This window comes from Bradyrhizobium sp. STM 3561 (assembly GCF_045571455.1).
Classification (GTDB): Bacteria; Pseudomonadota; Alphaproteobacteria; order Rhizobiales; family Xanthobacteraceae; genus Bradyrhizobium; species Bradyrhizobium vignae.
Window position 1 is genome coordinate 2,446,739 of record NZ_CP120695.1, and the last position, 450,895, is coordinate 2,897,633.

General features: G+C 64.1%; 446 protein-coding genes, 6 tRNA genes and 8 pseudogenes (2 of these 460 cut by a window edge). 242 read left to right on the forward strand and 218 right to left on the reverse strand.

From position 1 onward, the window contains the following. The 7 genes from P6U28_RS11250 to lptF form a co-directional block, all read right to left on the reverse strand. A protein-coding gene (locus P6U28_RS11250; protein WP_407122220.1) for an alcohol dehydrogenase crosses the window boundary here: on the reverse strand, positions 1–444 show its 5' portion. It extends 615 nt beyond the left edge of the window; 444 of the gene's 1,059 nt are visible here — the first part of the coding sequence; its start codon is at positions 442–444; its stop codon lies beyond the left edge, outside the window. 16 nt (positions 445–460) lie between these two features. Beyond that, a complete protein-coding gene (gene rsmA / locus P6U28_RS11255; protein WP_129142934.1) occupies positions 461–1,321 on the reverse strand; it encodes a 16S rRNA (adenine(1518)-N(6)/adenine(1519)-N(6))-dimethyltransferase RsmA in 861 nt (286 codons plus the stop codon). Positions 1,322–1,487: 166 nt separating this feature from the next. Continuing rightward, on the reverse strand, positions 1,488–2,519 hold the full coding sequence (pdxA, locus tag P6U28_RS11260) for a 4-hydroxythreonine-4-phosphate dehydrogenase PdxA (protein ID WP_122403565.1): 1,032 nt from the start codon (positions 2,517–2,519) through the stop codon (positions 1,488–1,490). Further along, complete coding sequence (locus P6U28_RS11265) at positions 2,519–3,454, reverse strand: peptidylprolyl isomerase (protein WP_162500307.1); 936 nt, start codon at positions 3,452–3,454, stop codon at positions 2,519–2,521. Before P6U28_RS11265 ends, pdxA begins: the two co-directional genes overlap by 1 nt. Before the next feature lie 68 nt (positions 3,455–3,522). Next, positions 3,523–6,012 (reverse strand): LPS-assembly protein LptD, encoded by a 2,490-nt coding sequence (locus P6U28_RS11270; RefSeq protein ID WP_407122221.1) that lies wholly within the window; start codon positions 6,010–6,012, stop codon positions 3,523–3,525. Next, positions 6,012–7,109, reverse strand: a complete 1,098-nt coding sequence (gene lptG / locus P6U28_RS11275; RefSeq protein WP_122403563.1) for an LPS export ABC transporter permease LptG — start codon at positions 7,107–7,109, stop codon at positions 6,012–6,014. Before lptG ends, P6U28_RS11270 begins: the two co-directional genes overlap by 1 nt. After that, positions 7,106–8,275 (reverse strand): LPS export ABC transporter permease LptF, encoded by a 1,170-nt coding sequence (lptF, locus tag P6U28_RS11280; protein ID WP_122403562.1) that lies wholly within the window; start codon positions 8,273–8,275, stop codon positions 7,106–7,108. Before lptF ends, lptG begins: the two co-directional genes overlap by 4 nt. A gap of 338 nt (positions 8,276–8,613) precedes the next feature. On the opposite strand from lptF, the gene P6U28_RS11285 reads away from it, so the two are divergent. The 3 genes from P6U28_RS11285 (at position 8,614) to P6U28_RS11295 (ending at position 11,222) form a co-directional block, all read left to right on the forward strand. Continuing rightward, positions 8,614–10,113, forward strand: coding sequence for a leucyl aminopeptidase (locus P6U28_RS11285; protein WP_407122223.1), 1,500 nt, complete (start codon positions 8,614–8,616; stop codon positions 10,111–10,113). Between the two features lie 6 nt (positions 10,114–10,119). Beyond that, entirely contained in the window at positions 10,120–10,572 is a 453-nt protein-coding gene (locus tag P6U28_RS11290) for a DNA polymerase III subunit chi (RefSeq protein ID WP_122403560.1), read from the forward strand. Positions 10,573–10,730: 158 nt separating this feature from the next. Continuing rightward, positions 10,731–11,222 (forward strand): hypothetical protein, encoded by a 492-nt coding sequence (locus P6U28_RS11295; RefSeq protein WP_162500603.1) that lies wholly within the window; start codon positions 10,731–10,733, stop codon positions 11,220–11,222. A 25-nt stretch (positions 11,223–11,247) separates the two neighbouring features. Here P6U28_RS11295 and P6U28_RS11300 read toward each other — a convergent pair whose 3' ends face one another. Further along, positions 11,248–12,168, reverse strand: a complete 921-nt coding sequence (locus tag P6U28_RS11300) for a LysR family transcriptional regulator (protein WP_407122224.1) — start codon at positions 12,166–12,168, stop codon at positions 11,248–11,250. A 127-nt stretch (positions 12,169–12,295) separates the two neighbouring features. Between P6U28_RS11300 and leuC the strand changes: the two genes are divergently transcribed. From leuC to P6U28_RS11320, 4 genes are all read left to right on the forward strand, one after another. After that, entirely contained in the window at positions 12,296–13,720 is a 1,425-nt protein-coding gene (leuC, locus tag P6U28_RS11305) for a 3-isopropylmalate dehydratase large subunit (RefSeq protein WP_407122226.1), read from the forward strand. Then, positions 13,717–14,325, forward strand: a complete 609-nt coding sequence (gene leuD, locus P6U28_RS11310) for a 3-isopropylmalate dehydratase small subunit (protein WP_407122227.1) — start codon at positions 13,717–13,719, stop codon at positions 14,323–14,325. The genes leuC and leuD overlap by 4 nt, the downstream gene beginning before the upstream one ends. Before the next feature lie 68 nt (positions 14,326–14,393). Then, positions 14,394–15,713, forward strand: coding sequence for a 2-hydroxycarboxylate transporter family protein (locus P6U28_RS11315; RefSeq protein ID WP_122406710.1), 1,320 nt, complete (start codon positions 14,394–14,396; stop codon positions 15,711–15,713). A gap of 197 nt (positions 15,714–15,910) precedes the next feature. Further along, positions 15,911–16,801: an alpha/beta fold hydrolase gene (locus tag P6U28_RS11320; RefSeq protein ID WP_407122228.1), complete on the forward strand. Its 891-nt coding sequence runs from the start codon at positions 15,911–15,913 to the stop codon at positions 16,799–16,801. Between the two features lie 26 nt (positions 16,802–16,827). Here P6U28_RS11320 and P6U28_RS11325 read toward each other — a convergent pair whose 3' ends face one another. The 3 genes from P6U28_RS11325 to P6U28_RS11335 all read right to left on the reverse strand — a co-directional run bounded on the left by P6U28_RS11325 (position 16,828) and on the right by P6U28_RS11335 (position 19,378). Beyond that, on the reverse strand, positions 16,828–18,690 hold the full coding sequence (locus P6U28_RS11325; protein ID WP_407122230.1) for an ABC-F family ATP-binding cassette domain-containing protein: 1,863 nt from the start codon (positions 18,688–18,690) through the stop codon (positions 16,828–16,830). 46 nt (positions 18,691–18,736) lie between these two features. Then, entirely contained in the window at positions 18,737–18,997 is a 261-nt protein-coding gene (locus P6U28_RS11330; protein ID WP_129142925.1) for a hypothetical protein, read from the reverse strand. A gap of 126 nt (positions 18,998–19,123) precedes the next feature. After that, positions 19,124–19,378, reverse strand: a complete 255-nt coding sequence (locus P6U28_RS11335; protein WP_122403553.1) for a sulfur globule protein precursor — start codon at positions 19,376–19,378, stop codon at positions 19,124–19,126. A 314-nt stretch (positions 19,379–19,692) separates the two neighbouring features. Here P6U28_RS11335 and ndk point away from each other — a divergent pair, with 314 nt between their 5' ends. Then, complete coding sequence (gene ndk / locus P6U28_RS11340) at positions 19,693–20,115, forward strand: nucleoside-diphosphate kinase (protein WP_035715388.1); 423 nt, start codon at positions 19,693–19,695, stop codon at positions 20,113–20,115. Positions 20,116–20,159: 44 nt separating this feature from the next. After that, on the forward strand, positions 20,160–21,020 hold the full coding sequence (locus P6U28_RS11345) for a TerC family protein (protein WP_122403552.1): 861 nt from the start codon (positions 20,160–20,162) through the stop codon (positions 21,018–21,020). Positions 21,021–21,268: 248 nt separating this feature from the next. Here P6U28_RS11345 and ppx read toward each other — a convergent pair whose 3' ends face one another. The 4 genes from ppx to P6U28_RS11365 form a co-directional block, all read right to left on the reverse strand. Continuing rightward, complete coding sequence (gene ppx, locus P6U28_RS11350; protein WP_122403551.1) at positions 21,269–22,771, reverse strand: exopolyphosphatase; 1,503 nt, start codon at positions 22,769–22,771, stop codon at positions 21,269–21,271. A 15-nt stretch (positions 22,772–22,786) separates the two neighbouring features. Further along, complete coding sequence (locus tag P6U28_RS11355) at positions 22,787–24,979, reverse strand: RNA degradosome polyphosphate kinase (RefSeq protein ID WP_162500305.1); 2,193 nt, start codon at positions 24,977–24,979, stop codon at positions 22,787–22,789. A gap of 154 nt (positions 24,980–25,133) precedes the next feature. After that, on the reverse strand, positions 25,134–25,811 hold the full coding sequence (locus P6U28_RS11360; protein WP_122406708.1) for a DnaA ATPase domain-containing protein: 678 nt from the start codon (positions 25,809–25,811) through the stop codon (positions 25,134–25,136). 108 nt (positions 25,812–25,919) lie between these two features. Further along, positions 25,920–26,462 (reverse strand): CDP-alcohol phosphatidyltransferase family protein, encoded by a 543-nt coding sequence (locus P6U28_RS11365; RefSeq protein ID WP_025035876.1) that lies wholly within the window; start codon positions 26,460–26,462, stop codon positions 25,920–25,922. 157 nt (positions 26,463–26,619) lie between these two features. Here P6U28_RS11365 and purM point away from each other — a divergent pair, with 157 nt between their 5' ends. Further along, a complete protein-coding gene (purM, locus tag P6U28_RS11370) occupies positions 26,620–27,693 on the forward strand; it encodes a phosphoribosylformylglycinamidine cyclo-ligase (RefSeq protein WP_122403550.1) in 1,074 nt (357 codons plus the stop codon). Continuing rightward, positions 27,693–28,346, forward strand: a complete 654-nt coding sequence (purN, locus tag P6U28_RS11375) for a phosphoribosylglycinamide formyltransferase (protein WP_162500304.1) — start codon at positions 27,693–27,695, stop codon at positions 28,344–28,346. The genes purM and purN overlap by 1 nt, the downstream gene beginning before the upstream one ends. A gap of 80 nt (positions 28,347–28,426) precedes the next feature. Here purN and P6U28_RS11380 read toward each other — a convergent pair whose 3' ends face one another. After that, positions 28,427–28,633: a cold-shock protein gene (locus tag P6U28_RS11380; RefSeq protein WP_122403548.1), complete on the reverse strand. Its 207-nt coding sequence runs from the start codon at positions 28,631–28,633 to the stop codon at positions 28,427–28,429. Between the two features lie 378 nt (positions 28,634–29,011). Here P6U28_RS11380 and P6U28_RS11385 point away from each other — a divergent pair, with 378 nt between their 5' ends. Continuing rightward, a complete protein-coding gene (locus tag P6U28_RS11385) occupies positions 29,012–30,175 on the forward strand; it encodes an autotransporter outer membrane beta-barrel domain-containing protein (RefSeq protein ID WP_407122232.1) in 1,164 nt (387 codons plus the stop codon). 18 nt (positions 30,176–30,193) lie between these two features. On the opposite strand, the gene P6U28_RS11390 is transcribed toward P6U28_RS11385, so the two are convergent. Next, complete coding sequence (locus tag P6U28_RS11390; protein ID WP_407122233.1) at positions 30,194–31,234, reverse strand: LysR family transcriptional regulator; 1,041 nt, start codon at positions 31,232–31,234, stop codon at positions 30,194–30,196. Positions 31,235–31,305: 71 nt separating this feature from the next. Between P6U28_RS11390 and P6U28_RS11395 the strand changes: the two genes are divergently transcribed. The 5 genes from P6U28_RS11395 to P6U28_RS11415 all read left to right on the forward strand — a co-directional run bounded on the left by P6U28_RS11395 (position 31,306) and on the right by P6U28_RS11415 (position 34,897). Beyond that, positions 31,306–31,923, forward strand: coding sequence for a hypothetical protein (locus P6U28_RS11395; protein ID WP_407122234.1), 618 nt, complete (start codon positions 31,306–31,308; stop codon positions 31,921–31,923). Beyond that, the gene (locus P6U28_RS11400; protein WP_407122235.1) at positions 31,910–32,530 is read left to right on the forward strand and encodes a GNAT family N-acetyltransferase; all 621 of its coding nucleotides are present in this window, start codon (positions 31,910–31,912) and stop codon (positions 32,528–32,530) included. The genes P6U28_RS11395 and P6U28_RS11400 overlap by 14 nt, the downstream gene beginning before the upstream one ends. A gap of 25 nt (positions 32,531–32,555) precedes the next feature. Further along, complete coding sequence (locus tag P6U28_RS11405) at positions 32,556–33,119, forward strand: isochorismatase family protein (RefSeq protein ID WP_122403544.1); 564 nt, start codon at positions 32,556–32,558, stop codon at positions 33,117–33,119. A 30-nt stretch (positions 33,120–33,149) separates the two neighbouring features. After that, entirely contained in the window at positions 33,150–33,317 is a 168-nt protein-coding gene (locus tag P6U28_RS11410) for a hypothetical protein (RefSeq protein ID WP_407122238.1), read from the forward strand. Between the two features lie 197 nt (positions 33,318–33,514). After that, positions 33,515–34,897 carry an aspartate aminotransferase family protein gene (locus tag P6U28_RS11415; RefSeq protein ID WP_407122239.1) on the forward strand — a complete coding sequence of 461 codons (1,383 nt, stop codon included), beginning with the start codon at positions 33,515–33,517 and terminating at the stop codon, positions 34,895–34,897. A gap of 153 nt (positions 34,898–35,050) precedes the next feature. On the opposite strand, the gene rnd is transcribed toward P6U28_RS11415, so the two are convergent. Together rnd and P6U28_RS11425 are read right to left on the reverse strand one after the other, a co-directional pair. Then, the gene (rnd, locus tag P6U28_RS11420; protein ID WP_122403542.1) at positions 35,051–36,199 is read right to left on the reverse strand and encodes a ribonuclease D; all 1,149 of its coding nucleotides are present in this window, start codon (positions 36,197–36,199) and stop codon (positions 35,051–35,053) included. A 353-nt stretch (positions 36,200–36,552) separates the two neighbouring features. Next, positions 36,553–37,452 (reverse strand): LysR family transcriptional regulator, encoded by a 900-nt coding sequence (locus tag P6U28_RS11425; protein WP_407122241.1) that lies wholly within the window; start codon positions 37,450–37,452, stop codon positions 36,553–36,555. A gap of 103 nt (positions 37,453–37,555) precedes the next feature. On the opposite strand from P6U28_RS11425, the gene P6U28_RS11430 reads away from it, so the two are divergent. Then, the gene (locus P6U28_RS11430; protein WP_407122242.1) at positions 37,556–38,545 is read left to right on the forward strand and encodes a zinc-dependent alcohol dehydrogenase family protein; all 990 of its coding nucleotides are present in this window, start codon (positions 37,556–37,558) and stop codon (positions 38,543–38,545) included. Positions 38,546–38,624: 79 nt separating this feature from the next. Here P6U28_RS11430 and P6U28_RS11435 read toward each other — a convergent pair whose 3' ends face one another. The 5 genes from P6U28_RS11435 to P6U28_RS11455 all read right to left on the reverse strand — a co-directional run bounded on the left by P6U28_RS11435 (position 38,625) and on the right by P6U28_RS11455 (position 44,316). Continuing rightward, on the reverse strand, positions 38,625–39,959 hold the full coding sequence (locus P6U28_RS11435) for an ABC transporter substrate-binding protein (RefSeq protein WP_122403539.1): 1,335 nt from the start codon (positions 39,957–39,959) through the stop codon (positions 38,625–38,627). 11 nt (positions 39,960–39,970) lie between these two features. Then, complete coding sequence (locus P6U28_RS11440; protein WP_129142917.1) at positions 39,971–40,840, reverse strand: carbohydrate ABC transporter permease; 870 nt, start codon at positions 40,838–40,840, stop codon at positions 39,971–39,973. Next, a complete protein-coding gene (locus P6U28_RS11445; RefSeq protein WP_407122243.1) occupies positions 40,837–41,787 on the reverse strand; it encodes a carbohydrate ABC transporter permease in 951 nt (316 codons plus the stop codon). The genes P6U28_RS11440 and P6U28_RS11445 overlap by 4 nt, the downstream gene beginning before the upstream one ends. Position 41,788: 1 nt before the next feature. Then, positions 41,789–42,640: a phosphodiesterase gene (locus P6U28_RS11450; protein WP_407122244.1), complete on the reverse strand. Its 852-nt coding sequence runs from the start codon at positions 42,638–42,640 to the stop codon at positions 41,789–41,791. A gap of 203 nt (positions 42,641–42,843) precedes the next feature. Further along, the gene (locus P6U28_RS11455; RefSeq protein WP_407122245.1) at positions 42,844–44,316 is read right to left on the reverse strand and encodes a protein adenylyltransferase SelO; all 1,473 of its coding nucleotides are present in this window, start codon (positions 44,314–44,316) and stop codon (positions 42,844–42,846) included. A 196-nt stretch (positions 44,317–44,512) separates the two neighbouring features. Between P6U28_RS11455 and aspS the strand changes: the two genes are divergently transcribed. Further along, positions 44,513–46,285, forward strand: a complete 1,773-nt coding sequence (aspS, locus tag P6U28_RS11460) for an aspartate--tRNA ligase (protein WP_129142913.1) — start codon at positions 44,513–44,515, stop codon at positions 46,283–46,285. A 184-nt stretch (positions 46,286–46,469) separates the two neighbouring features. Here aspS and P6U28_RS11465 read toward each other — a convergent pair whose 3' ends face one another. Next, positions 46,470–48,440 (reverse strand): hypothetical protein, encoded by a 1,971-nt coding sequence (locus tag P6U28_RS11465; RefSeq protein WP_407122246.1) that lies wholly within the window; start codon positions 48,438–48,440, stop codon positions 46,470–46,472. A gap of 246 nt (positions 48,441–48,686) precedes the next feature. Here P6U28_RS11465 and P6U28_RS11470 point away from each other — a divergent pair, with 246 nt between their 5' ends. Beyond that, positions 48,687–50,996: an NADP-dependent malic enzyme gene (locus P6U28_RS11470; RefSeq protein ID WP_122403531.1), complete on the forward strand. Its 2,310-nt coding sequence runs from the start codon at positions 48,687–48,689 to the stop codon at positions 50,994–50,996. Positions 50,997–51,311: 315 nt separating this feature from the next. Continuing rightward, entirely contained in the window at positions 51,312–51,764 is a 453-nt protein-coding gene (locus P6U28_RS11475; RefSeq protein ID WP_122403529.1) for a DoxX family membrane protein, read from the forward strand. Here P6U28_RS11475 and P6U28_RS11480 read toward each other — a convergent pair. From P6U28_RS11480 to P6U28_RS11500, 5 genes are all read right to left on the reverse strand, one after another. Continuing rightward, positions 51,761–52,816: an AraC family transcriptional regulator gene (locus P6U28_RS11480; protein WP_407122248.1), complete on the reverse strand. Its 1,056-nt coding sequence runs from the start codon at positions 52,814–52,816 to the stop codon at positions 51,761–51,763. The two genes, P6U28_RS11475 and P6U28_RS11480, sit on opposite strands and share 4 nt — an antisense overlap. 514 nt (positions 52,817–53,330) lie before the next feature. Next, the gene (locus tag P6U28_RS11485; protein ID WP_407122250.1) at positions 53,331–53,882 is read right to left on the reverse strand and encodes a dihydrofolate reductase; all 552 of its coding nucleotides are present in this window, start codon (positions 53,880–53,882) and stop codon (positions 53,331–53,333) included. Positions 53,883–53,889: 7 nt separating this feature from the next. Continuing rightward, positions 53,890–54,900, reverse strand: coding sequence for a polysaccharide deacetylase family protein (locus P6U28_RS11490; protein WP_407122252.1), 1,011 nt, complete (start codon positions 54,898–54,900; stop codon positions 53,890–53,892). A gap of 161 nt (positions 54,901–55,061) precedes the next feature. Further along, positions 55,062–55,631 (reverse strand): glutathione peroxidase, encoded by a 570-nt coding sequence (locus tag P6U28_RS11495; protein WP_407122254.1) that lies wholly within the window; start codon positions 55,629–55,631, stop codon positions 55,062–55,064. Between the two features lie 91 nt (positions 55,632–55,722). Then, positions 55,723–57,321, reverse strand: coding sequence for a L,D-transpeptidase family protein (locus P6U28_RS11500; protein WP_407122256.1), 1,599 nt, complete (start codon positions 57,319–57,321; stop codon positions 55,723–55,725). 209 nt (positions 57,322–57,530) lie between these two features. On the opposite strand from P6U28_RS11500, the gene P6U28_RS11505 reads away from it, so the two are divergent. Continuing rightward, positions 57,531–58,079, forward strand: coding sequence for a CreA family protein (locus P6U28_RS11505; RefSeq protein WP_407122258.1), 549 nt, complete (start codon positions 57,531–57,533; stop codon positions 58,077–58,079). Between the two features lie 15 nt (positions 58,080–58,094). Here the strand turns inward: P6U28_RS11505 and P6U28_RS11510 are convergent, their stop codons facing one another. Further along, on the reverse strand, positions 58,095–58,280 hold the full coding sequence (locus P6U28_RS11510) for a hypothetical protein (protein WP_407123054.1): 186 nt from the start codon (positions 58,278–58,280) through the stop codon (positions 58,095–58,097). Positions 58,281–58,679: 399 nt separating this feature from the next. On the opposite strand from P6U28_RS11510, the gene P6U28_RS11515 reads away from it, so the two are divergent. Together P6U28_RS11515 and P6U28_RS11520 are read left to right on the forward strand one after the other, a co-directional pair. Further along, positions 58,680–58,859 carry a hypothetical protein gene (locus P6U28_RS11515; protein ID WP_407123218.1) on the forward strand — a complete coding sequence of 60 codons (180 nt, stop codon included), beginning with the start codon at positions 58,680–58,682 and terminating at the stop codon, positions 58,857–58,859. A gap of 27 nt (positions 58,860–58,886) precedes the next feature. Further along, complete coding sequence (locus P6U28_RS11520; protein ID WP_122403523.1) at positions 58,887–59,249, forward strand: hypothetical protein; 363 nt, start codon at positions 58,887–58,889, stop codon at positions 59,247–59,249. 12 nt (positions 59,250–59,261) lie between these two features. Here P6U28_RS11520 and P6U28_RS11525 read toward each other — a convergent pair whose 3' ends face one another. Together P6U28_RS11525 and P6U28_RS11530 are read right to left on the reverse strand one after the other, a co-directional pair. After that, positions 59,262–59,507, reverse strand: a complete 246-nt coding sequence (locus tag P6U28_RS11525) for a DUF6719 family protein (protein ID WP_122403522.1) — start codon at positions 59,505–59,507, stop codon at positions 59,262–59,264. A gap of 67 nt (positions 59,508–59,574) precedes the next feature. Further along, on the reverse strand, positions 59,575–61,044 hold the full coding sequence (locus P6U28_RS11530; protein WP_407122260.1) for a PLP-dependent aminotransferase family protein: 1,470 nt from the start codon (positions 61,042–61,044) through the stop codon (positions 59,575–59,577). Between the two features lie 75 nt (positions 61,045–61,119). Between P6U28_RS11530 and P6U28_RS11535 the strand changes: the two genes are divergently transcribed. From P6U28_RS11535 to P6U28_RS11565, 7 genes are all read left to right on the forward strand, one after another. Further along, on the forward strand, positions 61,120–61,845 hold the full coding sequence (locus P6U28_RS11535) for a pyridoxamine 5'-phosphate oxidase family protein (RefSeq protein ID WP_407122262.1): 726 nt from the start codon (positions 61,120–61,122) through the stop codon (positions 61,843–61,845). A 54-nt stretch (positions 61,846–61,899) separates the two neighbouring features. After that, positions 61,900–63,177 carry an ArgE/DapE family deacylase gene (locus P6U28_RS11540; RefSeq protein WP_407122264.1) on the forward strand — a complete coding sequence of 426 codons (1,278 nt, stop codon included), beginning with the start codon at positions 61,900–61,902 and terminating at the stop codon, positions 63,175–63,177. Between the two features lie 280 nt (positions 63,178–63,457). Then, positions 63,458–64,267 (forward strand): alpha/beta hydrolase, encoded by an 810-nt coding sequence (locus P6U28_RS11545; protein WP_129142905.1) that lies wholly within the window; start codon positions 63,458–63,460, stop codon positions 64,265–64,267. 35 nt (positions 64,268–64,302) lie between these two features. Then, the gene (gene kynA / locus P6U28_RS11550; RefSeq protein ID WP_129142904.1) at positions 64,303–65,142 is read left to right on the forward strand and encodes a tryptophan 2,3-dioxygenase; all 840 of its coding nucleotides are present in this window, start codon (positions 64,303–64,305) and stop codon (positions 65,140–65,142) included. Positions 65,143–65,150: 8 nt separating this feature from the next. After that, positions 65,151–66,353: a kynureninase gene (gene kynU, locus P6U28_RS11555; protein WP_407123055.1), complete on the forward strand. Its 1,203-nt coding sequence runs from the start codon at positions 65,151–65,153 to the stop codon at positions 66,351–66,353. Positions 66,354–66,639: 286 nt separating this feature from the next. Next, positions 66,640–67,038: a PaaI family thioesterase gene (locus P6U28_RS11560; protein WP_122403516.1), complete on the forward strand. Its 399-nt coding sequence runs from the start codon at positions 66,640–66,642 to the stop codon at positions 67,036–67,038. A gap of 152 nt (positions 67,039–67,190) precedes the next feature. Beyond that, a complete protein-coding gene (locus P6U28_RS11565) occupies positions 67,191–67,796 on the forward strand; it encodes a GNAT family N-acetyltransferase (RefSeq protein WP_407122266.1) in 606 nt (201 codons plus the stop codon). Positions 67,797–67,874: 78 nt separating this feature from the next. Here the strand turns inward: P6U28_RS11565 and P6U28_RS11570 are convergent, their stop codons facing one another. The 4 genes from P6U28_RS11570 to P6U28_RS11585 all read right to left on the reverse strand — a co-directional run bounded on the left by P6U28_RS11570 (position 67,875) and on the right by P6U28_RS11585 (position 70,503). Further along, positions 67,875–68,180 (reverse strand): hypothetical protein, encoded by a 306-nt coding sequence (locus P6U28_RS11570; RefSeq protein WP_122403514.1) that lies wholly within the window; start codon positions 68,178–68,180, stop codon positions 67,875–67,877. A gap of 95 nt (positions 68,181–68,275) precedes the next feature. Beyond that, positions 68,276–68,962 carry a DUF2161 domain-containing phosphodiesterase gene (locus P6U28_RS11575; RefSeq protein ID WP_407122268.1) on the reverse strand — a complete coding sequence of 229 codons (687 nt, stop codon included), beginning with the start codon at positions 68,960–68,962 and terminating at the stop codon, positions 68,276–68,278. A gap of 93 nt (positions 68,963–69,055) precedes the next feature. Next, positions 69,056–69,736: an SDR family oxidoreductase gene (locus tag P6U28_RS11580; RefSeq protein WP_407122269.1), complete on the reverse strand. Its 681-nt coding sequence runs from the start codon at positions 69,734–69,736 to the stop codon at positions 69,056–69,058. A gap of 23 nt (positions 69,737–69,759) precedes the next feature. After that, positions 69,760–70,503, reverse strand: a complete 744-nt coding sequence (locus P6U28_RS11585) for a tyrosine-protein phosphatase (protein WP_122403512.1) — start codon at positions 70,501–70,503, stop codon at positions 69,760–69,762. 71 nt (positions 70,504–70,574) lie between these two features. On the opposite strand from P6U28_RS11585, the gene P6U28_RS11590 reads away from it, so the two are divergent. Next, on the forward strand, positions 70,575–70,886 hold the full coding sequence (locus tag P6U28_RS11590) for an MliC family protein (RefSeq protein WP_129142945.1): 312 nt from the start codon (positions 70,575–70,577) through the stop codon (positions 70,884–70,886). Positions 70,887–70,999: 113 nt separating this feature from the next. Here the strand turns inward: P6U28_RS11590 and P6U28_RS11595 are convergent, their stop codons facing one another. Further along, on the reverse strand, positions 71,000–71,203 hold the full coding sequence (locus P6U28_RS11595) for a DUF2735 domain-containing protein (RefSeq protein WP_122403510.1): 204 nt from the start codon (positions 71,201–71,203) through the stop codon (positions 71,000–71,002). A gap of 534 nt (positions 71,204–71,737) precedes the next feature. On the opposite strand from P6U28_RS11595, the gene P6U28_RS11600 reads away from it, so the two are divergent. The 8 genes from P6U28_RS11600 to P6U28_RS11635 all read left to right on the forward strand — a co-directional run bounded on the left by P6U28_RS11600 (position 71,738) and on the right by P6U28_RS11635 (position 78,784). Further along, positions 71,738–72,772, forward strand: coding sequence for a glutamine synthetase beta-grasp domain-containing protein (locus P6U28_RS11600; RefSeq protein ID WP_122403509.1), 1,035 nt, complete (start codon positions 71,738–71,740; stop codon positions 72,770–72,772). A gap of 192 nt (positions 72,773–72,964) precedes the next feature. Further along, a complete protein-coding gene (locus P6U28_RS11605) occupies positions 72,965–73,666 on the forward strand; it encodes a GrlR family regulatory protein (RefSeq protein WP_209296594.1) in 702 nt (233 codons plus the stop codon). Positions 73,667–73,684: 18 nt separating this feature from the next. After that, positions 73,685–74,368, forward strand: a complete 684-nt coding sequence (locus P6U28_RS11610) for a substrate-binding domain-containing protein (protein ID WP_407122271.1) — start codon at positions 73,685–73,687, stop codon at positions 74,366–74,368. 32 nt (positions 74,369–74,400) lie between these two features. Next, on the forward strand, positions 74,401–75,222 hold the full coding sequence (locus P6U28_RS11615; RefSeq protein WP_407123056.1) for a tetratricopeptide repeat protein: 822 nt from the start codon (positions 74,401–74,403) through the stop codon (positions 75,220–75,222). Between the two features lie 102 nt (positions 75,223–75,324). Beyond that, the gene (locus tag P6U28_RS11620) at positions 75,325–75,474 is read left to right on the forward strand and encodes a hypothetical protein (protein ID WP_007609497.1); all 150 of its coding nucleotides are present in this window, start codon (positions 75,325–75,327) and stop codon (positions 75,472–75,474) included. A 254-nt stretch (positions 75,475–75,728) separates the two neighbouring features. Then, positions 75,729–76,433, forward strand: coding sequence for a GrlR family regulatory protein (locus P6U28_RS11625; protein ID WP_407122273.1), 705 nt, complete (start codon positions 75,729–75,731; stop codon positions 76,431–76,433). A gap of 20 nt (positions 76,434–76,453) precedes the next feature. After that, entirely contained in the window at positions 76,454–76,996 is a 543-nt protein-coding gene (locus tag P6U28_RS11630; RefSeq protein ID WP_129142898.1) for a 2'-5' RNA ligase family protein, read from the forward strand. A 165-nt stretch (positions 76,997–77,161) separates the two neighbouring features. Further along, positions 77,162–78,784, forward strand: coding sequence for an ABC-F family ATP-binding cassette domain-containing protein (locus tag P6U28_RS11635; RefSeq protein ID WP_129142897.1), 1,623 nt, complete (start codon positions 77,162–77,164; stop codon positions 78,782–78,784). Between the two features lie 258 nt (positions 78,785–79,042). Here P6U28_RS11635 and P6U28_RS11640 read toward each other — a convergent pair whose 3' ends face one another. Next, complete coding sequence (locus tag P6U28_RS11640) at positions 79,043–79,291, reverse strand: hypothetical protein (protein WP_407122275.1); 249 nt, start codon at positions 79,289–79,291, stop codon at positions 79,043–79,045. 200 nt (positions 79,292–79,491) lie between these two features. On the opposite strand from P6U28_RS11640, the gene P6U28_RS11645 reads away from it, so the two are divergent. Next, the gene (locus P6U28_RS11645) at positions 79,492–79,956 is read left to right on the forward strand and encodes a cupin domain-containing protein (RefSeq protein ID WP_122403500.1); all 465 of its coding nucleotides are present in this window, start codon (positions 79,492–79,494) and stop codon (positions 79,954–79,956) included. Positions 79,957–79,961: 5 nt separating this feature from the next. Here the strand turns inward: P6U28_RS11645 and P6U28_RS11650 are convergent, their stop codons facing one another. Continuing rightward, entirely contained in the window at positions 79,962–80,924 is a 963-nt protein-coding gene (locus P6U28_RS11650) for an alpha/beta hydrolase (protein WP_407122277.1), read from the reverse strand. Positions 80,925–81,044: 120 nt separating this feature from the next. Between P6U28_RS11650 and P6U28_RS11655 the strand changes: the two genes are divergently transcribed. After that, the gene (locus tag P6U28_RS11655; protein WP_407123057.1) at positions 81,045–81,473 is read left to right on the forward strand and encodes a nitroreductase; all 429 of its coding nucleotides are present in this window, start codon (positions 81,045–81,047) and stop codon (positions 81,471–81,473) included. 134 nt (positions 81,474–81,607) lie between these two features. Then, a complete protein-coding gene (locus P6U28_RS11660; protein WP_122403498.1) occupies positions 81,608–81,811 on the forward strand; it encodes a hypothetical protein in 204 nt (67 codons plus the stop codon). A gap of 81 nt (positions 81,812–81,892) precedes the next feature. On the opposite strand, the gene P6U28_RS11665 is transcribed toward P6U28_RS11660, so the two are convergent. From P6U28_RS11665 to P6U28_RS11675, 3 genes are read right to left on the reverse strand one after another with little or no spacing between them, the layout of a single operon-like run. After that, positions 81,893–83,014, reverse strand: coding sequence for an HD-GYP domain-containing protein (locus P6U28_RS11665; protein WP_407122279.1), 1,122 nt, complete (start codon positions 83,012–83,014; stop codon positions 81,893–81,895). Positions 83,015–83,049: 35 nt separating this feature from the next. Then, the gene (locus P6U28_RS11670) at positions 83,050–83,373 is read right to left on the reverse strand and encodes a PilZ domain-containing protein (protein ID WP_122403497.1); all 324 of its coding nucleotides are present in this window, start codon (positions 83,371–83,373) and stop codon (positions 83,050–83,052) included. After that, positions 83,370–84,476 (reverse strand): DUF2336 domain-containing protein, encoded by a 1,107-nt coding sequence (locus P6U28_RS11675; protein ID WP_407122281.1) that lies wholly within the window; start codon positions 84,474–84,476, stop codon positions 83,370–83,372. Before P6U28_RS11675 ends, P6U28_RS11670 begins: the two co-directional genes overlap by 4 nt. A 287-nt stretch (positions 84,477–84,763) precedes the next feature. Here P6U28_RS11675 and P6U28_RS11680 point away from each other — a divergent pair, with 287 nt between their 5' ends. Both P6U28_RS11680 and P6U28_RS11685 read left to right on the forward strand, forming a co-directional pair. Further along, on the forward strand, positions 84,764–85,708 hold the full coding sequence (locus P6U28_RS11680; RefSeq protein WP_407122282.1) for a helix-turn-helix domain-containing protein: 945 nt from the start codon (positions 84,764–84,766) through the stop codon (positions 85,706–85,708). A gap of 50 nt (positions 85,709–85,758) precedes the next feature. Next, the gene (locus P6U28_RS11685; protein ID WP_407122284.1) at positions 85,759–86,349 is read left to right on the forward strand and encodes an NADPH-dependent FMN reductase; all 591 of its coding nucleotides are present in this window, start codon (positions 85,759–85,761) and stop codon (positions 86,347–86,349) included. Positions 86,350–86,477: 128 nt separating this feature from the next. On the opposite strand, the gene P6U28_RS11690 is transcribed toward P6U28_RS11685, so the two are convergent. After that, complete coding sequence (locus P6U28_RS11690) at positions 86,478–88,559, reverse strand: methyl-accepting chemotaxis protein (RefSeq protein ID WP_407122286.1); 2,082 nt, start codon at positions 88,557–88,559, stop codon at positions 86,478–86,480. 94 nt (positions 88,560–88,653) lie between these two features. After that, positions 88,654–89,094, reverse strand: a complete 441-nt coding sequence (locus P6U28_RS11695) for a DUF1810 domain-containing protein (RefSeq protein ID WP_407122287.1) — start codon at positions 89,092–89,094, stop codon at positions 88,654–88,656. Positions 89,095–89,284: 190 nt separating this feature from the next. Between P6U28_RS11695 and P6U28_RS11700 the strand changes: the two genes are divergently transcribed. The 3 genes from P6U28_RS11700 to P6U28_RS11710 all read left to right on the forward strand — a co-directional run bounded on the left by P6U28_RS11700 (position 89,285) and on the right by P6U28_RS11710 (position 91,821). Beyond that, the gene (locus tag P6U28_RS11700; protein ID WP_245163359.1) at positions 89,285–90,241 is read left to right on the forward strand and encodes a DUF2778 domain-containing protein; all 957 of its coding nucleotides are present in this window, start codon (positions 89,285–89,287) and stop codon (positions 90,239–90,241) included. A gap of 69 nt (positions 90,242–90,310) precedes the next feature. After that, positions 90,311–90,568, forward strand: a complete 258-nt coding sequence (locus P6U28_RS11705) for a hypothetical protein (RefSeq protein ID WP_027572180.1) — start codon at positions 90,311–90,313, stop codon at positions 90,566–90,568. Between the two features lie 161 nt (positions 90,569–90,729). After that, the gene (locus tag P6U28_RS11710) at positions 90,730–91,821 is read left to right on the forward strand and encodes a TRAP transporter substrate-binding protein (RefSeq protein WP_407122288.1); all 1,092 of its coding nucleotides are present in this window, start codon (positions 90,730–90,732) and stop codon (positions 91,819–91,821) included. 160 nt (positions 91,822–91,981) lie between these two features. Here the strand turns inward: P6U28_RS11710 and P6U28_RS11715 are convergent, their stop codons facing one another. The 6 genes from P6U28_RS11715 to P6U28_RS11740 form a co-directional block, all read right to left on the reverse strand. After that, complete coding sequence (locus tag P6U28_RS11715; protein WP_122403489.1) at positions 91,982–92,764, reverse strand: ABC transporter ATP-binding protein; 783 nt, start codon at positions 92,762–92,764, stop codon at positions 91,982–91,984. Further along, complete coding sequence (locus P6U28_RS11720) at positions 92,752–93,807, reverse strand: dihydrodipicolinate synthase family protein (RefSeq protein ID WP_407122289.1); 1,056 nt, start codon at positions 93,805–93,807, stop codon at positions 92,752–92,754. The genes P6U28_RS11715 and P6U28_RS11720 overlap by 13 nt, the downstream gene beginning before the upstream one ends. A 6-nt stretch (positions 93,808–93,813) precedes the next feature. Next, the gene (locus P6U28_RS11725; protein ID WP_407122290.1) at positions 93,814–94,635 is read right to left on the reverse strand and encodes a GNAT family N-acetyltransferase; all 822 of its coding nucleotides are present in this window, start codon (positions 94,633–94,635) and stop codon (positions 93,814–93,816) included. Then, a complete protein-coding gene (locus tag P6U28_RS11730; RefSeq protein WP_407122291.1) occupies positions 94,622–95,659 on the reverse strand; it encodes an NAD-dependent epimerase/dehydratase family protein in 1,038 nt (345 codons plus the stop codon). The genes P6U28_RS11725 and P6U28_RS11730 overlap by 14 nt, the downstream gene beginning before the upstream one ends. Before the next feature lie 31 nt (positions 95,660–95,690). Next, positions 95,691–96,461: an ABC transporter permease gene (locus tag P6U28_RS11735; RefSeq protein ID WP_407122292.1), complete on the reverse strand. Its 771-nt coding sequence runs from the start codon at positions 96,459–96,461 to the stop codon at positions 95,691–95,693. 84 nt (positions 96,462–96,545) lie between these two features. Further along, on the reverse strand, positions 96,546–97,193 hold the full coding sequence (locus tag P6U28_RS11740; protein WP_122403484.1) for a TetR family transcriptional regulator: 648 nt from the start codon (positions 97,191–97,193) through the stop codon (positions 96,546–96,548). A gap of 100 nt (positions 97,194–97,293) precedes the next feature. Between P6U28_RS11740 and P6U28_RS11745 the strand changes: the two genes are divergently transcribed. The 5 genes from P6U28_RS11745 (at position 97,294) to P6U28_RS11765 (ending at position 100,843) form a co-directional block, all read left to right on the forward strand. After that, the gene (locus tag P6U28_RS11745; RefSeq protein ID WP_407122293.1) at positions 97,294–98,310 is read left to right on the forward strand and encodes an ABC transporter substrate-binding protein; all 1,017 of its coding nucleotides are present in this window, start codon (positions 97,294–97,296) and stop codon (positions 98,308–98,310) included. Between the two features lie 359 nt (positions 98,311–98,669). Next, entirely contained in the window at positions 98,670–99,368 is a 699-nt protein-coding gene (minC, locus tag P6U28_RS11750; protein ID WP_122403482.1) for a septum site-determining protein MinC, read from the forward strand. A 21-nt stretch (positions 99,369–99,389) separates the two neighbouring features. Further along, entirely contained in the window at positions 99,390–100,205 is an 816-nt protein-coding gene (gene minD, locus P6U28_RS11755) for a septum site-determining protein MinD (protein WP_122403481.1), read from the forward strand. After that, entirely contained in the window at positions 100,202–100,483 is a 282-nt protein-coding gene (minE, locus tag P6U28_RS11760; RefSeq protein ID WP_035703963.1) for a cell division topological specificity factor MinE, read from the forward strand. The genes minD and minE overlap by 4 nt, the downstream gene beginning before the upstream one ends. Before the next feature lie 174 nt (positions 100,484–100,657). After that, on the forward strand, positions 100,658–100,843 hold the full coding sequence (locus tag P6U28_RS11765) for a hypothetical protein (RefSeq protein ID WP_027572193.1): 186 nt from the start codon (positions 100,658–100,660) through the stop codon (positions 100,841–100,843). A gap of 21 nt (positions 100,844–100,864) precedes the next feature. Here the strand turns inward: P6U28_RS11765 and P6U28_RS11770 are convergent, their stop codons facing one another. Then, positions 100,865–101,113 (reverse strand): hypothetical protein, encoded by a 249-nt coding sequence (locus P6U28_RS11770; RefSeq protein ID WP_407122294.1) that lies wholly within the window; start codon positions 101,111–101,113, stop codon positions 100,865–100,867. A gap of 107 nt (positions 101,114–101,220) precedes the next feature. Continuing rightward, on the reverse strand, positions 101,221–101,613 hold the full coding sequence (locus P6U28_RS11775; RefSeq protein WP_407122295.1) for a hypothetical protein: 393 nt from the start codon (positions 101,611–101,613) through the stop codon (positions 101,221–101,223). A gap of 127 nt (positions 101,614–101,740) precedes the next feature. On the opposite strand from P6U28_RS11775, the gene P6U28_RS11780 reads away from it, so the two are divergent. Then, positions 101,741–102,523 carry an SDR family NAD(P)-dependent oxidoreductase gene (locus tag P6U28_RS11780; RefSeq protein ID WP_407122296.1) on the forward strand — a complete coding sequence of 261 codons (783 nt, stop codon included), beginning with the start codon at positions 101,741–101,743 and terminating at the stop codon, positions 102,521–102,523. Positions 102,524–102,631: 108 nt separating this feature from the next. Here P6U28_RS11780 and P6U28_RS11785 read toward each other — a convergent pair whose 3' ends face one another. Together P6U28_RS11785 and P6U28_RS11790 are read right to left on the reverse strand one after the other, a co-directional pair. Next, positions 102,632–102,862 carry a DUF6894 family protein gene (locus P6U28_RS11785; protein ID WP_122403477.1) on the reverse strand — a complete coding sequence of 77 codons (231 nt, stop codon included), beginning with the start codon at positions 102,860–102,862 and terminating at the stop codon, positions 102,632–102,634. Between the two features lie 369 nt (positions 102,863–103,231). Further along, positions 103,232–104,347 carry a hypothetical protein gene (locus tag P6U28_RS11790; RefSeq protein ID WP_407122297.1) on the reverse strand — a complete coding sequence of 372 codons (1,116 nt, stop codon included), beginning with the start codon at positions 104,345–104,347 and terminating at the stop codon, positions 103,232–103,234. A gap of 321 nt (positions 104,348–104,668) precedes the next feature. On the opposite strand from P6U28_RS11790, the gene P6U28_RS11795 reads away from it, so the two are divergent. Next, positions 104,669–105,286 carry a L,D-transpeptidase gene (locus tag P6U28_RS11795; protein ID WP_162500602.1) on the forward strand — a complete coding sequence of 206 codons (618 nt, stop codon included), beginning with the start codon at positions 104,669–104,671 and terminating at the stop codon, positions 105,284–105,286. Between the two features lie 42 nt (positions 105,287–105,328). Here P6U28_RS11795 and P6U28_RS11800 read toward each other — a convergent pair whose 3' ends face one another. Then, positions 105,329–105,760, reverse strand: coding sequence for a hypothetical protein (locus P6U28_RS11800; protein ID WP_129142878.1), 432 nt, complete (start codon positions 105,758–105,760; stop codon positions 105,329–105,331). 117 nt (positions 105,761–105,877) lie between these two features. After that, on the reverse strand, positions 105,878–106,342 hold the full coding sequence (locus P6U28_RS11805; protein WP_122403474.1) for a MarR family winged helix-turn-helix transcriptional regulator: 465 nt from the start codon (positions 106,340–106,342) through the stop codon (positions 105,878–105,880). Between the two features lie 94 nt (positions 106,343–106,436). Here P6U28_RS11805 and P6U28_RS11810 point away from each other — a divergent pair, with 94 nt between their 5' ends. Together P6U28_RS11810 and P6U28_RS11815 are read left to right on the forward strand one after the other, a co-directional pair. Further along, a complete protein-coding gene (locus tag P6U28_RS11810; protein WP_407122298.1) occupies positions 106,437–108,359 on the forward strand; it encodes an FAD-binding monooxygenase in 1,923 nt (640 codons plus the stop codon). 152 nt (positions 108,360–108,511) lie between these two features. Next, complete coding sequence (locus P6U28_RS11815) at positions 108,512–109,591, forward strand: SH3 domain-containing protein (protein ID WP_407122299.1); 1,080 nt, start codon at positions 108,512–108,514, stop codon at positions 109,589–109,591. A gap of 97 nt (positions 109,592–109,688) precedes the next feature. Here P6U28_RS11815 and P6U28_RS11820 read toward each other — a convergent pair whose 3' ends face one another. After that, entirely contained in the window at positions 109,689–109,970 is a 282-nt protein-coding gene (locus P6U28_RS11820) for a hypothetical protein (RefSeq protein ID WP_162500296.1), read from the reverse strand. A gap of 406 nt (positions 109,971–110,376) precedes the next feature. On the opposite strand from P6U28_RS11820, the gene P6U28_RS11825 reads away from it, so the two are divergent. After that, positions 110,377–110,583, forward strand: coding sequence for a hypothetical protein (locus tag P6U28_RS11825; protein ID WP_162500295.1), 207 nt, complete (start codon positions 110,377–110,379; stop codon positions 110,581–110,583). A gap of 72 nt (positions 110,584–110,655) precedes the next feature. Beyond that, a complete protein-coding gene (locus tag P6U28_RS11830) occupies positions 110,656–110,973 on the forward strand; it encodes a hypothetical protein (RefSeq protein WP_407123058.1) in 318 nt (105 codons plus the stop codon). 18 nt (positions 110,974–110,991) lie between these two features. On the opposite strand, the gene P6U28_RS11835 is transcribed toward P6U28_RS11830, so the two are convergent. Together P6U28_RS11835 and P6U28_RS11840 are read right to left on the reverse strand one after the other, a co-directional pair. Next, positions 110,992–111,336, reverse strand: a complete 345-nt coding sequence (locus P6U28_RS11835) for a multidrug efflux SMR transporter (RefSeq protein ID WP_122403468.1) — start codon at positions 111,334–111,336, stop codon at positions 110,992–110,994. Positions 111,337–111,357: 21 nt separating this feature from the next. Then, positions 111,358–111,612 (reverse strand): annotated as a pseudogene (locus tag P6U28_RS11840) (O-methyltransferase); the annotation flags it as partial. Between the two features lie 142 nt (positions 111,613–111,754). Between P6U28_RS11840 and pdxY the strand changes: the two are divergent. Beyond that, entirely contained in the window at positions 111,755–112,573 is an 819-nt protein-coding gene (pdxY, locus tag P6U28_RS11845) for a pyridoxal kinase (RefSeq protein ID WP_407122300.1), read from the forward strand. A 4-nt stretch (positions 112,574–112,577) separates the two neighbouring features. Here pdxY and P6U28_RS11850 read toward each other — a convergent pair whose 3' ends face one another. After that, positions 112,578–113,873, reverse strand: a complete 1,296-nt coding sequence (locus P6U28_RS11850; RefSeq protein WP_407122302.1) for a hypothetical protein — start codon at positions 113,871–113,873, stop codon at positions 112,578–112,580. A gap of 551 nt (positions 113,874–114,424) precedes the next feature. Between P6U28_RS11850 and P6U28_RS11855 the strand changes: the two genes are divergently transcribed. Both P6U28_RS11855 and P6U28_RS11860 read left to right on the forward strand, forming a co-directional pair. Continuing rightward, positions 114,425–114,628 carry a hypothetical protein gene (locus P6U28_RS11855; RefSeq protein ID WP_122406697.1) on the forward strand — a complete coding sequence of 68 codons (204 nt, stop codon included), beginning with the start codon at positions 114,425–114,427 and terminating at the stop codon, positions 114,626–114,628. Positions 114,629–114,798: 170 nt separating this feature from the next. After that, positions 114,799–115,053, forward strand: coding sequence for a hypothetical protein (locus P6U28_RS11860; protein ID WP_407122303.1), 255 nt, complete (start codon positions 114,799–114,801; stop codon positions 115,051–115,053). Between the two features lie 195 nt (positions 115,054–115,248). Here the strand turns inward: P6U28_RS11860 and P6U28_RS11865 are convergent, their stop codons facing one another. Continuing rightward, entirely contained in the window at positions 115,249–115,599 is a 351-nt protein-coding gene (locus P6U28_RS11865; protein ID WP_122403464.1) for a zinc ribbon domain-containing protein YjdM, read from the reverse strand. On the opposite strand from P6U28_RS11865, the gene P6U28_RS11870 reads away from it, so the two are divergent. The 7 genes from P6U28_RS11870 to P6U28_RS11900 all read left to right on the forward strand — a co-directional run bounded on the left by P6U28_RS11870 (position 115,598) and on the right by P6U28_RS11900 (position 120,687). Then, a complete protein-coding gene (locus P6U28_RS11870) occupies positions 115,598–115,852 on the forward strand; it encodes a hypothetical protein (protein WP_407122305.1) in 255 nt (84 codons plus the stop codon). The two genes, P6U28_RS11865 and P6U28_RS11870, sit on opposite strands and share 2 nt — an antisense overlap. A gap of 145 nt (positions 115,853–115,997) precedes the next feature. Further along, positions 115,998–116,402, forward strand: coding sequence for a VOC family protein (locus P6U28_RS11875; RefSeq protein WP_407122307.1), 405 nt, complete (start codon positions 115,998–116,000; stop codon positions 116,400–116,402). A gap of 46 nt (positions 116,403–116,448) precedes the next feature. Continuing rightward, complete coding sequence (locus P6U28_RS11880) at positions 116,449–117,063, forward strand: cell envelope biogenesis protein TolA (RefSeq protein ID WP_407122308.1); 615 nt, start codon at positions 116,449–116,451, stop codon at positions 117,061–117,063. Positions 117,064–117,300: 237 nt separating this feature from the next. Beyond that, the gene (locus tag P6U28_RS11885) at positions 117,301–117,837 is read left to right on the forward strand and encodes a helix-turn-helix domain-containing protein (RefSeq protein WP_407122309.1); all 537 of its coding nucleotides are present in this window, start codon (positions 117,301–117,303) and stop codon (positions 117,835–117,837) included. Positions 117,838–118,092: 255 nt separating this feature from the next. Then, complete coding sequence (locus tag P6U28_RS11890) at positions 118,093–118,371, forward strand: hypothetical protein (protein WP_122403461.1); 279 nt, start codon at positions 118,093–118,095, stop codon at positions 118,369–118,371. 383 nt (positions 118,372–118,754) lie between these two features. Then, entirely contained in the window at positions 118,755–119,261 is a 507-nt protein-coding gene (locus P6U28_RS11895) for a hypothetical protein (RefSeq protein ID WP_129142868.1), read from the forward strand. 385 nt (positions 119,262–119,646) lie between these two features. Continuing rightward, the gene (locus tag P6U28_RS11900) at positions 119,647–120,687 is read left to right on the forward strand and encodes an acyl-CoA desaturase (protein ID WP_407122310.1); all 1,041 of its coding nucleotides are present in this window, start codon (positions 119,647–119,649) and stop codon (positions 120,685–120,687) included. 103 nt (positions 120,688–120,790) lie between these two features. Here P6U28_RS11900 and P6U28_RS11905 read toward each other — a convergent pair whose 3' ends face one another. Continuing rightward, entirely contained in the window at positions 120,791–121,849 is a 1,059-nt protein-coding gene (locus P6U28_RS11905) for a hypothetical protein (protein ID WP_407122311.1), read from the reverse strand. A 312-nt stretch (positions 121,850–122,161) separates the two neighbouring features. On the opposite strand from P6U28_RS11905, the gene P6U28_RS11910 reads away from it, so the two are divergent. From P6U28_RS11910 to P6U28_RS11920, 3 genes are read left to right on the forward strand one after another with little or no spacing between them, the layout of a single operon-like run. After that, positions 122,162–122,374, forward strand: a complete 213-nt coding sequence (locus tag P6U28_RS11910) for a hypothetical protein (protein WP_244607659.1) — start codon at positions 122,162–122,164, stop codon at positions 122,372–122,374. Positions 122,375–122,392: 18 nt separating this feature from the next. Then, the gene (locus P6U28_RS11915) at positions 122,393–122,689 is read left to right on the forward strand and encodes a cytosolic protein (protein WP_122403456.1); all 297 of its coding nucleotides are present in this window, start codon (positions 122,393–122,395) and stop codon (positions 122,687–122,689) included. After that, a complete protein-coding gene (locus tag P6U28_RS11920; protein ID WP_407122312.1) occupies positions 122,686–123,144 on the forward strand; it encodes a hypothetical protein in 459 nt (152 codons plus the stop codon). Before P6U28_RS11915 ends, P6U28_RS11920 begins: the two co-directional genes overlap by 4 nt. A 165-nt stretch (positions 123,145–123,309) precedes the next feature. Here P6U28_RS11920 and P6U28_RS11925 read toward each other — a convergent pair whose 3' ends face one another. The 4 genes from P6U28_RS11925 to P6U28_RS11940 form a co-directional block, all read right to left on the reverse strand. Further along, on the reverse strand, positions 123,310–123,954 hold the full coding sequence (locus P6U28_RS11925) for a phasin family protein (RefSeq protein ID WP_407122313.1): 645 nt from the start codon (positions 123,952–123,954) through the stop codon (positions 123,310–123,312). Between the two features lie 109 nt (positions 123,955–124,063). Continuing rightward, positions 124,064–124,579: a ParB N-terminal domain-containing protein gene (locus tag P6U28_RS11930; protein WP_407123059.1), complete on the reverse strand. Its 516-nt coding sequence runs from the start codon at positions 124,577–124,579 to the stop codon at positions 124,064–124,066. A 235-nt stretch (positions 124,580–124,814) separates the two neighbouring features. Then, positions 124,815–125,456 (reverse strand): hypothetical protein, encoded by a 642-nt coding sequence (locus P6U28_RS11935; RefSeq protein ID WP_407122314.1) that lies wholly within the window; start codon positions 125,454–125,456, stop codon positions 124,815–124,817. Between the two features lie 114 nt (positions 125,457–125,570). Next, entirely contained in the window at positions 125,571–129,341 is a 3,771-nt protein-coding gene (locus P6U28_RS11940) for a vitamin B12-dependent ribonucleotide reductase (RefSeq protein WP_407122316.1), read from the reverse strand. A gap of 764 nt (positions 129,342–130,105) precedes the next feature. Here P6U28_RS11940 and P6U28_RS11945 point away from each other — a divergent pair. Then, positions 130,106–131,002 (forward strand): DMT family transporter, encoded by an 897-nt coding sequence (locus P6U28_RS11945; protein WP_122403452.1) that lies wholly within the window; start codon positions 130,106–130,108, stop codon positions 131,000–131,002. Between the two features lie 18 nt (positions 131,003–131,020). On the opposite strand, the gene P6U28_RS11950 is transcribed toward P6U28_RS11945, so the two are convergent. The 5 genes from P6U28_RS11950 to P6U28_RS11970 form a co-directional block, all read right to left on the reverse strand. Continuing rightward, on the reverse strand, positions 131,021–132,820 hold the full coding sequence (locus tag P6U28_RS11950; RefSeq protein WP_407122318.1) for a cache domain-containing protein: 1,800 nt from the start codon (positions 132,818–132,820) through the stop codon (positions 131,021–131,023). 7 nt (positions 132,821–132,827) lie between these two features. Continuing rightward, a complete protein-coding gene (locus P6U28_RS11955) occupies positions 132,828–133,799 on the reverse strand; it encodes an ABC transporter substrate-binding protein (RefSeq protein WP_129142859.1) in 972 nt (323 codons plus the stop codon). 378 nt (positions 133,800–134,177) lie between these two features. Further along, complete coding sequence (locus P6U28_RS11960) at positions 134,178–136,436, reverse strand: CHASE3 domain-containing protein (protein WP_407122319.1); 2,259 nt, start codon at positions 136,434–136,436, stop codon at positions 134,178–134,180. After that, entirely contained in the window at positions 136,433–136,852 is a 420-nt protein-coding gene (locus tag P6U28_RS11965; RefSeq protein ID WP_122403449.1) for a response regulator, read from the reverse strand. The genes P6U28_RS11960 and P6U28_RS11965 overlap by 4 nt, the downstream gene beginning before the upstream one ends. A 257-nt stretch (positions 136,853–137,109) precedes the next feature. Beyond that, positions 137,110–137,823 carry a BA14K family protein gene (locus P6U28_RS11970; protein WP_162500293.1) on the reverse strand — a complete coding sequence of 238 codons (714 nt, stop codon included), beginning with the start codon at positions 137,821–137,823 and terminating at the stop codon, positions 137,110–137,112. 242 nt (positions 137,824–138,065) lie between these two features. Here P6U28_RS11970 and P6U28_RS11975 point away from each other — a divergent pair, with 242 nt between their 5' ends. Next, complete coding sequence (locus tag P6U28_RS11975; RefSeq protein ID WP_122403447.1) at positions 138,066–138,473, forward strand: NADH:ubiquinone oxidoreductase subunit NDUFA12; 408 nt, start codon at positions 138,066–138,068, stop codon at positions 138,471–138,473. Positions 138,474–139,002: 529 nt separating this feature from the next. Here the strand turns inward: P6U28_RS11975 and P6U28_RS11980 are convergent. Then, positions 139,003–139,689: a DJ-1/PfpI family protein gene (locus P6U28_RS11980; RefSeq protein ID WP_407122321.1), complete on the reverse strand. Its 687-nt coding sequence runs from the start codon at positions 139,687–139,689 to the stop codon at positions 139,003–139,005. Positions 139,690–139,797: 108 nt separating this feature from the next. Between P6U28_RS11980 and P6U28_RS11985 the strand changes: the two genes are divergently transcribed. Beyond that, positions 139,798–140,736, forward strand: a complete 939-nt coding sequence (locus P6U28_RS11985; protein WP_407123060.1) for a GlxA family transcriptional regulator — start codon at positions 139,798–139,800, stop codon at positions 140,734–140,736. A 17-nt stretch (positions 140,737–140,753) separates the two neighbouring features. On the opposite strand, the gene bla is transcribed toward P6U28_RS11985, so the two are convergent. Continuing rightward, the gene (gene bla, locus P6U28_RS11990; RefSeq protein ID WP_122403446.1) at positions 140,754–141,638 is read right to left on the reverse strand and encodes a class A beta-lactamase; all 885 of its coding nucleotides are present in this window, start codon (positions 141,636–141,638) and stop codon (positions 140,754–140,756) included. Positions 141,639–141,737: 99 nt separating this feature from the next. Here bla and P6U28_RS11995 point away from each other — a divergent pair, with 99 nt between their 5' ends. After that, entirely contained in the window at positions 141,738–142,640 is a 903-nt protein-coding gene (locus tag P6U28_RS11995) for a LysR substrate-binding domain-containing protein (protein WP_407122323.1), read from the forward strand. 47 nt (positions 142,641–142,687) lie between these two features. On the opposite strand, the gene P6U28_RS12000 is transcribed toward P6U28_RS11995, so the two are convergent. Next, positions 142,688–143,692, reverse strand: coding sequence for a Na+-dependent transporter (locus P6U28_RS12000; RefSeq protein ID WP_407122325.1), 1,005 nt, complete (start codon positions 143,690–143,692; stop codon positions 142,688–142,690). A gap of 216 nt (positions 143,693–143,908) precedes the next feature. On the opposite strand from P6U28_RS12000, the gene P6U28_RS12005 reads away from it, so the two are divergent. Continuing rightward, positions 143,909–144,910 carry a DUF2155 domain-containing protein gene (locus P6U28_RS12005; RefSeq protein ID WP_122406691.1) on the forward strand — a complete coding sequence of 334 codons (1,002 nt, stop codon included), beginning with the start codon at positions 143,909–143,911 and terminating at the stop codon, positions 144,908–144,910. Positions 144,911–144,924: 14 nt separating this feature from the next. Here P6U28_RS12005 and aat read toward each other — a convergent pair whose 3' ends face one another. From aat to P6U28_RS12055, 10 genes are all read right to left on the reverse strand, one after another. Continuing rightward, positions 144,925–145,605 (reverse strand): leucyl/phenylalanyl-tRNA--protein transferase, encoded by a 681-nt coding sequence (gene aat, locus P6U28_RS12010; RefSeq protein ID WP_122403444.1) that lies wholly within the window; start codon positions 145,603–145,605, stop codon positions 144,925–144,927. 59 nt (positions 145,606–145,664) lie between these two features. Beyond that, positions 145,665–146,768, reverse strand: a complete 1,104-nt coding sequence (locus P6U28_RS12015) for a sensor histidine kinase (RefSeq protein WP_122403443.1) — start codon at positions 146,766–146,768, stop codon at positions 145,665–145,667. Next, positions 146,765–147,205 (reverse strand): response regulator, encoded by a 441-nt coding sequence (locus P6U28_RS12020; protein ID WP_122403442.1) that lies wholly within the window; start codon positions 147,203–147,205, stop codon positions 146,765–146,767. The genes P6U28_RS12015 and P6U28_RS12020 overlap by 4 nt, the downstream gene beginning before the upstream one ends. 5 nt (positions 147,206–147,210) lie before the next feature. Beyond that, positions 147,211–148,728 carry a CHASE3 domain-containing protein gene (locus P6U28_RS12025; RefSeq protein WP_122403441.1) on the reverse strand — a complete coding sequence of 506 codons (1,518 nt, stop codon included), beginning with the start codon at positions 148,726–148,728 and terminating at the stop codon, positions 147,211–147,213. A gap of 106 nt (positions 148,729–148,834) precedes the next feature. Next, the gene (accC, locus tag P6U28_RS12030; protein ID WP_122403440.1) at positions 148,835–150,187 is read right to left on the reverse strand and encodes an acetyl-CoA carboxylase biotin carboxylase subunit; all 1,353 of its coding nucleotides are present in this window, start codon (positions 150,185–150,187) and stop codon (positions 148,835–148,837) included. A gap of 81 nt (positions 150,188–150,268) precedes the next feature. Then, complete coding sequence (gene accB / locus P6U28_RS12035) at positions 150,269–150,763, reverse strand: acetyl-CoA carboxylase biotin carboxyl carrier protein (RefSeq protein ID WP_122403439.1); 495 nt, start codon at positions 150,761–150,763, stop codon at positions 150,269–150,271. Positions 150,764–150,798: 35 nt separating this feature from the next. Continuing rightward, on the reverse strand, positions 150,799–151,266 hold the full coding sequence (aroQ, locus tag P6U28_RS12040) for a type II 3-dehydroquinate dehydratase (protein WP_122403438.1): 468 nt from the start codon (positions 151,264–151,266) through the stop codon (positions 150,799–150,801). 224 nt (positions 151,267–151,490) lie between these two features. Further along, on the reverse strand, positions 151,491–152,282 hold the full coding sequence (locus P6U28_RS12045) for a DUF1236 domain-containing protein (protein WP_122403437.1): 792 nt from the start codon (positions 152,280–152,282) through the stop codon (positions 151,491–151,493). 215 nt (positions 152,283–152,497) lie between these two features. Further along, positions 152,498–153,265, reverse strand: coding sequence for a DsbA family protein (locus P6U28_RS12050; protein WP_122403436.1), 768 nt, complete (start codon positions 153,263–153,265; stop codon positions 152,498–152,500). A 97-nt stretch (positions 153,266–153,362) separates the two neighbouring features. Continuing rightward, positions 153,363–154,763 (reverse strand): M48 family metalloprotease, encoded by a 1,401-nt coding sequence (locus tag P6U28_RS12055; RefSeq protein ID WP_122403435.1) that lies wholly within the window; start codon positions 154,761–154,763, stop codon positions 153,363–153,365. Between the two features lie 192 nt (positions 154,764–154,955). On the opposite strand from P6U28_RS12055, the gene P6U28_RS12060 reads away from it, so the two are divergent. From P6U28_RS12060 to P6U28_RS12070, 3 genes are all read left to right on the forward strand, one after another. Continuing rightward, positions 154,956–156,143, forward strand: a complete 1,188-nt coding sequence (locus tag P6U28_RS12060) for a pyridoxal phosphate-dependent aminotransferase (RefSeq protein ID WP_407122327.1) — start codon at positions 154,956–154,958, stop codon at positions 156,141–156,143. An 88-nt stretch (positions 156,144–156,231) separates the two neighbouring features. Continuing rightward, entirely contained in the window at positions 156,232–156,789 is a 558-nt protein-coding gene (locus tag P6U28_RS12065) for a biotin transporter BioY (protein ID WP_122403433.1), read from the forward strand. An 85-nt stretch (positions 156,790–156,874) separates the two neighbouring features. Continuing rightward, entirely contained in the window at positions 156,875–158,209 is a 1,335-nt protein-coding gene (locus P6U28_RS12070; RefSeq protein ID WP_122403432.1) for a dicarboxylate/amino acid:cation symporter, read from the forward strand. A 148-nt stretch (positions 158,210–158,357) separates the two neighbouring features. Here P6U28_RS12070 and P6U28_RS12075 read toward each other — a convergent pair whose 3' ends face one another. The 3 genes from P6U28_RS12075 to P6U28_RS12085 form a co-directional block, all read right to left on the reverse strand. Further along, complete coding sequence (locus P6U28_RS12075; protein WP_122403431.1) at positions 158,358–159,590, reverse strand: FAD-binding oxidoreductase; 1,233 nt, start codon at positions 159,588–159,590, stop codon at positions 158,358–158,360. Positions 159,591–159,618: 28 nt separating this feature from the next. Next, on the reverse strand, positions 159,619–161,115 hold the full coding sequence (locus P6U28_RS12080) for an amidase (protein ID WP_122403430.1): 1,497 nt from the start codon (positions 161,113–161,115) through the stop codon (positions 159,619–159,621). Positions 161,116–161,359: 244 nt separating this feature from the next. After that, positions 161,360–164,467, reverse strand: a complete 3,108-nt coding sequence (locus P6U28_RS12085) for a ribonuclease E/G (RefSeq protein ID WP_122403429.1) — start codon at positions 164,465–164,467, stop codon at positions 161,360–161,362. A gap of 704 nt (positions 164,468–165,171) precedes the next feature. Between P6U28_RS12085 and P6U28_RS12090 the strand changes: the two genes are divergently transcribed. The 6 genes and pseudogenes from P6U28_RS12090 to P6U28_RS12115 all read left to right on the forward strand — a co-directional run bounded on the left by P6U28_RS12090 (position 165,172) and on the right by P6U28_RS12115 (position 173,720). After that, positions 165,172–166,467, forward strand: coding sequence for an N-acetylmuramoyl-L-alanine amidase (locus P6U28_RS12090; RefSeq protein WP_122403428.1), 1,296 nt, complete (start codon positions 165,172–165,174; stop codon positions 166,465–166,467). A 241-nt stretch (positions 166,468–166,708) separates the two neighbouring features. Continuing rightward, positions 166,709–169,213 carry a penicillin-binding protein 1A gene (locus tag P6U28_RS12095; RefSeq protein ID WP_122403427.1) on the forward strand — a complete coding sequence of 835 codons (2,505 nt, stop codon included), beginning with the start codon at positions 166,709–166,711 and terminating at the stop codon, positions 169,211–169,213. Positions 169,214–169,323: 110 nt separating this feature from the next. Then, positions 169,324–170,455 (forward strand): peptide chain release factor 2 gene (gene prfB, locus P6U28_RS12100; RefSeq protein ID WP_122403426.1). Its coding sequence is split into 2 segments (ribosomal slippage): positions 169,324–169,392 and positions 169,394–170,455, totalling 1,131 coding nucleotides; the frame shifts between segments, so codons are not numbered across the junction. Positions 170,456–170,457: 2 nt separating this feature from the next. Next, positions 170,458–171,339, forward strand: coding sequence for an NAD(P)-dependent oxidoreductase (locus P6U28_RS12105; protein ID WP_122403425.1), 882 nt, complete (start codon positions 170,458–170,460; stop codon positions 171,337–171,339). 140 nt (positions 171,340–171,479) lie between these two features. Further along, on the forward strand, positions 171,480–172,391 hold the full coding sequence (locus P6U28_RS12110) for a DMT family transporter (protein ID WP_122406690.1): 912 nt from the start codon (positions 171,480–171,482) through the stop codon (positions 172,389–172,391). Between the two features lie 93 nt (positions 172,392–172,484). Beyond that, positions 172,485–173,720 (forward strand): annotated as a pseudogene (locus P6U28_RS12115) (ABC transporter substrate-binding protein). 18 nt (positions 173,721–173,738) lie between these two features. On the opposite strand, the gene P6U28_RS12120 reads toward P6U28_RS12115, so the two are convergent. Beyond that, a complete protein-coding gene (locus P6U28_RS12120; RefSeq protein WP_174221583.1) occupies positions 173,739–175,094 on the reverse strand; it encodes a M23 family metallopeptidase in 1,356 nt (451 codons plus the stop codon). Between the two features lie 111 nt (positions 175,095–175,205). Next, on the reverse strand, positions 175,206–175,895 hold the full coding sequence (locus P6U28_RS12125; protein ID WP_122403422.1) for a peroxiredoxin: 690 nt from the start codon (positions 175,893–175,895) through the stop codon (positions 175,206–175,208). A 195-nt stretch (positions 175,896–176,090) separates the two neighbouring features. Between P6U28_RS12125 and P6U28_RS12130 the strand changes: the two genes are divergently transcribed. Then, complete coding sequence (locus P6U28_RS12130; protein WP_162500292.1) at positions 176,091–179,900, forward strand: DUF3971 domain-containing protein; 3,810 nt, start codon at positions 176,091–176,093, stop codon at positions 179,898–179,900. 133 nt (positions 179,901–180,033) lie between these two features. Here P6U28_RS12130 and P6U28_RS12135 read toward each other — a convergent pair whose 3' ends face one another. The 5 genes from P6U28_RS12135 to tyrS form a co-directional block, all read right to left on the reverse strand. After that, positions 180,034–180,336: a cache domain-containing protein gene (locus tag P6U28_RS12135; RefSeq protein ID WP_407122328.1), complete on the reverse strand. Its 303-nt coding sequence runs from the start codon at positions 180,334–180,336 to the stop codon at positions 180,034–180,036. Beyond that, entirely contained in the window at positions 180,330–180,515 is a 186-nt protein-coding gene (locus P6U28_RS12140) for a cache domain-containing protein (RefSeq protein WP_347338394.1), read from the reverse strand. The genes P6U28_RS12135 and P6U28_RS12140 overlap by 7 nt, the downstream gene beginning before the upstream one ends. Before the next feature lie 282 nt (positions 180,516–180,797). Next, a complete protein-coding gene (locus P6U28_RS12145; RefSeq protein ID WP_122403420.1) occupies positions 180,798–181,202 on the reverse strand; it encodes a DoxX family protein in 405 nt (134 codons plus the stop codon). A 218-nt stretch (positions 181,203–181,420) separates the two neighbouring features. After that, complete coding sequence (locus tag P6U28_RS12150) at positions 181,421–182,668, reverse strand: MFS transporter (protein WP_122403419.1); 1,248 nt, start codon at positions 182,666–182,668, stop codon at positions 181,421–181,423. A gap of 55 nt (positions 182,669–182,723) precedes the next feature. Further along, positions 182,724–183,977 carry a tyrosine--tRNA ligase gene (gene tyrS, locus P6U28_RS12155; protein ID WP_129142845.1) on the reverse strand — a complete coding sequence of 418 codons (1,254 nt, stop codon included), beginning with the start codon at positions 183,975–183,977 and terminating at the stop codon, positions 182,724–182,726. A gap of 165 nt (positions 183,978–184,142) precedes the next feature. Here tyrS and P6U28_RS12160 point away from each other — a divergent pair, with 165 nt between their 5' ends. The 3 genes from P6U28_RS12160 to P6U28_RS12170 all read left to right on the forward strand — a co-directional run bounded on the left by P6U28_RS12160 (position 184,143) and on the right by P6U28_RS12170 (position 186,369). Next, positions 184,143–185,246, forward strand: coding sequence for an anhydro-N-acetylmuramic acid kinase (locus P6U28_RS12160; protein WP_407122329.1), 1,104 nt, complete (start codon positions 184,143–184,145; stop codon positions 185,244–185,246). 111 nt (positions 185,247–185,357) lie between these two features. Continuing rightward, positions 185,358–186,035 carry a glutathione S-transferase family protein gene (locus P6U28_RS12165; RefSeq protein WP_407122331.1) on the forward strand — a complete coding sequence of 226 codons (678 nt, stop codon included), beginning with the start codon at positions 185,358–185,360 and terminating at the stop codon, positions 186,033–186,035. A 10-nt stretch (positions 186,036–186,045) separates the two neighbouring features. Then, positions 186,046–186,369 carry a multidrug efflux SMR transporter gene (locus P6U28_RS12170; protein WP_122403415.1) on the forward strand — a complete coding sequence of 108 codons (324 nt, stop codon included), beginning with the start codon at positions 186,046–186,048 and terminating at the stop codon, positions 186,367–186,369. 9 nt (positions 186,370–186,378) lie between these two features. On the opposite strand, the gene P6U28_RS12175 is transcribed toward P6U28_RS12170, so the two are convergent. After that, positions 186,379–187,026, reverse strand: coding sequence for an alpha/beta hydrolase (locus tag P6U28_RS12175; RefSeq protein WP_025036034.1), 648 nt, complete (start codon positions 187,024–187,026; stop codon positions 186,379–186,381). A 339-nt stretch (positions 187,027–187,365) separates the two neighbouring features. Here P6U28_RS12175 and P6U28_RS12180 point away from each other — a divergent pair, with 339 nt between their 5' ends. The 8 genes from P6U28_RS12180 (at position 187,366) to P6U28_RS12215 (ending at position 194,976) form a co-directional block, all read left to right on the forward strand. Beyond that, complete coding sequence (locus tag P6U28_RS12180; protein WP_407122332.1) at positions 187,366–188,505, forward strand: cysteine desulfurase family protein; 1,140 nt, start codon at positions 187,366–187,368, stop codon at positions 188,503–188,505. Positions 188,506–188,618: 113 nt separating this feature from the next. Further along, entirely contained in the window at positions 188,619–190,115 is a 1,497-nt protein-coding gene (sufB, locus tag P6U28_RS12185; RefSeq protein ID WP_122403413.1) for a Fe-S cluster assembly protein SufB, read from the forward strand. A 60-nt stretch (positions 190,116–190,175) separates the two neighbouring features. Further along, complete coding sequence (gene sufC, locus P6U28_RS12190) at positions 190,176–190,928, forward strand: Fe-S cluster assembly ATPase SufC (RefSeq protein WP_122403412.1); 753 nt, start codon at positions 190,176–190,178, stop codon at positions 190,926–190,928. 11 nt (positions 190,929–190,939) lie between these two features. After that, positions 190,940–192,244, forward strand: coding sequence for a Fe-S cluster assembly protein SufD (gene sufD / locus P6U28_RS12195; protein WP_122403411.1), 1,305 nt, complete (start codon positions 190,940–190,942; stop codon positions 192,242–192,244). Continuing rightward, positions 192,241–193,488 carry a cysteine desulfurase gene (locus P6U28_RS12200; RefSeq protein WP_122403410.1) on the forward strand — a complete coding sequence of 416 codons (1,248 nt, stop codon included), beginning with the start codon at positions 192,241–192,243 and terminating at the stop codon, positions 193,486–193,488. The genes sufD and P6U28_RS12200 overlap by 4 nt, the downstream gene beginning before the upstream one ends. Beyond that, entirely contained in the window at positions 193,485–193,856 is a 372-nt protein-coding gene (locus P6U28_RS12205; protein ID WP_122403409.1) for an SUF system Fe-S cluster assembly protein, read from the forward strand. The genes P6U28_RS12200 and P6U28_RS12205 overlap by 4 nt, the downstream gene beginning before the upstream one ends. A 49-nt stretch (positions 193,857–193,905) precedes the next feature. Next, complete coding sequence (locus tag P6U28_RS12210) at positions 193,906–194,307, forward strand: iron-sulfur cluster assembly accessory protein (protein WP_122403408.1); 402 nt, start codon at positions 193,906–193,908, stop codon at positions 194,305–194,307. 225 nt (positions 194,308–194,532) lie between these two features. After that, complete coding sequence (locus tag P6U28_RS12215; RefSeq protein WP_122403407.1) at positions 194,533–194,976, forward strand: TfoX/Sxy family protein; 444 nt, start codon at positions 194,533–194,535, stop codon at positions 194,974–194,976. A 3-nt stretch (positions 194,977–194,979) separates the two neighbouring features. Here P6U28_RS12215 and fabA read toward each other — a convergent pair whose 3' ends face one another. The 6 genes and pseudogenes from fabA to P6U28_RS12245 form a co-directional block, all read right to left on the reverse strand. After that, positions 194,980–195,510 carry a bifunctional 3-hydroxydecanoyl-ACP dehydratase/trans-2-decenoyl-ACP isomerase gene (fabA, locus tag P6U28_RS12220; protein WP_122403406.1) on the reverse strand — a complete coding sequence of 177 codons (531 nt, stop codon included), beginning with the start codon at positions 195,508–195,510 and terminating at the stop codon, positions 194,980–194,982. 93 nt (positions 195,511–195,603) lie between these two features. Continuing rightward, positions 195,604–196,669 (reverse strand): annotated as a pseudogene (locus P6U28_RS12225) (GGDEF domain-containing protein). Positions 196,670–196,833: 164 nt separating this feature from the next. Continuing rightward, a complete protein-coding gene (locus tag P6U28_RS12230; RefSeq protein WP_122403404.1) occupies positions 196,834–198,300 on the reverse strand; it encodes a DEAD/DEAH box helicase in 1,467 nt (488 codons plus the stop codon). A 298-nt stretch (positions 198,301–198,598) separates the two neighbouring features. Continuing rightward, positions 198,599–199,573 (reverse strand): helix-turn-helix transcriptional regulator, encoded by a 975-nt coding sequence (locus P6U28_RS12235; protein ID WP_122403403.1) that lies wholly within the window; start codon positions 199,571–199,573, stop codon positions 198,599–198,601. A gap of 128 nt (positions 199,574–199,701) precedes the next feature. Then, complete coding sequence (locus P6U28_RS12240) at positions 199,702–200,403, reverse strand: hypothetical protein (RefSeq protein WP_145987018.1); 702 nt, start codon at positions 200,401–200,403, stop codon at positions 199,702–199,704. A 5-nt stretch (positions 200,404–200,408) separates the two neighbouring features. Next, positions 200,409–201,518 carry a YadA-like family protein gene (locus P6U28_RS12245; protein WP_122403401.1) on the reverse strand — a complete coding sequence of 370 codons (1,110 nt, stop codon included), beginning with the start codon at positions 201,516–201,518 and terminating at the stop codon, positions 200,409–200,411. Positions 201,519–201,826: 308 nt separating this feature from the next. Here P6U28_RS12245 and P6U28_RS12250 point away from each other — a divergent pair, with 308 nt between their 5' ends. From P6U28_RS12250 to P6U28_RS12270, 5 genes are all read left to right on the forward strand, one after another. After that, a complete protein-coding gene (locus P6U28_RS12250; RefSeq protein ID WP_407122335.1) occupies positions 201,827–202,780 on the forward strand; it encodes an AraC family transcriptional regulator in 954 nt (317 codons plus the stop codon). 118 nt (positions 202,781–202,898) lie between these two features. Next, entirely contained in the window at positions 202,899–204,407 is a 1,509-nt protein-coding gene (locus P6U28_RS12255) for a caspase family protein (RefSeq protein WP_122403399.1), read from the forward strand. A gap of 388 nt (positions 204,408–204,795) precedes the next feature. Further along, a complete protein-coding gene (locus P6U28_RS12260) occupies positions 204,796–205,224 on the forward strand; it encodes a hypothetical protein (protein ID WP_160118829.1) in 429 nt (142 codons plus the stop codon). Positions 205,225–205,428: 204 nt separating this feature from the next. Next, the gene (locus P6U28_RS12265; RefSeq protein ID WP_122403397.1) at positions 205,429–206,646 is read left to right on the forward strand and encodes an FAD-dependent oxidoreductase; all 1,218 of its coding nucleotides are present in this window, start codon (positions 205,429–205,431) and stop codon (positions 206,644–206,646) included. 178 nt (positions 206,647–206,824) lie between these two features. Continuing rightward, positions 206,825–207,586: an outer membrane protein gene (locus P6U28_RS12270; RefSeq protein WP_122403396.1), complete on the forward strand. Its 762-nt coding sequence runs from the start codon at positions 206,825–206,827 to the stop codon at positions 207,584–207,586. Between the two features lie 113 nt (positions 207,587–207,699). Here P6U28_RS12270 and P6U28_RS12275 read toward each other — a convergent pair whose 3' ends face one another. The 4 genes from P6U28_RS12275 to parE all read right to left on the reverse strand — a co-directional run bounded on the left by P6U28_RS12275 (position 207,700) and on the right by parE (position 212,143). Next, on the reverse strand, positions 207,700–208,470 hold the full coding sequence (locus P6U28_RS12275) for an SDR family NAD(P)-dependent oxidoreductase (protein ID WP_122403395.1): 771 nt from the start codon (positions 208,468–208,470) through the stop codon (positions 207,700–207,702). A 21-nt stretch (positions 208,471–208,491) separates the two neighbouring features. Next, positions 208,492–208,677, reverse strand: coding sequence for a hypothetical protein (locus P6U28_RS12280; RefSeq protein ID WP_122403394.1), 186 nt, complete (start codon positions 208,675–208,677; stop codon positions 208,492–208,494). Positions 208,678–208,880: 203 nt separating this feature from the next. Beyond that, the gene (locus P6U28_RS12285; protein ID WP_122403393.1) at positions 208,881–209,657 is read right to left on the reverse strand and encodes an outer membrane protein; all 777 of its coding nucleotides are present in this window, start codon (positions 209,655–209,657) and stop codon (positions 208,881–208,883) included. A gap of 443 nt (positions 209,658–210,100) precedes the next feature. Continuing rightward, positions 210,101–212,143: a DNA topoisomerase IV subunit B gene (parE, locus tag P6U28_RS12290; RefSeq protein WP_122403392.1), complete on the reverse strand. Its 2,043-nt coding sequence runs from the start codon at positions 212,141–212,143 to the stop codon at positions 210,101–210,103. 269 nt (positions 212,144–212,412) lie between these two features. Here parE and P6U28_RS12295 point away from each other — a divergent pair, with 269 nt between their 5' ends. From P6U28_RS12295 to argC, 3 genes are all read left to right on the forward strand, one after another. After that, complete coding sequence (locus tag P6U28_RS12295; RefSeq protein WP_122403391.1) at positions 212,413–212,943, forward strand: DedA family protein; 531 nt, start codon at positions 212,413–212,415, stop codon at positions 212,941–212,943. 225 nt (positions 212,944–213,168) lie between these two features. Beyond that, the gene (locus P6U28_RS12300) at positions 213,169–213,849 is read left to right on the forward strand and encodes an FMN-binding negative transcriptional regulator (protein WP_407122337.1); all 681 of its coding nucleotides are present in this window, start codon (positions 213,169–213,171) and stop codon (positions 213,847–213,849) included. Beyond that, on the forward strand, positions 213,846–214,829 hold the full coding sequence (argC, locus tag P6U28_RS12305) for an N-acetyl-gamma-glutamyl-phosphate reductase (RefSeq protein ID WP_122403389.1): 984 nt from the start codon (positions 213,846–213,848) through the stop codon (positions 214,827–214,829). The genes P6U28_RS12300 and argC overlap by 4 nt, the downstream gene beginning before the upstream one ends. Before the next feature lie 88 nt (positions 214,830–214,917). On the opposite strand, the gene P6U28_RS12310 is transcribed toward argC, so the two are convergent. The 3 genes from P6U28_RS12310 to P6U28_RS12320 form a co-directional block, all read right to left on the reverse strand. Continuing rightward, the gene (locus P6U28_RS12310) at positions 214,918–215,268 is read right to left on the reverse strand and encodes a hypothetical protein (RefSeq protein WP_164936800.1); all 351 of its coding nucleotides are present in this window, start codon (positions 215,266–215,268) and stop codon (positions 214,918–214,920) included. A 78-nt stretch (positions 215,269–215,346) separates the two neighbouring features. Next, positions 215,347–215,745: an MAPEG family protein gene (locus P6U28_RS12315; protein WP_122403387.1), complete on the reverse strand. Its 399-nt coding sequence runs from the start codon at positions 215,743–215,745 to the stop codon at positions 215,347–215,349. A gap of 64 nt (positions 215,746–215,809) precedes the next feature. Continuing rightward, entirely contained in the window at positions 215,810–217,618 is a 1,809-nt protein-coding gene (locus P6U28_RS12320) for an alpha/beta hydrolase (protein ID WP_162500291.1), read from the reverse strand. Between the two features lie 254 nt (positions 217,619–217,872). Here P6U28_RS12320 and P6U28_RS12325 point away from each other — a divergent pair, with 254 nt between their 5' ends. From P6U28_RS12325 to P6U28_RS12350, 6 genes are all read left to right on the forward strand, one after another. After that, positions 217,873–218,148, forward strand: a complete 276-nt coding sequence (locus P6U28_RS12325; protein ID WP_122403385.1) for a hypothetical protein — start codon at positions 217,873–217,875, stop codon at positions 218,146–218,148. 227 nt (positions 218,149–218,375) lie between these two features. Further along, positions 218,376–219,596 (forward strand): LL-diaminopimelate aminotransferase, encoded by a 1,221-nt coding sequence (locus tag P6U28_RS12330; protein WP_122403384.1) that lies wholly within the window; start codon positions 218,376–218,378, stop codon positions 219,594–219,596. 29 nt (positions 219,597–219,625) lie between these two features. After that, complete coding sequence (locus P6U28_RS12335) at positions 219,626–220,942, forward strand: homoserine dehydrogenase (RefSeq protein WP_122403383.1); 1,317 nt, start codon at positions 219,626–219,628, stop codon at positions 220,940–220,942. Between the two features lie 161 nt (positions 220,943–221,103). Beyond that, positions 221,104–222,105 carry a class II fructose-bisphosphatase gene (gene glpX, locus P6U28_RS12340; protein ID WP_122403382.1) on the forward strand — a complete coding sequence of 334 codons (1,002 nt, stop codon included), beginning with the start codon at positions 221,104–221,106 and terminating at the stop codon, positions 222,103–222,105. A 143-nt stretch (positions 222,106–222,248) separates the two neighbouring features. Continuing rightward, positions 222,249–222,968 carry a haloacid dehalogenase type II gene (locus P6U28_RS12345; protein WP_122403381.1) on the forward strand — a complete coding sequence of 240 codons (720 nt, stop codon included), beginning with the start codon at positions 222,249–222,251 and terminating at the stop codon, positions 222,966–222,968. A 78-nt stretch (positions 222,969–223,046) separates the two neighbouring features. Continuing rightward, the gene (locus tag P6U28_RS12350) at positions 223,047–223,487 is read left to right on the forward strand and encodes an ASCH domain-containing protein (protein ID WP_122403380.1); all 441 of its coding nucleotides are present in this window, start codon (positions 223,047–223,049) and stop codon (positions 223,485–223,487) included. Between the two features lie 4 nt (positions 223,488–223,491). Here the strand turns inward: P6U28_RS12350 and P6U28_RS12355 are convergent, their stop codons facing one another. Beyond that, entirely contained in the window at positions 223,492–224,157 is a 666-nt protein-coding gene (locus P6U28_RS12355; protein WP_129142837.1) for a GntR family transcriptional regulator, read from the reverse strand. Between the two features lie 116 nt (positions 224,158–224,273). Here P6U28_RS12355 and P6U28_RS12360 point away from each other — a divergent pair, with 116 nt between their 5' ends. From P6U28_RS12360 to P6U28_RS12405, 10 genes are all read left to right on the forward strand, one after another. Continuing rightward, positions 224,274–225,068 carry an enoyl-CoA hydratase/isomerase family protein gene (locus P6U28_RS12360; RefSeq protein ID WP_122403379.1) on the forward strand — a complete coding sequence of 265 codons (795 nt, stop codon included), beginning with the start codon at positions 224,274–224,276 and terminating at the stop codon, positions 225,066–225,068. A gap of 9 nt (positions 225,069–225,077) precedes the next feature. Continuing rightward, positions 225,078–226,337, forward strand: coding sequence for a CaiB/BaiF CoA-transferase family protein (locus P6U28_RS12365; RefSeq protein ID WP_122403378.1), 1,260 nt, complete (start codon positions 225,078–225,080; stop codon positions 226,335–226,337). A gap of 46 nt (positions 226,338–226,383) precedes the next feature. Then, positions 226,384–227,376: a tripartite tricarboxylate transporter substrate binding protein gene (locus P6U28_RS12370; RefSeq protein ID WP_122403377.1), complete on the forward strand. Its 993-nt coding sequence runs from the start codon at positions 226,384–226,386 to the stop codon at positions 227,374–227,376. 11 nt (positions 227,377–227,387) lie between these two features. Then, positions 227,388–227,870, forward strand: coding sequence for a tripartite tricarboxylate transporter TctB family protein (locus P6U28_RS12375; protein WP_122403376.1), 483 nt, complete (start codon positions 227,388–227,390; stop codon positions 227,868–227,870). Positions 227,871–227,882: 12 nt separating this feature from the next. Then, positions 227,883–229,421, forward strand: a complete 1,539-nt coding sequence (locus P6U28_RS12380) for a tripartite tricarboxylate transporter permease (protein ID WP_122403375.1) — start codon at positions 227,883–227,885, stop codon at positions 229,419–229,421. After that, the gene (locus P6U28_RS12385; protein WP_122403374.1) at positions 229,418–230,422 is read left to right on the forward strand and encodes a 4-hydroxythreonine-4-phosphate dehydrogenase PdxA; all 1,005 of its coding nucleotides are present in this window, start codon (positions 229,418–229,420) and stop codon (positions 230,420–230,422) included. Before P6U28_RS12380 ends, P6U28_RS12385 begins: the two co-directional genes overlap by 4 nt. A gap of 140 nt (positions 230,423–230,562) precedes the next feature. Then, entirely contained in the window at positions 230,563–230,778 is a 216-nt protein-coding gene (locus tag P6U28_RS12390) for a hypothetical protein (protein WP_122403373.1), read from the forward strand. Positions 230,779–230,909: 131 nt separating this feature from the next. Next, positions 230,910–231,971, forward strand: a complete 1,062-nt coding sequence (locus P6U28_RS12395; protein WP_122403372.1) for a glycosyltransferase family 4 protein — start codon at positions 230,910–230,912, stop codon at positions 231,969–231,971. A gap of 12 nt (positions 231,972–231,983) precedes the next feature. Continuing rightward, positions 231,984–232,985 (forward strand): L,D-transpeptidase family protein, encoded by a 1,002-nt coding sequence (locus tag P6U28_RS12400; protein WP_122403371.1) that lies wholly within the window; start codon positions 231,984–231,986, stop codon positions 232,983–232,985. A gap of 143 nt (positions 232,986–233,128) precedes the next feature. Further along, positions 233,129–233,602 (forward strand): GNAT family N-acetyltransferase, encoded by a 474-nt coding sequence (locus P6U28_RS12405; RefSeq protein WP_122403370.1) that lies wholly within the window; start codon positions 233,129–233,131, stop codon positions 233,600–233,602. A gap of 296 nt (positions 233,603–233,898) precedes the next feature. Here P6U28_RS12405 and P6U28_RS12410 read toward each other — a convergent pair whose 3' ends face one another. The 3 genes from P6U28_RS12410 to P6U28_RS12420 all read right to left on the reverse strand — a co-directional run bounded on the left by P6U28_RS12410 (position 233,899) and on the right by P6U28_RS12420 (position 236,576). Continuing rightward, positions 233,899–234,315, reverse strand: a complete 417-nt coding sequence (locus tag P6U28_RS12410; RefSeq protein ID WP_122403369.1) for a cupin domain-containing protein — start codon at positions 234,313–234,315, stop codon at positions 233,899–233,901. Positions 234,316–234,363: 48 nt separating this feature from the next. Next, positions 234,364–235,107 carry an SDR family oxidoreductase gene (locus tag P6U28_RS12415; protein ID WP_122403368.1) on the reverse strand — a complete coding sequence of 248 codons (744 nt, stop codon included), beginning with the start codon at positions 235,105–235,107 and terminating at the stop codon, positions 234,364–234,366. A gap of 392 nt (positions 235,108–235,499) precedes the next feature. Then, positions 235,500–236,576, reverse strand: coding sequence for a methyl-accepting chemotaxis protein (locus tag P6U28_RS12420; protein ID WP_122403367.1), 1,077 nt, complete (start codon positions 236,574–236,576; stop codon positions 235,500–235,502). Between the two features lie 287 nt (positions 236,577–236,863). Between P6U28_RS12420 and recJ the strand changes: the two genes are divergently transcribed. From recJ to P6U28_RS12435, 3 genes are all read left to right on the forward strand, one after another. Beyond that, positions 236,864–238,705 (forward strand): single-stranded-DNA-specific exonuclease RecJ, encoded by a 1,842-nt coding sequence (gene recJ, locus P6U28_RS12425; protein WP_122403366.1) that lies wholly within the window; start codon positions 236,864–236,866, stop codon positions 238,703–238,705. A 33-nt stretch (positions 238,706–238,738) separates the two neighbouring features. Continuing rightward, positions 238,739–239,548 carry an SDR family NAD(P)-dependent oxidoreductase gene (locus P6U28_RS12430; RefSeq protein WP_162500290.1) on the forward strand — a complete coding sequence of 270 codons (810 nt, stop codon included), beginning with the start codon at positions 238,739–238,741 and terminating at the stop codon, positions 239,546–239,548. A gap of 97 nt (positions 239,549–239,645) precedes the next feature. Next, entirely contained in the window at positions 239,646–240,443 is a 798-nt protein-coding gene (locus P6U28_RS12435) for an aldolase (protein WP_122403364.1), read from the forward strand. 107 nt (positions 240,444–240,550) lie between these two features. Here P6U28_RS12435 and P6U28_RS12440 read toward each other — a convergent pair whose 3' ends face one another. Beyond that, on the reverse strand, positions 240,551–241,780 hold the full coding sequence (locus P6U28_RS12440; protein WP_122406688.1) for a lytic murein transglycosylase: 1,230 nt from the start codon (positions 241,778–241,780) through the stop codon (positions 240,551–240,553). A gap of 209 nt (positions 241,781–241,989) precedes the next feature. Between P6U28_RS12440 and P6U28_RS12445 the strand changes: the two genes are divergently transcribed. Beyond that, positions 241,990–242,241 (forward strand): hypothetical protein, encoded by a 252-nt coding sequence (locus P6U28_RS12445; protein WP_122403363.1) that lies wholly within the window; start codon positions 241,990–241,992, stop codon positions 242,239–242,241. A 152-nt stretch (positions 242,242–242,393) separates the two neighbouring features. On the opposite strand, the gene P6U28_RS12450 is transcribed toward P6U28_RS12445, so the two are convergent. Then, positions 242,394–242,924, reverse strand: coding sequence for a MarR family winged helix-turn-helix transcriptional regulator (locus P6U28_RS12450; protein ID WP_122403362.1), 531 nt, complete (start codon positions 242,922–242,924; stop codon positions 242,394–242,396). A 54-nt stretch (positions 242,925–242,978) separates the two neighbouring features. On the opposite strand from P6U28_RS12450, the gene P6U28_RS12455 reads away from it, so the two are divergent. After that, positions 242,979–243,458, forward strand: coding sequence for a carboxymuconolactone decarboxylase family protein (locus tag P6U28_RS12455; RefSeq protein WP_129145686.1), 480 nt, complete (start codon positions 242,979–242,981; stop codon positions 243,456–243,458). Between the two features lie 20 nt (positions 243,459–243,478). Continuing rightward, on the forward strand, positions 243,479–243,982 hold the full coding sequence (locus tag P6U28_RS12460) for a cupin domain-containing protein (RefSeq protein WP_122406687.1): 504 nt from the start codon (positions 243,479–243,481) through the stop codon (positions 243,980–243,982). 97 nt (positions 243,983–244,079) lie between these two features. Here P6U28_RS12460 and P6U28_RS12465 read toward each other — a convergent pair whose 3' ends face one another. From P6U28_RS12465 to efp, 3 genes are all read right to left on the reverse strand, one after another. Further along, complete coding sequence (locus P6U28_RS12465) at positions 244,080–244,988, reverse strand: amino acid ABC transporter substrate-binding protein (protein WP_122403360.1); 909 nt, start codon at positions 244,986–244,988, stop codon at positions 244,080–244,082. A gap of 147 nt (positions 244,989–245,135) precedes the next feature. Continuing rightward, entirely contained in the window at positions 245,136–246,737 is a 1,602-nt protein-coding gene (locus tag P6U28_RS12470) for a peptidoglycan DD-metalloendopeptidase family protein (protein WP_129145688.1), read from the reverse strand. A 45-nt stretch (positions 246,738–246,782) separates the two neighbouring features. Next, positions 246,783–247,349: an elongation factor P gene (gene efp, locus P6U28_RS12475; RefSeq protein ID WP_024337831.1), complete on the reverse strand. Its 567-nt coding sequence runs from the start codon at positions 247,347–247,349 to the stop codon at positions 246,783–246,785. A gap of 162 nt (positions 247,350–247,511) precedes the next feature. Here efp and epmA point away from each other — a divergent pair, with 162 nt between their 5' ends. From epmA to P6U28_RS12490, 3 genes are read left to right on the forward strand one after another with little or no spacing between them, the layout of a single operon-like run. Beyond that, positions 247,512–248,564, forward strand: coding sequence for an EF-P lysine aminoacylase EpmA (gene epmA / locus P6U28_RS12480; RefSeq protein ID WP_122403358.1), 1,053 nt, complete (start codon positions 247,512–247,514; stop codon positions 248,562–248,564). Next, positions 248,561–249,655 carry a lysine-2,3-aminomutase-like protein gene (locus P6U28_RS12485; RefSeq protein WP_122403357.1) on the forward strand — a complete coding sequence of 365 codons (1,095 nt, stop codon included), beginning with the start codon at positions 248,561–248,563 and terminating at the stop codon, positions 249,653–249,655. The genes epmA and P6U28_RS12485 overlap by 4 nt, the downstream gene beginning before the upstream one ends. Positions 249,656–249,698: 43 nt before the next feature. Further along, positions 249,699–249,950 (forward strand): hypothetical protein, encoded by a 252-nt coding sequence (locus P6U28_RS12490; protein ID WP_122403356.1) that lies wholly within the window; start codon positions 249,699–249,701, stop codon positions 249,948–249,950. A gap of 58 nt (positions 249,951–250,008) precedes the next feature. On the opposite strand, the gene P6U28_RS12495 is transcribed toward P6U28_RS12490, so the two are convergent. From P6U28_RS12495 to P6U28_RS12520, 6 genes are all read right to left on the reverse strand, one after another. After that, positions 250,009–251,094 (reverse strand): 3-deoxy-7-phosphoheptulonate synthase, encoded by a 1,086-nt coding sequence (locus tag P6U28_RS12495; protein ID WP_122403355.1) that lies wholly within the window; start codon positions 251,092–251,094, stop codon positions 250,009–250,011. Positions 251,095–251,332: 238 nt separating this feature from the next. Further along, positions 251,333–251,911, reverse strand: coding sequence for an HdeD family acid-resistance protein (locus P6U28_RS12500; RefSeq protein WP_122403354.1), 579 nt, complete (start codon positions 251,909–251,911; stop codon positions 251,333–251,335). 74 nt (positions 251,912–251,985) lie between these two features. Next, positions 251,986–253,026 carry a PrsW family glutamic-type intramembrane protease gene (locus tag P6U28_RS12505; protein WP_122403353.1) on the reverse strand — a complete coding sequence of 347 codons (1,041 nt, stop codon included), beginning with the start codon at positions 253,024–253,026 and terminating at the stop codon, positions 251,986–251,988. Positions 253,027–253,353: 327 nt separating this feature from the next. Next, on the reverse strand, positions 253,354–253,623 hold the full coding sequence (locus tag P6U28_RS12510; protein WP_162500289.1) for a hypothetical protein: 270 nt from the start codon (positions 253,621–253,623) through the stop codon (positions 253,354–253,356). A 97-nt stretch (positions 253,624–253,720) separates the two neighbouring features. After that, on the reverse strand, positions 253,721–254,347 hold the full coding sequence (locus P6U28_RS12515) for a PilZ domain-containing protein (RefSeq protein WP_122403352.1): 627 nt from the start codon (positions 254,345–254,347) through the stop codon (positions 253,721–253,723). Positions 254,348–254,572: 225 nt separating this feature from the next. Then, positions 254,573–254,647 (reverse strand) — tRNA-Glu (locus P6U28_RS12520). A 227-nt stretch (positions 254,648–254,874) separates the two neighbouring features. Between P6U28_RS12520 and P6U28_RS12525 the strand changes: the two genes are divergently transcribed. From P6U28_RS12525 to P6U28_RS12535, 3 genes are read left to right on the forward strand one after another with little or no spacing between them, the layout of a single operon-like run. Beyond that, positions 254,875–255,129: a PilZ domain-containing protein gene (locus tag P6U28_RS12525; protein WP_122403351.1), complete on the forward strand. Its 255-nt coding sequence runs from the start codon at positions 254,875–254,877 to the stop codon at positions 255,127–255,129. Positions 255,130–255,183: 54 nt separating this feature from the next. Next, on the forward strand, positions 255,184–255,441 hold the full coding sequence (locus P6U28_RS12530) for a hypothetical protein (protein WP_122406686.1): 258 nt from the start codon (positions 255,184–255,186) through the stop codon (positions 255,439–255,441). 6 nt (positions 255,442–255,447) lie between these two features. After that, positions 255,448–255,615, forward strand: coding sequence for a hypothetical protein (locus P6U28_RS12535; RefSeq protein ID WP_122403350.1), 168 nt, complete (start codon positions 255,448–255,450; stop codon positions 255,613–255,615). Between the two features lie 220 nt (positions 255,616–255,835). On the opposite strand, the gene P6U28_RS12540 is transcribed toward P6U28_RS12535, so the two are convergent. After that, positions 255,836–256,474 carry a glutathione S-transferase family protein gene (locus P6U28_RS12540; protein ID WP_122403349.1) on the reverse strand — a complete coding sequence of 213 codons (639 nt, stop codon included), beginning with the start codon at positions 256,472–256,474 and terminating at the stop codon, positions 255,836–255,838. Between the two features lie 305 nt (positions 256,475–256,779). Next, positions 256,780–257,232, reverse strand: a complete 453-nt coding sequence (locus tag P6U28_RS12545; protein WP_122403348.1) for a VOC family protein — start codon at positions 257,230–257,232, stop codon at positions 256,780–256,782. 470 nt (positions 257,233–257,702) lie between these two features. Here P6U28_RS12545 and P6U28_RS12550 point away from each other — a divergent pair, with 470 nt between their 5' ends. Then, on the forward strand, positions 257,703–258,110 hold the full coding sequence (locus P6U28_RS12550) for a hypothetical protein (RefSeq protein ID WP_122403347.1): 408 nt from the start codon (positions 257,703–257,705) through the stop codon (positions 258,108–258,110). Between the two features lie 66 nt (positions 258,111–258,176). Here the strand turns inward: P6U28_RS12550 and P6U28_RS12555 are convergent, their stop codons facing one another. Continuing rightward, positions 258,177–258,299: a hypothetical protein gene (locus P6U28_RS12555; RefSeq protein WP_283809888.1), complete on the reverse strand. Its 123-nt coding sequence runs from the start codon at positions 258,297–258,299 to the stop codon at positions 258,177–258,179. A 304-nt stretch (positions 258,300–258,603) separates the two neighbouring features. Between P6U28_RS12555 and P6U28_RS12560 the strand changes: the two genes are divergently transcribed. Beyond that, entirely contained in the window at positions 258,604–258,984 is a 381-nt protein-coding gene (locus P6U28_RS12560; protein WP_129145701.1) for a hypothetical protein, read from the forward strand. Between the two features lie 234 nt (positions 258,985–259,218). After that, on the forward strand, positions 259,219–260,565 hold the full coding sequence (locus tag P6U28_RS12565) for an IS5 family transposase (protein ID WP_407122344.1): 1,347 nt from the start codon (positions 259,219–259,221) through the stop codon (positions 260,563–260,565). A 170-nt stretch (positions 260,566–260,735) separates the two neighbouring features. Here the strand turns inward: P6U28_RS12565 and P6U28_RS12570 are convergent, their stop codons facing one another. Then, positions 260,736–260,936, reverse strand: coding sequence for a hypothetical protein (locus tag P6U28_RS12570; protein ID WP_122403345.1), 201 nt, complete (start codon positions 260,934–260,936; stop codon positions 260,736–260,738). A gap of 324 nt (positions 260,937–261,260) precedes the next feature. On the opposite strand from P6U28_RS12570, the gene P6U28_RS12575 reads away from it, so the two are divergent. The 4 genes from P6U28_RS12575 to P6U28_RS12590 all read left to right on the forward strand — a co-directional run bounded on the left by P6U28_RS12575 (position 261,261) and on the right by P6U28_RS12590 (position 262,757). Then, entirely contained in the window at positions 261,261–261,452 is a 192-nt protein-coding gene (locus P6U28_RS12575; protein ID WP_122403344.1) for a CsbD family protein, read from the forward strand. Positions 261,453–261,731: 279 nt separating this feature from the next. Next, the gene (locus P6U28_RS12580) at positions 261,732–261,995 is read left to right on the forward strand and encodes a hypothetical protein (RefSeq protein WP_162500288.1); all 264 of its coding nucleotides are present in this window, start codon (positions 261,732–261,734) and stop codon (positions 261,993–261,995) included. Positions 261,996–262,293: 298 nt separating this feature from the next. Continuing rightward, complete coding sequence (locus P6U28_RS12585) at positions 262,294–262,494, forward strand: hypothetical protein (protein WP_122403343.1); 201 nt, start codon at positions 262,294–262,296, stop codon at positions 262,492–262,494. Then, complete coding sequence (locus P6U28_RS12590) at positions 262,494–262,757, forward strand: hypothetical protein (protein WP_122403342.1); 264 nt, start codon at positions 262,494–262,496, stop codon at positions 262,755–262,757. The genes P6U28_RS12585 and P6U28_RS12590 overlap by 1 nt, the downstream gene beginning before the upstream one ends. Positions 262,758–263,156: 399 nt before the next feature. Here the strand turns inward: P6U28_RS12590 and P6U28_RS12595 are convergent, their stop codons facing one another. Continuing rightward, on the reverse strand, positions 263,157–263,309 hold the full coding sequence (locus tag P6U28_RS12595) for a hypothetical protein (protein ID WP_160118828.1): 153 nt from the start codon (positions 263,307–263,309) through the stop codon (positions 263,157–263,159). 58 nt (positions 263,310–263,367) lie between these two features. After that, the gene (locus P6U28_RS12600; protein WP_122403340.1) at positions 263,368–263,559 is read right to left on the reverse strand and encodes a DUF3072 domain-containing protein; all 192 of its coding nucleotides are present in this window, start codon (positions 263,557–263,559) and stop codon (positions 263,368–263,370) included. Positions 263,560–263,689: 130 nt separating this feature from the next. Here P6U28_RS12600 and P6U28_RS12605 point away from each other — a divergent pair, with 130 nt between their 5' ends. Together P6U28_RS12605 and P6U28_RS12610 are read left to right on the forward strand one after the other, a co-directional pair. Next, complete coding sequence (locus P6U28_RS12605) at positions 263,690–263,884, forward strand: hypothetical protein (protein WP_407122346.1); 195 nt, start codon at positions 263,690–263,692, stop codon at positions 263,882–263,884. Continuing rightward, entirely contained in the window at positions 263,878–264,105 is a 228-nt protein-coding gene (locus P6U28_RS12610; protein ID WP_122403338.1) for a hypothetical protein, read from the forward strand. The genes P6U28_RS12605 and P6U28_RS12610 overlap by 7 nt, the downstream gene beginning before the upstream one ends. 675 nt (positions 264,106–264,780) lie before the next feature. Here P6U28_RS12610 and P6U28_RS12615 read toward each other — a convergent pair. Beyond that, on the reverse strand, positions 264,781–265,083 hold the full coding sequence (locus P6U28_RS12615) for a hypothetical protein (RefSeq protein ID WP_122403337.1): 303 nt from the start codon (positions 265,081–265,083) through the stop codon (positions 264,781–264,783). A gap of 421 nt (positions 265,084–265,504) precedes the next feature. On the opposite strand from P6U28_RS12615, the gene P6U28_RS12620 reads away from it, so the two are divergent. The 4 genes from P6U28_RS12620 to P6U28_RS12635 all read left to right on the forward strand — a co-directional run bounded on the left by P6U28_RS12620 (position 265,505) and on the right by P6U28_RS12635 (position 267,446). Continuing rightward, positions 265,505–265,801, forward strand: coding sequence for an HU family DNA-binding protein (locus tag P6U28_RS12620; protein WP_008558895.1), 297 nt, complete (start codon positions 265,505–265,507; stop codon positions 265,799–265,801). A 65-nt stretch (positions 265,802–265,866) separates the two neighbouring features. Beyond that, on the forward strand, positions 265,867–266,124 hold the full coding sequence (locus P6U28_RS12625) for a hypothetical protein (protein WP_122403336.1): 258 nt from the start codon (positions 265,867–265,869) through the stop codon (positions 266,122–266,124). Positions 266,125–266,492: 368 nt separating this feature from the next. Then, positions 266,493–266,627 (forward strand): hypothetical protein, encoded by a 135-nt coding sequence (locus tag P6U28_RS12630; protein ID WP_283810521.1) that lies wholly within the window; start codon positions 266,493–266,495, stop codon positions 266,625–266,627. 621 nt (positions 266,628–267,248) lie between these two features. Beyond that, entirely contained in the window at positions 267,249–267,446 is a 198-nt protein-coding gene (locus P6U28_RS12635; RefSeq protein WP_122403335.1) for a hypothetical protein, read from the forward strand. Here the strand turns inward: P6U28_RS12635 and P6U28_RS12640 are convergent. Together P6U28_RS12640 and P6U28_RS12645 are read right to left on the reverse strand one after the other, a co-directional pair. Then, positions 267,443–267,568 carry a hypothetical protein gene (locus tag P6U28_RS12640; protein WP_283809886.1) on the reverse strand — a complete coding sequence of 42 codons (126 nt, stop codon included), beginning with the start codon at positions 267,566–267,568 and terminating at the stop codon, positions 267,443–267,445. The two genes, P6U28_RS12635 and P6U28_RS12640, sit on opposite strands and share 4 nt — an antisense overlap. 85 nt (positions 267,569–267,653) lie before the next feature. Next, positions 267,654–267,848: a hypothetical protein gene (locus P6U28_RS12645; protein WP_244607656.1), complete on the reverse strand. Its 195-nt coding sequence runs from the start codon at positions 267,846–267,848 to the stop codon at positions 267,654–267,656. Between the two features lie 312 nt (positions 267,849–268,160). On the opposite strand from P6U28_RS12645, the gene P6U28_RS12650 reads away from it, so the two are divergent. Then, positions 268,161–268,445, forward strand: a complete 285-nt coding sequence (locus P6U28_RS12650) for a hypothetical protein (RefSeq protein ID WP_122406684.1) — start codon at positions 268,161–268,163, stop codon at positions 268,443–268,445. A gap of 79 nt (positions 268,446–268,524) precedes the next feature. Here P6U28_RS12650 and P6U28_RS12655 read toward each other — a convergent pair whose 3' ends face one another. Beyond that, positions 268,525–268,689 carry a hypothetical protein gene (locus tag P6U28_RS12655; RefSeq protein ID WP_164937196.1) on the reverse strand — a complete coding sequence of 55 codons (165 nt, stop codon included), beginning with the start codon at positions 268,687–268,689 and terminating at the stop codon, positions 268,525–268,527. Positions 268,690–268,941: 252 nt separating this feature from the next. On the opposite strand from P6U28_RS12655, the gene P6U28_RS12660 reads away from it, so the two are divergent. Both P6U28_RS12660 and P6U28_RS12665 read left to right on the forward strand, forming a co-directional pair. Further along, positions 268,942–269,703: an NAD-dependent protein deacetylase gene (locus P6U28_RS12660; RefSeq protein WP_164937197.1), complete on the forward strand. Its 762-nt coding sequence runs from the start codon at positions 268,942–268,944 to the stop codon at positions 269,701–269,703. A gap of 266 nt (positions 269,704–269,969) precedes the next feature. Further along, the gene (locus P6U28_RS12665; RefSeq protein WP_376707259.1) at positions 269,970–270,563 is read left to right on the forward strand and encodes a cold-shock protein; all 594 of its coding nucleotides are present in this window, start codon (positions 269,970–269,972) and stop codon (positions 270,561–270,563) included. Positions 270,564–270,572: 9 nt separating this feature from the next. On the opposite strand, the gene P6U28_RS12670 is transcribed toward P6U28_RS12665, so the two are convergent. Continuing rightward, positions 270,573–271,333, reverse strand: a protein-coding gene (locus P6U28_RS12670) for an IS5 family transposase (protein ID WP_407120425.1) whose coding sequence is annotated in 2 segments (ribosomal slippage) — positions 270,573–270,997 and positions 270,997–271,333 — 762 coding nt in all. Because the reading frame shifts where the segments join, the coding sequence is not laid out codon by codon here. A 190-nt stretch (positions 271,334–271,523) separates the two neighbouring features. Here P6U28_RS12670 and P6U28_RS12675 point away from each other — a divergent pair. Beyond that, positions 271,524–272,009 carry a DUF192 domain-containing protein gene (locus P6U28_RS12675; protein ID WP_122403333.1) on the forward strand — a complete coding sequence of 162 codons (486 nt, stop codon included), beginning with the start codon at positions 271,524–271,526 and terminating at the stop codon, positions 272,007–272,009. Positions 272,010–272,125: 116 nt separating this feature from the next. Next, positions 272,126–272,202, forward strand: a tRNA-Pro gene (locus tag P6U28_RS12680). A gap of 143 nt (positions 272,203–272,345) precedes the next feature. Here P6U28_RS12680 and P6U28_RS12685 read toward each other — a convergent pair. The 3 genes from P6U28_RS12685 to P6U28_RS12695 form a co-directional block, all read right to left on the reverse strand. Continuing rightward, entirely contained in the window at positions 272,346–272,636 is a 291-nt protein-coding gene (locus P6U28_RS12685) for a hypothetical protein (protein WP_407122348.1), read from the reverse strand. Between the two features lie 603 nt (positions 272,637–273,239). Beyond that, positions 273,240–274,298, reverse strand: coding sequence for a hypothetical protein (locus tag P6U28_RS12690; RefSeq protein WP_407122349.1), 1,059 nt, complete (start codon positions 274,296–274,298; stop codon positions 273,240–273,242). A gap of 280 nt (positions 274,299–274,578) precedes the next feature. Further along, a complete protein-coding gene (locus P6U28_RS12695) occupies positions 274,579–275,094 on the reverse strand; it encodes a septal ring lytic transglycosylase RlpA family protein (protein WP_407122350.1) in 516 nt (171 codons plus the stop codon). A 330-nt stretch (positions 275,095–275,424) separates the two neighbouring features. On the opposite strand from P6U28_RS12695, the gene P6U28_RS12700 reads away from it, so the two are divergent. From P6U28_RS12700 to P6U28_RS12715, 4 genes are all read left to right on the forward strand, one after another. Next, the gene (locus P6U28_RS12700; protein ID WP_407122351.1) at positions 275,425–276,573 is read left to right on the forward strand and encodes a phage tail protein; all 1,149 of its coding nucleotides are present in this window, start codon (positions 275,425–275,427) and stop codon (positions 276,571–276,573) included. 2 nt (positions 276,574–276,575) lie between these two features. After that, a complete protein-coding gene (locus P6U28_RS12705; RefSeq protein WP_407122352.1) occupies positions 276,576–280,076 on the forward strand; it encodes a hypothetical protein in 3,501 nt (1,166 codons plus the stop codon). A 10-nt stretch (positions 280,077–280,086) separates the two neighbouring features. Beyond that, a complete protein-coding gene (locus P6U28_RS12710; RefSeq protein ID WP_407122353.1) occupies positions 280,087–280,548 on the forward strand; it encodes a DUF1192 family protein in 462 nt (153 codons plus the stop codon). Between the two features lie 70 nt (positions 280,549–280,618). Then, entirely contained in the window at positions 280,619–280,888 is a 270-nt protein-coding gene (locus P6U28_RS12715) for a hypothetical protein (RefSeq protein ID WP_407122354.1), read from the forward strand. A 155-nt stretch (positions 280,889–281,043) separates the two neighbouring features. Here P6U28_RS12715 and P6U28_RS12720 read toward each other — a convergent pair whose 3' ends face one another. The 4 genes from P6U28_RS12720 to P6U28_RS12735 all read right to left on the reverse strand — a co-directional run bounded on the left by P6U28_RS12720 (position 281,044) and on the right by P6U28_RS12735 (position 283,550). Continuing rightward, on the reverse strand, positions 281,044–281,634 hold the full coding sequence (locus P6U28_RS12720; RefSeq protein WP_407122355.1) for an RNA ligase family protein: 591 nt from the start codon (positions 281,632–281,634) through the stop codon (positions 281,044–281,046). 518 nt (positions 281,635–282,152) lie between these two features. Continuing rightward, on the reverse strand, positions 282,153–282,308 hold the full coding sequence (locus P6U28_RS12725) for a hypothetical protein (RefSeq protein ID WP_407122356.1): 156 nt from the start codon (positions 282,306–282,308) through the stop codon (positions 282,153–282,155). 540 nt (positions 282,309–282,848) lie between these two features. After that, positions 282,849–283,106 carry a hypothetical protein gene (locus P6U28_RS12730; protein WP_407122357.1) on the reverse strand — a complete coding sequence of 86 codons (258 nt, stop codon included), beginning with the start codon at positions 283,104–283,106 and terminating at the stop codon, positions 282,849–282,851. Between the two features lie 207 nt (positions 283,107–283,313). After that, the gene (locus P6U28_RS12735) at positions 283,314–283,550 is read right to left on the reverse strand and encodes a hypothetical protein (protein ID WP_407122358.1); all 237 of its coding nucleotides are present in this window, start codon (positions 283,548–283,550) and stop codon (positions 283,314–283,316) included. Positions 283,551–284,072: 522 nt separating this feature from the next. Here P6U28_RS12735 and P6U28_RS12740 point away from each other — a divergent pair. Then, entirely contained in the window at positions 284,073–284,687 is a 615-nt protein-coding gene (locus tag P6U28_RS12740; RefSeq protein ID WP_407122360.1) for a hypothetical protein, read from the forward strand. A gap of 636 nt (positions 284,688–285,323) precedes the next feature. Here the strand turns inward: P6U28_RS12740 and P6U28_RS12745 are convergent. Next, on the reverse strand, positions 285,324–285,620 hold the full coding sequence (locus tag P6U28_RS12745; protein ID WP_407123061.1) for a hypothetical protein: 297 nt from the start codon (positions 285,618–285,620) through the stop codon (positions 285,324–285,326). Positions 285,621–285,836: 216 nt separating this feature from the next. Further along, a complete protein-coding gene (locus tag P6U28_RS12750) occupies positions 285,837–288,116 on the reverse strand; it encodes an AI-2E family transporter (RefSeq protein ID WP_407122362.1) in 2,280 nt (759 codons plus the stop codon). Between the two features lie 323 nt (positions 288,117–288,439). Between P6U28_RS12750 and P6U28_RS12755 the strand changes: the two genes are divergently transcribed. Together P6U28_RS12755 and P6U28_RS12760 are read left to right on the forward strand one after the other, a co-directional pair. Next, the gene (locus tag P6U28_RS12755) at positions 288,440–288,736 is read left to right on the forward strand and encodes a hypothetical protein (protein WP_407122363.1); all 297 of its coding nucleotides are present in this window, start codon (positions 288,440–288,442) and stop codon (positions 288,734–288,736) included. A gap of 74 nt (positions 288,737–288,810) precedes the next feature. Further along, entirely contained in the window at positions 288,811–289,278 is a 468-nt protein-coding gene (locus P6U28_RS12760) for a hypothetical protein (RefSeq protein WP_407122364.1), read from the forward strand. Between the two features lie 241 nt (positions 289,279–289,519). On the opposite strand, the gene P6U28_RS12765 is transcribed toward P6U28_RS12760, so the two are convergent. Next, positions 289,520–289,711 carry a hypothetical protein gene (locus P6U28_RS12765; protein ID WP_407122365.1) on the reverse strand — a complete coding sequence of 64 codons (192 nt, stop codon included), beginning with the start codon at positions 289,709–289,711 and terminating at the stop codon, positions 289,520–289,522. Between the two features lie 158 nt (positions 289,712–289,869). Here P6U28_RS12765 and P6U28_RS12770 point away from each other — a divergent pair, with 158 nt between their 5' ends. Genes P6U28_RS12770 through P6U28_RS12785 form a run of 4 tightly spaced genes read left to right on the forward strand, consistent with a single transcriptional unit; the run spans position 289,870 to position 291,117 of the window. Beyond that, positions 289,870–290,232: a PRC-barrel domain-containing protein gene (locus P6U28_RS12770; RefSeq protein ID WP_407122366.1), complete on the forward strand. Its 363-nt coding sequence runs from the start codon at positions 289,870–289,872 to the stop codon at positions 290,230–290,232. Between the two features lie 9 nt (positions 290,233–290,241). Continuing rightward, the gene (locus P6U28_RS12775; RefSeq protein ID WP_407122367.1) at positions 290,242–290,640 is read left to right on the forward strand and encodes a response regulator; all 399 of its coding nucleotides are present in this window, start codon (positions 290,242–290,244) and stop codon (positions 290,638–290,640) included. An 11-nt stretch (positions 290,641–290,651) separates the two neighbouring features. Then, entirely contained in the window at positions 290,652–290,897 is a 246-nt protein-coding gene (locus P6U28_RS12780; RefSeq protein WP_407122368.1) for a hypothetical protein, read from the forward strand. 58 nt (positions 290,898–290,955) lie between these two features. After that, a complete protein-coding gene (locus P6U28_RS12785; protein ID WP_164937073.1) occupies positions 290,956–291,117 on the forward strand; it encodes a hypothetical protein in 162 nt (53 codons plus the stop codon). Between the two features lies 1 nt (position 291,118). Here the strand turns inward: P6U28_RS12785 and P6U28_RS12790 are convergent, their stop codons facing one another. Then, entirely contained in the window at positions 291,119–291,313 is a 195-nt protein-coding gene (locus tag P6U28_RS12790) for a hypothetical protein (RefSeq protein ID WP_407122370.1), read from the reverse strand. Positions 291,314–291,590: 277 nt separating this feature from the next. Next, positions 291,591–291,755 (reverse strand): hypothetical protein, encoded by a 165-nt coding sequence (locus P6U28_RS12795; protein WP_407122371.1) that lies wholly within the window; start codon positions 291,753–291,755, stop codon positions 291,591–291,593. Between P6U28_RS12795 and P6U28_RS12800 the strand changes: the two genes are divergently transcribed. Both P6U28_RS12800 and P6U28_RS12805 read left to right on the forward strand, forming a co-directional pair. After that, positions 291,754–291,921 (forward strand): hypothetical protein, encoded by a 168-nt coding sequence (locus tag P6U28_RS12800; RefSeq protein WP_164937075.1) that lies wholly within the window; start codon positions 291,754–291,756, stop codon positions 291,919–291,921. The two genes, P6U28_RS12795 and P6U28_RS12800, sit on opposite strands and share 2 nt — an antisense overlap. A 460-nt stretch (positions 291,922–292,381) precedes the next feature. Continuing rightward, complete coding sequence (locus P6U28_RS12805) at positions 292,382–292,549, forward strand: hypothetical protein (RefSeq protein WP_407122372.1); 168 nt, start codon at positions 292,382–292,384, stop codon at positions 292,547–292,549. A gap of 10 nt (positions 292,550–292,559) precedes the next feature. Here the strand turns inward: P6U28_RS12805 and P6U28_RS12810 are convergent, their stop codons facing one another. Next, on the reverse strand, positions 292,560–292,808 hold the full coding sequence (locus P6U28_RS12810) for a hypothetical protein (RefSeq protein WP_407122374.1): 249 nt from the start codon (positions 292,806–292,808) through the stop codon (positions 292,560–292,562). Positions 292,809–293,119: 311 nt separating this feature from the next. On the opposite strand from P6U28_RS12810, the gene P6U28_RS12815 reads away from it, so the two are divergent. The 3 genes from P6U28_RS12815 to P6U28_RS12825 all read left to right on the forward strand — a co-directional run bounded on the left by P6U28_RS12815 (position 293,120) and on the right by P6U28_RS12825 (position 294,704). After that, the gene (locus P6U28_RS12815) at positions 293,120–293,335 is read left to right on the forward strand and encodes a hypothetical protein (RefSeq protein ID WP_407122375.1); all 216 of its coding nucleotides are present in this window, start codon (positions 293,120–293,122) and stop codon (positions 293,333–293,335) included. Between the two features lie 77 nt (positions 293,336–293,412). Beyond that, positions 293,413–294,339 carry a Ku protein gene (locus P6U28_RS12820; RefSeq protein WP_407122376.1) on the forward strand — a complete coding sequence of 309 codons (927 nt, stop codon included), beginning with the start codon at positions 293,413–293,415 and terminating at the stop codon, positions 294,337–294,339. Between the two features lie 167 nt (positions 294,340–294,506). Then, a complete protein-coding gene (locus P6U28_RS12825; protein ID WP_407122377.1) occupies positions 294,507–294,704 on the forward strand; it encodes a hypothetical protein in 198 nt (65 codons plus the stop codon). Positions 294,705–294,724: 20 nt separating this feature from the next. Here the strand turns inward: P6U28_RS12825 and P6U28_RS12830 are convergent, their stop codons facing one another. The 5 genes and pseudogenes from P6U28_RS12830 to P6U28_RS12850 form a co-directional block, all read right to left on the reverse strand. Beyond that, positions 294,725–295,897 (reverse strand): alpha/beta hydrolase family esterase, encoded by a 1,173-nt coding sequence (locus P6U28_RS12830; RefSeq protein ID WP_407122378.1) that lies wholly within the window; start codon positions 295,895–295,897, stop codon positions 294,725–294,727. Positions 295,898–295,901: 4 nt separating this feature from the next. Next, positions 295,902–296,321, reverse strand: a complete 420-nt coding sequence (locus P6U28_RS12835; protein ID WP_407122380.1) for a CopG family transcriptional regulator — start codon at positions 296,319–296,321, stop codon at positions 295,902–295,904. Positions 296,322–296,441: 120 nt separating this feature from the next. Beyond that, positions 296,442–296,694 (reverse strand): annotated as a pseudogene (locus P6U28_RS12840) (hypothetical protein). A gap of 128 nt (positions 296,695–296,822) precedes the next feature. Further along, positions 296,823–297,092: a hypothetical protein gene (locus P6U28_RS12845; RefSeq protein ID WP_407122381.1), complete on the reverse strand. Its 270-nt coding sequence runs from the start codon at positions 297,090–297,092 to the stop codon at positions 296,823–296,825. A 361-nt stretch (positions 297,093–297,453) separates the two neighbouring features. Then, on the reverse strand, positions 297,454–298,191 hold the full coding sequence (locus P6U28_RS12850) for a hypothetical protein (protein ID WP_407122383.1): 738 nt from the start codon (positions 298,189–298,191) through the stop codon (positions 297,454–297,456). A 674-nt stretch (positions 298,192–298,865) separates the two neighbouring features. On the opposite strand from P6U28_RS12850, the gene P6U28_RS12855 reads away from it, so the two are divergent. Beyond that, positions 298,866–300,416 carry an anti-phage dCTP deaminase gene (locus tag P6U28_RS12855; RefSeq protein ID WP_407122384.1) on the forward strand — a complete coding sequence of 517 codons (1,551 nt, stop codon included), beginning with the start codon at positions 298,866–298,868 and terminating at the stop codon, positions 300,414–300,416. A 511-nt stretch (positions 300,417–300,927) separates the two neighbouring features. Here the strand turns inward: P6U28_RS12855 and P6U28_RS12860 are convergent. Beyond that, positions 300,928–301,140: a hypothetical protein gene (locus P6U28_RS12860; protein WP_407122385.1), complete on the reverse strand. Its 213-nt coding sequence runs from the start codon at positions 301,138–301,140 to the stop codon at positions 300,928–300,930. 78 nt (positions 301,141–301,218) lie between these two features. Between P6U28_RS12860 and P6U28_RS12865 the strand changes: the two genes are divergently transcribed. The 4 genes and pseudogenes from P6U28_RS12865 (at position 301,219) to P6U28_RS12880 (ending at position 305,324) form a co-directional block, all read left to right on the forward strand. Next, positions 301,219–302,721 (forward strand): hypothetical protein, encoded by a 1,503-nt coding sequence (locus P6U28_RS12865; protein ID WP_407122387.1) that lies wholly within the window; start codon positions 301,219–301,221, stop codon positions 302,719–302,721. Between the two features lie 16 nt (positions 302,722–302,737). After that, the gene (locus tag P6U28_RS12870; protein WP_407122388.1) at positions 302,738–302,968 is read left to right on the forward strand and encodes a hypothetical protein; all 231 of its coding nucleotides are present in this window, start codon (positions 302,738–302,740) and stop codon (positions 302,966–302,968) included. Positions 302,969–302,991: 23 nt separating this feature from the next. Next, complete coding sequence (locus P6U28_RS12875) at positions 302,992–303,744, forward strand: hypothetical protein (RefSeq protein ID WP_407122389.1); 753 nt, start codon at positions 302,992–302,994, stop codon at positions 303,742–303,744. A gap of 234 nt (positions 303,745–303,978) precedes the next feature. Continuing rightward, a pseudogene (locus P6U28_RS12880) lies at positions 303,979–305,324 on the forward strand (IS5 family transposase). 17 nt (positions 305,325–305,341) lie between these two features. Here P6U28_RS12880 and P6U28_RS12885 read toward each other — a convergent pair. Beyond that, positions 305,342–305,740, reverse strand: coding sequence for a hypothetical protein (locus P6U28_RS12885; protein WP_407122390.1), 399 nt, complete (start codon positions 305,738–305,740; stop codon positions 305,342–305,344). Positions 305,741–306,263: 523 nt separating this feature from the next. Then, positions 306,264–306,491 (reverse strand): hypothetical protein, encoded by a 228-nt coding sequence (locus P6U28_RS12890; protein WP_407123219.1) that lies wholly within the window; start codon positions 306,489–306,491, stop codon positions 306,264–306,266. On the opposite strand from P6U28_RS12890, the gene P6U28_RS12895 reads away from it, so the two are divergent. Continuing rightward, the gene (locus P6U28_RS12895) at positions 306,438–306,683 is read left to right on the forward strand and encodes a DUF2934 domain-containing protein (protein ID WP_407123062.1); all 246 of its coding nucleotides are present in this window, start codon (positions 306,438–306,440) and stop codon (positions 306,681–306,683) included. The two genes, P6U28_RS12890 and P6U28_RS12895, sit on opposite strands and share 54 nt — an antisense overlap. 83 nt (positions 306,684–306,766) lie before the next feature. Here the strand turns inward: P6U28_RS12895 and P6U28_RS12900 are convergent, their stop codons facing one another. The 10 genes from P6U28_RS12900 to P6U28_RS12945 all read right to left on the reverse strand — a co-directional run bounded on the left by P6U28_RS12900 (position 306,767) and on the right by P6U28_RS12945 (position 315,129). After that, positions 306,767–307,474 carry a hypothetical protein gene (locus P6U28_RS12900; RefSeq protein WP_407122392.1) on the reverse strand — a complete coding sequence of 236 codons (708 nt, stop codon included), beginning with the start codon at positions 307,472–307,474 and terminating at the stop codon, positions 306,767–306,769. Then, positions 307,471–307,920: a hypothetical protein gene (locus tag P6U28_RS12905; RefSeq protein WP_407122393.1), complete on the reverse strand. Its 450-nt coding sequence runs from the start codon at positions 307,918–307,920 to the stop codon at positions 307,471–307,473. Before P6U28_RS12905 ends, P6U28_RS12900 begins: the two co-directional genes overlap by 4 nt. 360 nt (positions 307,921–308,280) lie before the next feature. Then, positions 308,281–308,457 carry a hypothetical protein gene (locus P6U28_RS12910; protein WP_407122394.1) on the reverse strand — a complete coding sequence of 59 codons (177 nt, stop codon included), beginning with the start codon at positions 308,455–308,457 and terminating at the stop codon, positions 308,281–308,283. 52 nt (positions 308,458–308,509) lie between these two features. Next, complete coding sequence (locus P6U28_RS12915; protein WP_407122395.1) at positions 308,510–308,974, reverse strand: hypothetical protein; 465 nt, start codon at positions 308,972–308,974, stop codon at positions 308,510–308,512. A 74-nt stretch (positions 308,975–309,048) separates the two neighbouring features. Further along, on the reverse strand, positions 309,049–309,450 hold the full coding sequence (locus P6U28_RS12920) for a hypothetical protein (RefSeq protein WP_407122396.1): 402 nt from the start codon (positions 309,448–309,450) through the stop codon (positions 309,049–309,051). 367 nt (positions 309,451–309,817) lie between these two features. Further along, entirely contained in the window at positions 309,818–312,223 is a 2,406-nt protein-coding gene (locus P6U28_RS12925) for a DUF3987 domain-containing protein (RefSeq protein WP_407122397.1), read from the reverse strand. A gap of 151 nt (positions 312,224–312,374) precedes the next feature. Beyond that, the gene (locus P6U28_RS12930) at positions 312,375–312,575 is read right to left on the reverse strand and encodes an AlpA family transcriptional regulator (RefSeq protein ID WP_126257766.1); all 201 of its coding nucleotides are present in this window, start codon (positions 312,573–312,575) and stop codon (positions 312,375–312,377) included. A gap of 201 nt (positions 312,576–312,776) precedes the next feature. Beyond that, positions 312,777–314,162, reverse strand: a complete 1,386-nt coding sequence (locus P6U28_RS12935) for a tyrosine-type recombinase/integrase (RefSeq protein ID WP_407122399.1) — start codon at positions 314,160–314,162, stop codon at positions 312,777–312,779. Positions 314,163–314,398: 236 nt separating this feature from the next. Continuing rightward, complete coding sequence (locus tag P6U28_RS12940; protein WP_122403332.1) at positions 314,399–314,620, reverse strand: RNA-binding protein; 222 nt, start codon at positions 314,618–314,620, stop codon at positions 314,399–314,401. A gap of 275 nt (positions 314,621–314,895) precedes the next feature. Next, a complete protein-coding gene (locus P6U28_RS12945) occupies positions 314,896–315,129 on the reverse strand; it encodes a hypothetical protein (RefSeq protein ID WP_129144829.1) in 234 nt (77 codons plus the stop codon). A gap of 260 nt (positions 315,130–315,389) precedes the next feature. Here P6U28_RS12945 and P6U28_RS12950 point away from each other — a divergent pair, with 260 nt between their 5' ends. Beyond that, entirely contained in the window at positions 315,390–315,584 is a 195-nt protein-coding gene (locus P6U28_RS12950) for a hypothetical protein (protein WP_122403331.1), read from the forward strand. Between the two features lie 12 nt (positions 315,585–315,596). Here P6U28_RS12950 and P6U28_RS12955 read toward each other — a convergent pair whose 3' ends face one another. Beyond that, positions 315,597–316,769: an OpgC domain-containing protein gene (locus P6U28_RS12955; RefSeq protein ID WP_122403330.1), complete on the reverse strand. Its 1,173-nt coding sequence runs from the start codon at positions 316,767–316,769 to the stop codon at positions 315,597–315,599. Between the two features lie 255 nt (positions 316,770–317,024). Here P6U28_RS12955 and P6U28_RS12960 point away from each other — a divergent pair, with 255 nt between their 5' ends. From P6U28_RS12960 to P6U28_RS12970, 3 genes are all read left to right on the forward strand, one after another. Beyond that, positions 317,025–317,330, forward strand: a complete 306-nt coding sequence (locus P6U28_RS12960) for an ETC complex I subunit (protein ID WP_129144831.1) — start codon at positions 317,025–317,027, stop codon at positions 317,328–317,330. Positions 317,331–317,484: 154 nt separating this feature from the next. Next, on the forward strand, positions 317,485–317,979 hold the full coding sequence (locus tag P6U28_RS12965; RefSeq protein ID WP_122403328.1) for an Lrp/AsnC family transcriptional regulator: 495 nt from the start codon (positions 317,485–317,487) through the stop codon (positions 317,977–317,979). 154 nt (positions 317,980–318,133) lie between these two features. Beyond that, positions 318,134–318,496: a DUF3551 domain-containing protein gene (locus P6U28_RS12970; protein WP_244607655.1), complete on the forward strand. Its 363-nt coding sequence runs from the start codon at positions 318,134–318,136 to the stop codon at positions 318,494–318,496. 88 nt (positions 318,497–318,584) lie between these two features. On the opposite strand, the gene P6U28_RS12975 is transcribed toward P6U28_RS12970, so the two are convergent. Continuing rightward, a complete protein-coding gene (locus P6U28_RS12975; protein ID WP_122403326.1) occupies positions 318,585–319,613 on the reverse strand; it encodes an AraC family transcriptional regulator in 1,029 nt (342 codons plus the stop codon). A gap of 112 nt (positions 319,614–319,725) precedes the next feature. Here P6U28_RS12975 and P6U28_RS12980 point away from each other — a divergent pair, with 112 nt between their 5' ends. The 4 genes from P6U28_RS12980 to P6U28_RS12995 are packed head-to-tail and all read left to right on the forward strand — an operon-like array spanning position 319,726 to position 325,458. Continuing rightward, positions 319,726–320,898 (forward strand): isovaleryl-CoA dehydrogenase, encoded by a 1,173-nt coding sequence (locus P6U28_RS12980; RefSeq protein ID WP_162500286.1) that lies wholly within the window; start codon positions 319,726–319,728, stop codon positions 320,896–320,898. 22 nt (positions 320,899–320,920) lie between these two features. After that, positions 320,921–322,525 (forward strand): carboxyl transferase domain-containing protein, encoded by a 1,605-nt coding sequence (locus P6U28_RS12985; RefSeq protein WP_407122402.1) that lies wholly within the window; start codon positions 320,921–320,923, stop codon positions 322,523–322,525. 4 nt (positions 322,526–322,529) lie between these two features. After that, positions 322,530–324,545 (forward strand): acetyl/propionyl/methylcrotonyl-CoA carboxylase subunit alpha, encoded by a 2,016-nt coding sequence (locus P6U28_RS12990; RefSeq protein ID WP_407122403.1) that lies wholly within the window; start codon positions 322,530–322,532, stop codon positions 324,543–324,545. Between the two features lies 1 nt (position 324,546). Then, positions 324,547–325,458, forward strand: a complete 912-nt coding sequence (locus tag P6U28_RS12995; protein ID WP_122403323.1) for a hydroxymethylglutaryl-CoA lyase — start codon at positions 324,547–324,549, stop codon at positions 325,456–325,458. 143 nt (positions 325,459–325,601) lie between these two features. Here P6U28_RS12995 and P6U28_RS13000 read toward each other — a convergent pair whose 3' ends face one another. From P6U28_RS13000 to P6U28_RS13015, 4 genes are all read right to left on the reverse strand, one after another. Further along, on the reverse strand, positions 325,602–326,528 hold the full coding sequence (locus tag P6U28_RS13000; protein WP_122403322.1) for a dihydrodipicolinate synthase family protein: 927 nt from the start codon (positions 326,526–326,528) through the stop codon (positions 325,602–325,604). A 75-nt stretch (positions 326,529–326,603) separates the two neighbouring features. Beyond that, positions 326,604–327,587 (reverse strand): TRAP transporter substrate-binding protein, encoded by a 984-nt coding sequence (locus tag P6U28_RS13005; protein ID WP_122403321.1) that lies wholly within the window; start codon positions 327,585–327,587, stop codon positions 326,604–326,606. 23 nt (positions 327,588–327,610) lie between these two features. After that, positions 327,611–328,876, reverse strand: a complete 1,266-nt coding sequence (locus P6U28_RS13010; RefSeq protein ID WP_122403320.1) for a TRAP transporter large permease — start codon at positions 328,874–328,876, stop codon at positions 327,611–327,613. Beyond that, the gene (locus P6U28_RS13015; protein WP_122406682.1) at positions 328,876–329,484 is read right to left on the reverse strand and encodes a TRAP transporter small permease; all 609 of its coding nucleotides are present in this window, start codon (positions 329,482–329,484) and stop codon (positions 328,876–328,878) included. Before P6U28_RS13015 ends, P6U28_RS13010 begins: the two co-directional genes overlap by 1 nt. A gap of 233 nt (positions 329,485–329,717) precedes the next feature. On the opposite strand from P6U28_RS13015, the gene P6U28_RS13020 reads away from it, so the two are divergent. Next, a complete protein-coding gene (locus P6U28_RS13020) occupies positions 329,718–330,401 on the forward strand; it encodes a GntR family transcriptional regulator (protein WP_122403319.1) in 684 nt (227 codons plus the stop codon). 146 nt (positions 330,402–330,547) lie between these two features. Here P6U28_RS13020 and P6U28_RS13025 read toward each other — a convergent pair whose 3' ends face one another. Genes P6U28_RS13025 through dctP form a run of 3 tightly spaced genes read right to left on the reverse strand, consistent with a single transcriptional unit; the run spans position 330,548 to position 333,476 of the window. After that, complete coding sequence (locus tag P6U28_RS13025; protein ID WP_407122405.1) at positions 330,548–331,906, reverse strand: TRAP transporter large permease; 1,359 nt, start codon at positions 331,904–331,906, stop codon at positions 330,548–330,550. Next, positions 331,903–332,457: a TRAP transporter small permease gene (locus tag P6U28_RS13030; protein WP_122403317.1), complete on the reverse strand. Its 555-nt coding sequence runs from the start codon at positions 332,455–332,457 to the stop codon at positions 331,903–331,905. Before P6U28_RS13030 ends, P6U28_RS13025 begins: the two co-directional genes overlap by 4 nt. Beyond that, positions 332,454–333,476: a TRAP transporter substrate-binding protein DctP gene (gene dctP / locus P6U28_RS13035; RefSeq protein WP_122403316.1), complete on the reverse strand. Its 1,023-nt coding sequence runs from the start codon at positions 333,474–333,476 to the stop codon at positions 332,454–332,456. The genes P6U28_RS13030 and dctP overlap by 4 nt, the downstream gene beginning before the upstream one ends. Before the next feature lie 309 nt (positions 333,477–333,785). Between dctP and P6U28_RS13040 the strand changes: the two genes are divergently transcribed. Continuing rightward, the gene (locus P6U28_RS13040; RefSeq protein ID WP_036027965.1) at positions 333,786–334,031 is read left to right on the forward strand and encodes a pentapeptide MXKDX repeat protein; all 246 of its coding nucleotides are present in this window, start codon (positions 333,786–333,788) and stop codon (positions 334,029–334,031) included. A 127-nt stretch (positions 334,032–334,158) separates the two neighbouring features. Here the strand turns inward: P6U28_RS13040 and P6U28_RS13045 are convergent, their stop codons facing one another. Beyond that, the gene (locus P6U28_RS13045; protein ID WP_122403315.1) at positions 334,159–334,506 is read right to left on the reverse strand and encodes a DUF6481 family protein; all 348 of its coding nucleotides are present in this window, start codon (positions 334,504–334,506) and stop codon (positions 334,159–334,161) included. 264 nt (positions 334,507–334,770) lie between these two features. Between P6U28_RS13045 and P6U28_RS13050 the strand changes: the two genes are divergently transcribed. The 3 genes from P6U28_RS13050 (at position 334,771) to P6U28_RS13060 (ending at position 336,235) form a co-directional block, all read left to right on the forward strand. Next, entirely contained in the window at positions 334,771–335,007 is a 237-nt protein-coding gene (locus tag P6U28_RS13050; protein ID WP_122403314.1) for a hypothetical protein, read from the forward strand. A 75-nt stretch (positions 335,008–335,082) separates the two neighbouring features. Then, positions 335,083–335,319: a hypothetical protein gene (locus tag P6U28_RS13055; RefSeq protein ID WP_122403313.1), complete on the forward strand. Its 237-nt coding sequence runs from the start codon at positions 335,083–335,085 to the stop codon at positions 335,317–335,319. A 172-nt stretch (positions 335,320–335,491) separates the two neighbouring features. After that, the gene (locus P6U28_RS13060; protein WP_122403312.1) at positions 335,492–336,235 is read left to right on the forward strand and encodes a hypothetical protein; all 744 of its coding nucleotides are present in this window, start codon (positions 335,492–335,494) and stop codon (positions 336,233–336,235) included. A gap of 298 nt (positions 336,236–336,533) precedes the next feature. Here P6U28_RS13060 and P6U28_RS13065 read toward each other — a convergent pair whose 3' ends face one another. Continuing rightward, complete coding sequence (locus tag P6U28_RS13065; RefSeq protein ID WP_164937081.1) at positions 336,534–336,695, reverse strand: hypothetical protein; 162 nt, start codon at positions 336,693–336,695, stop codon at positions 336,534–336,536. Between the two features lie 216 nt (positions 336,696–336,911). Between P6U28_RS13065 and P6U28_RS13070 the strand changes: the two genes are divergently transcribed. Further along, a complete protein-coding gene (locus P6U28_RS13070) occupies positions 336,912–337,055 on the forward strand; it encodes a hypothetical protein (RefSeq protein WP_244607654.1) in 144 nt (47 codons plus the stop codon). 314 nt (positions 337,056–337,369) lie between these two features. On the opposite strand, the gene P6U28_RS13075 is transcribed toward P6U28_RS13070, so the two are convergent. Beyond that, positions 337,370–337,597 carry a DUF2171 domain-containing protein gene (locus tag P6U28_RS13075; protein ID WP_027574503.1) on the reverse strand — a complete coding sequence of 76 codons (228 nt, stop codon included), beginning with the start codon at positions 337,595–337,597 and terminating at the stop codon, positions 337,370–337,372. A gap of 112 nt (positions 337,598–337,709) precedes the next feature. Between P6U28_RS13075 and P6U28_RS13080 the strand changes: the two genes are divergently transcribed. Then, a complete protein-coding gene (locus tag P6U28_RS13080) occupies positions 337,710–338,996 on the forward strand; it encodes a hypothetical protein (RefSeq protein WP_122403310.1) in 1,287 nt (428 codons plus the stop codon). Between the two features lie 33 nt (positions 338,997–339,029). On the opposite strand, the gene P6U28_RS13085 is transcribed toward P6U28_RS13080, so the two are convergent. Then, positions 339,030–339,248 carry a hypothetical protein gene (locus P6U28_RS13085; RefSeq protein ID WP_407122408.1) on the reverse strand — a complete coding sequence of 73 codons (219 nt, stop codon included), beginning with the start codon at positions 339,246–339,248 and terminating at the stop codon, positions 339,030–339,032. A gap of 141 nt (positions 339,249–339,389) precedes the next feature. Continuing rightward, a tRNA-Arg gene (locus tag P6U28_RS13090) sits at positions 339,390–339,466 on the reverse strand. Between the two features lie 404 nt (positions 339,467–339,870). On the opposite strand from P6U28_RS13090, the gene P6U28_RS13095 reads away from it, so the two are divergent. The 6 genes from P6U28_RS13095 to P6U28_RS13120 all read left to right on the forward strand — a co-directional run bounded on the left by P6U28_RS13095 (position 339,871) and on the right by P6U28_RS13120 (position 351,074). Further along, complete coding sequence (locus P6U28_RS13095; RefSeq protein ID WP_407122409.1) at positions 339,871–345,075, forward strand: alpha-2-macroglobulin family protein; 5,205 nt, start codon at positions 339,871–339,873, stop codon at positions 345,073–345,075. Between the two features lie 111 nt (positions 345,076–345,186). Further along, entirely contained in the window at positions 345,187–347,298 is a 2,112-nt protein-coding gene (gene pbpC, locus P6U28_RS13100) for a penicillin-binding protein 1C (RefSeq protein WP_407123063.1), read from the forward strand. A 50-nt stretch (positions 347,299–347,348) separates the two neighbouring features. Beyond that, positions 347,349–349,091, forward strand: a complete 1,743-nt coding sequence (locus tag P6U28_RS13105) for a glycosyltransferase family 39 protein (RefSeq protein ID WP_129144846.1) — start codon at positions 347,349–347,351, stop codon at positions 349,089–349,091. 1 nt (position 349,092) lies between these two features. Further along, entirely contained in the window at positions 349,093–349,938 is an 846-nt protein-coding gene (locus P6U28_RS13110) for a phosphatase PAP2 family protein (RefSeq protein ID WP_407122410.1), read from the forward strand. 63 nt (positions 349,939–350,001) lie between these two features. Continuing rightward, positions 350,002–350,739, forward strand: coding sequence for a glycosyltransferase family 2 protein (locus P6U28_RS13115; protein WP_122403305.1), 738 nt, complete (start codon positions 350,002–350,004; stop codon positions 350,737–350,739). Continuing rightward, positions 350,736–351,074 carry a lipid-A-disaccharide synthase N-terminal domain-containing protein gene (locus P6U28_RS13120; RefSeq protein ID WP_122403304.1) on the forward strand — a complete coding sequence of 113 codons (339 nt, stop codon included), beginning with the start codon at positions 350,736–350,738 and terminating at the stop codon, positions 351,072–351,074. The genes P6U28_RS13115 and P6U28_RS13120 overlap by 4 nt, the downstream gene beginning before the upstream one ends. An 8-nt stretch (positions 351,075–351,082) precedes the next feature. Here P6U28_RS13120 and P6U28_RS13125 read toward each other — a convergent pair whose 3' ends face one another. Both P6U28_RS13125 and metC read right to left on the reverse strand, forming a co-directional pair. Next, positions 351,083–352,774 (reverse strand): Na/Pi cotransporter family protein, encoded by a 1,692-nt coding sequence (locus tag P6U28_RS13125; protein ID WP_122403303.1) that lies wholly within the window; start codon positions 352,772–352,774, stop codon positions 351,083–351,085. A 155-nt stretch (positions 352,775–352,929) separates the two neighbouring features. Beyond that, the gene (gene metC / locus P6U28_RS13130; protein ID WP_122403302.1) at positions 352,930–354,114 is read right to left on the reverse strand and encodes a cystathionine beta-lyase; all 1,185 of its coding nucleotides are present in this window, start codon (positions 354,112–354,114) and stop codon (positions 352,930–352,932) included. A 378-nt stretch (positions 354,115–354,492) separates the two neighbouring features. Here metC and P6U28_RS13135 point away from each other — a divergent pair, with 378 nt between their 5' ends. The 7 genes from P6U28_RS13135 (at position 354,493) to P6U28_RS13165 (ending at position 366,050) form a co-directional block, all read left to right on the forward strand. Further along, positions 354,493–355,509 carry an amino acid ABC transporter substrate-binding protein gene (locus tag P6U28_RS13135; protein ID WP_122406680.1) on the forward strand — a complete coding sequence of 339 codons (1,017 nt, stop codon included), beginning with the start codon at positions 354,493–354,495 and terminating at the stop codon, positions 355,507–355,509. Positions 355,510–355,534: 25 nt separating this feature from the next. Beyond that, positions 355,535–356,740, forward strand: coding sequence for an amino acid ABC transporter permease (locus P6U28_RS13140; protein WP_122403301.1), 1,206 nt, complete (start codon positions 355,535–355,537; stop codon positions 356,738–356,740). Further along, the gene (locus P6U28_RS13145; RefSeq protein WP_122403300.1) at positions 356,737–358,257 is read left to right on the forward strand and encodes an amino acid ABC transporter permease; all 1,521 of its coding nucleotides are present in this window, start codon (positions 356,737–356,739) and stop codon (positions 358,255–358,257) included. Before P6U28_RS13140 ends, P6U28_RS13145 begins: the two co-directional genes overlap by 4 nt. A gap of 11 nt (positions 358,258–358,268) precedes the next feature. Next, positions 358,269–359,006 (forward strand): amino acid ABC transporter ATP-binding protein, encoded by a 738-nt coding sequence (locus tag P6U28_RS13150; RefSeq protein ID WP_027574517.1) that lies wholly within the window; start codon positions 358,269–358,271, stop codon positions 359,004–359,006. 97 nt (positions 359,007–359,103) lie between these two features. After that, positions 359,104–361,335 carry a tetratricopeptide repeat protein gene (locus P6U28_RS13155; RefSeq protein WP_407122412.1) on the forward strand — a complete coding sequence of 744 codons (2,232 nt, stop codon included), beginning with the start codon at positions 359,104–359,106 and terminating at the stop codon, positions 361,333–361,335. A 121-nt stretch (positions 361,336–361,456) separates the two neighbouring features. After that, positions 361,457–363,700 (forward strand): tetratricopeptide repeat protein, encoded by a 2,244-nt coding sequence (locus P6U28_RS13160; protein WP_244607653.1) that lies wholly within the window; start codon positions 361,457–361,459, stop codon positions 363,698–363,700. 106 nt (positions 363,701–363,806) lie between these two features. Then, positions 363,807–366,050 carry a tetratricopeptide repeat protein gene (locus P6U28_RS13165; RefSeq protein WP_162500283.1) on the forward strand — a complete coding sequence of 748 codons (2,244 nt, stop codon included), beginning with the start codon at positions 363,807–363,809 and terminating at the stop codon, positions 366,048–366,050. Positions 366,051–366,111: 61 nt separating this feature from the next. On the opposite strand, the gene P6U28_RS13170 is transcribed toward P6U28_RS13165, so the two are convergent. Next, positions 366,112–367,146 (reverse strand): cysteine synthase A, encoded by a 1,035-nt coding sequence (locus tag P6U28_RS13170; protein WP_122403299.1) that lies wholly within the window; start codon positions 367,144–367,146, stop codon positions 366,112–366,114. A 698-nt stretch (positions 367,147–367,844) separates the two neighbouring features. On the opposite strand from P6U28_RS13170, the gene P6U28_RS13175 reads away from it, so the two are divergent. From P6U28_RS13175 to P6U28_RS13205, 7 genes are all read left to right on the forward strand, one after another. Continuing rightward, entirely contained in the window at positions 367,845–369,329 is a 1,485-nt protein-coding gene (locus P6U28_RS13175) for an efflux transporter outer membrane subunit (protein ID WP_122403298.1), read from the forward strand. Next, positions 369,319–370,710 (forward strand): efflux RND transporter periplasmic adaptor subunit, encoded by a 1,392-nt coding sequence (locus tag P6U28_RS13180; RefSeq protein WP_407122414.1) that lies wholly within the window; start codon positions 369,319–369,321, stop codon positions 370,708–370,710. The genes P6U28_RS13175 and P6U28_RS13180 overlap by 11 nt, the downstream gene beginning before the upstream one ends. A gap of 37 nt (positions 370,711–370,747) precedes the next feature. Next, complete coding sequence (locus tag P6U28_RS13185; RefSeq protein ID WP_122403296.1) at positions 370,748–373,897, forward strand: efflux RND transporter permease subunit; 3,150 nt, start codon at positions 370,748–370,750, stop codon at positions 373,895–373,897. Further along, a complete protein-coding gene (locus P6U28_RS13190; RefSeq protein ID WP_122403295.1) occupies positions 373,897–376,998 on the forward strand; it encodes an efflux RND transporter permease subunit in 3,102 nt (1,033 codons plus the stop codon). Before P6U28_RS13185 ends, P6U28_RS13190 begins: the two co-directional genes overlap by 1 nt. 37 nt (positions 376,999–377,035) lie before the next feature. Then, entirely contained in the window at positions 377,036–377,776 is a 741-nt protein-coding gene (locus P6U28_RS13195) for a tRNA-uridine aminocarboxypropyltransferase (RefSeq protein WP_122403294.1), read from the forward strand. Positions 377,777–377,863: 87 nt separating this feature from the next. Next, positions 377,864–377,937, forward strand: a tRNA-Cys gene (locus P6U28_RS13200). A 179-nt stretch (positions 377,938–378,116) separates the two neighbouring features. Continuing rightward, the gene (locus P6U28_RS13205) at positions 378,117–378,263 is read left to right on the forward strand and encodes a hypothetical protein (RefSeq protein WP_164937083.1); all 147 of its coding nucleotides are present in this window, start codon (positions 378,117–378,119) and stop codon (positions 378,261–378,263) included. Positions 378,264–378,307: 44 nt separating this feature from the next. On the opposite strand, the gene P6U28_RS13210 is transcribed toward P6U28_RS13205, so the two are convergent. After that, on the reverse strand, positions 378,308–378,514 hold the full coding sequence (locus P6U28_RS13210; RefSeq protein ID WP_129144858.1) for a hypothetical protein: 207 nt from the start codon (positions 378,512–378,514) through the stop codon (positions 378,308–378,310). Between the two features lie 259 nt (positions 378,515–378,773). Between P6U28_RS13210 and P6U28_RS13215 the strand changes: the two are divergent. The 9 genes and pseudogenes from P6U28_RS13215 to P6U28_RS13255 all read left to right on the forward strand — a co-directional run bounded on the left by P6U28_RS13215 (position 378,774) and on the right by P6U28_RS13255 (position 386,888). Beyond that, positions 378,774–379,033: pseudogene (locus tag P6U28_RS13215) on the forward strand (hypothetical protein). Positions 379,034–379,297: 264 nt separating this feature from the next. Then, positions 379,298–379,497, forward strand: a pseudogene (locus P6U28_RS13220) (acetamidase); the annotation flags it as partial. 98 nt (positions 379,498–379,595) lie between these two features. Then, the gene (locus P6U28_RS13225; RefSeq protein WP_407122416.1) at positions 379,596–379,784 is read left to right on the forward strand and encodes a hypothetical protein; all 189 of its coding nucleotides are present in this window, start codon (positions 379,596–379,598) and stop codon (positions 379,782–379,784) included. Positions 379,785–379,948: 164 nt separating this feature from the next. Next, positions 379,949–380,023 (forward strand) — tRNA-Asn (locus P6U28_RS13230). Between the two features lie 209 nt (positions 380,024–380,232). After that, positions 380,233–380,412: a hypothetical protein gene (locus P6U28_RS13235; protein ID WP_122406676.1), complete on the forward strand. Its 180-nt coding sequence runs from the start codon at positions 380,233–380,235 to the stop codon at positions 380,410–380,412. Between the two features lie 137 nt (positions 380,413–380,549). Then, positions 380,550–381,212 carry a protein-L-isoaspartate O-methyltransferase gene (locus tag P6U28_RS13240; RefSeq protein ID WP_122403292.1) on the forward strand — a complete coding sequence of 221 codons (663 nt, stop codon included), beginning with the start codon at positions 380,550–380,552 and terminating at the stop codon, positions 381,210–381,212. 204 nt (positions 381,213–381,416) lie between these two features. Further along, complete coding sequence (locus P6U28_RS13245) at positions 381,417–382,802, forward strand: TolC family outer membrane protein (RefSeq protein WP_122403291.1); 1,386 nt, start codon at positions 381,417–381,419, stop codon at positions 382,800–382,802. Positions 382,803–383,106: 304 nt separating this feature from the next. Next, a complete protein-coding gene (locus P6U28_RS13250; protein WP_162500282.1) occupies positions 383,107–383,856 on the forward strand; it encodes a PopZ family protein in 750 nt (249 codons plus the stop codon). 155 nt (positions 383,857–384,011) lie between these two features. After that, positions 384,012–386,888, forward strand: coding sequence for a valine--tRNA ligase (locus P6U28_RS13255; protein WP_122403289.1), 2,877 nt, complete (start codon positions 384,012–384,014; stop codon positions 386,886–386,888). Between the two features lies 1 nt (position 386,889). Here P6U28_RS13255 and P6U28_RS13260 read toward each other — a convergent pair whose 3' ends face one another. Continuing rightward, complete coding sequence (locus P6U28_RS13260; protein ID WP_122403288.1) at positions 386,890–387,492, reverse strand: DNA-3-methyladenine glycosylase; 603 nt, start codon at positions 387,490–387,492, stop codon at positions 386,890–386,892. Between the two features lie 130 nt (positions 387,493–387,622). Here P6U28_RS13260 and lipA point away from each other — a divergent pair, with 130 nt between their 5' ends. Both lipA and P6U28_RS13270 read left to right on the forward strand, forming a co-directional pair. Continuing rightward, complete coding sequence (gene lipA / locus P6U28_RS13265) at positions 387,623–388,579, forward strand: lipoyl synthase (RefSeq protein ID WP_122403287.1); 957 nt, start codon at positions 387,623–387,625, stop codon at positions 388,577–388,579. A 6-nt stretch (positions 388,580–388,585) separates the two neighbouring features. Next, complete coding sequence (locus tag P6U28_RS13270; protein ID WP_129143495.1) at positions 388,586–389,062, forward strand: type II toxin-antitoxin system RatA family toxin; 477 nt, start codon at positions 388,586–388,588, stop codon at positions 389,060–389,062. Positions 389,063–389,115: 53 nt separating this feature from the next. Here the strand turns inward: P6U28_RS13270 and P6U28_RS13275 are convergent, their stop codons facing one another. Then, positions 389,116–389,724 carry a CinA family protein gene (locus tag P6U28_RS13275; protein ID WP_122403285.1) on the reverse strand — a complete coding sequence of 203 codons (609 nt, stop codon included), beginning with the start codon at positions 389,722–389,724 and terminating at the stop codon, positions 389,116–389,118. 4 nt (positions 389,725–389,728) lie between these two features. Beyond that, a complete protein-coding gene (locus tag P6U28_RS13280) occupies positions 389,729–390,925 on the reverse strand; it encodes a bifunctional 2-C-methyl-D-erythritol 4-phosphate cytidylyltransferase/2-C-methyl-D-erythritol 2,4-cyclodiphosphate synthase (RefSeq protein WP_122403284.1) in 1,197 nt (398 codons plus the stop codon). Between the two features lie 325 nt (positions 390,926–391,250). On the opposite strand from P6U28_RS13280, the gene dusB reads away from it, so the two are divergent. From dusB to ntrC, 3 genes are read left to right on the forward strand one after another with little or no spacing between them, the layout of a single operon-like run. After that, a complete protein-coding gene (dusB, locus tag P6U28_RS13285; RefSeq protein ID WP_244608022.1) occupies positions 391,251–392,204 on the forward strand; it encodes a tRNA dihydrouridine synthase DusB in 954 nt (317 codons plus the stop codon). Next, positions 392,201–393,376 carry a nitrogen regulation protein NR(II) gene (locus tag P6U28_RS13290; protein ID WP_027573361.1) on the forward strand — a complete coding sequence of 392 codons (1,176 nt, stop codon included), beginning with the start codon at positions 392,201–392,203 and terminating at the stop codon, positions 393,374–393,376. The genes dusB and P6U28_RS13290 overlap by 4 nt, the downstream gene beginning before the upstream one ends. A 9-nt stretch (positions 393,377–393,385) precedes the next feature. Beyond that, complete coding sequence (gene ntrC, locus P6U28_RS13295; protein WP_122403283.1) at positions 393,386–394,828, forward strand: nitrogen regulation protein NR(I); 1,443 nt, start codon at positions 393,386–393,388, stop codon at positions 394,826–394,828. A 482-nt stretch (positions 394,829–395,310) separates the two neighbouring features. Here the strand turns inward: ntrC and P6U28_RS13300 are convergent, their stop codons facing one another. After that, positions 395,311–395,457: a hypothetical protein gene (locus P6U28_RS13300; protein WP_164936889.1), complete on the reverse strand. Its 147-nt coding sequence runs from the start codon at positions 395,455–395,457 to the stop codon at positions 395,311–395,313. Between the two features lie 177 nt (positions 395,458–395,634). Here P6U28_RS13300 and P6U28_RS13305 point away from each other — a divergent pair, with 177 nt between their 5' ends. From P6U28_RS13305 to P6U28_RS13325, 5 genes and pseudogenes are all read left to right on the forward strand, one after another. Continuing rightward, the gene (locus P6U28_RS13305; protein ID WP_407122417.1) at positions 395,635–397,986 is read left to right on the forward strand and encodes an ATP-binding protein; all 2,352 of its coding nucleotides are present in this window, start codon (positions 395,635–395,637) and stop codon (positions 397,984–397,986) included. Between the two features lie 17 nt (positions 397,987–398,003). Next, positions 398,004–399,374, forward strand: a complete 1,371-nt coding sequence (locus P6U28_RS13310) for a sigma-54 dependent transcriptional regulator (RefSeq protein ID WP_036039494.1) — start codon at positions 398,004–398,006, stop codon at positions 399,372–399,374. A gap of 243 nt (positions 399,375–399,617) precedes the next feature. Beyond that, positions 399,618–399,866 (forward strand): RNA chaperone Hfq, encoded by a 249-nt coding sequence (gene hfq / locus P6U28_RS13315; protein WP_007591126.1) that lies wholly within the window; start codon positions 399,618–399,620, stop codon positions 399,864–399,866. 11 nt (positions 399,867–399,877) lie between these two features. Then, the gene (gene hflX / locus P6U28_RS13320; protein WP_162500281.1) at positions 399,878–401,254 is read left to right on the forward strand and encodes a GTPase HflX; all 1,377 of its coding nucleotides are present in this window, start codon (positions 399,878–399,880) and stop codon (positions 401,252–401,254) included. A gap of 49 nt (positions 401,255–401,303) precedes the next feature. Continuing rightward, positions 401,304–401,449: pseudogene (locus P6U28_RS13325) on the forward strand (GDCCVxC domain-containing (seleno)protein). An 11-nt stretch (positions 401,450–401,460) separates the two neighbouring features. Here P6U28_RS13325 and mazG read toward each other — a convergent pair. Next, on the reverse strand, positions 401,461–402,285 hold the full coding sequence (gene mazG, locus P6U28_RS13330) for a nucleoside triphosphate pyrophosphohydrolase (protein WP_122403280.1): 825 nt from the start codon (positions 402,283–402,285) through the stop codon (positions 401,461–401,463). Positions 402,286–402,412: 127 nt separating this feature from the next. On the opposite strand from mazG, the gene queC reads away from it, so the two are divergent. Next, positions 402,413–403,129 carry a 7-cyano-7-deazaguanine synthase QueC gene (gene queC, locus P6U28_RS13335; protein WP_122403279.1) on the forward strand — a complete coding sequence of 239 codons (717 nt, stop codon included), beginning with the start codon at positions 402,413–402,415 and terminating at the stop codon, positions 403,127–403,129. Between the two features lie 163 nt (positions 403,130–403,292). On the opposite strand, the gene P6U28_RS13340 is transcribed toward queC, so the two are convergent. The 3 genes from P6U28_RS13340 to nthA are packed head-to-tail and all read right to left on the reverse strand — an operon-like array spanning position 403,293 to position 404,955. Continuing rightward, positions 403,293–403,673, reverse strand: coding sequence for a nitrile hydratase accessory protein (locus tag P6U28_RS13340; RefSeq protein ID WP_162500280.1), 381 nt, complete (start codon positions 403,671–403,673; stop codon positions 403,293–403,295). Further along, complete coding sequence (gene nthB, locus P6U28_RS13345; protein WP_122403277.1) at positions 403,673–404,332, reverse strand: nitrile hydratase subunit beta; 660 nt, start codon at positions 404,330–404,332, stop codon at positions 403,673–403,675. Before nthB ends, P6U28_RS13340 begins: the two co-directional genes overlap by 1 nt. Beyond that, the gene (nthA, locus tag P6U28_RS13350; protein ID WP_122403276.1) at positions 404,329–404,955 is read right to left on the reverse strand and encodes a nitrile hydratase subunit alpha; all 627 of its coding nucleotides are present in this window, start codon (positions 404,953–404,955) and stop codon (positions 404,329–404,331) included. The genes nthB and nthA overlap by 4 nt, the downstream gene beginning before the upstream one ends. 62 nt (positions 404,956–405,017) lie before the next feature. Between nthA and P6U28_RS13355 the strand changes: the two genes are divergently transcribed. The 8 genes from P6U28_RS13355 to P6U28_RS13390 all read left to right on the forward strand — a co-directional run bounded on the left by P6U28_RS13355 (position 405,018) and on the right by P6U28_RS13390 (position 415,101). Then, positions 405,018–405,776, forward strand: a complete 759-nt coding sequence (locus P6U28_RS13355) for a hypothetical protein (protein ID WP_122403275.1) — start codon at positions 405,018–405,020, stop codon at positions 405,774–405,776. A 142-nt stretch (positions 405,777–405,918) separates the two neighbouring features. Next, positions 405,919–407,391 carry a DASS family sodium-coupled anion symporter gene (locus tag P6U28_RS13360; protein WP_122406674.1) on the forward strand — a complete coding sequence of 491 codons (1,473 nt, stop codon included), beginning with the start codon at positions 405,919–405,921 and terminating at the stop codon, positions 407,389–407,391. Between the two features lie 249 nt (positions 407,392–407,640). Continuing rightward, complete coding sequence (locus tag P6U28_RS13365) at positions 407,641–408,765, forward strand: methionine ABC transporter ATP-binding protein (RefSeq protein ID WP_407122420.1); 1,125 nt, start codon at positions 407,641–407,643, stop codon at positions 408,763–408,765. Then, positions 408,755–409,420 carry a methionine ABC transporter permease gene (locus P6U28_RS13370; protein WP_122403274.1) on the forward strand — a complete coding sequence of 222 codons (666 nt, stop codon included), beginning with the start codon at positions 408,755–408,757 and terminating at the stop codon, positions 409,418–409,420. The genes P6U28_RS13365 and P6U28_RS13370 overlap by 11 nt, the downstream gene beginning before the upstream one ends. Before the next feature lie 518 nt (positions 409,421–409,938). Then, positions 409,939–411,927, forward strand: a complete 1,989-nt coding sequence (locus P6U28_RS13375) for a TonB-dependent siderophore receptor (protein WP_162500600.1) — start codon at positions 409,939–409,941, stop codon at positions 411,925–411,927. Positions 411,928–411,983: 56 nt separating this feature from the next. Beyond that, positions 411,984–413,276, forward strand: coding sequence for a siderophore utilization protein FsrB (fsrB, locus tag P6U28_RS13380; protein ID WP_122403272.1), 1,293 nt, complete (start codon positions 411,984–411,986; stop codon positions 413,274–413,276). A gap of 86 nt (positions 413,277–413,362) precedes the next feature. After that, the gene (locus tag P6U28_RS13385; RefSeq protein WP_122403271.1) at positions 413,363–414,178 is read left to right on the forward strand and encodes a hypothetical protein; all 816 of its coding nucleotides are present in this window, start codon (positions 413,363–413,365) and stop codon (positions 414,176–414,178) included. Positions 414,179–414,411: 233 nt separating this feature from the next. Further along, positions 414,412–415,101, forward strand: a complete 690-nt coding sequence (locus P6U28_RS13390) for a DUF4956 domain-containing protein (protein WP_122403270.1) — start codon at positions 414,412–414,414, stop codon at positions 415,099–415,101. A gap of 120 nt (positions 415,102–415,221) precedes the next feature. Here the strand turns inward: P6U28_RS13390 and P6U28_RS13395 are convergent, their stop codons facing one another. Further along, a complete protein-coding gene (locus P6U28_RS13395) occupies positions 415,222–416,421 on the reverse strand; it encodes a Xaa-Pro peptidase family protein (RefSeq protein ID WP_122403269.1) in 1,200 nt (399 codons plus the stop codon). Positions 416,422–416,873: 452 nt separating this feature from the next. On the opposite strand from P6U28_RS13395, the gene P6U28_RS13400 reads away from it, so the two are divergent. Genes P6U28_RS13400 through P6U28_RS13410 form a run of 3 tightly spaced genes read left to right on the forward strand, consistent with a single transcriptional unit; the run spans position 416,874 to position 421,482 of the window. After that, a complete protein-coding gene (locus tag P6U28_RS13400; RefSeq protein ID WP_122403268.1) occupies positions 416,874–417,905 on the forward strand; it encodes a TRAP transporter substrate-binding protein in 1,032 nt (343 codons plus the stop codon). A 15-nt stretch (positions 417,906–417,920) separates the two neighbouring features. Next, positions 417,921–419,810 (forward strand): TRAP transporter large permease subunit, encoded by a 1,890-nt coding sequence (locus P6U28_RS13405; RefSeq protein WP_122403267.1) that lies wholly within the window; start codon positions 417,921–417,923, stop codon positions 419,808–419,810. A 22-nt stretch (positions 419,811–419,832) separates the two neighbouring features. Next, positions 419,833–421,482, forward strand: a complete 1,650-nt coding sequence (locus P6U28_RS13410) for an acyl-CoA synthetase (protein ID WP_162500278.1) — start codon at positions 419,833–419,835, stop codon at positions 421,480–421,482. Between the two features lie 338 nt (positions 421,483–421,820). Here P6U28_RS13410 and P6U28_RS13415 read toward each other — a convergent pair whose 3' ends face one another. From P6U28_RS13415 to P6U28_RS13440, 6 genes are all read right to left on the reverse strand, one after another. Next, positions 421,821–422,618, reverse strand: coding sequence for an MBL fold metallo-hydrolase (locus P6U28_RS13415; RefSeq protein WP_122403265.1), 798 nt, complete (start codon positions 422,616–422,618; stop codon positions 421,821–421,823). A 13-nt stretch (positions 422,619–422,631) separates the two neighbouring features. Beyond that, entirely contained in the window at positions 422,632–423,408 is a 777-nt protein-coding gene (locus P6U28_RS13420; protein ID WP_122403264.1) for a TatD family hydrolase, read from the reverse strand. A gap of 13 nt (positions 423,409–423,421) precedes the next feature. Continuing rightward, entirely contained in the window at positions 423,422–425,395 is a 1,974-nt protein-coding gene (gene metG / locus P6U28_RS13425; protein ID WP_407122424.1) for a methionine--tRNA ligase, read from the reverse strand. 110 nt (positions 425,396–425,505) lie between these two features. Then, positions 425,506–426,552: a DNA polymerase III subunit delta' gene (locus P6U28_RS13430; protein ID WP_122403262.1), complete on the reverse strand. Its 1,047-nt coding sequence runs from the start codon at positions 426,550–426,552 to the stop codon at positions 425,506–425,508. Further along, on the reverse strand, positions 426,549–427,235 hold the full coding sequence (tmk, locus tag P6U28_RS13435) for a dTMP kinase (RefSeq protein ID WP_122403261.1): 687 nt from the start codon (positions 427,233–427,235) through the stop codon (positions 426,549–426,551). Before tmk ends, P6U28_RS13430 begins: the two co-directional genes overlap by 4 nt. Positions 427,236–427,237: 2 nt before the next feature. Further along, positions 427,238–428,500 carry a D-alanyl-D-alanine carboxypeptidase family protein gene (locus P6U28_RS13440; protein ID WP_407122425.1) on the reverse strand — a complete coding sequence of 421 codons (1,263 nt, stop codon included), beginning with the start codon at positions 428,498–428,500 and terminating at the stop codon, positions 427,238–427,240. A gap of 153 nt (positions 428,501–428,653) precedes the next feature. Between P6U28_RS13440 and P6U28_RS13445 the strand changes: the two genes are divergently transcribed. Next, on the forward strand, positions 428,654–429,610 hold the full coding sequence (locus P6U28_RS13445) for an alpha/beta fold hydrolase (RefSeq protein ID WP_122403259.1): 957 nt from the start codon (positions 428,654–428,656) through the stop codon (positions 429,608–429,610). Here P6U28_RS13445 and P6U28_RS13450 read toward each other — a convergent pair. The 3 genes from P6U28_RS13450 to P6U28_RS13460 form a co-directional block, all read right to left on the reverse strand. Next, positions 429,604–430,530, reverse strand: coding sequence for a septal ring lytic transglycosylase RlpA family protein (locus P6U28_RS13450; RefSeq protein ID WP_122403258.1), 927 nt, complete (start codon positions 430,528–430,530; stop codon positions 429,604–429,606). The genes P6U28_RS13445 and P6U28_RS13450 overlap by 7 nt on opposite strands. Before the next feature lie 747 nt (positions 430,531–431,277). Next, complete coding sequence (locus P6U28_RS13455) at positions 431,278–431,592, reverse strand: hypothetical protein (RefSeq protein ID WP_376707307.1); 315 nt, start codon at positions 431,590–431,592, stop codon at positions 431,278–431,280. Positions 431,593–431,678: 86 nt separating this feature from the next. Beyond that, complete coding sequence (locus P6U28_RS13460) at positions 431,679–431,999, reverse strand: DUF1476 domain-containing protein (protein ID WP_162500276.1); 321 nt, start codon at positions 431,997–431,999, stop codon at positions 431,679–431,681. Between the two features lie 247 nt (positions 432,000–432,246). Here P6U28_RS13460 and P6U28_RS13465 point away from each other — a divergent pair, with 247 nt between their 5' ends. Next, positions 432,247–432,441: a hypothetical protein gene (locus tag P6U28_RS13465; protein ID WP_122403256.1), complete on the forward strand. Its 195-nt coding sequence runs from the start codon at positions 432,247–432,249 to the stop codon at positions 432,439–432,441. 124 nt (positions 432,442–432,565) lie between these two features. On the opposite strand, the gene P6U28_RS13470 is transcribed toward P6U28_RS13465, so the two are convergent. The 16 genes from P6U28_RS13470 to P6U28_RS13545 form a co-directional block, all read right to left on the reverse strand. Next, positions 432,566–432,757 (reverse strand): hypothetical protein, encoded by a 192-nt coding sequence (locus tag P6U28_RS13470; RefSeq protein ID WP_122403255.1) that lies wholly within the window; start codon positions 432,755–432,757, stop codon positions 432,566–432,568. A gap of 212 nt (positions 432,758–432,969) precedes the next feature. Then, positions 432,970–433,677, reverse strand: coding sequence for an endonuclease/exonuclease/phosphatase family protein (locus P6U28_RS13475; protein WP_122406671.1), 708 nt, complete (start codon positions 433,675–433,677; stop codon positions 432,970–432,972). Next, positions 433,677–435,806 carry a VTT domain-containing protein gene (locus P6U28_RS13480; protein ID WP_244607652.1) on the reverse strand — a complete coding sequence of 710 codons (2,130 nt, stop codon included), beginning with the start codon at positions 435,804–435,806 and terminating at the stop codon, positions 433,677–433,679. Before P6U28_RS13480 ends, P6U28_RS13475 begins: the two co-directional genes overlap by 1 nt. A gap of 50 nt (positions 435,807–435,856) precedes the next feature. Then, entirely contained in the window at positions 435,857–436,153 is a 297-nt protein-coding gene (locus tag P6U28_RS13485) for a hypothetical protein (RefSeq protein WP_129143480.1), read from the reverse strand. 1,358 nt (positions 436,154–437,511) lie between these two features. Next, positions 437,512–437,601: transfer RNA gene (locus tag P6U28_RS13490), tRNA-Ser, on the reverse strand. Between the two features lie 274 nt (positions 437,602–437,875). Continuing rightward, entirely contained in the window at positions 437,876–438,199 is a 324-nt protein-coding gene (locus P6U28_RS13495; protein WP_162500275.1) for a hypothetical protein, read from the reverse strand. A 325-nt stretch (positions 438,200–438,524) separates the two neighbouring features. Beyond that, positions 438,525–438,842, reverse strand: a complete 318-nt coding sequence (locus tag P6U28_RS13500; RefSeq protein ID WP_122403251.1) for a hypothetical protein — start codon at positions 438,840–438,842, stop codon at positions 438,525–438,527. A gap of 399 nt (positions 438,843–439,241) precedes the next feature. Continuing rightward, entirely contained in the window at positions 439,242–441,092 is a 1,851-nt protein-coding gene (gene ilvD / locus P6U28_RS13505; protein ID WP_122403250.1) for a dihydroxy-acid dehydratase, read from the reverse strand. 267 nt (positions 441,093–441,359) lie between these two features. Then, positions 441,360–442,283 carry an ABC transporter permease gene (locus tag P6U28_RS13510; RefSeq protein ID WP_122403249.1) on the reverse strand — a complete coding sequence of 308 codons (924 nt, stop codon included), beginning with the start codon at positions 442,281–442,283 and terminating at the stop codon, positions 441,360–441,362. After that, the gene (locus P6U28_RS13515) at positions 442,280–443,209 is read right to left on the reverse strand and encodes an ABC transporter permease (RefSeq protein ID WP_162500274.1); all 930 of its coding nucleotides are present in this window, start codon (positions 443,207–443,209) and stop codon (positions 442,280–442,282) included. The genes P6U28_RS13510 and P6U28_RS13515 overlap by 4 nt, the downstream gene beginning before the upstream one ends. Further along, entirely contained in the window at positions 443,209–444,189 is a 981-nt protein-coding gene (locus P6U28_RS13520; protein WP_129143478.1) for an ABC transporter ATP-binding protein, read from the reverse strand. Before P6U28_RS13520 ends, P6U28_RS13515 begins: the two co-directional genes overlap by 1 nt. Next, positions 444,186–445,169: an ABC transporter ATP-binding protein gene (locus P6U28_RS13525; protein ID WP_407122428.1), complete on the reverse strand. Its 984-nt coding sequence runs from the start codon at positions 445,167–445,169 to the stop codon at positions 444,186–444,188. The genes P6U28_RS13520 and P6U28_RS13525 overlap by 4 nt, the downstream gene beginning before the upstream one ends. Before the next feature lies 1 nt (position 445,170). Further along, entirely contained in the window at positions 445,171–446,808 is a 1,638-nt protein-coding gene (locus tag P6U28_RS13530; protein ID WP_122403245.1) for an ABC transporter substrate-binding protein, read from the reverse strand. 29 nt (positions 446,809–446,837) lie between these two features. Continuing rightward, the gene (locus P6U28_RS13535; protein ID WP_122403244.1) at positions 446,838–447,653 is read right to left on the reverse strand and encodes a sugar phosphate isomerase/epimerase; all 816 of its coding nucleotides are present in this window, start codon (positions 447,651–447,653) and stop codon (positions 446,838–446,840) included. A 528-nt stretch (positions 447,654–448,181) separates the two neighbouring features. Then, a complete protein-coding gene (locus P6U28_RS13540; RefSeq protein WP_407122429.1) occupies positions 448,182–450,215 on the reverse strand; it encodes an NAD(+) synthase in 2,034 nt (677 codons plus the stop codon). Between the two features lie 140 nt (positions 450,216–450,355). Next, positions 450,356–450,895 carry the final stretch of an alpha/beta fold hydrolase gene (locus tag P6U28_RS13545; RefSeq protein WP_122403242.1) on the reverse strand. 576 nt of this gene lie beyond the right edge of the window, so only the last 540 of its 1,116 coding nucleotides appear in the window; its start codon lies off the right edge, out of view — the gene reads right to left on this strand; the stop codon is at positions 450,356–450,358.

The window sequence follows — 450,895 nt, forward strand, 5'->3', positions numbered from 1 at the left end:
ATCGTAATCGAGCAGATATTTGGCGTCGGGGACCAGCACGTGGCTGGCGAAGCCGCCATCGATGGAGACGCCGAGGAAGCGCTGTTTGACGCAGAGATTCTCGTCGCCATTGGCGCAGTCGCGGCACTGGCCGCAGCCGATCCATGGAAACACGGCCTTCTTGGCGCCGACGAGGCTGGCTGCTACGTCGGGACCGACTTCGTCGACGACGCCCGCGATCTCGTGGCCGAGCGTGAAGGGCAGCGTCATGCCGCGCGTGGTGTCGAGCTTCTTGCCGCCGCCGAGATCGGCGTAGCCGTCCTGGATGTGCAGGTCGGAATGGCAGAGGCCGCAGCGCTCGATGCGCACCAGCACCTCGCGGCCTTGCGGCTTGGGCGTGTCGACGATGGTCTCGCACAGCGGCGCATCGAACTTGACCAGGGACTGCCTGCGCATCAGCGCCATATTCTTTCCTCCGAAATTATCGCTCTGCTTCATTCCGTATATTGGCCAATTCACTGGCCATGGCAACAAAGCCGGAAATCGGGATGGTCTCGGCGCGCCGCGTCGCATCGACGCCGGCGGCGCTCGCGAGCCGCGCGGGATCGACGCCCAGCGACTTCAGGCTTTGCCGCAGCATTTTTCGGCGCTGGCCGAACGCGGCGGCGGCGACCTGCTCGAGCAGCCTGCGATCGCAGGGCAGAGGCTCTGGGCGCGGCACGAGGCGCACGACGGAGGAGGTGACCTTCGGTGGCGGCACGAAGGCCGAGGGCGAGATATCGAACAGGATCTTGGTCTCGCAGCGCCAGTTGGCGAGCACGCCGAGCCGGCCATAGGCCTCTTCGCCCTCGCGCGCGACGATGCGCTCGCCGACCTCGCGCTGGAACATCAAGACCATCATCTCGTACCAGGGCGGCCAGGGCTCGACGGTGAGCCAGTTGATGAGAAGCTGGGTCGCGATGTTGTAGGGCAGGTTGGCGACGATCTTTGCGCGTTCGCCTGAGAGTAGCGGGCGCGGATCGAAGGTCATGGCATCGCCATGCACGATCTCGAGCCGGCCGGGATAGCGCGCCGAAATATCTTGCAGGGCCGGAATTGCGCGCTCGTCATGCTCGATGGCGATGACGCGCCGCGCGCCGAGCGCGAGCAGCGCCCGCGTCAGCCCGCCCGGGCCGGGGCCGATCTCGACGACCGTCGCCTCGTCCAGCGGCGCGGCCGCGCGCGCGATGCGCGCTGTCAGGTTGAGGTCGAGCAAGAAGTTCTGGCCGAGCGATTTCCTGGCCGACAGCGCATGCTGGCGAATGACCTCGCGCAGCGGCGGGAGGTCGTCGATCGCGCTCATCAGCGGGTGCCCTTAGCTTTCCGAAGTTCGTGCCAACCTGCGGCGCCCTTGTACGAACTTCGGAAAGCTGAGGGCACCAAGAAATTATCATTGCAGTGCCACTTGTCGATCTGAAGTTCCTGAACGCGCTCGCGGCGTGCACTGCAGGAACTTCAGATCGGCGGCACTACGAAGCCGCCATGCGGCTGGCAAGCTGAAGCGCCGCGATCAGGCTCGCCGGATTGGCTTTACCCGTGCCGGCGATGTCGAAGGCGGTGCCGTGATCGGGCGAGGTGCGGATGATGGGCAGGCCGAGCGTGACGTTGACGGCGTCATCGAAGGCGACCGTCTTGATCGGGATCAGCGCCTGGTCGTGATACATGCAGACCGCGCAGTCATAGGTCTGTCGTGCGGCCTGGTGGAACATGGTGTCGGCGGGCAGCGGGCCCCTGGCTTCGATACCGCCGTTGCGCAGGACTTTGAGCGCCGGGGCGATGACGGTCTGCTCCTCGTGGCCGAGAGATCCGTCCTCGCCGGCATGCGGATTGAGGCCGGAGATCGCGATGCGCGGCTTTGCGATGCCGAAGCGGGACTTCAGTTCGGTCGCGACGATGCGTACGGTCGAGACGATCAGCTCGCTGGTGAGCTCTCCCAGCGCATCGCGCAGCGGGACGTGGATGGTCACGGGCACCACGGCAAGCTGCGGCGACCACAGCATCATCACCGGCTGCGGCACGCGGCCGTTCTCCGCGGCAAGCTCGGCGAGGAATTCGGTGTGGCCGGGATGGCGGAAGCCGGCGCGGTAGAGCACGCTCTTGGCGATCGGATTGGTGACGACGGCGCCGGCGCGACCTGCGCGCACGTCGATGACCGCCTGACGGATCGAGGCGAGCGCAGCCGGCGCGCTGGATGCGTCGGGCTTGCCGGGTTCGGCGCTCGCGCGCTCGCCGGTCGCGACCACGGGCAGGGCATCAGTGAAGGCGGAAGCGGCCTCACTGGGGCTCACCGCGGCGATCCTGATGTCGACGCCGAGCGCCCGGGCCCGCCGCGCGATCAGCGCGTCGTCCCCGAGCAGATAGAAGGCGGGCAGGTTCAGCTCGCGGCGCCTGAGCCAGGCTGCGATCGTGATGTCGGGGCCGATGCCGGCGGGCTCTCCCAGGGTGAGGGCAAGGGGCTTGGCTGCGGACTTGGTGGAGGGCTCTGAGAGGGGCTTGGCCATCAGCGGTTGCGATATTCGATCATCGCCGCCTTGCGGAGCTCGTCGAGATAGGCCTTCTGGGTCTTCTCGTACTTCTCCTGATACATCTTCTCGCGGACCTCGCGCTTCTTCGGCGTGTCGATCATGGTCGGCTTGCGCGAGCACAGCACCACCATCTCGATGCCCGCCTTGGTCACCTCGGGCGCGGTCAGGTGGCCGATCGGCGTGTCGTCGAGCAACTTGCGCAGCGGGTCGGGCAGCTCTGCGGTGGTCTTGGTGACGGCGTCGCGGATGGTGGCGTTCGGCGTCGAGCGGAACAGCGAGTTGGCTTCCTCGCAGCTCCCAACGCGGGCCCGATAGGTCTCGGCTTCCTTCTTCCGGGTTTCCAGGAACGCCGCGGACGAGCCGCGCGGCACGATCAGCACGATCGGCTGCATCTTGTATTCGGTGCCTTCGATCTGAAGCTTGTCGCCGGTCTGGGCCTGCACGGCCTGCGCGACGTCGCGCTCGCCGACGAGCAGCTTCTCCTTGAATCGGCCGCGCACCAGGCTGGTCCAGACCATCTCGGCCTTCATGCGGCCTTTCAGCGTTTCGGGGCGGACACCCTTGGATTCGAGTGATTTGGTGAGCTGCTCCGGCGTGATGCGCATGCGCTGCGCCATACCCTCGTAGGACTGGTTGACGTCGGAGACGCCGGGATCGACCCCGTACTTCTTGCCTTCCTTGAGCTTCACCTTGTCGTCGATCAGCTCGTTGATGACCTCCTGCCGGCTCGGGGTCTTCTGCGTCGTCAGCTGGTCGAGCCTGGAGCGCTGCTCGATGTCGAAATCGGTGATCGGATCGCCGTTGACCATGACGACGATGTTCTGCGCGCGCGACGGCGAGGGCAGTCCGGTCAGGATCAGCCCGGCACTGATGGCGAGCAGGAGGCGGAAGACGGGCAATGAGGTCGTCATGATTGTCGCTCGCAGGTCAGCCGCGTCGAGCCTGTGATGGGGCAGGCGCGGCTGGCACTTCAAACCGTTCACTGGAGGCCGGCGGAACTGCTGGTCGTCGACGTGGTCGCCAGCGTGCGCAGGCCGATCTGGAACATGAACGCATGGCTCAGCACGGGCGGCGTGGTGCCCGCAGAATAGCTATACGAAGTTACGTAGTTCGCCGCCAGCACGAAGCAATCGTCGACATAGCCGGCACCGAGCACATATTGATTGATCTTGTTGGCCTCGAGGTCCCAGCGCGCCGAGCCCGACACCACCCAGTTGTTCGCGACCTTCAGCGATCCCGAGGTCAGGATGCCCTCGCGGCGGGTCAGATAGCCGAGTTCCGGCTGCGCTGCGTAATTGCCGTACAGCACGCTGACCGACCAGCGATTGAAGTTGGCGCGGCCTTCCGCCTCGAAGCGCTGCACGTTCCAGGTCTGCTCGTCCATGCGGGAACGGACGCTGAACGTGTAGGTGCTGTTGGGCGAGTAGCTGGCGCTCGCCACGTAATCCGAGCGCGGCTTGTCCAGGCCGGAATTGATGCCCGTATTGATGGCGTCCTGAACCGCGAAGGAGTTCAGGCCGAACAGGTGGTAGGACTCGCCGAACAGCACCTTGACCGCGCCGCCCTTGTCGAACTGCGTGGTGGACTGCACGCCGACATTGGCGCGGCCGCCGCCCTCGACCCGGTCGTAGCCGGAGAACTTGTCGACGCTGAACAGGTTCGAGGCGTCGAACACCATGCTCTGGGCGTCCTCGTTCGGCAGCTTGCCGGCATAGGTCTCGTTCGGCCGGATGATGATCTGCGCGATCGGCTCGACGGTGGTCGAGCCCCAGGGCTGGATGTTGATGAAGGGATAGCGGTACTCCAGGCCCACGGTCGGCATCAGGCGGAACGCCTGGGTGTCGCCGATGGGCAGGTAGTTCGACACGCCGGGCTGGTTGGAGACCGACGAGTTGATCGCGTCGGCGCGCAGGCTCGCGAACGGCGTCCAGATCTGGCCGAACGGATCGGTGAAGGATTTGCGCCACTGCGCTTCCGCCGTCAGGCGTGTGTAGGTGCCCGGGAAGCCGCGCAGCAGGCACTGCGAGGGCATACGCGCCAGCGGATCGGCCGACGCCGTGGTGCACAGGCCGTTGGTGTTGGCGACCGTCGTGATCGGATCGAACACCGCATCGTCACGCGACAGGTTCACGAAGTTGGTCTTGTAGCTGAACTCGCCGCCGAACACGGGATAGTTGAGCACGTTCGAATAGTCGATCACCGGATAGACGATCGGCACCTGGCTCTGGTTGCCCGAATAGCTCAGCCAGTACATCGTGCGCGCGTCGAAGAAGCTGCGGTTGCCGACGCCGGTCAGATAGAGCTGCGACAGCGCTTCCGTCGGCAGCAACAGGAACGAGCCGAGCGGATCACGGTACTGATAGAGCCGGTAGTCCGAGAAGAAATAGTAGTCGGACATCAGGACGCCGTCCCAGCCCCAGACCCATTTGTCGTTCAGCGCGAACTGACCCTTGGTGTCGACGGCGCCGCGGAACTGGCGGTCGCCGGGCTGCCCGGCAAAGGCTCCGGGATCGAGCTGGTCGATGCCGTAAGCGCGGATCTGGTAGGCGCCGTCGATCAGGCGCTGGCGGAATTCGCCCTGCAGCATGACGCCTTGCCGTGTCATGAAGCGGGGGGTGATGGTCGCGTCCATGTCGGGCGCGATCGCCCAGTAATAGGGAACCTCGACGCCGAAGCCCGTGTTCGTCGTGCCCGGGAAGTAGCCGGGCATCAGGAAGCCGGACTTGCGCTTCACGGTCGGGTCGGGGGTCGAGAAATAGGGCATGTAGGCGAGCGGCACGCCGAAGAATTCGAGCTGCGCGGTCTCGAAATACAGCATCTTCTCCTGCTGGTCGTGGATGATGCGCGCACCCTTGACCTGCCATAGCGGCGGCTTCTTCGGATCGTCCTTACACGGCGCGCAGGCCGTGTAGACGCCGTTCTCGAACACCGTGTAGTTGCCACTGGAGCGGTCGGCGCGGCTCGCGGCCATGCGGGTCTGGTCGGCTGTGTCCACGCGCAGCGAGTCGACGAAACCGTCGCGGTAATCGTCCGAGAGATCCATGATCTCGGCATAGGTGATCTTGCCGTCGGCATCCGTCATGCGGATGTTGCCTTCGGCATGCAGCCGCTTGGTCTTCTGGTCGTAGATGACCCGGTCGGCCTCGACGCTGGTGCCGTTGTAGAACAGCTGGACGTTACCGACCGCGGAGACGCGCGAATTGTTGTAGTCGTAGTCGACCTCGGTCGCTTGAACCAGCATCTGGTTGTCGTTGGCGGCCTTCGGCGGCTTCGGACGCGGCGGCAGCGGATTGTAGGTGAAGCTCTGGGCCTGGGTCGGCGCCACGACGGCAGCGTCGATCAAGCCGCCGAGCGAGGCAGCGGCGACGACAGCCATCAGGAGCCTGCGGACGGACAAGCCGCACCCGGTCGCGCGCACCAACGTGCGCCGCGTCAAACGAGACACGAGCCCTCGGTGGACGGCAGTCACTATCCGTCCTCCTGATAGAGCAAGGCCAAAAAGCCGGTGAGGCCGCCCACCACAACGGGCAACCACGCCGCAGCGATCGGATGCATCAACTCAGCCTTGCTCAAATCCTCAGTTACTTTCGACAGAACGTAGAGCAGAAAGCCTGCGCCCACGCCACTCAAAACCATCTTCTGCACGCCGCCCATCCGGAAGAAGCGCAACGACACGGAGGCCGCGAGCATCACCATGGCTGCGAGCAAAAACGGCTGTGCCAGAAGCTTCTGATACTGGAGTCGGTATCCGGCTGTCGCGAAGCCCGAGCTTTCCGAGGAGCGGATGTAGCTCGGTAGTTGCCAAAAGGACACAGTCTCGGGGGTGGAAAAGCTGTTGCGGACCTGCGCCTCGGTCAACGTGGTCGGAATCTCCAGGCTGGCCTGGTCGATCGGGGGCGCGTCCAGCGAGAAGCGGCGGACGCCCTTGAACACCCAGCGGCCGGCCTCGAGCGTCGCCTCGCGCGCCTCGACCCGCTCCTTGAAGTGCTGGTCCGAGTCGAACCGGAACAGCGTGAGCCCGGTGAGCCGGATGCCCTGCTGCTCGCTCCGCGCCGCGTTGATGATGGTCTGGCCGTCGTTGGTCACCTGATTGAGCCAGAAGCCGGAGGCGTCCTGAATGCCGCCGCCGGGCGCCGAGCCGAACAGCTCGGCCTCCATGCGCTTGGACAGCTCGCGCAAATTGGCCGACATGGGATTGTAGGCGACGGTGGCGATCACCCCGATCAGCAGCGCGCTGCCGAGCGCCGGCGAGATGAACTGCCAGGCGGAGATTCCGGCAGCGCGCGCCACCACCAGCTCGAGCCGGCGGGAGAGCGCGAGATAGCAGGTCATGGCGCCGATCAGCATGCAGAACGGCGTCAGCTTCTCCAGGAGCTGCGGCACCCGGAACAGCGAGGTCTCGGCCACCATGATCGCGGAGGCGGATGCCAGCCCCGAGGTCTTGCGCACCATCTCGATGTAGTCGACCAGCACCAGCAGCAGGAAAATGCCGCCGAAGACGCCGAGCGCCGCGACCACGAAGCGGCCTGCGAAGTAGCGCCCGAGTGTGTTGGTGAGCATGCTCATGCGGTGGCCGGACGTCCGAACAGCCGCGCGATCCGTGCGTTCGACCTGTTGATGGCCTCCATCAGGCCGGGAGGCGGCTCGACCACGACGCCGCCAATGATCATGGCCAGCCCGACGCCGATCGCGCCGACGACCATCGCATATTGGACCAGCACCGCGCCCGGCGATTTCACCGCCATCACCGAACAGGCGAAGCCGGCCATGCGCAGGCCGAACACCGCCAGGATCGAGGAGGCGATCGAGAAATTCCGGCTCTGGCGCGTGGTGCGAGGCGCCCCAAGGAACGCGAAGGTCAGCACGGCAAAGGCGAACGGATAGATCGGCGCCAGGATGCCGTCGTGCAGGGCCGAGCGGAACTGACCGGGAATCTGCTTGTAGACGGGGTCGTTCTCGGACGGCGAGAACAGCTCCCACAGATAGCGCTCGCGGATGCCGAGGGTGACGTCGCGGCCCTGGTTGGAGAACTTCGACATGTCGAAACCGTAGCGGCCGAACGCCACCAGCGCCGGATCGCGCTTGCCCGCCTCGAAGCGCTGAAGATTGCCGGTCTCCAGCACCAGGAACGAGCCGGTCTCGTTCTTCACGACCTCGCCGTGCTCGGCGACGATCGAGACGCGCTCGTTCGGATCGCGGCGGTCGTCGATGAAGATGCCGGCGAGGATGCCGCCGGGCAGGCGCTCGCGGATCCGGATCGTCAGGTTCCTGTCGAGCTGGGCGAAGCGGCCGGGCTGCAGGATGTTGGTGAGCACGTCGGCCGTGATCTCGGCGTCCCACTGCTTGATCCGCCGCATGCCGTCGGGGGCGAGATAGGCCGCGATGAAGGCGACCAGCAGCGCCACCACGCAGGTGGCGTAGAAGAACGGATAGAACAGCCGGAACGGCGAGAAGCCGGCGGCATTCATCACGATGATCTCGGAATCGGTCGCGAGCTTGTTCAGCGTGTGCGAGATCGCGATCATCAGCGCGATCGGCGAGATGATCAGAACCAGGGCCGGGATCACGAGGCTTGTGATGCCGAGGAAGGTGAGAATGGTCTGACCCTGACTCGTCATCAGGTCGATGCCGCGCAACGCCTGCGTAATCCAGATCACGCCGGTGAGGCTGACCAGGACCAGCGCAAACGACGCCAGCGTCGTACGGAAGATATACCTATCGATCGACCCCATGCGCGACCGCACGAATCCCCATCAAGCCCCAATGTCGACCAGAATTCCGGCGTCCAACCCATCCCCGTCAGGGGATCCCCAAGGTCGGCCAGCAGCTCTTCCGGCGGTTCACTTTCTCACTACCATCCCTTTGATCCGTCAACAAAATGGCTGCCCCGTGGCACCCTCAATATATGGTTAATATTTCGATCGTTGTGGCCTCGCGGCCACGGCGGCGCTTGGCATCGGACGGGCCGCTGGACCATAGTGGGGGAAGCCTCAGTGAATCGCCGTTCAGCTCCGGTTTGTGACTGGAACCCCCGAACGACGAAAAGCCCCATGTTTTGGAGGAGTTATCCATGTCCGATGCCATCAAGGTCGGCTTTGTCCCGTTGTCTGCCGCCCCCCGTGGCATCCTGGTCGTGTTCTGCGATGACGGCCTGAAGCTCGGCCCGGCAACGGGGAAGGCGCTGGGTGGCGCCGTCGACCTCGTGAAGCGCGCGGCGGCTGCTGCGGCCTTCAAGGGTAAAAGCGGGGCCGCGCTGGACATACTGGCGCCCGAGGGCGTGAAGGCGACCCGGCTGATCGTGATCGGCGCCGGCAAGGCGACCGGCCTGAAAGCGAACGATTTCCTCAAATTCGGCGGGGTGGCCGCGAGCAAGCTGCCCGCTGGCACCAGCGCCATGACCATCATCGCGGAGCTGCCCGGTGGCGCCATGACGAGCGAGCAGGCGGTTGCGATCGCCTCGGGCCTTCGCTTACGCACCTACAAGTTCGACCGCTACAAGACCAAGAAGAAGGATGGCGAGGAGGGGGGCTCGCGTGCCGACGTCTCGCTTGCGGTCGGCGATGCCAGTGCTGCGAAGAAGGCGTTTGCCTCGGCCGGCCACGTCGTCGACGGCGTGATCATTGCGCGCGACCTCGTCAACGAGCCGCCGAACGTGCTTTTCCCCGAGGAATTCGCGCGCAGAGCCAGTCAGCTCCGCAAGCTCGGGGTCAAGGTCGAGGTGCTCGACGTCAAGGCGATGCAGAAGCTCGGCATGGGCGCGCTGCTCGGCGTCGGCCAGGGCTCGGCGCGGCCGAGCCGCACCGTGATCATGCGCTGGGACGGAGCCAAGAAGGGCGAGGCACCGGTCGCGTTCGTCGGCAAGGGCGTCTGTTTCGACACCGGCGGCATCTCGATCAAGCCGGCCGGCAGCATGGAGGACATGAAGGGCGACATGGGAGGCGCGGCCTGCGTCGTCGGCCTGATGCATGCGCTCGCTGCGCGCAAGGCGAAGGTCAACGCGGTCGGCGCCATCGGCCTCGTCGAGAACATGCCCGATGGCAACGCGCAGCGGCCGGGCGACATCGTCACCTCGATGTCCGGTCAGACCATCGAGATCATCAATACCGACGCGGAGGGCCGCCTCGTGCTGGCCGACGTGCTCTGGTACGTCGCCAAGAAGGTGAAGCCGAAATTCATGGTGGATCTGGCGACGCTGACCGGCGCGATCATGGTGGCGCTCGGCACCGAGCATGCCGGCATGTTCTCCAACAACGACGAGCTTGCCGACCGGCTGCTCGCGGCCGGCATCGAGAGTGGGGAGAAGGTCTGGCGGATGCCGCTCGGGCCCGAATACGACAAGCTGATCGATTCCCAGTTTGCCGACATGAAGAACACCGGCGGCCGCCATGGCGGCTCGATCACCGCAGCGCAGTTCCTGCAGCGCTTCGTCGACGGTACGCCCTGGGCGCATCTCGACATCGCCGGGACCGCCATGGGCGCGCCGAAGACCGACATCAACCAGAGCTGGGGAAGCGGTTATGGCGTCCGTCTGCTCGACCGGCTGGTCGCCGACCACTACGAGCGCAAATGACCTGAAATGACTGAAGTGCTGTTCTACCATCTGCAAAACATGACGGTGGAGAATGTGTTGCCGCCGCTTCTCGAGAAATCGCTCGAGCGCGGCTGGCGGGTCGTGGTGCAGTCGACCTCGGAGGAGCGCGCCGATGCGCTCGACGCGCATTTGTGGACTTATCGCGACGATTCCTTCCTGCCGCACGCGACATGGCGCGTGAACGATGTCGCCGATCAACCGATCGTGCTGGCGATCGAGGACGGCAATCCAAACGGTGCCAATGTCCGCTTCCTGATCGACAATGCCGCGCTGCCGGAGGACGCACGGGGCTACGAGCGCATGGTGCTGCTGTTCAACGGCGACGATCCGGACGCGCTTGCGCTCGCCCGCACGGCGTGGACGGATTGCAAGGCGCGGGGATTTGATGTCACCTATTGGCAGGCCGACGAGCGCGGCCGGTGGCAGAAGCGGAATTAGCTGCAATTAATGATAATTTGCACTTTTCGGGCGAGGCTGGCTTCGGCCACCTTCGTGCCGCAAAGGGATGTTGGGACAATCGTTTAGGGCTGGTCCTTCACGCGGGGAATTAGTTTATCGTGCGACATCAAAAGCTTCCCGGCTCGGTCATGATTGCATTGGTCGCCGTAGCACCGCTGGTCGCGGGCTGTTCGGGCGGGACCGATCTGTTGTCGAAGGACGCCGAGTGGTTCCAGAGGCCCGGCCGTCTCTTCATCAAAAACATCTCGATCGAATCGCCGCCGCTCACTCCGGATAAGCCCGTGGGACCGGAGGACCTCGTCAGCGCCGACGGCGCCTGTCCCGGCATGGCGCCGGCGCCCGGGCCGGCCGATGCCAATGCCTCGACCACGGCGCCCGCGCCGGTTGGCGGCACGGTTGCGCTCGGCCATACCGAATGCGACGTGGTGCGCGGCATCGGCGCGCCCTCGAGTGTCAACCTCTCCAACGATGCCGCCGGCAGGCGCGTCGCCGTCGTCACGTGGGCCACCGGTCCGCGCGCAGGCATCTACACGTTCACGGCTGGACGTCTGTCCTCAATCGAGGGCAATCCCGAGCCGCAACCGACGCCGAAGGCCGCGAAGCCGAAGCCGAAGAAGAAGCAGGCGTAAGGCGGAGTGCGCGGACGCGGCTCTGTTAGGTCTGACGGCTGCTTTTCGCGATGTGCTGCCAGAACGCCTCTGCGGCCTGCGCCAGGCGAAGCTTCGGCCGGAACACGTGGATCTCGATCGGCACGTGCCATTGGGGCCCGCCTGCGGCAACGATCTCGCCCGAGGCGAGCTGATCGGCGATCAAACTTTCCGGCAGCCATGCCATGCCGCGGCCGGCCTGGACCATCGTCACCAGCAGCTTTGCGAGGTGAGAGGTGAAGGTTGTGCGCAGATGCGCGTCCAGCGGCGACGTCGCGCGCACGGCTTCGAGGATTCGTCCCATGCCCGATTCAGGGCGGAAGCTCAGGAAGGGGACCGGCGCGGCTGCCGTGCCAGGCAGCTTGAAACGCGGCTTGCGGCTTCGACCTGACATCGGCACCGATGCTGGAATGAGCCTGTCGTCGCCGACATGGAGCGAGCGGAAATGCGATGGCGCCAGCGCCGTAGCCGCCGCCGGGTGGTAATGGCAGAGCAGAAAATGTGCATCGCCCGCCAACAATATCCGCTCGCACGCCTCCATGTGATTGGCGACGAGCTGCACGTTCGGCACGAACGACAGCTTGGTCTCGATGCCGCGCAGCCAGTCGGGGAAGAAGGTCAGCGACAGCGCGTTGGTCGAGGCGAATTTCAGCACGTCTGACGCGCCGCGGGCCCGCTCCTGAGCGTCGAGCCGGCCGGCAGAGAGCCGGCGCAGAACGTCCTCGGCAGTCTCGCGAAAGCCTTCGCCGGCCGGTGTGAGATTGACGCTGTGGGTCGTGCGGTCCAGCAGCGGCGCGCCGGTCCAAACCTCGAGCGCCTGGATTCTGCGGCTCAGCGCCGGCTGTGAGCAGTTCCGCTGCTCCGCCGCCCGCGAGAAGCTGCGTGTGGTCGCCACCGCTATGAAATCGTGCAGCCAGTTGATCTCCATTGCACGGCCTCCTGATCCTCCGAACACTGCTTATGCATGATCTGCATAAAGATATCAGAACACGACATTGGATTTCCAGTGTCGCGGGCGGCACGGTGCAGCAAGTCTTCTCTGGGAGGAAAGCGCGATGGCCGGGCGCACGCTGTACGACAAGTTGGTCGACGCCCATCTGGTCCGCAATCTCGACGATAGCGGTCTCGTGTTGCTCTATGTCGACCGTACCGTGCTCAACGAATACACCAGCCCGCAAGCCTTCGCCGGGCTGCGCGCGGCCGGGCGCAAGGTCTGGAATCCGAAGGCCGCGCTGATGGTCGTCGACCACGTCAACCCGACCGCGGCTCAGCGCACCCGCGCGATGCCGGACCGAGGCGCGGCGCGGCAGGTCGACTATTTCGCGGAAAATGCCAGGGATTTCGGCATCGAATATTTCGACATTCTCGATCCGCGGCAGGGCATCGAACATGTCGTCGCTCCCGAGCAGGGGCTCGTCATGCCTGGCATGGTGATCGCCGCCGGCGACAGTCACACCACCGCCTATGGCGCGTTCGGTGCCCTCGGCTACGGCATCGGGACATCCGACATCGAGCATTATCTCGCGACCTCGACGGTGCGCTATCGCCGCCTCAAGACGATGCGCATCCACCTGACCGGGGCGGCGCCGCTCGGCGTCACGTCCAAGGACATCGTGATGGAGGTGATCCGGCGGATCGGCGCCGATGGAGCGACCGGATACGCCGTGGAGTTCAGCGGTCCCGTCGTCTCCAACATGAGCGTCGAGGGCCGGATCGTGATGTCTGTCATGATCGTCGAGGCGGGTGCGCGCGGCGTCGTGATCGCACCTGATCAAAAGGTGCTGGATTATCTGAAGGGACGTCCGCGGTCGCCGAAGGGCGAGATGTGGGAGCGGGCGGCCAGGAGCTGGCTGACCTTGGCTTCGGATTCCGACGCTCGGTTCGATCGCGAGGTCACGCTCGACGTTTCCGAAGTCGCGCCGCTCGTGACCTGGGGCACCAGTCCCGACCAGGCGATCGCCGTCACCGAGATCATTCCAGATCCTGGACAGCAGGCCGCGCCCGAGCGCCAGGCGGCGGCAAGCCGCGCCTTGAACTATATGGGCCTCACGCCCGGATTGCCCATTCAATCGGTGCCGATCGACTTCGCGTTCATCGGATCCTGCACGAATTCGCGCATCGAGGATCTGCGCGATGCGGCCGAGATCTTTCGCGGCCGCCGCGTTGCCGAGGGCGTGCGGGCGATCGTGGTGCCGGGTTCGACCCAGGTCCGGGCGCAGGCCGAGTCGGAAGGTCTCGCCAAGGTCTTTACCGATGCCGGCGTTGAATGGCGGCAGTCCGGCTGCTCGATGTGTCTTGCGATGAATGACGATGTGCTGAAGCCGGGTGAGCGCTGCGCGTCCTCCACGAACCGCAATTTCGAAGGCCGCCAGGGTCCGGGCGCGCGCACGCACCTGATGAGCCCGGCGATGGTGGCCGCGGCAGCCGTCACCGGACGCATCACGGATGTGCGTTCTCTGTTGAGAGGAGCACGCCAATGATTCCGTTTGGACAGGTCACGGGCGTGGCTGCGCCCATGATGGCGCCGAATACCGACACGGACGTCATCATGCCCAAAATGTTCCTCAAGGGCGTGGACCGCAGCGGGCTCGGCGAGGGCGCCTTCAATCTGCTGCGCTTCAGCGGCGGCAAACCCGATCCGGATTTCATCCTGAACCAGGACGGCTATCGCGATTCCTGCTTTCTCGTGGTCGGCCCCAACTTCGGTTGCGGGTCTAGCCGCGAGCACGCGGTCTGGGGGCTTCAGCAGCTCGGCATTCGCGCACTGATCGGCACCAGCTTCGCCGGCATCTTCAACGACAATTGCGCCAACAACGGTCTGTTGACGATCTCGCTCGAGGCCGGCGTGCTGGCGGAGCTCGCTCAGGCCGTCACCGACAGCTCGCGCAATGACGTCACGATCGACCTTGCCGCGCAGACGATCCGCTTCGATTGCGGTCGCCGCTCGATCGGATTCGACATCGAGCCGGACAGGAAAGAAGCCTTTCTGACCGGCCGCGATTTCATCGCCTCCACGCTGGTCTTCGCCGACGACATACGTGCCTTCGAGGCGCGGCATCGGGCGGAGAACCCCTGGATCGTCTGAACTGCACGAACCTGGCGCGGCTCGAATCCGCTCGCCACGAGAAACCATAAACAGCGGAGGGACCCTTGGTGGACACGACATATCGCGCGGCCGAGGCGCCGCAGACCGCAGTTGCGACGAAGCTCGCCCGTCTCAAGATCGGCCCGTTGCCGGTCGGCATCTACGGTGCGGCGGCTCTCGTCTGCGTCACCGCGGTCTATTCCGGCAAGCTGCCGAACGACGTGATCGGTGGCCTTTCGGTCCTGATGCTGCTCGGCTTCCTGCTGGGCAAGCTCGGCCAAACCATTCCGGTGCTGAACCGGATCGGCGGCACGGCGATCCTCTGCCTGTTCGTGCCGTCGGCCCTGGTGAGCTATGGCCTCGTGCCGGATGCGGCCTTGAAGGCGATCACGACCACGTTCCGAACCGCCAACTTCCAGTATTTCTTCATCGCCTGCCTCGTCGCAGGCTCGATCCTCGGCATGCCCTATCGGGTCCTGGTTCAGGGCTTCATTCGCATGTTCGTTCCGCTCCTGGTCGGCACGATCGCGGCCGTCGCCGCGGGCATTGCCGTCGGGCTTCTGTTCGGCCACAGCCCGAAGGAAACGTTCTTCTTTGTCATCATTCCCATCGTCGGCGGCGGTCTTGCAGAAGGTGTCCTGCCGCTGTCCATCGCCTATTCCGAGATGTTGCACCGGTCGCAAGCCGAGCTTGTGGCGCAAATGGTGCCGGCGGCGCTGCTCGGCAACGTCGTCGCGATCGTGAGCGCGGGCCTGCTGGCCCGTCTTGGTGAGATGCGGGCCGACCTCAACGGCAGAGGGATGCTGGTCAAGACCGGAGACGACGACATTCTCGGCGAAGCGCGGCCGGACCGACCGATCGATCTCGGACTGCTCGGTGCCGGCATGGTGCTGTCGTGCGGCTTGTTCGTGCTCGGCATGATCCTGGCGCCGCTCACCGGCATCCCCGGACCGATCATGATGATCATCGCCGCGGTGGCATTGAAGCTGACCAGGTTGCTACCGGCCGAGATGGAGCTCGGCGCCTATCAGATCAACAAGTTCATGTCGACGAACCTTACTTTCGCGATCCTGGTGGCGATGGGGACCCTGCTGGTCTCGTGGCAGCAGCTCGTTGCCTCCTTCAATCCAGGCTACATCATGATCTGCACGACCACGGTGCTGGCGATGATCGTGTCGGGATTTTTCGTCGGCAAGTGGCTGAACATGTATCCGGTCGAGGCGGCGATCGTGACCGCCTGCCACTCGGGCCTCGGCGGCACCGGCGACGTCGCCATTCTCGGCGCCGCGGATCGCATGGGCCTGATGGCGTTCGCCCAGATCGCCACCCGCGTCGGCGGCGCGATCATGATCGTGATCGCGACGCTCTTGATGAAGTCGCTGTCCTGATACGGACCGCCGCCTTTCGCGCAGGACGAATGTTGCAGGGGAGAATTGCAATGCTCGAATTCGAACAGGCTGAATCGTGCTCCGATCGATCGGAGACAGGGTTGACGCGGCGCCATTTGATGTCGATCGCGTTGACAACAGGTGCCCTCGGTTCGGCCATTTTGGCGCCGGACACCTTCGCTCAGGAGAATAATGCCGTGACGACCAACGCGCTGCAAAAGCTGCTGCCAGGGTTTCAACAGAAGCGTCTCAAGACCAGCGGCGCCGAGATCAATGCGCTCGTGAAAGGCGAGGGGCCGCCACTGCTGCTGCTGCACGGGCACCCGCAGACCTTGGCGTGCTGGCACAAGATCGCCCCCAAGCTCGCGGAGCGCTTTACCGTGGTGCTGACGGATCTGCGCGGCTACGGCGACTCGAGCAAGCCCGACGGCGGCACCGACCATATCGCATATTCCAAGCGGGAAATGGCGCGGGATCAGGTCGAAGTGATGCGCGCGCTCGGCTTTGACCGCTTCCAGGCTGTCGGCCATGATCGCGGCGGACGCGTTCTGCATCGTCTGTTGCTTGATCATCCGGACGCCGTCTCCAGGGCGGTCATGCTCGACATCGCGCCGACCGCGACGATGTACGCCAAGGTGAACAAGGAGTTCGCCACGCGCTATATGTGGTGGTTCTTTCTCATTCAGCCGGCGCCGCTTCCGGAAACCTTGATCGGCAACAATCTCGAATTCTATCTTCAGACCCATATCAACAAGCAAAACAAGACGCCGGGCGCCATCGACCCGGTTGCGCTCGAAGAGTACCGTCGGTGCTACACCCGCGAGACGCTGCATGCCGTGTGCGAAGATTATCGCGCCGCTGCCGGGATCGACCTGATCCACGATGAGGCGGATTCCGACAAGAGAATCGGTTGCCCGCTGCTTGTGCTGTGGGGCGCAAAGGGAGTCGTGGGGTCGAGTTACGACGTGCTCGACACATGGCGCGCCAAGGCGAAGGACGTGCGCGGCGGAAGCCTGCCCTGCGGCCATTATCTGCCGGAAGAAGCGCCGGAGCTGCTCCTCGAGCAGCTCAATGGGTTCTTCACCTGATTAGCGGAACACCTACCCCGAACCGGTCAGCCCGCCGCCTCATCGAATTGTGCGCTCGCCTCGAGCCATTGCTCCTCGGCGCGCGCGAGCGCGTCGGCGGCATTGGCGCGGGCCTTCGACAGTTGCGCGGCCTGCTTGGGGTCGCGCGTAAAAATGTCGGGCAGGGCGAGCGCCGTGTCGATCTTGGCGATGATCTCGCTGACGCGGGCGATCTCGGCTTCGGCTTCAGCGATGCGCTTCCTCAGCGAGCCGCGATTGTCCGGCTTCGGGCGCTGCGGCTTCTCGCTCGGCGCACTGCGCTCGCGCGGGGCGGGCTCGGCATTGCGCGCTGACAGAACGAGACGGCGGTACTCGTCGAGATCGCCGTCGTAATTGGTCACGGTGCGATCGGCGACGATCCAGAGCCGCTCGGCGCAGGCCTCGATCAGATAGCGGTCGTGCGAGACCATGATCACCGCGCCGGGAAACTCGTTGATCGCCTCCGCAAGCGCGCCGCGGCTGTCGATGTCGAGATGGTTGGTCGGCTCGTCCAGGATGATCATGTTGGGGCCGAAGAAAGTCGCAAGTCCCAGCAGCAGCCGCGCCTTCTCGCCGCCCGACAATTTGCCGGCCTTGGTATCGGCGGCCTTGCCGGAGAAGCCGATCGCGCCGGCGCGTGCGCGCACTTTCGCTTCGGGCGCATCGCCCATCAGCTTGCGGACGTGGTCGAAGGCAGAGGCGTCCTCGTTGAGCTCGTCGAGCTGGTGCTGCGCGAAATAGGCGATCGACAGCTTGTCCGCGCGGGTCACCTTGCCCGAAAACGGCGCGAGACGTCCCGCGAGCAGTTTGACCAGCGTCGATTTGCCGTTGCCGTTGGCGCCCAGCAACGCGATGCGGTCATCGTCGTCGATGCGCAAGGTGACGCGATTGAGCACGGGGCTGGCCGGATCGTAGCCGACCGACACGTTGTCGGCCGCGATGATCGGCGGCGACAGGATCTTCTCCGGCGCGGGAAAGCTGATCTCGCGCACATCCTCGGTGACCAGCGCCGTGATCGGCTTCAACCGCTCCAGCATCTTCACCCGAGACTGCGCCTGGCGCGCCTTGGAAGCCTTGGCCTTGAAGCGATCGACGAAAGCCTGCAGGCGGGCGCGCTCGGCCTCCTGGCGTTTGACGGCTTTGGCATCGAGCAGCTCGCGCGCGGCGCGCTGCTCCTCGAACGAGGAGTAGGTGCCCTTGTAGAGTGTGAGCTTGCCACGCTCCAGATGCAGGATCTGGTCGACCGAGCTTTCCAGGAGGTCGCGGTCGTGGCTGATCACGATCACGGTGCGCGGATAGTGCGCGAGGTGATCCTCCAGCCACAGCGTGCCTTCGAGGTCGAGATAGTTGGTGGGCTCGTCGAGCAGCAGAAGATCAGGGGCTGCGAACAGCGTCGCAGCGAGCGCGACGCGCATGCGCCAGCCGCCGGAGAACTCGGCGCAGGGACGCAGCTGATCGGCGGCGGAGAAGCCGAGGCCGGAGAGGATCGCGGCGGCACGGCTCGGCGCCGAATGCGCGTCGATGTCGACGAGCCGGGTCTGGATCTCCGCGATCCGGTGCGGATCGGTCGCGTGCTCGGCTTCGGCGAGCAGCGCGTCGCGCTCGAGGTCGGCCTTGAGCACGACGGAGATCAGGCTTTCGGGTCCGTTCGGGGCTTCCTGCGCCAGGCTGCCGATGCGCCAGCGCGGCGGCAGGGTCACCGAGCCGTGCTCGGCCGCGAGCTCGCCGCGGATCACCTTGAACAGCGTCGACTTGCCGGTCCCGTTGCGTCCGACCAGGCCGACGCGTGATCCCGGCGTGATCTGCACGGAACTCTGGTCGATCAAAAGGCGTCCGGCGAGGCGGATGGAGAGGTCGGTGATCGCAAGCATGCGGCCTTGTCACCGCAAGGCGCGTCGAACGCAACCCGCTTTTTCGTCAATGCGGCTCGCGTTCGCGCCGCTGCAGCTCGTTCAGGAGCTGCTCAAGATTTGTCGGGAGACGAGGTTCGGGCCGGAGGCTCTGCTGGAGCCGCTCGCCCACGGCATCGCAGATCGAGCGGCTGGTGCGCCGGTCGATCTGTACGTTGTCATCGGCAGAAGGCCCAGCCATCGCAAGGTTCCGTGCTTTCAAAGGAAGGACACGGTACCAAGTCATTGCCGGCGAAATGGTTTCGCTGACCGCGCGGATATGGTGCATTCTCGTGAAAATTGTGCGAAGGGCGTCTTATCGACTCAAGGCAAAGCCCCGGCGAGGGGAACGCCGGGGCTTCTCTTGGAAGGTACCTGGGGGGCCTTAGGTACCCTCATGAAGGTGCTGACGGGCTCAGTAGCAGCGGTTGATCAGCCGCCAGCGGGGTCCCCAGGGGGTCGGGACCAGCCGGCGCACATAGCAGCCGCCATAACCGTAGGAGACGGGGGCGCCGAGATAGAAACGCGGTCCACCCCAGCCGTAGCCATGGTGCCAGCCGCCGCCATGCCAGCCCCAACCGCCGTGCCAGTGAGCGGATGCAGAGGTTGGCGCCAGCGCGGCACCCAGCGCGACCGCGGCGACCGCGGCAAGCGAAAGTTTCCTCAACATGGTGATCTCCTAGATACTGCCGGCGCGGGGTGATCCGCGTCGATGAGAAGGCCGCCGAAACGGTCCGCCTGATGATCAGGCTTCGGTTTCGATGGGCCTCAACTTACGCCGGCGAAGCTGAACCGAACCCTGACGGCGGTTTCAGATTGGGTTCATCTGGGTGAAATTGTTGTCATCCAAGCTGGAATCGGGGCGCCCATCCCTGCGGCGAAGCGCCTGTGAGGCCGTTTCGCCGGTCGCTTGCCGTCCGGCAAAGGCGCCGATATAAGCCCCGCAACTCGACAACCACCGCTTTCTTCCCGAAGGACAAGATTATGGCCATCGAACGCACTTTCTCGATCATCAAGCCCGACGCGACCGAGCGTAACCTGACCGGTGCGGTCAACGCCGTGATCGAGAAGGCGGGCCTGCGCATCGTCGCGCAGAAGCGCATCCGCATGACCAAGGAGCAGGCCGAGACCTTCTATGCCGTCCACAAGGCGCGCCCGTTCTTCGGCGAGCTCGTGGACTTCATGACCTCCGGTCCGGTCGTGGTCCAGGTGCTGGAAGGCGAGGGCGCGATCGCCAAGTACCGCGAGGTGATGGGTGCGACCGATCCGGCCAAGGCCGCCGAGGGCACCGTGCGCAAGCTCTACGCCAAGTCGATCGGCGAGAATTCGGTGCACGGCTCGGATGCGCCGGAGACCGCCGCGATCGAGATCGCGCAGTTCTTCTCGGGCAACGAGATCGTCGGCTGATCGATCAGCTGACAAGTTAAGGCGACGGAGCGAAAGGACGTATTGTGAGCTGGCTCTGGCAGATCTTCGATCCCGCTACGATCGGGGCATTCTTCACCCAGTTTCGCAACGAGATGGCCGCACCGACCTTCTGGATCGCGGTCGGTAAGATCATCTGGATCAACATCCTGCTCTCCGGCGACAACGCGCTGGTGATCGCGCTCGCCTGCCGCGGCCTCAATCCGCGGCACCGGCTCTGGGGCATGATCTTCGGTGCCGGCGCAGCCGTGATGCTGCGCATCATCTTCACCGGCATCGTCGCGAGCCTGATGGAGCTGCCGTACCTCAAGCTCGTCGGCGGCCTCGCGCTGATCGTGATCGCGGCCAAGCTGCTGGTGCCGGAAAACGAGGAGGGCGACGACGTCGAGTCCGCCTCGCATCTGTGGCAGGCCGTGCAGATCGTCGTGGTCGCCGATATCGTCATGAGTCTCGACAACGTCATCGCGGTCGCCGCTGCGGCCAATGGCAGCGTGCCGCTCTTGATCCTCGGCCTCGCCATCAGCGTGCCGCTAATCGTCGCCGGCGCGGCGCTGATCATGGCGCTGCTCGCAAAGCTGCCGGTGCTGGTCTGGGCCGGCGCGGCGCTGCTCGGCTGGATCGCGGGAGAGGTGATCGCGACCGACCCGGGGGTCGCGCCGAGGCTGCACACGTTGTTCGACGGCCCGCTCGGTGCCTCGCTGGACAGCATGCTCGGCGCGCTGCACATCCCGCCGCAGTTCGGCCATGGCGGCGGAGGCGGCGAATATCTCTGCGCCGCGCTCGGCGTTGTGGTCGTGCTGGTGGCCGGCTCGATCTGGCGCCGGCGCAGCCTGATCCAGGCAGAGCTGGACTCCTCCGAAGGCCACGCCAAGGCCTCGGCGGAGTGATCTCGACGGCAGCCGGTGCCGCACCGGTTGCGAATCTGGGATGCCGCGCGGGGTTAGTCAGGCCGTCGCAGCGCTTCGCGGTCTCCCCAAATTGGATCTTATCTCCTTCTAAACTCCTGAAAATAAAGGCGGTTTCATTGACTCGCTGACTGTTCCCGCGGCACGTCCGCCGCCGAGCGTGGACCATGATTTCGTGATGACGGTGCGAGGCGCCGCCGCCTATCCGCGACGGATTCGCACTTTGGACTTCAGCGCCGCACGATCGAGCCGGCACGGCCAATCAGGCGGGCGAGCTGCTTGAAGCGGCTGCCGACGCGGTCGGCGACGAGGTCGACGAGCCGGTGCTCGAACACCAGCATCAATTTGCGTCCCTGAGTGCGGAAATGCGTGGCGGGGAGGACGCCCGGACGCGCCGCCGAGATCAGATGCGCGACACGGAATGCCGCGCCCAGCAGGCGGGCGCGTTCGAGCTGGGCCGGCGTCAGCAGCTCCTGCATGGTGGCCGGCGGCTGGTTTTCCTCGCTGAGACCCGCATAGCGGTAGAACACGGACAGGCCGACGAAGGCGCGCTCAGTGTGGGTGATCGCACCGAAATTGCCGTTGACGACGAGGCTCAGCGTCTGCTCGCCGCGATGGTCGGGATGCACGCGCCAGCCGATGTCGGAGAGCAGACACGCGGTGTGGCGGAGGCGACGGTCCTCCTCGGTCTCGCGCAACTTCACGACGCGCACCAGGCGGTCGGTCCAGGCGATCAGCTCGCGGGCGTGTTTCGCCGAGCGTGACAGCAACTGGTTCAGCTCCTCGGCCGCGCAGATCAGCCCGTCCTTGTTGCGTTCGGTCTCCGGCAGCTTCTCGTGCAACAGGCCCTCGCGCACGCCGAAGGTGGAGAACACGATCCTGCTGGGTTTGGCGACGCGGATGATGTGCTCGAGCACCAGCGCCGCATAGGTGAGAAGCGGGCGCCGCGCATCGGCGACGATCTCGATGTCGGCAAGCATGTTGGCGGCAGCGAGGCGCCGGAGACGGCGCGAGAAGTCGAGCGCTTCGGCGGCCGAAATCGAGTAGCCGTGCATCACCTGGAGCGGATAGCCGCTCTGGATGATGTGGATGCGCGCGAGCGCGCGCCAAGTGCCGCCGACGGCATAAAAGGTGCGGCCGCGGCCCGCGGTGAGTTGCGGCACCTCGTCGAGCTCCTCGCGCACGATGCGATCGGCGCGCTTGAGCGATTTGTGCGCGAGGTCCTGGAGTGCGAGACCGCCGAGCGGCAGCGTCACACCGCTGCGCACGGCGTTCTTGCGCACGTCGATCAGCTCGAGCGAGCCGCCGCCGAGGTCGCCGACGATGCCGTCGGGAAGGTGAATGCCGGAGATCACGCCGAGCGCCGACAGCCGCGCCTCGCGCGGGCCCGACAGGATCTCGATCTTCACCGCGCAGATGCGCTCGGCCTTGGCGATGAAGTCGGGCCCGTTGGAGGCATCGCGGCAGGCCGCGGTCGCAATCGCGAACACGCGCCCGACCTGCATCACGCGGCACAATGCGCGAAAGCGCTTGAGCGAGGTCAGCGCCTTGTCGACGGCGTCGGGCGCGAGCAGACCCGTGCTCTGCACCTCGCGCCCGAGGCCGCAGAGCGTCTTCTCGTTGAAGATCGGGATGAGGCTCCGCGACAGTCCCTCGTAGACGACGAGACGGACCGAGTTGGATCCGATGTCGATCACCGCGACGCTGGAGCCGCGCTTGCGCGGCCGCTTCACGTCGCAAATCCCCGATCAGGATTGATGGCGTTCGTTCCGGCGCGTGAGACGACGCGGCGAGGATTCCTTGAGCGACTTTCCACGGCCAGACAGACTCGGATTAGTCATGAAGTAGTTGTGGACGTTGAAAGGCTCCTCGCCCTTCGCGGCCTTCATACGCGTTGAAGACCCATCCGGCAACAACTGCCAGCTCTGCTCGTTGTCCTTCAGGTTCGCGACCATGATCTGTTCGAGAACCTGCTGATGCACCGTGGGATTTTGCAGCGGACACAGCACCTCGACGCGGCGGTCGAGGTTGCGCGGCATCATGTCGGCGGACGAGATATACACAGCCGCTTTCGCGCCCGGCAGGCCCTGACCCATGCCGAAGCAGTAGATTCGGCCATGTTCCAGGAAACGTCCGATGATCGACTTGACGCGGATGTTCTCCGACAGGCCGGGGATGCCGGGCCTGAGGCAGCAGATGCCGCGCACCACGAGCTCGACCTGGACGCCGGCCTGGGAGGCCTCGTAGAGCGCGTCGATGATGTCGGGGTCGACCAGCGCGTTCATCTTCATCCAGACCGCGCCGGGCCGGCCGTGCCGCGCATGCGCGGTCTCGCCTTGAATGTGCTCGATGATGCGTTTGCGCAAGGTCAGTGGCGACACCGCCATCTTTTCCAGATCGCTCGGCGCGGCATAGCCGGTGATGAAATTGAACACGCGCGCGGCATCACGGCCGATGGTCGGATCGGAGGTGAAATAGGAGAGGTCGGTGTAGATGCGCGCGGTGACCGGGTGATAGTTGCCGGTGCCGGTATGGACGTAAGTCGTCAGGCTGCCGCCCTCGCGGCGCACCACCATCGAGAGTTTGGCGTGCGTCTTCAATTCGAGGAAGCCGTAGACGACCTGTACGCCGGCGCGTTCGAGGTCGCGCGCCCAGCGGATGTTGGCCTCCTCGTCGAAGCGCGCCTTGAGCTCGATCAGCGCGGTGACGGACTTGCCGGCCTCGGCGGCCTCCGCCAGCGCGCGCACGATCGGCGAGTTGTTGGAGGTGCGGTAGAGCGTCTGCTTGATCGCGACGACGTCGGGGTCGCGCGCGGCCTGCTGCAGGAACTGCACGACGACGTCGAAGGACTCATAGGGATGGTGGACGATCAGGTCCTTCTGCCGGATCGCGGCAAAGATGTCGCCGCCATGCTCGCGCACGCGCTCGGGATGGCGCGGCACGTAGGGGGTGAATTCGAGGTCGGGCCGGTCGAGGCGGGTGAGCTGCGACAGCTCGTTCATGGCCTGCACGCCGTCGACCAGGAAGACCTCGTCGTCGGCGGCCGACAGCGCATGCTGCACGAAGCTGCGCAACTCCTCCGGCATCTTGGCGTCGATCTCGAGCCGGATCACCGATCCGCGGCGGCGGCGCTTGAGCGCGGTCTCGAACAGGCGGACGAGGTCTTCGGCCTCTTCCTCGATTTCGAGCTCGGAGTCGCGGATGATCCGGAAGGCGCCCTGGCCGTGCAGATTGTAGCCGGGGAACAGGCGGTTGATGAACAGGGCGGTCGCCTGTTCCAGCGAGATCAGCCGGACGGTCTTGCCGTCGGCTGGCAGGCGGATGAAGCGGTCGATCTTGCCCGGCATGCGGATCAGCGCGTTCATCTGCTTGCCGTCGGCGGCGCGCGTGAGCTGCAGCGCAATGGTGAAGCCGAGGCTCGGAATGAACGGGAAGGGGTGGGCGGGGTCGATCGCGAGCGGCGTCAGCAGCGGGAACACGTTGTTGAGGAAGTAGTCCTCGATCCAGGTCCGTTCCGCCCTGGTGACGTCCTTGCCCTCGACCAGCACGATGCCGACATCGGCCAGCGTGCCGCGCAGATCGCGCCAGATCGCCTGCTGGTCGGAAGCGAGCTGGATCACGGTGCGGTTGATCAGCGCGAGCTGCTCCGACGGCGTCAGGCCGTCTGGACTGCGCTCGGCAATCCCCTCGCGCACCTGGGCCTTGATGCCGGCGACGCGGACCATGAAGAACTCGTCGAGGTTATTCGCCGAAATCGACAGGAATCGCACCCGCTCCAGCACAGGGTGGCTGGGATTGACCGATTCCTCGAGGACGCGGCGGTTGAAATGCAGCCAGGACAGCTCGCGGTTGATGAACCGTTCGGGGCTGGATGCGATCGCCGGCAGGGCCTCAGTTTCCGGGGCTTTCTCTTTGGTTTCAACAGCTTGCGCAGAGTCCATCAAAAGTCGGTCCATCCAGTTCAGCCCAATTGCGACTTACGCGCAAAATCGGCGGGAGCATGTGTTAGAGCGATGACGTTTCGATGACATTGATGTTCCGCCGCTCCGCCGCGTCAAGGCGGGTTTCAGGCCGCTCTGGAAGACCGCGAGCCGGTCAGGCGTCCCGGAGCAGCTCGGCGGCCAGCATCCGGGTGACGGGGCGGCCGAGCCGCAGGGCTTCGCTGTCGAGCAGTTCCACGGCCTGCCGGGCGGCGGCCGAGGACCGCTCCAGGCGGGTGGCGAGATAGCCGACCACGCTCTCGTCGACGGTGAGCTGGCGGTCGGCGCAGAACTTGACGATCAGGCCGCGGAAGAGCTGGTCGTCGGGGGGCAGCAGCGCGACCACGGGAACGGCCCGCAGACGCGAGCGCAGGTCGCGAAGCTCGATCTCCAGCGCGGCCGGCACCTCGCGTCCGGTGAAGAGGACGTAGGCACCGTCCTCGCGGGCGAGGTTCATCAGGTGAAACAGGGCGCGCTCGTCAAAATCCTTGGCCTTGAGATCCTCGACCACCAGTGCGCCGGTGGCGAGCGCGCCGGGAACGCCAGCGGCAGTCAGCGCATTGGCGGTGGTCGAGCGGGCGCCTGATAGCTCGGCCCAGATCGCGGCGAGATGGCTCTTGCCGCTTCCTTCCGGGCCAGCCAGCCACATGATCCGGTTCGGCCATTCCGGCCAGCTGTCGATCAGGCCCAGAGCGGCGGCATTGGCGGGGCCTTCGAGGAAATTGTCCCGGCTCAGGCTCTCCGCATGCGGAAGTGAAAACGCCAATTGTCGGGGATGAACGCGGCCTGCCACGCTTGCTTTGCTCCATGCCGGCCCGCCGGCCCGTCTGAAGAGGTTGGACTTGATCTTGCGGGACTTGATCTTGCGGGACTTGGCCTTTTGCGGGGCCGTATCCTCACCTCATTTGGCCTCGATCGTGCTCATGTGCCGTAGCCACTCGACGAGGTAGAGCGACACGGAGGAAAGCGTGAAGACGGTGACGAGGCCCATCAGGATGATATCATAAGGGGCCGGCTTGAAGCCGAAGGCAAGCGCCGCCAGCACCAGGGCTGCGAACGCCACCTGCGCCACGGTGTTGAGCTTGGACACTTTCGACGGCTTCATCTCGACCGGCCGGTCGAACAACCAGGATACGATCACGGCAGCGACGATCATGATGTCGCGCGAGACCACCAGGATCACGATCCAGCGCGGGATCGCGCCCCAGATGCCGAGCGCCATGTAGATCGAGACCAGCAGCGCCTTGTCCGCGAGCGGATCGAGCAGGGCGCCGAGTTCGCTCGTCATATTGAACCGCTTGGCCAAGAAGCCGTCCACGGCATCGCTGATGCCGGCGATCAGGAAGACGGCGAACGCCACCTCCATTTGGCTCGACACGATGGCCCAGACGATGATCGGGACCAGCATGATGCGGCCCAGGGTAATGATGTTCGGAATACTCACGAAAGCGCTTCCCGGCACCCGGTCTGACCTCGAATTCGGCCCCTCGGAAGGCTGAACCGGTTGATATCTCTACATAGTATAGGCAGGAGCGCCATGCGAGCCATTGCGCGTCCCCGGAATTCGACGTAACCAGCCGCGAACCCACTGGAAATCGGGCATGACCGACCGCAAAAACGGCCTCACTTACGCCGATTCAGGCGTCGATATCGACGCGGGCAACCGATTGGTCGACCTGATCAAGCCGATGGTGCGCGCCACCGCACGGCCGGGCGCGGATGCCGAGATCGGCGGCTTCGGCGGCCTGTTCGACCTCAGGGCGGCCGGCTTCAAGGACCCCGTCCTCGTGGCCGCGACCGACGGAGTCGGCACCAAGGTCAAGATCGCGATCGAGACCGGCCTGCATGGCGGCATCGGCATCGACCTCGTGGCCATGAGCGTCAACGACCTCGTGGTACAGGGCGCCGAGCCGCTGTTTTTCCTGGACTATTTCGCCTGCGGCAAGCTCGACCCGGAGGCCACCGCCGCGATCGTCGCAGGCGTTGCGGAGGGCTGCCGCGAGTCCGGCTGCGCCCTGATCGGCGGCGAGACCGCCGAGATGCCTGGCCTCTACAAGGATGGCGACTATGATCTCGGCGGTTTTGCCGTCGGCGCGGCCGAACGCGGTACGCTGCTGCCGCGCCAGGACATCGCGGCAGGCGATGCCGTGATCGGTCTTGCCTCCTCGGGCGTGCATTCCAACGGCTTCTCGCTGGTGCGCAAGATCGTGGAACAATCCGGTCTCGGCTTCTCGGCGCAGGCGCCGTTCGCGCCCGTGATGACGCTCGGCGGCGCGCTGCTGACGCCGACGCGGCTCTACGTCAAATCCTGCCTGCGTGCGATCCGCGAGACCGGCGCGGTGAAGGGGCTCGCCCACATCACCGGCGGCGGCTTCACCGACAACATTCCGCGCGTGCTGCCCAAGCATCTCGGCGTCGGCATTGATCTCACCCGCCTGCCGGTGCTGCCGGTGTTCAAATGGCTGGCCGCGCAGGCCGGCATCGCCGAGCTGGAGATGCTGCGCACATTCAACTGCGGCATCGGCATGATCGCGATCGTCGAGCCTGACAAGGTCGACAAGGTCGTCGAGGTCTTCACCGACGCCGGCGAGACCGTGGCGCAGCTCGGCACCGTGATTCCGGCCGACGGCGAGCACCGCGTCGTCTATAACGGCCACCTCGATCTGGCGCTGTGATGCGGCGCCGCGTCGCCATCCTGATCTCCGGTCGCGGCTCCAACATGGCCGCGCTGATCAGGGCCGCCAGCGCGGCTGATTTCCCGGCGGAGATATCGCTCGTCATCTCGAACAAGGCCGATGCGGCCGGACTCGAACGTGCCCGGGCGAGCGGCGTGACCACCGAGGTGATCGAGAGCAAGCCGTTCGGCAAGGACCGCGCCGGTTTCGAGAAGGTGCTGCAGGCCGCGCTCGACCGGCACGGCATCGAGCTGATCTGCCTCGGCGGCTTCATGCGCCTGTTCACCGCCGAGTTCACCAGGGCTTGGTACGGGCGGATGCTCAACATCCATCCCTCGCTGCTGCCGTCGTTCCCCGGCCTCGACCCGCACGGTCAGGCCCTGCGCGCCGGGGTGAAACTGTCCGGCGCGACGGTGCACTTCGTCATCCCCGAGACCGATGCCGGTCCGATCGTGATGCAGGGCGCGGTTCCCGTCAGCGACCACGATACCGCTGAGACGCTGTCCGAGCGCATCCTCGAGGTCGAGCACCGCATCTATCCCGAGGCGCTGCGGCTGCTCGCGACCGGCAAGGTCTGCATCGAAGGCGATGTGTGCAGGACGGCGGGGAGTGCGGCGTCGGAGAATTTTCTGATTGCGCCGATGGTAAGCTGAAGCGCGCTTCGTCGTGCCAAACAAAATCCCCCGGCAGAGCCGGGGGCAGCGTCATGATCTCTCGCGTGCCGAGAGAAGCATCAGGAGACCTTGAGGTTCTCCGCGGATGTCTTGCCGCGGTTCTCCACGAGGTCGAATTCAACCACCTGGTTCTCATTGAGGGTGGAGAGCCCGGCACGCTCGACGGCGGAGATGTGGACGAACACGTCCTTGTCGCCGCCGTTCGGCTTGATGAACCCATAGCCCTTGGTCGGGTTGAACCATTTGACGGTGCCCTTTTGCGGCATCGCTCGTCTCCTCCGCTAGATATAAAAAAGACGCGGCCGCTTTTCGCGTGCCACGCCACAAACGGGCCTCCGGAAGTCTGTTCGAGTCTTGAGGGTCAATGTCGCGAAACGCACAGCCCAGCGGCCAATTCCGATTGTGACCGATATTGCAACATGAAAATCGCCGGCTAGCAAGCTGCGCGCCGATTTCAAGACCGAACCAGGTGTCTTCAAGCGCAATTTGCGACCTGTGGCAGCGGAACCACAATCGATGCAATAGCCGCGGCCGTCATGCGCCAACCGGTTGACCCTCCGTGGCAGTTCGGCACAAATCGCCGCTAGCGCCGCAGACCGTGTTGCATTTTTGCGCGCCGCCACTTTGCTTCGGGATTCATCATCATGTGCTGCGCTGCGCAGCTCTCCGGGACACGGCAGACGATCGGGCTGGACCGCGTCCGCCGGACCGCGGCTGCGATTGCGATGGCGTTTGCGCTGGTCATGATGATGGCGGCAGCGACGCCCAGCTTCGCGCAAAGCCCGACGCCCACGCCCACGCCCACCCCGACGCCTACGCCGTCGCCGACCCCGATCCCGTCGCCGACCTCGACCAATTACGATCAGTCGGCCGGCAGCAGCACACTCAACCTCGGCTCGGGCTTCCTGGAGCGGCTCGGTAACCAGGCCTCGAATGGTTTCAACCGGGCGTTCCGTACCAATCCCGGCGGCGGCGGCGCATCGGCGAGCACGGAAGATCCGCGCTACCGCACCTGGTTCGAGGGCTACGGCATCTCGGTCCGGACGGATGCGCAAGGAGACTTCGTCGGCGATAAGCGCAAGACCTTTGGCGGCGTCGCCGGTTTCGGCGCACGGCTCGCACCCGGCGTCAACATCGGATTCTCCATCGACCAGAGCCACACCGACATCGACGTGCCGCTGGCGCTGCAATCGGCGACGCTCGACCTGACCCAGTTCGGCCTCAGCGGCTCGGTCGACAAGGGCCCATGGACCTGGGCCTTTGCGGTGGTGCACGGCTTCGGCAAGGTCCGGTCCAGCCGCGACACCGGCCTTGGCCTTGCGACCGCGGGCTATCGCGCCGGCATCGACGGCGCGCTGACAGAGATCAGCTATTACTGGACCAAGGACCAGATGCGCATCGTGCCCAAGGGCGCGCTGGAATATGTCCGCGCCACCAGCGCAGCGTTCCAGGAGTCCGGCGGGCTCGATCCGCTCAACGTCGGCTCGACGGCGCTCTCTCGCGCGCGCATCATGGTCGGGGCCGAGATCGGCCGCTATTTCATTGTTGACCAGAAAGTCCTGGACCTGTCCGCCTACGGCAAGTTCGTGGACAATTTCCACCAGGACCTGGGATCCATTCAGGTCAGCCTTGGCGCCCAGAACATCATCGTGCCCGGCATCGGCGAGAGCCGTTACGGCGTGGATGCCGGTGCCTCGGCTTCGCTCAGCCTGACCAACGTGGCACGCCTTTACGTCAATTACGACGGCAAGTTCCGCAACGAGCTCACCTCGCACCAGGGCACGGTCGGCTTGGAATACAAATGGTGAGCTGAAGCTCGCCCGCGCTCACGTCGGCGTTGCCGCGACATAGCCAGCCAATCCAAAGCCCTCGCGCGCGGCCGTCATCATCGGCACCAGCGCGTTCGGATGGATGAACTCGTCGCGGAAGCAGGGATAGGTCCTGGCATCGAAGATCTTCTTCAGCCAGTCGACCACGATCTTGTGCCGCTCGGAAGTGCGGAACTCCTTGTGATAGGTGAGCCAGAGATCGGCGTGGTGGCTGACGCCGAGATCGACGGCAACGAGCGGCGCACCGAGCGCGATCGACGCGGTGGGCAGGAAGCCGATTCCGGCGCCGCGCTCCACCGCATAGAGCACGCCGACCGAGGAGTTGGTCTTGATCCCAACGATGCCTTCCAGCGATTGCAATCCGAGCACGCGGGCATAGGCGCCGTCGTCGACTTGCGGCGCGCTCTGCTTGATGATGCGGTGGTTCTTCAATTCGGCGAGCGTTGCCGGCACACCGTAGAGGCTTTCGTACTCCTTGGAGACGAAGGGATAGATGTGGAGGCGGCCGAGCTTGGCGACAATCAGATCGGGATTGGTCGGCGGCTCGAGCTGGATCGCGATATCGGATTCGAGCCGCGCGACGTCAGCCTGCTCCATGGCGCAGCGAAGGTCGACGGTGATCTTGCGGTAGGTCTTCTGGAAATCGATCAGTCGCGGCAGGATCCAGAAATTGCCGGGCCCTTCCGTCACCGCGACGCGCACGGTGCCCGAAGTGTCGTTCGACGATCGCGAGGCGCGGCGGAAAACGTTGAAGGCATGACGCTCCATATGCGTGACGTCGGCGATCATCGCGGTGCCTTCATCGCTGAGCGTCAGTCCGCTCTGGTCGCGCAGGAACAGCTTGCACCCGATGCTCTCTTCGAGCCGGTCGATGCGGCGCATCAGAGTGGTGGAGGTGAGCCCGAGTTCTTCGGCGGCATTACGAAAACTTTTATATTTCGCGCACGCTAAAAACAGCTTCAAATCGTCCCAGGACGCGCCCAGGGCTTCTTCACGGTGCTGCATGATCGCAGCACCCCGGTGCAATAACTGCTGCATACTCCTGGTCCCCAGCCGCTAAGCTCATGGGCATAGCGGGGCATGAAAGCCTCGAACGATAGAGGCGTGATATGAGTATGGAAAGGGGCTCGTTTGCCCCAAGGCATGATTTCGATGCCTTGCCGCTGAGCCCGGAAGTCGACGTCCGCTGTGCGCAATTTTCCGAAATTGCGGCGCTTTCGGAGATGGCGTACCGGCTCGTGCCGGGCGTGCAGATCGGCGCAGTGGAGCTTGCGAGATACTTCACTCTCGATCCTCAGAGTATTCTGACGTTCAGCCGGAAAGGTAGACTCGTCGGCGGCATGGCCTTCCTGTTTCTCAACGACCGCGGACACGATGCGCTGCTGCTCGATGAGATCTGCCTCACCGCGCCCGAGACGCGTTATCTCGCGTCGGCGAACGAAGACGTCGCTGCCATCTACATCTGGGCGATCGCGGCGACCGGCCGCGGCATCGCCGGTCTCGGCAAGGCCGCGGCTCACCTGCGCCAGATAAGGTTTCGCAGCGCGGATTGCTATGCGCAGCCGTCAACGGTGGCCGGACGCGAAATCATGAAAGCGACAGGCTTTACGCCTGTGCCGAGTTTCCAACCCGACCTTTGGTGCTACGAGCGCCCGTGGCATCGGCAGCCGATGCGCATGCCCGGCGCGATCATCCAAGCAAGGAGCTTTGCAGATGCACGGCACTAGGATTCCCCTCGCCAAGCCCGACTCCCGCGCCATCACCATCCGCCTCGCGCGCGATCCCAGCGATCTCATGCTGGTCACCGCCATTCGCTCGGCGGTCTATCTTGCCGAGCAGGATTGTCCGTTCGAGGAGGAGTTCGACGGCAACGACATGGTCGCCGCGCATTTCATCGGCTACGTCGGCAACGAGCCTGCAGGCTGCCTGCGGGTCCGCTTCTTCGGCGATTTCGCCAAGGTCGAGCGGCTCGCGGTGCGGCACCAATACCGGCGTTCGCGCGTCTCCTTCAAGCTGGTACAGGCGAGCGTCGACTATGTGAAGCGCAAGGGCTTTCGCAAGATCTATGGTCAGGCGCAGGACCGGCTGGTCGATTTCTGGGCCCATTTCGGCGCCAAGCCGCTCGGTCACAACCGCAAGATCACCTTCTCGGATTTCTCCTACACGGAGATGCTGCTCGAGATCGAGCCCGGGCCGGACGCCATCACGTTGGACAGCGACCCTTACGTGATCATCCGTCCCGAGGGCGATTGGGACCGGCCGGGCGTGCTCGACGCCTCAGCGGGGCGGGCGGTGACCTCGCCGCTGCGGGACCTCGCACTCGTCGATCGCTGAAACGGATGCAGCTGCGCGCAACAAAATGCTGGCTTCCATCCACGATGATCCGCCGATCCTGGTCTGCGCGGATCTTCAGGTCGAGTACCTGACCCCCGGTCGCCGCCACGTCATCCTCGACGGTGATGCGGCGACGGCGCGTTGCCTGGAACTCCTGACGCTGTGGCGCGGCAATCTGTGGCCAGTGATGCATCTGAAGCGCATCGCGCAGGCGGCCTGGTTCAATCCGGCGTCCAGACTGACCGATTGGATCGCACAGACCAAGCCGCGGCCCGGAGAGATGACGTTCGAGCACCCGCTGCCGTCCGCCTACAGCTCGTCGCGGTTTGTAGACTATATGTCCAGTATCCGCGCCACGCAGTGCATTCTGATCGGCTTTTCCCTGGACGAGACCATCCTGGCCACCGCCGTCGACGGGTTTCACCGCAGTCATCGCTACCAGGTGGTCACTGACGCCGTGGCTTGCCGGCAGCCGGGCGCAGACGATGCCGCCGCCTACAGGCGTGCCGTAGTGAATGTCATCGCGAATTTTGCTACAATCCGATCCTGCGCCGAGCTGATCAAAGCCAGCGGCGCCGTTGCGGTGTAGGCGGCCGCAACCGGCGGATGGGGTGAGAGATTGTCACGGGGAGACGAGCTCAAGGAGCTGGCGGGCGATCTGTCGCGTGCCGCCGAGAGAGCGCGCAGGCTTGGGCTGCCTACGACAGTCTATTTTTCGATGGCGCTGGTGGAGGCGAGGGAGGCCGCTGCCGCCAGCGACGATGGGGACGACCACGGCGCGGCGTGAGGGCTGAGCCAGCGCAATTGTCACGTGCTGCTTTGTGCAACGCTGCTGAGCGCTTGCTGCCTGCACATTGACGTTGCAAGTTCTGCGCTGTCGCAATAGCCAAGTATCTTGAGCCAAGTATCTTGAGCCAAGTATCTTGATCATCGAGTGATGACGCCGGCTATGCCTGCGACGTGACGCTTTTAAGGATCTCGCAAATGTCCATGCTGCCCAATTCGCAAGAGGCCCGGGATGTGGCCTACCAGCTCCATCCCTACACCAATGCGCGCACGCATCAGCAGGCCGGTCCCCTGGTGATCGAGCGCGGCGAGGGGCCTTATGTCTTCGACGCGACGGGCAAGCGCTATTTCGAAGCAATGGCCGGCCTGTGGAGCGTTGGGCTCGGATTCAACGAGAAGCGGCTGGTCGAGGCAGCGTACAGGCAGATGCAGGCGTTGCCGTTCTACCACACGTTCTCCGCCAAATCGCACGGGCCCTCGATCGACCTCGCGGAGAAGCTGGTCGCGCTCGCGCCTGTCACGATGAGCAAGGTGTTCTTCACCAATTCCGGCTCGGAAGCCAACGACACCGTGCTGAAGCTGATCGCCTATCGTTCCAATGCGCTCGGCCAGCCTCAGCGCAAGAAGGTGATCAGCCGCCTGCGCGCCTATCACGGCGTCACCATTGCATCGGCCAGCCTCACCGGCCTGCCGAACAACCATCGCTCGTTCGACCTGCCGCTGCCGAACGTCCTGCATACGGGCTCGCCGCACTTCTACAAGGACGGCGCGCCCGGCGAGAGCGAGGAGGCGTTCGCGACGCGCCGGGCCGAGGAGCTCGACGCCCTGATCCAGAAGGAGGGGCCGGATACGATCGCGGCCTTCTTCGGTGAGCCGGTGATGGGGGCTGGCGGCGTCATCGTGCCGCCGGCGACTTATTGGGACAAGATCCAGAAGGTGCTCAAGAAGTATGACATCCTGCTGATCGCCGACGAGGTGATCTGCGGCTTCGGCCGCACCGGCAAGATGTTCGGCTGCGACACCTATGGCATCAAGCCGGACGCTATGGTGGTCTCCAAGCAGATCACCTCGAGCTATTTCCCGCTGTCGGCGATCATGCTGAACGATCGCATGTTCGAGCCGATCGCGGACGAGAGCAACAAGATCGGCGTGCTCGGCCACGGCTTCACCGCGGGCGGCCATCCCGTCGGCGCGGCGATCGCGCTCGAAAACCTCAAGATCATCGAGGAGCGCGGCCTTGTCGCGCATGCGGCCGAGCTCGGCGGCTACATGCAGGGCAAGCTGCGCGAGCTCGCCAGTCATCCGCTGGTCGGCGAGGTCCGCGGCGTCGGCATGATCGCAGCGCTCGAGCTCGTGCTCGACAAGGAACGCAAGACCGCAGCGGCGACGCCCGGCGCTGTCGGCGGCATTGCCAGCCGCATGCTCCAGGAGCGCGGCGTGATCTCGCGCAACATGCTGGATGCCATCGCCATCTGCCCGCCGCTGATCACGACCAAGGGCCAGATCGACGAGCTGGTCGCTGCGATCTCAGGCGTGCTGAACGACATGAAGGCGGAAGTGGCGAAGCTGACACCGGCGTAGGGCACGCTATCGCGTCAAATTCCGTCATTGCGAGCCAACGGGTCCGCGCGAAGCGCGGCCCGATGCCAGGCTCCGCGAAGCAATCCAGAGTCTTTCCGCGGAGGCAGTCTGGATTGTCGCTACGCTCGCACGACGATGTGGAGGCGGCGAGCCCTACGCCCGCTGCACCCCGATCACGCGGCCTTTCTCGATCGCAAGCGCCAGCTCGCCGCGCTTCAGCTTCAGCGCGGCGTCTCCGAACAGCTCGCGGCGCCAGCCGTGCAAGGCCGGCACGTCGGCCTCATCGTCCGCCGCGATCTCTTCGAGATCGTCGACGGTCGCGATCACCTTGCTTGCGACCGCATGGCGCTCGGCGGTCATCCGCAGCAAGACCTTCAAGAGCTCGACGATGGCGGCGCCGTTGGAGTTGTTGCGCGGTTTCTCCAGCTTCGGCAGCTTCGAGAAATCCCGCGCCAGCCCGCGCTCGACTGCGGCAACGATGTCCGCGCCCCATTTGGATTTCTCGAATCCCTTCGGCACCGAGCGCAGATGCGCGAGCTTCTCCAGCGTGGTCGGCGCGTGGGTCGCGATGTCGGTGATGGCTTCGTCGCGCAGCACGCGGCCGCGCGGCACGTCGCGGCTCTGCGCCTCCTGCTCGCGCCAGGCCGCGACCTCCATCAGCACCGCGAGGTCCTTGGGCTTGCGCACCCGCGTCTTCAGCCGCTCCCAGGCGCGCTCGGGGTGGAAATCATAGGTGCGGGGCGAGGTCAGGACCTCCATCTCGATCGAGACCCATTCGCTGCGGCGGCGCTTCTTGAGATCCGCATCGAGCGCCGCGAACACGTCGCGCAAGTGCGTGACGTCGGACACCGCGTAATGCATCTGCTCCTTGGTCAGCGGCCGGCGCGACCAGTCGGTGAAGCGATGAGTCTTGTCCGGGCGGTGGCCGGTGACCTTCTCGACCAGCGCGTCATAGGCGATGCTGTCGCCGTAGCCGAGCACCATCGCGGCAACCTGGGTGTCGAACACCGGATGCGGGATGATGCCCGCCTGATGCCAGATGATCTCGATGTCCTGGCGGGCGGCGTGAAACACCTTCAGCACGCCCTCATTGCCCATCAGCTCGAAGAACGGCTTGAGATCGATGCCCTCGGCCAGGGCGTCGATGACCACGGCTTCCTCGGCGCTGGCCATCTGCACCACGCATAGCAGCGGGTAATAGGTGGTCTCGCGCAGGAACTCGGTATCGACTGTTATGACGGGGTGCTTGGCCAGCCGGCTGCAGGCAGCCGCGAGGTCAGCGGTGGTGGTAATCAAATCCATGAACGGCCCATGACACTTAATATCAGCCGTTCTGCCGAAAGTGCTGTGATGTCAAGGGGCTCTAAGCGAATTCAAGCCTTGCATCCGACAGGAACCGGGACTTTCCGACCAAATTCCTATTCATAACGGACCCGCTGCGAGGGTTTTCGCGCGCAGGGCAGCGCCACCACGATCACGCACATGGCGACCAGAGCCAGTCCCAGGAACTCGAAAACCAACAGATCCACGGCGAAATCTCCAGAAACATTGATAGATTTGTCGGGGGTATGTTGAGGGTCTGTTAATTCTCGTGGTTACCGGCCGTGTCGGCCGCCGGATGGTGGACGAGGGGTTAATGCCGGAAAGGGTGACCGTCACGTCATCAGCTTCGGCAGAGCCGCAGCCAGAGTGTCCGCGGCGGTGCGGACCTTTGGCGGCAGCCGAGGCGAACGGGGCCACAGCGCGTGGCACTCGTAGAGGAATTCCGGCTGATCGCTGCAGAGACGGACCAGTGCGCCAGTGTCGAGGCGCTCGCGGACCAGCCAGTAGGGCAGCCAGGCGAGGCCCATGCCCTGCACGGCGGCATCGGCGATCGCCTCCAGATCGTCGAGCCTCAGCCTGCCTGCAGGCATGATCTCGCGCGGCGGCCCGCCTTCCTGCGGAAAAAGCCACGGCCGGACGCGCCCCGAGCGGCGATAGATGATCGCCTGATGCGCGGCGAGATCGTCGATCGATTTCGGCCTGCCGTGGTTGCGCAAATACAAGCGCGCGCCGCACACCACCATGCGCTGGCTTGCGATCCGCCGCGCGATCAGGCCGGACTGGTCGTCGAGATCGCCGGTCCGGATCGCAAGATCATAGCCGGCCTCGATGATGTCAGCGATCGGATCGCCGAAAGAGAGGTCGAGTTCGAGATGCGGGTATTTTCGCGCGAGCTTCATCAGCAAGGGCGCGATGCAATGCCGTCCGAGCAGGGCAGGCATGGTCACGCGCAGCCTGCCGCGCGGCTCGGAGCGCGCGTCGGATACGACGGTGTCGGCGGCGTCCGCCTCGGCGAGTACGGCGCGGCAGCGCTCGTAATAGGCCTGGCCGGCCTCGGTCAGGCTCTGCCGCCGCGTGGTGCGGTTGAGCAGGCGAACGCCGAGGCGGTCTTCGAGAAAGCGCACATGCTTTCCGACCATCGGCCCCGACATCTCCAAGGCGTCGGCGGCAGCCGCGAACGAGCCGAGATCGACGGCCCTAACGAATACGGCCATGCTGGTCAGGCGGTCCATGATTGAAAACTCCTGGTTTCGACTGTTTACTTGGCTAAGCGATTTATCCGCTTGCTCCGGGCCGGCATAGCTCCATTCAGTTCAACTGTTTTGGAGTGCATCCATGGCCCGCGCCGTTCGCTTTCATCAGCATGGTGGTCCCGAAGTGCTGCGCATCGAGACCGTCGACGTCCCGTCGCCGGCAACGAGCGAGGTGCAGATCCGGGTCAGAGCACTCGGTCTCAACCGTGCCGAAGCCCTGTTGCGAAGAGGGACCTATATCGAGAGCGCGACATTTCCGTCGGGGCTGGGTCTGGAGGCGGCAGGCGTCGTCGAAGCGGTCGGGGATGATGTGACCGGTTTTGTGCCAGGCGATGTCGTGAGCATCGTCCCGCCGCTTTCGATGGTGCGATGGCCAGCCTACGCCGAGCTCGCGACCTTTCCGGCCGAACTCATCGTGAAGCATCCGCCCGAGCTTGGCTTCGAGACTGCGGCCGCGGTGTGGATGCAATATCTGACGGCTTATGGCGCGCTGGTCGACATCGCCGGACTTGGACCAGGGGACATCGTTGCCATCACGGCGGCATCGAGCAGCGTCGGGCTCGCGGCAATCCAGATTGCGAACCGGATCGGCGCTGTCCCGGTTGCCCTGACGCGGACCTCGATCAAGCGGCGGGCCCTGCTTGATGCCGGCGCCGCCCACGTTGTTGCCTCGGACGAGGAGCTTGTCGGAGCGCGACTGCTGGAGATCGCCGGTTCGAAGGGCGTCCGCGTGGTATTTGATGCCGTCGGTGGTCCCGCATTCGAGCCACTGACCGCGGTCATGTCGCCGGGCGGGATCCTGATCGAGTATGGCGGCCTGAGTCCCGCGCCGACGCCGTTCCCGCTCTCCAACGTACTCGGCAAGAGCCTGACGCTGCGCGGCTATCTCGTGCACGAGATCGTCCGCGATCCCGCGCGCCTTGCGAAGGCAAAGGCGTTCATTGTCGACGGGTTGTCTGACCGCACATTGAAGCCGATCATCGCCAGGACGTTTCGCTTCGAGGACATCGTCGAGGCGCATCGCTTCCTGGAATCGAACAATCAGTTCGGCAAGATCGTGGTAATGATCTAATCACGCGCGTTCTCAAAAACGCATTCGGCGCCCCGCATGACGGAGCGCCGAAGTTTGTTTGTGCCACGGGCAGCCGGCCTTACGGCAGCTTCAGCGAGGTCTCTGCGTTGTACGGCCTGAGTGTCTCGTCTGCGGCCTTCTGCGCGGCGGCGAGGGCTTCCTTCGGCTGCTTCTTGCCGTTCAGCACCAGCATCACCTCGTCCTCGAGGTTCTTGCGCACCGGGACCGTCTTGTAGGTCGCGAACCACGGCTTTGCGACCTCGAGCTGCTCGACGGCGGTCTTGGCGTCCGGGTTCTTGCCCAGGAATTCGACCATCTCGGGCGTCTTGTAGGCGGCCACGTTGGGCGCGAAGTAGCCGGTGGCGCGGCTCCACCAGCCGCTCTTCTCGGGCGAGGTCATCCACTTGATCAGCGTCCAGGCCGCCTTCTGCTTGTCGGCTTCGAGCCCAGCCGGCATGATCAGCGAGGCGCCGCCGATCGGCACGGCGTTGCGGACGTTGCGCGGGATGAAGGCGACCTTGTAGGCGAATTTGGCGTTGTCGCGCACGTAAGTGAGCGAGCCCGTCGACAGCATCATCATCGCGGCATTGCCCGATATGAAGGAGGTGCTGACGGCAGGCCCGGGCGTCGCGCCGGGCGGATGCACCTTGTGCTTGGCGATGAGGTCGTTCCACCAGGTGAGCGCCCCTAGCATCGAGGGCGTGTCGTAATAGACCTCGCCGCCGAACTCCTCGTTGTAGTAGCGCCCGCCGTTGCTCATGGTGAGCGTTTCCATCATCCAGCCGCAATAGTCGTAGGCGCAGGGGATCGCGATGCCCCATTGGGTCACCTTGTCACCATCGCGCTTGGTGAGCTTCTTGGCCCAGTCGGTGAGCTCGGCCCAGGTCTGCGGCGGCTTGTCCGGATCGAGGCCGGCTTCCTTGGCCTTGTCGGCATTGATGTAGAGCAGCGGCGTCGAATTGTGGAACGGCACGCCGTAAACCGAGCGGTTGATCACCGCGTTGCCCTGCAGCGCCGGGAAGAACTGGCCCAGGAACTTCTCCTTGGTGGTGCCGTCGGCGGCGATCAGGCCGTCGAGATTGGTGAGCTGGTTCTCGATCTGCATGTCGAGCAGGAAGTTTGCCGACATGATCACGGCGGCCGGCGGCTTGCCGGCCTTGATCGCGGCACGCGTCTTGATCAGCGTGTCGTCATAGGAGCCGGTGTAGACCGCGGTCGCCTTGACGTCGGGATGGGTCTCGTTGAACTCCTTGATCAGGGTGCCCATGTCGCGGGCGAGCTTGCCGTCGACTGGGACGGGGAAGAACAGGTCGATCTCGGTCGGGCCTTCGCCGGCGAGGGCCGGGAAGGCGACGGCGCCTGCCAGTGAGCCTGCCACGGCAAGGCCGAGCATGAGCCTGCGGGAGAACAGCATCGGAAAATCTCCTATTTGATGCCTGAGGTGACGAAGGAGCTGATGAAGCGCTTCTGGAAGATCAGGAAGACGACGAGCAGCGGCGCGACCACCATGAGCGTGCCTGCGGCGATGGTGCCCCAGGCTTGCGTGCCTTCGGCGGTCTTGGTGAACACGGAGAGGCCGACCGTGAGCGGCCGCTTGTCCGGCGAGTTGATCACCATCAGCGGCCACAGGAAGTCGTTCCAGTGGCTGGTCACGGAGATGATGGCGAACGCGGAGAAGCTCGGCATCGACAGCGGCACGTAGATGTGGCGGATGCGCTGGAGCAGGCTGGCGCCGTCGATCAGGGCTGCGTCTTCCAGCTCGGTCGGGATCGCCTCGAAAGCCTGGCGCATCAGGAAGGTGCCGAAGGCGGAGGCGAAGAACGGCATCATCACGCCGGTCAGCGTGTCATAGAGGCCGAGCTGCGCCACCAGCGACAGGTTCGGCACGATCAGGAGCACCGGCACCAGCATCAGCTGCATCAGGAACAGGTAGAAGATCAGCGTCTTGCCGGCGAAATCCAGGCGCGCGAAGGCAAAGCCCGCGAGCGTGATCGTGACGAACTGCACCAGCAAGATGCCAGTGCAGATGATCGTGGTGTTGATCGTGTAGCGCGGGAAATCGCCGATCTCCCAGGCGTCCCTGACATTGTCGAGCGTGGGCTTCAGGCTCGGCATCAGTTCGGCCATGGCGTTGATGCCGTCGGAGGCGGGGCGCAGCGTCGCCACGACCATCCACAGGAACGGGATCAGCCAGACGATCGCGAGCAGCACGGTCAGCGCAAAGCCGAGCTTGGGCGTGATCTCGCCTCGGGTGGCGAGCGGGGCGTCCTTGTAGAGCCTGTCGATCAGCTTCATGGCCCGCCCTCCCGGTTCGCCATGGTGCGGAAGGACAGTGCGGTGAGCCCCATCAGTGCGGCGAGGGTCAGCAGCGTTGCCGCCGAGGCCTTGCCGATGTCGTAATGCTCGACCGCCTGCTGGTAGATGTAGAACAGCACGAGATTGGTCGAATTGGATGGCCCGCCCTGGGTCATGACGAAGACGTGGTCGACCTGCGTCACGGCGTTGAGGATCGCGATGACGGTGACGAACAGGAAGGTGGGCTTGAGCTCCGGCAGGATGATGTGGCGCAGGCGCATGTAAGGCCCGGCGCCGTCGAGATGTGCGGCCTCCATCACGTCCTCGGGCACGGCCTGAAGGCCGGCGAGGAAGAACAGCATGTAATAGCCGGCGTTCTTCCAGATCGTGATGATCATGATCGCGTAGAGCGCGATATCGGGGTCGCCGAGCCAGTTCGGCAGCACCGGCAGCAGCCGGCCGATATAGTAGTCGAGCAGGCCGACATTCGGCAGGAAGATGAACAGGAACAGTGCTGATGCCGCGACCATCGGGATCAGCACCGGCAGGAACAGCGCGGCGCGCAGCGCGCTGTTCACGGCATGGGTGCGTGCCAGCGCCAGCGCGAACAACAGCGCAAGGGCGATGCTCGGCACCGCCGTGCCGACGGCGTAGATCAGGTTGTTGACGATCGCGCCGGTGAAGGCGGGGTCGGCGAGGACTGCGCTGATATTGTCGAGGCCGACGAAACGCACCGGCGCCTTCGGCGTCGCGCGCTGATAGAGCGCGTCGATCACGACGCGCCCCATCGCGCCATAGGTGAACAGCGCGAGGAAGATCAGCGAGGGCAGCAGCAGCAGATAGGCGGGCAGCGAGGCTTTGAAGCTGCTCGTGAAGCGCTTCAGGACGTGCAGACGCGGTGCCGCCGACGTCGCGACCGGGAGAGCCGCGGGTTCAGCGAAGCTCATCTCATGGCGCCCGAAAATTGAGCGCATAGTCGCGGCCGTCCACTCCCGCCGATGGCTCGAAGGGGAAGCGCAGACTTTGGTCGAGGAAATCGTGGCTGTGCACGACCAGGTTCTCCTGGTCGATCAGCACCACGCCATAGGCCGGCGGCTCGTGGCTGGCGAGGTGCTCGGTGGCGGCAGCGTCGAGCTCGAACCAGACCTGGTGATTGGTGCCGCGCAGCGTCGAGAACGGGATCTTGCCGTAGCTGCCGAAAATCGGCCGGTGCACATGGCCGAAGAAGAGGTGCCGGATGCGCGCGCGGTAGGGCGCGATGACGTCCGCGAATTCGGCGCTCTGCTTCAGCGCGATCTCGTCCATGGCGTGGACCCCGACCGGGAAGGGCGGATGATGCATGAACACGACGAACTCTTGGTCGGCGGGCGCGGCGGCGAGCGTGCTCTCCAGCCAGCCGAGGCGCTTTGCGCACATCTCGCCGGCGTGGCTGGTCTCGTCCAGCGTGTCCAGGAACACGAACAGGCCGTGCTCGGTGGTGCGCGTGCCCTGCACGAAGCCGTTGGCATCGCGCGGCGCGGCTTTCAGCGCGTCGAGGCAGGTGACGCGGCGGTCGTGATTACCGACCATCGCGATGTAGGGAATCTTCAGCGCCGCCATCGCCTCGGCGAAGTTGGCGTAGGACTCGGCCTCGCCCCAATGGGTGAGATCGCCGGTCACGACCGCAAACGCAGCGTCGGACTGATGCTTGTTGATGTCGGCAATCGCCGCATCCAGCCGGGCGCGCGGATCGAGGCCGTAGAGCGTCAAGCCGGGGTTCGCCAGGTGCGTGTCGGTGAGGTGGATGAATTTGAAAGGCATGGCGCGCTGTGTCGGGACGGTTGGAGGATGGGCGCCTCCGGCAAGACGGCGCTGCCAGCCCGTTAGAGCGCGTGTGTTTCAGTTTGATGACAGCCGTTCCCGAAGGTGGGACGCGTCCACAGCGTCCGCCGCAGAGCAATGGACCAGCGCAAGGCGCTATCCACAAAGTGAAGCAATTAGAGGTCGTGCGTGGTCGGGCGAGCTCACGTCCCGCAGAACGTCTGCAGCACGCGTTGGTCCGGCAGCGGCGGATCGGCGTAGGCCGCATGCTCCGGCTGGTCCTCATACGGCTTCGCCAGCACCTTCACCAGTTCCTCGAACGGGGCGTAGTCGTCGTCGTTGACGGCGGCCTGGATCACGGCCTCGACGCGGTGGTTGCGCGGGATGAACATCGGGTTGACGGCGTGCATGGCGGCCTGCCGCTCGGCTGGGTCTTGCTGCTCCAGCGCGACGCGCGCGCGCCAGCGGCCGGCCCATTCGTCGAATGCTGCGGGCTCCAGAAACTGCGCGCGCACGTCGGCGGCGTCATCAGCGGCGGCATCGCCCAGCTTGCGGAAGGTGAGGGTGAAGTCGGCCTGGTTCTTCGCCATGGCATCTAACAGGTCCTGGATCAGCGCATCGTCGCCGTCGCGCTCCGTGAACAGGCCGACCTTCTTGCGCAGGCCTGCCTGATAGGCGTTGCTGAACTGATCCGAGAATGCGCCGAGGATCTCCTGTGCTTCCGCGACCGCCTTCTCCTGCTCGTCCGAGAAAAGCGGCAGCAGGCATTCGGCGAGGCGTGTCAGATTCCACAAGCCGATGCGCGGCTGGTTGGCATAGGCGTAGCGGCCCATCTCGTCGATCGAGGAAAAGACCTGCGCGGGGTTGTAGGCATCCATGAAGGCGCAGGGGCCGTAATCGATGGTCTCGCCTGATATGGACGTGTTGTCGGTGTTCATGACGCCATGGATGAAGCCGACCAGCAGCCAGCGCGCGATCAGCTCGGCCTGTCGTGCGACGACGGCAGCGAGCAGGGCGTGATAGGGCCGCTCCGCATGCAGCAGCTCCGGGTAATGCCGGGTAATGACGTGATCGGCGAGACGGCGGATCGCATCGGTGTCGCGGCGGACGGCGAAGAACTGGAAGGTGCCGACGCGGATATGGCTGGAGGCGACGCGCGTTAGCACCGCGCCCGGCAGTGCAGTCTCGCGGATGACGTGCTCGCCGGTGACGACGGCGGCGAGCGAGCGGGTGGTCGGGATGCCCAATGCGAACATCGCTTCGCTGACGATGTATTCGCGCAAGACCGGTCCAAGCGCAGCGCGGCCGTCGCCGCGGCGGGAGAACGGGGTAGGGCCAGATCCCTTGAGCTGGATGTCGCGGCGGACGCCGTCCTTGTCGATGACCTCGCCGAGCAGGATCGCTCGGCCGTCGCCGAGCTGGGGGACGAAATGCCCGAACTGATGGCCGGCATAGGCCATGGCGATGGGATCGGCGCCCGCGGGAACCGTCTTGCCGGCCAGGATCTCGGCACCTTCCGGGGTCTCCAGCACGTCAGGATCCAGCCCGAGCTGGATCGCCAGCGGCCGGTTCAGCTTGATCAGCCGGGGCGCGGCGACGGGGGTCGGCGCGACGCGAGCAAAGAAGCTGTCCGGCAGCGCCGAATAGGAGTTCTGGAAGGGGAAATGGACCGTCATGGCCTCAAGATAGGGCTGGAACGCCCGATGGCAAAGGCTTGTGCCCTGATCGGCCAAAAATGGGCACCTCAGGCCCCAAACAGGGCGTTCCCTTGGTTGCCGCCTTGGGTCTCGTCGGGTAAACCCTGCCGCAACTTCGGACTGGCCACGACAGGCCGCCCGATTCGCTTCCTCCGACATTGATTTTGGGACGACCATGCATCGCTACCGGTCACATACATGCGGCGCGCTCCGCGAGAGCAACATCGGCGAGACCATCCGGCTCTCGGGCTGGGTCCATCGCGTGCGCGACCATGGCGGCGTGCTGTTCATCGACCTTCGCGACCATTACGGCCTGACCCAGTGTGTGGTCGATCCGGACTCGCCGGCATTCTCGCTGGCCGAAAAGCTGCGCTCGGAATTCGTGGTCAAGATGGACGGCAAGGTCCGCCGCCGCCCCGACGGCACCGACAATGACGACCTGCCGACCGGCAAGGTCGAGGTCTATGTCAGCGAGATCGAGGTGCTGGGCCCGGCCGGCGACCTGCCGCTGCCGGTGTTCGGCGACCAGGAATATCCCGAAGACATCCGCCTGAAGTATCGCTTCCTCGACCTGCGCCGCGAGAAGCTGCACCAGAACATCATGACCCGCGTCGCGATCATCAAGTCGATGCGCCGCCGCATGGAAGAGCAGGGCTTCTTCGAGTTCAACACCCCGATCCTGACTGCATCCTCGCCGGAAGGCGCGCGCGACTTCCTGGTGCCATCGCGCATCCATCCCGGCAAGTTCTACGCGCTGCCGCAGGCGCCGCAGCAGTACAAGCAGCTCTTGATGATGTCGGGCTTCGACCGCTACTTCCAGATCGCGCCGTGCTTCCGCGACGAGGACCCGCGCGCCGACCGCCTGCCGGGCGAGTTCTACCAGCTCGACGTCGAGATGAGCTTTGTCACTCAGGAAGACGTGTTTGCGGCGATGGAGCCTGTGATCACCGGCGTGTTCGAGGAGTTCGCCAAGGGCAAGCCGGTGACGAAGGGCTGGCGTCGGATTCCGTTTGCGGAGGCGCTGCGCAAATACGGCAGCGACAAGCCGGACCTGCGCAACCCCATCGAGATGCAGGACGTCTCCGAGCACTTCCGCGGAAGCGGCTTCAAGGTGTTCGCGCGCATGCTCGAAGATCCCAAGAACCAGGTGTGGGCGATTCCCGCAGCTGGTGGCGGCAGCCGCGCGTTCTGCGACCGCATGAATTCGTGGGCGCAGGGCGAGGGCCAGCCCGGCCTCGGCTACATCATGTGGCGCGAGGGCGGCGAGGGCGCAGGCCCCCTCGCGAACAACATCGGGCCCGAGCGCACCGCTGCGATCCGCGCGCAGCTCGGCGTGAAGGAGGGCGATGCCGCCTTCTTCGTCGCCGGCGATCCCGACAAGTTCTGGAAGTTTTCGGGGCTCGCCCGCAACAAGGTCGGCGAGGAGTTGAACCTCACCGATAAGGAGCGGTTCGAGCTCGCCTGGATCGTCGACTTCCCGATGTACGAGTACAACGAGGACGACAAGAAGGTCGACTTCTCGCACAACCCGTTCTCGATGCCGCAGGGCGGCCTGGAGGCGCTGAAGTCGCAGGATCCGCTGACCATCAAGGCGTTCCAGTACGACATCACCTGCAACGGCTACGAGATCGCCTCGGGCGGCATCCGCAACCACGTGCCGGAAGCCATGGTGAAGGCGTTCGAGATCGCAGGTTACGGCGAGCAGGAAGTGGTCGAGCGTTTCGGTGGCATGTATCGCGCCTTCCAGTACGGTGCCCCGCCGCATGGCGGCATGGCCGCAGGCGTCGACCGCATCGTGATGCTGCTCTGCGGTACCACGAACTTGCGCGAGATCTCGCTATTCCCCATGAATCAGCAGGCCATGGACCTGCTGATGGGCGCGCCGTCGGAAGCCACGACAAAACAGCTCCGCGAGCTGCATGTGCGGGTGAACCTGCCGCAGAAGTGATGTGGCTCTTCGCCTCTCCCCGCATCTGGAGAGAGGCGCGCTCTCTCCACGCGTCATTGCGAGCGCAGCGAAGCAAATCCAGAATCTTTCCGCGGAGGGACTCTGGATTTGCTTCGCTGCGCTCGCAATGACGGGGAGGGATTTTCGCCAGGCAGCTGCCGCCCAATTTCGCAGCAAAAAAGTCCTACAGCCCCGTCGAGGCTTCGATCCTGAACTGCGCCAGCGCGCTCTCGGGGTCGCTTTGCGACAGTTGCATCAATTGCATCAGAGGGACCTTGGCTCGGGGCATCAGTTTGACGCTCAGCGTTTGGCCTGACGCCTCTACGAAACCAGCGAGCGCATCGACCGCCATTCTCGCGTCGCCATTGGCCCCCGCGATCTTCTCGCCCTGCGCACGGATCATCGCGACGATGGCGCCGCGCGCGGCGTCGCGGCTGACATTCTGCATGCGCGCGAACTGGGCCACGACCAGATCAACCACGCCGCGATCGCGCAACGAGAGCTCGATGGCGCCGGTCTCGACCTCGACCAACTGAGCCATCGCCTCGGACCGGTCCGTCGTGGTGAAGAGGTCGCGCGGCACCTTGGCAAGCGCCACTCTCAGCTGCGCCCTGGCGAGGTTGCCGAGATCGAGCGTGGCGGGTGCAAGTGCGAACGCGCCCGACGATTCCGTCCAGGCCGCGCCGAGATCGAGGTCGATCGCGAGCTTGTCCACGCCTGCCACGATCAGCGGCTGCAGGGCCGGATTGGCGGGATCGGTCGGCGTGACCATCTTCACGACCAGACTGGCCTTGCTCGGGATCGATCCGACCAGCTGGCCCCAGTTCATGCTGATCGTGTCGATGGTGACGAGCTGCCGCGTATTCTTGTAGGGCGAGACCACGCCCTTGATCTCGGCACCTTCCAGCACGCGGAACAGGCCGAGCATCTGGTCAGGCGAGGGCGGCTGTCCGGGCGTTCGGAGGCTGGCCGCCCAGCGCATCAGATTGGCCGCGCTGAAGGACTTCAGCGCGAACCGCTCCATCTTGAGCTGCCCCTGCGGCAGCGGCATGTCGAGGGCTTCCAGCACGATGTTATCTTGATCGTATTTGATGGCGCCGAGCCGCCCCGTTCCTTGCGGCGTCTCGATTGTCTGCTTGCCGATCTCGACTTTGCCGATCTGGAAGCCCTCGAAGAAGTCAGCCACCTTCTCCATCATGTCGCGCGACTGCGCCGGCGTCGGGATCGAGCCGTCAGCCGGCACCAGCGCGATTATCTCGGCCGGGCGGAATTTGGAAGGCCGGATCGCGATGTCGTCGAAGGTGATGCCGTCGACCTGCAGGCGCACGCCCGGTGCGGTCGTCACCATGTAGGAGTTGACCGAGATGCGTCGATAGATTCTGTGGAAGCTGTCGTCGCTCGCCCCTTGCTGATCGAGCGCGGCCCTAACAGCGGTTGAGTTGAAATCAGTGGCGGCCAGGCCGGATAGCTCGCCGATCATTTTCGTCGGTTTGCCCGGCTGAGCCAAGTCGATCGAATAGGTGATGCGGTCCGTCTTCGCCGTTTCGATCTTGCCGTGGTCGACGTTTTGGATCGATAGGCCCGAATAGACATAATCGCCGCTGCCGGCATTACCGGTGCCCGCATCGACGTTGACCGAAACGGTCGGTACCGCAATCGACGAGGCCGAGACGGTTGCGTATTGCGCCAGCATGAAGCGGTACATGTCGATGATCGAGCCAGACAGCGACGCCTCGGCCCCACGAATCGGAGCCGAAAAGTCGCGCGCCGTGATCTGCGGAATCTTGTAGTTCGCTTTCAGCTTCGCCGGCTCCGTGTAGGTGAAGGTGGCCTCGACACCGGACACGTCAATGCTGTCGGCCGAGAAATGCCTCTCATCTGGCTGGCGTACGCCGACGGCCGTGATCTTGGCGACCTTGACGTTGGCGAGCTGCGGCTGGGCGGGCTCGACATTGATGTCCTCGACCGTCAGCGTCCGGCTCGACAGCTCGAAGGCGATCTTGCCATGGCTCGCCTTGCCGCCACTTGCGCGGATCTGCGCGAATGCCGCCTCGACCTCGCTGGTTGCCCGATGCTGGACATAGAGGTTGAAGCCAAACCATCCGCCCGCTCCGAGCACGGCTGCCACGATCAGGCCGATCAGGATCCGCTTCATTCCCAGCTCCAGTTGCTCGTTTTACACCGCACAACCTGCCATATTCGCGAAACCTCGGGCCGTCCAGGGAAAGCTATGGTTTTCAAATATTTGACGGTGCGCCCTGTTGATGGGGCCGCAATCGGATGTTGCCACCGGGCCTTCGGCCGTGCTTCATCCCGTTTCCACGACCCGGAAATCCCGTCCGCTTCGGCCGGCGCTCCGGATGACGCATTTTGAGGCCGGTAACGCGAGGCAAGACACCGCATGTCATCCTATTCTGATGATCTCCACCAGGCGGCGCTGGCCTATCATCGTCTGCCGCGCCCCGGAAAGCTCGAGATCCAGGCAAGCAAGCCGCTTGCGAACCAGCGCGACCTGGCGCTTGCCTATTCCCCGGGCGTCGCCGCGGCTTGCACCGAGATCGCCAAGAACCCGGCCGAGGCGGCCACGCTCACCACCCGCGCCAATCTGGTCGCGGTGGTCTCGAACGGTACCGCGGTGCTCGGCCTCGGCAATATCGGCCCGCTGGCCTCCAAGCCGGTGATGGAAGGCAAGGCGGTCCTGTTCAAGAAATTCGCCGGCATCGACGTGTTCGACATCGAGATCGCCGCCGACACCATCGACCGCGTGGTCGAGACGGTGGCGGCGCTCGAACCGACCTTCGGCGGCATCAATCTGGAAGACATCCGCGGACCGGAATGCTTCGAGATCGAGACGCGCTTGAAGGAGCGTATGAAGATCCCGGTCTTCCACGACGACCAGCACGGCACCGCCATCATCGTCGCCGCCGCCATCGTCAATGGCCTCAGGCTGAACGGCAAGAAGCTGTCCGAGGTCAAGATCGTGGCCTCGGGAGCAGGGGCTGCCGCAATCGCGACGCTGAACCTGTTGGTGTCGATGGGCGCGCAGCGCAAGAACATCTGGGTCTGCGACATCGACGGTCTCGTGCATGAGGGGCGCAACACCTCGATGGACCGCTGGAAGGCGGTCTATGCGCAGAAGACCGACAAGCGCACGCTCGCCGACGTCATCGGCGGCGCCGACATCTTCATCGGCCTCTCGGCACCCGGCGTGCTCAAGCCCGAGATGGCCAAGGCGATGGGTGACAAGCCCTTGATCATGGCGCTCGCCAACCCGGTGCCGGAGATCATGCCGGAAGAGGCGCGCAAGGCGCGGCCCGATGCCATGATCTGCACCGGCCGCTCCGACTACCCGAACCAGGTCAACAACGTCCTCTGCTTTCCCTTCATCTTCCGCGGCGCGCTCGACGTCGGCGCCACCGCGATCAACGAGGAGATGAAGCACGCCGCCGTCGAGGCCATCGCGCAGCTCGCGCGCGAGGCGCCGTCGGATGCGGTTGCGCAGGGTTTCGACACCGGCGAGACGCAAGGCTTCGGTCCGGGCTCGCTGATCCCGAGCCCGTTCGATCCGCGCCTGATCCTGCGCATCGCGCCGGCCGTGGCGAAGGCGGCGATGGAATCGGGGGTCGCGACGCGGCCCATCACCAATTTCGACGAGTACAGGGCGCTGCTCGAGCGCTTCGCCTTCCGCTCCGGCCTCGTCATGAAGCCGATGTTCGCCAAGGCCAAGACCCAGCCGGTCCGCGTGATCTATGCCGAAGGCGAGGACGAGCGCGTGCTGCGCGCCACGCAGGTGGTGCTGGAGGAGAAGCTGGCGCGACCGATCCTGGTCGGCCGCCCGACAGTCGTCGAGGCGCGCATCAAGCGCTTCGGACTCTCGATCAAGGCCGGCAAGGATTTCGACCTCGTCAATCCCGAGGACGATCCGCGCTACCGCTCCTACGTGCAGTCCTATGTCGAGGTCGCCGGCCGTCGCGGCGTGACGCCGGATGCGGCACGCACGGTGGTGCGTACCAACAACACTGTTATCGCGGCGCTTGCGGTGGTGCGCGGCGAGGCCGACGCCATGCTCTGCGGCGTCGAGGGCCGCTATATGAGCCATCTGCGCCATGTGCGCGAGATCGTCGGTTTCTCGCCGGGGATCAGCGATTACGCCGCGCTGGCGCTGCTGATCACCAGCAAGGGCGCCTTCTTCATCGCCGACACGCAAGTGCGGCCCAATCCGAGTGCGGAGGAGCTGGCCGAGATCGCGGCGCTGGCGGCCCTGCACGTGCAGCGCTTCACCCTGAAGCCGAAGGTCGCTTTCATCTCGCATTCCGATTTCGGCAGCTACGATACGGACTCCTCGCGCAAGATGCGGCGGGCGACCCAACTCCTGAAAGACAAGCATCCCGAGATTGAGGCCGACGGCGAGATGCAGGGCGACACCGCGCTCTCGGCTGCGGCCCGCAAGCTCGTGCTGCCGCACTCCAAGCTCGAGGGGGAGGCCAACATCCTGATCATGCCGAACCTCGACACCGCCAACGTGGCCTATCAGATGATCAAGGCGCTGGCGGACGCACTTCCCGTCGGTCCGATTTTGATCGGCCCGGCGCGCCCGGCCCACATCCTGACGCCGGGCGTCACCGCGCGCGGCATCCTCAACATGACGGCGGTTGCGGTCGTGGAAGCCCAGGAGCGCGCCGCGCGGCAGCAGCCGACGTTGTTTACGTAGCTGCTTCGCCCGCTCAAGGTGTTGTGGGGTGCTCGCTCCGCAAACTCGTCATGCCCGGGCTTGTCCCGGGCATCCACGTTTTTCGTCCTGCGAGGCAAGTCGTGAATGGCCGGGTCAAGCCCGGCCATGACGCTGAGAGCGTTGCGGCCGATCGCGCCGCTCTCGGTTCGATTCCGCTAGGGAGCGCCAACTGAATAGCGCGCCGCCAGCTTTGAATTCCTCGCGGCTCTCCATTTCCTCGTTTGAAAAGCGCAAACGGACTCTTCATAATCCCCTCGAGCGTTCCCTGCGGTAGCGCTTTGCAAGAGGCCGATCATGCCAGCGTTCGTGACTTTCGGGCGAATCCTGTTCGCGGTGCTGTTCGTCTATACGGGCGCAACCAAGCTCTTTGCCATCCAGGCGACCGCCGATCTCATCGCCGCCAAGCTGGTCGTGCCTGACGTCATCGCCCCCTATGCCAAGCAGATCGAGGCGGCGACGGCCATGACGACGCCGCGGCTCCTGGCCATTGCGATCGGCGGGCTCGAGATCATTGCGGGGCTGATGATCGCGCTGAACTTCGGCGCGCGCTTCTTCGCGATGCTGCTGATCATCTACGTCGCGGTCGCGACCGTCCTGTTCTACGATTTCTGGAACCAGACTCCGCCGGACAACGCCAAGATGCTGGTCGACGCGCTCAAGAACCTGTCGATCATCGGCGCGCTCTGCATGATCATCGGCTACGGCCGCACGACGCGCCCGGCTGAGGCGGCCTACGGCGACGTCTAGCCATCAATCCGCTCTCGGAGGCGCGATCTCGCGCATCCAGCGGGAAATAGTCGCGCTGCTTGCTCCATCCGTGCCCCGCTGTACCCCGAGCAAGGCCGCCTCGCGCGCGGCGCGGGGCGTGATGCCATAGGCTGCCTTGAACGAGCGCGTGAAATGCGCGTCGGAACCGAGCTGCCAGCGCCGCGCGACCTCGCTGATCCGCGGACCACGTGCGCCCGAATTGGCGAGATCGAAAAGGCGCGGTGCAGCCGGCGGCTGCGGATGTAATCGGCGATGCCGCCCACCGGCGCGAACAGCCGGTACAATGACGCCCGGGACAGGCCGAAATGGGCCGCGATCGAATTGGCGGATAGATCCTCACGGGCAAGTCCGGCCTCGATATATTGGCGGATCCGCATCAGGGACGGGCTCGCAGCGATGGTATGGTCGGCATCGGCATCGCCGCGTTCGAGCTCGTTGCGCAGGCAGGCGGCCAGCAGCGAGACCGTGCCCTCGACCACCGATTGGCATTCGTCGAGCGTCATGCGCGGCGCAAATTCGAACAGCGCGGTGAGATGTCCCGCCAGCAGCCTTGCGATCACGCTGCTGCCCGGCAGGACGAGGCCGTGCACATCGTCGACCCGCAGGAGATGGGTGCCGAACATCGGGCGCGGCACGACGAGCGTGACATTCTCGAACGCCGTCGCCTTGGTCTCCAGGGTCTGGGCGAGGTCGAACAGACAGATGTCGCCGGCGCGCACCTGCATCGGCCGGGTGCCCGCGACGCCGTCATAGCCGCCCTTCAGATAGAGCTGGAGGATGATGTGGTCGACGCCGCTGCGCGCGATCGTTTCAGCCGTCCGGCGGAAGCGCTGGCCGCTGGCACGGCTCAGCCCGATCAGCGCCGGCCCCATGGCGTAGGAGCTGATGTCGGCGCGAAACGGACCCGGTTCGTCGGCGGCGAGCTCGTCGACCTCGAACAGCGTGGCGACAGCCTCCCGCCAGGCGGCGACGTTCGCATCGGTCTCCATCTGATCGGCGGTGAAGCCGAATGCCGGTAGCAGGGATGACATCGGGGCTGCATCATATGTCAGTCCGGAGCCGTCTGGGGGATTTGTCGTCGTATCGTCGTCGCTCATACTGGTGGGTGGTCGCGTCTTGATCGTGGTTAAGGAGCGGGGAAGGTCCCAGCCGGACCAATCATGCCTCGCTGCAGGTTTACATCCGGCGAAAGGAAATGGTTCGTTCGTCCAGAAATCCTGCCGCCCGCGGGCGGCAGCCTCGATCCGAAGCCGTCCAATCTTGCGCTTTTGTCTCAGTCTATTGATGCGGTGTTTCTGAATGGCCGGCTCGTATTGACGCAGCGCCGCGGACGCTGGCTATAGCGCCATCACCGCCGTCGGGGCCGATTATTGGGTCTCGGCAAATATGCTAGTCGGCTTTGCGCTGGCCGGCGGCGGGACCAATTTAGCTTGCTGAAACGCCAGGATAAATAGCGGTATTATATTGCCGGTACTTTGCATGGGGTTGTTTTTCCAGTTTTGAAACTGACCTCCCGCTGTGAGCGACGTCGGCAATGCCGAGAGGCTAACCCGGCCGCCACGGCGTCACGGTCACGTCATGCGCCGCATCGAGCAAGTACGGCGCGCCCGGCTTCATCCCATGCGAAGCCAGCACCTCATGCGGCGTCCGCTGGGGCACGCCGACAAAGCAGCCTTCACCGCCGGGCAGCCGCACGTGCGGAGCCTCCGACAGCCAGAACGTGTCGTAACGGTCCATGAACATGTCGAACACGACCGGGCCGCCGATGATGGCGATCATGCCGGAGGCGACGTCCGCGAAGGCGCAGGCCGCCTCGAAGCTCGCATGCTCCGGATTCCACAGCGTCGCGTTCGGCATCTCCGGATCGACGGTGAGGTCCTTGATCTTGCGGGTCAGGATCAGCCGCTTGCGCTTCGGCGAATTCGGCTGCTGCTCGTGCGAGTGCCGGCCATGCACGATCAGCGCGGCGCGCTCGAGCGCCTGCTCGAAGAACAGCTTGTCGCCTTCGAACTTCAGGCTGTCGGGCATGACGTGATCGGCATCGGCCAGCATGCCGTCCGCTGACACGATGACGTAGCCCTCGATACGGAAAGACAACGGCCTTCTATTCGGATACGGTCGTCACCACGGAATTGACCGGGCGCTGGCTCACCGTCGGCAGCTTGATGTCCTTGAGCAGCTCCTGATCGTATTCCGGCAGCGTCGAGGCCGGGAATTTGGCGCGCATCGCCACCACCTTGTAGCCGCCGGCCTTCAGCCGCTTGAGCAGCTCGGGCAGAGCCTCCGCAGTGTGCTTCTGGAAGTCGTGCATCAGGATGATGCCCTTGCCCTTGGTGTCGAGCTTCTTCATCACCGTCTCGATCACCTTCTCGGGCTTGGAGGCCTTGAAGTCGAAGGAGTCGATGTCGCAGGAGAAGATCGCCATGTTGCGGTTGCCGAGATAGGTGACCATCTCCGGCGGATGTTGCAGCGCCGGGAAGCGGAAGAACGGTGCGGGGGAGATACCACCGAGCGCCCACTTCACGGCGGAAAGACCCTTCTCGATCTCTTCCTTGCGCTGCGCCTCGTTAAGCTTCTTGTTGTTCAGATTGGCGTGCGACCATGTGTGGCTGCCCACAGTGTGGCCGGCGGCGTAGACCTGCTTGAGGATCTCCGGCTCATAGGTCGCGTGCTTGCCGATCGAGAAGAAGATGCCTGTGGTGCATTCGTCGGCGAGCGCCTTCAGCACGGCAGGCGTGTTCTTCGGCCAAGGGCCATCGTCGAAGGTCAGCACCACCTCGTGGTCGCGCAGGAAATCGAGCTCCTTGAAATGCTCGAAGCCGAAGCCGGGGCCACCCGTGGTGTCGATCTCGACGGTGCGGGCGACACCGAGGGCGCCCGGCGTATTGCAGGCCGCGCGCGCCGGCTGCGGCGCCTGTTTCGGCGGGGGCGGATTGACGAAGCCCGCTGGGGCCGGAGCAGCTGCTGCAGGCGCAGGAGCCGCAGCGGGCGCTGCAGCCGCCGGTGCGGCTTGTGCCGCGGCTGCGGGCTTCGCGGCCGGTGTCTGCGACCATGCTGCGCCGGTCAACGCAACCGACAACGCGCTTGCCAAAATCAGTCCTGCCGCCACATGCATGGTGTTGTCCTCGAGATTGATCCCGTTGTTCCGCCGCGGCTTTTCGCCTGCGGCAAAAACCGTCCTGCCCCAAACGATCCTAGCCTAGATGGTGGGCCCTCGCCATTGCAACGGCTGTTTGACCGCCCGCCATAATTGTGCCCAGCCGGATAGGGCCGGCGTCAACTATCGGCCAGCGCCCTGGCAATGGCCGTTTTGATCCGCGTGTCGGCCGGTTCGACTGCGGAGGGAAAGACCTCGGCGATATAGCCGTTGCGGCCGATCAGGTATTTGTGGAAGTTCCAGCGCGGAACTTCCTTCGGTCGCGCCTCAGCGGCCCATTTGTAGAAGGGGTGCGCTTTTGCACCGACCACCACGGCCTTCGCCGCAACCGCGAAGGTAACACCATATTGGTGATGCGCGGTCTGCATGATCTCACTCGCGCCGCCGGGCTCCTGGCCACCGAAATCGTTGGAGGGCACGCCAATCACGGTAAGCCCGCGCTCGCGAAACTCGTTCCAGACCTCCTGCAAGCCGGCATATTGCGGAGTGTAGCCACAGAGCGAGGCGGTGTTCACCACCAGCAGCGGCTTGCCGGTGAACGCGGCGAGGCGGATGTCGTCGCCTGACAGTGCAGGGAAGGAGAAGGCATAGGCCGAGATCCGGCTCATGCCACCATCAGCGAGGGCGCGCGTTACGGGCGCGAGCGTGCCGCCGAGCGCCGCGATGAGCATGGTCCTGCGGTTCATCATGACGGCGTCCCCGAAATGATCCGGAAGGCATGTTACTCCGCCGGCGCGAGCGGGCTCGTCAACAACGCGTTATTGAACACTGCGAGAGGCGCTAGTACAGGCGGACGATGAAATCGGTGCCTTCGCCGGTCTCGCCCTGGTTGATGCCCTGGTCGGAGACGATGATTGAGCTGCCTGACGTCAGCATCTCGTTGATCTTCGCCATGGTGTCGGAGGGGACGGAGATGCGGTCGAGGGCTTCAGCCGGGCTGTCCGGCATGAGCACCGGTTTTGCAGCGACGGGGATCACGACGGCGCCGCGCTGGCGGCGCGATACGCGGCTGTCATCCTCGCGTGCCGCGGAACGCGCGGCGACGGGCAGCGACACCACCGACCAACGCAGTGCATTGGCATCGGCCTTGTCGACTTCTGCGGTGAAGACATGCGTGCCGAGCGGCCGGTCGCTCGCGGCGATCGTGACGGGCACCTCGAACAGCGGCGCAAAATTCTGCCGCACATAGAGCTTGGAATCCTTGCGGCTGATGAAGACGGCGATCTGGCCGGCGCGTTTGGGCGTATCAGTCTTTGTCGCCGGCGCAGGATCGGCAACGCGGTTCTCGTCCTTTTTCGCATCGGGCGAGGTGGCGAGCGCCGGAGCAGTCGCTTGTGCATTGGGCGTCTTCGCGGAGTCCGCCGCCTCGGTCTTGACCGGCTCGGCCTTGACAGCCTCGACCTTCTCGGCGGGCTTGTCGTCGTTCGCTGGCTTGGCCGCATCTTGCGACTGGGACTTGGGCGTATCAGACTTGAGCGCATCAGACTTGGGCGCATCAGATGCCTCGGCCGTCTTGACGTTGTCGGCCGGTGCCGCGGCTTCGTCGCGCGCGGGCGCATTGCCCGTGGTCACATCCGACATGACGGCGTGGCCGACGGAGGTGCGCAGGTCGAGCACGCTGTCGGCGCTGGCCGTCTTGGTCTCGACTGGCTTGATTTCGGCGGTGCCCTTATCGGCCTTGTCGCTGACATTGGTCTGCGGTTCGATGCTCGCCGCGGGCTGCGGTGGCACGCGCAAGGAGGCGAGCAGGGGATGGGAAAAGCTCTGCGGTGACATCTGACCCGGCGCCACGATCACGCGCGCACCCATCCGAGTCCAGTTCCACATCTTCATCGCGAACGCCATCGGCATGCGGATGCAGCCATGCGAGGCGGGATAGCCCGGCAGCACGCCGGCATGCATGGCGACGCCGGACCAGGTGATCCGCTGCATGTACGGCATCGGCGCGCCGCTATAGATGTTGGAGTGGTGGAATTTGTGCTTCTGAATGACGCTGAACACACCCATCGGCGTCGAGTGGCCCTTCATGCCGGTCGAAACCGGGGATTCCGCGAACACGCCGTTGCTGTCGTAGATCGTCACCTTCTGCCGGTCGATCGAAACGACAATGACGAGCGGTCCTTGCGGCTTGGTGCCGGCTTCCTTCTCGATGAGGCTTTCTTTCTTGCTTGCGACGCCACGCTTTTGCGGCTTCTGGCGCGGTATTTCGGGAAGCCGATCCTGCCGGGCGTAATAGGACCCGTCGGAATAGTCCGTCCAATAATAAAACGCTGCGTCTGCCTGGCTGGTCGCGCCGATCGCACCCACCGCCGTCAAGATGGCGACCTGCCACAGCCGCGCCGGCTTGGCGGCAGAACCCGAACCGTTCACGCTGTTCATCCTCGAATCCATAATCCAAATCAGATGTTAGTGTCTCAGAGGGGACTACGCGTTCACCAGCAGGGCGGTTCTGCCGTCAGTTACTTTTGTTCAAGACGTAGCAAAAAAGCCTCACGGAGCGGTAAACGGCGGCCGCGCCTGACTGTCCGCGTCCTTCCTGATCGTCGCTCGCGTTCCTACATTGCGGGAACTTGTTACCGGAGAACTTCATGTCATCCCGTTTCCCCGGTCTTTCCAGCATCCGCTTGAAAGGCCTCGCTTTATTCCTGCTGATTCTGACCGCGCCGATGGCGGCGGCGTCCGCCGCCGATGAGCCTGATCTGATCTTTCGCCGCTCCACCGTGTTCAAATGGATGAGCCCGAACGACAAGCTCGCGACCTATGGTCTCGATGATCCTGAAGTCGAGGGCGTCGCCTGTCACTTCACCGTGCCGGAGAAAGGAGGCTTCAAGGGCTGGCTCGGCCTTGCCGAGGAGGTCTCGGACATCTCGCTGGCCTGTCGCCAGATCGGTCCGATCAAGTTCAAGCACAAGATGGAGCAGGGCGACGACATGTTCCGCCAGCGCCGGTCGCTGTTCTTCAAAAAGATGCAGATCGTGCGCGGCTGCGACGCCAAGCGCAACGTGCTGGTCTACATGGTTTATTCGGACAAGCTGATCGAAGGCTCGCCCAAGAACTCGACCTCGACCGTGCCGATCATGCCGTGGGGGCCGGCGGACGCGAACGTCCAGAAGTGCGGCGAGTTCTTCACGCAGTGACGCGTTCGCGTTTTCTCAGTGACGATTGCGCGGCTTCGCGAGATGAGAACCGGTCAGCCGCACGAACATCTGCGGCGCGGCCTCGAAGCCGCGGCTCGATTGCAGCGCCATTTCGCCGGCGCTGCCGCGAATGGGTGTTTGCTCTCCGCGATCGGTCTGTAGATCCGCATCGCGCGGCGTTGCGCGATTTCCCGCCATCATGATGGCCATCCCTCACGTGAATGCGCCCGATGATCCGGGCGTCTCGGTTTCGATGGCTTGGGTCGCCGCCGAACCACCCCCGGTTCGATCGCACCCAGCCCTCGTTTGCCGCTCCTTTCAGCAGAAAAGAGTAAAATGCATGTGAAACGCGGGCGGCGGGAGCGTGACGGCGCCTGTGCAAGGCGCATGTCCGTGCTGGCGCCGGAACTTGGCGGGCCACATTGACCTGCAGCGAGACCTTGCTGAAATGACTGGCATTTTCCGAGAAATGTTTCGTCGTCTTGAATGGGACGAAACAATTCTCACGAAGACGAAACCATTTTCAGCTTTTCACGCATCACGCACGAAACCGCCCATGGTTATCAGCGTCACAACGACGGCGCACCGCCGGCGACCGAATTGGGACACAAGATCATGCGCGCGCTCGGCTTCATCCTTGCTTTCGGTTTCGTGCTCGCCGGCTCCTCATTTGCGGGTTCGCCCGACGGCGATCTCCCCGGTGTCGGCACTTTCCAGTACAGCGGCTCGCCCGTCACGGTCCCGGCCGCACAGCCGATCATGGTCGCCGCGCGCCTCTGACCGCACACAATAGCCGGCAAAGCCATCATGTTGCTTCGTCTCTGCGCCGCAGCGTTCGTGTCCGTTCTGACGATCAGTTCCGTTCAGGCGCAAGTGCGCGCGCCCTCCAGACTGCCCGATCCCCGCACCGAATTCGTGCGCCAGTGCGCGCCGCGCATGCTCGGACGCTGGGAGCATCCGGAGGAAGTCTGCGGCTGTCTGCACGACCACGCCGCCGCGGCCGTCGAGGACCGCGATCTGCGCGAAGCGCTGCTGCGGGGCATCAGCGAAACCGGCGTGCCCACCATCGAGACCGATTGGGTGCCGGCTTCCAAGCAGGGCGAGATCGGCCCGACCTTCACCAAGATTGCCAAACCGACGCTGCAGTGCATGTTCGATCCGGCGAAGTAGCCTCTCAGATCATCATTTCATTTTCGGTCCGTGCCGCGGCACGCAGGAACTCGTGCGCGAGACTCCCTTTTCGGTCATCTTCGCACCGCGCACTTCCTTGACCTGGCCGGCGGGGCAGGTTCCATCATCCACGAGCACACGCTGGCCGAGCTTCAGATCGACGATGTCCTGCTCGCGTCCAATAGTCCCTGCGCGTGTCGTTGAGGCAAGCGCGATGGAGATCAGCAGCGAGAGGCAGGTTGCGTGGCGAAGCAGCATGATGTGAGGTCCCGGCATCGATGCCGCAATTTAGGGACCGGCAGGCGATTCTGATAGTGAAGCTTCGTCACGCCCGGCGGTCCGATTTTCGGCTTGCGCCCAACGCTGCGCGCGATTCCTTCGCGAGACGTTCGGCGGCGGTCACGAGCTGTGGAACCGGGTGGCCGGAAAATCCCAGCACGAAGCCGGGCAGCGGACGCCCGCGCGAATAGGTGTCGGCCAATAGCCAGCCTTCCGTGCCGGCCGCTCGCTTGGCATGCGCTGCCACCGCCGGATCGACCGAGGGATCGAATCGGGCGACGAGATGCAGGCCTTGTGAGGGCACTGGCACCGAAAGCGCACCATCGGATGCGACTTCCAGCGTTTCGGCGAGCACATCGCGCGCCTCGCGATAGAGTTTACGCACGCGCTTCAGGTTCGCGGCGAAGGCGCCGGAATTGAGCATGTCCGCCACCGCGCCCTCCATCAGTGTGCCGGGAAAGCGATCGAGCGCCGCGCGCGCGGCCGTCACGTCCGCGATCAGGCGTTCGGGCAGGGCGCAATAGCCGATGCGAAGGCCCGGAAACAGCGTCTTGGCAAACGTGCCCAGGTAGATCACCCGCTGGAGGCGATCGATGCCGGCGAGCGACATCAGCGGTGCGCCGTCATAGCGGAATTCGCTATCGTAATCGTCCTCAAGCACGAATGCGCCGGCTTGCTTCGCCCAGTCCAATAGCTCGAGCCGCCGCGGCATCGACATCTGCACGCCCAGCGGAAACTGGTGCGACGGTGTGACGTAGGCCGCGCGCGCCGACGGTGCCGCGATGCGGCCTTTGGCGACACGCATCCCGTGCTCGTCGACGGCGACAGGCACGGCGCGATAGCCGCAATGCGCGATAGTCTTTCGCGCGGCGGGATAGCCGGGGTCCTCGCACCAGACCTGGTCGTTGGACTTCAGGATCGCGCTCAGCACGATGCGCAGCGCGTGCAGCGTGCCCGACGTCAGCATGATCTGATCGGGGTCGCAGCGCAGTCCGCGCGCCGACAGCAGGTGATCGGCGATCGCCGCACGCAGCTCGCGGCTGCCGCGAGGATCGCCATAATGCAGGTGCTCGGACCCGAACGCGCGCATGCGGCGGCCGACGAAAGCGCGAAGGCGTTGCACCGCACGCTCGTCGATATGGGTGCAGCCGAGCGCAAGCGCGCCTTGCCTCGGTGTTTCGACAACCACCTTCGGCTTGTTGGTCTCGGCCCCCCTCGCGGGGATACGTGCTGCGACGAAGGTTCCGGAGCCGACGGTTGCGACGGCAAAGCCGTCGGCGATCAGGCGCTCATAGGCGGTGACGACGGCGTTGCGCCGGAAGCCGGTCTGCCTGGCCAACGTCCGCGATGGCGGCAGCGACTCCCCGGGCTTGACCAGGCCAGAGACGATCGTTTCGCACAGCGCCTGATAGAGCCGGTGCGCGGCGGAGGCGCCAGCCGTGACGTGGGGCCCGGTCAGGTCGAGCGGAAGCTCGGCCTTGGCTCGGCAGGAAGAATTGGTCGGAATTTTTTGCATGGAATTGGAACTATCGCAGACCAAACGTGCCGCTACAACTGCTTCGGAAATCATCCAATCCGACCAGGAGCGGCCGTGAGCCAGACCGAGACATCAAATTCCTATCCGACATCGGCGCGCAACCAGGTGAAGCGCCGGCACGACCGCGGCTTCTACGATCACGATACGGTTCATCGCATCCTGGATTCCTCGATGCTGTGCCACGTCTCCTATGTGATCGAGGGCCAGCCCTATTGCACGCCGACCTTCTTCTGGCGGGAGGGCACCAAGCTCTACTGGCACGGATCGAGCGCCAGCCGCATGTTGCGTAACCAGACTAAGGGCGAGCGCGTCTGCTTGACGGTCGCCCATCTCGACAGCCTCGTGCTGGCGCGCTGCGGCTTCAATCATTCCGCCGACTACCGCGCAGTCATGGCGTTCGGCACGGCCTATCTCGTCACCGATCCCGAGGAGAAGGAGCGGGCGGTGATCGCGATGGTCGATCGCTTCTTCCCGGACCGTACCGCCGGCCTGCGACAGAGCACTACGCAGGAGATCAAGGCAACGTCCTTCATTGCGATGGAGATCGAAGAAGCCTCGGCCAAGATCCGCGCCAAGGGTGTCGCTGACGACGACGAGGACTATCCGTTGCCAATCTATGCCGAGCGCATTCCGGTGCGCACGGTGCTCGGCGCGCCGGAACCTTGCCCGCGCCTCCTCGAGGGTGTTACGCGCCCTGCGACGCTCAATGGCTATTCAGAAGGCCGACTGCTCGAAGATGCATTGCGGGATGCTTATTCTGTGGAGTACCCGAACGGCTGAAATCGGCTAGCTTGCGCTCCATCGATGATCTGAATGCCCGATTGGAGTTGCCTGATGAATGCCGAAACGCAGCAGAGGATTCTTGATGCCGTCGATGCCGGCTTCAAAGCCCAGCTTGCGACCACACGTGATTTCGTCGCGATCCCCTCGACCCGCGGGGCCGAGGGGCCGTGCCAGGACATGATCGGAGACCTCCTGCGCGAACGCCGCTATGAGGTCGACGACTGGTACATCAACATCGACGACCTCAAGGATCTGCGCGGCTTCGGCTCGATCGAGCACGATTTCTCCAAGGCGCGTTCGGTGGTGGGCACCTACCGTCCGCAAACCAGCGTCGGCAAATCGCTGATCCTGCAGGGCCACTGCGACGTGGTGCCGGCGGGTCCGCTGGAATTGTGGGATACCCCGCCGTTTTCACCCGTCATCAAGGACGGGAAGATGTTTGGCCGCGGTGCCTGGGACATGAAGTCGGGCACGATCGGCGCGCTCTACGCACTCGATGCGATCAAGGCCGCTGGCCTCAAGCCGACGGCACGAATCCACTTCCAATCCGTGATCGAGGAGGAGAGCACCGGCGTCGGCGCGCTCTCCACGCTGCAGCGCGGCTACCGCGCGGATGCCTGCTTCATTCCCGAGCCGACGGGCGGGAAGATGGTGCGCTCACAGGTCGGCGTGATCTGGTTTCGTCTGCGCGTGAAGGGGCACCCGACCCATGTCGCCTTTGCAGGTTCCGGCGCGAACGCAATCATGGCGGCGTATCATCTGATCCAGGCGCTGCAAAAGCTCGAGATCGAATGGAACGAGCGCGCCAAGGCCGATCGCCACTTCAAGACACTCAACCATCCCATCAACTTCAACCCCGGCATCATCAAGGGCGGCGACTGGGCCTCGAGCGTGCCGGCCTGGTGCGACGTCGACTGTCGGATTGCCGTATTGCCGGGCTGGTCGATCGCCGATCACCAGAAGGAGATCATGGCTTGCGTCGCTGCCGCTGCGCGTAACCACCCCTTCCTCGCCAACAATCCGCCGCAGATCGAATGGTCGGGCTTCCTGTCGGAAGGCTATGAGCTGACCAATGCCGCGGAGCCTGAGGCTGCGTTCGGCAAGGCCTTCAACAAGGTCTATGGCGGCGCGGTCGAGGACCTCGTTTTCACTGCGCTCACCGATACCCGCTTCTACGGTCTCAACCACGGCATTCCAAGTCTGTGTTTTGGCGCCAGCGGAGGCGAGATGCACGGCTTCAACGAGTTTGTCGAGCTTGAGTCGCTGAAGAAGGCGACCAAGGCGATGGCACTGTTCATCGCCGAGTGGTGCGGGGTGGAGAAGGCGTAGTTTGCGGTCCCGGACGCGGGTGCAGCGCGCGGACGATGCGAAGCGCCGTTCCGCGTGGCGCTCCGCAGAGCCGGACCCATGTCGCCGTATGCACTGGACCCCGGTTCAGCAGCGCATCGTTGCACGCTGCGCTGCGCCCGGGAAACGCACGGGCCAGTCGTCGCCTGTCCAATAGATGGGCTCCTCTCGAATGCTTTAAGCTTAAAATAAACACTAGGATGCCGGCCGTACCGGTGGCAGACTGGTGTCCGGTTCGCTGGACGAGTCCTCGGGAGCAACGATGCGCGATTGGGATGACGCTTATGCCAATTCGGCCCATATCCCGGGCTCAGACAAGATGCCTGCGCTGTGGGTGGAGCGGGCGGCGGCCTACCGCGCCGGGCTGAGGGGGATTCGCCCCGACATCGCCTATGGCACCGGCCGGCGGCAGAAGCTCGACCTGGTCCTGCCTGACGGCGACAGCCAGGGCCTCGTCGTGTTCGTCCATGGCGGCTACTGGATGCGCTTCGACAAATCGACCTGGACCGATCTCGCCGAAGGCGCGCGGCATCATGGTTGGACGGTCGCGCTGCCGAGCTACACGCTGACGCCGGCCGCACGCATCTCCGATATCACAGCAGAAATCGCCGCCGCGATCGCCAAAGCGGCATCGCTCGTCTCAGGACCGATCCGGCTCGCTGGCCATTCTGCCGGCGGGCATCTCGTCACGCGCATGCTGTGCGACGACAGCCGGCTCGAGTCCGCCGTCTACGACCGCATCGTCGGGACGCTCTCGATCAGCGGCCTGCATGACCTGCGTCCGCTGCTCAAGACCAAGATGAACGAGACGCTGCGCATGACCATGGAGGAGGCGACGCTCGAAAGTGCGGCGCTGCACCTGCCGCGCGGGCATTCGCCGGTGACCGCCTGGGTCGGTGGCAGCGAGCGGCCCGAATTCATCCGTCAGTCCGATCTGATGGCCAATATCTGGACCGGCTTTGACGTGCCGACCCGCCTCGTCGTCGAGCCCGGCCTCAACCATTTTACTGTGATCGACGGGCTGAAGGACCCGTCTTCACCGATCACCGCCCGCCTGATCGGCCTCGATTGAGCAAAGCCGGGCGAGATCGATCGAAAGGACCTGTCATGACGTCCAGCGATTACGATCCTACCAGCGAAGGCGCCGAGACCGATTTCGCCCGGCGTATGTCCTATGGCGACTACTTGGCGCTGGATGCGATTCTTGGCGCGCAGCATCCGCTGTCGGAAGCGCATGACGAGATGCTGTTCATCATCCAGCATCAGACTACGGAGCTGTGGATGCGGCTCGCCATCCACGAGCTCAGCGCCGCGCGCCGTGCGATCTCACGGGATGAGGTGCAGCCCGCGATGAAGATGCTGGCGCGGATGTCGCGGATCTTCGAGCAGCTCAACAACGCCTGGGACGTGCTGCGCACCATGACGCCCAGCGAATATACCCGTTTCCGCTCGCAGCTTGGGCAATCCTCGGGCTTCCAGTCGCGCCAATACCGGCTGATCGAATTTCTGCTCGGCAATCGTAACCACGCCATGCTGAAGCCGCATGCGCACGATGCGGAGACGACGAAGCTGCTCGAAGCCGAACTCGCCACGCCAAGCCTCTATGACGAGGTGCTGCGGCTCGCCGACCGCAATGGACTGAAAATGCCGCCAGCGGTGCTGGCGCGCGACGTCCGTGAGACCCACAGCTTCAACGAAGGCGTGCTGCAGGCCTGGCGTATCGTCTACGAGGCGCCGGAGACGCACTGGATGCTCTACGAACTTGCCGAGAAGCTGGTCGATTTCGAGGACTATTTCCGCCGCTGGCGCTTCAATCATGTGACCACGGTCGAGCGCGTCATCGGTTTCAAGCGCGGCACCGGCGGCACTGGCGGGGTCAGCTATCTCAAGCGCATGCTGGAGGTCGAGCTGTTTCCCGAACTCTGGCGCGTGCGTACGATTCTGTAGGGATGTCCATGACCAGGCTTTGCGTCTATGACGACACCAAGGCACTGTTCCATTTGCCGGACGGAATGATCTATCTCGACGGCAATTCGCTTGGTGCGCTGCCGCTGGGCGTTGCCGAGCGGGTCAATCGCGTGATCACCGAAGAGTGGGGCAACGAGCTGATCCGCGCCTGGAACACCGCAGGCTGGTATGTCCAGCCACGCCACGTCGGCGATCGTATCGCACGGTTGATCGGTGCTGCAGCCGGCTCGGTGATGGTCGGAGACACGCTGTCCCTGAAGGTCTATCAGGCACTCGCCGCCGCGCTCGACATGACCCCGTCCCGCAAGATCGTCCTGTCGGACACCGGCAACTTCCCGACCGACCTCTACATGGCCGAGGGCCTGATCACGACGCTCGGGCGCGGCCATCAATTGCGCTTGGTGGCGCCGGAGGAGATCGAGGCCGCGCTGTCGGAAGAGATCGCGGTGCTCTACATTACCGAGGTGGATTACCGCACCGGCCGCCGCCACGACATGTGGAAGTTGACCGCGAAAGCGCATGCGCTCGGCATCGTCACGGTCTGGGATCTCGCCCATTCCGCCGGCGCCCTGCCAGTTGATCTTTCCGGCTGCGGCGCCGATTTCGCCGCCGGCTGCACCTACAAATATCTCAACGCCGGTCCCGGCGCGCCCGCCTTCCTCTATGTCGCGCCGCGCCATGCCGACAGCGCGCGTGCCGCTCTGTCCGGCTGGATGGGCCACGCAAAACCGTTTGCGTTCGATCTCGCCTATGCGGCGGCCGGCGGCGTCGAGCGCATGCGCGTCGGCACCCCGCCGGTGTTGGCGATGGCGGCGCTGGAGGCCTCCCTCGACATCTGGGACAGGGTCGACATCGAGGAGGTTCGCGCGCGCTCGCTGGCGCTCGGTGACCTCCTGATCGGCGAGATCGAGCGACGTTGCCCGTCCTTGAAGCTGGCGACGCCGCGCGCGCATGGGCAGCGTGGCTCCCAGGTCTCCTTCGCCTTCGATGACGGCTACGCCGCCATGCAGGCGCTGATTGCCCGCGGCGTCATCGGCGATTTCCGCGCGCCCGACATCATGAGGTTTGGGATCACGCCGCTGTACATTGGCGAAAGCGAGATCGTGCGGGCGGCGGAGATCATCGAGGAGGTGATCGCGGGCGGGGTGTGGCGCCGGCCGGAATATCAGGTCATGAACGCGGTGACGTGAGGAAAATCTCGTGCCCCGGACGCAGCGCAGCGCTTCTTAGCGGTGCGCTGCAGAGCCGGGGCCCACGCGGAACCGAAATCCGTCGCGAGATGGTCCCGGCTCTGCGCAGCAACGCCATTAGCGCGTTTACGCGCGTCTTCGACGCGCTCCGGCGTTGCAGCGCGTTCGGGAACACGAGGGTATTGGCGCTGAGTGCCGATATCACGAGTACCATTACCTCGGACGTCATTGCTTTACGGTGCGAAGCAATTCACGCTGAGACAACAAGCAATTGGGAGGAGATCCGATGACGCCGCTCGAGAAACTCAAAGCGATGAAGATGCCGTTCGCCGAGCTCAAGGGCGTCGAGTTCATAGAGGCCGAGAAGGACCGCGTGGTGGCGCGGATGACGGTCCGGCCCGATCTCTGCACACTTCATCACACCATCCATGGCGGGGCGGTGATGGCGCTGGCCGATTCCGTCGGCGCGGCAGCGACCGTGATCAATCTCCCCGAGGACGCCAAAGGCACCACCACGCTGGAGAGCAAGACCAATTTCATCGGTGGGGCCAAGGAGGGAACCACAATCATTGCCACGACCACCCCGGTCCATCGTGGCCGGCGGACCCAGATCTGGACCACCCGGCTGGAGACGGAGGACGGCAAGCTGGTCGCCGTGGTGACCCAGACGCAGCTGGTGCTGTAGGACCACGAGACTTTGATTTTATTCACGAATTGGTCGCTTTCGCTGCCTCGAAGTTGGGCAGGTTTCCGTCTTGAAAATCATGGTGCGATGCACAATATAGGGGACCTAGGGATTCGAACGCCTCCTCGAGGGACACCAAGAGGAGTTTTGACGTGGTACTTGAAGAGACCGTCCGCACCGCCCCGGGCTATGTGCGAACCCTGATCCAGCAGGAAGAATTGCCGCTTCTGCGCGATCACCTGCTCAGACTCGATGCCGGCAGCCGGCACGACCGTTTCAACGGCTTTCTCGACGACAGCTTCATCGAGCGTTACGCCGCCCGCTGCGCCGAGGACGGCACCGTGATCGTTGCCTATATCGTCGATGCCGTGGTGCGCGGCGCGGCCGAACTGCATCCGCCGGAAGACGATTCGCTGCCCGAAGTCGCCTTCAGCGTCGAAGCCTCCACGCGCCGCCAAGGCGTCGGCACCGTGCTGTTCCGCCGGCTGATCGCGGAGGCGCGCTGGAAAGGCTACAAGCAGTTGCGCATCACGACGGGCGCCGAAAATCACGCGATGCGGGCGCTCGCCCGGAAGTTCGGGGCACATCTGGCTTTCCGGCACGGCGAATCGACCGGTACGATCGACCTCGCCAAGACGCCTGAGGCCGAGCTCGCTGATCTCGCGGCTTCGCCCTTCATGGCCGGGCGCGCTCTTCTCAGCTTCAACAGCACTTGCTGGAAGCTGATCTCAAGCATGTACGGCAATCGTGCCGCGTAGCCCAATCACGGACGGGAATCAAAAAGCGGACCGGTAAAACCGGTCCGCTTTCGTATTTCCGGGTCGAAAGATGAAGGCTTACGTGCCGGTGCGCTTGTCAATGCCGAAACGGCGGACCACGCGACGCTCGACCACGACCGAGCGCTGCGCGCCCTGTTCACCGGCGATCACCCGCGTGGCCGTGAGGCGGCTGTTGGCGCGGGCTTGCTTCTTCACCTCGGCCTGCACGATGTCGAGCGGCATCCCCATCAAGGCGGCGGCGATCTCCGCCTGCTGCGCCTGGTCGTCGGTGATGCCGACAGCGGCGAAGATCGCCTCGTCCAGGGTGGGCGGATCGTGGCGCACGCGCCGCGTGCCATATTTGGTATTCCAGTCTGCGCTCATAACGGCCTCGTTTTGATGCCGGGATACCTAGTGCCGCGAATGTTGCATTGCAATATGTAATTGGTGTGGCAGCTCAGCTATGCACCGGTCGGGTGTCATGGCGGTGACGCAGCACTTGCGCCGACCTCCACCCGCTGCTGGGGCCAGCGTTTCAGGGCAGCGTGTCCAGCTTCGGTGAGCCGGTAGAGTCCCCGCTCAGCGCGTTCAAACCAGCCATACACATTGTTAAGCAAAATCTTGCCGGCATCGGGACAACGGACGCGCAGCTCGCGTACGGGCCGCGGACCTGTCGCGAGCTCTGATGCGCAGGCCAGCGCCTGCTGCCGATAGGCCGTCATGATTGGTGCGCGGGTGCTGCCGCCGGGCACCGGGTCACCCTGCCGGCGCTGATGCTCGGCGACGAGTCGCGAGCGCACTTTCGGCTCGCGGCGCGGCGTCGCGGTTGGGGGCTTCACCAGCACCTCGACCTGGCCGCGGTCGGTCACCCCGAGCATGCCGAAGCCGAGGCGGCGGCAGAGATTGCGATAGCGTGCGTCGCTCTCGCGTCCCTTGCCGCGCGCTGACATCTTCGCCGCGATCCAGACCTCGTCGCCGGCCGGTGCGCGATCGACCGCCTGCAGGATCAGCTCGAGATTGAAGGCGAGCTTGAGCTCGCCGATCACCACGATGGGCGGATCGTCGGCACTGAGGCCGACGAGATCGCAGCCACCGACCTCGCCCTTGACCGTGAAGCCGAGCTCTTCGAGGAAGCGTTTGACGGGGAGATAGAGCGCGGTTTCCACGGGTGGTCCGATCGAAGAATCAGTTGCGTGCAGTCTAGAGCCTTCTCGGCTCCGATTGAATCCGAGGCGCCCCGACGTTTCGGCCTAAAAGCGCTACACCCGGCCGCCGACCGGGATCAGCGCGCCGGTGATGCCGCTGGCGGCATCGCTGGCGAGGAACAGGATCACCTCTGCGAGCTCCTGCGGTGTCACCCATTTGGAAAAGTCCGCCTTTGGCATGTCGGCGCGGTTGGCCTTGGTGTCGATGATCGAAGGCAGCACGGCGTTGACCGTGATCTTACCTTTCCATTCGTGGGCGAGCGCTTCGGTGAGGCGATGAACGCCGGCTTTCGACGCGGCATAGGGGCCCATGCCGCTGCCGGCCTGGAGCGCGCCCATCGCGCCGATATTGATGATGCGGCCAGCCTTGGACGAGAGGAGGTGCGGCAGCGCCGCGCGCGAGGTGTTGAGCGCGGTCAAGACATTCAACGCATGCATGCGCTGCCACGTCGCGATGTCGCCGTCGCCGACGGTCTCGAAGGCGAAGCCGCCGGCGATGTTGATCAGCGCGTCGAGCCGGCCGAAATGCTTCGCCGCCGCATCTATCGCCGTCTTCGCCTGCGCCGGGTCGGACAGATCGACGCCGCCTATCGCGATGCTTTCAGGCTTCGCGGGACTCTGCGAAAGCGCGTGATCGACGCCGGCAACGCGCGCGCCGCGCGCCTGTGCCGTCTCCGCAACCACCCTGCCAAGCGCGCCGAATGCGCCGGTCACGATCAGGACCTTGTCTTGCATCATCGTTCTCCCGGCGCCGTAGCCTATGATTGCAGATAGCGCGCCTTCAATGCGGTTCGCTCGGCCGTGCCGAGCTTCAGCCCGTCGCGCAGATAAGTTTCGAGGTCGCCATATTCGCTATCGATCGCCTCGAAAGCGGCCGCCAGGTACGAGGCCTCGACGCTGCCGATCGCGTCGAGAACATCGGCCGGAAGATCAGAGGCGTTTGACGCGTCACGCTTGTAGTGCCGGTTGGTCAAGAGGTAGTCCTCGGCAATGACATCGTCGCGCACGCCCAGCGCATGCAGGATCAGCGCGCTGGCAAAGCCGGTGCGGTCCTTGCCCGCAGTGCAGTGGATCACGAGCGGCGCGCGGTCTTCCAGCAGATGGCCGAACAGCGCACGAAAACTGTGCGTATTGTGGCGGACATAGTTGCGATAGGACTCGCGCATGAGCTCGAGCGCGACCGGTGCGGTCAACGTGCCCCGGGCGAGTTCAGCGCGTAGCGCGGCCACGACGGTCGGTTCGATCGGCAGCGAATGCACCGTGATCTCGTTCACGACGCAGATGCCGGCCGCGCGCTCCTCCAGCCCACGGAAATCGAATGCGCTGCGGACGCCCAGCGCGCGGACGATCTCGACATCGGCAGCGGTGAGCTGCCCGAGATGATTGGAGCGGAAGATGTGGCGCCAGCGCGTGGTGCGGCCGTCAGTCGTCGGATAACCGCCGAGATCGCGAAAATTGCTGGCGCCTTGCAGGGCGAGATGGCGGGCAGGGGAGTCTGACATGGGATCGGCTTGGGTTATGGTTCCACTGGATGCACGGTTGGCGTCCTTGGGGTCTATTACAGGGGGCGATCATGGACCGGCACAAGGCCATTGTTTTGGCGATCACCATGCTGGCGGTCGGAAGCATCGACGCGCGGCAGGCTGATGCGCAGACATTCCGGACCTACCGCTGCGCCGATGGTACTCAGTTCATCGTTGGTTTTTATGATGGCGACAAGCGCGCCTTTCTTCAGATCGATGGCGAGCCTGTCACGCTCGCCAAGCGGCTGGCAGTCTCTGGCGCGCGCTATTCGGGGGCGGGGATCACGCTGATCATCGGGAAGGCCGGCGCCACCACGATCAAGCATCTGAAGCGGCCGGTCACGGCCTGCGCGGTGATCTGAACGGCGTGGCTCGCGAAAGAATCAAAAAGGGCCGAAACAACGTTGTTTCGGCCCTTTTCGAACTGCCGCCGGGCGGTTGAGAGAGCGCTGCGGTTTCAAACCGGTTACAGGCATCAGCGATCCCATTTCGGCTTGGCTTCGTCGACCGCATCCTGGTGATACCAGCTGTCGCTGCAGATCGAGACGTTCGAGGGCAGCGGGCCGTGATCGGTGGAAAGGCGGGTCTCGTCGTAGCGGCGTCCGCCGAGAGCCGCACGGCCGCCGACGGGGAATTGGTAGATCTTCGCAGATCCGTGACTCAGACCATTGTTCATCATTGCGATTTCTCCTTGGTCGAAGCGCCTTGGCCTCCATGGTGCGCCCGACTCGTTCGATTGTGGTTACTGGAATCCCATATCGGCCGCGCTTCCCGGATTGGGAAGTGCTAAAAAGGAAATCAGTTTCCGCCTAATTTGTAGGCACGCACCTACCTGCACCCCCCAAGGCACCGCGTGAGTGGCTAACGCCCGGGCCATTCCAAAGGTTGCTAGGGACGGGCCAATGGCTTTGCGAAAATTGCCGGACGTTGATGCGCGTTTGATCGGCAGCATTCGGCTAGCGTCAGCCTGCTCCAGAATCAGGCGTTTTCCGCAGGGTTTTTGCAGTGCACCTTCACGCAATGGTGCGCCGCTATGACGCATGCCGCTGTGGACGGCCGGCCGGCCGCGAGGCGAGGCCCGCGGCCGTGGAAAACCCTCCGCGCTGCGGCCTTTTGGCACGCAAAATGCTTGGGAAGGGCCGGCCGATGATGGCCGGGTACAAACGTGCGGGGCTCTCAACCCCACCTTTCGCATCATCAACAGAGAGGCTCAATGACCAAGTACAAGCTCGAGTACATCTGGCTCGACGGATATACGCCGACTCCGAATTTGCGCGGCAAAACTCAAATCAAGGAATTCGCGTCGTTCCCGACGCTCGAGCAACTTCCGCTCTGGGGGTTCGATGGCTCCTCCACCCAGCAGGCCGAAGGCCACAGCTCCGATTGCGTGCTGAAGCCGGTCGCGGTGTTCCCGGACGGTGCGCGCACCAACGGCGTGCTGGTGATGTGCGAAGTCATGATGCCCGACGGCAAGACCCCGCATCCGTCCAACAAGCGCGCCACCATTCTCGACGACGCCGGCGCCTGGTTCGGCTTCGAGCAGGAATACTTCTTCTACAAGGACGGCCGCCCGCTCGGCTTCCCCGAGGCCGGCTATCCGGCGCCGCAGGGCCCGTACTACACCGGCGTCGGCTACAAGAACGTCGGCGACGTCGCCCGCAAGATCGTCGAGGAGCATCTCGACCTCTGCCTCGCTGCCGGCATCAACCATGAAGGCATCAACGCGGAAGTCGCCAAGGGCCAGTGGGAATTCCAGATCTTCGGCAAGGGCTCCAAGACCGCTGCCGACCAGATGTGGATGGCCCGCTACCTGATGCTGCGCCTCACCGAGAAGTACGGCATCGACATCGAATTCCACTGCAAGCCGCTCGGCGACACCGACTGGAACGGCTCGGGCATGCACGCCAACTTCTCGACCGCCTATATGCGCGAAGTCGGCGGCAAGGAATATTTCGAGGCGCTGATGGCTGCCTTCGAGAAGAACCTGATGGATCACATCGCCGTCTACGGCCCGGACAACGATAAGCGTCTGACCGGCAAGCACGAGACCGCGCCGTGGAACAAGTTCAGCTACGGCGTGGCCGACCGCGGCGCTTCGATCCGCGTTCCGCACTCCTTCGTCAACAACGGCTACAAGGGCTATCTGGAAGACCGCCGTCCGAACTCGCAGGGCGACCCCTACCAGATCGCCTCGCAGATCCTGAAGACGATCGCGTCCGTGCCGACCGACAAGAAGGCCGCGGCCTAAGATCCTCCCGGCCCGGGCCGGGGGGCTGGCCCGGGTTGGCGTTCAATCCGCCGGAGCGAAGGCTCCGGCGGATTTTTTGCATTTGGATGAGGGCCGCCGTCCGTGCCGACCTCGGCTCTGCGAAACTTGTCCATTGCCGCCGAAAGCAGGATAGAGTGGCCCTGGATGCGCGCAGGGCCGGGGATACGCCTGGTGTTTGAAGGCTTCTACAAGGTGAGATTTCAACTCGGCGATGCCGTCGGCCGGGGCGTGATGCATGCCGGCGATGGCAAGATGCTCGGCGGCAATTCGGCCTTCGCCCATATCGGCACCTACGACAAGACCGACAGCGGGGTCGACGTCGTGATCAAGACCGTCCGTCACAACCCCGATCCGAACTACCGCGCCATGGCTGGCACCGACGATGCGACATTGATCGCGAAGGGCTGGGCTGACGGCGATCTCTATCGCTTCAAGGGCGAGCTCAAGGAGCTGCCCGGCGTGCCCTTTCAGTCGGTGATGACGCCGATCACCGACGAGGAGGTGCCGATCGGCGACGGCGTTGGCGAAGCAGGCATCGCCGACGGTCTCTATTCGATCCGTCTGCGGATGCTCGACGGCATCGACGGCGGACTCACGGGCGTGATGCTGCTCAACCAGGGGCGCATCCTCGGCGGCGATGCATCGTTCTACTATCTCGGCAGCTACACCGCCGCGAAGGGCCGCTGGAAGGGCCAGATTCTCAACCAGGAGCATACGCCGGCCAAGGACGATCCGATCTTCGGCGGCCACGAGGTCGGCATCGGCTTCTCCGGCAGCTATGACAGCGAACAGGCGGTGCTGGAAGCAACGGCGCTGGTCGGCAGACGCAGCCTGCGCCTGACCGCCGCGCTCAAGCTGCTGCATCGCGCCTGATCACGCCAGGAACTGCTCATGGACAATGTTCGCATGCTCTCGACGCTCGGCCTGATGGGCGCGATGCACAGCCTGTCCTCCACCTTCGAGGCCAACAGCGGCATCCATGTCGATGCCGACTTCGCGCCGACCCTGGCGCTGCTCAAGCGCTTGCGCGACGGTGAAGCCGCCGATCTCGTCATCCTCACCCGCGAAGGGCTCGACGAGATGATCGGCGAGGGGCGCGTGGTTGCCGCGAGCGCGGCCGATCTGGGGCGCTCCTTCGTCGGCATCGCCGTGCGGGCAGGGCAGGCGCATCCCGACATCGCCAACGAAGCCGCGCTGCGTCAGACGTTGCTCGCCGCGCGCTCAGTCGCCTATTCGCGGCTCGGTGCGAGCGGCGTGTACTTCGCCCAGCTGATCGTTCGGATGGGCATCGCCGCCGAGGTCAATGCCAAGGCGACCATCGTCGAGCAGGGTTTTACGGCGGAGCGGCTCGTGACCGGCGAGGCGGAGCTCGCCGTGCAGCAGATCAGCGAGCTGAAGCAGGTCGGAGGCATCGAGGTGGTCGGTCCGATTCCGCGCGCGCTGCAGACGCCCGCCGTGTTCTCGGCCGGCCGCATGGCGAACGCGAAACATGCCGACGCCGCGGATCGGCTGCTGCGCCATCTGACATCGCCAGAGGTCGCCCCCGTCCTGCGCCAGTCGGGACTTGAGCCTTGAATTCGCCGAGGCGAAGACGCAACGTGACGACCATGCGGACTTACCTCCTTGCCATGCTCTTCGCGCTCGCCGCGCCCCTGACCGCGCAGGCGCAATCGGCCGATCTCGTCCTGTGCGACCGGGTCGCCGCCGATCCCAGCGACCCCGACAAGCCGGCGGACGTGAAAGGCGTCACGGAGATCGCTCCCTCCGACATCGCGACCGCGATCAAGTTCTGCAAGCAGGCCGCGCCATCCTCGCGGCGCGCGATGTTCGCGCTCGGCCGCGCTCATGCAGCCAACCGGCAGACGGCGGAGGCGATCGCCGCCTGGCGCAAGGCCGCCGATAAGGGATCGAGCGCGGCCATGGTCGAGCTCGGCGTCGCCTATGGCACCGGCTCCGGCGTTGCGAAGGACGAAGCGCAAGCGCGAAAGCTGTTCGAGAAGGCGGCGCAGGCCGGCAACCCCCGCGGCGTCAGCAATCTCGCCGCGCTCGGCGGCGCAGGTGGCGTGGCGCCGGCCGATCCCGCGCAGGCCCGCGCGCTGCTCGGCAAGGCTGCCGAGACCAACGCGGAAGCGCAGTACCAGCTCGGCCTGATGCTGTCCGAAGGCGCGGGCGGTGCCAAGGACGACGTTGCGGCCCGTGCGCTGTTCGAAAAGGCAGCGGCACAAAATCATCCCGGCGCGCTGGAGCGGATGGGGGCCTTCGCGGAAGGCGGCCGCGGTGGTCCGAAGGACAAGGACGCCGCAAAAGCCTATTACGAGCGCGCCGCCGCGCTCGGCGACGAGGACGCCAAGAAGGCGCTGGAGCGCATTCGCTGCCCCTACGCGATCAAGGACAAGCAGGGCAGGCTCGTCACCACGTTGTGCTTCTGAGCGCCGCCGCGATTGCGCGGCGCTTTGCGAACAGAGCCACGATTTGACGGAACCTGGCCCGCGCGTACGCCGTTGACATCCAGACGAAAACGGAGCGCGATCATGATCCGCAAACTGGCATCGGGCGAATACCGCCTCTATTCACGCAAGGTGAATCCGAAGACCGGCAAGCGCCGTAACCTCGGCACTTTCAAGAGCCGTGCGGCCGCCGAGAAGCACGAGCGCGAGGTGCAGTATTTCAAGCGTCACTGACGCCTGAAGGCCTTTTCCGGCGAGCTGGACATAAAAGTCGAAAAACAACCCCATGCACAGTAGCCAAGTCATTGAAATCTCACGTCTGCTGATTTTGCGAAATCGTTTTTGACCCGTCGGGCAAAACAGGAGTATGTTGACATCATGGCGGCGAGCGTCCCGAGAGCGGGCCTGCGCGGAAAAGCCGGTGGCTTCAGTGCGGCGACGATGCTAGGTAGCCCGCCATTGTTTTCCGATTTTGCGGGTTCAGGACGTTGCTGGACGGGCTCTACAAAGTTGAATACGGCGTCAACGATGCGTTCGGCCGCAGCATCATGTGCCTGCATGACGGCAAGATGCTTGGCGGCAATTCGGGCTTTGCGCATCTTGGCAGCTACGTGGAGCGCGATGGCGAGATCATCGCCGAGGTCATCACTGAGCGGCATAACCTGGACCCCAGCTACAAGCCGCTGATGGGCGCCGACGTCGCCTCGATCGGGGCGCGCGGCCGGCTCCACGGCAACCAGATCCGTCTCGAGGGCGGTGCGGATACCATGCCGGGCGCCAAGTTCTGGGCGAATCTCACGCGGCTCGATGACGAGGGGTTGCCTCCGAGCGGTAAGGTGGGGCCGGGCGGCATCGCCAACGGGCTCTATGGGATGAGGCTGAACGCGCTCGACGGCATCGATGCCGGGCTGTCCGGCGTGATGCTGCTGATCGACGGGCGCATCCTCGGAGGCGATGCGTTCTTCTACTATCTCGGCGCCTATTCCTCGGCAGACGGCCGCTGGAAGGGCGAGATGCTGAACCAGGAGCACACGCCGGCGAAAGGGGAAAACCCCGTGTTCGGCGGCCTCGAGGTGGGCATCGGCTTCTCCGGGACCTGCACGGAAGACAGCGGCGAGCTCGAAGGCATCGCGCTCGCCGGCAAGCGCAGCCTGCGGCTGGCGGCCTCGCTCAAGCTGATGCGAAGGGCGTAGGCTCATGGAGCGACCAGCGTATGGCTTTGGCCATTAACATTCGATCCGATGATTCCTCCGCAGAGCGGATCGAGGCATTGTGGGACGAAGTCGCAACGTTTGAGAGCCAGCCTTCGATGAGGGCACTCAACTATCGGCCACATTTTACATTCGCCATCTATGATACGCCCGAGATTACTGCGAACACCGCGTGGGAGGCCATGCTCCGCGCGACAGCAGGCGAAGGGCAGCTATCAATCGAGTTCGGGCGAATATGTTGGTTTGCAGGTCCGCCGCTCGTGCTCTGGGCGGAGCCGAAAGTCGATGAAGCCCTGGCTCGATGGCACTCTTCGATCAGCGCTGCAATCGATCCAACCTTTTGCCGGCTCCACTATCGACCCGGAAACTGGAGACCTCATTGCACGCTCGGCACACAAATCGCTGATGGAAAGCGCAATGACGCGATCGCTTTCGCGCAGTCGTTCAACGAGAGCATTACCGTGCTGTTCGACGTGGTCGATTGCGTTGTTTTTCCGCCTGTGTGGGTGGTGGCAGAACGGCGGCTGCCGCTCCGCACTCCATGAGGTCAGATGCTGCGACTAAGGCTTCACGCACCTTTTGTGCGTGGCATCCGCTTTGCAGCATCACGGAGCAGGATCGGCCGGGTGAAATCCGTACCCCGCCGGGCTTCCCCTCGCGCCCCGCATGCCCTATGACGCTGCAACGCAAAAATCCCCCCAAAAGACCTCATGATCCGCCTCGACAACGTCAGCAAGCAAGCCGGCCACCAGATCCTGTTCATTGAAGCTTCCGCGGCCCTCAACAAGGGGGAGAAGATCGGCCTGGTCGGGCCGAACGGCGCCGGCAAGACCACGCTGTTCCGCATGATCGCCGGCGAGGAACTGCCCGACGAGGGCCAGGTCTCGACCGATCGCGGCATCACCATCGGCTATTTCAACCAGGACGTCGGCGAGATGAGCGGCCGCAGCGCCGTGGCCGAGGTGATGAATGGCGCCGGACCCGTCAGCGAGGTCGCCGCCGAGCTGCGCGAGCTCGAGGCCGCGATGGCCGATCCTGACAAGGCCGACCGGATGGACGAGATCATCGCCCGCTACGGCGAGGTGCAGCACCGTTTCGAGGAGCTCGACGGCTACGCACTCGATGGCCGCGCGCGCGAGGCGCTGGCGGGCCTCGGCTTCAGCCAGGAGATGATGGACGGCGATGTCGGAAAACTCTCCGGCGGCTGGAAGATGCGCGTGGCGCTGGCGCGGATTCTCTTGATGCGCCCTGATGTCATGCTGCTCGACGAGCCGAGCAACCATCTCGACCTCGAAAGCCTGATCTGGCTGGAGAAGTTTTTGCACGATTACGAGGGCACGCTCTTGATGACCTCGCACGACCGCGAGTTCATCAACCGCGTGATTTCCAAGGTGATCGAGATCGATTCCGGCTCGCTCACCACCTACACCGGCAATTACGAGTTCTACGAGCAGCAGCGGGCGCAGAACGAGAAGCAGCAGCAGGCCCAGTTCGAGCGCCAGCAGGCCATGCTCGCCAAGGAGATCAAGTTCATCGAGCGCTTCAAGGCGCGCGCCTCGCACGCGGCCCAGGTGCAGAGCCGGGTGAAGAAGCTCGACAAGATCGAGCGGGTCGAGCCGCCGCGCCGCCGCCAGAGCGTCGTGTTCGACTTCCCGCCGGCGCCGCGCTCGGGCGAGGACGTCGTCGCGCTGAAGAACGTGCACAAGGGTTACGGCTCAAAGCGCATCTATGACGGGCTGGACTTCATGATCCGCCGTCGGGAGCGCTGGTGCGTGATGGGCATCAACGGCGCCGGCAAGTCGACGCTGCTCAAGCTCGTCGCCGGTGCGAGCGAGCCCGATGAAGGCACCGTGGCGCTCGGCGGCAGCGTCAAGATGGGCTATTTCGCCCAGCATGCGATGGACCTGCTCGACGGCGAGCGCACCGTGTTCCAGTCGCTGGAAGATGCGTTCCCGACCGCGGGGCAGGGCTCCTTGCGCGCGCTCGCCGGCTGCTTCGGCTTCTCCGGCGACGACGTCGAGAAGCGCTGCCGGGTGCTGTCGGGCGGCGAGAAGGCGCGCCTCGTCATGGCCAAGATGCTGTTCGACCCGCCGAACTTCTTGGTGCTGGACGAGCCGACCAACCATCTCGACCTCGCCACCAAGGAGATGCTGATCGCCGCGCTGTCGGATTTCGACGGCACCATGCTGTTCGTCTCGCACGACCGGCATTTCCTGGCGACACTGTCGAACCGCGTGCTGGAGCTGACGCCCGAGGGCATCCACCAATATGGCGGCGGCTACACGGAATATGTCGCGCGCACCGGGCAGGAGGCGCCGGGGCTGCGGTCGTAGCGATGGGCGTGTAGCCCAGATGGAGCGCAAGCGTAATCCGGGCTATAACCAAATCGAGATGTTTTCAATGAGCTCGCTCGTCTGAACTCTTTGACGCGCTGGTGCCGCTCCGCCGGGCCGGGGTCCATCTGTCGGAATGCACGTGGACGCATGCGCCGCGGCTGTGCAGCGCATCGCTACTGGGCGATGCTTTGCATCGCCAGGGAAGCGCTGCGGGCACGAGACCTTCTTTGGCGAGACCTTCTTTGGAATGGCGCCTTACGCGCTGGTCTCGCACTTCTTCATGAAGCTGCTCTTGGCGGCGCCGGCGAGCGGCTTGCCGTCGGAGCCGACGGCCTTGGTGGCGCAGGCATCCGCCTTGCACTTCTTCAAGAACGAGGTCTTGGCGGCGCCGGCTAGCGGCTTGCCATCCTTGCCGACGGCCTTGCTCTCGCAGGTCTCTTGCGCGAAGGCCGAGCCCGCCGCAAAGGCGGCAACGATCGCTGCGAGGAAAATCCGTTTCATCATGGATGTCTCCCTAAACCAGAAATGGCGGGGCGGATTGGAGCCGGGAATCGTGGCGCAATCAAGCAAGATCGGCGCCTGTCGTCCGTCCGCTTGCCTGTTTTCGAGCGTGACGAGCCAATGTCCCGCCTGTTGCACCGCTCGCTGACCTGGCCGGACAATCCTGCTAGCCTCGACTCGGTCGAGATGAAGGGAGTTTCGTGATGGACGCCACGATCCCGAAGGGCGAACAAACCGCCGATCGGCATTCTCACTTGGTTCAGCCGCAAAACATGGACTGGCAGAAGACGCGCTTTCCAGGGTGCGAGGCCAAGACGCTGCTGTTCGATCGCAGCAGCGGTCTGATGACCGCCTTGATGCGCTTTGCGCCGGGCTCGGTGCTGCCCGATCACGAGCATGTCGGCATCGAGCAGAGCTACGTCATCGAGGGCACGCTCGTCGACAAGGAGGGGCCAGCCAAGGGCATCGCCTGCAAGGCGGGCGAGTTCATCTGGCGTGAGGCCGGCAGCCGGCACGCCGCCTGGTGTCCGGATGGAGCCTTGATCCTGGCGATCTTCCAGGTGCCGAACAAGTTCTTTGAAGCCGACGGCCGCGTGGTCGATGCCTCGGGTCAGGATTGGGACGAGACTTGGGGGCATACCGGCGCGCAGCGGGCGCGTCGCAGCTAGGGGGACTATACGCCCCGCGCGAGCAACGCCTTGAAGTCGGCCCGCGCGCGCTGCGCCTCGGCGCGCGCGACGTCGGAGGCGTCGCCCATGCCGAAATAGCCATGGATCAGGCCGGGTCCCTCATGGTGCTTGACGCGCACGCCGGCGGCCTCCAGCGCCCGCGCATAGGCCGCGCCCTCATCGCGCAAAGGGTCGAACCAGGCGGTGGTGACGATCGCCGGCGCGACACCCGCCAGTGAGGCCGCCCGCAACGGCGAGACGCGCCAGTCCGAAGCATGGCCGGGATCGGCGAGATAGTGGCCGCAGAACCATTCCATGGTTGCGCGGGTGAGGAAGTAGCCCTCGGCATTCTCGGCGCGCGAGGGATAACGCGCGTTCTCGCGCGCGTCGGCGTAGGCGCCGACGACGTCGGTCACGGGATAGACCAGCAATTGCGCGGCGAGCCTGATGCCGGTATCGCGGCAGGCGATCGCCGTGGTCGCCGCGAGATTGCCGCCGGCGCTGTCGCCGGCGACGCCCACACGCTTTGCATCGCCGCCAAATTCCACGACGCGGTCGAAAATGTCACGGACCGCGGCGAAGGCGTCCTCGAACGCGCCGGGAAAGCGCGTCTCGGGTGGGCGGCGATAGTCGACGGAGACGACGACCGCCCCGGTCTCGATCGCGAGATTGCGCGCCTGCCGGTCGTGGGTTTCGAGATCGCCAGCAACCCAGCCGCCGCCATGGAAGAACACCACGGTCGGTGCCGGTGTGGTGCCGACCCGGTAGACTCGTGCGTCGAGCAGGCTGGCGCCGCCTTTCACCTTGATATCCTGCACGCTGTCGACAGGCGGGGCCGGGATGGCGGCGCGGGAGGCAGCCAGTGCGCGTAAGGAATCGCGGGCGCTCTGTGGCGTCATGACCGCGGGATCGCGCATCGGCATGAGCGGAATGATCTGGGCGATGACGGGATCGAGCGGTGCGGCCATGGGATTTCCTCACAGGGTTCTTGGTCTTGCTTGGCCGTCAGCATAGGTTTTGCGCGCCGCATCGGCAACCGGCGTCATGCCGTGATGCAGGCGGATGAATGGGGCAGGGAGGTTAGCAAGGTGGAATTCGAAACGCTGGTCCAGTCGCGGCGCAGCGTGCGCGGCTTCAGGAGAGAGCCGGTGCCGCGCGCGGTGATCGAGGCGATCATCGAGAGCGCCAAGCGTGCGCCGTCCTCGATGAACACCCAGCCCTGGCATGTCCACGTGCTCACAGGTCTTCCGCTGGAAGAGGTGTGCCATTTCGATCTCGGAGCGCTCTGCTACGGCATCGTGCTCGCGGCGTGGGACCGCGGTCTCGGCTCCGTCATCAACGGACAGGGCATCATGCGCTCCGACATCTTGCGCGAGGTTGCCAAGATTCCGGAGGACGAGGTCATCATGACCTGCGTCGCGATGGGCTATCCCGATGACAGCTTTGCCGCGAACGCGGTTCGCTCGGACCGCGAGCACAACGACGAGTTCGTGCGTTACGTGGGTTTTGCCGATTAGTGGGACGCAGAGGAGATTATTCTCCGATGAAAATTTTTTTGGTGCGGTGTCGCGTGCGGCCTCTTGCAATCTCGAAGGTGCGGGAGGAACAATATGCGGACTGAGAGGTTTGTTGCTGGCGCGAGGGAATTGACATGCGGCGGCTGGCTAGCCTGGTTCGGCGGTTCTTCGGTCCGCGACTGCGGCACAAGATCGATGATGATCCAAGTCTTCCTTTCACCCCTGAAGAGTTCGGCCGGCTGATTCGCAGCGGCCGGCACGAGGACATGAAGCTGCTGGCCGACGGGCTGGCCTGCCGGTCGATCCCGCAACGCGCCAGCTATCGCGCTACTCATTAGCGCGATAAGGTCAGGTTCGGAAAACCGCTGCACAGTTTCCGGATCATGCTCTCGGCCGCGTTCGAGACGAGGCTGCCGCGCTCACCGCGTGAGCGCGACCGGCTTGAACGAGCGGACAAGCGCCTTTTCCAGCTTCCCATTCATCCCGCACAGGATGTTGTAGGCCTCGGCGCGCGGCATCGTGGGCTTGTAGTGCCGGTGCTCGATCAGCGCTGCGAAGATGTCCGAGATCGTTAGAATCCGTACGATGTCGCCAATGCTCTCGCCGCAGAGCGCATCGGGATAGCCGCTCCCGTCGAGATACTCGTGATGATGGCGAACGGCATCGAGGATCTCCGGCGAGATCCCGTGATGGTCCTTGAGAAACTCGTATCCGGCGCTCGGATGCGTCTCGATCTGCGCGCGTTCCGCGGCATCAAGGCGGCCCGGCTTGTCGAGGATGGCGAGCGGAATCCGCGCCTTGCCAATGTCGTGGAACATGGCTGCCGAGTACAGACGTTCCAGGTCGGCTCTGCCGACGCCGAGGCTCAGTCCGAAGTCGACGGTAATGCCGGTCACGAGCATGCAATGCTGATAGGTTCCTTCGTGATGGCGCCGCACCGTCATGAGCCACTCCGTCAGGCCATGCTGGGTGATGTGATCGGCGATCTGGCGACCGGCTTCCTTTGTGCCGTCGACGTCAAGTGGCTGGCCCAGGGTCACAGCCGTGAACATCGATGCGATAGTGGTCGCCGCGGTCTCGACGGCCCTGTCCGATTGCGGCGTGTCGCCTGACGAAGCAGACGCGCCGTCGGCCGGGTCGGTCAGTGCGGCCAGCAGCCTGGTCCGGCCGACCGTGCTGGGAAGGACCAGTGTCGCCCCGAGCGCGTAGGCCTGCGAAATACAGACATGAGAGGCGTGCTCGAGCAGGAAAATCCGCTTCCTGGCCTTCGCCAGCTTGCCGGCGCGCTTCTTGATGGCGGCGATATTGTCGAGGTCGCGCAGCTCTGCGCGGATGACGATCGCGGCCGGCGTCTGCGACAGCTTGGAATCGGCATCGAGTCGTTCGCCCGCAACGGTGAATTTGTCCTCGAGAATCGAGCAGACGCCTGCGAGCTTGTCGGACGTGTCGGCCAGCACATGCAGGAAGGGACGAGCCGTCCCTGCCTCTCGGATGCCGCCGTCACCATTGACGTAGCCGGATCTGGTTCGCACGTGCTGCACGGCCTGACTCAAGACAGTGGGTGGATCGTTCGAATCTACTTGCTCTGAACCGGATTCTGCGCAGGCGGAGCAGCGGGTTTCTTCCTGCCGCCAACGGTGATGAAATGGATGCCGGCCGTGGTGCCGTCGATCCAGACCAGTTCGCAGCGCCGGTAGGCGAGGCCGGTCGACGACAGCAGCATGAAGAACTCCTTGGCCCGGAGCACGTCGAGCGTGCCCTCGACCTCGACCTTGGCGCCGCTTTGTGACACGTCCAGCAGGACGCAACTGCGCCGCCAGGTCCCGTCCGAACCCATGAGATTGACCGGCCGCCTGTGGTCCATTTTCACGCGAACGGCTTTGCGACCGCTGAATTTCATCGGCTACTCCCCATGCTTACGCCGCGATTTCCCCGGCTGCTCTCCTTGGCGTTTGCGGCAATGTCCCCCCAACGCACCGTCCACTGGCTGGTCGACAGAAGCAGCGTCTCGAAAATGTGCTGCGCGCGTTCGCGCTCGGCGAAGGAAACCCTTTTGCCGGAGCGGTTGCTCAGGATGGCGAACGTGGTCTGCCAGTTCAGCCGCGAGGCACGGCAGGCCATGACCAGACCCTCGCAATCGTCGTCGGTCATGACATGCTCGATGATCTCGATGGGAGTCCCCGAAAGCACCGATAGCGCCGTAACGAGGTTGGCGGTCTCGCCGCGGATGGCGAAGCGGTTTACCGTGGAATCGTTGAGCTTGCCGATGCGGTTGAGCGCGACGATCTCCGGCCGCGCGCGTGCATAGGCGGCCGAGCAGGGCAGCTTGGGGGCGATCGGCGCTGCCGTTGCGGCTTGAAGCGAGACGGTGGACTTCTCCATGCCGGATTTCGGACCCGCCGAGGCCGACAGCAATTTCCGCGTGACTGCGTCGGGCGTGTTCGGCCTGAGCGCCAGCGCCTTCGTAAGTTCATCATCCGTCAGGCACCTCTCGACGAGCGCAACGTAGGCGGCATCAGAGAAGCGTGCCTCCGTATTGCCGATCAGCGTAATACAGACGCTGCGGGCGCCGCGCTCGATCAGCGTCTCGATCACCTTTGGATCGATAGGCGCGCGGGCGGCGATCGCACATTGCTGCCGTTCGCCGGTCGCGGCAGCGATCGACTTGAGATCGGCAGCGGACAGTGACTGCGATCTGAGCAAGACAGGGCACGCCACCTCCGGATCGTGGTGTGAGGCAAGGCGTCGAACGGTCTTCGGCGGAGCCACCTTGAGCTCCGCGAGTATCATGCTGAGATCGATCAGCGCACTTGCCTCAACCCGCTCCGTTAATCGCAGCAGAACGCCGTCGGCCACGTCGGCGAGCAATTCCTGAGGCCGCTCGCGGCTGCTGGTGAGCAGCTGCAAGATCCCGGAGAGGATGCGAGTGCAGCGGTCCAGCGGACACGTTGCGACTGCGTCTTCTAACTCGACCAAAATATCGGCAGGCGGATTTGCCATCATGGCAGGAGCCTGAATTGAAAAAATTTGCCTTGTACAACGTCTGTTATTGCGCCTTAAATCCGTTAATTTTTAATTTTGAGAATTAAATGCTGGAGGTATTAATGCACCGCCGATTTTCGGGAAATGCTATCGAAATTTGGCGGGACATGATGTCCCGGCCTGTCTTTTCAATTTGGACTCATCTTCAATTGACCAGCACAGTTTGATTTTTCGGTACAACGGAAAACGGGGGGAAGCGGCACGCGGCCGGACGCACATCAAACACGACGCTGCGTTTTCTTATTGCTATGAACAGCATTGATGACGTGCCCGGGGTGGCACTCAAGACATTTCGCTTTTCAGATGCCGACGAATTTCGAAACGCCATACGCGGGTTGAATTTCGAATTCACGCCTCTTGTGCCGAAGATTTCGGCCGAGCAGACGATCCTTTTACCCGGCTGCGACGTGAATTTGACCCGCGCGTTTCCGCGGGTGGTTGACGCACAGCTCGTCGCGAATTGCACGGCGATCGGCTTCACGATGGACGACCTCAACGTACCCATTCGCTTCAACGGCTCGCGATGTGCACGACCGGTCGTGGTCATTGGCAGCGGCGGCGCGGCCTACACCACCATCGAGGAGGTGCAGAGGCAAATCGCCTCGGTGGTTTTCAGGCCGGAGGTGAGGGATCGTGGCTGGCCGCAGACGCTCTCGAGTTTCAAGATTTTTGAAATCTCCGGGGCCGGCTTGCACCGGCTGCGCAGCGTGGTTCGCGAGGTGCTGGCCGAGGCGTCCGGCGCGGTCGAGGCACCGGAGCTCTTGTCGAAGGGCGCGGCGATGAAGGAGTCCCTGCTCGGAGCCGTCGACGAGGTCTTCGAAAGCGTCGTGTCGGCCCGCTGGACCCTGAGGCCCAACGACGCACGGAATTTCAGGATGTTTCAGGATATTCGCGCGCTGCTCTCCGACGACCTGTCGCAGCCGATTTACAGCGACGAGATCGCGCGCCGGCTCGGCCTGTCCGTTCGCACCATGCACGACGTCGTTCGCCGCTATCGCGGCATGAGCCTGCACCGCTACTTGCGTCTGCGCCGGCTGTGGCTGGTGCGCCGGCGGCTGCTCGCCGGGGCCGACAGCGTCAAGGCGGTCGCGCTGGCGTTTGGCTTCTGGCATCTCAGCGATTTCTCCAGGAGCTACCGCGACCAGTTCGGCGAGACGCCGTCGCAAACGCTGGCGCGCGGTCGCGGACGATAGTGCGACAAATCGAGTAGGGCCTGACGCCGGTTTCGTGCTACCGTCCCGCCATGAGCAATCGCATTCTCGTCCTCTACGGTTCCTACCGTTCCGACCGCATGGGCATTCGCCTTGCGAATTTCGTCATCAATCGGCTGCGCAGCCGCGGTGAGGAGGTCGAATTCATCGACGCCAAGGCCATCGGCCTGCCGATGCTCGACCGCATGTACAAGGAGTACCCGAAGGGCTCGGCGCCCGCTGAGCTGGAGAAGCTGGCGGGGCAGATCCGCGGCGCCGACGGATTCGTCTTCGTCACCGGCGAGTACAATTGGGGCATCCAGCCGGGCCTGAAGAACCTCACCGATCATTTCCTCGAGGAGTGGTTCTGGCGTCCGGCCGCGATCGTGAGCTATTCGGCCGGCCGACTGTCCGGCGCGCGCGCCGCGACGGCCTGGCACGGCACGCTCTCGGAGATGGGCATGGTGGTGGTGTCGAGCACCATCAGTGTCGGCCCGATCGCGCAGACATTGTCGGCCGACGCCGAACCGATCGGCGACGGCGGCAAGGCCCTGGAGCGCTCGTTCCCGCGCTTTGCCGACGATTTGCTGTGGTGGATCGAGGCGGCGAAAGCACAGCGGGCGCGCAAGGCACCACCTTATTGATATTGATGTCCTTCGCGAAGACGGTGCCGTAACCCGGATGGAGCGCACTGCGCAATCCGGGATCTCGGTGCATCAACGGCACCGTCCTGGATTGCGCGGTGCTCCATCTCGGCTACGAATCCGCGCTCTTACGCAGCCCGGACTTCGCCGAGGAAGCGGTCGAACTGGCCGGCGAGATCGCGCGACTGCGTCGAGAGCTGCTCGGCGGCGCCCAGCACCTCTCTCGCGGCGGCTCCCGTGTCGTCGGCGGCGCGTTGCACGCCGGAGATGTTGCTGTTGACCTCCTGGGTACCGCGGGCGGCCTCCTGGACGCTGCGGGCGATCTCCTTGGTGGCCGAGCCCTGTTCCTCGATCGCCGCGGCGATCGCGGTGCCGATCTGGTCGATCTCGGCGATGACGTCGGCGACGTTGCGGATCGCGGCCACGGTCTCGTCGCTCGCGGTCTGGATCGCGGTGATCTGCTCGGAGATCTCGGTCGTGGCCTTGGCGGTCTGGCCTGCCAGAGACTTCACTTCGGAGGCGACTACGGCAAAGCCGCGGCCGGCATCGCCGGCGCGGGCGGCTTCGATGGTCGCGTTCAGGGCGAGCAGGTTGGTCTGCTCGGCGATGCTCTGGATCAGCGTGACGACGTCGCCGATCTTCTGCGCGCCCTCGGCGAGGGCACGGGCGGTATCGCCGGTGCGGCGGGCGTTGTCGACGGCGCGGGCCGCGATCTCGGTGCTTTGAGCGACCCGACGACCAATCTCCGCGATCGAGGATGTCAGCTCTTCGGTGGCGCTGGCGACGGTCTGCACGTTGGTCGAGGTCTGCTCGGAGGCGGCGGCGACCACGGCGGCCTGGCTGTTGGTCTGCGCCGCCGTCGACGTCATCGACTGCGCGGTGCTTTCCATGATCGCGGAGGCCCGGGACAGGCCGCCGACCAGCTCGGTGACCTTGGCCTCGAAAGCCCGGGTGAGGTCGTCGAGCGCCTGGGCACGGCGCATCTTGCCGTCGTTCTCGGCCTGCTTCTCGGCGGCGAGCCGGTTGGCCCGGATGATGTTGTCCTTGAACACCTGGACCGCCGCGGCCATCGCCCCGATCTCGTCGGAACGTTCCGCGCCGGGGATCTCTTCCGCGACCTCGCCATCGGCCAGCCGTGACATCCGCCTCGTCAGGGTCACGATCGGCGCGCAGACGCGGCGGCGAACCATCACGATGAGGCCGACGCTCGCGATCAGCACTGCGAGGAGGCCGGCGAGTGCGATCGTGAAGCTGGTGCGCGCGGCCGAGAAAGCCGCGGCGAGGATCTGCTCGGCATTGTCGTAGAAGGCATCGCGGACCTCGATGATGGTGCCGAGGCCGCGCTGCGTGGCGGCGTAATAAGTGTCCATGTCGTGCTCGTATTTGCCGCTGACAGCGCCGTCCTTCACCAGCTTGAGCTCGCGGCCGAACTCCTCGACATAGATCGAATTGAACTTCTCCAGCGCCGCGGCCACGTTGGCCGGTGTCGCCGGATTGCCGCGCAATTCCAGCAACGCCATCACGAGCTGATCGTTGCGACCCTGCGAGCGGCCGATCTCGGCCTTCTCGGCGTCGGCCGCCGGTTTCTTTCCTCCGACGAGATTCTTGTGCAGGCTGGAGTTGAAGCCGCCGACGTCGCGCAATGTCATGGCGGTATTGGCGTAGCTGGCCTGCCGGTAGGCGTCGCCGTTCAGGATCGCCATGCGGCGGACCTGCTCGTTGAGCAGCGCGGTCACGCCGCTGTTGAGCACGGCGTTGTCGGCGACGATCTTCTTGGCGGCGTCCTTGCGCGCCTCGGCTGGCCCGGCGAGCGCCTTGTCGATGGCCTCGCGCAGTGCCGTGAACCTCGCATTGATGCCGTCGATGTTGCTGCCGATGGTGGTGCCGTCATCGAACGGGCCGGGCAGCTCCTTGCGCAGCGCGCTCATCTTGTCGCGGGCGCCGTCGGTCTGCTTGCGCAGCTTGTCCTGCTCGGCAAGCAGCGCGGGATCGATGGTCGCAGGCCCGTAGAGGATGTTGGTGGAAAAGCCGCGTTCGGGATTGAGATAGCGTGGGATGTCGCTGACGGCGCGGACGATCGCGAGCCGGCCTTGCGCCTCGGAGATGCGCTCCATCGTCTGGTACTTCGTCACGGCGACATAAACCGCGAGGCCGCCGCCCACGGTCGACAGCGAGACGATGGCGGTGGTCAGGAGCGTACCGATTTTCATGGGCAATCCGGCATTGGTGCGGGAGGAGAATTATCTTGCCCAAAGAATAGGCAGTCGGTGTTAATCGCGGGTTTACGCTGCCGATCCCGTCAACTCAGCCGGACGTGTGGTCGAGCTTCGACAGGATCTCCAGCGTGGCGCTATCGCGCTCGCCTGCGAAATACCGGGCAATCGCCTGATCGAAGACGGGCTCGCCGGACACCGCGCCGAACAGCGTCATCGACGAGCGGAATTTCGCGTCATCAGGCGCGCCGAGGATCGCATTGATGGTCCGGCCCTCGACCGCCAGAACGAGCTTCGTGCATTCGATCAGGCGCGCGCCGAGGACGGGGTGGGCGAGATAGGCCTCGGCCTCCGCGCGGGACCCGATGGCGTAGCGCTGCGACATGGCGCTGAAGCCGAGGCCAGCGACCTGCGGGAAGATGAACCACATCCAGTGGGTCTGCTTCCGGCCCCGGGCCAGCTCGCCCTGGACGTCGCGATAGACCGGGTCCTGGGCCCGGATAAAACGGTTGAGATCGAAGGGATCGGTCATTGGATACCTTAGGGGGGCTTGCCGGCCGCGATTATGCCTAACTTTTGGCTCCCAATGTGGTAGCTGGTATAGAGTCTCCGGGTGGGGGTTGGGTACCCCCGGGGGTCGATTTGGGGATCTGATGGTTTCCGACGCAGCACACGCCGAGAGGCTGTTGTCGCGCCGCCGTATTGGGCGCGCCGAGACGGTTATGCTGTCTCTGGCCGCGATCGCGCTGGCGCTTGGCACCGCCGCGTGGGTCACCGATATCGGCGATTCGACTCCGCTGGTCTCCGCCGCCTTGCCGCCGGCCAATTCCCCTTCGTTCGAAGACCGTTTTGCGTCGGCCGCCGGCAGCCCGTCGCCCCGCGAGCTCGGCCTGCGGGCGCTGGAGCGCTCCGCAGCGAATGCGGTCCAGCTCAAGCTGCGGGACGCCAAGGCAATGCTCGCCCAGAGACTCCAGGGCGACGACTGGCGCTCGATCCTGACCGAGGACGACCACTCCTCTGCGGTCGAGGAGGCGAAGCCCTCGCAACAGCGCGCCGACGTCATTCCGATGCCGCGCTCGCGTCCGGTCCAGGCGGACTTCTCCGCCCAGATCGCCTCCAGCCAAGCCTATGCGGAGACCAACCCCAAGGTCGACAACCGCAACTTCTTCGAAAAATTCACCGACAAGATCAAGCTGGCCTCGTTGACTCCCAGCGACGGCTTGTTCGCCAAGGCGCCGGATCTTGCCGCCCTCGGCTACGATTCGCGGACGGCGGTCTATGACATCTCGGCCAAGGCGGTGTACTTGCCGAGCGGCGTGGCGCTGGAAGCTCATTCCGGCATGGGCGCGCTGATGGACGACCCCGACCATGTCGACCAGCGTATGGTAGGCGCGACCCCGCCGGCGACCTACGACCTCAAGCCGCGCGAAAAGCTGTTCCACGGCGTGCGGGCGCTGCGCATGACACCGACCGACGGCACCAGCGCGCTCGGCCGCGTCGGTCTGCTCACGCACAACTACATGCTCGGGCCGCGCGGCGATTCCAACGGCTGTGTCTCGATCAAAGACTATGATCGCTTCCTCAAGGCCTACGACAACGGCGAGTTCAACCGCCTGGTCGTGGTGCCGAGCCTGCGCGGATCGGCGACCGCTTCGCAGCGCGCGAGCACCGATTCCTGATATTCGCCTGTGACGGCGGGGTTGCTGCCGTTTCCCCTTCGTTAAGCCATCCTCGTCCAGAAGCAGCTCATGAGTGATCCATCAAGTTCCGAAACTCCGCTGCGCACGACGTTCAAGATCAAGTTGAACGGTGACACGTTGGCGATCGCGACCGTCGGTCAGGCCTATCAATTCCTCACCAACTTCAAATCGGTCGAGTGGATGGAATTTCGCTCGCTGCACGAGGACGCCATCGCGGCTCTGGAAGGTGCTGCGGGTAACGCCATGCTGGCGGTGCAGGCGACCAACGCCGTGCGCGCGCTGTTCGTCAGCGCGAAATTGCTTTGAAGTGAGTGCCTTGTAGCCTGGATGAAGCGCTTCGCGCAATCCGGGCTACGGACCTTTCGGGCGCATCTTGAACTCCGCTCTAGGAACGGGCAAACGGTCCGCGAAGACCGTCGCCGCAATGCCGATATGTTCGAAACTTGCTTCAAGGGAGAGTCCCCATCATGAAACGCCGTACATTCCTTCGGGGTGGCGCGGTCGCCGGCGCGGCGACGCTGGTTGCTGCACCTGCCATCGCGCAGAGCGCGCCCGAGATCAAATGGCGCCTGACCTCGAGCTTCCCGAAATCGCTGGACACCATCTACGGCACGGCGCAGACCTTTGCGAAATACGTCGCTGAGGCCACCGACAACAAATTCCAGATCCAGACCTTTGCGGCCGGCGAAATCGTTCCCGGTCTTCAGGCGCTCGATGCGGTCAGCACCTCCTCGGTGGAGATGGCGCAGACGCCACTTTATTTCTACATCGGCAAGGAGCCGGCGCTGGCCTATGCCACCGGTGTGCCGTTCGGCATGAACCATCGCCATCAGGAATCCTGGTGGCATTTCGGCGGCGGCGCTGATCTCGCCAATGAGGCGCTCAAGCCCTTCAAGACGCACGCGATCCTCTGCGGCAATTCCGGCACCCAGATGGGCGGCTGGTTTCGCAAGGAGATCAAGAACGTCGACGATCTCAAAGGTCTCAAATTCCGCATCGCAGGCATGGGCGGCCACGTGCTGGCAAGGCTCGGCGTCGTTCCGCAGCAGATCGCGGGAGGTGACGTGTATCCGGCCCTCGAGAAGGGCTCGATTGATGCCGCCGAGTTCGTCGGTCCTTATGACGACGAGAAACTCGGCTTCCAGAAGGTCGCCAAATACTACTATTTCCCCGGCTGGTGGGAAGGCGGCGCCATGCTGCACATGATCGTCAATGACGAGAAATGGGCCTCGCTGCCGAAGCAATATCAGGCGATCGTCAACCAGGCCGGCGCGGCGGCCGGCGCCTGGATGCTGGAAAAATACGACAGCGTGAATCCGGCGGCGCTGAAGCGGCTGATCGCCAATGGCGCCGAGCTGAAGGCATTCCCGCAACCGGTGCTGGAGGCCTGCTACAACGCCACCCAGGACCATCTGAACGAACTCGCCGCCAAGAGCGAGCTGTTCAAGCGGACCAAGGACAGCCACGACGCGTATATGAAGGAGCTCCTGTTCTACACGCAGATCGCGGAGAATTTTTACGACAACTATCTGCTCAGCAAGATGCGCAACAAGAGCTGAGCGGACGATGCGGGCGCGGTGTCGCGATTGCGCCGCGCTCCCGTAAGGGCGGGCAAAGGCGCCCTTGCGCCGTGCCCACCATTTCTTGCTTCACTCGCCATGGTGGGCACGCTTCGCTTCGCCCAACCTACGGGACTCCACCCGGGCTCCGGACTATCGTCTACGCCGCGCCCAGTCCCAGCTTCGCATATATCCGCCTTGCATACGCTCCAAACGCGTCCGTGGTCTTGAGCGGCAGGTCGCGCGGGAAGGGCAGGTCGATTGCGAAATAGTCGGCCATCTTCGCAGGTCCCGCCGTCAGCACGGCGCAATGCGAGGACAGGAAGACGGCTTCCTGGATCGAATGCGTGACGAAGATGATGGTCTTGCCGCTCTCGCGCCAGATCCGCAGCATCTCCAGATTCATCTGCTCGCGCGTCAGCGCATCCAGCGCCCCGAACGGCTCGTCCATCAGGATCAGTTTTGGATCATGAATGAAGGCGCGCGCGATCGCGGTGCGCTGCTGCATGCCGCCGGACAGCTGCTGCGGATATTTCTGCTCAAAGCCGGCGAGCCCGACGAGGTTGAGCAGGTCGCGCGCCCGCTCGCGCGCGGCCTTCATCGGCAGGCCGACGATCTCGGCCGGCAGCAGCACGTTTTCCAGGATGGTGCGCCACTTCAAGAGCAGCGCCTGCTGGAACACCATGCCGATGTCGCGGGTCGGATCGAACGGGCTGTTGGTATTGCCTATCCTGACAGTGCCGCCGTCGGCGCCGTGCAGGCCAGCAAGGATCTTCATCACTGTCGTCTTGCCGCAGCCGGAGGGGCCGACCAGCGAGACCAGCTCACCTTCAGCGACGTCCATCGTGACGTCGGACACCGCGAGAAACTCCGCGCCGCCAGAGCGATAGACCTTGCGGACGCCTTGCAGGCTGATGAAGGGGTCTGAGCTCATGCCAGCCATTTGTTCAAGTTCGCGGCGACGAAGGCATCGTCGCTGAGGTCCGCGTGCTCGCGCGTGACGCGGTCGATCTCCTCCTTCTGGCCGGGGCTGAGGGCCTCGTTCGGATCGAGGCACCACAGGCCTTGCATCAGACCCTGGCGCCGCAACACCTCGTGGCAGCCGGCGATGCAGCCGTGAAAATTGTTGGCGACGTCGAAGAAGGCGCTGTTGCAATCGGTGACGCGGGCATCGAGCGCCAGCAGGTCGGCCGGCACGCTGTCCTTGTGCCGCGCCGCCTTGCAGCGCTCGAACTGCTTGACGGCAGTCGCGGTCCACACGGACCAGTGGCCGAGCAGGCCGCCTTTGAAATAGGTTCGCGTGGTGATGCCGTTGTCGCGGAGATCGAACGGGAGCATCAGGTCGAGCAGGATGTGGTCGTCATTGCCGGTGTAGAGCGCGACGCGGTCGAGCGCGCCCGCGGCCGCCACGCCGCGCAGCACGTCGAGTGTCCGATAGCGGTTGAACGGTGCGATCTTGATCGCAACGACATTGTCGATCGCGGCGAAGCGTTGCCAGAACCGGCTCGACAGGATGACGCCGCCGACGGCCGGCTGGAGGTAGAAGCCGACCAGCGGAATCTCGGCGGCCACGGCCGCGCAATGGGCGATGATCTCGTCCTCGGAGGCGCTTTTCATCGCGGCAAGGCTGAGCAGGCCGGCATGATAGCCGATGTCGCGTGCGGTGCGGGCCTCAGTGGTTGCCTGGCTGGTTGACCCGACGAGGCCGGCGACCAGCGCCAGCGGCCGGGTGGTCCAGCTCGCGGCGGTCTCGGCTGCGAGCTCGAGCACGGGACGATAGAGACCGACGTCGCGGATCGCGAACTGCGTCGTGTGCACGCCGACGGCGAGGCCGCCCGCGCCAGCGTCGATGTAATAGCGCGTCAACGCGCGCTGATGCGTCTTGTCGAGCCGGCGCTCGGCGGTGAGCGCGAGGGGGTGTGCCGGCAGCACGGTGCCTTCGGCGATCAGCTTGCGGATGTCGCTGTTGATCTGGCTGTGGTGCATGATGTCCTATCCGAATTCGGGGCCGGCGACGGCGAATGGCGTTTCTTCGGCCGCGATGGTGGCGGGGCCGAACCGCATGCGCTGGAACGGCCGCTCGATGGTCCAGCCGGACCTCGTCAATCCCTCCAGGAACGCAGCTTGTGACGCGACGGCATCGAGCAGAAGTGGGCCGTTTTCGGATCCTGCAATCGCGCGAACCAGCGCCAGCGCCTCGGTGGCATGATCGGCGAATAACGGGCCGATATGGCGCGCGGTTCTGCCGTCGCGGACCAACGCAATGCATCCGCTTGCTGCGACGATGCGTGACCCAGCGCGCTGTGTGAAAGCGGTCAGCAGAGCAGTGCGGTCGAAGCCGGTGGCGCGCCGGTCGCGGGTACAAAGCGCCTCGAGCGTTGCGGCCGATGGGGCCGCCTCGGTGGTCTGCGCGGATTTCTCCAGCTTCAAACGGCGCAATTGCAGGGTCGGCGTAAATCCGAGCGGTCCGTAGACGGCGGCGCCGTCGGGCGTCGCATCGAGCCAGCTCGTCAGTCCATTCTTGCGCGCCGTTTCCAGGCAGGCATCGACCAGACGCGTTGCAAGGCCGCGGCGGCGGTGCGTGCCTGATACCAGCACCATGCTGATCCAGGCGTTGTTGCCGGAATAGGGCAGGAGGGCTGCGGTCGCGACCAGTCGCGCTCGGTCGCGGATGCCGAACACGATGCCCTCGCGCAGGAAGATGCGCCAGTCCTCTTCGGTCTGATTCCAGTGCGCTTCCGTCGAGAGCGCCAGCCCTGCGATCGCGTCCTGCACGCCGAGCTTGAGGACGGGCGGCCCGTCAGTAGCGTCCATCGCGCACCTCGTATTTGGTGGGCTTGCCGAGGCTCGGCATGGCCCGAGAGACCCAATCCGCGGTCCAGGCGATCAGCTGCTCGGTGTCGACCACCGGCAGGCCGAACAGCTCAACTGCCTTCGACGTGTCGGTCAGCCACGCCGTCGGCTCTTCCTTGCCCGTCAGCACAGGCGCGCGGCCGAACCTGGCGCCAAATTTCTGGGCGAGATCGCGCACCGCGAAAATCTCGTGGCCGCTGACATTGAGCGGTGAGGTCGGCGTGGTGCAATGGGCGAGGCAGCGCAGCGCCTGCGCCGATGCATCGCCCTGCCAGATGAAATTGACATGGCCGAGGCTGACGTCGATTGGCGAACCATTGAGCACTTTCGACGCGATATCGTGCAGCACGCCGTAACGCATGTCGATCGCGTAATTGAGGCGGAACAGGCGACCCGGCGTGCCGAACTTGCGCGAGAAATATTCGAACATGCGCTCGCGGCCGACGCAGGATTGGGCGTATTCGCCGGGCGGGTTCGGCGCCATCTCCTCGGTCGAGCCTTTGCCGTCGACCGGCACGAAGGGATAGATGCAGCCGGTCGAGAACGCCACGATGCGCGAGGACGGGAAGGCCTGCGCGACCAGCGCCGGCACATGCGCGTTCATCGCCCAGGTCAGCGACAGATCGCCCTCGGCGCCGAACTTGCGTCCCGCCATGAAGACGATGTTCGCCGCTTTGGGCAGCGCTTGAATTGCGCGCTCGTCCATCAGGTCGCAATTGATGGTCTCGACGCCACGCGCATGCAGCCAATCCTTCACGCTCGGGTCGCTGAAGCGCGCGACGCCGATGACGCGGCGGTCCGGCGCGGCGGCTTTCGCGAGCCCCGCCAGCGTCGGCCCCATCTTGCCGGCGACGCCGAGGACCATGATGTCGCCCTCGACCTTCTCGAGGTCGTCGATCAGCGCCTGCGTCGGCCGGCACAAGAGCTCGTCGAGCGCAGCGACATCGGGGATGGTCTTCGGCAGCGTGTGGCGTGTGAGCAGCATGGATTTGTCCCGGGTCTTAATTCTGCCGTTGTCAGGTCTGTCTTGCGTCACCGACCACGAACATGCGTTCGAGGGCCAGCACCAGGCCATAGAGAGCGACGCCGAGCAGCGTCAGCAGCACGACGGCCATCACCATCGCGGGCGTGTCGAGCGAGGACTGCACCTGGATCATGAGGTAGCCGAGCCCGCGCTCGGAGGCGATGAACTCGCCGACGATGGCGCCGGCGACCGCCAGGATGGCGCCGACCTTCATGCCGGAGAACACGTAGGGCAGCGATCCCGGCAGCTGGATCTTGCGGAACAGCGTCCAGCGCGAGCCGCGCAGCGATTTGACGAGATCGAGCAGATCAGGCTCGACCTCGCGCAGGCCGCGCGCGGTGGTGAGCAGGATCGGGAAGAAGCAGATGCTGAAGGCGATCAGGATGTTCGGCACGATGCCGTAGGAGAACCAGACGATGAAGAGCGGGCCGAGCGCGACTTTCGGGATCATGTTCAGCGTGACGAACAGCGGTAGCAGCACGAGGCTCAGCAGCGGGGCCCAGCTGAAGATCACGGCGAGCGCCACGCCGACGAATGCGCCGAGCGCAAAGCCGCCGAGGATCTCGATCGCCGTCACCAGCGTGTTGGCGCCCCAGGCGTAGCTCGCCGTCCCCAGCGTCTGCACCGTCGCGAGCGGGGAGGGCAGGATGAATTTCGGCACGTGGAAGGCATCGACCGCAACCTGCCACAGCACGAGCACGGCGAGATGCACGATCAGGATGATCGCAAAGCTGCGCGAGCTGCGTGCGCTGTCTCCTGCCACCGACTGCTCCCTGTTGGCCGCGGCAGCGATGCCGCAGGTCGCAAGCCTAACCGGCCTTCGAGAAAGTTTCAACCAGTTGGTTGATTAGGGCCGGAGCGACTGCAGCACGAGGTCGGCGACGTGCCGGCGCCGGGCGCGCCGCTGGGCACGGCTCGACAGATCCTTGCCGAAGATCGCCGACAGCGTCGGCGTGTTGGAGAAGAAGAAATAGCTGAGCCCCGCAATCGAGATATAGAGCTGGACGGGATCGATCCCCTTGCGGAACACGCCTGCGCGCACCCCCTCGTTGAGGATGTGGGAAACGCTTCTCACGAGCGGTGAGTGCATCGCCTCCAGCCGGGTCGAGCCGCGGACGTGGCGGGCGCCGCCGCGGTTCTCGTCGTTCAAGAGCACGATGAAATCAGGGTTCGCCGCCAGGTGGTCGAACGACGCTTCGATCAGCTTGCGGATCGCCGTCTCCGGCGGCAGGCCTTCGAGATTGAGCCTTCGCTCCTGCTCGCGGATGTCCTCGTAGACCCATTCGAGCACGGCCAGATACAGCGCGTCCTTGTCGCCGAAATAGTGGTAGACGAGCTGCTTGTTGACGCCGGCACGCCCGGCAATCTCGTCGACGCGGGCGCCCGCAAGACCGTGCCGGGCGAATTCCTGGCGCGCCGCCGTCAGCAGTTTCTTGCGGGTGGCGACGGGGTCGCGGCGCTGCGGCACGGTGTCGCCAGATCGTTTTGCGGGCATTTCCAACCAAACAGTTGACAAGTTGAGGACGGGCTTGTTGCATTGGTATCCTCACAAGGGGAGAGCGACAAGCCGGGTCGCGGCAACGAGGAGAGATGCGATGAAGCGTTTGCAGGCGGCGGGCTCGGCCCTGATGTTGGCCTTGGGAGTCGGTACGTCGGCGGTGCCCGCGCATGCGGGAGAAGCCGTCAATCTGATCCTGAACTGGACGCCGACGGCCGATCACTCGCCCTATTATTACGCCAAGGCGCAGGGCTGGTACGAGAAGGCCGGCATCGACCTCACCATCGAGACCGGCAAGGGCTCCGGCGTCTCCGCCGCCAAGGTCGGCTCCGGCGGCTCGCCGTTCGGCGTCGCCGATCTCGCCACCATGCTGGTGGCCAAGAGCAAGGGCGCCGACGCGGTCGCGGTGATGAGCGTCTATGCCAATACCGGCCAGACCTTCTACTGGCTGAAGAGCTATGGCGTGAACGGCGTGAAGGATTTCCCCGGCCACAAGATCGGCAATCCGCCGGGCGATGCTTCGCGCGTGATGTGGCCGGCGTTCGCCAAGGCGGCAGGGCTCGCGCCCGACTCCGTCGGCTTCGTCAATGTCGGACCGACCGCGAAGATCGCGGCGCTGAAGAGCCACACCGTCGATATCATCAGCGACTTCTACAACGAGCACGACCTGAAGGTCATCGAGTTCGGACCCGATCTCGGCTACCTCAACTGGAAGGACATCGGGCTCAACCCTTACGGCAATTCGCTGATCGTCAACGGCGCGTACCTTCAGAAGAATCCGAAGGTCGTCGAGGATTTCGTGCGCGTGACGCAGAAGGCCTTCGCGGCGTGCGTTGCCGACGTCACGCCGTGCCTGAAGGCGCTGCTCGACCAGGTCTCCGGTCTCGACAAGGAGAACCAGGAGCGGCAGTGGGAGCGCATCAAATTCCTGATGACCGACGAGTTCACGACCACCAAGGGTCTCGGCTGGATCGACGGCGAGCGAATGAAGAAGGACTACGAACTGGTCCAGACCTATCTCGGCATGGAGAAGCCGTTCGACGTCACCACCGCATTCACTACCAAGATGCTCGATCCCAGCATCAAGATGGATGCGAGCAAGGTGAAGAAGTAGGGGGCGGGCTCACCGTCTGTCCTCGTCATTGCGAGCGTAGCGAAGCAAATCCAGAGGCTCCCCGCGCTTCGCTGCGCTCGCAATGACGATCTGGAAAGTGTGTGCCTTGCTCTCCGCTCGTGCCCCGGACGCAGCGCAGCGTCCCTTTGACGATTCGCTGCAGAGCCGGGGCCCATCTCGCCGAGAGCATGACCCCCGGTTCTGCGCGGCAACGCTTGCGCGTTGCAGCGCGTCCGGGACATGGGAGCGCGCAACCTGCCACGATCCTTCCCCCACGTAATCCCACGGAAAGTTAACCCGCCGTTAACCATATCCGCCGCATCGTTAACCATTCAATAACAGGGAACGAGTCGGCCGTGATGGAGGCTGCAGCTAAAGTCCAACGTCAAATGGTGCGCCTGCGAGGGCGCTCCTATGTGGCTTTCGTGTTCACGCCGACGGTTCCGGTCCAGGACTGGCTGCATGAGATCGACGCCACCATCGCGCGCTCGCCGGGCTTCTTCGCCGGTCGGCCCGTGGTGATCGATCTGTCCTCGGTCGACCTCAGCCAGGCCGGCATCGGCCATCTGCTCACCAGCCTTCAGGACCGCAACATCCGCGTGCTCGGCATCGAGGGCGTGGAGGAGGGAAGGCTGACACCGATGATGCCGCCGCTGCTGACTGGTGGGCGCAGCTGCGTGGTCGAGCCGAGCGCGCCGAAGAAGGCCGAACTGAAGGCCGAGACCAAGCCGACGTCGCTGCTGCTCGAAAACCCCGTGCGCTCGGGCCAGACCGTGATCTTCCCGGAAGGCGACGTCACCATTCTGGGCTCGGTCGGCTCCGGCGCCGAAGTCGTCGCCGGCGGCTCGATCCACGTCTATGGCGCGCTGCGCGGCCGCGCCATGGCGGGCGTGAACGGACACACCAGCGCGCGCATCTATTGCCAGAAGATCGAAGCCGAACTGCTTGCGATCGATGGGTTTTATCAGACTGCCGACGACATCGACGAGGCCCTGCGCGGCAAACCGGCGCAGGCCTGGCTGCAGGGGAATACCATGCGAATTACAGCGCTGAACTGACCAGCAAAGGAGACATTTGCGATGAGTAAGGTACTGGTCGTGACATCAGGCAAGGGCGGGGTCGGCAAGACTACCACGACCGCCGCGCTGGGAGCGGCGCTCGCGCAGCGCGGCGACAAGGTGGTCGTCGTCGATTTCGACGTCGGCTTGCGCAACCTCGACCTCGTGATGGGCGCCGAACGCCGCGTGGTGTTCGACCTCATCAACGTGGTGCAGGGGGTGGCAAAGCTGCCGCAGGCGCTGATCCGCGACAAGCGGCTGGAGAATCTGTGGCTGCTGCCGGCTTCGCAAACCCGCGACAAGGACGCGCTGACGGAAGAGGGCGTCGGCAAGGTCATCGCCGAGTTGCGCAGCCGCTTCGACTGGGTGATCTGCGACAGCCCGGCCGGCATCGAGCGCGGCGCGTCCATGGCGATGCGCTTCGCGGACGAGGCCGTGATCGTCACCAATCCGGAAGTCTCCTCGGTGCGCGATTCCGACCGCATCATCGGCATGCTCGATTCCAAGACGGTGCGGGCCGAGAAGGGCGAGCGGGTCGAGAAGCACATTCTCATAACCCGCTACGATCCCTCGCGCGCCGCGCGGGGCGAGATGCTGACCATCGACGACATCCTCGAGATCCTGGCCACGCCCTTGCTCGGCATCATCCCCGAGAGCCAGGACGTGTTGAAGGCCTCCAACGTCGGCACACCGGTGACTCTGTCCAACGCGGACGGCGCGCCGGCGCGGGCCTACATGGACGCGGCCAAGCGCCTCTGCGGCGAGAACGTGACGATGCATGTTCCTGCCGAGCGGAGAGGCCTGATGGATCGTCTGCTGCGACGGAGGGCTGCATGAGCATGGGTCTGCTTCGACTTCTCCGCGGCAAGAAGGCCTCGGCGCCCGTCGCTCGCGAACGGCTGCAGATCCTGCTTGCCCATGAACGCGGAATGCGCGGCCAGCCCGATCTGCTCGGTGTGCTGCGCGAGGAAATTCTCGCCGTCGTGTCCAAGCATGTGACGCTGGACCCGACCAAGGTCATCGTCCGGCTCGAGCGCGGCGACGAGGTCTCGACCCTGGAGGTCGACATCGAGGTGCCCAACGACTTCGAGCGCAAGAAGGTGGCGGTCGCGTAGGGCACGCGGCCGAAGATTCCCCGTTATGGGGTGGGTGAGAAGGTGGTCCGCCGGGCATGGTGGCCGCCTTGTCTTCGGGCTCACGTCGATCGGACGGAACGCGCCCCGGGCTTCAATCGTTGTGAACAACCCGCGGGAGCGTTGCACCGCAGTTGGTCAGACCGGAGAGCGCCCATGATGTCCGAGGTCCAGGTCCATACCGTTGCCCGGCAGATGCTCGAGCAGCACGGTTTTGCTGCGATCGCGAAGGCCGCCGAGCAGGCCCAGGCCTGCGAGGGCCGCGGCGAGGCCGAGGAGGCCAAGGAGTGGCGTCACATCGTGGACGCCATGAAGATCATGCGCGGCCCGCATCAGAGCTGACATTCAGACGCCCGGTCACGCTCAACGCTCCCCGCGGTCAGCGCCTTGCGACGAAGTGCGATTGTGTGTCTGGGGCTGCGCACGCTCGCCCGACTCCTTGCAGGGGAGCGGTTCCCACGTGCCGTCCGGCGCCTGCTGATAGGCACTGCAGGACGACGATGTGGGTTTTTCCTCGCCCTTCTGGGCATCGGAATTCCTCGCCAGTGCGGGCGCAGTCAGCACCGTGGCGGCCGCAATCGCGCCGGCGAAAACGCAATGGATACTCCGCATGAGGACCTCCTGTTCGAATTCCAGGAGGCCGCATGCTTTCGAGGATTGTGACGATTTTGGGCCGTAGCGCAGGTTCCGTCGCGGCGTGCTTAACACCGCGAAACCGGCTAGCCGCCCTTGCTGCGGATCAGGCCGGCGAGGTTGGTCTTTTGGGCCTCGCACCAGCCGGGCATGCCGAGGCGGCGCTGGTCCATGTCGGTCGCCTGGGTCGCGACCGCGACCTCGGCCATCAAATCATCGTCCTGCTTCTCACCCATCTTGCCGCCAGTGTGCATCCAGGCAATCGCCTTACGTACCTTCTCGGTGGTGCCGTCGGGCAGATGCATCTGCTGCGCCCTCTGCACGAGGTCCTGATAGACGAGGTCCGTGTTGGGACACTCGACCTTGGCGGCGAAGGCCTGCAAGACCATCGTCACATAGGTCGACCGCGGCGGCGCGTCGGCCGCCAGCGCCGGCGCAGCCAGCAGCAACAGGCCCGTCATCAGAAAACCGGCGCGCATCCCTGGAACCTCCTCCGTTTTTTGAGAGGCTAGCGTCCGGCGCGCCGCTCGGCAATGGGGCCGGAGCGCGATTGTCGTCCGTCCGGGCGGTGGGCTAACCTGGCGCTCCCCAGCCGCGGAGCGCAACATGAGCCTGTTCAGCACGCCGTTCGATCCCGCATACGACACCGCGCTCGTCACCGGCGCGGGCAACGGCATCGGCCGCGCGATCGCGCTAGGCTTGGTCGGCGAGGGCGTCCGCACCATGTTCGCGGATGTGAACGCGGAGCGGGTGCGTGCCGCGATCAGCGCGAGCGAGAGGCCCGATTTGGCCGTGCCTTGGGTCGGCGATCTCGCCAGGCTCGAGGCCTGCGATGAGCTGTTGACTGCCGCACATGCCGCGCTGGGCGCGATCACGCATTTCGTCCACAGCGCCTCGCCGCCGCGGCGGGAGGCCGATCATGCGCTCGCGGTCGATCGCAGGACATGGCAGGAGATGCACGCCGTCAATCTCGATGCCGGATTTCATCTGGCGCGCGAGCTCGCAAAACGGCTGATCGCGGCGAAGCGGCCGGGCTCGTTCCTGTTTCTGATCTCGCTGCATGCGGGCACCCCGCGCAACCTGCCGCATTATTCGACGGCGAAGGCGGGGCTGGGGATGTTGGTGAAGGAGCTGGCCAAGACGTTTGGCCGCCATGATATCCGCGTCAACGCGCTGGTGCCCGGCGCGATCGCAGCCGGTGGCTTCGTTGCCGATCCCGCGCTGGCGCGGCACATTCCGCTAGGGCGTCTCGGCGAGGCCCAGGATCTCGTGCCGATGGCGCTCACGGTGCTGTCGAACAAGCTTTCCGCTTACGTCACCGGCGCAGCCTTCGTCGTCGATGGCGGATTGTCGCTGACGAACTGGTTCGAGCCGTCGACGCTGGACTAAAGCTCGATGAGATTTGGATGAATCGTCATCGCGCTTTAGCTTGTTGTTTACGCATGATCTTTCCGGAAAACCGCTTCGCACTTTTCCGGATCATGCTTTAGGCTCAGCTTAGCGCTGCCAGGCCGGTACCGGATCGAGCGGCGTGCGATAGAGCTCGTTGTGATCGCCATCGGTGACGCGCACCGCGCAACCCTTCTGCTGCAGCTCCGGCTTCACCTGCGACAGCTCGCACGCCAATTGATCGGCCCGATCGGAGGCAACCTCGATGTCTTCGAGGATGATTCCACCTTGGTTCTTGAACTCTTCACCAACCACGAGATCGAAAGAGTAGTAGGGCATCCGACTTCCCCCGGTGTGACGATCTGAGCTTCAGCGCAAGTCTCAACGCATGTCGGATGGTACCACTGAGTCGATATCTGCCGAATGTACTAGCCGCGCAATCTCTGGGCTTATGGCGCAGAAATGATGTGCAGCGTGCGGGTTCGTTAAGATTCTATTAAATATATCTGCGGGATCATAAGGCATGGAATTGCAGCAGAACCGGGCTCCGGGAACCGGCAGCTGCAAGAGAAGGCCGGCGGCATAGATCCCGACGGCCTTTTCTCTTGAGCGGAAGACGAACGAGGCATCGCTTCCGTAATCGCCCGGACTCAACGCATCACACCGACTCGGACAGCGTGCGCGATGTCGTGCTGTCGTCTGCCGCTGCTAGCGCAGCGGCATCGGCGGACGCACGACAGGTCCGTCGTCATCGGCAACGGCTTGCGTCGTCGCAACGGGCGCCGCTGGCGGCGGGGCCGCGGCTGCCTGCGATGGCGGTGGAGGCGCGGGCGGCGCGGGCGAATAGGCCGGCATGTAGGTCCGCGTCACGGCCGGCCTGACAGCCGGTTTGGGCTTGCGAAGCGGCGGCGCGGGAGGCTGCGGCGGGAGCGCAGCAGCGCGCGGGCGCGGATCGGCCGGCCTCGTCTCAACAGCCACTGGCCTGGGCGCAGGCGGCTTCGCCATCTCACGCGCCATCTGCTCCTGTCCTGCCTTCAACTCGGCGATGTTGGCCTTGAGCTGCTCGATCTGCTGCGCCATCGCGGCGATATCGTTCGTCATTGACTGCAACGACTGCGACTGCAACGACTGCGAGGTGTCGGGCTGCGCTGTTGCGGGCGCGGCGGCAAGCTGGGTCGCAGGCGGGGTCGCAGCTTGATCGGCCGCTTGTTCGGTTACCGCTGGCGCTTCAGGCGGGGCAGCTTGCGCCGCCGCGACGGGCGTCGTCTGCGGGGTCGAAGACATCAGCGGCATGGAAGACGGCATCACCGACGTCAATACCGGCGTCCATTCGGCGAGCATTTGCTTTGCCGTGTCGCCGTGCTTCTCCCAGGCGATGGCGGCCACCGCGCTGGTGCCCGCAAGCAGGAACGTGACGAACGCACGGCGCAGCCACTTGCCGATCGAGGATCGCTTCGGCCTGACCGGACCATCACTGGAGGTGACGCGGACAGCCGTGTCGACCGACGGCGCCGCGGCGGGCTTTCCGTAGACGACGTTGATGGTGGGCTCGGGCGCGCGCGGCGGCTCCACAGTGAACTTCGGCTCCGGAGTAAACTTTGCCTCCGGAGTAAACTTTGGCTCCGGAGTAAACTTTGGCTCCGGAGTAAACTTGGGCTCCGGACGCGGCGCGATCTCCGGCGCCAGCGCGGGGGGCACGCTGGCTGGACGCGAAGCCAGCACGATCTCCGGAGAGATCTGAAGCGCGTCATGCGGATCGTTGTCCTTGATCGTGTCCTTCACGATCTCATCGACGATTTGCTTGGCATTCAGCGTCGCGAGCATCGCAGCTCCTTTGAAGCCCGGTTGATGAGGTTTAAGTCGTCCGCATTGGCGCGGGGCTGATCTGAGGTGAGCCCATGCCGATCCCCATGCCGCAACGAGTCCAGCCGGGTTTGACCAAAGCAAGGCGAGGGAATGGAGATGATGCGACAGTCTTCCGCCGTTTGTGGTGATGGAACCCGGTTTGTCGAACACGCGCAATTGTTCCATTCTGCCTTGTTTTCAGCACGATTTTGGCAGCATGTGGGGCTGCTGGGGGCGCTGCTATCCGCTATCCGGGGGCCGGCGGTGCCAAGATCTCTACTCGTTTTGTTCGTCGCAGCCATGTTGCCGCTGGGCGGCTGCATGCAGGCGACGCTTTCGCCATCGACGGATGCGAGCATGACGCCGCGCGACCGTCAGTTGCTCGCGCACACGCCTTATGCGCAGGCGAACGTGCCCGAGCAATATCTCCGCCATATCGTGGACTACCGTCGCAAGGAGCAGCCGGGCACGATCCTGGTCGATACCGACGCGCGTTACCTCTATTACGTGCTGCCCGATGGCAAGGCGATCCGCTACGGCGTTGCGGTCGGTGAGGAAGCCATGGCGTTTTCCGGCGTCGCGCGCGTCGGCCGCTTGGCGGAATGGCCCGACTGGGTTCCGACAGCGGATATCCAGGCGCGACTCGGCCCCTATCCGGCGCGCGTTCCCGGGGGGCCTGCCAATCCGCTGGGCGCGCGGGGCATCTATCTCTATGTCGGCAACAAGGACACGCTCTACCGCATCCACGGTACCAACCAGCCCGAATATATCGGGCAGGCGATCTCGTCCGGCTGCATCCGGATGCGCAACGAGGACGTGATCGATCTCTATGATCGGGTGAAGCTGGGCTCTACCGTGGTGGTACTGCCGCCAGGGCAGAGCGCGCAGGCCGAAACGGGCGGGCGCTGGCGCGGGTGAGGCTGCGCGACCGGCCGTTCGAGCCAGGTTGTTTCTGCGCTGCTACTCAGGCCGGGCAATGCGCCATTGCAGCGTCGTGGCATTGCCGTTGGCATCGCCCGGCGCCTTGTCGGCGGGCGAGGTGTAGAGCGGGCGGTAGCGGTACGCCCACATCTTGGTGCCGTCGTTGCGGCTGATCACGGTGAAGTCGCCGACAGCCTTGGCATCGGCCGTCGCCGCCAGCGGCACCCAGCTCTCGGTGCACTTGCCGTTGCAGTTCGAGGTCTTTCCGGTGGTGTCGCGCTCGTAATAATAAAGCGTCATGCCCTTGAGATCGACGAGCTTGGGACCCTGCTTGGTCAGGACCACCTTCGCCGGTGCCGTCGTCGCCTCGGGTTTCGGCGGGGGCGGGGCATCGCCGCCGCCATGGCCGTTGGCGAGCGCGTGACCGGTCGAGAGCGCGATGGCTGCGGCAATAACGACGAACCTGGACATCCGAAACTCCGCCCCCCAAAGTTAATCGCGCGTTAAGCGCCCAATGCGGCCGACGTTAGCAGCCGAAGGTTAGTTCCTGGTTTCGTGCGCTGCGACAATTACGGACGGGGTGCGGCATCAGACCTGCGCATCGCGCAGCGGAGCGCGGCTGAGCTCATTGCCGGCGGCGATGGCCTTGCGCAAGAGCCGCATCAGCTCCTCGCTCTCCTTCGCGCTGAGACCACGCAGCATGATGCGCTGCGCGGATTCGACGGCCGGCGTGATCTTGCGCAGCGTGCGCCGGCCTTCGTCGGTGATCTCAAGCTCCCGCGCGCGGCGGTCGCGGCTGGAGGGGCGGCGCTCCGCGAGGCCCTTCTGGACGAGGCGGTCGATCACGCCGGTGATGGTGGTACGATCGTAGGCGATCAATCCTGCGAGCGTTACCTGGTCCAGCCCCGGATTGGCCTTGATGGTCGCGAGCGCGGCGTACTGCACCGGCGTGAGATCGAATCCGGCGTCTTCGACCTCGGCCAGGAACACCGCGACCGCGATCTGCTGGAAGCGGCGCGCCAGATGCCCGGGCATGTCGTTGTGGTCTTTCACCGAAGTCTCCGCGGAGGGTGAGGGTCATTGACAAGTATACTGATAGTCAGCATACTGATCAATATCCAAACAGAATTTGGCGGGAGAGGTGCTCATGCAATTCCATCTCAATGGATTTCAGCCGGGCGACCCAGAAATCGCCGATCCCGCTGCGCGCGTTCAGGCGTCGGGGGCGGCGGGAAGCGTGCCTGCCGAGGTCGACGTTCTCATCGTCGGCTGCGGGCCTGCCGGCCTGACGCTCGCCGCTCAGCTTGCGCAATTCCCCGACATCAAGACCTGCATCGTCGAGCAGAAGCCGGAGCGCCTGCTGGTCGGGCAGGCCGACGGTATCGCCTGCCGCACCATGGAGATGTTCCACGCCTATGGCTTCAGCGAACGTGTGCTGAAGGAGGCCTATTGGGTCAACGAGACGACGTTCTGGAAGCCGGATGAGCGGACGCCGGAGAAGATCACGCGCAGCGGCCGGGTGCAGGACGTCGAGGACGGGCTGTCGGAATTCCCGCACGTCATCCTGAACCAGGCGCGCGTCCATGACTGCTTTCTCGACGTCATGCGCAAATCGCCGGCGAAGCTCGCGCCATATTACAGCCGGCGCGTGCTTGATCTCCATGTCGATCCGGCGGCTGATGCCGCCGATCATGCCGTGATCGTGCGGCTCGAACGCGTCGATGCTGGAAACGAGGGGAAGGTCGAGACGATCAGGGCGCGCTACGTCGTCGGCTGCGACGGCGCACGCAGCACGGTGCGCAAATCGATCGGGCGCGAGCTGCAGGGCGATTCCGCCAACCACGCCTGGGGCGTGATGGACGTGCTGGCGGTGACGGATTTCCCTGATATCCGCTTCAAGTCCCTGATCCAGTCGGCCAAGGACGGCAGCCTGCTGATCATTCCGCGCGAAGGCGGCTACATGGTCCGCATCTATGTCGAGCTCGCAAAACTCGACGTCGGCGAGCGCGTCGCCAATCGCAACATCACTGCCGACGACGTGATTGCGAAAGCGCAGCGGATCCTGAAGCCGCATTCGCTCGAGGTGAAGGAAATCGCCTGGTGGTCGGTCTACGAGATCGGCCAGCGCCTGACCGACAAGTTCGACGATGTGCCGGAGGCGGAGATCGATACGCGCCTGCCGCGCATCTTCATCGCCGGCGATGCCTGCCACACCCACAGCCCGAAGGCCGGGCAGGGCATGAATGTCTCGATGCAGGATGCCTTCAATCTCGGTTGGAAGCTCGCCGCCGTGCTCCGCAAGCAATGTGCGCCGAGCTTGCTGCACTCCTATTCGGCGGAGCGCCAGGCGGTCGCGAAGGAGTTGATCGATTTCGACCGCGAATGGGCGGGAATTCTCGCTTCCGCCGCGAAGGCCGGCGGTGCCGATGCGGCGAAGACACAGGATTATTTCGTCCGGCACGGCCGCTACACGGCAGGGACGGCGACGCATTACCGTCCATCGGTTCTCACCGGCGCGGCCACGCATCAGCATCTCGCGGAAGGCCTCGTCATCGGCAAGCGCTTCCATTCTGCGCCGGTGATCCGTGTGGCGGACGCCAAGCCGGTGCATCTCGGCCACGCGGCGCAGGCCGATGGCCGATTCCGCATCTACGCGTTTTCGCCTGCCGAGAATCCTGCGGCTGCCGGCTCGGCCATTAGTGGCTTGTGCAACTTCCTTGCCGAATCCCGGGAATCGCCGATGCGGCGATACACGCCTGTTGGCGCAGACATCGACAGCGTGATCGACCTGCGTGCCGTCTTCCAGCAGGATCATCGTGAGCTTGCCGTCGCGGCGATGCCGCCAATGCTGCTCCCGCGCAAGGGCCGCTATGGTCTGATCGACTACGAGAAGATGTTTTCTCCGGACCTCAAGGGCGGCCAAGACGTCTTCGCAATGCGCGGCATCGATCGAAAAGCCGGCTGCATGGTCGTGGTCCGGCCCGACCAGTATGTCGCCAGCGTGCTGCCGCTCGACGACTTTGCAGGGCTCGCCTCGTACTTCGACGCCTTCATGCTGCCGGTGAACTGACGCTGGAATTGCTACGCTCGCGGTGTCGATGAACGGCGGATGAATATTGAACTCCGCGCGCGGCGTGTTCTCAATCTTTCGGCGGATGCAGTGATGACAGGCGGAACGCCCGTTTCGCTTGCGCGTTCCGTCTCGCAGAGGAGGAACATGCCATGAGACTCAGAAGCGTTCTGTTTGCTGCATTGCTGCTCGCCCCGACGGCCGCACTGGCCGCGCCGGGCATCGTCACCGTCTCGACCGGTCTGCGTGCCGGGCCGGGCGCGGGCTTTCCCCTGGTCGATCGCATCCCCGGCGGCGCCCGCGTCAACATCCATGGCTGCCTGCGCGGCAATGCCTGGTGCGACGTGAGCTTCTCCGACGATCGCGGCTGGGTATCCTCGCAATATCTCGAATATCTCTACCGCAATCACTACGTCTATCTCCCCGACTATGTCGACGAGATCGACGTGCCAGTCGTGCCCTTCGTGCTGACCTCGTACTGGTCGAGCTATTATGCGGGACGCCCCTGGTACCGCCGCCACGCTTACTGGAATAATTACTGGATCTCGCACGAGCGCTTTGCGACGCGGATGACGGTCGACCCGGGCGCAGCCCGTATCGGTCGTGCAGCGACGCGTGACGCGGCAATCGCGCTGGAACGTGAAGGCGTGCGTGGCAAGGGTGCCGCCGCGATCTCGGGGCGTGACGCTACGACCTCACGGCACGATGCCGCGATTGCCACCCGCGACGCCGCGATCGCAAGGCGCGACGCTGCGATCGCAAGGCGCGACGCTGCGATCGGAAGGGGCGACGCTGCGATCACGAAGCGTGATGCGGCGATCACGAAACGCGACGCTGCAGTGACGGCCGACCGGACGCGCGTCGGCCGTAGCGAGCGCATCGCGCATGAGCGGGCCAATGTGCAGAGCCGCAATCCGCGCGATGCACAGGCGCGCATGATGCACGAGCAAGCTGCAAGCCGCGCCGCCGTCCGTGCCCAGCCGATGGCGCGTGCGCATGAAGCGCCGCGCGTGTCGGCTGCACCTGCCGCACGGCCCGCGACGCCGCACGTGGCGCCGCCGAATGTGAGTCATGGTGCGCCGATGAATGCGCGCGCGCAGATGCCGGCACCGCGCGCGACCGCGCCTGCCATGCCGCATCCCGGCGGCGGTGGCGCTCCGCACGTCAATGCCGCGCCACGTGCGGGTGGCGCCCCGGCCGGCGGTCCCGGCGACGGTCACCAGAAGCACTAAAGCATGATCCGGAAAAGTGCGAAGCGGTTTTCCGGAAAGATCATGCGTAAACAACAAGCTAAAGCGCGATGACGATTCATCCAAATCTCATCGCGCTTTAGTGCACGCGGATAATATGGGGACGGCCGAGATTGATCAGGCCCTGCACCGCCGAGAGGCGGTCATCGAGGGCTGCAATGGTGAGCAGCAGATTGTTGCGACGCTCGTCGAGCAAACCCATCTCGGCGCCGGTGAGCTTCGCGCTCGCCCGTTCCTTGTGGATCGCTTCGAGAGATTTGCGCAGTCCGGCGATCAGGCCGGCCAGCTGCTTGGCCTCCTTGGTCATCGACCGCTTTGCGACATTTTGCTGACGGCGCGTCTCCGCTTGGCTCTGTCTCATCATCATCCTCCGGTGCCCCGCTGCCCCGAGTGGATGACTGCAGCTTTGGGTAGACATATTACGATCGATGAAATCTGCCCGCGAAGAACTTTCTTAAATTGTACGCGCACGGAACTTGAGCGGCCCGCCAAAGCAGAAAGCCCGGCGCGAGGGCCGGGCTTTCCAGGGAAGGCTAAAGCGCGATGAGATTTGGATGAATCGTCATCGCGCTTTAGCTTGTTGTTTACGCATGATCTTTCCGGAAAACCGCTTCGCACTTTTCCGGATCATGCTTTAGCACCGATCCGAACAGCAGGATCGGCTCCGTTGCCGATGGTACGGGGCCGGCCATACCGCCTGCGGATGGCATCAAATTGCCACGCTCCCGGCGAATTGCCGCCAAAGCCCGCTGCCACGAGGAGGCCGGGTGCAGGGCGACGCAAGGGGATGCGAATTGGCCTACAAGATGGTCGCAGAACGCGACAACGAGAAGTACAGTTTCGCCCGCGAGAGCCGGCTGCTCATCGTGGCGAAGGCGAAAGTGTGGGCGAGCGAGGGCTGGCGGGTCGTCATCACCGACCAGGACGGCAAGGCCTACGCGCCGCCCGAATTCGATCAGCCGTCGGCTGCGTGATCGCACGACGGGCGAGGGGGACCACATTTGACGTCGCTGTTTCGACCGGGACGCGACTTGACCGCGCTCTTGATGATTCTTGCAGCCGCAGTGCTGACGGTGACGGCCGCCGCCGCGCAAAATCTCGACGCCGGCAAATCGCCCGCGAAGATCTTCGCTGAAGGCTGCGCGACCTGCCACCGCAGCCCACGCGGCCTTGCCAAGGGCCGCTTCAGCCTGACGCTGTCCTGGTTCCTGAGGGATCATTACGCAACCAGCTCCGACTCGGCCAAGGCACTTGCCGCCTATCTCGAGTCGGTTGATGAGCCGCCGCCCCGGGGTTCGGGCAAGCCCGGTGCAAAGGCGCCCCGTTCGGCGCCGCGTCCGCCCAAGCCGGTGCATGGCCAATAACGCCGGGGTGTTCCGGCATCAACGCATCGTGGTCTCCGAGAACAGGTTGATGATCACGACCCCTGATACGATCAGCGCGATGCCGACGAAGGCTGCAGCGTCCAGTATCTGGCGGAACAGCACGAACGAAACGGTGGCGGTCAGGATGATGCCGACTCCGCCCCAGATCGCATAGGCGATGCTCAACGGGATGACCCGGATCGCCACCGACAGCGCGTAGAACGAGGCGGCGTAGAACAGCACCATCGCCAGCGTCGGCCAGGGACGGGTGAATTGCGCGGACTGCTGCAGCAACGCCGACGCTGTGACCTCGAACACGATGGCAAGGGCGAGAGCTGCGTAGGCATTGAAGGCGGAGGTCATGAGCCCGAGCCCATATCATGTGTCAGTGACGAACCTGCGACATGATGCGGGCGCCAGCATGTAGAGCAGCGCTCCGGTCTCGCGCGAGACCGCGAGCGGTGCCTCCTTCAGGCGTCCATAGAGATCGCGATATTCGGTCTTGCTCCGCATCATCCGGTCCCGGTCTGCGTCGGACAGATCCGCAACAGCGGCTTCCGTTGCGTCGCTTGCAGCCTCGGCTTCGCCGAACAGGCGATCCAGCAGCGGCGCAAGCGATGCGATGGTCGGGGTGGCCATTCGAAGTCTCCAGAGTTGATGAGCAGACGGCCTGGCCGATATGTTCTGCGCCTATCTCGATGAGCTTGCACGCCGCTGAAGCGCGAGACCGCGGGCCTGCTGCTCTTGCCACACTCAACGTTTGACTCTACGGACCTATCTCATGCTCGTCATCTCCATTCAGAGCCAGGTGGTCCACGGCCATGTCGGCAACAGCGCGGCTGCCTACGCCATTCAGGCGGAGGGCGTGAACGTTGCGGCGGTGCCGACGACGCTGCTGTCCAACCATCCGCGCTATCCGAGCCTGCGCGGCCGGGTGCTGGAGACCGAGCTCGTCGCGGATCTCCTGAAGGGCGTGGAGGAGCGCGGTCTCGTCGACGAGGCGGCCGTGCTCGTAACCGGCTATCTCGGCTCGCCCGGCAATGCCGCCGTGATCGCCGATTTCGTCGAGCGGGCGCGCACGCGCAATGCGAAGCTCGTCTATCTCTGCGATCCCGTGATCGGCGATGACGGCCGCGTCTATGTCGCGGACGGCATTTTGGACGTTGTCCGGCACCGGCTGCTGCCGGCGGCGAACCTCACGACACCGAACCAGTTCGAGCTCGAGCTGCTCTCGGGAGTGACGATTGCCGATGCCCAAGGCCTCAGCGCGGCGTGCGCGGTACTGGCAGGGGCAGGCTGTACCGACGTCGTCGCCACCGGCTGCACCCTCGCTGACACGGCGGCGGGGCGGGTCGAGACGATCCTGTGCGCCGGCGAGCGATTGTCGCGCTTTGCAACACTGCGCCTGCCGATCCGTCCCTACGGCACCGGTGACCTCCTCACCGGGCTGATTGCGGCGCATCTGGCCAAGGGCGAAGCGATGGAGTCCGCCGTACGGCTTGCGGTCGACACGATCTTTGCGGTGCTGGTGCGCACGCAGGAAGCCGGCTCGGCCGAGATGCGGCTCGTGCCGTTGCCGAGAACGCCGCGCAAGCCGTAGCCGGTCAGGTTGCGCGCTTGGTCGCGGATTGCGCCGATTTCTGCGGTTTGGCCGAGCTCTTCTGCTCGCGCGCGGCGTGGGCCTTTGGCGGCTTGGCGCTGGCCACGGCCCGCAGCTTCTTCGGCTTGGCGCTTGCAACGTCCTTGCGATCGGCGGTGCCACGCTTCGAGATGTATTCCTGGCCGTCGATCGGGCCGACATGCGGCGGATCGCGGTCGAGATAGGGGCGACCGATGCCGAACGCCTTGCCGTTGGCGTCGACCCACTTCCACAGGATCTCGGTCGAGACCCAGCGCTGCGCGCGGTCATTGCCTTGGGTGCTGACGATGTCAGCCGCCATGCCGTGGCCGTAGCCGCCACGGCTGCTGCCGCCGTGATAGGAGCGGTCGGAGGCGGCCTTCAGGCCGCTCGCGATCGACTGGCGGTAATCGTCGCGAAATGCGCTGGTGATGCCCGGCGACAGGCCGGCGGCTTCGGCTGCGAGCAGTGTGCGGAACAGCTTCTGCTTGAAGCTCTTGTCCATGCCGCCGATGACGTAGTCCATCATCGACATGCCGGCGCGCTCGGCCGCCTTCGGATCTTTCCAGCCGAAGTCCTGATCGACCAGCTTCGTGAAGCTGCGCATCACCGTGACGGTCTTGCCCCTGCGCTTGATGGTGACGGCGCGCCGCTCCTGAACCTTGATCGTGTCCTCTTTCGGGGTGCGCTGATAGAGCGTCCAGAGGTAGCGGTCGATACAGGCATCGATGACGAAGCATTCGTCGAGCACGGTGACGGTGTCGGCAGACGGCGACACGTTGCTGGCAGGCGCGACGGGGCCACTCGCAACCGCGGCGGGGGACAGTGCGTCCGTCGTCACGATCTCGGTGGGATCGGCGGATGCGAGCTTGACGGGCTCCGGCGCAGGGGCAGCCGCGCTGGCGATGGGCTCCGGTTGAGGCGAAGTCTGCGGCGCGGGCGCTGCCTCCGTCGGCAGGATCAGCACAGGGTCGGCCGAAGCGAGCTCGACGGCGAAGGCGGGCTCCTCGGGCGTTGTCGGCGCTGTCGCTGCCGGGGCAGGCGCCGCAGCGACGGCGGCGATGTCGGCGGTCAGGGCGATGCCGTCCTCGATCGTCGCAGCGTGCGGCACGTCGGCGAGGTCGAGGCGGCCGAAGTCCTTGACGTGCGGGACGGCAGCCGCATTGGCGCCGCTGTTCTCGATGAGGGCGGGGACATGGGCGGAGAGAGACAACGCCAGCCAGCCCGCGAGAACGGCCGAGGGACACGACAGTGCCACCAGAAGAGACCGCCGATCGTTCATGATCCCTGCCTCCGAACGGTTCTGTTCGAACCATCCTGTCCGAACAGTCATGATGCAAACAGTCTTGACGAAAACAGTCTTGACGAAAACAGTCTTGCACGGAAAGGCACGCAGCGCGTCGATTGTTCGGGCTCCGGGGTGGCGGCGCAATGGCGCAAATCGGCGGATGCAGGCTTTTCGAGACGGGTGTTGCCGAGGTGCAACGCGGGTTCCATCATGGTTCCAGCAACGCATCGGCGCGAAATCGACTGCAAATGCAGCATTGTCGTCAACTTGCAGCGATTGCATTTACGCAATCTTGGATTGTGGCCGTGCAGTTCCGTCGGTCTGCAATCTCCGGTAGTTGTGGTGCTGATCGCAGCTGGAATCGCGCTCGCCATCGTCGAGATCATCTACGCTCTCGGCACCAATCTGGTCGCAAGGCTGCAATCGCTGGCGATGGCGTTGAAGTAAGGGATCTCTATTCTCTCTTTCGTATCCAGAACGCGCAGCGTCCCTTTTGCTTCGCTGCGCTGCCGAAACTTTGCGGCGGCTGGAGCGTTGGAGGCGCCATGACACATTCCTCGCTTCGTCCCATGGACAACTTCGATCCCACCGAGCCCGCCATCCTCCACGATCGCCTTTCGGACACGATCATCACCTGGACCGCCGATCAGGCAGACGACTACCGGCGTGCCAGTCGGCGCGGCACGGATGGAACCGTGGCCTGGAAGACTTACCTCTTCGATGGCTGGGGCAATGTGCTCGGTGGCTGAGCACCGCCCGTGGAAGCGCCATGTCGCAGCCGGTGTGATTCGTCCAAGGCCTTGTAGGCATTAGGCATATCGTCATGCGTCGGGCGCGCTGTTGCGATGCAGCAATGTATGTCGCGCTGCAGCAAAACGCGCCTAAATATGCTCCGACTCTCACCTTTGGAGCACCATCAATGAACAAGAAGATTTTGTCGATCGCCGCCGCCATCCTGACGATCGCGGGCGGAACGGCCGCCGTCGCCGCCGAGCTGCCGACCTATGAGGCCAACGGCTTCCCGGTCTCCCCGCTGCAGGTGCGCGTGCTCGGTGCTGCGCATGTCGAGCAGAAGGTCGCGGCGCCCAGCACGGTCGTCTCGGTCCATCAGGCGAAGGTGCTGAGCCCGCGCAAGGTGAAGACCGCCGATGTCACCAGGGGCGCGGCCCGCTAAGCTGATATCGCAAAAAGGCAGGTGGGTTCCGCGGAGAGGCGGAATCCACTGCTTCACTTTGGTTCTTCCATTTCCACGTCGCCCGCGCGCCGCGCGGGGAATTTTTCTGAACGATCTTCGGCAGCGTGCCAAGCCTTCGGCGCGCACCCGCCGCCGTGAGAAGCGGGCGTCGTAGCGGGGACGCGCCAGCGCGAGCTACGCCTTCCTCACGAACTCCGATTTCAGATTCATCGCACCGATGCCGTCGATCTTGCAGGCGATGTTGTGGCCGTCGCTGGCATCCTGCAGGCGGATGTTGCGCACCTTGGTGCCTCCTTTGACGACCGAGGACGAGCCCTTGATCTTGAGATCCTTGATCACGATGACGCTGTCACCGTCGGCGAGCACATTGCCGTTGGCATCGCGCACGCCCGCATCCTGCGCCGTGTCTGCGGCCGCTTCCGCCTCGCCGCTCCATTCATGGCCGCATTCCGGGCAGACCCAGAGACCGCGGTCCTGGTAGGCGTGCTCGGAGTTGCAGGCCGGGCATTTCATCGTGTCGGACATGAATGGTCTCGTCTCGCGGTTCGTTCGCGGCGCGACCGTAGAGGCCGGGACCGGGAAAGCAAGGAAAAGCTGCGAACGGCGCGGGCCGGCCTCGCCTGCCGGTGCGATGTCACCGAAACAGCGCGACGAAGATCACGTACAGCCAACCCAGGATGCCGTGGATGATCGCCCACAGAATCGAATGGTTGTCGATTTCGGCGATACCGAATTAACGTTTGCTCCGGTCGGGCAAAACAGTGGCATGATGCCATGAGGCGCTCGTCCGTTGGCGAGGAGCTTTGCGCGTCACCCGAATGTAGCGTCAGCGTAATTCGGGCCCGGAGGTGCGGCACCAACCCGGATTACGCTGACGCTCCATACGGGCTACGCTCGCTTCGCAACTTGCGACGAGCCCGCCAATGAGCTTCCTCCTCAACATCGATGTCCCGGACGTAGGCAAAGCCACGACGTTCTACACCGAAGCCTTCGGCCTGACGGTCGGCCGCCGCTTCGGCGCCGATTTCGTCGAGCTGCTCGGCTGGCCGGCGCCGGTCTATCTCTTGACCAAGCAGGCCGGCACAATCGGCGCCGGCGGCGACCGCCGCCGCTACGAGCGGCACTGGACGCCCGTTCATATCGACGTCGTCGTCGACGATGTCGACGCTGCCCTCGCGCGTGCGCTCGGCGCGGGTGCGATCCTGGAGGTGCCCCCGCGCGATACGCCCTATGGGCGGATCGCGATGCTGGCCGATCCGTTCGGGCATGGATTCTGTCTGCTGGCGTTCAGCGCACAGGGATATGACGCATTGCTTGGGGATTCGTAATTCGGGCTACGATCGCTGGCGGACAGCAAGCTACAATCGGAGCGACATGCCAAAGAAACTGAAGACCTACCAGACCTCGCTCGGCTTCTACGATCAGGCGATCGCCGCACCCTCGATGAAGGCGGCGCTTCAGGCCTGGGGCGCCAGCTCCAATCTGTTCCATCAGGGCGTCGCCAAGGAGACCGACGACCCCGACATCGTCGCGGCGACGATGGCGAAGCCGGGGGTCGTGCTCAGGCGCCCGGTCGGCTCTGACGGCCCGTTCACCGAGAGCGCGGAGCTGCCGGCCGATCTCGGCGAGGGCGAGGGCAAGCCCAGACGCAGGTCCAAGCGTCCGGCCAAGACCGCAAAGAAAACATCCCGCAAGATCGACGATCAGGCCGCGCGCAAGGCCGCGGCGGCATTCGAGAAGGAGGAGCGGCGGCGCGAGGCCGAGCGTCGCAAGGAGGAGGCCGCCCGCGCCAGGGAGCGCGCGCGGCGGCAGCAGGCCGTCGCCGCAGCCGAGGCCGCGCTCGACGAGGCAAGGCGGGAGCACGCAGCGCGGGCGGAGAAGATCGAATCCGAGCGCGCCGCGCTCGACGAGCGCGCCGAGGCCGAGCAGGGAAGATGGGACAAGCAGAGAAGGAAATTGGAAGAGGCCCTGCGCCGCGCGCGCGAGTGACCAGCGCAGCGCAATCCGGGGCGATCGTGCAACGACGCAAACGCCGGTCCCGGATTTCGCTTTCGCTGCATTCGGGCTACGCGCTCTTCGCCGATAAGGTCGCGCGGAAGCAATTCCTTTACCATGGCTTTCGCTGTCGATTGGAAGCTTAGCGGTTAGGCCAAAATTCTGCGGTATCCTCGCCCCGATTATGCGTCGGATGTGTTCTTACGCCGCCGCAAGTCCACGGGAGCTGTCATGAGCGATCATCGCGCCGCAATCAGGCACCACACGCTGAGGACCGGCATCGTCGAGTTCGACAACGGCAGCGGCAGCACGGTCAGCGTGCCCTGCACGATCCGCGATGTCTCCGGCACCGGCGCGCGCCTGGAGCTCAACTCGTCGCTCTGGGTCGCCGAGCAGTTCACGCTGATCTTCTCAAGCGGCCTGCGCAAGGACTGCCGCGTCGCCTGGCGCAAGGCCCGGCTGATCGGCAGCGCGTTCGCGGACGGTTATGCGAGCGCGGACGAGCAGGCGGTGATGATGACGGTGGAGGAGCAGGCCCGGCACCGGCTCGGCATCGGCGCGCGCGTCAAGGCAGCGCGCGAGACCCGCGGCTACACCGAGGCGCAGCTCGCCGAGCACATCGGCGTCACGCCCGGCTTCCTGGCGCAAGCCGAGCAGGGCGAGGCGGACATTCCGCTCTACAAGCTGATGCACATCGCGGATTTGTTGATGGTCGGTCTCGACGGGCTCGTGGCCGGCGCGGCGCCTGAAGACGTCGGCGCGGCGTGAGTCCTCGCACGCTCGCTGTCAGACTCTCCGTCATTGCGAGCAAGGCGAAGCAATCCAGTGTGCTTTCCGCCGCGACAGTCTGGATTGCTTCGTCGCATCAGCGCAAAATTGCTACGCGATTTTGTCGCGAGCTCCTCGCAATGACGTTGGAGAGGGTGCGAAGGCCGACAACGGGCATTCATGCGATATCCAGCGCGAATTCGCTTGCCTTGCTTTGCACCCCTGTTGCACTCTCTTGGCGAAGGAGACCAACGCATGAATAAGACCATCGCGTGTGCGATCGGAACGGCGCTGGTGCTGGGCAGCCTTGGAATATCAGGCGCTGAAGCCCGGACGCGGAAGGCTGTCGTCGTTCGTGAGCCGCAGCAGCGGCTGATCGTCACGGCGCCGGTGCTCCGGCCGACGCCGTGGGATTACAATATTGTTCCACGATATCGTTATCGCCCCGAAGACGACCGGGTCGATCCCTATGGTCCGCCGCTAGTGCCGTCGTACGTTCGCTATGAGGGATGGCGGTGGCCGTATTGGTGGTGAGTAACCTTCACGGCTGCGGCATGTGGTGATCGACCGACGCCACACGTCAAACCGAGTAGCTTGCTGTCGGCGCAAAGCGCCGATAGAGGCCCTGCGCGTGCGGCACAGCCCTCGATTTGCCACGCTTCGATCCGGGCCAGGCTCGCTCAACCATTCATACGGACTGATTTAGAGGCCGAGTTCTTGCGTAATTACCGTCTTCACCAAACGTGACACGGGGAAGTTGAACTCCGATAAGCCATTATCTCTGCGTGTGCCGTCCGCGATTGGGAAAAAATGGCAAAGCTGCGACTGTCAACAATACATCGGAGTAGAACGACACTTATCCCCGTAATAAACCCAATGCTGCTTGGGGTTCTGGGCGCGTATTGAGAGGATCAGTGATGGCAAGTGTCGAACAATTGCGCAGACGGGACGGTGTGAACTTGGTCCAACTCGAGGCGGACATTGCGTCGGTCCGTTCGGGAAGCCCTATTACTTCAATTGCTCTACCTGATTACGTCGAGCACACAGCGGGTGTGTCGCGCGTCGGCGCACTCAGTGCAGAGGCGGTCATTCGCGACTATGAGTCCGCTGCAAAAGAGATCGAGGCCATGGGCACCGAGTTGATCGACGCCGCGCAAAAATGCGAGGCGCTGACGGCCCAGGTTCATGATGCGATCGCCTTCATGCGAGAAACGGCGGCGGGGTATCGTGAAGAGGGACGGAAGATCTTCAAGCGCATCGAAGAATGCGCGCTGTTCACCGAGGACGTGCGCAAGACCTGCGAACAGGTCAAGCGCAGAATGACTGAGGTCTCTTTCGGCCCATCCTCCGATGAGGAGCTTGTGCCGCAAGAGCCCGAGCTGACCGGGATCGCCGCCAAGGTGACGATGAGCGAGATGCCGTGAGGCGGACATAGAGCGTAGCTCGTTCGTAGATCCTACGGGTGAGTTGGTGGTCGTCAACTCAACTTACCTCTGACCACCGTCACCCATAGGATCTACGCTCGTTTGCTAACCGCGGTCATCCGCGGCAAGCCGCTGTCGCCGGCGCAGGCGCGAACGCCGGTGGCATTGCGGTCGAGATACATCGGGTCAGTAGGTGGGTTAGCTCGCGGCTGCGCCAAGTCCGCCAGCGTAACCCATCATTGTTTATCACCCGAGACACGAAAGAGGTGGGTTACGCCCTCAAGGCCGCAGCTCCGCGGTCGTCGCCCCGGTCCTTGCTCAAAACAACCCTCGGCTGTACGCTGCACCGCAGAAGAGTGCATTTTGCGGGAATGGATCGGCTGAAATGACCGTGGTTGAGAGCGTGGCGTCCGAGCAGCTTTCGGAGCGGAAAATGCCCCCGGGCGTGCTCACCGAAGGCCCGGTGGTCGACGCCAAGTTTCGCGATTCCTACATCTCCTTCGCCATCATGATCGGCGGTTCGGTCGCGGCGCTGGTCTGGGCCTTCTGGCAAGGCATCGGCCGGGTGGAGCTTTCCGTCTTCGCCGGCACCTTCGTGCTGTCCACGATCGGGATCGGCTTCATGCATCGCTACTTCGTGCACCGCAGCTTTCGCTGCGGTCCGGTGATGCGGACGATCTTCGCCGCGCTCGCGACCATGGCGGTGCAGGGCTCGATCCTGAAATGGGTGAGCAACCACCGGCGGCACCATCTTCACTCCGACAGGCCCGGCGACGTCCACAGCCCCTATTACGACGGCGCCGGCAACCCCTACACCAGCTTCGCCAAGGGCATGTCGCATGCGCAGGGCGGCTGGGTGTGGGACCGCGAGACCACAGATGCTACCTATTACGCCAAGGACATCCTGGCCGATCCGATCGCGATGTTCTTCACCAGGACGCGCTGGTACTGGTACGCGCTGTCGGCGCTGATCATTCCCCCCGCCATCGGCTACGCCTTTGGCGGCGTGCACACGATGATCGGCTGCATCCTGTTCTCCGGCCTGTTCCGCAGCTACCTCATGACCATGGCCACCTCACTGGTGAACTCGGTCTGCCACAGCGACGGCCGCTACGGCTACCGCCGCTTCGAGACCAACGACGGCACGACAAACGAGCTGGTGACGACGCTGCTGACGTTCGGCGAAGGGCTGCACAACAACCATCACCGGTTTCCGCGGGATGCGTATCTGTCGCATGCGTGGTACGAGGTCGATATTAATGGCTTGATTATTCTGGGGCTGGGGAAGCTCGGGCTGGTGCAGGATATTTTTGGCGTCGGCAAGCGTCAGCAAACGTCGGATGCGGAGCAGGGTGGGGCGGAGGCTGTCGCCGTGCAGAACGCATTTGACGGCGTCGCAGAAGACCTTCGCTCGGCTGGACGGTAGACTTGCGCGACTAACGCCGTCCATCGAGGGCGAGCCGAAGCCGCAGCTCGTCAGGCGTCAAACCCGATCGCGCGTGCGAGAAGCAAGCCGGCGCCTTGCGGGCTCACCAATCCGGATCGCCGTAATAAGGGTCGGCCATATAGGGCGGCGGCATCCAGGGGCCTCGCGGCGGCGGCCTGGGCCGCCGTGGCGCGGCGTCTGGTACGTGCGCCCGGGCGCGCGCAGCCGCATCGTTGCTCACGACGCTGCGCACGACGGGCTTGGCGCCTGCAGAGGCGGATGACGCCGATGACGCACTCAGTTGCGTTTGCAGCGCCTGGACCTGGGCGGCGAGGCGCGCATTGTCCGCCGCATCCTTCGCCTGTGCGGCCTTGAGCTGCTCGATGGTGTCGGCCTGGTCGCGCAGGGCCTGTTCGCCGCGGCTCTTCAGCTGCTCGAGTTTGCCGGTGATGTTCGCAAGCTCGCTCGTGATGGCCTTGAGCGATTGCGCGAGCTCGGACGATGACGGCTCGGCCACCGTGGCGGCAGACTTCGGAGCGCTTTCCGTGTCCTTGGGCCCCGGGAGCGCAGGCACCGGACTCGGCTCATCCGCAGCCGCCAGCAGCACCGTCGCCGGCTGCGCCGGGCTTTCCGCCGCGGACGCTTGCGGCGAGCTGCTCGCGGCCGGCGGAGCCCAGTGCGCCATGATCGACTTGCCGATCGATATGGCCTCGTCGCCGTATTGCGAAGCGACGGCGGCACCGAGCAGGCCAATCGCCAGCACGAGAATAGCCAAAGCGCGCATCATGGCCCTGTCTCCCTTCAGGCCCTGATCGCGAGGCTTGGTGTTTAGAGGCTTGGTGTTTAGAGGCTTGGCATCAGCCGCCGCCGCCTTGTTTCCGGAAGTGGCGGCTGCCGTCGCGGCGGCGCTTGCGTGCGAGGCCCGCGGAGCTTCGCTGTTGCGTTCCATTCCGGAAACCAGCCGGTCCAACCGCGCAAGCTCTTCTTCTGCGCTCTTGATCCGGTCGTAGGCCCGCGCCAGCCCACCGTCGCCGCGCGCCGCATCCGGCTTGGCGGTGTCAGGCTTGGCGGTATCAGGCTTGGCGTTATCAGTCTTGGCGGTATCAGGCTTGGCGTCATCGGTCTTGCCGGTATCAGGTTTATGGTCGTTCGTGTCAGGCATCGATGCGCTCTCCATCCGGTCGGGGGTCAATGGGAGGCAGTCCGATCGCTGGAAGGATAGGTCTCGCCGCTATCAGACACAACGCGTGCGCAAAGGAGAAATTATGGCGGGCCCGGCACACGATGCGCGACATCGCGCTGTCGCGCGATCGCTTTGAATCTTCCGGCGCTGAAACAGCCGGGGGCTGCTTCCCCAGGCATCCCTGCGACGTGCTATGCTGTCGCGGGAGGAATCGCAATGAGGATCCCTACGGCGATACTCGCCCTGCTCCTTTCAAGTCCGGCCGCCGCCCAGGAGTGCCAGACATGCTCAATGGCCGACGCCTGCATGAAGGAATACGCCAAGACGACGTCGGAGGCCCAACGGGCCACGAAGCAAGGCATCCGGGATTGGAAGCAGAATCTGGACAGAAAGGCCTCTGCAGAATTGTCCAGCAGGGGCATCCTCGCATTGCAAGACGCCATGGAGGCACAGGTTCGTACGGAGCTGGAGCGCCTGAAGGAGTGCCTGGCGAAGATCAGGTAGGGTGCAAAGGAGGATCCGATGAAATCGCTTTTGCTGCTTACGGCGAGCGGTCCGCTGCTTGTTCTCACCTCGCATGAGTCCCTGAACGACCTGAAACTTCTTGGGGTGCTCAGGCAAAAAGGTATCGGCAAGTTTGTCGCGTTCGAGGTTCCCTTGTCGCTCGCCAGGGAGCGCTACGGTGGGCACTTTCAGGCGGTTGAAAGCAACCTGCACGAGACCGATGATTTGAGAGTGCTCGACTTCAATGGCCAGCGGGTGTTTCAGCTCTTTCGCTTCGAGGAGCTCGGCTCACCGATGCTGATCGAACAGTCGTGATCGGTTTTGCCTTGCGGCATGAGCTGTTTCGAAAAAGCCCATTCATTGCGTTGCGGCGGCGAAAGGACCAGTTGAGCAGCGCTGTTCTCGCCATGAACGTTCGCCGAGGGGAACGGGCGCTGGCTCATTCCGTTTTCTTGGGGGGCTTGTCAGAGGAGGACAACATGAAGGCAAGGATCATCGCGCTCGCTGCTGCCGTTGTCATGGCTGCAGCGCCAGCCGTGTTTGCTCAGGGTGTATCGAGCAAGGCGCCAGGTCAGGAGATGCAGCAAATGGGTTCCCAGAAGGGCGAGCCGGGCGCTTCCAGCTACGCTCCCGGGCATAAGAAGAAGCATCACGCGATGCGCCACGTGAGGGCCTCGAAGAGCACCAGTCCCGGCGCGTCGAGCTACGCTCCAGGTCAGACCACCGGCGCGAGCACGAGGCCGACCACCGGCTCGAAGTCAGGGTATTGAACTCCAGGCGGTCCTTGAGTTAAGTCCATGCACTGACTGGACATAACGGCCGGCCGGACGGAGCAGGTAGGATGTCGAGCGGAGCGAAGCCCATCAACGAGTGATGGGTTTCGCAAGGATACTGCTCATCCCAGGGGCTTCCGGACCCGCAATGCGCAGCTGCCGTTAGTGACGCATCGCGCGGATTTCGAGCGTGGTCTGGGTGAGCCTGGCCACGAACCCCTCGAAATGCATGACCCTTTGTCTGGTCAATTGTTCATGCAACTCGGCGATCTTCTGGGATTCGGCGACAAACGACTCGCACGCCTGTTTCGCGTACTCCATCTGAAGCTCAAACGCCTCGAGGGGTGAACGCGCCATCGCGAGCTTTCCCAGGAAGTTCCAGGCTCGCTCAAGCGACGTCTTGATGTAGCCGCTATAGGCGTCGGCGATCGCCTGCGTGCTGGCCTGGAACGGTTCGACCGGTGCGACGGGCGGGCTTGCAGCGATCTCCATCCCGGAAGTCTCGTCCGGCAAGGCTGCAGCCGAAGGTACCTCCGCACTGATCTGTCGGCTCGGCTCTTGTTCTGTCTCTTGCCTGGTCTCCGCCGAGGCATCCGGCAATTGATGCGCCGCAGTTGCGCGTTGCCCGCCGGCCCCGGTCCGTTGTCCGGCCTTCTTCTTCCCGCCGCGCCGGCCGGATTTTCCCGTTGGCTTGTTGTCCGCCGCACTCAACATTGCAAATGGCTCCTGAATATCGATGAAGCCGCGAGCCTCCGCCGCGTTTGCGCTGAAATCGCGATTGTGGGCTGTCGCTTGCGTGGCGGCCATGTGGTGAGATTTTGCCGCTGCATTTTGATGCATCCGGCCAAAAAGCCGCTGATCCAGAAAGCTGCGGGATTGCCGTCGCGCGCTGGCACCGAAATTCTGGCGCCGACGATCAGTAGCGGCCCCCGCTGCTCTTTTGCTGCGTGATCCAGTCCGACAATGTTTTCGGTGTCGATTTCGCAGTCCGGCCGGGTGATGCCTTCGGATTGTCGCGCACGCCTTTCGTCGGACGGGTGCGCTGCGCTTCCGTTGCGCCAGCGCCCCTCAAGGCAGCCGTCGATGCCTCTGCGGCTTCCTTTTCCAAGCGCAACTGTTTCAATCGCGCCATCTTGATGCGCTCTGCCTCGACTTCGGGTCGTTCCGACAGCAGGGGCTTGTGTTGAGTGAGCTCGGGCGGGACCAGAACGCCGATAATGGTCGTCTCGCCGAGCGCCTTGCAGGCCTCTAACCGATGCAGTCCCTCGACCAGAACGAGGCGGTCTCCGTCGAGCCGAACGGAAATCGGGGCCTGTTGTCCGATCTCCAGAATACTTTCGGCGATCTCCCCGACGATCTCGGGCTTGACAGCTTTCTTCTGCTTCGTGGGAACGAAGATCTTCTCGATCGGGAAGCTTTCCGGTTTGGGCATGACTTCTACTCCGCTTCTACCGGGCCCGTCGGAACCCATGCCGATGAGGTTGGGAGTTTAGGAGGGAAGGGGGCGGCCGCAAAGGCAAACTCCGCTGGTAGAATGGGTTGAGCTCTTGCGAAACCCATCGTTGTGTAGCTGAAATTGACGGGTATCGCTCTCCGCTACACCCACCTATGGGCTATCACCGTAGTTCGTCCTTGCCTCTGGCCGGGAAGTCCTACGAGCCGCCAACCTATGCGTCTTCGTAGCCGGCGTAGTTTTGTGGAGGATCGCCTTTGTTTACTTCAAGCTCCTCTCCACAAGAATTGCACTTGAACATGTCATAGTACGGCCCAGCTAAGCCATATAGACGTGGAACTGTTGCGCGAATTTTGGGATGCTCGTGTATTTTCTTGTTTATCCAGTCGCGTCCCAAGACGCATGCTTCCTGCACACCTTCCTTAATAATAGCGCGCTCGATTTTCTCGGCTTCGGTAGCTGTGATGACCGCATTCGTCATTAAAACGTGGCCGGTCGCCCGCCCTTGCTTGACTAACCTCTTTATTTTTTTCAGCTCTGGCGTCAGGCCAGCTAAGGTGAGCGACGCGTCGACTCGGCTGACATGTTTTGTTTGGAGCGTGGAATCGCAACTGTTCCTGCTACTTTGAGGGCGGCTGACTAAACCCTTAAAGGAGCCGTCGCGGCCCCCATCATGCGTCTTAGAGTAGACAGATACGGCGCGATCGAAGACTACTTCAAAGATTGACGCGCATAGATCCTGAAATGAGGCCCACCCCAACGTGTGTAGGGCGTAGTCGACATGCTGCGCTTGGACTTGAGGACGTACTCTGTTGGGGCGACGCGGACCTGAAATCGAATTCTTTACATTAGGCATTTGAACTAACTCGTTACAAGAATGCCGACCGTGCTCTTTTTGTTCCTTTCAGTCTACGGGCGGTGCGAGTCGCACCACCGCCCGTAGTGCTCGCTCGCTTAATGCGAGAAGCGTTTAGCTACACCCCGTCGTGCTGCCACACGTATCGCACTTCATACACGTCCCATTCCGCACCAGCGTGAAGTTGCCGCACTCCGAGCACATCTCGCCTTCATAGCCCTTGGCCTTGGCTTCGGCGCGACGCTCGGCCTTGGTGGGGGCGGCGGTGGCGGCGGTGCCGGCCTTGCTCCACTGCAGCTGCTCGAGCTTCTCCGTCGGAGACAGATCGTGCTGGACTTCCTGCTTCAGGGCGACGGCGCCTTCGATGGCGTCGCCGGCGCGGGCCGACGTGCCGTGCGCGGCGAGCGCAGTGACCTTGCTGCCGCCGGCGGGGGCGCTGTCGTTGCCTTGCGAGACTGCGGCCGAGCCGCCGCGCATCACGACGAGGTTGTCCGTGCGCGAGCGGGTGAGGCCGCGCGACACCAGCTTGGTCGCGTGGTGGCCGCCGTCCTCGTCCGGCTCCTTGCCTTCCTCGACGCCCTTGCCGAGTGCGTCAAAACCCGTCTCGTTGGGATCGACGTGGGCGAGGTCGAAACGAGAGAGATAGCTCACCGCGAGCTCGCGGAAGACGTAGTCGAGGATCGAGGTCGCGTACTTGATGCTGTCGTTGCCCTGCACGGGGCCCGCCGGCTCGAAGCGGGTGAAGGTGAAGGCGTCGACATATTCGTCCAGCGGCACGCCGTATTGCAGGCCGAGCGACACCGCGATGGCGAAGTTGTTGATGAAGGAGCGCAGCGCCGCACCTTCCTTGTGCATGTCGATGAAGATCTCACCGAGACGGCCATCGTCATACTCGCCGGTGCGCAAGTATACCTTGTGGCCGCCGACGACCGCCTTTTGGGTGTAGCCCTTGCGTCGGTCAGGCATCTTCTCGCGCTCGCGCATCACGACGATGCGCTCGACCAGCTTCTCGACGATCTTCTCCGAGACCTGGGTCGCGCGCGCGGCCATGGGCTTCTCGAAGAGCTGCTCGACCGCATCGTCCTCGTCCTCATCATCGCTGATGAGCTGCGAGTTGAGCGGCTGCGAGAGTTTTGAGCCGTCGCGATAGAGGGCGTTGGCCTTCAGCGCGAGCTTCCACGACAGCATGTAGGCGGACTTGCAGTCCTCCACCGTGGCGTCGTTCGGCATGTTGATGGTCTTGGAGATCGCGCCTGAGATGAAGGGCTGCGCCGCCGCCATCATGCGGATGTGGCTCTCGACCGACAGATAGCGCTTGCCGATCTTGCCGCAGGGATTGGCGCAGTCGAACACGGCATAATGTTCGGCCTTGAGGTGCGGAGCACCTTCCACCGTCATCGCGCCGCAGATGTGGACGTTGGCGGCTTCGATCTCGCGCTTGGTGAAGCCGACGGCCTGGAGCAGGTCGAAGCCGGGGGCTGCGATCGCCTCGGCGCCGATGCCGAGCTGGTCGCGGATGAAGTCTTCGCCAAAGGTCCACTTGTTGAAGGCGAACTTGATGTCGAAAGCGGTCGGCAGGGCCTTCTCGACCTTGGCGATCGCCTCATCGGTAAAACCCTTGGCCTTCAGCGTGGTGACGTTGATGCCGGGGGCATTCGCCAGCGAGCCATGGCCGACGGCATAGGCCTCGATCTCCGCGATCTCGCTCTCGCGATAGCCGAGCGCGCGCAGCGCAGCGGGGACCGCGCGGTTGATGATCTTGAAGTAGCCGCCGCCGGCGAGCTTCTTGAATTTCACCAGCGCGAAGTCGGGCTCGATGCCGGTGGTGTCGCAATCCATGACGAGGCCGATCGTGCCGGTGGGCGCGATCACCGTTGTCTGGGCGTTGCGATAGCCGTGCTTCTCGCCGAGCTCGAGCGCCGCGTCCCAGGCCGCCTGCGCATGGCTGACGAGGTCGGCCTGCGGGCAGGAGACGACGTCGAGCGGCACCGGGTTGACGCTGAGCGCTTCATAGCCGCTCGCCTGGCCATGCGCGGCGCGGCGGTGGTTGCGGATCACGCGCAGCATGTGCGCCGCGTTCTTCTTGTAGCCGGGGAAGGTGCCGAGCTCGGCCGCGATCTCGGCCGAGGTCTTGTAGGTGATGCCTGTCATGACCGCGGTCAGCGCGCCGCAGAGCGCGCGGCCTTCCTTAGAGTCATAGGGCAGGCCCATGGTCATCAGCAGGCCGCCGATATTGGCGTAGCCGAGGCCGAGCGTGCGGAACTCGTAGGAGAGCTCGGCGATCGCCTTCGACGGGAACTGCGCCATCATCACGGAGATTTCGAGCACGATGGTCCAGAGCCGGCACAGGTGCTCATAGCCCTCGACGTCGAAGCGCTTGGTCGTGGTGTTGTAGAACGTCAGCAGGTTCGCGGAGGCGAGGTTGCAGGCCGTGTCGTCCAGGAACATGTATTCCGAGCACGGGTTGGACGCGCGGATGTCGCCGGACGCCTTGCAGGTGTGCCAGTCGTTCATCGTGGTGTTGAAGTGCAGGCCCGGATCGGCCGAGGCCCAGGCGGCGTAGCCGATCTTCTCCCAGAGGTCGCGCGCCTTCAGCGTTTTCGTCACCTTCTTGGAGGTGCGAGCCGTCAGATTCCAGTCGCCGTCGGTCTCGACCGCGCGCAGGAAGTCGTCCTTCAGCGAGACCGAGTTGTTGGAGTTCTGGCCGGAGACGGTGAGATAGGCTTCACTATCCCAGTCGGTGTCGTAGGTGTCGAACTGGATGTCCTTGTAGCCCTGCTTGGCGAACTGGATGACGCGCTTGATGTAGTTGTCGGGCACGAGGCTGCGGCGGGCGAGCTTGATCTCGCGGCGCAGGGCAGGGTTCTTCTCGGGATCGAAGCAATCGTCGCCCGAGCCTTCGCAGTTCACGCAGGCCTTCAGCACGGCTTTCAAGTGCTTCTGGTTGATCTTGGATCCGGTGACGAGGGCGGCGACCTTCTGCTCCTCCTTCACCTTCCAGTCGATATAGGTCTCGATATCGGGGTGATCGACGTCGACGACGACCATCTTGGCGGCGCGGCGCGTGGTGCCGCCCGACTTGATCGCGCCCGCAGCGCGGTCGCCGATCTTGAGGAAGCTCATCAGGCCGGACGAGCGGCCGCCGCCGGAGAGCTTTTCGCCTTCGCCGCGCAGGCGCGAGAAGTTGGAGCCGGTGCCGGAGCCGTATTTGAACAGGCGCGCCTCGCGGACCCAGAGGTCCATGATGCCGCCTTCGTTGACGAGGTCGTCACCGACGCCCTGGATGAAGCAGGCGTGCGGCTGCGGATGCTCGTAGGCCGACTTGGACTTGGTCAGCTTGCCGGTGAATGGGTCGACGTAATAGTGGCCCTGGCCGGGGCCGTCGATGCCATAGGCCCAGTGCAGGCCGGTGTTGAACCATTGCGGCGAGTTCGGCGCCACCATCTGCATGGCGAGCATGTAGCGGAGCTCGTCATAGAAGGCCTGCGCGTCTTCGTCCGAGCTGAAGTAGCCGCCCTTCCAGCCCCAATAGGTCCAGCAGCCGGCGAGGCGGTCGAACACCTGCTTTGCGCTGAGCTCGCTGACATAGCGCTCTTTCTCGGGCAGCGCGGCGAGGGCGTCGGTGTCGGGCACGGAGCGCCACAGGAAAGAGGGGACGGATTCCTCCTCGACCTTCTTCAGGCGCGCGGCAACGCCGGCTTTGCGAAAATACTTCTGGGCCAGCACGTCGGAGGCGACCTGCGACCACTCGGAGGGCACCTCGACATTGTCGAGCTTGAACACGACCGAGCCGTCGGGATTGCGAATCTCCGACGTGGTCAGGCGGAATTCGATTCCCGCATAAGGTGACTGTCCTGCCGTGGTGTGGCGCCGCTCAATCCGCATCGTCTTGCCCCGTCCTATTTTGACCGGCCCCGCCCCTCGTTGAGGGCGTGCCGGGTCGACATTTCATTTCGCGGCTCCTTCGGGCCATTCGGCCTTGGGCACCGCAGTTCAGCCGGTGGATCCGGCCCTGTTTTTCCCGACGCGATCTCGATGCGTTGCATCGATCATCCCGCCGGCACGTCCACACCCATCCGCCCCCAAGGGGATGTGCGCGACATGCGTTCAACGCCCCACTGTCACAACGTCTACCGATGCCATCCGAACCTGTTGCCGGCCCGTTCTGGCGCCCGAAGAGTCCGCCTTTCGAGGGCAGACAAGCCCTCATTCCGCAGCCTTTGGCTGGCTGGCGGAGTGCCGATTTGCGAGACCCTTTGGGGGAGTGCCGGCGGGACGCAAACTCACTCGCGCCGAACGGACCGAAAGCTAGGACTCTCCGTTGCGCCCGTCAAGAACTAGTGCGAGTTCCTGAATCAAATACTAAATATGGTGGATTGCGGGGGATAACAGGGGGCTTCGCCGCGCCTGTTGTGGGGCCAAGTATCAGTGAGTCCTCAGGGATTCCCAACCGAAAAAATTTGCATCCCGTGGCGATGCGGGCCCTTCATCCCGCTGTTCACAGGGCAGGTATATTTTTCGGGACCGGGATTGCGTCAGCGGGACTCACGTAGCCCTACGGAAGGTGAGAGCAGGCATGCCCGCCGAGGTGGTGGTTTGGGGGGCGAATCCGGGCCAAGCTGACCTTCAGATTTTGCCGGATTACCCCCATGCATGATTCGACCCGCCGGGATGCGCGGCCGCGCATCGCCCCGGCCGGCTTGATGTTCCTTGCGATCACCTCGATCGGCTGGGGCTTCAATTGGCCGGTGACGAAATTCCTGCTCGCCGAGCTGCCGCCGCTGACCTTGCGCGGGGTCACCGGCGTGCTCGGGGCGGTGCTGCTGGCGCTGCTCGCGGTGACGCGCCGGCAGAGCCTGAAGGTGGAGCCTGCGATCTGGCCGCGCCTGTTGACCGCGGCGGTGCTCAACGTCACCGGCTGGATGGTGCTGATGGGCCTCGCGCTGCTCTGGCTGCCGGCGAGCGAGGCGGCGCTGATCGCCTACACCATGCCGGTCTGGGCCTCGATCATCGCCTGGCCGGTGCTGGGCGAGCGGCCGACGGTGTTGCGCACGCTGGGGCTGGTGCTGGCCTTTGCCGGCCTTGCCACCATCATGGGCGGCAATGGCATCGCCGCCAGCGCGGAGAAGGCGCCTGGCATCATCATGGCGCTCGCCGGCGCGCTCGGCTTTGCCGTCGGCACGGTCTTCTCGAAGAAGTACCCGATCCGTCTGCCGCCGATCACCGCTGCGGCCTGGCAGATCGGGATCGGCTGCCTGCCGATCTCGATCGTCGGCCTCCTGGTCGAGACCACGCATCTGGACAAGGTGACGCCGCTTGGCTGGTGGCTGCTGATCTATTCGACCGTGGTGCAGTTCTGCATCGCCTATGTCAGCTGGTTCGCCGCGCTGGCGCGCCTGCCGGCCTCGGTCGCCGCGATCGGCACCATGGCGGTGCCTGTCATCGGCGTCGTCGCCTCCGCGATCGCGCTCGGCGAGCCGCTCGGGGCAGGGCAGATCGCGGCACTGATCTTCACGCTGGCCGCGGTGGTGCTGGCGACGCGATAGGTGTCCGGAGCCGGGCTATCAGTGGTCCTGAGGCTCTTTCTCTCGCCCGCGTTGTGCCGAGCCCGGCGGTTTCAACGGCAGGTCAGCAGGTGCGACAGCAAAGACTTCGAGAGCCTGGTCGTAGCCTTTGATGGTCCGCTGTCCGAGCGATGCCAACGGAACGCTATCCCTTACCTTTCCGGCGATCGTGGGATCAGCCAGGATCTGCGCGTCCTTCGCGAGATTGCAGAGCCGCGACGCCAAATTCACCACGGCTCCCATCGCCGTGTAGTCCAGCCGACCGTCATAACCAACCGTTCCTACCGTGGCCGGTCCCATGGCAACGCCCACACCAAAGCCGATGGCGTGGCCGGCGTCACACCATTTGCCGGCAAGGGACTGCACCGTCATTTGCAGGTCGATCGCGAGTCGGACCGCTTGATTTGCCGGCTGTTCGCATGCGATCGGGGCATTGGCCAGGAGCATGACGCCGTCGCCATCAAAGCCGATGAGCGTTGCCTCGTGACGAGTCGTCACGGCGCCGACGGCCTCGTAGTACTCTCGCATGACGGCCATGATGACGTCGGGTTCATTGCGCGTGGAGAACGCCGTGAAGCCGCGCAAGTCGCCGAAAATGACAGCCACTTCACGTCGCTGTCCTTCGAGCAGTTCATGAGAATGCTCGACCAATTCGGCAACCTGTGAGGGCAGGAACTGCTTCAGCCGTTCGATCCGCGCAGATTTCTGCTGTGAGATCGCCAGTTCAGAAGCCATTTCATTGAAGCGCAACGCCAGTTGCTGCAACTCGTCACCGCTGAAGATCTTGATGCGATGCTCGAATTGTCCGGTTCTGATCCGCTCCACGCCCTCTTCCAGTTGCTTGATCGGGCCGGACATTCTGTGTGCGCGCCAATAGGCGAGCGCCAGCGCGATGAGAACACCAAAGGCAATGAGCATCGAGGAGCGCCACAAGGCCGCGCGAATTGATGCAAAGGCTTCCGAGGTTGGCTGCATCGCGATCACCGTCCATCCTACATCGGCGGCCGGAACGGATAGAGCCACCACCGGGTTGCCGCGCTCCCCGGTTATCACCGCCGCTCCGCTCGCCGCGCCAACGAGATGCTTGATCCGGCCAAAACTGCCCGAGCTAGCGCGGCCGCGCAGAACCCGACTGATATCGGGATGTGCGATCAGATGACCGGAATCATCGACAACTATGGCGTAGCCGTTCTCGCCAATTCTGATGGCTGCGATGACATCCCAGATCAGCTTGAGATTGACCTCGGCGATCGCAACCCCCGCGGCAGGCAGGCTCCCGGCAACCGCGACCCTCATATAGGGCTCTGAATCTCGCTGGTACTGAACCGGTCCGTACCAGACTTTGTTGCCGCGTGCGCCCAGAACAGCGGGATCCGTAGACATATCAATGCCGCGCCCGGTCCTGTTCAGAAGCAGCCTGGAAACAAAGACCCTTTCGCTGCCGGTCTCATCCAGAAGCGAAACCGACACGATTGCAGGCACCTGCTGGAGGAGGCGCAAGGCATCGATCTTATGTTGGGCATCGTCTCCGGCGGACCAGGGAAGCTGTACCATCCAACCCAGCTGATCTCGGATGCCGTCGGTGAACGCCTCGATCCTGTCGGACGCCGCGCGAGCATCGGCCTGCAGCACCGCGCTGATCTGGCGGCGCTGGTCTCGGTAACCGAAAGAAGCCTCGATCGCGGCGCCGAGTATCAGAGGCACGACCGCGGCGACAAACAACGTCGCGAAGTACTTGCAGAACAGCGAACGACGCGGAGGCATCGTACACGAAGAGGAGTCCGCAGCACCGTCCGTCATGACTATCTCAGGAGATCACCTTGCTGGCGCGGAACAGGATCGACGACACATCCAGCTCGATCCCCAGAAGCCTGGCTGTCTTCAGATTGACTGCCAGTTCAAACTTGTCGGGACGCATCACCGGAAGATCTGACGGATCTTCACCGCGCAGGATGCGATCGGCATAAGTGGCAAGCCGAAAATAGGTCGTGCGCTGGTTTGCGCCGTAACTTAGGAGACCTCCAGCGTCACAATATTCAGACCAGCCAAACATCGAAGGCAGCCGGTGCGCGATTGCAAGCTCCGCAATCCTCGCACGATGCACCAGCGTCACAGCATCGGGAAACACGAGGAGAGCATCCGCGTCCACCTTGCCGGCAGCCATCAACCCATTCTCGATTTCGCGAGCGCCAGAGAACGGAACGTAGGCTGCCTCAATGCCAAGATTTCGGCACGACTCCAAAGTCGCACGCCATTCCAGTGGCTCTCCCGGATGATCCGTGTTCGAGAAGACCGCCAGTTTTCGGAGCTTTGGATAAAGGTCCTTGAGCAGCTCAACGCGCTTTCCTGCCAGCTCGAGCGACAGGAATGTACTGCCGGTGAAATTGGTGCCGGGGTGAGCAAGGCTCTTCACCACGCCCAGAGCGACGGGGTCACCGCTCAATGCAAACAGCACGGGGACGTCGGTGATTGCAGTCATGACGCGTGTCGCCGGACCGCTCGAGACCACAAGATCGACATCCCCTCGGTGCAACTCGGAGACGATCTTGCGCAGTGCCTGCGGATTTTCAGGGGCATAATGCGTCTCGAGGGTTACGTTCGTGCCCTCGACGTATCCCAGCGCGCGCATTCCCTCGCGAAAGCCGTCCAGGAAGGGGTCCGGTCCGGACTGAGTCGAGACCCAGAAGATACGATGCAGCTTGGCTCCGCCCTCCGCCCGTGCGATCGCAGGCCAGACCAGTCCTCCACCCATCAACAAGATGAACTCTCGTCGTTTCATGCGAGCACCTGTCGAAGCTGCGCCGTCAATTCCGGCCGCAGACCAAGATCCTGGCTGTGCATCTGGTGACTGCGCTCGGGATCGCGCTCCGCCAGCGGACTGTCGCGACACCCGGCTCCAACATTTGTCGCCGAGAGCATGCAGCAGGTTGGGCCGGGTGGAACGATTTGTCCTTGAGATGCGCTTCATTTTTGCTTGAGACCAGCGCGATCGGGATCAAAACGGCCTTACTCGTTGCATAACGCGGTGTCGGAACACCTCCGGCGCGGATCCGGGCGAGCTACGGCGTCCCAAGAGGACAATTGGAACTCACATCCTGAGCCAGGGCCCTCAACCTCATAGATCGTATGACTGCCGCGCGCCTTCGCAGTTCACGCGCTAGCTCGCCGCCATCCCGCCGCCGTTCAGCGCTTTGCGGATCATCTCGGCGAGCTGGTTTCTCCGATAGGGCTTGGTTAGCAGCAGCACGCCGTCATCCAGCTTGCCGTGATGGACGATGGCATTGTCGGTGTAGCCGGAGGTGTACAGCACTTTCACACCCGGCCGGCGCCTTGCCACCTCTTCGGCGAGCTCGCGTCCGCTCATCCCGCCTGGGATAACGACGTCGGTGAACAGCAGGTCGAACGTCTGGCCGGCCTCGATCAATTCCAGCGCGGCTTTGCCGTCGGGGGCGGCCACCGTCTTGTAGCCGAGGCTCTGGAGCTGCGCTGTGACGAAGTTGCGCACCAAGGGGTCGTCCTCGACCACGAAAATGGTCTCGGCGCCGCCTTCGGCCTGCGGCGCGACACTGGCTGCCACGTCCGCGTCGCCTTCGCCCGGCGGCAGATAGAGCTTGATCGTGGTGCCATGGCCTTCCTCGCTGTAGATCTTGGTGTGGCCGCCGGACTGCTTGACGAAGCCGTAAACCATGGAGAGGCCGAGGCCAGATCCCTTGCCGACCTCCTTGGTGGTGAAGAAGGGCTCGAACGCCTTCTGCTGGACGTCGGGGGGCATGCCGGTGCCGGTGTCGCTGACCGCGAGCATCACGTAAGGGCCGGGCCGAACCTCCGCATTGGCCTGCGCATAGGCTTCGTCCAGCACCACGCGGTGGGTCTCCAGCAGCAGCTTGCCGCCGTTCGGCATGGCGTCGCGCGCGTTGATCGCCATGTTGAGCACGGCATTGGTGAGCCTGGACGGATCGATATGCGTCGTCATCGGCCCCTGTTCCAGCACGGTCTCGATCTGGATCTGCTCGCCGAGGGTGGGGCGCAGAAGCTTTGCGATGTCTGATATCGCGGCGTTGATGTCGACGTTGCGCGGCTCGAGCGGCTGCTTGCGCGCAAATGCCAGCAGATGCTGGATCAGCTCGGCGCAACGCTCGGCGGCATCGTCGATCAGCCGTGCCGTGCGCTGAAGTTCGGGTTGGCCCTTCAGGCTCTCCACCAGCGTCTCGGTATTGCCGGAGATGACCGTCAGCATGTTGTTGAAGTCGTGCGCGACGCCGCCGGTCAGCTTGCCGATCGCATCCAGCTTCTGCGACTGGTACAGCTGCCGCTCCGTTTCGCGCGAGGTCGTCGCATCGTGATAGACCAGCACCGCGCCGGAGATGTTGCCTTGCCCGTCCCGCATCGGCCGGCCGCTGATCATGAGATGACGAGGAGGATTGCCGCTGTGCGGGCGGACGATCATCTCCAGCTCTTCGAACTGCTCGCCCCGCAGCACGCGCGTCGACGGCAGCTCGTCGGCCTCGAGCGGCGTGACGCCGTCGCCGTGAAACACATCGGACAGCGCGCGCAGATTGTTCAAATTCATGCCGGTGCGATGCACCAGGATGCGCTCGGCGGCGGGATTGGACAGAAGGACATTGCCCTCGACGTCGATGACCAGCACCGCCTCCGCCATGCTGCGAAACGTGCTCTGGAGCACGTTGATCGACAGCCGCAGCTCGTCATGCGCGGTGACCAGATGCTCGGTGCGCTCGGCCACCGCCGCCTCGAGCGCCACCTTGGCGGCTTGTGTCTGCTCGAGCGAGCTCTGCAGCTCCCCCGTGGCGCGCCGGCTTTCGCGCATCACCAGCGCGACCAGCAGCAGGATCAGCACGGCGCCGGCGACGTCGATACCGAGCAGCACGATGCCGGTGCGGCGCGAATCCTGGGAGCGCGCGTTGAGCAGGCGTTCTTCCTCGGCGCTCAGATGGTCGAGATTGCCCATCACCGTGTCCATGAGGCCGCGGCCCTCGGCCTTGCTGTTGAGCGCGGCGATGCCGGCCTGGTCGTTCTCGGCGCGCAGGCGCATCGCTGCGGCGGCGATGTCGATCCGGCGCAGCGCCAGCGGCTCGGTGCCCTCCAGCAGCGCGACGTGATCGGGATTGTCGCGCACGTCGCGCTTGAGGTCGGCGAGGGCCGGCGCGATCCTGCCCTGCACCGCCTGGAACTCATCGCCGAAGGCCGGAGTGCGATAGAGCTCGTAGCCGCGCGCGGCGCTCTCGGCCCGGCGCAGCAGCACGCGCAGATCGGAGATCTTCTTCTGCACCTGGACGATATGATTGACCCACGCCGCGTCGGACCGCGACTTGACGTCGAGGGCAATCGAGGCCGCGGTGATGATCAGGAGGATGGCAAGTCCAGCACCGAGAATGACGCGCTGCGTTGGAATCAAGGGGCTTCTTTCTTGTCCTTCTGTGCGCTCCCGCTTCCGCCGGTGAGGCATTCCTGGATCGTGGTCAGCAGCGCTTCCGGCGTGAACGGCTTGCGCAGGCAGCGCGTTGCGCCGAGTTCAAGCGCCATGCGGAGAAAATCGGGAGAGGGCAAGGCGGATGAGGCGAAGGCGTAGCCCGACATCGCGATCAGCGGAGTGGTCGGGGCACGCTCGTGAAAGATCCGGATGGATTCGAAGCCGCGCATGTGCGGCATGAAGATGTCAACCAGCATCGCGTCGAAGGTCTGCGATTCCAGCGCAGCCAGTCCTGTTTCGCCGCCGTCGGTCAGCGTGACGTCGAAGCCCTGACGTTGGAGGAGGACTTCGATGGTCGCGCCGACCATCGGATCGTCATCAACCACGAGAATACGCGGCATGACACTTCCCAGGTGATCGAAGTCTCCACTGTGGTTTGTGATATCCGCGAATCGCGGGTCGGGTCAATTTGGGATTGGATCGTATAGGATATGCACGGTTCGGTGCATAAAGGTCCATTTGCATCGAATTGTATTTATTCCTTTCACGCGCTGGTATGAGCCGAAACGATGAGGAACACGCCGATTGCGAAAAAGGCGCCGCATCGCTGCGACGCCTTCTGCCTCACGCCTGGGCAATTTGTTTCTTGGCGTCCTGCTTACGGGCAAGGATGCCGCAGGCCGTCGTAGCCGAGATAGGTGCCCGAGGCCGGGTCGTACGATTTGTAGCGCTGCGCGCAATAGGCAGCGGAGTCGCCGCCGCTGTCCGGTACCACCGCAACCGTCGGCTCGTCATAATAGCTGTCGTAGTAGTAGGGATCGTCATAATAGCCGTACCCGCCGCCGTAGTAAGCGTAGGAGCCGAGGCCACCGATCGCGGCGCCAGCCGCGAAGCCCGGCCAGAAGCCGCCGCCACCATGGCGATGATGCCAGCGTCCGCCATTCCAGTTATTTCCGCCGCTCCAGTTGCCGCTGCGGCCCTGCCAGGTGCCGCCGGCGGCTGCGAAGTTGCGCGCCGCACCGCCGGTAAAGGACGTGCCGCCGCTCGGACGGACCGCAGGGCCCGCCGCGAAACTTCCGCCGCTCGGACGCATCGCTGCGCCCGCCGTGAAACTGCCGCCGCTTGGACGCATTGCGGCGCCGCCTCCGAAATTGCCGCCGCCACCATGGAAGGCCGCGCCGCCGCCGCCACCCATCCGCGCACCGCCACCGAAGCCGCCGCCACCGACGTGAGCACCGCCGCCACCGCCGCCGACATGGGCACCGCCGCCGCCTCCGCCCAATGCGGGACGATTCTGGGCAAAGCTCGGCGTCGCCAACGGAAGAACCAGCGCCACCGCCGCGGCGGCACTCAAGAATTTCAGACTGTTCATGGTTAAACTCCTTTCCCGGAAGGCAAACCCTACGAAAGCGCCGGGGTTCCTGGGATCACGCCGGTTTGCGCGCGAATGGAGCCTCGGACCCTGCTGCTGTACCGGGCATGAATGAATCGCGTCCGCTTTGCGGCAGAGGCGTGCGCGGCAGGCGGATTTGAAGGGGCACCGACACGCCTGCCGAACTGGACATTTCGCTGCCCGGATGGCATCAGGGCCCGACGAAGCAGGGCCCTTGCCGCATGAAACAATTCTTCCTCAAATTCTTCACCTGGTGGAATGGCCAGACTTTTGGCACCCAGCTCTGGACCAAGCGGTACGGAGAGCTGGTCGGCCAGGACGAGCAGGGCAACCGTTACTACCGCACCCGTGGCGGGGCGATCGATCCGGCGCTCGGCTTCGAGCGGCGTTGGGTGATTTATAACGGCTATGCTGAGGCGAGCCGGATTCCGCCGTCCTGGCACGGCTGGATCCATCACGTCGTCGACGCTCCGCCGACCGAGATCAACTACCAGCCGCGCGAGTGGGAAAAGCCGCACCAGCCGAATCTCACCGGCACGGCGAAGGCCTATCGTCCCTCCGGCTCGACGCTTGCCAGCGGCCGGCGTCCGAAGGCGACCGGTGATTACCAGCCCTGGACACCCGGCTAGTCTTTCGGCCCAGCTGCGAACCGCCACCGTCCGAAGCGGATGCAGGATGCATCCGCGCCGCGCCGCTGTGGACAACGGGAACAGCGGGGATGTCGCTTGCGCGGGCGTTGCACCGGCGCGGGCGATGCGGCTCAATGATCCCATCTTACGGAGATGGGAGACCATCGCGTTCGGTTCGGGCAACAGCTCGCGACTGTCCCGAAATGCAGCGGCCGCCGAGGAAGGACTCGATCGGGAGATAGGCCCCCGGTCTGGAAGCTCCGAAATCGCCCGATGTGAATGTGCAGCCGCCGTAAGGCAGGAAAGGCCGCTTGGGAAACCGAGCGGCCTTTTTCTGCTGGAGACCAGCACGAAGCTCAACGAGCCCCGGACGCAGTGCAGTGCTTCCCCGGCGATGCGAAGCATCGCAGCGATGCGCCGCAGAGCCGGGGCCCATGACGCAACGGACCGCGTGGCCGTCCACATATGGGTCCCGGCTCGGCGCCGCACCGCTGCGCGCTGCGGCGCGTCCGGGACACGAGATCGGAATTTAGTTCACCCGCTCCGCAGCCCGCTTCACCGCCTCGAGCCGCCGCGCCTGGTTTTGCGCGCCGCGCTCCCGCAGCAGCGCCAGCACTTCAGCGGACGCGGTGTCGGGTGAGCCCGAATTGAAAGGTGGAGCCGGATTGTATTCCATCTGGAGCTGGATCGCTTCCGCCGTGGTGCGGTTGACCAGGATCGACACCAGCGTCAGCGCGAAGTCGATGCCGGCCGTGACGCCGCCGCCGGTGATGCGGTTGCGATCGATGCAGACGCGTGTCTTGGTCGGCATCGCGCCGAACTGGGCGAGCATCTCCATCGCGCTCCAATGGGTGGCGGCGCGGTAGCCCTTCAAGAGACCGGCGGCGCCGAGCGCCAGCGATCCCGTGCAGACCGAGGTGACGTATTTGGCGCCGCCGGCCTGCCTGCGCAGGAAGTCGAGCACCTCCTCGTCGTCGAGCAGGTCGTTGGTGCCGCTGCCGCCGGGCACGCAGACCACGTCGAGTTGAGGGCAGTCCGCAAACGTCGTGGTCGGCGTCAGCGTCATCACGGAATCGCTTGGCACCGGCTCGATCCGCTTCCAGATCAGGTGCAGTTTTGCGTCCGGAACCATTGCGAACACCTGCAAGGGGCCGGTGAAGTCGAGCTGAGTGACACGTGGGAACACCAACAGACCAATCTGGAGCGGTGACGACATCGGCAGATCCTCCAATAACGAGCTTGACGCCGGCAGGATGGCATGATGCCCTCTTGTCCGAAATGGCATAATTCCCTCGCTTTCGGACATACCATGACGGCTTGGCCCATGATCGGCATTCTGATCTTCCCGGATTTCCAATTGCTCGATGCGGCAGGCCCGATCTCGGCGTTCGAGATCGCAGCCCGCTGCATCGGCAAGCCACCTCTCATTCGCGTGTTGGCGGCAAAGCCCGGACGTGTGCGCAGTTCGTCCGGCGTCGAGATGATGGCGCGCGACTTCAAATCGGCGAACGCGATCACGACGCTGGTCGTGGCGGGCGGCACGGGCGTCGCGGACGCCGCGCGCTGTGAGGTCACGCGGGCTTTCGTGCAGCGGCTCGCAAAGCGTGGCATGCGGGTCGCGAGCGTCTGCTCCGGTGCCTATGTGCTGGCCGAAGCAGGCTTGCTCGACGGCCGCCGCGCCACCACGCATTGGGGGCGGACGCGCGAATTCGTCGCCCGCTATCCGAGGATCAAATTCGAGCCGGACCGGATTTTCACCCGCGACGGCAATGTGTGGACGTCGGCAGGCATCTCCGCCGGCATCGATCTCGCGCTCGCGATGATCACCGAGGACCACGGCGAGGAGATCGCGCAACAGACCGCGCGCCAGCTCGTGCTCTACCACCGCCGCAGCGGCGGCCAGTCGCAATTCTCATCGCTCTTGGAGCTGAAGACGCCGAACGGCCGCTTCGGTACACTGTTGTCCTGGGCGCGCGAAAATCTCGACGCGCCGCTCTCGGTGGAGGATCTCGCCGATCGCGCCGGCATGAGCGCCCGGCATTTTGCGCGCGCCTTTGCCGCCGAGACCGGCACGACGCCCTCCAAGGCGGTCGAGCGGCTCAGGCTCGAAGTGGCGCGCGAACGCGTGCAGTCCTCGCGCGAGGCGATCGAGCGCGTTGCGGAAACCACCGGATTCCGCGACCCCGAACGGATGCGGCGCGCCTTCATCCGCGCCTTCGGCCAGCCGCCGCAGGCACTGCGGCGGGCGGCGCGGGCTGGGTAGGGCGGGAAACACGATTGTCAGCTAAAACCCTTGGCGACTGCCCGGCCGACGGATGCGATCACATCGTTTCGTCCACCGGAATCGAGCGATGCGCCGGTGAGATAGACCGCAATGATGAGAGGCGAATGCTCGGGCGGCCACACGATGGCGACATCATTGGTGGTGCCGTGTTCACCGGCTCCCGTCTTGTCGCCAACGCGCCAGCTTTGCGGCAGGCCCGCGCGTAAACGAGTATCCCCGGTCTTGTTGGCGATGAGCCATTTGCCGAGTTGATCGCGCCCCTCCGGGAGGAGGACGTCACCAAGCAGCAAGCGCCTGAAATTTGCGGCCATCGCATTCGGCGTCGTGGTGTCGCGGGGATCGCCGGGCGCGGCTTCGTTCAGTTCGGTTTCTGTGCGATCCAATCTTGTCAGGATGTCGCCAAGGCTCCGCGCAAAGCTGGTCAACCCGGCGGGCCCACCGATGTTTTTCAAAAGCGCATTTCCGGCCGTGTTGTCGCTCCTGGTTATGGCGGCATCGCAGAGTTCACGGAGCGTCATTCCTTCTCCGCCCACGTGCTCGCGCGTGATGGGCGAGTTCTCGACGATGTCGGCCTGCTCGATCCGAACGCGCCGTTCGAGACGTTCCGGCCTGCTGCCGGCGTCTTTGAGTATTGCTGCCGCCGCAAGAACCTTGAATGTGCTGCACATGGGAAAGCGTTCGTCCCCCCTGTAATGGATGGGAACGCCCGTCGCCGTGTCGAGCACGGAGACGCCGAGCCGGCCGCCGCTCTTCAGTTCCAATTGTTTGATGGCTTCAATGAGCGCCGCAGTTTCGCCTGACGCAGCGCCCGAGACATTTGGCAGGAAGAGACTTCCCGCAACCGCAAGCGCTGATGAGCCGAATTGACGTCGTGTGAGCATCGAGACCTCCCGTAGATTGCGAGGAGTTTTTGCGTCTGGCTTCAGAAATTGACAAACGATGCTTCGTGAGGCCATCCATAAGTAAAACTTGGATCAAACGTGGCCCGCCGCCCTGCCAAAATTTCCAATCTGCCCCTGAACGCGCTCCGCTCCTTCGAAGCGGCCGCGCGTCATCTCAGCTTCACCAAGGCCGGTCTCGAACTGCGGGTGTCGCAGGCTGCCGTGAGCCAGCAGGTGCGGACTTTGGAAGAGAGTCTGGGCGTCAAGCTTTTCAAGCGGCTGACCCGCGGCCTTGCTCTCACGGAAGAAGGCGAAGCACTTCAGCCTGTCATCTCCAGCGCCTTCGGCCAGATCAACCAGGTCCTGGATCGCTTCGAGAACGGTCGGATGCGCGAAAGTCTGGCGATCGGTGTGGTCGGCACGTTCGCTTCCGGTTGGCTGCTTCCGCGCATGGGGAGATTCACCTCGAGCCATCCGCATATCGACGTCAGGATCTTTGCGAACAACAACCGCGTGGACCTCGGCGGCGAAGGACTGGACTACGCCATTCGATTTGGCGACGGCGCGTGGCACGGAACGAACGCCGAGCGCCTGGTCGAGGCGCATTTCACGCCGATGTGCGCGCCTGTTGTCGCCAAACGCCTTAAAGATCCAGTCGATCTCCACAAGGAGGTGCTGTTGCGATCGTATCGCCCGGGCGAGTGGGCGCACTGGTTCGAGGTGGCAAAATGCAGGCAACCGCGGATGACTGGCCCGACCTTCGACTCGTCGGTCTCCCTGGCGCATGCGGCAGCCCAAGGCGCGGGAGTCGCACTATTGCCGGTCGTCTTGTTTGCGGACGATCTGTCGCGCAAGCGGCTGGTTTGTCCCGATGACCACGAAGTGTTTCTGGGATCTTACTGGCTCACGTCCCTGAAATCCAAAAGGCTTTCGCATGCGATGACAGCGTTCCGCGACTGGATATTGGCGGAATGCAAGAAGAAGAGACCGCGCAATCCGTGAGGCTTGCGGGTCTGTGGAGGCTTCCAGCAGGGCGACGATGCAGGGACTCATATAACGCTGCCTGGAGCCGCCGCGGTGTCGCTTACGCGCGCCGTCAATCGCCGGGCGATCGGCGTCAGCAGATAGGGCGCAAGATGAATCGGAAACTGCGTCAGCGCGAAATAGAGCCAGGTCGTCGCCGGCAGCGCGCCAGCGGTGGCAGCCAGCATCAGCCCGAGATTGCGCTGTGACACCATCAGGCCGATGGCGAAGGCGCGCTCGGTTCCGACGCGGCGGAAGATCAGCGTCGTCGCGGCGAGCAGGGCAAAATAGACAGCAAAGGCGAGCAGCGCGACGGCGATCGTGAACAGCGGGTCGGCGACGAGATCGCTGGCGACATCGCCCATCACCGCGGAGGCGAATACCAAGAGGATGACGATGTTGAGACCGTCGATCGGCTGCTTGTGGCGCTGGATCGCATCCGTGCCGAAGACCCGGCGGATAACCGTCGCAACAAGCAGCGACGCGGCGAGGATGCCGAGCAGCTTGAGGCCGAGTGTGGCCGGCGAGATGCTGAGCATGCCGCCGAGGAAGAGGCCCGCGAACAGCGAAGCGGTGAAGGGCACGAGTGCGGTCGAGGTCACCAGCGTCACGAGCACCAGCGTGGCATCGAGGCCCATCAGCGCGGCAAGGGCCGGCGCGGCCATCATCGGCGAGGCCATGCCCTGGAGCATCAGCGCGAGAGCAAGGCCCGGGGAACTCGTGGTGAGCCCGGTCGCGTAGGCTGCGAGGGCGACGATCAGCGGCACGCCGATCGTGGTCCAGGCCGTGGCGGCCCCGACCAGCGCCGGCCGGCGCAGATGCCCGTACAGCGCCACGAGATCGACGCGCATGAAGGAGATGCAGAGCAGAAGAAAGATCGCCTCGGTGACGTAGGGACGCAGCAGCGTACCGAGCGGCGGCACCGCGACTGCGATGAAGGCGATGGCCGCCACCGCGCGGGTGCCCTGGCCGCCGAGCCATGTCAGCCCGCGCAGGGGAAGGGCAAGGAGAGTTCGGAGGCGGTCGGGCATCTCAGTTATTCAGCAGGGTGTTGGCGATGGCCGGCAGGCCCCCGGCATGGGCCTCCAACTATCCCATCCGGGGCGGGCCTGGCCAGACCGCGTCGGGAAGGGCTGGATGTCGCCCTTTCCCCGCCGTATTCGGCGTGTTAACCGGAGGGCCTGCGAGCGGCGGTATCCCCTGTAGAATGTTCCAACAAGCCCGATTCGCTGTTGAAGCCGCGCGAGATGTTCAAAACCTTTTCCCTGACCGGCCTTGCGGCGCTTTTGGCCGCCACCGCGCTGACGGCTGCGACGCCGGCTCAGGCGCAGATCGGCACGATCTTCTCCGATCCGCCGCCGCTGCGGCCACCCGGCAATATTCCGCGTGGCCAGCCCCAGCCGCAGCCGATCCCCGAGGATGATGAAGAGGTGCCCGAGCTGCCGCCGCAGGGCCGCGTGCTGCCGTCGCGCCCGATGCCGCCGCCTCCGGGGCGGCAGGGCAATATCATGCCCGGGCCGGTCGAGACCCAACCCCTGGCGCCGCCGCCGGGGTCGACCCTCGCGCCACCGAACCAGCCGCCCTCCGCCGCGATCGCTCCGCCCAGTCCGCAAGGCGCTCCGGGTGCGCCCGGTCAGCGCCAGCCCCAGCAGAAGGGCGGGCCGGGTGGCGCGGTCCCGCAGACGCCGGCGAGCCTGCAGCCGGGTGACGAGGTCGTGACCGAGCCGCCGGCGCAGAAGATCGTGAACAAGAAGGCGACCTTCTCCGGTCTCGACAAGATCACCGGACGCATCATCAATTTCGACGAGGAGATCGGCGAGACCGTCCAGTTCGGCGCGCTCAGGGTCAAGACCGACGCCTGCTACACGCGGCCCGCGACGGAGGCTGCCAACACCGACGCCTTCGTCGAGGTCGACGAGATCACCTTGCAGGGCGAGGTGAAGCGCATCTTCTCGGGCTGGATGTACGCGGCAAGCCCGGGCCTGCACGGCGTCGAGCATCCGATCTACGACATCTGGCTGACCGACTGCAAAGAGCCGCAGCAGACCATCGCGACCGCGGCACCGGATCCGGCCGCGGCAAAGCCGCCGCCACCTCCGCCGGCGCAGAAGAAGGCCGCGCCCAAGCAGGTGCAGCAGCGGCCGCCGCAGCCGCTGCCACCGATCCAGCAGCAGCAACCGGCACCGCCGCCCCCTCCGCCGCCGGAGCAGCGGCCGGGCCTGTTCGGCATCCCCGGGTTTGGCCGCTAGAGCCTCGCTATCGATTATTGCCGCGAGGCGATGATCTCGAGCGCGCGCGCGCCAGGGATGGCTTCGCCGGCGGAGAGCCTCAGGAAATCGCCGGGTTCGCCCGCCAGCGCCTTGTCGAGCAGCGCCGTATAGCGTCGCCGCGAAATCTCGACCGCGCCGAAGCTCTTCAGGTGCTCGGTGACATATTGCGTGTCGAGCAGCTCGAAGCCGCCATGGATGAGCCGCGCGACCAGATGCACCAGCGCGACCTTCGAGGCATCGCGCGCGGTGTGGAACATGCTCTCGCCGAAGAAGGCTCGTCCGAGGCTCACGCCGTACAGCCCGCCGACGAGGTCGTCACCCTGCCAGGCTTCGACGCTATGGCAATGGCCAAGCTCGAAGAGGCCACCATAGAGGTCGCGGATGCGCTTGTTGATCCAGGTATCCTCACGTCCTACTTGCGGCGCCGCGCAGCCGGCGATGGTTGCCTTGAACGCGGTGTTGACGGTGACGCGGAACGTATCCGACCGCACGGTGCGCGCGAGCCGTGAGGCGACGCGGAAGCCGTCGAGCGGGATGACGCCGCGCAACTCCGGCTCGACCCAGAACAGGGTCGGATCGTCAGCGCTTTCCGCCATCGGAAAGATGCCGCAGGCATAAGCGCGCAGCAGCACGGCCGGGGTGATTTCAGACGGGGCGGAGTCGCGCGAAGTCATGGCTTGCCATCTTAGCAGGATCGCATTGCGGTTGCGACGGGTGCCGGCCGGTCGCGAGGTCAGCTCGCGGCGGCGGTGCTGGTCTTGCCGGGGGCTGCGGGCATGCGGCCGAACTTCAGCACGATCCGGGTTCCGGGATGCGCGGGGTCGCGTTCGACCGAGGCGTCGAGCTTTGAGGCCATGGCCGCGACGATGCGCTGGCCCATGCCGGTGGAGCGCGGATCGGCCTTGACGTTGTCGCCGACGCCATTGTCGGCGATCGAGAGCAGGAGATCGTCTCCTTGCGAGATCAGCTCGACATGAATCGGGCCGGCGCCATCGGGATAGGCGTATTTCACCGCGTTCATCACCAGCTCGTTGACGATGATGCCGACGGCGACCGCACGGTCGGGATCGATCTCGATCGGCTCGGCCTTCAGGGTCAGACGCGACATCCGGTCGCCTTCGGCCGAGCGGCGGAGATCCTCGAGCAGCGAGTCCAGATACTGATTGAGGACCACGCTCTTCAGGTCCTGCGAGGTGTAGAGGCGTCGGTGCACCTGCGCGACCGCGGCGACGCGGCCCATCGCATTGGTCAGCGCCGCCTTGACCTCCTCCTGCGCGGCGGAGCTTGCCTGAAGGTGCAGCAGCGAGGCAATGATCTGGAGGGAGTTGCCGACACGATGGTTGACCTCGCGCAACAAGAGCTCGCGTTCGGCGGCGAGCGCCGCGTAGCGGTCGCGCGAGGCGTGGATCTCGGCCTCGGCTTCATCGCGTGCCCGCTGCAACTCGGCCTGGCGCAGCGCGCCTTCGGCGGCGACGTGGAGCAGCGGGATGAAGTCGCCCCTGACGTCCTTCACCAGATAGTCGGCCGCCCCCGCCTTGAGCGCGGTCACCGCGATGCTGGAATCCTGCGATGCGGTGACGAACACCACCGGCGGTGCGTTCGGGATCGCCATGATCTGCTCGAGGGTCTCCAGCCCGTCGAGGCCCGGCATGTACTGATCGAGTGCCACGACATCGATGCCGCCTTCGGCGCTGGCGCGGCGGATGCGCTCGAGACCTTCCTCGCCGCTCGCGGCATGGACGACCTTGTAGCCGCGCCGCGTCAGGCCACGGTCGACCAGGCGCGCCAGCGCGTCGTCATCGTCGATGTAGAGCAGTGTCGGCATTCTCTGGTTCATGTGGCGGCGGGCGGGACCTGGATGACCGAGAAGAACAGCCCGAGCTGCCGGATGGCATTGGCGAAATTCTCGTAGTTGACGGGCTTGGTGATGTAGACGTTGCAGCCGAGCTCGTAGCAGCGCTTGATTTCCTGGGAATCGTCGGTGGTGGTGAGCACCACCACGGGCGAGGCCTTCAAATATTTGTTTTCCTTGATCTGCTTCAGGATGTCGATCCCGATCATGTCGGGCAGGTTGAGGTCGAGCAGGATCAAGAGCGCATTGCCCTTCTGCACGAGCCCGCTGCCGTCGGCGCCGAACAGGTGCCGCATGGCGTCGCTGCCGGTGGCGAACGCGACGATCTCGTTGTTGACGCCGGACCTTCGGATGTTGCGCTCGATCAGGCGTGCGTGGCCCTCGTCGTCCTCGATCATGATGATGGTGACAGGCTGGGTCATCGATCTCAGTTCCGGTTGCTCACGTTCCAGGCGATCGGCAGCGTGATCGTGAAGGTGCTGCCCGCGTTCAGTTCCGAGGATACGGACATGGTACCGCCGAGGCGACGCACAAGAGCACGTACATGCGCAAGACCGATGCCCTGGCCGGGCTTGTCCTGGGTTCCCGCGCGGCGGAACAGGTCGAATATGCGCTGATGATCCTTCGGATCGATCCCGCGGCCGTTGTCGCTGATCTCGAAGATAGCGTAACCGAGCTTGGTCCGACCGCGGATTCTGATCTCACCGGGCAGGCCGGGCTTGAGATATTTGATCGCGTTGTCGATCAGGTTGGAAAAGATCTGCTCGAGGGCAAGACGGTCGCTCACGAGGTTCGGCAGCGGCTCGAGGTGGATCTCGGCTTGCGCCTCGGCCGCCTGGTGCGCCAGCGTCGAGACGATGGCCTCGATCAGCTCCCGCGTGTCGATCTTCGCCGGCTGAAATTCGCGCCGGCCCTCGCGCGTGAGGTTGAGGATGGCCGAGATCAGCCGGTCCATCTTGGCGATCGACGTCTTGATGAAGCCGAGCGCTTCGGAGAAATCCTCCGAGAGCTGCTTGTCGGCGCCTTCGAGCACGATCTCGCCGGGAGCGCCGGGAGCCAGCGACGACCCATCGGCGGAGACGTGGGTGAGATCGCCGATCCGGCGGAAGATGTCGCCGCCGAGCTCCTCGAGCTCGCTGGTGAAGCCCATGATGTTGACGAGCGGCGAGCGCAGATCGTGGCTGACGATATAGGCAAAGCGCTGAATCTCGTCGTTGGCTTCGCGCAGGTCCGCGGTGCGCTCGTCGACGACGGCTTCCAGGTTGACGTTGGCGTCGCGCAGGCGGGCTTCGGCCTCGTCGCGCACGCGCGCCGAGCGCCGCACCAGCCAGATCGAGATCATCGCCAGCAGCACGACGAGGCCGGAGCCGATCCCGGTCATCGACGCGGAGAGGGTCTGGCTGCGGTCGGAATTTGCCGTTCGGAGCCGGAACAACCGCTCCTCCTCGCGGATCATGGCGTTGGCCATGTTGCTGATCGTGGTCGTGGTGTTGCCGGCGGCGGCCTCGCGGATCAGCGCCGTGGCCCTGTCGGGCTGACCCTGCTTCACGAAGGTCATCTCGCGCGAGAACTGGTCGAGCCGGATCTCGATGGCTGCTCTCAGCTTTTCAATGTTCTCGCGTTGCGCCGGATCGTTGCTGATCTGACGCGTGAGCTTGTCGAGCGCCGGAACGATCGCCGCGACGGCCTTCTCATGATCTGACAGGAAGTCCGGCCCCTGCGTCAGGAGAAAGCCGCGAGCGCTGCTCTCGGCACGCCGGACCTCGAGCAGCAGGGCGTTGATCTGGCTCTCCACCTCGATGGTGTGAACCACCCATTTACTGTCTTCCCGGGCCTTGTTGACGAGGTAGACGGAGCCGGCGCTGATAACGGTCAGCACCAAAAGGCCCGCCGAAAGCAGCAGGATCTGCCAAAATGTGCGCCGTCGGTGGGCTTCAGCCCTCACGGCGATCGACCTGTCGACGTTCGGTGGAGTTCAAAACGCCCCCTTGGAACTGTCCCCGCCGAGAACGCGATCAGGGCCAAAGGGTTCCAAAAGGAGCAGGATTATCTCAGGCTGGCTTCGTCTTGCCGGCGAGATATTGTTCCAGCCAGTGGATGTGGTAGTCGCCGTCGATGATGTCGTCTTCGCGCACCAGCGCACGGAAGAGCGGCAGCGTGGTCTCGATGCCTTCGACCACCATCTCGTCCAGTGCCCGGCGCAGCCGCATCAGGCATTCGGCCCGGGTCTTGCCGTGCACGATCAGCTTGCCGACGAGGGAATCGTAATAGGGCGGGATCGTGTACCCCTGGTAGACGGCGGAATCGATCCGGACGCCGAGGCCGCCGGGCGGATGATATTGCAGGATCCGGCCGGGCGAGGGGCGGAAGGTCTGCGGATTCTCGGCGTTGATGCGGCACTCGATGGCGTGGCCGATGACCTGGACTTCGTCCTGCTTGGCCGGCAGATCGCCGCCGGCGGCGATGCGGATCTGCTCCAGCACGAGGTCGATGTCGGTGATGCTCTCGGTGACCGGATGCTCCACCTGGATGCGGGTGTTCATCTCGATGAAATAGAATTCACCGTCCTCGTACAGGAATTCGATGGTGCCGACGCCGAGATACTTCATCTCGCGCATCGCTTTCGCGCAGGTCTCGCCGATCTTGGCCCGCGCGGCGGCGGCGAGGACCGGCGAGGGGCCTTCCTCCCAGACCTTCTGGTGGCGGCGTTGCAGCGAGCAGTCGCGTTCGCCGAGATGGATGGCGCCGCCACGGCCGTCGCCGAGGATCTGGATCTCGATATGGCGCGGCTTCTGGAGGTACTTTTCCAGATAGACGGAGGCGTCGCCAAAGGCGGATTTGGCCTCGTTGGCCGCCGTCGAAAGCGCCAGCTGGAGGTCGGCCTCGCTGTGCGCGACCTTCATGCCGCGGCCGCCGCCGCCTGCCGCCGCCTTCACCAGCACCGGAAAGCCGATCTTCTTGGCGATCGCCATCGCGTCGTCATCGGGACCAACCGCACCGTCGGAGCCGGGCACCACGGGGATGCCGAGCCGCTTGGCGGTTTTCTTGGCCTCGATCTTGTCGCCCATCAGGCGGATGTGCTCGGCCTTCGGGCCGATGAAATGCAGATTGTGCTCGGCGAGGATTTCCGCAAAGCGCGCGTTTTCGGAGAGGAAGCCGTAGCCGGGATGCACGGCATCAGCGCCGGTGATCTCGCAGGCCGCGAGCAGCGCGGGCACGTTGAGATAGCTGTCCTTGGACGCCGGCGGCCCGATGCAGACGCTCTCGTCCGACAGCCGCACATGCATGGCGTCGGCGTCGGCAGTGGAGTGCACGGCGACGGTCGCGATCCCGAGCTCCTTGCAGGCCCTGAGGATGCGAAGGGCGATCTCGCCGCGATTGGCTATGAGGATCTTGTCGAACATGGTGCCTCAGGGGGCGAATGGGGAATAGCGAATGGCGAACAGGGCAGAGTAGCTATTCGCTACTCGCCATTCGCCACTCCCTCACTCAATGATGACCAGCGGCTCGCCGTACTCGACCGGCTGGCCGTCCTCGACCAGGATCTGCGTCACCGTGCCGGCGCGCGGCGAGGGGATCTGGTTCATCGTCTTCATGGCCTCGATGATCAGCAGCGTCTGGCCGACCGAGACCTTGGTGCCGACGTCGATGAACGGCTTTGCGCCAGGCTCCGGCGCCCAATAGGCGGTGCCGACCATCGGCGAGGTCACGGCGCCGGGATGCTTCGACAGATCGGCCGCGGCAGGGGCGGGCGCAGCGGCGCTCGCTGCCACCGGCACGGCGGCGGAAGCGGCTGCGACCGGCATCGGCATGGTCGCGGCAACGCTGATGTTGCGGGCGACGCGCAGGCGCAGGCCGGCCCGTTCGATCTCGATCTCGGTGAGGCTGGTCTCATCGAGCAGCAAGGCAAGCTCGCGAACGAGCGCGGAATCCTCGCTGGAAAACTTTGCGGCTGCTTTGTCGTCTGGCTGGCGCGCCATGTTGTTTGATCCGAATGTTCTGTTGGAAGGGAGCGTCAGGCGTTGGGCTTGATGCCGAGCTTGGCGGCAAGGCCCTGGATGGCGAGGCGATAGCCCTCGATGCCGAAACCGCAGAGCGAGGCGAACGCCGCGCGTGCGGTGTAGGAATGGTGACGAAAACTTTCGCGGGCGTGGATGTTGGTCACATGCACCTCGACCGTCGGAATCTGCACCGCGAGCAGCGCGTCGTGCAGCGCGATGGAGGTGTGGGAATAGCCGCCGGCATTGATGATGATGCCCTTCATCTTGCGCCGGTGCGCTTCGTGGATGAAGTCGATCAGTTCGCCTTCGCGGTTGGACTGCCGGCAGTCAGCCTTGAGACCAAAGGTCGCGGCCGTGTCGCGGCATAGCGCCTCGACGTCAGCCAGCGTGGCGTGGCCATACTTTTCCGGCTCGCGCGTCCCCAGCATGTTGAGGTTCGGCCCGTTCAGGACGAGGATCGTGTCGGTTGCAGGTTCGGCCATTCCAATCCCGGAAGAGGTGCTTCGGCGTGGCGGGTTATAGGTAACAAAGCGCGTGAGGGGAAGCCTTGAAGGGCCTCAGGGGCGGGTTCAAGCACCTCATCCAGTGCGCAAATACCTGTGCGGAAACTACGGAAATTGCTTGTTAACCAGTCCGAAGCATGGCTGCCGGCCGAACGCAAAGGGGCGGGCATCGCTGCCCGCCCCGAGATTGCCGGTGTCCGGCCTTAGGCGTTCAGGACAGCCACGATCTCGTAGGTGTCCGGATTGACGATCACGATCTCATCGCGGATCAGGACGTACTTGTAGGTCCGCCACTCCGGATAGATCGTCACGACCTTCGACGGCAGGGCGTGAAGGGTAATGCCCTCACGCGGGATGCGAGTGCCGACCGAGATCGAGAAGTTTACGTTCGTCACCGGGGCGACGTGCTCCTCGCGGATCACGGACGTGATCTGGGTCCGCTGCTCGGTCGAAAGCTTGGCAGCGGCGCCGGCCTGGCCGGTCGTCTGCGACCGCTCGGTCCCGGTCTGGGTCTGGGTCTGAGTCTGGGAACCCTGGTGACCAGGCGCATTCATGCCGCTGCGGTCTTCCTGACCTTGGGCCTTCATGTCCTTGCTGCCCTTGGTCTCGGTTTCCCTGCTCATGCTGCCCTTGGACTTCTCGTCGCTCCGCGGGCTCTGGCCGACCGTCGACGACTTCTCCGACTGCGTCGACTTCTCACGCATCGCACCCGGCTGGTCCTTGTTCATCTTGTCGGACTGAGTCGATTTGTCATGAGCGCTCGGCTGATCCTTCATGCTGCCGGCCTGGCCGACCGTTCCCTTTTCATGCTTGTCTTGCTTGTCCATGGACTCTTGCTTGTTCATGGAGTCGCTGCGCTCGCCAGAAGGCTGCGTGCTGTGCTGGGTCTGCTGGCCACTCCCGTGGTCCTTGGTGCCGGTTCCTTGCGCATTGGCGAAACCGGTGCCGGCGATCAGCGCCAAAGCTGCAACCGAGACCAAAAAGCGATTAGTCATTTGAACCTCTCCTCACGTGATTTCTTTGCGTCATTGCCCGCGCCGACAACGAAAGGAGAGCGCGGTCGTTCCGAAATCCAGGAGGTTCCGGCGAGCTTTGTTTGCTGAACACCGGATGAACGGTCCCGCCCGACCGCGACAAACTGCGACGGTCCGAACCGCGCAAAAAAGAAGCCGGCTGTGAGCCGGCCTCCTTCAACGCAATGTCGCGTCGCTCAGCAAGTCGCTTTGCCGCAGCGGGCAACGCCGATCTTTTCCCTGAGGCCTTCCACGCCGATGGCACCGACGACGATCTGCTTGCCGATCACGTAGCTCGGCGTGCCATTCATGCCCATCGCTTCGGCAAGCTTGAAGTTCTCCTCGATGGTGGCGCGCACTTCGGGGCTGGCGATGTCCTTCTCGATTCTCGCGGTGTCGAGGCCGGCCTCCTTCGCCGCCTGCATGGCGCGGGCCTTGTCGGCGGCGCCGCGGCCGCCGAGCAGCTTCTGGTGGAAGTCGAGATATTTCTTGCCGGAGGGGTCCTGCATGCGCACGGCGACCGCGACCTGAGCCGCTTCGACCGAACCCTGGCTCAGCACCGGAAACTCCTTCAGCACCACCTTCAGCTTCGGATCGCTCTTCATGAGGTCGAGCATGTCACCCATGGCGCGTTTGCAGTAGCCGCAATTGTAGTCGAAGAACTCGACGAAGGTGACGTCGCCGTCCTTGTTGCCGAGCACGACCTGGCGCGGCGAGTTGAAGATCGCGTCGGCATTCTGCGCGATGCTGGCCTCGTGCTTCTGCGTTTCGGCCGCGGCCTGGCGCTTGCTGAGCTCGGCCATGGCCTCCTCGAGCACCTCGGGATGGCTGACGAGATAGCTCTTGATGATCGCCTCGATGTCGGTGCGCTGGCTGTCGGAGAAACCGTCGGCCGAGGCGGGCACGGCTGCGCCGAGCATGGCGAGCGCAAACAATGCGGGAGCAAGCAGGCGCAGCGAAGGCATAGGCAAATCCTCTTGTTCAAAGCAGTTTCGAGAAACGTCCCGGTGGACTTGAGCTCGGTGTCGTGACGTCGTGGTATCGGGCGTCCTTCGAGTTGCGTCAGTTGCGCGGCGGCTTCGCCGCCACGATGTCGTCGGCCTTTACCCATCCGGGTGTGCCGACGGCGAAACGGGTTTTCGCGCGCGTGGCAAGCTCGCGGGCGGTCTTGTTGTCGCCGCGCAAGTAAGCGGCCTGGGCCGAGGCGAGATCTGCCTCGGCATAGTCTCCCTTCCGGCCGTAGGCCATCGCGAGCTGGGTATAGCCGAGCGCCGCCTCGGGCTCTCGCGCCACCGCGGCGCGGAGAATCCGAACAGCTTCGTCGGTGTAGGCTTTATTATCGGTTCCAACCAGAGCCTGCCCAAGTAACATCTCGATGAGGGGCGCGTTGTTGGAGAGTGCGACCGCCTTGCGCAGGGGAGCGACCGCCTCTGCCGGCTTGCCGCTTTCCAAAAGCGCCTGACCGCGCACCTCGTAGAAGTACGGGTTGTTCGGCTGAACCTGGATCAGCGCGTCGATCTGGGCGAGCGCGCTGCGCAGATCGCCGTGCAAATAGGTGCTGATGGCGCGGGCATAGCGCGCGGGCAGGCTGTCGTTGGTCTGGGGATAGCGGCGGTACACCGTCTCGGGACGCTCCATGAAGGCGGAGATCTTGGCGCGGACCATGTCATGCCGGAGCTGGAGCGCGGGATCGTCCTTCTTGTTCCAGTAGGGGCTGGAGCTTGCGAACTCCTGCAGCGCGGCGACGCGCTCGGCCGGCATCGGATGCGACTGCAGGTAGGGATCGGCGCCGCGCGCGGCGAACAGGCTCTCGCTGGTGAAGCGCTTGAAGGTCTCGTACATGCCCTTGGGCGATTGCTGCGTCGCGGTCAGGAATTTCACGCCGGCGCGGTCCGCATTCTCCTCCTGCTGGCGCTGATAGGACAGCAGCGACCGTCGGATCACCTCCTGCGGAGCGGAGATCGCGGCGGCGCCCGCATTGGCAAGCCCGTTGTTGCCCCCGCTCGAGCTGCGGGTGCTGCCGGCCGCAATCGCGCCGGCGCCGAGCAGCATCGCAATGATCATCTGGGTCTGCGCGGCGGCGAGCTGCTCGCGCAGCTTGGACAGATGGCCACCGGCCAGATGTCCGGTCTCGTGCGCGAGCACGCCGATGATCTGGTTCGGCGTCTCCGATTGCAGGATCGCGCCCCAATTGACGAAGATGCGGCGGCCGTCCGCGACGAACGCGTTGAACGAGCCGTCGTTGATGATCACCATCTGGATGTTCTGCTTCTCCAGACCCGCGACGCGCAGGATCGGGCGCGTGTATTCGCGTAGCAGCTGCTCGGTCTCGGTGTCGCGCAGGACCGGCGGCCCCTTGGCTTGCGCGTGCGCGGACGAGAACGGCGTCAGCGCGATCGCGACGGCCGTGACGAGGGCGGTGAGGGCGGAGGCCTTCTGGCGCAATGCGGTCTGGAGCAACATCGAGCGGTCTGGGTCAAACGGGCTTGATCAAGCAGTTTCGTGATTGGTTTTGGCGATTGGCGGCGGACCGGATACGCGATATGCCCTTGTGAGCCGTGCCCCTTATGAGCCGTACAATGAGGCCAGTCTGGGGCGCAAGCGCCCCGTGTTCCGGACCGACCCGATCGGTCCGCCAGCGAATAGCAGAAATCGATGCACGATGCGACATTGAGGAACCGGTTGGGGCAGTGGCTCGAGCCCTCCCGCCGCAGCGATGTTCCCCCGTTCATGGTGATGGACGTGATGGCCGCGGCGGCCCGAATCGAGGCCGCCGGCGGCCATGTCATCCACATGGAGGTCGGCCAGCCCGCGGCTGGCGCGCCCAGGACCGCGATTGCGGCCGCCCATGCCGCGCTCGAGGCCGGACGGATCGATTATACCTCCGCGCTCGGCATCCCCAGCCTGCGCGAGCGCATCGCGCGGCATTATCGCGACACCTATGGTTGTGACGTCAACCCCGAGCGGATCGTGGTGACCACAGGCTCCTCCGGCGGCTTCATTTTGGCTTTCCTGTCGATGTTCGAGCCTGGCGATCGCGTCGCGGTGACGGTGCCGGGCTATCCGCCATACCGCCACATCCTCACCGCGCTCGGTTGCGAACCGGTGCTGATCGAGACCACGAACGAGACGCGTCATGCGCTCACCGGCGAGGCCCTGCTCGCCGCCCATCGCGAGGCGCCGTTGAAGGGCGTGCTGGTCGGCAGCCCGGCCAATCCGACGGGCACGATGATGTCCCGCGAAGCGCTCGCGGGCCTCATTGCTGCCGCGGAAGACGCAGGCATCCGCTTCATCTCGGACGAGATCTATCACGGGCTCGATTACGCATTTCCCGCCGTGACAGCGGCGGCGCTGTCCAGGCACGCACTCGTGATCAACTCGTTCTCCAAGTATTTTTGCATGACGGGCTGGCGCGTCGGCTGGATGGTCGTTCCCGATATCCTGGTGCGGCCGATCGAGCGGCTGCAACAGAACCTGTCGATTTCGGTGCCGGTGCTGTCGCAGATCGCGGCCGAAGCGGCTTTTGATGGCGCTGCCGAGATGGAGGAGATCAAGCACGGCTATCAGGAAAACCGGCGTGTCCTGATCGATGGATTGCCCAAGGCTGGACTGACGAGATTCCTGCCGGCCGACGGTGCCTTCTATCTTTATGCCGATGTCTCGGACTTCACCTCGGACAGCTTCGAGTTCGCCAATCAAATGCTGGAGCAGGCGGGCGTGGCGGCAACGCCAGGCCTCGATTTCGATCCCATACACGGCCGTTCATTCATACGGTTTTCCTATGCCCGCTCGCTCGATGAGATGCGGGAAGCAGTTGACCGGATCGCTCACTGGCTTAAATAGCCGCCAATTCGACAGCCTTCCGGAGTTCAACTTGTCAGACCGTTCCGTCCCGTCCGCCGCTGCACCACATTCTTCTCTCGCCGCGTTGATGTGGCCGACCCGGCCGGGCGAGGCCGTCGGCGGCTTTCGCGCCTTCGTGCTGATTGCGCTCGGCACGGCGCTGATGGCGCTGTCAGCGAAGGTCAACCTGCCGCTGCCCTATGTGCCGATGACGCTGCAGACGCTGGTGGTGCTGATGATCGGCGCTGCCTATGGCTGGCGCCTTGGCAGCGCAACCATGATCGCCTACCTCGCCGAGGGTGCGATGGGGCTGCCGGTTTTCGCCGGTCCCGTGGGTGGGATTGCACCGCTGGTTGGCCCGACCGCGGGCTATCTGTTCGGCTTTGTGCTGGCTGCGTTTGTCACCGGCTGGCTCGCCGAGCGCGGCTGGGATCGCAGCGTTGTGCGGCTGTTTGCGGCGATGGCCATGGGCCACATCGTCATCCTGGCTGCGGGCTTTGCCTGGCTCGCTTTCGGCATCGGTCTCGGCGCTGCCAAGGCTTGGCAGGTCGGCATCGTGCCGTTCATTGCGGGTTCACTGGTCAAGAATGCTCTCGGCGCGACCCTGATGCCGGCGGTCCGCCGGATCGTCGATCGCCGCGGGTAAAGCGCGCAATAAGAGAGCAGTTCCAATTGACAGGGCCGGCCAAGTTGATCTTGGCTGGCCCCAACGTTTGAGGGGGAGTGAAACGATGACGACGACAACGATGGCGGGGGCGCCGGTCGCGCCGGCCGCAGCCAAGCCGTGGTACAAGATTCTCTACGTTCAGGTGCTGATCGCCATCGTGCTCGGCGCCATCGTCGGATGGCTCTGGCCGTCGGTTGCCACCAACGACTGGATCAAGGCGCTGGGCGACGGCTTCATCAAGCTGATCAAGATGGTGATCGCCCCGATCATCTTCTGCACCGTGGTCTCCGGCATCGCCCACATCCAGGATGCGAAGAAGGTCGGACGCATCGGCGTCAAGGCGCTGGTCTATTTCGAGGTCGTCTCGACCTTCGCGCTGGTGATCGGGCTCCTCATCGGCAATCTCGTGAAGCCTGGTGCGGGCTTCGGCAGTGGGGCGGCCAGCGAGGCGGCCGTTGCAAATTACGCCAAGCAGGCCGCGGGTCAGAAGTCGGTCGACTTCGTGCTGCACATCATTCCGGACACCGTGGTCGGGGCGTTCGCGCAAGGCGAGATCCTGCAGGTGCTGCTGTTCTCGGTGCTGTTCGGCTTTGCCATCATGAGCCTTGGCGAGCGCGGCCACACCATCCGCAGCTTCATCGACGACGCCGCGCATGCGGTGTTCGGCGTCATCTCCATCGTGATGCGTGCAGCGCCGATCGGCGCGTTCGGTGCGATGGCCTATACGATCGGCAAGTTCGGCACCGGCGCGCTCCTCAACCTGATCGGCCTGATCGCGACGTTCTACGTCACGGCTGCGCTGTTCGTGTTCGTCGTGCTCGGCATCATTGCGCGCCTGGCTGGGTTCTCGATTTTCAAGTTCCTGGCCTACATCAAGGACGAGCTGCTGATCGTGCTCGGCACCTCGTCGTCGGAAAGCGCGCTGCCGACCTTGATGGAAAAGCTGGAACGGCTCGGCTGCTCCAAGTCGGTTGTCGGCCTCGTCGTGCCCACGGGTTACTCGTTCAACCTCGACGGCACCAACATCTACATGACGTTGGCAACGCTCTTCATCGCGCAGGCGCTCGGTTACGATCTCTCCTTCAGCCAGCAGCTCACGATCCTGGTCGTGGCGATGCTGACCTCGAAGGGCGCCTCCGGCATCACCGGCGCGGGCTTCATCACGCTGGCGGCAACGCTCGCCGTGGTCGATCCGCGCCTCGTGCCGGGCATGGCGATCGTGCTCGGCATCGACAAGTTCATGAGCGAGTGCCGCGCGCTGACCAATCTGTGCGGCAACGGCGTCGCTTGCGTGATCGTGGCCTGGTGGGAAGGCGAGCTCGACCGCGACAAGCTCAACGCCAACCTTTCCAAGCAGATCGATCCGACCGACATGGAGACGGCGATCACCACGGACTGATCCGATCTGACGGCGCGAGCTGCGCTGTCAGATCTTGAAGTAACAGGGCTGGTCGAGATCCTCGATCAGCCCTTTTTCTTGGGCTCCGGGACGACCCCTTGATGCGCCTGTCGGCTGCGTTCGCGGTGCTCGCCGCGAACGCGGAGGGTTAAAACCGCTCCGGCCGGTACGGCGCGGGATCGATCGACGGCGTCTCGCCGCTCATGATCTCGGCGAGCAGGCGCCCGGTCGCAGGGCCCAGCGTAAAACCCTGGTGCCCGTGACCAAAGTTCATCCAGAGGCCGGGATGACGCGGGGCCTGACCGAGCACCGGCAGCATGTCCGGCGTGCAGGGGCGGGTGCCGAACCACGGATCGGGCTCGACCCGTTTGCCGAGGTCGATCAGCTCGCGCGCGGAGGCTTCCGCGCTGGCGAGCTGTACCGGTGTTGCGAGCGCATCCGGGCCCGTCAGCTCAGCGCCGGTGGTGATGCGAATTCCCTTGGCCATCGGGCCCATGGCGTAGCCACGGGCCTTGTCGACGAGCGGCAGGTCGAGCGAAGCGCCGCCGCTATAATGCATGTGATAGCCGCGCTTGCGCACCAGCGGGATGCGATAGCCGAACTTGTACAACAGATCGGGCGACCAGGGTCCGAGCGTCACGACGGCGTGGGGAGCATCGATGCGCCCCTGATCGGTGTCGACCGACCAGCCAGTCGCAGTTTGCCGCAGCGACTGCGCATCACCCAGCACGATCCGGCCGCCGAGGCGCGCGAACAGCTCCGCATAGGCGGTCACCAGCGCACCCGGATCGGACACGGTCCAGGTGTCGAGCCAATGGATCGCGCCGGGCAGATCGTCGCGCAGGATCGGCTCGGCTTTTGTCAACTCGCTGCCTGACAGAACGCGAAAGTTCACACCGAATTCGCGCCGATCTTGCTCCGCGTCCTTGATCGAGTGCTCCAGGGCGGCGGCATCGCGGTACAGCGCGCGATAGCCGGCCCGGCGGATCAGATTGTCGGCATGGGCCTCGCGGATCAGGATGTCGTGTTCGGCCGTCGCGCTGGCGATCAGGCGCGCCCAGCCGGCGATCGCCTCGCGATGCCGCTTCGGCGCCGAATGCCACCAATAGCGGAGCAGGGGCTCGATGTGCAGATGGAGGGAGGAGAGGCTGTAGCGCACGTCGTTGGTGCGGCCGGTCGCGATCTTCAAGAGCGAGGCGAGATCGCGCGGCATCGGATAGGGCCGCACCGCTTCCGCCTGGATCATCCCGGCATTGCCGTAGCTGGTCTCGCGGCCGGGCTCCCTGCGATCGACCAGCGTGACCGACCAGCCGCGCTGCTGCAGATGCAGCGCGGCACCCACGCCCACCATGCCGCCGCCGAGAATGATCGCGCTTTGCATCGGAAACGATTCTCCTGTCAGGCCCGGGTCATTCCCAGGTGAGGAAATCTGGTGCGGCCGATAGCGGCGGTGCAGCGGCGAGCCGTGCGAAATCGGGCACGGGGCGGCACAATTGCGCATCGTTCGCGAACGCAGCCTCGATGCTCGCGGCGACCGAGAGCACGATCGCATCGCCGCCGCGCGGGCCGACGATCTGGAGGCCGAACGGAAGGCCAGCTTCATCGAGACCGAGCGGAATGCTGATCGCGGGATGGCCGGGCAGCGTGACGGCATAGGCGAGCGCGAGCCAGTGGAAATAAGATTTGGTCGGCACGCCGTCGATCTCGGCGGGATAGAGCTCCGACCACGGCCGCGGGCTCAGCGTGATGGTCGGGCTGATCAGCACGTCGCAATTTGCGAAGAAGGTCTGGTAGGCTCGATAGATCCGCGTCTGTGTCGTGGCGGCGCGGGCGTAGTCCTCGAGCGTGTAGCCGAGGCCTTCCTCGACATTGGCGCGGACGTTGGGGCCGAGCATCTCGGGACGTTCTTTGTAATTCTTGCCATGCGTCGCCAGGAACATGCCGGCGCGCAGCACGGCGAAGGCGTCGTCGGCGCCGGAGCAGTCGGGTGTGGCCTCGCGGCAGTCGGCGAACAGCGGTGCAAGCTTCTTCACGCGTGCGCGGAACACGCGGCGGATCGCCTGCTCGGTCGGTGCGAAGCCGAAGTCTTCGGTGAAAGCGAGACGCAGCTTGCCGAGATCGGCGGGGCGCGGCGCGGCCCAGCGCTCGGCACGGGCCCGCAACGGTTCGCCGGGCAGGGTGTAGGCGAGCGGATCGCGGGCATCGTCGCTCGCCATCACCGAGAGCATCAGCGCGGCGTCGGCAACGTTGCGCGCCATCGGCCCGTCGGTCGAGAGGTTCGACCAGCCGAAGATGCGCTTTTCGCTCGGCACGAGGCCGTAGGACGGGCGCATCCCGACGATGCCGGAGAAGCCGGCCGGATTGCGCAAGCTTCCGCCGGTGTCGGAGCCCGAGGCGAGCGGGGCCATGCCGCAGGCGAGCGCCACCGCCGAGCCACCGGACGAGCCCGCCGCCGAACGCATGGGGTCGAACGGGTTGCCGGTCGCGCCGAACACGGGATTGCGGGTGTTGCCGCCGGCCGCCCATTCCGGCGTGTTGGTCTTGCCGAAGATGATGGCGCCGGCCGCGCGCAAGCGAGCGACCGAACCCTGATCGGCGGCCGGCACGTTGTCGCGCAGCAGCGGGCTGCCATAGGTGGAGCGCATCCCGGCGGTGTCCTGCGTGTCCTTGATCAAGACAGGCAGGCCGTGCAGCGCGCCGCGATCCTCGCCGCGCAGGATGGCTGCCTCGGCTGCCTTCGCGGCTGCACGTGCGCCCGGCTCATCCAGAGTCACGACGGCGTTGACGGCGCCATTGACGGCGGTGATGCGCGACAGGCAGGCGTCGAGGAGTTCGACAGGCGAGATCGTCCGTGCGGCCAACAGGCGACGCAGCTCAACGGCACTGGAATCACAAAGCTCTGACAACGCTGGTCCTCTGCTAAGTCGTGAAGACGACTTAGCACATCAGAAGCCGGGTTGGATGCGCTGCACACCAGTTTTGTGCGCCGGAGGATATTTGCGAGTTCGACCGCATCTCTGTCGGCCGCATCATGGCTACCATCATGGCTACCATCAACTCCACGCAAGCAAGACGCCCGCTCGCGCGAGCAAGGACATTTGCACGCAACGAAAAACGCCCGGCTCGGCCGGGCGTTTCCATGAGTGTGGCTTACTGGCCGCCGCCGAAACGGCGTGACCACCAGCCGGCGCGGCGCGGTGCGGCCGGGGTTTCGCTTGCGGCCTCCGGCGCGGGCTCGGGTGCCGGCGCGGGCGCAGCAACCGGTTCGGTCGCCTGTGCCACCGGCGTTGCAGGCTCGGGCTGACTGTTCAGCAGGAAGCTCACCTTTTCCCGGACGGTGGAGCGGCGCCGCGCGGTCTTGTCGCCGGCGGGCTCTTCTTCTGGCGTCGCGGTCGCGGCGGGAGCCGGCTCCGCCTGGGCCGGCGCTTCGGTCTGCACCTCGGCGCGCGGCTCAGGCTGCTCGACTTGCGGCTCGGTGATGTGCTCGGTCTGCGCGATCGAGGGCGCGGTCTCGCTGCCGAAGCCGTCGAAATCGGCCACCGCGCCGGCAGCTTCCGGCGGCGGATTGGTGCCGAGTTCGTCGTTGATGGATCCGGCGAGACCTTCCTCGCCGCCACCGCGACGGCGGCGTCCGCCCCGGCGACCACGCCTGCGCCGGCGCTCGCCGCCGCCCTGCTGCTCGCCACGGGCTGCTTGTTCCTCGCCTTCCTCGCCGTCCTGCTCGGACTCGGTCTCGTCTTCACCTTCACCGGCCGCCATGGCCGCTTCGGGCAGCGTGGAGGCGGTATCCTCGCGCAACTCGCTGTCGCGCTGGCCACCGCGGCCGCGCCGGCGGCGACGGCGCTTGCGGCGCTGGCCGTCCTGCTCGGAGGCAGCCTCGCCGGCAGCCTGCTCGTCGGCAAGACCTTCGGTCTCGTCGGTCTCGACCTCGGATTCAGTCTCCAGGTCGAACCCATCCTCGTCGTCATAGGCTTCTTCGGCCAGTGGCGGCGGGCTCGCAGCGGCCTGCGCAGCGAGCAGCGCCTTGGCGGCTTCGAGCGTATGCACCTGCTCGCCGCGGTCGATCACATAGGCCTGCGGACCGCTGACGCTGGGATCGGCGATCACCGACAGCGTGACCTTGAAGCCGTTCTCGAGGTCGCGCAGATGGCCGCGCTTGTGGTTCAGCACATAGAGCGCGACGTCGGTGCGGGTGCGGACCACGAGGTTGTGGGTCGCGCCCTTCATCAGGATCTCTTCGAGGCCGCGCAAGAGCTGCAGCGCCACCGAGGACACCGAGCGGACGTGGCCGGTGCCGCCGCAATGCGGGCACGGGTCGGTCGAGCTCTCCAGCACGCTGGCGCGGATGCGCTGGCGCGACATCTCGAGCAAGCCGAAATGCGAGATGCGGCCGACCTGGATGCGTGCGCGGTCCTGCCTGAGGCAATCGGACAGCTTGCGCTCGACCGCGCGGTTGTTGCGCTTCTCGTCCATGTCGATGAAATCGATGACGATCAGGCCGGCGAGGTCGCGCAGGCGAAGCTGGCGGGCGACCTCTTCGGCCGCCTCCAGATTGGTCTTGAGCGCAGTGTCCTCGATGTGGTGCTCGCGGGTCGAGCGTCCGGAGTTGACGTCGATCGAGACCAGCGCCTCGGTCTGGTTGATCACGATGTAGCCGCCGGAGCGCAGTTGCACGGTCGGCGAGAACATCGCATCGAGCTGACTCTCGACGCCCATGCGCGAGAACAGCGGCTGGCCGTCGCGATACTGCTTCACCGCGCTGACATTGGCGGGCATCAGCATCTTCATGAAATCGCGCGCTTCGCGGTAGCCGGCCTCGCCGGCGACCTGGATTTCGTCGATCTCCTTGTTGTAGAGGTCGCGCAGCGAGCGCTTGATCAGCGAGCCTTCCTCGTAGACGAGGGTCGGGGCCTGCGACTTCAGCGTGAGGTCGCGTACCGTTTCCCACATCCGGATCAGATATTCGAAATCGCGCTTGATCTCCGGCTTGGTGCGGGAGGCGCCGGCTGTGCGCAGGATGATGCCCATGCCCTCGGGCACGTCGAGATCCTGCACCACTTCCTTGAGGCGCGAACGATCCTGCGCGCTGGTGATCTTGCGGCTGATGCCGCCGCCGCGTGCGGTGTTGGGCATCAGCACGGCGTAGCGGCCGGCGAGCGAGAGGTAGGTCGTCAGCGCCGCGCCCTTGTTGCCGCGCTCTTCCTTGACGACCTGCACCAGCATGACCTGGCGGCGCTTGATGACTTCCTGGATCTTGTACTGACGGCGCGGGCGGAAGGTGCGCTCCGGCACTTCCTCCAGCACGTCGTCGCCGCCGACGGATTCGACGACTTCCTCTTCGGCATCCTCGCCGTCCTCGTCCTCGTCATCCTCGCCGACTGCGTCCACGGGCTCGGCATGCGGCGCTTCAGTGCCCTCTCCGGCGGCGTAGACGGCATCGGCCGGCTCGGCCGCTGATGTCACGGCTTCAGCCAGACGTTCCGCATGCGCTTCCGCGGCATGAGCTTCGGGGGCAGTCTCGAAGGTTTGGGCCGGCTGCGGCTCGGTAACGGTCTCGGTCGCGACCACGGGCTCGGCGCCGACCGCAGCGACGGGAGCCGGCGTCTCATCGGCATGCTCATGGTCGTGAGGATCGCGCTCGCCCTCATGATCGTGGGCGTCATGATCGTGAGCGTGATGGTGCTCGTCATCATGGGCGTGATGATGATCATCGTGATCATGTTCGTCATGATCGTGATCGTGGCCCTCATGCTCGCCGTGATGCTCCGCCTCGGTGTGCAGAGGCTCGCCCTCGTGTTCCGGCGGTGTCGCGTCCTCGACGGGCTGCGCGACGGGATCGGCTCCGGCGTCGAGGCCTTCGACGATGTCGCTGCGCACGCGTTCGCCATGACCGCGGCGGCGGGCGCTGCGGTGGCGCGAACGGCGGCGGCCGTGCGAGCGGTTCTCGCTCTCTTCCTCGGCCTCGCGATGGGCCTGTTCCTCGGCCTCGATCAGCGCCTGCCGGTCGGCGACCGGGATCTGGTAGTAGTCGGGATGGATTTCGCTGAAGGCGAGGAAGCCGTGGCGGTTACCGCCATATTCGACGAAGGCGGCCTGGAGCGAGGGTTCGACCCTGGTGACCTTGGCGAGGTAGATATTCCCGCGCAGTTGCTTGCGTTGCGCGGTCTCGAAATCAAACTCTTCGACGCGATTGCCGCGGACCACGACGACCCGGGTCTCTTCCGGGTGGGTGGCATCGATCAACATCTTGTTGGGCATGTCTTAACTCTTGGCGGCGGCGGACGCGATAAACCGTGGGCGCGTATCGCGCCGCCGGGTGACGCGACGGTCCACCTGATTCGGGGCTGAGGGGAAGGCCGAAACGCCGTCTCTCGCGCCTTGCCGAACCGGAAGCTTCAGGACCATTGCGACGCGCGGGATTGTCACTCCGCAGCGTCGCGAATGATCCTTCAGATTTCGTCGGCACAGTCTGGCGCATCAAGCGTCGGCCCGTATGAAACATTGGGCGGCGAGGCCGCCCTTCAATCAGTTGCTGCTGGCCAGGCACGGCGCGAGCGCGCTCGCCTTGGGATCACGAACCGCCCCCTTGGGATCAAGGGACCGGGTAATGGGTTACGTCGCTGTCAGAACCGTCCCGGTAACATGAGTGGTAACCCGAGACCGTCCGCCGCCGGGGCTTGACCCGCTTCACCTCGCTGCCGCGCACCGCGCTGGTCTTAGAGGGAAGCGGAAAACGCTGGAATTCCCAAACCTTGGGAGTTCCGGCGCTGCACCGGAAGGCTGAATGCGACACAACCGGGAATATCGGCCGTCAGCATTCCGTACATACGAGGAATGAGCCATCCGTGCAAGGGAGCGTCGCACGGCGGTCACAGTCGGCGAGTTTCGCAGCTCTGTCATTAAGGAGCGATTAACCCTGTGGTTCTATTGCGTTAAGAGGGCTGCTCGGAGGCACGGAATCGGTGGCGAGCCGCACAAATCGACAGGTTTTGCTGGGAGGCGTGTTGCTGTGCATCGCGGCATTGCCGTGTGCTGATTCCTCGCGCCTCATTGCTGCGGAAAGCCAACTGCAACCCACTGTTGCGGCATCGAATTTTCCAGTCGCCTCGGCCGCCCGGCTGGCCGGCGATGGCAGGCAGACCCGCTTCATCCTCGACCTCGACCAGACCGTCACCTTCCGCGCCGTCACGCTGGCCGACCCCTACCGCGTGGTGGTAGATGTGCCGCAAGTCAATTTTCAGCTGCCTGCCGGTACCGGGAGCGGGGGACGGGGGTTGGTCAAGGCCTTCCGCTACGGGCTCGTCATGCCCGGCGGCTCGCGAATCGTGTTCGACCTGACCGGGCCGGCGAAGATCGCCAATTCCTACGTGCTCGAGGCGGCCAATGGCCAGCCGGCCCGGCTCGTGCTCGAGCTGGAGGAGGTCGACCGCACCGCATTCGTGTCGTCACTTGCCCCTGAAAACCGTCCTGAGCTGCGGCCCGCGATCGCGGAAGCGCCGCCTGCCACGGTTCCCAGCCCGACGGCTCCGGAAGCCGCGCAGCAGAAGGCTGACGGCCGTCCGGTGGTCGTGATCGATCCCGGGCATGGCGGCATCGACAACGGGACGCAGTCGAGCGGCGAGAGCGAGAAGAACCTGGTGCTGGCTTTTGGCCTGGCGCTACGCGACAAGCTGGAGAAGGCCGGCAAGTACCGCGTGGTGATGACGCGGGACGACGACACCTTCATTCCCCTCAATGACCGGACCAAGATCGCCCGCAATCTCAAGGCGGCGTTGTTCGTCTCGATTCATGCCGATGCGCTGCCGCGTGCCGAGGGCGATGCACAAGGGGCGACCATCTATACGCTCTCCGACAAGGCGTCCGACGCCGAGGCCCAGCGGCTGGCGGATGCGGAGAACCGGGCCGATGCGATCGCCGGCTTCAACCTCGCGGAGGAGCCGACCGACGTCGCCGACATCCTGATCGACCTCACGCAGCGGGAAACCCGCACCTTTTCAAACCGTTTCGCCCGCCTATTGATGGGGGAAATGAAGCAGACGGTGCGGATGCACAAGCATCCCCTGAAGTCCGCCGGCTTCCGAGTCCTGAAGGCGCCCGATGTGCCCTCGGTACTGGTCGAGATCGGTTATGTCTCCAACAAGGGAGACCTCGAGCACCTGGTCTCCGAGGGGTGGCGATCCCGTGCCGTGGGCTCGATGGCACAGGCGATCGACGCATTTTTGACCAAGCGGATGGCCACAGCCGGGACGTCGAACTGAAACGGTTTGTCCCTCCCGGCCCAAAGGCCCTAGTTTGGCCACAGCGGACGCTTTATAAAAACCCCGCAGGGGGTTCCGGAATCGGCGAGAATCCTGTTCGGCAAGCGTCTTAAGTCCGGCATTGATGTGATTGCGTAAGCCGGTGAATTCGCGACGTGAGGTTGGCGCCTGTTTGGGGTGCCAAGGGACCGATACTGGGCTGATACTGGGCTGATCCAGAGTTTGAACGGATAAACAGATAATGCGCTTGCTGGTGCGGTTCATGGGCTTCCTGTTCGCCGCGGGAACGGTGGTGTTCCTTGTCGGTGTCGGGGCCGTGGCAGGCCTGATCTGGCATTTCTCCAAGGACTTGCCGGACTACTCTCAGCTACAGGATTACGAGCCGCCGGTGATGACGCGCGTGCATGCGGTCGATGGCTCGCTGCTCGGCGAATACGCCAAGGAGCGGCGGCTGTATCTGCCGATCCAGGCGGTGCCCAAGCTCGTGATCAACGCCTTCCTCGCGGCCGAAGACAAGAATTTCTACGAGCATGGCGGCATCGACTACACCGGCATGGCGCGCGCCGGATTGCTTTATCTGCAGAACTACGGCTCCAACCGCCGTCCGCAGGGTGCTTCCACGATCACCCAGCAGGTCGCCAAGAACTTCCTGCTCACCAACGAGGTCTCCTTCGCCCGCAAGATCAAGGAAGCCTTGCTCGCGATGCGGATCGAGAAGACCTACTCGAAGGACAAGATCCTCGAGCTGTACCTGAACGAAATCTATCTCGGCCTCGGCGCGTACGGTATCGCAGCCGCCTCGCTCGTCTATTTCGACAAGTCGGTGAACGAGCTGACGGTGGCGGAAGCGTCCTATCTGGCGGCGCTGCCGAAGATGCCGGCGACGCTGCATCCGGTCCGTAACCGCGATCGCGCCATCGAGCGCCGCAACTACGTCATCGACCGTCTCTTGGAGAACGGCTGGATCAAGCAGGCCGACGCCGACAAGGCGCGCAAGGAGCCGCTGGCCGTGACCAACCGCTCCAATGGTGCCCACACCTTCGCCGGCGAATATTTCGCCGAGGAAGTCCGCCGCGACATCTTCGAGCGCTACGGCGAGAAGAAGCTCTACGAGGGCGGTCTCTCCGTCCGCACCACGCTCGATCCCAAGATCCAGGTCATGGCGCGCAAGACCATGGTCGCCGGCCTCGTGAACTACGATGAGCAGCAGGGCTATCGCGGCGCCATCAGCAAGCTCGATATCTCCGGCGACTGGGGCGTGAAGCTTGCCGAGATCAAGTCGCTGTCCGACATCTCGCCTTGGCGTATGGCGGTGGTGCTGGAGACCAGCGACCAGTCGGCACGCATCGGCTTCCAGCCGAGCCGCGAGCTCGGCGGCGCCATCAGCAAGCAGCGCGAGACCGGCCTCGTCACGCTCGACGGCGTGCGCTGGGCGAGGGCGGCCCAAGGCAACGCCAAGGGCAAGACGCCGACGTCCGTGGCGCAGGTGCTTGCACCTGGCGACGTGATCTATGCCGATCCGCTCTACACCAAGGAGGGACAGCCGGTCGAAGGTCAGTACCGGCTGCGCCAGATCCCCGAAGTGTCCGGCGCCATGGTGGTGATGGATCCCTGGACTGGCCGTGTGCTTGCGATGGTCGGCGGCTTCTCCTTCGACCAGAGCCAGTTCAATCGCGCCACGCAGGCCTATCGGCAGCCGGGTTCGTCGTTCAAGCCGATTGTCTATTCGGCCGCGCTCGACAACGGATACACGCCCTCGACCGTCGTGCTCGACGCGCCGATCGAAATCGACCAGGGCCAGGGCGCAGGCGTGTGGCGGCCGGAAAACTTCTCCTCCGGCAAATTCCAGGGACCGGTGACGCTGCGCAACGCGTTGCGGCAGTCGCTCAACACCGTGACGGTGCGCCTCGCGCAGGACATCGGCATGCCGCTGATCGGCGAATACGCCCGCCGTTTCGGTGTCTATGACGAACTGCCGAACTATCTCTCCTACGCGCTCGGCGCCGGCGAAACGACGGCGATGCGCATGGTCACGGCTTACTCGATGCTCGCCAACGGCGGTCGGCGCGTGAAGCCGACCCTGATCGACCGCATCCAGGACCGCTACGGCCATACCATCTTCAAGCACGACCAGCGCGAATGCCGCGGCTGCGATGCGCCGGGCGGCTGGAAGAACCAGCCTGAGCCGCAGCTGATCGACCGCCGCGAGCAGGTGCTCGACTCCATGACCGCCTATCAGATCACCGAGCTGATGGAAGGCGTGGTCCAGGCCGGTACCGCGACCGTGGTGAAGGAGGTCGGCAAGCCGATCGCCGGCAAGACCGGCACCACCAACGAGGCCAAGGACGCCTGGTTCGTCGGCTTCTCGCCCGATATCGCCGTCGCCATCTATATGGGCTACGACAAGCCGCGTCCGCTCGGCAAAGGCAATGCCGCGACCGGCGGCCATCTGGCTGCACCCGTCGCGCGCGATTTCCTCAAGCTCGCGCTCGCCGACAAGCCCGCCGTTCCGTTCAAGGTGCCGGCCGGCATCAAGCTGGTGCGCGTCGTCGCCAAGACCGGCATGCGCGCCGGGCCGGGCGAGACCGGCGGGACGATCCTCGAAGCCTTCAAACCGGGTACGGCGCCCCCGGATAATTACTCCGTCATCGGCGTGGCCGATGCCGACGGCCGCATGCCGGCCTCGCAACAGCAGCAGCCCGATGCCGGCTTCTTCATGCGGCCGGGCACCGGCGGACTGTACTAGGCCGCGGATAAGACAGACGATCGCGGTTCCGGCGGTTGCGCTTTGCAGCCGCCGCCGCTACATCCCCATCTCGAATTGCAGGCGGGATTTCCGCGAGACCCGAGAACAACATGCGCGCCGAAATCGAACGGTTGGTAGAAGAGATCAAGCAGTCAGTCGGGCTGCTGAGGAGGCATCTTTGACGTCGAGAAATCGACGGCGCGCCTCGCTGAGCTGAACAAGCTCGCAGAAGATCCCAATCTCTGGAACGATCCCCAGAAAGCCCAGAAGCTGATGCAGGAGCGCACCTCGCTGGAGGATGCGCTGTCCGGCATCGGCAAGGTCGAGCAGGAGCTCGAAGACGACATCGGCATGATCGAGCTCGGCGAGGCCGAGGGCGATGACGGCGTCGTTGCCGAAGCCGAAGCCGCGCTGAAAAACCTCAAGAAGGAAGTGGCGCGCCGCGAGCTCGAGGCGCTGCTGTCGGGCGAAGCCGACCGCTTCGATTCCTATCTCGAAGTCCATGCCGGCGCCGGCGGCACCGAGAGCCAGGACTGGGCGCAGATGCTCTTGCGCATGTACACGCGCTGGGCCGAGAACCACGGATTCAAGGTCGAGTACCTCGAGGAGTCCGAGGGCGAAGAAGCCGGCATCAAGTCCGCGACGATCCAGGTCTCGGGGCATAATGCCTATGGCTGGCTGAAGACGGAGGCGGGCGTGCATCGCCTGGTGCGCATCTCGCCGTTCGATTCCAATGCGCGGCGGCACACCTCGTTCTCGAGCGTGCAGGTGTTCCCCGTCATCGACGACAGCATCAAGATCGACATCAAGGAATCCGACGTCCGCACCGACACCATGCGTTCGGGCGGCGCCGGCGGCCAGCACGTCAACAAGACCGAATCCGCGGTGCGCCTGACGCATATTCCGACCGGCGTTGCCGTGGTCTGCCAGGCCGGCCGCTCCCAGCACAAGAACCGGGCACAGGCCTGGGACATGCTGCGCGCGCGGCTTTACGAGATCGAGCTGAAGAAGCGCGAGGAGAAGGCCGCGGCTGACCAGGCCGCCAAGACCGATATCGGCTGGGGTCACCAGATCCGTTCCTACGTGCTGCAGCCCTACCAGATGGTGAAGGATCTGCGCACGGGCGTGCAGACGTCCGACACCGCGGGTGTGCTCGGCGGCGATCTCGACGAGTTCATGGCAGCGACGCTGGCGCAGCGCGCCTTCGGCACGACCGCCGGCGACGTCGAGGACGTGGACTGATTATGCCCCGCGTCGCCTTCATCGGGCTTGGACGGATGGGCCACGGCATGGCCGGCCGCTATCTCGATGCCGGCTTCACCGTGAGCTTGTGGAATCGCAGCAAGGCCAAGGCGGAAGACCTGATTGCGCGCGGCGCGCATTGGGCGACCTCGCCGGAGGACGCCGCGATCGATGCCGACGCGGTCGTGACCATGGTGGCCGATGACGAGGCCTCCCGCGCGGTCTGGCTGGGGCCGAACGGCGCGGCCAAGACCGCGAAGGCCGGCACCATCGCGATCGAGTGCTCCACCGTCTCCTATGACCACGCCCGCGAGATGGGGCGCGAGCTCAACGCGCGCGGGCTGATCTATATCGATTGCCCCGTGACCGGCTTGCCGGACGCGGCGGCGGCCGGGAAGTTGACGCTGCTGGTCGGCGCCGATGCGGCCGATCTCGAGCGTGCGCGGCCCTATCTCGAACCAATCGGCTCGACCATCCGCCATTTCGGCGCGGTTGGCTCCGGCACGGTCTACAAGCTCATCAACAATCTGTTGGGCGCAATCCAGATCGCTGGGCTTGCCGAGGGCCTTGCCATCGCCGAGCAGGCCGGGCTCGACATGAACCTCGTGCTGGAGTCGATCCAGGCGGGCGTGGCCGCAAGCCCGCAGGTGCAGCGCCACTCCAAGCGCATGGTCGCCCGCGATTTTTCCGGCGCGACCTTCACCGCAGCGCTGCGGCACAAGGATGCCGCCTACGCCGTGAAGCTCGCCGAGAGTCTCTTGGCGGACAAGCCGCTGGTCTCGCGCGCTGCAGTCGAGGCTTATGCGCAGGCGAGGGCCGCGCTGCCGGATGACGACGAAGGCAGGATGATCGAGCTGGTGTCGCGGCCGAAGAAGCCGTCCTAGCCCATCGCATCGATGGAATGGCCTCGTCGCTGGATCCATTCCGAGCAACGCTTCTGCAAAACTGTGCTTCAACGGAAATCGGGTGGCACTATCAGTCGTGCCGTTCTATGCGGACGGACTTGGCCGCCGAGGCGAGACGCATGCCCCCGAACGACAAGCGGATCGATGCGCGCGACTGGTCGTTGCTCGTTGTGCTCTCAATTCTCTGGGGCGGCTCGTTCTTCTTCAACGGCGCGGCGTTGCGGGAGTTGCCGCCGCTGACGCTGGTGTTTCTGCGCGTTGCGCTCGGCGCGGCCCTGCTGCTGCCGTTGCTACGCATGCAGGGAATCGGCTTTCCCAAGAGCTGGGCGGACTGGACGCCGTTTGTCGCGATCGGGCTGCTCAACAACGTCATCCCGTTCTCGTTCATCGTGATCGGCCAGACATTCATTCCGAGCGGGCTGGCGTCGATCCTGAACGCGACCACGCCGATGTTCACGATTGTCGTCATGATTGCAGCGGGCGAGGAGGCCTTGCAGATGCGCCGCCTGGCCGGGGTAGCGTTGGGCCTTGCCGGCGTGATGCTGCTGCGTGGATGGGGCTTCGAGACAAGGCCGGGGCAGGGGCTCGGCATCCTGCTTTGCCTTGGCGGCGCACTGAGCTATGGCTTTGCGGCGCTGGCGGCGCGGCGATTGCTGAAGGACGCAGCGCCACTGGGGACGGCCACGTTTCAACTGATGGCGTCGACGGTGATGATGGCGGTCGTCGCTGGCGTGGTGGAGCAGCCATGGCGCCTTGCAACGCCCGGCGTCGCGACGTGGCTCGCCGTGCTCGGCCTCGCTGCTCTGTCGACGGCACTCGCCTATATCGTCTTCTTTCAGATCATCCGGCGCTCGGGCGCGAGCAATGTCATGCTGGTGACGCTGCTCATTCCCGTCACCGCCATCCTGTTGGGCTGGCTGGTGCTGGGCGAGCCGATCTCAACGCGCGAGATTGCGGGAGCCATCGTCGTCGGCAGTGCGCTGCTCCTGATTGACGGGCGCGCTTTGCACCTGCTGCAGCGGGGCGTGTAGTTCGTTTCACCACGCGGAAAATCGTGATGCTTGCCAGCCGCTGTCCTCCTTGCGACACTCCAGCAAAACAAAAATACAATAGGGGAGAGAACGATGCCGGGTCGTCGCAAGAATCTCGCTGCCCTCGCCATGCTTGTTGCCGGAGCGCTCGTCGCGACGCCGGGTTTGGCGCAGAAGAAATATGACCCCGGCGCCAGCGACACCGAGATCAAGATCGGCAACATCATGCCTTATAGCGGGCCGGCGTCATCCTATGGCGTGATCGGCAAGACCGAGGCCGCCTATTTCAAAATGATCAACGACCAGGGCGGCATCAACGGACGCAGGATCAACTTCATCAGCTATGACGATGCCTATTCGCCGCCGAAGGCGATCGAGCAGGCGCGCAAGCTGGTCGAGAGCGACGAGGTGCTGCTGATCTTCCAGGCGCTCGGCACCCCCTCGAACTCCGCGATCATGAAATACATGAACGCCAAGAAGGTGCCGCAGCTCTTCGTCGCCTCCGGCGGCACCAAGTTCGGCGATCCCAAGAATTTCCCGTGGACCATGGGCTTTCAGCCGAACTACCAGAGCGAAGGGCGGATCTACGCAAAATATATCCGCGACAAGTTTCCGAACGGCAAGATCGCGGTGTTCTGGCAGAACGACGACGCCGGCAAGGACCAGTTCAAGGGCCTGAAGGACGGGCTCGGCGACAAGGTCGGCATGATCATCGCCGACAAGTCCTACGAGGTCAGCGATCCCTCGATCGACTCGCAGATCGTGGCCCTGCACGATTCCGGCGCCGACATCTTCTTCTCATGGGCCGCGCCGAAGGGCTCCGCGCAGGCGATCCGGAAGGTGGGTGAGCTCGGCTGGAAGCCGAAGTTCTTCCTTGCCAACACCGCAACGTCAGTCGCATCGGTGCTCAAGCCCGCCGGGCTCGACTATGCCAAGGACATCATCTCGACTGCTTAGCTCAAGGACCCGACCGACCCGACCTGGGACAAGGACCCTGCGGTGATCAAGTGGCGCGAGTTCATGGACAAATATTATCCTGACGGCGACAAGGCCAACGCCAACAACATCTACGGCTATGTGCAGGCCGAGGCGGTGGCGCAGGTCCTGAAGCAGTGTGGCGACAATCTCACCCGCGAGAACGTCATGAAGCAGGCGGCCAACCTGAGGGATTTCCACACCGACCTGATGCTGCCTGGCATCACGGTCAACACCTCACCGGACGATTATTTTCCGATCGAGCAGATGCAGCTGATGCGCTTCAACGGTCAAGCGTGGGAGCTGTTCGGCGACGTCATCACCGGCGAGGTCGGCCACGAGCGCAGCCAGTGATCGTCAGCGCTGCCCGCGCTAGCCCGCGCTAAGACGCACGCCGGCGCGCAAGAACTTCTGCGGATCCACCGCTTCGCCTTCGATGCGGGTTTCGTAGTGCAGATGCGGACCGGTGGAACGGCCAGTGGACCCGACGAGCCCGACGACCTGGCCGATCTTCACGATCTCGCCGACCTTGACGTTGATCTCGGATAGATGTCCGTAGCGGGTCGAAAGCCCGTTGCCGTGGTCGACCTCGACCATGCGGCCGTAGCCGCCGGACCAGCCGGCGGAAACCACCTTGCCGTAGGCGGTGGCGCGGACGGGGTCACCCGTGGCAGCGCGGAAATCGAGGCCGGTGTGCATAGCGGGCCGGCCCAGGAAGGGATCGCTGCGCACGCCGAAGCCGGAGGTGAACTCGACCTCGCCGATGACGGGCTTGCGGTAGGGCACCAGCGCCAGCGTGCGGTTGAGACGGTCCATCTCGGCGCGCGTGGTGTTGATGCGATAGAGCTGCTTCTCGAACGGTCCGGCATTGGCCGTCAGCTTGACGGGGACGAACGGCCCGCCCATCGCGGTGCGCGGCACGGCGGCTTCGAGATGGGCAAGGTTCAGGCCGAGATCGCTGACCACGCCGCGCATCCGGCGCATGCGTGAATCCATGCTTTCCTCGACGGCGTTGAGCGCCGCCATCTGGCGCCGCTCGACCTGATCAAGCGATGTCGTGAGCCGGACCAGGACGTTGTCGAAACCCTGGTTCTTGCTGAATTGGTTGGTCGGTGCCGCCACGACGGTCGGCGCGCGCGATTCGAGACGCGCTTCGCGATCCGGCGGCGCCACGAAGATCACGGTGTCGCTGATCGGCGACGGCTTCGGCGTGGTCTGGCTCGAATCACCGCGCTGCGGGGCGGCGCGGGGAATCGAGCCAGTGACGTCGGGCATGGCCCCGAGCGCCGTGGCCCGGGACTCCAGCGCCGTCTGTCGCTTCATGATCTGGTCGAGCTTCTGGTCGAACTGTTCCTGGTCGAGCAGCTGGCGGCTGGTGGTGCGGTCGACCTTGGCGCGAAGCTCGGCAATGCGGTCCTCATAAGCGTATTGCATCTCGGCCTGACGGGCGATCAGCCGGGTCAGGACGTCGTCACGGAACGCAAAATAGGTGGCCGTCGCTGCCGACCACAGCCCGAGCAGCACCACGGTGCCGACCACGATCCAGAACACCACAGGGCCGAAGCGAACCTGCTTGCCGGCATGGACGATGGTGTAGGCATCGTCGGTAGCGGGCAGGGGAATCGCGGTTGCCGCCGCCGCGGCGGCCGGACGGCGCTGGAAGGCCCGACCGTGGTCGTGAGGATGATGTTGGGGGTAGTGCGAGTATTGGACAGAACTTTTCGACATCGGCACTCCCGCGCCGGTCGGATGGGTTCCTTGCGGCTCAATTGCCGCAGCAATCTGGGCTGGTCATGGTTAATTTTCCGGAAATAGGAGCGCGCGAATTTAAAGGACTGGTTAAAGGCTTCTTGCCGCCTCCAGCACCTCGTCAGCATGGCCGTCGACCCGGACGTTACGCCAGACCCGGGCCACCTTACCGTCCGCCCCGACCAGTACCGTGGTGCGAAGAATCCCCAGGAAGCTCTTGCCGTACATGGATTTTTGGCCCCATGCCCCATAGGCCTCCAGCATCTCATGTTTCTCGTCGGAGATGAGAGGAACGCCGAGCCTGTGCTTGTCGCGGAACTTCTCCTGGGCCTTTAACGGATCGGCGGAGATGCCGAGCACGGCGGTGCCGGCGGCAGCGAAGGCGCCGGCCAGGCGGGTGAAGTCGATCGCCTCCCTTGTGCAGCCGGGAGTGTCGGCGCGGGGATAGAAGAACAGGACCAGCTTTCGGCCGGCATAGTCCGCCAAGGTGACCACGTCGCCGCCGTCGCGAGGCAGGCGGAACGCGGGGGCCTTTTGGCCCTCGGCCAAGGCGGACTTCGCCGTAGCGGGCGGGGCGGCCGATTTGGATGACTTTAACTGTTTCGAGGCGGCCTTGTGCGATCCTGCTTTTGCTATGGTCCCGGTTGATTTGCGTGCCGGTGTCCGCTGTGTTTTCGCGGATCTTATTTGAGTCGCGGCCCGCGTTTTTGCGGTCTTCTTTTTCGCTGTCGGACTGCCGGAGGACGTTTTGGACGATTTCTTTCGGGATTTCTTGGACATACGCCTTCCTTTCGACGCTTTCGGCGGGTCAACCGAAGCGGTATTGCAGCTCTCGTCCGGCGTGCCGGAATCGCGCCCTCGGCTGGGCAAGTCTGACGACGCCGGAGTATGGTTACAAGGAATTCCACACACCACCCCACTGCTCGTTGAACGCGCTCCCGGGGCGAAATGACGAACAGCAGGAATATTCGAGGTATGGCGGCAGTGCCGCCGCAGGGAGCTTCACTTCCCGCGGACGGCTGCGGTCCCGGCAGCGCTCAATCCAATGACGGGCGCCTGTATCGAGAGGCAATGGCAAGGAATACGTCGCCCCAGGACTACAACCGGGATTTCGATCGGCGCGGCGGCCAATATGAGCCGCAGGAATGGGATGACGCCGACTGGGATCCGGATCAGGAAGCGGCGGCGGGCTATCGCGCACGCCGGTTGCTGGCGCGTTCCGGGTCGGGCTTCCATCGGTTCGGTGACGGATTCGGCGCGTTACGCCGCTGGGTGGGTGGCGGCCGCTGGCTGAAGCGCATGGCCGTGGTCGTCGGCACCCTGGTCGTCATTTTCGTCGGCTGCTTTGGTGCGCTGTGGTGGCGGCTCGGTGCCGGTCCGATCAATCTCGACATCGCCACGCCATGGCTGGCGGCCGCGATCGAGGACAATATCGGCCACGGCAACACGGTTGAGGTCGGCGGCACCCAGATCGAGCGCGCCGGCCGGGTCCGAGTCGCCGTCCGCATCCGAGACATCATCGTTCGCGACCGCGATCACGCCATCGTCGCCAGCGCGCCGAAGGCCGAGGTGAAGCTGTCGGGTGCAGCCCTCCTGATGGGGCACCTGCGCGCCGAGAGCCTCAACCTCGTCGATGCCGAGCTCGCAATCCGCATCGCGCCTGACGGGACTGTCACCGTGTCCGCCGGCGACACCGCAAAGCCGCTGGCGACCGGTGTCGCATCGAAGAAGGACGCGGGCCTGCCGCCGACATTCCCGCGTAACGGTGTCCCGCCGCCGCCATTCGCGACCGCGCCTGCGAGCCCGGAGGTGTCGCAGGCCGTACCGCAGGCGACCGCGCAGAGCGGCATCCTCCAGGGCCTCGACTGGCTCGATAGTCTGAGCATGACCGGCCTCGACGGCCAGAACCTCAACGAGATCGGTCTGAAGAACGGCAATCTGATCGTCGACGATCAGCAGCGCGGCAGCAAATGGTCGTTTGAGAACATCACGCTCAGCCTGCGCCGGCCGAGCCACGGCGGCGTCGCGCTCAGCCTCGGCGAGGAGGGCGCGCGCCCGTGGATGCTGCGCGCCACGATCGGCCCGGCCGAGAACGGCGTGCGCTCGGTCGACATCAAGGCCGACAAGGTCTCGACCTCCAACATCCTCTTGGCGCTGCGGGTGAAGGACCTCACCTACACCGCCGACCTGCCGCTGACGGGCGAGCTCAAGGGTGAGCTCGGCCGCGACGGCGTGCCGACGTTTTTCCGCGGCAAGATCGCGGTCGGCGCCGGCAACATCATCGACAGCGACACGCCCGACTATCCCATGGGAATCGACTCGGCCGAGATCAACGTCGAATGGGATGCGAACCGGCGGGTGCTGGTCGCACCATTCAAGATTCTCTCCGGCGCGAACCGCCTGACGCTGCTGGGTCATCTGGAGCCGCCCAACGGCACCACCAACGACTGGCAGCTCGGCTTCAGCGGGGGGTCGATCCTGCTCGGCGGCATCGACAACGAGCCGCCGCTCGTGTTCAACCGCATCGCGATCGGCTTCCGCTTCGATACCGACCACAAGCGCATCTTGCTGACGCAGGCCGATGTCTCAAACGGCGAGATCGGCGTCGCCGGCACCGGCGCGCTCGACTATTCGGGCGAGCCGCGGCTGACCCTCGGCTTTGCGGGAACGCCGATGTCGGCCTCCGCCTTGAAGCGGATGTGGCCGACGCTGATCGTGCCCGAATTGCGTGAATGGGTGATCGAGCGGATCGAGCGCGGAACGCTCCAGCGCATCGAGATCGGCGTGAACTCGCCGACCAAGAACCTGCCGCGCAAGGGCCCGCCCATTCCGGACGACGGTCTGTCGGTGAACATCGTCGCGAGCGGCGTCGCGGTCCGCCCGGTGGATGGCATGCCGGTGGTGCGCGATGCCGATTTGAAGGCGCGCGTGACCGGACGCACTGCGACCGTGAACATCGGGCAGGGGGTTGCGGATACGCCCTCCGGCCGCAAGGTCACGATCTCCGACTTCGTGTTCGAGGTGCCTGATATGGCGCCCAAGCCGTCGCCGTCGCGGAGCAGGTTCCGTGTCGAAGGCTCGGTGCCGGCGGCCGCCGAGATGCTCGCCAATGATCGGCTGAGCGATCTGTCGGCAACCGTCGTCGATCCCAATACCAGCAAGGGAACGTTCTCCGCGAACATCCAGCTCGGCATGCCGGTCAAGGGCGAGCTGACCAAGGCTGATACCGCCTATGCCGTCAGCGCCGAGCTAAACGGCTTTGCCGCCGACAAGCTGGTGATGAACCAGAAACTCGAGGCCAACAACCTCAAGATATCAGCCAGTAACCAGGGCTACCAAGTCAAGGGCGACGTCAAGATCAACGGCCAGGCGGCCTCGCTCGACTATCGCAAGCCGGCCGAGGGCGATGCGGATGTCAGGTTGCAGGCGACGCTGGACGATGCCAGCCGCGCGCGCCTGGGATTCGATCTCAGCCCCGCCGTCAGCGGATCATTGCCGATCAAATTGTCGGGCAAGATCGCCAGCGGCCCGGATCAGACGACGAAGCTCGGCGTCGAGGCCGACCTGACCTCGGTCAAGCTCGACAACATCCTGCCCGGCTGGGTCAAGCTGCCGGGCAAGTCCGGCAAGGCCACTTTCAAGGTGGTGCCGACGGCCCAATCGACGCGCCTGGAAGACATCGTCGTCGAAGGCGGCGGCGCCTCGATCAAGGGCTCGCTCGAGGTCGACGCCAACGGCGAGCTCATGAACGTCAATTTCCCGACGTATTCGCCGTCTGACGGCGACAAGACCTCATTGAAGGCCGAACGCGGTCAGGACGGCGTGCTGCGCGGCACGATGCGTGGCGACGTCTTCGACGGCCGGGGCTTCCTGAAGTCGGCAATCTCGGGCAATTCGAAGGATGACGCCAAGAACAGGATGAAGAACGTCGATTTCGATATCGACGTGAAGCTTGGTGCCGTCGCCGGCTTCAACGGCGAGGCGATGCGCAGCGTCGATGCCAAGATGTCGAAACGCAACGGCGCGATCAAAGCCTTCACGCTCAGCGGCAAGATCGGCCGCGACACGCCGGTGGCAGCCGATCTGCGCGGTGGCCGCGCCCAGGGCAACCGCGAAGTGATCTATCTCCAGACAAACGATGCGGGCGCGCTGCTGCGCTTCACCGATATCTACACCAAGGCGGTCGGTGGCCAGATGGTCGTGGCGATGGAGCCGCCGACCTCCGAGCCGAACACGGCGCGCGAGGGCCTCATCAACGTGCGCGACTTCACGGTGAAGGGCGAGGCGCAGCTGGAGCGCGTCGCGGCAGGCGCGCCGAACGGCACCGGCAACGGCGTCTCCTTCAACGCGCTGCGCGCCGAGTTCACCCGGCAAAACGGCGCGCTCACGATCCGCGACGGCGTGGTCAAAGGCCCCATGATCGGTGCCACCATCGAGGGCTCGATCGATTATCCCGGCAACCAGGTGTGCATGAGCGGCACCTTCGTGCCGATGTATGGCGTGAACAACATCTTCGGCCAGATCCCGCTGTTCGGCATCTTCCTCGGCGGCGGCAACAATGAGGGGCTGATCGGCGTGACCTATGAGGTCGTCGGCACCCCGGCTGCGCCCGTGATGCGCGTCAATCCGATCTCCGCGATGGCACCCGGCCTGTTCCGCAAGATCTTCGAATTCAACACCGGCAAGCAGAACTCGCCGTTCGATGAATTCCCGTCTCAGTCGAATGACGGCTCGACTGGATCGACACGACAGCTGTCGAGCGGTTGCAGCCTCGCGCGGCGTTAGGAGCGGGCTGCTTTATTACGGCGTCATGGCCGGGCTTGTCCCGGCCATCCACGCCTCACCATACGGCATCAAGATCGTGGATGCCCGGGACAAGCCCGGCCTGACGGCGATCGCTTGGAGCGTTGTGTGGCGCCTACGCCGCGCGCACGCCCTTCAGGAACGTTCCGACCTCGCCGGAGAGCTGTTCGGCCTGCTTGGAGAGATTTGAGGCTGCCGCGAGCACCATGCCAAGATCCACCGTCAAGGCGCGCACGTCGGCGTCGATGTCGTCGACATAAAGGCCGTAGCTGATCGTCACGTTCCAGGGCGCGAACTTGCGCGCGAACACGGTTTTGCGGACCGGCTCGGTCCGGCCGGGACGCGGATGGAGATAGGAGGTGACGCCGCCCTGGGCGGTCTCGCTGGCGGCCTTGATGATGGCGTCGGCGATCAGCACGCCGTTGGAATCCTGGCGCCGGTGATCTTGCCTTCGAGCTGTTGATTGGCGCCATTCACGACGAGCGAGCCATCCTGATTGTAGACCACCGGATAGCCCTGGTTGCCGTTGACGTTCAGGCGGCCGCGCTGATGGAACAGGCTCTTGGCCTCGGCCGGCGTCAGCTTGCCCGCGGTCACCTCGTCCTGGAGCGCTTGGGCGTAGTTGTGGAGGAGCTCGACGGCCCATTTGAGGAAGGGAATCGATCTTGGGTCTTGGCAGCTAAATTAGAGATATGGACGGACCTGCAATGACTCGATTCGTTCATCGCATCATCATGTCTCTGCTGCTCGTCGCGGCCCTCGTTCTGATCTGGAACGTGCTGGGGGCGCGCTGAGACGGCACCGCCGGTCTGCCGGTGCCGTCGTCCTTGCAAGCAATGATGGCTGTGTCTGCGCGGCGCGAATGCGCCGCCCCGGCGGCTATTTCTTGCCCATGGCGGCATCGACGCTGACCGGGCCGGCGCCGGCTGCCGAGAGGTACAGGCATGCGAAGCAGAACAGGATCGCGGCGGTGCCGCCGTTGAGCAGCGGCAGGAACACCGGCGTCTCGCCCTTGAACATGTGGCCCATGAAGTAGGCGAAGGCCATTTCACCCGAGAGGATGAAAGCCGCGAGGCGGGTGAACAGGCCGACCATCAGGAGCCCGCCGAGCACAAGCTCGAGCGTGCCGGCCGCGTAGATCAGCGGCGGGATGTTCGCGAAGTAGGGGAGCACCGGGAACTTGAACAGTTTGGCGACGCCATACTGGAACAGCAAGAGGCCGGTGATGAAGCGAAACAGGCTCAGGAGAACCGGTTGAAAGCGAGTGAGATAAGGAAAGTCCATTGGTTTGCCCTCCATCCAATGCTGCGACTTGGACCGTATTCGGTCCTGGCTCGCAAGCCACCCGGGACCAATTCCGCGCTGACATTTTCGTCATGTCCACAAAACACCGCAGCCCCGGCCTTCAGCCTCGCGCGACTCGCATTTTTTGCGCGAGTTCACGCCGTAGCCGTCAGTAGTTCCCCGGTGACGTGAATTCGCGCAGGTTACCTCTGAGAGACCTACTCCCGCAAAGCGGGGACGACCAGGAACGGAATCATGCCCAGCACGACGCTCGCAAGTGCGAAGACGAGCAGGAGATTGTAGCCGTGCGTGGCATCGTGAATCAGGCCGCCGCTCCATGAGCCGAAGGCCGAGCCGAGGCCGCTGCCGATCGAGATCGTGCCGTAGATCGTGCCAACGCGCTTGCCACGAAAAATCTTCATCGCGGTTGCGGTGATCAGCGGCCCGCGGGAGCCCATCATGCTGCCGAAGCAGACGACGAAGCCGGTGAGCAGGACGACGTTGGGATAATGCTGCAGCAGCCAGAGCAGAACGATGCCGAGGATCGAGATCGCGTAGCTGAGCAGCACCGACGGCCGGCGCCCGATCAGGCCGTCGAGCACGGAGACGCCGAGCATGCCGAACACCAGGACGACGCCGGAGAAGCCCCATGCGGTCGCAGCCTGGAGCGGCGGGAAGCCGGCGTCGATCAGATACGCCACGATCTGCGCCGCGATCGAATACATGCCGACCGCGGTGAAGAAGAAGGTCGAGAACAGCGCCCAGAAGGCATGATGACGCATCGCGCTCACAAGCGTCCAGCCGCTGTCGACGAAATCCGGATCGCTCTTCTTGGAGACGTGCGGCGAGCCGGCCGCGAACATGCGCCAGGGCAGCAGCAGCAGCGGCACCAGCAGCGCGAGCGCGGCGAGGCCGTAGACCTGGTAGGTCTCGCGCCAGCCGAGATGATCGATCAGGAGCTGCGAGGCCGGCAGCAAGGCCAGCACGCCGCCGCCCATCGCCGAATAGACCACCGCCATGGCGGTCGGCAGCTTTGGGCCGAACCAGCGGCCGAGCAGGATCGAATTGGGCACATTGCCGATGAAGGCGACGCCGATGCCGACGCAAACGCCGATCGAGAGCTGGAATTGCCAGAGTGCGTGCGCTTGGCCCGCGATCAGGAAGGCGGAGCCAAGCAGGAACAGGCCGAGCGCATACACGATGCTCGGACCGGAATGATCGAACAGGCGGCCGACCAGCGGCGCTGTCAGCCCGCTGATGAGCCACGTCAGTGAGTAGATCGAGACGGCCTGGGCGCGATCCCAGCCAAGATTTTCGGAAATCGGCTTGAGGAAGACGGTGAAGCTCTCGCTTAAGCCGCGGCCAAGAACAGCCAGCGTAAAGCACAACCCGAGCACCACGAGTGCGGTGCGTACCGCATCTCGCTGAGCTGCCCCACCTTGTTCCCTGGGCGTGTTCTGGTCCATTGCCGTCAGGGAGCGCGCTTCGGTGCGCCCTGACAAGCATCAAAAGCTCATACGCCTATGCAGGCCTGATGAGCACGTGCTTCTTCTTGCCGAAGGACAGCTTGATCACGCCTTCCGGCGTCAGATTGCCCGCCGACAGGGCCATCTTCTCGTCGGTAACGGGCGCATCGTTGACGCGCAGGCCGCCGCCCTTGATCTGGCGCCTCGCTTCGCCGTTGGAGGCGACGAGGCCTGCCTTCACGAAAGCGCTGAGCACGCCAAGCCCGGTGTCGAGCTCGCCGCGCGGAATTTCCACCGTCGGCAGGCTCTCGGCGAGCGCGCCTTCCTCGAAGGTGCGGCGTGCGGTCTCCGCAGCTTCGTTCGCGGCGTCGCGGCCGTGCAGCAGCGCCGTTGCCTCGGTCGCGAGCACCTTCTTGGCCTCGTTGATCTCCGAGCCGCCGAGCGCCTCGAGCTTCTTGATCTCGGCGAGCGGCAGTGTCGTGAACAGTTTTAGGAACTTGCCGACATCGGCGTCCTCGGTGTTGCGCCAGTATTGCCAGAAGTCATAGGGCGAGAACTGGTCGGCGTTGAGCCAGACCGCGCCTTGCGCGGTCTTGCCCATCTTGGCGCCCGACGCGGTCGTCAGCAGCGGTGTCGTCAGCGCGAACAGCTGGTGCGTGCCCATGCGGCGGCCGAGATCGACGCCCATGATGATGTTGCCCCACTGATCCGAGCCGCCCATCTGGAGGCGGCAGCCGGTGCGCTTGGCGAGCTCGACGAAGTCGTAGGCCTGGCAGACCATGTAGTTGAACTCGATGAAGCTCATCTCGTGCTCGCGCTCGAGACGCAGCCGAACGGAGTCCATGGTCAGCATGCGGTTGACCGAGAAATGCCGGCCGATGTCGCGCAGCATCTCGATCCAGTTCAGCTTGGTCAGCCACTCCGCATTGTCGAGCATGATGGCGTCGCTCTTGCCCTCGCCATAGCGCAGCACCTTGGCGAACACGCCGCGGATCGATTCCTTGTTGGCCTCGATCTCGGCAATGGTGCGCATCGCGCGCGTCTCGTCCTTGCCGGAGGGATCGCCCACCATGGTGGTGCCGCCGCCCATCAGCGTGATCGGCTTGTTGCCGGACTGCTGCAGCCAGTGCAGCATCATCATGGTCAGGTAATTGCCGATATGCAGCGAGCGGGCGGTGCAATCGTAGCCGACATAGGCGATGGCTTCGCCCTTGGCGGCAAGCGCATCGAGCCCCTCGAAATCGGAGCATTGGTGGATGAATCCACGTTCCTGCAGGGTGTTGAGGAAATCCGATTTAAATGCAGTCATCTGTCGGCGTGCCTGACAATTCTTGGTTTACTGTTTTGGGGGCAATTTAAGGGTCTTGCATGGGAACTCGATTGCTGCCCGCCACTTGGCGCTGTGGCATTATAAGATGTGTCCCTCTGGCACAAGATCGGCATGCCAGGGCGGGTCTCTTGAGGACGCTGATCCATGATGTTGACGACACTCGGTTTGATGAGCGGCACCTCGCTGGATGGGGTGGATGTCGCGCTGATCGAAACCGACGGAAAACATCTGAAGGCGTTCGGGCCATCCGGTTACCGGCCGTACAGCCCGGCCGAGCGCAACCTGCTGCGTCAGGCGCTGAGCGAGGCCGTGCATCTGCAGCAACGCGACGCCCGCCCGGGCATTCTGGCCGAGGCCGAGCGTGCGGTGACGCGGGCCCATGCCGAGGCGGTCGCCGCCTTCCTCGCCCAGAACCGGATGAGGGCGGAGGACATCGACATTGTCGGCTTCCACGGCCAGACCGTGCTGCACCGGCCCGAAAGACGGCTGACGGTGCAGATTGGCGACGCGCCGGCGCTGGTCAGGGCCATCCATATCCCCGTGATGCATGATTTCCGCGCCGCCGATGTCGAGGCCGGCGGGCAGGGCGCGCCGCTCGTGCCGGTCTACCACCGGGCACTGGCACATTCGCTCGAGCGCGAGGGGCCGATCGTCGTGGTCAATATCGGCGGCGTCTCCAACATCACCTATATCGACGGCAACGACACGCTGATCGCCTGCGACACCGGCCCCGGCAACGCGCTGCTCGACGATTTCATGTACCGCACCATGAACAAGGCGTTCGATGCTGAAGGCAAATTCGCAGCACTCGGCAAGGTGGATGAAGCCTGGATCGCCCGGGCGCTGGAGCTGCCGTTCTTCACAAGCCCGCCGCCGAAATCGCTCGACCGCAACGATTTTGCCGTGCTCAAGCTCGGTGAGGTGGCACCGGCCGACGGCGCCGCGACGCTGACCGCGTTCACCGCCGCCGCGATCGCCCGCGTCATCCCGCTCTTGCCGCGCGGGCCGCGGAGCTGGATCGTGTGCGGCGGCGGCGCCCGCAATCTCACCATGCTGCGGATGCTGCGGGAGCGGGTGGGCTCGGCCACAGTCGAGGCCGCCGAGACGCTCGGCTGGGCTTCCGATGCCATCGAGGCGCAGGCCTTCGGCTTCCTCGCGGCGCGTGGCCTGAAAGGCCTGCCACTGTCCTATCCCACGACCACGGGCGTGCCGATGCCGATGACCGGCGGGGTGATCGCCAGACCCTGACCATGACTGCCTGAGGTCACAGGCGGTTGATGCAAATGCATCTATTCTTGACGGCGGGATGCAAATGCATCTATTTTGGATGCAGTTGCATCTAACCGCCGGGATCGCGCCATGACCTCATCACTGAAACTGATCAGCCACAAGCTTTGCCCCTACGTGCAGCGTGCCGTGATCGCGCTGAAGGAAAAGGGGGTGCCGTTCGAGCGGATCGATATCGATCTCGCCAACAAGCCCGACTGGTTTCTCAAGCTCTCGCCGCTCGGCAAGGTGCCGGTGCTGGTGGTGACGACCGACAAGGGCGAGGTCGCGCTCTTCGAGAGCAACGTGATCTGCGAGTACATCGAGGAGACGCAAGGCGGCGTGAGGCTGCATCCGGGGGATGCGCTGCAGCGTGCCGAGCACCGCGCCTGGATGGAGTTCGGCTCGGCGATCCTTGGCGACCTCTGGGGGCTGGAGACGACGACCGATCCGGCGACGTTCGAAAGCAAGCGCCAGGCGCTCGTTGCGAAATTTGCGCGCGTCGAAGCCGCGCTCGGCGCAGGCCCGTTTTTCGCCGGCAATGCGTTCAGTCTGGTCGACGCCGTGTTCGCGCCGATCTTCCGCTACTTCGACCTGTTCGACGAACTGACGGAGCACGGCATCTTCAACGATGTGCCGAAGGTCCGTGCCTGGCGCGCGGAGCTCGCGAAACGCCCGAGCGTGCGCAGCGCGGTCGGCGCGGACTATCCGCAATTGCTGCGGGCCTTCCTCGTCCGCCACGACGCGCATCTGCTCAAGCTCGCGGCCTGAGAGCACGCGGATGTCGCCGTCGATGGCCTGGCTCATGCTCGTGATCGCCGGCGCGCTCGATGTCGGCTGGGCGATCTCGATGAAATATGCGGAAGGCTACACCCGCATCGGCTGGAGCATCGCTTCGCTGGTGTTGCTCGCCGCTTTCGTCTTCCTGCTCGGGCGCGCCTTGAAGGTGCTCGAGGTCGGCATTGCCTATTCGGTGTGGACCGGGATCGGCGCGGCCGGCACCTTTCTGATGGGGGTGGTGCTGTTCGGCGAGACCTTGAGCGCGATGAAGCTTGCAGGCATCGCGCTCGTCTTGATGGGGATCGTCGCTCTCAAGCTGGCTTGAGCTGCAGACTCACCGCACGTTGGCAAGGCGCATGTCGAGATAGGCCGTGATGGTCTCCATCAACGGCTCGAGCTTGGAATCGAAGAAGTGATTGGCGCCAGGAATGATCTGCTGGTCGATCACGATGCCCTTCTGTGTCTTCAGCTTCTCGACCAGGGTGTTGACGTCCTTGGGCGGCACCACCGCATCCTTCTCGCCATGCACGATCAGGCCCGACGACGGGCAGGGTGCGAGGAAGGAGAAGTCGTAGAGATTGGCCGGCGGCGCGATCGAGATGAAGCCCTCGACCTCGGGGCGGCGCATCAAAAGCTGCATGCCGATCCAGGCGCCGAAGGAGAAGCCGGCGACCCAGCAGGCGCGCGCCTCGGGATTGATGGTCTGCGCCCAGTCGAGCGCGGCCGCCGCATCCGACAATTCACCGGTGCCGTGGTCGAACGAGCCCTGGCTGCGGCCGACGCCGCGGAAGTTGAAGCGCAGCACCGAGAAGCCGCGATGCGCGAAGGCGTAGTAGCACTGGTACACGATCTGATGGTTCATCGTGCCGTGGAACTGCGGATGCGGATGCAGGATCATCGCGATCGGCGCGTTCTTCTGCTTGGCCGGGTGGTAGCGGCCTTCGAGACGGCCAGCAGGGCCGGTGAAAATGACTTCGGGCATCGGTGATCTCTTGATTGATTTCCTGGAGAGATGATCCCTAGCAATCAACCGATTGCGGCCTCGTCGGCAGATGCCGACCGAAGCGCGAAGGACGGGTGAGAAGGCGCGCCTTGCGGTGATGCGCTAAGAGCGCGCGGTGACTTGACGGTGCGCGTTCTAACATAGGCTGAGGGTCAAAAAGCAAGCATCTTGAACATCAACCAATGGGCTCAAGGCGTTAGCGTGTCATGAGCGCGTCACGCCGGCCGCTCATTCGGAATTGGGTTGCCAAGTCCGTGCCTGCAGCCCATGTCGGGACGGCGCGAAAGATCTCCGCGACGTGAGGTAATATCCTACTCAATGCGAACCCGGCTCTATCTCGATTGGAATGCGACCACGCCGCTCCGCCCGGAAGCGCGGGCTGCGATTCTGGCTGCCTACGATCTGACCGGCAATCCCTCCTCGGTCCATGCCGAGGGGCGGGAGGCGCGAAGGCTGGTCGAGGAGGCCCGCGCCACGCTGGCAGCTGCGGTCGGCGCGCAGCCGCGCAACGTCGTCTTCACCTCCGCTGGAACCGAGGCCAATGCGCTGGCGCTCTCGCCGGGTTTGCGGGGGCGCTCTGGCGGCCAGGTCGAGCGGCTGCTGGTCTCTGCGGTTGAGCATGTATCGGTGCTGGCCGGCGGCCGATTCCCGGCGGACAAGATCGGCCTGATCCAGGTCACGCGCTCCGGGGTGGTCGACCTCGATCATCTGAAGGCGCAGCTCAAGGACGGCCCGCCAGCCCTGGTCTCGATCATGGCCGCCAACAACGAGACCGGAGCGCTCCAGCCCGTCGCCGAGGCTGCAACGATCGTCCACGAGTCCGGCGGTCTCCTGCACGTCGATGCGATCCAGGCGCTGGGAAAAGTCCCGTTCGATATCAATTTGGTAGGCGCTGACCTTGCGACCTTCTCTGCGCACAAGATCGGCGGCCCCAAGGGGGTTGGCGCATTGGTGATGAGCGAAGGGATAGGCGGCCTGGAGCCGGCATTGCGGGGTGGCGGGCAGGAGCTCAACCGTCGCGCCGGAACCGAGAACGTCGCGGGGATCGCCGGCTTCGGCGCGGCGGTGAAGGCCGCGCTTCAGGCTCTGCCGGAGGATGCGAAGCGCATGACAAACCTCAGAGATCATTTGGAAAATGGCTTGCGCGGAATTGCCGGGGCGACGATCTTTGCGGACGGCGTGGCGCGGTTGCCGAATACCGTGCTTTTCACCGCGCCAGGCCTGAAGGCCGAAACCGCCGTGATCGGCTTCGATCTGGAGGGCATCGCCGTCTCCTCTGGATCCGCCTGTTCCTCAGGCAAAGTCCAGCCATCCCACGTCCTTTCTGCGATGGGCTATGATCCGGCGGTGGCCCAGGGAGCGGTGCGTCTCAGTCTGGGCTGGTCCACGGAACCAGAGCACATCAATAGGGCGTTAGAGGCTTGGCGAAAGCTTGGTAATACCCTACTTAAGGGCTAAGCGACGAAACACGGCTTGAACGGTTCTAAGCCCGTGCTTTCCGCTGAGAAATATCGTAATACTCGTCCGAGTTTGATCCACCGCGGTCCTTGAAACCGCGAGCGGAGGATGGAATGCCAGCCGTACAAGAGACGGTCGAGCGCGTGAAGCGCATCGACGTCGACCAGTATCGTTATGGGTTTGAGACCCTGATCGACTCCGAGAAGGCCCCCAAGGGGCTGTCGGAAGAGATCGTAAAATTCATCTCGCAGAAAAAGAACGAACCCGCCTGGATGCTCCAGTGGCGGCTGGAAGCCTATCGGCGCTGGCTGACCATGACCGAGCCGACCTGGGCCCGCGTCGAATATCCCAAGATCGACTTCCAGGACATCCACTATTATGCGGCACCGAAACCGAAGAAGACGGTCACCTCGCTCGACGAGATCGATCCGGAGATCCTGAAGACCTACGAGAAGCTCGGCATTCCCCTGCGGGAAGTCGCGATGCTCGAGGGTATCGAGCCCAAGGTGGGCGAGCAGGATCCGGCGCAGCGCAAGATCGCGGTCGATGCCGTCTTCGATTCGGTCTCGGTTGCGACCACCTTCAAGGCCGAGCTGAAGAAGGCCGGCGTGATCTTCATGCCGATCTCGGAGGCGATCCGCGAGCACCCGGAACTGGTGCAGAAATATCTCGGCTCGGTTGTCCCGACCTCCGACAATTTCTACGCGACCTTGAATTCGGCGGTTTTCTCCGACGGCTCGTTCGTCTACGTGCCGCCGGGGGTGCGCTGCCCGATGGAGCTGTCGACCTATTTCCGCATCAACGAGCGCAATACCGGCCAGTTCGAGCGCACGCTGATCATCGCCGACAAGGGCTCCTACGTCTCCTATCTCGAAGGCTGCACCGCGCCGCAGCGCGACGAGAACCAGCTGCACGCCGCCGTGGTCGAGCTCGTCGCGCTCGACGATGCCGAGATCAAATATTCGACGGTGCAGAACTGGTACCCCGGCAATTCGGAAGGCAAGGGCGGCATCTACAATTTCGTCACCAAGCGTGGCGACTGCCGCGGCGCCCATTCGAAGATCTCGTGGACCCAGGTCGAAACGGGATCTGCGATCACCTGGAAATATCCGAGCTGCATCCTGCGCGGCGACAACTCCCGCGGCGAGTTCTACTCGATCGCGATCTCGAACGGATTCCAGCAGGTCGATTCCGGCACCAAGATGATCCATCTCGGCAAGAACACGTCGAGCCGCATCATCTCCAAGGGCATCGCCGCCGGCAAGTCGCAGAACACCTATCGCGGTCTCGTCACCGCGCATCGCAAGGCGACCGGCGCGCGCAACTTCACCGCCTGCGACTCGCTGCTGATCGGCGACAAATGCGGCGCGCACACCGTGCCCTACATCGAGGCCAAGAACTCCTCGGCGACGTTCGAGCACGAGGCGACGACCTCCAAGATCTCCGAGGACGTGCTGTTCTACTGCATCCAGCGCGGGCTCAGCCAGGAAGAAGCGGTCGGCCTCGTCGTCAACGGCTTCGTCAAGGACGTGCTGCAGCAACTGCCGATGGAGTTCGCGGTGGAAGCGCAGAAGCTGATCTCGATCTCGCTCGAGGGATCGGTCGGCTGATCGCCGACCCCAGCGGTGCGCACCTTGCGCTCCAACATCAATTGATAGACTGGATACAAGATGGCTTTGCTTGAAGTGAAAGACCTCAAGGTTCGTGTCGAGGAACGTGAGATCCTCCATGGGCTGTCGCTGACCGTGAACGAGGGCGAGGTGCACGCGATCATGGGGCCGAACGGCTCCGGCAAGTCGACGCTCTCGCATGTCATCGCCGGCAAGCCCGGCTACGAGGTCACCGACGGCCAGATCCTGTTCAAGGGCGAGGACCTGCTGGAGATGGAGCCGGACGAGCGCGCTGCCAAGGGCGTGTTCCTGGCGTTCCAGTATCCGGTCGAGATTCCCGGCGTTGCCACCATGACGTTCCTGCGCACCGCGCTGAACGCGCAGCGCAAGGCGCGCGGCGAGAGCGAATATTCGACTCCGGATTTCCTGAAGAAGGTCCGCGAGGTCTCGAAGTCGCTGAACATCCCGCAGGACATGCTCAAGCGCGGCGTCAATGTCGGCTTCTCCGGCGGTGAGAAGAAGCGCAACGAGGTGCTGCAGATGGCGCTGTTCGAGCCGAGCCTGTGCATCCTCGACGAGATGGATTCCGGCCTCGACATCGACGCGCTGCGCATTGCGGCCGACGGCGTCAACGCGCTGCGCTCGCCGGGGCGCGCGATGGTCGTCATCACCCACTATCAGCGGCTGCTCAACTACATCGTGCCCGATTTCGTGCACGTGATGTCGAAGGGCCGCGTCGTGAAGAGCGGCGGCAAGGACCTGGCGCTCGAGCTGGAAGCGTCCGGCTACACCCAGTTCGAGGACGCCGCGTAAGGAATTTTGCGATGAACGTTGCTGTGGCAAAGACCGGGAACGGCCGCGCGGTGAGTGATCTCTTCGCCAGCGCCGAAGGCCGCTTGCCGGGTTCGCCTGACGTGATCGCGGCGCGCCGCGAAGCGTTCGAGAGCTATGAGCGTCTCGGCCTGCCGCACCGCCGGATCGAGGAATGGAAATACACGGATCTGCGCGCGCTGGTCGGTGAGGTGTTGCCGCTGGCGGCCGCGCCCGATGCGGCTGCGCTGAAGCGCGCCGCGGACGCCGTCAAGGCGCAGGCAATCGCAGGCGCCTGCAAGCTGGTGCTGGTCGACGGCGTGTTCGCGGCCGATCTGTCCGATGTGAAGGCGCTGGCCTCTGAAGTAACCCTCAAAGCTCTGCGGGAGATGCTGGACAAGGATGCCGGTCTCCTCAAGACCGCGTCCACCGATGCCGTGATCGCGCTCAACGCGGCGCTGGCGACCGACGGCGTGGTGCTCTCGATTGCCGATGGTGCGCAGCTCTCTGCGCCGGTCCAGATCATCCATGTCGCAACTGCCGCTTCGGCGTCGGCCTTCACGCGCTCGCGGGTGGCCGTCGGGAAGGGCGCCCGCGCCACCATCATCGAAAGCTTCGTCGCGGCCGGCGCCAAGGCCTACCAGGTCAACGACGCCGTCATCGTCGCGATCGGCGACGACGCCGACGTCGCCCATATCCGCCTGATGGATGATGCGCCTGATGCGGTGAACGTCACCTCGCAGTTCGTCACCGTCGGCGCCAACACCAAGCTGAACTTCTTCAACATGACCACCGGCGCGGCGGTCAGCCGGCTGCAGGGCTTCATTACGTTCTCGGGCGAGGGCAGCGAGCTCGCGGTCAACGGCGTGAACCTCCTGAAGAAGACCGAGCATGGCGACACCACGTTGGTGGTCGACCATGCCGTGCCGAACTGCGTCAGCCGCGAGACGTTCCGTGCGGTGATCGACGATCGCGCCCATTCGGTGTTCCAGGGCCGCATCATCGTCCGTCCCGATGCGCAGAAGACCGACGGCAAGATGATGACCCGTGCGCTGCTGCTCTCGGACGAAGCCGAGGCCGACAACAAGCCCGAGCTGGAGATTTTTGCCGACGACGTCTCCTGCGGCCACGGCGCCACCGCCGGCGCGCTGGATGACAGCCTGCTGTTCTATCTGAAGGCGCGCGGCCTGCCCGAGAAGCAGGCCCAGGCGCTGCTGATCCAGGCCTTCGTGGGCGAGGCGATCGAGCAGATCGCAGATGACGGTTTGCGCGAGCACGTGATCGGCATCGCCGAGCGCTGGCTGGAGCAGCGGTCATGAGCACGCATCCGGCCGTCAAGAACGGCGCCTATGACGTCGCGCGCGTGCGCCAGGACTTTCCGGCGCTCGCCATGCAGGTCTACGGCAAGAAGCTGGTCTATCTCGACAACGCGGCTTCGGCGCAGAAGCCGCAGTCGGTGCTTGACCGCATGACGCAGGCCTATACGAGCGAATACGCCAACGTGCATCGCGGCCTGCACTACCTCGCCAATGCGGCGACGGAGGCGTACGAGGGCGCGCGGACAAAGGTCGCGCAGTTCGTCAACGCCCGCCGTACCGAAGAAATCATCTTCACCCGCAACGTCACCGAGGCCATCAACCTCGTGGCGTCGTCCTGGGGCGAGCCGAACATCAAGCAGGGCGACGAGATCGTCCTCTCGATCATGGAGCACCATTCCAACATCGTGCCCTGGCACTTCCTCAGGGAACGTCATGGCGCGGTGATCAAATGGGCGCCCGTCGATGATGACGGCAATTTCCTGATCGACGAGTTCGAGAAGCTGCTGACGCCCAAGACCAAGCTTGTCGCCATCACCCAGATGTCGAACGCGCTCGGAACGTTCGTTCCGATCAAGGAGGTGGTGCGGCTGGCCCACGATCGCGGCATTCCGGTGCTGGTCGACGGTGCGCAAGGCGCGGTGCATCTGCCCATTGACGTGCAGGACCTCGACTGCGATTTCTACGCGTTCACCGGCCACAAGATCTATGGCCCGACCGGCATCGGCGCGCTCTATGCCAAGCATGAGCACCTTGTCGCGATGCGGCCCTTCAACGGCGGCGGCGAGATGATCCGCGAGGTTGCGAAGGACTGGGTCACCTATGGCGATCCGCCGCACAAGTTCGAAGCCGGCACCCCGCCTATCGTGGAAGCGATCGGCCTGGGCGCTGCCATCGACTACGTCAACTCGATCGGCAAGGAGCGCATCGCCGCCCATGAGCAAGATCTCACCACCTATGCCCAGGAGCGCTTGCGCGAGATCAACTCGCTGCGGCTGATCGGCACGGCGCGCGGCAAGGGCCCGGTCATCTCCTTCGAGCTCAAGGGCGCACACGCCCATGACGTCGCCACCGTGATTGACCGCCAGGGCATTGCGGTACGCGCCGGCACCCATTGCGTGATGCCGCTTTTAGAGCGGTTCAACGTGACGGCCACCTGCCGGGCCTCGTTCGGCATGTATAATACGCGGGAAGAAGTCGATCATCTGGCACAGGCGCTGCTGAAGGCGCGGGATTTGTTCGCATGACTGACACGGCCGAAGTCAAAGCCAATCCGATGGAGACCCAGTCGGCTCTGCCGCCTGAGGAGACCGAGCGTCTCACGACCGAGATCATCGCCGGGCTCAAGACCGTGTTCGACCCGGAGATCCCCGCCGACATCTACGAGCTCGGCCTGATCTATAAGGTCGAGATCAAGGACGATCGTTCGGTCGACGTGCTGATGACGCTGACGACGCCGAACTGCCCGGCCGCCGGCGAGCTGCCGACCATGGTCGAGAACGCGGTCGCCAGCGTTCCCGGCGTCGGCGTGGTCAACGTCAAGGTCGTCTGGGAGCCGCCGTGGTCGCCGGAACGCATGAGCGACGAGGCGCGCCTCGTGCTCAACATGTGGTAACGGTGTCAGCCCGCATTGAATTCGCTCCTCAACGGACCACATAGATAACATGACCCAGGCGACACCAGCATCCTCCACTCCGAAGCCGCGGCGGCCGCGCCCGCAGGTGATGCGGCTGACGGACGCTGCTGCCCGGCGCATCACCGAGCTGACCCAACGGGCGGATTCGGAGATCGTGGGCCTGCGCGTGGGGGTAAAGAATGGCGGCTGCGCCGGCCAGTCCTACACGGTCGAATACGCCCACGAGATTCGCCCGACCGACGAGGTCGTCGAGGACAAGGGCGTCAAGATCCTGGTCGATCCCAAGGCCGTGCTGTTCCTGCTCGGCACCGAAATGGACTACAAGGCCGACAAGATGCAGGCCCAGTTCGTCTTCAACAATCCCAACCAGGTCTCCGCCTGCGGCTGCGGCGAGTCGGTCGAGCTGCGGCCGGCCAAGATCGACGGGTAGCGCCTTCTCAGTACTCTCGTGTCCCGGACGCGCTGCAGCGCTATGGCGCGTCGAAGACGCGCGTAAACGCGCTTATGGCGCTGCTGCGCAGAGCCGGGACCCACGCTATAGTCGTCGGTGCAGAAGACTGGGCCCCGGCTCAGCAGCGCCATAAGCGAGTCGAAGGTGCGCGTAAGCGCGCTTATGTCACGCTGCGCCGCGTCCGGGGCACGAGAGAGCGTGCCCATGGACCGCGAATTCCTGATCGATCTGTTCGCCGATTTCGGCCCCGTCACCATTCGCAAGATGTTCTCCGGCTACGGCATCTCCGCTGACGGCGTCAATTTCGCGCTGTCGCTGCGTGCCGGCCTGTTCTTCCGTGCGGACGAGACGACCATTCCGGATTTCGAGGCCGAGGGCTCAAAGCCATTCCAGTACGCGACCCGCGCCAAGACCGTGCTGGTCAACTCCTACTGGGAGCTGCCCGCGCGCCTGTTCGATGATTCTGCAGAGCTTGCCCAGTGGGCGAGGGCGGCACTCGCCGCGGCTCAGCGCGCCAAGTTGAAGAAGCGGCCGAAGGCGAACAAGGCGGCGAGCAAACCCGCGAAGAAGGCTGTCAAGCCTGCGAAAGCGTCGAGAACGGTGACCAGGAAGAGTTCGCTTCGAAAGCGTGCCAAGCGAAAGGCCTGACGATCAATCCACGGCCTTGGTCAGGCCGACCCTCATGTCCTTGGCCGTGAAGACGCAGCTGCCGTCGGCAAGCACGCGGCCGTCGGCAATTCCGAGCACCAGCTTGCCGCGCCGGACCATGCGCATTGCAACCTCGTAACGCACGCGTTTTGTGTCGGGTGTAATGGTCCCCGTGCACTCGACTTCCCCGACGCCGATGGCGCGGCCCTTGCCCGGAGAGCCCGACCAGCCGAGCCAGTAGCCGATCATCTGCCACATGGCGTCGAGCCCCAGGGAGGCCGGCATCATCGGGTCGCCGTGATAATGGCAATCGAAGAACCAGTGGCTCGGTGTGATGTCCAACTCGCCGACGACATGGCCCTTGCCGAACTCGCCGCCGTCCAGGCTGATCTCCGTGATGCGGTCCATCATCAGCATCGGCGGTGCCGGCAGCTGCGCATTGCCCGGGCCGAAATAGCCGCCCTCGCTCGATCTCAGCAGCTCGTCCCTGGTGTAGGACGGTTGCGGCGTATGGAAATCGTGAGGATTGGGCAAGATGATGGGTCCTCGATGCCCGCGTCAGGCGCCGCGGCGGCGAGGAAGATGTCGGTCCGCAAGTGGGAATGTCAAGCGCGGACGGCGGCCGTCTCACGCCACCCGGCTGCGCGTCTCGACCGCGTATTCGGGATCGGCTTCGCAAATCACGCGGTTGCGGCCGTTGCGCTTGGCGGCGTAGAGGCAGGCATCGGCACGCTCGATCAGCGCGTCCGTGTCGTCGCCCTCCTTGAGCATGGAGACGCCGACGGAGATGGTGACGCGGCCGAGAATCTCGCCGGTCGATTTCTTCTTCAGTTCCTTCGCCATCACGGCGCGGCGGATGTGGTCGGCCACGGTGAGCGCCTGGCGCAGCGCGGTGTTGGGCAGCACGACCGCGAATTCCTCGCCGCCGTAACGCGCCGTAATGTCCTGGCCCTTGATGGTCTGCTTCAGCGAGAGGCCGACGAGCCGCAGCACCTGGTCACCGGTGAGATGGCCGTAGGAATCGTTGAACGACTTGAAGTGATCGATGTCGAACAGCAGCAGCGACAGCGGCTCGCCCGAGGCGAGCGCGCTCTGCACGGCCATGCCGATCATGCGGTCGAAATATTTGCGGTTGCCGAGGCCGGTGAGCGGATCGGTCAGGCTCTCGGCGCGGATCGCTTCCAGGCTCTGCTGGAGATTGCTGATCTCGTTCTTCGACAGCGTCAGCCGGTCTTCCAGCGCCTTGTTGGTCTGACGCATCTCGCTGGTCGAGCGCAGCAGCGCTTCGACGATACCCTTGATCTGGTCGCGACTCTTGGCCGACGACAGCTTGTCGGTCGCGCCCGACAGGCTGGCATCGTAGGCGCCGGTCATGCCGAGCGCCTCGCCCAAGACCTTCATCACGTCGTCGATCTCGCCGATGACGCGCGCCGACCTTGTCGATGCGATCGGTGGTCTTGATGTGGGAGAGATAGGTCTCGTAGATCTGCTCGAGATCGGCTTCGGTCAGCTTGCCGCTGCGCGCCAGCGTCTCGTTGATGATCTTGTTGAGCGGCGCGTTGTAGCCGGTGGCGTAGACGTACCAGATCTCATAGTTGCGGGGAATTGCCGTCTGCCGAAGCGATCGGATCTGACCGAGCGCCACCTCGGCGAACGCCATTGTGCGTTCGTGTTCGTCGAGCACCTTGATCACAGAACATACCCCACAACGGTCGGCGCGCCATCGACCGCAGCAATGCTAAAATTAATTATCTTCGTAGGCTAACGGACGATCGTGAACGCCCCGTAAATATACGTCCACGAAACCTCTAAAAACGTGTATTTCGATTTTCTGCAACCGAAAGCGGGAAGCGCACTTCAGGCGCCGGCAGGGGAGCGAACTGGCCGCAGCAGAAACGCCGGCAGATGCGAGTGATCGCCCGGCTCGGTGTCGATCTCGCGCTGGCGGCGCGGCTCGGGACGGCCGATCGAGGGCACATGGGAGGTGTTGGCCTGCTGGCGCGCATCGTGCCGCGGCTCCGCCCGGCGCTTGTCGTCGGACCGATGCCTTGCCGCGGCGGGCTGTCTTGCCTCGCGCGGCTCGTGGCTGCGCTCGCGGTCGTGGCCGCGTTGCGGCTTGCCGCGTCCGCCGCGTGAACGTTCGCGACCGCGCTGCTCGCGCGGACGCTCGCCGGCATCGGCGGCCTCGGCTGGGACTTCGTAATCGCCTTCGGCGCGCGGAATGCTCTGGCCGATCAGCTTTTCGATCGCCGCCATCGACTTCTGGTCGAGCGGTGTCACGATCGAGATCGCGGTGCCGGTTCGCCCGGCGCGGCCGGTGCGGCCGATGCGGTGGACGTAATCGTCGGCGTGATGGGGAACGTCGAAATTGAAGACGTGGCTGACCTCGGGAATGTCGAGGCCGCGGGCGGCGACGTCGGAGGCGACGAGCAGCGGCAGCTCACCCTTGCGGAACTGGTCGAGCGCGGCCATGCGGGCGGGCTGGTCCATGTCGCCATGCAGCGCCCCGACGCTGAAGCCGTGCTTCTGAAGCGATTTGTGGACGATCGCCACCTCGCGCTTGCGATTGCAGAAGATGATCGCGTTCTTGAGGTCCTTGGCCTCGCGTAGCAGGCGGCGAAGCAGCTCGCGCTTCTCGTGCGCCTCGCGTCCGGCGGGCACCTGGGCCTGCGTGACTGTCACGGCGGTGGTGGCGGGCCGGGAGACCTCGACCTTCTGCGGATTGTGCAGGAAGGCTTCGGTGATGCGCCGGATTTCCGGCGGCATGGTCGCGGTGAAGAACAGGGTCTGCCGCGTGAACGGGACGAGCTTGCAGATGCGTTCGATGTCGGGAATGAAGCCCATGTCCAGCATGCGGTCGGCCTCGTCGATGACGAGCAGCTCGACGCCGGTGAGCAGAAGGCCGCCGCGTTCGGTATGGTCGAGCAGGCGGCCGGGGGTTGCGATCAGCACGTCGACGCCGCGCATCAGCTTGGCATCCTGGTCACCGAAGGAGACGCCGCCGATCAGGAGGGCGACGTTGAGTTTCTGGCCGGCGCCGTAGCGGTCGAAGTTTTCCTTCACCTGGGCCGCGAGCTCGCGGGTCGGCTCGAGGATCAGCGTGCGCGGCATGCGCGCCCGGGCTCTGCCCTTTTCGAGGATGGTGAGCATCGGCAGCACGAAGGCCGCGGTCTTGCCGGTGCCGGTCTGGGCGATGCCGAGCACGTCCTTGCGTGCGAGCACGTGGGGGATCGCCTGTTCCTGAATGGGGGTGGGGGTGGTGTAACCGGTGGCCGCCACTGCGGCGAGGACTTTTTCGGACAGTCCGAGGTGAGAAAAGGACATTGAGCCTCTGGTCGAAACCGCCGTTCGGAATCGAGGGTAATAAGGCTGTCGCGTTCCACCCCGAAACGGCGCGCTCTCAAAGAAGCTGGGGGTGCTGACTCACGCGGACAAAGCGCAAGGCCCAGGAATCGCTCTTCGATCTGAGCCGCGTCGCCCCGGAACATAGGGAGGAATTGGCCAAAGTCAATGGAGCGGACGCGGGAAGGCCCTAAAAAAACTGAGGTTTTTGCCCAAATTGCGGGCGCGGCTTGGGTTTTCCGCTCCTCCAGCGGTCCGGCCGGAACCGCCAAGACGAGGGTTAATGCCCGTCCGAAGCCTTGGCCCGGAAGTCGCCGGGAGCCATGCCATAGGCGGCGTTGAACACCCGGTAATAGGTCGCCAGGCTCTCGAAGCCGCAGGCGCTCGCGATGTCGGCGATCAGCCGTTCCGGCGTGTCGCGCAGCAGGCGGCGGCTCTGTTTCAGACGCTCGTCGGTCACGGTCTGCGAGAAGCTCTTCTCCGCCGTCTCGAACAGCATGTGGAGATGACGCACGGAGATGCCGAGCAGGTCGGCCACCATGGTCGGCGCGAGATGAGGGTCTTGCAGACGGCGTGCGATCAGCCGCCGGGCCTGTGAGAGGCGGGCGGTCCGCAGCGCGGCCTGTCCGCGCCGGCTGCCGGGCCGCACGATGCCGCGTTCGATCAGCGCCAGATGGGCCAAAGCTTGAACCAAGGAGGTCTGGACCACGGAGGCCGCATCGGCGGCGGCATCATCCGCGCCGGCCTCGCCGAGATCGGCAAGGCAGGTAGCGAGCAGGGGCGCCAGGGCTGCATCGTTGAAGGTGCGGGGCGACAGCTCGCGCATGCGCTTGTCCTGCGCCGGGATGCTGCTCATCGGGATCTTCAGGATCCGGAGATGGAAGCCGCCGGCGCCCAGCGGCGCGGTGCGGTAGGGCAGGTCGGTATGGCTGGTGGCGAAGCTACCGCTCGCGATCGAAAAGTCGCTTGTGCGCATGCCGCCGAACCAGCCGCCACTGCCGAGCTGCTGGTAGACGCAAATCGCGTCACCCGGGGCGTTGGCGATGTCGGACGCACTGCGCTCGACCGCGTAGGGCGAAGCCTTCAGCTCGACGAGGCCGGCGCCGCCAAGCTGGCGCAGCGAGAATTCGCCGAAGAAGTCCGCGCGCCGTTCGGGTTCGAGCTCGGCGGTGACGCCGAACAGGCCCTTGGCGCGCACCTCGCGCCAATAGTCGAAGCGGTCCTGCGGCTCCACCTCGTTCGTACACCAATACACGGAAGACTCCCCTTCGGATGACCTGACCAGAGGAGCAGATTCACCCCAATTATTCCATAGGCGGGCTGGCGGATGGACAGCGACGCCCGAGACGGAGTCGGTAAGGCAGGCCAAGCCGCCTGTGCATTTCACTCCCGATTGGAAGCTTCCTCCGGCTGGGGCGCTGGGCTCTGAGCGGCCTCCAATCTTACCGGAGCTCCTTTCGCGGGCGGAGCTTTCGGCAGGACCTTTGCACTCTGCATCTGCTTCTTGGGTTCGCTTCTTTGCTGCTCTCGAGCGGCCGATGAAGCCTGGACGGGCGCGGTCGCGATGTTGAGGCTCAACAATTTCCACTGGCGAGAAGAGGCTTCAAACACGAGATCGAACTTCACCTGCTGCGGACTCGTTGGAACGTAGCCGGAGATGCGAAGGTGCCCGTCGGCGTCTATGTCGGGAGTGCCAGAAAGCTGAGGTGACAACAGCATCACACTAAATAAGCTGAGATTGCTCCTTCTCATGTCTGCGAAAACGAGCGCAAGATCGGCGGATGTGTTTCTAATCTGGAACTCTCGTGAGGCGAGATCCCGCAGGACCGTGTAGTTTCCGGACTGGTTGGCATCGTTGAGCGTCAGCAATGTTGAACGCACCAACAGCAGAGCTTGGTCGACCGGCACATGGACCTTGGTTCGTGCCGGCGCCGCGGGGGCTCTTTCGGTTGGGGTGGCGCCAGGAGCTGCACCGCCCGACGAGTTCTGGGAAGGAATGCTGGTCTGCGACGAAGCGCTGGTTGGGCGGAGGACCATGACACACAGCGCCAGGATGAAGGCGGCATAAAGCGGGGGGCGCAGCATGACACCTACCATCCGACGCGCAGGCCTGCGCGCGCGCCAACGAGGTTCTGATTGGTCGAGTAGCCCACGCCGCCTGTGAACTGCAGATTATCATTGAGACGGACCGCGCCGTTGAGTGCCAGACCGTTTTGTCCCTGGAAGTTGCCATAGTTCATCGTGAACGCCACGCGCTCGCTTGGGAGCACCGTTGGCACGCCTGCCATGGCCATTGCCATGGCGACGCCGGCCGTCGCTTTAGTGGTCCGATTTGAAATTTCGTCGATCCTGCTATTTACCCCCGCAAGCGCCTGGTCGAACTGTCCTCCCAGTGCCGAGAGGCTGGCATCAACATAGCTCTTGTTTGCAGCATCCGTTCCTGCCAGCGGGGCGGCAACGTTCTGAATTCTGTTGGCGCCCATGTTGACCGAGGCGCCGGGTGACACCTGCAGCGCTGTCGTGATGTTGGCCGTGCCGATGTTCGCCGTCGTGACGTTCGCCGTGGTCATATTCGCCGTAGTGACATTGGCAGTGGTCACGTTAGCAGTCGTGATCGTAGCCGTCGTCACGTTGGCGTTGGTTGCGTTGATCAGAGGCGTGTTGACCGAGGTATTTGCCGTCAATGTGTCGGTTGTCAGATTGCCTGTGTTGGTAATGCCATTGAACGTCGCGAGACCCGCCACGTTGAGGGTGCCTCCGATCGTGGCATTGCCTGTCGTGCTCAACGTGTCGGTAGAAATGTTTCCGGTGTTGTTGATGCCCGAAAAGTTCTGGGAGCCCGCAAAGGTCACCCCTCCGTTGAAGACAGCATTTCCATTGAATGTAGCCGTCGTGCCGGTGGCAAAGGTCGAATTGCCGTTGACGTTGGTCGTGCCCGTTGTCGTGGTGCCGTCCACGGTCATGTCCTGCGCAGCATGAATACTGTCACCGAAAAGCAGGGGGCCGGCGAAGAACGGGTCGAAGGGATTGGAGCAGTCGTCGTCCTGCACGATCAGAACTTGCTGTTCGCTGCCGTTTACGAAAGAACAGACGGCATGGATCGCATGGGCCGGTTTCGGCGCCAACATGCAGGCGGCGACGGCGAGCAGCGGACCCCAATTCTTCAATGAACGGCTGGTGAGGCTTTGTTGGGATATCATTTCGAATCTCCAGAAGCCGAGGATGTAACCTCTGAAACGGCTTGTCGTGCGTAATCTTGCACAACGATCGCCGATCTTCTGTCGTCGGCAGGCAACAGCGTTGTCGGATGGGTTTACATAAGACGAGTGAGGCTTTGCGATTTGCGCGACAGCGCGTCAGCATGACGCAGGCCTGTTGATTGATCCGCGCTCATTCTTGATGTTAGGCGAGTGGGATCTTTGCTTTTTACGAAGTGAGGAACCAGTCCGAATCTTGCAATCTTTGCGTGAATCGCTAGCTTCCAAAGCTCATTGGAATGCACCGTCCCATGGCTTGTGCCAGCGAATTTGCACCCCGACGCTTCAGCACCGATGACTTGCCCGAGCGAGAAAGGCTCGCCCGATGGCGTGAGGAGTTCGGAAGGACGCTGGTACGTGTAGATATCGAACCCTTGTCGAACGACGTTCCGTTCAGGGCGGAGGCCGTGCTTCAAAACCTCCCGGGTGTGCGCCTCGCGTCCTGCGATGGCTCCGCGGCGCGCCTCGATCGCACGCGCGCGTTGGCTGCCGACGGTGGGGACTGGATTGGGTTATTCATCAATCCTGGGCAAGCTGCATCCGTATCCCAGCGCGGTGCCGAATTGGAGCTTGGACCGGGTAATGCGGCGTTCGTCCGCCCGGGCGAAGCTGCCCTGCTGTGCGGCACAAGACATCTCCATTTGTTGTTTCCGCGCGCCGCTCTGGCCCTCCGGACACACGATTTGGACGGCGCGGTCATGCGGCCAATTGCGCACAACGATCCGGCGCTGCGGCTGCTTCTCGGGTACCTTGATCTCGTTCAGAATGCGCCTGGTCTTGAGCAGACCGCGCTGCAGCAAACGGTTGTCAATCACATTCACGATTTCGCTGCGCTGATGATCGGCGCCAACCGCGATACGCGACAGCAGGCAAGGGGCGCGGTCGCGGCGGCACGTTTGGCCGCTGCCATCGATTTCATCGGAAAATCCTTTACGGATCCCGGATTGTCGCTGGCATGTGTTGCCGATCGTCAACACATCTCGGCGCGCTATCTGCAGGAACTGTTGGAGAAGTCGGGGGCATCATTTACCGCACGCGTGAACGAATTGAGGTTGAAGCGGGCGTTTGCGCTCGTCACAAAATTCCCGGACCGGCCTGTGTCCGAGATTGCGGCTCAGGTTGGATTCTCGAATGTCTCGCATTTCAATCGATTGTTCCGGAATCGGTTCGGCGATAGCCCAAGTGGGGTACGCGACCGTGCCTGACGGTTCTGGCCGATGATGGATCCCGTCGCCCGTGATGATAGGCGCTTGAACCGATCTGCCCAGTTTGCGCACTATGTATTGAGCATTTTGGCCAGGGATGCGGGGGCGGGAACTTCACATGACATGTATGTTGTCCAAGGCGGCTTTGGCTCTCGGCCTGGCTGCGTTGCTGGTGGGCGCAGCTCCCGCCCAAGCCGAGAAGCGCGTCGCGCTGGTCGTCGGTAACAACGACTACAAGAACGTGCCGAAGCTGCTCAAGGCGGTCAACGACGCCCGCACCATGGGTGATACGCTGAAGCAGCTCGGCTTTTCGGTGATGGTCGCCGAGAACCAGAACCGGCAGCAATTTTCCGAGACGTTGCTCGCGTTCGACAAGGCGGTCGAGCCCGGCGACACCGCGTTCTTCTTCTATGCCGGTCATGGCTTCGAGATCGCCGGCCAGAACTATCTGCTGCCGACCGACGTGCCCGCGGCGACGGAAGGACAGGAGGAGCTGGTGCGCGATGCTTCCATCCTGGCCGACCGCATCGTCGAGCGCCTGCAGAACAAGAAGGCGCGGACCTCGATCCTGGTGTTCGATGCCTGCCGCAACAACCCGTTCGAACGCAAGGGCACCCGCGCGGTCGCCGGCGGCGGCGGGCTAGCGCCGATGACGCAGCTGCCGGAAGGCGTGTTCTCGGTGTTTTCGGCAGGACCTCGCCAGACCGCGCTCGATCGTCTGTCCAATGACGACACCAATCCCAATTCGGTGTTCACGCGCACTTTCGCCAAGGAGCTGCTCCAGCCCGGCGAGAACCTCGTGCAGGTGGCGCAGCGCACGCGCCGTCTGGTCAGCGAGATGGCCGACACCGTCAAGCACAGGCAGGTGCCGGTCTATTTCGACCAGATGGTCGACGACGTCTTCCTCAGCGGCATGGCGAAGGATACCACGGCGCGGCCGGCCGAGCCGCCGCAGAAGCTCACGGCGCTGCCGCCGGTGTCGGTGCCGCAGATCCCGAAGGAAGAGACGATCAACGCGCCGATCGCGAGCTTCTCGCGGCACGATGGCGGCTGGAGCATTACGTTCTCCTTTGCCGATCCGACGCTCGGCATTTCCTGGCGCATGGCCGGCAAAGGCGATTTCCGCGAAACCGGCTTCATCGACACGCTCGATCCGCGCACGCGCAAGCGGATGCCGAACCCGTCGATCGAGCTGCCGCCGGATGCGCAGGCCGGCACCATCGAGGTCCGCTATGTCGATCAGTCCGGCGAGACGCAGGGACCGTTCCCGATCAAGTTCGATCCCGAGGCCGCACTGATCCGCGACCAGCGCAAGATCCTCGACATGACGTCGACCAGCTGGCTGTCGTTCCGCGTGTTCAACGGCCTATTGGTCTACTACACGCACCTCGTGTCGCACCGCTGCGCCATCCGCGAGGTGCGCATCGGCATCGACACCGCCGTGCCCAACCAGGTGCTGAAGATGCCGCCTTGCGACATGCGCGACCCCAGCGCAATTACCGCCGGCATGCCGCTCTACGTGAAGCTCGCACCAAGCACGCAGTCCGTCTCGGTGGAGCTGACCTATCGCGACGGCAGCGTCTCGGAGATCAAGACGTTTCGGAGCGCGAACCGGAGTAATAATTGATACGCTGTTCGGCCGGAGGATTGTGATGGGATCACCTTACGACGTGGACGAACTTACATCGGACAAGCCAAGGTGAAAGTGCTAGAGCAGGGGATGATAAAATTCATCATCGTCACGTTCCTTACGACGCTTCCGGTTCTGGCCCAGACCACTCCAGTCCCCGCACCGCCACCACTGACCGACCGCGAGCGAGTCCAAGCAGACCGTTCGAAAGCCGCCGAAGATGAGAGGCTAGCTCCGATCACTCGACCATGGGATCGCGATGCCGATGGCAAGCGCCCATGGGAACGGAAGTCGTCAAAGCCCTGAGACGAGCGAACATCGCTTCCCAGCGGAAGGAACAACTCCTTTGGTCCCTGGATTGTCTGTCAAACCAGGGAGACGATCCATGATCCGCAGATCCATTCTCGTGACCATCGCTTGTGCCGCACTTTCGACGGCGGCCTTTGCCCAAGGCGGCGGTGGTGCTGGGGGCGGCGGTGGTGCAGGTGCAGGTGGAGCGGCCGGCGCCGGCACGGGGACCGGTGGCGCCAGCTCGGGGGCTGCGGCCAACTCAGGTGTCGGAGTGGGCTCGTCGTCCAGCAGCGCCAACTTCGGGCCGTCGGCTCCCTCCGGGATGGGAACGCATGACACCACCACGGGAGCCAACGTCAACACCAACATCGGCCGACCCAATCCGAATGTTCAGCCCCCGACCGCGAACGCCAAGACGCCGGCAGCAGCGCAAGCCGAGCGAAACATGGGCGTCGGTCACGCCCCCAACGGGTTGCCGATCGGCAGTCCGGGCACCGGGACCAGCAACGAGGACCAGAAATAGTCTGGCCCCGTTTCACACAAGGCCCGCGTTCTGCGGGCCTTTTGTCGGGCGCTTGTTTGCCGCTGGAAACCGCGGTGCGCTTTTCCCTGCAAATTGAGACTGCCTTCGGCCTGAATCGCGCTAGTATCGTCCGGCATAGCTTGATCGATGCTCACGGCGCGGATCGCGGCGGCAATGATATCCGAGCAACAACAAAGCCGGACCATGAAGGTCCGCTGCTGCATCGTCGGCGGCGGCCCGGCCGGCATGATGCTCGGCTATCTCCTGGGACGGGCCGGCATCGATGTCGTGGTGCTGGAGAAGCATGCGGATTTCTTCCGCGACTTCCGCGGCGACACCGTGCATCCCTCGACGCTTCAGGTGATGGACGAACTCGGGCTGATCGACGGCTTCCTGAAGCTGCCGCATCAGCGTCTGCAGAAGATGGACGGCCTGTTCGGCGGCACGCCGGTGCGCATCGCCGATCTTGGCCGGCTCCATACCAAATATCCCTTCATTGCCTTCATGCCGCAATGGGATTTCCTGAATTTCCTGCGCGAGGCCGGCCGGCGCTTTGCGCAGCTCAAGGTGATGATGAGCACGGAGGCGGTGGATCTGATCCGTCGCGGCGAGACGGTCGCCGGCGTGCGGGCGAGGACGCCTGACGGCTTCATCGACATCGAGGCCGATCTCACCGTTGCCTGCGACGGCCGCCATTCGATGGTGCGCGAGCGCGCCGGCCTTGCGGTCGAGGAGATCGGCGCGCCGATGGACGTGCTTTGGTTCCGCGCCGGCCGCAGGCCCGAGGAGACTGAAAGCCTCTTCGCGCGGATCGAGCCTGGCAAGATGATGGTCACCTTCGACCGCGGCGATTACTGGCAATGCGCCTATGTCATCGCAAAAGGACAGTATGAGGCAGTCAAGGCGAGGGGACTATCGGCGCTGCTCGACGATGTCGTGCGCATGGCGCCGATCCTCAGGTCCGGCATCGCCGAGGTGAAGAGCTTCGACGACATCAAGCTGCTCACCGTCGCGATCAACCGACTGACGCGCTGGACGCAGCCGGGCCTGCTGTGCATCGGCGATGCCGCGCATGCGATGTCGCCGGTCGGCGGCGTCGGCGTCAATCTCGCCGTGCAGGACGCGGTCGCGACCGCCAACCTGCTGGCGGACAAGCTGGAGCACGGTTGTCCCTCGGAGAACGAGCTCGATGCCGTCAGGCGTCGCCGCGAGTTTCCAGTGAAGATGACGCAAGCAATGCAGGTGATCGTGCAGAACAACATCATCCGCGGCGCCTTACAGGGCGGCGACCAGCCGCTGAAGGTGCCGCTGATCGTGCGTCTCATCACCGCGCTGCCGTGGCTTCAGGGCATTCCGGCGCGCCTGATTGCGCTCGGCGTGCGGCCCGAGCACGTGCATTCGCGGGCCGCGCCGGGATCGTAGCGCAAGGCTTCGGTAGGGATAACGCCGTGCTAAATCGCGCACTGCGCGTTGCGCGCTTGCAACAGCCCCAACGGATTCACAGGCCGATGCGTGCCCAGCCGCCACATTAACCGTGTTGATTTCAATTTTAGTAAGAGCCGTCGGTGACCGTGCGGCCATCAAAGACACGGGGTGTACCATGCGTAACAAATTGATTGCCGCCTTCGCCTGTACGACAGCTCTGATTTCGACCGGCGCTGCTTCGGCGGCCGATCTCGCTGCACGCTACACGAAGGCGCCCGCCTATGTCGAGCCGCTGTTCAACTGGACCGGTTTCTATGTCGGCGGCCACATCGGTGGCGCATGGACAAACGAGCAGTTCATCAACAACGGGACCGGCGCGGCGTTCGGCGATTTGCTTCCCGGAGAGGGCTATCGTCAGCGCAATTCGGGCGTCATGGGCGGCGCGCAGATCGGCTACAACTGGCAGGCCAACAACTACGTGTTCGGTGTGGAAGGCACGATCTCCGGCCTCGACAACAAGGGTACGGTCGTGAACACCGCGTTCGCACCGGCGAACGATGTGTTCTCCTGGCGTGCCAATGTGCTGGCGACGGTCGTCGGCCGCGCCGGCTTTGCCGTGCAGAACAACCTGTTCTACATCAAGGGCGGCTATGCGGGGGTCAACAACCGGCTCTCGGTCACCGACCCGGTTGTGACGGGTACGGGCGGACAAACTCACTGGGCCAATGGCTGGACCGTCGGCGCTGGCTGGGAATACGGCATCACCCGCAACTGGATCGTCGGCCTCGAATACAATTACGCGGCCTTCGGCAGCCAGACCTATCAGCTCGGCGGCACGGCGGGCAATTACACCTTCGATGCCAAGCCGCGTGACATCCAGTGGGCCGTCGTGCGCGCGAGCTACAAGTTCGACGCGCCGACCATCGCCCGCTACTGAGCACGTCGACGCAACGCGACCAACGATCAAAAAAGAGCACTGCCAAAATTCAAAAGCCTCGGCTTCGACCGGGGCTTCCTTTTTGTGCGCAATGTTGTGGTGCAGGCCCGGACTCAGGCCATCACCGAGAAGCCGCCGTCGACCGGGATCGCGGTGCCCGTGACGAAGTTCGACGCGGGCGAGGCGAGGAACACGGCGATGCCGGCGAAGTCGTCGATGTCACCCCAGCGTCCCGCGGGCGTGCGCGCCAGCACGCGCTCGTGCAGCCCCGAGACCTGCTGCCGCGCGCCGCGGGTGAGATCGGTGTCGATCCAGCCTGGCAGGATGGCGTTGACCTGGATGTTGTCGGGCGCCCAGGCATTGGCGCAGGCGCGGGTGTACTGCACGATGCCGCCCTTGCTCGCCGCATAGGCTGTCGCGAAACTCGCGCCGAAGATCGACATCATTGAGCCGATATTGATCACCTTGCCGTTGCCGGATGCCTTCAGCGCCGGATAGGCCAGCTTCGAGCACACGAAGGCGCTGGTGAGGTTGGTGTCGATCACCTTGTTCCATTCGTCGAGCTCGAGTTCGTGCGGCGGCTTGCGGATGCTCATGCCGGCATTATTCACGAGGACGTCGATGCGGCCGAGCTCCTTCACCACGCGGTCGATCATGGCCGCGACGGCCGCCTTGTCGGTGACGTCAGTCGCGACGGCAATCGCCTTCACCCCGCGCTGCCTGAGATCGGCGACCGCTTCCGCGGACTTGGTCTCGTTGCGTCCGATCACGGCGATGTCGGCGCCGGCATCGGCAAGGCCGCGCGCCATGCCGAGCCCGATGCCGCCATTGCCTCCCGTGACGATCGCGACCTTGCCGCGGAGATCGAACCGGCTGGATGTCATGCTTGTATTCCCTTGTTTCTTCTATTGGTTGCTCTGCCAGATCAGCACCAGCCCGAATCCGGCCATGGCTGCGCCATAGCCGGCCCATTGCAGCTGGTTGACCATGAAGCTCGACCGCGGCCACGGGACGGTGCCCGTGCCCTGTCCGATCCAGAGCAGGCCGACGGCGGTCGCAAACAGGCCTGCGACAAGCAGTAATCTGCGCATGCATTCCTCCCGTTGGTCTGGTTCTGTCGCGGTCTGCGGCATCAACGATCGCCGCGGCCACGAAAACTTCGACTCAGACTAGCCGTGGCTTCGGTCCGGATACAATGGCTGGGTGCAGATCGTCGGGAGCACGCCTATGCGCTCCCTGCAACGAAAAAGCCCCGGACGATGCCGGGGCTTTGACGTCTGAACGGGAGGTCAGATCAGTACTTCGCGACGACCGGACCGGTCCAGTTGAAGCGGTAGACCAGCGAGGTGCTGATGGTCTGCACCAGGGGCTTGAAGCTGATGGAGTCGGTCGTCGCGACGTTGCCAACGTCGGTGCGGACGGCAATGTCCTTACGATCGTAGTAGGCAGCACGATATTCGGTCTTCATGAACCAGCCCGGCGCCGTGATGCCGAAGATGTTCAGATTGTTCTCGACGCCACCGCCGACGAACCAGCCATTGCGGTTGAACGAGTCGGTGTGGAAGCCCGAAGCCGTCCCGGCGAGATTCGTCAAGCCAGCGCCCGACCAGTGCGATCCACTGTAACCGCCATTGACGTACGAGAGAACATTCGGAGCAACCAGATAGCCGACGCGAACACCCGCAGCCCATGCGTCCTGCATCTTGATGCGGCCGGTCAGCGCAGCAAACTCATCGTTGATGCTGCCGCGCAGGCTGCCGAACTGACCATCGGCGAACACACCAGCCACCCAGGTGCCGGAGAACTGCCAGTCGTAGCCGGCACCGACCGTTCCAAACCAGCCATCGCCGCCAACACGCTGATCGATCGTCACGGGAACTCCAACGAAGTTGGTGTGGGAGTCCGCATCCCAGACGCCGCCGCCGGCGCCGCCGAAGATGTAGAAGCCGGTCCAGCTGGCGACGGGCGCCGCGACCGGAGCCTTCGTGTAGGGACGAGCCGCAAGGTCGGCCGCCGAGGCCGAACCGGTCATCGCCGCGACCGCGGTCAGAGCGAGCAAAGTCTTCTTCATGTCAAAATCCCCAACCTTAGGTCTGTAGGCGCGAGCGCACCGAAGTTCGTATCATCTGATACCCGGACTATAGACGGTTCTCGCCGAAATGCTGTTGCCGGGCAGGCACAGTCGCCGGAAAACGCCGGTGCGTGGGTATTCGGAGCGCCATCGCGCAAATCAAAATTAATTCGATATTTCAACGCGTTGGGGAATTTGAGAATTTTGATTTCGGGTAACGTCTCGTTAGCAAATTCGGCTTTGTCCGAAATGGAGGCAATCCTGCCTCGCGCTTGGCGCCGGTGAGTCGATGGCTGAGTCGCCGTGCGGCGATTGCGGGACGCGACGAAAACATCGACGGATCGTCCGGCCGGATCGCCGGAAAATGCGGTCACCCCCTCAAACAAAACGGCCCCGGCTTTAGGCCGGGGCTGTCTCGGAAGGCGGCCGGCCTGGTTACGGCCTCACACGTCCAGCAGCTCTTCGCTGGCAAATTCGGCCTTGTCCGAGATGAATGCGAAGCGCGCCTCGGCCTTGGTGCCCATCAGGCGCTCCACCGAATCGGCCGTGGTATCGCGATCGTCGGCGAGCAGCACCACCTTGAGCAGCGTCCGCTTGGTCGGATCCATGGTGGTCTCCTTGAGCTGCGCCGGCATCATCTCGCCGAGGCCTTTGAAGCGGTTCACCTCGACCTTGGCGTTGGCGCTGAACGCGCTCTTGAGCAGCGCCTCCTTGTGGGCGTCGTCGCGGGCGTAGACCGACTTCGAGCCGTGGGTCAGCTTGTAGAGCGGTGGCACCGCGAGGAAGAGGTGGCCCTCGTCGATCAGCCGCGGCATCTGCCGGTAGAAGAAGGTGATCAGCAGCGAGGCGATATGGGCGCCGTCGACGTCGGCGTCGGTCATGATGATGATGCGCTGATAGCGCAGATCCTCTTCGCGATAATGCGCGAGCGTGCCGCAGCCGATCGCCTGCACGAGATCGGAAAGCTGCGCGTTCGCCGTCAGCTTGTCCTTGCCGGCGGAGGCGACGTTGAGGATCTTGCCGCGCAGCGGCAGCACGGCCTGGGTCTTGCGGTCGCGCGCCTGCTTGGCGCTGCCGCCGGCCGAGTCGCCCTCGACGATGAAGAGCTCGGAGCCTTCGGTGCCGGCGTCGGTGCAGTCGGCGAGTTTGCCGGGCAGGCGCAGCTTCTTGCCCGCGGTTTTCCGCGCGGTCTCTTTCTCCTGGCGGCGGCGCAGCCGCTCCTCGGCGCGGTCGATCACGAAGTCGAGCAGCCGGTTGGCCATGTTCGGATTGCCCGACAGCCAATGGTCGAACGGATCCTTCATCGCCTGCTCTACGATGCGCTGCGCTTCGGCGGTGGCGAGGCGGTCCTTGGTTTGGCCCTGGAATTCAGGCTCGCGCACGAACACCGAGAGCATCACGGCCGCGCCGACCATCACGTCTTCCGAAGTGACGGAGGCCGCGCGCTTGCCCTGGCCGACGCGCTCGGCGTGATCCTTCAGGCCGCGCAAAAGTGCGCTGCGCAGGCCGGACTCGTGCGTGCCGCCATCGGGCGTCGGCACGGTGTTGGTGTAGGAAGACAGGAAACCGTCGGCATCCGCCGTCCAGGCCACCGCCCATTCGCAGGCGCCATGCGCGCCGTTGCGGCCCGACTTGCCGGAGAAGATGTCGGGATGCACCAACGTGTCGGCGTGGATTGCGGCCGCCAGGTAATCCTTGAGGCCGCCGGGGAAGTGGAACGTCGCCTCGGCCGGCACGTCCTCGATGCCCTTGAGCAGCTCGGGCGCGCAATTCCAGCGGATCTCGACGCCGCCGAACAGATAAGCCTTCGAGCGCGTCATCTTGAACAGGCGCTGCGGCTTGAACGCCGCTTTGGCACCGAAGATGTCGGTATCCGGCTTGAAGCGCACGCGCGTGCCGCGGCGGTTGCTGACCTTGCCGAGGTCCTCGAGCTTGCCCTTCGGGTGACCGCGCTCGAACGTCATGCGGTAGAGTTTCTGGCTGCGCGCGACCTCGACCTCGAGACGCGAGGAGAGGGCGTTCACCACCGAGATGCCGACGCCGTGCAGACCGCCCGAGGTTTCATAAACCTTGCTGTCGAACTTGCCGCCCGAATGCAGGGTGCACATGATGACTTCGAGCGCCGACTTCTTCGGGAATTTCGGGTGCGGATCGATCGGGATGCCGCGGCCATTGTCGGTGACGGTCAGGAACCCGTCAGCGCTGAGGTCGACCTCGATGAAGGTCGCGTGCCCGGCCAGCGCCTCGTCCATCGAGTTGTCGATGACTTCTGCGAACAGGTGATGCAGCGCCTTCTCGTCGGTGCCGCCGATATACATGCCGGGCCGGCGCCGCACCGGTTCCAGGCCTTCGAGCACCTCGATGTCGGCCGCCGTGTAATCGGCTTCCCCGCCGCTTCCGCGTGACGCCGCCTTGGCGGCACGGGGTTTCGGCTCGTCACCGCCGAAAAAGTCGTCTTTTGCTTTGGGTTTCAATTGCTTGGACATATATCTTGATGCGTTTTGAGGGCCGCGGAAGCGGCGAATCGGTTAGGCCGACTATGCCACTTCTCACTCGGAAAGGTTACCGCGGGCCGGGCGGTGTGGGTTGGGAGCCAATCCCGGCGATTTTACGCCGCAGCCCCACCAGTTCCCGCCAATTTGACGTTCCCACCCGAGCATGTCGGGATTTTGTGACTTGATGTCACACAAGTCCTTGGCTTACCAGTCCTTTTCATCGAGCAGCACCTTGAGACGGGGCGGGAAGGCTATTTTTGATGGAGCAGTTTGCGCACGGCCTGGCTGACCTCGTGCGTGTTCACCAGGCTTGGGCGGCGCCAATCGTGTTCCTGCTCGCCTTCGGGGAGTCGCTTGCGTTCATCTCGCTCTTGATCCCGGCCTGGGGCGCGCTGGTGGCCATCGGAGCGCTGATCGGGGTGAGCGGCATCAACTTCTATCCGGTCTGGATCGCCGGTGGCCTCGGGGCGGCGCTGGGCGACTGGGTCTCGTACTGGTTCGGCTACCGCTACAAGGAGCACGTCGCCCAGATGTGGCCGCTCTCGCGCTACCCGGAGCTGCTGCCCAGGGGCGAGGCCTTTGTCCGGAGCTGGGGGATACCCAGCATCTTCATCGGGCGCTTCTTTGGGCCCTTGCGCGCCTCGGTGCCGCTCGCGGCCGGCATCTTCGAGATGCCCTATTGGAGCTTCCAGGCCGCCAATTTCGTCTCGGCCCTGATCTGGTCGGCCGTGCTCCTGCTGTTCGGCGACGTGCTCGCCAAGATCATGGAATGGATCTGGCGCGTCATCTGACGCCAGAACCTTGACGGGAACCGCAACTGGCCTTATAGCCGCGCGCCATGATCAACGCCGCGACCATCCTGTTCGCTCGTCGCCGCCGCCGCAGCTTAGCGGTTTGGGCGGTCGATCGCGTTTGAGATCATCGTCTTTGCCGCTGGACCCGATCCGCGGCATTCTCTCCTGTCAGCGCGATCTGATCCGGCGGCTTCCCCCGAGGAGGCCCAGCAGGAGACCACGATGTACACGCCACCCCATTTCAAGCACGACCGCGCCGCGAGCCTGAAATTCGCCGAAGAGCGCGGCTTCGGGACCATGTGCGCCTTTGACGGCCACAAGCCCGTTGCCTCGCCATTGCCGTTCTACCTGACCTATGCCGCGGACGGCACGCCGCAGGCCGCCTTTCATCTCGCCCGTCACAATCCGCTGCTAAAGCTTGCGGGGGGTGACGTGTCCTGGCTGCTCGCGGTCAACGGTCCCGATGCCTATGTATCGCCGGACTGGTACGTCTCGCCGGATCAGGTCCCGACCTGGCTCTACCAGTCGGTGCATCTGACCGGGCCGGTGCGGCTGTTGTCGGACGATGAGCTGTCGGTGCAGCTCGACACGCTCAGCGCCAAGTTCGAGAGCCGGCTCTTGCCGAAAAAGCCGTGGACGTCAGGCAAGATGACAGCGGGCCGGCTCGAGACGATGAAGAAGGCGATCGTTGGGCTGGTCATGACGGTTGAGGAGGTCGAAGGCAGCTTCAAGCTGAACCAGCACAAATCCGACGCCGACTATGTGGCGATCGCCAATGCGCTTAGCGCCGGCGATGCCGACGCCAAGCAGATCTCACATTTGATGCGGCAAGCCAGGCCGCAAGCCTTCGCAGAACAAGTTTTCGCAGACGATACGAACATGCTCGAAAGGAGCGCACCATGAGCCTCGCTGACACCACCAAAGCCCCGATCGCCAGCGCGGCCAAAAAGCCCGCCACCGTCTTCGTCGACGGCGGCTCCGGCACCACCGGGCTCGGCATCAACGAGCGGCTGAAGCTCCAGAGCGACGTCGCGGTGAAGACCATAGCCGATGACAAGCGCAAGGACCCCGCGGCCAAGAAGGCGCTGATGGAAGAGGTGGACCTCGTCATCCTCTGTCTGCCTGACGACGCCGCCAGGGAGACGGTCGCGCTCGTCGACAGCATGGGAACTTCTGCGCCGAAAGTGCTGGACGCTTCCACCGCCTATAGGGTCGCGCCCGACTGGGCCTATGGCTTTCCCGAGCTGACGCCAGACCAGGCCGGCAAGATCAGGGCGGCGAAAAAGGTCTCCAATCCCGGCTGCTATCCGACCGGCGCGATTGCGCTGCTGCGGCCGATCGTCGATGCCGGCCTGCTGCCGCAGGACTATCCCGTCACCGTCAACGCGGTGAGCGGCTATTCCGGCGGCGGCAAGTCGATGATCGCGAGCTTTCAGGATGGCAGCGCGCCGTCATTCGAGCTCTATGGCCTCGGCTTCGAGCACAAGCATCTGCCGGAGATGCAGCTCTATTCCAACCTGACGCGGCGGCCGATCTTCATTCCCTCGGTCGGCAACTACCGGCAGGGCATGCTGGTCTCGGTGCCGCTCCAGCTCGACACGCTGCCGGGCAAGCCTGCCGGCGCCGACCTGCAAGCGGCGATGGCAAAGCGTTACGCCGGCTCGAAATACGTCAAGGTGATGCCGCTGCAGAACGAGGCGACCAAGGGCGGCCGGCTCGAGCCGGAGGCGCTCAACGAGACCAACATGCTCGAGCTCTACGTCTTCGCCAGCGACAAGTATCATCAGGCATTGCTGGTCGCCCGGCTCGACAATCTCGGCAAGGGTGCATCCGGCGCGGCCGTGCAGAACATGCGCCTGATGCTGGGCCTGCCGGAGGAGTAAGGCACGCTCTCGTGCCATGGACGCAGCGCGGCGCCGCTTCGGCGGCGCGCTGCAAAGGCGGCGAGCGACTTGGCTCGCGCGCCGTTCCTTACTGGAGAACGACGTCGGCCGGGAATGGCCGGACAGGCCGGCCGGCACACACATTGTTGCGGGCGGTCACGCTGTCGAGATGGTATTTCTCGAGGTCGCTCAGCAAGCGATTGGAAATATCGCACACGTCCTGGTGGTTGCGCGCGTAGTCGACCGCGGCGGCCCAGGCGAGGGACGCGCGAACATAGGCATCGCAGCGGCTCGACATCAACGCGCGCGTCATCGGCTTTGTGGCCTCGACGGCCTCGCTGCGCAGGCGCGTCAGTTCAGGGCATTGCGCCTGCGCGCCGGCCTGGCTGCAAGCTCCGGCGAGCGCGATCATTGCGACGGCTGAAAGACAGGTCCGCATCAGGCATCCTCGCATCGGTTGCCTCGGCTCGCATGACAATATCGTAGATTGCAGGGGCCTGCAGCTCCTTTCGGATGCTCACACCACCCCGAAGATCGCCAGCGCCAGCACGGCCTGGGCGAGGAAGCCGACGGTGAAGGCCAGCGTGCGGAACACCGGGATTCCCATCGCATAGACGATGGTATGTGCGACGCGCGACCAGAAATAAACGGCGCAGGCGAGCACGGTCCATTTCGTGGAATAGTCGATTGCGTTCAGGATCAGCACCAGCGGCGCGAAGATCACGAGGTTCTCGACCGCATTGTCATGCGCGAACATCAGCCGGTTCGCCCACTCCGCCTGCGGCTTGTCGCCCCGCGAGGGGTTGGCCATGGCACCGCTCAACCCGCGCACCTGGCATCGGTTGATGATGTAGGGAATCCAGAGAACCCCCGTCAGGATCACCGTCAGTGTCAGCCAGAACAATTCGCGTGTCATAGTGCCGATCCCCTGTGTCGTCGCTGGATTGAGACGAGTCTATACGAAAGCACGCGAGATTCCGCTATGCGCGAACTCTGACATAGCTGCCGGGTGCGTCCTCGATCGGTGGGAATGCGTCGCTGCCGACCGCGCGCGCCGGGACTTCTTCGGGATCGAGTCGGCCCAGCCACTCCCGCCAGTCCGGCCACCACGAGCCCTTGTGCTCCACGGCGCCCTTCATCCACTGCGCGACGTTGACGTCCTTGATGTTGTCGTTGGTCCAGTACTGGTACTTGTTCGAGGCCGGCGGATTGACCACGCCCGCGATGTGACCCGAGCCCGACAACACGTACTTCACCGGACCGCCGAAAAACTGCGAGCCGTACAGCACCGATTCAGCGGGGGCGATGTGATCCTCCCGGGTGGCGAGATTGTAGACGGGCACCTTGACCTTGGAGAGATCGAGCAGGGTGTTGTCGAGCACCATCGTGCCGGTCGACAGCCGGTTCTCCAGATAGCAGTTGCGCAAATAATAGGAATGGTTCGCCTGGGTCATGCGCGTCGCATCGGAATTCCAGTGCAACAGGTCGAACGCGCTCGGCTGCTGGCCCTTCAAATAGTTGCTGACGACATAGGACCAGATCAGATCGTTGGAGCGCAGCATGTTGAAGGCCATCGCCATCTTCGAGCCTTCGAGCACGCCGGCCGTCTTCATGTCCTGCTCGAGCGCTGCGATCTGCTCCTCGTCGACGAACACGAGGAGATCGCCGGCATGGGTGAAGTCGACCTGGGCGGCGAAGAACGTCGCGGACGACACGCGCTGACGGCGCTTCTCGGCGAGCCAGGCCAGCGTGGTCGCGAGCATGGTGCCGCCGACGCAATAGCCGGCGGTATGCACCTTCATCTCGCCGGTGACCTTCTCGATCACGTCCATCGCCGTGAGCAGGCCTTCCTTCATGTAGTCTTCCCAGCCCTTGTTGCCGAGCCGCTTGTCGGGATTGACCCATGAGATCACGAACACGGTGATGCCCTGGTCGACGCACCACTTGATGTAGGATTTCTCCGGTTTGAGATCGAGGATGTAGAACTTGTTGATCCAGGGCGGCACGATCAGGAGCGGTGTGCGCAGCACCTTCTCCGTCGTCGGCGTGTACTGGATCAGTTGCATCATCTCGTTCTGGTAGATCACCTTGCCCGGGGTCGTCGCCATGTTGACGCCGACGACGAGATTGTCCGGATTGGACTGGCGGATCTTCAGCATGCCCTTGCCGGCCGCGATGTCCTCGGCCAGCATCTTGAGGCCGCGCGCGAGGTTCTCGCCGCTGGATGCCACCGTCTCGCGCAGCACCTCGGGATTGGTCAGCACGAAGTTCGATGGCGAGAGCGCATTGGTGACCTGCTGGACATAGAACTCGGCCTTGCGGCGGGTGTGCGGATCTAGCCCTTCAGCATCGCGCACCAGCTCCTGCGCCCATTTGGTCGTGAGCAGATAGAGCTGCATGACGAAATCGAAGAACTGGTTCGATTTCCATTCCGGATCGGCAAAGCGCTTGTCGCGCGGCGAGGGTGCGATCGCGGGGTCGGCGTCCTGACCGGCCATACGTCGCACCGCCGAGCCCCAGAGGTCGAGATAGTCCTTCGCGAGCTTGGTCCGCAGATCGGAGGAGCGGGACGTATCCGACAGCCAATATTCGGCGACCGACGTGAAGGTCTTGACCACCTCGGCAAGCTCGGCTGGCGGGCGATCCTGCACCTCGCCGCTCTCGCGCGGCTTGAGGTAAGCGGCGAGCGCCTTGCCGCCGCTCTCCATCGCCCGCGCGACATTCATCGCGAAGGCTTCCGCATCGAACTTCGTCTCGGGTTTCGGCGTGTCGGTCGTGGCCATACTCATGAGCAGAACAGTAACGATTCATTCCGTATTCGTCACCGCGAAGCTCGCATGTTTGACGTTAAACACTCTCGAAGATGTGTTGCACTGCGACAAATCTTCTTGGTTCCGTCACAATCAAGCCGCACCGCTCGGCTTGGTAGCGCCGGGCTATTTTCTCGCTCACGCCATTTGGGCAGCAATGGTTTGAGCTTGGGTTCGGTCTTGGGGTAAGGTTGCCCGGGGCCGTGCTTTGGGACGAGTAGGGGATTTCCCAAGTGTTGGCGTTATGGGACCTGCAAAAGACGCTGTCGATCCGCGGCGCGCTGTTGATCGGGGCGCTCGCGCTGGGCGGGTGTTCGAGCCAGCTCGCGGATCTGACGCCCACCGATGCGCAGCCGCATGCCAGGGAGTCCGGCACCTATCTGCCGGTGCATGATCTGCCGCCGGATCGCGACCAGGCGATCATCCCGCCGGAGCAGCGCGCCAAGATCGAGGCCGAGCTCGCCGCCGCACGCGATCGCCAGGCTGTGGCCGCCAAGGACGCCAAATAGGCCCGTGACGGGAGACGGGCAACGTAATCGCTGGCGCCTCCGCTTTGCCGTGCTAAAAGACCTCGGTTCAGCCAAGAGTCAGGGCGAACGACTTCAGTCTTCGTCGTCGACGATTGCTCTAAGTATTTGATTTTGAGTGATTTTCGCGATGATCCTGAACGCCTTTTGGAATGGCCCTCGTGGCCTGTCGATTCTGTCCTGACCGGTTGCCCGGAGCCCAGAGAGCCATGGAAGAATTTTACCGCATTCGCCGCCTTCCGCCTTACGTGTTCGAGCAGGTCAACCGGGCCAAGGCGGCTGCGCGGAATGCCGGCGCCGACATCATCGACCTCGGCATGGGCAATCCGGACCTGCCTGCTCCGCCTCATGTGCTGGAGAAGCTGAAGGAGACCCTCGGCAAGCCGCGCACCGACCGCTACTCGGCCTCGCGCGGCATCCCCGGACTGCGCAGGGCCCAGGCCGCCTACTACGCCCGCCGCTTCGGTGTGAAGCTGAACCCCGACACCCAGGTGGTGGCGACGCTCGGCTCGAAGGAGGGTTTTGCCAACGTGGCGCAGGCGATCACCGCGCCCGGCGATGTCATCCTCTGTCCGAACCCGAGTTACCCGATTCATGCGTTCGGCTTTTTGATGGCGGGCGGCGTGATCCGCTCGGTGCCATCGGAGCCGACGCCGCAATTCTTCGAGGCGGCGGAGCGGGCGATCATCCACTCGATCCCGAAGCCGCTGGCGCTCGTTGTCTGCTATCCCTCGAACCCGACCGCCTATGTCGCGAGCCTCGACTTCTACAAGGACCTCGTCGCCTTCGCGAAGAAGCACGAGATTCTGATCCTGTCCGATCTCGCTTATGCCGAAGTCTATTTCGACGAGAACAACCCGCCGCCCTCGGTGCTGCAGGTGCCGGGCGCGATGGACTGCACCGTCGAGTTCACCTCGATGTCGAAGACCTATTCGATGGCCGGCTGGCGCATGGGCTTTGCCGTCGGCAATGAGCGCGTGATCGCGGCGCTCGCCCGCGTCAAATCCTACCTCGACTACGGCGCGTTCACGCCGGTCCAGGTCGCGGCGACGGCTGCGCTGAACGGCCCGGACGATTGCATCAAGGAAATGCGCGACACTTACCGCAAGCGCCGCGACGCGCTGGTGGAATCGTTCGGCCGCGCCGGCTGGGAGATTCCGCCGCCGGAGGCCTCGATGTTCGCCTGGGTGCCGCTGCCGGAAGCGTTCCGCAGCATCGGCAGCATGCAGTTCGCGACCCTGATGGTGGAGAAGTCCGGCGTTGCGGTCTCGCCCGGCGTCGGCTTCGGCGAGCATGGTGAAGGATATGTCCGCATCGCCATGGTGGAAAACGAGCAACGGATCAGGCAGGCCGCGCGCGGCGTGCGCCGCTTCCTTGAAAGCGGCATCGAAACGTTGCACAACGTCGTTCCGCTCGCCAATCGGCGTTGAGTTCTCTTCGGCAGGTTTTCTAAGACATCATGGTTGCACCCCTGAAAGTGGGCATAGCGGGGCTCGGCACCGTGGGCGCCGAAGTTGTCCGATTGATTGAAACGCAGGCGCGCGTGCTCGCGGGCCGCAGCGGCCGCGGCATCCGCGTCGTCGCCGTCACTGCGCGCTCGAAGGCGAAGAATCGCGGCATCGACCTGCGCGGCGTCGAATGGGCCAAGGATCCGATGGCGCTCGCCACTCATCCCGAGATCGATTGCTTCGTCGAGCTGATGGGCGGCGCCGGCGATCCGGCGCTGTCGGCGGTGGACGCCGCGCTGGGCGCCGGCAAGTCGGTCGTCACCGCCAACAAGGCGCTGCTGGCCAAGCACGGCCTCAAGCTCGCCAAGGCGGCTGAAAAGCACGGCGGGGCGCTGAATTTCGAGGCAGCCGTCGGCGCAGCGATCCCGGTCATCAAGACGTTGCGCGAAGGTCTGGCCGGAACCGGCATCAACCGCGTCTACGGCATCCTCAACGGCACCTGCAATTACATCCTGACCCGGATGGAGCAGGAGGGGCTTTCCTTCGCCGAATGCCTCAAGGACGCGCAGCGGCTCGGTTATGCCGAGGCCGATCCGTCCTTCGACGTCGACGGCCACGACACCGCGCAGAAGCTCGCCATTCTCGCCAGCCTCGCCTTCGGCACGAAAGTTGCTCAAAGCGCCGTGTATGTCGAAGGCATCTCGTCCATCGCGCCGGAAGATCTGCGCGCCGCCGCCGATCTCGGTTACCGCGTCAAGCTGCTCGGCGTTGCGGTTCGCACCGCCAAGGGCATCGAGCAGCGCGTGCATCCAACCATGGTTCCCAAATCCTCCTCGATCGCGCAGGTGATGGGTGTCACCAATGCGGTCACGATCGATGGCGAGGGCATTCCACCGATCACGCTGGTCGGCCCCGGTGCCGGAGGCGCAGCGACCGCATCCGCGGTGGTCGCCGATATCGCCGATGTCGCGCGCGGCATCCGCGCCAATCCGTTCGGCCGGCCGATATCGCAGCTGCGCGACACCAAGAAGGCGCCGATGGAGCGGCACGAGGGTGGTTATTACATCCGCCTGCTCGCGCGCGATTTCCCCGGCACCGCGGCTGCGATCGCGACCCGGCTTGCAGAGCAGAAGATTTCGATCGAGTCGATCGTGCAGCGTCATCCCAACGGCGGCGCTGCGCCGGCGAATGGCAAGGCGGTCCCGGTGCCCGTCATCCTGATCACCTATGCCACGCATGAGGACGCCGTACGTCGTGCACTCGCCGCCGTGCAGAAGGACAAGGTCATCAGCGGACGGCCGCAGGTGATCCGGATCGAGAAGAACTGAGCATGCTGGGACCCGGAGGGCCGCGCTAGCGCAAAGTGTGAAGCGGTTTTCCGGAAAAGAGCATGCTCGAACTAAAAGGCGTTCGTTCGAACGAACACCGGGCGTTGAGAGTTGATGCGGGCAGAGATGTCTGTCCCAAACCGTTTCGAAGGAGTAAGCCGATGTCGACCCATATTTCAGTCCCGCCGCACGCGTTGCTCGAGCGCATCCTCACGCTGGAGATTGTGCGGGTGACGGAGCGGGCGGCGGTGTCGTCGGCGCGGTTGCGCGGGCACGGCAACGAGAAGCAGGCTGACCAGGCCGCCGTCGACGCCATGCGCCGCGAGCTCAACAAGCTGCCGATCGAAGGCACCATCGTGATCGGCGAAGGCGAGCGCGACGAGGCGCCGATGCTCTTCATCGGCGAGAAGGTCGGTATGAATGCCGGTCCCCAGGTCGATATCGCGGTCGACCCGCTCGAAGGCACCACGCTGTGCGCCAAGAACATGCCGGGCGCGATCGCGACCATGGCGATGGCCGATGGCGGCACGCTGCTGCACGCCCCCGACGTCTACATGCAGAAGCTCGCGATCGGACCCGGTTACGACAAGGGCGTCGTGGATCTCGACGCTTCGCCTGCCGACAACGTCCGCCGCCTCGCCAAGGCCAAGGGCGTCAAGCCGGAAGGCATCACCGTGCTCGTGCTCGACCGTCCGCGCCATGCCGATATCATCGCGAGCGTGCGCTCGACCGGCGCTGCGGTGCGCCTCATCACCGACGGCGATGTTGCCGGCGTGATCCACTGCGCCGACCCCGACAACACCGGCGTCGACATGTATCTCGGCACCGGCGGTGCGCCGGAAGGCGTGCTCGCGGCCGTGGCGCTGCGCTGCATCGGGGGCCAGATGCAGTGCCGCCTCATCCTCGACTCCGACGAGAAGCGCGAGCGCGCCGCCAAGATGGGCGTCAACGACCCCAAGATGATCTACGGCATCGAGGACATGGCGCGCGGCGACTGCCTGTTCGCCGCCACCGGCGTCACCACGGGCTCGCTGCTCTCGGGCGTCAAATTCCGCAAGGACGGCGTGATCGAGACCGAGACGGTGGTGATGCGCTCCGTCACCGGCACCGTGCGCTACATCAAGGCCGAGCATCGCGAGCTGGCGAAGTTCCATCTGGATTGATGTTTGCTGTCATTCCGGGGCGACGCGAAGGCGTCGAACCCGGAATCCAGAGATGACAGCGCGAGATTCCGGGTTCTCAGGGCCGTGCGTGGCGCGGACCCATCGCCCGGAATGACAATGATAAGAACAAATGGGAAGCGCACATGTCCGATCTCTCCGCCGTCAAAGCCCTGGTCTTCGACGTGTTCGGCACCGTGGTCGACTGGCGCACCAGCCTGATCAGCGACTTCATGTGGTGGGGCAAACAGCGCGGCATCGCCACCGACTGGACCGCGCTGGTCGACGGCTGGCGCGGCATGTACGTCGCGTCCATGGATGATGTGCGCAAGCACCCGGAACGCGGCTACGTCATGCTCGACGATCTGCACCGCCGCTCGCTGGAGAAGCTGGTCGAGAAACTCGAAATCAAGGGCCTCACCGAGGCCGATCTCGATTATCTCACCAAGGGCTGGCACCGCCTGCATCCCTGGCCCGACAGCGTCGCCGGCCTCAAGCGGCTGAAATCCAAATTCGTGATCGCGCCGCTCTCGAACGGCAACGTGGCGCTGCTCACCAACATGGCGAAGTTTGCAGGGCTCCCGTGGGACCTCATCATGTCGGCCGAGCTATTCGAGCACTACAAGCCTGATCCCGAGACCTATCTCGGCGCCGCCCGTCTGCTGTGCCTCAAGCCGGAAGAGGTGATGATGGTCGCCGCCCACAACGGCGATCTCGCTGCCGCGCAGAAGTACGGGCTGAAGACTGCCTTCGTGGCGCGACCAACCGAATACGGTCCCTTGCAGAAGGTCGATTTCGAGGCGACCGGCAATTGGGACATCGTTGCAAAGGACTTTGGCGGCATCGCCGATAGATTGGGCTGCTAGGCCGCGTTTTCCAGATGCGATCGGCTTCGGTTGCTTTTCGGGGACGCCTTGGCGCAGGCAACATGGGATGCGAAGAGCATGGGCAAGCGGATCCCCGAACCATATCGACATCTCCGAACCTTCGCGTTCGGCGACAGCCCCGCGCTGGCGGATGAACTGGTCGAGCTCGTCATCAAGGGCATCAAGACCGCGACGTGCAGCACCGAAGACGAGCCGAACACCTCCACGCCCGGTGAGCGCTGGGTCGTGCTCGACGGCCGAGGAGAGCCGCGTTGCGTCATCGAATCCGTCGACGTGACGTATCGGCGCTTCAACGAGGTCGACGCAGCGTTTGCGCATGAGGAAGGAGAAGGCGACCGGAGCTTGGCCTATTGGCGCCGCGCCCATCAGTCCTATTTCGGCAGGCTCGGACGATATAGCGATGACATGATGCTGATGTGCGAGCGTTTTCGTCTGGTCGAGGTCTTCGGCGACAGTCCACCCGAGGGCTCGTTCGAACTGACGGAGCCCGGGGGATAGCACCTCACGCGATACGCAGCGTAAGATCGCCGCCCTCGGTCTCGGCAAAGCCCGCCTGTAGAACCTCTTCGCGCTTGTGACGCAGATGCGCACGCAGGATGTGGGCGAGGCCGACGCCGTCGCGGCGCTGAAGCGCGTTGAGGATCGCCTCATGCTCCTTCACCGCGAATGCCCAGCGCTGCGGCGTCATCGGCGTGACGTAGCGCGCCCGCCGGATGCGCGCGGTCACCGAGGTGTAAAGCCCCGCGAGCACGGGATTTCCGGCTGCGGTGACGATGGCTTCGTGAATGGCGCGGTTGCCGCGATAGTACTGGATCAGGTCGCCGTCGCGATAATGCTGCACCATGGCCGCATGGGCCGTGGCGATCGCGTCGATCTCGGCGTCCGTGATGCGCTCGCAGGCGAGCTCGCCGGCGAGGGCCTCTAGGCCCTGGCAGACCTCGAACAGGTCGCGCATGTCCTTGTCGGTCAGTTTTGCTGCGCGCGAGCCGCGATGCGGCAGCAGCTGCACGAGCCCTTCCGCCGCCAGCACCTTGAGCGCCTCGCGCAGCGGCGTGCGCGAAATCTCGAGCCGCTCGCACAGCTCGCGCTCCGGAATCCTCGCACCCGGGGGGATTTCGCCGTCGAGTAGGATGGCGCGGATGCGGCCGACGACTTCCTCGTGAAGCATGGGTCCGAGCTCAATTTGAATGCAAAAGTGAACTTATACGCATTTATTTGTAAGTTATAGCTTGAAAATTCCAAATTTTGCATTCAAAAATGCAAAAGACAGAAAGGTGTGAGGAAATGGACCTGCAACTGGCGGCAGAAGACCTCGTCTTCGAGCGCGACGAGGGCATCGGGCGGATCACCTTCAACCGACCGCAGGCCCGCAATGCCTTCACCTTCGCCATGTACGAACGGCTTGCCGCGATCTGCGAGGAGGCCAACGGCGACCATGCGATCAAGGTGCTGGTGCTGCGCGGGGCCGGCGACAAGGCCTTCGCCTCGGGCACGGACATCAACCAGTTCCGCGAATTCAGGACGCCGCAGGACGCGATCGACTACGAGAACCGCATCGATCGCGTGCTGACCACGCTGGAGCAGTGCCGGGTGCCGACGATCGCGGCGATCAACGGGTTCTGTACCGGAGGCGGGGCGGGCATTGCTGCGGCCTGCGACCTCCGCATCGGCACGAAAGCTGCGAGAATCGGATTCCCCATCGCCAGGACGCTCGGCAACTGCCTGTCGATGTCCAATGTCAGCCGTCTCACCGCGCTCATCGGCGCCGCGCGCGTCAAGGATCTCATCTTCACCGCGCGCCTTGTCGATGCCGCGGAGGCTGCGAGCATCGGGCTGCTGGGCGAGGTCGTCGACGATCTTGCGGTCCTCGACCAGCGTGCCGAGGAGGTGGCCCGCCTCCTCGCGAGCCATGCGCCGCTGACGCTGAATGCGACCAAGCAGGCGGTCGCCCGCCTGCAAAGGCGGCTGACCCGGGACGAGGGCGAGGACCTCATCCTGATGTGCTACACGAGCCAGGACTTTCGCGAAGGGCTCGATGCTTTCCTCAACAAGCGCGCGCCGCAATGGCGCGGCCAATAGGACGAGCCGATGCAAAGCGACCGATCTCAATCCACCTCCCGCCGTTCGGGACCGCTGGCCGGCCTCAAGGTCATCGATCTCACCCATGTCATGGCCGGGCCGACCTGCACCTTGATGCTCGCCGACATGGGCGCCGACGTCATCAAGATCGAGAAGTGGCCCAACGGTGACGACACCCGCCATTCGGTGCCGCCGAAGATCGGCGAGGAGGCGGCGTCCTTCCTGATGATGAACCGCAACAAGCGCGGCATCGTGCTGGATCTGAAGACCGACGGTGGCAAACAGGTGCTGCGACGGCTGATCGCGGATGCCGACGTGCTGGTCGAGAACTTTGCGCCGGGCGCGATGGAGCGCCTCGGCTTCGGCTACGAGGCGCTGCACACGGAATTCCCGGCGCTGATCTACTGCTCGCTGTCGGGTTTCGGCCGCACCGGTCCCTACAAGCACCGCAGGGGATTTGACCTCGTCGCGCAGGCGATGAGCGGCATCATGAGCTTTACCGGCGAACGCCCGGACGGTCCGCCCGTCAAATGCGGTCCGCCGCTGTCCGACATCACGGCCGGCCTGCTCGCGAGCATGGGCATCCTTGCGGCCTACGCGCATCGTCTCAAGACCGGCAAAGGGCAGTGGGTCGAGACCTCGCTCTATGAAGCCGCCCTGGTGCAGACCTATTGGCAGTCGACCATTGCGCTTGCGGCCGGCACAGCGCCGCGCGCCATGGGCTCGGCGCATCCGCTCAATGCGCCGTATCAGGCGTTCGAAGCCTCGGACGGCTGGCTCGTGGTCGGCGGCGCCAACAAGAAGCATTGGCTGCTGATGCTGGAAGCGCTCGGCGCGAGCGAGCTTGCCGCCGATCCGCGCTTCGTCACGGGCGCCGATCGCATGGCCAATCTGAAAGAGCTCGAAGCCGTCCTGAGCGAACGCTTCCGCACCAAGTCGCGGGCGCATTGGCTGGCGGCGCTGGACGAGAGGGGCGTGCCGTGCGGCCCCGTGCACGACATGCTGGAGGCCTTAAACGATCCGCAGACGCTGGCGCGCGAGATGGTCGTCGAGGTCGAGCATTCCACGCTCGGTCCCGTCAAGACGATCGGGCTTCCGATCAAGTTTTCGGAGACGCCAGGCAAAGTGCTGTCAGGCGCGCCGGTCTATGGTGAGCACACGAGCGAGGTGCTGGCCGAGCACGGGTTCGACCAGTCACGAATCGAAGCGCTCGAAAAAGAAGGCGCGATCGTGCTCGCATCGGGACAACGCGAGGAACGCGTCGCCTGAACAGGGGGCCGACAACAACAAAAGACAAGATCAGCTGGAGGAAATCATGGGTCGGACGTCAACATTTCTGCTCTCTGCGGCCGTAGCCGTGCTGGTCGGCACGATGCCGGCGAGTGCCGCCTGGCAACCACAAAAGCCGATCGAGTTCGTCGCCACCGCCGGGCCTGGCGGCGGCACCGACAATCTCGCGCGCGCGGTGCAGAACATCATTACCAAGCACAAGCTGACGGAGCAGCCGATCGTCGTCGTCAACAAGGGCGGCGGCAGCGGCGCCGAGGGCTATGTCTACGGCAAGGCCTCCGCGGGCGACCCCTACAAGGTGATCTTCGGCACCTCGAATGCCTGGCAGCAACCGCTCGTCTCCAAGGTCGCCTTCAACTACACCGATCTCACCCCGATCGCGGCGATGGCGCAGGACGAGTTCTTGCTCTGGGTCAAGCAGGACGCGCCGTACAAGACGGCGGGCGACTATCTCAAGGCGGCCGCATCGGGCGAATTCAAGATGGGCGGCGCGCAGTCGAAGGACACCGACGAGGTGCTGACGCGCATGATCGAGAAGGCCGGCAAGGTCAAGCTGACCTATATCCCTTTCAAGAGCGGCGCCGAGACCGCCGTGCAGCTCGCCGGCGGACATCTCGACTCCCACGTCAACAATCCCAGCGAAAGCCTCGGGCAATGGCGGGGCGGCACGCAGCGGCCGCTCTGCGTGTTCAGCCCGAAGCGGCTGCCGCAGGGGCCGAAGGTCACCGCGACCGAAGGCTGGAGCGATGTTCCGACCTGCGTCGAGCAGGGCCTCGACATCAAGCAATATGAGCAGCCGCGCACCGTGTGGCTGCCCGGCAAGGTCACGCCGGAGCAGGCCGCGTTCTATGTCGACCTCATGAGGAAGGTGCAGGCAACGCCGGAGTGGAAGGACTACATCGAGAAGACCTCCCAGGTCGACACGTTCCTGACTGGTGCCGAGTTCGACAAATTCATCAAGGAGGACCTCGATCACGTCAAGCAGGTCGCGAGCGAGCAGGGCTGGCTGGTCAAGTAAGGCATTACGCCATGATCTCCCGTCGTGCGCTTGAACTTGCGACCGCCGTCCTCGCCGGCAGCTTCGGTGTCGCCGTCGTCGTCTCCAGCCTCGACAACGGCATCGGCTGGTCGAGCGCAGGCGTCGATGCCGGCACGTTCCCGTTCCTGACCGGCATCGTCATCGTGCTCGGGAGCCTCTACAATCTGGTGCGCGGCGTGCTGTCGGCCGCGACAGTGGCAAACGTCCCCATCGCCATCACGTCCATCGAGCTGCGGCGGCTCGCCGGCCTGTTCGTACCGGCTGCGATCTTCGTCGCTGCGATCCCGCTTGCCGGGATGTACGTCGCCTCGGCCCTGTATGTCTTTTCGGTGCTGGCGATCCCCAGGCACCAATCCATGCCGCGCGCGCTCGCCATGGCGGCGGCCACGGCGCTCGCGCTCTACGTCGTGTTCGAGCGCTTATTCCAAGTCAGCCTGCCGCACGGCGCGCTCGCCGCCGCGCTTGGTTTCTGAGGGGGCAGCGAGATGGACAATCTCCAGGAACTCCTGCACGGCTTCACCATTGCGGTCACGGTGCCGCATCTGGCCCTGATGGCGGTTGGCGTGCTGCTCGGCATTCTCGTCGGCGTGCTGCCGGGACTGGGCGCGCCGAACGGGGTGTCGCTGCTATTGCCGCTGACCTTCGGCATGCAGCCGGTCTCAGCGATCATCCTGCTCTCGAGCATGTATTGGGGCGCGCTGTTCGGCGGCTCGGTGACCTCGATCCTGTTCAACATTCCCGGCGAGCCATCGTCGGTCGCGACCACCTTCGACGGCTATCCGATGGCACGCGACGGCCGGCCGACCACGGCGCTCGCGACCGCCTTCGGCTCCGCGGCTTTCGGCGCGCTGATCGGCGTCATCCTGATCACCTTCCTCGCATCCTGGGTGGCGCAGGTTGCGCTCGCGTTCGGGCCGGCCGAGTATTTTGCGGTCTATTTCCTCGCCTTTGCCAGCTTCGTCGGCATGGGCGGTGCGGCACCGGTCAAGACCGTCGTGGCGCTGGCGATCGGCTTTGCGATCGCCGCCATCGGCATCGACACGGTCTCCGGCAGCGTGCGTCTCACCATGGGCGTAGATGAGCTGGTCAAGGGCGTCAGCTTCGTCGTCGCGGTGATGGGCCTGTTCGGCATCGGCGAGCTCCTGGTCGCGGTCGAGGAGGAGTTTCACGCCCGCGCCGTGTCCTCGAAGATCGATTGGCGCGAGGTGTTTCGCGCCGTCGGGCGCCTGCCGCGGCATGGCGTTGCCCTGCTGCGCAGCGCCGCGATCGGCTGCTGGATGGGGATCACGCCGGGCGGCCCGACCGCGGCCTCCTTCATGAGCTACGGCATCGCCCGCCGCTTCTCCCGCCGTGGCCGGCATTTCGGCACCGGAGAGGTCGAAGGCATCATCTCGCCGGAGACCGCCGATCATGCCGCCGGGACCAGTGCGCTGTTGCCGATGCTCTCGCTCGGCATTCCAGGCTCGGCCACTGCGGCCGTGATGATGGGCGGGTTGATGATCTGGGGTCTCAATCCCGGGCCGATGCTGTTCGTCGATAGCAAGGACTTCGTCTGGGGCCTGATCGCCTCGATGTATGTCGGCAACATCGTCGCGGTCGCGCTGGTGCTGATGACCGTGCCCGTGTTCGCCGCCTTGATGCGGATTCCCTTCGTCGTGATCGCGCCCCTGATCGTGATCATCTGCGTCGTCGGCGCCTATTCGGTGTCGAACTCCTATCTCGACGTGGTCATGATGCTGGGGTTCGGCATCGTCGGCTATCTCTTCAAGAAGCTGTTCTATCCGCTGGCGCCGCTCGTGCTCGCGATCGTGATCGGCGACAAGGCCGAGGACGCGTTCCGGCAATCGATGCTGATCTCAAAGGGATCACTTAGCATCTTCTTTGCGAACAAGTTGGTGACGTGCCTGATCGTGGGCGGCATCGCGCTGCTGCTGCTGCCGCTGGTCTTGCAGCTCACACGTCTCTGGCGCAGGCCAGCGTCGCCCGCAATCGACACTCCAGCCCAGGAAAAGGTGATCATATGACCGCAAAGCCGCTCATTGCATTGGCAATGGGAGATCCCGCCGGCATCAGCCCCGAGCTGACGGCGAAGCTAGTGGCGCAGGACGACATCCGCGCGAGCTGTCGGCTCGTCGTCATCGGCGACCGCCGCATCTTCGACGAAGGCGCGCGCATTGCCGGCCTCGAGCCGGAGCTGACGATGGTGGAGCAGGGTGTCGAGCTTCGCGCGGCGCAGGAAGATGCACTGTTCGTCGATCTCCGCCACCTCGACCTCAGCGAGGTCGAGCCGAGGACCGCGACCCTTGCCGGCGGCAAATTCGCGCTGACGAACTATCGGCACGCGCTCGAACTCGGCCGCGACGGCCACGTCGACGCGGTCTGTTTCACCCCCTTCAACAAGCAGGCGATGCGCTTTGCCCGTGCCGAGTACGATGACGAGATCGCGTTCTCGGCCGAGGTCGTCGGCCTCAAGACGCCGGCAAGCGAATTCAACGTGCTGGACCGGCTCTGGAATGCACGGGTCACTTCGCACATCCCGCTGAAGGACGTGGCTGCAAAGCTGTCGAGCGAGCGCATTCATCGCGCGCTCAGGCTGACCGATTCCTGCATGCGCAAGGCCGGCTTCGCGCGGCCGCGCATCGCCGTCGCAGGCCTCAATCCGCACGCCGGCGACGGCGGCAATTTCGGCCGCGAGGAGATCGAGGTGATTGCGCCGGTGGTCGCGGACGGCCAGCGCGAGGGCATTGCCGCGGAGGGACCGTTCCCGGCCGACACCGTGTTCCTGCGCGCCAGGGCCGGCGCGTTCGATGCCGTGCTGACCATGTATCATGACCAGGGCCAGATCGCCATGAAGCTGATGGGCTTCGATCGTGGCGTGACGTTGCTTGGCGGCTTCCCGTTTCCGATCTGCACGCCCGCGCACGGCACTGCCTACGACATCGCAGGGCAAGGCATCGCATCGATTGGCGCTAGCCGCGCTGCTCTGCTGCTCGCAACGGAGATGGCGGTGACTCGTTCTGGCTGATTTTGCACGCACGGGGGGAGCGAGCGCCGACTACCGCGCGCGCCTTGCGCGCAGACTTAGACTTTAGGGAACAACTGGAAACTTCCGCCGTCGCGACGAGTTGGCGACCCATGAACAATCTCCCACGTCGGAGCTGGAACATGGTCGATGACGGCCCACTACGAACTGCGGTGGACACCGCATGGTGCGTGTACCGCGCCCGGCATCGCGATGTCGATGCTGCGGATGGCCGTCGCTGCCTGCTCGAGCGTCATCTGCAAGGGAGGCGGGAAGCGCGAGAGAGTAACGGCGACGCCCAGGAACTCGCAGCATTCGGGCTTGCCTATCTCGAGCGGCTTTCCGATGACGAATGTTGAGGTTCATTGAGGGTCTCGCCTGTCGCGTGGCGAGCGCAAGCGCGAGGCCGGATTGGACGCTGCTGGCGATTTCGAACCTTCTATCCGCAGCTATCGTGTTCATTCTTCGTTCAGCGGTGTAGCAGGCTCTCATGCGCATCGCCCAGCTCGCTCCCCTGGCCGAAAGCGTCCCTCCGAAGCTCTACGGCGGCACCGAGCGGGTGGTGGCCTGGCTTGTGGATGAGCTCGTCGAGCGCGGCCACGACGTCACCCTCTTCGCCAGCGGTGACTCCCGAACGACGGGCAAGCTCCACCCGGTGTGGCCGCGCGCGCTGCGTCTCGGCCGGAAGGGCACCGATCCGAGTGCAGCCTGCGCGATGCTGCTGGAGGCAATCGCGAAACGAGCCAGAGACTTCGATGTGATCCACGCCCATGTCGACTGGCTGCATCTGCCATTGCTCAGCCGCCTTGGCGTGCCGTTCCTGACAACCCTGCATGGCCGGCTCGATCTGCCTGGGCTGCCTGACGTGGTTCGGCAATTCCCCGATGCGAGGTTCGTCTCGATTTCCGATCACCAGCGCCTGCCGCTTCCGGAGGCGAAATGGATTGGAACGATCCAGCACGGATTGCCTTCGGAGCTGTTGCACGCCTCCTACGGGGCCGGGTCCTATCTGGCGTTTCTTGGCCGTCTCACGGCGGACAAGGGTCCGGAGGACGCCATCCGTATCGCGCACGCCGCCCGGATGCCTCTCCGCATCGCCGCGAAGATTCCGCGCGCCGAGACCGCCTACTTCAGGAAACACCTCGCGCCCCGGATCGACGGCGAGAAGATCCAGCTCGTCGGCGAAGTCGACGACGTGAAGAAGCAATCATTGCTTCGGGGAGCAGCCGCTCTGGTATTTCCAATCGCTTGGCCGGAGCCCTTCGGATTGGTCATGATCGAGGCGATGGCGTGCGGAACACCGGTGATCGCCTATCGCTCCGGCTCGGTTCCTGAGGTCATCGAACACGGCCTGACCGGTTTCATCGTCGAGAGCGAGGAGCAAGCCGTCAAGGCGGTCGGCGAATTGGGCAAGCTGGATCGAAAGAGGGTGCGCGCCCGGTTCGAGGAGCGCTTCACTGCACGCCGAATGGCGCAACAATACGAAGAACGATACCGGGAGCTGATTGCCCCGGCAGCACGAGGACTCGACACGCAGCCGTTGGAACCATGAAAGGAGATGGCAATGTCGCTGACGAAAGCGGGGCAGATTTGCATCTTTCTTGTCTTCGCCTTGGCGGCATTGCCGGCGTTTGGCGCCGAGATGACCGTGGACGCCATCAATTCCGCCGAACCGTCAAAGACGACTCTCTCGAACGACAAGCCCACCCCGGCGGGGGTGCGGCTGCAGGTTCTCTTGGATAGGGCGCATTTCTCGCCCGGCGAGATCGACGGCAGGTTCGGCGAGAATGCCAGAAAGGCGCTCCGGGCCTATACGGAAGCGCAGCAATTGCCGAGTTCGGACGCTCTGACGGATGAGGTCTGGAAGGCGCTGCGGGCGGACGATCGACCGGCGACGATGACCTACACCGTCGCCGAGCAGGATGTCGCGGGCCCGTTCCTGCGCAAGCTGCCATCGAGGATGGAGGAGATGAAGGGCATCCCGAAGCTCAGCTTCACCAGTCCGCGCGAAGCACTGGCCGAGAAATTTCACATGAGCGAGCAGCTCCTGGCGGCGCTGAACCCCGGCCGGCAATTTGACCGCGCCGGCGAGACCATCGTCGTGGTGGACAGCACCCATGGCGGAAGCGCTGCGCCCCCCACCAAGGCCGACAGGATCGAGATCGACAAGCGGCGCCAGACGGTGAAGCTGTTCGACAAATCGAACGTGCTGATCGGGTTCTATCCCGCGACCGTTGGCAGCGAGGAGAAGCCGTCGCCCTCGGGTACGTTCAAGGTCACGGAGATCAGCCGAAATCCGACCTACCGCTACAATCCCGCCTACCACTTCAAGGATGTTCGTTCCCACAGGCCCTTCAAAATCAATCCCGGTCCGAACAATCCGGTTGGAACGGTCTGGATCAACCTCTCCGCCGAAGGCTACGGCATTCACGGAACGCCATCGCCGGGAAAGATTTCGAAGGTTCAGTCGCACGGCTGCGTGCGTCTCACCAACTGGGATGCAGAGCGTGTCGCAGCCAGCGTCTCGAAGGGTACGCAGGTCGCGTTCGTGGATGGTTCGGGCTGACGCGGGATTCGCGATGGCTATCGCCGACGGCTTGTCGGCCGCATCCCGCTGCAGAGAAAATCACGTCCGGATTGACTCCGCCATGGATTGCTATCAATCCAAATCTGCTGACCCGATAAGGCTACTCCCGGAGCCCACCTCTCATGTTACTCGACGGCGACTTTTGCTTCAGGGCAGCTCGATGCGACGACGCTGCAACGGTTTTCAACATCACTCTGGCATCGATCCGCGGCCTTGCAGCGGCCTCCTATTCGCGGGCGCAGCTGGAGAACTGGATGGGTGAGCGCACGCCGGCGTTTTATGAGGAGCTCATCGCCAGGGGACGAATGACCATATGCTTGCGAAACGGCGTTGCGGTCGGATTTGTCGACGCCGAACCCGGCGAGGTAACCAGGCTGTTTGTCTTGCCCGAAACCGCGGGGTCTGGAATCGGCCGGCGTCTGCTCGAAATCGGTATCGCCCAGGCGCGGTTGGGCCACAACGGACCGATAAGACTCGAAGCGACGATCAATGCCGAAGGCTTCTACCGAAAGTGCGGCTTCCGAAGCACAGGAAGAGGCTATTTCTCCCACGGTCTTGGTGGCGAGCCTATCGAGATCGTGCACATGGAGTTATGAACTCGACATTTCCAACCCGCTTCGGAGCCGCGGCGTCACGCTAATTTCAATCTCGAGAAGGTGTCCAAGGCGGATCTGCCGTTTGTCGCGCCGATCGAGCGGACCAGAGGATACGAAACTTTGGTGGACCGATGGGATGGGGCACTGCATCTGTCGGCAATCGATGACGATCACTGCGAGCGCCTTCTCTGGCGGCATTTGTCGCGGCGAGTTGATCATTGTCTATGCTGACACGCCGCTGCGCCGCCAGGATGACATGGTCATTGCGCGCAGCAACGCGACATGGTCAATCCCTGCTACTTTGCGATCGGCGTCGTCAGCTCCTTGTCGGCTGTATCCACCACGAACACGGCAAGCAGCTTCGCAGGCTCGGTGTCGCTGGCATTGGCACTGACGGCATGGCGGTCGCCGGGCTTTTCAAAGAAGTTCTCTCCCTTGTGAAAGACTTTTGCGGGGCCGTCATTGACCTGACTGCGGATCGCGCCTTCCAGGACCGTGGCATAGATGAAGGCGGAGGGCGCGTGGATGTGGGCCGGCGAGGAGCCTCCGGGACCATACTCGACCAGAACACCCTTCATGCTCTTGCCGGGGACGTTCGGCAGCGCCTGGTCGAACACGACCGACACCTTCGCCGATGGAGCGGCGGGCTCGGCCGCATGGGCGGTCAGGACGGTCGCGGCATGAACCGCCGTTGCGATCAACAATCTCCGCATGGGATTTCCCTCTGCTGCAGCTGGAGTAATGGCAGGACCGACGGAGCCTCAGAGGCTCACGAGCCATGTTGCGAGCGACGTCGTCCCGAGCCGCGCCTCACCGAGCGGGTTCAGCGATGTGTCGTCGATGGGGGCGCCGTAATACAGCGCCGTCGGATCTCCGATCACGGGACGTGTGTCGCCGGACGCCTTCAGGCGACGTGCGATGAATTCATTGAAGGGGGCCTTCTCAGGGCCAGCGATATCGATCGTGCCGTTGAGCGGCCGGCCGGTCGCGACCTCCGCGAGGCGATCGACGACGTCATCGGCCGCGATCGGCTGAAACTGAGCTGTGGGAACGACGATCTTTCCGTCGATCACACCGGCGTCGGCGATGGCCCCGAGGAATTCGAAGAACTGGGTGGCGCGCACGATCGAGTAGGGGACCGAGGCGGACTTGATGATGGTTTCCTGCGCCAGCTTGGCACGGAAGTAGGCGTTGTCGGGTGAGCGGTCGGTTCCGACGATCGAGAGCGCCACGTGATGTTTCACGCTCGCTGCAGCCTCTGCCGCGACGAGATTCTTGCTCGAACGCTGAAAGAAATCGAGCACGGCGGCCGGCTCCCAGGACGGCGCGTTGGCGACGTCGACGACGACATCAGCACCAGCCAGGGCGGCCGCGAGACCTTCGCCGGTCACGGCGTTCACGCCGGATTTCGGCGAGGCTGCCACCGGGTCGTGGCCTTGCCGTTTGAGCTTCGCCACGAGCCTGGATCCGATCAATCCAGTTCCGCCGATCACGACGATTTTCATGGCATGTCTCCTCGTTATTTCGGAGCGCGAGACGATGCAGGCCAAAAGGAACTCACGCTTCTCGCGTCGATCAACGTAATGCGAAGCGACTCTATCCGACCCTTGGCGCAGGCGCTTGCCTGTAACCGACGTGCCTTGCCGGAAAATGCTTTAGAAGCTGGGCTGTGACGTCACGAAATCGGATCGCAAGGGCATCATTCCCTCGGGCCGTGAGCGCAACCTGCGATGATGATAGATTGCCAGTGTTTTGCCCGACGTGTCAAAGCGTCTTGGTGGAGGCGAGGCGGCAACGAAGGCTTTAAAAAACACCAATGAAAACAAACTTCAAGCTACTGTGCATGGGGTTGTTTTCGCGAGTTTTGATCGGGCAGGCGAGATGGCGGCCTCTCGCCTCACGCCGCGCAGATGATCACGCCGTACCAGCCGAGCCCGCGATAGGTCTCGTATCCCGGGGTCGCATGGAACGCGACCAGCGTACCCGTGCGTTCGTGATAGAAGCCGGAGCGCTGGCCGTTCAGCGAGATCGAGATGCGCTCGGTGAGGATGCCCTGGCCGTCGGAGGCCGCGATCACGCGCAAATTCGAATCGACCAGCAGCACACGCGCCTTGTCGCTATCGCCGACGCGGACGCCCTGGACGATGGCGCGGGCCTGTGGCTCCCAGTCGAAATGGATGGCGAGCACGCCGATCGGCGCGCCGCCGGCCTGGCCGCCGGCGCGGACGCTGGCGCAATAGGTCGCGACCTGCGCATTGCCGAGCAGAGGCTGGTTCTCGACGTCGCCGGCGACATAGTCGTCACCGGAGTGCAAGGATCGCGCCTCGCGAAACCATTTGGTGTGAGCGACATTCTGGCCGACGACGCGGAAGCGATCGGCGCGGCCGTTGGCGATGACGTTGCCGTCGAGGTCGCAGAGCCAGAGATCGAGATAGACGGTGTACGCGCCGAGGATCACGCCGAGGCGCTGCGAGGCATGGGAGACGGCCGCCGCGCCAGGCGAGGCCGCGCAATCGACCACGGCGGAGTCGGTCGCCCACCAGCGCACGTCGCAGGTGCGTTCATAGAGATTGCGGTCGATCAGCTCGATCGCATTGAGCGACAGGTCGACCATCCGCTCGCCGCGGGAGCGCTGGCTCATGCGCTCGATCGAGGCGACGAGATCGCCCGTGCGTTTCGTCAATTGGGTTTCGAGCTCGCGGGCGATGGTCTCGACCTGCTGGCCGACGCCGCGCACCTCCTGCGCCACCACCGCAAAGCCGGCGCCTTGCGCGCCGGCGCGCGAGCTCTCGATCAGCGCGTTCAGCGCCAGCATCTTCATCTGGTTGGTGATCTGCTGGATCGACTTGGTCTTGGCGATCGCGATCTGGTTGACCTCCGCGGTGAGGCGGTTGATCAGCGCGGAGATGTCGGAATCATCGTCCGTAGGTTCGGTGGCAATCGGCTTGGCTTTCAGACCCGGCGCAGCAGACATCGGGGACTTCCCTAGGCAATGTGGTCTGATCTGCAATGAACCCGGAACAACAACTTACAGATCGAATACGATTCTTTTTCGAGGATTCCGCCTAACGCCCGCTTAATTTGCCGTTCCGCGGAATGCCTAAATGGTAGTCACTCCGGCCGGTTGGGCGGGCCATCCACCGCTTTGTGTAGCCGGGCCGTTGCAAATCCTGGCCGATTGCCGGCCAATCCTTGAAGCTAGGGACCGTGCGTTCGCGTGATCGCCTGGACCTTCGAGTTCCCATCAACCTGCCTCCTGTCATGACGCCACCCGCCACCGCCTTGCCCATCGAAGTGCCCCAGGCTTTCCTGGGTGTGGCGCGCTCGTTCACAGACAAGCTCTGGCGTGACCGGTTGGACGGGCGCGGAGCGGCCCAGGCGCTCGCCATCGTGCAGCGGCACCGGCTGCCGGAGCTGCTGGCGCGGGTGCTGGCCGGCCGCGGCATCGATATCGAGGCCGTGCCCGATTTTCTCGATCCGACCATCCGAAAGCTGCTGCCGGATCCGTTCACGGTGACAGAGATGGAGGCCGCCGCGAAGCGGATCGCCGATGCGGCGGCGAAAGGCGAGAAGGTCGCGATCTTCGGTGACTACGACGTCGACGGCGCGACCTCGGCGGCGCTGCTCGCCTGGCACCTGCGTCATTGCGGACTTGATCCGCTGATCCACATTCCCGATCGGATATTCGAAGGCTACGGCCCGAACACTGAGGCGGTGCAGTCGCTCGCCGCGAAGGGCGCGACGCTGCTCGTCACCGTTGATTGCGGCACCACCAGCATCGAGCCGCTGGCCGAGGCCAAGCGGCTCGGCATGTCCGTGGTGGTGATCGACCACCACCAATGCGGCCTTGATCTCCCCGAGGTCGACGCGCTGGTCAATCCGAACCGCCCCGATGACCTCTCCGGCCTCGGTCACCTCGCCGCCGTCGGCCTCGTGCTGGTGACCTTGGTCGCGGTCAATCGCGAGCTGCGCCAGCGCGGCTTCTGGAGCAGCGAGATGCCCGAACCCGATCTGCTCGGCATGTTGCATCATGTTGCGCTCGGCACGGTCGCCGACGTGGCGCCGCTGATCGGCCTCAACCGCGCCTTCGTAGCCAAGGGGCTGATCGCGATGCGACGGCGCGACCATATCGGCCATACCGCGCTGATGGACGTAGCGCGCCTGAACGGCCCGCCCGAGGCCTGGCATCTCGGCTTCATGCTGGGGCCGCGCGTCAATGCGGGCGGCCGCATCGGCCGCGCCGATCTCGGCGTGCGGCTGCTGCTCGAAGCCGACAGTGTCGAGGCAGCGCGGATCGCGGCCGAGCTCGACCGGCTCAACAATGAGCGCCGCGTGATCGAGCAGGCGGCGGAAGCGCAGGCCGAGGCCGAGGCACTGGCCTCGATTGGTCTCGAAGACAAGCTCGGCGTCATCGTCACGGCGTCTGAAGGCTGGCATCCCGGCGTCGTCGGTCTCGTCGCCTCGCGTCTCAAGGAGAAATTCTCGCGGCCCGCCTTCGCCATCGCGCTGGAGCCCGGCGGCATTGGCACCGGCTCGGGCCGCTCGATCGCCGGCGTCGATCTCGGCAAGGCGGTGCGGCAGGCGGTTGCCGACGGCATTCTGCTCAAGGGCGGCGGCCACGCGATGGCCGCGGGCGTGACGTTGCGGAAGGAGAAGCTCGCCGAGTTCCGCGCCTATCTCGAGACTGCGCTGGCGCAGGACGTCGCCGAGGCGCGCCATGTCAACGAGCTCTACATCGACGGCGCGGTCTCCGCGCGTGCGGTGACGCCGGAGCTGGCGACGACGCTCAACCGCGCCGGTCCCTTCGGCAGCGGCAATCCGGAGCCGGTGCTGGCGCTGCCGGCGCATCAACTCGTGTTTGCCGACGAGGTCGGGCAAGCGCATCTGCGCCTGCGTTTCAAGGCGGGCGACGGCGCTATCGTCAACGGCATCGCATTCCGTTCGGTCGGCCAGAAGCTCGGCAATGCGCTGCTCGCCAATCGCGGCCAGCAGATGCATGTCGCGGGCTCGCTCTCGGTCGATCGCTACCAGGGCGCCGAGCGCGTGCAATTTCGCGTCGTCGACGTCGCGCTACCGGATCAGGGGCCATCCGTGATTAGATGACAACGGCCTCGAACAACAAAAAAGGGAGTGAACATGGCAGGGCAGGTGGAGGGCAAGGTTGCGCTGGTGACAGGCGGCGCGTCCGGCATCGGCGAGGCGATCGTCGAGCTGTTCGCACGCGAGGGCGCAACGGTCGTCATCACCGACATTGACGAGCTGCGAGGCCCCGAGCTCGCGACGCGCATCACCAAGGCAGGCGGCAAGGCGATCTTCCTGGAGCAGGATGTCACCAGCGAAGAGCGCTGGATCGAGATCGTCGCTGAAGTCGGCAAACGCTATGGCCGGCTTGACGTGCTCGTCTCCAATGCGGGCATCGGCATCTCCGTGCCATCGATCGTCGACATGACGCTCGCTGACTGGCGCAAGCAGAATGCGATCAATCTCGACGGCGTGTTTCTCTCCGTGAAGCATTGTCTGCCCCTGATGCGCAAAACCGGCGGCGGCTCGATCGTCATGATGTCCTCGCTGGCGGGCCTGCGCGGCGCGCCGGGGTTATCGGCCTATTCGGCGACCAAGGGCGGCGTGCGGCTGTTCGCCAAATCGATCGCGATGGAATGCGCGGCTGCTGGCGATGGCATCCGCGTCAACTCTGTTCACCCCGGCATCATCGACACGCCGATCTGGGGTAAGATGCCGACGGGGGCGACCGGCGCCGGTCAGAACGCTCCGATCGATCCGGAGGAGCGCGCGCGGCTCGTCACGCCGCTCGGCCGTGCCGGCCAGGCCACGGAGATCGCCTCCGGCGTGCTGTATCTCGCCTCCGATGCTTCGCGCTATGTCACCGGCAGCGAGCTCGTCATCGATGGCGGCATGAACGCGGGCGGGGTGCCGCGGCGGGCCTGAGGCGCGCAGGGCAGGGTAGCGGTCGCAGGGGCTGACGCGCAGGCGCCGTCCCTGTACAACTCGGAGCCGCTCCCGACCGACAGAGGTATCCTTCGCCATGGCGCACAGCCTTCACGCTTCCTCACCGGCGCCCGCGCCATTCCGGTCCAACCGGCCGGACCTCGCCACCGACGCGATCCGCGCCGCGCGTGAGGATCTCGCCGCCTGCTTCCGCATGGCCGCGCGCAACGGCTTTGAAGAGGGAATCTGCAATCACTTCTCGGCCGTGGTGCCTGGCCATGACGATCTTTTCCTCGTCAATCCCTATGGCTACGCCTTCCGCGAGCTGACGGCGTCAAAGCTCTTGATCTGCGACTTCCACGGCAACGTGCTCGATGGCGAGGGCGTACCCGAGGCGACCGCCTTCTACATCCACGCCGAGATGCACAAGCGCTTGCCGCGCGCCAAGGTCGCCTTCCACACCCACATGCCCTACGCAACGGCGCTGTCGATGACTGAGGGCGATCCACTGATCTGGGCCGGACAGACCGCACTGAAATTCTATGGCCGCACCGCGGTCGACCGGGACTATAATGGCCTCGCGCTCGACAATCGCGAAGGCGCGCGTATCGCCTCGGCGGTCGGCGATGCCGACATCGTCTTCATGAAGCATCACGGCGTGATGGTGCTGGCGCCGACCATCGCGGAAGCCTGGGACGATCTCTATTATCTTGAGCGCGCCGCCGAGGTGCAGGTTCTGGCGATGTCGACGGGCCGCAAGGTGCTGCCAGTCGATCCAGCGATTGCGGCCGCGACCTACAGGCAGATGCGCGAGGGCGATTCCGAATCCGCGCGGCTGCATCTCGCCGCGATCCGCCGGCAGCTCGATGCGGAAGAGCCGCAGTACCGGCACTGAATGTGGGAGGTCATTCCGGGGCGAGGCGAAGCCTCGAACCCGGAATCCAGAGATTGTAGCGCGAGATTCCGGGTTCTGGCTATGCGAGCCCCGGAATGACAAGGTAGCTACGACCCCTGCCGCAGCTTCGCCAGCACCTTCAGCCCGCCATAGCCGTCGGCTGGCACAATCCCGGCGCGCTGCTGAAAATCCTTGATCGCCTTCATCGTGTCGTTGCCGACGCGCCCGTCGGTGCCGCCGGTATCGAAGCCGGCCTTGGTCAGGCGCGTCTGCATCTCCTGTACTTCGGCGAGCGTCAGTGCACGCTCGGAGCCAGGGAAGGGCTGGATAAAGGGTGGGGCTCCCAGGCAGCGATCGCCGAGATGGCAGATCGCCAGCGCATAATTCATGGAAGGGTTGTAGCTCTTCACTGAATAGAAATTTGGCCCCAGCAGGAAGGTTGGTCCGCCCGCAACAGGCGTCCACATCTGCGCGGATGCGTTCGGCTGCGGAAACGGATGGCCATCGGCGCGGGTGACGCCGGCCGCCTGCCACGCCGCATAGGTGCGGCTTCCGCTCATATTGCCGGGCGCGCGCACCTCGTAGCCCCAATGTTCGCCGCGATGCCACTTGCCGCGGTTGACGAGATATTTTGCGGTCGAGCCCAGCGCGTCATCGGGCTTGCCGAACGGCGACACCTTGCCGTCGCCATCATAGTCGATGCCGACATTGAGCCAGACTTCCGGCATCCATTGCGAATGGCCCATCGCGCCGGCCCAGGATCCCCGCATCTCCTCCGGCGTGCTCCAGCCTTTGTCGACGATGCGCAGCGCGTTGATGAGCTCGGTCTCCCAATAAGCCTTGCGGCGCGGTTCGTTCCAGGCCAGCGCTGCGAGCGAGGGAAATACCGGCCTCATGTGATTCTGCTGCACCAGGGGATCGCCATAGGCGGACTCGACGCCCCACAGCGCCAGCAGCGTGCCGCGCTCGACGCCGAAATCGCGCTCGATGCGGGCGAACAAAGATTCGTTGTTCTTCAGCGCGATCTTGCCGTTGATGATGCGCCAGTCCGAGACGCGGCGGTTGATGTATTGCCAGACCTGCTCGTGGAATTCAGGCTGGTTGCGCATCTGCGCGAACACGCTCATGTCCGGCTCGACCCGCCCCATCGCGCGCTGCCATGTCGCGCCGGAAATACCTTTCGCCATCGCGCGTGCACGAAAGCTCTCACGCCATTCGTCGAAGCCCGGAGGCGAGGCGAGAGCGTGCGGCGGGATTGCAAGCAAAGCGGCGGCGCCGAGCGTCGACTGGAGCAGGGCGCGGCGCGTGTGACGTGACGGGGAATCAGCGTGTTTCATGGTGCACATTCTAGCCGGAAAGATGGCGCGTGTGAGTCGGTTCCCGGAACAGCAACGACGCGTGAATTCTGCCTGATTGCGCGGCCGTTCCCACCGGAACAAGTGTCGCACTCCCGCATTCCCTCAACGCCAGGAAGGACGGGAAGATTCGGCCGCGGGGCCGGGCCTGCTTCCGGGATGCAGTCTGTTCATCGAAATTTCGGGGTGGAATGAAGATACGCACGCATGCGGAAAGCCATGTCGTCGAACTCGACGACGGATCGCAATGGAAGATCTTTCCCGGGGACCTCGCGACCACGTTGAGCTGGAAGCCCGAAACCGATTTGCGTCTCGAGCGGAGCGCTGAGCGGACGAGTTCGCACGTGCTGGTGAATACCGCAGATCAAAGCCGTGTGCGGGTGATCCCGGCCGATGAGACCTGGCCGGACGGCGAGGTCAAAAATGCGTTGCGGGGTGGCTAGAGCATCCTCACTCAGTCTAGAGATCGTTCAGATTGCATCGGTAACCAATACTGAGCGACAAGCTTTGTCGTCCGCGAGCCATGCCTCCGCGGCATTCGACAGCGGCACAGGCTTCGTCCCGGATGCGATGAAGGTTGAGACGCTGCCCGCTTCTATTCCTTCTGCAACTCGATTGCCACGTTGGCGAGCCAACGCCGGATCGTGATTTCCGCCTTGTCATCGAGGCCTTTTGCCAAGCGTTTCTCCAGCAGCATCACCCGCTCCCGGCACGCCTTCAGGAGCGTGGCGCCGCGCGGTGTCAGCGTCCACTGCTGGATGCGGCCGTGGACCGGATGGGGCGTCATCGCGATCGCGCCCTCGCGTTCGAGATTGCGGATGATGACGCCGACGGTCTGGGGGGTCAGGAAGGTGAGGCGGGCGACATCGGCCCCTGAGAGGCCCGGATAGGCATTGAGCATCGTCAGCACCGCGAATTGCGGTGAGGTCACGCCGAGATCGGCGAGCATGCGCTCCATCTTCAGCCGGACCGCGGCGTGAGCCTGGCGCAGAAGATAGCCGAGATAACCTTGCTCGCCGCGTTTGCCTTCGCCGGGCGCGGGAATATGCACGGCGCCGCCGTCGGCACGTGCTGGCGTCTTGCGGGCGGTTTTCGATCTTGCGGTCGCAGCGGTCTTGCGCGCCATATCAGAGCTCTTATAATAAGTAAGTACACTTATAATAAGACGAGGTGAATCGCAATGTCACACGCCCGCAGCGAGTACGAGGATTTCAAGAAGATCGCGCCCGATGTGTATGATCTGCTGCTGGCTCTGGGCCAGCTTGCGGCCAAGGCCGGCCTGGACAAGCAGCTGCTCGAGCTGGTCAAGCTGCGTGCCTCGCAGATCAACGGCTGCGCCTTCTGCGTGCAGCACCATGTCCTGCTGTCGGAACGGATCGGCGTTCCCGTCGACAAGCTCCACCTCGTCGCGGTCTGGCGCGAGGCGCCGATCTTTTCGCCGCGCGAGCGTGCCGCGCTGGCCTGGGCCGAGGCGCTGACCTGTCTGCCCGACGGCGTCAGCGAGGAGGTCTACGCCGAAGCCTCTGGCGAATTCTCCGAGACTGAGCTGGCGTACCTGACGTCGGCGGTCGTCTCCATCAACGCCTGGAACCGCTTTGGCGCGGCGTTTCGTTGGACACCTGCAATGCGGCCGGCCGCCGCCGCCGCCGCTGCATCCTGATGGAGACAGGGGAGATCGCGATGACAGTCATGAGTGTTTCTGCCGCGCGGCGTCCGGCGCCGTCACGTTCGACGGCGCTTGCCGTCATCGCAGGGCTCGCCTGCGCGCTTGCGATCGGCAGAGCGCTGCCGGTGACGATGGACACCGTCTCAGGCGTGCTGACCCCGCTTTGCGCAACGGCAGCGGAGAGCTCGCCTCTCGACAAGGTCGAGCCGATCGGCTCCTACGCGCTTCCGAACGTCCCGGGCAAGCGCGTGACCATCGTGCGTGTGTCCTATGGTCCGGGCGGGTTTTCGCGGCCGCATCGTCACGCGGGCTCGGTTACGGCCTACATCACCAAGGGCGAGATCCGCTCGCAACTCGGTGGCGGTCCGGTCGAGACGTTCGGCGTCGGCCAGTCGTTCTTCGAGCCGCCGGGCTCGACGCATCTCGTATCGGCGAACGCGAGCGCAACGGAGCCTGCGGAATTGATCGCAGTGTTCGTGGCGGACGAAGGCGCGCAGCTCACGACCTATCTGGATTGACGCTACCCACGGGTGAAGGCAGCGACGCCCGGGGCCGTCGTCGCGAAGGTCCCGGACGTCTCTCTCATCCGGGCCACGCATCGAGCGGGCTCTCTCGTCAGCCCCCATACGATGCGGGGTCGGGATTGTCCGACGGGTGCTCGAACGACTTCTTCATCGAGACGGGCATCGGTACGTGGAAGTTCAGTCCGCGGGGCGGCACCGGCTCCATGAACCATTTGTTGTAGATCTTCTCGATCTCCGGGCTCTTGTAGAGTTTTGCGGTTGCACGATCGACCACTGCCTTGAACGGCACGTCATCCTTGCGCAGCATGATGCCGTAGGGTTCGGGATCGGAAAAAGCGCCGGTGCTGATGGCATAGAGCGACGGATCCTTCGCCGAGGCGATCATGGCCGCAAGCTGGATGTCGTCCATGACGAAGGCCTGCGCGCGGTCGGTCTCGACCATGAGGAACGCCTCCGGGACATCCTTGGCGTTCATCACGGTGATCCCGAGCGACCGGGCCGCATTGGCCTTGTTGAGCTGGGTGATGTTGGTGGTGCCGGAGACCGAGACGACGGCCTTGCCCTTGAGGTCATCGACCTGGTCGAGCTTTGAAGCCTTCTTCGACACGAAGCGGCTTGCCGTGAGGAAATGGGTGTTGGTGAACCAGACCTGCTTCTGGCGCTCGGCATTGTTGGTCGTTGAGCCGCATTCGAGATCGATGGTGCCGTTGGCCATCAGTGGAATGCGGCTGGACGAGGTGACCAGGTTCTCGTTGACCGCGAGCTTGTCCAGCTTCAGCTCGACTTTGATCTCCTCGACGATCTTCATGCAGATGTCGATGGCATAGCCGATGGTTTTCTGCTTCTCGTCGATATAGCTGAAGGGTACGGCACTGTCGCGCACCCCGAGCGTGATCGCGCCGGTCTCCTTGATCTTCTTCAGTGTACCGGTCAATTCCTCCGCATGAGCCGGCACGGCCAATGCGACGGCCAGAACGACTGCCGTGGTGAGACAACGCATGTGCTTCCCTTCTTCCAGTTTGCCCAGCGGGAGCCAAGCAATTCCGGGGCCAGAGAAGGCGCGATGTTTTGGAGGTGACCTGACGCCGATCCGGCCAGTTCCGCGCGTGCATGAGACGGGAAGCTGCGCGGTGAGGCGCGAATTGCCTCAATTCTCCTCGCCGCTCGATCCCTCGCGCAGGTCCGGCTTGAGCACGTCTTCGGGCAGCGCATGCGCCACAGGCTGCGAGGCTCCCGCAATGTCCGGCCCGACCTCGCGGCCGCGGGCGTGGATCAGGCGCTCATAGGCAGAGACTAGCGTGACGTAGGGGCTGACCCAGATCCAGCCGTCGCGGGTGAACACCTGGACGTCGAAATGCAGGTGCATCGACGTGCCGGCAGGATGGTCGAGATAATTCGAGATCACGCCGATCTTCTCGCCTTCGCTGACGACACGGCCATTGAGCACGCCATCGGCGTTCATCGCCTGCGGATTCATGTGCATGTAGCGGAAGCGGATGTGCTCGGTGCGGCTGTTGACTTGAAGCGTCGCGGCCTGGTCCTTGGCTGCGCGGATCACGATCGCATCGCGTACGGCGACGACACCGCGCTGCTTGGGATCGCAGGGCGCGCGGCCTTCACCGGGCGGCGGGCAGTCGGCGGCGCGGATGTCCTCGCCCTGGTGGCCGTAGCCTCCACCACATTGCCACACCTCGAAACTGCGTGACTCGCAGAAATTGTCGCGCCAGGGATAGGTGGTCAGACCTTCGCTCTTGTCGCGCTTGCCATAGGATTGCGAACGCACGAAAGCGGGCGCCTTCTCCAGCGGAAAGCGGATCTGGGCATACGCGATTGTGTCGGAATGGCCGCCCTGCTTGCGGTAGCCGGTGTTCGGGATGATGTCACCGCTCGGCCTGTAGCTGAAATCCGGCGAACGCGCCGCGGGGCGATCGATGACATTGGAGGTAATGTCCGTCAGCGGCCGCATGCGCTGGCCGCCTGCGACGCGCAGCGCCTTCAGGAAACGCTCGGCAACCGGATAGGCCTCCTTGCAGGCGAGTCGCCGCGGCCTGGCAACGCTGTCGAGGCACTGAATCGACACCACATAGGCGACCCCGAAACGGGTGAAGGCGTAGCGAACATAGCCTTCCCGGATGAACTTGCGCAGATCCGGGTAGATTGCTGCGAGCATCTTGACTGGCTCGCCTTTGCCCCCAGAGGGATCGGCGATGTCGTAGACGAGCGCCGAGCCCGTGATCTGCACCTCGACGGGCCTTGCGAACACCCGGCTCGGCATGCCCTCGCCGGCGCCGGGCTCGAGCGAGAAGGTCGCGCTGTAGCCAGCGGGGCCGGCATCGAACATGTCGACGGGATTGAAATCAGCCTGGTAGCGCGACAGCGCGAGCGTCGCCGGCGCGCCGCTGCGTTGCGCCTCGAGGTACGCGGCAGCATCGAACGGCAGCAGCACCGGCACGGGACTTCGGGTAATGCCGGTGAAAAAGCGCGAGGAGATCGCGTTGAGCTGCACCAGTGCGGGCATCGCGCGCGGATCGTAGCGCGGCACCGAACGGCGGGGTGCGAAGATGAAGTCGCCCGCTATCTGCGGGCGGCTGTTGATCTCGACACGGAGTTGGTCGAGCGCCGCGCGCCAGTCGACGCGCAAGGCGGTGAGCGAGGGGCTGCGGAATTCATCCGCAGCAAGCGGCGCGGCAATGAGGAGCGACAGCGACGCAAGAAGAAGCGAGACGAAGCGGAAACTCTTCCTGCCCACTGCCTCGCCCCCCGGCGGTACTCGTTCCGATCCTCGATTGCTCGCTCAGTCCTTGGCGCGCTCGGCGTAGGAGCCGTCTTCAGTCATCACCACCACGCGGGTGCCGACCGTGATGTGCGGCGGCACGGTGGTGCGCACGCCGTTGGAGAGAACCGCGGGCTTGTAGGAGGAGGAGGCGGTCTGGCCCTTGGTCACGGGCTCGGTCTCGACCACCTCCAGCGTCACGCGCTGCGGCAAGGCGATCGCCACCGGGTTGGTGTCGTGCATGGACAGCTTGACCGTCATGCTCTCCTGGAGATATGCGGCGGCGTCGCCGACGACGTCCTTGGAGACCTGGACCTGGTCGTAGGTCTCAGGGTTCATGAAGTGGTAGCCGTCGCCATCCTCATAGAGGTAGGTGTAGTTGCGCTCTTCTATCGTGGCCTTTTCGACCTGATCGGTGGTCTTGTAGCGTTCGGAGATCTTTACCCCGTCCGAGATTCGGCGCATTTCGATCTGGCTGACCGGGGTGCCCTTGCCGGGATGGATGTTCTCGGCACTCACGACGACATAAAGTTTGCCGTCTTGCTCGATCACGTTGCCCTTGCGAATAGAACTGGCGATGACTCTCAAAGCTGTATTTCCTGCTTGCTTGCCCCGGCACCAGCCAGGACGTGGTCAAATTGATGGGGGACTTGGGGCCTCAAATCGGACTTCGGCGCCCGTTTCGGGCCGCAACATACTGATTTTGCCGTTGGATGCCAGCACTTTGCTGCTGGTTGGGGCAGTCGGTTAATGGCTGGGGACAAGCCGATCTCGCCGTTCTGGTCGCCCTCGCGGCACCTCGACCGTCGGCCGTTCCTGCAGGCCAGGGGCGCCGTGACCGGAGCTTTGCGGGGCTTTTTTGCCGAACAGGGCTTCGTGGAGGTCGAAACGTCGGTCCTGCAGGTCTCCCCGGGCAATGAGACCCATCTGCACGCCCCCCGGACCGAGATCATGCGGCCCGACGGCAGCCGGGCCAGCCGATACCTGCGGACCTCGCCGGAATTTGCCTGTAAGAAGCTGCTGGCGGCAGGCGAGACGCGGATTTTCGAGTTTGCTCGGGTGTTCCGGGACCGCGAGCGGGGCGACCTGCATCTGCCCGAATTCACCATGCTGGAATGGTACCGGGCAGGCGCTCCCTACGACACCATCATGGCCGATTGCGTCGTTGTGATCGCCCGTGCGGCGCAGGCGACCGGGATCGGGACCTTCTCCTTCCGCGGCCGGACTGCCGATCCCTTCGCCGAGCCGGAGCGCCTGACGGTGGCGGGCGCTTTCGAACGCTTCGCCGGCATCGACCTGCTGTCGACAATTTCGGGCGGCGAGGGTAACCGTGCCGCGCTCGCCGAGGCGGCGCGCGGCAAGGTGCGTGTGGCCGACGACGACACCTGGTCCGACATCTTCAGCAAGGTTCTGGTCGAGCATGTCGAGCCGCGTCTGGGGCAGGGGCGTTTGACCATTCTGTTTGAGTACCCATCTCCAGAGGCGGCGCTGGCGCGGGTGAAGGCGGGCGATCCGAGGGTCGCCGAGCGTTTCGAGGTCTATGCCTGCGGCGTCGAACTCGCCAACGGCTTTGGCGAACTGACCGATGCCGAGGAGCAGCGAAAACGCTTCACGGAATCGATGACGGAAAAGCAGCGCCGCTACGGCGAAGCCTATCCGCTCGACGAGGACTTTCTGGCTGCGGTGGCCGCAATGCCGGAGGCGAGTGGCATCGCACTCGGCTTCGACCGGCTGGTCATGCTGGCGAGCGGCGCAACACGAATTGATCAGGTGGTGTGGACACCGCCTGCGGATGAGAGATGACGAAGACGAATCTTGCACGCACTCTGCGTGAGCCTGCCGAGCTGGTGGCCGAGGGCCTGGCTCCCGCATCGGCGCTGCCGGCGCTCGAACGCGTTGCCGCGCGCTATGCCGTGGCGATCACGCCGGATCTGGTCGAGCTGATCGAGACGACCGATCTCGATGACCCCATCGCGCGGCAGTTCGTTCCGACCGCAGCCGAGCTGGACCTGACGCCGGGCGAGAACGCTGACCCGATCGGCGACCATCCGCATTCGCCGGTTCCCGGGATCGTGCACCGCTATCCCGACCGCGTGTTGTTCAAGCTCGTTCACGTCTGCGCGGTCTATTGCCGGTTCTGCTTCCGCCGCGAGATGGTGGGGCCCGGCAAGGAGAACGCGCTGTCGGACAGCGCCTATCGCGCGGCGATCGACTACATCCGCTCGCATGGCGAGATCTGGGAGGTGATCCTGACGGGCGGCGACCCCCTGATGCTGTCGCCGCGGCGGATGAGCGAGATCATGGCCGACCTCGCGGCAATCGATCACGTCAAGATCATCCGTCTTCACACCCGCGTACCCGTGGCCGATCCCGCGCGCGTCAGCGAGGAGATGATTGCGGCGCTGAAGGTCGAGGGAGCCATCACCTGGGTCGCGCTACATGCCAACCATGCGCGGGAGCTGACCGGAACGGCGCGCGCCGCCTGCGCGCGTCTCATCGACGCCGGCATTCCCATGGTGAGCCAGTCCGTACTTTTGCGCGGCGTCAATGACAACATCGCCGCTCTGTCGAATTTGATGCGAGCTTTCGTCGAATGCCGGATCAAGCCCTACTACCTGCATCACGGTGATCTCGCGCCCGGCACCGGGCATTTGCGAACGACGCTGGCCGAGGGACAGGATTTGATGCGGCAGTTGCGCGGGCGGGTGTCGGGGTTGTGTCAGCCTGACTACGTCATCGATATTCCCGGCGGCGCCGGCAAATCACCGGTCGGACCAAATTATGTGTCGGAGGCACGAAATATCGCGGACGATGCGCGTGAAGCGGGAGCCGAAACGCGCTATCGTATCGTGGATTATTGCGGCGATGTTCATCTCTATCCGCCCGAAAGATGAGCGGGGCTGAAATGCGAGCCGGTTGGAGAATGGAGAAGCGGACATGAAAAAGATCATGCTGGCAGCATCGCTCGTGGTCTTGCTCGGCGGCGCTGCGGTCGCACAGACAGGCGGCTCCAAGGGTTCGACATCCGGCGGCGGCCCGGGAACGGTGTTGCCGGCGCCCGTCGGCCACCGCCAGCCGCGCGCGGCCGATGTGCCGAGTGAGAAGAATCTGAGCAATCCGAGCACTCCCGCGAACAAGGAAGATGCGGAGCTCGATCGCAAGATCAAGAGCATCTGCCGCGGCTGCTGATTGCTTCACCTCTCCCCGGCGGGGAGAGGTAAGCAAGCCAACTTAGCCGCGTCATTTCTCAGGCCGACCGTTCGTGGCGCCCTGCGCGCTGGGTGTTGCGGCGGATCTCGACCGCGTCGGCGAGCTGCTCGAGCGCGGTTGCCGTGGTCGCCCAGTCGATGCAGCCGTCGGTGATGCTCTGCCCGTAAGTGAGCGGCTTGCCAGGCACCACGTCCTGACGGCCGGCGACGAGGTTGCTCTCGATCATCACACCCATGATGCGGCTCTCGCCGCCCGAGATCTGACCAGCGATATCGGCCATCACCAGCGGCTGGTTCTCCGGCTTCTTGCTCGAATTGGCATGGCTCGCATCGACCATCACCAGCGGCGCGACGCCGGATCTGGTCAATTCATTGCAGGCGGCCGCAACGCTTGCCGCATCGTAGTTCGGCTTGCTGCCGCCGCGCAGGATGACGTGGCAATCCTCGTTGCCGGCGGTCGAGGCGATCGCCGAACGGCCGAGCTTCGTCACCGCCATGAAGTGATGCGGATGCGAGGCCGACTTCACCGCGTCCGCTGCGATCCGCACATTGCCGTCGGTGCCGTTCTTGAAGCCGACCGGGCAGGACAGCCCCGAGGCCAGCTCGCGATGGATCTGGCTCTCGGTCGTCCGCGCACCGATCGCGGCCCAGGAGACGAGGTCTGCGATGTATTGCGGCGTCGTCATATCAAGGAATTCGGTGCCCGCGGGGAGGCCGAGATTGTTCACCGCCGACAGCACGTTGCGCGCCAGCCTCAGGCCCTTGTTGATGTCGAAGCTGCCGTCGAGATCGGGGTCGTTGATGAGGCCCTTCCAGCCGACCGTGGTCCGCGGCTTCTCGAAATAGACCCGCATGACGATCTCGAGCTGGTCGGCAAGGTCTTCGCGCAGGCGTGCAAGGCGCTCGGCGTAGTCGAGCGCCGCCTTGGGATCGTGCACCGAGCAGGGGCCGACCACGACCAGCAGGCGGTCGTCCTGGCCGCTCAGGATGGCGTGGATGGCGTTGCGGGCGGCCATCACCACGCGCGTTGCGGTGAGCGTGCGCGGAACCTCCCGCATCACCTCTTCCGGCGTGCTCAGTTCTTTCAGTTCACGGATACGAAGATCGTCGGTCGTGCTCAGCACGGCGGGCTCCTGTCTGTGTTGGAAACCTGCCGGCCAATAAAAAAGCCGCCAGGTCTGGCGGCTTGTTCGGACGTTTGCTGCAATGTGTCAGATTGAGCGCGATCCTCCCGCCGCCAGCGAGCTGTCGTAGCTAAAGTACCAAAAATAGCTGGTGGCGACGGTGATCATGGCAGGCCATATAGCGTGCCGCTGGCGGATTGTCACCCCCAAAAAAATGCGCGGGAGGCGATGATGCGTCTCAGGTGTTGCTCTTGCGCGCCGCCAGCGCCATGCCGGTCAGGGTGGCGCCACCGAACAGCAGGTTGATACCGACGAGCACGCCGATCGCCCATTCTGCCGAGCTCGGCAGTCCCGTGATCACCATGAACGAGATCGCGATGTCGATGAGGCCCGAGATCAGGAGCCATGACCAGCGGCTGCTCAGCTCGCGGCGGTGCTCCAGTGCGTACATGATAGTGGCAACGCCCTCGGCGAGGAAATAGGCGCCGAGCACGATGGTCAGCGTCAGCACGGCCTGCATCGGCCGGGCCAGCAGCAACATACCGGTGAGCACGGCCAACGCGGCCGAGATCAGCGACCACCAGAAGCCTGGCGTGCTGCGCGCCCAATAGGTCGCGATCAGTCCGCCGATACCGCTGATCAGGAACATCCAGCCGAGGAAGATCGTGGTCGCAAGACTCGCGAGCGGCGGAAGGATCAATGCGGCGACGCCGAGAACCACAAGGAGGATGCCTTCGAACAGGAAGGCCTTCCAATGCGCCTCGACCGCCTGGCTCATCGCGGATTGCAGCCGTGAAAATTCCTCAGGCGATGTCATGATGGCCTCGATCTCGAAAGCCGTTCCATGCGGTCCAATCTAGTAGGTGTGCACCGCGCTTGCCATCCCGCGCCTCAGCCACCGCCCTGCATTGAGGAAAAACCTTCACCACTCGTGCGAATGCGGTTGCGGCCGAGAATGTAGATCGCCGTTGTGACAATCAGAAGCGCGAGGCCGAGCAGGATCGAGACGAAACCAATCGGGATCAGCGCCAGCGTCAGGTTGCGTTCGGGGTTGATCAGCCAGTGGTGGATCGAGGTCAGCACGAAGGCGAGCCCGACAAAGCCGATGCCGCCGCCGGCAAGCAGCAGCGCCCACATCCGCCGCAACTGGCTGAGCCGTTCGCGTGCCACATCAGTCCGCGGCGCATGATGGCGCGCGACGCGCCGGACCAGGCGGATGGCGAAGGCAATCGAGCTGAAGCCGATCAGGAGGCTCGCCGCGCCCAGCCACATGCGAAGCGTCGGATCCAGGTCGGGCATTCTTTGCAGGGTCAGTAGCGGGAAATCGAAGGCCGAATGCAGCGCGAGCGGGCCGGCGAAGATCAACAGCCGGCTGGAAAAACGGGCCCAATCGCGATGGTGGCGGTTGGCGCCCAGTGCCGTGCCGGCGCGCGCGATCGTCAGGTAAGCGCCCGCAATGATGCCGAGCGCGCCGTGGAATGGCACAGTCAGCACGCTGCGCAGAGCGGCCAGCGAGCGCCACATCTCCGCGTGCTGGACCAGATAAGCGAGGTTCTCATAGGCGGCGAAGCCGAGGCCTACCGCGGCGCCATAGACCACGGTGTCCATCGGATTGGCAAAAGTCCGCCGCTTGGTCGAGGAGACCAGCACGATGGCGATCACCTTGACGGCCTCCTCAGGCAGCGCGACGCCGAAGATCGAATGCATGGCCAGCGCCGCCCAGGGGTCGTCGGGGGCGGCGACCATTTTGGCGAAGGGGGCGCGGGCGAGACCCAGCAGCGAAATGCTGGCCGCACCTAACAAGAACGCGGTCCAGACCTGGGTCGGCGGTCCGGGGCGCTCTTCGGCGGCAATGACAAGCCACAGCATTAGCAGCGCCGGGGCGACGGCGGCAGTTCCAAGGACAGTGGGGAGCGCTTCAATCAGGTACATCGGCGCCGAAGATAGGTTCCCTTGTTCCGCTTATCTACGTTCAACGATGCGACCATGTGTCATGCGCCTGCTGGCGGTGCGCTTAGCGCGCGCGACAGCTTCCGTTCATCGACGCCCGGACCAAGAATAGAAGCGCAATCAATTGCATGACAAAGAATGCTCGTCATCCATCGCAACAACAATGCGCCCGACATGGGATCGGGATTCGGCAAGCCAGATCAAGGAAGTGCGTGGGTTTCTTCGCTTCCCGGCGCACTTGTCCTGACGGCAGCACCGCGGGGCATGCGCCGGCGGTAGTGGCCCAGTGATGGCCCGCCCTTTTCCGGCTCAGTGCGTGGTGATCGTCGGCGCGTCGGGGGCGACGTCGAAGGCGCCGAGATGGAACTCCTCGCCGGCCGACTCATGTGATTCGGAATGCTGCGCCAGCAGCGTGAACGCGGCCTGTGGGTATCGCTTCCAGATCTCGAGATCGCCGGCCGTGATGGTGAGCCAGCCGAACGTGTACATGTAGCGTCCGGGCTCGGTCACCCGGCCGACCCTGTCCCAGGTGATCTTACCAACTTTGATCTTATCAACTGTGATCTTGTCGACTGCCATTCGGTCCCCCGATCGCAAGTCTGCAAAATGACGTCCGGCCCGCGGCACGGACGCGCAAAGGCTGATCCGGCATTGGGGCCGCTATAGGGCGGCGAGGTCAGGCCGACTTCAGCAAGTGCGTGCGGACGATCAGGCGGTTGAGGTCGTCCCGGTTCTGCTTTTCGGCGAATTTGACCGCAAAGCCGTGGTCGAACTTGCGGATCACCCGCCCGACGCAGGCGCCGACCGCGAGCGCGGTTCCGAGCGGCGGATCGTACTCTGAGGACACCGCGACGCCGGCCGTCGAGACGTCGATGATGAAGCACGGGTGACTGCTGCCGTCGGCGAGAGTGAGGACGGTGTGCGAGACCTGCGGAACGAAACGCGCGTCACGCCGCAGCTCGCGAACGCTGGCATCCTTTTGCTTCTTCTCGAGCCAGGTCAGCTTCTCCGACATCCAGGCGCGCCGCGTCCGCGTCATCTCGAGCTCCATCAGGAAGCCCGCCTTCAACGTCGCGCTGATGGTGCACTGGAGTTCGCCGAAATCCTGGAAGTAGGAGGTCACGCGTTCGCCGACCTTGCCGACGACAGGCACGTCCACGATCATCCGGAAAGGCGAGACACGCTTGGTGCGGCAGGCGAAGCTGCGGAGCTTGCCTTCGCAATCGTACCAGCGGGGCAGCGAATAGCTGCCGCTCACCGCAAGGTCCACTGCTCGCTGTCTGAGGAACTCTGCGACGGACATGAACGCAAACCGGGGTTTTGGGGGATTTCCGTATTCCCACGGTAGCGGCCAAACTCTAAGCAAATGATACCAGCGTGCATGAGCAGGGGTAAATTTCCGGTTAACCCCAGGCGCCACTGAGCCACCGCGTGATCGCAGAGGTCGAATAGTCGCAGGCGAGGTCCGTGCCTACTCGAAGCAGCTTTCCAACTCAGGTGTTTCGGCGATGAGGAGCGGCGGCAGATTTGGCGCTCCCTAGCGGAATCGAACCGCTCTCTCCACCGTGAAAGGGTGGCGTCCTGACCGATAGACGAAGGGAGCAAACGCAGGGCCCCGCCGCTTTCCGCGGCACGGCCGCTGGCCGGCCGAGCAGTGCCCGGCGGCTTGCAGCGGGCGAACGTATAGTGGCCTTTGCGCTCCCGGGCAAGCCATTCGGGAACGGACTTTTGGCTCCGGTGGACGGCGCCGGCTCCGGGATCATCCGGAGGCGATTTCAACGGTTTGTTAGGGTTCCCTGCGTAGCGCTGGACAGGGGAGATTTTTCGCCAATGCCACCGCCGAAGAAGCGCGCAGCCCGCAAGCTGCTGTCGCGGCACGCCTGGATCACGCTCGACGGCGGCTTCGCCGCGCGGCATTGCCTGGTCCAGGACATTTCGGATACGGGCGCCAAGATCACACTGGACGAGGACGCGAGCCAGCTTCCGGGCGTGATCCGAATGGCCTTCGCACGCGACGCGCGCACCGGGCGGAGCTGCCAGGTGGTGTGGCGCCGCGGCAAGTCGGCCGGCGTCAAGTTCATCTGATCACGGACGCGGACGCCGATGGCGCGCAGCGCCGGTCCGGGCTACAAGGCGGTGATGCGCACGCCGCTCCTCATCCTGATCTCGTTGCTGGTCACGTCCGCGACTGCGGCTGAGAGCTTGCGCCTGCCGCCTGCCGAGCGGCCGCAGGCGGGCAAGGAGACCGGCAAGGCGCTGCCGCTCGCGGGCACGGCCGGGACGGCGAGGACAGGATCCTGCGCCTCCTACGGCCCGCGCTTCGTCCTGGTCGAGGGCACCGGCACCTGCGTCAAGATTGGCGGCGCGATCAGCATCGACACCACCATCCGGCGCTGATGTGCCATGCCTGCGGATCTGATACGGCTCGACATCATCGTCCCCGTGCTGATGTATTGCGCGCTTTTGCTGTGGGTCGGCCGCGGCCTCAGCTGGACCGCGCGCCTCGCCACCGCCGCGGTGACTCTGTTGCTGATCATCTGCGTGGTTGTGGTCGAGCGCGGCTGGCGCTAGGGGCCCCAAAACAAAAACCGCGAAAACAACCCCATGCACGGTAGCCAAGCCACGGCAAATGCTTATGGTTTTCAGAATTATGATTTTGCGAAATCGAGCTTGAGGCGTCGGGCAAAACAGGGGTATGATGCCATCGTCGAAAGATGCGGCCGATCGGTCGCGCGGCTTGCTCCGACGACGGTTCCTCGCGCGATCGTCGCAGCTTGCGCCGCGCCGGCGCTCACGACATCGGCGGTGCGACGAATTGCGCAAATCCGGGCCGTTTGCCGAGCTCGGCGAACCAGCGGGTGAGGTGCGGCTGCGCCGGCCGGCTGATGCCTTCGACGCCGAGCCAGCGCCGCGCATAGGACCCGATCGCGATGTCCGCCAGGGTGAACTGTTCGCCCTCGACGAAGCGGCGGGTGGCGAGCAGGCGGTCGGCGATGGCCCAGACCTCGGCCGCGGCATCGGCATCGCGCTGCACCTGGATCATGTCGCGCTCGGCGGGCGCCGTGCGCACGATGCCCCAGAACACCGGGCGGTCGACCGGCTGCACCGTCGACAGCGTCCAGTCGAGCCAGCGGTCGACCGAGGCGCGCTGCTTCGGCGCCTCCGGATAGATCGGCGTGCCGCGCCCATGCGCGAGGCAGAGATAGCGCATGATCGAATTGGACTCCCAAAGTATGAAGTCGCCCTCGACCAGCGTCGGGATCCGCGCATTGGGGTTCATCGCGAGATACTCGGCCTCGCGGGTCTTGCCGTATTGCATGCCGGCATCGATCCGCTCGTAAGCAAGGCCAAGCTCGGTGAGGCACCACAGCACCTTCTGCACGTTGACCGAATTGGCGCGGCCCCAAATCGTCAGCTTGGTGTCAGGCATGAAGCGTCTCCCGCGGCATTGTTCGGTGTCGAAATCCACCTTGCTACGGGTGATAGCGGAACTCGGCGCTCGGAGCGATGCGCGATTGCGGCGCGTCCCTCATGCAAAAAGCTCCGTACGCGACGGAGCTTTCATTGCAAAGTTCGATCTGACGCTCAGCGGCCGAAGAACAGCCACAAGAGAATGATCACCGGGATCGGCACGCCAAGCAGCCACAGCAACAGCCCTCTCGCCATCGCATCCTCCTCCAATCGCATCACTGGAGGGTGAACGCCCGCCGCGAACGCTTGTTCCGGCGCGCAAGCTTACCAGTGGCCGGTGTTGGGCATCGATGCCCACGGCTCCTGCGGCGCCTTCGGCTCGCCCTTCTGCAGCAGCTCGATCGAATGCAGGTCCGGCGACCGGACGAAAGCCATGTTGCCGTCGCGCGGGGGACGGTTGATGGTGACGCCGGCCTTCATCAGCTTCTCGCAGGTGGCGTAGATGTCGTCGACCTCATAGGCGAGATGGCCAAAGAAGCGATCCTCGCCGTACGTCTCCTCGTCCCAATTGTAGGTGAGCTCGACCAGCGGCGCCCCACGCGTCGGCGGCTGCTGCTTCAGCGCCTCCAGATCGTCCGCCGAGCACAGGAACACCAGCGTGAACCGCCCCTTCTCGTTCTCGATCCGCCGCACCTCCTTCAAGCCCAGCGCATCCTGGTAGAACTTCAGCGCGACATCGAGATTGCGCACGCGCAGCATGGTGTGGAGGTATCGCATGGTTATTGCTCCCTTGGATTGACGGAGGGTTTTGCTTTGGGCCGGGACGGCGGGAGGAGAGATAGCAGGAAAGTAGGGGGAGCGGCAGGGGCAGAAAGGCCTCGCAAAAATGATTGTCTGCCAATGTACCTCGAAGCTGATGGGCAAAGCCGCTACTACTAACGGCGAATTCTTTCGTTTCGCCCCGCACGCATACCTTTCCACTTATTGCATCTACATGGCCGGAGTTTTTGAACGGAAGCACGACACTATCGACTCGATAGCGCGGTGAACCAGCGCAGCATTCGCCGCGACGAATGCCCGGAAACGAGATTCATTCGCCGTGACTTGGTTCAAACGATACATCGTGGGCTGCTCTGATCGCGGTGCAGGGCAGGGCGGGATGAGCCTCCGGCGCCGAGATCGTTGACGCCCATGAACGGAGAGCGGCGCAATTCGGACGCGGAGTCCCGAGAGTCCCGCGAGGTCGTATGAGACGGTTTCTTGTTTTCGTCCTGATATTCCCGCTGATACTGACGCTGATTCTGAGCGCACTCTCTTTCTACGAGGACACCTCGGTTGCCGACATGCAGGTCATGCCGGGCATGATCTGGAGAGGATATCTGATCGGCATCGTTCCGGCGCTTGTAACTGCGCTCGTGGACTGGTTGCTCAGGCGGCACCATCTCTCCCGCATTCTTCCGACAGCGCTGTCCGGGTACGCGCTTGCGGCTGGCGCGGGGCTCCTGATGCGCGATGTCAGCGTGTTTGAGGCCTTGCGGTTCGGCTTTATCGGCGCAGTTCCGGCTGCAATGTGCTCGGTGTTCTCGGGCAAGCAGAGGCTGGATGACGTCGCGGGCAATTACGCCGACAGTGCACTCAACTCAAACTGCAATTAGGCGAGTTTCCAACACTGTCACCGTAATTCGGAGATCGATGACGTGATCGCAACGACAGTCGCCGGTCTACAGCTGGCGGCCGAGCGCCAGCCGCGGGCCGAGTGGCGCAATCGCGAGCTGGCGGCCGAGCGCTTTCAGGCGTCCACGGAAACCTGCTGAAATGAGGAGACCGCCGAGGCGGCCTCTCACTGGCACCTCATACCTGTGCATGTCTCACTGTTATTTACCCCACAAGGATACGTCACCTGCTGGCACCGCGACGATTGTTGCGGTGCGGGCTTGGGTGAGTCGGGAATCTTGGGGGCGTTCCGGACGCCGAGGGTTTGGGTGTGGCTGATTGGGCGACATCTCGTCTGACCTGCAAAGGTTCATCTGAAACCAGGTGATCGATGGGGATACTGTCAGGTCGAGAGGTAACGTGTATCGCCTTCAACATGGTGGCCGGGGGAGCGGTGTGGCCGGGGGAGCGGTAGCTCGTACGGAACTATCGGACGTGCAACTCATTGAGCCGGTTGTTCATGTCAAGGACCGCCCTGTGAACCACATCGCCATTATCTTGATCTTACTCGTTGGCGGCTCTTCGCTCGCCTTGGCGCAGAGTGCGGGTGAATCGAGCAGTGGCGGAACTGCGGCCACCAGTTCCACAGGTTATGCGGGCGGCACCCTATCGACTGGGCATGCCATAAGCGGCACTGCTGGCTCCTCCGGTCCCAACGTCGGCAATGCGCTCAGCCATGCATCGACTGGCGGCGACGTGGATGCTTCCTCGGTTACTCAGGCTCCAACCTCGCACGATAACGCGGTAGATACGCCCGCCGCCCATCGCGCCATAGACAACTTGGGCAACACCGATGTCGGCATTCTCAAGAAGTAAGACCATGCCGCAATTGCCGCGGCTGGAGCTGAAGCCCGAAAACCGTTGCCTCGTGCCCTTTCAGCAGTCATCCGTGAAGAGCGGCTAAGCGATTGAGCTGGAATCGCATTTGTGGTTGCGGGGTGTTTTAGGATTGCAGGGTTTTGATGCTTCGGGCATCGGAACCTTGCAATTTCATTTTCAGGATTCCGTCGAATCGCCAGACATGATTCGGTGGCCGCATCGGAGGTGGCGATGCGACCGAAGAAGCACAGGACGACGGGATCGGGCGATCTGTTCCGGGCCAGGCTGGACCAGATCATCAACATGAAGCACGAGCTGGTTCAGCTCGCTGGCAAGGTCGATTGGGACTGGATCGACGGCGAGATCGCGCCGCTCTACAGCGAGAACGGCCGGCCCGGCATCGCGACCCGCTTCGTGATCGGGCTGCTGCTGCTCAAGCACATTTACGGCCTGTCCGATGAGGGGGTCTGCGAGCGCTGGGTCCACGACCCATATTTCCAGTACTTCACCGGCGAAGAGTTCTTCCAGCACGCCTTCCCGCACGAGCGCTCGGACCTGAGCCACTGGCGCAAGCGGCTCGGCGACAAGCTGGAACTGCTGCTGGCCGAGAGCCTGCGGGTGGCGCACGAGGCCGGCGCGTTACGCGGCCAAGACCTCAAGCGGGTCACAGTCGATACCACGGTGCAGCCGAAGGCGATCACCTTCCCGACCGATGCCAAGCTGCTGCACGCGGCGATCAAGGGGCTCAACCGCCTGGCGAGGAAGCACGGGGTCAAGCTGCGGCAGTCCTATCTTCGCGTCGCCAAGACCGCGGCCATGATGGCGGGACGCTACGCCCATGCCAAGCAATTCAAACGGCATCAGCGGCAGTTGCGCATCCTGCGCAGCCGGTTGGGCCGGATCATCCGCGATATCCGCCGCAAGATCGAAGCTCAGGCCGTGCTCGAGAACGCCTTCGCCCTGCCGCTCAGCCGGGCCGCGCAGATCCGCTCGCAGCAGCAGCGCCAGCGCGGCTGGAAGCTGTATTCCTTCCATGCTCCGGAGGTCGAGTGCATCGGCAAGGGCAAAGCAGCCGCGCCTTACGAGTTCGGTGTCAAAGCCTCCATCGTCACCAACAACCGCCGTGCTCCCGGCGGCCTGTTCGTGCTGCACGCCAGGGCGCTACCCGATAACCCGTACGACGGTCACACCCTGCGGGACGTCATCGACCGCACCGAGACACTCACCGGCTGTCCGATCGAGCGGGCCTATGTCGACAAGGGATACCGCGGCCATGACGCGCAGAACCCGCGCCGTGTCTTCATCTCCGGCCAGAAGCGCGGCGTCTTCGGTATCATCAAGCGCGAGCTGCGCCGCCGCTCCGCCATCGAACCCGTCATCGGACACCTGAAGGCCGATGGTCACCTCGGCCGCTGCTACCTCAAAGGCCGCGCCGGCGATGCCGCCAACGTCATCCTCTCTGCCGTCGGTCACAACTTCCGCCGCATCCTCGCCTGGCTGAGGGTTCTTTGGTGCCTCTTCCTGGCCACCCTCATCGCAGCCATCAGCGACCGCTCACCGCTGCAATCGGCTTCTTAACGGACGACTCAGCAGCTTCGCCGAATACGCGCCTGAGCGAGGCCGGATTGGCACAGTTGGTCGCGCGACGATGACCTAACCTCCCAAAGCCAGTTCGCCTGCGGTTACGCGGAATAGCTGGACAATAACAGTAGAGTTGCGCACTGGAGAAGCCGCCGTCCTGCTCGAAGCTAGATCATCCGCTCCTTGGTGACCCGCAAGCTGCGAACATAATAGCCCTGTCGCTGAACGGCTGACTTGATTTCATCGCTGACTTTGACAACTCTTATTCTGCTCTTGCGCCACTTACTCCGAGAGCAAACGACGGGTATTGCAGAGCCGTTGCTCAGAACAAGCAAGTCCCGCTTGCCATTGCGATAGACATCAAACACTTTTCGCCCCCGCTGATCGGATCGAAGTAAACACGAAATATGTTTCAGTCATTCTGATCGCGCAGCTTACTACCTCGAATGGCTGTGCGGGTTGTAAATGTGCAACGCTCCGCGACTTCTGCATCACCGACCACGCAACGAAGCGACGGTAATGCGTTCAACTTCGTTGCCGCCAAGCCGGGCGGGCTGGTTCCTGGTAAATGGCGTCGAAGTGCGAAAACACGTCTTATTTGGCTGCTTAGCCGAGTTGTTCGTCAATGGCGGTACGAGGAACCCTGATCCTTTTCCTGCGTTTAGGCGTCATCCAGATCGAAGGAGCGCGTTATGGATCGCGAGCATGTGAAAGGTGTCGCCGATAAGGCCAAGGGCACCATTAAGGAAGGCGCCGGCAAGCTGAGCGGCGACAAGGACCTTCAAACGGAAGGCAAGGCGGACAAGGCGAAAGGCGCTGTGCACAAGGCCGCAGGTGACGTTAAGGATGCGGCGAGAGACGCAGCGGACGCCATGAAGAAGTGAGTTCCGCTCACTATCTAGGCTTTAGCACTCGCCGCTCCTTCCGGGCGGCGTTTTTGTTTGTGCTTCCGGAAGGAAAGCCCGCGGGCCATGCAGCGGCCATGAGAACCTGAGCACATCATCCACCAACTGGCCGTTGCGGCACCTTCGCCTCATTCCAGGCTTTGTTCTCTGGAGGGGGCTTTCGGAACTCTTGCAGTCCGCACGAGTTACAGAGCCGCCGACAGGATGGAGCTCTCTTGATCGCGTCGGTCGGCAGCATTTGAACAGAGAGAGGCGACAATGAAGGCACCACTTCTTGCTGGCGCATTAATCATCGGATGCACCGCCCCAGCACTGGCCGATGAGTACTATGTCGTGCAAGGTCCGAGCCGCCAATGCACGGTTACCACCACACGCCCGGCGGACAAGGAGGTCGTAACACAGATCGGTCCGATGGCTTTCAAGAGCCGCGTGGAAGCCGAAGATCGCATCAAGCAGACCAAAGTCTGCGAGGAAGGGACAGTCGGTAGTAGCAGCGGCACGACCGTCATCAAAGAGAAGTAATCGACAGCTCGTTCCCGATCGAGTCTGGCGTCGAAAAAGTCGCGCCCATTTGCTGTCGGCGCGACTTTTTATGTTTTCCAGACCACCAACTGACCCCAGATCTCGAGGACCGCGGTGATCTTCGCGGTTATCGATTTCGGGGCTGTGTCGCCGTATCCGACAGTCGCCACGCCTTCGGACGCCATCCGACTGCCGGCTCGCCCAATTCCCGCTTTACGCCGCATCCCGAAGTTTGCCGGCCGACATGGTCAAACGGCCGGCAGTTGAACCCCGCCAGCGATGGGGTCGACTAAACGCCATGGCCGCATTCTTCGCAGATCTCCTGTTCGATCTCGTCAGATGCCTCGTCGGTAGCTGGCTGAGGCAGGCTGCGGTCGCCGTTTGCGCCTGGCTCGATACGAAGATTCACGGCCGCGCTGCACGCTTTGTCGTGGGCGTCCTGCTCGGGATCGCCGCCTATTTCTTCATCCCTGTTGTCGCCGGGCTGTTGGGTCTCTGATGCCCTCCATGAAGACGAACCTCGTCATCGCACTGGCCGTCGGGGCGCTCATTTCGGCGCTGCTCCTCGCCATCGAGCCGCTGACCGACTTCGCTTATCTTTCGCTGGAGTGGCCTGGCATCACCGCCGCATATTTCTTCTGGGGAGCGATCGGCGGACCCACCTTCCTCGGCATTGCCATGTCGTGGCTCGTGAATGCGCTCATCTACGGTCTGGGTGCTTTCGTCATTCTCAACGTTATTAAGGTGCTGAGGGAAGCATGAAGCGGTGGCTTCAAAGGTTAGGCAAGGTTGCGAGGGTTGCAGCGATTGGCGGCACCGTCGCCTGGCTTGTGCCTTTGACGAGCTCTCCTCAAGCGCCCGATGCAGCGCATCCCGAGCGTTACGCGCACCGGCACGAGGTCAGGTATGTGAGCGAGGGGATGGAATTGACTCTCCGAATTCTGCTCGGCTCGTCCTTCACCCTGGCCATGCTGGCGTTTGGATGCCACTTCGCGACCAGGGACATGCAAGACGACGCTAGCTAGGCAGGCGTGTCGCCGAAGAGGACTAAGCTGCTTCGTTGTTGCAATTCAGCCCGGCGCGAACCACGCCAGACCGCGAATATCGGGATGTCAGGATGAGACTGATCGGCGTCAGCGCCTGTTGACCGTGTCCAGTCCCTCACGCCGTCTTCTCGCCACCCTTCGCGACGATCTCGACCTCGAAATAGCCCATGTCGCGCAGCTCGGCGGCCTTCTTCTCGGCCGCTTCCCTGGTATCCCGTTTCAAAATAATCTGCCCGGCACCGTCGCGGGCGCAAACGAAATAAGGCATTTTCGATTCCCAATTTCGTTTGCATACACACGGACTCGGGTCCCTGCAATCATGCGGGTCACTCGTCCAGCCCGGCCTCTTGCCGCATCTTGTCGATCAGCTCCGAGGCCTTGGCCTTGGTCAGCTCGCGCTCGGGCGGCTTTACGTGCGCCTGCTCGGCGAGGGTCTTGAGATAGGATTCCTGGGCTCCCGTCATCGGGTCGCCTCCGGAAACCCAGTCCTTCGGTTCCTTCCGGGTGTTGTCCGCCATCGCAAATCTCCGCTTTTCCGTAGAACGTCGGACTGGACTTGTCGTTCCGTTTTTGTTCTCATTGGGCCATATTCAAATCGTGAGGCTGAACATGCCGGACCTGGATTTTGTCAGGCGGGAGATCGAACGGATGCGCATCCAAATCGGCAGGCAGAGGAAGGAGATCCTCCAGCTGCAGCGGGCGGGCATCGGGACGGCTTCGGCCGAAGCGCTGCTGTCGCGGATGGAGGCGAAGGTCGAAAGTCTCTGCGGCCAGCGGGACGCGCTGAAGGATGCGGAACCGCATCACAACAAGGGCAGGGTGCTCGGCGGGAGGACATGGTGAGCAGGCGATGGTTCGATGACGAGAGAGACCTGTCGCCCTTCCTGACCGCGCTCGAAGACGTTCGCCGACGGGCGACGCGGGAAGGGTGGTGCTATGCCCACGTCCAGGCCATCATCGTGGCCATCGACCAGTATGCCGAAGCCGCGACGGGCAACCGCGAATATTTCCTGAACAAGCCGGTTTCGATCGGCGACAGGCGGAAGGCCGCGGACATTCCGTGAGGGCCATGCCCTCGTATCGTTGCTCGTGCATCGGATCGAAGCCCGAGGCGCGTACGTCGCTGCGCCGATCAGCGGGCCGAGGCCGAGGAGGAGGGCGCCGACCTCGCCCGACCGGGCGAAGCGGCCTTCTTCGGCGAAGCTGCCCGTCGGGCTTTGCCGGACTTCGGACGAGCTTCGGGCGCGATCCCGTTCTGCTCATCGAATTGCTTCAACCAGGCTTGGATGTATCGCGGGTCGTCGGGACAAAGCTGTTCAAGTAAACGAAGGTTCTTCGCTCTGAATTCCACAAGGGTTTTCGGCATAATGCCTCCTCAAACCCCGCCCCCTCGAGAGGGTGCGTCGGCAGGGGAACCGGGTCAACGGCAAAGAGAGGCTTGAAATTCCGGGCGAACTGATGCAGCGCGCAAAAGCGAAAACCCCGCCCTTGAGGAGGCGGGGTTCTCTATCGGGGTGAACTACCCGCGCTGCTTCGCTGACGGCAGATGCGCGGTTCACCTCTGCCGTCGGGCGAAATGAACCACGCGCCGCTTTGCTGCGGAGCGGCGTGGCCGACAAGCAAGCGCTGCAGAAGACTAAAGCGCGACGAGATTTGGATGAATCGTCATCGCGCTTTATAGCTTGTTGTTTACGCATGATCTTTCCGGAAAACCGCTTCGCACTTTTCCGGATCATGCTTTAGGCCGCAATCCGCTGATCGACAGGGGCCGTCAGGAACTTGAGCGCTCTTGCATGTGCAAGATCGGGAACCGCGATCGCCGTGTGGCTGTACATCGCATGCGTCCGCGATTTCGCGATCCTGTCCAGGATCTCGCTGCCCTTGATGACGTGGAGGCCCATGCCCTCCTCGGTGGGGAAGATCGCCAGCACGACATCGTAAGCCGCGATGACGGCTCTGAGCGCTTCGGCCTTGTCTTCGGCGACGTCGACGAAAATACGAACATCAGCTGCGAGTTCACGCAGCTCGTCAAAATCCAGCACTTGGGGATACTCCAACGCAACGAACATGATGGGAGCTTGGCCGCGTTAGGTTACTGAAGCGTCAACAATGCCTGCGGAGCCACAGGTTTCACGCGGAGGTGACACGGCGGGTGGGATCAACTGGACTCTCGAACAGCGAAAGCCCCGCCTGGGGACAGCGGGGCTCTCTGGTGGGGTGAAGTTCAGCGACTTCAAACATAAGACGCGTCAACCGCTGAATGGTTCAAAAAGAAGGTGGGCGTGTCCGGCGGCATCATTCACAGGGCCGGGCGTCCCCGAGAACCGTGCTTGCGTTTTCGGCCTCGATGGGTTCTAAGCCCGATCACTTCATGACTTCTGGCATGAATCAGCAGCGTGCCCCCGCGGTTCGGCCGCGTCCCCAGCAGGAATTGCGCGCGCCCCCATTCAGAGGAATTCAGACATGGCGAAGATGACGAAGACCCAATTGATCGATGCAATTGCCGAGGGCACGCAGCTTTCGAAGAACGACGTGAAGTCGGTGATCGAGTACATGGCGACCGTCGGCTACAAGGAGCTCAACGAGTCCGGCGAGTTCGTCATTCCCGGCTTCGTGAAGATGTCGGTGGTGAACAAGCCGGCGACCGAAGCCCGCATGGGCATCAATCCCTTCACCAAGGAGCCGATGCAGTTTGCGGCGAAGCCCGCGAGCAAATCGGTCAAGGCCTCGCCCTTGAAGGTGGCGAAGGACGCGGTCTGAGCCGCCGACGATGTCATCGCGCCGGACTTCTTGCGACGGCGCAATGATCAAGGGCTGAAGAAGAGGTGGTGCTCGGCGATGGCGATGCCGAACACCGCCACGACGATCAGGACAAGTCACGGCGCGCGCCGCTCGCTCCGTCCGGGCGCGCCCTGCGGCTTTCCGCAAGCCGGGCAGAGCGAAAGACCGACCGGGATTTCGTTCTCGCAGAACTCGCAGATCATCAGCGGCTCGATGGCGTATCTCGCGGCGCAAGCTTCAGTCGCGCCGAACGAGCTTCAATCGCGCCGAACGGCTGCGTCGCGCGGTTGCCGGCCCGCTGATTTCGGACCGTCAATGCAGAAGGCGAGACCTCGTTCCGGTCGCCGCAATCCGCCCTTACCAAATCATCGCAAGAAAAAACCCCGCGCTTTCGCGCGAGGCTCTTCTCACCGACGGCGTTGGGATTTCAGCGCCTGGCCGTCAGCATGGGCGTAACTTAAAGTTGAAATGCCAAAAAGCAACAGCGCCGAAACGACGGAGTATGTTCGTCAGGCGGCGCTGCCGTGTGACTGGGCGCTGAAATCCCCAGCTTCCATAGGTCCCTGCCGCGCCGAAAAGGTTCAGCACGAAAACTCTCCCGAGGACTGGACTTTTTGTTCTCTATTTGTTCTAATGTGGACAGCCTTGGTGGACCATTGGGAGGGTGCTCATGACCGTCGAAAAGCAGCGCGAAGTGATCAGGCTGTGGAACGAGCTCAGGAAGCTCGAGGGGCCCGCCGCAGAAGAGCTCCGCATCCAGATCCTCGAATGCTTCTCGAAAGACAAGTCGAAGCGGGCGGCTTGATCCATCGGCAACGACACGCGGCAATGCGCAGGCGCGGGCTCGTTCTGAGGGGGCGCGCTTGCTTGTCGCCGTAGCGTTTGCCTGCGACGGGCCCTGCCGTCCAAGACAGCCGCGCTTTCATCAATCATTAGGAACTGCTCCACGCTGATTTTTGCGACTCCGATTCGTTCTTCGAGAACGAAATGGAGTCGGATGCAGAACAAGTCGCGCCAGGTCGGGACGATGCGACCGCGCGTATTGGAACGAGATGGCGTGATGCTGGCGCAGTCCCCGCCGCTGTTTTGTCCGCAAGCAATGTGGTGAAGGAGGAGCCGCATGGAAGTGTGCCGGCCTGATCGAGGTCGCAAGAGGATTCGTTAAGAACTGCTCCGCGCCGTTTTCTGTGATTCCGATTCGTTCTTCGGGAACGAAATGGAGTCGAAGCTGGAACAAAGCTGGCCGGTCGTTCACCGCTCCTTGCGGCAGAGGTGCGCCTCTGGTCTGCCTAACGATAACTTGCAGCGATGCCGATAACCCTATTCGGTTAGGTTAAAAGCCCAATCGCGTTGCGCTTGGCGCGGGTTGGGGTAGGTGTCGGGCAAAGACAAGCAAGAAACGACTTTGCCAAGAAGCAATTTTGCCATGATTCCTTTTTCGGAGCCGTCCTTTTTTCAAGGCGACCGGCACACCTACCGGCGCGTCGCCGTCGTCGGCACGCTGTTCTGTCTTACCTTCGTGGTGATCAGCTTCTCGCTGCGGCCGCAGGCGGAGGACACGCGCGTTGCGATCAAGGCCGACCGGCTGGTGCGCACGGCAGGCCAGACGGCGCGCGCTAATTAGCCATCATCGCCGTAGCTGCGATCGTCGGCCGGCGCTTGCGGGCTGGCGGCGCCGCGCGAGGCGAGCGCCACGAAGCCGGCATAGCCGACCAGATTGAGCAAAACCTCAAGCCACGCGGGCATCTCGGGGTCTCTTTCCACTTTCCGCTCAGCGTAAGGGAACTCAACGTCTGCGCGCAATCCTGGTTCCTTGCTCTCGCAAAGAAACTCAGACGGGAGAGGAGGGATCGAGCCGGCGGCCGAGGGTCGCGACGGATTCGCTCGAGGGCTGCTGCTTCAGGAACTCGGCGATGGCCTGCGCCAGCTCGCGGTCGCTCATCGGCGTCGGCGGCGGGCGCAGCGTGCCGACACCGAAGCTGCGGACGATCTCGTCGTAATGCTCATCGTCGGATCTGGGAACCAATTTGCGAATACGGGCCAGCAAAGCGGATAAGGGCAAACCTTCCTCCTCGATCGTCCACCCCGCTGGCAGCAATGGTGGTCTGCTGCCATTTGCTCCCGTGAGACTGAAAACCCCGCCAGCATCGCGGAGATGCTGACGGGGTTACGTGCTGATGCCTCTACCCGGATGGCCAAGGCTCACACCTGACGGATCAATCTGCATTCGGCGATTTCGTTCCCGGTGCATCGAGATTTTTCCACCGTGTCGTTTCTGCCGGTCGCGCAACCATGGCAGGTGCCTGGGGTTATCCCGCGAGACGCGAAGGAGGACATCATGAAGAAAACACTGGCAGTTCTGGCCACCATCGCGGCCGTCGGCGTGACCGCCGTCGCGGCGCCTGCACCGGCTGAGGCGCGTGGCCGCGGCATCGGCCCGGGCCTCGCGTTCGGCCTTGCCGCCGGCGCGATCACCGCGGGCGCGATCGCCGCCTCCCACCCTTATGGCTATTACGGTCCCGGCTACGCCTACTATGACGGCCCGAGCTATTACTACGGACCTGGCCCCTACGCCTATTATGGCGGACCGTACTACCGCCACCACCACTGGCGGCATTGGTAGTCCCCAATAGCGAAAAGCCCGGAGCGATGCTCCGGGCTTTTTTCATTCGTACGCCTTCGCGCCTGCTTGCGCGATGATGCTAGGGCCAGAGCGATGGCCGCTCGACCTTGCGGGCGTTCTCCAGTGTCGACACGAAATATTCTTCGCGCTCGCGCTTGAACTTTTCCTGCGTGGCACGGAAGGCGGCGACACGGGCGGCGATCTCGTCGCGCTCACGAACCTTGCGTTCTTCGTCTTCGGTCATGTCAAATCCCCTCTACACCCGAGTATGTGCACATCCGAACTCAAGCGCTGCCGCCGCAATCACGTTGAGTCGCGTCAACACATCCATTGGCGCTCCTGAATGGGGCGTCAATGGGGAGGAGGCATTGCAGGATTGTGATAAGCGTAGGCCGGGAAAAATTGCGGAGCGCATTGCGTTCGCGCTTGATAAGAGAGTCAACGATCTTGCCGCTTGCGCATGTTGCTGTCAGGCAAAACGAGTCGGGAGGCGCGATTGATCGCATCGGATCTTCAGAGCGGCATCGAGCGCCTCGGTGGCATGATCGCCGAGGCCAGAACCATCGTGCCGTTCACCGGCGCCGGCATCTCGACCGAGTGCGGCATTCCCGACTTCCGTTCGCCGGGTGGAATTTGGACGCGTAACCGTCCGATCCCATTCGACGAGTTCGTTGCGAGCCAAGAGGCGCGGGACGAATCCTGGCGCCGGCGCTTCGCGATGGAGGAGGTCTTCGCGGCGGCGAAGCCCGGCCGCGGCCATCGCGCGCTGGCCTCGCTCTACCGCGCCGGCAAGATTCCTGCCGTCATCACCCAGAACATCGACAATCTGCACCAGGCCTCGGGCTTTGCGCCCGAACATGTGATTGAACTTCACGGAAATACCACTTATGCGCGCTGCATCGGATGCGGGCAGGCCTATCAGCTCGATTGGGTGAAGCGCCGTTTCGACGACGATGGCGCGGCGCCCAACTGCACCACGTGCGACGAGCCGGTGAAGACCGCCACGATCTCCTTCGGCCAGATGATGCCGGATGACGAGATGCAGCGAGCAACCGCGCTGTCGCAAGCCTGCGATCTCTTCATCGCGATCGGTTCCTCGCTCGTGGTCTGGCCGGCCGCGGGCTTTCCGATGATGGCCAGGCGCGCAGGTGCACGTCTCGTGATCATCAATCGCGAGCCGACGGATCAGGATGACATCGCCGACCTCGTCATCCACCACGACATCGGCGAGACTCTCGGGCCCTTTGTCGGCAATTGAGGCATCAGTTTGATTCGCGGCTGTGCAAGCTGTTCATAGGTTCCGGCGAATCTCTTTTTTGTCTATGCGCCGCAACCGGGAGTGTTATCTTTTGAGTCGAAGATTCGCGTCGCGTCGAACCGAGAACAATCTCTCAAGACGCGTGATTCGAGCGCCGCCGATGTGGCGGGTAGCATGGCAGTGTGGGGTCCGGGGTTATGGGGTCGTCGGACGGATTTGAGTCCAAGAAGCTTGGAGTTCCCGGACAGGGCACTTCGCCCGGGCGAATGACGCCGGGCGAACACGGCGGTGCCGGCCGCGAGGGCGCGCTCAGTCCATTCAGCGGGCTTGGTGAGACCGGCGCCAACCTCGTCGAGGTCCGTGGCGTCATCAAATGGTTCGACGCCTCCAAGGGCTATGGCTTCATCGTTCCCGACAATGGCTGGCCGGACGTCCTCCTGCACGTCACCGTGCTTAGGCGCGACGGCTTCCAGACGGCTTATGAAGGCGCCCGTGTCGTCGTCGAATGCATCCAGCGCGCGAAGGGTTACCAAGCCTTCCGCGTCGTCTCGATGGACGAGTCGACCGCGATCCATCCGGCGCAAATGCTGCCGCCGCGCACCCATGTCACGGTGACCCCGACCAGCGGGCTGGAACGGGCCCAGGTCAAATGGTTCAACCGGCTGCGCGGCTTCGGCTTCCTGACCTGCGGCGAGGGCACGCCCGACATCTTCGTGCACATGGAGACGCTGCGCCGCTTCGGCATGACCGAGCTCAGGCCGGGCCAGTATGTCCTGGTGCGCTTCGGGCCCGGCTCCAAGGGCATGATGGCGGCCGAGATCCACCCGGAAACCGGATCGCCGGGATTGCAGTCGCACTAGGGTCCGGACTCAATTGATCCACCAAGTAACGGCGGCGACCAAGAGGATGGCCGAGAGGAAGTTGTCGGCTCGCTTGTCGTAGCGGGTCGCAATCCGCCTGAAGTCCTTGAGGCGGCAAAACATGCGTTCGATGAGATTGCGTCCTTTGTAGGCCTTCACGTCGTACCGGTGCGGATGCTTGCGAGTTGGGTTGGGCGGAATTACTGCCTTTGTTCCGCGCTCGGCCAACCACTCACGCAGGCTATTGGCGTCATAGGCCCTGTCAGCAAGCAATCGTCGAGCAGGAGAGACGGCAGGCAGCAGATCGCGCGCCGCCGTGAGGTCATGGCAGTTGCCAGGCGTGATCACGAAGGCGATCGGACGTCCATAATCCTCGGTCAGCGCGTGGATTTTGGTGGTGCGTCCGCCTCGCGAGCGGCCGACCGCCTGCTGGAAGTCCCCCCTTTTGCGCCCGCCGCCGAGCGGTGGGCTTTGATGTGGGTCGCGTCGATGGACATTGTCCCGACCCGGCCGGTTGAGCCAGTCAAGGCGTAGAAAATATTGCCCCACACGCCTTGGCGGCTCCAGCGATTGAAGCGGTTATAGATGGTCGTGTAGGGGCCGTAATCTGCCGGGCAGTCTCGCCAGCGTGCGCCCGATCGCAGCATGTGGAGGATCCCGCTGATCACGCGTCGGTCATCCACGCGATGGGCGCCGCGCCGCCCACGTGGCAACAGCGGTTCAATCCGCTTCCACTCCGCCTCACTCAGCCAATATAGCTTTTGCCCCATCAAGCCCCCCTTCGACTCGGAGGTCTTGAATCACAACTCCGCCTCAGCGGGAATCCCTATTGAGTACAGACCCTAAAGGCTCCAGTTCCCGCAATCGTGAGCAGAGGCGTGCCGGCTGGCCGGCGCGCCTCTTTCCTTTCCGGCGGTCGCCGCGTAAGGACTGGCCAAGTCCCACGCCTTGAGAGCTCCCATGAACTTTGATCGAAAGGCCGTCTGGTCCGTTGCGAAGGGCTGGCTTGGCGCCATCCTCGTCATCACCGGCTTGGCCGTCGCGAGCGCACCTGTCGGCGCCGCCAGCTTCCAGCCGCTCGAGATCGTCACCAAGAACGGCGTGCAGGTGTTCTCGGTGGAAATGGCAACGACCGAGGAGGAGAAGCAGACCGGCCTGATGTATCGCAAGGAATTGGCCGACGGCAAAGGCATGCTGTTCGACTTCAATCCCGAGCAGGAAGTGTCGATGTGGATGAAGAACACCTACGTCTCGCTCGACATGATCTTCATCCGCGCCGACGGCCGCATCCTGCGCATCGCCGAGAACACCGAGCCGTTGTCGACGAAAATCATCTCGTCCCGGGGGCCCGCCCGGGCGGTGCTGGAGGTGGTGGCGGGAACGGCGCAAAAGTACGGCATCCGCCCTGGTGATCGCGTCGGCCACCCTCTGTTCGGCAGCAAATAAGGCGGGCAGGCCCCGGGCGCTTGCCGGCCTTGCGGGCGGCTTTGGAAGCTTGCTGGCGCCTTGGGAAGCTTGCTGGCGCCTTGGGAAGCGTGTATCGACAGGGCTTGCCGGACATTCGGGGTATAGCGCAGCCTGGTAGCGCGGCAGTTTTGGGTACTGCAGGTCGTTGGTTCGAATCCAGCTGCCCCGACCAACTAACCCGCTGAAACTGCGGCGACATTTGTTCTCCTTTCCATGCTGATTGCGCTCGCGCTTACCACGGGGAAGCACCGGGGAAGCACGAGCGCGGATTTTAGGTCAGTCGAGCGGGTTTTGTGTAGTCCGCCGCCATCGATCTCAATGCAGCGTGTTCTCCATTGCTGCCTTCGCTTCCATCATTCGTAGCGCCATCGGCAAGGTCACCGCGGCATCGATCTCAACCAGGTTGCCCGGCAGGGCACGGAATTGACCGGCGGCCTTGCCTTTGAGCGGCGCCAGCATCGCGGCGGCGATCGCGGAGCTCACGTGACACCGGACGAGGGCGTTTCCGTCTTCAATTGCCAGGATCAGGTCAGTCCCGCGACGGGCGAGCAGAGCGCTCAGGTCGGTTGATTGGGGCGAGGTGCGGAGGGCGGTTGAGGTGCGCATAGTGTTTTGCCTTTCGAGCAAGATGCGAGTCCAGGGGCGAAATGACCGACACTAGGCGGCCCCGCGCACCTTTGGGCGTGCGCCTTGGACATACGCGCGCGGCCCCTGGACAAGATTTGTGATTGCCGCTTACCGGATTGGCTCTCGGCTAGTGTTTCGGGCTTTCGACCCGCCCTCAGGATGCGGCATGTCGAAAAATCGGCAACGAATATTTTGTCTGGAAAAGTCTAACACGTAGAACCAGACAGCTGAGCGATTGATCCGGTTGGCGCATTTATCGATTTATGCGCTTTTGTCGGGTTTTGAAATCGCGCATTGCACGACAAGAAGACACAGCTCCTGCTCGGGCCGTTGCGCACGAACACTCAAGTTAGACCAACCGCTTAGCAGCATGCCTTGCTCGTGCATAAGCAATCCCTGGAACGTTGCGCCGGGCGACCGCGCGTCGCTTGATAGCGAACCGCAAGCGGCGACCTGGAGAATGTCACAGCTCGCCTACACCACTCCCGGCACCCACCCCTAGGGGGGAGGCGCCGGCGCGGTCTCCAAAGGCCGCAAAGCCGCTTCGCTAAATGTGGATTACTCAAAAGTCCGCGGCCACGCTCATCGAGCGTCATACGAGGGATCATCGAAGAGGTCGGTAGTCTCGAGCGGTTCGATAATCTGCTTCTTGAGCACTTCGACCGCGCAGAGCTTCAGAACCTTCTTTATGAGCTTGAGTTTTTCCGCATAAAACTTAACGCCACGAACTGGTCTCGTGTTCATAGGATCGCGCTGCCGCATGACGTCTTCTGTGGCGGCGTCAATATCCTGCTTCAAACTCTTGAGGCCGCTCTTGAACGATTCATCCCTGCAAGTTTTGGCATAATCATCCGGATCAAGCTCAGTGATTGCGCGTGGCGGCGCGGAGGGTTCATTGTTCGCGGCGGGTCTCGACGTCGTTTCCGAAGGAGAGATCTTTGCTTCCGTTCTGGGTCGCTCGGGTTCGCGGACCACCGGCTCCTTCACTCGAGAAGGGTCGATCTTCGCATGCTCTACATTGCGAGCTGCGTTTTCGAGCGCCTTCTTCAATTCCGGAGAGATCTCGGCGATCGCCTCTAATGCGCCTTTCGAACCTGACACAACGCCTGAACTTGACTGCTTTGCCGCGGGAGGCGATTGAGGCGGTGTGGCCGCAGCGGCCTTCGGCGGTGCATCATCGCATTTCATCGGCTTGAGCTCGACGCCGTCTATCTTGCCGCTCACGCCGCTACAATCTTTCGTCGGCTTGGCCGGCTTTCCATTTTGGTTGCCGGCTAGTGTTGCGTCCTTCGAACCGGTCTCCGCCGGCTTGGCGGTTGCCGCGGGCGCTCGACCGATGCGCACGGCCCGTGCGATGCCACCGTTGGCCGTGATCGAGCCGTCGGGTTGTAGCGTGTACACCCACGAGCCCAGGCTGGTCGTGTAAGTCAGGTTATTGCCGGAGCAGGTCCAGGTGCCCTCAGCCTGACACGCCGCGTGCTCACTACAGATGGCCCTTCCGTCAGCGGTAAGCGTCCCCTTATTTCCTCCGGAATGCCGCCATTCACCTACGAATTTGGAGGCGCAGCTTGCTGGCGGAGCAGCAAATGCCGGTGTTACAAAAACAGCTGCCGCGAAAGGCAGGCAAAGCAAAAAGCGCACTGAAATCCCCCCGAGTAAATTACGATCAAACGTTATCGGCAGTCACACGTCCCTTCAAGGACCTCGACAGTTGTACGGCAAGCAACACCGCGGGGCTGCTTGCGGCCCACATTCTAGCCCGCCCACGCTCAGTGGGGCTGAACTGGAAGTGAATTAATGTGAGCCAGCGTAGTTGCGCGCAGAACTCGACGTTCGCTTCGAGCGAGCTTGCGAGTGCAAGGCCGCCCTCGGTTTGCTGGCCGGCCAACGACTGCTGTCCTTGCGGGGCACCTAGTTGCAGCTAAAGCACCACTACGCGAACCTGGGCGACGCCACGACCGGTAATTCCTAAGCTACGAGCGGCGCCAAGCGAGAGGTCGATGACGCGACCGCGAGCCCATGGTCCGCGATCGGTGATGCGAACGACCACCGATTTGCTGCTTTTCAAATCGGTGACGCGAACGTGCGTGCCGAACGGCAGGGTGCGATGCGCAGCAGTAAGCGAATTCCGATCGAATGTGGCGCCGCTCGCTGTCTTCCGTTTCTGATAAGAGTAGTAAGAAGCTTTCCCGGAAAACACTCGATTGAAAGATTGAGTACCTGAACGATCTCCCGAACTCTGCGTCGGCTCCTGCTCAATAGCGGGCTGCGTCTGCGGGCTCTGATTGGTTTGCTCCGGTACTACAGGAGCGGGCTCGGCTTGTGCCTTTGGAATGATAGACCACCTATCGTTGAAGTCTTCTGCTAAAGCAGGATCTAGTGTGCACATCCATGCCGGTACTATTGCTATCGCCGCTATTCTACTAAGAAGACGCATAGTCGGCCTCAATTCATACATTGATGAGCAAGGGATAATGCAATTTTTTGGGGCGTGTTCCAGAACGGTTCTTCATCTGGCGACAAATTGTGAACTCATACCGATGTGCCGACCATGGAAGCGCGGGCGCTAGGCGCGCCGCAGCATAGCGGCGCTCTCGCTGCAGCGCACCAGCCCGAGACCCATATCTGTAGACGGCGTGACAGGAGTATCGCCGTAACTTTTTGCTCACTTCATTCCTCTAGAGTTATCTCACGGACGTCTACGCCGCTTCGCCGACGGCACCCACCGCGCAATCCCGCGCACTTTCTCTCACCCCGTCGGCGAGCAATGTCATCAACTCCCTACGACCGTCAAACGTCCTTTGCGCTTAAGAGCGCGGAGAATCCTAAGGATCAGATTCCTGGAAATCTCTTCGACGCGGAGTTCAACGCCGTCAAGCTGGCGATGGACGACACCCAGCAGAACCTGGCCAAGATCCAGGACGACGACGGTGTCCTGAAGCGAGGCTCCGTCGGTCGAGCGCAGTTCGACAGCAGTGTTACTCTCGGTTTTGCGGCTCCGTCGCAGTGGGCGACCGGTGTTCTCTACACCGCCGAAGTCAACACCGTATTCCACAATTCGATTTTCTACATCGCGAACACGACCCACACCTCCGGCGTCAGTTTCGACGCAAGCAAGTGGGACGAGATCGCCGATTTCACGGCCGCGGTGGCGATCACCGACGGCTCGATCACGTCTGCCAAGCTGGCCGACGGCGCGGTCGCCGCGAACAAGCTGGCCGACGGTGTCGTTTCGAACTCGAAGCTTGCGACCGGTGCCGTCACGACGACTAAACTGGCCGATCTGAACGTCACGACGGCGAAAGTGGCCGAGGGCGCGATTACGTTGTCGAAGCTGGAGCCGAGCATCGCCATGCCCGCAGGCCTCGGCCCGCTGCCGTGGTCGGGCGCAACGCTCCCGGCGGGATGGGATTGGGCCGACGGTGGCGTGCTCCTTTCGGATACGCCGTATCCTGCACTTCGTGCCCGATACGTCACTGACGGCTTTCCCTTCGGTCAAGACGGCTCCGGCAACCCGAAGAAGCCCGATATGCGCGGGCGCGTTCCCGCCGGCGTGGACGTTATGAACGGTTCTGCTGCGGGACGGCTCACCGCTGCTGTCTCGGGCTTCGGCGATGCATTAGGGGGGACCGGTGGCGCGCAGTCGGTGACCCTGACGTCGGCGCAGATGCCGTCGCATGCTCACAGCGTCACGGATCCGGGTCACGCGCACAGCTTCAACAACAACCCGGTCGTGACGGGTACAAACAGTATCCAGACGACGAGCGGCAATACCTACATCGTGCCAGGAAGCCCTCAGACGTCGACCATCGTGGCGAACGTCACGGGCATTTCGATCCAGTCGACCGGAGGCGGCGGCGCGCACAACAACGTTCAGCCGACGATCGTGCTCAACTACATCATCAAGGCTCACTGACGATGCCGCAGTTGATCGAATTCGAAGGCCAACGCCATGAATTTCCTGACGACTTCACGCGTGCGGACATCCAGCGCGCTTTGAGCTCGAGCCCACGCGCGCCGCGCGTGGACCAACCGATTCAGGTGCAGGGGCCCGATGGCGCGATCGTGGAGTTTCCCGCGGGCGTTTCTAACGACGAGATGACGCGGGCGATGCAGAGGCACTACGGCGCTCCTGGGCGGCCCGTTCCTCCGCTCCCGCCAGGATACAAACGCGACACGCCGGCTTCGGTCCCACCGCTACCTGCTGGGTACAAGCTGGATCGACCCGTTACGGATCCAGCGCTTATTGCTCAACTTGAAGGCGCTTCTTCCGCTCCGAAGGGGAGAATGTTCGACGACCTCATCCCGAAGGGGCGCACCTTCGATTTCACGTCGCCTGAAGGTAAGACTTACCGCGTGACTGGACCAGAAGGTGCCACGGTTCAGCAGGCGTGGCAGATCCTGCAGGGGCAGCTGCACGCACACTCGCCGGCGGCGCCAAATATATCATTCGAGGATCTCATTCCGGGGCAGGGAGCCGGCCGGCAGCCTACGCTAGTGCCGGTCGATCACGATCCTTGGGCCGCTTTCCCCGACGCGAAGCCGCCGCCGTTCGATCCCATCGTGGGGCCGCAGCCCAAACTCGTGCCGGTGGATCATGATCCGTTTGCGACCGCCCCCGGCGTCGCCGCCACGAACGCCGCGCAGCAAGGCCGGCTCTACGTCACCCCCGAGCAGCCCAAGCCCATCGAGCGCCCCGCGTCGATCCTGCCGTCCAGCGTTGGCGGCGCCGTGCGTGACTTCCAGGTCGGCGCTCAAGGCGTCGGCAAAGGCCTCACTGACATCGTTACCGGCCCATTCGACCTCGTCGCCGGCGCGCAGAACGCGATCGTGTCCGGCATCAACAAGCTGGCCGGGACGAACATCCCGATGGCCACGCCAGCGTCCAAGCTGGTCGAGAAGGCCGTCGATGCCACCGGCATCCCGGTCATCGATCCGGCCACGATGTCGCGGAGCGAGAAGCTCGCCTACGACGCCAACCGGTTCGGCACCCAAGCCATCGGCACCGGCGCTATGTTGGCGCAGCGCGCCCCGCAAGTGGCGGCCGCAGCTACGCGATCCGAGACCGTTCCTGAGCGGGTGCTGGATCACATGGCGCGCCCCTATGCGGAAGCGCCGGCGCGGACGTTAGTGGGCGATACAATCGGCGGTGTGGGCGCTGGCATCGCGGTCAACGCTGCCGACAACTACGTTCCCGATGATGCAAGCGTCTTTGGCCACTATGTCGGGCATGGGTTGAAGGACGTAACAAATGCATTGGCCCCACTGGCCGGCGCTTCTGGCGCCAGCACGTTGCAGGCCGGCGTCGAGGGTCTTGGTGGCTTGATCCGAAATCTGGCTTCGAAGACCTTCTCGTCCGCGCCGGCGCCGATCCCGCTCAACCCGAATACAAAGGCCCCGTATAGTGCTGCCGATGTCGACCGTGCCGCGGCAAAGATCCAGTCGGCGGCTACCGGCTCCCCGCGAGCCCTGGCGCAAGACATTCGAGAAAACGCGGCCGCGCTGGCGAAGCCGGAAGAGGGCGGCACGGCGCTCCAGGCCTCTGCTATGCCTACATCGGGGCTGCTTTCAAAAGATCCCGGCCTCATCGCAGCCGAGCAAGCCGCACGCCTTAAGTCATCGCCTGAGTTCGTCAAGCGAGACCAGAACGTCAAGGCGGCCGCGGCCGAGCGCGTGGACGCCATGCGCGATCCGGGAGCGGACCTGGGCGCGGTCATGCGCCGCGCGGCCGAAGCGCGCGCCGAGCGCATCAGCGCCGCGGAAGGAGACGTCCTGCAACGCCAAGACGCGGTCAACTCGCTCGACCAGATCCGGCGCGACCAAGGGCAACCGCTCAGCGCCGTAGCCAACTCCGAGGCCAAGGCCAACGCCTCCCGGGCGCTCGACAGGGCCTTGGTTGATGACACTTACCTTCCGGCCCGTGCCGAGAAAAACCGCCGGTTCGACACCGCGCCCGGCCGTAACGAGCAGCTCCCTGCCGATGACGTGTTCGGCGCGATCGATCGCATTCGCGCCGGCGCGAACAACCTCGCGCCCGGTACGCTCCCCGAGGACTTCATGCGGCGCCTGGACGCCCTGCGGCCGCGAATGCTGGAGCATCCTCCGGAGAGCGGCCAGATGGTCAATGTCGGTGGGCCGGGCACGGCCTCGGGAGCTGACCTAGCGGATCTACGCAAATTCATCGGACCCGCGCAGCAACAGGCGCAGGCGCGCGGCAACTTCGATCTCGCAGATAACCTGGGGCGCCTCCGCACGGCGATCAATCGCACGATCGAGGAGGCTCCGGGCTACGCCGAAGCGAACGCCAACTATCAGCAATTCGCCGCGCGCTTCCGCCCCGAGCCGAATGACGCGATGGCAAAGTTCACCCGTGCGATCGATCGCGGAGGCCAGAATATCCACGGTGAGCTCAATCGCGGCGCAACGCCGCCAAGTGAGACGGCCGGACGCTTTCTGAATAGCGCCGAAAGTGCTGCGACTTTGCCGCGCGCACTGCAGGGCTCGTCCGCGATGACGGCGGGCGAAACAGCGCTGCGCGATCATTATCGATCAAGTTTGGCAATGTCCGCGTTAAACCCGGATGGGACGATTAATCCGATCCGCGCGTCGGCGTGGGCAAATAACCATGCTGAGATCCTCGCGCAGTTCCCGGCCATCCGGCGAGAGTTCGATGATATCATCGCTCAGGCGCGCCGCGGCGAGCAGTTGTCAACGCAGGCGCGTGCCGATCTGGAAGCAGCCCGGACGGCACGAAAGGCCACCGAGGCCGAAGTCGACCGATCGATTGTCGGCACTTTGATCCGCGAAGATCCGCGGCAGGCGGCGTCGAGCGTTCTTAACGACAAATACGGTGGGGCGAAGAAGCTGGATGAAATCAGCGCCCTGGTCAGCCACGACGCGCAAGCCCAGCGCGGCTGGAAGGCCGCGATGTCGGAAGTCCTGGCGGATAAGGTGCAGGGAACGCGGCAGGTCGGTGAAACGCTCGAGGTCCAGTTCGCGCGGCTGGTCAAGGAGTTCAAAGACAACGAGACGCTGCTCGCGAAGACTTTCTCGCCGGAGGAGATGAACAATCTCCGCCAGGCACACAAGATTTTGTCCTATTTCAAGGAGGCAGAAAAGCGAGCGACTGTGGGCAGCGACACAGCTGAGAAAATCAACATTCCCGGTTGGGCGCAGCTGGCCGTTCGACACTTTAAGGGTGATCTCGCCGGTGGCGGCTTGATCAAGCGATTCAAGCTCCTCCTCGAGATGATGCCTTCGAACAAGCAGAATGCGGACGAGATTATCCACATGGCATGGTTCGATCCGAACGTGGCGGCGTACCTCCTGGAGCGCCCAATAAAGAACCCGAATGTGCCGCAGTACAATATTGACTTGCGTCGTCTGATCGCGGCCGCCAACGCGTCGCGCGAAGATTAGGGAGACCTGAATGCCTTCTGTTGCGGCCTACGATCTCACTGAACAACAGCGAGCATTGGTGCGCCTTATTGTCAACGAGGGCAGGCGGCGCGAGGAGGCTGCGGAGCTCGCTGGCTACCACCCAAAATCGGTCTATAAGACCATGCGGCTGCCGGCAGTCGCTGCTGCAATTTCGGAGTCCATCCAGCTGGACCTGGCAGTTGTTGGGGCGCCGTTGGCTTATCGGGTGGCGAAGTCGCTGCTCCAAGATGCAAGCGTCAGCGCTCGCGTCCGAGCGGACCTTTCTATCAAGGTGTTGGATCGGGCAGGGCACATTGCGCCAACTCGCAAGGAGACGGCCTCTCAGCAAAAGTCACTCTCCGAAATGTCTCGCGACGAACTGGCTGCTTTCATCGCGAGTAACCAAGCCGAGATTGACAAGATTGAGGCTGAGCTTGCGTCGCGTGCGAAGGACGTGTCGTATCTAGGCTAGGCGCAAAGAGACGTGCTCCGAGATGATTCTCTTTCGGTAAAAAGTGGTACATTCCCGGAGAGGAACGACCATGAAGGACATGCAAGCGCACCTAGAGCTACTTCGCGGGCAAATTGCAGAATGCGAGCGCATGCAGCAGGCCGCAACGAGTGAACTCAAGCGCAATGCGCTCGCGAGGCTGCTTGCGCGCTACAGAGCTATCGCGGTCGAGCTGGAAGAGGCGATAGCAAAAATGCCGCCTCGAGACATTTTGCTAGATCGTACCAAGGAAGCTCGGCAGGTCGCCAAAGGGGCCGCCGACCACCTGCGGGCACTTGTCAAGAAGCTCCGTCCCAAGTGAACAAGGCCGCCTCAGTTCGTAGCTTCTTCATATTCCTCGTTCTCGAAGCCACATGACCCGCGCTTCCCGGGGCTGGCTTGCGGACGCACCGAGGCCGCCCAACGCACCACTCGCGCAGCGCCCGAGTTCTCTGTCTGATCCCAGTCAGACGGAGTTCATAACTCCCTTCCGATCGCTGGGTGACTGCGGTTCTTGACCTTGATCCAGCATTTTTGCCGGCCGCCGCGGTAAGGCCGATCGCGACGTTTGGACACGAGCCCTTCGAGACCCATGCGACATGCTGCGCGGAATAGGTCAGGCCCGATCTCGCCACGCTCAAACGGCGCCACCGTGATCCCGTCCGGCCGCCGAGCCAATAGTCGCTCCAGGTTTGTCTTGCGGAGGTGCAGAGGCAGGCCGCGCAAGTCGTCTCCGCCCATCGCAAGAATGTCGAAGGCGTAAAGCTGGACTTCGTGATCATGCTTGCGGGAGTGCAGCGCGTTGAAGTCGGATATGCCATCTACTCCGAGGATCACGGCCTCGCCATCGATCACAAAGCGCTTCTGCCGGTTCTTCAGCGCCGCCTCGGCAATCCAGGGATAGCGCTTGGTCCAGTCGGTGCCGTTGCGCGACAGCATGCGCACGCGTTCGTTCTCCCGGATGACTAGCATCCGGTAGCCGTCGTGCTTCACTTCATGAATCCAGTCTGGCCCTGAGGGCACCTGCTTGGCGGCAGTGGCCAGGCAGAGCTCGTACGCCATACGCATGAGCTGAAGATAAGATTTCCCGCGGCGCTTACGAGTAGGAACAAGCGGCAGTGTGGCGAATTGCTTCTTTGCTCCGGCCTATCCACGTACCCCCCGATGCCGGAGCGGACCCCAACGGCCTCAGCCGCCCAGCTGAGGCCGTTCATTTAGTTTACGCTGGCAACTGTGTCCGTCCGTCTCGAAGTAGAACGCCGCCGGGCTCGAAATTCGTGTCCCGGCAGCGTTTTATTCTCGAACTGAGCGCTGAAATCCCAGTTAGCTTACCTTAGCAATGATCATGCCATAAGTTATGACGGCAAACGGCCTCAAGCAGCTCCGGGGCTGGCGCGGTTGCTGAGGCCGTTCGGCGCAGCGCCGAAAATCGGCGCGCGAGGCGCATCCTTCCCGATCGTGGCCGGATTCGCAAGGAATACGTAGACTGACTGTACATTAATTGACTCGAACAGAGGTCCGTCGGTTCACACCCGCCGGGCCGCGGCTATAACCGCCACTCGGTCGGTACGCGCAAGGCGGATGCGCTAGCTATCGCGGCCCTTTCTGTTTTTCTTTCGGCGCTTCGCAAGCGCCTTCTTGATCTGCTCGCGCAGGCGAAGGATTTCCGCCCATCGAGCCGCGATCTCAGGGTCGAGCGGCTCCCGTGCCGGCTTGCTTCGTTGACGGTTGCGTTTCGCCATGTTTGCAGCCTAGCGGCTACAGCCGGCGCTCGCGCGATCATTGCGTCGTTAAGCTTGATGGGCGCGGTCCAAGTTAATTCCGGAACCATGCGCCGCGGAATTGCGCAGGGCGTTGGAGAAGGCCACGCCGCTAATGGCATTCGATGGCTGGCAGATCCTTACCGCCCTGCGACAGATTGAAGTCGAACATTGCGGCGCCATCCGGCGAGATTCGCAGCCTCTTCCCCGTGCGCAGATGCGCCATCCCTTCAGCGCTATCTAGCACCCAAATCCAGAGGTCCCGGCCGTCCTGACTCAAAGTGGCGAAACGCGGCACCACCGCGCTGGGGCCGCGTTTTTGTCGACTGCCGTCAATTCTTCCTACTTTTCCCGCTTAGATTGAAATGCCGGCGCTTTAGCGGCGGGGAGGTGCAAATGCCAAACCATGACCGCCTTGTTACGGCTGCCATTATCGCGATAGGAGCCTTGAATACGGTGCTCGCGGCAATAGCCCTTCTGTCTTTCTGAGCACCCGTAATTTCCTCAGTATCAGAGGCCGCCTCAGTTGGCGGCCTCCATCGTCAAGAGACGGACATAGGTCCCGCTCTCGTGCAGCTCGAGCCAGCCGCGTTCGACCGCGTGCTTGATGCCGACGCCAAACTCGGCTCCGCTGGCTTTGAGTGTGTAGAGAAACGGCGCGTTGATCTTCTCGATATGGATCCGACCGTCCTGAACCGGCTCGGTGCCGGAGGCGAGTTCGACCAGCTTGCGCGCTGCGGCTTCCGGATTGGCGAAAGGACGTTCTGACATGAGTTTCATGAGCCAGCCTTAGCGCGATTCGGGCTTGGAAAGGCGCACATGATGGTCGGCTCACTGCCACCCCTGACGATCGCGCCACGCAGGCCTTGCAGATGAATCGCGGCTCGAGATCAGACAACCTCACCTCATCTGGTCATCGATCGACCTCGGCCGGGAGTCGGCTCGATCGAGACTGCTTGGCGGCCGTCGGCACTAAGGGACAACCATTCAGCGCCATTCGTTCTGGGGCGGCGTCACTTGTGGCAGTCGGAGCTGCTCCAGCCCTTGCTCTATTATTCGCAAGTCCTCCTGAACCTGCTCCAGGGCCCGACGCGAATCGGAGCCGGCCGCAATCTGCAGATCTTTGAGCAGCCCGCGCCGAAGTTCACGCATATCGTCCAGGGCTCGCCGGTTCCTCAAACGTACATAAGCGGAAACTATCAATTCAATGGTGGCCGATGGCATGGGACGGCTCCTCAGATAAACTTGGCTGACGAAGAGGCGCTGCTGGGCTCGAAATACAGGTCCCGGCAGCGCTTTATTCTCTAACTGAGCCCTGAAATCCCAGTTGATTTCACTGTGCAATGGCTATGCTACGGGCTTGTGACATGCTGTGCCTCTAAAGCGGTACCGTCTAAACTCGCTGCCGGCGCGCGGTGGCCGCAAATCTCACAGACAAACGGCCCGCCCACAGCGTCCAGCCGGGCGGCCTGGCTGGCCTACTTCATCTTGCGGCATTGTCAGCCGACTAATCGGCTTCGCTGCATCTTCTCCGGTCGATTGCGAGCTAGCGCCAGAACAGTGCAAGCAGCAGGATCACCGGAAGAGGAATACCGAGCAGCCACAATAAGGCACCTCTTCCAAACGTCATGGCGCACATCCTCCTGTTGTTACTTAGAACACCAAATCCAGAACCCATCGGGAGTTCCTGCAACAGGAACGGACGATTTAACCGCGCGTTGGAACCGGCAGCACGAGGAGTCCGCCATGGCTACACGCACCCTTCCCAATATGTTTTTCGCCTGGACATGGTCAGCCGTACTGGCCGGCGTGTTCACTTCGTTGGTTGTCCAGATCCTGCTGACTATGTTGGGGTTCGGCATCGGTCTGCTTGCAATCGACATTCCCACTGCTTCATCGGCGCCTGCCGGCGCAGGCTGGGCCGCATTCGTGTGGTGGGCGGTCTCTGGGATCATCGCCGCATTTCTAGGTGGGGCCATTGCGGCAGCCAATTCGCCGGATCAGACTGGCCTCGGTCGGGTCGGGCATGCGATGGCCGCCTGGGCGGTCGCAACCGTGGTGGTGGTCGCTGCGGCGGCGATGTTGCCGGCTTCGGCGACCAGCATCGCCAGCAACCTCGTCGGGCCGTCATATTCCGCCAGCACGCGCGTCGCGTACTGGACGCACAATACGGGACGGGAAACCGTGGGCGCGACAACGACAGCTGCAACGCCCGTTCAAATTGATGCAGCCCGGAAGCACTTCGCCTACGCGATGTTTGCAAGCTTCTGCGCCCTTCTTCTTGGCGCGGGAGCAGCCTATGCCGCCGGAATGGCAACCACGGGCCAAGCCGTCAAGGAAGCGGCCCGACCGGTGACTTGACGATCGCAGGTCCTAAGTTGCCGAGGTCTGGTGGCTTCAAGGCACCTACCGATCGCCTCGACCGCGAAAGTGCGCACACATACCGCGCCTTAGGAACGATCCTTGCGACGTTCAGTTTTTGCAAACTTCAGCAAGGAGGTACAACATGAAAATCGCTACGATTGCCTTAGCAGTCGCGTTGGTGTTGGGATCGATTGCCGCAGCCTCGGCGCAAGGCGGAGCTGGGGGCGGGGCAGGTGGTGCGGGCGGCGCGGGTGCCGGAGCGGGCGCCGGTGCGGGTGCCGGCGCGGGCGCTGGTGGAAGCGGAGACGGCGGAGCAGGCGGAACCGGCGGAGCCAGTGCCGGAGGGGGTGGCCAGACCGACTCGTCGGCTCTCACTACCGGCCAAGGTGCGTCAAGCAGCCCCAGGTCGGCTAACCCCGGCGCCACAATGAACGACCCAAAAGCAAAAGGGCGGCAATAGTGAAGATGCCGCGAGAGCAGTCACGTCAGTAGCTTCATGTACGTCCCGCTCTCGTGGATCATCAGCCAGCCGTGCTCGACGGCATACCTGATGCCGGCTGCTGGCGGCTAGCTGGACGAGTTGCCGGGCGGCGGCTTCGGGATCTGCATAGGCACGTGGGAGAGCGAACTTCGTCATCTTTCATCGCTCTCGGGTCGGTGGCCCGTGATTGCCAACTTCGGATTACCTCGCTCAAAGTCGGGCCGGACGTCGGCGCCGCGGGCGCCACAGCCCTGACATACGAAGTGGGGCTCAATGTCCGACAGCCGCACCTCGTCCGGCCACGGGGCGCCGTCCAGGGCGACATGGTGGCCGCAGTGGCAGTAGACCAGAATGCCGCTCAGGCCCATCGCGCGCATCTGGCCAAACGTGATTTTCATCGGCCGGCCGTCGGGGTGTGTCGGTGTATGGCGGCGGACGGGGTGGGGCATGACCAAACAGGTAGCGGTGTGGCACATTCCAATCGATTCCGCAGAGGGCGGTCTGTGGCAAGCCGCTAGATATTGGGCGGAGGGCTCACAGGCAACTCGGTCAAGGAGGCCTTACGCTGCTGGACGATGGAGGATTGATCGATGCGGTGCTGCCACTGGAGCGGATTTCGATTCCGGGGGGGGGGCCGCAGGTTCGAGATCTTTCGGGAACCGACGTCAGTGGTCGCTTTGGTGACTCTGGATGTCTACCATCAATTGGTTCGCCATTTCCTGTAAGCGGTGACGATCTCGATTGGCGAACTCTCGCGGTTGAGTATCGATTACACAAAGGCAGCCCACGACATGACCGGATGAAGCTCTCAGCGGGACTCCTGCGTAGAAGCGAATGCCTCTCTCCAGCACACGCGGATCATCGGCGAAACGCGGATCCTCGGTGACATCCTCGGACACCAACATATCGTCTGCAGCGATCACATGCGCGTCGAGGGAGCCCTCATGGTTGCCCTGCAGACCTGCTTGAACTTCCTGGGGGAGCCTGTCCGGGGCAGTTGGATGAGTATCATCGACCAAGGACACCAGCGCGATCGGAACGTTGAAGGCTTGCGCGACTTTTCTGGACGCCTCATCCAAGGCCTGACGTTTCGAGGCATCCAAGCCAAGGCTGCGTAGCGCGGTGTGCTGCGCCCGCTCGACCTCAGCCGTAACCTGGGGCGCATCGCCGCGAGCTGCCGCCCGACCGATCCATGCCTCCACCTGCTCGGTGCAGGCTTGCAGAGATGCGAATGCTGCGTCGGCCGCCATCTGCCTCTTGAGCTCTTCCGCCTGTTCCATTCCGGCAATCAAATTCCAGCAGCAGACGACAAACTTCACTTGGGGAGCCCGGCGACGTAGGCGACGAAAGACATAGCGCGCATAGACCTGGGGCTGCGGGTGAAAATAGGACAGGCACACCACGTCCACCCCCTGGAGATCAAGCTGCTCCAATGCTCCCCGGCTGACCACGATCGGCGGCAGGACTTTGGCGCCGATATTGCGCTCCTGAAGCACCTGGGCGAGCATCTCCGACGCTGCATGGTCAAGCTCCGTACGTCCGGCGAGACAAAGGACGCATGGTTGTTGCGTCAGATGATTTCCCTCTTCCACAGACGCTTTCTCGCGGACATGGTCGTCGACCTCCCGCACAATCGAGATAGCCGTATCCGCGACGAGGCGCCGGTAGTTGGTGTCGACACTGCTGCGCTGGCGATCATTTTCCGCCAAGCGCAGAGCCGGAATGCCTACGTTGTCGTACAGCTCGCGCGAGGAACACTCGTCGACATAGTTTTCGGCGAACTCGACCGCCTCCTCAAGGTTGCCAGCCAATAAACGCTGGTAGAGCTGCTCTTCAGGCGCAAGCACAGGATCGCTGCCAAGCAGAACGCCCAAGAATTCCAACTGCGGGACGTAGCGCCCGATGACGACTACGCAGACGGTCAAAGGTGTCGCCAGGAATAGCCCAACGGGTCCCCACAGCATCGTCCAGAAGATCGCGGCGATGATGATCGCAAGAGATGACAGCCCCGTGCTGGAGCCGTAAAGCCAGGGCTCAATGACATTATTGCTGATGAGTTCAGCCGTAAGGAACAGCCCGACGACCCAGAACAGCATCGTCCAGCCTGGATCAACAGCGATGGCCAGGGCAACAGGAAAGATCGCAGCAAGAAAAGGACCGAGATAGGGAATGAATCGGAGTACCGCTGCGAGCAGGCCCCAGAGAATGGCGTTCGGTACGCCAACAAAGTAGAGCGCAACACCGATGGGGATGCCGTAGGTCAGGTTAACAACAAGCTGCATCAGCAGATAGCGGCTCACCCGGGAGGCGGCATCGTTGAGGGCCTGCGTGCTCTTCTGAAGATCGCCGGCTCCTGCCAATTTAATGAATCGATCGCGCAGGTCTTCCCGCTCGAGCAGCACGAAGATCACGAAAATGACCACTAGCCCGGAAGTCGCGAGCGGTGCCAGCAACGGACCTATGACAGAGCGAATGAGCTCCAACGGTCTCGGCTGGGGCGGCTCCAGTCGCACCGTGACAGGTTCCCGAGTCCCGGTACCTGCGCCAAGCCCGGACGAGGCGGGCTCGGACTTTTTCTCCTCGCCCGAGATCTCTCTGCCAAGATCCTGCATCGTCGTGGTGACGGCGTCGACGACTCCACCGCCTGGGGCCGAGCTCTGCAACGAGTGGATCTTCTCGGTGATGGTGGTCTGATAATTTGGGAGGTTGGTCGCGAGCTGGACAAGTTGCCGCCCGACGACCAAGGCGATTCCCGCGACCACGATAAAAGCAAGGGAAACGGCGATTAGTACCGCTGCGATGCGAGGTACTTTCCAGCGTCTTAGCCAATTGACCAGGGGTGTGAGAACGAAGCTCAGCAGGATAGCAAGAGCAAAAGGAACGAAGATTTCCCGGCCGAGATAGAGCGCTCCGATGGCCAGGACGATGCCACCGGCGGTCAGCATGGGCGAAGACGCGACTCGCGAGGCCGGTGTGCCTTGCGGCGCCGCCGGAGCCAGCTCAGCCATAGGGGCGAGCCTTTCAATAGGGTTTCGGCCAATCAACCCCAGATCAACGGGTTTGATCCATCCCGAACATTTCCAGGTTTCTGGGATATGCCCGCCGACGCGCTCGGCTCCTAGACGGTGGTTTGGCGCATCGCGCTCGGCCTTCTCGGATCACGGCGAGCGATGTCAGTCAGACAGCTAGGAACGCACGACGCAACCGCACGTTCGGACTCCAGCTAGTCGCGATCCGCGATTCCGAAACTCAGAGTGAAGGATTCAAAATGAGGTCCATCGCGAGCGCTCTCGTGTTCGTCCTGGCGATGTCGGCTTCGGCTGCATTTGCCCAGACGACCAGACCGGATGTCTCATCCGCGCCGAGCGCGCAGAACTCGGGCACTGGCATCGCCGGTCAGCCTGGCAACAAGAATGGCCCGGCGGCAAAACCGGGAGAGACCGTCGGCTCCAGCTCCACGCTCAACCAGCAGAATCCGACCGTCCAGCAGCAGGACACGTCCGACATCAAGGGGCTGCCCGGAAACAAGAGCGGTCCGCCGGCCAAGAAGCCGGATCAGCAGTGACGTTGTCGTTGGCGATCGATAGCCATGATGATCGAAGCCGAGACGGGTCTTCATGACTCCTGGGAGGAGACGCGATGCAATGGGTGGTGTCGGCGCTCGTTCTCGGACTTGCCGTCTCGAGCTCCATGGTCTCGGCTCAACGGGTGAGATGGACGACCTATTCCATCCCGCAGACGGGTACCTCGGTGGATTTCCCGGCCTCGATCTTTACCGAAGAAGCCGGCCGGCCGGATGGCTACGGACAGCGATTTCGGACGGCTGACGGCCGAGCCGACCTTACGATACAGGCCGTACCCAACCTCTCGAACGATTCACCCGCTGCATTTCTCGCAAAGAAGCATCCGCCCGCGCGCATTCAGTACAAGCGAACGACGCCTCGGTTCTTTGCGGTGTCCAGCTACAAGGGCGACAAGGTCTGGTACAACCGGTGCAACTTCTCGAGCGGATTGATTCACTGCGTCCTGATCAACTACCCGGCGAGCGAAGAGCGCGAGTGGGACGACATCGTAACGCGCATCAGTCTCTCGCTGAGGGGCAGATAATGCGGGTGTGGGGGGGGGGGCCGGGCGGGCGCCTCGGCGCGTGGCTTCGAGAACACGGAAGTCCGGAGAGGCCGCCGCCTTTGGCTATCCTCGCGAGCGGTAGTTCTGAATAGCGGGTCGTGAGACCTTTGGCTATCCGCGACAGGGGCCGTAGTTCAACAGCGGGCGACGGTTCCTGCAGTTCAATGGGGTGGCAAGGTTATCGTTCCTCCGATCTGCCCGCGGCTCGCCGATCTGTGGTTCACGCGGTAGCCGCCGCTCGCCCGGCGTCGGTGATGCGATACTCGGTATCTCCGGATGGAAGCGGTTCGGTTTCCACGAGACCCAGCTCCACGAGTCGCGCCACGATTTCATGGTCGAACGTCGGCGGGCTGACCCAGGATTCGCCGAGGAGCTTCCTCAGAAAATCGCGCTCCAGATCGGTCAGCTCCATGCTCTAACTCCGCTCGCCGACTTCGTCCGGCACATTGCGGCGCGTCATCCGATCCGGCCGCTTCATCCCTGCGAAATCAACATTCCGCCGCGGATTGTGCCAGGAACGGAGCCATCGTGGCCCCGTTGACTTCCGAAGACAACATCCAAGAGGTCAACATGGCCATGGAAGATCGCGAGACGTTCAGCCTGATCGGCAGCGACAAGGTGGAGGGCACGAACGTGTACGGTGCCGACGGGGAGAAGGTCGGCTACATCGAGCGCATCATGATCGACAAGGTCAGCGGCAAGGTGTCGTATGCCGTGCTCAGCTTCGGCGGCCTGCTCGGCATCGGCGATGATCATTATCCGCTGCCCTGGCAGGCGCTGAAATACGACACGGATCTCGGTGGCTACGTCACCGGCATCACCCAGGACCAGCTCCGCGGCGCCCCAAGATACGCCGACGAGAGCAGTTGGAATTGGAGCGACCCCGCGACCACGCGCTCGGTGAATGCCTATTACGGCGTGCCGGTCGCTTGAGGCTTGAAAGTGGATAATACCGTTCGTCTTCTGGTCGTCGAGGATAAAGCGCTGATCTGCAGCTTCATCGAGGACGCCCTGCTCGACGGCGGTTTCGAGGCCTGCTCGGTCCATTCGGGAGAGGCGGCTATGTCTACGTTTCGCGATGGCCGCAAGGGGGGTAGGGCGCTGCTCACGGACGTCAACCTGGATGACGGCATCAGCGGATGGGAGCTGGCGCGTCAGATCAGGGAAATCACGCCTGACTTTCCCGTGGTCCGCTGTGGTGCCTGGCCGATGGCCGCGAGCCTGCAGCGGACGTCATCCGCACAGGCGGATGTCCGGTTCAGGTGTCCAAGGTGCCACGGTGACGGGGCTGGCCGGTTGCGGCGTCCGTTCGTGCCGCGCGACCCGCCCCGGGACTCTTGATGCGGCCTGAGATGAAGATCCGCTCCCACTGCGAGAGTCACATCGTCGAACTCGAGGACGGCTCGCGCTGGCAGATCTTTCCGGGCGATCTCGACCTGACGCTCGACTGGAAGCCCGAGACCGAACTGACGGTGGTCGAAGCAGAGGACGAGGTTGCCACGCACGAACTGCTCGGCGGCAGCGGCAGGGTGCGGGTGAGGCCCGCGGGGGAGATCTGGCCAGCGAGGGACGTCAAGGACGCGTTGAAGGACGGCTGACGAACGCGGCTGCGGAGGAGGCCGCGACCCCCCTTGCAGGATGCGGGCTGGAATTGCCATGGAAGACGAGAGGACCCGATTGCTCGCAGAAGCCCGGAGGTGTCGGCGCCTGGCTGCCTCGATCACCGATCCGGAGGTGATCCAGCGGCTCACGGCCCTGGCGGAAGACTACGAACGCCGCGCCAATGCTGCGCCGGACCCGAATGAGGGGAAGGACTGAGTCAGGCCTCTCCCGGGCCCGAGAAGAGTGTCGTCGGTGGCGTCGCGCGAGGCGCAGGCGCCCGTCCCTGCGTCGATCCGTTGCTCCTGAGGTCGTACCGTTTTGCCAGGTCGAGCAGGCGCCGCTTGGTGAACGGATCCGCTTTCTCCGCCAGGTCCCGCGCCCGCTGCGCGAAGCCTCTGTAGAACTCTTCCACGACGCCACCCCCGCAACATCACTGAAAACCCGATTTCAGTGCGGAGCGCGCTTCGCGTCAAGTGGTCTGGCGCATTCGGAGCGACGAGGGGCGACATGGGCGGCGACACTGGGCGAAGCGTCCGCCGGCAAACGTGCCGTTGCTTTCGGGGGCTCGGAGCGACCGAACTGATGACATTCCGAATTCTCGGGAACAAAGGTCTGTCGTGAGAGTCGTTCGGGTGTGCTGAACATCGCGCTTGTGCACTGCCATGCGTTATGTGGCCTATGCAGTCGATCTATGCGGCGTCGTCCATGCGGTCTATGAGCTGGAGTGCGGCGCCGATGACGACGCACGGTGTCGAGCCGCGAAACTCCTCGGAGCACATCCGGTCATAGAGGTCTGGAGCGGCGCTCGGTGCCTCGGTCGATTGACCGCCGATGCGCCCGGGGAAGAGGATCATGCGTCCGCGCCCGATCAACGGCGTAGCGCCTGACAAGACCGAGGACGACATGGCGCGCGAGCAGCTCGGCCCGCGGGGCGTTCCTGGGGCTCCCGATCCCGCCCGCATGGTACCGCAAGTCGAGAAGAACACGCCCAAGCACATTGACCCCGGTCATACCGCTTGATGCGGCCGGGGCCGCCTTCCGCGATAACTGCTCGGTCATCGTCGAACCGCGTTGCGCCGCGCGCCTGGCGAATTGTCTTGAGCGAGCGCTCCGTCCGGAACTAAGCTCGGTGCGGCGGGGAAATCGGATGTCGGTATCGCACCAAGTGCGGAAGTTGTGCCCGGTCTGCGGGAGGGCGATGAAGCTTGTCCCGGACCGGACGGGGCGCGGCGGCGACCGATACGTCTGTCCCGCTTGCGACGACGATCCGCTGCACGATCCCGCCGCCCGGAAGTGGGTGGACAGTCCGTTGCGTCCGCCGGCGAAGTAGCGCCCGAAGAGCGCCACTCTCCCGTCCAACGTCCATGCCTGAGGGCGCGTGCAAGCCGCCGTGGTCCTCCGTTGCCGGGACAGGGCTGGCGAGATCGACGCCAGCCCACCAAATCCTCGACAGGTGCTGCTGGGAACGTGGGGAGGTGCGATGTCGACCGTCGCGAAGTTGCTGGCGCGGAACGAACGGCTCCTGGCGCAGCTCGAGAGCGATCCTGGGCCGAACGAGCGCGAGGAGATCGAAAGATTGCTCGCGCAGATCGAGACCGCGCTGAGCTTGCTCGCGCCGGAAGACGGCGCGGGCCCGAGCGACGCGTGATCCTCGTCGGTCACAGCGCGCTGAGATCGTCGGGCACCTCGCCGAACTTCCGGATGACGTTGGCGTCGCCAAAGTCTCCGCTCGACGGGTCTCCGGTCCGCGAAAACGCAATGGCGCCCGCGTGGCCGCGCTTTCTGGACAGCGCCTCGGCCCTCATCACCGCGACGTTGGCGCTCAGGCACTCGGTCGCCTCGCCGGCGGCCGTGCCCTTGTCGGAGAAAACGAACGGCAGAGCGCCGTAGTAGGTCACATCAGCCATCTGCCTCATCCTTGCGTTCTCGCGCTCCTGGGAGCCGTCCACGGGCGTAGCCGGTCGACACCTTCGACCGAAGCTCGTCGAGCTGGGCCTCGAGGAAGTCGTTCGCCACGATCAGGGCCTTGACCGCTTCCCTGGCGTCGCCCCCGCAGGCCGCGATGGCCTGGTCGGGGGCGAACTCCAGGTCGCCCTCGGCGCGCGATAGGTTCGGTAGCGGCGGACATCATTCATGTTCCTTTTTTGTTCCATGTAAGTCAATTTGGTCGCCTCGGGTTTAATGTCGGACCGGCTCGCCCTGGGTGTAGGCTGCGCCGATGGACCAGATGATGGCGCGCCGACACCTTGTGGAAGCGGAGCGTCACGTTGTGCTGAGCGAGGGGCACGTCGCCCGGCAGCTCGCAATCGTGGAAGCGCTGGAACGGGCCGGACATCCGGCCCGGCTGGCCAATGACGTGCTCGACACGTTCCGGATGCTGTTGGCCTCGCACATCGACCACCGCGACCTGATCCGCCGTGAAATTGAACGCTAGAAAGGCGTCGCGGGATGTCGGAACCTCGGCGTCCCGATCGTCTTGAATTCAGGCAGCCCCCAGGGAGTTCTGCGTACATGGCGCCCCGAGCCAACTGGAAAGGGTTTCTGAGACTCTCGCTCGTCACGTGCCCAGTGGCGCTCTACCCGGCGACGTCGGAGAGCGAGAAGATCAGCTTCAACCAGCTCAACCGGCAGACCGGCCATCGCATCAAATACTTGAAGGTGGACGCGGACACCGGCGACGAGGTGCCGAACGAGGACATCGTCAAGGGCTACGAGCTCGACAAGGGCCAGTACATCGAGGTGAGCAAGGAGGAGCTCGAGGAGATCGCGCTGGAGTCGACGCGCACCATCGAGATCGACGAGTTCGTCGACAAATCGGAAATCGATCCGCGGTACCTGATCCGGCCTTACTACATCCGGCCCGACGGCAAGGTCGGGCACGACGCCTTCGCCGTGATCCGCGAGACCATCCACGAGATGAACAAGGTGGCCATCGGCCGGGTGGTGCTGACCAACCGCGAGCACATCATCGCGCTCGAGCCGATGGACAAGGGTCTCGTCGGCACGCTGCTGCGCTATCCGTACGAGGTGCGTAGCGAGGCCGAGTATTTTGACGAGATCCAGGACGTGAAGGTCACCAAGGACATGCTCGACCTGGCGAAGCATATCATGGACCAGAAGGCAGGCCGGTTCGACCCGGAGAAGTTCGAAGACCACTATGAGACCGCGCTGATCGACCTCATCAACCAGAAGCGCGCCGGCAAATCGATCACGCCCAAGTCGAAGCCCGCGGCGACCAACGTCGTCGACCTGATGGAGGCGCTGCGCCGATCCGTCGGCAAGGAGGCCGCGCCGGCGAAGACTGCCAACCTGCCCAAGAAGCCGCGCAAGGCGGCAGCCGGCCATAAGGAGATGCTGATGCCGATCGAGGGCAAGAAGCCGGCGAAGGAGGCGGCAGCCAAGAAGCCGGCCGCCAAGCCGCAGCGAAAGTCGGCCTGATACGCGTGCGAGCACGTGAACGGATTGGAACTAAGGGCTTCGGGAGGCGTCGAATCTCCGCCCCCGGCACTTCCCCCAAAGCCCCGCCGGGGGAAAACCTACATTAGGTTGGCGGTCCGAATGCGCAGTTATAGCGCAAGGACCGTTTGCGCCTGGAGGAGGGAGCAATGAGTAATCGCAGATCGGACCGGAGAGCGCCGACGGCGGCTGAGCGGGAAGCTCGAAAGGTGTTTCGAGATACAGGCGCCAAGGTGCCGGCCTCGGAGTATGAGCGGGACCAACAGGCATTCCATGCGAACCGGGAGCGCCTGAAGGCGGAGCGGCTGGCTCGCGAGGCGGCCGTCGAACACAAGCCCAAGACCTGATCGTTGCGTCCGCAGTGACGCTAGTTTCGTCTCTGCTGCAGCGAATGTTCGAGAAAGAAACGCAGCATCTCCCTCGTCGCATCCGGTCCGTCCGGATCGGTGTAGGATCCGGCGGGGCTGCCTCCCGACCATGCGTGTCCGGCTCCGTGGATTTCCCAGTGTTCGAGGATTCCGCGCCCGCCGGCGTCGGTGTGTACCGTGCGAGTGTAGGCATGCCCTCCAGGTACCCGCCCGCGATGCACCTTCGCCTTCGTGCGGGATCCGCCGAGCGACTGTCGGGCGATCCGAGCGCCGTTCTCGGAATGCACCGTGGTGTCGCGATCGCCGTGGAAGACGATTGTCGGCACGGGCGGGCCGTCGCCCGGCATTGCCTCAGGTCCGCCGCCTTGCTTCATGGCCATCAGCGCGGAGGGAAGGTCGCTGGCTACTCCGCAGGCCAGTCCGGAATGAATGCCGATCGCTGCGTACAGATCGCCGTACGTCGATCCCATGACGGCCGCGGCCGCGGCCCCGGCGGACAGTCCGGCGACGTAGACGCGTTCCGAATCGACCGAATGGTCGCGCATGATCTGGCGGGTGATGCCGGCGATGAGCGAGGGCTCGCCTCCGCCGCGCTGCTGATCGGCCGGCCGAAACCAATTCCAGCATTTCGCCTGGTTCGCTTCCGCCCGCTGCGCGGGATAGGCGACGAAGCAGGTCTGTTCTTCGGCGATGAAGTTCATCCGCGTGCCAGCGGCGAAATCCTCCGGCGACTGCGTGCAGCCGTGGAGCATGACCACCAGCGGAATGGCCTGGCCATGATAGCCGCGCGGGATGAAGAGGCGGTAGGCGCGGCTTCCCGCGGCATTTGCGTAGACGCCTTCGACGAACCTGGCGCCGTCCGGCACGATGTCCGCCATGGAAGGCGGCGCACGCCTCAGGGCTCCTCCCAGTCCGAGCCCGTGGAGGTTTTTGGCGATATCCACTGCCGGCTGAGCCGCCCGACGCGGACGCCTCGTCTCGGCGGCGTTCGCCTTGGCGTCGATGGTCGGCGGCTCTCTTCCTGCAGCAAGGGCGGGGTGGCCGGCCATCCGTGCGGTAGCGCCCCGCTCTTTCTCGCCCCGAAGCATGCGCTGAAGCAGCGCGGTGGCCTCGACCAGTTGGCCCGAGCGCGTGAGGCGTGTGGCTTCGCGAATGATGTCCTGGTTCAACATGACCTTACCTCGTCCTGTCGGCGAGCGCGGACTTGACCGCCGGACTGGCATGCAGGGCGCCCAGCACAGAGACCGATGCAATCGTCGCGCGGGCCAGCTCGGGCGTGACGTCCGGCGCGATGGTGGCGAGACCCAGAACATTGATGTGCAGCATCTCGCCCGCCCGCCGCGCCGCCTCGAGATCCTCGCGGCTGTAATTTCGCAAGCCCAGGTCCAGGCTCTTTCGCGCCGTGGACTGCTTGACCACGTCGGCATGGCGTTCGAGCTGGTTGCGGATCGCGGTCCGGATGAAATCCGTACGGTTCGAGTAGAAGCCTTCCTGCACCATCAAATCGACCTGACCGAGATCGACAAAACCAAGATTGATCGTGATTTTTTCCGTGTCGGAAGGCTTTGGTCGAATTTCGTGAACGTTGCCCGGCATCACTTCACCATTCTGTCAGCCATCCGATTGGATGGTATATGGATGGGCAGACTTGGGCGTCAGGGGGGGGGGACGATCCCGGCACAGGGCTGGATATCTCGAATCCAGACGCGCTGCCGTCTAGTCGGACTCCCTCGAGCACTCCGGGCAGGTGTCGCCGATCGATTTTAGGACATCGCGGACTTCGGCTACGGAAGATGCCCGGCGGCGGATCCCGACGTGCCATATCGAGGGCGCGCTCGCGCGTGCGGGTCGGCGCGGTCCTGCATCCAGTCGTGCTCCTCGCATTCGTGGATGCCGCCCCCTGCAGCACGCTGGTCGCCCATCCGCGCAGCGTCCGGATCGCCGGTCGTCTTTCCTTCGTCATCAGCATCGAGATCGCTCCTGCCGGAACGAATCCTTCCGCCCTCCTACTCGTCCCGAGCGGTTGGCACAGAGCAGGGATTAGCAAATGTAGAGGGCAGACCTTGTCCACCGATTCCGGGACAGGTCTGTGGACAGCTATCGTTCGGATTTCATGAGGTGCCACGGAAGCACGAGCACTACATTAATCTCGCGATCGAGGATCTTCGAGGCGATGATCGAAATGTGCAACGCGAACTCGTCCTCCATCTCTGCCGCCGTATCCTCATCTCGTGCGTAGACGTAGAGAATGTCGCCATCCACTTCATCGAACCGGACGGCCCGGAAGAGCCGGTCGAACCGGTCTGCACCCACGATCAGGGCCATACGAGCAGCTATCGCCTGATCGTGGACATCAGTGACCATCATAGCGGAGCGCGCCTCGTAGTTGACTGCCGAGTTGGCGAGCAATGCCGGAACACTAGTTCACCTTCGGCAATATGCCTGATAATCCGACACTGCGCTTTCGAAGTCATTTTGCGCGGAGCGCAAGCGGCGAAACTCAGAAGAGCAATCGTCTGACCCGCTGCTCGAGCTCAGGCATCGAGTGTATCGCCTTAGATAACTTTCGATGTCGCTCAATGCCGAGTTGTACGAGGAAATCGCGCTGCTGCAGTCAGCTTTGGCGGGCTTCATAGACGCGCAAATCAAGAGCCCTGCTGCAACGATGATCGAGAGAGGTTTGGGCCGCCGCTCACGACGCGCCTTTCGCCGGACGATGTTCATTTGGCTAAACTCCCGGCGGCCCCTGAGCGACGTCAATGACATGGCGGTCAGGCCCAACGGTGATCACTATTGTGTAGCTCTTTTGAGCTCCGCCCTGGTCGGTCGGCGGCGCCAGGTGCAGTTGGCCTCCGTACCATTCGCCAGGCAGCAGCGTATTGTCCTTGATCACCGCTTGCTCGAGCACAGCCATATTGCGCTGGCCCGTTTCTATTGTGGCGGAGATCATCGCATCGTTCTGCGCAGCCGCGTTGCCCTGAGCGATTGCCGCCGCGGTCGGGCTGTAGAACGTGCCCGTTCGTCCGCTCGGCGTGGTGTAGCTGCCGTATCCGGCGCGGGAGGCGCTGTATGCGTTCGCGCCGGCCGCCACTCCCGTGAGGAGAGCAGCCGCAACCTGGCGATTCTTCTCCTCCTGGACCAGCATCTCGTAGGTGACGATCTTCATTTCGAAGTCGGAGCCCGCGGCGTGCTGTATCGCCTCGACTTGTCCCACCCGAAACTCGACAGGCTGCCGGCTCAGGTTATTGATGCCGACCACGAATACGGGCCGGCCGTTCGCTTGTAGCTGCCGCGCTGCCGGCCGAACGAGGACCAGGGAGCTCTTCTGTCGAGAGACGAGGGCTGGCTGTCCATCCCTCATGAGAGCTTGTTGCTGCGGGTTGGAGATCTTGAACGAGACTGTCTCGCCGGCCGTCATGCAGCCAGCCAGCGTGGCGCAGGCCGCCGCCACCATGAAAATGCGCATACTGAAATCCCCCCGTCGAAAGGGCTTATGCAAGCGCAACTTACGCGCGAGGGCAAGATCAGTTTGCGCTGGGTCGGTCGCTGCCCTCAGTCAAAAGGTCTAGGTTCGCAACTCGGCAGCCTGGGGTTCGCTTTATGCGCACCCCAGCGAAGGGGGCCGAAAGGGGGGGCAGGATCGGCCGTTTGTCCGATTCTGGGGAGCCCGGCAGGGAATAGGCTGCCTGGAAATCCCAATTTTCTCGTGGACGGCGGTCGCGTCGAGTCTGATCGAATGCATCGCCGGCGCCGCGCCGCGAACCTGAAAGCCGCAACGGGGTTGGATTGCCGGTCCTTGATCGCGCTTGTCGAGAACGACATCACGGCCATAGCGGCTCTGGAGAGCGTGTCGGGGCTGGGCGGGCTAGCGGAATCTGTGCCGCTAATGGTATTATAGTAGAGAACTCTTTAGCTTGACGTTGGCGGAGTGTAGTGGACCGACGCGGCGCGTCCGAAATGAAAATTCTTTTGCTCCGACCAACACTTAGCCGGATTTCAGGGCATCAGGATTTTCCCAAAGGTAACGGCTGGGGTAACGCATTGGTGGGCGTTGTGCCCATAAAAGGGTGACGTGCGACTAGACAAATCGGCGGTTGCATAATTATCCCTTGCTTGTTTTCGTTTTAGACGGGGGGCGAGTTGTCGGAGCAAGCTAGGGACCTGCTGTCTGTGGAGCAGGGTGGCGCCACCCTCGCCAAAAAGATTAGCGATCGCGATTCTCAGGAATTGGTAGTTGCATTGGTCGGACCGGTCGGGTCCGGCGTGAGTACCTCGGCGCGATTGATCAAAGAGGTACTCGCCACCGAATACAGCTATGACGTTGAGGTCATCAAGCAAAGTACGATCATCGCTCGCGAAGCCAGTCGCGTTGGTTTGACCAACGTGCCGCAAACACCATTGAGCGCTTACATCGATGCCATGCAAAGCGCCGGCAATTCACTGCGGGAGAAGTTCGGCCCCAATTATCTTGCTGAAAAGACGGTTGAGCAGATTGTGAGGCATCGCCGTTCGAAGGGCGGCCAGGTCGATGGCAACGTGCAACCAGGGCGACGCGCCTATATCATCGATTCTATCAAGAACGTCGACGAGCTGTCGGTGCTCCGCAGCATTTATCGCGACGCTCTTTGCCTCTTCGGAGTGTTTGCACCTGATGCAATTCGACAGCAGCGGCTAAAAGATAATGGCGCCTTGGAGGGAGAAGTTACTCGGCTGATAGATAGAGATCTCGGGGAGAAGGGGACGTTCGGGCAAATGACCCGGAAGGTCTTTTCCTTCGCAGATTTCTACGTTTGCAATGATCAGAAGATCGAAGAGTTGCGCCGGAAGTTATCTCGATTCCTTGAGCTAATTTTCGACATTGGCGTTCACACTCCTACACAGGAAGAAGCCGCAATGACCAAGGCCATGATGGCCGGGGCCGGCTCTGCGTGCATGTCACGCCAAGTAGGAGCGGCTATCGTTTCTGCGGGCGGAGAATTGATCGCGACCGGATGGAACGATGTGCCGAAGTACGGCGGTGGTCTGTATACGGAGAATGATCAATCCGTTTGGGACGGCTCGGCGCTTCAAGATCGAGACCGGCGCTGTTTCAAATGGGGAGGGTGCATCTGCCACAATGAGACGATGCGCACGGGCATCATGGAGGGCATCGTCTCCAGAGTATGGAACTCGAAATTGCTCAGAAAGGGAGTGACCCAGAGCCAGGTTCGCGCTGTCCTCACTGAGACCGACGTGGATGATCTGACGGAATACTCCCGATCAATCCACGCTGAGATGGAGGCCATCCTGTCTGTGGCGCGGGAGGGCAAGCATTCTCTGGTCGGCGCGACGCTCTATTCCACTGTCTATCCCTGCCACAACTGCGCTCGTCACATCGTTGCTGCCGGTATTAAGGACGTCATCTACATTCATCCCTATCGGAAAAGCAAAGCCATTCGTCTGCATCACGACGCGATTTCGGAAGAGCCGGCCGATCGAGAAAACCGGGTTCTGTTTCGCCAGTATGATGGTGTTGCGCCCAGCAACTTCTTGAAATGTTTCAACGCGACTCGCGACCGCAAAGACAATGGCGCCTTCGTTAAAAAAGCGTCAACGTCCGCCACCCCGATTTTCAAGATCCCGCTAGATGCGCAGATCGACTACGAATCTAAAGTTATTGCCGATTTGGCCAACAAGGAGCATAATGGGTAAAATTTCCGAGTCTTGGGGGATACCGGATGTCAAGGCGTGGTGACAATTCGGATGGTAATCAGTTTGACCTCAATCTTCAGATTTCAGAGTCGGAACGACGGTCAGCGACGGTCGTAAGATTCGTCGATAGCGAGACTCGGTTGATCCGTCAGGAAGCTATTGAGCGGCTTCGGCAGACCGGCATATTCGAAGTTCCAAAGATCTTTGGCTGACCACTAAACCAGCAACTCGCTGCGCGTGATCTCGTGCCCCTGCGTCGCCACTAAGTCATCGGGAGCCCCTACGCGCGGCGTAGGGCGTGCGGCCGGCCTCAGAAATCTTCCGCTTGAAGTCCTTCAGTTCTTCCTTTAGCGCCGTGGCGTCGTTGGCGGCCGCAGCGATGCGCAGTTCTCCGCTGTGTGAGTGCGCTTCGAGGTTCGAGATCAGCAAGCCCTTGGGAACGTGCCAGGCCGGCGGGCAGGTCGAGATGGTCCGCCAATCTGTTGCTCCTCAAGCGAGCGCTGAAAAACCTCTACTCAGAAAAAGTGTTGAGCCGACCGTGCTTCAGGCCGCGAATGTACCCGCGCGACACGCGCTCTTCCATCTCCCGCTCTAAGAACTCATTCGCAATCAACAGCGCCTTCACAGCTTCGCGCACGTCACCACCGCACGCTGCGATTGCCTGATCGGCAGCTTCCTCCAACGCCTGCTCATCTGTTGGTAGACTAGCTACGGCTTCAGACATGGGAGAAAACCAACGCAATGAGTCTGGTCGATGTTCTCATTACGTTCTATACAAGTCAAGGTTTATCGGAAAGCTCGTATGCCGCGCATGAAGCCGACTGTCGCCCGAACATTCGCGCCAATTCATTTTGAAGATTTAGACCCGCATCGGTTCGAAGACTTAGTGCGGGAGTTGATCTACGATTTTCGCGATTGGCGGAGCATCGAAGCTACCGGACGTGGCGGAAACGATGACGGATTTGACATTCGAGCGTTCGAGAAGGTCACTTCCATTTCATCGCATGAGGACGGCGAGGAAGTCTCCGAAGAGCTGCATCACCCAATGGACGGCCCCCGGTGGATGATTCAAGGGAAGAGGGAAAAGGTTCTCACTCCATCTGACGTGAGGAAAATTCTGCAAGATGTTGATCAAAGCGATCCACCCTACGGATACATCCTTGTTGCTTCCGCTAACTTTTCGAAGAAGTCCTACGACACCTTTCGAGAAGAGCTTCGCGCCAAAGGTGTGATGGAATTCTACATGTGGGGGAGGGCCGAACTGGAGGACATGCTGCATCAGCCGAAGAATGATCGCATCCTTTTCACGTTCTTCGGCATATCGCTCGTTTCGCGGCGTCGTTCTCGTATGACCGAAGTCCGATCCACCATCAACACAAAAAACAAGCTCTACAAGCTGTTGGGCGGACCGTCCGCAGGGCTCGGACGGAATGTCTTGCTTCGAGATATCAACGATAAGAACTATCCGGACGAGAGCGAATATGCTGACTTCAAAAAATGGCCCGGGTGGGTTGAAAGAACCGTGTCTCGTCACCATCCAACGGGCCTGGTCGTCGAGTTTCGCGAATGTTACGCCTTCGCCGATAGGCGAAAAAAGCAGTGGGACTACACTGAATATGCCGACCTGTTGGCTTTTCGTCGGATGAGCCTCTCTGATGACGAGCGGAGGCTAGAGGCCGACCGACAGAGCGCGGTGGCGGCAGTTTGGGATTTTCTTCCCCTGGCCCAGCAGGCAAAATTCACCGTTGATGCCCTCCTGCCATACGCTGACATCCTATTGGTGGATGGCGAGGGCGACGAACGCCACTCCTGCCCACATCTCTACTTAGACTTCACCGGGCGGACTCTTTATTCGGGATTCTTTAGCCGCCTTGCTGTCAGAGGCGAAGAAATCGAGATCGATGATAGTTGGTCCCGCGTTGAGTTCTTCCCGAAAACGTTTCCCAAGCAGCCCGCAAGCGCCCGCGTCTACTTCCCCGACAGTGTCAGCCTCGACGCCGATACGGCGAGAGACTTTAGAGACTTCCGAGACCCCATAAATCGGCTGTTCGCCGTTGACGACCGGTTTGCCGGGGTTTGTCCACGGACAGTTATCGCCATTAGTGAAGCCATCAGAAAAAAGGATGAAGCGGAACTCTTGCTAGAGGTGCGAAATGTTCATAAAGGGCCGTTCGGCCAGTATCTAAACGACTTTTGGGATAAACACCGGATTCGAATTGCGGCGGAGAGACAGATCGGCCGCGAGGTTTCTGGCTCGGAGGACGTGACTATCCTCGAAGTTCAACGGACCTATCGGGAAACGTAGGCGGGGTTGAGCGACAATGAAGCTCGTTGCGGCGCTGGTGATGGCTACACTCGTTGCGACCATTGTTTGGCTCGCGGCGGCGGTCGTGAGGCTTGAGAATTATCATTACGCGAATTTTCTCGGCGCGTGTTCGCAGTTCAATATCAAAGATCCTCGCGAGCGAATTGAGCGCGAGGCTTGTCTTGAGCAAGCCGAAACGCGCACAAGCTGGGCTTGGCATCTCTTGTATGGTTTGAAAATTCTGTAATCGGCTTAGTGTCTGGAAAGTTCGTGAGCTACATCAGCCCCGATCAGATCGCAAAAATTATGGAGCTGTTCGGCCAAATTGAGCCGAAGTACAATCAATTGCTGTTTAGGTTTGCTCACCGCCGATACGGCAACGAGCGCGCCGCAGAGTATGCGCAACACGGGTACTCACGGCGGCTCGGAACATTGAAGCGGTGTATAGAAAACGTCTTTGCGCTCATCGCGCCCGATATGAGCGACGTTCCCGAGCGGAATGTCCTGTACGATGCACAGATTAACATCCAGGCGTTCTACGCAAACGTATACGGCAGCATCGATAATTTGGCTTGGCTGTGGGTTTTCGAGCGTGGCCTAGAGGCCAGCATACCCCGAAACCGGGTAGGCTTCCGTGCGAAGAATACTGAACTGCGCCGGACCCTGAGCGATGGTTTTCGGGGTTATCTCGAAGGGCTCGATACTTGGCTCGAATATCTGATTGAGTACAGGGATGCGCTCGCGCATCGAATTCCACTCTACATCCCGCCCGGAAACGTGCCGAGGAAACACTTGGACGAATTCAACAAGCTTGAACGTCAAATCAATGAAGCGCTTTATGTGCGAGGAGATGGTTTTGAGTATGATCGTCTTAGAATTGAGCAGCAGAGGTTGTTGGCCTTTCAACCTCTCATCACACATTCTGTCAATGAGACGACCGGTATGCCCATTTTTCACGCCCAAATGTTAACCGACTTCATTACCGTCGAGGAGGTGGGATACAAGATGTTGGAAGAGCTATAGCTGGGCGCGCATCAGGACCAGTTCTTCGACAAGAGTCCATTTTACGTTTAGGGCCCCGACTATCGAGTCATCCGTGAAGAGCGGCTAAGCGATTGAGCTGGAATCGCATTTGTGGTTGCGGGGTGTTTTAGGATTGCAGGGTTTTGATGCTTCGGGCATCGGAACCTTGCAATTTCATTTTCAGGATTCCGTCGAATCGCCAGACATGATTCGGTGGCCGCATCGGAGGTGGCGATGCGACCGAAGAAGCACAGGACGACGGGATCGGGCGATCTGTTCCGGGCCAGGCTGGACCAGATCATCAACATGAAGCACGAGCTGGTTCAGCTCGCTGGCAAGGTCGATTGGGACTGGATCGACGGCGAGATCGCGCCGCTCTACAGCGAGAACGGCCGGCCCGGCATCGCGACCCGCTTCGTGATCGGGCTGCTGCTGCTCAAGCACATTTACGGCCTGTCCGATGAGGGGGTCTGCGAGCGCTGGGTCCACGACCCATATTTCCAGTACTTCACCGGCGAAGAGTTCTTCCAGCACGCCTTCCCGCACGAGCGCTCGGACCTGAGCCACTGGCGCAAGCGGCTCGGCGACAAGCTGGAACTGCTGCTGGCCGAGAGCCTGCGGGTGGCGCACGAGGCCGGCGCGTTACGCGGCCAAGACCTCAAGCGGGTCACAGTCGATACCACGGTGCAGCCAAAGGCCATCACCTTCCCGACCGATGCCAAGCTGCTGCACGCGGCGATCAAGGGCTCAACCGTCTGGCGAGGAAGCACGGGATCAGGCTGCGGCAGTCCTATCTTCGCGTCGCCAAGACCGCGGCCATGATGGCTTCCCGCTACGCCCATGCCAAGCAATTCAAACGGCATCAGCGGCAGTTGCGCATCCTGCGCAGCCGGCTGGGCCGGATCATCCGCGATATCGGCCGCAAGATCGAAGGTCGAGCTGTGCTCGAGAACGCCTTCGCCCTGCCGCTCAGCCGGGCCGCGCAGATCCGCTCGCAGCAGCAGCGCCAGCGCGGCTGGAAGCTGTATTCCTTCCATGCTCCGGAGGTCGAGTGCATCGGCAAGGGCAAAGCAGCCGCGCCTTACGAGTTCGGTGTCAAAGCCTCCATCGTCACCAACAACCGCCGTGCTCCCGGCGGCCTGTTCGTGCTGCACGCCAGGGCGCTACCCGATAACCCGTACGACGGTCACACCCTGCGGGACGTCATCGACCGCACCGAGACACTCACCGGCTGTCCGATCGAGCGGGCCTATGTCGACAAGGGATACCGCGGCCATGACGCGCAGAACCCGCGCCGTGTCTTCATCTCCGGCCAGAAGCGCGGCGTCTTCGGTATCATCAAGCGCGAGCTGCGCCGCCGCTCCGCCATCGAACCCGTCATCGGACACCTGAAGGCCGATGGTCACCTCGGCCGCTGCTACCTCAAAGGCCGCGCCGGCGATGCCGCCAACGTCATCCTCTCTGCCGTCGGTCACAACTTCCGCCGCATCCTCGCCTGGCTGAGGGTTCTTTGGTGCCTCTTCCTGGCCACCCTCATCGCAGCCATCAGCGACCGCTCACCGCTGCAATCGGCTTCTTAACGGACGACTATCGAAGCTCAAAGCAGCGGCTTCGCAGGCAAGCAGTGGCCGTAGTGCACAATTCCGGTCTTATCGTTGATGGAGAAGTGCTCCTCAAACGCGCCCGACATGCGGTCGATTTTGTAGACGTACACCATTTTCATGTTCTGAGCGGCACGCGAGCACGTGCCAGATATCTGCATATCGTCGCCGTTAGCTAAGAACTCATAGCAGGGAGCCTTCGTGGTTCGCACCTGCACATTTAGCGGTTGTCCCACGGGCAACATGTACGTTGCTTTCAGGGAAAACTCGCCTGTCGTTCCGCTCTTCTGGCCTTGATCATGAACCGTGTATTCGTACTTGCAGACGGCAGATATCTCTTGCGCGTAAGCGGCGGGAGCGAACGACAAAGCCACGATAACGAATAGAGGCCGCATGATTTAGCGTGGCTCGCTCGTGCTGTTTTCGGAACGTCCCCCGGCAAGGGTGCGAGCCCGCTGCATCGTGCGGGAATAAAAGTCTTCACGCTCACGGCGAACCCGCTCTTGATGCGCTCTGAAGTTTTGAACGCGCTTAGCGATGTGCTCCCGCTCAGAGGTGTCGCAACTCAGGGGAGCGGCTGTCGAGGAGGGTGCTTCCGCCAGAGCGGGCTTCGCCGGTGCAATCATGACCTTTGACTGCTCTACGGGCCCTTGCCGGTTCGTGGCTGTGCGTTCGACAAGGTCGGCAGCTTCGCGAACGAGCGCTTCCAGTTCTCTTTTCCAGTCCATTTGCTTGGCTCCCTGGGGCCCAGTGTGGAACGGCCAGGGATAGCGGTCAAATGGTCTTGTGAACGACTGTCCTGCCAGGGTTAACCACGGCGACGCTCGCATGCGGCAGTCCCTTGGCCTTCGAAGTTAACGCGGGCAACCCCAAGCTCTGGGGTAGTCGGCCCGGCGTGCTTTGGAGATCTGGAACCGCTCACGGCGGCTCGTGTTTGGTTCGCAATAGAATGCCGCTCCACGTCGAAATCGTTCCGACCGGGAAGTGTTCAAAAGGATAAGCAAACTGCGTGCTGACTGTGCGGAGTGCGTTATGGATTATCTGCCCGAACTTCAGCACCTTGAGCATCAGCTCGACTTGGCGCATCGGGCCATGCGGCGCATAACCGATAGAGAGACCGTGCAGCGCCTTCAGGCGTTCGCCCACGAGATCGGCGAGAGGTTACGCGGGCTGCAAGCGGCAGCCCGCGAAGAAGTGATAAGAAGACGGGCGTACGATTTGTGGCAGACCGCAGGGCGGCCGGAGGGCAGGGACTTGGATTTCTGGCTTAGCGCGGAGCGGGAGTTTCTACGGGTCAACGGCTACCAACCCATACGTTCCGGCGCCGACGGGGGGTAGGTCGTGGAGAAAATCAGAAGTCGCCTAAATATTAATATTTTCAATTAGGTAGGGCGGACACCCCTTTCCGCCGCGACGAAGCATCAATCGTCCTTGTCTCTCGACGAAAGGAGTGGCGGCAGCTTCGGCTTCGGGGGCCGCTTCTTCGGATCCTTGCGGTTGAAGTGCCCGCGCGTCGGTATTGGGATCATGTAGCGCTTGCAGAGGCCGCGCAGTGCTGTCTCGGTGATGCCGAGGTCGGCGCCCGCGCGAATCATGGTTTTGCTCCACACGAGGTCGCGGAGCTTCGCTCTGCTTATCTTGACCTGCGTGCCGCGAATGCTGACATCGATACCGCGGGTCCTCGAGGGCCGTTTGATCCCATGCTTCCGCTCGAATGCCTTGGTCGCCCGGTCTTCCATCCTTGATCGGTAACGCGCCAGGCGCTCGGGGTAGGGATATGGAAACGGCGCGCACGCCTTCTTCAGCTTGTAACACCGGCGGGCCCAGGATTGCTGCTCTTGATCGTCGAACGGATAGAAAGGCAGGTCGACTGAGCGGGCCCAGGGGGCACCGGCTGGCATGTAGGCCGGCTGTTGGAGGTCGAAGTCCCACCACAGGACGTCAGAGAGCCGGGTACGTTGCTCCCGAGAGGCTAGCCGGTCGATCGTCTCAGCGCAGTACCGCGGCTCGCCGGTCCCGGCGACTGGCGCTACGATGCCGACGTTGAGGAGCTCCTCGAGCTCGTACGCCTTAAGCTTGAGCCGCTCGAGGACCTCGCTCGCTTCGCAAAGGCGAGGAGCGGTGATCATCGCGCTCCGCCCCCGGCGGCAACGCGCGTCAATCTGATCGGGCGGTGGGCAAAGCTCGTGTTGAAGTAGCCCTTAGGCGGTGTCGGCACTTCGAAAAGTTTGCAGATGCGCATGAGCACATGCTTCTTCAGCCCGAGGCGACCTGCGACCTCTGCCAGCGGCGCGTTCCAAACCCGCAGGCCTAGTTCACTCCGTGAAACGCCGGTGTACTTGATGACCTCTTCGTTCCGAAGAGCAGCAAGACGCTCGATCATTTGTTCGGCATAGGCCGCGGCCAGCATCGCCTTCTTGATTTCGGGCGAGACATCGTGCGGCGCTTCAGGCCGCGCCGTCGCCGGCGGGTCCCCAGGCTGTTGGTCGGCGGCGGCGGCCGACGGATGTGGCGGGAGTTGATGGTCGTCTGCGAACAGCGTTGTGGTGTCGAGGTCTTCCAGCTCATTGCGCATGCCTTGCTCTCCGTGAGCCCCAGCATGCGTTTGGGATCACCGAAACTGAGCTCGGTCAAATGTGAGAGTTTGTCGTCTTTGTCGACATTGTGCACTCAGCCTGCAATTTGAAGACTTCGTAGCGAGCGTGTCCGCATTTGTCGGGTCGGGAGCTATCGCAAAACTCGGCGGGCGGGGGCGAGGCACTCCGAATCAATCGATCACGATTGTCGATTTTGTTCGTTTTGGCGGTTTGAGAGGGGCGACTTCGTCGACCGAGGCTGGCTGTTCGTTCCGATCATGCAGGGTCCGGGGTACTTTCCGGCTGGCAGGCTCGATGAGATGACTTTTTGGTCGCGGGGGCTATCTGACCCACGCGCTCTAAACGCGATAACCCTGGCAGGCGAGCACCTCGCGCAGGAACGCCACTTTCTCTTTTTCGCTTCCCGGCCGACGCAGCACCTCGCGCACCTCATCGACTAGCCGCTCCAATCGCTCGACGTGCGCCTGCGTGGCGTCCCGCCGCCGGTCGCGTTCAACCTGGTCGATCGCGATCATGGCCACTCTTGCTCAGTTGCGGCACAAATGGCCAAGCTTTCCATTTCGAGCTTCACTGCCAGTTTCCTTTTGGCTGAGTTCTGACGCCGGCGGCAGCCGCAGCATGCAGCATCTTCTCGCGTCCAAAGAGATTGAACGGTTTGCCTTCACTCTCTTCGATCATGGTTTGCGCCTGCAGTCTCATGAACTCGTCGGCGTACTCACGCCCTTGAAGCTGGGCGATCACGTTGTATTGACGGTTTAGCTTTGCGATGAGGCGATCTCCGGACCAACGAACGATCGTTTGCTGTATGTGAACTATCCAATAGGCGACGGATAACGCTAAGCCGGCAGCAAGGGCCGAGAAAACGCCGGGGGTAAGCCAGGTGAGGGGCTTGCCGGGCGCACCAAACGCTGCGGCGGTCCAATCGGCAGCATTCGGCCACCACAGCATGGCGATTGCTGCGATCACTCCGAGCAACCCGATTGCGCTGGCAAATCCTAGGGTGAACACCGTGTAGAACTGACCGCGGGGCATCGAAACCTCCGTTCTGGGGCTCAACGCCAGATTGCCGTAGCTGGAAGGTCCCTGCAAGCCCGCCAGAAGGCCGCTCAGTCCAGATAGGAGGGCCGCTGGACGCGTTGCATAGCGACAAGGGCCCGCTGGACCGCACGCTCCCGACGGGCCGCCAGGCGGGCCGCCGGCGTCGGCTTCTTCAACCGGTTCTTCGGTCGCTTCTTACGGACCTGCTTGACCTTCTTTGCCTTCGTGACCGGGATCGGAACGCCCGGGGCATGGTGGAGCTCGCACCGCTTGTTCAGCTGTCCTTTGCGAATGCGCGTTTTGGTCGTGAGCGCCATAAACGTGCGCTTGCAACCGGGCTCGGCGCAGACCGATTGATAGCGGATCATCTCGACGTAGCGGCCGTTCTGGCACCAGTGATCCTTGGGACCCACAATCTGATACGGCCGGCCTCGAGACTTGAAGATGCGGCCAGGAGCGAAGCGGTTCATTGGGGCCTTCCTGAATTGTGGGCGCATGTCGGCGACGAGGGTGGACGCAAAAGCGGGCGCTAGCAGCTCGGCTGCGGTGAGTGGGCCAGCGGTGGGGGTGTCAGCGCTGTCAGCGGATTCCGCCTACACGGGCTCGGGGAGAAATAGAGGGAGGAGGGGGTAAAAAGCCTTGGTGTATCCGCGCGCGCAAGTGACACCGCTGACACCCCCACCCCTGGCGGGCGCTTTGAAGCGCTATTCCCGTCAGCGGTGTCAGCGCTTGTCAGCGCGGCGGGGTATCCGCCGTTCGCGGTATGGGGCCCCAAATCCGGAAGCATGTGCGCTGACAGCGTTGACACCCGCTGACAGCGCTGACGGGACCAAAAGATCATGCCGCGCCTCCCTTTGCCGCCCGCCGACTTGCGGCGGCGACTGCGATTTCACCGCGGACGGCGTCGCGACGTTCAGTTTCGGCCCGCCGGATGTCCTCGAAACGCCCGTCGTGGACGGCGGGATTGATCCGCCAGCTGGCGGGATCCGAGGTCACCATGTGGACCCAACCGTCGGTTTCAAGCTGGCCCATCACCGCCATCAGTTGTTTGGGATTTTTGCCGAGGCTGCGCGGCCGAGCCCTTTTCACCTCCCTGGCTGAAAGCCGCTTGAGGTTTCGAGTGAGAATGTAGCCGGCGACCCATCGCGCCTCGTGGTCGTGACCGGCGCCCTCTAGCACTGTGGTGTGGATGAACAGCGCGTGAGCGTAGAGAAACTCCTCGACGTAGCGCCGTGCCCTCCTGGCCGTTGCAGCTGAGATCAGATTGTCCGGAGGTAGTTCGATTGCTTCAGCGACGATGGCCCAGTCGATCAGGTGGAAGGCGAGGGCATACCGGCCGAATTCTGCGTCCGTCTTTGCCAACCAGGTCTTCAGTCCCGAGGGGATGTCAGGACGAGCCATCTCTCGCGCCTTGAACGCCTTGATCGCCCACAGCTCCTCTGCAGCCGCAGGGGCGAAGCGATAGGTTGCCTCGCCGAGTCCGGCGAGTGCCAAGGCCACGCGTGGGATGGCGGCCTCAATGGCCGGATCTTCGGCATTGTCCTCGCCAAGCCCCAGCTGTCGGATGGCGATCAGGGCGAAACGTTGCAACAGTCCGTCGGTCTCGAGATCGGGAGCCAGTCGCGCGATAAGATCGTCCTGGATGCCTCCGATGATTGAGACAGCCAGGTTGGGTGCTTCCACTGATCCTCGGCCCTGGCGATCGACGCGGTAAGGGGCGCCTTCTTTCGCCTCGAGCCAAAGCGCCCTGTCCTTGGAGCCCTTCGCCCGATAGGCGTCCATGCCACCAAGCCATCCGGAGAGCTCATCAGAATATTGGATCAGCGGAGCTATTTCGGGCGTTTCGGCCAGGCGCGTTACGATCGCCTCGGTGGTGCTGTCGTTCGAGATTTTGGAGCGCGACTTGGGTGTGGTCGGCTTCACCATGACGTCTGCCGGATGTCCGTCCGGCTCAGCAGGCTCCTCTGGCTTTTTCTTCTTTGAGGTTCTAGCCGAAAAGGCGAGCTCTGCCCGGTCGTAGTCGGCCATCTCCTTGGCGAATGCCGCCGACCAGGCTTTGTTGACGGGATTCGCGAAAGCAAGAGCCGCCTTCACGGCAGCGGACTTGGCTGACCCGGGATCACCGACGAGCGCAGTCCAAAGCACGCACAGCACGGACCACGAGCTTCGGTTCTGGAACATTTGCAACCGGTTGCTGGCCGGGATCAAAGAACCTACGACCGCGACGGCGGCGGCCGTGACTGCGTCGGAATTGACCCCGAGCGATCGCGCCCGATCTTTCCCGAACGCATTCAGGAACGGCGGGACGATCCCTTCAAGCATATTGCCAGGCGGCCTCTCCTGCTTCCAAAGGTCGGCCGGTTCGTCCCAATTTCCGGCGGGTGGTGGACGCGCGGCGATGTCGACGGCCTCAAATTCCGCCTCGGCGCACGCGATACCGGCGGGATCCTGCGCGTAAGTGTAGGCATTTCGAACCCGTGTCTCGATATGGTCGTAACTTTTGCCGTCGGCGCCCGGCCAATGTTCGACGATCAGCTCCAGGCACTTCTCCTGGCTGATGCCAAGACCGCGAACGTGGCAGGCCACGATGTAGGTACCGTGCGAGGGCGCGCCGCCGGCGAGATAAGCAATCGCGCGTTCGATGTTGAAGGGGGCATCCAATTCGACCAAAGGGATGTCCCGGTCAATTGCTGAACGCTCGCGAGGGCGGCCGCAAGCTGCGGCCCAGCCCTCTGGGAGTTCCGCGATTCCTTCCTGGTTCGCTAGATCGTATGCTTTTCCGTCGACTGTGCTGCCGCAACCGACGACATAGCCGCCGACACCTTTAACGTCGATGCCGGGTCCCAGCTTCGAGTTGCTGTTTCCAAGCGGCCATGGCGCGACAAAGTAGCGGTGCTCGCCACCAGAGGCCGTCCGGAAAGTTGTCGTCGCGGGTAGTTTGCCGAGCTGTTCCTCGAGCTCGGCGATCGACTGCATCCCCGGCTTTCCATCCTTAGTGTCGATATCGATGACAACGAGGAAGCCGTCCTGGAAGGGCATACCGGTGCGAATACCAATGTTTCGCGCGCGATTTTCTCCAGACCAATGCCGCTTGATGCGGGCGGGATCGCGACTTGCAACATCCTTCCAGTTTTCACGCAGCGCTGGCGTTTTTTGATTAGGCAGTAACGGAAAAACGTCGAACCCAAGCTCGGCAAGGCCAAGCGCGGTTCGTTGATTGTCAACGACGGTTGTGGTATCCATTTCTCAGGTTTTCAGTTTCTGGCCCCGTTCGACCGGCAAGTCGGCGGGGCCATTTGTTTGGCGCCCGACGCGGGGACGTGACTGTTTCGGCCCTCATTGTCTGGTGTTGTGAAATGCATGGCCGGTGGGATACGCGCGTGCGCGCGAAGTATCAGGCGGCCGCGGCTTCCGACGTTGATTTGCGCCGACGGCTCCACATCCAGGCATCCAAATCGACGACGTCGTACAACACGCGCCCGGGGACGGGGTTGAGAAACTCGGGTCCACCGCCCTTGACACGCAGACGTTCAAGCGTCGCTTTGGACAAGCGAACGTGGCGAGCGGCTTCAACTGTGGTGAGAAATTGAGACATGGCATGTTCCTTGGATGAGGGCGGTTGCCGCGGTTCAAGCCGTCTATCCAAGGAACGAGAGAAACAACGCGCTGCCCGAAGCGCGACACCTTGGCTTGAACACTAAAATGCTATCCCAGATTGTCAGGAAGTCAACGGCAACACGCAATAGCCTGCTGCCGTCGTTATCTGCGGCACCTGAATTGCTGCGCCCCGCTGGATTTAGCTGGCTACAGCGATTTGCTGCTCCTCGATGGGGACGACATTGTCACGATCAAAGACGATTTCAGGCCTAGAAAAATTGGGTTTGACGCCCACGATCTTGCGGAGCTCGGCCTCAAGGATTTCCGTAACCCGTCGCTTCTCCGGCAGCATGTCGTACTTGTCGTAGGTGGCCGTGACATCGCCCTCCAGGTGGTCAAGCAGCGCCTTAACGTCCTCGCGTTTGGCGCCCCCGCGGCGTGCGATCGTTGCGGCAGTGCGCCTGAGATCGTGCGGTGTGAAGTGGGCTAGGCCGAGATGCTCTCGGATGCCCTTGCGCGCCGGTCGTTTGCCTTTGCCCGGCCGGCCGTTCAAGGCTGCGGACAACGAGTCTCGGGTGATCGGCAATAGTGGTTGCTGCTGTGGTTCTGTACGGGTGCTGTTTGCTCCTTCATCGATGCCCGTCTCCGCCTGGGTCGACCAGGAACAGAAAACGGCCCCTTGATCGTCCCGCGTGATTGCCTCTCGGATGATGGCGACCGCCAATGCATTCAACGGGACAATCACTTCCCGACGCTTCTTTACCCGATGTTTTGGGATGTGGTACTGCGGATCCTCGCCTGTGAATCCAACCAGTTCCGGAATGAGCAAGCCCGCAGACTGGCCAGGCCGGACCATGGTGGCCAAGATGAAGCGGAGGGCGAGGGCGACCGCACGTCCGGCCGGCAACTCCGGATCATCCAGGCCCCACCACAAGGTCCGGATCTCCTCATCATTGAGGACGCGTTCACGGGCAGTTTCTTGGTAGCGCCGGCGCATGTCGGCTACCGGGTTGATCGATACATGCTTCCGCCCCGGCTCCTTAGCCCAGGAAAATAGGGTGTGCAGGATCGATTGCGTCCGGTTAGCGCCGACTGGCGCGGTGGCGCCGATCTCCTCGAGCAATTCGGCGACGTCGTCATCAGTGATTTCGGAGGCGATTCGGCGCTTCCACTTGGCCCGGGGCTTCTTCAGGTAGCCCTCATCGTTCTTCCAGCTCGATTTCCGCACCTTGGCATATTGGTCAAGGTAGAGCTGGGCGAGCTCGTCGAAAGTCAACCGGTCGCGCTTGGGCCGATTCGCTCGCTTCTCCGCGGCGGGGTCAGCGCCATTGGCAATGTTCCCCAGCAGGATCTTGGCTTGTGTGCGAGCTGCCTCTGGCGCCAGCTTGCCGACTGCAGCCACGGTGTAGCGCCGGACCGGCGCCGTACGGCCGGTTCCCGCCCGGTAGACAATAATGAACGACTTGGCCCCGGTGGGGCGGACGCGCACCCCAAACCCGGGAAGCTTCGCGTCCCATACCGTGTATTCGGACGCCTGCTTTTCCAGGCCGTCAACCAGGCTCTTCGTGATGGTTTGACCGCTCATTTGCCCTCCGGGAAGCACGGGGGAAGCACCGCGGTGCCAATCACAGCAGGCGCCTGATACCGGATGGTTATGGCGTGGCCGGTTTTCCTCGCGACGTTAGGGCGCGTGAGGGGGGCTGAGGGTAGGTGAGGGAATAGCTGGTATGTTTTGGGTACTGCAGGTCGTTGGTTCGAATCCAGCTGCCCCGACCAGTCCCTAGGTTGAGCGCCACGTCCGTTCCTCGGAGGCGCACATCCTCAAGACAGCATCCAACCGACGATGCGCCAGGCGATCCAGGCGAGAGCGCAGATCCACCCCAGCATCACCAATCCGGCCACGCCTATCCCGCAGATGGCGAACAGGGAGCTTCCAGCCTCCGGCGTGTCGGTCACATTCTCCTGGATCTCGATCTGACCCACCGCCTCGCTCCCACTTGTGGGTTGCTGGTGATGGATCTCTGCTGGTTCGCGAAAATTCACGGCCGCGCTCCGGCTCGAGTGGATTTGGGCATGCGGGAAAAAGTGGCAACTCGTATCTCGGGGATAGGTTGCGAGGTGAGGGCCAGAAAGGCGCCCGCCCGGGATTTTTCACGTCCTGCCGTCCGCTTCGCGCGGCATCAGCAAAGCCGCATCGAACCTTTGCGCGTCGCCATAGACATATCTGCATTGGGGATTTCAGCGCCCAATGTCTAAACGGACGCCGCCAAGCGATGATATTCCGCTTGCGCGGCGTTGCGCTTTTCCGGCCGCGCTGGTCAGCTCGACGCGTGCCAGCCGGGCGGAAACGGGACGAAGGACCAGACCGCCTGGTTGTCGTTGGCGGCTTGCGGCGGCTCCTGTGACGGCGTTCTCACGATCGGCGCGGGCGCCATTCGCAACGCGAGGCGCAGGCGTGCACATTGCAATTTCATTGTCGTTGTTCCCCGCAAATCAACTTTTTTTGCAAACGTCCGATTGCTGGCAAAGCCCGACGTCAGCTCGAAAATCACCGTGCGCTGAAATAGCGCGCTCGTTCTCAAATCACGTATATTCTAGAAAAGCCGGCGCCGGCTTTCAACCGATCGCGCCGATCCATCCCAAGAAGTAAGGTTGATCGGTTAGGTTAAAGGCGAGCGGCTGTTGCGGCCGCTTGGGTGGCTGTTATCAGCTCGGACCCGGCTCGCGATGGGCCGCCCTTCTGTGCGACCACAGATCATGGTTCGTCGCAGCGCGCGTATCAGTTGAGTTCTGCGCCAGCGAGTTCTGTCCCATGTCTTTTGATCTTGACCTCAAGACCGTCGGCCCGCAGTCGAGCTGGACGGAGATCTGGCACCTCTGGACCGTGATCGTGCCGCGCCGCTCCATCAATGGGCAGTTCGTTGTCGGCAAGGTCTGGCGCCGCCACGACGGCCGCGAATGGATCTACAAGAAATTCACGGAGTTCGACGGCGAAGAGGCGGCGTAGGGGCCGCCTCTCTCAGGCCGCCTTCGCCTCTGCGGCCGGCTTGGCCGGTGGCGGCTTCAGCGGCTTGTCCTGCTTCTTCGACCACGAGATGTAATAGGCCACCGTCGTCATGATCGCGATCCCGGCGATGCTGACGAAAATCTGCGCGAGCAGCGAGCCCGAACTCATCGACAGCTCGAAATGGCCGACGAAGGACAGGAACACGCCGACGCAGAACACGGCGAGCGACTGCTGGCCGCACACGATCAAGGGGTCGAACACCCTCCACTCCAGTCCCGGCCACTCCTTCGGCACGAAGCGGATCACCAGGATCACGATCACCACGAAATGGAGGAAGCGGTACGGTGCAAGATTGGTCTTGTCGTTGGGGTTGAAGGCCGCGAACAGCCATTCCGGGAGCATGCCGCCAAGAGCGGGGAAGCGGCCGGCCATGGTCATGACCAGCGCGAACAAGAGATAGCCGAGGCAGGCCCACAGGGTGATTGGCGAATTGATCAGCGCCATCGAGCGCCGGGCCCCGCCCATCGCGCACCAGGCGCCGAACACGAACAGCACCTGCCAGCAATAGGGGTTGAAGTACCACTGGCCGGCCGGATAGGCGTTCAGATTCCAGCCGAAGTGGCGCGCGGCGAGCCACAGCACGATCGACAGCGCCATCGTCAGGTCGGGCTTGCGCAGCATGAACCACAGCACCGGCGGAAACAGGCCCATCAGCACGATGTAGAGCGGCAGCACGTCGAGATTGAGCGGCTTGAAGCGCAGGAACAGGCCCTGGCGCAGCGTCTCGGTGGCATTGTCGACGAGGCCGGCGACGTTGAACTCGTTGATCATCTCGGAATCGCCGAAGCGCAGCGCGAGATAGCTGATCGAGGCGATGTAGATCACGAACAGGATGATGTGGGCGACATAAAGCTGCCAGACCCGCTTGGTCAGCCGCGTGGCGCCGACGACGAAGCCGCGCTCCAGCATCATCCGCGCGTAGACGAAGGAGGCGGTATAGCCGGAGATGAAGACGAACAGATCGGCCGCGTCGGAAAAGCCGTAGTTGCGGGTCGTGATCCAGTTCACGACATTGTCGGGGATATGGTCGAGAAAGATCGCCCAGTTCGCGACACCGCGAAACAGGTCGAGCCTGAGATCACGGCCCTTTTCAGGGAGCGTGGCGTTGATGTTCAGGAAGGCCATGCGACGGGAGCTTTCGAAGGGGACGGATACGCTGGTGTCGGCGAGGCGGTGCCGCCGGGCGGGATGCCGGCGCCGGAGGCGGGTACGCAATTGTCACGGTGCAGCATAATGACTATACCGTTGGTGAGGGTGCCGGGGAGCCGGAATCACCGATCAGTTCCCGATCGGTGTCTCTATACTATCCCCGAGATTTCCACCAACTGCCACCGTGACGCATCGAAATCGAACGAAAAGACGAAGAGGCCCGGACCAGCCATGACCGCACGCATTTTCAAGCCCGCCAAGAACGCGATGCAATCCGGCCGGTCGAAGACGAAGGAATGGCAGCTCGACTATGAGCCGGAGCAGCCGCGCTCGGTCGAGCCGCTGATGGGTTGGACCTCGTCGAGCGACATGAAGCAGCAGATCACGCTGCGCTTCCACTCCAAGGAAGAGGCTATCGCCTATTGCGAGCGCAAGGGCATCGCCTACCAGGTGGTCGAGCCGCAGGAGTCGATCCGCCGGCCGGTTGCCTATGCCGACAATTTCTCGTTCCGTCGCGGCGAGCCCTGGACGCATTGAGGGGCGGGCGGCCGCCGGCGGGACAAGCCCGGCTTGATGGCGGAGAGGCATTCCGCCCGTACGTGACAACGTCACATCGGTGGCCAGCACCCCTTGGCATCAATTCCGCTGCGTGCTTCGCTGGGGCCATGACGAGCTCATGGCGAGGCGGGGTATGGCGGGGCGTGACCAGCTCGACGGCGTCGATCTGAAGATACTATCCGAACTGCAGCAGGACGGGCGGGTGCGCAACAACGAGCTGGCACTGCGGGTCGGCGTGTCGGCGCCGAACTGCCTGCGGCGGCTGAAATCGCTGTTCAGCCGGGGCGTCATCCGGGCGGTGCGCGCCGTCATCGACGAGCGGTTGCTCGGCTATGAGGTGGTGTCGTTCGTCTCGATCCAGCTCGGCAGTCAGGCCCAGCCGGTGCTGGAGACGTTCGAGAGCTCGATCGCCGCGATCCCGCGCATCCAGCAGTGCTGGCGGATTTCGGGCGACACCGACTATCTCTTGAAATGCGTCGCGCCCAGCGTCGAGAGCATGCGCCAGCAGCTCCTGCATTTCGCCGCGATGCCGAACGTGAAGAACGTCCGCAGCTTCCCCGTGCTGGGCGTCGCGAAGGATGTGCCGCTGCCGTTGCAGGAAGTCGCGGTGGCGGCGCCGGCGGGATAGGGATCTCGAGACATCCGTACGGACCGCTCGGCATTTCACGCAATCCGAATTATTGTGCATGAGTTAGTCACCTAACTGTGACATGTGATTTGCGAAGCCCTGCAATGCGCTGAGCCGTGATTGTCGGGTCCCTGGGCCGGCCTAGATCCAAGGCGTGAACCTCCGCGTGCCTGGCATGCCGAGGACTTTTTTGTGGGACCCTGAAGCAGGAAAAGACACCATGACATCGATTTCGAGGGCGTTCGTCGCATCGGCCGCGACGCTGTTTGCATCTGCGTTTCTCATGATGACCGCCCCCGCAGCACAGGCCGAAGAATACTGCATCACCAACGGTGCTCAGGCGGCGCATGGCTGCGGCTATCCGACGATGGAAGCATGCCGGGCAGCGGCCGGCGGCATCGGCGGCATCTGCTCGCAGAGCGGCGCCTCCAAGACCTCGAACGACGCGTTCGCCTTGCAGCCGAAGCAGACTCAGTCGCGCAAGCTTCGGTCGGGTGGGCAGACCAATTCGAACTGACGCCTGAAATCTTGTCGAGCCCTGAAATGTCGCGGCCTCCGAGGCATCGCGGGGGCCGCAACTTTTTGACGTCGCGCGCCTGCGCGCCTCACCGATACCGGCCGCGAAATTCGCGCGGGCTTGTGCCGGTCCAGCTCCGGAAGGCGCGCGAAAAACTCTTCTCGTTGCGGAAGCCGGCGATCTCCGCGATGCGCTTGATCGGGGTGCGGCCGCGCATCAGCTCCTGTTTTGCCAGTTCGAATTTTGCTTCTTCCTTGAGGTCGCGCAGCGAGGTGGACTCCTCGCGCAGGCGGCGATGCATGGTGCGGGTGGAGAGCGCGAGCTCGCTCGCCACGTCCTCGGCGCCGAGGATCCGTCCACGCGCATTGCGCAGCACGCGGCGGACACGCTCGACCAGCAGCCGGTCCCGCCGGTAGGGCAGCACGGTCAGCCTGAGCGCGCCCTCGAGCATGTTGTCGAGATCGGTGGCGCTGCGCGTGAGCGGCAGCGATAGATAGTGCTTGTCGAAGACGATGCGGGCATGGGCCGCGTCGAAGCGGACGTTCCTGCAAAAGATGGTCGGATAGACCGAGACGTGGCCGGGCTCGGGGTAGGGGAATTCAGCCGCGCGGAGCGCGATCTGGGAGTCGACGGCCCAACACGAGAAGCCGAGCACGTAGCGGAAAAGGGTGACCAGGCAGAACTCGCGCAACGGCCCGAGGTCGCGCAGCTCACGGATCGAAACGATTGCGGTCTCTTCGCCAACCTCGAGATCGAGCAGCACGTCATCGGTGACCAGGCGGTGATGCCTGCACCAGCGCTTCAGCGCGACCTCCAGCGTCGGCGCGGTGATGGAGGCGCGGCACAGCATGCCATAGGTGCCCCAGGGCAGCCGGCGGGAAAACCAGCCGAGCGCCTCGTCGTCGAGCTCGCGCATGGCGTGGCCTGCCAGCGCCTCGAACTGGGCCGCGGTGACCCTCCCATCCGGAGAATTAAGAAGGTCCGGCGGGACTTGACCCCGGCTCAGCGCCTCCGCGGGATCGCGGCCGTATCGTTCATAGGCGGCGACCACGCCGCGGACGAAGGCGGCGGGAGTCACGGCGCGGCGCGGGACCGCGGTGGCGGCTTGAAACGGCATCGGAATTCCCTCAGGAAAATCCTCGCCAAGTTTGGCGGAAAATGCAACCTTTTCGACTGCAAGAGGGCCCGGACCGGGCTAGGTTCGGACCCCAAAACACGGAGGAATCGCCTTGAACATTCCGAGCATCGATTTCGATCTAGGCGAAGACATCAGCCTGCTGCGCGACACGGTTCGCTCCTTCGTGGAGGCGGAGATCACCCCGCGCGCCACGGAGATCGAGAAAGCCAACCTGTTCCCAGCAGACCTCTGGAAGCGCCTTGGCGACCTTGGCCTGCTCGGCATGACCGCGCCGGAGCAATATGGCGGGTCCAACATGGGCTACCTCGCCCATATTGTCGCCATGGAGGAGATTTCGCGCGGCTCGGCTGCCGTGGGGCTGTCCTACGGCGCCCATTCCAATCTCTGCGTCAACCAGATCCGTCGCAATGGCAACGACGCGCAGCGGCAGCGCTATCTGCCCAAGCTGATTTCCGGCGAGTATGTCGGCGCGCTCGCGATGTCCGAGCCCGGTGCCGGCTCCGACGTCGTCTCGATGAAGCTGCGCGCCGACAAGCGCGGCGACCGCTACGTGCTCAACGGCTCGAAGATGTGGATCACCAATGGCGGCGACGCCGACGTGCTCGTCGTCTATGCGAAGACCGATCCGGAGGCGGGCCCGCGCGGCATGACGGCCTTCCTGATCGAGAAGGGCTTTAAAGGCTTCACCCACGGTCAACATCTCGACAAGCTCGGCATGCGCGGCTCCAACACCTATCCTCTGTTCTTCGACGAATGCGAGGTGCCAGAGGAGAACGTGCTCGGCAAGGTGGGCGAGGGCGTCAAGGTGCTGATGTCCGGCCTCGACTATGAGCGCGCGGTGCTCTCGGGCGGCCCGCTCGGGATCATGGCGGCCTGCATGGATGCCGTCGTGCCCTACATGCACGAGCGCAAGCAGTTCGGCCAGCCGATCGGCGACTTCCAGCTGATGCAGGGCAAGCTCGCCGACATGTATTCGACCTGGCAAGCCACACGCGCCTATGTTTATGCGGTGGGGCGCGCCTGCGACCGCGCCGATCACGCGCGCACCCTGCGCAAGGATGCGGCGGCCGCGATCCTCTATTCGGCGGAGAAGGCGACGTGGATGGCGGGCGAGGCGATCCAGGCGCTCGGCGGGGTCGGCTACACCAGCGAATTCCCCGTGGGGCGTCTCTGGCGCGACGCGAAACTCTACGAGATCGGCGCCGGTACGTCCGAGGTGCGCCGCATGCTGATCGGCCGCGAGCTGATGGCCGAGACGGCTTAACGTTCACCTCATTGGAATCATCATGCCGCTCCATTCCAGCATCGATCCGTCTTCGTCAGACTTTGCACGTAACGCAGAGGCCATGCGCGCGCTCGTCGCGGATTTGCGCGAGAAGCTGAGCCAGGTCGCCGGCGGCGGTGGTGAGGCCTCGCGCAACCGCCACACCGCGCGGGGCAAGATGCTGGCGCGCCAGCGCGTCGATCTCTTGGTCGATCCCGGCACCTCGTTCCTGGAGCTGTCGCCGCTCGCGGCCTACGGCCTCTATGGCGGCGACGTGCATTCGGCGAGCGTCATCACGGGGGTCGGGCGCATTTCAGGGCGCGAATGCGTGATCGTCGCCAACGATGCCACCATCAAGGGCGGCACCTATTATCCGATGACGGTGAAGAAGCATCTGCGCGCCCAGGATATCGCGCGACAGAACAATCTTCCCTGCGTCTACATGGTCGATTCCGGCGGCGCCTTCCTGCCGCTCCAGGACGAGATCTTCCCGGACGAGCGGCATTTCGGCCGCATCTTCTACAACCAGGCGCAGATGTCCTCGCAGGGCATTCCGCAGATCGCGATCGTCATGGGCTCCTGCACTGCCGGCGGCGCCTATGTTCCCGCGATGTCGGACGAGAGCATCATCGTGCGCAATCAGGGCACCATCTTCCTCGGCGGCCCGCCGCTGGTGAAGGCCGCGACCGGCGAGGTCGTCAGCGCGGAGGAGCTCGGTGGCGCAGACGTGCATTCGCGGCAATCGGGCGTGACCGATCATTACGCTCAGAACGATGCCCATGCGATCGGCATCGCCCGGCGCATCGTCGGCACGCTCAAGCCTTCCGCGCGGCCGAACCTCAACATGCACCCGCCGCGTGAGCCGCTGTTTGCCGCTGAAGAGATTTATGGCGTGGTGCCCGTGGACGGCAGAAAGCCATTCGACGTGCGCGACATCATCGCCCGCATCGTCGACGGCTCCGAGTTCGACGAGTTCAAGAAACTCTACGGCACGACGCTGGTGTGCGGCTTCGCCCATATCTGGGGGTTTCCTGTCGGCATCATCGCCAACAACGGCATCCTGTTCAGCGAGAGCTCGCTGAAGGGCGCGCATTTCATCGAGCTGTGCTGCCAGCGCGGCATTCCGCTGGTGTTCCTGCAGAACATCACGGGCTTCATGGTCGGCAAGAAATACGAGGCTGGCGGCATCGCACGTGACGGCGCCAAGCTGGTCACGGCAGTTGCGACCGCCTCGGTGCCGAAATTCACCGTCGTGATCGGCGGCTCCTACGGCGCCGGCAATTACGGCATGTGCGGCCGCGCCTACTCGCCGCGCTTCCTCTGGATGTGGCCGAATGCGCGCATCTCGGTGATGGGCGGCGAGCAGGCCTCGATGGTGCTGAGCCAGGTGCGGCGCGACAACATCGAGGCCAAGGGCGATAGCTGGTCCAGGGAAGAGGAAGATAAATTCCGCGAGCCCATCCGCGCGCAATATGAGAGCCAGGGGCACCCGTATTACGCGACCGCGCGTCTGTGGGACGACGGCATCATCGACCCGGCCGACACGCGCCTCGTGCTCGGGCTCGGCCTCTCGGCGTCGTCGAATGCGCCGATCGAGCCGACGAAATTCGGCCTGTTCAGGATGTGATGTGATGGACCGCTCGAAGCTCTACCGGCCATTTCGCACGCTCCTGATCGCCAACCGCGGCGAGATCGCCTGCCGCGTCATCCGCACCGCACGCGCCATGGGCCTGCGCACGGTCGCCCTCTATTCGGAGGCCGACCGCGACGCGATGCATGTCGCGCTCGCCGACGAAGCCGTGCTGCTCGGGCCGGCACGCGCGCGCGACAGCTACCTCAACGTCGAGCGGCTGATCGAGGCCGCGCGCAAGACCGGCGCGGAAGCTGTGCATCCCGGCTACGGCTTCCTGTCGGAGAATGCCGAGTTTGCGCGGGCCTGCCTCGATGCGGGGCTCGTCTTCGTCGGCCCGACCGCCGGGATGATGACGGCAATGGGCTCGAAGTCCGGTTCCAAGGAGCTGATGGAGAAGGCCGGCGTGCCGTTGGTGCCCGGCTATCATGGTGAGGCCCAGGACGAGGCGACGCTGTCGAAGGCGGCCGAGAAGATCGGCTTTCCCGTCCTGGTGAAGGCCTCCGCCGGCGGTGGCGGCCGCGGCATGCGGATCGTGCGTTCGGCGGCCGAGCTCGGGGTTGCGATCGTCAGCGCCAAGCGCGAGGCCCTGGCCGCGTTCGGCGATGATCGCATGCTGATCGAAAAGTATGTCGACAATCCCCGGCATATCGAGGTGCAAGTGATCGGCGACAGCCACGGCAATCTCTTGTCGCTGTTCGAGCGCGAATGCACGTTGCAGCGCCGGCACCAGAAGGTGATCGAGGAGGCGCCGTCGCCGACGCTCAACGCCGCGCAACGCGAGACGGTCTGCGCCGCCGCCCGAAAGGCGGCGGGCGCGGTCAACTATGTCGGCGCCGGCACCATCGAGTTCGTCTCCGACGGCAAGGACGTGTTCTTCATCGAGATGAACACGCGTCTGCAGGTCGAGCATCCCGTGACCGAGCTGATCACCGGGATCGACCTCGTCGAATGGCAGCTGCGGGTCGCCTTCGGCGAGGCGCTGCCGCTCAAGCAAGACCAGATCCGGCTCAACGGCCATGCGGTCGAAGCGCGCGTCTATGCCGAGAACCCGACCAAGAACTTCATGCCGTCGGTCGGCAGGATCTCGACCTGGCGGCTGCCGGCGGAGACCGGGGGCTTGCGCATCGACGCCGGCTATCGCGAAGGCGATGCGGTCTCGCCGTACTATGACGCCATGCTGGCCAAGATGATCGCCTGGGGACCGACGCGGGACGTGGCGATCGAGCGGCTGAACCGCGGGCTGGAAGAGACCGACGTTCGCGGCATCGTCACCAACATCCCGTTCCTGTCGGCACTGATGACGCATCCGAAGGTGTGGACGAATGCGGTCGACACCGGCTTCATCGAGCGCGAGCTGGCGGTGTTGACGCAGGCTGCGCCGGCGCCCGGAGAGCTCGAGCTCTGCGCCGCGGTGGCCGCTGTCGTCAACGAGGAGCAGCAGGCCGCGCGTGCGCAGGCAAATTCACCCTGGCAGACCTTCGGCTGGCAGCCGGTCGGCCGACGCCAGCGCAGCTTTGCCTTCCGTGTCGGGCATGGTGTTGGTCATGGGCCGGAGCAGAAGATCTCGCTGAACTACGGCAGTGGCCCCTCGACGCTGCTGATCGGCGAACGCGAGCTCGCCTTCACGATCGCGGCGAAGGACGGTGGCTTCGATCTCACGCTCGACGGCGTCAAATCGTCCGTCGCTGCCGTGATCGACGGCCATGAATTGTATCTGCGCACCCGCAACGGCCGGTTCGACCTGCACTGGGTCGATCCGTTCGGCGGCGAGAGCGAGGAGCATGTCGGCGAAGACAAGATCGCGGCACCCTTGCCGGGCACGGTCGTCGCCGTGCTCGCCGAGGAAGGCGCCAAGCTCGACAAGGGCGCGCCGATCCTGACCCTCGAAGTGATGAAGATGGAGCAGACGCTGCGGGCGCCCTATGCGGGTGTGCTGAAGTCCATCAAGTGCAAGGTCGGCGATATCGTGCAGGAGGGCGTCGAACTCGCCGTGGTCGAGCCGGCAGGAGAGTGACATGAGCGATCCCGTCCGCATCATCGAGATGGGGCCGCGCGATGGCCTCCAGAACGAGAAGACATCAGTCAGTGTCGAGGCCCGCATCGCCTTCATCGAGGCGCTGGTTGCGGCCGGCCTCGATACGGTCGAGGTCGGCGCCTTCGTCTCGCCCAAGGCGATCCCGCAGATGGCAAGCTCGGATGCCGTGCTGCGCGGCGTCGCGCATGTGAAGGGCGCCGAATTCCACGTGCTGGTGCCGAACGAGAAGGGCTATGACGCTGCACGCGCCGCGGGCGCGAAAGTCGTCTCCGTGTTCGCGGCGGCCTCGGAAGGCTTCTCGCGCGCCAACATCAACTGTACGATTGCGGAGTCCATCGGGCGGTTCAAGCCTGTGCTGGCGCGCGCCAAGGCGGACGGCGTCAAGGTGCGCGGCTATATCTCCTGCGTGCTGGGCTGTCCGTTCGACGGCGAGATCAAGCCGAAGGCGGTCGCCGACCTCGCGAGCACGCTGTTCGAGCTCGGCTGCTACGAGATCTCGCTCGGCGACACCATCGGCGTCGGTACGCCCAGCAAGGCAAAAGAGATGCTGCGCGCGGTCAGCGCCAACATTCCCGTCGGCAAGCTCGCGATGCATTTCCACGACACCTACGGGCAGGCGCTCGCCAATCTCTATGCCGGGATGGAGGAGGGCGTCCGCGTCGTCGACGCTGCCGCCGGCGGCCTCGGCGGCTGTCCCTATGCGCCGGGCGCGACTGGCAACGTCGCGACCGAGGATGTCGTTTACATGCTCAAGGGCATGGGCATCAGGACCGGCGTCGATATGGACCGGCTGCTGGCGGCGACCAACGCGATGAGCGGCGTGCTCGGCAAGCCGCCCGCAAGCCGCGTGGCGTCCGCGCTGAATGCGAAGAAGAGGCGAGCGGTCTCCTAGTTCTCCGTCATTGCGAGCCAACGGGTCCGCGCGAGCGCGGCCCGATGACAGGCTCCGCGAGGCAATCCAGAATCCCTCCGCGGAGCAACCCTGGATTGCTTCGTCGCAAGCGCTCCTCGCAATGACGACTGAGAGAGCTTTCGTCAGGCCGCCTTCAGCCCGACATCCGGCAGGCGCGGACGGTTCTTGAGCGCCTTGGCCATCATGGTCTCGACCTCGGCCTTCTCGTGCGGCAGCAGCGCCAGGCGCGGCGGGCGGGTCAGCGCGGTGCCACGGCCCATGATGTGCTCGCACAGCTTGATGCACTGGACGAGGTCCGGGCGGGCATCGAGATGCAGGAGCGGCATGAACCATTCGTAGAGCGGCATCGCCTCGGCAAAGCGGCCGGCCTTGGCGAGACGGAACAGCGTCTCGCCCTCGCGCGGGAACGCGTTCGACATGCCGGAGACCCAGCCCACGGCACCCATCGCGACGCTCTCGACGATGACGTCGTCGAGGCCCGCGAACAGCACGAAGCGGTCGCCGACCATGTTGCGGGTGTCGATGAAGCGGCGCGTGTCGCCGGAGGAATCCTTGAAGCAGACGACGGTTTCGACGTCGGCGAGCGAGGCCAGGATGTCCGGCGTGACGTCGTTCTTGTAGATCGGCGGATTGTTGTAGAGCATTACCGGCAGGTCAGTCGCGCTGGCGACGGCGCGGAAATGCGCGGCGGTCTCGTGCGGCTTGGAGGAGTAGACCAGGGCCGGCATCACCATCACGCCGTCGATGCCGACACGTGCGGCTTCCTTGGCGGTCTCGACTGCGAAGGCCGTGGTGAATTCGGCGATGCCGCACAGCACGGGCACGCGGCCGGCCGCGACCGACTTCGCCGCCTCCATGATCGCGACCTTCTCCTTGCGCTCCAGCGAGGTGTTCTCGCCGACCGAGCCGCAGACGATCAGGCCGGAGACGCCGTCGCGGATCAGGCCGTCCATGACCTTGGCGGTCGCCTCGATATTGAGCGACAGGTCGTCGTTGAATTGCGTGGTAACGGCCGGGAAGACCCCTTCCCAGGAGATGCGTGGGCTCATTGTTTGGCTCCGATTGAAATTGTGCCGGCGGATCATTCGATCCGCCGGGCATTGACGTGAGGGAGGTGGACGAGGTCAGAGCGTCGCGCCGACCTTGCGCAGCTCGGCGAGCACGGGGGCTTTCGGCAGCCAAATCTTGTCGAACTCGGCGATGACGGCCTCGGTGTCCTTGGCGTCGACCTGGCGGATCGGGATCGGCGCGTTCTTGAAGCTCTCGATCAGCGCCGGCTCGTTGCCGGCGAGCTCGTCGATCTGCGCATCAAGCGTCGTCTTGATCGTCTTGGTGATCAGCTCGCGGTCGGCGGCGGGGAGCGATTGCCAGACGCGGCCCGAGACGACGGCGGCCATCGGCATGAAGACGGCATTCATCTGCAGGATCACCTTCGACACCTTGTCGAAACGCTGATTCCAGGAGAACTCGAGATCGGCTTCGAGGCCGTCGACCTGGCCGTTGGCCATGGCGTCGAACACTTGCGGCGTCGGGATCGGCGTCGGTGCTGCGCCCAGCGAGGAGTAGAAATCGCGATAGACCGGCGTCGGATTGATGCGCAGCTTCATGCCCTTGATGTCGGCGAGCGAATTCAGGTCCTTGGAGGAGAACACGGCGCGCATGCCGGTGATGCCCCAGCCGAGCCCGATGGTCCCGGTCTCCTGCGGCAGCACGTCGAACAGCTTCACCGCCGCTGGATGGCGCACGAACTTTGCGACCGAAGGCGTCGAGCGGACGATGTAGGGCGCATTGATCGCGGCGATGTGCGGCACGCGCGAGCCGAGCTCGGCGGCCTGGATGAAGCCCATGTCGAGCGCGCCGGACTGCAATTGCTGCATCATCGCGGTTTCGTTGCCGAGCTGGCCGGAGTGGAACACGGTCACGGTCAGACGGCCGTTGGTCGCGGCCTTGAGATCCTCGCCGAATTTGAGCGCGGCCTTGTTCCAGGAATGCCCGTTCGGCGTGATCAGGCCGAGGCGGAATTCCTTGGCCTGGGCGAGCGCCAGCGATGGCGCGAACACCGAGGCGGCGGCACTGGCGGCGAGAAAGCGGCGGCGTGAAAGCGGCATGGTCGGGCTCCTTTCGGATGGGCCTATTTGACGAGGATCAGCGAGAGCGACGGGTAGAGCGAGAGCAGCACCAGCAGGAGGCAGGAGATGACGAAGAACGGCAGCGTCACCATGAACATCTTGCCGGGCTTGGCGCCGGTGACGGCGGCCGCGACGAAGAAGCAGAGCCCGACCGGCGGCGACAAAAGGCCGAGCACGAGGTTGATCACCACCACGACTCCGAACTGCCGGGGGTCGATGTGATAGATCTCGGTTGCGACCGGCAGCAGGATCGGCACCGTCATGATCAGGCCGGGAATGCCGTCGATGACCGTGCCGATGATCAGCAGGATGACGTTGCAGATCAGCATGAAGCTGATCGGGCCCTTGGCGGCGGACTGGATCCACCCGGCGGTCTCCTGCGGCACCTTGCCGAAGATCAGCACCCAGGAGAACACGGCGGCGGCAGCGACCAGGAACAGCACGATCGCCGAATAGATCGCGCTGCGCAGCATCATCTGCGGCAGCTGGGAGAACTTGAACTCCCTGGTCCAGTATTTTCCAACGAGCGCTGCGGCGACCGCGCCGACGGCTGCAGACTCCGTGGCGTTGGCGAGGCCACCGAGAATGGTGCCGACGATGACGATCGGGATCAGCAGCGTCGGCGAGGTCCGCAGGATCGTCATGACGCGCTGGCGTGGCGTCTGATAGTCCGCGCGGGGGTAGTTGTACATGTACCCCATCAGCGCGATGACGAGGCAGAACATCACCGTGAGAATGACGCCCGGCACGATGCCGGCGATCAGCATGTCGCTGACCGAGACTTGCGCCAGCACGCTGTAGACCACGAACATCACCGAGGGCGGGATGATCGGGCCGAGCATCCCGCCATAGGCGGTGAGGCCCGCCGCGAAGGTCTTGTCGTAGCCCTTCTTCTCCATCTCCGGCACCATGATCTGGGCCATGATCGCGACCTGCGCGGTTGCGGAGCCCAGGATGGAGGAGATGAACATGTTGGCGAGGATGTTGACGTAGGCGAGCCCGCCCTTGAGCGAGCCGACGAAGGCCATCGCCATGTCGACGATGCGCCTCGTGATGCCGCCGCCGTTCATGATCTCGCCGATCAGGATGAACAGCGGAATGGCGATCAGGCCATAACTGTCGACGCCGCCGAACAGCTGGAGCGGATAGGACTGGAACAGCACCGGGTTGCCCGACGCTGCGATGTAGACCAGGCCGGCGAGGCACAGGCAGAGCCCGATCGGCACGCCGACAAGCATGAACGCCATGAAAGCTGCTGACGTGATCATCAGTTGACCCCATCCAGCTCGGAGAGCTGGAAGCCCTTTGGCGGCGTACGCGGGACCAGCTCGAGATCTTCCAGCAGATTGGCGAGGCCGTGAATGGTCATCGACACCGCGAAGATCGGCAGCGTCAGATACAGCACCCAGGTCGGCCAGTTCAGCGTCTGGGTGTGCTCGGTGTAGAGGAAGTTGAATGTCGCGGCCGCGAGCTTGCGCCCATCGAAGCCGGCGCGGGCAAGCCCGACCGGATCCATCCAGAGCACGCAGGTCACGATCAGAGCGAGGCCGAACACGACGACGAGGCCGGTCGAGGTCACCTTGGCGACCTTCTGGTGCTGCGGCGAAAGACGCTCCGTCAGCATGGTCACCGCGAAATCGAGCCGCAGCCGCGTCATCGCGGAGGCGCCGATGAAGGTCAGCCAGACCACGCAATAGACCGCGGATTCATCAATCCAGTAGATGGGAAAGTGCGAGTAGCGGGTGACGACGTTCACCAGGATCAATCCGGTGAGCAGGTACATCAGGCCCATCAGCGCCAGACGCTCGAAGGCGAGCAAGGCGCTCGACATCCGGACGATCGTCCGCCGGAGGCTGAGCGCGCGCGTGGCCGGCATGGTCTGCTCGATCATGAAAGAGGCCCCAACCCCCGAAAGATTTGTCGTGCGATCCCGAATGTATAATTTATACATTTTGGGAGTCAAACGGAGTTTGCGGTCATTTTGACGGCAGGGCGCGCTCATGCTGGGCACTTCTCTTTTGTGGAGTGCTTGGCTTTTGCCGGACGTCTCAACATGCAAGACAGGGACCGCGTCGACCGAACGAGTCGAGAAGGACAACAGACGATCAGATGAGACAGCCTCTGAAGCATCGCACCTTGTCGGCTGCGATCGTCGACCAACTCCGGCAGGCGATCCTCGACGGCACCTATCCGGCCGGATCGCAACTGCGCCAGGACGCGCTCGGCGAGGCCTATGGCGTCAGCCGCATTCCCGTCCGCGAGGCGCTATTCCAGCTCGAGGCGGAAGGCCTGGTGCGGATCGTTCCGCAGAAGGGCGCCATCGTCTCGGAGCTGTCGCTGGACGAGATCAACGATGTCTTCGACCTGCGCCGAATCCTGGAGCCGCGATTGCTCGCACAGTCGGCGCCGCGTTTCACCGCGGAGGATTTCGAGGAGCTCGACGACATCCATAGGCGGTTCGAGAAGGCGATCAAGGCGAGGAACGTCAGCGAGTGGGGCCAGCTCAACGCCGACTTCCACATGGCGCTCTACGTGCACGCACCGCAGCCGCGCACGCGCGCAATCGTGCTGTCGCTGCTCCAGACCAGCGACCGTTACACGCGTCTGCAGCTCTCCAACACCAAGGCGATGGGCATTGCCGAAAAGGAGCACGCCCAGCTGATCGCGCTCTGCCGCGCGCAAAAGGTCGAGGAGGCGTGCCGGTTTCTGGAGCGGCACATCGAAGCCGTCCGTAAGGATCTGTTGCAGGTCGTGGCGAACGCACCGCGCTCGCGGCGGAAGGAGAATTCGTAGGGCGGGTCAGCTTGCAGATGCGAGAAGCGCAGAACTTGTCGAGTGGGCAAAGGCGCGTAGCGCCGTGCCCCACCATCTCTCCGTGATCGCCGACAGGTGGTGGGCACGCTTCGCTTTGCCCACCCTGCGGCAGTTGTTATCTGTCGCTACCTGCTCCCGTCCGGTCCCATCACGAGGTCCGGCAGCCAGGTCGAAATGCCCGGCACGAAGCACAGCAGCAGCACCGCGAGCATCATCAAGAGCACGAAGGGCAGCGTGCCCCAGATCACCTCGCGCAGGGGAATGTCCGGCGCGACGTTGCGGATGACGAAGATGTTGAGGCCGACGGGCGGGTGGATCAGGCCCATCTCCATCACGATGGTCATGACCACGCCGAACCAGATGATGTCGAAATTGGCGGCGCGGAGCGGCGGCAGGATGATCGGCGCGGTCATCAGGATGATCGACACCGGCGGCAGGAAGAAGCCGAGCACGACGACCATGACGAGGATCGCGAACAGCAGCTCCCATCGCGGCAGATGCATCGCGACAATGGATTCGGCGACCGATTGCGAGATGTGCAGATAGCTCATCACGTAGGAATAGAGCGGCGACATGCCGATGATCATCATCAGCATGGTCGATTCCCGGATCGTCGATTTCATGATGGGCGCAAGGTCGCTCGGGCGCCAGACGCTGTAGATCGCCGCGATCAGCGCCAGTGCGAGCAGGCCGCCGAGGCCCGCGGTCTCCGACGGCGTGGCGTAGCCGCCATAGAGCGCGATCATGACGCCGGTGAGCAGCAGCACGAAGGGGATCACGCGCGGCAGCACGCTGAAGCGTTCGGCCAGCGTGTACTCGTCGCGCGTCAGGATCGCACCTTCGGGCCCGCCGTTCTTGCAGATCGCTTCAGCCGCCTTGTATTCCCGGCGGAATCGGATCACGGCATAGGCGCCGAACAGGGTGACCAGCAAGAGGCCGGGACCGATGCCGGCGAGGAACAGACGCCCCAGCGACTTTTCCGCGGCAACCGCAAACAGGATCATGGTGATGGACGGCGGCAGCAGGATGCCGAGCGTGCCGCCGGCGGCGATGATGCCTGCGGCAAAGCCGCCGGAATAGCCGCGCTTGCGCATCTCGGGGATACCGGCCGAACCGATCGCCGAGCAGGTCGCTGGGCTCGAGCCCGCCATCGCCGCGAACAGCGCGCAGGCGAAGACGTTGGCGACGCCGAGGCCGCCGGGGACGCGATGCAGCCAGGCATGCAGCGCCGAATAGAGATCCTGGCCAGCGCGCGACTTGCCGATCGCGGCGCCCTTCAGGATGAAGAGCGGAATCGACAGCAGCGTGATCGAGGCCATTTCCTCGTACACGTTCTGGGTCACCGTATCGAGCGAGGCCGAGGGCATGTAGATGCCCATGAACACGACCGCGACCGCGCCGAGCGCGAACGCAATCGGCATGCCCGAGAACATCACGAGCAGCGTCGCGATGCCGTAGGCAAGGCCGATACCGAAAACGCTCATGGCCGCTTGGCTCCGGTGAAGGGCAGCGCAAGCTGCACGAGGATCTGGATGCAGAGCAGGCTCATGCCGAGCGCCATCAGCGCATAGGGGATCGCGAGCGGCGGCGACCACATCGAATTCGAGACCTGGCCGTCGACATAGGCCTCATGGGCCAGTGTCCAGGATTTCCAGGCGAAGAAGGCACAGAACAGGAACGTCGCGGCGTCGACGAGCCAGAGCCGGACCTTGTTGGCGAGCGGCGAGAGCAGGCCGACGAAGGCTTCGATGCCGATATGGCCGCGGTTCTGCTGCACATAGGCGGCCGTCATGAAGGTGGCGCCGACCAGCAAGAACACGGCGGCCTCGTCCTGCCAGTAATTGGCGGCCTTGAACAAGGCACGGCTCAGCACGCTGTAGCTCAGGATGGTGCAGGCCGCGACCAGGGCGATCGCGGCGAACACGACGATGATGCTGTTGAGGATGGCGAGACCACGATCGATCGCTGCCGCAAGGCCGTTCCCGGCGGCAGCGCTCGGCAGGTCGTCACGATCCGGAAGCGGACCGTGGCTCATGCCGCAACGTCGGTGGCGAGCTTGAGCAGGTTGGCCGCGGTCGCGGTCTTGGCGCTGTAATCCTTCCACGCGGTGTCGCGCGCGATGTCGCGCCATTTGCCGACGGTGGCGGCATCGAGCGCCGAGACCTTGGCGCCGGCCTTCTCGTAGACCTTGGCGACCTCGACGTCGTCGTCCTGCGCGCCCTTGCGGCCGAAGGCTTCGAGCTCTGTGCCGACCGCGAGCAAGATATCTTGATGGTTCTTCGGCAGCTTGTCGAAGATCGCCTTCGACATCATCAGCGGCTCGAGCATGAACCAGTAGGAGGTGCCGGCGCCTGACGTCAGCGACTTCGCGACCTCTTCGAGGCGGAACGAGATCAGGCTGGTCGAGGAGGTGATGCCGGCATCGCACGCGCCGGTCTGCATCGCCGCGTAGATTTCGTTCGAGGGTACCGACAGCACCGAGGCGCCGGCCGTTTGCAGCACCATGTCCATCTCGCGCGAGCCGCCGCGCACTTTCATGCCCTTGGCATCCTCGGGCGCGACGATCGGCTTGGAGCGGCTGGCAACGCCGCCGGCCTGCCAGACCCAGGTGAGCAGGATGATGCCTTTGTCGGCCAGGAAATCGGTCAGTGCCTTGCCGACGGGCTCCTTCTTCCAGCGCAGGCCCTGATCGTAGGTGGTCACCAGGCCCGGCATCAGGCCGATATTGGTTTCCGGCAACTCGCCGCCGGCATAAGGCATCGGATAGAGCGAGATGTCGAGCGCGCCCTTGCGCATCGCGGAGAACTGCGCGTTGGTCTTGATCAGCGAGGAGTTCGGATAAATTTCCGCGGCGATGTCGCCATTGCTGCGCTTGGCAACTTCAGCAGCGAACATGCGACAGAGTCGGTCGCGGAAATCGCCTTTGTCGATGGTGCCGCCCGGGAATTGATGCGAGATCTTCAGCGTGGTGGCGGCCTGCGCGGTTCCGGTGCCGAAGCGCAGGATGGCGGGTGCGGCGACGGCGGTCGCGATCAGATGGCGGCGCGTAATCATGGTGTGATCCCCTTGGACTGTTCTTGTTGGTGTGATTTGGATCGGGTCTTGTGAGACCGGCGTTCAGGCTCATCCTAGCCGGTCTTTCAGCCGATATTCTCTCATCTGATAGTTCGAGACCGAATGCCCCGGCAAGTGCCGGCCGTGCTGCGCTGCACACTTCCTGGTCCCGCGCGCGAAAGTACGACGGATAGCGGAGGGCTCGCCAAAATTTATCGGCGGCGGCGTAACAACGCCGACTGGCGATCCGTCGAGATCAAATAGCGGCGTCCGTCGCTGACAAACACCATCTCGAAGGGAAGATGAACCATGACCATTCGCACCCGCATCGTGCTCGGCGTCTCGGCTGCCGCTCTTTCGCTTGGCCTCGCATTTGCTCCGGCCGCCTTTGCTCAGGACAAGATGGGCAAGGATGACGGCATGATGAAAAAAGACACGATGTCCAAGGACGGCATGATGAAGAAGGACACCATGTCCAAGGACGACGGCATGAAGAAGGATCACATGTCGAAGGACGGCATGAAGAAAGACGACGGAATGATGAAGAAGAATTGATCCTGCCGCGTCGTCGCGCAGCGCCCGCCTTGAGCGGCCCGCGCACTCGCGAATTCCGGCGGCGGCCTTTAAGACCGCCTCCGGAACGGTGCTTCAGTTCAAGTTCAATTGAACGTGACGAGTGAACTTACTTGCGCTTGGCCTTGCGGGCGGCATAGCGCGCATCGCGCTTGGCCTTTTGCTCGGCTTCGAGGGCAGCCTGTCTCTCGGCGGCTTCCTGGGCCTCGCGCGCGATCCGCGCGGCTTCGGCGGCCTTGGTCTCTTCCTCGAGACGCTTCTGCTCGGCCTTTGCCGCCTCGCGCGCGGCTTTCGCCTCGGCGCGTTTGGCCGCGAGGGCCTCGCGTTCAGCACGGCGTGCGACCACCGCCGGATCGTCAGGTCCCGGTTGCGATTTGAATTTGTTCAAAAGATTTTTGCGGGCTTCCTGTGCCGCCTTTTGCCGGTCTGCGAAGCCGGGTTCCCTGAATCCACTCATCGACGAGCCTTGTCTTCCTCGCTTTCGATCCTACATCGGTGCCTGTTGGTACGTCGGCTGGGCATAGCAGGCGCCACGCGACGCAGAAGCGTGTACATCGGCGCGCGTCGCGAAGCCACCCATAATCGCAGCCGATCAGGTCAACGAAAAATCGCCCCCCGACGATCTCTCGTAGCCCGGAAAAACTGCTGAATTGTGATGTCCCTCATAAGGGAGCACACGGGCGAGGCCTAGCGTCCGCCCGATACGAGACGGAGCACGGGCATGACGATCTCAAGACCAAGCCTGAAGGCGCTCGCAATTGGCTTCGCCCTGGCGAGCGTGGCCGGCGCCGCGCTGCTGCTCGCTCGTCCGCAGCCCATCGAGAGTGCGGTGCTGGGAGCGGATTGGGAATGCACCCGGACCGCATTCGTGCTCACGAGCTGCGCACCGCGGCTTCAGGAGGCAATTCCGGCGGTCGAAACCTCGCGCAAGGATGCGATCCGGCAGACCCGGGGCTGAATTGGACCGGCTGATCGGGTGTGACGCGACGCCGCAGCGGTGATAAAGCCGGCTCGCCAGCGCGACCAGACGGCCATGTCGAAGCCAGAGTCCAGATCCGAACCCGGCGAGCAGCCCAATTCTCCATCGAAGCGCCAGCCCGAGCGCCAGTCCGGCGGCGACCGCCGCGGCGCGATCGCCGGCTTGATCATTGCGATCGTGATCCTCGGGGTTGGCTGGTGGCTCGCCCGGAATCTTACCGCAGCCAGCAAGATGCAGGATTGCCTGATGTCCGGGCGAACCAACTGCAATGTGATCGAGCCGGCTCGCTAGGCGCCCGTCAGCGTGACCCGCAGGGCCGAAAAAATGCCCTGATCTTAATCATTTGTAACGGGACTTAGCCGATCAAGCAGGGCAGTTGTTTCGGCCGGCATCAGCCCGGCGCGCGGCGATTCGTCGATCGCGCCAGGGACCGCGGCCACGAGAGAGCAGGGGGCGAGCACGCATGAGTGCGTCCAAACGCATGAAGATCATCATTCCCGTGATTTCGGCCATGTCGTTGTTCGCGCTGTCGGCGCAGGCGCAAGAGGCGAGACCGCCGAAAGAGGCGGGCCCACCGCCGGCTGCACCGGGTGCTGGCGCGCCGCCGCAGACCAATCAGACTATGCGCAAGGGCCCTCCACCCCAGCAGGCGACTCGACCCGTGCAGCCGGGTAGTCAGCCCCATGCGGGTCCTGGCCCGCGCAATGCCGACGGCCCATCGCCGCGACGCCAGGCGCGCGGTCCTGCCCCGGTGCGGGACTGGGGTGGACACACCTATCGTGGCAATCTCGCCTGGGATGGTGGACGCTGGCGCCACGAAGTCCGCAACGGCCGCTCCGGCTGGTGGTGGGACGTTGGCGGCGTCTGGTATTATTATCCGGAGCGAATGGCTGGTCCGCCTGCCTACATCTCGGAGGACTATATCGACGACGTGCCGGTGGCCTATGCGCCGCCACCTCCGCCCCCGCCACCAGCTGATCCCGGCGCCAGCGCGCTTGGCGGCGCGATCGTCGGCGGCCTGCTGGGCGGTCTGATCTCGGGCAATGCAACAGGGGCTGCCGCAGGCGCGGTTCTCGGCGGCGCGACGGGCGCAATCGCCGGTGCCACCGCTGCATCCCAGCCCGGCTACTACTGGGCGCAGGGCACCTGCTATTACCGCTATCCGAACGGCCAATATGTGCAGGCCGATCCCCGCGCGTGTTACTGACTTTCCAGGCGGGATTGGAGTACGAAGGCGGGCCTAGGCCCGCCTCTTTTCTTTGCACACCGGCGATTGCTTCAGATTAGCGCTGGCGCTCGTTGCCGCCGCACGCAAGCCTGAAAGAAAAATATCGGGATGATTCGCGGAGGACGTGGGACATGCTGGATGCGATCCAGATCAGCATGGCGTTGTGGGCCATGATCGTTTGCGGCGGGATCAAACTCTCGCAGGCGTTGCCTTGTCTGTTCTAGCGCAGGATCCACCTTGCGCCGCTCGCTCGCGGAGACGCTTATCGCCTCGCGCGTCAGGACACGAGCCAGCTGAAGAACGCGATCGTGGCCCAGACCAGACCGCCGATCCAGGCGAGCATCACGATGGCGATGGTCACGAGATAGGCGATGCCGAGCAGATCGGACCTCTGTCGTTGCGTCGGGACGACGATCTCGGCTGCTGCTTTGCGCGTCATGACCTGACTCCACCATGGAGCGTTGAAGCTCTGCTTAGCGGAGATGTCCGGTGCAGGCTGTGATGCAGTTCACAGATACCTCGAACGATGCCTGTGCGACGCGGAGGTCACCCCGCAATCATACGGGCGAAATTGCCATGCGCTTGTCCAGATCGGCCATCTAAAATCGGTCGCATGTGTACCAGCTACGACCCCCGGCATGAAGCCGAAGCCGCAATGAAGCTGGCTGCGGCGTCTGAAGGTGCCGATCGGCAACGACTGATCCAGCTGGCCCTGGCATGGCATCAACTCGTCCGCGACCCGCCCGAGGAGCAAGCGGACCCGCCGGATGCCGCCGGGCGCACCCGCACCAGCGGGTAGGCCGCTCCCCACGAGAAAAACCCCGTGCTCGGGGGACAAGCACGGGGTTCTTCAAAGCCGACCGGGGCTGGCGAGTCGGCACCACTCAAGTCGGCTATCCAACGCTCTGATCGCGCGTTCGTTCCGTATCGATCCGCGGCGCTGAAATCCTGCGGGAGCTTCCCTTGCCCGTGCTCGTGAGTGCATGATCGATCCGGCTGAACCGGTCATTAACGAATGCTCGGCCCTCGATTTTGCGATCGCGATTCGTGCCTTGCGAACGAAGCCGAGTCGGACCGTGAACAAACAACAGCCCCCGAAGGGGGTCGGTGTTTTCAGGCGGCTTCCGTCTTCGGTACAGCGTCGGCATTCACCGACAGTTTGACGACGTCCCCCTCGACGGCACCGACATATTTGGTGTCGATGTAGTGATGATGGTCCTTGTGACCTTCCGGGCTGTCCTTGCGCGTCAGCTTGATGCGGTTGCCCTCGACGCGATCGACGGTGCCGACATGGGCGCCGTCCTTGCCGATGATCTTCATGTGCTCTCTGATGTCAGCCATGCTGTCCTCCTTGCATGGATTCAACAGCGAGGGTGCGTGTTCGTTGCAACGGGCGTGTTGGACCCAAGGCGCTTTCCGCACGTTGACGCTCGTCGGATCTGTCAAGAAGCGCATGGAGACCATTCGAGCCTATTTGGAACGAAAGCACGAGGAACTCAGGCTCTTGAACGACTGCCTGAGAAACCGGCTCGATTTAGCGCGTCCGTGTTCCGTCGACGACGTCGTCAGATCCAAGTTCCAGATCACTGCGGCGCTGAGGGCGGAGCACGAATTGCATGAGTGGAAGGCGACGGAGACAGCGTGGTCGCATACGGCCGATCTCGCCAGCGGGCCGTTCGAGTTCAGTTACGACTACCAGAGGGCCGATCTTACGGTACGCGGTCCTTCGTTCTACGAGTTCGAGGGCGGCCGCGCGAGCACGGCGATCTACACCGCCTCGGGCATGGCCGCGATCTCCGCCGTACTGCTCGCCTCCGCGCGGATCGTGGAGAAGGCCGATATCCTCGTGCTTCCGGGCGCCTACGGCGAGACGCTGGAGCTGATCCGGGCCTTCGTCCCTCATTTGCGGCTCGAGGCTTTGAAGCTGCCGCTCGGCGATGCGTTTGCACCAATAAGTTCGCCGCGTATACTTCTGTTGGATTCCTGCTCCTTCGCCGGCGCCTTCGACGCGGTGCTGCGCTGTGACGGATCTAGCCTCGATCTCCTGATTTTCGATACGACATGCTTCGCCGGCAGGTCAGGCCGCATCCGGCGTGTCCAGAGGTGGGCCCGCCGATACGGAATTCCGCTGGTGTTGGTGAGAAGCCACAACAAGCTCGATTCGCTCGGAGCGGAATATGGCCGGCTCGGCTCGGCCGTTTTCGTGCATTGGAATGCGCATCAGCCGCGGGCAGGGGGCGTTGAATGGAAACGTCTCGCGTCCGAAACCCGAAACGCGGTGCGGCTGCTCGGCGGCGCGGCGTTGCCGGCCCACTTCCCACCCTTCGCCGGCAGTGCGGCGTATTGGGCGCTCACGAAGCGGCGCGTTGCGGCAATCCTGCGCAACGGCCGCAGCACGGCTCGACATTTTGCTGCGAAGCTTCCGGCGCGCTCGGCCGAGCTTCACTTCACCCACGGTCTATACGTGACCCTCCATGGAAGGCGCGTGCTCGACGAGGCGGCAGCGCGGCAGGCTGCCGAGGACATGAGCAGCGCATTGCACCGGGAGGGCTTTCCCATCCGCCACGCCGGCAGCTTCGGCTTCGATTTCGCAGCGACCGAGTGGTTTCACGACGCGACCACGAATCAGTACAGCGTCCGGGTGGCCGTCCCGGATCTTCCGACGGAGCTTTGGAATGATCTGGCCGCGGCGATTGCCGTGTGGTGGCGGATGCATCGGGCGGCAGGTGATGAAGGTTGAATTTTGTTGGTAGCCGAAAGGAGGACGCATCAATCAGTCGACCGCCAGGCAATGCTCCAGGCGTGATTTCTCGTGGCCGCGGCGCGCCCAATCCTGAACGGCAAAGGCAAGGTGATGCTGCCCCATTGCGGTGCCAATGATCGAAGCCTCGGCCAACTTGACGGGCCTCGTGACCACATTGGTGTTCACCACGCCTGCGTCGATTGCCAAATACGACATCGCAACGATCGCGACCGCAGATGCGATCGCCATTCTCGTCAACTCGGATTGCTGCATTAAGAAACCTGTCGGGCGCATCTCGCCCGGCGCTTACATAGGGCTGATCGGCGCCGTTCAAAGGCCGGCGTATGGTTACCCACGCGTTCGTGAAGGGACTGTTGACGGTCAATGGACTGGCGATCCCGGCAGGACTCGAACCTGCAACCCGCGGAGTAGAAATCCGCTACTCTATCCAGTTGAGCTACGGGACCGTCTTGAGCCGGCCGGTTTGGGCGGCTGGCCGTTCATCTAGCATGCCAATATGAAAAATTGGGTCTTTCGCCAAGCCTGAACCGAACCGTTTTCCTCATTGCCGCGACAAAGCGGAACGGTGGGGTGTCAGGGTGCCGGGTTGAGCGGCAGTGGATTGGACGATGGATCACATCGCCGGGACCGCTGAATAGCTTCCGGGACACGGCCGCCGGTCGACTGGTCGGGTAGTGCTGCGCCATCAGGACGGCGTGCGCGGCGGTATCTTGATCGGTCTCCTCTGGGCTTGCCTTTTCATGGCGAATGCGACGATTTGCACCTTTGGTTCCATCGCCTTGAGTCCGTCACCTTTCCGCGCATTTCTTGCGACAAGCGGCGTTCGTCCGCGATTTCCGGGAGTCCATCCATGATCGGTCTTGTTCGCGCCGTCACAATCTGCGCCGCGCTGGCGCTCGGCCTTAACGCGGCGCAGGCCGCCGACAAGGCCTTCAAGCGCGACGATCTCGCCGATTCCGCAATCAAGCTCGAGGCGCAGATCAAGAGCGAGGCGGGGCCGGTCGCCAAGACCAACGCGACGCTGCGCACGGATGCTGACGCCGCCTTCAGGCGCAATGATTACCGCACCGGACTGTCGGTGCTCGGCCAGATTGTGGCCACGACCCCCGACGATGCCGGCAACTGGCTGCGGCTCGCCAAGGTGATCTTCCAGATCTGGCCGAAGAATTCGAGCGAGCAGACCTTCCTGCTGGAGCGCGCTTCGACCGCGGCCTACATCGCTTACATGCGCGCCGGCAATCCGGGCGAGGAGGCGGACGCGCTCGCCGTCCTCGGCAAGTCGCTGGCCGAACGCAAGCTGTGGCGGCCGGCGCTGGATTCGCTGCGGCTGTCGCTCGACCTGCGCGAGGTCGCCGATGTCCGCGGGCAGTACGAGAAGATGCGCGACGAGCACGGCTTCCGGCTGCTCGACTATACCGTGGACTCGGACTCGGCGAGCCCGCGTGCCTGCTTCCAGTTCTCTGAAGAGCTCGCCAAGCGCACCGACTTCGCGCCGTTCCTGGCGCTGGCGGGGCAGGACAAGCCGGCGCTGTCGGCCGAGGGCAAGCAGCTCTGCGTCGATGGGCTGAAGCACGGCGAACGCTACAACATCAACCTGCGCGCCGGCTTGCCCTCCACGGTGAAGGAGGGCCTGCCGAAATCGGCCGAGTTCAACATCTATGTGCGCGATCGCAAGCCCTTCGTGCGCTTCACCAGCCGCGCCTACGTGCTGCCCAGGACCGGCCAGCGCGGCATTCCCGTGGTCAGCGTCAACACGCCCGCGGTCAACATCAACGTCTTCCGCATCGGCGATCGCAACCTGATCAACACGGTGGTCGACAGCGATTTCCAGAAGACGCTGACCAAGTACCAGCTCAGCGATCTCGGCGACGAGCGCGGCGTCAAGGTCTGGTCGGGCGAGCTTTCGACCGCGATGACGCTGAACCAGGACGTCACCACCGCTTTCCCGGTCGACCAGGCGCTCGGCGAGCTCCAGCCCGGCGTCTACGTGATGACTGCCGCGGCCAAGAGCCCCGGTTCGGACGACGACTACCAGCTCGCGACGCAATGGTTCATCGTCTCCGACCTCGGGGTGTCAGCCTATTCCGGCAATGACGGCATCCATGTCTTCGTCAACTCGCTGGCTTCGACCGATCCGGTCGGCAAGGCCGAGGTGCGGCTGGTTGCCCGCAACAACGAGATCCTGGCGACGCGCAAGACCGACGATGCCGGCCACGTGCTGTTCGAGGCCGGCCTTGCGCGCGGCGAGGGCGGCCTGTCGCCGGCGATGCTCACGGTCACGGGCGAGAAGGCGGACTATGCCTTCCTGAGCCTGAAGACCTCCGCCTTTGATCTGTCCGACCGCGGCGTCTCGGGGCGCGCTGTTCCGGCGGGAGCCGACGCCTTCGTCTATGCCGAGCGCGGCGTCTACCGCTCCAGCGAAACCGTCTATCTGACCGCGCTGTTGCGCGATGGCCAGGGCAATGCCGTCACCGGCGGGCCGATGACGCTGGTGGTCGAGCGCCCCGACGGCGTCGAATTCCGCCGCGCCTCGCTGGCGGACCAGGGCGCCGGAGGCCGTACGCTGGCCGTGCCGCTCAATTCGGCCGTTCCGACCGGGACGTGGCGCGTGCGCGCCTTCACCGACCCAAAAGGCTCCTCGGTCGGCGAGACCACCTTCATGGTCGAGGACTACGTGCCCGATAGAATCGAATTCGACTTGTCCGCCAAGGACAAAGTGATCAAGGCCAACGCTCCAGTGGAGCTGAAGGCCGACGGTCATTTCCTCTATGGCGCGCCGGCCTCGGGCCTTGCGCTCGAAGGCGACATGCTGATCGCGCCTGCAAGCGAACGCCCGGGCTTTGCCGGCTACCAGTTCGGCGTCGCCGACGAGGAGACCACCTCGAATGAGCGCACGCCGCTGGAGAATCTCCCCGAGGCCGATGCCAACGGCGTTGCGACCTTCCCGGTCACGCTGGACAAGCAGCCGACCTCGACGCGGCCGCAGGAGGCGCAGATCTTCGTCCGCATGGTCGAGACCGGCGGCCGCGCCGTCGAGCGCAAGATCGTGCTGCCGGTCGCGCCAGCCGCGGCGCAGATCGGCATCAAGCCGCTGTTCGGAGACAAGAACGTCGCCGAGGGGGACAAGGCCGAGTTCGATGTCGTGTTCGTCTCGCCTGAGGGCAAGACGCTGCGCCGCGACGGCCTGCGCTACGAGCTCCTGAAGATGGAGTCGCGCTACCAATGGTATCGCCAGAACAATTACTGGGAGTACGAGCCCGTCAAATCGACCTCGCGCGTCGCCGACGGTGACGTCACGATCGCTGCCGACAAGCCGACGCGGATCTCGCTCACGCCGCAACCCGGCCGCTACCGGCTTGATGTGAAGTCGAACGACGCTGACGGCCCGGTGACCTCGGTGCAGTTCGATGTCGGCTGGTATTCCGACGGCAGCGCCGATACGCCGGACCTGCTGGAGACCTCGATCGACAAGCCGCAATACGCCTCCGGCGACACCATGACGGTGTCGGTCAATGTGCGCAGTGCCGGCAAGCTCACCATCAACGTGCTCGGCGACCGTCTGCTGACGACGCAAACCATCGACGTCAAAGAGGGCACCGCCCAGGTCAAGCTTCCGGTCGGCAAGGACTGGGGCACCGGAGCCTATGTGGTGGCGACGCTGCGCCGCCCGCTCGATGCCGCCGCCCAGCGCATGCCGGGCCGGGCGATCGGTCTGAAATGGTTCGGTATCGACAAGCAGACCCGCACGCTGCAGGTGAAGCTGACGCCGCCGGCGCTGATCCGGCCGAACTCCACGCTGAAGATCCCGGTCAAGTTCGAGGGCCTCAATCCGGGCGAGGACGCTAAAATCGTCATCGCCGCGGTCGATGTCGGCATTCTCAATCTCACCAATTACAAGCCGCCGGCACCGGATGATTACTATCTCGGCCAGCGCCGTCTGAGCGCCGAGATCCGCGATCTCTACGGGCAGCTCATCGACGGCATGTCGGGCACGCGCGGCCAGATCAAGTCCGGCGGCGATGCCGGTGCGGGAGAGCTCCAGGGCTCACCGCCCACGCAGAAGCCGCTCGCGCTCTATTCCGGCATCGTCACGGTCGCTGCCGACGGCACTGCGGAAGTGAGCTTCGACATTCCGGAGTTTGCCGGCACCGCGCGCGTGATGGCCGTGGCATGGACCGCGACCAAGCTCGGCCGCGCCAACACCGATGTCGTGATCCGCGATCCCGTGGTGCTGACGACGACGCTCCCGCGCTTCCTGCTCAACGGCGACCACGGCACGGTCAATCTGGAGATCGACAATGTCGAGGGTCAGGCCGGCGACTACGTCATCGACGTGAAGACCGGCGGCCCGGTGAAGATGACCGGCAATCCCGCCACCGCGGTCAGGCTCGCCGCCAAGCAGCGCAACTCCTTCGCGCTCGCGCTCGATGCGACCGCGGCGGGGCAGGCGACGCTCGACGTCGACATCAAGGGGCCGAATGGCCTGGCGCTGGCGCGGCACTACGCGTTCGACGTCAAGGCAGCGACGCAGGTGCTGGCGCGGCGTTCGATCCGCACGCTGGCGAAGGGCGAGAGCCTGACGCTGACCTCGGACATGTTCAGTGATCTCGTGCCGGGCACCGGCAGCGTCTCGGTCTCGGCGAGCCTGTCGACCGCGCTCGATGCGGCGACGATCCTGAAAGCGCTCGACCGCTATCCCTATGGCTGCTCGGAACAGATCACCAGCCGGGCCATGCCGCTGCTCTATGTCAACGAGCTCGCGGCCGGCGCGCATCTCGCCATGGACACCGAGGTCGACCAGCGCATCCGCGACGCCATCGAACGTCTGTTGGCGCGTCAGGGCTCGAACGGCTCGTTTGGACTGTGGTCCGCGGGCGGCGACGATGCCTGGCTCGACGCGTACGTGACGGACTTCCTCACCCGGGCCCGCGAAAAGGGCTTTGCGGTGCCTGATGTGCTGTTCAAGAACGCGCTCGATCGGATCCGCAACTCCGTCGTCAACGCCAACGAGCCGGAAAAGGACGGTGGGCGCGATCTCGCCTACGGCCTCTACGTGCTCGCGCGTAACGGCGCAGCGCCGATCGGCGATCTCCGCTATCTCGCCGACACCAAGCTCGCCAACCTCGCAACGCCGATTGCGAAGTCGCAGCTTGCGGCGGCGCTCGCTCTGGTCGGCGACCGCAACCGCGCCGAACGGGTCTATGGCGCCGCGCTCGACAGCCTCGCGCCAAAGCCCGTGCTCGAGTTCGGCCGCACCGACTACGGCTCGCAGCTTCGCGATGCCGCAGCTTTGGTCTCGCTCGCCAGCGAAGGCAACGCGCCGAGGACGACGCTGACCCAGGCAGTGTCGCGGGTCGAGACCGCGCGTGGACTCACGCCCTACACCTCTACGCAGGAGAATGCGTGGCTGGTGCTGGCGGCGCGGGCGCTGGCCAAGGAGAACCTGTCCATCGAGGTGGACGGCCAGCCGGTCAAAACTGCGCTCTATCGCAGCTATAAGGCGGACGCGCTGAGCGGCAAGCCGCTGAAGATCACCAACACCGGCGACGCACCGGTGCAGGCGGTGGTCTCGGTGTCGGGCTCTCCGGTCACTCCGGAGCCGGCGGCGTCCAACGGCTTCAAGATCGAGCGCAGCTACTTCACGCTCGACGGCAAGCCCGCCGACGTCAGCAAGGTCAAGCAGAACCAGCGCTTCGCGGTGGTGCTGAAGATCACCGAGGCCAAGCCCGAATACGGTCACATCATGGTGTCCGACTATCTGCCGGCGGGTCTGGAGATCGACAACCCGAAGCTGGTGTCCTCCGGCGACAGCGGCACGCTGGACTGGATCGAGGATGGCGAGGAGCCCGAAGACACCGAGTTCCGTGACGACCGCTTCACTGCGGCCGTGGACCGGGCCTCGGATTCCAAGTCGGTCTTCACCGTCGCCTACGTCGTGCGCGCGGTCTCGCCCGGCAAATACGTGCTGCCGCAAGCCTATGTCGAGGACATGTACAATCCCTCGCGCTATGGTCGCACCGGTACGGGCACCGTCGAGGTGCGGGCGGCGAAGTGAGCCGGGCTCGAATCTGAGTTGAAGTGAATGAGCGCAGCGGAGCCACATCATCAGTCGTCATGCCCGGGCTTGACCCGGGCATCCGCGGCCGCACAGGCGGTGGATGACGGCGTGGATGGCCGGGTCAAGCCCGGCCATGACGAGCGGAGAGGGCAACTCGCCTTTCGCCTCGTCTCCGCCGCCGCTCTCACCCTCATCCTCGCCATCACCGGCTTCGTCGCCTGGGTCTACTCCCTCGGTCCTCTCCCGCTCGAGGAAGCACGCCAGGTCTCCACCACCATCGTCGACCGCAACGGCAAGCTGCTGCGCGCCTATGCCATGGTGGACGGGCGCTGGCGGTTGCCGGTCGATGCCAGGACCAACGTCGATCCGACTTATCTCAAGCTGCTGTTCGCCTATGAGGACCAGCGCTTCTATGCTCATGACGGCATCGATTCGTTGGCGCTGGGGCGCGCGGCGTTGCAGCTCGGGACGCGCGGCCACATCGTCTCGGGCGGCTCGACCATCACCATGCAGCTCGCGCGGCTGATGGAGCCGAGGCGGCAACGTTCGCTCTACGCAAAACTGAGGCAGATGGTGCGTGCGATCGAAATCGAGCGCAGCATGAGCAAGGAGCAGATCCTCGATCTCTATCTGGCGCTCGCACCCTATGGCGGCAATCTCGAAGGCATCCGCGCGGCGTCCATCGCCTATCTCGGCAAAGAGCCGAAGCGCCTGTCGCTGGCGGAAGCCGCGATGCTGGTCGCACTGCCGCAATCGCCGGAGACGCGCCGGCTCGACCGCTACCCTGATGCGGCGCGCAAGGCGCGCGATCGCGTGCTCGACCGCATGGTCGAGGAGCACGTGATCAGTGCCGACGACGCCAAGCAGGCCAAGGCGGTGCCCGTGCCGAAACTGCGCAAGCCGATGCCGATCCTGGCGCCGCACGCCTCCGACACCGCGCTTTCGACAGTCAAGGACAAGCCGGTCATCAAGCTGACGCTCGATGCGAACTTGCAGAAGGTACTGGAGCCGCTGGCGCGCGACCGCGCCGTTGCGCTTGGGCCGAACATCTCGGTCGGCATCATCGTGGTGGACAATGAGAGCGGCGACGTGCTCGCCCGCGTCGGCTCGGCCGATTATTTCGACGAGAGCCGGGCAGGGCAGGTCGACATGACCCGCGCCATCCGCTCGCCGGGCTCGACGCTGAAACCCTTCATCTATGGGCTCGCCTTCGAGGATGGCTTCGTCCATCCGGAGAGCCTGATCGACGATCGGCCGGTCCGCTTCGGCTCCTACGCGCCGGAAAATTTCGACATGACGTTCCAGGGCACGGTGCCGGTGAGGAAGGCGCTGCAATTGTCGCTGAACGTGCCCGCCATCGTGCTGCTCGACCGCGTCGGCTCGAGCCGGCTGGCCTCGCGGCTGCGCCAGGCCGGCGGCAATCTGGTTCTGCCCAAGGACGAGACGCCAGGGCTCGCCATGGGTCTCGGCGGCGTTGGCGTCACGCTCCAGGACCTCGCCCAGCTCTATGTGGGCTTTGCCCGTCTCGGCACCACCAAGCCACTGCGGGAGATCATGGCCGACAAGGATGACCGTGAGCCGCTCCGGCTGCTGGATCAGGTCGCGGCCTGGCAGGTCGGCAACGTGCTGCTGGGAACGCCACCGCCGGAGAACGCCGCCCACAACCGGATCGCGTTCAAGACCGGGACCTCTTACGGCGATCGCGACGCCTGGTCGGTCGGCTTCGACGGCCGTATGACCATCGGCGTCTGGGTCGGGCGTCCGGACGGCGCGCCGGTTCCCGGGCTGATCGGACGTGTCGCCGCCGCACCCATCCTGTTCGACGCCTTTGCCCGCAGCGGCAAGACGCTCGCGCCGTTGCCGAAAGCTCCCCGGGGAACCCTGGTGGCCGGCAACGCCAAGCTGCCGCTGCCCCTGAAGCGGTTCCGCCCGATCGGGGAACTGGTGCGCAACGGAGGCGAGCAGGCGCTGCACATTCAGTTTCCGCTCAACGGCTCGCGGATCGACGTCGATCGATCGGGGGGCCGGGAAAGCGCAGCCATGCCGGTCAAAGTCGCCGGCGGCGTGCTGCCCATGACCGTCATGGTTAACGGCACCGCGCTTGGCGAGATCGACGGCCGCCGTCAGCGGCTGATCGATCCGCCCGGTCCGGGCTTTGCCCGGCTCACCGTGATCGACGCCACGGGCGCCGCGGACACAGTCGTCATTCGAATTCAATGACCCTGCCTTAAGCGGTTGTGGCGATGGCGGTTTCAGCGTAAGCGGAACCAATGGCCGAGACCTACCCAAGCCCCCGTTTTGGAGCCCCGCGCGAGTCGAAATCGCCCGCAAATCCGGGCAGCGGGCTCGTGCGCATGCTCGACATCGTCACGGCCAGCCATGCGCGCGCGGTCGGCTTCCTGGTGCTCTGCGCGCTGCTGCTGTTCCTGCCCGGCTTCTTCACCATCCCGCCGATCGATCGCGACGAAGCGCGCTTCGCCCAGGCCACCAAGCAGATGGTCGAGAGCGGCGACTATGTCGATATCCGCTTCCAGGAGGACGTCCGCTACAAGAAGCCGGTCGGCATCTACTGGTTGCAATCGGCGACCGTCGAAGCCGCGTCGATGCTCAAGCTGCCGAAGGCCGAATTGCGCATCTGGGTCTACCGGCTGCCCTCCCTGATGGGTGCGATCGGCGCCGTTCTCATGACCTATTGGGCCGCCCTCGGCTTCGTCACGCGACGCGCCGCGGTGCTGGCGGCGCTGATGATGTGCGCGTCCGTGCTGCTCGGCGTCGAAGCTCGCCTCGCCAAGACCGATGCCATGCTGCTGTTCTGCGTCGTCGCCGCGATGGGCGCGATGGCGCGGGCCTATTTGTCCTGGCAGCGCGCCGAGGACGAGACGCATCCGCCCTGGAGCTGGCCCGCGATCTTCTGGAGCGCGCTCGCGGTCGGCATCCTGATAAAAGGTCCGCTGATCCTGATGTTCGCGGGCCTCACCATCGTCGCGCTTGCGATCCAGGACCGCGACGCCTCCTGGCTGTGGAAGCTGCGCCCGCTCTGGGGCCTGATGTGGATGCTGGTGCTGGTGCTGCCCTGGTTCGTCGCGATCTTCTGGCGCGCGGGCGATGCCTTCTTCGCCGATTCCGTCGGTGGCGACATGCTGAGCAAGTTAGGGGCCCAGGAATCCCACGGTGCGCCGCCGGGACTCTATCTGGCGCTGTTCTGGATCACGTTCTGGCCGGGCGCACCGCTTGCCGCGATGGCGGCGCCGGCGGTGTGGCGGGCGCGGCGTGAGCCCGGCGCGCAGTTTCTGCTGGCCTGGCTGATCCCGTCCTGGATCGTATTCGAGGCGGTGTTGACCAAGCTACCGCATTACGTGCTGCCGCTGTATCCGGCGATCGCGATCCTTACCGCAGGCGCATTGGAGCGGCGCGTGCTGTCACGCTCCTGGCTGACGCGCGGTTCGGCGTGGTGGTTCGCGATCCCCGCCGCCGCCTCGATCATCGCGGTCGTGGGCGCGGTGATGCTGACGCGGCAGCCGGCCTTCGTGGCCTGGCCGTTCATCGCGGCCGCGCTGATTTTCGGCCTGTTCGCCTGGTGGCTCTACGACAACAATCGCGCCGAGCGCTCGCTGCTCAACGCGCTGGTCGCAGCCCTGATGCTGGCGGTGACGGTCTACGGCATCGTGCTGCCGTCACTGACGCCGCTGTTTCCGAGCATCGAGATCGCGCGCGCGCTTCGCAATGTCACCTGCGTCGGACCGAAGGCGGCTGCGGCTGGTTATCACGAGCCGAGCCTTGTCTTTCTGGTGGGCACTCAGACCTTGCTCACGGATGGCTCTGGTGCGGCGGACTTCCTGCGGCAGGGGAACTGCCGCTTCGCGCTGATCGAGCAGCGCTCGGAGCGCAGCTTCGTGCAGCGCGCCGAGGCGATCGGGCTGCGCTACAAGGTCGGCGCGCGCATCGACGGCTATAATTTCTCGCAAGGGCGCGCGATCTCGATTTCGATCTTCCGGTCGGAAGGCACCCAATAGGATGAGCGTCCCGACCGACACTGCGCCGCGTGGCGGCTATCCCGCGCAGTTGCTCGCCGTGTCCTGGCGCGCCCTGGCGCAGCTCGTCCGCTCGCCATCGCATTCGCGCCGGGCCGAGGCCGCCCGAAGACTGGCACGGCACTCGCTCTGGCTCAGCGCAGCGGGCGCAGCGCTGGTCATCGTGCTGATGGTCGGGTTTGATCAGACCGAGATCCTGCTGATGCCGCCGCGCGGCACACCCAGCCTGTGGCCGATCCGCATCCTCACCGATTTCGGCAAGGACGAGTATGTGCTCTCCGTGCTGGGGGCTGCGCTGGTGGCGCTGGCTTTTGTCGCGGCCGGAATGCACGGAAGCCGCCGCGCGCTGCTGCTCGGCTTCGGCACGCGGTTGCAATTCATGTTTCTGTCGGTTGCCGTGTCGGCGTTCGTCGCTGAGATCCTGAAATATCTCATCGGCCGCGGACGTCCATTTGTCGGCGGCCAGGCCAATCCATTCAACTTCATACCGTTCGAGGGGACGGGCGCCTACGCCAGCTTGCCGTCAGGCCATGCCGTGGCAGCCTTCGCCCTGGCGTTTGCCGTGTCGGCATTGTGGCCGCGCCTGCGCCTGTTCATGTTCACTTACGCAATCGTGATCCTGCTGACGCGCCTGGTGCTGCTCGCGCATCACCCGAGCGACGTCGTGGCTGGCGCCCTGGTCGGCATGGTCGGGGCCATGGCCGTCCGTTACTGGTTTGCGGCCCGAAGGCTCGGCTTTGCCATCCGCGCCGACGGCACCATCGTGCCGCTTTCACGGACGGTTTCGGACCGCCTCAAAAGGGTTGCCCGCGGGGCATCCGCCCCATAAAAGCGGCTGCCTGCCGGGACGCCGGTTCCCTGGGGCAGGTCAATTCCAACCACGAGCCTCGATTTGTCGACGTCCCAGCCTTCGGTTTCAATCGTCGTTCCCGTGCGCAACGAAGCCGACAACATCGCGCCCTTGATCGAGGAGATCACGGCGGCGCTCGATGGCCGCTGGGCCTATGAGATCATCTACGTCAACGACGGCTCAACCGACGCGACTGGTGAGCGGCTTGCCGCCATCATGAAGCAGCGGAGCAATCTGCGTCAGCTCCGCCATGCGAGGTCAGGCGGCCAATCCGCAGCCGTGCGCAGCGGCGTACGCGCGGCGCGCGGGGAAATCGTGGCGACGCTCGACGGCGACGGCCAGAACAATCCGGCCTTCCTGCCGGACCTGATCGCGGCGGTCGAGAAGGGGGCAGGACGCGTCGGTCTCGCTGCCGGCCAACGCGTCGGGCGCAAGGACACCGGCTTCAAGAAATTCCAGTCGCGCGTGGCGAACGGCGTTCGCAATGGCATCCTGAAGGACGGCACGCGCGACACCGGCTGCGGACTGAAGGCGTTCCGGCGCGACGTCTTCCTGATGCTGCCGTATTTCGACGGGCTGCATCGCTTCCTGCCGGCGCTGGTCCGCCGCGAAGGCTACGACATTGCCTATGTCGACGTGATCGACCGGCCGCGGCATTCGGGTGTATCGAACTACGGCTTCTTCGACCGGCTGTGGATCGGCATCATGGATCTCGCCGGCGTGTGGTGGCTGATCCGCCGCAAGAAGCCGACGCCTGAGGTGACCGAGGTGAATGCATGATCATCCAATACGGTCAGGCGCTGAGCAATTATCTCTACGACGTCTTCATCGCCAAGTTCGACTTCTGGCTGGCGTTCGGCCTGGTTGCCCAGCTGTTCTTTACCGCGCGCTTCCTCGTGCAATGGATCGCGAGCGAGCGCGCCGGCAACAGCGTGGTGCCGATGGCATTCTGGTTCTGCTCGATGGGCGGCGGGCTGATGACGCTGGTCTATGGCGTCGTGAAGCGCGAGCCCGTGATCATCCTCGGACAGGCGCTCGCGACCATCATCTATGTCCGCAACATCATGCTGATCGTCAAGAACCGCGGCACCGCCTCGAAGACACTGGACCGCTGATCAAAGGGTTATCGCGGCAACACCGAGGCCGCGCCTGAGGCGGACAGGGCGGCCGTTTCCGCCTCGGTTCTACGATAGGGCTCCCCGGCTGCATCCAGCACGGGATAGGCGACCGAGCAGATATGCGAGTGGATGCGGCGCAGGTCGCGCAGCACGTCGAGATGCAGCGATGTGGTTTCGATGGTTTCGGGGCGGCCCTCGCGCAGGCGGTCGAGATGGCGCTCGACCGCGGCAAGCTCGGTGTTGCGCAGCGCCGTCTTCTCCACCAGCAGCTTGCGCGCCTCGTTGGCGTCGCCCGACATGAAGACGCCAAAGGCGATGCGCAGCGAGTCCATCGTGCGCTTGTGGAACGCGGCGAGTTCCTCGGCCCCTTCCGCCGAGAACTGGAAGCGCCGCTTGATCTTCTTGGTGGCGAGCTCGCTCAGGCTCTTGTCGATGATGTCGCCGATATGTTCGAGGTTGATGGCGAAGGAGATGATCTCCATCGCACGCCGTCCTTCGCTCTCGTCGAGGCTGCCGCGCATCAATTTCGTCACGTAGAGCTTGATGGCCTCGTCGAGACCGTCGACGAGATTGTCCGTCTTCGAAACCTGGTCGACCAGCGCGCGGTCGCCGGTCATCATCGCGGCCATCACCTTGCGCAGCATGACCTCGACGAGGTCGCCCATGCGCAAGGTCTCGCGGGCGGCGTCGGCGAGCGCAAGTGACGGCGTCTCCAGCGCGGTCTCGTCGAGATAGCGCGGCCGGGCCGGATCGGCCTCCTTGACGCGATCGGGCAGCAGCCGGTTCAGCAGGCGCGACATGGGGTCGAGGAGGCCGATGAAGAGCACGGCCGTGCCGACATTGAAGGCGATGTGGAAAGCCGCCGTCATCTTGGCGAGATCGGGCTGCCAGGCGTGCATGTGCGCAGCGATCGCGCCCAGGAAGGGCAGGACGAGCGCAATCCCGACCACGCGGTTGATGAGGTTGCCGACCGGCAGGCGATAGCTTGCGGGGTCGTCGCGCCTGGCGCCCTCGAACACGGGATTGATGGCGCTGCCGAGATTGGCCCCGAGCACCAGTGCGAGGGCCGCATAGGGCGAAATGAACTGCGAATAGGCCAGCGACATGATCAGCAGCACGCTGGCAACGCTCGAATGCACCGCCCAGGTGACGAGGGCGGCGATCACGATGCACAAGACCGGGTCGCCGGTGATGGCCGACATCACGACGCGGACGCCGGGCGCGTTCTCCGCCGGCGCCAGCGTGTCGAGCAGGATGTGCAGCGAGAGCAGCATCAGGCCGAGGCCGATGCAGACACGCCCGACGTCCTTGATCCGGGATCGCGGCCCGGCGCGGAAGGCGACGAGCCCCAGCACGAACAGCACTGGCGCAACGGCGGCGATGTTGAACGACAGCACCTGGACGATCAGCGTCGTGCCGACATTGGCCCCGAGCATGATGGCGAGCGCGGCGGCGAGACTGACGAGCCCCTCGGCCGCGAACGAAGACGTGATCAGCGCCGTTGCCGTGCTGCTCTGGAGCAGCGCGGTGAGCCCGAGGCCGGCGGCGAAGGCGCTGGCGCGGTTGCTGAGCGCCTTGCCGAGCAGGCGCCGCAGGTCGGGGCCGAAGGCGCGCAAGATCCCGCTGTGGACCATGTGCAGGCCCCACAACAACAGCGCAACGCCGCCCATGAGATCGAGCAGAACCAACGTTCCCATGCTCCGAGTCCGGATTGGAGTCGATTGGTGAGGCTAGCGCCAAATACTTGAGGATCAAACCATTTGTTGGCGCATTGGAGTTAACGTTTGCGGCGCGTGCACGTTCCCGCGGCGCGCGATGCCGCGTCCTCGCGCACGATGCCGCGTGAGCAGGCTCACATTGCCGCCTTGAGGGCAGCGAAGCCGCGATCGAGATCGGCTTTGAGATCGTCGGTGCTTTCGAGGCCGATGTGGAGTCGCAGGGTCGGGCCGCCGGGCGCCCACTTGGTCGCGGTGCGATAGGCATCGCAATCGAAGGGAATTGCGAGGCTCTCGAAGCCGCCCCAGGAAAAACCCATGCCGAACAGTTTTAGCGTGTTGAGCATGGTGTCGACAGCCTTCTGCGGGGCGGGCTTCAGCACGATGCTGAACAGGCCCGAGGCGCCGGTGAAGTCGCGCTTCCAGATCGCATGGCCGGGATCGGTCTCTAAGCCCGGATGCAGCACGCGCGCGACCTCGGGACGGCCTGCGAGCCAGCGCGCCATATCGAGCCCGGAGCGATGATGCTGCGCGAGGCGCACCGACAACGTGCGCAGGCCGCGCAGCGCCAGGAAGACGTCGTCGGGACCGGCGCAGACGCCGAGCAGGCGGATGCCTTCGGCAATCTGCGGCCAGGCCTTGGCGTTGGCCGAGATGGTGCCGAACATGATGTCGGAATGACCGCCGATATACTTGGTGGCGGCCTGCATGCTGATGTCGACGCCCTGCTCCAGCGAGCGGTGATAGAGCGGGGTTGCCCAGGTGTTGTCGTCGATGACGAGGGCGCCGCGCGCATGCGCGACGTCGGCGATGGCGCGGATGTCGGGCATCTCGAAGGATTGCGAGCCCGGCGCCTCCACCAGAACGGCGCGGGTGTTGGACTTGAACAGCTTTTCGATGCCGGCGCCGATCAGCGGATCGAAATAGGTGGTCTCGACGCCATAGCGGGTCAGCATGCCGTTGCAGAAATTGCGCGAAGGCCGATAGATGTTGTCGACGACCAGAATATGATCGCCGGCCTTCAGCACCGCGAGCAGGGTGGTGGAGATCGCCGACAGGCCCGACGGCACGATGCCGACGCCGGCGCATTGCGGCCCCTCCAGCGCCATCAGCGTATCCTGGAAAGCCCTGGTCGTCGGAGTGCCGTGGCGGCCATAGGTGAACTCGCCGCGATGGGCGTGCAGGTCCTCGGCGGTCGGATAGAGCACGGTCGAGCCGTGGAACACCGGCGGATTGACGAACCCCTTCTGCGCCTTGGTGTCGCGGCCGGAGGTGACCAGCCGGGTCTCGGCGTGCTGCTCTTGGGGGTGCGAGGAATCCATGCGTCTGCTTTCAAAACCGCGTTTCCACCGGACGCATCGCGCCCGCGGGCCGGCCGAGAGGCCGCTGTCGTTAATAACAGAATACAGAAGAGTCCCGTCAACCCCTTGACCCGGCTCGCCAGTCGTTCTGTGATGCGCAGGTGCTATTCAGTCGCCGCATGTTGAGGGGCCTGCCGCGACCTTCGATCCATTGCCTGAGCGGTCTTTGCGTCACAGCCAAAATGGCGGGCGCCAGCGGCGGGGATGAAGGTATGGCCTCTCGAGATCGGCGAGTGTTCGGCAAGGTTTCCCAGCATGATTCTTGCCAGGCTTCCCTGGCAGAGACGATCCTGAGACAACATTCCTGATCTTGAGACGACCTTGAAAGGCCCGAAGCCCATGAAACGCGTAACCCTGGCTCTCACTCTTGCTCTCGCCGCCGGCCTCGCCGCCCAAGCCGCCGACGCGCAAACGCTCAAGACCGTCAAGGACCGGGGCATGCTGTCCTGCGGCGTCAGCCAAGGCCTGCCGGGCTTCTCGTCGCCCGACGACAAGGGCAATTGGACCGGTATCGACGTCGACGTCTGCCGCGCCATTGCCGGCGCGATCTTCAACGATCCGACCAAGGTCAAGTTCGTGCCGCTGTCCGCCAAGGACCGCTTCACGGCGCTGCAATCGGGCGAGATCGACGTGCTCTCGCGCAACACCACCTGGACCATCTCGCGCGACACTTCTCTCGGCGCCAACTTCACCGGCGTGACCTATTATGACGGGCAGGGCTTCATGGTGAAGAAGTCGCTCAAGGTGAACTCGGCACTCGAGCTCAACAGCGCATCGGTCTGCGTGCAGACCGGCACCACCACCGAGCAGAACCTCGCCGACTACTTCAAGGCCAACAACATGAAGTACGAGGTGATCGCATTCGCCACCAACGACGAGACCGTCAAGGCCTACGAAGCCGGGCGCTGCGACGTCTTCACCACCGACCAGTCGGGCCTGTACGCCAATCGCCTCAAGCTCGCCAATCCCAACGACCATATGGTGCTCCCGGAGATCATCTCGAAGGAGCCGCTCGGCCCGATGGTGCGCCACGGCGACGACCAGTGGTTCGACATCGTGAAATGGACGCTGTTTGCGATGATCACCGCCGAAGAGCTCGGCGTGACCTCGAAGAACGTCGACGAGAAGGCGAAACTGGAAAACCCGGAGCTGAAGCGCGTCCTCGGCAGCGACGGCAATTTCGGCGAGCAGCTCGGCCTGACCAAGGATTGGGTGGTGCGGATCGTGAAGGCGGTCGGCAATTACGGCGAGGTGTTCGACCGCAACGTCGGCGCGGGCTCGCCGCTCGCCATCAATCGGGGTCTCAACAATCTCTGGAACAAGGGTGGTCTTCAGTACGCGCCGCCGATCCGCTGATCACCCCTGATCGGCCGACAGCGGCATGAGCACCGAGGCCCGAAAACCGCCGCTCCAGATCGCGCTGAAGATCCGGCGCATTCTGGGCGGCAAGGCTGGCTGGAACGGCGTTGCCGTCCAGTTTGCCTTCGCGGCGATCCTTGGGTGGATCGGCTACGAGATCGTCTCCAATGCTCGCGCCAACCTCGAAAACCAGCACATCGCTGCCGGCTTCGGCTTCCTCAGGAACAATGCCGGCTTCGACGTCAACCAGACCCTGATCTCCTATACCGGCTCGGACACGTTCCTGCGCGTGTTCGTGGTCGGGCTCTTGAATACGCTCGTGGTCTCGGTGGTGGGCATCGTCTTCGCCACCGTGATCGGCTTCATCGTCGCGCTATGCCGGCTGTCGCCCAATTGGCTGTTGTCGCGTGTCGGCGAGATCTATGTCGAGGTCATCCGCAACCTGCCGCTGCTGTTCCAGATCCTGTTCTGGTACCTCGCCGTTCTCGCTGCCTTGCCCAATCCGCGGCAGAGCATTTCGCTGCTCGGTATTGCCTTTCTCAGTAATCGCGGCCTCGTCGTTCCCAGTCCGATCGGCCAGGGCGGCCTCGGGCCGTTCCTGGCGGTGCTGGCGCTCGGCGTCGTCGCCTCGCTGGTGCTGCGTTTCCATGCGCGGCGCGCGTTGTTTCAGGAAGGGCGGATGATCCGGATCTGGCCCTATGTGCTGGGGGCGCTGTTCGGATTGCCGCTCGCCACCATGCTGGTGTTTGGTCTGCCCTTTACCTTCGAGCTGCCGCAGCTTCGGGGGTTCAACTTCGCCGGCGGCTCACGCATCATCCCGGAATTCGTGGCGCTCACGGTGGCGCTGTCGACCTATACCGCTGCTTTCATTGCCGAGATCGTGCGTGCCGGCATTCTGTCCGTTCACAAGGGGCAGATGGAGGCGGGATCCTCGCTCGGTCTCAGCCGCGGCGCCACGCTCCGCCTGATCGTCGTGCCGCAGGCCATGCGCGTCATCGTACCGCCGCTGACCAATCAATACCTCAACCTCACGAAAAATTCCTCGCTTGCGGTCGCGATCGGCTATCCTGACCTCGTGTCGGTGTTCGCCGGCACGTCGCTGAGCCAGACCGGGCAGGCAATCGAGATCATCGCCATGACGATGGGCGTCTATCTCCTGATCTCGCTCCTCACCAGCGCCGTCATGAGCGTTTACGGTTGGCACGTCAGCCGGAGTCTGGGCGCATGAGCGATGTCATCTCGTCCAGCTTCGTCCGCAGGGACCTGCTCGCCGAGCGTCCCGCGCCGGTGAAGACCACAGGCTTCATCGGCCTGATGCGCACGCGCCTGTTCAACTCGCCGACGAACATCCTGCTGACGATCCTGGGCGCCTTGCTGCTCTGGTTCACCATCGTTCCTTCCGTCAAGTTCCTGATGGTCGATGCGGTCTGGAGCGGTCAGGACCGCACCGCCTGCCTCGCCGAGAACGCCGGCTTTGCGGTCGGCGCCTGCTGGCCCTACATCCAGGCGAAGCTCCCGCAGCTGATCTACGGCTTCTATCCCGAGGCCGAGCGCTGGCGGGTGGATCTGACGCTGTTGCTCGCAGCCGTCCTGCTGTTGCCGCTGCTCGTTCCGCGGCTGCCGGCGAAGGGCCTGAATGCCGGCCTGTTCTTCGCCGCCTTTCCGGTGGTCGCATTCTTCCTGCTGCACGGCGGCGGCATCAAGGGCTTCGGCCTGAGCTGGACGGCCGGCCTGCTGCAACTGTTCGACGAAAGCATCCTCGGTGCCGGGCAGGCGCTGCTCAGCCTGAGCAAGACGTCCGCCGTCGCTCCGCTGCTGTGGGTCGTCGGAAGCCTCGTCGTGCTGCTCGGCACAGCGATCCAATGGCTGATCTTTCCGCTCACTTGGCTGCGCGATTATATTCAGGGCATGGGGCAGCCGGTCTGGGCTGATTTTGCCATCACGGCCGCGATTGTCGGCCTGATCGCATTCGTTCTGGGCGGTGGCGTTCGCACCGGCGGCCGGGCTCTGGCATCGAGCATCGGCACCTTGATTGGCATCGCGATCGTTATCAAGCTGATGGGGCTCGACCACGGGGGATTGCCGATCGTGGCAACCAATCTCTGGGGCGGCCTTTTGGTGACGCTGGTCGTCTCCGTCACCGGCATCGTCACCTCGCTGCCGATTGGCATTGCGCTCGCGCTCGGCCGCCGCTCCACCATTCCGTTGATCCGGATCTTCTCGATCGCCTTCATCGAGTTCTGGCGCGGCGTGCCGCTGATCACCGTGCTGTTCTTCGCGACCTATATGCTGCCCCTGTTCCTGCCCGGCAATTTCACCGTCGACGGTCTGGTCAGGGCGCTGATCGGCATTGCGCTGTTCACGGGCGCCTATCAGGCCGAGAACGTTCGCGGTGGGCTCGCTGCGATACCGCGCGGTCAAGGCGAGGCGGCGGCCGCCCTCGGATTGTCCTGGTGGAAGACGACGTCGCTGATCGTGCTGCCGCAGGCGCTGCGTCACGTCATTCCGAACCTTGTCAACAGCTTCATCTCGCTGTTCAAGGACACCTCGCTGGTTTCGATCGTGGCGCTGTTCGACCTCCTGGGCTCGCTGCGCGCCTCGTTCTCGGATCCAAAATGGTCGACGCCGTCGACCGCGTTCACCGGTTTCGCCTTCGCCGGGATCATCTATTTCATCTTCTGCTTTGGAATGTCGCGCTACTCGCTATTCGTCGAGCACCGTCTCAACGCCCACCGCCGCAACTGATCGAGGCCACCATGTCCGACCCCATCGTCAAGATTTCCGGCCTGAATAAATGGTATGGCGAATTCCACGTCCTGCGCGACATCGACCTCGAGGTCCGGAAGGGCGAGCGCATCGTGATCTGCGGGCCCTCGGGCTCCGGCAAGTCCACGCTGATCCGCTGCATCAATGCGCTGGAGGAATTCCAGGAGGGCGAGATCGTCGTCGACGGCATCGAGCTCGGTCCCAACCTCAAGCATGTCGATGCCGTGCGTCGCGAGGTCGGCATGGTGTTCCAGAGCTTCAATCTGTTCCCGCATCTGACCGTGCTCGACAATTGCACGCTGGCGCCGATCTGGGTCCGAAACATCCCCAAGAGGGATGCCGAGGCAACCGCGATGAAGTTCCTGGAACGGGTCAAGATCCCGCACCAGGCCAACAAGTTTCCGGGGCAGATGTCCGGCGGCCAGCAGCAACGCGTCGCGATTGCCCGGGCCTTGACCATGAACCCGAAGGTGATGCTGTTCGACGAGCCGACCTCGGCGCTCGACCCCGAGATGGTCAAGGAGGTGCTCGACACCATGGTCGACCTCGCCGAGGAGGGCATGACCATGCTGGTCGTCACCCACGAGATGGGCTTTGCCCGCGAGGTCGCCAACCGCGTCGTGTTCATGGACGCCGGCCAGATCATCGAGGCCAACACGCCGAAGGAGTTCTTCGCCGCCCCGCAGCACGCCCGCACGAAGCTGTTCCTGAGCCAGATTCTGCGCTGAGCCTCTGCGCCCCACGGCCTCGTGGTCTGACTGACCGCAAGCTTGGCACCATCCGAATCAGCTCGTCTCTTTTCGGACCATCCTCCGGAGAGAGACCTTGCAGAGCAGTGCCGGCGCGCGCGCATACCAGAATGCGCGACTGGAAAAGAAGCTGAAGAAGCAGGCGGACGCCGTCATGGCCGAGGCGCTCGGACAGGGCAGACTTGCCGAGGCCGAGGTGCTCTGCCGCGAGATCTTGAAGGAAGTCCCCGATCATTTCCACGCCACGCACCTGCTCGGCCTGCGCGCGTTTGACGGCGGGCGGCTCGATGAGGCGGAATTCCTGCTCGAGCGTGAGACCGCGCTCGATCCACGTTCGCCCGACGCGCATGGCAATCTCGGGGCTGTATATTTCGCGCTCGAGAAGTTCAACGATGCACGCTCATGCCAGGAGAAGGCCATTGCGCTGAAGCCGAATTGTCCGATCACCCTGACCAATCTCGGCAATACGCTGCTGCACATCTGCCTCGGCAAAGAGGCGATCGGGCTGCACGAACGCGCGATCAGGCTGAAGCCGGACTATGCCGATGCGTTTTGCAACCGCGGCATGGCAGAATTGATGACAGGCCGGCTCGAGCGCGCCAAAGAGAGCTTCGATCGTGCCCTGTCACTTCAACCACGTCACGCGGAAGCGATCGCCGGCAAGGGCATGGTGAGCCTCGAGCTACGACACTTCGAGGAGGCGGCTGCCGCACTCGACGCAGCGCTCGCGATCAAGCCAGGTTCACCTAGGGTTCTGCTGCAGCGCGGGCGGCTCAATCTGAGTCTGTCCCGGCTGGAGCAGGCGGCCGCGGACCTCGATGCGGCGCTGGCGCAATCGCCGCGGCACGAGCTCGCGCTGTGCTGGAGGGCGCAGATCGACATTCTCGTGGGGAACACGGCGCGGGCGATTGCGGGCGTCAAGACGCTGCTCGAAGTCAATCCGCGATCCGAGATGGGATTGGCGCTTCTGGCGGCTTGCTATGTGAACCAGGGAGACATCGCGATGGCGCTCCAGCATCTCGACGCGGCCCTGGAGATCGCGCCAGACTTTCCGGAGGCTATCGGATACAGGATCTTCGTGCTGGATTATCTGCCGGAGGCCGATTTCGCGGTCCAGCAGGCGGCACGAAGATATTGGTGGGATGCGATCGGCGCCAAGCTCCCGCAAAGGACGCTGTTGCCGCGCCAGCTCGATCCGGACAGGCGGATCGCGATCGGATACGTCGCGTCCGAATTCAGGAACCACTCGGCCGCGTATTCTCTGCTGCCGGTGCTGCGCCATCATGATCACGCCAAGTTCAAGATCATCTGCTATTCCTGCTGGCCGTTGCAGGATGAGATGACGGAGAGATTCAAGCCGCTTGCGGACGTCTGGGTCGATGCCGAGCAGCTTTCGGACGACGAGCTGGCCGATCGTATTCAGGCCGATGGGATCGATATTCTGATCGATGTGTCCGGACATACCACTGGCAGCAGGCTTCAGGTCTTCGCCCGCAAGCCGGCCCCCATCCAGGTCACGGGTTTCGGGCACGCCACGGGGACGGGCCTTCAGACGATGGATCATGTGCTCGCCGACCCGATCTTCATTCCGCAATCGGCGCGGCATCTGCTGGCCGAAAAGGTCTATGATTTGCCCTGTCTGATCACGATCGATCCCATCCTGAACGCGCCGCCTTCGGAGCTTCCCATGCTCCGCAATGGCTATGTGACTTTCGGCGTGTTCAACCGCATCTTCAAGATATCGGACGAGGCCATCAGGGTGGGGTCGAAGGTGATGCGCGCGGTGAGCGGATCGAAGATCATCATCAAGAGCGGGCTGTTCGACGATCCCTTGCTGCGCGACCGTCTGGTCGCGCGGTTCGTGGAACAGGGTATCGCCGAAGAAAACGTCGTCTGCATGGGCTCGTCCCCGCGCTCCGAGCATCTGCGGGCCTTCGCGAGCGTCGACATTTCGCTCGACACGTTCCCGCAAAATGGCGGCATCAGCACCTGGGAATCCCTTTATGCGGGCGTTCCGGTCGTCGCCAAGCTCGGCAACGGCGCTTCTTCGCGCGCCGGCGGGTCGATCGTCGCGGCCGTCGGACTCGGCGACTGGGTCGCAGAGGACGATGAAGGTTATGCTGCGATCGCGTGCAAATATGCGGCGCAGCCTGCCCATCTGGCGAAGCTCCGCGCAGAATTGCCGGCCCGGATCGCAGCTTCGCCCGCCGGCAATGTCGAAATCTACACGCGGAACGTCGAGGCGGGATATCGCCGGTTCTGGCGCGACTATTGTGTCGCGGCATCAGAAACCGGAGACATAGCGTAAGCCTGAGCCGGATTTTGCCCCGAGCACCGGGAAATCCCGGGCGCCCGCGGTCCAGCCGACCGGGCGGCCTAGAGGACGAATCAGCTAGACTCTCCATGCGGGTACCTTCCGGAGAGACATCTTGCAGAGCAGCGGCGCCGGCGCGCGCGCATTCCAGAACGCGCGATTGCAGAAGAAACTGATGAAGCAGGCGGACGCCGTCATCTCCGCCGCGGCGAGCGCCTATGGCCAGCGTCGATACACGGAGACCGAGGCGCTTTGCCGCGAGATCCTGAAAGCGCTGCCGGACCATTTCGATGCCACGCATTTGCTCGGTCTGTGCGCGCATGACGGCGGGCGCCTGGAGGAGGCGCAACGGCTGCTCGAGCGCACGATTGTGCTCGATCCGCGTTCGCACGAGGCCTTCAGCAACCTCGCGACCGTCTACTTCGACCTGAAGAAATTCGAGGATGCGCGCCGATGCCAGGAGAAGGCGATCGCGCTGAAGCCGAACTTTCCGCTGGCTCTTACCAATCTCGGCAATACGTTGCTGCACATGAATCTCCCCGGGCAGGCAATCGAATTGCACGATCGCGCCATCCGCCTGAAGCCGGACTATGCCGATGCCTTCTGCAATCGCGGCATGGCCGAACTGATGATGGGTCAGTTCGAGCGTGCCAGCGAAAGTTTCGATCGCGCCCTGTTGTTTCAGCCGCGTCACGCGGAAGCGATCGCCGGCAAGGGCATGGTGAGCATCGAGCGTCGGCACTACGATGAGGCGGAATCCGCGCTCGCAGCCGGGCTCGCGATCAAGCCCAATTCGGCGCGGATGCTGGCACAGCGCGGACGGCTCAATTTCGACCTGTCGCGCCTGGAGCAGGCGGCCGCCGATTTCGAGGCGGCGCTGGCGCAATCGCCTACGCTCGAGCTGGCTCTACGCGGGAAAGCGCAGGTCAATATCCTGCTGGGAAACACGGCGCAGGCGATCGCGGCCGTCAAGACATTGCTGGAGGAAAATCCGCGATCCGAGATCGGAATGGCGCTGCTGGCGTCGTGCTATGCGAGCCAGGGTGACATTGCGACGGCACTTCAGCATCTCGATGCCGCGCTCGAGCTCAGCCCGGGTTATTCGGACGCGATCGCGCGCAAGATCTTCTTGCTGGATTATCTCTCCGAAGCCGGCTTTGCGGTTCAGCAGGAGGCCCGAAAATCCTGGTGGGATGCGGTCGGCGCCAAATTGCCGCGAAGGACGTTGGCGCCACGCCAGCTCGATCCGGACAAGCGCATCGTGATCGGATACGTTGCATCCGAATTCAGAAACCATTCGGCCGCGCTCACTCTGTTGCCGGTGCTGCGCCATCATGATCACACAAGGTTCGAGATCATCTGCTATTCCTGCTGGCCGTTGCCGGATGAGATGACCGAACGATTCAAGCCTCTGGCGGACGTCTGGGTCGACGCCGGGCAGCTTTCGGACGACGAGCTGGCTGACCGTATCCAGGCGGATAAGGTCGATATCCTGATCGACGTATCGGGGCATACGACCGGCAACAGACTTCATGTTTTTGCTCGCAAGCCCGCGCCGATCCAGGTCACGGGTTTCGGGCACGCCACCGGGACCGGCCTTCAGACCATGGATTACGTGCTCGCGGATTCGGTCTTCATTCCGCAATCGGCCCGACATCTGCTGGTCGAGAAGGTTCACGATCTGCCATGTCTGATCACCATAGAACCCGTGCTGGACGTGCCGCGGTCGGAGCTGCCCATGCTCCGCAACGGCTACGTGACCTTCGGCGTGTTCAACCGCATCTACAAGATATCGGACGAAGCCATCCGGGTGTGGGCAAAGGTGATGCGCGAGGTGAGCGGATCGAAGATCATCATCAAGCACGGACTGCTCGACGATCCCTTGCTGCGCGACAGTCTGGTCGCGCGGTTCGTGGCGCAGGGCATCGCCGCAGAGAATATCACCTGCATGGGCTCGACCTCGCGCCACGAGCATCTGCTGGCCTTCGCGAATGTCGACATTTCGCTCGACACATTCCCGCAAAATGGCGGCATCAGCACCTGGGAATCGCTTTATGCGGGCGTTCCGGTCGTCGCCAAGCTCGGCAACGGCGCCTCCTCGCGTGCCGGCGGCTCGATCGTGGCTGCCGTCGGCCTCAGCGATTGGGTCGCCGACGACGATGAAGGGTATGCCGCGATCGCGTGCAAATATGCGGCGCAGCCGGCCTATCTGGCAAAGCTGCGGGCGGAATTGCCGGCCCAGATCGCAGCTTCGCCCGCCGGCAATATCGAGATCTATACGCAGAAGGTCGAGGCAGGATATCGCCAATTCTGGCGCGACTATTGTGCCGCGGCCTCGGAACGCGGCGACGTCGTGTAGACGCTGAGGACCGGAAAATCGCGGGGGGCGATGCTGGTCCAGTGACCGGCGGGTCGGGCCTGCGAATCAGCTAGACTCGGTCCGGGCGATCTTCCGGAGAGCAACCTTGCAGAGCAGCGGCGCCGGCGCGCGCGCATTTCAGAACGCGCGATTGCAGAAGAAATTGAAGAAGCAGGCGGACGCCGTCATCGCTGCCGCGGCGAGCGCCTATGGCCAGGGCCGATATGCGGAAACCGAGGCGCTCTGCCGTCAGATCCTGCAAGCTGTTCCCGATCATTTCGACGCCACGCACTTGCTCGGCCTGTGTGCGCAGAACGGCCGGCGCCTCGAGGAGGCGCAGCGGCTGCTCGAGCGCGCGATTGCGCTCGATCCTCGTTCGCACGAAGCCCATAGCCATCTCGGGACCGTGCATTTTGATCTCAGGAAGTTCGAGGATGCGCGCCGGTGCCAGGAGAGGGCGATCGCGCTGAAGCCGAACTTTCCGCAGGGGCTGACCAATCTCGGCAATACGCTGCTCCACCTCAATCTCGCGGAGCAGGCGATCGAACTGTACGATCGCGCCATCAAGCTGAAGCCGGACCATGCCGATGCACTCTGCAATCGCGGCCTGGCAGAGCTGGCGCTGCGCCAATTTGACCGCGCCAAACAGAGCTTCGAGCGCGCCCTGGTGTTTCAGCCGCGTCAAGCGGAAGCGCTCATCGGCAAGGGCGTGGTCGATATCGAGCTCAAGCACTACGATGAAGCGGAGGCCGCGCTCGCAGCGGCGCTCGCGATGAGGCCTCATTCGGCCAAGGCCCTGGCCCACCGCGGACGGCTCAATTTCGAGCTATCGCGGTTGGAGCGGGCGTCTGCGGATTTCGATGCAGCGCTCGCGCTTTCGCCCAAGCTGGAGGTCGCCTTGCAGGGAAAGGCGCAAGTCAGCATCCAGCTGGGGAACACGGCCGAGGCGCTTGCGGCCGTCAAGATACTGCTCGCGGAAAATCCGCGCTCCGCGATTGCGATGACGCTGCTGAGCGCCTGTTTCGCCAATCAGGGCGAGATCGCATCCACCATCGCACATCTCGACACCGCCCTGGCGATGGCGCCTGATAATGCGGACCTGATCGCCCGCAAGATTTTCTTTCTGGACTTTCTCTCCGACGCCGATTTCGCGGTCCAGCAGGCCGCGCGCAAACATTGGTGGGACGCGATCGGAGCCAAGTTGCCGCGAAGGACGTTGGCGCCGCGCCAGCTCGATCCGGAAAGGCGGATCGTGATCGGATATGTCGCTGCCGAGTTCTGGTATCACTCGGCGGCGTTCGCCCTTCTACCGGTGCTGCGCCATCATGATCACACGAACTTCGAGATCGTCTGCTATTCATGCTCGCCGCGACGCGACGAGATGACTGCCGAATTCAACTCGTTTGCGGACATCTGGGTCGATGCCTGGCAGCTTTCGGACGACGAACTGGCCGACCGCATCCAGGCGGACAAGATCGATATCCTGATCGACGTGTCAGGGCATTCATCGGGTAACAGGCTTCCTGTCTTCGCACGGAAGCCGGCGCCGATCCAGGTCACGGGTTTTGGTCATGCCACCGGGACAGGTCTTCAGACCATGGACCACGTGCTCGCGGATCCTATCTTCATTCCGCAATCGGCGCGGCATCTGCTGGCCGAAAAGGTCTATGATTTGCCGTGCCTGATCACGATCGATCCCATCGGGGATGTGCCGCCTTCGGAGCTTCCCATGCTCCGCAACGGCTATGTGACCTTCGGCGTATTCAACCGCATCTACAAGATCTCGGACGAGGCCATCCGGGTGTGGGCGAATGTGATGCGCGCGGTGAGCGGATCGAAGATCATCATCAAACATACCCTGCTGGACGATCCCTTGTTGCGCGACAGCCTGGTCGGGCGATTCGTGGCGCAGGGCATTGCCGAGGAGAACGTGATCTGCATGGGCTCGTCCCCGCGCGCCGAGCATCTGCGGGCCTTTGCGAATGTCGACATTTCGCTCGATACGTTTCCGCAAAATGGCGGCATCAGCACCTGGGAATCGCTCTATGCCGGCGTTCCGGTCGTGGCCAAGCTCGGCAACGGCGCCTCGTCGCGCGCCGGCGGCTCGATCGTGGCTGCCGTTGGCCTCAACGATTGGGTCGCTGAGGATGACGAGGGATATGCCGCGATCGCGCGCACATATGCGGCGCAGCCAGCTCATCTGGCGAAGCTGCGTGCGGAATTGCCGGCCCGGATCGCGGCTTCGCCCGCCGGGAATGTCGAAATCTACACGCGGAAGGTCGAGGCGGCATATCGCCAGTTCTGGCGCGACTATTGTGCCGCGGACTCGGAGCGCGGCGAAGTCGCATAATCGGGTCGAAACGCGGGCGCCTCGTGGGCAAGCGTCCCGGACGTGAGCCTTCCCGCGACGATCACACGAACGGCGGCTTGATGTTGCTGCGCTTCTCCAGCCACTCCGGCACCGGCAGGTTCTTGGCGCGCATGAAGTCCGCATTGAACAGCTTCGAGAGATAGCGGCTGCCGGAATCGCACAGCACGGTGACGATGGTTTTGCCGGGCCCGAGCTGCCTTGCAAGTCGCATCGCGCCGACGACATTGATGCCCGTCGAGCCGCCGAGGCACAGGCCTTCGTGCTGGAGCAGATCATAGATCGCCGTGACGGCTTCGGCATCGGGAATCAGATAGGCGTCATCGACCTTGGCGGTCTCGACGATCGCAGTCGCGCGGTTGAGGCCGATGCCCTCGGTGATCGAGCCGCCGGGCGTCGCCTTGGGATCGCCGGTCCTGAAATATTCGTACATGCCGGCGCCATGCGGATCGGCGCAGGCGATGCAGACGTTCTTGCTCTTTTCCTTGAGATAGCGGCTGACGCCGGCCAGCGTGCCGCCGCTGCCGACCGAGCAGACGAAGCCGTCGACCTTGCCGCTGGTCTGCTCCCAGATCTCGGGCCCCGTCGATTCGTAGTGGGCCTTCGCGTTGTCGAGGTTATTCCACTGATCGGCGAACAGCACGCCATTCGGCTCGGTCTTGCGCAGCTCGTCGGCGAGCCTGCGGCCGACATGCTGGTAGTTGTTGGGGTTGGCATAGGGCAGGGCCGGCACCTCGATCAGCTCGGCACCACACAGCTTCAGGAAATCCTTCTTCTCCTGGCTCTGCGTCTCCGGGATCACGATCAAGGTGCGGTAGCCGCGCGCGCTCGCCACGACCGCAAGCCCGATGCCGGTATTGCCGGCGGTGGCTTCCACCACGAGACCGCCGGGCTTGAGCTCGCCACGCTTCTCCGCCTCCAGGATCATCCATTTGCCGGCGCGGTCCTTGACCGACTGGCCCGGATTCATGAACTCGGCCTTGCCGAGAATGGTGCATCCGGTCAGTTCCGAGGCGCGCTTCAGCTTGATCAGCGGGGTGTTGCCGATGGCTTCGACAACGTCGTTGCGAATGGTCATGTCGGGGGAAATCACTGCCAGGGGGTTTTGATCAGGTTTGGCCAGAACCTAGTGCTTGGGAGGCCAAAGGGAAAGGCTTTTGCGTTGCGGCGAACCCTACCGAAACGCCCGTCCAAACAGCGATATGGTTGAGAGGCGGGACCGGCGATGATGCGCTCGGCCGCGAGGCGGGATATCGTAGGACGAAATGGTCGAACTCCGTTAGGACCCGACACGATAACGCTGGTGATGAGCGGTCTTGCGACCATTTCTTGCCACAGCGTTTGGGAGGTCGAAAAGTCTATCGGCAGGATGGACGGCTTCGTTTTCGGCAAATTGACGGTCTTCCGGGGCGGCCCAGATGGCGCAACTGAGCTGAAGCCGCCTGGCGCGGTTGGATCGAAGGGGCCAGCGGCCGGTGTGGCAGCAATATCACATGAAATCTTAGTAAGCTTGCTCACGTTTCCAGATGTTGCGTAGTGAGAGAAGTCCCTGCGAGACAGGCATTTTTTACATTTTTGTCAGTTCGCTCCCGCCTCGTTGGCACGGGCATCTCGCAACTGCGGCACTGTCCCGCCGTTCCGCGCCCGGCTAGTATGATTCTTAGGTTCCGCAGAAAGCATCATAGCTGTGAACGCGTTATCCAAAGCCTCCCGACTGTCCCGCCGCGAATCGGCTAATCCGGCTGCACGGCGGCGGCTCGATCTGCCCGACGGGGGGTGGATGTGACACAGCAAGTTCCAGCGATCGCCTCGCGGCGGTCTCTCGGTTCTGCATTCCGGACGCTGCGCGCGGCGCGATGGATTGCGGTGTTGTGCCTCGCCGCCGGTTCGGGCGCTTGCGTGCTGACCCAGGATCTCCCCGATCCCGCGCTCGACGTACCCACGCAATACAAATATGCCGGCAAACGCGATGCGCCGCCATCGCTGGATTGGTGGCGTGGCTTCCGCTCTGCGGAGCTGACCCAGCTGATGGAGGAGGCGCAGACCGTCAACCTCGACATCGCCGCCGCGGTCGCGCGCATCGTCCAAGCCGACGCCCAGGCACGGCAGGCAGGCGCGGCGCTGCTGCCGAGCGTGTCGACGACCGGATCGGAAACCTACTCGCGCACCTCGGGCTCGAGCGCCTCGGGCCTGTCCATCGGCGGACGCGAGGTCGTCAACTATTCGGCCTCGCTGAGCGCGAGCTACCAGCTCGACTTCTGGGGCCAGAATCGCGACGCGCTGCAAACGGCGGAGGAAACGGCCAACGCCAATCGCTTCGACCGCGACACGGTCGCGCTGACTACGCTCGCCGCCGTCGCCAACGCCTATTTCCAGGTGCTGGCCTCGCAGGATCGCATCAGGACCTCACAGCGCAATATCGCGAGCGCGCAGCGCATCCTCGATGCGGTCAAGGAACGGCGCAGGGCCGGCACCGGCACCGATCTCGACGTTGCCCAGCAGGAGAGCGTGCTCGCGAACCAGAAGGCCTTGGTGCCGCCGTTGCGCCAGACACTCGACCAGAACGCCAACGCGCTGGCTGTTCTGGTATCACGCCCGCCGGAGAGCGTGCGCGTGCTCGGCGGCTCCCTGGATCGGATCGCGATCCCGCGCGTGACGCCCGGCCTGCCGTCCGAGCTTCTGACGCAGCGACCGGACATCCGCCGCCAGGAAGCCCAGCTCGCCTCGGCGACCGCGAACATCGGCAACGCCCGCGCGCAGTTCTTTCCGACCATCCAGCTCACCGGCAATGGCGGCTATCAGAGCTCGGCGCTGGTCTCGCTGTTCCAGCCGCATGCCGCCTTCTTCCAGCTCGTCGGCAGCGCGACACAGCCGATCTTCGACGGCGGCAGGATCCTCGGTAATTTCGAACTCGCGAAGGCCCGGCAGGACGAGCTGCTCCAGACCTACCGCAAGACCATCATCCAGGCCTTTGCCGATGTCGACAATGCGCTGTTCTCGATCAAGCAAACCACGATCAAGCTGCAGTTGCAGCGCGACGTCGTCGCCGCCTCGCGCCGGGCTTTCGATCTCTCCGAACAGCAATTGCGCGCCGGCACTGCCGACATCGTGACCGTGCTCAACACCCAACTGACCCTGTTCCAGGCGGAAGACGCGCTGTCGCAGGCCCAACTCGCACGGCTCCTCGCCATCGTCAGCCTGTACCAGGCGCTCGGCGGCGGTTGGGAGCCGAGGATGGAGAAACCGGTCAATGCTCTTTAAGCCGGAGACGAAGCAAGACGCGAAGGAGGGGACGGCGAAAAGATCGCGCGGCCGCGGCTTCGTCATGACCCTGATCACGCTCGCGATCCTCGGCGGGCTCGGTTATCTCGGCTGGACCGTTGCGCATCAGGAGCAGGCCAACAACCGCAACCAGCGGCCGGATCTGCCGGTGCCCGTGCTGGCGGCGAGCCCACGCATCCAGGACGTGCCGGTTTATCTCGACGGCGTCGGCGCGATTCGCGCGCTCAATACCGTGACCGTCCGCTCGCAGGTCGACGGCAAGCTGATCGCCGTCAACTTCACGGAGGGCCAGGACGTCAGGAAGGGCGACGTGCTCGGCGAGATCGATCCGGCGATTTACCAGGCGCAGTACGACCAGGCGGTGGCCAAGAAGGCGCAGGATCAGGCTCAGCTCGCCAACCAGCGCATCGATCTCGCGCGCTACGAGCAGCTCGCAGCGACCAATGCCGGCTCCAAGCAGCAGGCCGACACCCAGCGCGCGCTGGTGGCGCAGACCGAGGCGCTGATCAAGGCCGACCAGGCCGCGATCGACAATGCCGCGGCAACTCTCAGCTACACCAAGATCGTGGCGCCGATCTCGGGCCGCGCCGGCCTGCGCCAGGTCGACCAGGGCAACATCATCCACGCCTCCGATACCACGGGTCTTGTGGTGATCACGCAATTGCAGCCGATCGCGGTGTGGTTCAGCCTGCCGCAGCAGCAGATCATGCGCGTCAACGCGGCCGCCGCAAAGGGCACGCTGGCGGTCGACGTGTTCGGCAATGACGGCATTACGGTGATCGACACCGGCAAGCTCACCGGCATCGACAACCAGGTCGACCAGACCACCGGCACGCTCAAGCTCAAGGCCGAATTTCCCAACGCCAATTACCAGCTCTGGCCGGGCCAGTTCGTCAATGTCCGTCTCAAGGTCGAGACCTTGACGCAGGCGCTGGTGGTGCCGACCTCTGCGGTGCAGCGCGGCCCGGTCGGGACCTTCAGCTACGTCATCGGCGAGGACAACGTCGTCTCGGCCAAGCCCGTGACGGTGACGCAGCAGAACGAGCATGACGCGGTGATCGCCAGCGGCCTCTCGCCGAGCGACAAGGTCATCACCACGGGCTTTGCCAATTTGTCCGACGGCTCCAAGGTGATCGTGGGCCGCGACGACCAAACCCCATCGGCCGATCTTGCCCCGCGCAAGCGCTCGCGCGCGCCGGACGCGCAGAAAAAGGATGGTGCCAAAGAAGTTCAGAAGGACGGGCAGGGCAAGGACGGTGAGTTCCGTGCCAAGCGCAAGAGCAGCGAAGGCGACCAGAAGGGGCAGACTGGGCTGGCGCCGGGGCCGGGGGCATCGGGAAGTGGAGCCAAGCAGCCATGATCCCGACAACAGCCGCTTGACGCGGCAGGCATAGCCCATGGGTGTCTCCGAACCCTTCATCCGGCGGCCGATCGCGACCTCGCTGCTCGGCATTGCGCTCTTGATCGGCGGGCTGCTCGGATATTTCGCGCTTCCGGTCTCGGCGCTGCCGCAGGTCGATTTCCCGACCGTGCAGGTGACGACGCAGCTGCCGGGCGCGAGTCCGGACGTGATCGCCTCGCTGATCACCGCGCCGCTGGAGCGGCAGCTCGGCCAGATCCCCTCGCTGTCGGCGATGAACTCGACGAGTTCGTTCGGCGTCAGCCAGATCTCGCTCCAGTTCGACCTCAACCGCGATATCGACGGTGCGACGCAGGACGTGCAGGCCGCGATCAACGCGGCGGCCGGCGTGCTGCCCAGGACGCTGCCTTACCCGCCGACCTACGCCAAGGTGAACCCGGCGGATGCGCCGGTGATGACGCTGGCGCTGCGCTCCGACACGATCTCGCTGCGCGCGATGAGCGACATCGCGGACACCATTCTGGCGCAACGTTTGAGCCAGATTTCAGGGGTCGGGCGCGTCTCGGTGCTCGGTGGACTGAAACCGGCCGTGCGCATCCAAGCCGATTTGGCACGCCTCGCAGCCTATGGCATCGCCATGGAGGATCTGCGCACCGCGATCGCCAATGCCAATGTCTCGGGGCCGAAGGGCTCGCTCGACGGCGCGCAGCAATCCTATCTCATCGCGGCCAACGACCAGATCGCCGCCGCTGACGCCTACAAGTCTGTCATTATCGCCTATCGCAACGGCTCGCCCGTCACCATCGGCGATGTCGCTCAGATCGTCGACGGCCTCGAGAACGACCGCACCGGCGGCTGGTACCAAGGCACGCCGGCCGTCATCATCGACATCCAGCGCCAGCCCGGGGCCAACGTCATCGACGTCGTCAGCCAGATCCGCGCAGAGATCCCGAAGCTGCAGCGGGCGATTCCGGCCGGTGTGAACCTCACCATCGTGTCTGACCGCACCGTCACCATCCGCGCCTCGGTGCGCGACGTGCAGTTCACGCTGGTCCTTGCCGTCGTGCTGGTGACGCTGGTGGTGCTGCTGTTCCTGCGCTCGCTGCGTGCCACGCTGATTGCCGGCGTCGCGCTGCCGCTGTCGCTGATCACGAGCTTCGGCATCATGTATTTTGCCGGGTTCAGCCTCGACAATCTGTCGCTGATGGCGCTCACGATCGGCACCGGCTTCGTCGTCGACGATGCCATCGTCATGATCGAGAACATCGTCCGCCACATGGAGAATGGCGAGAGCGCGATGGAAGCCTCGCTGAAAGGCGCCAGCGAGATCGGCTTCACCGTGATCTCGCTGACGGTGTCGCTGATCGCGGTGTTCATCCCGCTGCTGTTCATGTCCGGCCTCGTCGGGCGCATGTTCCGCGAGTTCGCGCTGACACTGACGATCGCGGTCGTGACCTCGGCCGTGGTCTCGCTGACGCTGACGCCGATGATGTGCTCGCGCTTGCTGAAGCACGCCCATGAGGAGCTGGCGGTGCCGGGCCTCGCCGCGATCAGCCGCTTCATCGACCGCACCGTCGACTTTTACCATCGCACGCTGCTCTGGGTGCTGGAGCGCCAGCGCGCTACGCTGGTCGTGACCTTCGCCACGCTGGTCGCAACTCTCGTTCTCTATGTCGTCGCCCCCAAGGGCTTCCTGCCCCTCCAGGACACCGCCTCAATCACGGCGGTGACGGAGGCGGGGCCGGACGTCTCCTTCGCCGAGATGCAGAAGCGGCAGACCGAGGCCGCCGACGCCATCAAGGCCGATCCTGACGTAACAGGCGTGGTCTCGGTGATCGGCGCCGGCTCGGTCAACCCGACCACCAATGTCGGGCGCCTCGTCATGACGCTCAAGCCGCGCGGCGAGCGGCGCGACGATGTCGGCGTAGTCGTGAGCCGGCTGAAGGAGCGCGTCGCCGGCATCCCCGGCATGACCGTCTATTTCCAGCCGGTGCAGGACGTGCAGATCTCGACCCAGTCGAGCCGCTCGCAATACCAGTACACGCTGACCGGCACCGATGCGGCGCTGGTGTCGGAATGGGCGCGCAAGCTCGTCGCCGAGATGCGGCGCGATCCCCTGTTCCGCGACGTCTCCTCCGAGGCGCAGGAGGGCGGCCTGCGGGCGCAGCTCGAGGTCGACCGCACCCGCGCCGGTCAGCTCGGCGTCAGCCTGCAAGGCATCACCGACACGCTGAACGATGCCTTCGCGCAGCGGCAGATCTCGACGATCTACGGCCAGGCCAACCAGTACCGCGTGGTGCTGGAGGCGCTGCCGATGTATCAGCGCGATCCCTCGATCCTCTCCAAGCTCTATCTGCCGGGCGCCGCGAGCAGCGTCGCCGGCACGCCGAGCGCCCAGGTGCCGCTCTCGGCTGTGGCGACGCTGAAGCGCACCACGGCGCCGCTCGCGATCTCGCACCAGGCGCAGTTCCCCTCCGTGTCGCTCAGCTTCAACCTCGCACCGGGCGCGGCCCTCGGCGATGCCGTCGAAGCCGTGAAAGCGATCGAGAGCCGGATCGGCATGCCGGGCAGCATCGTCGGCGTCTATGCCGGTGACGCCGCCGAGTTCGCCAAGGCGCTGGCCGGCCAGCCATGGCTGCTGCTCGCCGCCGTGATCACGATCTACATCGTGTTAGGGGTGCTCTACGAGAGCTACATCCACCCGATCACGATCCTGTCGACGCTGCCCTCGGCCGGCGTCGGCGCGATCCTGGCACTGGTGCTGTGTGGGCAGGACCTGTCGGTGATCGGACTGATCGGCATCATCCTCTTGATGGGCATCGTCAAGAAGAACGCGATCATGATGATCGACTTCGCGCTGGAGGCCGAGCGCGGGCAGGGGATGTCGCCCAACGGAGCGATCGTGCAGGCGTGTCTGTTGCGCTTCCGTCCCATCATGATGACGACGCTGGCGGCGCTGTTCGGCGCGCTGCCGCTGGCGATCGAGAGCGGCACCGGCGCCGAGCTGCGCTTTCCCCTCGGCATCTCCATCATCGGCGGCCTGCTGCTGAGCCAGCTGCTGACGCTCTACACCACGCCCGTGATCTATCTCGCGCTCGACCGCATCAACCGCCGCCTCGAGCAGGCGCTGCCGCCGGCCGAATCCGGCGGTCCGCCGGTCGCCGGCGCGACCGAGGGGATGCAGTGATGGCATCGATCTCGGAGCCCTTCATCCGCCGCCCGGTCGCGACCACGCTGCTCTCGATCGGGTTGTTCCTGCTGGGTGTCGTCGCCTACGAGTTCCTGCCGGTGTCCTCGGTACCGAACGTCGATTTTCCCGCCATCTTCGTCTCCGCGAGCCGCCCTGGCGCCGATCCTTCCGTGATGGCGGCAACGGTCGCCGCGCCGCTGGAGCGGCGCCTGGGTGAGATTGCCGGCATCAATCAGATCACCTCGACCAGTTCGCTCGGCATCAGCAATATTCAGCTGCAATTCAACATCGGCCGCGACATCGATCGCGCCGCACGCGACGTGCAGGCCGCCATCAACGCCTCGCTGGTGGACCTGCCGAGCGATCTGCCGGCGCTGCCGCGCTTCCGCAAGGCCAACACCGCGGGCGCCCCCGTCTACGTGTTGGCGCTGACGTCGAAAACCCTCACCACCAGTGCGATCTATGATGTCGCCGACACCGTGCTGGCGCAACGCATCTCGCAGGTGCCGGGCGTGGGCAACGTCACGATCAGCGGTGCCGATCAACCGGCGGTGCGCATCCAGCTCAATCCGGTCGCGCTGTCGAATGCCGGCATCGCCACCGACGACGTACGGACCGCGATCATCAATGCCAACCCGCTCGGCCCGGTTGGTATCTTCAACGGCGAGCGCCAAAGCGAGACGCTGGCGCTGAACCGCCAGATGCGGACCGCCCAGGAATTCCGCGACATCGTGATCAAGAGCGCGAACGGCAATTTCGTGCGGCTCTCCGACGTCGCCGAGATCGAGGATTCCGTCCGCAATGCCCGCTCGATCGCCTGGTTCAACAAGCAGCCGGCGGTGATCATGCAGATCACCAAGCAGGGCGATGCCAACGTGATCGACACTGTCGACCGCGTCAAGGCGCTGATCCCCGAGCTGAAACAATGGATTCCGGCAGGGGTCGAGATTTCGACCCTGGTCGATCGCACCGGCACGATCCGGGCCAGCGTCGAGGACATGCAGTGGACGCTGCTGGCAACGGCGATCCTGGTGATGGTGGTGGTGTTCGTATTCCTGCGCAGGATCACGCCGACGATCGCGGCCGGCATTTCGGTGCCGCTGGCGCTCGCCGGCACCTGCGCAGGGATGTGGCTCGCCGGTTTCTCGATCGACAATCTGTCGCTGATGGCGCTCGCAATCTCCGTCGGCTTCGTGGTCGACGACGCCATCGTCATGATCGAGAACATGTTCCGCAATCTCGAGCACGGCATGCGGCCTTTCCGAGCAGCGCAGGAGGGAGCGAAGCAGATCGGCTTCACCGTGCTCTCGATCAGCCTGTCGCTGATCGCGGCGTTCACGCCGCTGATCTTCATGGACGGCATCGTCGGCCGCCTGTTGCGCGAATTCTCGCTGACGCTGACCTTTGCGATCGTGGTCTCGACGCTGGTCTCGCTCACGGCCACGCCGATGATCTGCGCCCATTATATCCGGCAGACGACGTCGGGGACGGCCACGCTGTTCGACCGTCTGATCGAGGGATCGCTGTCGCGGATCGTCAATTTCTACGCGCGCAGCTTGCGCACTGTGCTGGAATTCCCGCTGCTGACGCTGCTCGTGTTCTTCGCCACCATCGGGCTGACCGTGACGCTCTACGTCAAGGTGCCCAAGGGCTATTTCCCGACTGACGATTCCGGATTCATCATCGGCGCGACGCGGGCCTCCGCCGACATTTCGTTCCAGTCGATGCTGGGCCTCCAGCAGCAGCTCGCCGACATCGTGATGGCCGATCCGGCCGTCGCCGGCATCGGCTCGGTGCTGGGCGGTGGCGGGCCGGGCCCGGCGACCTCCAACCGCGGCACGATGTTCATCAGCCTGAAGCCGCCGGCCGAGCGGAACCATGTCTCGACCGAGATCGTGATCGATCGCTTGCGGCGCGATCTTTATCGCGTTGCCGGCATCCGTCTCTTCATGTTCGCGGCGCAGGACGTCCGCGCTGGCGGACGGCAGAGCGACTCGAACTACCAATATACGCTGTCGAGCACCGACCTGGATCTGCTGCAGCAATGGGCGCCGATCGTCGCCAAGCGAATGGAGACGGTCGAAGGAATCACCGACGTGTCCGCCGATCGCGATCCCGGCGGATTGCAGCTCACGCTGGCCATCGACCGCCAGAAGGCCTCGCGGCTCGGCGTGCGCGTGCAGGACATCGACAATGCGCTGAACAACGCGTTCGCGCAGCGGCAGATCTCGATCATCTACACCCAGCGAAACCAGTACATGATCGTGCTGGAGACCGATCCGAAATTCCAGGTCGACCCGACCAATCTCGAGCGCATCTATGTGGCGGGCGCCAACGGTGTGCAGGTGCCGTTGTCAGCCGTGGTCCGCGCCCAGCGCGGGCTCGCCTCGCTCGCCGTGTTTCACTCGCAAGGATTCCCCTCGACGACCGTATCCTTCAACACGCTGCCGGACGTGCCGCTCCAGGCCGCGACCCAGAACATCCAGCGTGCGGTCGAGGAGTTGCACATGCCCGAGGGCATCCGCGGCAGCTTCGACGGCAATGCCGGCGATTTCGCCAGGACCAGCGGCCGCCAGCCGCTTCTGATCCTCGGCGCGCTGATCGCGATGTACATCGTTTTAGGGGTGCTCTACGAGAGCCTTGCCCATCCGCTCACGATCATCTCGACGCTGCCCTCGGCCGGGTTAGGTGCGCTGCTCGCCCTGCAGCTGACCAACACGCCTCTGACGGTGATTGCCTTCGTCGGCATCATCCTCTTGATCGGCATCGTCAAGAAGAACGGCATCATGATGGTTGACTTCGCGCTCGACGCCGAGCGCCGGCGCGGGCTGTCCTCGGCGGAGGCGATCTTCGAGGCTTGCCAGGCGCGCTTCCGGCCGATCCTGATGACGACCATGGCGGCGCTGTTCGCCGGCATTCCGCTTGTGGTCGCGACCGGCCCCGGCACGGAGCTGCGCCGCCCGCTCGGCATCACCATCATCGGCGGCCTGTTCGTCTCGCAGATCCTGACCCTCTACACCACGCCCGTGATCTATCTCCTGATCGACCGTCTGCGGCGCCGATCCGAGCCGCGTCCGCTGGCTGCGCCGGCGGAATAGGTTGTTGCAGCGACGCGCGAAGCGTATAGCGGCGACCATGTCGAACCGATCCGAGACGACGGCCGCCGCGCCCGAGGCGATTCCCGAATGCCCGCACTGCCAGAAGCCGATGCCGCTGTGCATCTGCGACAGCGTCACGCCCATTGAAAATCGGCTCTCGCTGCTGATCCTGCAGCACCCGCAGGAGCAGGACAGGGCGCTCGGCACCGCGCGGCTGCTGGCCAGGCATTTCGCCGATGCCACGGTCCGGGTCGGCCTGTCCTGGCCAAGCCTGTCCAAGGCGCTGGGGCGGCCGGTCGAGAATGCCGCTCGCTGGGCCGTGCTCTATCTCGGCTCGGCCCGCGCGGCCGATCTCGAGGCCGAGGGCGAGATCGTGGCGCTAACCCGCAAGGGCGAGGTCGCGGAGAACCAGCGCGCGATCCTCGGCAAGCTCGAAGGCGTCGTGCTGCTCGATGGCACCTGGAGCCAGGCCAAAGCGCTGTGGTGGCGCAATCCCTGGATGCTGAAATGCCAGCGCGTGATCCTCAATCCGGCGCATCCCTCACGCTACGGACGCCTGCGCAAGGAGCCGCGCCGCGACGGGCTCTCGACCATCGAGGCGGCCGCGACGATGCTCGCCGGCCTCGAGCGACGTCCCGACATCGCACAGACACTGCATGGCAGTTTCGAACGGATGCTGGCGCGCTATCGCGAGGTCCAGACCGAGATGCCGGAACTCGTACCCAAGCCGGCGCCCAAGGGCCGCCGGCGCGACTTCCGGCGCGGCAAGCGCGTCTGACTTTGATCCACATCGGCCATCGCCGCCAAAGTCGGACGAAGGCGGTTGCCTAAGCCATTGATCCCCTATATTGGTCCGCGCTTACGGGGCCACGTGGCGGAGTGGTTACGCAACGGTCTGCAAAACCGTGTACACCAGTTCAATTCTGGTCGTGGCCTCCATTACAAGTCTCTGATCTTCCAGGAAAAATGCAAGTTTGCCACAGTGGGCGGCGGAAGCTTGCAGGGCGCGCCTACCGGGTTTGCCCGGGGCTTGGCGGAAACTGGTGATTCAGGCCGATGGCATGGACTTCGCATCTGCGAAGTGACGCATGCCCCATCAACCGAGCGCTGGAGAGCACGTGGGCGAAATCGTCCGATTTGTTCCAAAATCCGAGCTGGAGCGGGCCCGTCTCATTCGTGAGGCGCGCGCGATCTATGACAGCATCTTTCCGCCGGCTGTCCCCGAGCGGGCGCCGCAGGACGGCGAGGAACGCGTCAAGAATTGATCGTGGTTGCGCCGCCGGCGCATCCGTTCACGGCGAGGCGGGCCTCAGCAGGCCGCGTACCAGCCGTCGGGGAAGGGCAGGAGGGGCCAGGCGCCCTCGTTGTCGTTGGCGGCCTTCAGAGTTTCCTTGGGTGTTGCGCCATACGACCACGAACGGGGCACGAATTCCTCCTCCGGCGCGGGCGCGAAGTCCTCAAAGACCATGGCGTCCCGGACAGCATCCAGCAGTAAGTTGAATTCGGCTTCGCTCATCACACCCTCGCAGAACGCGGATGGCGCAATGTCGCAAAGCCGGTTTGTTTCCGGATTGACCGGATCGTTCGCATTTTAACGATGCGGCGACCGGGACCCGATTGGTTAGCGATTCCTGAAAAAAATCCCCGGTAAACCCTACGTCCCGCCACGGCGCAGCCGGTGTGAAAGAGATCACATTCCCCGCGGATTATTCCTCCTACCTCTTCGCTCCATGCCGGCCAATGCAGGCCGGGGTGGGTAGAGCGGGAGACTGGTCATGAAGGCGAGGTTCTTGCGGTTTGCGGGCGTGAAAAGCCGGGCGCGTGGCGCCTCGACCGTCGGGCTGTTCCTGACGCTGTTCGCCTCCACCGTTCATGCCCAGGGAACAGCGGAGCAGCGGCGGGGCTGCACCCCGACGTCTACCGGCTCTGCGCCGGCGATATCCCCAACGTCTGCGCCATTACCGCGTGCCTGCGACCCAACCGGTCGAGCCTCAGCGAGGCCCGCCGTTCCGAGTGCGACCAGGCTGGTGGCTGAGCTGCCCCCGCTGTGGGTTTGTGCGCAGCAAGCGCATCGCACGGGCTCGCGAATCCGCCATGGTCAGCCTGTGGATATGCTGCGGACAAGACTGTGGAGGAGTGCTTGATCTGCTGTGGATGGCTGTCGTGGATGCTTCTTTTCGGCGTCCCACGGCTCGTGGTCCACGAACACATTTTGTGCAGTCGTTTGCCCAAATGCCGGGCGCGCTCCATCCAATTTTTTGTACGCCCGCGGACAAGCTTTTCGCGCCGCGCTCCCGCCGACCTTGCCGGCACCAGCCTCGAAGGGCTCGACCATCCCATGCTGGAGACCGATCACGCCTGGTCGTTCTACGGCTTCGCCTATCCGAACCATCTCGCGGCGCTCGACGCGGACGTCTCGACCGTGCGATGCGCGACGCGTTCCGAAAACTCCGCTGCTTCCTGATGACCGTGCATCGCCTCAGCGAGGACGAGGCGATCTGATATCGGCCGCCGTCGATTTCGGCGAATCCGACCCTTTGTGCCTGTCGGCGCGTATCCCGGATTACGCTGCGCTCCATCGGGCTACAAGACCTTGCGTGCCCGGACAAGGCCTTCGCCGCTTCCAAGACCACCGCGATCCAATCAGCGAATTATTGAACATCGACAGCCAAGACCACCGCGATCCAATCAGCGAATTATTGAACATCGACAGCAATGACGATGCGGAGAGAGTCGGGCGGCGCTACGACTCCGGCACCAAGACCACCTCGTTTCTCGCGGAATGATGTTTGGGACCGCCTAACCGGAGGAGGGGCCATTCCAGGCCCTCAGTCCAGGCCCTCAGTCCAGGCTCTTCCTGGGGCGCGTTGAGGATGAGGACGAATTCGTCCTTTGCAAGCGCAAGCGGCTTTGTTATACGCAGCCGCGCGCGAACGAACGGTTCGCCTTTTCCTCGGTAGCTCAGCGGTAGAGCATCCGACTGTTAATCGGATGGTCGCTGGTTCGAATCCAGCCCGGGGAGCCAAATCTTGCCGTAATTCAATGATTTGCGCTCGCATTCTCATGCGGCATGCAATCTTCTTGTCCTGATATTTGAAGACAGCATCCAAAATCCAGCACGGAATCGCTCTCAAACGGATGTGTGGGCGAGCGCGGTCGCGCCATGCGGACGGCGCCAAATCGACTTAATTCAAATCGAGCATGGTTGCGCCGGACAACAAGGAACTGATTCCCATGTCAGAGATCCAGGTCGACCATTCTTGTGTGGCCCCCTCGATTCTGCCGGCCCGCATTCCTGAGCTCAGCGACGATGAATGCCTCGCCTGTCTGGCGCGGGCGGTCGAGACGCCGGATTCGGCACGGCTGGACGAGGTCGCCGCTCTGATCGGCCGCCTCGCGGTGGCGATCGAATAAGGCTGGTCCGGCCCGCACCGAGAGTTGCGGAAGCCGTGGTCGCTTGAGGCCGACGGCCGTGTTGCCTTTTGACCAAGCATGCTTCAAAGATGCCGCGAATTTTCTCCGCGGCATTGTCCGCATTGCAGGGTCCGCAAATGTCCGGTTTTTCGACCGCGCGCCAAAAAATGGTCGATGGCCAGGTGCGCACCAATGACGTCACCGACCGCCGTATTCTCGACGCCATGCTCACGGTTCCGCGCGAGGCTTTCGTGCCGGCCGGCCGACAGGCACTTGCTTACCTCGATCTCGACCTCGACGTGAGCGAAGGCGCCACCAAACGGTTCCTGATCAAGCCAGCGCTGACTGGCAAGCTGCTTCAGGCCGCTGAAATCGGCGAGGGCGACAACGTGCTGGTTGTCGGCTGTGCGACGGGCTATCTCGCCGCGCTGACCGCCAAGCTCGCGCGGCAGGTCGTCGCGACCGAATGCGATTCGGCCTTGGCCGCGAAGGCTAAGGACGCCTTCACCGCCCTGGGACTTACCAATGTCACCTACAAGGCGGCGGCCTGCACCGACGGGGAACCGGCTGCTGCCCCCTATGATGTGATCGTCCTCAACGGCGCGGCCGAGGTGATGCCGGAAGCTCTGCTCGGGCAGCTGAAGGAGGGCGGGCGTCTGGTGGGGGTGTCGGCCGAATCGAGGCCGCCGCGCGCCACGATCGTGACCCGTACCCACGGTGAATTCGGCCATCGGGCCCTGTTCGATGCCGCAGCCCCGGTCCTTCCCGGGCTGGAACGGGCGGCTGCCTTCGTCTTCTGACGGCCCAAAAGCCGCCCAAATCCCGTTCTGAATCAGAAGTGTGGCCGGGATGCTGCACGTGAAGAGTTTCCACTGAGAACCACCCATAGGTGGTTCCGTCGCGCTTGACCGCGTCCTATGTTGCGGCGGGGCAACGACTCCACTCGTAGACGTAACCCAGCTCGCGGGCACGAGTTGGGCGTTAGAATGAACGGAAATTTTGGGATGCATGGGGTGAAGCTCTTCACCGGAGCTGCGGTTTCGGTCCTGCTGCTGGCGCTGGCCGGGCCGACGCCTGCCTTGGCGGATACGATCGAGGCCGCGCTGGTGCGCGCCTATCAGAACAATCCGCAGCTCAACGCACAGCGTGCCCAGGTGCGCTCGACCGACGAAAACGTGCCGCAGGCGCTGTCCGGATACCGCCCGAAGGTCTCGCTGACGGCGACCGGCGGTTATCAATATCAGGACTTGCAGAGTGGCGTCGGGACTAACTCAGTCTTCGGATCCAGATTCCCTCGCAGTGTTGGAGTCACCGCGACGCAGACGCTCTACAATGGCAACCAGACCGCCAACCGGACCCGTGCGGCGGAGAGTCAGGTGTCCGGTGCCCGCGAAGCGTTGCGCAGCCTCGATCAGACCGTGCTGCTCCAGGCCGCGACCACTTATATGGATTATCTGCGCGACGCCGCCACGCTGGAAGTCCAGCGCAGCAACGTACGCGTGCTCGAGCAGACGTTGAAGCAGACCCGTGACCGCTTCAACGTCGGCGAAGTGACCCGCACTGACGTTGCGCAATCGGAGGCGCAGCTGGCGGCCGGCAAGACGCAGGCGCTCACTGCCGAAGCGAATTTGACCACGACGCGGGCGAACTTCCGGCGGATCATCGGTAACGAGCCGACGAACCTCGCGCCGGGCTCGCCCGTCGATCGGTTCCTGCCTCCGACGCTTGCAGCTTCAATCGAGCTCGCCCTCATCGAGAACCCTAACGTCACGGCGAGCATGTACGGTATCGACGTCAATTATCTGCAGGTGAAAGTCGCCGAAGGTGCGTTGCTGCCGACGGTTTCGCTTCAGGCATCGGCCACGCGGGCCGACGAACAGTCCTTGATTCAGTTGCGCTCGTACACCGCATCGGCGATCGCGCAGCTCTCCGTGCCGATCTATCAGGGCGGCGGCGAATATTCGCTGATCCGCCAATCCAAGGAGAACCTGGCGCAGCAGCGCCTCAATCTGGAGACGACCCGCGATCAGGCTCGTGCCAACGTCGTGCAGGCGTGGGGCCAGTTGCAGGCTGCCAAGGCGCAGGTGCAGTCCGCGCAGGCACAGGTCACCGCCTCAGAGATCGCGCTGAACGGCGTCCGTGAAGAGGCCAAGGCTGGCCAGCGCACCACGCTCGACGTGCTCAATGCGCAGCAGGCGCTGGTCAACGCGCGTGTCGCACTCGTCACCGCACAGCACGATCGCGTGGTTGCGTCCTATTCCGTGCTCAGTGCCGTAGGCCGTCTATCGCCGCAGGTCCTTGGCCTGGCGACCACAACCTACGACCCCAGCGTTCACTATCATCAGGTCCGCGACAGCTGGGCTGGCGTGCGCACGCCCGACGGGCGCTGATTCCCGCAATGATCCGGTCGACCTCGCGAACAGCCGAGGTTGACCGGCGCTTTGCTTGCAATCGTCAAAATCCCTGACATAGCCTTGCCAAGATGATGCGGGTCGATTCGTCCCGCGTTGACGACGTGTGTGTAACGCTTGAGTGCCGGGAGCAGGGGCGCACCGCTGCACGTTGAGCCGTGATCTGGGGACAAGTCGGGCTGCCGCGACGAAAAATCACGGACCTCTCGTCCGGAACCGGCCAATCCTGTCCTGCTTGGTGTAAAACAACGCATGCGAGGGCGTTGATGATGTGGAGTCGGAGATGACGCAGCCTGCAAAGGTCACAGAACCCTCCATGGAGGAGATTCTGGCCTCGATCCGGCGCATCATTGCCGACGATGAGGCAAAGCCGCCGCCGGCTGAGGCCGCCAAGCCCGAGAAGGCTGCGGCGCCGAAGCCGCAGGCCGTGAACGACATCCCGACAGCCAAGGTCGCGCCCGCAAAACCTGCCGCCGAGAAGCCCGCGCCGCCAGAAGCGAAGCCGGCTCCGGCGCCGCCGCCAGCACCTGCGGCGGATGCATCCAACAGCCAGGACGACATCGACGCGCTGCTGGCGGGGCTCGACGCGGCCACGCCTGCGCCCGAGGTCCGCGCTCCCGAACCAGAGCCTGAGCCCGACGTGCTCGAACTGACGGACGACATGGCGGTGGACCCGACACCGGCTCCGCCGCCGCCGAGCTTCCGCAAGGTCGAGCCGCGCGACGATCTCGAGTTCGCCGAATCGCCGTCCCCCCGTCCGACGCCGCCACCGTCCTACGCGCCGGTGGATTTTGACGCCCCGCCGCTGCCGCCGCAGCAGCCAATCCTCGCGCAATCGACCGTCTCCGCGGTCGAATCCGCCTTCAATTCCCTGGCCCATACGGTGCTCAGCAGCAATGCGCGGACGCTGGAGGATCTGGTCAAGGAAATGCTGCGGCCGATGCTGAAGTCCTGGCTCGACGACAACCTGCCGGGCTTGGTTGAACGCATCGTGAAGGCCGAAATCGAGCGGGTCTCGCGCGGCGGCAGATAGGGCCGCGGGTCGCGCGGCCCTGATATAGCCCCGCTTGTACGTCATATTGGCCGCGTCGACCGGGCCGGACAGCCCGTGCGCGCTGACCTTTTCGTTGACTTGTCCGTTGACTTGTCCGTTGACTTGGCCCCCTCGCGCGGCTTTCTAGCACCCCCATGATCGAGAAAAATTACCAGCCCGCCGATATCGAAACCCGCATGTCCGTCGTGTGGGAGGACAGCCTTGCCTTCAAGGCCGGCCGCCCCGACCGTCGCGACGCGGTGCCGTTCACCATCGTGATCCCGCCGCCGAACGTGACGGGCTCGCTGCACATGGGCCACGCCCTCAACAACACGCTGCAGGACATTCTGTGCCGTTTCGAGCGCATGCGCGGCCGCGACGTGCTGTGGCAGCCCGGCACCGATCATGCCGGCATCGCCACCCAGATGGTGGTCGAGCGGCAGCTGATGGAGCGCCAGCAGCCAGGCCGCCGCGAGATGGGCCGCGAGAAGTTTCTGGAGCGGGTCTGGCAGTGGAAGGCCGAGAGCGGCGACACCATCATCAACCAGCTCAAGCGCCTCGGCGCCTCCTGCGACTGGTCGCGCGAGCGCTTCACCATGGACGAAGGCCTGTCGAAGGCCGTCGTCAAGGTGTTCGTCGAGCTGCACCGCGAGGGTCTGATCTACAAGGACAAGCGGCTGGTGAACTGGGATACCAAGCTGCTCACTGCCATCTCCGATCTCGAAGTGCAGCAGGTGGAGGTCAAGGGCAGCCTCTGGTATCTGCGCTATCCGATCGAGGGCAAGACCTTCAGCCCCGAGGATCCCGCGAGCTTCGTCGTTGTCGCCACCACGCGCCCGGAGACCATGCTCGGCGATACCGGCGTTGCCGTGCATCCCGAGGACGAGCGCTATCGGCAGCTGATCGGCAAGAACGTCATCCTGCCGCTGGTCGGCCGCAAGATCAAAATCGTCGCCGACGAATATTCCGATCCGGAGAAGGGCTCGGGCGCTGTGAAGGTGACGCCGGCGCACGACTTCAACGATTTCGAGGTCGGCAATCGCCACGGCCTGCGCCGGATCAGCGTGCTCGACAGGGAAGGCTGTCTCGATCTCATCGACAACGAGGATTACCTGCGCGACCTGCCCGAAGGCGCCGCGCAGTTCGCCGAGGAGTTCCACAAGGTCGATCGCTTCGCCGCGCGCAAGCGTCTCGTCGAGCGGCTGGAATCGTTCGGCTTCGTCGAGCGGATCGAGCCTCACACCCACATGGTGCCGCATGGCGATCGCTCCAACAGCGTGATCGAGCCGTATCTGACCGACCAGTGGTATGTCGACGCCAAGACGCTCGCTAAGCCTGCGATCGCGGCGGTGCGTTCGGGCGAAACGACGTTCGTGCCAAAAAACTGGGAAAAGACCTATTTCGACTGGATGGAGAACATCCAGCCCTGGTGCATCTCGCGTCAGCTCTGGTGGGGTCACCAGATCCCGGCCTGGTATGGTCCTGACGGTAAGGTATTCGTCGCCGAGACCGAGGAAGAGGCCGTCAGCAATGCGCTCGGCTACTACGTCGAGCAGGAGGTCATCACGGCCGAGCAGGGGCGCGAGATGGCGCTCGACCGCAACAAGCGCGAAGGCTTCATCACCCGTGACGAGGACGTTCTCGATACCTGGTTCTCCTCGGCGCTGTGGCCGTTCTCGACTCTCGGCTGGCCCGACGACACGCCCGAAGTGCAGCGCTACTATCCGACCAATGCGCTGGTGACCGGCTTCGACATCATCTTCTTCTGGGTCGCCCGCATGATGATGATGGGCCTGCACTTCATGAAGGAGGTGCCGTTCTCGACTGTCTACATCCACGCCCTCGTCCGCGACGAGAAGGGCGCCAAGATGTCGAAGTCGAAGGGCAACGTCATCGATCCCCTGCATCTGATCGACGAATACGGCGCGGACGCGCTTCGCTTCACGCTGGCCGCGATGGCGGCGCAGGGGCGCGACATCAAGCTCGCCACCAGCCGCGTCGAGGGCTATCGCAACTTTGCGACCAAGCTCTGGAATGCGTGCCGTTTCGCCGAGATGAACCACTGTGCCGTGCCCGATGGCTTCGAGCCGGCGAAGGCGAAGGAGACGCTGAACCGCTGGATCGCGCACGAAACCGCGCACACCACGCGCGAGGTGACCGAGGCGATCGAGGCCTATCGCTTCAACGATGCCGCAGGCAGCATCTACCGCTTCGTCTGGAACGTCTATTGCGACTGGTATGTCGAGCTCGCAAAGCCCGTGCTGCTCGGCCCGGACAGCCCCGCCAAGGACGAGACCCGCGCCATGGTCGCCTGGGCGCGCGACGAGATCCTCAAGCTGTTGCACCCCTTCATGCCCTTCATCACCGAAGAGCTGTGGGAGGTGACGGCCGAGCGCGACGGCCTGCTCGCATTGGCGCCGTGGCCGCTGAAGCCGTCTCAGCCTTCGCCGGAGCAGCTCGCGATGCTCGCCGCGGCCGCCGGGCCGACCGATCCGCTGATCTCGCCGGCCCTGGTCATGCCGATCTTCGACCATGCCGACTTCACCGACCCCAGGGCGGAAGCCGAGATCGGCTGGGTGATCGACCTCATCACCCAGATCCGCTCGGTGCGCGCCGAGATGAACATCCCGCCGGCGACGCTGACGGCGCTCGTGCTTGCCGGCGCCTCGGCCGAGACCCGGGAGCGGGCGCCGCGCTGGACCGACGTCATCAAGCGCATGGCGCGGCTGTCGGAGATCTCCTTCGCCGACCGTGCGCCCGACGGCGCGGTGCAGCTGCTGGTGCGCGGCGAGGTGGCTGCGTTGCCGCTGAAGGGCGTCATCGATGTGGCCGCCGAGCGCGCGCGTCTCGACAAGGAGATCGCGAAGGCGGACGCTGACATCAAGCGTGCCGAATCCAAGCTGGCCAACGAGAAGTTCGTCGCCAACGCGGCCGAGGAGGTCGTCGAGGAGGAGCGTGAAAAGCGCGAGGCCGCGCTGGCGCGCAAGGCCAAGCTGCTCGAGGCACTGGAGCGGCTGAAGCAGGCGTCGTAGCCTACCTCGGAAACGGCTTGCTCAAAAACTTCGAGCCCTTGACGCCATAGCGCCAGGGCAGCTCGACAGCCTTGGTGATGCCGATGCGGATGCCGGCTGCGACCTCCACATCTTCCGTCCGCGCATGCAGCGTGATCGGTGGGCGGTCCAGCGGCAGGGCGTTGTGCGCGATGGTGATGCCGAGCGCTTCGGTCAGCTTGCCCGGGCCCGAGCACAGTGCGTGCACGTCCTGAAGGTGGCGGCGGCGGCGCATCGTCGCAATGCCATGCGTCGGCTCCAGCGCGCGGATCAGCACGGCGCTGGCCGAGCCTTCCTCCTCGCAGACGAAGTTTACGCACCAGTGGATGCCGTAGGAGCGATAGACATAGGCATAGCCGGGCGGGCCGAACATCACCCGGTTCCGCGGCGTCTGGCCATTGTAGGAGTGCGCCGCCGGCTCGGTATGATGATAGGCCTCGACCTCGACGATGATCCCGCCAACGCCGTCGACCAGCATGGTTGCGCCAATCAGGTCGTGGGCGACCTCGCGCACGTTGCGCGCGAAAAAGGCACGCTTGAGGGCCTTGCCAAGCCTGGGTGTGGAAGGTTTCGAGACTGGAGCCATTCGAGGAGAGAATCGCCTGAGAACAGAGCAGGATATTGCCCATATCTGCCATGTTCTCTGAAGTGGTGCGAGCCGGGTTGCGATGCCAGGCCAGACCGACTAGGTAGGACCTGAACAGACCGGACACCCCATGGTCGTTATTGTCGATACCATCTCGAACCCGCTGCGTCCGCGCCACCCTGAAAAGGTGAATCGTCCTGATTCCGCTTCGCCGCCGAAGCCGGACTGGATCCGCGTGCGCGCGCCCAATACCCGCGGCTACGCCGACACCCGCAACATCGTGCGCGCCAACGGCCTGCACACGGTGTGCGAGGAGGCGGGATGCCCGAACATCGGCGAGTGCTGGGACAAGAAGCACGCGACCTTCATGATCATGGGCGACACCTGCACCCGGGCCTGCGCCTTCTGCAACGTCAAGACCGGCCTGCCGAATGCACTGGATGCGGCCGAGCCGCAGAATGTCGCCGAGGCCGTGGCCAAGCTCGGTCTCGCCCACGTCGTCATCACCTCGGTCGACCGCGACGACCTCACTGACGGCGGTGCCGAGCATTTCGCGGAGACGATCCGCGCGATCCGGGCCGCGTGCCCTTCGACCACGATCGAGATCCTGACGCCCGACTTCCTGCGCAAGGAGGGCGCGCTCGAAATCGTGGTCGCGGCCAAGCCGGACGTCTTCAACCACAATCTCGAGACCGTGCCGTCGCGTTATCTCACGGTGCGTCCGGGCGCGCGCTACTTCCACTCGATCCGGCTGTTGCAGCGGGTCAAGGAGCTCGATCCCTCCATCTTCACCAAGTCCGGCATCATGGTCGGCCTCGGCGAAGAGCGCCACGAGGTGCTGCAGGTGATGGACGATCTGCGCTCGGCGGACGTCGATTTCCTCACCGTCGGGCAATATCTCCAGCCGACTCGCAAGCACCACGCGGTGATGCGCTACGTGCCGCCGGACGAGTTCAGCTCTTACGAGAAGGTCGCCTACACCAAGGGGTTCCTGATGGTGTCGGCGAGCCCGCTCACCCGCTCGTCGCATCATGCCGGCGAGGACTTTGCGAGATTGAAGGCCGCGCGGGCCGCGATTGCCCGCTGAACCGATATGCCCCGTTTTTCGAGCAAGCGCCGTGTCAATCACAGCGCACCCGAGATGTTCGATCTGGTCGCCGATATCGAGCGCTACCCGGAATTCGTGCCGCTGTGCAGCGCGCTGAGGGTGCGCCAGCGCATGGCAAAGCCCGACGGCACCGAGGTGCTGGTCGCCGACATGACGGTGTCGTTCAAGCTGGTCAAGGAATCCTTCACCAGCCGGGTGACGCTCGATCGCGCCAATCTGAAGATCCTGGTCGAATATCTGCAAGGTCCTTTCAGCAATCTCGAAAACCGCTGGACGTTCGAGCCCAAGGGCGAGGGCGTCTGCGACGTCGGATTCTTCCTCGCCTACGAATTCAAGAGCCGCATGCTGGCGATGCTGATGGGTTCGATGTTCGACGCCGCCTTCGCGCGGTTTTCCACCGCCTTCGAGAAGCGGGCAGACGCGATCTACGGTCGGCCGAAGCTGGCGCAGTCGCAGTCGTAGAATGGGTAGAGCGAAAGTGCTCTACCGATACTTGTACCCGCGCTACGGGAACATCAGCCCCGCGGCGAACGTGGCGGCCTGCGCTTCACCGCATGCCGGCGCGGCGAGCGGGTCACGCGCGGGCGCAGGCGGCTTGCGGCGGTACGTTGCGGCTTGGCCGCGATCTGCGGTCCGCGGGCGAGGTCCATCAGCATGCGCAGCGCCTCGACCACGGAGCGGGCGCGCACCGCGCTGCGGCCGATCGCGCCGAAACGGTGCTCGCGATGGATGATGCGGCCATCACGCGCGGCGGCGGCGAAGTGCACGAGGCCAACGGGCTTGCCGGGCGTGGCACCGCCGGGGCCGGCAATGCCGGTGATCGCGACGGCGAGATCGACATCAGCGCGCTCCAGCGCGCCGATCGCCATGGCGGTCGCGGTCTCCTTGCTCACCGCGCCGAAATTCGTCAGCGTGCTGGCTTCGACCCCTAACATCGCGCGCTTGGCGTCGTTGGAATAGGTGACGAAGCCGCGGTCGATGACGTCCGAGGAGCCTGGGATATCGGTCAGTGCGCCGGCAACGAGCCCGCCGGTGCAGGATTCAGCGGTCGCGATCGTCAGCTTGCGCATCCGGCACAGATCGAGCAGCGAGCGGGCAATGGCGCGTGCGTCGCTGCCGCCCATGGCCTCACATGCTCCAAGTCTTTTCGTTGAACGGCAGGCGAATGGTGGCGCTCGCGGTGGCCGCGATGCCTTCCTCGCGGCCGGTGAAGCCGAGGCGCTCGCTGGTGGTAGCCTTCACCGCCACGCGCGAAATGTCGACGCCTGAGATCTCGGCAATGCGCGCGCGCATGGTGTCGCGCAAGGGGCCGATCTTGGGCCGCTCGCAGATCAGCGTCACCTCGAGATTGGCGATGCGGCCGCCGCGCTGGGCGACGCGCTCGATAGCGTATTTCAGGAACTGGTCGGAGGAGGCGCCCTTCCATTTCGCATCGCTCGGCGGGAAGTGCGAGCCGATGTCGCCGTCGGCGAGCGCGCCGAGGATGGCGTCGACCAGTGCATGCAGGCCGACATCGCCGTCGGAGTGCGCCAGGAAGCCCTTGCTGTGCGGCACGCGCACGCCGCAGATCATGACGTGGTCGCCTTCGCCGAAGGCGTGCACGTCATAGCCGGTGCCGGTCCTGATGTCGCCCAGCTGGGCAGCCAGGCGCGCCTCTTCGCGCACGAAATCCTCGGGAGTGGTGAGCTTCATATTGGCAACATCGCCTTCAAAGGTTGCAACCGTCAATCCCGCCCATTCGGCAATCGCGGCATCGTCGGTGAAATCCGAGCGCCCGTCCTTCGCGGCGCGACGATGCGCCTCCAGGATGACGTCGAAACGAAAGGATTGCGGCGTCTGTGCGATGCGCAGGCGAGCGCGGTCGGGCGTGTCCTCGACATTGCCGCTCTCACCGGTGATCTTGATGGTGTCGGTGACGGGAACGACGGGAATCGCGGCTCCGGTGCGGCTCGCCGCCTCGATCGCGCGCGAGATCACCCCGTCAGAGACGAAGGGACGCGCTGCGTCGTGGATCAGCACGATATCCGGCTCGTGCTTCGCCAGCGCCTCGAGACCGGCAAGCACCGAAGCCTGCCGCGTCGCGCCGCCATTGGTCGGCGGCTCGTGCTTCAGCCCTGCGACCGCCGCGGCGAACATGGCGGTGTCGTCGGGGTTCACCACCGGCTGCACTGCGAACACATCAGGATGGCGGCTGAAGGCTTCCATGGCGCGATAGATCACAGGCAGGCCGCCAATCTCGCGATATTGCTTCGGCCCGCCGGCGCCGGCGCGCAGGCCGCGTCCAGCCGCCACGAGGACGACAGCGGTGCGTTGTGATTTCGCCATAGGACTCAAATACTCAATTGCCAATGAAAGGGCAGGGGGTGATTTGCCGGCATGCCTCTAGCACGGCAAGCCCGCAAAAAAAGGGGATTTCCCGGGATTGTGGGAAACAGCATTTTGCTGCACTGCACTTGAAAGATTTGCAGAACTGTCTAAACTGTAGGCATGACGCTTGACTGCACAAGAATTGTGCGCAAGATAGATCATGGCAGGCGCAATGACGCCCTGCTCAGTCAACGAGACCCCCGTGACCGGCTCGGCAGTATCAGGCTCTAAGCCGTTGAAAATAGGCGATATTGAAGTCGCCACCCCGGTCTTCCTGGCGCCGATGTCAGGTGTGACTGACTCGCCCGTCCGCCGGCTGGCCGCCGAGCTTGGGGCCGGTCTCGTCGTATCCGAGATGACTGCAAGCGATGAGCTCGCCAATGGCCACTGGATGTCCCGGTTGCGTTGCGAAGCCACGGGAATCGGTCCGCACGTGGTCCAGCTTGCCGGCTGCGAGGCGCACTGGATGGCCGAAGGCGCCCGCATCGCGGAATCCGAGGGCGCCGACATCATCGATATCAACATGGGCTGTCCGGCCCGCCATGTCACCGGCGGCCAGTCCGGCTCGGCCTTGATGCGCGATCTCGACCACGCCGTCAGCCTGATCGACGCGACGGTCGCCGCGGTGAAGGTGCCGGTGACGCTCAAGATGCGGCTCGGCTGGGACGACCGTACGCGCAATGCGCCGGAACTGGCGCGGCGCGCTGAAGCCGCCGGCATCCGGCTCGTCACCGTTCACGGCCGCACCCGCTGCCAATTCTACAAGGGCGAGGCCGATTGGGATGCGATCCGCGCCGTGCGCGAGGCCATCTCCATTCCGCTCGTCGTCAACGGCGACATCACGTCCTATGAAAAGGCGCTCACCGCATTGGAAGCCTCAGGCGCCGACGCCGTGATGATCGGCCGCGGTGCGCAGGGCCAGCCCTGGCTGCCCGGTCAGATCGGCCGCCGCCTGCAGGGCGGGGCTGAGGAAGCTGCCCCCTCGCTCGAAACGCAGCTGCATTATGTCCGCACACTCTATGATGGCGTTTGCGCGCTCTATGGTCTGCGCATCGGTCTCAGGCATGCCCGCAAGCATCTGGGCTGGGCGCTCGATGTCGCAGCGCAGGCGAGCCGTGCGCCGGCCGAGAAGCTGAGATCCTGGCGCCAAAAGATCCTGGTCTCGGAGGATCCGCGCCTCGTTCACAATTCACTGCAAGACGCTTTCGACGACTTCGCATGGAGCGCCGCTGCATGAGCTCAGCCGCTGAACATCGTCGGCCGCTTCAGTCCGACAGCGACGCAATCCTGGATGCGTTGCCGAATCCCGTGCTCATGATCGGGCCGGACGGCAAGATCGTCGCCGCCAATATCGCGACCGAAGCTTTCTTCGAGATCTCGACGCAGTTCTTGAAGCGGCAGTCGTTGAAGGAACTGGTGCCGTTCGGCAGCCCCTTGCTGGCGCTGATCGACCAGGTGCGCTCGTCGAACTCGCCGGTCAACGAATACAAGGTCGATTTGGGTACGCCGCGCATGGGCGGCGATCGCCAGGTCGACCTGCACGTCGCGCCGCTCACCGAGCGTCCGGGCCACATCGTGGTGATGCTGCAGGAACGCACCATCGCCGACAAGATGGATCGACAGCTCACCCATCGCAGCGCCGCGCGCTCGGTGATAGCGCTAGCAGCAATGCTCGCGCATGAGATCAAGAATCCGCTTTCGGGTATTCGCGGCGCGGCGCAGCTCTTGGAGCAGCAGGCCTCGTCCGAGGACCGCATGCTGACGCGCCTGATCTGCGACGAGGCCGACCGCATCGTGACGCTGGTCGACCGCATGGAGGTGTTCGGCGACGAGCGTCCCGTGGTGCGCGGGCCCGTCAACATCCATTCGGTGCTCGACCACGTGAAGCGGCTGGCGCAGTCGGGCTTTGCCCGCAACATCCGCTTCATCGAGGACTACGATCCCTCGCTGCCGCCGGTGCTCGCGAATCAGGACCAGCTGATTCAGGTGTTCCTCAACCTCGTGAAGAACGCCGCAGAAGCCCTGATCGACGTGCCCGACGCCGAGATCCAGCTCACCACCGCGTTCCGCCCCGGCGTGCGCCTGTCAGTGCCTGGTCAAAAATCCCGGGTATCTCTGCCGCTCGAATTCTGCGTGAGGGACAATGGACCAGGCGTGCCCGACGATCTTCTGCCCAATCTGTTCGATCCCTTCGTGACCACCAAGCAGACTGGAAGTGGTCTCGGTTTGGCGCTGGTTGCAAAAATCGTCGGCGATCACGGGGGCATCATCGAATGCGAATCTCAGCCGCGCAAGACCACCTTCCGCGTGCTGATGCCGATGTATTCCACATCGGTCAAACATGCCGATCAAAGCAGTCGCGACGGCTCTGCCGGGAAGTCGTCGCCTGCATCACAGGGGGCAAAATGAGGATCAACGATGCCCGCAGGTAGCATTCTCGTAGCCGATGACGATACCGCCATCCGCACCGTTCTCAATCAGGCACTGTCCCGCGCCGGTTACGAGGTGCGGCTGACCGGCAATGCCGCAACGCTGTGGCGCTGGGTCAGCCAGGGCGAGGGCGATCTCGTCATCACCGACGTGGTGATGCCGGACGAAAACGCCTTCGACCTGTTGCCGCGGATCAAGAAGATGCGGCCGAATTTGCCCGTCATCGTCATGAGCGCGCAGAACACGTTCATGACGGCGATCCGAGCTTCCGAGCGCGGGGCTTACGAATATCTGCCGAAGCCCTTTGACCTCAAGGAGCTGATCGCCATCGTCGGTCGCGCGCTCGCCGAGCCGAAGGAGCGGACCTCGACGCCTGACGAGGATGCCGAGATGGAGGCGATCCCGCTGGTCGGCCGTTCGCCGGCGATGCAGGAAATCTACCGCGTGCTGGCGCGCCTAATGCAGACCGACCTCACCGTGATGATCACGGGCGAGTCCGGCACCGGCAAGGAGCTCGTGGCGCGCGCGCTGCACGATTACGGCAAGCGTCGCAACGGGCCGTTTGTCGCGGTCAACATGGCGGCGATCCCGCGCGATCTCATCGAGTCCGAATTGTTCGGCCACGAGCGCGGAGCCTTCACCGGCGCGAACACCCGCGCCTCCGGCCGGTTCGAGCAGGCCGAAGGCGGCACGCTGTTCCTGGATGAGATCGGCGACATGCCGATGGAGGCGCAGACCCGTCTGCTGCGCGTCCTTCAGCAGGGCGAATACACGACGGTCGGCGGCCGCACCCCGATCAAGACCGACGTGCGCATCGTCGCCGCCTCGAACAAGGACCTGCGCGTCCTGATCCAGCAGGGCCTGTTCCGCGAAGATCTGTTCTTCCGCCTCAACGTCGTCCCGCTGCGGCTGCCGCCTTTGCGCGAGCGCATCGAGGACCTGCCCGATCTCGTGCGTCACTTCTTCACGCTGGCCGAGAAGGACGGCCTGCCGCCGAAGAAGCTGGATGCGCTGGCGCTGGAGCGGCTGAAGCAGCATCGCTGGCCCGGCAACGTGCGCGAGCTGGAAAATCTCGCCCGGCGCCTCGCAGCGCTCTATCCGCAGGACGTGATCACGGCCTCCGTCATCGACGGCGAGCTCGCGCCCCCCTCGGTCAGTCCGGGCGCTGCGGTCCAGCAGGGCGTCGACAATCTCGGCGGCGCCGTGGAAGCGTATCTGTCCTCGCACTTCCAGGGCTTTCCGAACGGTGTGCCGCCGCCCGGCCTCTATCACCGCATCCTCAAGGAGATCGAGGTGCCGCTGCTCACGGCCGCGCTCGCTGCCACCCGCGGCAACCAGATCCGCGCCGCCGACCTGCTCGGTCTCAACCGCAACACGTTGCGGAAGAAGATCCGGGACCTCGACATCCAGGTGTATCGGAGCGGGGGCTGATTCCGCTCAGAGCCGAAGCTGGGCAGACGGCCGCTCTGAAAAAATCCGCTGGGTAGCTCGGTTGCTCGCAGGCGCTGCCGGCTGCTCCAGATCGGCTTGCGTGCTTCGGGGGACCGAGCAGCAACGCGGCGATCGCGAGCTGGATTCACACCTGCGCTGGGACGGCGGAACGCGGAGACCAGCGAGGCGCTGAACGAGCGATTGGCCAGAACCAGCGAGAACAATCCGAGCGCACGGGCTTCCACCTCGGCTATGCCGCGGCCGTGCGCCGCGATGTTGATGCGAGGACGCCGAGGGCACGCTCCACGCAAGTCCGCATTGGTTTGCCCGGCGGTGGCTCAGCTCCCCCTACCAAGGCAGAGCTGAGCCTGTCCGGATCGCGCTGGCCGTTGTGGCTGACGCGCTGAGCAGAAATCCCAATCGGCCTAAATGTTCCGCTTGCGTTCAAATGGGTCGTTCGGCCGCAACGCGCGGCATGACATCTATCTGACCGTTTGGCCGGATGCCGGCATCACGCTGGCGAGATTCACCGGGACCTGCTGAAGGGCGAGGCCGTTGACCAGGAGGTCGGCGGCCACGATCAGCAGAAGAACGGCCGAAACCATCGTCGCGAGAAAGATCCTATCCATGCCGGATCAAGCCGGGACGGCGGGAATCCGTTCCCGGCCGAATGGCATGTCCCTGTGGATTGCGCCGCTCCGCGGGGGGGCAGACGCCGCGGAATTGTCGCAATTCGGCAACAATGTGGTACGAATACATCAGTACCCGCCCGTCGCGGACCCGTTTTCAGCACCACCATTGCCGGAATGACCAGCGCAGACACCTCGGCCGCACACTTTGACACGGCCCCAGCGGAAGAGCCCCGGCGTTGGTCGGTGCGGCGCTGGCTGGCACCCGTTGCCGTGGCGCTGGCGCTGCTGTCGGCCTTCCTGACCTTCCTGGTCCTGACCGGTCTCACCAAGATCGAGCCGACGCCCGAGGTGGTCCGCACGTTCTACCTGATCAATGCGGCCACGATCCTGCTGCTGGTCGGCATCATCATCCGCGAACTCTGGCAGCTGATCCTGGCGCGGCGGCGGGGCAGGGCGGCGGCGCGTCTCCATGTCCAAATCGTCAGCCTGTTCTCGATCGTGGCGGTGCTGCCGGCGGTGCTGGTCGCGGTCGTCGCCAACGTCACCATCGAGCGTGGCCTCGACCGGCTCTTCTCCGGGCCGACCAAGGAGGTGATCCAGAACTCGCTGACGATCGCGCGGGCCTATATGCAGGATCACGCGCAGCTGATCCGTGGCGACATCATCGGCATGGCCAACGACATCGCCCATGCCCGGCCGCTCTACGACCAGGACCGCCGCTCGTTCCGCGAGATGCTGACGGCGAGCGCCGCCTCCCGGAACCTGCCGGGCGCGATGATCATCGACAAGAACACCAACATCCTGGAGTCGGCCGACACCGGCATGCGGCTGGCTTATTCGCCGCCGGCGTCGGACTTTCTCAGCAATGTCAACGAGAACGAGCCCGAGATCGCGGTGCTCCCCGATGCGAGCTTCGTCGCCGCGGTGATCCGCCTGCGCGCCTTCAACGACACCTTCCTCTATGTCGCCCGTCCGCTCGACCCGAATGTCGTCAATCAGCTCAAGCAGACCGAAGTCAGCGTCGCCGAATACGCCCAGATCGAGTCACGCCGGCTCGGCATCCAGGTCGCGTTCGCGCTGATGTTCGCGGTGATCGCGCTGACCATTTTGATGGCCTCGGTGCTGATCGGCCTCAACTTCGCCAATTCGCTGGTCTCGCCGATCCGGCGGCTGATGAACGCGGCGCACACGGTCTCGACCGGCGACCTCCACGTCCAGGTGCCCGTGCACCAGTCGGAAGGCGATCTCGCCCAGCTGGGTGAGACTTTCAACAAGATGACGCAGGAACTGCGCAGCCAGCGCGACGAGCTCGTCAACGCCAGCGATCTCATCGATAGCCGCCGCCGCTTCATCGAGGCCGTGCTGTCCTCGGCGAGCGCCGGCATCATCGGCGTCGATACGTCCGGCAGTGTCGGCATCCTCAACCGCTCCGCCGAGAAGCTGATCGGGCACTCCGAAGCGGAGACCCTCGGCCATCCGCTCTCCGACGTGCTGCCCGAGCTCGACGAGATGATGAAGGCGGCGCGCGAAGGGACCCAGCGTCTGGTGCAGGGCCAGATCACGATCACCCGCGACGGCACCGAGCGCAATCTGTCGGTCCGCGTCAGTGCCGAGAAGAACCAGCCGCACGACAGCTACATCATCACGCTCGACGATATCACCGAGCTCGTCTCGGCCCAGCGCACCTCGGCCTGGGGCGACGTCGCGCGTCGCATCGCGCACGAGATCAAGAACCCGCTGACGCCGATCCAGCTCTCGGCCGAGCGCATCCGCCGCAAGTTCGGCAAGACCATCACCGAGGACAAGGACAAGCAGATCTTCGACCAGTGCACCGACACCATCGTGCGCCAGGTCGACGACATCAGGCGCATGGTCGACGAGTTCTCGCGCTTTGCGCGGATGCCCAAGCCTGTAATGGAAGGCGAGGACGTCGCGGACACCGTGCGGCAAGCCGTGTTCCTGATGAAGGTCGCCCATCCCGAGATCGACATCGAGGCCGCGTTCAAACAGGATCCGCTGCGCGCCCAGTTCGACCGGCGGCTGATCTCGCAGGCGGTCACCAACATCATCAAGAACGCCACCGAGGCGATCGAGCAGGTCCCGCCGGAAGAACTCGGCAAAGGCCGCATCGACGTCGTGGTGTCGCGCGAGGACGAAGACGTGTTGATCGACGTCATCGATAACGGCATCGGCCTGCCCAAGGTCGCGCGCTCGCGCCTGCTCGAGCCGTACGTCACCACGCGCGCCAAGGGCACCGGGCTGGGGCTGGCCATCGTCGGCCGCGTGCTGGAAGACCATGGCGGGCGCATCGAGCTGAAGGACGCCTCCGACTTCCGCGAAGGCCAGCGCGGCGCCTGGATGCGGATGCGCTTTGCCGTCTCGGGGCAACCCGCGAAGTCCGAGATGGTCGAGCAAACGCCGGCGGCCAAGCAAGCGGCCACGGAATCCGTCAAGAGCCAGCAAACCAAAGAGCCGGCTGAAAAGACCAATGATTCAACCAAAATCGAAGCCTCAACAGGCAGCTGACAACACAGGCGCGATCCATGGCAAGTGAAATTCTGATTGTCGATGATGAGGCCGATATTCGGGATCTCGTTGCGGGCATCCTCGAGGACGAGGGCTTCGTGACCCGGACCGCACGCGACAGCGATACGGCGCTCGCCGAGATCGCCAATCGCCGGCCGCATCTCGTGTTTCTCGATATCTGGCTGCAAGGCTCCAAGCTCGACGGCTTGCAGCTCTTGGAGCAGGTCAAGAAGGACAATGCCGATCTGCCCGTCGTGATGATCTCAGGCCACGGCAACATCGAGACCGCGGTCGCCGCGATCAAGCGCGGCGCCTACGATTTCATCGAGAAACCGTTCAAGGCCGACCGGCTGATCCTGGTCGCGACCCGTGCACTGGAGAACTCGCGGCTCAAGCGCGAGGTCAAGGAGCTGAAACAGCTCGCGCCGAGTGCCAGCCAGCTGGTCGGCCGTTCGCCAAGCATGAACCAGCTGCGCCAGACCATCGAGCGCGCCGCCAAAGCCAACAGCCGTATCCTGATCGTCGGCCCCGCTGGCGCCGGCAAGGAACTGACCGCGCGCACGCTGCATACGGCCTCGGGCCGCGCCGACGGTCCTTTCGTGGTGATCAATGCCGCCGCGATCACGCCCGAGCGCATGGAGCACGAGCTGTTCGGCGTCGAGCAGTCCAATGGCGAGCAGCCGCGCAAGCCCGGCGCGCTCGAGGAAGCCCATGGCGGCACGTTGTTCATCGACGAGATCGCGGACATGCCGCGCGAGACCCAGAACAAGATCTTGCGCGTGCTGGTGGAGCAGTCATTCCAGCGCGTCGGCGGCACTGCCAAGGTGCAGGTCGACGTGCGCATCATCTCATCGACCGCGCGCAATCTCGAAGAGGAGATCGCGGCGGGCCGTTTCCGGGAGGATCTCTACCACCGGCTCTCGGTGGTGCCGATCCGCGTGCCGGCGCTGTCGGAGCGGCGCGAGGACATTCCGGAATTGATCGACTACTTCATGGAGCAGATCTCGGCCGGCAGTGGCTTGCCCAAGCGTCAGATCGGGCAGGACGCAATGGCGGTGCTGCAATCGCATGTCTGGCCCGGCAATGTGCGCCAGCTCCGCAACAACGTTGAGAGAGTCATGATTCTGGCGGCAGGCGGACCCGAAGTGATCATCACGGCCGATATGTTGCCGCAGGACGTCGGCTCCATGGTGCCGGCGATGCCGACCAGCAACAATGGCGAGCACATCATGGGCCTGCCGCTGCGCGAAGCGCGCGAAGTGTTCGAGCGCGACTATTTGATTGCGCAGATCAGCCGTTTCTCAGGAAATATTTCTCGCACGGCTGAGTTCGTTGGCATGGAACGGTCGGCGCTGCATCGGAAGTTGAAGGCGCTCGGCGTCGGCTAGCGCCGCGACACTGCAGGCCGCCCTCGGGAATAGGCGAGGAAAATCATCGATTTCCGTAATTTTTCGGGGCAATAGGGCATGGCCTGCCGCGTGAAGCGGCTTGCCTAATATCCCGACCTGTCCTCTAATTGAAACGCTGTTCCTTCCGAGGGGGATCTCATGAGGGACGGCAACCGGGAGAGGCCTCGTCACAAGAGGCCGCAACCGGCGCAATAAAAAGAAACTCAAAGCGAGAAAAAAACAATGGCGGCAGACCGCGCACAAAACCTACAGGACACCTTCCTTAATCACGTTCGCAAAACCAAGACGCCACTGACGATCTTTCTGGTCAACGGAGTGAAGCTCCAGGGCATCGTGACCTGGTTCGACAATTTCTGTTTGCTGCTGCGGCGCGACGGTCATTCGCAGCTTGTCTACAAGCATGCGATCTCGACCATCATGCCCGGCGCTCCGATTCAGCTGTTCGAAGGCGGCGAGGACCAGCCGGCTTGAGAGTGATCTGATTGGAACCCCGGAATTTCAGCGGGGATGCTGACCGTCCGCGGTCAGCGGGGGCTCATACGGGGCGGGTGCTGGTCATCGGCCCCTATTTGCGAGTGCGCGCAGGGAATGCCGACGCGCAAGCGGATGGCTATGTCCTGCGCGACGTTGAGGCCCGCCTCGACGAGGCCGCGGGCCTCGCGCGCGCGATAGATCTCGTCATTGCCGACGCCATCATCGCGCCGGTCAGCCAGATCCGGCCCGCGACCTATATCGGCAAGGGCAAGGTCGAGGAGATCGCCGGACTGATCAAGTCCCTCGAGGTCGAGCTCGTGGTGATGGATTGCGCGCTGTCGCCGATCCAACAGCGCAACCTGGAGAAGGAATGGCACGCCAAGGTGCTCGACCGCACCGGGCTCATCCTGGAAATCTTCGGCCGGCGCGCCAAGACCAGGGAGGGCTCGCTCCAGGTCGAGCTTGCGCATCTCAACTACCAGCGCTCGCGACTGGTGCGCTCCTGGACCCATCTCGAACGCCAGCGCGGCGGTTTCGGCTTCATGGGCGGCCCGGGCGAGACCCAGATCGAGGCCGACCGCCGCCTGATCCAGGAGCGCATTTCCAAGCTCGAGAGCGAGCTGAAGAAGGTGCAGGCGACGCGGCGGCTGCATCGTGCGGGACGCCAGCGCGTGCCGTACCGCGTCGTGGCGCTGGTCGGCTACACCAATGCCGGCAAGTCGACGCTGTTCAACCGCCTGACGCGCGCCGACGTGCAGGCCGCCGACATGCTGTTCGCAACGCTCGATCCGACCCTGCGCGCACTCAATCTGCCGCATGGCGGCAAGGCGATGCTGTCCGACACCGTCGGCTTCATCTCCAACCTGCCGACCCAGCTCGTGGCCGCTTTCCGCGCCACGCTGGAGGAGGTGCTGGAGGCGGACGTCATCCTGCACGTGCGCGACATCTCGCATGAGGACGCCGAGGCGCAGCAGAGCGACGTCGACGCGGTGCTGCGCCAGCTCGGCATCAATCCCGACGATTCCGGCCGCATCATCGAGGTCTGGAACAAGATCGACCGTTTCGACCCCGAGCAGCGCGAAGAGCTGCTCAATATCGCCGCGCGCAGGCCGGAGGATCATCCGGCGATGCTGGTGTCCGCCGTGTCAGGGGAGGGCGTCGACGCACTGCTTGCCGCGATCGAGGAGCGCCTGGCCGCCAAGCGCACCACGCTCGATCTCTCCATCGACGCCGCCGACGGGGCCGGCATCAGCTGGCTGCATCGCAATGCCGAGGTGCTGGCGAAAGAGCTGCACGATGGCCGCTTCGATATGACCGTGCGAGTGGACGAGACCAAGCGGGACATCGTGGTGTCGAGGTTTGATGCCGTGCCGCACGCGATGTGATGCTCGTGAAACTGGTAGTCCGGGATGTCGCTATCAGTCGGCACAGATCATGCGCCCGACGCTTGCCAGTATTTCTACATTTGCAAAGGTTGCGGCAGGCAATTGCAGCCAAAGGCCGGCGATTGCTGTGTGTTCTGCTCATACGGGACAACGCCTTGTCCACGAAAGCAGAGCGAACATCGTTGCTGCTCATAGCGGCAATTCCGTCACCGGATCTCCTCCCGCTTCGCCGCATTCCAAAGCGCGTCCATCTCCGCGAGCGAGGCGTGCTCCAGCGTGCGGCCCTGCGCTTTCAGCGCGCGCTCGATATAGGCGAAGCGGCGTTCGAATTTGGCGTTGGTGGTGCGCAGCGCGGCTTCCGGATCGGCATCAACATGACGAGCGAGGTTGACCAGCGCGAACAGGAGATCGCCGGTTTCTTCCGCCAGCTCCTGTTTGTCGTTACGGTCCAGCGCGGCCTCGATCTCGTCGGTTTCCTCACGAATCTTTTGCAGCACCGCGCGCGGGTCGTTCCAGTCGAAGCCAACGGTGGAGGCTTTGCGCTGCAACTCCATGGCGCGGGTCAGCGCCGGCTGGCCGGCCTTGACGCCTGATAGCAGCGATTTGTGCGTCGTCGTCTCCTCCGGGGGCCGGCGTGCGGCGCGCTCGGCTTTCTCTTCGGCCTTGATGCGGTCCCAGACTTCCTTGACGTGAGAGGAGGCGAGATTGCCGTCCTTGTCGGCGAAGACGTGGGGATGGCGGCGGATCATTTTGCGGGTGATGGCCTCGACCACGTCCCCAAAATCGAACGCGTTCTGCTCCGACGCCATCTGGGCGTGGAACACGACCTGGAGCAGGAGATCGCCGAGCTCCTCTCTGAGATCGTCGAGATCGCCACGGGTGATGGCGTCCACCACCTCATAGGCTTCCTCGATCGTGTAGGGCGCGATCGTCGAAAAATCCTGCTCGAGGTCCCAGGGGCAGCCGGTCACCGGCGTGCGCAGCGCCGCCATGATCTCGATCAGGCGGGAAATGTCGCGGGAAGGGGTCATTGCGGGGCAGTCTCCTAGGCTCCAAGGCCTTATGCCAAAAGCGGGCCGCCGTTCCCAGCGGGGCGCAGCGGAACAGATCGATTTCCACCGATTGGCGGCCCCGTTCCATGGTGCTAAAGCGCGGGCCATGAGTGACGCATCATCCTCCGAAACCGCGCTGGTGCTGTTCTCCGGCGGCCAGGATTCCACCACCTGCCTCACCTGGGCGCTCAGCCGCTTTGCCCGCGTGGAGACGTTGGGGTTCGACTACGGCCAGCGCCATGCCATCGAGCTCGCCTGCCGTGACCGCCTGCTCGACGGCATCAAAGCGCTGCGCGCGGATTGGGCTGCAAAACTCGGCGAGAGCCATACCCTGTCGATTCCGACGCTCGCGGCCGTCTCCGAGACCGCGCTGACACGCGACGTCGCGATCGCGATGGGCGCGGACGGCCTGCCCAATACCTTCGTGCCGGGCCGCAACCTCGTGTTCCTGACCTTCGCCGCGGCGCTGGCCTATCGACGTGGGATCAGCCACATCGTCGGCGGCATGTGCGAGACCGACTATTCCGGCTATCCCGATTGCCGCGACGAGACCATCCGCGCCATGCAGGCGGCGCTCTCACTCGGCATGGCCAAGCAGTTCGAGCTGCATACGCCTCTGATGTGGATCGACAAGGCCGCGACGTGGAAGCTGGCGCATGATCTCGGCGGCGACGGCCTGGTCGATCTCATCCGCGAGCAGTCCCACACCTGCTATCTCGGCGAACGCGGCGCACAGCACGATTGGGGCTATGGCTGCGGCGAGTGCCCGGCGTGCAGCCTGCGGGCGAAGGGATGGCGGGAGTATGTGGCGGGGCGGAAATAGCGCTCCAATCTTCGCTGTCATTCCCCGCGAAGGCGGGGAATCCAGTACGCCGCAGCTTCTCGGTATCCCACGAGCGTCTCTGGAATACTGGATCACCCGCCTTCGCGGGTGATGAGATGACAATGTTGGTTGGGGCGACAGTATCCACGCGACGCGGAGGTGATTACCCCGCAAAATCCTCGTCCCGCAGCTCGATCGGCTTGCCGTGCGGCGTGCGATCGGCCGCATGATCCCAGGCGTCGCGATAGCGATGCAGCGTCTCGATCGAGGCGACGCCCTTGCGCGCGACGAGGCCCTCAAGCGTGGCGAGCCAGTGCAGATAGTACGTCTCGCCCGTATCGGGATCGCCGGCCGCCTGCGCGCACTTGATCTCGTCGGCAAGGGCGGCGGCCCATTCGGGCCAGGTGAACACACCACGCTCGTGGAGCGTCAGCGCCATCGCGAACGCATGCGCCTCCCAGGGCGCGCGGAACACCGGGCCTTCGTCATCGCGCGGAATGCCCGGGATCGCTGCCGTCGCGGCGGCAGCGGCGCTACCACTCATCACACCGGCTCCAGATAGGGTTCGAACGCGTCGATCGAAACCTTCAACGTGGGATCACCATCCTCGCCCCAGAGATCGCGGCCCTCGAAGACGACGGTGTAGAGCCATTGCGGATTCTCGCCGCGCTCCATCGCCGCCGTGTCCGGAAACACATGGCAGCCATGGTTCAACTCGACCACGCCGACATGCCCACGCACGTAGCGCGGCAGCCGCGTATGTGTCGCCGGATGGATGCTCTTGGCGCGCACGCGATCGCCGATGCTGAATTTCGCCGGGGCCGGGGCAGGGCGAGCGAACTTTCCGCGCACCATCACGCGCTCGACGTTGGAGAGATCGAACTTGCCATGCTTGAGCGCCTTTCCTGGCTGCATCGCGTGGCCGGCGGCGACCTCCTCTCTTGTGAGGTAGCCTTTCTCGATCAGCATCTCCTCGAGCCCGAGAAACCATTTCTCGTAATAGGAGCTTGAGAGATAAACATCCGGCGGCAAGGTCTCGCGATAGAAGCGCGACGTGTCGATGTTGAAAGCGCCGGCCGCGCCCATCGCACGCACCATCGCCAGGACACGCGATTCCCAATCCGCGTGGAACATCGGCTCGTTCGGCTCGGGCTCGATCTTGCCGAACCCGTCCATGCCGCCCATGTCGTGCACGCCGTTCACGACGGCGCTCCAGGCCTGCGCGGAAAGCCGGTGCCGATCATGGAGTCGCGGGTAACGAGCTCAGCGAGCTGCTCCTCGCTCCAGCCCTCGGTGCCCTCGGGTCGCATCGGCAGCACCAGGAAGCGCGTCTCGGCGGTGGAATCCCACACCCGGATTTCGATGTCCTTGGGCAGCGCGATGCCGAAATCGGCGAGCACGCCGCGCGGATCCTTCACCGCGCGCGAGCGGTAGGGCGCCGCCTTGTACCAGACCGGCGGCAGCCCCAGCATTTCCCAGGGGTAGCAGGAGCACAGCGTGCACACGACCATGTTGTGACGCTGCGGCGTGTTCTCGACCACGACGAGATGATCGCCGACGCGGCTGACATGGCCGAGCGTGCCGATCGCCTTGCTGCCGTCCTCCAGCAGCGCCTTCCTGAAGGCCGGATCGGTCCAGGCTTTTGCGATGACGCGCGCGCCATTGTGCGGGCCGATCTTGGTCTCATAGGCCTGGATGATGGCATCGAGCGCGGCCGGTTCGACATAGCCTTTTTCGGTGAGGATCGTCTCGAGCGCGCGTACGCGCAGCTCGGTTTCGGACAGCTCGGAATGGTCGTGATCGTGGTCGTGATGATGCTCGCTCATGGCGCGAAGATAATCCCAGAATCCGGGCCTTGTCGAGGCGAAGACTCTGCTAACGTCGCGCCATGGGCTGGGCTGCACGAACCGGAATATACGCCGCAATCGCGGCTCTTGTCGCACCTGCGGCGCAGGATGCGCGCGCGGCGAATGGCGCCTATGCCGTGGATGCCGCCGATATCTCCGAGGTCGGCTCCTGCAAGGTCGAAAGCTGGCTGTCGACTGCTTCCAACACGGATTTCGCAGCAGTTGCCAATCCCTCCTGCGTCGTCGATCCCTTCACGCCGATCGAGCTGAGTATGCAGACCATTCGGGCCCGCAGCGATGGCGACTGGAGCGCGACGCTGGCTCCGAAAGCCAAGACCAACTTCATCCCGACCGGAATCGGGCGCTGGGGATTGTCGGCCTATGGCGGTGGATCATTCGATGCAGCGACCGGCGAGGCGTTGTCCGCCTTTGTGGTCATACCAGCGACCTTTCGCCTGTCCGAGACCATGCGCGTCAACGTCAACGCCGGCTGGCTCTGGGATCGCACCGTCGATCGCCACTACCTGAGCTACGGCATCGGCTTCGACTGGAAGTTCACCGACACGTTGCAGTGGACGATCGAGGCTTACGGCCAGGCCGGCGCGTCCCAGGTCGCGAGCATCGTGCAGCCGCGCTTTCAGACCGGCGTGCGCTACCGGCCAAACGAGATATTCTCCGTCGACGTGATCTACGGCCGCAACATCACCGGCGAGAACGCCAACTGGGTCACCATCGGCACAACGATCAGGTTTCCTGTCGGTGGTAGCGAGCCGGAGCACCGGCGCACCGGGCATTTGTGAGCCTCTCGGAAAATCAGGCACTTAGCGGCAGAACCCGCTTCTGGCCATTGATCGCGCCGCGGACAATCCGTATACGCCGCGATGGGACAAGAGCGGCCCGGCCAACGGACCGCTTGATTTGACGACAATCGAGGGGAGGGCCATGGCCGCTAGCTCGCAGGCGCCTGAGGCGAAGGGATTTCGCTGGAAGCTGATCGCGCCGCTCATGGTGTGGCTGGCGATCTATCTGTGGCCCGTGCCCACGGGGCTCAACGTCAATCAGTGGCACTATTTCGCCGTGTTCGCGGCCGTCATCACCGGGCTCATCCTGGAATCGATGCCGGTCGGCGCGGTCGGGCTGATCGGACTCACCGTCGCCGGCATCAGTGGCTATATCGACCCCGATCCGACCAAATCGCTGCGCTGGATGCTGGCAGGCTTTGCCGAGAGTACGGTCTGGCTGATCGTCGGCGCCTTCGTGTTCTCGATCGGCTATCGCAAGAGCCAACTCGGCCGGCGCATTGCGCTGGTGCTGGTGCAGCGGCTTGGCCGCAACACGCTCGGCCTCGGCTATGCGGTGGCGATGTCCGACTTCGTGCTCGCGCCGGCAACGCCGTCGAACACGGCACGCAGCGGCGGCATCGTCTATCCCATCATCAGCAACATCCCGCGCATCTATGGCTCCGAGCCGGGGCCGACCGCCGGCAAGATCGGCACTTATGTGATGTGGACCGCGTTCGCCGCGACTGCGGTCACGAGCTCACTGTTCTTCACCGCGCTCGCGCCCAATGCGGCGGCGCTGGCGATCGCCAAGAAGACCGTCGGGGTCGAGGTCAGCTGGGGCCAGTGGTTCCTGGGCTTTGCGCCGCTCGGAATCCTCCTGATGGTGCTCGTTCCGCTGCTCAGCTACGTGGTTTGCCGTCCCGAGGTGAAGCGCAGCCCGGAAATCTCCGAATGGGCGGCGAAGGAGCTGACGGCGATGGGACCGATGTCGCGCAACGAGTGGATCATGCTGGCGCTGATCGTGCTCGCGATGTTCCTGTGGATCGCGGGCTCGAGCCCGGACATCCACGTGCCGTTGCTCGGCTCGAACTTCGTCAACGCCACCACCGTCGTCTTCATCGTGATCTCCTTGATGCTGGTCTCCGGGGTGATCGAATTTGCCGACATCGTCGGCGAGAAGAGCGCCTGGGAGGTGTTCTTCTATTTCACCTCGCTGTTGACGCTGGCGTCGGGTCTCAACGAGATCGGCTTCATCAAATGGTTCGCGACCGAATACGCCAAGCCGCTCGCGGGCCTGTCGCCGTCGACCGCGATGATCCTTCTGGTCGCGCTGTTCTTCTGGATCCACTATTTCTTCTCGAGCATCACCTCGCATGCCGCCGCGGTGCTGCCCGTGGTGCTCGCGGTCGGCTCGGGCATCGCGGACCTGCAGGTCACGACGCTTGCCATGCTCTGCATGTATTCGCTCGGCCTGATGGGCGTGATCTCGCCTTACGCAACGGGGCCGGCGCCGATGTATTTCGGCAGCGGCTATATCGGGAAGGGGCAGTTCTGGGCTTTTGGGCTGATCTTCGGGCTGCTTTATTTCGCAGGGCTCCTGCTGATCGTGCTGCCTTGGTTGCGGGTCCACTGAGGAGGGTGGGGAGGGTGCCTCCCGCAGATGAATTTTCTTCGTACGCGAGAGATTGGGAAAACTTCGTCCAACTCCCCGCAAATATCTGATATTGCATGAAAGACCGGAAACGGCGATGGTGCGTGCTGCGGTGCAGCGCGCTCCCCTGAGCCGGCATCTCACTTTCACCCCCGTCGCTCCAGCGACCTGGTTCCCGTATGCCCCTGAGCGGCGCGGGCAAGCGAATTATTGTGCATGAAGGCCGCCTCCATGAACGCTCACCAATCGCTCGCGATCGGAAGACCGATCGAAACGCTTGAAGCGATTTCACCTGCTCCGACCGAGCCGGACGCAATGGTCCGTTTCGAAGCCATCTCAAAAACCTATCCGGCCTATCGCGGCAAGCCCGGCGTCAACGCGCTGCAAGACATCGACTTTGCGATTCCGCGCGGTTCCATCACCGGCGTGATCGGCCGCTCCGGCGCCGGCAAGTCGAGCCTGGTGCGGCTGATCAACGGGCTGGAGAAGCCGACCACGGGCCGCGTGATCGTTGACAACAGGGATATCTCGGCGCTCGCCGGCCGCGAACTACGGTTGGCGCAGCGCTCGATCGGCATGATCTTCCAGCACTTCAACCTGCTGTCCTCGCGCACGGCCGCCGGCAACATCGCGCTGCCGCTCGAGATCGCCGGCTGGACCAAGGCGGACATCAAAGCGCGCGTCGCCGAACTGCTGGCGTTGGTCGGCATCGCCGACAAGCACGATCGCTATCCGTCAGAGCTCTCCGGCGGCCAGAAGCAGCGCGTCGGCATCGCGCGGGCGCTGGCGACCCGACCGAGCGTGCTGCTGTCGGACGAGGCCACCTCGGCGCTCGATCCACAGACCACGCGGGCGATCCTCGATCTGCTCGCGAACATCAACCGCGAGCTCGGCGTGACCATCGTGCTGATTACCCACGAAATGTCCGTGGTGCGCCAGCTCGCCAGGGAAGTGGTGGTGCTCGATGGCGGCCATGTCGTGGAGAGCGGCCATGTCGCGGACATCTTCACCCACCCGAAGCATCCGATCACCCAGTCCTTCCTGGCCGAGGTGATCGGCGACAGCTTGCCCGTGTCGCTGGCGAGCCGGATGGCTTCAGAGCCGTCCGCCGGCGGGCAGGCCGTGATCCGCGTTCAGGTGCGTGGGGCAGGGGCCGGCGATACCGTGGTGGCCCGGCTCGCCCGCGACCTCGGCCTGGACGTCGCGCTGCTGTCGGCCCGCATCGACGAGATCGGCGGCCAGCATGTCGGTTCGCTCACGCTCGGAATTCCCGGTGGCGAGGACGCGGTGACGCGAACGCTCGCCTGGCTCTCTCAACACCAATTCTCGGCGGAGCGTCTCGGCTATGTCGCCTGAACTCATCAATTTGATCATCCAGGCCACGGGCGAAAGCCTGTACATGGTCGGCATCGCAGCGCTGCTCGGCACCGCCTTTGGCCTGCCGCTCGGCGTGTTCCTCGCCACCAGCCGCAAAGGCGAGTTGTTCGCGGCCCCGCTCGTCAATCGCGTGCTCGGCATCGTCGTCAATGCGACGCGGTCCACGCCCTTCATCATCCTCGTCGTCGCCATCATTCCGTTCACCCGCCTCATTGCCGGCACCTCGATCGGATCGACCGCTGCGATCGTGCCGCTGACGATCGCCTCGACGCCGTTCATCGCACGCCTGGTGGAAGCCGCGATCCGCGAGGTTGACGGCGGCCTGATCGAGACCGCGTCCTCGTTCGGCGCTTCGCCGCTTCAGATCGTGTTCAAGGTCCTGATCCCCGAGGCGCTGCCGGGTCTGCTTCTGGCGCTGACGCTCGCCGTGGTCAGTCTGCTCGGCTACTCCGCGATGGTCGGCGCGGTCGGCGGCGGAGGGCTCGGCGATCTCGGTATTCGCTACGGCTATCAGCGCTTCATGCCGGAGATGATGCTCGCCGTCGTGGTCGTGCTGATCGCGTTGGTGCAGCTCGTCCAGAGCGCCGGCGATTATCTGGCACGCCGGGTCAACCGCCGGCTGCGGCATCGCTGAGCCGTTTCCAGATGTTGCGAACAGGCAGAGTCTCGTCTGTCTGGAAACATTCCAAACTCCGAAGCACGCCTGAGCGCATTGGCCGCAGGTGCTGCGCACACGTCTGGAGAAATTCTAACACCGCTCCTATCGCACTCGAAAACCGCCTGAGTTAGGGCAGGGCATCAAAAACGATACCGGCGAAGCCGGCAGTGCGTGGGGTCTCGAAAGACGTGACCGACTTCCAACTTTCTTCGCGTGGATGCACGCGTCGTCGACAGATTCAGGTGCTTTTCCTCGGGGCGGTCAGCACATTCTCTCTCGTCGTTCCCTTCGGTTATGTGAAGGCGCAGACGCAAATTCCCGAAGTCACCGTGGAAGCGCCGGAGCAGCGCGCCCGTCCGGCGGCGCTTGCTTCGTCGCGAAGGGCTGCGGCGACACGCACCGCACGCGCCAATCGTCGCGTTCCGGCGCAGCAGGCTGCGCCAGCCCAGTCGGCGTCATCGAACGGTGTCACGGGCGAACGCGCCAATGGACCGGTGCGCGGTTTCGTCGCGACGCGGAGCGGCACCGCCACCAAGACTGATACGCCGCTGATCGAAACGCCGCAGTCGGTGTCCGTCATCACCACAGATCAGATCAGGAACCAGGGCGCCGTCTCGATCGGCGAGGCCCTGCGCTACACCGCCGGCGTCAGCGGCGACGTCAATGGCGGCTCGGACACCCGCTTCGGCGGCCTCCAGATCCGCGGCTTCGACATGACCATGCCGGGACTCTACGTCGACGGCTTGCGGATTCCCTCCAGCAACTACGTGCATTTCAACGGCCTCGATCCCTATGGCGCCGAGCGCATCGAGGTGCTCAAGGGCCCGTCCTCCGCGATGTATGGCGGCAGCGGCACCGGCGGCATCCTGAACTACGTGACCAAGCTGCCGACGGCGCAGCAGTTCGGCGAGGTCTCGATCTCCGGCGGCAGCTTCAACCGTTATCAGGGTCAGTTCGACGTGGGCGGCCCCGCCAACAAGGAAGGCACCGTGCTGTGGCGCCTGACCGGCGTCGTGCGCGACGGCGAAACCCAGGTCGATTTCAGCAAGGACAACCGCGTCTTCATCGCGCCCGCAATCACCTTCAAGCCGAACGAGGACACCACCATCACCTTGCTCGCCAACTACCAGAAGGATCGGGCAGGGTGGGGCCTTCAGTTCCTGCCGGCCTCCGGCACGGTATGGCCGAACAACGGGCGCACCATTCCGGTCTCGTTCTTCGCAGGCGTGCCGAGCTTCGACGCGTTCAATACCGAGATCGCAACCGCCGGCTACCAGCTCTCGCACGATCTCACCGACTATCTCACGTTCCGGCAGAACCTGCGCTACGCCTATCAGCACAACGAGGAAAAGGTGTTTTACGGCGGCGGCTATACCGACGAGGCCGCGGGGCAGCTCGCGCGTTATGGCAGCTACAGCAACTCCTACATCAACTCCTTTGCGATCGATAATCAGCTCCAGGGCAAGTTCAACACCGGCATTCTCAGCCACACCACATTGGTCGGTGTCGACTACCGCAACACGCGGTTTCGCGACACCGCCTTCGGCGTCACGACGTCGGCGCCCGAGATCAACGTCTTCAATCCGGTCTACAGCTACGACTGGACCATCGGTGCGATGAGCGACAACACCGGCGTCAAGCAGTCGCAGGTGGGCCTCTATGCGCAGGATCAGATCAAGCTCGGCCGGCTCTCGTTCCAGCTCGGCGGCCGTCAGGATTTCGTGACGACGCAGGTCGATAACGGCATCGTCAACACCACGGTCGCGAAGGATGCTTCGGCCTTCACCGGCCGCGCCGCCGTGATGTACAATTTCGACAACGGCGTCGCGCCCTATTTCAGCTACTCGGAATCGTTCCTGCCGGTGCTCGCGACCGGTTTTGGCGGACAGATGCTCAATCCCGAGACGGGCGTCCAGTACGAGGTCGGCGTCAAGTACCAGCCGCTCGGCTGGAACGCACTGTTCACCTTCGCCGCGTTCGACCTGACGCGCGACAACGTCGTCACCTACGTGCCTGCGGCCACCTTTGCCGAACAGACCGGGCAGGTGAAGTCGCGCGGCATCGAGCTCGAAGGCACGATGTCGCTCGCCGACGGCTGGAACCTGCGCGCGGCCTATGCCTATGTCGACGCCATGGTGACGCAGGATCCGGTGAATGTCGGTAAGGCGCCGGTCACCGTGCCGCTCAACCGCGCTTCGCTGTGGAGCGACTACACGCTGCAGAACGGGCCGCTCGCGGGCCTGCAGTTCGGCGGCGGCATCCGCTACGTGGGCGCGACCTGGGGCGATGATGCCAACACCTTCAAGGTGGGAGCCTCGACCGTGCTGGATGCGCTTTTGGCCTACACCCATGACAACTGGCGCCTGTCGCTGAACGTGACCAACCTTGCCGACACGCGCTATGTCGCTGCGTGCTACAGCCTGGCGGGCTGCTTCTATGCCGAGGGGCGCAAGGCGATCGGCAAGCTGACCTATCGCTGGTGAAATCGAAGACGGTCCGGCACTGGGGGGCCGGACCTGCTGGATGAGAGTGGAAGACGATGAGAGCGATATTCGGCAGGCTGCATCGCTGGGCGGGACTGCTCACGGCCGGATTCCTGTTCTTCTCCGGCATCACCGGCGCGATCATCTCATGGGATCACGAGATCGACGACGTCCTGAACAGCCATCTGTTCGACGTCGGCAGCAAAGGCCCGGCGATTCCCTCGATCGAGCTCGCCAACATGATCGAACAGCGCGATCCCCGTGCGCGCGTCGTTTATCTCTTCATGACGCCGGAGCAGGGCCACTCGCTGTGGTTCTTCGTCATGCCGCGTATCGATCCCGCAACCGGCAAGCGTTACCCGCTCGACTACAATCAGGTCTTCCTCGATCCCAACACCGGTGCTGAGCTTGGCCGGCGCTATTGGGGCGCAGTGTGGCCCGTCACGCGCGAGAACTTCGTCTCGTTTCTTTACAAGCTGCACTACACGATGCACATCCCGGAGTTCTGGGGCAGCGACCGCTGGGGCATGCGCGTGCTGGGCGTGATCGCCATCATCTGGACCATCGATTGCTTCGTCGGCTTCTACCTGACGCTGCCCTCGCGCCCGCGCGCCAAGGCCGCGCGGGCGCCTGAAGTCGCACGCCAGCTCGAGCGCGGCTTCTGGGCGCGTTGGGCTCCGGCTTGGACCATCAAGACCTCGGGCAGTGCGTACCGGATCAATTTCGACATCCACCGCGCCTTCAGCCTCTGGACCTGGGGCGTTCTGTTCATCATCGCCTTCACGGCGTTCTCGCTGAACCTCTATTTCGAGGTGTTCTCACCGCTGATGAAGATGGTGTCGAACTACACGCCGACGCCCTATGAGCAGCGGCCGTATCGCGATCTCGACGATCCGATCGAGCCCAAGGTCACCTTCGCCGACATCGCCGCACGCGCCGCTGCCGACGGCAAGGCGCGGGGGTGGACCACCCCGGTCGGTTCGATCAATTACGGCCCCGCCCATGGCGTCTATGCCGCCGCCTTCTTCCACCCCGGCGACGACCACGGCGCCGGCGGTGTCGGCCCGGCGCAGCTCTATTACGACAGCGAGGACGGCCGCCCCATTGGCGAGCGGCTGCCCTGGGTCGGCACCGCCGCCGACATCTTCGTACAGGCGCAGTTTCCGCTGCATTCGGGCCGTATCGTCGGACTGTTCGGCCGCATCCTGATCTCGGTCATGGGCCTCGTGGTGGCGGCGCTCTCGGTGACTGGCGTCGTGATCTGGTGGCGCAAGCGCCGCGCCCGTGTTCGCGTGCGCGAGACCGCCGCGATGCGCCTGACGCGGCAGCAACTCACGCCGGCAGAGTAGGGCACGCGCATTCCGTCAAAGGATGAACCTTCATAGCCGGCACCGGCACAAAGACTGAAGATCGTCCACAGTCTTCCGGAATTGCGATGAGATCGCTTGCCTTGCTCTGCCTGCTCGTCTTCGGGTCCTGCGCACATGCGGCTACACCCGAGCAGCACTATCTCGACCTGCGCGATCGCTACATCGTCAAATTCTCGAAGGCCAAGGAGAGCGAGGACACCTCGAAGCAGCATGACGCGGCGCTCAGAGAGCTCGCCGCTGCGCTGCGCGCACTGGTGGGCCCGGTCACGATCAAGGGGCTTCCGGCCGACGGCAAGTCGAATGTCGACACGCTGTTCAAGGGAGACATCGGCTTCGGTCATCTCGACGGCCTCGGTTTCGCCACCGAAGGCGACAAGCTGCAAGCGGTGGTGACCACGACCGGGCTGCTCGAGCACTGGCTTTCCGAGCACCGCGAGGACGGCATGCCGCAGGAGATCAGCGCGGCGCTCAGGTCGGACCGGTTCTACTATTACGCCATTCAGGACGCCGCCTTCGCGAAATATGCTGACCTGCCCATCACCAAGCCTAGCGGCGCGAGCGCCGCGGTCGCGGTGCTCGGCGTGCGTGGCAATGGCAGCCTCAAGGGGCCGCCCAGCGAGATTGGCGTGGTTGCGGTCCAGGGCGACAAGGTCTTCTACCTTGCCGCAACCGATGCCGTGAAGACCGCCGAGATCCCGCCCTGCGAGAAGATCTGGAAGCAGATGATGGCCAAGAAGACCCCGCAGGACGCTATGGCCCGCGAAGACCAGGCGATGGACGCCTACACCAAGTGCTTTGCCAAGGAAGCGCCGAGCCAGAGCTGGTTCGCGGCCGCCGTCAAGAAGGCGCAGAGCCAGCTGGATCTGCTGCCGCTGCGCTAGAGCCTGGCCGGCCCGACGTGTGGTGTCGGCCACGTGAGAATCAATTTCACGACGAAATCACGCTCGAACGATTACCAAAGCACGGTGCCGCCAGATCAGCGGGCATGGCATCGACTCAGGCTCCTGCGCGCCCTATAAAGGGTTTTTCGCCGTGCCACTTTATCGCGAGTATTTCTGAAGAACAATCATCCCCATATTGGAATCGATGCCGTCGATTGGGAGCATAAGCGGCGATGACACCACAGATCGAGTACGTTCTCGGCGCCACGGTCCTGTCGATCGCGCTTGGTCTGCTGATCGGCTTTGCTTACGCGCGCGGCTACCACGGGATGTTGCTCTCGGCCTCGTTCGTTCACGCCTGCGTCGTCATTGTGCCGCTGACAGCGTTGGTGATGCACACGATCCGCTCGGCCACGGCGTTCGACAACGCCAACCGGGCCATGGGCGAGGGGTTCGCCTTCGCGTTGATCGGCCTTCTGGGCCTCATCCGGTTTCGAACGATCGTCCGCGACACGCGAGAGTTCACCTTCGTCTTCATATCGATCGTGACGGGCGTTGGCATCGGAGGCGGCCAGTTCGTTCTGACCGCCGGCGGATGCGCATTCGTGCTGATCCTCCTGATCGTTTTGGAGCGCATAAAATTCGGCACGCCCCGCGCGCCCTCGCTGCGCGTCAGGGCGACGGGCGCCGAAGATGCATTCGCGCAGTACGAAACCGCCCTGAGCCGCGTTGCCGAACGCGTCAATTCCGTGTCTTTGCGGCACACAGCTGAGCGCGGCACGACCTACGCGTTTGAGATTGTCGCCGGCGCCGGACAAGACATCCCGACCATCGCCGCGGCCGTTCGCGTCGTACCAGGAACGTCGGAGGTCAACGTCGTTCGCCTGCAGCGTGGCAAAGGCCCGGAAGGGGATGGGGATTGATACTTGCGGAAACGTCGGCAAGTCGATCCAGACGACGCGGCCCATCCGGGCTGTGAGGGACCTCGCGTCGCGCCAAGCGGCAGGCCTGGATCGGCCGCCAGAACAGTTCGACCGGTACGGCTACGCGAGCCCGCTACCGCCGCGATTCCACCCACGGCCGCCTTCGCCAAAGATCTCGTACCCGTCCGACGTCACGGCGACTGTGTCCTCGAGCTTGATGAAGCCGCGCTTCGGATGCTTCATCGTGGTCTCGATCGAAACGACCATGCCGGGCTCGAGCGGCAGGCGGGCGTCGGTGTCGTCGTAGGGCACCGGACCCTTGGCGGTCAGGCGAGGGGCCTCGTGGCTGACGAGGCCCATGCCGTGGGCCAGGAACTCGGTGCAGTCACGCTGGGTGATCTGCGCAAGCTGCCGTTCGGCGGCGACATAGATGTCGCCTCCGAAGGCGCCCGGACGGATGGTGGCAAAGGCGGCGCGCTGGACGGCCTCGATCTCGGCCAGGTAATCCTTGAGCTCGGCGTCAGGCTCGCCCAGCACGGCCATCCGGGCGAGGTCGCCGATATAACCCTGATAATTGCCGCCGGAGTCCAGCGACAGCGCCTCACCTTGCTCCCAGCGCTGCGATGATGGCGCTCGGTTGTGGCTGCTGCCGCACGCGAGCAGGCAGTATTCGAAGGTGAGGCCGCGATTGACCTCGGCGAGGCGCAATGCATCCGACAGTTGCCGCTTGGTCGTGCCCCGACCGTGCCCGGCGATCACGGCCAGCATTGATGCGACGACAAGCTCTGACGCCGTCTTGAGCTTCGCCAATTCCTCCACCGACTTGACCGCTCGCAGCCGCTCCAGCACCAGCACCGCGTCCTTGAGCTCGGCGCCGGGCAGGACGTCGGCCAGCGCCTTCCCTGCATCCATCGGCAGGAATGGCATCTCGACCCCGACCCGCCGCAACGACACGCCCGCCTGCCGGATCAGTTCTGCAGCCCGCATGATGGCGTCCACCGAACCGTTGGATTCGGTTCGGACCTGCGGCACCCAGAGCGGCGCGACGGCGCGCTGATGGCTTTCCAGCCGGTGGCCGACATAGACGGATTTCTCGGGCGCACCCTTGGGATAGACCAGCACCGGCAGATAACGGCTAACTCCCAGGGCATCCATATAGTCGAAGAAGATCGCACGCTCGGCGCCCAGCAGGTACTGCACGTTGTGCTTGGAGGTCGCGATCAGGATATCAAGTCCGGCCGCCTCCATGAGACGGTCGAGCTTGGCGGCATCGAATGGAATGGCACGCGAGGCAGCAGCGCGGGCAACGGTCTCTTGCATGACGATCCTCCAAGGGCCGCTGCGGTTCGGTCTGCCGGCACATTCCTGTTCGCAGCCATTCGAATAACGGTCGGATGATCGGTTGGCTCCCAGCCAGGGCAAGGAGGGTCCCGTCTGCGCGCCATATCCAAAATTCGCATAAGGTATATTATGGAATATCTTTATTTCCAATTAGATCAATTGTTTAGACGAAACTCCTGCTACTGTATCTCGGCCTGAGCGCTGTGTTCGGTCCGCCTTCCGACCGCCGTCTCAGCTCTTGCCGGCTACTGTGCATGGGGTTGTTTTGCAGATTCTGCATCCAGCCCCATCTCTCCAAAAGCCGATATTGCCGTGACCTTGCCCGGCTGCAATAAGCGAGGCTTCCGCGAGATCGCAGATGACCTTAAGGCCGACCGTCCGTATAGGTTTGCATCTCAGAACAACAACAAACCTTCCGAGGAAGCAGACCCATGGTCCTTTCAACGCGCTTTTCCCGACGCACGCTTCTCAAGGCCTCCGCCGCGACCGCGGTCCTGGGCGGCCTCGGTGCGCCCCATGTGGCCCGCGCCCAGAGCGCCGAGTTCACCTACAAATACGCCAATAACCTGCCTGACACCCATCCGCTGAACGTGCGCGCCAAGGAGATGGCGGCGGCGATCAAGAGCGAGACGAACGGCAAGTTCGACCTCCAGATCTTCCCGAACAACCAACTCGGGTCCGACACCGACATGCTGAGCCAGATCCGCTCCGGCGGGGTCGAGTTCTTCACGCTGTCAGGCCTGATCCTGTCCACCCTGGTGCCGGCGGCGTCCATCAACGGCATCGGCTTCGCGTTCCCGGACTACGACACGGTCTGGAAGGCCATGGACGGCGACCTCGGCGGCCATGTCCGCGGCGAGATCAAGAAGGCCGGCCTCGAGGTCATGGACAAGATCTGGGACAATGGCTTCCGCCAGACCACGTCCTCGACCAAGCCGATCACCGGCCCTGATGACCTCAAGGGCTTCAAGATCCGCGTGCCGGTGTCGCCGCTGTGGACCTCGATGTTCAAGGCGTTCGACGCAGCGCCCGCCTCGATCAATTTCAGCGAGGTCTATTCCGCGCTGCAGACCAAGATCGTCGAGGGCCAGGAGAACCCGCTGGCGATCATCTCGACCGCGAAGCTCTACGAGGTGCAGAAGTACTGCTCGCTGACCAACCATATGTGGGACGGCTTCTGGTTCCTGGCCAACCGCAGAGCCTGGGAAAAGCTGCCCCAGGACGTGCGCACCATCGTCGCCAAGAACATCAACGCCGCCGCGGTCAAGGAGCGTGAGGACACTGCCAAGCTCAACGCCAACCTGCAGCAGGAGCTCGCGGGCAAGGGCCTGACCTTCAACCAGCCCGCGGTCGGGCCGTTCCGCGACAAGCTGCGCACCGCCGGCTTCTATGCCGAGTGGAAGGGTAAGTATGGCGATCAGGCCTGGGACCTCCTTGAAAAGGCCGTCGGCAAGCTGTCGTAACGTCTTGGGGCCGTCATGGCTCATGTCGAGATCGAGGTGATCGAAGTGACGGGCGAGGCGGCTGTTCAGTCCCCTCGCCGACGTTCGTTGCTGGCGTCACTTGAACGCGCGCTCGGTCTCCTCGTCGAAATCCCGGCGGCGATCCTGGTCGTCGCCGAGATCCTGATCCTGTTTGCCGGCGTGGTCGCGCGCTACGGTCTGCACCGGCCGCTGATCTGGTCGGACGAGCTCGCTTCGATTCTCTTCCTGTGGCTCGCGATGCTGGGCGCGGCGGTCGCATTCCGCCGCTCCGAGCACATGCGCATGACCGCGGTCGTCGCGAGCGCCAGACCCGCGATGCGGGCCTATCTCGATCTGATCGCGATCTCGGCCGCGCTGGCGTTCCTCGCACTGATCGTCTGGCCGTCCTGCGACTATGCCTACGAAGAGAGCTACATCACCACACCGGCGCTGCAGATTTCCAACATGTGGCGCGCGGCCGCGCTGCCGGCCGGCGTCGGCCTGATGGCGGCTTTTGCCGTGCTCCGGCTGCTGCGCGCGGCCGACTACCGAATGGTCGCAGCCGCCGTGCTGTCGGTTGCGGTCGTGATCGGCCTGTTCTGGCTGGCGGAGCCGCTCCTGCGGCCGCTCGGCAATCTCAACCTCGTCATCTTCTTCGTCGGCGTCGCCGGCTTCTGCGTCTTTGCCGGTGTTCCCATTGCGTTCGGGTTTGGGCTGGCGATCTTCGGCTATCTGGCGCTGACCACGCGCACGCCCGTCATGGTGCTGGTCGGGCGCATGGACGAGGGCATGAGCCACCTGATCCTGCTCTCGGTGCCGCTGTTCGTGTTCCTCGGGCTCCTGATCGAGATGACCGGCATGGCGCGGGCGATGGTGGCGTTCCTGGCGAGCCTGCTCGGGCATGTCCGCGGTGGCCTGCATTACGTGCTGGTCGGCGCGATGTACCTGGTCTCCGGCATTTCCGGCGCCAAGGCCGCCGACATGGCCGCAGTTGCGCCCGTGCTGTTTCCCGAGATGAAAGAGCGCGGCGCCAAGCCCGGCGATCTCGTCGCGCTGCTGGCGGCGACGGGAGCCCAGACCGAGACCATCCCGCCGAGCCTCGTGCTGATCACGATCGGCTCCGTCACCGGCGTCTCGATCGCAGCGCTGTTCACAGGCGGCCTGCTGCCCGGTGTCGTGCTCGCGATCACGCTGTGCATGCTGGTGTGGTGGCGCTACCGCCGCGAGGACATGAGCCATGTCCGCCGTGCCACTGCTTCCGAGATCGGCAGGACCTTCATCATCGCCCTGCCCGCGCTCGCGCTGCCCTTCGTGATCCGCTACGCCGTAGTCGAGGGCATCGCGACGGCGACCGAGGTCTCCACCATCGGCATCGTCTATGGCGCTCTCGTCGGCCTCCTCGTCTACCGTCGCTTCGACTGGCGGCGGCTGTTTCCGATGCTGGTCGAGACGGCGGCGCTGTCGGGTGCGATCCTCCTGATCATCGGCACGGCGACCGGCATGGCCTGGGGCCTGACTCAATCCGGCTTCTCGCGTTCGCTGGCCGCCGCCATGACCGGATTGCCGGGCGGGGCCGCGACCTTCATCGCCGTGTCGATCCTGGCCTTCACCATCCTCGGCAGCGTGCTGGAGGGCATACCGGCGATCGTGCTGTTCGGCCCGTTGCTGTTCCCGATCGCACGCGCCGTCGGCGTGCACGAGGTGCACTACGCCATGGTGATCATCCTCGCCATGGGTATCGGGCTATTCGCCCCGCCCTTCGGCGTCGGCTATTATGCCGCCTGCGCCATCGGACGCGTCGATCCGGCCGAAGGCATCGGGCCGATCTGGGGCTATCTGCTGGCGCTGCTGGTGGGATTGATCGTGGTCGCGATCTTCCCCTGGATATCGATCGGATTCCTTTGAGACGCATTTGAGGAGGGTGTCGATGAGTGAGCGGCAGAACCCATACAATATCGGCCTCGACAAGACTCCCGCCAACTACGTGCCCTTGAGCCCGCTGAGCTTCCTCGCGCGCAGTGCCGCGGTCTATCCCGATCACGTCAGCACCGTCTATGAGGGCCGCAGCTTCACCTGGGCAGAGACTCACGAGCGCTGCCGACGCTTTGCCTCTTATCTGGCGGGCAAGGGCATCGGCGTCGGCGACACCGTGGCGGCGATGCTGCCGAACATTCCGGCGATGAACGAGGCGCATTTTGCCGTGCCCATGGCGGGCGCCGTGCTCAACGCCCTCAACATCCGCCTCGATGCGCCCTCGATCGCATTTCAGCTCGATCATGGCGGGGCGAAGATCATCCTGGTCGATCCCGAATTTTCGGGCGTCATCACCGATGCGCTCGCGCAGATGACCGGGCCCAAGCCATTCGTGATCGATGTCGATGATACCGCATTCAAGGGCGGCAAGCGCATCGGCGAAATCGAATATGAGGCGGCTGTCGCGCAAGGCGATCCCGGCTTCAACGCCGTTCTACCGCACGACGAATGGGACGCGATCGCGCTGAGCTACACCTCGGGCACGACGGGAAATCCCAAGGGCGTCGTCACCCATCATCGCGGTGCCTACTTGAATGCGGTCAGCAATATCCTCGCCGGCAACCTCGGCCAGCATCCGGTCTATCTCTGGACGCTGCCGATGTTCCACTGCAACGGCTGGTGCTTCCCCTGGACCATTGCGGCCGCTGCCGGCATCAATGTCTGCCTGCGCAAGGTCGAACCGACCAAGATCTTCGAGCTGATCAGGCAGCACGGCGTCACCCACATGTGCGGCGCGCCGATCGTCTACAACACGCTGATCAACGCACCTGACGCGCCCAAAGGCAATGCAGCCCGCCGCGTCGTCGGCCTGATCGCAGGTGCCGCGCCGCCGGTCGCCGTGCTCGAAGGCGCCGAAAGCATCGGCATCAAGCTGACGCATGTCTACGGCCTGACCGAGGTCTATGGCCCCGCCTCCGTCTGCGCCGAGCAGCCAGGCTGGGACGAGCTTCCGCCCGCAGAGCGCGCGCGCTTGAAGCGCCGGCAGGGCGTGCCCTACCCGCTCGAGGAAGCCGTAACCGTCATCGATCCGCAGACGATGCAGGAGGTGCCGCGCGACGGCGAGACCATCGGCGAGGTCATGTTCCGCGGCAACATCGTGATGAAGGGCTATCTCAAGAACGAGAAGGCAACCAAGGAAGCCTTCGAGGGCGGCTGGTTTCACACCGGCGATCTCGGCGTGCTCGACGAGCACGGCTACGTCATCATCAAGGACCGTTCCAAGGACATCATCATTTCCGGCGGCGAGAACATCTCCTCCGTCGAGGTCGAGGACATCCTCTACAAGCACCCGGCCGTGCTGTTCGCCGCTGTCGTCGCCAAGCCCGATCCGAAATGGGGCGAGGTGCCTTGCGCCTTCGTCGAGCTGAAGGACGGCGCTAGCGCAACCGAGGCCGAGATCATCGCCTTCTGCCGTTCGCAGATGAGCGGCTTCAAGACGCCGAAGGCGGTCGTGTTCGGGCCGATCCCGAAGACGTCCACGGGCAAGATCCAGAAATTCCTGCTGCGTAGCGAAGTCGGCTCGGTGAAGGCGATCTCGGCCTGAGAGCCGTCTGACTTCCGCTCGCACGCACAGCGGCAGCATCGCAAGGCCGCCGGCAAAACCGAGCTGCGGAATCCAGAGCGGAAGCGCGACGACGCCCTGTGCCACATCGTTGAAGCGTCAGGAATCGTAGGTCATCTGCACGGCATAGCGGGTGAAATAGAGAATGAAGGCCGTGGCAATACCGAGCGCCACGATCTCCGCGATCTGCTTGGCCCGCCCATGCAGACGTTCCAGCAGCAGACCAAGCCCAGCGCCTGTCTTTCAGACGTTAGATCAACATGATGGGGCCGACTCAGGCAAGGAGTATGCCGGCGGATGCCGGAATTTCCATCGCAGGTTCAGCGTGTCTCCAGCCGCAGCCCATCGTAGGCCGGCACCACGCCTGCGGGCAGCGACTGCCTGATGACTTCGTAATCGACGTCGGCGGTCATATTCGTGATGACCGCGCGCTTCGGCTTGAAGCGCTCGATCCAGGACAGCGCGTCGTTGATGCTGAAATGGCTGACATGGCCGGTGTAGCGCAGCCCGTCGACGATCCAGAGGTCGAGATTTTCCAGCGCGTCCCAGCTCTCGCGCGGAATGTCGTTGAGATCCGGTGTATAGGCGGCATCCCCGATGCGGTAGCCGAGCGCGGGAATGGCGCCGTGCTGCACCAGGAAGGCCGTCATCGTCACCGCGCCGCCCTTCCCCAGGATGGTCTGGCTCTCGCCCGCCTCGATCGAATGCCGGGTCAGGATCGGCGGATAGTCGCTGCCTTCCGGCGAGATGAAGCAATAGGAGAACCGCGCCATGATGTCCTTGGCGGTGGACTGGTTGAAATAGGTCGGGATGCGCCGGCGCATGTGCATGACGACCGAGCGCAGGTCGTCCATGCCGTGAGTCTGATCGGCGTGCTCATGCGTCAGAAACACCGCGTCGATATGGTCGACATTGGTCGAGAGCAATTGCTCGCGTAAGTCCGGCGAGGTGTCGATCACGATGCGTGTCGTGCCGTGCTCGGACGTGCGTTCGACCAGCAGCGAGCAGCGGCGGCGGCGGTTCTTGGGATTGTTGGGATCACAGGCGCCCCAGCCGAGCGCCGGGCGCGGCACGCCGGCGGAGGAGCCGCAGCCCAGGATCGTCAGCGTCAGCGTCATGTGGCTCCCAGTCTCAAGCTTTCACCTTCGAGAACAGGCGGAAGAAGTTTTCGCTCGTTTGCCGCGAGATCTCGTCAAGCGAGACGCCGCGCGTCTCGGCGAGCACTTTTGCGACCTCGACCACATAAGCGGGTTCGTTGCGTTTGCCCCGGAACTTGCCCGGTGCAAGATAGGGCGAGTCCGTTTCAACCAGGATGCGATCGGATGGCAGTTCGGCCGCGAGCGCGCGCAAGGCTTCCGACTTCTTGAAGGTCAGGATTCCCGTGAAACCGATATAGAGCCCGAGCGACACTGCCTTCAGCGCCAGCTCGCGCCCGCCCGTGTAACAATGCAGCACGGCGCGAAACGATCCCTTGGCCGCCTCGTCTTCCAGAATGCGCGCGCAGTCCTCGTCGGCCTCGCGGGTGTGGATCACCAGCGGCAGGCCGGTCGTGCGGGCAGCGGCGATGTGGGCACGAAAACCCCTCGCCTGCGCCTCCGGCGAGCCGTTGTCGTAGAAATAGTCGAGCCCGGCCTCACCGAGCGCGACGACCTTGGGGTGCTCCGTCAACGCAACAAGCTCGTCCGGCGCGATGCCGTCCTCCTCGTCCGCATTGTGCGGATGGGTACCGACCGAGCAATAGACGTCGTCATAGCGTTCGGCGATCGCGAGCAGGTCCTTCAGCCGCCGCACCCGCGTCGAGATCGTGACCATGCGCGCGACGCCGGCCCCGCGCGCCCGCGACACGATCCCGTCGAGATCTTCCGCAAAGTCGGGAAAATCCAGATGACAGTGACTGTCGATCAGCATCACGCGAACGCCTTCAGGCTGCCGGCTCGACGTAGCGCGGGAACGCGGGCTTCGGCGCCGGCAGCGTCGAACCCGGCGTGATACGCTTGCTTCCGCCGAGCATTGCGAAGCTGCGCTCGCCTTCAGGGATGCCCAGGCTGTCGAGCAGCAATGCGGAGGCGGTCGGCATCGCGGGCTGGGCCAGAATCGCAATCTGGCGCACGACTTCGGCGGTAATGTAGAGCACCGTCTTCTGCCGGGCAGGATCGGTCTTGGCGAGCGCCCACGGCGCCTCGCCCGCAAAATAGCGGTTGGCCTCCGCGACCACGGCCCAGACGGCGTTGAGCCATTGATGAATCTGCTGTGTCGCCATGGCCTCACGTGACGCTGCGATCATGCCGTCGGCCATCGTCAGGATCGCCTTGTCGTTGTCGCTGAACTCGCCGGGCTCCGGCAGCACGCCGCCGAACTGCTTTGCGATCATCGACAGCGAGCGCTGCGCGAGGTTGCCGAGATCGTTGGCGAGATCGGCATTGATACGCGCCACGATGGCCTCGTGGTTATAATTGCCGTCCTGGCCGAACGGTACCTCGCGCAGGAAGAAATAGCGCATCTGATCGACGCCATACTGGTCGGCGAGGTTGAAGGGATCGACGACATTGCCGACCGACTTCGACATCTTCTCGCCCCTGTTGAACAGGAAGCCGTGGGCATAGACCCGTTTCGGCAGCGGGATCCCGGCGGACAGCAGGAAGGCCGGCCAATACACCGCATGGAAGCGGATGATGTCCTTGCCGATGATGTGCACGTCGGCTGGCCAGTAGCGCCAGTTCTTGTCGCTCTCATCGGGGAAGCCGACGCCGGTGATGTAGTTGGTCAGTGCGTCGACCCAGACATACATCACGTGCTCCTGGTCGCCGGGCACTTTCACGCCCCAATCGAAGGTGGTGCGCGAGATCGAGAGATCGCGCAGGCCGCCCTTGACGAAGCTCACCACCTCGTTCTTGCGGGATTCCGGCCCGATGAAATCAGGGTGATCCGCATAGAGCTTGAGCAGCTTGTCCTGATACGCCGAGAGGCGGAAGAAATAGCTCTTCTCCTCGACCCATTCCACCGGCGTGCCCTGCGGCCCGAGGCGCACGCCGTCCTCGTTCACGCGCGTCTCGTCCTCGGCGTAATAGGCCTCGTCACGGACCGAGTACCAGCCCGAATAGGTATCGGCATAGATGTCGCCGTTCGCTTCCATGCGCCGCCAGATCTCCTGGCTGGAGCGGTGATGCTGCTCCTCGGTGGTGCGGATGAAGCGGTCGAACGACACGTTCAGCCGCTCGTCCATCTCCTTGAAGCGGCCCGCATTGCGGGTCGCGAGCGCGGCAGCGGACATGCCTTCACTGGCCGCCGTCTGAACCATCTTCTGACCGTGCTCGTCGGTGCCGGTCAGGAAGAACACGTCCTTGCCGTCGAGCCGCGCAAAGCGCGCCAGCACGTCGGTCGCGATCGCTTCATAGGCGTGACCGATATGCGGGCTGCCGTTGGGATAGGCGATCGCCGTCGTGATGTAGAACACGTTGTCGCGTGCGGGCGCGACCGTGGGCGCGGCGGCCTGCGGAGCCGCGGCGGGGTTCGGCGCACGCGGGGTCTTGGCTTGCGATACTTTGGGCTTCACAGCCGTCGCCGGCGTGATGACAGGAGCCGGTGCGGCGGTCACGGCAGGCGCAGCCGGCTTTTTCGCAACCTTCTTCGCCGGAGCCTTCGGCTTTTTGGCAGAGGATTTTTTCGAAGCCTTCGTGGCGACGACCTGCTTCTTCGCGCCCTTCTTGGCAACCTTCTTTACGGCCTTCGCAGCCCGCTTCGTCGCGCTCTTCTTGGCGGCAGACTTCTTGGTCTTCTTGACGGCTTTGGTCGCGCGCGCCTTCACTGCTTTCCTGGCGGCTTTCTTAACGGCCTTCTTAGCAACCCTCGTCTTGCTGCTCTTACCTTTAGCGGTCTTCTTAGCTCGCGTTGCCACCACGAATTCCTTTATCGGCTTTTCCGAAATTTGGAAACGAACCTGCGTTCGGTCATTGTCTTGAGCATGATCCTTTCGGAAAATTGCTACACACTTTTCCGGATCATGCTCTAGCGCGTTGCGTCCGCCAGCCAGCCGAACACCGAGAAAACCAAGGGCTTTCGTTCCAGATTGTAGGTTTCGGTGTCGCGCGCGGCGCGGACGATCTTTTCCCATACCTCAGCTAGGCGCGCAAGGCGCGGCAGGTTCTGGTTGGCATTGGCCTCATCCGCATGCAGGCGCTCCGCGATCCAGCGGTCGATGCCATCGATGAAGGCGGCAAGCGCGACGCGGTCGCTGGTGCCGAGCGAATCGCCCAGCGTGTGCAATTCGCGCGGATCGACCTGCGGCAGGCGCGCAAGCAGCGCCGCCGTGCGCTGCTGAAGCTTCAGCGCGTCGCCACCGAGCAGCGTCAGCGCCCGCGCGACGCTTCCCTCGGAAGCATCGGCCGCCTCGCGCAGCGCCGGATCGTTCGGATCGAGCTCGGCCGCCGAAGCTGCCGCCCCGATCACATCATCCGTGGCGAGCGGCCGCAGGCGCAGCTTGCGGCAGCGCGACTGGATCGTGGCAAGCACCCGCGCGGGCGCGTGGCTCACCAAAAGGAACAGCGATTGCTGCGGCGGCTCTTCGAGAATTTTCAGGAGCGCGTTCGCCGCGTTTGGATTGAGCTCGTCGACCGTGTCGACGATGCAGACGCGCCAGCCTTCGGCCGCCGCGGTCGAGCCAAAGAACGCGATCGTCTCGCGCGTCTCGTCCACGGTGATCACGGTGCGCATCACGCCGCGATCGTTGGCGGTACGCTCCAGCGTCAGCAGCCCGCCATGCGAGCCGGCCGCCACCTGCCGCGCCACGGCGTCATCGGGATCGATGGCGAGGTCTTCGGCGCGTTGCACGGCGGGGGCCAGCGGCTGAGAATGGGCGAGCACGAAGCGCGCCATGCGATAGGCCAGCGTCGCCTTGCCGATCCCTTGCGGTCCGCCGATCAGCCAGGCATGCGGAATGCGTCCGCTGCGATAGGCCGCAAGCAGCGCGGCCTCGGCCTCGCGATGGCCGAACAGCCGCGATGTCTCGCGCGGATGCGGAATGGCGGTTTCGCGCTCGGCCTGACGCGGGCTCATGCGGAAATCACTGACGCAGGCGTGGGGAGCAGACGCTCGCGCAGCGCGGTCCAGACGCGCCCGGCGACCGTTTCGGGGTCGGAATTGGCATCGATCAGCACGCAGCGCGCGGGATCCTCCGCCGCGATCTTGCGATAGGCCTCGCGCAGGTCCTGGTGGAAGCTGAGCTTCTCGGACTCGAACCTGTCAGGCGTGCCGCTGCCGCGGCGCGCGGCGGCGCGTTGCAGGCCAATCTCGACCGGCAAGTCGAGGATGATGGTGAGATCGGGCTTGAGATCGCCGATGGTGACCCTTTGCATGGCGTTGATCAGGCCCTCGGGTACGCGGCCAAGGCTGCCCTGATAGGCCCGTGTCGAGTCGGCGAAGCGGTCGCAGAGCACCCAGGTGCCCTGATTCAGCGCAGGCTGGATCACGGTGTGGACATGGTCATCGCGCGCGGCGGCAAACAGCAGCGTCTCCGCCTCGGGGCCGAGCAGCTTGCCCATGCCCGACAGCACCAGATGACGCATGATCTCGGCGCCCGGCGAGCCGCCCGGCTCACGCGTGACCCGGACGCGCAGCTTCGCCGCCTTGAGGCGGTCAGCGAGCTTCTTGATCTGGGTCGACTTGCCCGTGCCCTCGCCGCCTTCAAAGGTGATGAAGCGTCCGCGTCCGGACGGCCGCTGTGCCGCGCTCTCACTCATGATCAGAGCTTCTCGGCGCCCGCGCGGAACATGCCGATCACGAGCTCGCTGGCGCCATCGATCGCGCGACGCATGGTCGAGCCGGTTCCGACAGATTCGGCCGCATAGACCGGCGTCTCGACCGCAATGTTGCCGCTGCGCCAAACCTTGACCACGCCGACCTGCTGGCCGGCCTCGACCGGCGCGCGCACCGGGCCGCTATAGACGATGCGCGCAATCAGCTTGTCGCTGCCATTCTTGTGCACCATCACCTTCACCGGCGTCTTCGCCACGAGCTTGACCGAGCGGCTCTCGCCGCCGAACACCTTGGCGTAGCCGACAGGCTGCTCGGCCGCGATCAGCGTGCGGGTCTCGAAATTGCGAAAACCCCATTCAAGCATCTTCTTGGCTTCGGAGGCGCGGTCATCGGCATCCTCGAGACCGTTGACGACCACGATCAATCGCGTGCCGTTCTGCACGGCCGAGCCCACCATGCCATAGCCGCCTTCCTTGGTGTAGCCGGTCTTGAGACCGTCGGCGCCTTCCATCGAATTGAGCAGCGGATTGCGGTTGGGCTGGCGGATCTTGTTCCAGGTGAACTCCTTCTCGCCGAACAGTTTGTAGAACTCGGGGTAGTCCAGAATTATGTGCCGGGCGAGGATTCCGAGCTCGCGCACCGTCATCTTGTTGCCCGAGTCGGGCAAGCCGTTGGAATTGGCGAAGGTCGATCTGGTAAGGCCGAGTTCGCGCGCACGCTTGGTCATGAAATCGGCGGCAAAGATGCGCTCATTGCCCGCCATGGCTTCGGCAAGCGCAATGCAGGCATCATTGCCGCTCTGGATGATCGCGCCGTGAAGGAGATCGTCGACGGAGACCTTGCTGTTGATGGCGGCGAACATGGTGGAGCCGCCCGAGGGCGCCCCGCCCCTGCGCCAGGCATTCTCGCTGATCCGGTACTCGTCGGTCAGCTTGATGTCCCCCTTCTTGATGGCATTGAAGACGACCTCTACCGTCATCAACTTCATCATGCTCGAGGGCGCGCGCAGCTCGTCGGCGTTCTTCTCGAACAGTACGCTGCCTGAGGAGGCTTCGATCAGGATCGAGGTCGGGGCATCGCCATCGAAGCCGGCATCTTCCGCTTTCTTGGCGCCTTGGACACTCTGATTGGCGGCATAGAGAGCCCCACCCCAGCCGATGCACGCCACCAAAACCGTCGCGATCAGCCCGCGCGCCAGCATGCTGGCGGTGGGCCAGTTGCGACGAAGCGAAGGGAGACGAAATGCCATGGCGAAGCCCTGAGAGAGGCGTTCTAACAGCTGGAACAGATGCGAACAACACGCGGTTGGACGCTGTCCCTGAGATTGCACGATTCTCGTCGCGCCCCTATCGTGGCATCTCATGTTTCTCGACCAAACCCCTGAAACAAGGCGGAAAAGCGAATGTCCTCAACTCGGATGATCAAGGCCAATGGGGTCGAGCTGTTCGTTCGCGAAGCCGGCCAAGGTCCGCTGGTGGTGCTGTGCCATGGCTGGCCGGAACTGTCCTACTCCTGGCGCCACCAGATCCCCGCGCTCGCCGGGGCCGGGTTTCACGTCGTCGCCCCCGACATGCGTGGCTACGGCCAGAGCGCAGCGCCGCCTGATGTGAACGCCTACTCGATCTTCGACACGGTCGGCGACGTCGTCGGCCTCGTCCAGGCGCTGGGCGAGACCAAGGCGATGGTGGTCGGCCACGACTGGGGCGCTCCGGTCGCCTGGCATGCGGCGCTGTTCCGTCCCGACATCTTCACCGCCGTCGCGGGCCTGAGTGTTCCGCCGCCCTTTCGCGGTCGCGCCAAACCGCTCGAATTGTTGCGCCAGGGCGGCGTCACCAACTTCTACTGGCAGTATTTCCAGGCGCCCGGCATCGCCGAGGCCGAGCTCGAGCGTGACGTCGCCCGCACCATGCGCATCGTCCTCGGCGGACGGGGCCTCGCCGATCCCACCGCGGCCATGTTCGTGCAGGAGGGCAAGGGCTTCCTCGGCCATGCGGGCGCCGAGGAGCCGCTGCCCGGCTGGCTGAGCGAGGCTGATCTGGCCTACTTCACCGAAAGCTTCCGCAAGTCCGGCTTCCGCGGCGGGCTGAACTGGTACCGCAACATCGACCGCAATTGGGAACTGACCGCGCCCTGGCAGGACGCGCAGATCCACCAGCCGTCCCTCTTTATCGCCGGCTCAAAAGACGCCGTAATCACTGGCCTGATCGGCGCCAAGCGCGTCAACGAGCTCGAACGCGTGCTGCCCAATCTCAAGGGCAAGCTGATCCTCGATGGCGCCGGCCATTGGGTGCAGCAGGAGCGGCCCGACGAGGTGAACGCGGCGCTGGTGAAATTCCTGACGGCGAGCGCGGCTCAGTAGAGCCCGCGGCCGCTCAGGATGCTGCGGGCCTCGGCGGCGCCATCGGCTGACGAGAGAGCGCTCTCGGTCGCATAGCGGCCGTCCTCGTCATAGGACACCGCGCGGGCGTTCTGGAGCGCCCGGCCCCGGCTGCGGCTCGATGCCGACATTTCCGACGTCGCGTTGAGCGAGGCCATGTCGGCCGAGCTGTTGCCGAGATTGTAGGGCCGCCCCTCCGGCAGCGGGACCTCGCCGCGAATGGCACCGCGGGTCGAGGACGGCAGCTCCGGGACGAACGGCTTGGCAGACGCGACCCGCACCATCGACGGCGACGGTGCCGGAACGCCGGTGCGCAAGGTGGCCATCAGCTGGCGGTCGTCGGAGCCTTCAAGCGGCGCCCGGCCGACATATTCGACCCGGACCCTCGCAACGCCATTGCCTTTGAATTCAAGGAGTTCGGCGGCCTTGTTCGAGACATCGATGAGGCGGTTGCCGTGATACGGCCCGCGGTCATTGACGCGGACGATCAGCGACTTGCCGTTCGAGATGTTGGTCACCCGCGCGTAGGACGGCATCGGCAGGGTCGGATGCGCCGCGGTCAGCGAGGCCATGTCGAACACTTCGCCATTGGCGGTCAGGCGGCCATGGAAATCATCGCCGTACCAGGACGCCAAGCCCTCGGCGCGGTAGTTGACGTCCTCCTCGGGCACGTAGGTCTTACCCGCCACGACATAAGGTTTGCCGACGCGGTAGGTGCCGCCGCCCTTCGGGACCGGATCGCCCCAGGCCACCACCCGGGGGCTCGACGACACGCCGTATTTCGGATCGACGCGGCTGGCGAACTTGTTCGAGGAGGCGCAATTGGCCAGCACAACGCAAGTTGCGACCGCCGCAACACCGCGCGCGGCTCGCAAAACCGAATCTGACCGTTGGATCCCCATGCGCCCCAAATACCACTTCGCCGGAGACGTGCCCAACCCGCTTTGGCCACGGGGAGCGCTGTCCGGCCCTCTGTTTCCGAAACGGCCCACCACCGCGTCCGAAGTGGTAAGGATAACGCAACCCGAACACGGCGGAAATGGGGAGCCCACAGCGATCACGTCAGGATGGTAAACGCCACGTTCGCTTCTTCCCGTCGGTCTACGGAGCTGAGGCGCCCTTCTCTGTGCCACTCCTGGAGTGCCACTCCTGGACATTCTGTTGCGCCAAATCCTCACTCCACCCCCATTGTCACGCCGCTCACCGAAATTCTTTTGACTGTGCAAGGCTGCACGCGTTCTCTCGGATGCAAGGGCGGGTTTTGGAATTTGACGATGATCGAGACTGTTTCGGCACTGATGGGTCTAGTAAGCGCGGGGATCTTCCTGGCCCATGCGTTTGAAGGTTACCGCACGAGGGCCTGAAGGCACTCGCGCGGGCGGCAAGCATCACCTCTTTCAAGGCGGCGCGTTCGGACGAGTTTGACCGATCCGACCGCGCATCGAAGACGGGAGCGGCAGGTGTCCCATGCGCAACCATGACCTCGTATCCAATGGCTTCCTGGCCTTGACCGCCGGCGGCTTGGTGCTGCTGTGCTCGAGTCTCGTCGCTCTTGCGTTTGCCTGAGTCACCTCTCTGATCTCCAGCCAAGCCATCGCGACACAGCACACAGCTTCGTCAGTTGACCGCGAGCTCCGGGGACGCGCCGCTCAGCGCAGGCCCAACAGCGAACGGCGATAGAAGCTGTCGCCGGCCTCGCGCAGGCAAACGAAGCTGCCGTCGAAGCCCTGGCCGTAGCGCTTCTGACCCTTGCGGTAGTAGATGCCCTTCCTGAAATCGAGCCAGACCACCCTGTCGTGCGGGCAATGACGCTGCGCCTGAGCCTCGTAGCGAAACGGCGTCAGCGGCGTCGCCGAGACCTCGGCGCCGCCTGCACCAACCAGCATGATGCCCGCGCATGTGACCGCACCGGACCACTTGCCAAAACAGTTTCCAGACACGCCCCACCTCCGGTTCGTCGCCATCGCAAGACCGCCGATCGCGACGGTAGCACGAAACAGCACCGCCCATGGAAGGCGGCAACCGCATCGCGTCTTCCGCCGGCCATCTCTCACTGCTTGTCCGCTTCGAGCTGCGCCAGCGCCTGGTGCAGACACTCCTGAAGCTTCTGAGCGACCTGCTCACGCGCGACGCCTTTGTCTGCGAGATCACCCGACACCTTGCCGACGACATCGTCGATCGTCCGGCTCTCCAGATGATCCGTCACCAGCGCGGTTGCGTAGCGTGCCGCAGCATCGCCGCTGAGCCCGAGCTGGCCTGCGGCCCACAGCCCGAGCAGCTTGTTGGACCGCGCGGTCGCCTTGAACATGAATTCCTCGTCGCGGGCGAATTTGGCCTCAAAGCCCTGCTCGCGCTTGTCGAACGTGGTCATGGTCAGCTCCATCTGATTTCGCTGATGAGGATCGGACCTGCTGGGAGCGAACGTCTCCGCGGTTCACGTCAGTTTAGGATCATTTGAAGCTTCCTCCCGGAAGCCGAACGCCGTCAAGCCTGGCGATGCGCCCCAGGCCGGGTGCACGGGAAGCCCCGCGCCAGTCAATTCGCTCAAGGCTCGGAATGCTTACAACTCGTTAAGCAGATTCAGCGCCGCATGGCGCGGAGACATCGAGAGCTGACGCATGAAGAGAGAGCTGCGGGAGTTTCGACGGCTTGAACGGGTCTGCCTGGAGCAGGCCGCCCTCTCCACCCTGGATCGCGTACGAAGCGGGCTGCCGAAGGTCGCCGACGATTGTCGCGCCGCGGCCGAAGCGATCGAGGCACAATCACCCCGCGGGGCGTTTGCAGAAGCCGTCCAGGCGCTCAAGGTGGCCTGAGGCCAAGGAGCACGTCCAAGGGGCACGTCCAAGGGGCACGTTCAAGGGGCACGTCCAAGCGGCACTGGCCGCCGGAACCCAGTCGGGTGAAGCGATTCAGAGATCGGGCGGCGTGCGCGTTCGCTCAGCCTTTCGCTGCCGCTGCTTCGCGGGCCAGCCGCTCGGCCTTCAGCCGTTCCTTGTTGGCGTAAAACGCCTTCTGCGCCGCTTCATAATCGCGCATGGCCTTCTCCGCCTCGATCCGGCGTGCCGCATCGCGCGCGTGGCGCTGTTCGGGGGTCAGGGGTTTGCGTCGGAAGGAAAGGTCTTCAGTCATGCCAAATCAACGTAGCGGCAAGGAAAAAGTTCCGCTTGGCGAGCTGAGGGGCCCTTGAGCGCAGACGCAATAACTCGCAAAACAACCCCATGCACAGTAGCTAAGTCCTGCTGCGACAACAGCTTTTGCATCCGCGCAAATGGCGGTCGAGCCGTCGGGCCAAACAGTCCGTACTGCCGTCTTCGGAAAATCACCAGGACAGCCGATCGGTCTCACGAAGGTCCTCTTCCGTCAGCCGACGACATCTCCATCTCGATGTCTGCAAGCACAGGCAAATGGTCGGAATAAGCCCTTGCCTCTCGGTCGGTCCAAACGTTCCCAAACCGGCTGTCGGGCGTTGCATAGATCCTGTCGAGCCGTAGAAGGGGCAGACGCGCCGGGAAGGTTCGAAGCCGCGTACGGTTTGGACAGACCTGCGCGAGCACGCGCCGCACCGACTTCACCCAGAACCAGTCGTTGAAGTCGCCGAGGACGACGGTCCTTCCAGGTTTCACCAGGCTCGCCAGAGCCCGAGCCTGCGCATAGCGCTCGTGGACACTGAGGCCGAGATGAGTGGCCACCACGCGCACATCGCCAAAAGGTGTCAGCAGTCCCGTGGCAATCGCTCTGCGTGGTTCCCGCTCCCGATACGATACGTCGACGATCTCGGGCACGCTGGAGAACGGAAAGCGGCTCAGGAGCATCTGACCGTACTCGCCATCCCGAGTGACGATCGACTTGGCGTGAACGCGATGATCGCCGACGACACTCGCCAGCTTCGCAAACGGATCGTCGGACCGCGATCGCGAATCCACCTCCTGAAGCGCCACGACATCCGGCGACCACTTGCGAATGATGCAGCAAACCCCCTCCAGATCAAATGTCGGATTGAGATTGAACGTGCCGTGCACATTCCAGGTCATGAAGCGCATCGGCGCCATCAGCGCCTCCCAGCGAGCCACGTCGCGACGAATTGTGCGCCCGCGCAGATCCCGAGCCAGCCCAGAAATGCCAGGGCCAGCAGCAAAATGTTGCTCCAGGAGGCATTCCTGGCCAGATCCGCGATCTGAGCGCCCAGAACGGCCATGGCGAGAATTCCGGGCATCATGCCCAGCAGAGTTCCAACCAGGAAGTCGCGCAGCGGCAGCGTGCTCGCTCCGGCCACGACATTCACCAACGAGAATGGTGCGACGGGAATCATCCGGATCACGACGACAGCCAGAATGCCCTCGCCCACGACACGTTCCTGGATGCGCCCCGCACGTCGGCCGAGCAACTTCTGGAGGCGTTCTCGGCCAAGTGACCGCCCGATCACAAAAAGAACGAAAGCGCTGAGCAAGACGCCGGCCATTGCGGTGACGAAGCCCAGCCATGGCCCGAGTGCGGCAGCAGTAGCTGCAATGAGCACGAGAACCGGAAACACGACCAGCCCGCCGACGACAAACGCGGTGATCGCGAACAGTGGACCCCAGATGGACTGCGAGTAGGCAGACAGTAGAGCCGAGATATGCGCGGCGTCGGCAAAATCAGTCAATGACGTGTACGACCAAGCCATTCCCAGTCCGAAAAGCCCCACCGCTATCGACGCAATGCCAATTATGGTCTTCGTGCGCCACATGCGCGATGCCGCCCGTTCCAGATGAAGAGGCCGCTCAGGATCCGCCACGGGCTGAACCATTGTGGCCAGCGTACTGGTCAGGACCGAGCACTCCACGTCCCGCAGCGTCTTCGCCCCATCGGCGCTCGCCACGTCGTCCAGCACAGCGAAAAGACGATCCTCGTTTTGCCCTATGATCTGTTCGTCGAGACCACAGAAATGGGCGATCAGGCGGCGGCGGACCGACGCGATGAAATCCCGATGCTCCTCGGTTGCGGCTTCAAAAATCAGGTCACATTCGCTGTCGGCCCCCATCGACCGATTGTTCAGGTTGGCCGAGCCGATCCTCAAGATCCTGTTATCGACGATGATGAGCTTGCTGTGCACCATCACGGCAGCGTCCGTGTCCCCGCTGCGTGAGACCGGGTAGACGAAGCGGATGCGATCCGCGATACCCGCCGTGCCGAAGCAATCGATGAAAGCTCCGCGGCCGTTTTGCATGGCCTGGGATTCCAGCCATGAGGAGTGCAGCTTGGGCGCGACCACCAGTACCCGAAGCGAAGGCACGCGAAGCATCTGCTCCACCAGTTCACGCGCGATCTTGATGGCGCTGGTGAACTGGTTCTCGATGTAAATGAAACTCGTCGCGGACCGGATCGCTGCAATCAACGAGCGTTCGACCTCATTGATGCTCGAGCCTGCAGGACAGACGACCTCGGTCCTGGCGATGCCGACCGGCATATGCTCGGCCTCGATCGGTACATTCGCCGGCCAGCGACTGCTCCTCGGCGCGCGCCGGTCGTGCGCCTTTCCCCCTGCCGCACGCCATCGCCCTTCCGCAATGTCGAGGAGCGAGGCCGCAGCCTCCCCGTCGACCATGCATTGAACATCATGAAAGGGCGGGTATGGCTTACCCTCGGGATCGCAGCGCAATTCGTGAACGGCACGATGCTCGCTCGTGTCCCAGCGCCTGATCGTCAGATCGAGCCCGCCGACGAACGCCAGTGAACCGTCGATACAGACGATCTTCTGGTGTTGCGCCGATCCAAACGGAAGCGTGGCATCCAGATGAAACCGGACGCGGCCATATGTTTCGGCGGTAAATTTCGCTGCAGAGTTCCATTCCCTTTCGGAGGCGTAAAACGAGACGAAGTCCCAGACGAGGATGTCGATCCGCAAGGTCGGGCGGCGATGAACGAGCGCGCGCAGGAAGGCGCCGAGTTGTTCGGGCAAGCCGTCATCTGCGCGCCCGGAAGCGCCGACCAGCCTGGTTTCACTATGGATATCCCATCCGATGATATAGACGAGATCTTGCGCTTCCAGCAGCGCTTGCCGGAGGGCCGCGAAATAAACGGCAGCATCATTCAGAACCGCCACACGCTGCGCTTCACACCGCCGCCAGACGGTGTCGCCGGGCATCAGGGTCGATGAACTCTGAAGCAGGTGGACCTCGCAATTCGCGTTTTCGTCCAAACGCGCCGGACGCTCAAGGGGTTCCACGTCTTCAGTGCGTGCGAATGCCGTTACCTGGTATGCACGCTCTTTGCACCCGCGCTCCTCAAGACATCTGCGATCTTCTCGGGCGCATCGCCGTGAAAATCCACGGAGACCTCGATCGGACCTTCCAGCTTCTGCCGCCCCTCCGGCGCGGGCGACGCCTTGACGTCGCTACCTGCCGGACGGGTCCCCACCGTGTTGGCGCCGCCGGCGGCTTGAACGAACACATCGCTTCGCGGCACGCCGCATTCCTGCACGACATGCTCAACTGCGAGCTCGGCGCCGCGGCGCGTATCGAATTCCCCGATGATCGTACTTTCCACAAGCGCTCTCCATGAATGGGTCGAGAGTGCGAACAACAGGCGAGCCAAGGCCAGGTTCCTGCAAGCTTCGGGATGTGTTTCTCCGTCGTTGGAGCATCGGCTTGGTTGGAGCATCGACTTGGTTGAAGCATCGACTTGGTTGAAGCATCGACTTGGACCACGCGCTGGCGCTTAGAATCGAATGATCCCGAACAGGAACAGAAGTGCGACAGTGACCAGGCCGGAGATCAGCAGCGAGCCGAGACATCCCAGCCGGTTCGAGAAAAAGAAGAACATGCGTGGCCCGCTGTGAAACTTCCTGTCGGGCTAATCTCTGACGTTCGAGGGCGTTCCTGCCCCGCTGTCGTTCGTCGTTATGGCGAGGCGCGCCGGCGCTTCGGACCACAAGGCCTGGCGCGAGGCTGCAGACAAATTCCGCGAGGCCACGGGCAAGGTGGCCGCGGCCCGCACCGCGGACGTCGATGCCGCGCTCATTCTACGCCGTACACGGATATTCCGTGGAGCACTGGTATCACTGATGAGCTGGGCATCTAAGATCAAGGCGCACTGGCACAACAAGCGCCCACGTGGCGATGCCTGGAGATCGACGGGGAGGTTTTCGGCGGCGTGGATGGGAGCGATCCCGAGCCGGTGGTCGCTTCACTCCTGCGGGACCTCCAGCAGATGATGGAAGGCCGCCCAGCCTGAAGTCTCCTCGGCCCGCCGGTTCACGCTGGCGGGCTCAATAATAGCGATAATATCGGCGTCGGGGACCGCGATCGTAGTAGTCACCGCCGTAGTACCCTCGGCCCTGCTGAAACTGCGGGGGTACCGTTCCGTTTGGATAGCATTGTCCATCTCGGATATCGACGTCGGCGCCATGGCCGCAGGGCACCGGATATCTGCCATGGCCGTAGCCGCCCCCGCGATAATAGTACTGCCTCGCGGCCTGTTCTTGAGGAGGAAGGTATCCGTTTGGATAGCACATGCCGTCACGGGCGCTGACGTCCCAGCCGTCGCCGCACGGCGGAGGGTGCCTGGGGACGCCATACTGGACCTGCTGGATGGGCTGGTGAGTCTCCATCGCCGGCAAAGCCTGACCCGTGAGTAGCGCTGCGACGAGCCCGATAATAATCATCCGACAACCTCCACAAGGCGCAGGGTGCTTCAGCCGGTATGAACCCCCCGTGAATGGTTCGGTTCACGCTGGCGGGCCTCTCTGTTTGAGGCGGCATGCGATAAGCCGAACGGCGACGGCGCCAGCAAGATTGCCACGCCCAATGAGGTGAAGACGTCTGGGTCTAAGCCACGGTCGATTGCACGTTCGTTTGTGTACAGCCGCGCCCAATAGAGATAATAAATTGATTTTGCTTAGCTTTTGGCGGAAGGGGTGGGATTCGAACCCACGGTACCCTTGCGGGCACGCCGGTTTTCAAGACCGGTGCCTTAAACCACTCGGCCACCCTTCCTGAGCTTGGAATGGCTGTCGCTTAACCCAGTCGACTGCGCAAGGCAACGCGAAGTTGGGCGCCCTCGCCTCCCAGCTCCTTGTCAGGCAAGCGTCAGCCTGTTGCCTTAGGCTGCACGCCTAGCAATCCCGATACCGGCGACATCTCCCAGGGCGTCGCAGGTTGCGAGGCCCGGGTTGGATTGGTCTCCATGCCCGGGCCTCGTTTTGCTGCTCGCAAACGAAACCGGCGCCCCAGGAGGAGCGCCGCTCGAAGCCGGTTCTGTTACGTGGCATCAGTAGCCGCAGGACGCGCAGCCCATCTGCACCGGGGCGTAGTAGGAATAGCCTGGCGAGACCATCTCGACGCGTTGGCGCGTGGCGTATTGCGGCGGGATGCGTTCGTACTGGACGCTCGGGGGCGCCACCATCACGGTCTGCGGCACCATCACGGTGCGATACTGCGCCGGCGTGCGGTGCGCGACGACGGCGCCGGGCGAGACCATCACGGTCTCGTCGACGGTACGGTATTGCGGCGGCACATATTGCTGCTGATAGCAGGTCGTGCACGACGGCGGCGCATAGCAATTGTAGCAGCCTGCGGAGGCTGCGTCCGTCATGGACATCGCGGCGACGGCAGTGGAAAAAACAACGGCGAGAGTACGAGACATTGCAGTGGTGCCCCAATTGCCCGAAATGGATTTGCGAAGTGTCGCGGGAGTATACGCCGCAAGACCTTGCCTGGCCGAACTTCGTCGGGGCATCCTTAACGCGAACGGCTGATCGCGGCGAACCGGTAAGAACTCATTGACCACGCGCATTGGCGCGCGATGGGCGTCTGCTCCGAAGTCCGCATGACGAGCGAGAGCGTGATCGCTGCTCCGGCAATTCGACATCGCCGCGGTACTCGTTCGAGCGGAAGTTTCTTCCGCCGATGGTCGAGCCTCAACGCCTCGCGGCTCTTTCCAGGAACTCCAGCAGCGAGGGATCGGTCTCCTCGAGTTCGACGAAGCGGCGGCGCAGCTCGTCGGCGATTTCGGCGGTGGCATCCCGCGACCATCCCTCCGCGGTATTGAAGGCCACGATGCGTGTGGGATGCAGATACTGCCCTTCGGCGAGATGTCTGAGCAGGGTCGCGCGATTGGCATCCTCCTCGGCAGTTTCACACCAGGCGCGGCCCAGCCGGCGGCCGAAATCATCGAGCACGAGATAGACGTCCTGGTCTGTCGTAATTTGCGGCACGAGTGATGGAGAATGACTCATGGCTAGCTCCGCTAGTGGCAATCCGGAGCGTTGCGGACGGATCTCGATATGGTGACCGCCTCGGCCGGATTCGGAAAACATGAATTTCGGCGATGTTTCTCAGGATGGCACGATTAAATCGAAAATAAAATAAAAAATAATAAGAATTAAATAGCGAGGTGTGGACAAATGCACTAAGTTGACCGGGCCTGGCGGGCGAGCCCGCGCGTCGGGTGCCCACTTCGCAAACGGCTCCCGCTCCCACCCCCAACAGCCCACGCCCCGGGAAGCGGGGGCCGTTCTTTCCGAATCTTCTCTTCGGCTCCGTGTTTCCTGCAACGGCGCATCCGCGCGCTCGCGTGGAGCCGCGAGCCGTTCCGGAAGACCGTCGATCCAGCCTGTGACGTGCCGATCAGGCGCCTATCTCGAGCGCCGCTTCACCTCGCGCACCGCGCCGCGCGCGGCGCTGGTGGTGAGCGCGGCATAGGCCTGAAGCGCGGTCGAGACGTTGCGCTTGCGGCTCTGCGGCTGCCAGGCGGCATCGCCCTTCGCCTCCTCCGCAGCGCGGCGCTTGGCGAGCTCCTCGTCGGAGACTTCCAGGCTGATGCTGCGGTTCGGGATGTCGATGGCGATTAGGTCGCCGTCGCGCACGAGACCGATGGTGCCGCCTTCGGCAGCTTCCGGCGACAGATGGCCGATCGACAGGCCCGAGGAGCCGCCGGAGAAACGGCCGTCGGTAACGAGCGCACAGGCTTTGCCGAGGCCCATCGATTTCAGATAGCTCGTCGGATACAGCATCTCCTGCATGCCGGGGCCGCCGCGCGGGCCTTCATAGCGCACGACGACGACGTCACCGGCGACGACCTTGCCGCCCAAAATGCCTTCGACCGCGGCGTCCTGGCTCTCGAACACGCGCGCGGGGCCGGAGAATTTCAGGATCGAGGCGTCGACGCCGGCGGTCTTCACGATGCAGCCGTCCTGCGCGAGGTTGCCGTAGAGCACGGCGAGACCGCCGTCCTTGCTGAAGGCATGTTCGAGATCGCGCACGACGCCCTTCTCGCGGTCGGCATCGAGCTCGTCATAGCGGCGCTCCTGGCTGAACGCGACCTGGGTCGGGATGCCGCCGGGCGAGGCGCGATAGAAGGTGCGCACCTGTTCGCTCTTGGTGCGCTTGATGTCCCAGCGCTCCAATGCCTCGTTCATGGTCGGCGCGTGCACGGTCGAGACCGAAGTGTCGATCAGCCCGGCGCGGTCGAGCTCGCCGAGAATGCCCATGATGCCGCCGGCGCGGTGCACGTCCTCGACGTGCACGTCAGCCACTGACGGCGCGACCTTGCAGAGCACGGGCACCCGGCGCGACAGCCGGTCGATGTCGCGCATGGTGAACTCGACCTGGCCTTCATGGGCGGCGGCGAGCAGATGCAGCACGGTGTTGGTCGAGCCGCCCATCGCGATGTCGAGCGTCATGGCGTTCTCGAACGCCTTGAAGTTCGCGATGTTGCGCGGCAGGACCGAAGCATCGTCCTGCTCGTAGTAGCGGCGGACGAGATCGACGATGGTGTGGCCGGCCTCGACGAACAGGCGCTTGCGGTCGGCATGGGTTGCGACCACCGAGCCGTTGCCGGGCAGCGCGAGGCCAAGCGCCTCGGTGAGGCAGTTCATGGAATTGGCGGTGAACATGCCCGAGCAGGAGCCGCAGGTCGGACAGGCCGAGCGCTCGATCACCTTGACGTCGTCGTCGCTGACCTTGGAGTCGGCGGCGGCCACCATGGCGTCGATGAGGTCGACGGCCCTGGTCTTGCCCTCGAGCTTGACCTTGCCGGCCTCCATCGGGCCGCCCGAGACGAACACGGCGGGGATGTTGAGCCGCAGCGCGGCCATCAGCATGCCGGGCGTGATCTTGTCGCAGTTGGAGATGCAGACGAGTCCGTCGGCGCAGTGCGCGTTGGCCATGTACTCGACGCTGTCGGCGATCAACTCGCGAGAGGGCAGGCTGTAGAGCATGCCGTCATGGCCCATGGCGATGCCGTCGTCGACTGCGATGGTGTTGAACTCTTTCGCCACGCCGCCGGCCTGCTCGATCTCGCGCGCCACCAGCTGGCCGAGATCCTTGAGATGGACGTGGCCGGGCACGAACTGGGTGAAGGAGTTGACGACCGCGATGATCGGCTTGCCGAAATCGCCGTCCTTCATGCCCGTCGCACGCCAGAGGCCGCGGGCGCCCGCCATGTTGCGGCCGTGGGTGGTGGTGCGGGAGCGATAGGCTGGCATGGCGGTTTCCGTCCTCGATTGGCTTGGGCCGGGCAGAAAATGAAAGCCGCCTCAGGCCTTTCCGGCCGGATAGCGCACGGACCCGGCGGGCGCAACGGGAACTTGCCGCGAAACGGCCCGGATCGGCCCCGTGCAGGCCTCCCCTGCTCCCGGCGCGTGGGCGCAGGCGGTCTCAGTCGTCATGGGGCTTGTCCCGGGCATCCACGTTCTTGGTTCTGCGCGGCAAAGACGTGGATGGCCGGGACAAGCCCGGCCATGACGGAGCACTTACTGCAGCGTCGGATCGAGCCGGTCGCGCAGCCAGTCGCCGATTACTGACACCGCCAGCGTGGTGACGACGATGGTGGTCGCCGGCGCCAGCATGATCCAGGGTGCCCGGGTGAGGTATTCGCGGCCATAGCCGACCATGTTGCCGAGGCTGGTCATCGGCGGCTGCACGCCGAGACCGAGGAACGACAGGCCGGATTCCGTCAGGATCACCTCTGGGAAGACCAGCGTGGTCGAGACGATCAGGGTGGAGGCGATGTTGGGCAGGATGTGTCGGAGATAGATCCGCGACGGCGTTGCGCCAAGCTGGCGGACGGCGACGGCGTAGCCTTGCGCATTGGCGGAGATCGCAAGGCCGCGCGCGATGCGGGCGTAGCGCTCCCAGCCGAACAGGCCCATCAGGCCGATCAAGAGCGGCAGCGAGTTGCCGAAAAAGGCGAGCACCGCCAGCGCCATGATCAGGAAGGGCATGCTGGCCTGGAAGTCGGACAGCATCAGCACGAGCTGCTCCACCAGCCCTCGGAAATGCGCGGCGAGGAAGCCGAGCGTGGTGCCGACCATCGCCGAGATCGCGGTGGCGCCGAAGGCGATCAGCAGCGAGATGCGGATGGAGACGAGCAACCGCGACAACACGTCCCGGCCGAGCTCGTCGGTACCCAGCCAGTGCGCGGCATTGCCGGGCGCCGAGAGCCGGTTGCGCAGGTCGAGCTGGGTGAAGCCGTAAGGTGCGATCTTCTCCGCGAAAGCCGCAATGACGAGCATCGCCACGATCCAGGAGATCGCGAGCGCAACCGAGACAGGAATCGCCGGCAGGCTGATGCGGCGGCGGACGCTAGATCCTAGTCTTGACGCGTTTTCTTTACGCGAGACGGAATCCACGTCGCTTGAAAACGCCTTGGTGTCCTTCAGCGTCGCGTCGGTCATGCGTGCGCTCCTTTGCTGCGCAGCCGCGGATCGAGGAAGCCGTAGAGGAAGTCGACGACCAGGTTGGACGTCACCATGGTCATGGCAACCAGCAGAAGGATGCATTGCACGACCGCGAGGTCGCGGTTGGCGACCGCGACGACGAGCAGGCGCCCTACTCCCGGCCAGGCAAACACGCTCTCGACCACGACCGCGCCGGCCATCAGCGTACCCACCATGAAGCCGAGAATGGTGACAGTCGGGATCGCCGCGTTCGGCAGCGCATGCGAGGTCACCACCTTGCGCCACGGCACGCCTTTGGCCGAGGCGGTGCGGATGTAGGGTTGGCCCAGCACTTCGAGCATTGCGCTGCGGGTGAAGCGCGCCAGCACAGCAGCTCCGCCGAGGCTCAGCGTTGCGATCGGCAGGATGGCGTGGCGCCAACTGTCTTGCCCGCCTGAGGGCAGCCAGCCGAGCTGCACGGCGAAGACGAGCACCAGCACCAGCGCGAGCACGAAGCTCGGTACCGTGAAACCAGCCACCGCCGTCATCATCACGGCACGGTCGATGCCCGAGCCGCGATGCAGCGCGGCGTAGATGCCGGCGGGAATGCCGAGCGCGACCTTGAAGACGAAGGCCGGCAAGGTCAGCGCCAGCGTCGCCGGAATCCGCTCCAGCACCAGCTCGATCGCGGGCCGGCCGTCGCGCATGGAGCGGCCGAGCTCGCCCCTGGCGATGGCGCCGAAATAGTCGAGATACTGAAACCAGATGGGATCATCGAGGCCCCAGGCCTTGCGAAACGCCGCGAGCACCTCAGGCGGCGCCTCGGGTCCCAGGATCATCAGCGCGGGATCGCCCGAGAGACGCAGCACGACGAACGCGAAGGTGACGACGAGCACGATCGTCAGCGCCGCGCGTCCGATCCGAATGGCGAAATAGCGTCCCATCACGCCGCGTCCCGCGCCGGCGTGCCCGTGACGAGATGGCACGCGACCCGTCTGTCACCGCTGATGGCCGCGAGCGTCGGCACCTCACTCGCACAGCGTGCAATCGCGCGCGGGCAGCGCGGATGGAAGGCGCAGCCTTGCGGGCGCGCCGCCGGGTTCGGCGGATCGCCTGACAGCACGATCCGGCCGGCGCTGCGGCGGCCCGGCGCGGGCGAGGCCGAGACCAGTGCCTCCGTATAGGGGTGCTCGGGGCGCGCAAAGAGATCGTCGGCGCTGCCGATCTCGACGATGCGGCCGAGATACATCACGGCGACGACATTGCTGATCTGCCTGACGACGCGCAGGTCGTGGCTGATGAACAGCAGCGTCAGCGACAGCTGGGCCTGGAGATCGGCGAGCAGGTTCACCACCTGCGCCTGGATCGAGACGTCGAGCGCGCTGACCGGCTCGTCGCAGACGAGAAAATCGGGCTTGGTCGCCAGCGCCCGCGCCAGCACGATACGCTGGCGCTGGCCGCCGGACAGCGCGCCCGGATAGCGCTGCGCCGGTGTCAGCTCGACCGCGCGCAGCAATTCGCGCACGCGCTCCTCGCGCATCGCGGGCGTGCCGAGGCCGTGGATGTCGAGCGGCTCGCGGATCTGCGTTGCGACCGGCAGGCGCCGGTCCAGCGCCCCCAGCGGGTCCTGGAAGATCATCTGCATGCGCGCGCGCTGGGCGCGCCACACGGCTGTTCCCGGCGCGGCCATGGGCTTGCCGCCAAACCGCACCTCGCCGCTATCGGACGGCTCGAGGCCGAGCACGATCCGCCCCGTGGTCGACTTGCCCGAGCCGGACTCTCCGACAAGGCCCAGCGTTTGGCCTCTGGCAATCGTGAGCGACACAGCGTCGACGGCATGCACAGCCGTCGCTCGGCCGAACATTCCGGAGCGCATCGAATAGGTGCGCGAGATCGCGGAGACCTCGACGAGCGGCGCGCTCATTCGGCGGCGATCCCGAGCAGCGCGCGGCGCGAAGCCTCGGCGCGGATGCAGGCGACGCTGCGGTCGTTCGCGATTGGCGCCAGGCTCGGCGCGGCCAGGCCGCACGGTTCGGCTGCCAGCGCGCAGCGCGGCGCGAAAGCGCAGCCGCTTGGCATCTGCGCGGGATCGGGCACCGTTCCAGGAATAGCGGTGAGACGCCGCCGCGGTCCGTCGAGCGGCGGCAGTGCGCCGATCAGGCCCTGCGCGTAGGGATGCACGGGATCGGCGAACAGCTGGTTGCTCGGGGCGTCCTCGACGAGGCGGCCGGCATACATCACCGCGACACGGTCGCAATTCTCCGCGACGACGCCGAGATCGTGGCTGATCAGCACCATCGCCATGCCGAGCTCGCGGCGGACCGTAGAGAGCAGCTCCAGGATCTGGGCCTGGATGGTGGCGTCGAGCGCCGTGGTCGGCTCGTCCGCGATCAGGAGATCGGGATTTCCGGCCAGCGCCATCGCGATCATGATGCGCTGGATCTGCCCGCCGGAGAATTCGTGCGGATAGGCCTCTAACCGCCGCGCCGCATCGGGAATGCCGACGAGTTCGAGCAGCCGCCGTGCTTCCGTCTTCACGGCGCTGCCTTGGAGATCACGATGCAGCGCCAGTGCTTCGCAGAGCTGCTTGCGAATGGTCAGCACCGGATTGAGCGCGCTCGCCGGATCCTGGAAGATCATGGCGATGCGCCCGCCCCTGACATGATCGAGCTCGGCTGCCGGCGCGCCGAGGATCTCTCGTCCCTCGAGCTGCACCGAGCCTGTGACATGCGCATGCCGGGGCAACAGACCGAGCGCGGCCAGCCACGTCACCGACTTGCCGGAGCCGGACTCCCCGACGAGGCCGAGGGCCTCGCCCCTCTGCAAGACAATGTCGACGCCGAGCAGGACCGGCACGCCGTTGAAGGCGACGCGCAAGTCCCGGATGCTGACCAGCGGCGGCACGTCAGGCCTCGAAATTGCCGGCGCGGAAATCCATCGCGAAGGCGGGCGCCGCCTTCCACTTGATCGACTTCGGCTTGGCCGTGAAGGTCGCGTTCTGGTGCAGCACCGTGTAGGCGGGATCTTCGCGCTCGGCGATCTCGAGCATGCGGTGGAATGCCTTCCTGCGGGCGGCGCGGTCGGTCGAGGTCTCCAGGAACTCCGAGAGCTTGTTGAGCTCGACATTGGTCCATTCGCCGATCTGCTGCTGCTGGCCGTTCGGGCCGTGCTGGGCGACCAGCGAGGACACCGGATCGTTGAACGCGGCCGAGTTCGACCAGTCGCGCACGGCGCGGGTCGGCGCACGCTCCATGATCTGCGACCAGTTCTCCTTGGTCTCGATCTGCACGTTGAGCCCGACCGACTTCCACATCTCGACCAGGATCTGCGCGGTCGCGACCTGGTTGGTGTAGTAGTTGTTGAGCAGGCGATAGGGAATCGGATCGCCCTTGTAGCCCGCCTGCTTCAACAGATCCTGCGCGAGCTTGGGATCGTAGGCCGGCACGTTCCAGTCGGCATTGAACATGTCGCCGTAGAATTCCCACTGCAGCCCCTTCGGCACGCGGGTGCGGCCGGCCCACAGGCTGTCGACGATGGCCTGGCGGTCGATCGCGTGGGTGAAGGCACGCCTGACAAGCGGGTTGGCGAGCACGGCGTGGTTCTTGTCGAACACGGTCAGCCGGTGATTGAGGATGGTGCCGCCCTGCACTTCGAACGCGGCGTTCTTCTCGATGCCGGCGATCTGGTCCGGTGGGATGTCGCAGGCGAACTGGTATTCGCCCGACAAGAGACCGTTGATGCGGCTCGCGACTTCAGGCACTTCGAGGAAACGGATGCGCTTGAGCGGCGGGCGGCCGCCCCAATATTCGTCATGCGCTTCGAGGGTCAGCGACACGTCGGGCTTGAGCTCGACGACCCTGTACGGACCCGTCGTGATCGGCTTGCGCGCCCAGTCGAGATAGCTGGCGGACTCTTCCCAGGCGCGGCGGTTCATGATGTCGGAGCCGTAGCGCGACAGCCGGCCCTCGATCGTGACATCGGGCGTCGCGTTGTAGAAGCGCACGGTGTACTTGTCGACGGCATCGACGCGCACGAGGTCGGGCCAGATCCGGCGGGCGACGGCCGGCACATCCGGCGGCAGCTCCTTGCCCGGGCGCGGCGTCGGGATTTTCTCAAAGGCCTGGATGGTGGAGCGGCTCTTGGCCTCGGTCTCGCCGAACATGCGCTCGCGGCTGAAGGTGAAGACGACGTCTTCCGCCGTCAGCTCGTCGCCGTTGTGGAATTTAACGCCCTGTCGCAGTTTCACCTCGACGGTCTGATCGTCGATGCGGTGCCATTCGGTCGCAAGGCCAGGCACGGCTTCCAGATTGCCGCGCCAATTCTTGGAGATCAGGCCTTCCCAGATCGAGGAGAAGAACACGCGCTCGCCGACATTGGATTGCTCGCGCAGCACGTCGAGCACGTTCGCATTGGTAACCTTCTGCACGGCGATCGTCACCGACGGACGGTTGTCGCCTTGCGCGATCGCAAAGCGCGGCAGCAGCAATGTGCCGGCGGCGGCACCACCGGACGTCAGGATGGTGCGACGGGTGAGCTTGCTCATGATGATGACCCCTGCCCTTTCCGATCCGACTATTCAGCGAGACCGAGCGCGGCGAGATGCGCGGCGCCCTTCCGGATGTCGTCGTGGTTACGGAGCTCGAGGATGAGCCGCGGGTTGGACGTCAGCCGGCCAAGGGCGCGGAACACGGCGATCCAGGGGATATTGCCTTCGCCCGGCGCCCAGTGCCGGTCGGCAAAGCCGTCGGTGTCCTGCAGGTGCACATGCGTCAGCATGTCGCCGGCGGTCTCGACGTAATAGTCGACCGGCGGCGCTCCGGTGGAGACATGCGCGTAATTGGCGTGGCCGGTGTCGAGCGAGACGCGGACCTTGCTGCTTTCGAGCGCCTTGGCAAGGCGCACGCGGTCGCGCGGATCCTTGTCCTCGATGTTCTCGATGACGATTTCGCAGCCGATGGTTTCGGCGCGCGCGATCACCTCGGCGAGCGTCGCCTTGACGCGTTCGACGAGATTGCCGCGATTGTCGGGATAGAGATCGAGATTGTTGTGGTCCCAGGTCGTGAACGGCGAATGGATCACCATCTGCGTTGCGCCGAGGAACTCGGCGGCGTCCAGCCCCTGGAGCAGGCGCTTGGTCACCGCCTGACGGATCATGGGATCATGGCTGTCGATCTTGAAGCCCCAGAACGGGCCATGGATGCCGAGCCGGCCGGTGTAACCGGCGAGCATCTGCTTGATCTCGCCGGCGGTCGCGCGCCAGTCGCTCTCGAGCAGATCGGCACGGAAGAAGTCCTGGATTTCCAGATCGCGCTGCCGTTCGAGAAGCCAATCGCGATGCGCGGGGATCGATTTGATGGATAATGCGGCGCCCAACACCGGCTTCGACATGGCATGCTCCCTGGCCGTGATGACGGCAGCAGCGCTAGACCACTTCAATGACAGGCCCGTGAAATGCAGGTTGCGAGGTCCCGATGGGATGTGGACATCCCGTCGGTCGCGCGCTGCAGATCTGCGATGGCGACCGACGCAGAATGAACAGATGGCAAGCGGTATTCATGTCCGTAGTGATCCGGGATGGAATCCTAACCGGCCTTCGCGTACATCGCGCGACATCGATCGGCGGCCACTCCACGGGCATCACCTCCGATCGCGCAACATGGGGTTGGGGGACCACATGGGGCGGGGATTGAAGGCTGGGGCAAGGTGACGAGGTCCGGACTCCTAGGCACTCCGGACCTCGCGCTTTCCATCAGCACGGGGCGTCCCAGCATATGCCTCAGCCCACATGCCTGCCATGAAGCAGCTCGAGATGAGCGTCAGCTCACATCGCATCCTTCAGCGTCAGCCGCGCCATGAACGTCACGCTGATCTTTTCCCCGGCGGATGTCAGATCGTCCCTCCTCCAACGCCGCCCGATCAGTTCGGAACGTTCCGCTCCAGATCCTCGAGCCAAGCGGCCGCACTCGAATCCGACGGCGCGCGCCAGTCGCCGCGCGGCGACAGTGAGCCGCCGGCCGAGACCTTCGGCCCGTTCGGCATGGCCGAGCGCTTGAACTGGCTGAAGGCGAAGAAGCGGCGCAGGAACACTTCCAGCCAGCGGCGGATCTCCGGCAGATCATAGGCCCTGCGCCGGTCGCTCGGAAAAGCCGGCGGCCATTCGCCCTTCTCGGCGTCCTTCCACGCCTGTAGCGCCATGAAGGCGATCTTGGACGGCCGCATGCCGAAGCGCAGCGTATAGAACAGGTTGAAATCCTGCAGCTCGTAAGGCCCAACGGACGCTTCCGTGCTCTGCGGTTTCTCGCCGGGCTGCACCGGCACGAGCTCGGGCGAGATTTCAGCGGCCAGGATCGAGCCAAGCGTCCGGTTGACGTCGTCACTGAACTGCTTCGAGGAGATCACCCAACGGATCAGATGCTGGATCAGCGTCTTCGGCACGCCGGCATTGACGTTGTAGTGCGCCATCTGGTCGCCGACGCCATAGGTGCACCAGCCGAGCGCGAGCTCGGAGAGATCGCCGGTTCCGATGACGATGCCGCCGTGATGGTTGGCAAGCCGGAACAAATAGTCCGTGCGAAGGCCCGCCTGCACGTTCTCGAACGTGACATCATAGACCTTCTCGCCCTTGCCGAAGGGGTGGCCGATGTCCTTCAGCATCTGGGTCGCGGTGGTCCGGATGTCGAGCTCCTGCCAGCTCGTGTGCAGCGCCTGCATCAGCGCCAGAGCGTTGGTCTTGCTCTCGCTGCCGGTGGCAAAGCCGGGCATGGTGTAGGCAAGGATGTTCTCACGCGGCAGGCCGAGCAGGTCGATCGCCTTGGCGGCGACGATCAACGCGTGGGTGGAATCGAGGCCACCGGATACGCCGATCACGACGCGCTTGGTACCGGTCGCGCGCATGCGCTGCACGAGTCCGGCGACCTGGATGTTGTAGGCCTCGTAGCAATCCTGCTCGAGCAGGCTCTCGTCGCTCGGCACGAAAGGGAATCGCTCGACCTTGCGCAGGAAGCCGATATCGGCCGCCGGCGGCTTCAGGGCAAATGTCACCTTGCGGAAAAACGCCTCGCGCTGCCGACGGTTGTCGTCGAACGTTCCCATCAGCGCGCGTTCCTGCCTGAGCAGGTCGAGATCGACATCGGCATATGTGATCTGGCCGCCCTGCCGGAATCGCTCGCCCTCGGCCAGCAGCACGCCATTCTCGTAGATCGAGGTCTGGCCGTCCCAGGCGAGATCGGTGGTGGATTCCCCTGCCCCGGCGGCGGAATAGACGTAGGCCGCGAGGCAGCGCGCCGACGTCGATTGGCACAGCAGCGCGCGCGAGCGGGCCCGGCCGATCGTGATCGGACTGCCCGAAAGATTGATCAGCACGCTTGCGCCCGCGAGTGCGAGCTCGGAGGCCGGCGTCACCGGGATCCACATGTCCTCGCAGATCTCGACGCCGATGGTGAGGCCCGGAACGTCCTCAGCGGCGAACAGGAGATCCACGCCGAACGGCGCGTGCAGGCCGGCGAAGGCGATCGTCTCTCCGGCGATGCCGGCGCCGGAGGCGAAATGCCGTCCCTCGTAGAACTCGCGATAGGTCGGCAGGTAGCTCTTGGGCACCACACCGAGGATGTTGCCGCGGTGAATAACGACGGCGCAATTGTAGATGCGATGACCAAAGCGTAGCGGCGCCCCGACGATCAGCACCGTCATCAGCCCGGCGGAGGCCTCAACAATCGCGGCGAGCCCGCGCTCGACCGCATCGAGCAGCGAATCCTGCTTCACAAGATCTTCGATCGCATAGCCGGACAGGCAGAGCTCAGGAAAAACGGCAACTGCCACCGACTGCTCGTGGCAGGCATCGGCGGCGGCCAGGACAGCCTTGGCGTTGGCCGTGGGATCGGCGACATGGGACGTGGTGACACAGGCCGCCACGCGCGCAAATCCGTGAGCGTAGATCGAATGGAAAGTCATCGAGCGCAGTACCCTTGAATCTCTTCGCTGCCGAAGCCGTCAGCTCCGGACCATATGTAGCCCATCGACAGGGTCCCGTGCGAGCCATCCGCCGTCATGCATACCGGATTTGCAAGACGGCCTGTCCAGCGCTGGCGAGCTCAGGCGCTGCGGGCCAGCACACCGGACAGATCCTCGCGCAGCCATTCGGCGATCCGGGGCCAGGCATGCGCGTGGGTGCGCGCGCCCATGAACAGGCCGAGATGGTTGCTCGGCTCGGAAGCCGCCGCAATGAAGGCCGGCGGCGTGCCGACAAGCCGGGCGGTGGCAAGCGCTTGCGTCGCCGGCACCACTTCGTCGTCGAGCCCGGCGAGCAGGAAGATCGGCGACTTGACGTCCTTCAGACGAACCGGGCGGCCGAGTGCGACGAAATCGTCGCGGGCAATCATGTTCTCCCGGAAAATCCCATTGACGATCTCGAGATAGTAGGTGCCCGGCAGATTGAGCGTCTCGGCATTCCAGCGGTCGAAGCGCGCGAGCAGCGCCGTTCCCTGCTCATCCGAGAGATCCCGCTGCAAGGCCGCTACGATGTCGTCGTCATCAGGCGCTTTGGACCAGAAGCGCAGCATCTCCTCGCCGCTGACATTGCCGCCGCCGCGCGCGACGAGCTGGTCGTAGACCATCCCGGGCGCGTTGCGGGC

Coding starts and splice junctions, on each gene's coding strand:
- P6U28_RS12815 (WP_407122375.1), top strand. CDS start 293,120: ATGGACCAGATGATGGCGCGCCGACACCTTGTGGAAGCGGAGCGTCAC.
- sufC (WP_122403412.1), top strand. CDS start 190,176: ATGGCTTTGCTTGAAGTGAAAGACCTCAAGGTTCGTGTCGAGGAACGT.
- P6U28_RS12435 (WP_122403364.1), top strand. CDS start 239,646: ATGGCGCACAGCCTTCACGCTTCCTCACCGGCGCCCGCGCCATTCCGG.
- P6U28_RS13125 (WP_122403303.1), bottom strand. CDS start 352,774: ATGGGAACGTTGGTTCTGCTCGATCTCATGGGCGGCGTTGCGCTGTTG.
- P6U28_RS12800 (WP_164937075.1), top strand. CDS start 291,754: ATGCGTCCGCGCCCGATCAACGGCGTAGCGCCTGACAAGACCGAGGAC.
- P6U28_RS12280 (WP_122403394.1), bottom strand. CDS start 208,677: ATGCGCAGATTACTGCTTGTCGCAGGCCTGTTTGCGACCGCCGTCGGC.
- P6U28_RS11670 (WP_122403497.1), bottom strand. CDS start 83,373: ATGAAATTCAGCGGTCGCAAAGCCGTTCGCGTGAAAATGGACCACAGG.
- P6U28_RS13085 (WP_407122408.1), bottom strand. CDS start 339,248: ATGGCGATCGCATCTGCGGTCGCGATCGTTGCGATGTCGTATTTGGCA.
- P6U28_RS11955 (WP_129142859.1), bottom strand. CDS start 133,799: ATGAAACGACGAGAGTTCATCTTGTTGATGGGTGGAGGACTGGTCTGG.
- P6U28_RS13500 (WP_122403251.1), bottom strand. CDS start 438,842: ATGAGTCATTCTCCATCACTCGTGCCGCAAATTACGACAGACCAGGAC.
- P6U28_RS11525 (WP_122403522.1), bottom strand. CDS start 59,507: ATGCTGCTTCGCCACGCAACCTGCCTCTCGCTGCTGATCTCCATCGCG.
- queC (WP_122403279.1), top strand. CDS start 402,413: ATGAGTGACGCATCATCCTCCGAAACCGCGCTGGTGCTGTTCTCCGGC.
- P6U28_RS12780 (WP_407122368.1), top strand. CDS start 290,652: ATGAAGATCCGCTCCCACTGCGAGAGTCACATCGTCGAACTCGAGGAC.
- P6U28_RS12525 (WP_122403351.1), top strand. CDS start 254,875: ATGCCACCGCCGAAGAAGCGCGCAGCCCGCAAGCTGCTGTCGCGGCAC.
- kynA (WP_129142904.1), top strand. CDS start 64,303: ATGACGTCCAGCGATTACGATCCTACCAGCGAAGGCGCCGAGACCGAT.
- ilvD (WP_122403250.1), bottom strand. CDS start 441,092: ATGCCAGCCTATCGCTCCCGCACCACCACCCACGGCCGCAACATGGCG.
- minC (WP_122403482.1), top strand. CDS start 98,670: ATGGAGGCTGCAGCTAAAGTCCAACGTCAAATGGTGCGCCTGCGAGGG.
- P6U28_RS12170 (WP_122403415.1), top strand. CDS start 186,046: ATGTCGCCGTCGATGGCCTGGCTCATGCTCGTGATCGCCGGCGCGCTC.
- P6U28_RS11925 (WP_407122313.1), bottom strand. CDS start 123,954: ATGGCCGCCACGCAAGCGACAGCCCACAATCGCGATTTCAGCGCAAAC.
- pdxY (WP_407122300.1), top strand. CDS start 111,755: ATGCTCGTCATCTCCATTCAGAGCCAGGTGGTCCACGGCCATGTCGGC.
- P6U28_RS11585 (WP_122403512.1), bottom strand. CDS start 70,503: ATGTCAGACTCCCCTGCCCGCCATCTCGCCCTGCAAGGCGCCAGCAAT.
- P6U28_RS12965 (WP_122403328.1), top strand. CDS start 317,485: ATGGCGGGGCGTGACCAGCTCGACGGCGTCGATCTGAAGATACTATCC.
- P6U28_RS12180 (WP_407122332.1), top strand. CDS start 187,366: ATGCGAACCCGGCTCTATCTCGATTGGAATGCGACCACGCCGCTCCGC.
- P6U28_RS12055 (WP_122403435.1), bottom strand. CDS start 154,763: ATGTTGCTCCAGACCGCATTGCGCCAGAAGGCCTCCGCCCTCACCGCC.
- P6U28_RS13110 (WP_407122410.1), top strand. CDS start 349,093: ATGAGCGTCCCGACCGACACTGCGCCGCGTGGCGGCTATCCCGCGCAG.
- P6U28_RS11800 (WP_129142878.1), bottom strand. CDS start 105,760: ATGTCCAGGTTCGTCGTTATTGCCGCAGCCATCGCGCTCTCGACCGGT.
- P6U28_RS11630 (WP_129142898.1), top strand. CDS start 76,454: ATGGCTTTGGCCATTAACATTCGATCCGATGATTCCTCCGCAGAGCGG.
- P6U28_RS13005 (WP_122403321.1), bottom strand. CDS start 327,587: ATGCCGCTTTCACGCCGCCGCTTTCTCGCCGCCAGTGCCGCCGCCTCG.
- P6U28_RS12245 (WP_122403401.1), bottom strand. CDS start 201,518: ATGATATCCCAACAAAGCCTCACCAGCCGTTCATTGAAGAATTGGGGT.
- P6U28_RS11450 (WP_407122244.1), bottom strand. CDS start 42,640: ATGCCTTTCAAATTCATCCACCTCACCGACACGCACCTGGCGAACCCC.
- aroQ (WP_122403438.1), bottom strand. CDS start 151,266: ATGGCCGAACCTGCAACCGACACGATCCTCGTCCTGAACGGGCCGAAC.
- P6U28_RS12820 (WP_407122376.1), top strand. CDS start 293,413: ATGGCGCCCCGAGCCAACTGGAAAGGGTTTCTGAGACTCTCGCTCGTC.
- P6U28_RS12835 (WP_407122380.1), bottom strand. CDS start 296,321: ATGCCGGGCAACGTTCACGAAATTCGACCAAAGCCTTCCGACACGGAA.
- P6U28_RS13310 (WP_036039494.1), top strand. CDS start 398,004: ATGGCAAGTGAAATTCTGATTGTCGATGATGAGGCCGATATTCGGGAT.
- P6U28_RS11580 (WP_407122269.1), bottom strand. CDS start 69,736: ATGCAAGACAAGGTCCTGATCGTGACCGGCGCATTCGGCGCGCTTGGC.
- P6U28_RS13055 (WP_122403313.1), top strand. CDS start 335,083: ATGTCGAAGCCAGAGTCCAGATCCGAACCCGGCGAGCAGCCCAATTCT.
- rsmA (WP_129142934.1), bottom strand. CDS start 1,321: ATGAGCGCGATCGACGACCTCCCGCCGCTGCGCGAGGTCATTCGCCAG.
- P6U28_RS12895 (WP_407123062.1), top strand. CDS start 306,438: ATGCGGCGCATAACCGATAGAGAGACCGTGCAGCGCCTTCAGGCGTTC.
- P6U28_RS13050 (WP_122403314.1), top strand. CDS start 334,771: ATGACGATCTCAAGACCAAGCCTGAAGGCGCTCGCAATTGGCTTCGCC.
- P6U28_RS12655 (WP_164937196.1), bottom strand. CDS start 268,689: ATGACCGAAGACGAAGAACGCAAGGTTCGTGAGCGCGACGAGATCGCC.
- P6U28_RS11880 (WP_407122308.1), top strand. CDS start 116,449: ATGCCAAAGAAACTGAAGACCTACCAGACCTCGCTCGGCTTCTACGAT.
- P6U28_RS12810 (WP_407122374.1), bottom strand. CDS start 292,808: ATGGCTGATGTGACCTACTACGGCGCTCTGCCGTTCGTTTTCTCCGAC.
- P6U28_RS11285 (WP_407122223.1), top strand. CDS start 8,614: ATGTCCGATGCCATCAAGGTCGGCTTTGTCCCGTTGTCTGCCGCCCCC.
- aat (WP_122403444.1), bottom strand. CDS start 145,605: ATGACTTCGCGCGACTCCGCCCCGTCTGAAATCACCCCGGCCGTGCTG.
- P6U28_RS13060 (WP_122403312.1), top strand. CDS start 335,492: ATGAGTGCGTCCAAACGCATGAAGATCATCATTCCCGTGATTTCGGCC.
- P6U28_RS11465 (WP_407122246.1), bottom strand. CDS start 48,440: ATGAAGCGGATCCTGATCGGCCTGATCGTGGCAGCCGTGCTCGGAGCG.
- P6U28_RS12715 (WP_407122354.1), top strand. CDS start 280,619: ATGAAGGACATGCAAGCGCACCTAGAGCTACTTCGCGGGCAAATTGCA.
- P6U28_RS11705 (WP_027572180.1), top strand. CDS start 90,311: ATGAGTGATCCATCAAGTTCCGAAACTCCGCTGCGCACGACGTTCAAG.
- P6U28_RS11690 (WP_407122286.1), bottom strand. CDS start 88,559: ATGAAAATCGGTACGCTCCTGACCACCGCCATCGTCTCGCTGTCGACC.
- P6U28_RS12605 (WP_407122346.1), top strand. CDS start 263,690: ATGCGCATCCAAATCGGCAGGCAGAGGAAGGAGATCCTCCAGCTGCAG.
- P6U28_RS12725 (WP_407122356.1), bottom strand. CDS start 282,308: ATGGCGAAACGCAACCGTCAACGAAGCAAGCCGGCACGGGAGCCGCTC.
- P6U28_RS11300 (WP_407122224.1), bottom strand. CDS start 12,168: ATGGAGATCAACTGGCTGCACGATTTCATAGCGGTGGCGACCACACGC.
- P6U28_RS12925 (WP_407122397.1), bottom strand. CDS start 312,223: ATGGATACCACAACCGTCGTTGACAATCAACGAACCGCGCTTGGCCTT.
- P6U28_RS12685 (WP_407122348.1), bottom strand. CDS start 272,636: ATGCGCACCTCAACCGCCCTCCGCACCTCGCCCCAATCAACCGACCTG.
- P6U28_RS11380 (WP_122403548.1), bottom strand. CDS start 28,633: ATGCCGCAAAAGGGCACCGTCAAATGGTTCAACCCGACCAAGGGCTAT.
- P6U28_RS13075 (WP_027574503.1), bottom strand. CDS start 337,597: ATGGCTGACATCAGAGAGCACATGAAGATCATCGGCAAGGACGGCGCC.
- P6U28_RS11740 (WP_122403484.1), bottom strand. CDS start 97,193: ATGCCCGCAAAACGATCTGGCGACACCGTGCCGCAGCGCCGCGACCCC.
- P6U28_RS12755 (WP_407122363.1), top strand. CDS start 288,440: ATGAGGTCCATCGCGAGCGCTCTCGTGTTCGTCCTGGCGATGTCGGCT.
- P6U28_RS13450 (WP_122403258.1), bottom strand. CDS start 430,530: ATGGGGATCCAACGGTCAGATTCGGTTTTGCGAGCCGCGCGCGGTGTT.
- P6U28_RS13290 (WP_027573361.1), top strand. CDS start 392,201: ATGAGCTCAGCCGCTGAACATCGTCGGCCGCTTCAGTCCGACAGCGAC.
- P6U28_RS11695 (WP_407122287.1), bottom strand. CDS start 89,094: ATGACCGATCCCTTCGATCTCAACCGTTTTATCCGGGCCCAGGACCCG.
- P6U28_RS11790 (WP_407122297.1), bottom strand. CDS start 104,347: ATGCTCGCGACGCTGAATGCCAAGCAAATCGTCGATGAGATCGTGAAG.
- P6U28_RS12385 (WP_122403374.1), top strand. CDS start 229,418: ATGACCGCAAAGCCGCTCATTGCATTGGCAATGGGAGATCCCGCCGGC.
- leuD (WP_407122227.1), top strand. CDS start 13,717: ATGATTCCGTTTGGACAGGTCACGGGCGTGGCTGCGCCCATGATGGCG.
- ntrC (WP_122403283.1), top strand. CDS start 393,386: ATGCCCGCAGGTAGCATTCTCGTAGCCGATGACGATACCGCCATCCGC.
- P6U28_RS12735 (WP_407122358.1), bottom strand. CDS start 283,550: ATGCCATCGGCCACCATTGAATTGATAGTTTCCGCTTATGTACGTTTG.
- P6U28_RS11610 (WP_407122271.1), top strand. CDS start 73,685: ATGGACAATGTTCGCATGCTCTCGACGCTCGGCCTGATGGGCGCGATG.
- P6U28_RS12145 (WP_122403420.1), bottom strand. CDS start 181,202: ATGGACTTTCCTTATCTCACTCGCTTTCAACCGGTTCTCCTGAGCCTG.
- P6U28_RS11595 (WP_122403510.1), bottom strand. CDS start 71,203: ATGATGAACAATGGTCTGAGTCACGGATCTGCGAAGATCTACCAATTC.
- P6U28_RS12905 (WP_407122393.1), bottom strand. CDS start 307,920: ATGCGCAATGAGCTGGAAGACCTCGACACCACAACGCTGTTCGCAGAC.
- P6U28_RS12075 (WP_122403431.1), bottom strand. CDS start 159,590: ATGCAAAGCGCGATCATTCTCGGCGGCGGCATGGTGGGCGTGGGTGCC.
- P6U28_RS13065 (WP_164937081.1), bottom strand. CDS start 336,695: ATGACGCGCAAAGCAGCAGCCGAGATCGTCGTCCCGACGCAACGACAG.
- P6U28_RS12105 (WP_122403425.1), top strand. CDS start 170,458: ATGCCCCGCGTCGCCTTCATCGGGCTTGGACGGATGGGCCACGGCATG.
- P6U28_RS12850 (WP_407122383.1), bottom strand. CDS start 298,191: ATGCGCATTTTCATGGTGGCGGCGGCCTGCGCCACGCTGGCTGGCTGC.
- P6U28_RS12430 (WP_162500290.1), top strand. CDS start 238,739: ATGGCAGGGCAGGTGGAGGGCAAGGTTGCGCTGGTGACAGGCGGCGCG.
- P6U28_RS13305 (WP_407122417.1), top strand. CDS start 395,635: ATGACCAGCGCAGACACCTCGGCCGCACACTTTGACACGGCCCCAGCG.
- P6U28_RS13040 (WP_036027965.1), top strand. CDS start 333,786: ATGACCATTCGCACCCGCATCGTGCTCGGCGTCTCGGCTGCCGCTCTT.
- tmk (WP_122403261.1), bottom strand. CDS start 427,235: ATGAGTGAGAGCGCGGCACAGCGGCCGTCCGGACGCGGACGCTTCATC.
- P6U28_RS12365 (WP_122403378.1), top strand. CDS start 225,078: ATGCAAAGCGACCGATCTCAATCCACCTCCCGCCGTTCGGGACCGCTG.
- P6U28_RS12955 (WP_122403330.1), bottom strand. CDS start 316,769: ATGGCCTTCCTGAACATCAACGCCACGCTCCCTGAAAAGGGCCGTGAT.
- P6U28_RS13030 (WP_122403317.1), bottom strand. CDS start 332,457: ATGAGCCACGGTCCGCTTCCGGATCGTGACGACCTGCCGAGCGCTGCC.
- leuC (WP_407122226.1), top strand. CDS start 12,296: ATGGCCGGGCGCACGCTGTACGACAAGTTGGTCGACGCCCATCTGGTC.
- P6U28_RS12230 (WP_122403404.1), bottom strand. CDS start 198,300: ATGTCCTTTTCTCACCTCGGACTGTCCGAAAAAGTCCTCGCCGCAGTG.
- P6U28_RS13180 (WP_407122414.1), top strand. CDS start 369,319: ATGCTCTTTAAGCCGGAGACGAAGCAAGACGCGAAGGAGGGGACGGCG.
- P6U28_RS12415 (WP_122403368.1), bottom strand. CDS start 235,107: ATGAAAATCGTCGTGATCGGCGGAACTGGATTGATCGGATCCAGGCTC.
- P6U28_RS11560 (WP_122403516.1), top strand. CDS start 66,640: ATGACGCCGCTCGAGAAACTCAAAGCGATGAAGATGCCGTTCGCCGAG.
- P6U28_RS12920 (WP_407122396.1), bottom strand. CDS start 309,450: ATGAACCGCTTCGCTCCTGGCCGCATCTTCAAGTCTCGAGGCCGGCCG.
- P6U28_RS12585 (WP_122403343.1), top strand. CDS start 262,294: ATGGCCGCATTCTTCGCAGATCTCCTGTTCGATCTCGTCAGATGCCTC.
- P6U28_RS12455 (WP_129145686.1), top strand. CDS start 242,979: ATGTCACACGCCCGCAGCGAGTACGAGGATTTCAAGAAGATCGCGCCC.
- purN (WP_162500304.1), top strand. CDS start 27,693: ATGCGGCGCCGCGTCGCCATCCTGATCTCCGGTCGCGGCTCCAACATG.
- P6U28_RS13095 (WP_407122409.1), top strand. CDS start 339,871: ATGATCGGTCTTGTTCGCGCCGTCACAATCTGCGCCGCGCTGGCGCTC.
- P6U28_RS12165 (WP_407122331.1), top strand. CDS start 185,358: ATGACCTCATCACTGAAACTGATCAGCCACAAGCTTTGCCCCTACGTG.
- P6U28_RS12540 (WP_122403349.1), bottom strand. CDS start 256,474: ATGCCTGACACCAAGCTGACGATTTGGGGCCGCGCCAATTCGGTCAAC.
- P6U28_RS12240 (WP_145987018.1), bottom strand. CDS start 200,403: ATGCTGCGCCCCCCGCTTTATGCCGCCTTCATCCTGGCGCTGTGTGTC.
- P6U28_RS13405 (WP_122403267.1), top strand. CDS start 417,921: ATGGCTCATGTCGAGATCGAGGTGATCGAAGTGACGGGCGAGGCGGCT.
- pdxA (WP_122403565.1), bottom strand. CDS start 2,519: ATGGCCAAGCCCCTCTCAGAGCCCTCCACCAAGTCCGCAGCCAAGCCC.
- P6U28_RS13430 (WP_122403262.1), bottom strand. CDS start 426,552: ATGAGCCCGCGTCAGGCCGAGCGCGAAACCGCCATTCCGCATCCGCGC.
- argC (WP_122403389.1), top strand. CDS start 213,846: ATGAGCCTCGCTGACACCACCAAAGCCCCGATCGCCAGCGCGGCCAAA.
- P6U28_RS13515 (WP_162500274.1), bottom strand. CDS start 443,209: ATGGGACGCTATTTCGCCATTCGGATCGGACGCGCGGCGCTGACGATC.
- P6U28_RS12020 (WP_122403442.1), bottom strand. CDS start 147,205: ATGACCCAGCCTGTCACCATCATCATGATCGAGGACGACGAGGGCCAC.
- P6U28_RS13270 (WP_129143495.1), top strand. CDS start 388,586: ATGCCCCGTTTTTCGAGCAAGCGCCGTGTCAATCACAGCGCACCCGAG.
- P6U28_RS12730 (WP_407122357.1), bottom strand. CDS start 283,106: ATGAAACTCATGTCAGAACGTCCTTTCGCCAATCCGGAAGCCGCAGCG.
- P6U28_RS13105 (WP_129144846.1), top strand. CDS start 347,349: ATGGCCGAGACCTACCCAAGCCCCCGTTTTGGAGCCCCGCGCGAGTCG.
- P6U28_RS13340 (WP_162500280.1), bottom strand. CDS start 403,673: ATGAGTGGTAGCGCCGCTGCCGCCGCGACGGCAGCGATCCCGGGCATT.
- P6U28_RS12330 (WP_122403384.1), top strand. CDS start 218,376: ATGGAAGAATTTTACCGCATTCGCCGCCTTCCGCCTTACGTGTTCGAG.
- P6U28_RS11620 (WP_007609497.1), top strand. CDS start 75,325: ATGATCCGCAAACTGGCATCGGGCGAATACCGCCTCTATTCACGCAAG.
- P6U28_RS12320 (WP_162500291.1), bottom strand. CDS start 217,618: ATGAGTATGGCCACGACCGACACGCCGAAACCCGAGACGAAGTTCGAT.
- P6U28_RS11635 (WP_129142897.1), top strand. CDS start 77,162: ATGATCCGCCTCGACAACGTCAGCAAGCAAGCCGGCCACCAGATCCTG.
- P6U28_RS11495 (WP_407122254.1), bottom strand. CDS start 55,631: ATGATGAACCGCAGGACCATGCTCATCGCGGCGCTCGGCGGCACGCTC.
- P6U28_RS12255 (WP_122403399.1), top strand. CDS start 202,899: ATGACATGTATGTTGTCCAAGGCGGCTTTGGCTCTCGGCCTGGCTGCG.
- P6U28_RS11910 (WP_244607659.1), top strand. CDS start 122,162: ATGGCCGACGCCTGCATGAAGGAATACGCCAAGACGACGTCGGAGGCC.
- P6U28_RS12930 (WP_126257766.1), bottom strand. CDS start 312,575: ATGTCTCAATTTCTCACCACAGTTGAAGCCGCTCGCCACGTTCGCTTG.
- P6U28_RS11425 (WP_407122241.1), bottom strand. CDS start 37,452: ATGGACCGCCTGACCAGCATGGCCGTATTCGTTAGGGCCGTCGATCTC.
- P6U28_RS13460 (WP_162500276.1), bottom strand. CDS start 431,999: ATGACCACGTTCGACAAGCGCGAGCAGGGCTTTGAGGCCAAATTCGCC.
- P6U28_RS12865 (WP_407122387.1), top strand. CDS start 301,219: ATGCCGCGCATGAAGCCGACTGTCGCCCGAACATTCGCGCCAATTCAT.
- P6U28_RS11600 (WP_122403509.1), top strand. CDS start 71,738: ATGACCAAGTACAAGCTCGAGTACATCTGGCTCGACGGATATACGCCG.
- glpX (WP_122403382.1), top strand. CDS start 221,104: ATGTCGACCCATATTTCAGTCCCGCCGCACGCGTTGCTCGAGCGCATC.
- metC (WP_122403302.1), bottom strand. CDS start 354,114: ATGGATTCCTCGCACCCCCAAGAGCAGCACGCCGAGACCCGGCTGGTC.
- P6U28_RS13475 (WP_122406671.1), bottom strand. CDS start 433,677: ATGGCGCCGATGCGCTTCATGACCTGGAATGTGCACGGCACGTTCAAT.
- P6U28_RS11965 (WP_122403449.1), bottom strand. CDS start 136,852: ATGCCGCGTATTCTCGTGGTTGATGACGATCCGATGGTCGGCGCGACC.
- P6U28_RS12440 (WP_122406688.1), bottom strand. CDS start 241,780: ATGAAACACGCTGATTCCCCGTCACGTCACACGCGCCGCGCCCTGCTC.
- P6U28_RS11430 (WP_407122242.1), top strand. CDS start 37,556: ATGGCCCGCGCCGTTCGCTTTCATCAGCATGGTGGTCCCGAAGTGCTG.
- P6U28_RS13530 (WP_122403245.1), bottom strand. CDS start 446,808: ATGAGCAAGCTCACCCGTCGCACCATCCTGACGTCCGGTGGTGCCGCC.
- P6U28_RS11330 (WP_129142925.1), bottom strand. CDS start 18,997: ATGCACCATATCCGCGCGGTCAGCGAAACCATTTCGCCGGCAATGACT.
- P6U28_RS11395 (WP_407122234.1), top strand. CDS start 31,306: ATGAGTATGGAAAGGGGCTCGTTTGCCCCAAGGCATGATTTCGATGCC.
- P6U28_RS12640 (WP_283809886.1), bottom strand. CDS start 267,568: ATGCCCGCGTGGCTTGAGGTTTTGCTCAATCTGGTCGGCTATGCCGGC.
- P6U28_RS11405 (WP_122403544.1), top strand. CDS start 32,556: ATGCTGGCTTCCATCCACGATGATCCGCCGATCCTGGTCTGCGCGGAT.
- P6U28_RS11950 (WP_407122318.1), bottom strand. CDS start 132,820: ATGACGGACGGTGCTGCGGACTCCTCTTCGTGTACGATGCCTCCGCGT.
- P6U28_RS13135 (WP_122406680.1), top strand. CDS start 354,493: ATGAAACGCGTAACCCTGGCTCTCACTCTTGCTCTCGCCGCCGGCCTC.
- P6U28_RS12390 (WP_122403373.1), top strand. CDS start 230,563: ATGGTCGATGACGGCCCACTACGAACTGCGGTGGACACCGCATGGTGC.
- P6U28_RS11985 (WP_407123060.1), top strand. CDS start 139,798: ATGATCGGCATTCTGATCTTCCCGGATTTCCAATTGCTCGATGCGGCA.
- P6U28_RS12960 (WP_129144831.1), top strand. CDS start 317,025: ATGACCGCACGCATTTTCAAGCCCGCCAAGAACGCGATGCAATCCGGC.
- P6U28_RS13300 (WP_164936889.1), bottom strand. CDS start 395,457: ATGGATAGGATCTTTCTCGCGACGATGGTTTCGGCCGTTCTTCTGCTG.
- P6U28_RS12005 (WP_122406691.1), top strand. CDS start 143,909: ATGTTCAAAACCTTTTCCCTGACCGGCCTTGCGGCGCTTTTGGCCGCC.
- kynU (WP_407123055.1), top strand. CDS start 65,151: ATGACCAGGCTTTGCGTCTATGACGACACCAAGGCACTGTTCCATTTG.
- P6U28_RS12250 (WP_407122335.1), top strand. CDS start 201,827: ATGGCTTGTGCCAGCGAATTTGCACCCCGACGCTTCAGCACCGATGAC.
- P6U28_RS12395 (WP_122403372.1), top strand. CDS start 230,910: ATGCGCATCGCCCAGCTCGCTCCCCTGGCCGAAAGCGTCCCTCCGAAG.
- P6U28_RS12265 (WP_122403397.1), top strand. CDS start 205,429: ATGAAGGTCCGCTGCTGCATCGTCGGCGGCGGCCCGGCCGGCATGATG.
- P6U28_RS12410 (WP_122403369.1), bottom strand. CDS start 234,315: ATGCGGAGATTGTTGATCGCAACGGCGGTTCATGCCGCGACCGTCCTG.
- P6U28_RS11445 (WP_407122243.1), bottom strand. CDS start 41,787: ATGAGCTTCGCTGAACCCGCGGCTCTCCCGGTCGCGACGTCGGCGGCA.
- P6U28_RS11725 (WP_407122290.1), bottom strand. CDS start 94,635: ATGGACGCTACTGACGGGCCGCCCGTCCTCAAGCTCGGCGTGCAGGAC.
- P6U28_RS12350 (WP_122403380.1), top strand. CDS start 223,047: ATGGGCAAGCGGATCCCCGAACCATATCGACATCTCCGAACCTTCGCG.
- P6U28_RS12770 (WP_407122366.1), top strand. CDS start 289,870: ATGGCCATGGAAGATCGCGAGACGTTCAGCCTGATCGGCAGCGACAAG.
- P6U28_RS12360 (WP_122403379.1), top strand. CDS start 224,274: ATGGACCTGCAACTGGCGGCAGAAGACCTCGTCTTCGAGCGCGACGAG.
- P6U28_RS12050 (WP_122403436.1), bottom strand. CDS start 153,265: ATGCCTTCGCTGCGCCTGCTTGCTCCCGCATTGTTTGCGCTCGCCATG.
- P6U28_RS12130 (WP_162500292.1), top strand. CDS start 176,091: ATGGCGGCAGTGCCGCCGCAGGGAGCTTCACTTCCCGCGGACGGCTGC.
- P6U28_RS12805 (WP_407122372.1), top strand. CDS start 292,382: ATGTCGACCGTCGCGAAGTTGCTGGCGCGGAACGAACGGCTCCTGGCG.
- P6U28_RS12610 (WP_122403338.1), top strand. CDS start 263,878: ATGGTGAGCAGGCGATGGTTCGATGACGAGAGAGACCTGTCGCCCTTC.
- P6U28_RS12045 (WP_122403437.1), bottom strand. CDS start 152,282: ATGACTAATCGCTTTTTGGTCTCGGTTGCAGCTTTGGCGCTGATCGCC.
- P6U28_RS13280 (WP_122403284.1), bottom strand. CDS start 390,925: ATGGCGAAATCACAACGCACCGCTGTCGTCCTCGTGGCGGCTGGACGC.
- ndk (WP_035715388.1), top strand. CDS start 19,693: ATGGCCATCGAACGCACTTTCTCGATCATCAAGCCCGACGCGACCGAG.
- P6U28_RS11675 (WP_407122281.1), bottom strand. CDS start 84,476: ATGATGGCAAATCCGCCTGCCGATATTTTGGTCGAGTTAGAAGACGCA.
- P6U28_RS12635 (WP_122403335.1), top strand. CDS start 267,249: ATGATTCCTTTTTCGGAGCCGTCCTTTTTTCAAGGCGACCGGCACACC.
- P6U28_RS12900 (WP_407122392.1), bottom strand. CDS start 307,474: ATGATCACCGCTCCTCGCCTTTGCGAAGCGAGCGAGGTCCTCGAGCGG.
- P6U28_RS12650 (WP_122406684.1), top strand. CDS start 268,161: ATGAAGAAAACACTGGCAGTTCTGGCCACCATCGCGGCCGTCGGCGTG.
- P6U28_RS13240 (WP_122403292.1), top strand. CDS start 380,550: ATGTCCGGTTTTTCGACCGCGCGCCAAAAAATGGTCGATGGCCAGGTG.
- P6U28_RS12445 (WP_122403363.1), top strand. CDS start 241,990: ATGAAGATACGCACGCATGCGGAAAGCCATGTCGTCGAACTCGACGAC.
- P6U28_RS11865 (WP_122403464.1), bottom strand. CDS start 115,599: ATGTCCGACACGATGAAATGCCCGGCCTGCAACTCCGAGCACGCCTAC.
- P6U28_RS12310 (WP_164936800.1), bottom strand. CDS start 215,268: ATGCGGACCTGTCTTTCAGCCGTCGCAATGATCGCGCTCGCCGGAGCT.
- P6U28_RS13420 (WP_122403264.1), bottom strand. CDS start 423,408: ATGCTGATCGACAGTCACTGTCATCTGGATTTTCCCGACTTTGCGGAA.
- hfq (WP_007591126.1), top strand. CDS start 399,618: ATGGCGGCAGACCGCGCACAAAACCTACAGGACACCTTCCTTAATCAC.
- aspS (WP_129142913.1), top strand. CDS start 44,513: ATGCATCGCTACCGGTCACATACATGCGGCGCGCTCCGCGAGAGCAAC.
- P6U28_RS11660 (WP_122403498.1), top strand. CDS start 81,608: ATGCGGCGGCTGGCTAGCCTGGTTCGGCGGTTCTTCGGTCCGCGACTG.
- P6U28_RS13440 (WP_407122425.1), bottom strand. CDS start 428,500: ATGGCATTTCGTCTCCCTTCGCTTCGTCGCAACTGGCCCACCGCCAGC.
- P6U28_RS12270 (WP_122403396.1), top strand. CDS start 206,825: ATGCGTAACAAATTGATTGCCGCCTTCGCCTGTACGACAGCTCTGATT.
- recJ (WP_122403366.1), top strand. CDS start 236,864: ATGACGCCACCCGCCACCGCCTTGCCCATCGAAGTGCCCCAGGCTTTC.
- P6U28_RS11930 (WP_407123059.1), bottom strand. CDS start 124,579: ATGCCCAAACCGGAAAGCTTCCCGATCGAGAAGATCTTCGTTCCCACG.
- sufB (WP_122403413.1), top strand. CDS start 188,619: ATGCCAGCCGTACAAGAGACGGTCGAGCGCGTGAAGCGCATCGACGTC.
- dusB (WP_244608022.1), top strand. CDS start 391,251: ATGTCAGGTGTGACTGACTCGCCCGTCCGCCGGCTGGCCGCCGAGCTT.
- P6U28_RS11540 (WP_407122264.1), top strand. CDS start 61,900: ATGAATGCCGAAACGCAGCAGAGGATTCTTGATGCCGTCGATGCCGGC.
- P6U28_RS12950 (WP_122403331.1), top strand. CDS start 315,390: ATGTCTTTTGATCTTGACCTCAAGACCGTCGGCCCGCAGTCGAGCTGG.
- P6U28_RS11850 (WP_407122302.1), bottom strand. CDS start 113,873: ATGAACGATCGGCGGTCTCTTCTGGTGGCACTGTCGTGTCCCTCGGCC.
- P6U28_RS11510 (WP_407123054.1), bottom strand. CDS start 58,280: ATGATGGCGGGAAATCGCGCAACGCCGCGCGATGCGGATCTACAGACC.
- tyrS (WP_129142845.1), bottom strand. CDS start 183,977: ATGACTGCATTTAAATCGGATTTCCTCAACACCCTGCAGGAACGTGGA.
- P6U28_RS12120 (WP_174221583.1), bottom strand. CDS start 175,094: ATGTCGAAAAGTTCTGTCCAATACTCGCACTACCCCCAACATCATCCT.
- P6U28_RS12745 (WP_407123061.1), bottom strand. CDS start 285,620: ATGCCCCACCCCGTCCGCCGCCATACACCGACACACCCCGACGGCCGG.
- P6U28_RS11830 (WP_407123058.1), top strand. CDS start 110,656: ATGATTCTTGCAGCCGCAGTGCTGACGGTGACGGCCGCCGCCGCGCAA.
- P6U28_RS12150 (WP_122403419.1), bottom strand. CDS start 182,668: ATGGACCAGAACACGCCCAGGGAACAAGGTGGGGCAGCTCAGCGAGAT.
- P6U28_RS11835 (WP_122403468.1), bottom strand. CDS start 111,336: ATGACCTCCGCCTTCAATGCCTACGCAGCTCTCGCCCTTGCCATCGTG.
- P6U28_RS12355 (WP_129142837.1), bottom strand. CDS start 224,157: ATGCTTCACGAGGAAGTCGTCGGCCGCATCCGCGCCATCCTACTCGAC.
- mazG (WP_122403280.1), bottom strand. CDS start 402,285: ATGACCCCTTCCCGCGACATTTCCCGCCTGATCGAGATCATGGCGGCG.
- sufD (WP_122403411.1), top strand. CDS start 190,940: ATGAACGTTGCTGTGGCAAAGACCGGGAACGGCCGCGCGGTGAGTGAT.
- minE (WP_035703963.1), top strand. CDS start 100,202: ATGAGCATGGGTCTGCTTCGACTTCTCCGCGGCAAGAAGGCCTCGGCG.
- epmA (WP_122403358.1), top strand. CDS start 247,512: ATGGCTGGGGACAAGCCGATCTCGCCGTTCTGGTCGCCCTCGCGGCAC.
- P6U28_RS11530 (WP_407122260.1), bottom strand. CDS start 61,044: ATGCAAAAAATTCCGACCAATTCTTCCTGCCGAGCCAAGGCCGAGCTT.
- P6U28_RS11290 (WP_122403560.1), top strand. CDS start 10,120: ATGACTGAAGTGCTGTTCTACCATCTGCAAAACATGACGGTGGAGAAT.
- P6U28_RS11475 (WP_122403529.1), top strand. CDS start 51,312: ATGCCAGCGTTCGTGACTTTCGGGCGAATCCTGTTCGCGGTGCTGTTC.
- P6U28_RS12990 (WP_407122403.1), top strand. CDS start 322,530: ATGGACCGCTCGAAGCTCTACCGGCCATTTCGCACGCTCCTGATCGCC.
- lipA (WP_122403287.1), top strand. CDS start 387,623: ATGGTCGTTATTGTCGATACCATCTCGAACCCGCTGCGTCCGCGCCAC.
- P6U28_RS13190 (WP_122403295.1), top strand. CDS start 373,897: ATGGCATCGATCTCGGAGCCCTTCATCCGCCGCCCGGTCGCGACCACG.
- P6U28_RS11905 (WP_407122311.1), bottom strand. CDS start 121,849: ATGCCTGACACGAACGACCATAAACCTGATACCGGCAAGACCGATGAC.
- P6U28_RS12530 (WP_122406686.1), top strand. CDS start 255,184: ATGCGCACGCCGCTCCTCATCCTGATCTCGTTGCTGGTCACGTCCGCG.
- P6U28_RS12720 (WP_407122355.1), bottom strand. CDS start 281,634: ATGCGTATGGCGTACGAGCTCTGCCTGGCCACTGCCGCCAAGCAGGTG.
- P6U28_RS12485 (WP_122403357.1), top strand. CDS start 248,561: ATGACGAAGACGAATCTTGCACGCACTCTGCGTGAGCCTGCCGAGCTG.
- P6U28_RS12400 (WP_122403371.1), top strand. CDS start 231,984: ATGTCGCTGACGAAAGCGGGGCAGATTTGCATCTTTCTTGTCTTCGCC.
- P6U28_RS13465 (WP_122403256.1), top strand. CDS start 432,247: ATGAAGAGAGAGCTGCGGGAGTTTCGACGGCTTGAACGGGTCTGCCTG.
- P6U28_RS12915 (WP_407122395.1), bottom strand. CDS start 308,974: ATGCCCCGCGGTCAGTTCTACACGGTGTTCACCCTAGGATTTGCCAGC.
- P6U28_RS13360 (WP_122406674.1), top strand. CDS start 405,919: ATGGCCGCTAGCTCGCAGGCGCCTGAGGCGAAGGGATTTCGCTGGAAG.
- P6U28_RS12695 (WP_407122350.1), bottom strand. CDS start 275,094: ATGCGTCTTCTTAGTAGAATAGCGGCGATAGCAATAGTACCGGCATGG.
- P6U28_RS11855 (WP_122406697.1), top strand. CDS start 114,425: ATGACACATTCCTCGCTTCGTCCCATGGACAACTTCGATCCCACCGAG.
- P6U28_RS12785 (WP_164937073.1), top strand. CDS start 290,956: ATGGAAGACGAGAGGACCCGATTGCTCGCAGAAGCCCGGAGGTGTCGG.
- P6U28_RS12175 (WP_025036034.1), bottom strand. CDS start 187,026: ATGCCCGAAGTCATTTTCACCGGCCCTGCTGGCCGTCTCGAAGGCCGC.
- P6U28_RS12205 (WP_122403409.1), top strand. CDS start 193,485: ATGACTGACACGGCCGAAGTCAAAGCCAATCCGATGGAGACCCAGTCG.
- parE (WP_122403392.1), bottom strand. CDS start 212,143: ATGTCCAAGCAATTGAAACCCAAAGCAAAAGACGACTTTTTCGGCGGT.
- lptG (WP_122403563.1), bottom strand. CDS start 7,109: ATGAGCATGCTCACCAACACACTCGGGCGCTACTTCGCAGGCCGCTTC.
- P6U28_RS12500 (WP_122403354.1), bottom strand. CDS start 251,911: ATGACATCGCCTGAGGAATTTTCACGGCTGCAATCCGCGATGAGCCAG.
- P6U28_RS11435 (WP_122403539.1), bottom strand. CDS start 39,959: ATGCTGTTCTCCCGCAGGCTCATGCTCGGCCTTGCCGTGGCAGGCTCA.
- purM (WP_122403550.1), top strand. CDS start 26,620: ATGACCGACCGCAAAAACGGCCTCACTTACGCCGATTCAGGCGTCGAT.
- P6U28_RS13385 (WP_122403271.1), top strand. CDS start 413,363: ATGAGATCGCTTGCCTTGCTCTGCCTGCTCGTCTTCGGGTCCTGCGCA.
- P6U28_RS11440 (WP_129142917.1), bottom strand. CDS start 40,840: ATGAAGCTGATCGACAGGCTCTACAAGGACGCCCCGCTCGCCACCCGA.
- P6U28_RS13395 (WP_122403269.1), bottom strand. CDS start 416,421: ATGCAAGAGACCGTTGCCCGCGCTGCTGCCTCGCGTGCCATTCCATTC.
- P6U28_RS13020 (WP_122403319.1), top strand. CDS start 329,718: ATGAGACAGCCTCTGAAGCATCGCACCTTGTCGGCTGCGATCGTCGAC.
- P6U28_RS12505 (WP_122403353.1), bottom strand. CDS start 253,026: ATGTACCTGATTGAAGCGCTCCCCACTGTCCTTGGAACTGCCGCCGTC.
- P6U28_RS13235 (WP_122406676.1), top strand. CDS start 380,233: ATGTCAGAGATCCAGGTCGACCATTCTTGTGTGGCCCCCTCGATTCTG.
- P6U28_RS12345 (WP_122403381.1), top strand. CDS start 222,249: ATGTCCGATCTCTCCGCCGTCAAAGCCCTGGTCTTCGACGTGTTCGGC.
- P6U28_RS12860 (WP_407122385.1), bottom strand. CDS start 301,140: ATGTCTGAAGCCGTAGCTAGTCTACCAACAGATGAGCAGGCGTTGGAG.
- P6U28_RS11685 (WP_407122284.1), top strand. CDS start 85,759: ATGAGCAATCGCATTCTCGTCCTCTACGGTTCCTACCGTTCCGACCGC.
- P6U28_RS11795 (WP_162500602.1), top strand. CDS start 104,669: ATGTTGCCGCTGGGCGGCTGCATGCAGGCGACGCTTTCGCCATCGACG.
- P6U28_RS13410 (WP_162500278.1), top strand. CDS start 419,833: ATGAGTGAGCGGCAGAACCCATACAATATCGGCCTCGACAAGACTCCC.
- P6U28_RS13145 (WP_122403300.1), top strand. CDS start 356,737: ATGAGCGATGTCATCTCGTCCAGCTTCGTCCGCAGGGACCTGCTCGCC.
- P6U28_RS11505 (WP_407122258.1), top strand. CDS start 57,531: ATGTCATCCCGTTTCCCCGGTCTTTCCAGCATCCGCTTGAAAGGCCTC.
- P6U28_RS12845 (WP_407122381.1), bottom strand. CDS start 297,092: ATGATGGTCACTGATGTCCACGATCAGGCGATAGCTGCTCGTATGGCC.
- P6U28_RS12825 (WP_407122377.1), top strand. CDS start 294,507: ATGAGTAATCGCAGATCGGACCGGAGAGCGCCGACGGCGGCTGAGCGG.
- P6U28_RS12285 (WP_122403393.1), bottom strand. CDS start 209,657: ATGAAGAAGACTTTGCTCGCTCTGACCGCGGTCGCGGCGATGACCGGT.
- P6U28_RS11615 (WP_407123056.1), top strand. CDS start 74,401: ATGCGGACTTACCTCCTTGCCATGCTCTTCGCGCTCGCCGCGCCCCTG.
- P6U28_RS11770 (WP_407122294.1), bottom strand. CDS start 101,113: ATGCGGAGTATCCATTGCGTTTTCGCCGGCGCGATTGCGGCCGCCACG.
- P6U28_RS11895 (WP_129142868.1), top strand. CDS start 118,755: ATGGCAAGTGTCGAACAATTGCGCAGACGGGACGGTGTGAACTTGGTC.
- P6U28_RS11570 (WP_122403514.1), bottom strand. CDS start 68,180: ATGAGCGCAGACTGGAATACCAAATATGGCACGCGGCGCGTGCGCCAC.
- P6U28_RS11820 (WP_162500296.1), bottom strand. CDS start 109,970: ATGAGACAGAGCCAAGCGGAGACGCGCCGTCAGCAAAATGTCGCAAAG.
- P6U28_RS12315 (WP_122403387.1), bottom strand. CDS start 215,745: ATGACACGCGAATTGTTCTGGCTGACACTGACGGTGATCCTGACGGGG.
- P6U28_RS13275 (WP_122403285.1), bottom strand. CDS start 389,724: ATGGGCGGCAGCGACGCACGCGCCATTGCCCGCTCGCTGCTCGATCTG.
- P6U28_RS12740 (WP_407122360.1), top strand. CDS start 284,073: ATGGCTACACGCACCCTTCCCAATATGTTTTTCGCCTGGACATGGTCA.
- P6U28_RS13250 (WP_162500282.1), top strand. CDS start 383,107: ATGACGCAGCCTGCAAAGGTCACAGAACCCTCCATGGAGGAGATTCTG.
- P6U28_RS12580 (WP_162500288.1), top strand. CDS start 261,732: ATGAAGGCACCACTTCTTGCTGGCGCATTAATCATCGGATGCACCGCC.
- P6U28_RS11490 (WP_407122252.1), bottom strand. CDS start 54,900: ATGCATGTGGCGGCAGGACTGATTTTGGCAAGCGCGTTGTCGGTTGCG.
- P6U28_RS12200 (WP_122403410.1), top strand. CDS start 192,241: ATGAGCACGCATCCGGCCGTCAAGAACGGCGCCTATGACGTCGCGCGC.
- P6U28_RS13455 (WP_376707307.1), bottom strand. CDS start 431,592: ATGGCGACGAACCGGAGGTGGGGCGTGTCTGGAAACTGTTTTGGCAAG.
- P6U28_RS12335 (WP_122403383.1), top strand. CDS start 219,626: ATGGTTGCACCCCTGAAAGTGGGCATAGCGGGGCTCGGCACCGTGGGC.
- P6U28_RS12160 (WP_407122329.1), top strand. CDS start 184,143: ATGATGTTGACGACACTCGGTTTGATGAGCGGCACCTCGCTGGATGGG.
- rnd (WP_122403542.1), bottom strand. CDS start 36,199: ATGGATTTGATTACCACCACCGCTGACCTCGCGGCTGCCTGCAGCCGG.
- bla (WP_122403446.1), bottom strand. CDS start 141,638: ATGCTCACACGACGTCAATTCGGCTCATCAGCGCTTGCGGTTGCGGGA.
- P6U28_RS12795 (WP_407122371.1), bottom strand. CDS start 291,755: ATGATCCTCTTCCCCGGGCGCATCGGCGGTCAATCGACCGAGGCACCG.
- P6U28_RS12460 (WP_122406687.1), top strand. CDS start 243,479: ATGACAGTCATGAGTGTTTCTGCCGCGCGGCGTCCGGCGCCGTCACGT.
- P6U28_RS12935 (WP_407122399.1), bottom strand. CDS start 314,162: ATGAGCGGTCAAACCATCACGAAGAGCCTGGTTGACGGCCTGGAAAAG.
- P6U28_RS11470 (WP_122403531.1), top strand. CDS start 48,687: ATGTCATCCTATTCTGATGATCTCCACCAGGCGGCGCTGGCCTATCAT.
- P6U28_RS11455 (WP_407122245.1), bottom strand. CDS start 44,316: ATGACGGTCCATTTCCCCTTCCAGAACTCCTATTCGGCGCTGCCGGAC.
- P6U28_RS13140 (WP_122403301.1), top strand. CDS start 355,535: ATGAGCACCGAGGCCCGAAAACCGCCGCTCCAGATCGCGCTGAAGATC.
- P6U28_RS11400 (WP_407122235.1), top strand. CDS start 31,910: ATGCACGGCACTAGGATTCCCCTCGCCAAGCCCGACTCCCGCGCCATC.
- P6U28_RS13445 (WP_122403259.1), top strand. CDS start 428,654: ATGTCCTCAACTCGGATGATCAAGGCCAATGGGGTCGAGCTGTTCGTT.
- P6U28_RS13370 (WP_122403274.1), top strand. CDS start 408,755: ATGTCGCCTGAACTCATCAATTTGATCATCCAGGCCACGGGCGAAAGC.
- P6U28_RS12750 (WP_407122362.1), bottom strand. CDS start 288,116: ATGCTGACCGCCGGTGGCATCGTCCTGGCCATCGGAGCGCTCTATCTC.
- P6U28_RS12085 (WP_122403429.1), bottom strand. CDS start 164,467: ATGCCCAACAAGATGTTGATCGATGCCACCCACCCGGAAGAGACCCGG.
- P6U28_RS12830 (WP_407122378.1), bottom strand. CDS start 295,897: ATGTTGAACCAGGACATCATTCGCGAAGCCACACGCCTCACGCGCTCG.
- P6U28_RS11915 (WP_122403456.1), top strand. CDS start 122,393: ATGAAATCGCTTTTGCTGCTTACGGCGAGCGGTCCGCTGCTTGTTCTC.
- P6U28_RS13355 (WP_122403275.1), top strand. CDS start 405,018: ATGGGCTGGGCTGCACGAACCGGAATATACGCCGCAATCGCGGCTCTT.
- P6U28_RS12595 (WP_160118828.1), bottom strand. CDS start 263,309: ATGCCTTATTTCGTTTGCGCCCGCGACGGTGCCGGGCAGATTATTTTG.
- P6U28_RS13185 (WP_122403296.1), top strand. CDS start 370,748: ATGGGTGTCTCCGAACCCTTCATCCGGCGGCCGATCGCGACCTCGCTG.
- P6U28_RS12710 (WP_407122353.1), top strand. CDS start 280,087: ATGCCTTCTGTTGCGGCCTACGATCTCACTGAACAACAGCGAGCATTG.
- P6U28_RS13400 (WP_122403268.1), top strand. CDS start 416,874: ATGGTCCTTTCAACGCGCTTTTCCCGACGCACGCTTCTCAAGGCCTCC.
- P6U28_RS12535 (WP_122403350.1), top strand. CDS start 255,448: ATGCCTGCGGATCTGATACGGCTCGACATCATCGTCCCCGTGCTGATG.
- P6U28_RS12870 (WP_407122388.1), top strand. CDS start 302,738: ATGAAGCTCGTTGCGGCGCTGGTGATGGCTACACTCGTTGCGACCATT.
- P6U28_RS13210 (WP_129144858.1), bottom strand. CDS start 378,514: ATGAGCGAAGCCGAATTCAACTTACTGCTGGATGCTGTCCGGGACGCC.
- P6U28_RS12110 (WP_122406690.1), top strand. CDS start 171,480: ATGCCCCCGAACGACAAGCGGATCGATGCGCGCGACTGGTCGTTGCTC.
- P6U28_RS12065 (WP_122403433.1), top strand. CDS start 156,232: ATGTGGCCGACCCGGCCGGGCGAGGCCGTCGGCGGCTTTCGCGCCTTC.
- P6U28_RS11385 (WP_407122232.1), top strand. CDS start 29,012: ATGTGCTGCGCTGCGCAGCTCTCCGGGACACGGCAGACGATCGGGCTG.
- P6U28_RS13520 (WP_129143478.1), bottom strand. CDS start 444,189: ATGAGCGCGCCGCTCGTCGAGGTCTCCGCGATCTCGCGCACCTATTCG.
- P6U28_RS12405 (WP_122403370.1), top strand. CDS start 233,129: ATGTTACTCGACGGCGACTTTTGCTTCAGGGCAGCTCGATGCGACGAC.
- P6U28_RS13510 (WP_122403249.1), bottom strand. CDS start 442,283: ATGACCGACGCGACGCTGAAGGACACCAAGGCGTTTTCAAGCGACGTG.
- nthA (WP_122403276.1), bottom strand. CDS start 404,955: ATGAGCGAGCATCATCACGACCACGATCACGACCATTCCGAGCTGTCC.
- P6U28_RS13120 (WP_122403304.1), top strand. CDS start 350,736: ATGATCATCCAATACGGTCAGGCGCTGAGCAATTATCTCTACGACGTC.
- lptF (WP_122403562.1), bottom strand. CDS start 8,275: ATGGGGTCGATCGATAGGTATATCTTCCGTACGACGCTGGCGTCGTTT.
- P6U28_RS11780 (WP_407122296.1), top strand. CDS start 101,741: ATGAGCCTGTTCAGCACGCCGTTCGATCCCGCATACGACACCGCGCTC.
- P6U28_RS12975 (WP_122403326.1), bottom strand. CDS start 319,613: ATGCCGTTTCAAGCCGCCACCGCGGTCCCGCGCCGCGCCGTGACTCCC.
- P6U28_RS12015 (WP_122403443.1), bottom strand. CDS start 146,768: ATGAACCAGAGAATGCCGACACTGCTCTACATCGACGATGACGACGCG.
- P6U28_RS12215 (WP_122403407.1), top strand. CDS start 194,533: ATGGACCGCGAATTCCTGATCGATCTGTTCGCCGATTTCGGCCCCGTC.
- P6U28_RS12910 (WP_407122394.1), bottom strand. CDS start 308,457: ATGATCGCGATCGACCAGGTTGAACGCGACCGGCGGCGGGACGCCACG.
- P6U28_RS11715 (WP_122403489.1), bottom strand. CDS start 92,764: ATGGCTGGCATGAGCTCAGACCCCTTCATCAGCCTGCAAGGCGTCCGC.
- P6U28_RS12995 (WP_122403323.1), top strand. CDS start 324,547: ATGAGCGATCCCGTCCGCATCATCGAGATGGGGCCGCGCGATGGCCTC.
- P6U28_RS13540 (WP_407122429.1), bottom strand. CDS start 450,215: ATGACTTTCCATTCGATCTACGCTCACGGATTTGCGCGCGTGGCGGCC.
- P6U28_RS12985 (WP_407122402.1), top strand. CDS start 320,921: ATGCCGCTCCATTCCAGCATCGATCCGTCTTCGTCAGACTTTGCACGT.
- P6U28_RS12490 (WP_122403356.1), top strand. CDS start 249,699: ATGAAAAAGATCATGCTGGCAGCATCGCTCGTGGTCTTGCTCGGCGGC.
- P6U28_RS12515 (WP_122403352.1), bottom strand. CDS start 254,347: ATGTCCGTCGCAGAGTTCCTCAGACAGCGAGCAGTGGACCTTGCGGTG.
- P6U28_RS11265 (WP_162500307.1), bottom strand. CDS start 3,454: ATGACGACCTCATTGCCCGTCTTCCGCCTCCTGCTCGCCATCAGTGCC.
- P6U28_RS13470 (WP_122403255.1), bottom strand. CDS start 432,757: ATGACTGAAGACCTTTCCTTCCGACGCAAACCCCTGACCCCCGAACAG.
- P6U28_RS11870 (WP_407122305.1), top strand. CDS start 115,598: ATGAATGGTCTCGTCTCGCGGTTCGTTCGCGGCGCGACCGTAGAGGCC.
- P6U28_RS12375 (WP_122403376.1), top strand. CDS start 227,388: ATGATCTCCCGTCGTGCGCTTGAACTTGCGACCGCCGTCCTCGCCGGC.
- P6U28_RS12760 (WP_407122364.1), top strand. CDS start 288,811: ATGCAATGGGTGGTGTCGGCGCTCGTTCTCGGACTTGCCGTCTCGAGC.
- P6U28_RS11875 (WP_407122307.1), top strand. CDS start 115,998: ATGAGCTTCCTCCTCAACATCGATGTCCCGGACGTAGGCAAAGCCACG.
- P6U28_RS11590 (WP_129142945.1), top strand. CDS start 70,575: ATGGACCGGCACAAGGCCATTGTTTTGGCGATCACCATGCTGGCGGTC.
- P6U28_RS11810 (WP_407122298.1), top strand. CDS start 106,437: ATGCAATTCCATCTCAATGGATTTCAGCCGGGCGACCCAGAAATCGCC.
- P6U28_RS12550 (WP_122403347.1), top strand. CDS start 257,703: ATGAGACGGTTTCTTGTTTTCGTCCTGATATTCCCGCTGATACTGACG.
- P6U28_RS12765 (WP_407122365.1), bottom strand. CDS start 289,711: ATGGAGCTGACCGATCTGGAGCGCGATTTTCTGAGGAAGCTCCTCGGC.
- P6U28_RS11765 (WP_027572193.1), top strand. CDS start 100,658: ATGATGTCCGAGGTCCAGGTCCATACCGTTGCCCGGCAGATGCTCGAG.
- P6U28_RS11415 (WP_407122239.1), top strand. CDS start 33,515: ATGTCCATGCTGCCCAATTCGCAAGAGGCCCGGGATGTGGCCTACCAG.
- P6U28_RS12210 (WP_122403408.1), top strand. CDS start 193,906: ATGACCCAGGCGACACCAGCATCCTCCACTCCGAAGCCGCGGCGGCCG.
- accC (WP_122403440.1), bottom strand. CDS start 150,187: ATGTTCGACAAGATCCTCATAGCCAATCGCGGCGAGATCGCCCTTCGC.
- P6U28_RS12370 (WP_122403377.1), top strand. CDS start 226,384: ATGGGTCGGACGTCAACATTTCTGCTCTCTGCGGCCGTAGCCGTGCTG.
- P6U28_RS11520 (WP_122403523.1), top strand. CDS start 58,887: ATGTTGCTTCGTCTCTGCGCCGCAGCGTTCGTGTCCGTTCTGACGATC.
- P6U28_RS12450 (WP_122403362.1), bottom strand. CDS start 242,924: ATGGCGCGCAAGACCGCTGCGACCGCAAGATCGAAAACCGCCCGCAAG.
- P6U28_RS12260 (WP_160118829.1), top strand. CDS start 204,796: ATGATCCGCAGATCCATTCTCGTGACCATCGCTTGTGCCGCACTTTCG.
- P6U28_RS12705 (WP_407122352.1), top strand. CDS start 276,576: ATGCCGCAGTTGATCGAATTCGAAGGCCAACGCCATGAATTTCCTGAC.
- P6U28_RS12275 (WP_122403395.1), bottom strand. CDS start 208,470: ATGACATCCAGCCGGTTCGATCTCCGCGGCAAGGTCGCGATCGTCACG.
- P6U28_RS11355 (WP_162500305.1), bottom strand. CDS start 24,979: ATGGACTCTGCGCAAGCTGTTGAAACCAAAGAGAAAGCCCCGGAAACT.
- P6U28_RS12545 (WP_122403348.1), bottom strand. CDS start 257,232: ATGCGATACCTCCACACCATGCTGCGCGTGCGCAATCTCGATGTCGCG.
- P6U28_RS12565 (WP_407122344.1), top strand. CDS start 259,219: ATGCGACCGAAGAAGCACAGGACGACGGGATCGGGCGATCTGTTCCGG.
- P6U28_RS13255 (WP_122403289.1), top strand. CDS start 384,012: ATGATCGAGAAAAATTACCAGCCCGCCGATATCGAAACCCGCATGTCC.
- P6U28_RS11480 (WP_407122248.1), bottom strand. CDS start 52,816: ATGTCATCCCTGCTACCGGCATTCGGCTTCACCGCCGATCAGATGGAG.
- P6U28_RS11935 (WP_407122314.1), bottom strand. CDS start 125,456: ATGCCTAATGTAAAGAATTCGATTTCAGGTCCGCGTCGCCCCAACAGA.
- P6U28_RS11335 (WP_122403553.1), bottom strand. CDS start 19,378: ATGTTGAGGAAACTTTCGCTTGCCGCGGTCGCCGCGGTCGCGCTGGGT.
- P6U28_RS12590 (WP_122403342.1), top strand. CDS start 262,494: ATGCCCTCCATGAAGACGAACCTCGTCATCGCACTGGCCGTCGGGGCG.
- P6U28_RS12665 (WP_376707259.1), top strand. CDS start 269,970: ATGACGCCGGGCGAACACGGCGGTGCCGGCCGCGAGGGCGCGCTCAGT.
- P6U28_RS12885 (WP_407122390.1), bottom strand. CDS start 305,740: ATGCGGCCTCTATTCGTTATCGTGGCTTTGTCGTTCGCTCCCGCCGCT.
- P6U28_RS11720 (WP_407122289.1), bottom strand. CDS start 93,807: ATGCACCACAGCCAGATCAACAGCGACATCCGCAAGCTGATCGCCGAA.
- P6U28_RS12575 (WP_122403344.1), top strand. CDS start 261,261: ATGGATCGCGAGCATGTGAAAGGTGTCGCCGATAAGGCCAAGGGCACC.
- P6U28_RS11890 (WP_122403461.1), top strand. CDS start 118,093: ATGAATAAGACCATCGCGTGTGCGATCGGAACGGCGCTGGTGCTGGGC.
- P6U28_RS13150 (WP_027574517.1), top strand. CDS start 358,269: ATGTCCGACCCCATCGTCAAGATTTCCGGCCTGAATAAATGGTATGGC.
- P6U28_RS11700 (WP_245163359.1), top strand. CDS start 89,285: ATGCTGTCTCTGGCCGCGATCGCGCTGGCGCTTGGCACCGCCGCGTGG.
- P6U28_RS12295 (WP_122403391.1), top strand. CDS start 212,413: ATGGAGCAGTTTGCGCACGGCCTGGCTGACCTCGTGCGTGTTCACCAG.
- P6U28_RS11545 (WP_129142905.1), top strand. CDS start 63,458: ATGCGCGATTGGGATGACGCTTATGCCAATTCGGCCCATATCCCGGGC.
- P6U28_RS11390 (WP_407122233.1), bottom strand. CDS start 31,234: ATGCAGCAGTTATTGCACCGGGGTGCTGCGATCATGCAGCACCGTGAA.
- P6U28_RS11975 (WP_122403447.1), top strand. CDS start 138,066: ATGAAACAATTCTTCCTCAAATTCTTCACCTGGTGGAATGGCCAGACT.
- P6U28_RS11710 (WP_407122288.1), top strand. CDS start 90,730: ATGAAACGCCGTACATTCCTTCGGGGTGGCGCGGTCGCCGGCGCGGCG.
- P6U28_RS11980 (WP_407122321.1), bottom strand. CDS start 139,689: ATGTCGTCACCGCTCCAGATTGGTCTGTTGGTGTTCCCACGTGTCACT.
- P6U28_RS11650 (WP_407122277.1), bottom strand. CDS start 80,924: ATGGCCGCACCGCTCGATCCCGTCATCGCCCAGATCATTCCGCTCATG.
- P6U28_RS13415 (WP_122403265.1), bottom strand. CDS start 422,618: ATGACGCTGACGCTGACGATCCTGGGCTGCGGCTCCTCCGCCGGCGTG.
- P6U28_RS11970 (WP_162500293.1), bottom strand. CDS start 137,823: ATGAACAGTCTGAAATTCTTGAGTGCCGCCGCGGCGGTGGCGCTGGTT.
- P6U28_RS11785 (WP_122403477.1), bottom strand. CDS start 102,862: ATGCCCTACTACTCTTTCGATCTCGTGGTTGGTGAAGAGTTCAAGAAC.
- P6U28_RS12060 (WP_407122327.1), top strand. CDS start 154,956: ATGCACGATGCGACATTGAGGAACCGGTTGGGGCAGTGGCTCGAGCCC.
- P6U28_RS11730 (WP_407122291.1), bottom strand. CDS start 95,659: ATGCTGCTCACACGCCACACGCTGCCGAAGACCATCCCCGATGTCGCT.
- minD (WP_122403481.1), top strand. CDS start 99,390: ATGAGTAAGGTACTGGTCGTGACATCAGGCAAGGGCGGGGTCGGCAAG.
- P6U28_RS11815 (WP_407122299.1), top strand. CDS start 108,512: ATGAGACTCAGAAGCGTTCTGTTTGCTGCATTGCTGCTCGCCCCGACG.
- P6U28_RS11940 (WP_407122316.1), bottom strand. CDS start 129,341: ATGCGGATTGAGCGGCGCCACACCACGGCAGGACAGTCACCTTATGCG.
- accB (WP_122403439.1), bottom strand. CDS start 150,763: ATGGCGCGCCAGCCAGACGACAAAGCAGCCGCAAAGTTTTCCAGCGAG.
- P6U28_RS11325 (WP_407122230.1), bottom strand. CDS start 18,690: ATGCTTGCGATCACCGACCTCTCCATCCGCCTCGCCGGACGCCTTTTG.
- P6U28_RS11775 (WP_407122295.1), bottom strand. CDS start 101,613: ATGCGCGCCGGTTTTCTGATGACGGGCCTGTTGCTGCTGGCTGCGCCG.
- P6U28_RS11860 (WP_407122303.1), top strand. CDS start 114,799: ATGAACAAGAAGATTTTGTCGATCGCCGCCGCCATCCTGACGATCGCG.
- P6U28_RS12700 (WP_407122351.1), top strand. CDS start 275,425: ATGTCATCAACTCCCTACGACCGTCAAACGTCCTTTGCGCTTAAGAGC.
- P6U28_RS12465 (WP_122403360.1), bottom strand. CDS start 244,988: ATGCGTTGTCTCACCACGGCAGTCGTTCTGGCCGTCGCATTGGCCGTG.
- P6U28_RS11500 (WP_407122256.1), bottom strand. CDS start 57,321: ATGAACAGCGTGAACGGTTCGGGTTCTGCCGCCAAGCCGGCGCGGCTG.
- P6U28_RS12000 (WP_407122325.1), bottom strand. CDS start 143,692: ATGCCCGACCGCCTCCGAACTCTCCTTGCCCTTCCCCTGCGCGGGCTG.
- P6U28_RS13000 (WP_122403322.1), bottom strand. CDS start 326,528: ATGAGCCCACGCATCTCCTGGGAAGGGGTCTTCCCGGCCGTTACCACG.
- P6U28_RS12620 (WP_008558895.1), top strand. CDS start 265,505: ATGGCGAAGATGACGAAGACCCAATTGATCGATGCAATTGCCGAGGGC.
- dctP (WP_122403316.1), bottom strand. CDS start 333,476: ATGATTACGCGCCGCCATCTGATCGCGACCGCCGTCGCCGCACCCGCC.
- P6U28_RS12125 (WP_122403422.1), bottom strand. CDS start 175,895: ATGTCCAAGAAATCCCGAAAGAAATCGTCCAAAACGTCCTCCGGCAGT.
- P6U28_RS13080 (WP_122403310.1), top strand. CDS start 337,710: ATGGAGACCATTCGAGCCTATTTGGAACGAAAGCACGAGGAACTCAGG.
- P6U28_RS11680 (WP_407122282.1), top strand. CDS start 84,764: ATGAACAGCATTGATGACGTGCCCGGGGTGGCACTCAAGACATTTCGC.
- P6U28_RS13535 (WP_122403244.1), bottom strand. CDS start 447,653: ATGTCGAAGCCGGTGTTGGGCGCCGCATTATCCATCAAATCGATCCCC.
- P6U28_RS13495 (WP_162500275.1), bottom strand. CDS start 438,199: ATGACGGACGCAGCCTCCGCAGGCTGCTACAATTGCTATGCGCCGCCG.
- P6U28_RS12600 (WP_122403340.1), bottom strand. CDS start 263,559: ATGGCGGACAACACCCGGAAGGAACCGAAGGACTGGGTTTCCGGAGGC.
- P6U28_RS13015 (WP_122406682.1), bottom strand. CDS start 329,484: ATGCCGGCCACGCGCGCGCTCAGCCTCCGGCGGACGATCGTCCGGATG.
- P6U28_RS13260 (WP_122403288.1), bottom strand. CDS start 387,492: ATGGCTCCAGTCTCGAAACCTTCCACACCCAGGCTTGGCAAGGCCCTC.
- P6U28_RS11885 (WP_407122309.1), top strand. CDS start 117,301: ATGAGCGATCATCGCGCCGCAATCAGGCACCACACGCTGAGGACCGGC.
- P6U28_RS13365 (WP_407122420.1), top strand. CDS start 407,641: ATGAACGCTCACCAATCGCTCGCGATCGGAAGACCGATCGAAACGCTT.
- P6U28_RS12420 (WP_122403367.1), bottom strand. CDS start 236,576: ATGTCTGCTGCGCCGGGTCTGAAAGCCAAGCCGATTGCCACCGAACCT.
- P6U28_RS12380 (WP_122403375.1), top strand. CDS start 227,883: ATGGACAATCTCCAGGAACTCCTGCACGGCTTCACCATTGCGGTCACG.
- P6U28_RS12675 (WP_122403333.1), top strand. CDS start 271,524: ATGAACTTTGATCGAAAGGCCGTCTGGTCCGTTGCGAAGGGCTGGCTT.
- P6U28_RS12630 (WP_283810521.1), top strand. CDS start 266,493: ATGACCGTCGAAAAGCAGCGCGAAGTGATCAGGCTGTGGAACGAGCTC.
- P6U28_RS13390 (WP_122403270.1), top strand. CDS start 414,412: ATGACACCACAGATCGAGTACGTTCTCGGCGCCACGGTCCTGTCGATC.
- P6U28_RS11745 (WP_407122293.1), top strand. CDS start 97,294: ATGAAGCGTTTGCAGGCGGCGGGCTCGGCCCTGATGTTGGCCTTGGGA.
- P6U28_RS13070 (WP_244607654.1), top strand. CDS start 336,912: ATGAAGCTGGCTGCGGCGTCTGAAGGTGCCGATCGGCAACGACTGATC.
- P6U28_RS13195 (WP_122403294.1), top strand. CDS start 377,036: ATGTCGAACCGATCCGAGACGACGGCCGCCGCGCCCGAGGCGATTCCC.
- P6U28_RS13045 (WP_122403315.1), bottom strand. CDS start 334,506: ATGAGTGGATTCAGGGAACCCGGCTTCGCAGACCGGCAAAAGGCGGCA.
- P6U28_RS13010 (WP_122403320.1), bottom strand. CDS start 328,876: ATGATCACGTCAGCAGCTTTCATGGCGTTCATGCTTGTCGGCGTGCCG.
- P6U28_RS11900 (WP_407122310.1), top strand. CDS start 119,647: ATGACCGTGGTTGAGAGCGTGGCGTCCGAGCAGCTTTCGGAGCGGAAA.
- P6U28_RS12510 (WP_162500289.1), bottom strand. CDS start 253,623: ATGGCAGTCGACAAGATCACAGTTGATAAGATCAAAGTTGGTAAGATC.
- P6U28_RS13245 (WP_122403291.1), top strand. CDS start 381,417: ATGCATGGGGTGAAGCTCTTCACCGGAGCTGCGGTTTCGGTCCTGCTG.
- P6U28_RS12070 (WP_122403432.1), top strand. CDS start 156,875: ATGACGACGACAACGATGGCGGGGGCGCCGGTCGCGCCGGCCGCAGCC.
- P6U28_RS11645 (WP_122403500.1), top strand. CDS start 79,492: ATGGACGCCACGATCCCGAAGGGCGAACAAACCGCCGATCGGCATTCT.
- P6U28_RS13170 (WP_122403299.1), bottom strand. CDS start 367,146: ATGACCATTCGCAACGACGTTGTCGAAGCCATCGGCAACACCCCGCTG.
- fsrB (WP_122403272.1), top strand. CDS start 411,984: ATGAGAGCGATATTCGGCAGGCTGCATCGCTGGGCGGGACTGCTCACG.
- P6U28_RS12300 (WP_407122337.1), top strand. CDS start 213,169: ATGTACACGCCACCCCATTTCAAGCACGACCGCGCCGCGAGCCTGAAA.
- P6U28_RS12095 (WP_122403427.1), top strand. CDS start 166,709: ATGCGCTTGCTGGTGCGGTTCATGGGCTTCCTGTTCGCCGCGGGAACG.
- P6U28_RS11640 (WP_407122275.1), bottom strand. CDS start 79,291: ATGATGAAACGGATTTTCCTCGCAGCGATCGTTGCCGCCTTTGCGGCG.
- P6U28_RS11945 (WP_122403452.1), top strand. CDS start 130,106: ATGCATGATTCGACCCGCCGGGATGCGCGGCCGCGCATCGCCCCGGCC.
- P6U28_RS13025 (WP_407122405.1), bottom strand. CDS start 331,906: ATGAGCGTTTTCGGTATCGGCCTTGCCTACGGCATCGCGACGCTGCTC.